The sequence below is a fragment of the Streptomyces sp. NPDC025273 genome (genome assembly GCF_040638585.1).
Classification (GTDB): Bacteria; Actinomycetota; Actinomycetes; order Streptomycetales; family Streptomycetaceae; genus Streptomyces; species Streptomyces cinereorectus.
In genome coordinates this window covers 1-342,290 of sequence record NZ_JBEZYP010000006.1, presented here as the reverse complement: position 1 = coordinate 342,290, position 342,290 = coordinate 1, and the positions used below count along the sequence as shown (strand labels likewise).

At 70.9% G+C, this 342,290-nt stretch carries 292 protein-coding genes, 1 tRNA gene and 20 pseudogenes; 147 read left to right on the top strand and 166 right to left on the bottom strand.

Annotated elements, in window-relative coordinates; translation table 11 throughout:
• Window positions 1-27 precede the first annotated feature (27 nt).
• The 8 genes from AB0F38_RS13950 to AB0F38_RS13915 all read left to right on the top strand — a co-directional run bounded on the left by AB0F38_RS13950 (window position 28) and on the right by AB0F38_RS13915 (window position 11,021).
• Window positions 28-1,494, top strand: coding sequence for a non-ribosomal peptide synthetase (locus AB0F38_RS13950; protein ID WP_361891550.1), 1,467 nt, complete (start codon window positions 28-30; stop codon window positions 1,492-1,494).
• A gap of 79 nt (window positions 1,495-1,573) precedes the next feature.
• A complete protein-coding gene (locus AB0F38_RS13945; protein WP_361891489.1) occupies window positions 1,574-2,299 on the top strand; it encodes a GPR1/FUN34/YaaH family transporter in 726 nt (241 codons plus the stop codon).
• Window positions 2,300-2,360: 61 nt separating this feature from the next.
• Window positions 2,361-3,416 (top strand): hypothetical protein, encoded by a 1,056-nt coding sequence (locus AB0F38_RS13940; protein WP_361891486.1) that lies wholly within the window; start codon window positions 2,361-2,363, stop codon window positions 3,414-3,416.
• Between the two features lie 164 nt (window positions 3,417-3,580).
• Entirely contained in the window at window positions 3,581-4,645 is a 1,065-nt protein-coding gene (locus AB0F38_RS13935) for a methyltransferase (RefSeq protein WP_361891484.1), read from the top strand.
• Between the two features lie 134 nt (window positions 4,646-4,779).
• Entirely contained in the window at window positions 4,780-5,826 is a 1,047-nt protein-coding gene (locus tag AB0F38_RS13930; RefSeq protein WP_361891480.1) for a methyltransferase, read from the top strand.
• A gap of 184 nt (window positions 5,827-6,010) precedes the next feature.
• Window positions 6,011-7,663, top strand: a complete 1,653-nt coding sequence (locus tag AB0F38_RS13925; RefSeq protein ID WP_361891477.1) for an MFS transporter — start codon at window positions 6,011-6,013, stop codon at window positions 7,661-7,663.
• 488 nt (window positions 7,664-8,151) lie between these two features.
• The gene (locus AB0F38_RS13920; RefSeq protein WP_361891475.1) at window positions 8,152-9,765 is read left to right on the top strand and encodes a BBE domain-containing protein; all 1,614 of its coding nucleotides are present in this window, start codon (window positions 8,152-8,154) and stop codon (window positions 9,763-9,765) included.
• Between the two features lie 413 nt (window positions 9,766-10,178).
• Window positions 10,179-11,021, top strand: coding sequence for a methyltransferase domain-containing protein (locus AB0F38_RS13915; protein ID WP_361891472.1), 843 nt, complete (start codon window positions 10,179-10,181; stop codon window positions 11,019-11,021).
• A 231-nt stretch (window positions 11,022-11,252) separates the two neighbouring features.
• On the opposite strand, the gene AB0F38_RS13910 is transcribed toward AB0F38_RS13915, so the two are convergent.
• The 3 genes from AB0F38_RS13910 to AB0F38_RS13900 all read right to left on the bottom strand — a co-directional run bounded on the left by AB0F38_RS13910 (window position 11,253) and on the right by AB0F38_RS13900 (window position 13,845).
• Window positions 11,253-12,188, bottom strand: a complete 936-nt coding sequence (locus AB0F38_RS13910; RefSeq protein ID WP_361891469.1) for an SDR family oxidoreductase — start codon at window positions 12,186-12,188, stop codon at window positions 11,253-11,255.
• Window positions 12,189-12,607: 419 nt separating this feature from the next.
• The gene (locus AB0F38_RS13905; RefSeq protein WP_361891466.1) at window positions 12,608-12,967 is read right to left on the bottom strand and encodes a hypothetical protein; all 360 of its coding nucleotides are present in this window, start codon (window positions 12,965-12,967) and stop codon (window positions 12,608-12,610) included.
• Between the two features lie 419 nt (window positions 12,968-13,386).
• Entirely contained in the window at window positions 13,387-13,845 is a 459-nt protein-coding gene (locus AB0F38_RS13900) for a MarR family transcriptional regulator (RefSeq protein WP_361891463.1), read from the bottom strand.
• A 61-nt stretch (window positions 13,846-13,906) separates the two neighbouring features.
• Here AB0F38_RS13900 and AB0F38_RS13895 point away from each other — a divergent pair, with 61 nt between their 5' ends.
• Entirely contained in the window at window positions 13,907-14,275 is a 369-nt protein-coding gene (locus AB0F38_RS13895; RefSeq protein WP_361891460.1) for a VOC family protein, read from the top strand.
• Between the two features lie 35 nt (window positions 14,276-14,310).
• Here the strand turns inward: AB0F38_RS13895 and AB0F38_RS13890 are convergent.
• From AB0F38_RS13890 to AB0F38_RS13875, 4 genes and pseudogenes are all read right to left on the bottom strand, one after another.
• Window positions 14,311-14,430: pseudogene (locus AB0F38_RS13890) on the bottom strand (MerR family DNA-binding transcriptional regulator); the annotation flags it as partial.
• A gap of 22 nt (window positions 14,431-14,452) precedes the next feature.
• On the bottom strand, window positions 14,453-15,391 hold the full coding sequence (locus tag AB0F38_RS13885; protein ID WP_361891457.1) for an aldo/keto reductase: 939 nt from the start codon (window positions 15,389-15,391) through the stop codon (window positions 14,453-14,455).
• 328 nt (window positions 15,392-15,719) lie between these two features.
• On the bottom strand, window positions 15,720-16,184 hold the full coding sequence (locus AB0F38_RS13880) for an HIT family protein (RefSeq protein ID WP_361891455.1): 465 nt from the start codon (window positions 16,182-16,184) through the stop codon (window positions 15,720-15,722).
• Between the two features lie 278 nt (window positions 16,185-16,462).
• Window positions 16,463-17,965 carry a SulP family inorganic anion transporter gene (locus AB0F38_RS13875; RefSeq protein ID WP_361891453.1) on the bottom strand — a complete coding sequence of 501 codons (1,503 nt, stop codon included), beginning with the start codon at window positions 17,963-17,965 and terminating at the stop codon, window positions 16,463-16,465.
• 388 nt (window positions 17,966-18,353) lie between these two features.
• Between AB0F38_RS13875 and AB0F38_RS13870 the strand changes: the two genes are divergently transcribed.
• From AB0F38_RS13870 to AB0F38_RS13860, 3 genes are all read left to right on the top strand, one after another.
• Entirely contained in the window at window positions 18,354-18,764 is a 411-nt protein-coding gene (locus AB0F38_RS13870; RefSeq protein ID WP_361891450.1) for a MerR family transcriptional regulator, read from the top strand.
• Between the two features lie 405 nt (window positions 18,765-19,169).
• The gene (locus AB0F38_RS13865) at window positions 19,170-19,523 is read left to right on the top strand and encodes a hypothetical protein (RefSeq protein ID WP_361891448.1); all 354 of its coding nucleotides are present in this window, start codon (window positions 19,170-19,172) and stop codon (window positions 19,521-19,523) included.
• 148 nt (window positions 19,524-19,671) lie between these two features.
• The gene (locus AB0F38_RS13860; RefSeq protein WP_361891547.1) at window positions 19,672-19,977 is read left to right on the top strand and encodes a PadR family transcriptional regulator; all 306 of its coding nucleotides are present in this window, start codon (window positions 19,672-19,674) and stop codon (window positions 19,975-19,977) included.
• 62 nt (window positions 19,978-20,039) lie between these two features.
• Here the strand turns inward: AB0F38_RS13860 and AB0F38_RS13855 are convergent, their stop codons facing one another.
• From AB0F38_RS13855 to AB0F38_RS13815, 9 genes are all read right to left on the bottom strand, one after another.
• Window positions 20,040-21,314, bottom strand: coding sequence for an APC family permease (locus AB0F38_RS13855; RefSeq protein ID WP_361891445.1), 1,275 nt, complete (start codon window positions 21,312-21,314; stop codon window positions 20,040-20,042).
• A 222-nt stretch (window positions 21,315-21,536) separates the two neighbouring features.
• Complete coding sequence (locus tag AB0F38_RS13850) at window positions 21,537-22,301, bottom strand: ABC transporter ATP-binding protein (protein ID WP_361891442.1); 765 nt, start codon at window positions 22,299-22,301, stop codon at window positions 21,537-21,539.
• A complete protein-coding gene (locus tag AB0F38_RS13845; RefSeq protein ID WP_361891440.1) occupies window positions 22,298-23,098 on the bottom strand; it encodes an ABC transporter ATP-binding protein in 801 nt (266 codons plus the stop codon). Before AB0F38_RS13845 ends, AB0F38_RS13850 begins: the two co-directional genes overlap by 4 nt.
• A complete protein-coding gene (locus tag AB0F38_RS13840; RefSeq protein WP_361891438.1) occupies window positions 23,095-23,970 on the bottom strand; it encodes an ABC transporter permease in 876 nt (291 codons plus the stop codon). The genes AB0F38_RS13845 and AB0F38_RS13840 overlap by 4 nt, the downstream gene beginning before the upstream one ends.
• The gene (locus AB0F38_RS13835; protein ID WP_361891436.1) at window positions 23,967-24,932 is read right to left on the bottom strand and encodes an ABC transporter permease; all 966 of its coding nucleotides are present in this window, start codon (window positions 24,930-24,932) and stop codon (window positions 23,967-23,969) included. The genes AB0F38_RS13840 and AB0F38_RS13835 overlap by 4 nt, the downstream gene beginning before the upstream one ends.
• Window positions 24,932-26,449 carry an ABC transporter substrate-binding protein gene (locus tag AB0F38_RS13830; protein ID WP_361891434.1) on the bottom strand — a complete coding sequence of 506 codons (1,518 nt, stop codon included), beginning with the start codon at window positions 26,447-26,449 and terminating at the stop codon, window positions 24,932-24,934. Before AB0F38_RS13830 ends, AB0F38_RS13835 begins: the two co-directional genes overlap by 1 nt.
• 39 nt (window positions 26,450-26,488) lie before the next feature.
• Entirely contained in the window at window positions 26,489-27,229 is a 741-nt protein-coding gene (locus AB0F38_RS13825; RefSeq protein WP_361891431.1) for a DUF1684 domain-containing protein, read from the bottom strand.
• Window positions 27,230-27,458: 229 nt separating this feature from the next.
• On the bottom strand, window positions 27,459-29,021 hold the full coding sequence (locus tag AB0F38_RS13820; RefSeq protein ID WP_361891428.1) for a mucoidy inhibitor MuiA family protein: 1,563 nt from the start codon (window positions 29,019-29,021) through the stop codon (window positions 27,459-27,461).
• Window positions 29,022-29,027: 6 nt separating this feature from the next.
• Complete coding sequence (locus AB0F38_RS13815; RefSeq protein ID WP_361891425.1) at window positions 29,028-31,067, bottom strand: DUF4139 domain-containing protein; 2,040 nt, start codon at window positions 31,065-31,067, stop codon at window positions 29,028-29,030.
• Between the two features lie 459 nt (window positions 31,068-31,526).
• On the opposite strand from AB0F38_RS13815, the gene AB0F38_RS13810 reads away from it, so the two are divergent.
• Together AB0F38_RS13810 and AB0F38_RS13805 are read left to right on the top strand one after the other, a co-directional pair.
• Window positions 31,527-32,774 (top strand): NAD(P)/FAD-dependent oxidoreductase, encoded by a 1,248-nt coding sequence (locus AB0F38_RS13810; RefSeq protein ID WP_361891423.1) that lies wholly within the window; start codon window positions 31,527-31,529, stop codon window positions 32,772-32,774.
• A gap of 120 nt (window positions 32,775-32,894) precedes the next feature.
• Window positions 32,895-33,278, top strand: a complete 384-nt coding sequence (locus AB0F38_RS13805) for a VOC family protein (RefSeq protein ID WP_361891420.1) — start codon at window positions 32,895-32,897, stop codon at window positions 33,276-33,278.
• A gap of 65 nt (window positions 33,279-33,343) precedes the next feature.
• Here AB0F38_RS13805 and AB0F38_RS13800 read toward each other — a convergent pair whose 3' ends face one another.
• Window positions 33,344-34,120, bottom strand: a complete 777-nt coding sequence (locus AB0F38_RS13800) for an IclR family transcriptional regulator (protein ID WP_361891417.1) — start codon at window positions 34,118-34,120, stop codon at window positions 33,344-33,346.
• A gap of 173 nt (window positions 34,121-34,293) precedes the next feature.
• On the opposite strand from AB0F38_RS13800, the gene AB0F38_RS13795 reads away from it, so the two are divergent.
• The 5 genes and pseudogenes from AB0F38_RS13795 to AB0F38_RS13775 all read left to right on the top strand — a co-directional run.
• Complete coding sequence (locus tag AB0F38_RS13795; RefSeq protein ID WP_361891414.1) at window positions 34,294-35,463, top strand: cupin domain-containing protein; 1,170 nt, start codon at window positions 34,294-34,296, stop codon at window positions 35,461-35,463.
• Window positions 35,460-36,308 (top strand): fumarylacetoacetate hydrolase family protein, encoded by an 849-nt coding sequence (locus AB0F38_RS13790; protein ID WP_361891411.1) that lies wholly within the window; start codon window positions 35,460-35,462, stop codon window positions 36,306-36,308. The genes AB0F38_RS13795 and AB0F38_RS13790 overlap by 4 nt, the downstream gene beginning before the upstream one ends.
• Complete coding sequence (locus AB0F38_RS13785) at window positions 36,308-37,015, top strand: maleylpyruvate isomerase family mycothiol-dependent enzyme (protein WP_361891408.1); 708 nt, start codon at window positions 36,308-36,310, stop codon at window positions 37,013-37,015. Before AB0F38_RS13790 ends, AB0F38_RS13785 begins: the two co-directional genes overlap by 1 nt.
• A 164-nt stretch (window positions 37,016-37,179) precedes the next feature.
• A complete protein-coding gene (locus AB0F38_RS13780) occupies window positions 37,180-38,517 on the top strand; it encodes an FAD-dependent oxidoreductase (protein ID WP_361891405.1) in 1,338 nt (445 codons plus the stop codon).
• 141 nt (window positions 38,518-38,658) lie between these two features.
• A pseudogene (locus AB0F38_RS13775) lies at window positions 38,659-38,718 on the top strand (hypothetical protein); the annotation flags it as partial.
• Between the two features lie 183 nt (window positions 38,719-38,901).
• Here the strand turns inward: AB0F38_RS13775 and AB0F38_RS13770 are convergent.
• Window positions 38,902-40,869, bottom strand: coding sequence for an ABC transporter ATP-binding protein (locus AB0F38_RS13770; protein ID WP_361891544.1), 1,968 nt, complete (start codon window positions 40,867-40,869; stop codon window positions 38,902-38,904).
• An 853-nt stretch (window positions 40,870-41,722) separates the two neighbouring features.
• On the opposite strand from AB0F38_RS13770, the gene AB0F38_RS13765 reads away from it, so the two are divergent.
• Window positions 41,723-43,537 carry an ABC transporter ATP-binding protein gene (locus AB0F38_RS13765; RefSeq protein WP_361891402.1) on the top strand — a complete coding sequence of 605 codons (1,815 nt, stop codon included), beginning with the start codon at window positions 41,723-41,725 and terminating at the stop codon, window positions 43,535-43,537.
• A 145-nt stretch (window positions 43,538-43,682) separates the two neighbouring features.
• Here the strand turns inward: AB0F38_RS13765 and AB0F38_RS13760 are convergent, their stop codons facing one another.
• Window positions 43,683-44,498, bottom strand: a complete 816-nt coding sequence (locus AB0F38_RS13760) for a hypothetical protein (protein ID WP_361891399.1) — start codon at window positions 44,496-44,498, stop codon at window positions 43,683-43,685.
• Between the two features lie 221 nt (window positions 44,499-44,719).
• On the opposite strand from AB0F38_RS13760, the gene AB0F38_RS13755 reads away from it, so the two are divergent.
• On the top strand, window positions 44,720-45,313 hold the full coding sequence (locus AB0F38_RS13755; protein ID WP_361891397.1) for a helix-turn-helix domain-containing protein: 594 nt from the start codon (window positions 44,720-44,722) through the stop codon (window positions 45,311-45,313).
• 32 nt (window positions 45,314-45,345) lie between these two features.
• Window positions 45,346-46,608, top strand: a complete 1,263-nt coding sequence (locus tag AB0F38_RS13750) for an MFS transporter (RefSeq protein ID WP_361891394.1) — start codon at window positions 45,346-45,348, stop codon at window positions 46,606-46,608.
• Between the two features lie 150 nt (window positions 46,609-46,758).
• Here AB0F38_RS13750 and AB0F38_RS13745 read toward each other — a convergent pair whose 3' ends face one another.
• Entirely contained in the window at window positions 46,759-47,703 is a 945-nt protein-coding gene (locus AB0F38_RS13745) for a helix-turn-helix transcriptional regulator (RefSeq protein WP_361891391.1), read from the bottom strand.
• Window positions 47,704-47,874: 171 nt separating this feature from the next.
• Between AB0F38_RS13745 and AB0F38_RS13740 the strand changes: the two genes are divergently transcribed.
• Complete coding sequence (locus AB0F38_RS13740; protein WP_361891388.1) at window positions 47,875-48,915, top strand: NAD(P)-dependent alcohol dehydrogenase; 1,041 nt, start codon at window positions 47,875-47,877, stop codon at window positions 48,913-48,915.
• 341 nt (window positions 48,916-49,256) lie between these two features.
• Window positions 49,257-51,299 carry a prolyl oligopeptidase family serine peptidase gene (locus AB0F38_RS13735; RefSeq protein ID WP_361891385.1) on the top strand — a complete coding sequence of 681 codons (2,043 nt, stop codon included), beginning with the start codon at window positions 49,257-49,259 and terminating at the stop codon, window positions 51,297-51,299.
• A 124-nt stretch (window positions 51,300-51,423) separates the two neighbouring features.
• Here the strand turns inward: AB0F38_RS13735 and katG are convergent, their stop codons facing one another.
• Window positions 51,424-53,655, bottom strand: coding sequence for a catalase/peroxidase HPI (katG, locus tag AB0F38_RS13730; RefSeq protein WP_361891383.1), 2,232 nt, complete (start codon window positions 53,653-53,655; stop codon window positions 51,424-51,426).
• A gap of 539 nt (window positions 53,656-54,194) precedes the next feature.
• Here katG and AB0F38_RS13725 point away from each other — a divergent pair.
• Both AB0F38_RS13725 and AB0F38_RS13720 read left to right on the top strand, forming a co-directional pair.
• Window positions 54,195-54,605, top strand: coding sequence for a Fur family transcriptional regulator (locus AB0F38_RS13725; RefSeq protein WP_361891380.1), 411 nt, complete (start codon window positions 54,195-54,197; stop codon window positions 54,603-54,605).
• Between the two features lie 512 nt (window positions 54,606-55,117).
• Window positions 55,118-58,495, top strand: coding sequence for a pyruvate carboxylase (locus AB0F38_RS13720; RefSeq protein ID WP_361891377.1), 3,378 nt, complete (start codon window positions 55,118-55,120; stop codon window positions 58,493-58,495).
• A 69-nt stretch (window positions 58,496-58,564) separates the two neighbouring features.
• Here AB0F38_RS13720 and AB0F38_RS13715 read toward each other — a convergent pair whose 3' ends face one another.
• Window positions 58,565-59,437 carry a (2Fe-2S)-binding protein gene (locus AB0F38_RS13715; RefSeq protein ID WP_361891374.1) on the bottom strand — a complete coding sequence of 291 codons (873 nt, stop codon included), beginning with the start codon at window positions 59,435-59,437 and terminating at the stop codon, window positions 58,565-58,567.
• 197 nt (window positions 59,438-59,634) lie between these two features.
• On the opposite strand from AB0F38_RS13715, the gene AB0F38_RS13710 reads away from it, so the two are divergent.
• Genes AB0F38_RS13710 through AB0F38_RS13695 form a run of 4 tightly spaced genes read left to right on the top strand, consistent with a single transcriptional unit; the run spans window position 59,635 to window position 65,854 of the window.
• A complete protein-coding gene (locus AB0F38_RS13710) occupies window positions 59,635-60,837 on the top strand; it encodes an ATP-grasp domain-containing protein (RefSeq protein WP_361891371.1) in 1,203 nt (400 codons plus the stop codon).
• Window positions 60,834-62,723, top strand: a complete 1,890-nt coding sequence (locus AB0F38_RS13705) for an IucA/IucC family protein (protein ID WP_361891368.1) — start codon at window positions 60,834-60,836, stop codon at window positions 62,721-62,723. Before AB0F38_RS13710 ends, AB0F38_RS13705 begins: the two co-directional genes overlap by 4 nt.
• A 5-nt stretch (window positions 62,724-62,728) precedes the next feature.
• Complete coding sequence (locus AB0F38_RS13700) at window positions 62,729-64,561, top strand: IucA/IucC family protein (RefSeq protein WP_361891366.1); 1,833 nt, start codon at window positions 62,729-62,731, stop codon at window positions 64,559-64,561.
• Window positions 64,562-64,600: 39 nt separating this feature from the next.
• Window positions 64,601-65,854: a type III PLP-dependent enzyme gene (locus AB0F38_RS13695; RefSeq protein WP_361891363.1), complete on the top strand. Its 1,254-nt coding sequence runs from the start codon at window positions 64,601-64,603 to the stop codon at window positions 65,852-65,854.
• A gap of 114 nt (window positions 65,855-65,968) precedes the next feature.
• Here the strand turns inward: AB0F38_RS13695 and AB0F38_RS13690 are convergent, their stop codons facing one another.
• Both AB0F38_RS13690 and AB0F38_RS13685 read right to left on the bottom strand, forming a co-directional pair.
• On the bottom strand, window positions 65,969-66,754 hold the full coding sequence (locus AB0F38_RS13690) for an SAM-dependent methyltransferase (RefSeq protein ID WP_361891360.1): 786 nt from the start codon (window positions 66,752-66,754) through the stop codon (window positions 65,969-65,971).
• Window positions 66,755-66,992: 238 nt separating this feature from the next.
• Window positions 66,993-68,348 carry a M14 family metallopeptidase gene (locus tag AB0F38_RS13685; protein ID WP_361891358.1) on the bottom strand — a complete coding sequence of 452 codons (1,356 nt, stop codon included), beginning with the start codon at window positions 68,346-68,348 and terminating at the stop codon, window positions 66,993-66,995.
• A gap of 331 nt (window positions 68,349-68,679) precedes the next feature.
• On the opposite strand from AB0F38_RS13685, the gene AB0F38_RS13680 reads away from it, so the two are divergent.
• Window positions 68,680-70,527, top strand: coding sequence for a protein kinase (locus tag AB0F38_RS13680; RefSeq protein ID WP_361891355.1), 1,848 nt, complete (start codon window positions 68,680-68,682; stop codon window positions 70,525-70,527).
• A gap of 25 nt (window positions 70,528-70,552) precedes the next feature.
• On the opposite strand, the gene AB0F38_RS13675 is transcribed toward AB0F38_RS13680, so the two are convergent.
• Window positions 70,553-71,527, bottom strand: a complete 975-nt coding sequence (locus AB0F38_RS13675; RefSeq protein ID WP_361891352.1) for an adenosine kinase — start codon at window positions 71,525-71,527, stop codon at window positions 70,553-70,555.
• A gap of 545 nt (window positions 71,528-72,072) precedes the next feature.
• Here AB0F38_RS13675 and AB0F38_RS13670 point away from each other — a divergent pair.
• Entirely contained in the window at window positions 72,073-72,978 is a 906-nt protein-coding gene (locus AB0F38_RS13670; protein ID WP_361891349.1) for a methylenetetrahydrofolate reductase, read from the top strand.
• A gap of 76 nt (window positions 72,979-73,054) precedes the next feature.
• Here the strand turns inward: AB0F38_RS13670 and AB0F38_RS13665 are convergent, their stop codons facing one another.
• Together AB0F38_RS13665 and AB0F38_RS13660 are read right to left on the bottom strand one after the other, a co-directional pair.
• On the bottom strand, window positions 73,055-73,657 hold the full coding sequence (locus tag AB0F38_RS13665) for a GNAT family protein (RefSeq protein WP_361891346.1): 603 nt from the start codon (window positions 73,655-73,657) through the stop codon (window positions 73,055-73,057).
• 236 nt (window positions 73,658-73,893) lie between these two features.
• On the bottom strand, window positions 73,894-74,787 hold the full coding sequence (locus AB0F38_RS13660) for a LysR substrate-binding domain-containing protein (RefSeq protein WP_361891344.1): 894 nt from the start codon (window positions 74,785-74,787) through the stop codon (window positions 73,894-73,896).
• 258 nt (window positions 74,788-75,045) lie between these two features.
• On the opposite strand from AB0F38_RS13660, the gene AB0F38_RS13655 reads away from it, so the two are divergent.
• The 3 genes from AB0F38_RS13655 (at window position 75,046) to AB0F38_RS13645 (ending at window position 79,769) form a co-directional block, all read left to right on the top strand.
• Window positions 75,046-76,146 carry a M20 family metallopeptidase gene (locus tag AB0F38_RS13655; RefSeq protein ID WP_361891541.1) on the top strand — a complete coding sequence of 367 codons (1,101 nt, stop codon included), beginning with the start codon at window positions 75,046-75,048 and terminating at the stop codon, window positions 76,144-76,146.
• A 61-nt stretch (window positions 76,147-76,207) separates the two neighbouring features.
• A complete protein-coding gene (locus AB0F38_RS13650; RefSeq protein ID WP_361891342.1) occupies window positions 76,208-76,699 on the top strand; it encodes a hypothetical protein in 492 nt (163 codons plus the stop codon).
• Window positions 76,700-76,763: 64 nt separating this feature from the next.
• Window positions 76,764-79,769, top strand: coding sequence for a LuxR family transcriptional regulator (locus tag AB0F38_RS13645; RefSeq protein WP_361891340.1), 3,006 nt, complete (start codon window positions 76,764-76,766; stop codon window positions 79,767-79,769).
• A 462-nt stretch (window positions 79,770-80,231) separates the two neighbouring features.
• Here AB0F38_RS13645 and AB0F38_RS13640 read toward each other — a convergent pair whose 3' ends face one another.
• From AB0F38_RS13640 to rpmG, 5 genes and pseudogenes are all read right to left on the bottom strand, one after another.
• A complete protein-coding gene (locus AB0F38_RS13640) occupies window positions 80,232-80,579 on the bottom strand; it encodes a hypothetical protein (protein ID WP_361891337.1) in 348 nt (115 codons plus the stop codon).
• Window positions 80,580-80,955: 376 nt separating this feature from the next.
• Window positions 80,956-81,198: a 30S ribosomal protein S18 gene (rpsR, locus tag AB0F38_RS13635; protein ID WP_361891334.1), complete on the bottom strand. Its 243-nt coding sequence runs from the start codon at window positions 81,196-81,198 to the stop codon at window positions 80,956-80,958.
• Window positions 81,199-81,227: 29 nt separating this feature from the next.
• Window positions 81,228-82,385 carry a GTP-binding protein gene (locus AB0F38_RS13630; protein WP_361891538.1) on the bottom strand — a complete coding sequence of 386 codons (1,158 nt, stop codon included), beginning with the start codon at window positions 82,383-82,385 and terminating at the stop codon, window positions 81,228-81,230.
• Complete coding sequence (locus AB0F38_RS13625) at window positions 82,382-82,636, bottom strand: type B 50S ribosomal protein L31 (RefSeq protein ID WP_361891535.1); 255 nt, start codon at window positions 82,634-82,636, stop codon at window positions 82,382-82,384. Before AB0F38_RS13625 ends, AB0F38_RS13630 begins: the two co-directional genes overlap by 4 nt.
• Window positions 82,637-82,706: 70 nt before the next feature.
• Window positions 82,707-82,856, bottom strand: a pseudogene (gene rpmG, locus AB0F38_RS13620) (50S ribosomal protein L33); the annotation flags it as partial.
• 78 nt (window positions 82,857-82,934) lie between these two features.
• On the opposite strand from rpmG, the gene rpmB reads away from it, so the two are divergent.
• Complete coding sequence (gene rpmB, locus AB0F38_RS13615) at window positions 82,935-83,171, top strand: 50S ribosomal protein L28 (protein WP_361891331.1); 237 nt, start codon at window positions 82,935-82,937, stop codon at window positions 83,169-83,171.
• Entirely contained in the window at window positions 83,171-83,476 is a 306-nt protein-coding gene (gene rpsN, locus AB0F38_RS13610; RefSeq protein WP_361891328.1) for a 30S ribosomal protein S14, read from the top strand. The genes rpmB and rpsN overlap by 1 nt, the downstream gene beginning before the upstream one ends.
• Before the next feature lie 264 nt (window positions 83,477-83,740).
• On the opposite strand, the gene AB0F38_RS13605 is transcribed toward rpsN, so the two are convergent.
• The 3 genes from AB0F38_RS13605 to AB0F38_RS13595 all read right to left on the bottom strand — a co-directional run bounded on the left by AB0F38_RS13605 (window position 83,741) and on the right by AB0F38_RS13595 (window position 86,312).
• Complete coding sequence (locus AB0F38_RS13605; RefSeq protein ID WP_361891325.1) at window positions 83,741-83,932, bottom strand: DUF6381 family protein; 192 nt, start codon at window positions 83,930-83,932, stop codon at window positions 83,741-83,743.
• A 112-nt stretch (window positions 83,933-84,044) separates the two neighbouring features.
• The gene (locus AB0F38_RS13600) at window positions 84,045-84,665 is read right to left on the bottom strand and encodes an L-threonylcarbamoyladenylate synthase (protein ID WP_361891322.1); all 621 of its coding nucleotides are present in this window, start codon (window positions 84,663-84,665) and stop codon (window positions 84,045-84,047) included.
• 285 nt (window positions 84,666-84,950) lie between these two features.
• Window positions 84,951-86,312 (bottom strand): FAD-dependent oxidoreductase, encoded by a 1,362-nt coding sequence (locus AB0F38_RS13595; protein ID WP_361891320.1) that lies wholly within the window; start codon window positions 86,310-86,312, stop codon window positions 84,951-84,953.
• 342 nt (window positions 86,313-86,654) lie between these two features.
• Between AB0F38_RS13595 and AB0F38_RS13590 the strand changes: the two genes are divergently transcribed.
• The gene (locus tag AB0F38_RS13590) at window positions 86,655-87,098 is read left to right on the top strand and encodes a nitroreductase family deazaflavin-dependent oxidoreductase (protein ID WP_361891317.1); all 444 of its coding nucleotides are present in this window, start codon (window positions 86,655-86,657) and stop codon (window positions 87,096-87,098) included.
• On the opposite strand, the gene AB0F38_RS13585 is transcribed toward AB0F38_RS13590, so the two are convergent.
• The 3 genes from AB0F38_RS13585 to AB0F38_RS13575 form a co-directional block, all read right to left on the bottom strand.
• Window positions 87,076-88,065: a PmoA family protein gene (locus AB0F38_RS13585; RefSeq protein WP_361891314.1), complete on the bottom strand. Its 990-nt coding sequence runs from the start codon at window positions 88,063-88,065 to the stop codon at window positions 87,076-87,078. The genes AB0F38_RS13590 and AB0F38_RS13585 overlap by 23 nt on opposite strands.
• Window positions 88,062-89,204, bottom strand: coding sequence for a Gfo/Idh/MocA family oxidoreductase (locus tag AB0F38_RS13580; RefSeq protein WP_361891311.1), 1,143 nt, complete (start codon window positions 89,202-89,204; stop codon window positions 88,062-88,064). The genes AB0F38_RS13585 and AB0F38_RS13580 overlap by 4 nt, the downstream gene beginning before the upstream one ends.
• A gap of 135 nt (window positions 89,205-89,339) precedes the next feature.
• The gene (locus AB0F38_RS13575) at window positions 89,340-90,314 is read right to left on the bottom strand and encodes an acetylxylan esterase (protein ID WP_361891308.1); all 975 of its coding nucleotides are present in this window, start codon (window positions 90,312-90,314) and stop codon (window positions 89,340-89,342) included.
• A gap of 122 nt (window positions 90,315-90,436) precedes the next feature.
• Here AB0F38_RS13575 and AB0F38_RS13570 point away from each other — a divergent pair, with 122 nt between their 5' ends.
• Window positions 90,437-90,712, top strand: a complete 276-nt coding sequence (locus tag AB0F38_RS13570; RefSeq protein WP_361891305.1) for a DUF2087 domain-containing protein — start codon at window positions 90,437-90,439, stop codon at window positions 90,710-90,712.
• 313 nt (window positions 90,713-91,025) lie between these two features.
• The gene (locus tag AB0F38_RS13565; RefSeq protein WP_361891302.1) at window positions 91,026-92,327 is read left to right on the top strand and encodes an alpha/beta fold hydrolase; all 1,302 of its coding nucleotides are present in this window, start codon (window positions 91,026-91,028) and stop codon (window positions 92,325-92,327) included.
• A 19-nt stretch (window positions 92,328-92,346) separates the two neighbouring features.
• Here AB0F38_RS13565 and AB0F38_RS13560 read toward each other — a convergent pair whose 3' ends face one another.
• Window positions 92,347-92,919 carry a rhodanese-like domain-containing protein gene (locus AB0F38_RS13560; RefSeq protein WP_361891300.1) on the bottom strand — a complete coding sequence of 191 codons (573 nt, stop codon included), beginning with the start codon at window positions 92,917-92,919 and terminating at the stop codon, window positions 92,347-92,349.
• A gap of 193 nt (window positions 92,920-93,112) precedes the next feature.
• Between AB0F38_RS13560 and AB0F38_RS13555 the strand changes: the two genes are divergently transcribed.
• Entirely contained in the window at window positions 93,113-93,844 is a 732-nt protein-coding gene (locus AB0F38_RS13555) for a PIG-L deacetylase family protein (protein ID WP_361891298.1), read from the top strand.
• A gap of 268 nt (window positions 93,845-94,112) precedes the next feature.
• Here the strand turns inward: AB0F38_RS13555 and AB0F38_RS13550 are convergent, their stop codons facing one another.
• Window positions 94,113-94,289 carry a hypothetical protein gene (locus AB0F38_RS13550; RefSeq protein WP_361891553.1) on the bottom strand — a complete coding sequence of 59 codons (177 nt, stop codon included), beginning with the start codon at window positions 94,287-94,289 and terminating at the stop codon, window positions 94,113-94,115.
• A gap of 58 nt (window positions 94,290-94,347) precedes the next feature.
• Between AB0F38_RS13550 and AB0F38_RS13545 the strand changes: the two genes are divergently transcribed.
• The 7 genes from AB0F38_RS13545 to AB0F38_RS13515 all read left to right on the top strand — a co-directional run bounded on the left by AB0F38_RS13545 (window position 94,348) and on the right by AB0F38_RS13515 (window position 100,661).
• Complete coding sequence (locus tag AB0F38_RS13545; RefSeq protein WP_361891295.1) at window positions 94,348-94,947, top strand: XRE family transcriptional regulator; 600 nt, start codon at window positions 94,348-94,350, stop codon at window positions 94,945-94,947.
• A 115-nt stretch (window positions 94,948-95,062) separates the two neighbouring features.
• On the top strand, window positions 95,063-96,031 hold the full coding sequence (locus AB0F38_RS13540; RefSeq protein ID WP_361891292.1) for an NADPH:quinone oxidoreductase family protein: 969 nt from the start codon (window positions 95,063-95,065) through the stop codon (window positions 96,029-96,031).
• On the top strand, window positions 96,028-97,221 hold the full coding sequence (locus AB0F38_RS13535; protein ID WP_361891289.1) for an acyl-CoA dehydrogenase family protein: 1,194 nt from the start codon (window positions 96,028-96,030) through the stop codon (window positions 97,219-97,221). The genes AB0F38_RS13540 and AB0F38_RS13535 overlap by 4 nt, the downstream gene beginning before the upstream one ends.
• On the top strand, window positions 97,218-98,339 hold the full coding sequence (locus tag AB0F38_RS13530; protein WP_361891286.1) for an acyl-CoA dehydrogenase family protein: 1,122 nt from the start codon (window positions 97,218-97,220) through the stop codon (window positions 98,337-98,339). The genes AB0F38_RS13535 and AB0F38_RS13530 overlap by 4 nt, the downstream gene beginning before the upstream one ends.
• 200 nt (window positions 98,340-98,539) lie before the next feature.
• Complete coding sequence (locus tag AB0F38_RS13525) at window positions 98,540-99,421, top strand: phosphatidylinositol-specific phospholipase C/glycerophosphodiester phosphodiesterase family protein (protein WP_361891283.1); 882 nt, start codon at window positions 98,540-98,542, stop codon at window positions 99,419-99,421.
• A gap of 136 nt (window positions 99,422-99,557) precedes the next feature.
• Complete coding sequence (locus AB0F38_RS13520) at window positions 99,558-99,752, top strand: hypothetical protein (RefSeq protein ID WP_361891280.1); 195 nt, start codon at window positions 99,558-99,560, stop codon at window positions 99,750-99,752.
• A gap of 159 nt (window positions 99,753-99,911) precedes the next feature.
• Window positions 99,912-100,661, top strand: coding sequence for a hypothetical protein (locus AB0F38_RS13515; RefSeq protein WP_361891277.1), 750 nt, complete (start codon window positions 99,912-99,914; stop codon window positions 100,659-100,661).
• A gap of 18 nt (window positions 100,662-100,679) precedes the next feature.
• On the opposite strand, the gene AB0F38_RS13510 is transcribed toward AB0F38_RS13515, so the two are convergent.
• Window positions 100,680-101,321, bottom strand: a complete 642-nt coding sequence (locus AB0F38_RS13510) for an endonuclease (protein ID WP_361891275.1) — start codon at window positions 101,319-101,321, stop codon at window positions 100,680-100,682.
• Complete coding sequence (locus tag AB0F38_RS13505) at window positions 101,318-101,533, bottom strand: DUF6480 family protein (protein WP_361891272.1); 216 nt, start codon at window positions 101,531-101,533, stop codon at window positions 101,318-101,320. The genes AB0F38_RS13510 and AB0F38_RS13505 overlap by 4 nt, the downstream gene beginning before the upstream one ends.
• A 127-nt stretch (window positions 101,534-101,660) precedes the next feature.
• Between AB0F38_RS13505 and AB0F38_RS13500 the strand changes: the two genes are divergently transcribed.
• The gene (locus AB0F38_RS13500) at window positions 101,661-102,899 is read left to right on the top strand and encodes an aromatic acid exporter family protein (RefSeq protein ID WP_361891269.1); all 1,239 of its coding nucleotides are present in this window, start codon (window positions 101,661-101,663) and stop codon (window positions 102,897-102,899) included.
• 71 nt (window positions 102,900-102,970) lie between these two features.
• On the opposite strand, the gene AB0F38_RS13495 is transcribed toward AB0F38_RS13500, so the two are convergent.
• The 5 genes and pseudogenes from AB0F38_RS13495 to AB0F38_RS13475 all read right to left on the bottom strand — a co-directional run bounded on the left by AB0F38_RS13495 (window position 102,971) and on the right by AB0F38_RS13475 (window position 106,354).
• Window positions 102,971-103,408, bottom strand: a complete 438-nt coding sequence (locus AB0F38_RS13495; protein ID WP_361891266.1) for an SRPBCC family protein — start codon at window positions 103,406-103,408, stop codon at window positions 102,971-102,973.
• A gap of 109 nt (window positions 103,409-103,517) precedes the next feature.
• Window positions 103,518-104,408 (bottom strand): SDR family oxidoreductase, encoded by an 891-nt coding sequence (locus AB0F38_RS13490; RefSeq protein WP_361891263.1) that lies wholly within the window; start codon window positions 104,406-104,408, stop codon window positions 103,518-103,520.
• A 22-nt stretch (window positions 104,409-104,430) separates the two neighbouring features.
• Window positions 104,431-104,589 (bottom strand): annotated as a pseudogene (locus AB0F38_RS13485) (CDGSH iron-sulfur domain-containing protein); the annotation flags it as partial.
• Between the two features lie 13 nt (window positions 104,590-104,602).
• A complete protein-coding gene (locus AB0F38_RS13480; RefSeq protein ID WP_361891260.1) occupies window positions 104,603-105,289 on the bottom strand; it encodes a HemK2/MTQ2 family protein methyltransferase in 687 nt (228 codons plus the stop codon).
• A 102-nt stretch (window positions 105,290-105,391) separates the two neighbouring features.
• Window positions 105,392-106,354, bottom strand: coding sequence for an iron-containing redox enzyme family protein (locus tag AB0F38_RS13475; protein WP_361891257.1), 963 nt, complete (start codon window positions 106,352-106,354; stop codon window positions 105,392-105,394).
• Between the two features lie 161 nt (window positions 106,355-106,515).
• Here AB0F38_RS13475 and AB0F38_RS13470 point away from each other — a divergent pair, with 161 nt between their 5' ends.
• Entirely contained in the window at window positions 106,516-107,880 is a 1,365-nt protein-coding gene (locus tag AB0F38_RS13470) for a GAF domain-containing SpoIIE family protein phosphatase (protein ID WP_361891255.1), read from the top strand.
• Between the two features lie 8 nt (window positions 107,881-107,888).
• On the opposite strand, the gene AB0F38_RS13465 is transcribed toward AB0F38_RS13470, so the two are convergent.
• Both AB0F38_RS13465 and AB0F38_RS13460 read right to left on the bottom strand, forming a co-directional pair.
• Entirely contained in the window at window positions 107,889-108,908 is a 1,020-nt protein-coding gene (locus AB0F38_RS13465; protein ID WP_361891532.1) for a PHP domain-containing protein, read from the bottom strand.
• 2 nt (window positions 108,909-108,910) lie between these two features.
• A complete protein-coding gene (locus AB0F38_RS13460) occupies window positions 108,911-109,354 on the bottom strand; it encodes a hypothetical protein (RefSeq protein WP_361891252.1) in 444 nt (147 codons plus the stop codon).
• A gap of 124 nt (window positions 109,355-109,478) precedes the next feature.
• On the opposite strand from AB0F38_RS13460, the gene AB0F38_RS13455 reads away from it, so the two are divergent.
• The 10 genes from AB0F38_RS13455 to AB0F38_RS13410 are packed head-to-tail and all read left to right on the top strand — an operon-like array spanning window position 109,479 to window position 115,080.
• Complete coding sequence (locus tag AB0F38_RS13455; protein WP_361891249.1) at window positions 109,479-109,799, top strand: gas vesicle protein; 321 nt, start codon at window positions 109,479-109,481, stop codon at window positions 109,797-109,799.
• A 33-nt stretch (window positions 109,800-109,832) separates the two neighbouring features.
• Window positions 109,833-110,288 carry a gas vesicle structural protein GvpA gene (locus tag AB0F38_RS13450; RefSeq protein ID WP_361891246.1) on the top strand — a complete coding sequence of 152 codons (456 nt, stop codon included), beginning with the start codon at window positions 109,833-109,835 and terminating at the stop codon, window positions 110,286-110,288.
• Window positions 110,289-110,290: 2 nt separating this feature from the next.
• Entirely contained in the window at window positions 110,291-111,040 is a 750-nt protein-coding gene (locus AB0F38_RS13445) for a GvpL/GvpF family gas vesicle protein (protein ID WP_361891529.1), read from the top strand.
• Window position 111,041: 1 nt separating this feature from the next.
• Window positions 111,042-111,296 carry a gas vesicle protein GvpG gene (locus AB0F38_RS13440; RefSeq protein ID WP_361891244.1) on the top strand — a complete coding sequence of 85 codons (255 nt, stop codon included), beginning with the start codon at window positions 111,042-111,044 and terminating at the stop codon, window positions 111,294-111,296.
• Between the two features lie 7 nt (window positions 111,297-111,303).
• Window positions 111,304-112,200 carry a histone protein gene (locus tag AB0F38_RS13435; protein WP_361891241.1) on the top strand — a complete coding sequence of 299 codons (897 nt, stop codon included), beginning with the start codon at window positions 111,304-111,306 and terminating at the stop codon, window positions 112,198-112,200.
• 6 nt (window positions 112,201-112,206) lie between these two features.
• Window positions 112,207-113,370: an SRPBCC family protein gene (locus AB0F38_RS13430; protein ID WP_361891238.1), complete on the top strand. Its 1,164-nt coding sequence runs from the start codon at window positions 112,207-112,209 to the stop codon at window positions 113,368-113,370.
• On the top strand, window positions 113,363-113,716 hold the full coding sequence (locus AB0F38_RS13425; protein ID WP_361891235.1) for a gas vesicle protein: 354 nt from the start codon (window positions 113,363-113,365) through the stop codon (window positions 113,714-113,716). The genes AB0F38_RS13430 and AB0F38_RS13425 overlap by 8 nt, the downstream gene beginning before the upstream one ends.
• An 18-nt stretch (window positions 113,717-113,734) precedes the next feature.
• A complete protein-coding gene (locus tag AB0F38_RS13420; RefSeq protein ID WP_361891232.1) occupies window positions 113,735-114,574 on the top strand; it encodes a GvpL/GvpF family gas vesicle protein in 840 nt (279 codons plus the stop codon).
• Window positions 114,575-114,577: 3 nt separating this feature from the next.
• Entirely contained in the window at window positions 114,578-114,805 is a 228-nt protein-coding gene (locus AB0F38_RS13415; RefSeq protein ID WP_361891229.1) for a gas vesicle protein, read from the top strand.
• On the top strand, window positions 114,802-115,080 hold the full coding sequence (locus tag AB0F38_RS13410; RefSeq protein ID WP_361891227.1) for a gas vesicle protein K: 279 nt from the start codon (window positions 114,802-114,804) through the stop codon (window positions 115,078-115,080). The genes AB0F38_RS13415 and AB0F38_RS13410 overlap by 4 nt, the downstream gene beginning before the upstream one ends.
• 6 nt (window positions 115,081-115,086) lie before the next feature.
• Here AB0F38_RS13410 and AB0F38_RS13405 read toward each other — a convergent pair whose 3' ends face one another.
• Window positions 115,087-116,268 (bottom strand): alcohol dehydrogenase catalytic domain-containing protein, encoded by a 1,182-nt coding sequence (locus AB0F38_RS13405; RefSeq protein WP_361891224.1) that lies wholly within the window; start codon window positions 116,266-116,268, stop codon window positions 115,087-115,089.
• Window positions 116,269-116,453: 185 nt separating this feature from the next.
• Between AB0F38_RS13405 and AB0F38_RS13400 the strand changes: the two genes are divergently transcribed.
• From AB0F38_RS13400 to AB0F38_RS13390, 3 genes are all read left to right on the top strand, one after another.
• Window positions 116,454-116,609 carry a DUF6131 family protein gene (locus AB0F38_RS13400; RefSeq protein ID WP_361891221.1) on the top strand — a complete coding sequence of 52 codons (156 nt, stop codon included), beginning with the start codon at window positions 116,454-116,456 and terminating at the stop codon, window positions 116,607-116,609.
• A gap of 118 nt (window positions 116,610-116,727) precedes the next feature.
• The gene (locus AB0F38_RS13395) at window positions 116,728-117,396 is read left to right on the top strand and encodes a lytic polysaccharide monooxygenase (RefSeq protein WP_361891218.1); all 669 of its coding nucleotides are present in this window, start codon (window positions 116,728-116,730) and stop codon (window positions 117,394-117,396) included.
• A gap of 204 nt (window positions 117,397-117,600) precedes the next feature.
• The gene (locus AB0F38_RS13390; protein ID WP_361891215.1) at window positions 117,601-119,244 is read left to right on the top strand and encodes an MFS transporter; all 1,644 of its coding nucleotides are present in this window, start codon (window positions 117,601-117,603) and stop codon (window positions 119,242-119,244) included.
• Window positions 119,245-119,284: 40 nt separating this feature from the next.
• Here AB0F38_RS13390 and AB0F38_RS13385 read toward each other — a convergent pair whose 3' ends face one another.
• The 4 genes from AB0F38_RS13385 to AB0F38_RS13370 form a co-directional block, all read right to left on the bottom strand.
• On the bottom strand, window positions 119,285-119,866 hold the full coding sequence (locus tag AB0F38_RS13385) for an N-acetylmuramoyl-L-alanine amidase (RefSeq protein ID WP_361891212.1): 582 nt from the start codon (window positions 119,864-119,866) through the stop codon (window positions 119,285-119,287).
• 196 nt (window positions 119,867-120,062) lie between these two features.
• A complete protein-coding gene (locus AB0F38_RS13380) occupies window positions 120,063-121,421 on the bottom strand; it encodes an esterase-like activity of phytase family protein (protein WP_361891209.1) in 1,359 nt (452 codons plus the stop codon).
• A 150-nt stretch (window positions 121,422-121,571) separates the two neighbouring features.
• Window positions 121,572-122,861 carry an SWF or SNF family helicase gene (locus AB0F38_RS13375; RefSeq protein ID WP_361891207.1) on the bottom strand — a complete coding sequence of 430 codons (1,290 nt, stop codon included), beginning with the start codon at window positions 122,859-122,861 and terminating at the stop codon, window positions 121,572-121,574.
• Entirely contained in the window at window positions 122,858-125,758 is a 2,901-nt protein-coding gene (locus AB0F38_RS13370; RefSeq protein ID WP_361891205.1) for a DEAD/DEAH box helicase, read from the bottom strand. The genes AB0F38_RS13375 and AB0F38_RS13370 overlap by 4 nt, the downstream gene beginning before the upstream one ends.
• A 257-nt stretch (window positions 125,759-126,015) precedes the next feature.
• Between AB0F38_RS13370 and AB0F38_RS13365 the strand changes: the two are divergent.
• From AB0F38_RS13365 to AB0F38_RS13355, 3 genes and pseudogenes are all read left to right on the top strand, one after another.
• A pseudogene (locus tag AB0F38_RS13365) lies at window positions 126,016-127,074 on the top strand (acyl-CoA desaturase); the annotation flags it as partial.
• A gap of 89 nt (window positions 127,075-127,163) precedes the next feature.
• Window positions 127,164-127,346, top strand: coding sequence for a hypothetical protein (locus tag AB0F38_RS13360; protein ID WP_361891202.1), 183 nt, complete (start codon window positions 127,164-127,166; stop codon window positions 127,344-127,346).
• A complete protein-coding gene (locus AB0F38_RS13355; protein WP_361891526.1) occupies window positions 127,343-127,885 on the top strand; it encodes an MOSC domain-containing protein in 543 nt (180 codons plus the stop codon). Before AB0F38_RS13360 ends, AB0F38_RS13355 begins: the two co-directional genes overlap by 4 nt.
• 255 nt (window positions 127,886-128,140) lie before the next feature.
• Here the strand turns inward: AB0F38_RS13355 and AB0F38_RS13350 are convergent, their stop codons facing one another.
• Window positions 128,141-128,995, bottom strand: a complete 855-nt coding sequence (locus tag AB0F38_RS13350; protein WP_361891199.1) for a hypothetical protein — start codon at window positions 128,993-128,995, stop codon at window positions 128,141-128,143.
• A 223-nt stretch (window positions 128,996-129,218) separates the two neighbouring features.
• Between AB0F38_RS13350 and AB0F38_RS13345 the strand changes: the two genes are divergently transcribed.
• Window positions 129,219-130,121 (top strand): oxygenase MpaB family protein, encoded by a 903-nt coding sequence (locus AB0F38_RS13345; RefSeq protein ID WP_361891196.1) that lies wholly within the window; start codon window positions 129,219-129,221, stop codon window positions 130,119-130,121.
• On the opposite strand, the gene AB0F38_RS13340 is transcribed toward AB0F38_RS13345, so the two are convergent.
• Window positions 130,101-130,631: a PadR family transcriptional regulator gene (locus AB0F38_RS13340; RefSeq protein ID WP_361891194.1), complete on the bottom strand. Its 531-nt coding sequence runs from the start codon at window positions 130,629-130,631 to the stop codon at window positions 130,101-130,103. The two genes, AB0F38_RS13345 and AB0F38_RS13340, sit on opposite strands and share 21 nt — an antisense overlap.
• A gap of 112 nt (window positions 130,632-130,743) precedes the next feature.
• On the opposite strand from AB0F38_RS13340, the gene AB0F38_RS13335 reads away from it, so the two are divergent.
• Window positions 130,744-131,517, top strand: a complete 774-nt coding sequence (locus tag AB0F38_RS13335) for an alpha/beta hydrolase (protein ID WP_361891191.1) — start codon at window positions 130,744-130,746, stop codon at window positions 131,515-131,517.
• Window positions 131,518-131,527: 10 nt separating this feature from the next.
• Here AB0F38_RS13335 and AB0F38_RS13330 read toward each other — a convergent pair whose 3' ends face one another.
• Complete coding sequence (locus AB0F38_RS13330) at window positions 131,528-132,127, bottom strand: methyltransferase domain-containing protein (RefSeq protein ID WP_361891188.1); 600 nt, start codon at window positions 132,125-132,127, stop codon at window positions 131,528-131,530.
• 500 nt (window positions 132,128-132,627) lie between these two features.
• On the opposite strand from AB0F38_RS13330, the gene AB0F38_RS13325 reads away from it, so the two are divergent.
• Entirely contained in the window at window positions 132,628-132,999 is a 372-nt protein-coding gene (locus AB0F38_RS13325; protein WP_361891186.1) for a VOC family protein, read from the top strand.
• 321 nt (window positions 133,000-133,320) lie between these two features.
• Here the strand turns inward: AB0F38_RS13325 and AB0F38_RS13320 are convergent, their stop codons facing one another.
• The gene (locus tag AB0F38_RS13320; RefSeq protein WP_361891183.1) at window positions 133,321-133,749 is read right to left on the bottom strand and encodes a PPOX class F420-dependent oxidoreductase; all 429 of its coding nucleotides are present in this window, start codon (window positions 133,747-133,749) and stop codon (window positions 133,321-133,323) included.
• A gap of 135 nt (window positions 133,750-133,884) precedes the next feature.
• On the opposite strand from AB0F38_RS13320, the gene AB0F38_RS13315 reads away from it, so the two are divergent.
• The 4 genes and pseudogenes from AB0F38_RS13315 to AB0F38_RS13300 form a co-directional block, all read left to right on the top strand.
• Window positions 133,885-134,295 (top strand): roadblock/LC7 domain-containing protein, encoded by a 411-nt coding sequence (locus AB0F38_RS13315; RefSeq protein ID WP_361891524.1) that lies wholly within the window; start codon window positions 133,885-133,887, stop codon window positions 134,293-134,295.
• A gap of 137 nt (window positions 134,296-134,432) precedes the next feature.
• A complete protein-coding gene (locus AB0F38_RS13310; RefSeq protein WP_361891180.1) occupies window positions 134,433-135,404 on the top strand; it encodes a DUF6397 family protein in 972 nt (323 codons plus the stop codon).
• Between the two features lie 39 nt (window positions 135,405-135,443).
• Complete coding sequence (locus tag AB0F38_RS13305; protein WP_361891177.1) at window positions 135,444-135,932, top strand: GNAT family N-acetyltransferase; 489 nt, start codon at window positions 135,444-135,446, stop codon at window positions 135,930-135,932.
• Window positions 135,933-136,111: 179 nt separating this feature from the next.
• Window positions 136,112-136,280 (top strand): annotated as a pseudogene (locus AB0F38_RS13300) (LAETG motif-containing sortase-dependent surface protein); the annotation flags it as partial.
• 67 nt (window positions 136,281-136,347) lie between these two features.
• Here the strand turns inward: AB0F38_RS13300 and AB0F38_RS13295 are convergent.
• A complete protein-coding gene (locus tag AB0F38_RS13295) occupies window positions 136,348-138,489 on the bottom strand; it encodes a SpoIIE family protein phosphatase (RefSeq protein ID WP_361891175.1) in 2,142 nt (713 codons plus the stop codon).
• 178 nt (window positions 138,490-138,667) lie between these two features.
• On the opposite strand from AB0F38_RS13295, the gene AB0F38_RS13290 reads away from it, so the two are divergent.
• A complete protein-coding gene (locus AB0F38_RS13290) occupies window positions 138,668-139,726 on the top strand; it encodes an enoyl-CoA hydratase/isomerase family protein (RefSeq protein ID WP_361891521.1) in 1,059 nt (352 codons plus the stop codon).
• Window positions 139,727-139,913: 187 nt separating this feature from the next.
• Here the strand turns inward: AB0F38_RS13290 and AB0F38_RS13285 are convergent, their stop codons facing one another.
• The 3 genes from AB0F38_RS13285 to rhaI all read right to left on the bottom strand — a co-directional run bounded on the left by AB0F38_RS13285 (window position 139,914) and on the right by rhaI (window position 144,739).
• On the bottom strand, window positions 139,914-141,398 hold the full coding sequence (locus AB0F38_RS13285) for a rhamnulokinase family protein (RefSeq protein WP_361891172.1): 1,485 nt from the start codon (window positions 141,396-141,398) through the stop codon (window positions 139,914-139,916).
• A 70-nt stretch (window positions 141,399-141,468) separates the two neighbouring features.
• The gene (locus AB0F38_RS13280; RefSeq protein WP_361891169.1) at window positions 141,469-143,514 is read right to left on the bottom strand and encodes a bifunctional aldolase/short-chain dehydrogenase; all 2,046 of its coding nucleotides are present in this window, start codon (window positions 143,512-143,514) and stop codon (window positions 141,469-141,471) included.
• 58 nt (window positions 143,515-143,572) lie between these two features.
• Window positions 143,573-144,739, bottom strand: coding sequence for an L-rhamnose isomerase (rhaI, locus tag AB0F38_RS13275; RefSeq protein WP_361891166.1), 1,167 nt, complete (start codon window positions 144,737-144,739; stop codon window positions 143,573-143,575).
• Between the two features lie 201 nt (window positions 144,740-144,940).
• Here rhaI and AB0F38_RS13270 point away from each other — a divergent pair, with 201 nt between their 5' ends.
• Window positions 144,941-145,696: a metalloregulator ArsR/SmtB family transcription factor gene (locus tag AB0F38_RS13270; RefSeq protein WP_361891163.1), complete on the top strand. Its 756-nt coding sequence runs from the start codon at window positions 144,941-144,943 to the stop codon at window positions 145,694-145,696.
• A 72-nt stretch (window positions 145,697-145,768) separates the two neighbouring features.
• Here AB0F38_RS13270 and AB0F38_RS13265 read toward each other — a convergent pair whose 3' ends face one another.
• Together AB0F38_RS13265 and AB0F38_RS13260 are read right to left on the bottom strand one after the other, a co-directional pair.
• Entirely contained in the window at window positions 145,769-145,996 is a 228-nt protein-coding gene (locus AB0F38_RS13265) for a hypothetical protein (RefSeq protein WP_361891160.1), read from the bottom strand.
• An 84-nt stretch (window positions 145,997-146,080) separates the two neighbouring features.
• Entirely contained in the window at window positions 146,081-146,572 is a 492-nt protein-coding gene (locus AB0F38_RS13260) for a hypothetical protein (RefSeq protein WP_361891157.1), read from the bottom strand.
• A gap of 134 nt (window positions 146,573-146,706) precedes the next feature.
• On the opposite strand from AB0F38_RS13260, the gene AB0F38_RS13255 reads away from it, so the two are divergent.
• Complete coding sequence (locus AB0F38_RS13255) at window positions 146,707-147,639, top strand: pentapeptide repeat-containing protein (protein ID WP_361891154.1); 933 nt, start codon at window positions 146,707-146,709, stop codon at window positions 147,637-147,639.
• A gap of 4 nt (window positions 147,640-147,643) precedes the next feature.
• Here the strand turns inward: AB0F38_RS13255 and AB0F38_RS13250 are convergent, their stop codons facing one another.
• The gene (locus tag AB0F38_RS13250) at window positions 147,644-148,186 is read right to left on the bottom strand and encodes an SRPBCC family protein (RefSeq protein ID WP_361891151.1); all 543 of its coding nucleotides are present in this window, start codon (window positions 148,184-148,186) and stop codon (window positions 147,644-147,646) included.
• A gap of 557 nt (window positions 148,187-148,743) precedes the next feature.
• Here AB0F38_RS13250 and ctaD point away from each other — a divergent pair.
• Entirely contained in the window at window positions 148,744-150,474 is a 1,731-nt protein-coding gene (gene ctaD, locus AB0F38_RS13245; RefSeq protein WP_361891148.1) for a cytochrome c oxidase subunit I, read from the top strand.
• 39 nt (window positions 150,475-150,513) lie between these two features.
• Window positions 150,514-150,858 carry a hypothetical protein gene (locus AB0F38_RS13240; protein WP_361891145.1) on the top strand — a complete coding sequence of 115 codons (345 nt, stop codon included), beginning with the start codon at window positions 150,514-150,516 and terminating at the stop codon, window positions 150,856-150,858.
• A gap of 117 nt (window positions 150,859-150,975) precedes the next feature.
• On the opposite strand, the gene AB0F38_RS13235 is transcribed toward AB0F38_RS13240, so the two are convergent.
• From AB0F38_RS13235 to AB0F38_RS13225, 3 genes are all read right to left on the bottom strand, one after another.
• Window positions 150,976-152,745, bottom strand: coding sequence for an FUSC family protein (locus AB0F38_RS13235; RefSeq protein ID WP_361891518.1), 1,770 nt, complete (start codon window positions 152,743-152,745; stop codon window positions 150,976-150,978).
• A gap of 229 nt (window positions 152,746-152,974) precedes the next feature.
• Complete coding sequence (locus AB0F38_RS13230) at window positions 152,975-154,564, bottom strand: sigma-70 family RNA polymerase sigma factor (RefSeq protein ID WP_361891142.1); 1,590 nt, start codon at window positions 154,562-154,564, stop codon at window positions 152,975-152,977.
• Between the two features lie 213 nt (window positions 154,565-154,777).
• Entirely contained in the window at window positions 154,778-154,972 is a 195-nt protein-coding gene (locus AB0F38_RS13225; protein ID WP_361891139.1) for an antitoxin, read from the bottom strand.
• Between the two features lie 319 nt (window positions 154,973-155,291).
• On the opposite strand from AB0F38_RS13225, the gene AB0F38_RS13220 reads away from it, so the two are divergent.
• Both AB0F38_RS13220 and AB0F38_RS13215 read left to right on the top strand, forming a co-directional pair.
• The gene (locus AB0F38_RS13220; protein ID WP_361891136.1) at window positions 155,292-156,098 is read left to right on the top strand and encodes an SAM-dependent methyltransferase; all 807 of its coding nucleotides are present in this window, start codon (window positions 155,292-155,294) and stop codon (window positions 156,096-156,098) included.
• A gap of 105 nt (window positions 156,099-156,203) precedes the next feature.
• Window positions 156,204-157,520, top strand: coding sequence for an FAD-binding protein (locus tag AB0F38_RS13215; RefSeq protein WP_361891133.1), 1,317 nt, complete (start codon window positions 156,204-156,206; stop codon window positions 157,518-157,520).
• Between the two features lie 17 nt (window positions 157,521-157,537).
• On the opposite strand, the gene AB0F38_RS13210 is transcribed toward AB0F38_RS13215, so the two are convergent.
• The 3 genes from AB0F38_RS13210 to AB0F38_RS13200 all read right to left on the bottom strand — a co-directional run bounded on the left by AB0F38_RS13210 (window position 157,538) and on the right by AB0F38_RS13200 (window position 160,025).
• Window positions 157,538-158,533: an MASE1 domain-containing protein gene (locus AB0F38_RS13210; protein WP_361891130.1), complete on the bottom strand. Its 996-nt coding sequence runs from the start codon at window positions 158,531-158,533 to the stop codon at window positions 157,538-157,540.
• Window positions 158,534-158,590: 57 nt separating this feature from the next.
• Window positions 158,591-159,424: a PP2C family protein-serine/threonine phosphatase gene (locus AB0F38_RS13205; RefSeq protein ID WP_361891127.1), complete on the bottom strand. Its 834-nt coding sequence runs from the start codon at window positions 159,422-159,424 to the stop codon at window positions 158,591-158,593.
• 121 nt (window positions 159,425-159,545) lie between these two features.
• Window positions 159,546-160,025 (bottom strand): MarR family transcriptional regulator, encoded by a 480-nt coding sequence (locus tag AB0F38_RS13200; protein WP_361891124.1) that lies wholly within the window; start codon window positions 160,023-160,025, stop codon window positions 159,546-159,548.
• A gap of 111 nt (window positions 160,026-160,136) precedes the next feature.
• Here AB0F38_RS13200 and AB0F38_RS13195 point away from each other — a divergent pair, with 111 nt between their 5' ends.
• Window positions 160,137-160,547, top strand: coding sequence for an organic hydroperoxide resistance protein (locus AB0F38_RS13195; RefSeq protein WP_361891121.1), 411 nt, complete (start codon window positions 160,137-160,139; stop codon window positions 160,545-160,547).
• Between the two features lie 45 nt (window positions 160,548-160,592).
• Here AB0F38_RS13195 and AB0F38_RS13190 read toward each other — a convergent pair.
• Window positions 160,593-160,665: transfer RNA gene (locus tag AB0F38_RS13190), tRNA-Trp, on the bottom strand.
• Window positions 160,666-160,827: 162 nt separating this feature from the next.
• Here AB0F38_RS13190 and AB0F38_RS13185 point away from each other — a divergent pair.
• Together AB0F38_RS13185 and AB0F38_RS13180 are read left to right on the top strand one after the other, a co-directional pair.
• Entirely contained in the window at window positions 160,828-160,989 is a 162-nt protein-coding gene (locus AB0F38_RS13185) for a hypothetical protein (protein ID WP_361891118.1), read from the top strand.
• A 193-nt stretch (window positions 160,990-161,182) separates the two neighbouring features.
• Window positions 161,183-161,815, top strand: a complete 633-nt coding sequence (locus tag AB0F38_RS13180) for an SGNH/GDSL hydrolase family protein (RefSeq protein ID WP_361891115.1) — start codon at window positions 161,183-161,185, stop codon at window positions 161,813-161,815.
• A gap of 44 nt (window positions 161,816-161,859) precedes the next feature.
• On the opposite strand, the gene AB0F38_RS13175 is transcribed toward AB0F38_RS13180, so the two are convergent.
• Window positions 161,860-162,372 carry an ATP-binding protein gene (locus AB0F38_RS13175; RefSeq protein ID WP_361891112.1) on the bottom strand — a complete coding sequence of 171 codons (513 nt, stop codon included), beginning with the start codon at window positions 162,370-162,372 and terminating at the stop codon, window positions 161,860-161,862.
• Window positions 162,373-162,565: 193 nt separating this feature from the next.
• Between AB0F38_RS13175 and AB0F38_RS13170 the strand changes: the two genes are divergently transcribed.
• Complete coding sequence (locus AB0F38_RS13170; protein ID WP_361891109.1) at window positions 162,566-162,802, top strand: DUF397 domain-containing protein; 237 nt, start codon at window positions 162,566-162,568, stop codon at window positions 162,800-162,802.
• An 87-nt stretch (window positions 162,803-162,889) separates the two neighbouring features.
• Entirely contained in the window at window positions 162,890-163,798 is a 909-nt protein-coding gene (locus AB0F38_RS13165; protein ID WP_361891107.1) for a helix-turn-helix transcriptional regulator, read from the top strand.
• 29 nt (window positions 163,799-163,827) lie between these two features.
• On the opposite strand, the gene AB0F38_RS13160 is transcribed toward AB0F38_RS13165, so the two are convergent.
• Window positions 163,828-164,643, bottom strand: coding sequence for an SAM-dependent methyltransferase (locus AB0F38_RS13160; protein WP_361891515.1), 816 nt, complete (start codon window positions 164,641-164,643; stop codon window positions 163,828-163,830).
• A gap of 406 nt (window positions 164,644-165,049) precedes the next feature.
• Between AB0F38_RS13160 and hemC the strand changes: the two genes are divergently transcribed.
• Entirely contained in the window at window positions 165,050-165,985 is a 936-nt protein-coding gene (hemC, locus tag AB0F38_RS13155) for a hydroxymethylbilane synthase (protein ID WP_361891104.1), read from the top strand.
• Between the two features lie 194 nt (window positions 165,986-166,179).
• Here the strand turns inward: hemC and AB0F38_RS13150 are convergent.
• From AB0F38_RS13150 to AB0F38_RS13125, 6 genes and pseudogenes are all read right to left on the bottom strand, one after another.
• A pseudogene (locus AB0F38_RS13150) lies at window positions 166,180-166,423 on the bottom strand (cytochrome P450); the annotation flags it as partial.
• 210 nt (window positions 166,424-166,633) lie between these two features.
• Window positions 166,634-167,041: a roadblock/LC7 domain-containing protein gene (locus AB0F38_RS13145; protein ID WP_361891512.1), complete on the bottom strand. Its 408-nt coding sequence runs from the start codon at window positions 167,039-167,041 to the stop codon at window positions 166,634-166,636.
• A gap of 95 nt (window positions 167,042-167,136) precedes the next feature.
• Entirely contained in the window at window positions 167,137-167,640 is a 504-nt protein-coding gene (locus AB0F38_RS13140) for a hypothetical protein (protein WP_361891101.1), read from the bottom strand.
• Window positions 167,641-168,362: 722 nt separating this feature from the next.
• Window positions 168,363-168,791 carry a pyridoxamine 5'-phosphate oxidase family protein gene (locus AB0F38_RS13135; protein ID WP_361891098.1) on the bottom strand — a complete coding sequence of 143 codons (429 nt, stop codon included), beginning with the start codon at window positions 168,789-168,791 and terminating at the stop codon, window positions 168,363-168,365.
• A gap of 326 nt (window positions 168,792-169,117) precedes the next feature.
• Entirely contained in the window at window positions 169,118-169,540 is a 423-nt protein-coding gene (locus tag AB0F38_RS13130) for a PPOX class F420-dependent oxidoreductase (protein WP_361891096.1), read from the bottom strand.
• A gap of 309 nt (window positions 169,541-169,849) precedes the next feature.
• On the bottom strand, window positions 169,850-171,067 hold the full coding sequence (locus AB0F38_RS13125; RefSeq protein ID WP_361891093.1) for a cysteine desulfurase-like protein: 1,218 nt from the start codon (window positions 171,065-171,067) through the stop codon (window positions 169,850-169,852).
• 384 nt (window positions 171,068-171,451) lie between these two features.
• On the opposite strand from AB0F38_RS13125, the gene AB0F38_RS13120 reads away from it, so the two are divergent.
• Window positions 171,452-171,979, top strand: a complete 528-nt coding sequence (locus tag AB0F38_RS13120; RefSeq protein ID WP_361891090.1) for a GNAT family protein — start codon at window positions 171,452-171,454, stop codon at window positions 171,977-171,979.
• Between the two features lie 200 nt (window positions 171,980-172,179).
• On the opposite strand, the gene AB0F38_RS13115 is transcribed toward AB0F38_RS13120, so the two are convergent.
• Both AB0F38_RS13115 and AB0F38_RS13110 read right to left on the bottom strand, forming a co-directional pair.
• Complete coding sequence (locus AB0F38_RS13115) at window positions 172,180-172,407, bottom strand: DUF5133 domain-containing protein (protein WP_361891510.1); 228 nt, start codon at window positions 172,405-172,407, stop codon at window positions 172,180-172,182.
• Window positions 172,408-173,108: 701 nt separating this feature from the next.
• On the bottom strand, window positions 173,109-173,693 hold the full coding sequence (locus tag AB0F38_RS13110) for a hypothetical protein (RefSeq protein ID WP_361891087.1): 585 nt from the start codon (window positions 173,691-173,693) through the stop codon (window positions 173,109-173,111).
• Between the two features lie 209 nt (window positions 173,694-173,902).
• Here AB0F38_RS13110 and AB0F38_RS13105 point away from each other — a divergent pair.
• Window positions 173,903-174,058 (top strand): annotated as a pseudogene (locus tag AB0F38_RS13105) (nuclear transport factor 2 family protein); the annotation flags it as partial.
• Here AB0F38_RS13105 and AB0F38_RS13100 read toward each other — a convergent pair.
• Window positions 174,016-174,966: a LysR family transcriptional regulator gene (locus AB0F38_RS13100; protein WP_361891084.1), complete on the bottom strand. Its 951-nt coding sequence runs from the start codon at window positions 174,964-174,966 to the stop codon at window positions 174,016-174,018. The pseudogene AB0F38_RS13105 and the gene AB0F38_RS13100 sit on opposite strands and share 43 nt — an antisense overlap.
• Before the next feature lie 48 nt (window positions 174,967-175,014).
• Between AB0F38_RS13100 and AB0F38_RS13095 the strand changes: the two genes are divergently transcribed.
• Together AB0F38_RS13095 and AB0F38_RS13090 are read left to right on the top strand one after the other, a co-directional pair.
• Entirely contained in the window at window positions 175,015-175,965 is a 951-nt protein-coding gene (locus AB0F38_RS13095) for a nitrilase-related carbon-nitrogen hydrolase (protein ID WP_361891082.1), read from the top strand.
• 199 nt (window positions 175,966-176,164) lie between these two features.
• On the top strand, window positions 176,165-176,608 hold the full coding sequence (locus AB0F38_RS13090) for an SRPBCC family protein (protein ID WP_361891079.1): 444 nt from the start codon (window positions 176,165-176,167) through the stop codon (window positions 176,606-176,608).
• A gap of 303 nt (window positions 176,609-176,911) precedes the next feature.
• On the opposite strand, the gene AB0F38_RS13085 is transcribed toward AB0F38_RS13090, so the two are convergent.
• The 12 genes from AB0F38_RS13085 to AB0F38_RS13030 all read right to left on the bottom strand — a co-directional run bounded on the left by AB0F38_RS13085 (window position 176,912) and on the right by AB0F38_RS13030 (window position 191,987).
• On the bottom strand, window positions 176,912-177,517 hold the full coding sequence (locus AB0F38_RS13085; protein ID WP_361891076.1) for a GPP34 family phosphoprotein: 606 nt from the start codon (window positions 177,515-177,517) through the stop codon (window positions 176,912-176,914).
• Window positions 177,518-177,817: 300 nt separating this feature from the next.
• The gene (locus AB0F38_RS13080; protein WP_361891073.1) at window positions 177,818-178,177 is read right to left on the bottom strand and encodes a LuxR family transcriptional regulator; all 360 of its coding nucleotides are present in this window, start codon (window positions 178,175-178,177) and stop codon (window positions 177,818-177,820) included.
• 186 nt (window positions 178,178-178,363) lie between these two features.
• Window positions 178,364-179,122: a respiratory nitrate reductase subunit gamma gene (gene narI / locus AB0F38_RS13075; protein ID WP_361891070.1), complete on the bottom strand. Its 759-nt coding sequence runs from the start codon at window positions 179,120-179,122 to the stop codon at window positions 178,364-178,366.
• Window positions 179,119-179,853 carry a nitrate reductase molybdenum cofactor assembly chaperone gene (gene narJ / locus AB0F38_RS13070; RefSeq protein WP_361891067.1) on the bottom strand — a complete coding sequence of 245 codons (735 nt, stop codon included), beginning with the start codon at window positions 179,851-179,853 and terminating at the stop codon, window positions 179,119-179,121. Before narJ ends, narI begins: the two co-directional genes overlap by 4 nt.
• Complete coding sequence (gene narH / locus AB0F38_RS13065) at window positions 179,850-181,532, bottom strand: nitrate reductase subunit beta (RefSeq protein ID WP_361891064.1); 1,683 nt, start codon at window positions 181,530-181,532, stop codon at window positions 179,850-179,852. The genes narJ and narH overlap by 4 nt, the downstream gene beginning before the upstream one ends.
• 1 nt (window position 181,533) lies before the next feature.
• Window positions 181,534-185,214: a nitrate reductase subunit alpha gene (locus tag AB0F38_RS13060; RefSeq protein WP_361891508.1), complete on the bottom strand. Its 3,681-nt coding sequence runs from the start codon at window positions 185,212-185,214 to the stop codon at window positions 181,534-181,536.
• A 199-nt stretch (window positions 185,215-185,413) separates the two neighbouring features.
• Entirely contained in the window at window positions 185,414-185,599 is a 186-nt protein-coding gene (locus AB0F38_RS13055; RefSeq protein ID WP_361891061.1) for a hypothetical protein, read from the bottom strand.
• Between the two features lie 283 nt (window positions 185,600-185,882).
• Entirely contained in the window at window positions 185,883-186,563 is a 681-nt protein-coding gene (locus AB0F38_RS13050) for a dipeptide/oligopeptide/nickel ABC transporter ATP-binding protein (protein ID WP_361891059.1), read from the bottom strand.
• Window positions 186,560-187,519 carry an ABC transporter ATP-binding protein gene (locus tag AB0F38_RS13045; protein WP_361891056.1) on the bottom strand — a complete coding sequence of 320 codons (960 nt, stop codon included), beginning with the start codon at window positions 187,517-187,519 and terminating at the stop codon, window positions 186,560-186,562. The genes AB0F38_RS13050 and AB0F38_RS13045 overlap by 4 nt, the downstream gene beginning before the upstream one ends.
• Window positions 187,488-189,254, bottom strand: coding sequence for an ABC transporter permease subunit (locus AB0F38_RS13040; protein WP_361891053.1), 1,767 nt, complete (start codon window positions 189,252-189,254; stop codon window positions 187,488-187,490). The genes AB0F38_RS13045 and AB0F38_RS13040 overlap by 32 nt, the downstream gene beginning before the upstream one ends.
• The gene (locus AB0F38_RS13035) at window positions 189,251-190,741 is read right to left on the bottom strand and encodes an ABC transporter substrate-binding protein (RefSeq protein ID WP_361891050.1); all 1,491 of its coding nucleotides are present in this window, start codon (window positions 190,739-190,741) and stop codon (window positions 189,251-189,253) included. Before AB0F38_RS13035 ends, AB0F38_RS13040 begins: the two co-directional genes overlap by 4 nt.
• A gap of 625 nt (window positions 190,742-191,366) precedes the next feature.
• A complete protein-coding gene (locus AB0F38_RS13030) occupies window positions 191,367-191,987 on the bottom strand; it encodes a hypothetical protein (protein ID WP_361891047.1) in 621 nt (206 codons plus the stop codon).
• Window positions 191,988-192,572: 585 nt separating this feature from the next.
• Here AB0F38_RS13030 and AB0F38_RS13025 point away from each other — a divergent pair.
• A pseudogene (locus AB0F38_RS13025) lies at window positions 192,573-193,401 on the top strand (alpha/beta hydrolase).
• Window positions 193,402-193,870: 469 nt separating this feature from the next.
• Here the strand turns inward: AB0F38_RS13025 and AB0F38_RS13020 are convergent.
• Window positions 193,871-195,676 (bottom strand): ABC transporter ATP-binding protein, encoded by a 1,806-nt coding sequence (locus AB0F38_RS13020; protein WP_361891044.1) that lies wholly within the window; start codon window positions 195,674-195,676, stop codon window positions 193,871-193,873.
• Between the two features lie 467 nt (window positions 195,677-196,143).
• Between AB0F38_RS13020 and AB0F38_RS13015 the strand changes: the two genes are divergently transcribed.
• Complete coding sequence (locus AB0F38_RS13015) at window positions 196,144-196,728, top strand: TerD family protein (protein WP_361891041.1); 585 nt, start codon at window positions 196,144-196,146, stop codon at window positions 196,726-196,728.
• A gap of 462 nt (window positions 196,729-197,190) precedes the next feature.
• Here the strand turns inward: AB0F38_RS13015 and AB0F38_RS13010 are convergent, their stop codons facing one another.
• The 4 genes from AB0F38_RS13010 to rpmF form a co-directional block, all read right to left on the bottom strand.
• Window positions 197,191-199,992: a heavy metal translocating P-type ATPase gene (locus AB0F38_RS13010; RefSeq protein WP_361891038.1), complete on the bottom strand. Its 2,802-nt coding sequence runs from the start codon at window positions 199,990-199,992 to the stop codon at window positions 197,191-197,193.
• A gap of 160 nt (window positions 199,993-200,152) precedes the next feature.
• A complete protein-coding gene (locus tag AB0F38_RS13005) occupies window positions 200,153-200,632 on the bottom strand; it encodes a hypothetical protein (RefSeq protein WP_361891035.1) in 480 nt (159 codons plus the stop codon).
• A gap of 275 nt (window positions 200,633-200,907) precedes the next feature.
• Entirely contained in the window at window positions 200,908-202,083 is a 1,176-nt protein-coding gene (locus AB0F38_RS13000) for a GTP-binding protein (RefSeq protein ID WP_361891032.1), read from the bottom strand.
• Window positions 202,084-202,089: 6 nt separating this feature from the next.
• Window positions 202,090-202,260 carry a 50S ribosomal protein L32 gene (gene rpmF, locus AB0F38_RS12995; RefSeq protein ID WP_361891029.1) on the bottom strand — a complete coding sequence of 57 codons (171 nt, stop codon included), beginning with the start codon at window positions 202,258-202,260 and terminating at the stop codon, window positions 202,090-202,092.
• Between the two features lie 711 nt (window positions 202,261-202,971).
• Here rpmF and AB0F38_RS12990 point away from each other — a divergent pair.
• From AB0F38_RS12990 to AB0F38_RS12980, 3 genes are all read left to right on the top strand, one after another.
• Complete coding sequence (locus AB0F38_RS12990) at window positions 202,972-203,511, top strand: hypothetical protein (RefSeq protein WP_361891026.1); 540 nt, start codon at window positions 202,972-202,974, stop codon at window positions 203,509-203,511.
• 69 nt (window positions 203,512-203,580) lie between these two features.
• Window positions 203,581-203,715: a DUF3291 domain-containing protein gene (locus AB0F38_RS12985; protein WP_361891505.1), complete on the top strand. Its 135-nt coding sequence runs from the start codon at window positions 203,581-203,583 to the stop codon at window positions 203,713-203,715.
• Window positions 203,716-203,950: 235 nt separating this feature from the next.
• On the top strand, window positions 203,951-204,568 hold the full coding sequence (locus tag AB0F38_RS12980; protein WP_361891023.1) for a TOPRIM nucleotidyl transferase/hydrolase domain-containing protein: 618 nt from the start codon (window positions 203,951-203,953) through the stop codon (window positions 204,566-204,568).
• Window positions 204,569-204,829: 261 nt separating this feature from the next.
• On the opposite strand, the gene AB0F38_RS12975 is transcribed toward AB0F38_RS12980, so the two are convergent.
• The 6 genes and pseudogenes from AB0F38_RS12975 to rfbB form a co-directional block, all read right to left on the bottom strand.
• A complete protein-coding gene (locus AB0F38_RS12975; protein ID WP_361891020.1) occupies window positions 204,830-205,294 on the bottom strand; it encodes a nuclear transport factor 2 family protein in 465 nt (154 codons plus the stop codon).
• Between the two features lie 32 nt (window positions 205,295-205,326).
• A complete protein-coding gene (locus tag AB0F38_RS12970) occupies window positions 205,327-206,502 on the bottom strand; it encodes a macrolide family glycosyltransferase (protein WP_361891017.1) in 1,176 nt (391 codons plus the stop codon).
• A gap of 49 nt (window positions 206,503-206,551) precedes the next feature.
• Window positions 206,552-207,154 (bottom strand): dTDP-4-dehydrorhamnose 3,5-epimerase family protein, encoded by a 603-nt coding sequence (locus tag AB0F38_RS12965; protein WP_361891014.1) that lies wholly within the window; start codon window positions 207,152-207,154, stop codon window positions 206,552-206,554.
• Between the two features lie 364 nt (window positions 207,155-207,518).
• Window positions 207,519-208,376 (bottom strand): annotated as a pseudogene (gene rfbA / locus AB0F38_RS12960) (glucose-1-phosphate thymidylyltransferase RfbA); the annotation flags it as partial.
• Window positions 208,377-210,464: 2,088 nt separating this feature from the next.
• The gene (locus tag AB0F38_RS12955) at window positions 210,465-211,892 is read right to left on the bottom strand and encodes an MFS transporter (protein ID WP_361891011.1); all 1,428 of its coding nucleotides are present in this window, start codon (window positions 211,890-211,892) and stop codon (window positions 210,465-210,467) included.
• Between the two features lie 393 nt (window positions 211,893-212,285).
• A complete protein-coding gene (rfbB, locus tag AB0F38_RS12950) occupies window positions 212,286-213,248 on the bottom strand; it encodes a dTDP-glucose 4,6-dehydratase (protein ID WP_361891008.1) in 963 nt (320 codons plus the stop codon).
• 246 nt (window positions 213,249-213,494) lie between these two features.
• On the opposite strand from rfbB, the gene AB0F38_RS12945 reads away from it, so the two are divergent.
• Complete coding sequence (locus AB0F38_RS12945) at window positions 213,495-213,944, top strand: spore-associated protein (RefSeq protein WP_361891005.1); 450 nt, start codon at window positions 213,495-213,497, stop codon at window positions 213,942-213,944.
• A 450-nt stretch (window positions 213,945-214,394) separates the two neighbouring features.
• Window positions 214,395-214,673, top strand: a complete 279-nt coding sequence (locus AB0F38_RS12940; RefSeq protein WP_361891002.1) for a hypothetical protein — start codon at window positions 214,395-214,397, stop codon at window positions 214,671-214,673.
• A gap of 581 nt (window positions 214,674-215,254) precedes the next feature.
• Here AB0F38_RS12940 and thpR read toward each other — a convergent pair.
• The gene (gene thpR, locus AB0F38_RS12935; RefSeq protein ID WP_361890999.1) at window positions 215,255-215,851 is read right to left on the bottom strand and encodes an RNA 2',3'-cyclic phosphodiesterase; all 597 of its coding nucleotides are present in this window, start codon (window positions 215,849-215,851) and stop codon (window positions 215,255-215,257) included.
• A 789-nt stretch (window positions 215,852-216,640) separates the two neighbouring features.
• On the opposite strand from thpR, the gene AB0F38_RS12930 reads away from it, so the two are divergent.
• From AB0F38_RS12930 to fdhF, 3 genes are all read left to right on the top strand, one after another.
• Window positions 216,641-217,087 (top strand): cyclic nucleotide-binding domain-containing protein, encoded by a 447-nt coding sequence (locus tag AB0F38_RS12930; protein WP_361890997.1) that lies wholly within the window; start codon window positions 216,641-216,643, stop codon window positions 217,085-217,087.
• Window positions 217,088-217,259: 172 nt separating this feature from the next.
• Complete coding sequence (locus AB0F38_RS12925; RefSeq protein WP_361890994.1) at window positions 217,260-218,951, top strand: NADH-ubiquinone oxidoreductase-F iron-sulfur binding region domain-containing protein; 1,692 nt, start codon at window positions 217,260-217,262, stop codon at window positions 218,949-218,951.
• Window positions 218,939-221,635 (top strand): formate dehydrogenase subunit alpha, encoded by a 2,697-nt coding sequence (gene fdhF / locus AB0F38_RS12920; RefSeq protein WP_361890992.1) that lies wholly within the window; start codon window positions 218,939-218,941, stop codon window positions 221,633-221,635. The genes AB0F38_RS12925 and fdhF overlap by 13 nt, the downstream gene beginning before the upstream one ends.
• Before the next feature lie 117 nt (window positions 221,636-221,752).
• Here the strand turns inward: fdhF and AB0F38_RS12915 are convergent, their stop codons facing one another.
• From AB0F38_RS12915 to AB0F38_RS12885, 7 genes are all read right to left on the bottom strand, one after another.
• Window positions 221,753-222,427 carry a CBS domain-containing protein gene (locus tag AB0F38_RS12915; protein ID WP_361890989.1) on the bottom strand — a complete coding sequence of 225 codons (675 nt, stop codon included), beginning with the start codon at window positions 222,425-222,427 and terminating at the stop codon, window positions 221,753-221,755.
• Window positions 222,427-222,696: a phosphopantetheine-binding protein gene (locus tag AB0F38_RS12910; RefSeq protein ID WP_361890986.1), complete on the bottom strand. Its 270-nt coding sequence runs from the start codon at window positions 222,694-222,696 to the stop codon at window positions 222,427-222,429. Before AB0F38_RS12910 ends, AB0F38_RS12915 begins: the two co-directional genes overlap by 1 nt.
• Window positions 222,693-224,060: a 2-oxo acid dehydrogenase subunit E2 gene (locus AB0F38_RS12905; RefSeq protein ID WP_361890984.1), complete on the bottom strand. Its 1,368-nt coding sequence runs from the start codon at window positions 224,058-224,060 to the stop codon at window positions 222,693-222,695. Before AB0F38_RS12905 ends, AB0F38_RS12910 begins: the two co-directional genes overlap by 4 nt.
• Before the next feature lies 1 nt (window position 224,061).
• On the bottom strand, window positions 224,062-225,069 hold the full coding sequence (locus AB0F38_RS12900) for a pyruvate dehydrogenase complex E1 component subunit beta (RefSeq protein WP_361890981.1): 1,008 nt from the start codon (window positions 225,067-225,069) through the stop codon (window positions 224,062-224,064).
• Window positions 225,066-226,001: a pyruvate dehydrogenase (acetyl-transferring) E1 component subunit alpha gene (pdhA, locus tag AB0F38_RS12895; RefSeq protein WP_361891502.1), complete on the bottom strand. Its 936-nt coding sequence runs from the start codon at window positions 225,999-226,001 to the stop codon at window positions 225,066-225,068. Before pdhA ends, AB0F38_RS12900 begins: the two co-directional genes overlap by 4 nt.
• Before the next feature lie 113 nt (window positions 226,002-226,114).
• Window positions 226,115-227,896, bottom strand: a complete 1,782-nt coding sequence (acsA, locus tag AB0F38_RS12890; RefSeq protein ID WP_361890978.1) for an acetate--CoA ligase — start codon at window positions 227,894-227,896, stop codon at window positions 226,115-226,117.
• A 23-nt stretch (window positions 227,897-227,919) separates the two neighbouring features.
• Entirely contained in the window at window positions 227,920-228,597 is a 678-nt protein-coding gene (locus AB0F38_RS12885; RefSeq protein ID WP_361890975.1) for a CBS domain-containing protein, read from the bottom strand.
• A gap of 219 nt (window positions 228,598-228,816) precedes the next feature.
• Between AB0F38_RS12885 and AB0F38_RS12880 the strand changes: the two are divergent.
• Window positions 228,817-228,993 (top strand): annotated as a pseudogene (locus AB0F38_RS12880) (DUF1918 domain-containing protein); the annotation flags it as partial.
• A 105-nt stretch (window positions 228,994-229,098) separates the two neighbouring features.
• Here the strand turns inward: AB0F38_RS12880 and AB0F38_RS12875 are convergent.
• The gene (locus AB0F38_RS12875) at window positions 229,099-229,968 is read right to left on the bottom strand and encodes a universal stress protein (protein WP_361890972.1); all 870 of its coding nucleotides are present in this window, start codon (window positions 229,966-229,968) and stop codon (window positions 229,099-229,101) included.
• A 559-nt stretch (window positions 229,969-230,527) separates the two neighbouring features.
• Here AB0F38_RS12875 and AB0F38_RS12870 point away from each other — a divergent pair.
• Complete coding sequence (locus AB0F38_RS12870) at window positions 230,528-233,131, top strand: cation-transporting P-type ATPase (protein ID WP_361890970.1); 2,604 nt, start codon at window positions 230,528-230,530, stop codon at window positions 233,129-233,131.
• 143 nt (window positions 233,132-233,274) lie between these two features.
• Here the strand turns inward: AB0F38_RS12870 and AB0F38_RS12865 are convergent, their stop codons facing one another.
• The 5 genes from AB0F38_RS12865 to AB0F38_RS12845 form a co-directional block, all read right to left on the bottom strand.
• The gene (locus AB0F38_RS12865; RefSeq protein WP_361891500.1) at window positions 233,275-233,718 is read right to left on the bottom strand and encodes a CBS domain-containing protein; all 444 of its coding nucleotides are present in this window, start codon (window positions 233,716-233,718) and stop codon (window positions 233,275-233,277) included.
• A 138-nt stretch (window positions 233,719-233,856) separates the two neighbouring features.
• Window positions 233,857-235,440, bottom strand: coding sequence for an AAA family ATPase (locus tag AB0F38_RS12860; RefSeq protein ID WP_361890967.1), 1,584 nt, complete (start codon window positions 235,438-235,440; stop codon window positions 233,857-233,859).
• Window positions 235,433-235,582 carry a hypothetical protein gene (locus AB0F38_RS12855; RefSeq protein WP_361890964.1) on the bottom strand — a complete coding sequence of 50 codons (150 nt, stop codon included), beginning with the start codon at window positions 235,580-235,582 and terminating at the stop codon, window positions 235,433-235,435. The genes AB0F38_RS12860 and AB0F38_RS12855 overlap by 8 nt, the downstream gene beginning before the upstream one ends.
• Before the next feature lie 306 nt (window positions 235,583-235,888).
• A complete protein-coding gene (locus AB0F38_RS12850; RefSeq protein WP_361890961.1) occupies window positions 235,889-236,755 on the bottom strand; it encodes a universal stress protein in 867 nt (288 codons plus the stop codon).
• On the bottom strand, window positions 236,755-237,390 hold the full coding sequence (locus AB0F38_RS12845) for a CBS domain-containing protein (protein ID WP_361890958.1): 636 nt from the start codon (window positions 237,388-237,390) through the stop codon (window positions 236,755-236,757). The genes AB0F38_RS12850 and AB0F38_RS12845 overlap by 1 nt, the downstream gene beginning before the upstream one ends.
• Window positions 237,391-237,711: 321 nt before the next feature.
• Between AB0F38_RS12845 and AB0F38_RS12840 the strand changes: the two genes are divergently transcribed.
• Together AB0F38_RS12840 and AB0F38_RS12835 are read left to right on the top strand one after the other, a co-directional pair.
• Window positions 237,712-240,114, top strand: coding sequence for a glycosyl hydrolase family 65 protein (locus tag AB0F38_RS12840; RefSeq protein WP_361890955.1), 2,403 nt, complete (start codon window positions 237,712-237,714; stop codon window positions 240,112-240,114).
• A gap of 211 nt (window positions 240,115-240,325) precedes the next feature.
• Window positions 240,326-241,396 (top strand): zinc-dependent alcohol dehydrogenase family protein, encoded by a 1,071-nt coding sequence (locus AB0F38_RS12835; protein WP_361890952.1) that lies wholly within the window; start codon window positions 240,326-240,328, stop codon window positions 241,394-241,396.
• A gap of 192 nt (window positions 241,397-241,588) precedes the next feature.
• On the opposite strand, the gene AB0F38_RS12830 is transcribed toward AB0F38_RS12835, so the two are convergent.
• Window positions 241,589-242,284: a response regulator transcription factor gene (locus AB0F38_RS12830; protein ID WP_361891497.1), complete on the bottom strand. Its 696-nt coding sequence runs from the start codon at window positions 242,282-242,284 to the stop codon at window positions 241,589-241,591.
• Window positions 242,285-242,473: 189 nt separating this feature from the next.
• Here AB0F38_RS12830 and AB0F38_RS12825 point away from each other — a divergent pair, with 189 nt between their 5' ends.
• The 3 genes from AB0F38_RS12825 (at window position 242,474) to AB0F38_RS12815 (ending at window position 245,981) form a co-directional block, all read left to right on the top strand.
• Complete coding sequence (locus tag AB0F38_RS12825; RefSeq protein ID WP_361890949.1) at window positions 242,474-244,201, top strand: GAF domain-containing sensor histidine kinase; 1,728 nt, start codon at window positions 242,474-242,476, stop codon at window positions 244,199-244,201.
• 215 nt (window positions 244,202-244,416) lie between these two features.
• Window positions 244,417-245,319 carry a universal stress protein gene (locus AB0F38_RS12820; RefSeq protein ID WP_361890946.1) on the top strand — a complete coding sequence of 301 codons (903 nt, stop codon included), beginning with the start codon at window positions 244,417-244,419 and terminating at the stop codon, window positions 245,317-245,319.
• The gene (locus tag AB0F38_RS12815) at window positions 245,316-245,981 is read left to right on the top strand and encodes a CBS domain-containing protein (RefSeq protein ID WP_361890943.1); all 666 of its coding nucleotides are present in this window, start codon (window positions 245,316-245,318) and stop codon (window positions 245,979-245,981) included. The genes AB0F38_RS12820 and AB0F38_RS12815 overlap by 4 nt, the downstream gene beginning before the upstream one ends.
• Before the next feature lie 60 nt (window positions 245,982-246,041).
• Here AB0F38_RS12815 and AB0F38_RS12810 read toward each other — a convergent pair whose 3' ends face one another.
• On the bottom strand, window positions 246,042-246,494 hold the full coding sequence (locus AB0F38_RS12810; RefSeq protein WP_361890940.1) for a universal stress protein: 453 nt from the start codon (window positions 246,492-246,494) through the stop codon (window positions 246,042-246,044).
• A gap of 254 nt (window positions 246,495-246,748) precedes the next feature.
• Between AB0F38_RS12810 and AB0F38_RS12805 the strand changes: the two genes are divergently transcribed.
• The 3 genes from AB0F38_RS12805 (at window position 246,749) to AB0F38_RS12795 (ending at window position 251,167) form a co-directional block, all read left to right on the top strand.
• Window positions 246,749-247,612, top strand: a complete 864-nt coding sequence (locus AB0F38_RS12805) for a universal stress protein (RefSeq protein WP_361890937.1) — start codon at window positions 246,749-246,751, stop codon at window positions 247,610-247,612.
• 60 nt (window positions 247,613-247,672) lie between these two features.
• On the top strand, window positions 247,673-250,372 hold the full coding sequence (gene ppdK, locus AB0F38_RS12800; protein WP_361890934.1) for a pyruvate, phosphate dikinase: 2,700 nt from the start codon (window positions 247,673-247,675) through the stop codon (window positions 250,370-250,372).
• A 111-nt stretch (window positions 250,373-250,483) separates the two neighbouring features.
• Window positions 250,484-251,167, top strand: coding sequence for a pyridoxamine 5'-phosphate oxidase family protein (locus tag AB0F38_RS12795; protein ID WP_361890931.1), 684 nt, complete (start codon window positions 250,484-250,486; stop codon window positions 251,165-251,167).
• 70 nt (window positions 251,168-251,237) lie between these two features.
• Here AB0F38_RS12795 and AB0F38_RS12790 read toward each other — a convergent pair whose 3' ends face one another.
• The 3 genes from AB0F38_RS12790 to AB0F38_RS12780 form a co-directional block, all read right to left on the bottom strand.
• Entirely contained in the window at window positions 251,238-252,233 is a 996-nt protein-coding gene (locus AB0F38_RS12790) for a nitroreductase family protein (RefSeq protein WP_361890928.1), read from the bottom strand.
• Entirely contained in the window at window positions 252,214-252,627 is a 414-nt protein-coding gene (locus tag AB0F38_RS12785; protein WP_361890925.1) for a universal stress protein, read from the bottom strand. The genes AB0F38_RS12790 and AB0F38_RS12785 overlap by 20 nt, the downstream gene beginning before the upstream one ends.
• 63 nt (window positions 252,628-252,690) lie before the next feature.
• Entirely contained in the window at window positions 252,691-254,091 is a 1,401-nt protein-coding gene (locus AB0F38_RS12780; RefSeq protein ID WP_361890922.1) for a nicotinate phosphoribosyltransferase, read from the bottom strand.
• Window positions 254,092-254,331: 240 nt separating this feature from the next.
• Here AB0F38_RS12780 and AB0F38_RS12775 point away from each other — a divergent pair, with 240 nt between their 5' ends.
• Together AB0F38_RS12775 and AB0F38_RS12770 are read left to right on the top strand one after the other, a co-directional pair.
• Complete coding sequence (locus tag AB0F38_RS12775; RefSeq protein WP_361890919.1) at window positions 254,332-255,231, top strand: universal stress protein; 900 nt, start codon at window positions 254,332-254,334, stop codon at window positions 255,229-255,231.
• The gene (locus tag AB0F38_RS12770) at window positions 255,228-256,097 is read left to right on the top strand and encodes a universal stress protein (protein WP_361890916.1); all 870 of its coding nucleotides are present in this window, start codon (window positions 255,228-255,230) and stop codon (window positions 256,095-256,097) included. The genes AB0F38_RS12775 and AB0F38_RS12770 overlap by 4 nt, the downstream gene beginning before the upstream one ends.
• A 47-nt stretch (window positions 256,098-256,144) precedes the next feature.
• On the opposite strand, the gene AB0F38_RS12765 is transcribed toward AB0F38_RS12770, so the two are convergent.
• The 3 genes from AB0F38_RS12765 to AB0F38_RS12755 form a co-directional block, all read right to left on the bottom strand.
• Window positions 256,145-256,792, bottom strand: coding sequence for a CBS domain-containing protein (locus tag AB0F38_RS12765; RefSeq protein WP_361890913.1), 648 nt, complete (start codon window positions 256,790-256,792; stop codon window positions 256,145-256,147).
• A 104-nt stretch (window positions 256,793-256,896) separates the two neighbouring features.
• Window positions 256,897-257,481 (bottom strand): hypothetical protein, encoded by a 585-nt coding sequence (locus AB0F38_RS12760; RefSeq protein ID WP_361890911.1) that lies wholly within the window; start codon window positions 257,479-257,481, stop codon window positions 256,897-256,899.
• A gap of 4 nt (window positions 257,482-257,485) precedes the next feature.
• Window positions 257,486-257,995: a flavodoxin domain-containing protein gene (locus AB0F38_RS12755; protein ID WP_361891495.1), complete on the bottom strand. Its 510-nt coding sequence runs from the start codon at window positions 257,993-257,995 to the stop codon at window positions 257,486-257,488.
• A gap of 308 nt (window positions 257,996-258,303) precedes the next feature.
• Between AB0F38_RS12755 and AB0F38_RS12750 the strand changes: the two genes are divergently transcribed.
• The 4 genes from AB0F38_RS12750 to AB0F38_RS12735 all read left to right on the top strand — a co-directional run bounded on the left by AB0F38_RS12750 (window position 258,304) and on the right by AB0F38_RS12735 (window position 264,789).
• Entirely contained in the window at window positions 258,304-259,161 is an 858-nt protein-coding gene (locus AB0F38_RS12750) for a universal stress protein (RefSeq protein ID WP_361890908.1), read from the top strand.
• A gap of 65 nt (window positions 259,162-259,226) precedes the next feature.
• Window positions 259,227-262,019, top strand: coding sequence for a cation-transporting P-type ATPase (locus AB0F38_RS12745; RefSeq protein WP_361890905.1), 2,793 nt, complete (start codon window positions 259,227-259,229; stop codon window positions 262,017-262,019).
• A 17-nt stretch (window positions 262,020-262,036) separates the two neighbouring features.
• The gene (locus AB0F38_RS12740) at window positions 262,037-263,089 is read left to right on the top strand and encodes an alcohol dehydrogenase catalytic domain-containing protein (RefSeq protein ID WP_361890903.1); all 1,053 of its coding nucleotides are present in this window, start codon (window positions 262,037-262,039) and stop codon (window positions 263,087-263,089) included.
• 200 nt (window positions 263,090-263,289) lie between these two features.
• A complete protein-coding gene (locus AB0F38_RS12735; protein ID WP_361890900.1) occupies window positions 263,290-264,789 on the top strand; it encodes an ATP-binding protein in 1,500 nt (499 codons plus the stop codon).
• Between the two features lie 218 nt (window positions 264,790-265,007).
• Here the strand turns inward: AB0F38_RS12735 and AB0F38_RS12730 are convergent, their stop codons facing one another.
• Entirely contained in the window at window positions 265,008-265,211 is a 204-nt protein-coding gene (locus AB0F38_RS12730; protein WP_033302989.1) for a cold-shock protein, read from the bottom strand.
• 1,025 nt (window positions 265,212-266,236) lie between these two features.
• Between AB0F38_RS12730 and AB0F38_RS12725 the strand changes: the two genes are divergently transcribed.
• Window positions 266,237-266,866, top strand: a complete 630-nt coding sequence (locus AB0F38_RS12725; RefSeq protein ID WP_361890897.1) for a DUF305 domain-containing protein — start codon at window positions 266,237-266,239, stop codon at window positions 266,864-266,866.
• 122 nt (window positions 266,867-266,988) lie between these two features.
• Here AB0F38_RS12725 and AB0F38_RS12720 read toward each other — a convergent pair whose 3' ends face one another.
• Both AB0F38_RS12720 and AB0F38_RS12715 read right to left on the bottom strand, forming a co-directional pair.
• Window positions 266,989-267,399, bottom strand: a complete 411-nt coding sequence (locus AB0F38_RS12720; protein ID WP_361890894.1) for a DUF302 domain-containing protein — start codon at window positions 267,397-267,399, stop codon at window positions 266,989-266,991.
• A 560-nt stretch (window positions 267,400-267,959) separates the two neighbouring features.
• Window positions 267,960-268,238 carry a metal-sensitive transcriptional regulator gene (locus AB0F38_RS12715; RefSeq protein WP_361890891.1) on the bottom strand — a complete coding sequence of 93 codons (279 nt, stop codon included), beginning with the start codon at window positions 268,236-268,238 and terminating at the stop codon, window positions 267,960-267,962.
• A gap of 1,072 nt (window positions 268,239-269,310) precedes the next feature.
• On the opposite strand from AB0F38_RS12715, the gene AB0F38_RS12710 reads away from it, so the two are divergent.
• A complete protein-coding gene (locus tag AB0F38_RS12710; RefSeq protein ID WP_361890888.1) occupies window positions 269,311-269,649 on the top strand; it encodes a MerR family transcriptional regulator in 339 nt (112 codons plus the stop codon).
• 415 nt (window positions 269,650-270,064) lie between these two features.
• Here AB0F38_RS12710 and AB0F38_RS12705 read toward each other — a convergent pair whose 3' ends face one another.
• Complete coding sequence (locus AB0F38_RS12705) at window positions 270,065-270,670, bottom strand: adenylate kinase (RefSeq protein WP_361890885.1); 606 nt, start codon at window positions 270,668-270,670, stop codon at window positions 270,065-270,067.
• A 152-nt stretch (window positions 270,671-270,822) separates the two neighbouring features.
• On the bottom strand, window positions 270,823-271,587 hold the full coding sequence (locus tag AB0F38_RS12700; RefSeq protein ID WP_361890882.1) for a methyltransferase domain-containing protein: 765 nt from the start codon (window positions 271,585-271,587) through the stop codon (window positions 270,823-270,825).
• A gap of 535 nt (window positions 271,588-272,122) precedes the next feature.
• On the opposite strand from AB0F38_RS12700, the gene AB0F38_RS12695 reads away from it, so the two are divergent.
• Both AB0F38_RS12695 and AB0F38_RS12690 read left to right on the top strand, forming a co-directional pair.
• Entirely contained in the window at window positions 272,123-272,671 is a 549-nt protein-coding gene (locus AB0F38_RS12695; RefSeq protein WP_361890879.1) for a TetR/AcrR family transcriptional regulator, read from the top strand.
• Complete coding sequence (locus AB0F38_RS12690) at window positions 272,668-273,333, top strand: hypothetical protein (RefSeq protein WP_361890876.1); 666 nt, start codon at window positions 272,668-272,670, stop codon at window positions 273,331-273,333. The genes AB0F38_RS12695 and AB0F38_RS12690 overlap by 4 nt, the downstream gene beginning before the upstream one ends.
• 539 nt (window positions 273,334-273,872) lie before the next feature.
• Here AB0F38_RS12690 and gap read toward each other — a convergent pair.
• From gap to AB0F38_RS12675, 3 genes are all read right to left on the bottom strand, one after another.
• Entirely contained in the window at window positions 273,873-274,871 is a 999-nt protein-coding gene (gene gap / locus AB0F38_RS12685; RefSeq protein WP_361890873.1) for a type I glyceraldehyde-3-phosphate dehydrogenase, read from the bottom strand.
• Between the two features lie 107 nt (window positions 274,872-274,978).
• Entirely contained in the window at window positions 274,979-275,935 is a 957-nt protein-coding gene (locus AB0F38_RS12680) for a helix-turn-helix domain-containing protein (RefSeq protein WP_361890870.1), read from the bottom strand.
• A gap of 171 nt (window positions 275,936-276,106) precedes the next feature.
• Entirely contained in the window at window positions 276,107-277,045 is a 939-nt protein-coding gene (locus AB0F38_RS12675) for a DUF3048 domain-containing protein (RefSeq protein WP_361890867.1), read from the bottom strand.
• Between the two features lie 880 nt (window positions 277,046-277,925).
• Here AB0F38_RS12675 and AB0F38_RS12670 point away from each other — a divergent pair.
• Together AB0F38_RS12670 and AB0F38_RS12665 are read left to right on the top strand one after the other, a co-directional pair.
• Window positions 277,926-278,141: a hypothetical protein gene (locus tag AB0F38_RS12670; RefSeq protein WP_361890864.1), complete on the top strand. Its 216-nt coding sequence runs from the start codon at window positions 277,926-277,928 to the stop codon at window positions 278,139-278,141.
• A gap of 30 nt (window positions 278,142-278,171) precedes the next feature.
• Window positions 278,172-278,714, top strand: a complete 543-nt coding sequence (locus AB0F38_RS12665) for a hypothetical protein (RefSeq protein WP_361890861.1) — start codon at window positions 278,172-278,174, stop codon at window positions 278,712-278,714.
• A gap of 101 nt (window positions 278,715-278,815) precedes the next feature.
• Here AB0F38_RS12665 and AB0F38_RS12660 read toward each other — a convergent pair.
• A pseudogene (locus AB0F38_RS12660) lies at window positions 278,816-279,073 on the bottom strand (zinc ribbon domain-containing protein); the annotation flags it as partial.
• A gap of 150 nt (window positions 279,074-279,223) precedes the next feature.
• On the opposite strand from AB0F38_RS12660, the gene AB0F38_RS12655 reads away from it, so the two are divergent.
• The 7 genes from AB0F38_RS12655 to AB0F38_RS12625 all read left to right on the top strand — a co-directional run bounded on the left by AB0F38_RS12655 (window position 279,224) and on the right by AB0F38_RS12625 (window position 285,625).
• A complete protein-coding gene (locus tag AB0F38_RS12655; RefSeq protein ID WP_361890858.1) occupies window positions 279,224-279,889 on the top strand; it encodes a hypothetical protein in 666 nt (221 codons plus the stop codon).
• Window positions 279,849-280,388, top strand: coding sequence for a hypothetical protein (locus AB0F38_RS12650; RefSeq protein ID WP_361890855.1), 540 nt, complete (start codon window positions 279,849-279,851; stop codon window positions 280,386-280,388). Before AB0F38_RS12655 ends, AB0F38_RS12650 begins: the two co-directional genes overlap by 41 nt.
• Window positions 280,389-280,921: 533 nt before the next feature.
• On the top strand, window positions 280,922-281,596 hold the full coding sequence (locus AB0F38_RS12645; RefSeq protein WP_361890852.1) for an ATP-binding cassette domain-containing protein: 675 nt from the start codon (window positions 280,922-280,924) through the stop codon (window positions 281,594-281,596).
• 3 nt (window positions 281,597-281,599) lie between these two features.
• The gene (locus AB0F38_RS12640) at window positions 281,600-282,847 is read left to right on the top strand and encodes a hypothetical protein (protein WP_361890849.1); all 1,248 of its coding nucleotides are present in this window, start codon (window positions 281,600-281,602) and stop codon (window positions 282,845-282,847) included.
• Window positions 282,844-283,452 (top strand): hypothetical protein, encoded by a 609-nt coding sequence (locus tag AB0F38_RS12635; protein ID WP_361890846.1) that lies wholly within the window; start codon window positions 282,844-282,846, stop codon window positions 283,450-283,452. The genes AB0F38_RS12640 and AB0F38_RS12635 overlap by 4 nt, the downstream gene beginning before the upstream one ends.
• Window positions 283,453-283,483: 31 nt before the next feature.
• The gene (locus AB0F38_RS12630) at window positions 283,484-283,789 is read left to right on the top strand and encodes a hypothetical protein (RefSeq protein ID WP_361890843.1); all 306 of its coding nucleotides are present in this window, start codon (window positions 283,484-283,486) and stop codon (window positions 283,787-283,789) included.
• A 531-nt stretch (window positions 283,790-284,320) separates the two neighbouring features.
• The gene (locus tag AB0F38_RS12625; protein WP_361890840.1) at window positions 284,321-285,625 is read left to right on the top strand and encodes a PLP-dependent aminotransferase family protein; all 1,305 of its coding nucleotides are present in this window, start codon (window positions 284,321-284,323) and stop codon (window positions 285,623-285,625) included.
• Here AB0F38_RS12625 and dpgC read toward each other — a convergent pair.
• Genes dpgC through AB0F38_RS12595 form a run of 6 tightly spaced genes read right to left on the bottom strand, consistent with a single transcriptional unit; the run spans window position 285,600 to window position 293,356 of the window.
• Window positions 285,600-286,967: a (3,5-dihydroxyphenyl)acetyl-CoA 1,2-dioxygenase DpgC gene (gene dpgC, locus AB0F38_RS12620; RefSeq protein ID WP_361890837.1), complete on the bottom strand. Its 1,368-nt coding sequence runs from the start codon at window positions 286,965-286,967 to the stop codon at window positions 285,600-285,602. The two genes, AB0F38_RS12625 and dpgC, sit on opposite strands and share 26 nt — an antisense overlap.
• Window positions 286,964-287,677, bottom strand: a complete 714-nt coding sequence (dpgB, locus tag AB0F38_RS12615; RefSeq protein ID WP_361890834.1) for an enoyl-CoA-hydratase DpgB — start codon at window positions 287,675-287,677, stop codon at window positions 286,964-286,966. Before dpgB ends, dpgC begins: the two co-directional genes overlap by 4 nt.
• A 59-nt stretch (window positions 287,678-287,736) precedes the next feature.
• Window positions 287,737-288,840, bottom strand: coding sequence for a 3,5-dihydroxyphenylacetyl-CoA synthase DpgA (dpgA, locus tag AB0F38_RS12610; protein WP_361890831.1), 1,104 nt, complete (start codon window positions 288,838-288,840; stop codon window positions 287,737-287,739).
• Between the two features lie 18 nt (window positions 288,841-288,858).
• Window positions 288,859-290,016 (bottom strand): glycine amidinotransferase, encoded by a 1,158-nt coding sequence (locus AB0F38_RS12605; protein ID WP_361890829.1) that lies wholly within the window; start codon window positions 290,014-290,016, stop codon window positions 288,859-288,861.
• A complete protein-coding gene (locus AB0F38_RS12600; RefSeq protein ID WP_361890826.1) occupies window positions 290,007-291,368 on the bottom strand; it encodes a peptide ligase PGM1-related protein in 1,362 nt (453 codons plus the stop codon). Before AB0F38_RS12600 ends, AB0F38_RS12605 begins: the two co-directional genes overlap by 10 nt.
• Window positions 291,369-291,409: 41 nt before the next feature.
• Complete coding sequence (locus tag AB0F38_RS12595) at window positions 291,410-293,356, bottom strand: KedN5 family methylcobalamin-dependent radical SAM C-methyltransferase (RefSeq protein WP_361890823.1); 1,947 nt, start codon at window positions 293,354-293,356, stop codon at window positions 291,410-291,412.
• Between the two features lie 357 nt (window positions 293,357-293,713).
• On the opposite strand from AB0F38_RS12595, the gene AB0F38_RS12590 reads away from it, so the two are divergent.
• The 7 genes from AB0F38_RS12590 to AB0F38_RS12560 all read left to right on the top strand — a co-directional run bounded on the left by AB0F38_RS12590 (window position 293,714) and on the right by AB0F38_RS12560 (window position 302,039).
• On the top strand, window positions 293,714-294,760 hold the full coding sequence (locus AB0F38_RS12590) for a methyltransferase (protein ID WP_361890821.1): 1,047 nt from the start codon (window positions 293,714-293,716) through the stop codon (window positions 294,758-294,760).
• Between the two features lie 26 nt (window positions 294,761-294,786).
• Window positions 294,787-296,172: a DUF6002 family protein gene (locus AB0F38_RS12585; RefSeq protein WP_361890819.1), complete on the top strand. Its 1,386-nt coding sequence runs from the start codon at window positions 294,787-294,789 to the stop codon at window positions 296,170-296,172.
• Window positions 296,169-297,281, top strand: a complete 1,113-nt coding sequence (locus tag AB0F38_RS12580; RefSeq protein WP_361890816.1) for a hypothetical protein — start codon at window positions 296,169-296,171, stop codon at window positions 297,279-297,281. The genes AB0F38_RS12585 and AB0F38_RS12580 overlap by 4 nt, the downstream gene beginning before the upstream one ends.
• Before the next feature lie 2 nt (window positions 297,282-297,283).
• Complete coding sequence (locus AB0F38_RS12575) at window positions 297,284-298,408, top strand: GNAT family N-acetyltransferase (RefSeq protein ID WP_361890814.1); 1,125 nt, start codon at window positions 297,284-297,286, stop codon at window positions 298,406-298,408.
• Between the two features lie 5 nt (window positions 298,409-298,413).
• Window positions 298,414-299,775, top strand: a complete 1,362-nt coding sequence (locus AB0F38_RS12570; protein ID WP_361890811.1) for a hypothetical protein — start codon at window positions 298,414-298,416, stop codon at window positions 299,773-299,775.
• A gap of 8 nt (window positions 299,776-299,783) precedes the next feature.
• Window positions 299,784-300,692: a TauD/TfdA family dioxygenase gene (locus tag AB0F38_RS12565; RefSeq protein ID WP_361890808.1), complete on the top strand. Its 909-nt coding sequence runs from the start codon at window positions 299,784-299,786 to the stop codon at window positions 300,690-300,692.
• A gap of 111 nt (window positions 300,693-300,803) precedes the next feature.
• The gene (locus tag AB0F38_RS12560; RefSeq protein ID WP_361890805.1) at window positions 300,804-302,039 is read left to right on the top strand and encodes an MFS transporter; all 1,236 of its coding nucleotides are present in this window, start codon (window positions 300,804-300,806) and stop codon (window positions 302,037-302,039) included.
• Window positions 302,040-302,735: 696 nt separating this feature from the next.
• Here AB0F38_RS12560 and AB0F38_RS12555 read toward each other — a convergent pair.
• Window positions 302,736-302,975, bottom strand: coding sequence for a hypothetical protein (locus AB0F38_RS12555; protein ID WP_361890803.1), 240 nt, complete (start codon window positions 302,973-302,975; stop codon window positions 302,736-302,738).
• Between the two features lie 125 nt (window positions 302,976-303,100).
• The gene (locus tag AB0F38_RS12550; protein WP_361890800.1) at window positions 303,101-303,355 is read right to left on the bottom strand and encodes a hypothetical protein; all 255 of its coding nucleotides are present in this window, start codon (window positions 303,353-303,355) and stop codon (window positions 303,101-303,103) included.
• Between the two features lie 785 nt (window positions 303,356-304,140).
• Between AB0F38_RS12550 and AB0F38_RS12545 the strand changes: the two genes are divergently transcribed.
• Window positions 304,141-304,545, top strand: coding sequence for a spore-associated protein A (locus AB0F38_RS12545; RefSeq protein ID WP_361890797.1), 405 nt, complete (start codon window positions 304,141-304,143; stop codon window positions 304,543-304,545).
• Here AB0F38_RS12545 and AB0F38_RS12540 read toward each other — a convergent pair.
• Together AB0F38_RS12540 and AB0F38_RS12535 are read right to left on the bottom strand one after the other, a co-directional pair.
• Window positions 304,512-305,159, bottom strand: coding sequence for a hypothetical protein (locus AB0F38_RS12540; RefSeq protein WP_361890794.1), 648 nt, complete (start codon window positions 305,157-305,159; stop codon window positions 304,512-304,514). The genes AB0F38_RS12545 and AB0F38_RS12540 overlap by 34 nt on opposite strands.
• Window positions 305,156-305,284, bottom strand: a complete 129-nt coding sequence (locus AB0F38_RS12535) for a hypothetical protein (protein WP_361890791.1) — start codon at window positions 305,282-305,284, stop codon at window positions 305,156-305,158. Before AB0F38_RS12535 ends, AB0F38_RS12540 begins: the two co-directional genes overlap by 4 nt.
• 1,045 nt (window positions 305,285-306,329) lie before the next feature.
• On the opposite strand from AB0F38_RS12535, the gene AB0F38_RS12530 reads away from it, so the two are divergent.
• Together AB0F38_RS12530 and AB0F38_RS12525 are read left to right on the top strand one after the other, a co-directional pair.
• A complete protein-coding gene (locus AB0F38_RS12530; RefSeq protein WP_361890788.1) occupies window positions 306,330-307,175 on the top strand; it encodes a transposase in 846 nt (281 codons plus the stop codon).
• A gap of 166 nt (window positions 307,176-307,341) precedes the next feature.
• Entirely contained in the window at window positions 307,342-308,079 is a 738-nt protein-coding gene (locus AB0F38_RS12525) for a dienelactone hydrolase family protein (protein ID WP_361890785.1), read from the top strand.
• 420 nt (window positions 308,080-308,499) lie between these two features.
• Here AB0F38_RS12525 and AB0F38_RS12520 read toward each other — a convergent pair whose 3' ends face one another.
• From AB0F38_RS12520 to AB0F38_RS12500, 5 genes are all read right to left on the bottom strand, one after another.
• On the bottom strand, window positions 308,500-308,829 hold the full coding sequence (locus tag AB0F38_RS12520) for a hypothetical protein (RefSeq protein WP_361890782.1): 330 nt from the start codon (window positions 308,827-308,829) through the stop codon (window positions 308,500-308,502).
• Entirely contained in the window at window positions 308,826-315,569 is a 6,744-nt protein-coding gene (locus tag AB0F38_RS12515; RefSeq protein WP_361890779.1) for a beta-ketoacyl synthase N-terminal-like domain-containing protein, read from the bottom strand. Before AB0F38_RS12515 ends, AB0F38_RS12520 begins: the two co-directional genes overlap by 4 nt.
• A gap of 59 nt (window positions 315,570-315,628) precedes the next feature.
• Window positions 315,629-321,847 (bottom strand): SDR family NAD(P)-dependent oxidoreductase, encoded by a 6,219-nt coding sequence (locus tag AB0F38_RS12510; RefSeq protein ID WP_361890776.1) that lies wholly within the window; start codon window positions 321,845-321,847, stop codon window positions 315,629-315,631.
• A gap of 53 nt (window positions 321,848-321,900) precedes the next feature.
• Window positions 321,901-323,484: a PfaD family polyunsaturated fatty acid/polyketide biosynthesis protein gene (locus AB0F38_RS12505; protein WP_361890773.1), complete on the bottom strand. Its 1,584-nt coding sequence runs from the start codon at window positions 323,482-323,484 to the stop codon at window positions 321,901-321,903.
• A 67-nt stretch (window positions 323,485-323,551) separates the two neighbouring features.
• Entirely contained in the window at window positions 323,552-324,760 is a 1,209-nt protein-coding gene (locus AB0F38_RS12500; protein ID WP_361890770.1) for an SDR family oxidoreductase, read from the bottom strand.
• Between the two features lie 801 nt (window positions 324,761-325,561).
• On the opposite strand from AB0F38_RS12500, the gene AB0F38_RS12495 reads away from it, so the two are divergent.
• A complete protein-coding gene (locus tag AB0F38_RS12495) occupies window positions 325,562-326,908 on the top strand; it encodes a hypothetical protein (protein WP_361891492.1) in 1,347 nt (448 codons plus the stop codon).
• An 88-nt stretch (window positions 326,909-326,996) separates the two neighbouring features.
• Here AB0F38_RS12495 and AB0F38_RS12490 read toward each other — a convergent pair whose 3' ends face one another.
• On the bottom strand, window positions 326,997-328,358 hold the full coding sequence (locus AB0F38_RS12490; protein ID WP_361890767.1) for an NAD(P)-binding domain-containing protein: 1,362 nt from the start codon (window positions 328,356-328,358) through the stop codon (window positions 326,997-326,999).
• Between the two features lie 258 nt (window positions 328,359-328,616).
• Here AB0F38_RS12490 and AB0F38_RS12485 point away from each other — a divergent pair, with 258 nt between their 5' ends.
• From AB0F38_RS12485 to AB0F38_RS12475, 3 genes are all read left to right on the top strand, one after another.
• Entirely contained in the window at window positions 328,617-329,231 is a 615-nt protein-coding gene (locus tag AB0F38_RS12485; protein WP_361890764.1) for an ABC transporter ATP-binding protein, read from the top strand.
• Window positions 329,228-330,106, top strand: coding sequence for an ABC transporter permease (locus AB0F38_RS12480; protein ID WP_361890761.1), 879 nt, complete (start codon window positions 329,228-329,230; stop codon window positions 330,104-330,106). Before AB0F38_RS12485 ends, AB0F38_RS12480 begins: the two co-directional genes overlap by 4 nt.
• 176 nt (window positions 330,107-330,282) lie before the next feature.
• On the top strand, window positions 330,283-330,804 hold the full coding sequence (locus AB0F38_RS12475) for a hypothetical protein (protein WP_361890758.1): 522 nt from the start codon (window positions 330,283-330,285) through the stop codon (window positions 330,802-330,804).
• Between the two features lie 95 nt (window positions 330,805-330,899).
• Here the strand turns inward: AB0F38_RS12475 and AB0F38_RS12470 are convergent.
• Window positions 330,900-331,265, bottom strand: a pseudogene (locus AB0F38_RS12470) (SAM-dependent methyltransferase); the annotation flags it as partial.
• A gap of 4 nt (window positions 331,266-331,269) precedes the next feature.
• Window positions 331,270-331,524, bottom strand: a pseudogene (locus AB0F38_RS12465) (class I SAM-dependent methyltransferase); the annotation flags it as partial.
• Between the two features lie 23 nt (window positions 331,525-331,547).
• Here AB0F38_RS12465 and AB0F38_RS12460 point away from each other — a divergent pair.
• Window positions 331,548-331,859: pseudogene (locus AB0F38_RS12460) on the top strand (transposase); the annotation flags it as partial.
• A gap of 506 nt (window positions 331,860-332,365) precedes the next feature.
• Here the strand turns inward: AB0F38_RS12460 and AB0F38_RS12455 are convergent.
• Both AB0F38_RS12455 and AB0F38_RS12450 read right to left on the bottom strand, forming a co-directional pair.
• Window positions 332,366-333,610 (bottom strand): Dyp-type peroxidase, encoded by a 1,245-nt coding sequence (locus AB0F38_RS12455; protein WP_361890755.1) that lies wholly within the window; start codon window positions 333,608-333,610, stop codon window positions 332,366-332,368.
• An 8-nt stretch (window positions 333,611-333,618) separates the two neighbouring features.
• Window positions 333,619-334,206: a copper chaperone PCu(A)C gene (locus AB0F38_RS12450; RefSeq protein ID WP_361890752.1), complete on the bottom strand. Its 588-nt coding sequence runs from the start codon at window positions 334,204-334,206 to the stop codon at window positions 333,619-333,621.
• A gap of 182 nt (window positions 334,207-334,388) precedes the next feature.
• On the opposite strand from AB0F38_RS12450, the gene AB0F38_RS12445 reads away from it, so the two are divergent.
• Window positions 334,389-334,925 carry a copper resistance CopC family protein gene (locus AB0F38_RS12445; protein ID WP_361890749.1) on the top strand — a complete coding sequence of 179 codons (537 nt, stop codon included), beginning with the start codon at window positions 334,389-334,391 and terminating at the stop codon, window positions 334,923-334,925.
• A 124-nt stretch (window positions 334,926-335,049) separates the two neighbouring features.
• Here AB0F38_RS12445 and AB0F38_RS12440 read toward each other — a convergent pair whose 3' ends face one another.
• Together AB0F38_RS12440 and AB0F38_RS12435 are read right to left on the bottom strand one after the other, a co-directional pair.
• Window positions 335,050-335,682 (bottom strand): sigma-70 family RNA polymerase sigma factor, encoded by a 633-nt coding sequence (locus AB0F38_RS12440; protein ID WP_361890746.1) that lies wholly within the window; start codon window positions 335,680-335,682, stop codon window positions 335,050-335,052.
• A 143-nt stretch (window positions 335,683-335,825) separates the two neighbouring features.
• Window positions 335,826-336,500, bottom strand: coding sequence for a hypothetical protein (locus tag AB0F38_RS12435; protein WP_361890743.1), 675 nt, complete (start codon window positions 336,498-336,500; stop codon window positions 335,826-335,828).
• Between the two features lie 407 nt (window positions 336,501-336,907).
• Between AB0F38_RS12435 and AB0F38_RS12430 the strand changes: the two genes are divergently transcribed.
• Complete coding sequence (locus AB0F38_RS12430) at window positions 336,908-337,078, top strand: hypothetical protein (RefSeq protein ID WP_361890740.1); 171 nt, start codon at window positions 336,908-336,910, stop codon at window positions 337,076-337,078.
• Window positions 337,079-337,277: 199 nt separating this feature from the next.
• Here AB0F38_RS12430 and AB0F38_RS12425 read toward each other — a convergent pair.
• Window positions 337,278-337,997, bottom strand: a pseudogene (locus tag AB0F38_RS12425) (transposase); the annotation flags it as partial.
• Between the two features lie 216 nt (window positions 337,998-338,213).
• On the opposite strand from AB0F38_RS12425, the pseudogene AB0F38_RS12420 reads away from it, so the two are divergent.
• Window positions 338,214-338,486: pseudogene (locus AB0F38_RS12420) on the top strand (transposase); the annotation flags it as partial.
• Here the strand turns inward: AB0F38_RS12420 and AB0F38_RS12415 are convergent.
• The 6 genes and pseudogenes from AB0F38_RS12415 to AB0F38_RS12390 form a co-directional block, all read right to left on the bottom strand.
• On the bottom strand, window positions 338,471-339,085 hold the full coding sequence (locus tag AB0F38_RS12415; RefSeq protein ID WP_361890737.1) for an IS3 family transposase: 615 nt from the start codon (window positions 339,083-339,085) through the stop codon (window positions 338,471-338,473). The pseudogene AB0F38_RS12420 and the gene AB0F38_RS12415 overlap by 16 nt on opposite strands.
• Complete coding sequence (locus AB0F38_RS12410; protein WP_361890735.1) at window positions 339,082-339,390, bottom strand: transposase; 309 nt, start codon at window positions 339,388-339,390, stop codon at window positions 339,082-339,084. Before AB0F38_RS12410 ends, AB0F38_RS12415 begins: the two co-directional genes overlap by 4 nt.
• Before the next feature lie 101 nt (window positions 339,391-339,491).
• Window positions 339,492-339,629 (bottom strand): annotated as a pseudogene (locus AB0F38_RS12405) (transposase); the annotation flags it as partial.
• 69 nt (window positions 339,630-339,698) lie between these two features.
• Window positions 339,699-340,208 (bottom strand): annotated as a pseudogene (locus AB0F38_RS12400) (helix-turn-helix domain-containing protein); the annotation flags it as partial.
• A 186-nt stretch (window positions 340,209-340,394) separates the two neighbouring features.
• Window positions 340,395-341,207 carry a phosphatase PAP2 family protein gene (locus AB0F38_RS12395; protein WP_361890732.1) on the bottom strand — a complete coding sequence of 271 codons (813 nt, stop codon included), beginning with the start codon at window positions 341,205-341,207 and terminating at the stop codon, window positions 340,395-340,397.
• 205 nt (window positions 341,208-341,412) lie between these two features.
• Window positions 341,413-342,138 (bottom strand): annotated as a pseudogene (locus AB0F38_RS12390) (hypothetical protein); the annotation flags it as partial.
• Window positions 342,139-342,290: the final 152 nt, after the last annotated feature.

Below are 342,290 nucleotides of genomic sequence, written 5' to 3'. Positions count from 1 at the left end.
GGTTATCCGGGTGAGCGTGTTGATTTCATGGTTGAGGACTCGGGTGTGTCCCTGGTCCTGGGTTCGGTGGCGGATTTTCCGGACGGAGGCCGTACGGATCGTGTTCCGGCGGTGGGGGATTCGGGTGATGTGGCGTATGTGATTTATACGTCGGGTTCGACGGGTCGTCCGAAGGGGGTGGTGATCGAGCATTCGCAGGTGGTGGCGATGCTGTCGTGGGCTGGGCGGGTGTTCTCGGGTGGTGAGTTGGCGGGGACGCTCGCGGCGACGTCGGTGTCTTTCGATCTTTCGGTGTTCGAGATCTTCGCTCCGTTGTCGGTGGGTGGAACGGTCCATCTGGTTCCGGACAATGCCCTGGACCTGATTGCCAACCCTGGCCGGTATGCCGACGTCACTCTCGTCAACACCGTCCCCTCGGTGGCTCGTGAGCTGCTTGCGGCGGGTGCGATTCCGCCTCGTGCCCGCACGATGAACCTTGCCGGTGAGCCGTTGGCCCCGGGTCTGGTCGCGGAGTTGTACGCGCATCCGGTGATCGATGTCGTGAACAATTTGTACGGGCCGAGCGAGGACACCACGTATTCGACGCACGCGGTCACGGCTCCGGGCGATGTCCGTACGCCGATCGGTGTTCCTGTGGACGGGACGACGGCCCATGTCCTGGACAGCAACCTGCGTCCGGTTCTCCTCGGCGCGGTCGGTGAGTTGTATCTGGCCGGGGCGGGTGTGACCCGTGGCTACCACGCCCGCCCTGCCCTGACCGCGGAGCGTTACCTTCCCGACCCGTTCTCGGCGGACGGCGGCCGGATGTATCGCACGGGTGACCTGGTCCGGTGGCGTCCCGACGGGCAGTTGGACTATCTGGGACGTGCGGACGGGCAGGTGAAGGTCCGTGGCCATCGTGTCGAACTCGGTGAGGTCGAGGAAGTCCTCAGCCGGCACCCGCAGATCAACGGCGCTGTTGTCGTCGCCCGCGAAGACATATCCGGATCACTCCGCCTGGTCGCCTACATCGTCGCCCACGAGCCCGACGGTGATGTTCCCGCCGGTCTGACCTCCTACGCCCGCACCTGGCTCCCCGACTTCATGGTCCCCTCCATCCTTGTCGCCCTCAAGGAGTTCCCCCTCCTCCCCAACGGCAAGATCGACCGGTCCGCTCTCCCCGACCCGGAACCCGGAACCGGCCATGCCTCCTACCGCGCCCCGTCCGGGCGCGCCGAGGAACTGGTCGCCGAGACCTGGCGCGAGGTCCTTGAGGTCACCGATGTCGGCGCGGACGACGACTTCTTCGCCCTCGGCGGCCACTCCCTCCTCGCCACCCGGGTCATCAGCCGGCTGACGGCACGCACCGGCACCGACATACCACTCCACCTCATCTTCGAGCATTCCGTACTCGCCGACCTCGCCGGCCGGTTGCCCGATCCGGCGTCCTGGTCGGCGGCCCCCACCCAGATCCAGCGCATCCGGCGCGTCAGGGGAGGAACGACCGCGGGGTGACATCCGGCCCCTTCCCTCTACCCCGTCCACCCCGCTCCGCCCCTCCCACTTCCGCTCCCTACCAGATCAGGAGAAAGCGATGAAGCAGGAAAAGACGACACTCGACATCCCACCGGCGCCGGTCGCCGAGACCGCTCACACGGCGAGGCCGTCCGCGCCCGTGCCGGACCTGTCCAACGGACCCCGGGCCAACGAGCCCGCCATGCTGGGCTTCGGGGGTTTCCTGCTGGGCTCCATCTCGCTCGCCTTCTACCTGAAGGACGTCAGCATCCCGGCCAACTCCCTGGTGGCCTCGCTGCCCATCATGGTGTTCGCCAGCACCATCATGCTGCTGATGGCCTCGGCCTGGGCGATGCGCCTTGGCGACGGGGTGTTCGCGGCGGTGTACGGCCTGTTCGGGACGTTCTGGCTCAGCTTCTCCATCCTCAGCCTCGCCCTGAACAACAACTGGATGGGAGAATTCGAGAACATCGAACAGCGTCAGGCCACCGCCAACTTCGTCCTGGTGTGGGCCATCGTGATCATCCTGCTGACGCTGACCACCCTGCGCCTGCCACGGGTCTTCACGTTCCTCTTCGTGGTGGTCTCCGCGACCCTGCTCGTTCTGTTCGGCTCGATCGAGCAGGCCATCGACCAGACCGTCAACAACCCCCTGAAGCCCGGCGACCCCTGGCTGATCTACGTCGGGATCACGACGATGTTCCTCTTCATCGTGCTCGGCATGTACATCTTCGCGAGCTTCATGCACCGCGCGACCGGCGCCAAGAACCTCCCCCTCGGCAAGCCGCTGATCAAGGGCCACTGACCGGCACGGGCCCGCTGCACACGGACTCCTGCCGACCCCACGCATACGTAAAGGAGGCACGATGACCGACTACCTGCCCCATGTCGCCACCGTCCCCTTCCCCATGCCGTGCCCGGAAGACCTGCCAGGCGACGCCCCGGCCATCGCGGCGGCGGCCCCCTCCGTCCTCGCCGGGCTGGCCGACGGGGTGGCCGGCCCGGCGCACCGGACCGGTCTCGCCGACATGCTTGCCGCCGTCCGAACCGCTCGCGCGGATCTCGGCCCGGTGCCCAGCACCCTCGTCGTGGACGACCCGAGGGAGTCCCGGCCGAATCTGGACAACGACCTGGCGTTCGGCATAGAGCGGCACCACGGCGACCCCCTCACCCTGTTCGTCGCGGCGGCCCTCAACGCCCATCTCGGCATCCTTGAGATCGCCGAGGAACGGGGTACCGGCTTGGACGAAGCGGCGTGGTACGACCTGATCACGGGCTTCGACACCCTGGTGCGGTGGCCGGCCGATCCCACCCGGCTCCCGGCACCGCTGCCGGTGCCCGCCTGCGTACGGTCGGGGAAACCTGAACCCCTCGACGGGCTCCGGCGCTGGGTCCGCGGCCACCATGTCTTCATGGTGCTCGCGCAGGGCGGCACCCTCGCCGTGAACAGTCTCACGGCGGCGGCCGAGGCGGGCGACGAGAAGGTCGCCGTCACGGCGGCCGCAGTGGCCTCCCGGGTCATGTGGGCCTGCCGCGCCGCACTCCAGTTCGCCGGGGACGCCAGCCCCGACCAGTACCAGGCGGAGATCAGACCCACCCTCATGCCGCCCGTGGCGCCCCCGCAGATGAGCGGGCTGCGCTGGCGGGACCACGAGGCCCTGGTGGTCGCGCTCACCGCGTCGAGCGACGCATGGTCCTGGCTGGCGGAGCGCCGCCCCGGCGCCCTGAGGGACTTCCGGACCGCGCTCGACGCCACGTACGAGTCCCACAAAGGCGTGTGCGGACACTTCGTCGGCAGCCAGTCGCCGAGTCTCCTCGCGACCAGCAGGTCCCACCGGCCCGCGGTCGGCGTCATCGAGCAGTTCCGCCGGCTGCGGGTGGGCTCCCTTCCCGCCGCCCCGCATCCCGACCCCCACAAGTGAACTCCAACACCGCAACCGACCGTTCGACCGCGGGTGCTCCGGGCCCCACAGACACTCCGGACGGACGCGAGCTACTTCCTGACCACCCCGCACATACCACCGGACCGCCGGTACACCCACCAGTGACCGGTAGAACTCACTCACATCCGAGAGGCAGGGCACTCATGACCGAGACCGCATCCACCCAGCACGGCGGGCCCATCGAGCTCGATATGGACGGCCTGTCCCGGATTCTCTTCGGGCACGCTGCCTTCCAGTACCTCAACGCCGCCTGTGAACTGGGTCTTCCGGACCTGGTCGCCGAGAAGCAGGAGCTGACCCGGGACGAGATCCGCGACGCGCTCTCCCTCCAGGACCGCGCCGTCGACATCCTCCTCCTCGGCTGCACCTCGCTCGGCATCCTCGTCAAGCAGGACGGACGGTACCGACTGGCCGGGGTCGTCAAGAACCTCATGGACGAGGGCGACTGGCAGCGCTTCGAGGACACCGTCGCCTTCGAGCAGTACATCGTGTACGAGGGCCAGCTCGACTTCACCGACTCGCTCCGCGAGAACCGCAACGTCGGGCTGCGCCGGGTCCGCGGCTCCGGCCGTGACCTCTACCACCGGCTCGCCGAGAACCCGCACATGGAGCAGGTCTTCTACCGCTACATGCGCTCCTGGTCCGAACTGGCCAACAAGCACCTGGTCCAGGAACTCGACCTCTCCGGCCGCAAGCACCTACTGGACTGCGGCGGCGGCGACGCCGTCAACGCCATCGCCCTGGCCCAGGCCAACCCGGACCTCAAGGTCACCGTCTTCGAGATCCCGGCGTCCGGCACCATCGCCGAGAAGAAGATCGCCCAGGCGGGGGTCGGTGACCAGGTCTCCGTCATCACCGGCGACATGTTCCGCGACCCGCTGCCCACCGGCTGCGACGTGGTGATGTTCGCCCACCAGATGGTCATCTGGACGCCGGAGGAGAACACGGAGCTCCTGCGCCGCGCCTACGAGGTCCTGCCCGAAGGCGGCCAACTGGTCATCTTCAACTCCATGTCCAACGACGAGGGGGACGGTCCCGTCGTCGCCGCACTCGACAGCGTCTACTTCGCCGCACTGCCCGCCGAGGGCGGCATGATCTACTCCTGGGCGACGCACGAGCGGTCCCTGCGGGACGCCGGGTTCAGCACCCTCAAGCGCATCCCCTTCCCGGGCTGGACCCCGCACGGCGTCATCGTCGCCACCAAGTAGGCCCCACCTCCCTCGCACGCGGATTCCACCGGGCCGGCCGCCACGGCGGCCCGGTGGCACCCCGCCCGGCGAGACCCACCGACCACAACAGACCCACGACAACAGCGAACCGCGACGAACAAGGAGGTGACCGCATGCTCCACCCACAACTCCGGGACGACGCCGCACGGATGCGCATGCTGCTCTACGGCCAGCTCGTCTCCAGGGCGGTGTGCACCGCGGTGGAACTCGGTCTGCCGGAGGCACTGGCCGGCGGCCGCCGCTCCGCCGAGGACCTCGCCGGCGAGGTGGCGGCCCACCCCCTCGCCCTGCGCCGGCTGCTCCGCGCGCTCGTCCCCTTCGACGTATTCACCGAGGAGCCGGACGGCACCTTCGCGCTGACCCGCCTCGGCACCACCCTGCTGCCGGACACCCCCGGCACGGCACGCCCCAGCGCCCAGCTGCTCGCCGGTGAAGTCGGCCGTACCTGGGGGGAGTTCGGACACACCGTCCGGACGGGCGACTCGGCGTTCACGCTGATCCACGACTGCGAACTCTTCGAGCACCTGGAGCGGCGACCGGAGCGGCGCGAGGTCTTCGACCGGTCCCAGGAGGCCGGACTGCGACTGGAACTGGACGAGATCTTCGACGCGGTCACCTTCGACCGGTACCCGACGATCGTGGACGTCGGCGGCGGCAACGGCCATCTGATGTGCGAACTGCTGCACCGTACCCCGGGCAGCACCGGCAGCGTCGTCGACCTGCCGGGGACCGTGCAGCTCGCCGAGAAACGCATCGTGGAAGGGGGTCTCACCGACCGTTGCACCGCCGTCGCGGGCGACTTCTTCAGCGGCGTCACACCCGGCGCGGATCTCTACATCCTCAGCCACATCCTGCACGACTGGGGCGACGACAGCGCGGTCTCCATCCTCCGCACCTGTGCCGCAGCCATGCCCGCGCACGGTCGGATCATGGTGATCGACCTGCTCACCGACGCCGCCGCCGACGACCGGGGCGGACGCCACCGGCTCCCTGCCCTCATGGACCTCTACATGCTCTCCCTCTTCGGTGCGGCGGGCGGCCAGGAGCGCACCGGCGGAGAGTTCACCACGCTGCTCACGGCCGCCGGACTCGAACCTGAGGAGACCAGGGTGCTGCCCAGCGGAATGGGCGTCATCACGGCCCGGCCGCGCGCCACCTGACAGGTGCCGCGCTCCGCCCGACGGGTCGTCGGCACCCGCCCCGCCACCGGCCCGCCCGCACCGCACGGACGTCGGTCCGGTGGGCCCGACCCACCACCCGCCGGGGCCGAAAACCGCTCCCAGGGCGGCCATGGACCGGTCAGATGGGTGTATCACCCTTTCGTCGCTGGATAGGCACTCCCACATGACTCACGACTCCACCGCCGCCGTGCCCGCCCGCGCCGGCAAACGCGAATGGACAGCCCTCAGTGTCCTCGCCCTGCCGGCGCTGCTCATCAGCCTCGACAACACGGTGCTGCACCTGGCGGTTCCGCATCTCAGCGGGAGCATCGACCCCAGCGGACTGCAGCTGCTGTGGATCGTCGACATCTACAGCTTCCTGATCGCCGGTCTGCTCGTCATCGCGGGCACGCTCGGTGACCGGTTCGGCCGTCGTCGGCTGCTGCTGGTCGGGGCGGCCGGCTTCGGACTGGCCTCCGTTCTCACGGCGTTCTCCTCCAGTGCGGAGATGCTGATCGTCAGCCGGGCGCTGCTCGGCATAGCCGGGGCGACCCTGATGCCGTCCTCGATGTCCCTGATCCGCAACATGTTCCTGGACTCGCGCCAGCGGTCCGTCGCCTTCAGTGTCTGGATCGCCTGCTTCCTGGTGGGAGGGGCGCTCGGTCCCCTGGTCGGCGGTGCGATGCTGGAATACTTCTGGTGGGGATCGGTCTTCCTGCTGAGCGTGCCCGCGATGGTGCTGCTGCTGATCCTGGGGCCGGTGCTGCTCCCGGAGTACCGGGACCCGAACCCCGGCAGGATCGACCCCGCGAGCGTCCTGCTGCTGGTGGTGTCCCTGCTGGCGACGGTGTACGGGCTCAAGTCGCTGGCCGGCAAGGGGTTCGACGTCCTGCCGATGGTGCTGCTGCCGGCCGGGCTGGGTCTGGCCGTGGTCTTCGCGGTACGACAGCGGCGCCTCACCCATCCCCTGCTGGACCCCGCCCTGTTCCGCGAGCGCACTTTCTCCGTCTCCCTCACCACCATGAGCCTCGCCCTCTTCGTGATGTCGGGATCGCAGTTCTTCGTCGCGCAGTACCTCCAGATGGTGGTGGGGCTGTCGCCACTGGAGACGGGGCTGGCGTCGCTGCCCGGCAGTGTCGGCGGGGTGGCGGGTGCCCTTCTGGCCCCGGTGGCGCTGCGCTGGACGCGGTCCGCGTACGTGATGACGGGGGGGCTCGCCATGGCCGTGATCGGTTTTGCCGTACTGACCCAGGTCGGGACGGAGGGCGGACTGGTCCCGGTGATGATCGCGCTGGGGATGCTCAACTTCGGTGTGGCACCGACCATCGCGCTCGGCACCGACATGATGATCGAGTCCGCGCCGCCCGAGAAGGCCGGGGCAGTCTCCGCGATCTCCGAGACCTGCCAAGAACTCGGACTGGGCATGGGCATCGCGATCCTCGGCAGCGTCGGGACCGCCGTGTACCGCGCCGAGGTCTCGGACACCCTGCCCGCAGGCGTGGCCTCCCGGGCCCAGGACACCATCGGTTCGGCTGTGTACGAGGCCGGACGGCTGCCGCACGAGGTCGGCACGGCGGTCCTCGACGCAGCCCGGGAGGCGTTCACCGACAGCCTCTTCTACGTCAGCGTGATCTGCATGGTGGTCACGCTGCTGGTCGTGGTGAGCATCGCGGTGCTGCGCCCGACGCCGGAGGGTCATGGCCTCGACGACGCCGACGAGTGGGACGGCCCCGGCGGCGCCGGGGGTTCCGTCGCGCACGAGTCCCTGAAAGGGATCGACTCGTCGGCGCGTGACGCCGGCCGCCGGACAGCGGCACCGGATGACCGGAGCCATTGACCGACAACACCGGCCGGTGCCGCCGAGCGGAGCCACCGGCGGTCACCGACCGGGCTGGTGAAGCGGGCTCGTGGACCGGGATCACCGAGCGGCGTCGCCGGACCGGGTCGCTCACCGCGAGACGCACGGCCCACGGGGATATTCCGTCTTCGGGAAAGTGATGGCGCGGGGCCCTGCCCCGCGCCTGCCGCGTTCCGACGTCCCCTCATCGCGCGGCATTTGACCGGAGGATACCGGCCGACCCGTCGCCCGCGTCGCACCCCCATGAGCCCGGGGTGCGAGTGGATTCCCGCAATTCGCCCGCGAAAGGAGATTCGGGGAAACTCGGCCCGGTCGGGAGTCCTTCAGGATTGGATTATTTGTTAAAACTGACACGTTTCAACTCCCCTGCTATGACATAGGCTTCCGATCTGCCGATGTCGGGCCAGTCGGTGAACGGTCAAGATCGAGTTGTGCCCAATTCCCGTTCGAAGCGAGGAGTCGCGTCAATGTCTGAACTGAACCGCCGGGGATTACTTACTCGTGCCGGACTCGTCGGGGCCGGTCTGGTCTCGGCGGACTTCTTAGCCGGAGGCCGCACCGCGGTCGCGGCGGGGACGAGCGCCGGAGAGTGCACACCGGCGTTCGACGCCGTCACCGTGCAGCCCGGGGATTCCCGGTACGAGAGCTTCATGCGCGCGCACAACACCCGCTTCAGCAACCGGCCGGACCAGGTCACCATCGCGACCTCCTCCGACCAGGTCGCCGAGGCGCTCGGCCGCGCCGTCGCGGCCGGCCGGCAGGTCGCGGTCCGCTCCGGCGGCCACTGCCTGGAGAACTTCACGACGTACTCCGGGGTCGAGGAACTCATCGACCTCTCGCAGATGTCGGACGTCTACTACGACGAGCGCCGGTGCGCCTTCGCCGTGGGTCCCGGCGCGATCGTGGCCCCGACGCAGAACACGCTCTTCAAGGGCTGGGGCGTGACGATACCCTCGGCGGGCTGCTCGGAAGTGGGCCTCGGCGGGCACATACTCGGCGGCGGCTACAACTTCTTCTCCCGCATCCACGGAGTCGCCGTCGACCACCTCTACGCCGTCGAGGTGGTCGTGGTGGGCGCCGACGGGCAGCCCCGCACCGTCGTGGCGACCCGTCGGCAGGACGACCCCAACCGTGACCTGTGGTGGGCGCACACGGGTGGTGGCGGTGGCAACTTCGGCATCGTCACGCGGTACTGGATGCGTACGCCCGGAGTGGACTCCACCGACCCCGGTCAGCTCCTGCCCCGTGGCTCGAACCAGCGCGTACGGAACGTGCAGTGGTCGTGGGACAACCTGTCGCCGCAGGCGTTCAAGACGCTCGTGCGGAACTACTCCCAGTGGTACGAGCGCAACAGTGCCCCGGGGGCCCAGGAGGTCCAGGTGTGGGCCTCGTTCTCCGCCTCGCACCAGGCCGCCGGCGTGATCGGCCTGATGGCCGGTGTCTCGAAGGACGTCCCGGGCGGCGAGGCCCTGCTCGACGGGCTCTTCGAGGCGACCACCGCCGGAGCCGGTGTCACGTCCGTCTCCGACTCACGGTACGAACTGCCGTGGCTCGACCGGGACAACTGGTACTGGGGTCCCCCCGGACGCCAGAAGGACAAGACGTCGGACCTCAAGAAGAGCTACACCGACGAGCAGTTGGACACGATCTACGCTTATCTGACCGACGACTCCATCAGCAATCCGGGCGCGCAGGTGAACCTGGCCGCCCTCGGCGGGAAGATCAACTCGATACGTCCCGACGCGACCGCCTACGTCCACCGGGACTCGATCCTGCGCGTCTACTTCACTCCCGGTGTGTGGCGCGCGGAGGCCGACGACGCCACGCACGTCGGGTGGGTGCGCAGGCTCTACCGCGACGTCTACCGCAACACCGGCGGTGTTCCGGTGCCGGACGCCATCAACGCCGGGGCGTACATCAACTATCCGGACGTCGACCTCGCCGACCCGGAGTGGAACACCTCCAGCACCCCGTGGCACGGCCTGTACTACGGCGCCAACTACGCGCGGCTCCAGCGGGTCAAGTCGGCCTACGACCCGCGTGACGTGTTCCACCACGCGCTGTCGATCCGGCCCGCCTGATCCGGCATCGGTACGGTGTGCCCGCCGGCCGGCCTCGTCCGGCCGGCGGGCACACCCCACCCCCTTTCGGCGGGGTCCGTGTGCCGTCCGACAGGTGCGCCCGCGCGTCCGGCGACGGGAACTCCCGGCCGACCGCAAAAGCGCACCGGATTGTCCGGTAGTCGAATTCGGGAAATTCGCCCATTCCCTTCCGCCGTACCGATTTCTTTCGGCCATAGGAATGCGAACGGGAGTGATCCGGGCCGCCTTGACACTCCGCTCCCGTCATGAGTTGGTTTACGCGTCAAAGAAAGTTTTCGAGCACCCCGGGAAGCCTCCGGCCTCGTACTTCCGCACCGGACCCTGGCGGCCCCGTCGGTGGTCCGGCCGAGTGTCCGGGGTCAAGGTGTCGCAGACACGACAAGGAGATCGAGATGGCTGCCGAGATGTCCGGCGTCGACAATGTCGCGAGTTTCTACGAGGGCCTCGGCCAGGTTCTCAATATCGCCTGGGGCGAGAATCTGCACTATGGCTACTGGGAGAACGACGCCGACGACAGCGCGGTCGAGGTCGCCACGGCCCGGCTCACCGACCTGCTGATCAGCATGCTCGACCCCGCGCCCGGCGCCGCCGTGCTCGACATCGGTTGCGGTGTCGGCAAACCCGCTCTCCAGCTCGTCGAGGCCAGGAACACGCATGTCACCGGCATCGCGATCAGTGACGTCGAGGTGAAGCAGGCCACCGGCCGCGCCGCCGAGGCGGGCCGGTCGGACCTGACCACCTTCCGGAACGCTGACGTGAGGGAACTGCCGTTCGGCGACGACTCGTTCGACGGCGCCTGGGCGGTCGAGTCCCTGCTCCATGTGCCGGACCGGGGCCGGGCGCTCGCCGAGACGGCCAGGGTACTGCGCCCCGGCGGGCGGCTGGTGATCGCCGACACCGTCGAGCGCCCGCCGGTGGGTCCCGAGGCCCGCGCGGTTCTCGACGAGATCTGCGCCTCGTACCACGTGAGTGCCTACGCCACCGCCGACGAGTACAACGGACTGCTCGCCGCGAACGGGTTCGTCGACATCGACATCCGTGACATCAGCGACAAGGTCGTCCGGACCGGGGTGATCATGGCCGATGCGGTCGAGGCCCGGCGCGACGAACTGGCCCGGATCGACGGGCCGGAGCCGGTCGACCAGTACATCGGCCTCATGCGTCGCGCGGCGGCCAGCCCGGGGATCGGGTATCTGGTGATCGCCGCGACGCTGGATCCGGCGTCCGGTTCCTGATCGCGTCCGGCGCACGCCCGCTGCCCGGTATCCCTCCGTCACAAGGGGTACCGGGCAGTCATGCTGCCGACCTCGCTGCCCCGGCCCCCGGGGGAGGCGGCCACTCGCGTGTGTCCCAGGGCCCGGGAGCCCGCTCCCGCGCCTGTGCGTCCGCTCCGCGGCGCGGGGCGCATCGTCCGGGCGGGTGAACCACCGACCGCCTTCAGCGACCCGGCCCGGAAAGGGCGCCCGTCACCGGTAGCCGGACGCGTCGGCGGGCTTGCCCGCCTCCTCCACCTCGACCAGATAGCGCCAGCAGTCGGGGCGCGAGCCGTCGAGGTCGGTGAAGCCGTACTCCTGCGCGAGCTGCCCGCTGGACACCGACTGGCCGTTCCAGCGCGCGACATCCGCGTCGCCCGCCAGCGCCGCGACCGCGCGTCCCACGTACGAAGGGCTCTCCGAGATGCAGAAGTGCGGCACCTCGGTCAGCGCGTCGCGCCAGGTCTCCTCCGTGACGCCGAGCGTCTCGAGCATCATCTCCGAACGCATCCAGCCCGGCGTGAGCGTCACCGCCGTTCCGCCGTACGACTTCAGCTCGTGCGCGAGCACGAACCCCATGCGCAGCACACTGTTCTTGACCAGGTCGTAGAAGTACGAATTGCGGTAGCGGCTGCCGTTGTACGCGGAGGTCCCGTCGGTCATCTCCACCACGAGCCCGCCGGGCTGACGCACCAGCAGCGGCAGCAGGAAGTGGCTGGAGATCGCATGGGTGTCCACGCCGAGCCGCATCAGCCGCAGTCCTTTGTCGAGATCGTGCTCCCACACCTTCTTGTCGAACTCGAACAGCCGCTCACCGCCCCAGACATCGTTGACCAGCACGTCGAGCCGCCCCTGCTCGGCGTCGACGCGCTCGGCCAGCGCACGGACCTGCTCGGGCACCAGGTGGTCGGTGGGCACGGCGATCCCGGTCCCGCCCGCCTTGGTGACCAGCTCCGCGGTGTCCTCGATCGTCTCGGACCGGTTGTACTCCGATCGGCGTTCCCGAGTCGTACGGCCGGTGACGTAGACCGTCGCACCCGCCGCGCCCAGCTGGACGGCGATGGCTCGTCCGGCTCCCCGCGTCGCACCCGCGACCAGCGCGATCTTCCCCTGGAGGTCCGGAGCCGGTGTGTCGGACATGAGTCCCATGGAGTTCCCTTATCTGTCTGCGCGTTTCTGGCCCGCGTTCGTCGTCGACGTGGGCTGCTTCACACCATGATCACCTCCTAACCCGACAACCTCTGTCGTCATTTCCGGCCGATCTCCGTGAGCGGGGTGAAAGAGACGGACCACCGCGCCGGCCGGACGAGTCACGGGCCGCGCACTCGGGGACGTACCTGGACCTTGCCCTGGCGCCCACGGACAGCGGGCCTCCACCGGTGAGGCCGCTGATGTCGATCACCTGCTTCACCCCGTCGTAGGGGGCTCGGGACCACGGGCGCTCGTCGCCGATCGACGACGTGGACGGGGATGCCCATCCGCGTCCACCGCGCTGCCGCGCCGGGGAGCGGAGCGAGCGCAGCACACGCACCGGCGAAGCGCCGACCGCACGGGCTCGCCAGGCCGGCTCAGCGGGCGGCCTCCACCGGTACGCGTCCGTGCAGTTGGAAGTACATCTGCTGCGCGGACTCCGCCGGTCCGATCGAAAATCGCTTGACCACCTTTCCGATCGGATTCCAGACCCGGCCGTCGGGCATGCGGATACCTACCAACTGGCCGAAGAGCTCCTGCTGCGCACGGTCGAAGTTCACCCACTCGGCGCCGGCCCGCCGTACGAACACCTCACCCACGTAGGAGCCCAGCCAGAACAGCTCACGCGCCACGTTCCCCTGCTCCGGCCCCGCAGCGCGCAGTCCGTCGGTGATGCGGTCCACCACCCGCAGACTCGCTACCGAGTAATCCAGCGGCAACCGGTTCCGTATGGTCACCCTCCTGATGAACTCGGCCACGCCCCCGCGCATCTGATGGGCCGACAGGACATGTCTCTTATCCCCGATCGAATCCACTGCAGCCCCCCACGTTTCGTTCACTCCGGGCCCCGCACGGGCACCCGGGAGGGAGCCGTTCCTGCTCCCTCCCCGCAACCAAGCGAAACGATGGCCGCAAACGTCACAGCACCAGCAGGCATGCGGAGGAGGGGGAGGGATCCGGCGCCCGGTCCGAGCTCCATGCCCGCCATCCGCGCACCACCGGCGCGCGGGAGCCGACGGTGGCTGGAAAGGGGCTCATCGGCTCATCGCAGAAGAGGGTGCGGTCGGGGTCTGTCGGTCTTCGAGGTCGCCGACACGGTTCTTCATGCTTTGCTGCACTCCTGTCGGGGCGCGGCGAGACGTGCGCCGGGAACGAGCTATGCGCCGTCGTCGCCGTCACGCAGGGAATGGATCATGCTCTGCAGGATCCGGAGCGCGCCCGACTGCTCGGCCTCGGTCAGGCCGGCCAGCATCCTGACCTCGACGGACCGAACCGCCACGGTCGCCTCCTCCAGGCTCCGTCGGCCCCGAGGCGTGAGCCGCGTGGGAAGGACCCTTCCGACGGGTGCCTCCGCAGGCCTGGTCACGTAGCCCTCCCGTTCCAGGGCCTGGAGCAGCACGTTCATCGACTGCCGTGTCACGAATGCGCCCCGCGCGAGCTCGGAGTTCGACAAGCCCGGTCGCTGAGCCAGCAGCTCCAGGCAGGAGTAGTGCGTCACGCTCATCCCGAGCGGCCGCAGCACCGCCTCCATGGCTGCGCGGAGCGCGCTCGACGCCTCTTTCAGCAGGTAACCCAGTGACGTCTCCAGGTCGACGCCGACACCGTTTTGACTCATGTCAGAATTCTGACATAGATTGCCCATGTCAGAAAACTGACACGAATGAAGGAGCATCATCGTGCCCGCCACCGGCCCCGACTTCATCTCGCTCCAAGCGCGCGACCTCGACGCCTCGCAGGCGTTCTACGAGCAGTACCTCGGCCTGGTCCGCTCGCAGGCCGGACCTCCGCACGCCGTCGTCTTCGAGACGAAGCCGATCGCGTTCGCACTCCGCGACGTCGTTCCCGGCACCGACCTCGCATCCGTGGCCCAGCCCGGCATCGGTGCCGCGATCTGGCTCCACGCCACAGACGTCCAGGCCATTCACGATGCTCTCGTCGCCGACGGTCACACCATCGTCTCCGCACCGGTGGACGGCCCTTTCGGTCGGACATTCACCTTCGCCGACCCCGACGGTTACCATGTCACTCTTCACGACCACGCCTGACACGCCCCACGCCGCCGGACGATCACCGGTCCGGTTCGTGACCCGCCCGCGGAGCGCCGGATCGGGCCGGTCAGCCCTTCGCGCTCGTAGCGGCGCAACGTGTCGATGGAGACACCGGTGCGGTCGGCGGCCCTCGCCGGGGTGAGGGTGGTCACGGGGCTCGTTCGGTGACTGCCGCTACCGCGCCTCGGCGAAGCGCGCCATGTGCTCGTCGCTGAGCCGAACATGGCGTGCGGCGAGTGCCTGCTCGATCTGCTCCACCCGGCTCGCGCCGACGATGGGATCGATGCCGTGGCGCATCAGCCATGCCAGTACGACCTGGTTCCTTGTGGTCGAGAGCTCGCCGGCGACGTCGTCGAGGACCGCGAGCACCTGGGCCGTCCCGGGGTGATCATAAGTGTGCGGAAGCGGCTTGTCCGCGCGCGTGTACGAACCCCACATCAGTGAGGTGTACGACCACACGGCGAGCCCCTCCGAGCGTGCGAGGTCCAAGTCCTCCGCGGTGAGCATACGGTGGCCGGTCTCCGCGACGGGGGTGAGCGGGCGCGGCTGGACGAGTGAGTGGCGCAGTTGCAGGGCCGTCCACGGTTCCACGTGCTGCTCCCGCGCGAGTGACCGGGCGCGCTCGACGCGCCAGGCGGCATGGTTCGCCGCCCCGACCCGCAAGGCCACCCCCTTCGCGACCAGTTCACCGAAGGCGCCGACCGTTTCGCCCAGCGGCACCGTGCGGTCCTCGGCGTGGGCCCAGAGCATGTCGATGTGATCGACGCCCAGACGTTCCAGGCTCCCCTTCACACCGGCGTGCACGGCGCCGGCGGAGAGTCCTTCGGCGCCTTTCGGATGGGAGTGCGGAACGAGCGGGTTGTGCCGGACCTTCGTCGCGATCCGCACCGCGTCGCGCGCGCCCGGGCGCGCCTTGAGCCACGCGCCGATGACGCGCTCGCTGGCGCCGCCGACGCCACTGGGGTCGGTCCAGAACGAGTAGCAGTTCGCGGTGTCGAGCCAGACACCGCCGCCGGCGACGAAGGAGTCGAGGACCGCGAAGGCCCGGTCGGGGTCGACGCGTGTACCGAAGTCCATGGTCCCGAGGACGATCTGAGGGTCTGTGGTGTTCATGCTGCCCATGCTCGTATCTGGAGTGCGCTCCAGGTCAAGAGCGGTTGCGGAGGGCCGTCAGGAGACCCGGTCTCCAGGGGGCCGGGGCGGCCCGCGACGGTGCGCTTCGCGGTCACCCATTCCCGCTGCCGCCCGGCAGCGGGAGCGGCCTCATTCGGTGGCTCCACCGCTGCTGGACGCCTCGGCCGCGTACAACGCTCTGGCTCGGAGCCGCGCATGACGCGCGGCAGAGGGCCCGTGTCCTGTCTCACCGGAGCTGGTCGACCGGATCGCGTCGGTCAGTGGGGACCGGCTTGAGTGGGACGGTGTCGGCGGGACCGGCCGCTGGTCAGTCCCGCCGGCCCTCTCGAAGCCGGACGCGGAGAAGGCGGGCCGTACGGTCCGCCTGGTCGGCCGTCACTCGTCCTGATTCCGGGCGGCGAAGCAACTCGAAGACGCCTGGCCCGCGTTGCTCGGGAGGGAGATCTGCCATCCGCGGCACGATGTGGAAGTGCACGTGAGCGAAGCCCTCGGCTTCGGCGAATTGGACGACATAGGTCTTGACGCAACCAGTCACGCTGCGGAGAGCCCGGGAGAGCCTGACCTGCCAGGCCCCCAGGGCAGTGGCCTCGGCATCGGTGAGGTCGTGGACGGCCGTGACATGGCGCCGAGGCAGCAGCACCAGCCACCCCGGCACCGCAGTGTTGAAGCTATGGGCCACCCGCCAGTGCTGGTCGGATACGACGCACTCGCGTGGTGGAAGTTCGTCGAACTGCGCTTCCTTGCCGCACGCGTAGCAGTCGGGAGTCATCATGGATCGAGATCGTAGAACCATCCCGCTGTGATCGGGGCCAGAAGGCCGAACCGCTGGATTCGCTGAGTGGTTCTGAGTTCGGCGGCGAGTCGAGGTGCTCGTGGCTGTGGGTGCCCTTGGGGAGCTACTGACGGAGCAGGCCGCTGATGTTCTCGTTCGAGCGGCGCTGCGACGGGCGTCGGAGGCGTGGTGGTCCACCTGGGAGCCCTGGGTCCGGGTGAGGGACCACACCAGGCGTGGAGGCAGGGACCTCCCTTTCATGTTGCGCGGAACTGGTCTCAGTGGTTGGTGAGTTCGCCGGTGAGCTTGCCGTGGAGGTGAGCGCTGGGGTCGTTCAGGCCGGTGATCTCCACTGTCTTGCCGCGCTGGGCGTACTTCGTCTCGACGGCGTCAAGAGCGGCGACCGAGGAGGCGTCCCAGACGTGGGCGGCGGACAGGTCGATGACGACCTTGTCCGGGTCGGTGGCGTAGTCGAACCGGCCGACGAGGTCGTTGGAGGAGGCGAAGAACAGCTCACCCGTCACGGAGTACACCACGGTTGTGCCGTCGGGGTCGGTGACGGCGGTGACGTCGGCGAGGTGGGCGACGCGCTTCGCGAAGATGACCATCGCGGTGATGGAGCCGACGACGACGCCGACAGCGAGGTTGTCGGTGGCGACCACGCAGATCACGGTGATGACCATCACGGCGATCTCGCCGGCCGGCATCCGCTTCAAGGTCTTGGGGGCGATGGAGTGCCAGTCGAATGTCGCGAACGACACCATCACCATGACGGCGACGAGGGCAGCCATCGGGATATCGGAGACGACCGGGCCGAAGGCGATGCACAAGACCATCAGGAACGCGCCGGCCAGGAAGGTGGACAGGCGGGTGCGGGCGCCGGAGACCTTCACGTTGATCATGGTCTGGCCGATCATGGCGCAGCCGCCCATGCCGCCGAAGAAGCCCGTGACGATATTGGCGATGCCCTGGCCGATGGACTCGCGGGTCTTGGACGAGTGGGTGTCGGTGATGTCGTCGACCAGCTTGGCGGTCATCAGTGACTCCATGAGGCCGACCAGCGCCATCGCGAGGGCGTAGGGGGCGATGGTGGTCAGGGTGTCCACGGTGAACGGCACGTCGGGGAGGCCGGGTACCGGCAGCGAGGAGGGCAGTTCGCCCTTGTCGCCCACGGTCGGCACGGCGATGCCGGCGGCGAGCGTGATGACGGTCAGGATGACGATGGAGACCAGAGGGGCCGGGATCACGTTGGTGACCTTCGGGAAGAACACCATCAGGACGAGGCCGCCCATGATCAGTGGGTACACGGCCCACGGCACGTCGTGCATCTCCGGCACCTGGGCCATGAAGATCAGGATGGCGAGAGCGTTGACGAATCCGACCATCACCGATCGCGGCACGAACCGCATCAGCTTCGCCACCCCGAGGGCGCCGAGCCCGACCTGGATGACACCGGCCAGGATGACGGCGGCGATCAGATGGCCCAGGCCGTGTTCGCGGTTCAGCGGCGCGATCACGAGGGCGACGGCGCCGGTGGCGGCGGAGATCATCGCGCGGCGGCCGCCGACGATCGAGACGACCACGGCCATGGTGAAGGAGGCGAACAGACCGATCGCGGGGTCGACTCCGGCGATGATCGAGAACGAGATCGCTTCGGGGATCAGGGCCAGGGCGACGACCAGACCGGCCAGGATCTCGGTGCGCCAGACCTTCGGGTCGTTCAGCCAGTCGGGGCGCAGAACACGCAGCCACGCGGCGGGAGTCACTACGGAGGAGGACAAGGGGGTGGGTACCTGTCGTGCTCGGGCACACCCCACTGTCGGGACGGGGCGTGCGGGTAGGGCGCGCAGGGGCCGGGCCGGCATCCTGCGGACGGCCCGCAGGGCGGGCCGGGAGTCAAAGGGGGAGGACGGAGGCAGGGCCGGGTGGGCGGCCGGGCAGCTCGCATCCAGGGGCGAAGGTCACGGCGGGCAGGCGACGGCCGACGGCGTCATGGGGTCGCGCACGCTCCTGCAGGAATCGTCTCTTCGCCGGGGGCGCCATCGGCCCCGGCACGGCATCGAAGGGCAGCCGGGCCGCCCTCGCCACCAGCGACCCTACCCTAACGTTAGGGTAGGGATAGGTGGGTCGTACGAGACGCGGCCCGCCTCGACGAGAAGGGCCAGGGGCGTGGACGGCAAGCACATGCAGATCGGCGAGGTCGCTGCGCGGACCGAACTGTCCCTGCGCACCATCCGTCACTACGAGGAGACCGGCCTGGTCATCCCGTCCGCCCGTTCCCAGGGCGGCTTCCGCCTCTACACCGAGACCGACGTTCAGCGGCTCATGGTCATCCGCCGCATGAAGCCCCTCGGCTTCACCCTCGACCAGATGCGCGAACTCCTGGACGCCACCGACCGCCTCGACAACGAGCCCGGCCTCGACGCCGACGTGCGCGAGGTTCTTCTGGACCGCGTGCGCGCATACGAGCAGGTCGCCACCGAGCAGGTCGACAAGCTCCGGATCCAGCTGGCCCGCGCCGAGGACTTCGCCGCCACCCTCGGCGCACGCCTGAGCCGGACCGCGCCCGCATCCTCATGACCGGCCGCCCCGGCCGAGCGACACACCCACCCGGTCTGTACGTCCCGCAGGACGACGTAGAGGTCCCGGCACGGCCGTCGCGGGTGCCCGAGCGGCTGAGTCGCAGGTTCGACGCAGTGCCGGGCACTCCTGTCCTCGCTGCTCCGCCCCGGCGAAGCAGCCGCCCCGCAATCCTCGGTCCTGCTCGCGATCACCGATGCGATGAGCCATCATGGGCCGACCTCGACCAGGTACACCGCACCCGACGGCCGGCGCAGCCGCACGGGTCCGTCGCCCACTCGGGCAGGTCATGCGCAACGCGACCGACCTTCCCGCTGGATCGCTTCACCGGTGTGAGGACCCGGCCCCGGTAGCCTGCCGCGTGTCCTGACCATGTCCGCCTTCGCGTGGGGCAGCATCGGTGCGATGAACTCTCCCGCCGGCCCTGAGCGGACCCCGGACGGTCGATACGTCGTCGTGAATCACCGCCGATGGCGTGCGACGGATCCGGAGATTCCCCCCGGCGTCTCCTCCCGTCTACGGCATCACCTCATGGCGGCCCGGCGCGCGGTGTCCGCCGCGCGCCGGGCCGCCGACGCGGCAGCGGAGCGCAGGGCCCGGGAGCGGGTGCACGTCGCGAAGGTCGCACTCGGGGAGCGCGGCACTCCTTGGTGGGAGCAGTCCACGGAGGAGCGCCGTCGGCGATGGGAGAAGGGCGTGGCGGAACTCGACAGCGCCGAGCCGGAGGCGGACGGGCCGCAGACGGACCCGCCGATCTGATGCGACCCGGAGCATCCTGGTCGCGGCCGTCGGCATGGCGTCGGTTCCATGGCGAACCGGTGGCCGGGCGTGCGTACGTCCCATGCGGACCGGCGTAGAATCGGACGCCGATATCGGCTTCGTGACATCGCTCGAGGAGGTGCCCGGAGTGCGGGAGTTCCAGCGGGCAGCGGTGCGGCTGCACATCCTCCACCACGCCGCGGAACAGGAGATCCACGGCGCCTGGATGACCGAGGAACTCGCCCGGCACGGCTACAACATCAGCCCCGGCACCCTCTATCCGACCCTGCACCGGCTGGAGGCGGACGGGCTGCTCATCTCCGAGCAGCAGGTGGTCGACGGCCGGACCCGCCGTGTGTACGCGGCGACCGAGGCCGGTGAGGAGGCCCTGGCCGTAGACCGCCGGGCCCTCAGGGAACTGGCCCGCGAGGTTCTCGGGGACGAGGCTCCGTAAGCCGAGGCCGGGCGGCCTCGCATGGCCCCGCGTCCTCCGGGCGATGAGCAGCGGCGGTGCGGCTACGTCCGATGGATCGTGAGCGCGCGACGCACTCCGTAGACGGCCGCGCCTGCGGCGAGCACCGCGGCGCCCGTGATGGCCGAGGCCGGTGGAAGGGCGAAGGCCAGGGCGAGGCAGCCGGCCAGACCGGCGAGCGGGATGATCCGAGCCGGGCGTCCTTCGGCGGGGGTCAGGGTCCAGGCGGAGGCGTTGGCGACGGCGTAGTAGGCCAGCACGCCGAACGAGGAGAAGCCGATCGCTCCGCGCAGGTCCGCCGTCGCCGCCACCACGGCGACCACGGCGCCGACGACCAGCTCGGCCCGGTGCGGGACCTGGAACCTGGGGTGGACGGCGGCCAGCGTGTGCGGAAGGTGGCGGTCGCGGGCCATGGCCAAGGTGGTGCGGGAAACACCGAGGATCAGCGCGAGCAGCGAGCCGAGCGCGGCGATCGGGGCACCGACGCGTACCACCGGCACCAGCCACTCCGCCCCCGCGGCCCGGGCGGCGTCCGCCAACGGTGCCTCGGAATCGGCCAGTTGCTGCGGACCCAGCACCGACAGGACCGAGACCGCCACGGCCGCGTAGACGGCGAGGGTGATTCCCAGGGCGATCGGGATGGCCCGGGGGATGGTGCGGGCGGGATGGCGGACCTCCTCGCCGAGCGTCGCAATGCGGGCGTAGCCGGCGAACGCGAAGAACAGCAGGCCCGACGCCTGCAGCACCCCGCCGAAGGTGGCGTCGGAGCCGACGTTCAGCCGGCCCGCGTCCGCGGCACCGGAAACCGACACGCTGACGACCACGGCGGCGAGCACCGCCAGGACCACGGCCACCACGATCCGGGTCAGCAGTGCTGACTTCTGCACGCCCGTGTAATTCACCGCGGTCAGCGCCACCACCGCGGCAACGGCCACAGCGTGTGCCTGGCCCGGCCAGACGTACGAACCGACGGTCAGCGCCATCGCCGCGCACGAGGCGGTCTTGCCCACCACGAACGCCCACCCGGCCAGATATCCCCAGAACTCGCCCAGCCGCTCGCGACCGTAGACGTAGGTGCCACCGGACGCCGGGTAGAGGGCGGCCAGCCGGGCGGAGGACGTCGCGTTGCAGTACGCCACGACGGCCGCCACCGCCAGTCCGATCAGCAGCCCCGAGCCGGCGGCCCGGGCGGCGGGCGCCAGTGCGGCGAAGATCCCCGCACCGATCATCGACCCCAGACCGATCATCACGGCATCCGACACCCCAAGACGCCGCCGGAGCTGGTCCGGAAGACCCGCGGAATTCGGGGGGTTCGACATGGGCTCGCTCCTCTGGTGCGCGAGGCACTGCTACGGCTATCGATATCGGGACACGATATCTGAGCCCGACCTCCTGGGAGTCCCTACCGGACCCCCGGGACCTCGCTGCGATGGCGCACCGGGCCCCACATCCGGCCCTCGGCCACTCTCGGCTGCCGCCCGCCCGCTCACCCTCGGGCTCCGGGGACCACGCCGTGCGTTCTGCCGCCCGGTGACCCGGCCTCAGACGGGCAGCCGCGGCACGCTGTCGATCAGCCGGCGGGTGTACACGTGCGCCGGATCACCGAGCACCTGGGAGGTCATTCCCTGCTCGACGACCAGGCCGCGCTCCAGCACGGCGGTGCGTTCGCACAGGGAGGCCACGACCGAGAGGTCGTGGGAGACCATCACGAGAGTCAGCCCCCGCTCCTGCTTCAGTTCGGCCAGCAGGTCGACGACCTTCACCCGGGTGGTGACGTCCAGCGCGCTGACCGGCTCGTCGGCCAGCAGCACGCGGGGATCGCAGACCGTGGCGCGGGCGATGGCGATGCGCTGGCGCTGTCCGCCGGAGAACTCGTGCGGGTAGCGGTCGACGGCGTCCGCCCGGAGTCCGACGCGCTCCAGCGCCGCCGCCACCTTGGGGGCCGCCGTGGCACGCGTGTCGAGGCCCAGGGAGCGCAACGGCTCCGCGACGATCGACCCGACCCGGCGGCTCGGGTCGAGCGAGGAGTACGGGTCCTGGAAGACGCACTGCACGCCGCGCCGGAACCGGCGCATCTGCTCGCGGTCGCGCGGATTCAGGTCGGCCCCGTCGAAACGTACGCTTCCCGCCGTGGGGCGGGCGAGGCCGAGCAGCAGGCGCAGGAGCGTCGTCTTGCCCGCGCCGGACTCGCCGACCAGCGCGAGGCTCTCGCCCGCCTCGACGGCGAGGGACACGTCCCGCACGACGTCGGCCGACGTCCCCCGGTAGCGGACCGCGGCGTCCTTCAGCTCCAGCACGGGGGTCATCGCGGGCTCCTCAGGTCCAGGGCGGACTCCAGCTTCCGGGCACTGGCGACCAGGGCCCTGGTGTACTCCTCGCGTGGCGCGCGCACGATCTCGTGGACCGCGCCCTGCTCGACGGCCCGGCCGTCCTTCATGACCAGCACCCGGTCGGTGACCCTGGACACGACGGCGAGGTCGTGGCTGACGAACAGCACGGCCATCTCCCGTTCCCGGACCAGGCCGTCGATCAGCTCCAGCATCTCCGCCTGTACGGACACGTCCAGGGCGGTGGTGGGCTCGTCGGCGATGAGCAGCTTCGGCTCGCAGGCCAGCGCCATCGCGAGGGCGACGCGCTGGCGCTGTCCGCCGGAGATCTCGTGCGCGAAGGCGCGGGAGATGCGGTCGGGCTCGGGCAGCCGTACCTGTTCGAGGGCCTCGTGTACGGCCCCGCGCAGGTGTGTGCCCCTGAGGCCGGTGCGGCGGGCCAGCGGCTCGGCGATCTGGCGGCCCAGCCGCATCAGCGGGTCCAGTGCGGTCAGCGGTTCCTGGAAGACGACGGCCGCGTCCCGCCCGCGGACGGCGGCGAGCCGCTTCTCGGACGCGCCCACCGTCTGCGTCCCGGCCAGTTCCACGCTGCCGGCCGAGGTCATGCCGTCGGGCAGCAGGCCGAGCACCGCGAGCGTCGTCAGGGACTTGCCGGAGCCGGATTCACCGATGATGCCCAGCCGTTCACCACCGGCCACCGTGAAGGACAGGTCGTCGACCAGGGTCCGTCCGTCGGGGGCGCGGACGGACAGCCCGTGTACGTCGAGGAGAGTCACGTGCGCCTCCGCCGGGTGGCCGGGTCGAGGGTGTCGCGCAGGCCGTCGGCGATGAGGTTCACACCGATGACGAGCAGTACGAGCAGGATGCCGGGCGCGAGCGCACCGGCCGGCGCCGTGGTGAAGGTGGCCTGGGCCTCCTGGAGCATGCGGCCCCAGGAGGCGTTGGGCGGCGGCGCTCCGAGCCCCAGGTACGACAGCCCGGCCTCGGCGAGCACGGCGAGCCCGAACTGCAGGGCGAGGTTGACCACCAGCGTGGGCCAGATGTTGGGCAGCACGTGGGAGAGGACCGTACGCGGCCAGGAGGTGCCGGAGGTACGGGCGGCGGTGATGTAGTCCTGGGCCAGGACCCGCTTGACCAGGACGCGCACCAGCCGCGCCACGACCGCGCTCTGCGCCAGGCCGATCGCCAGGACCGCCGAGCCGAGCGTCGCCGACCGCGCGGCGACGATGAGCATCGCCAGGAGCAGCGTCGGAAAGGCGATGAGGATGTCGAGGAACGCCGAGAGGGTGTCGTCGAGCCAGCCCTGCGCGAACGCCGCGAGCACGCCCAGGGTGACCCCGATGACGGCGGCGATGAACACCGACCCGAGCCCCGCCTCGACGGCGATGCGGGAGCCGGTCATCACCTGCGTGAACAGGTCGCGCCCGAGCTTGTCGGTGCCGAGCGGATGGCCGCCGCCGGGCCCGGCGAGCCGGCCGCCGGAGGTGTCCTCGGCGTCGTAGGGCAGCCAGAAGAAAGACACCACGGCCGGCAACGCGATCAGACCGGCGAGTAGGCAGCCGACCACGAGGGTGGCGGAGCGCCGCTTCGTGGGAGTGGGAGGCTCGGTGGGGAGCTTCGTGGGGACGAGCAGGTCCGTCCCGGTCATCGGGCACCTCCCGAGAGTCGCCCGCGCAGCCGCGGGTCGATGATCCGCTGGACCAGGTCGGCCACGAAGCCGATCACCAGCACCGCGAGGGTGGACACGAACAGCACGCCCTGGATGACCGGGTAGTCGTGCTGCGCGATGCCGGTGGCGAGCATGGAGCCGAGGCCCGGAAGCGCGTACACCGACTCCACGACGACGGCGCCGAGCAGCGTCGAGGCGAGCTCGATGCCGAGGATGGAGATCACCGGCACGGAGGCGTTGCGCAGACCGTGCCGCCACATGGCGCGCCCGAAGGACGAGCCGAGGGCGCGCGCCGTCCGCAGGTAGTCGCTGCCGAGCACGTCGAGGGTGGCGGAGCGGACGTAGCGGATCAGGGAGGCGCTCATCACCAGGGCGATGGTCACGACCGGCAGGACCAGGGCGCGGAACGCCTCGACGGGGTCGGACCAGCCGTCCTGCGGGAAACCGCCGGAGGGCAGCCAGCCCGCGTTCAGCGCGAACACCGCGATGAGGATCATGCCGAGCCAGAAGACGGGTATCGCGATGCCCAGCTGGGACACGCCGCTGAGCAGCGCGCCGTACCAGGTGTGCCGTTTGTACGCGGACACGAACCCGGCCGGTACGGCCACCAGGACGGCGAGGACGAACGCGGCCAGGGTGAGCGGCACGGTGACGTTCAGCCGGGCGCCGACCTCGGGGGCCACCGGCAGCGAGCTGACGAACGAGGTGCCGAGGTCGCCGCTCGCCAGCTGCCCGAGCCAGTGGACGAACTGCTCGGGCAGCGGCCGGTCGGAACCGATGGCATGGCGGGCGGCCGCTATCTGCTCGGGGCCGGCGCCGACCGCGGTGAGCGCGTTGGCCGGGTCACCGGGCAGCATGCGCAGCAGCACGAACAGCACCACGCTCGCCAGGGCCAGCGACACCGCGAGGAACGCGAGCCGACGCAGCAGATAGCGCGCCATCAGCCCTTCTTCTGGATGTCGTAGGCGAAGAACTGCGAGTTCAGACCGTTGAGCGGGTAGCCGGACAGTTTGTCGTTCGCGACGACGATCTGCGGGTAGAGGTACAGCCAGTCGCTGGCGGCGTCCTCGGCGGTCTGCCGGTTGACCTTCTTCAGCAGCTCGGTCTGAGCGGCGGCGTCGGAGGCTTCTTCGGCCTGCTCCACCCACTTGGTGACCTGCGGGTTGTCGTAGCCCCAGTAGAAGTCGGGGTTGCCGTACCAGACCAGGTCGCGGTCGTTGACGTGCTCCTGGAGGGTGGCCGTGAAGTCGTGGTTCTTGTAGACCTTCGTGTACCACTCGTCCGGCGTGATCGTGTTGATCTCGACCGTGATGCCGACCTTGGCGAGCTGGGACCTGATGAAGGTCGCGGCCGTCGGGTGCGGGTCGTAGTTGGGGGTGTCGAGGGTGAAGCCGAAGCCCTTGGCGTAACCGGCCTCGGCGAGGAGCTCCTTGGCCTTCGTCACGTCGTAGGCGTCGACGTCGGTGAGGTCCTCGTACCACGGGTCGCTGGGCGGCACCATCGACCCGATCTCCTTGCCGTAGCCGCCCCAGACGGACTCCAGGAGCTTCTTGTCGTCGATGGCGGCGGACACGGCCCGGCGCACCTTGACGTCGGTGAAGGGCTTGGCCTTGTCGTTGAACGCCAGCAGCAGCTTGGTGGTGGAGTCGCCGTCGTTCACCTTGTAGTCGCCGTTGCTCTTGAACTGCTCCAGGGCGTCGGGCGACTGCTCACTGGTGACCACGTCGACGGCGTTGGTCAGCAGCGCGTTGTTCAGCGCCGTGGCGTCCTTGTAGTAGTGGAAGACGACCTGCTTGTTCGCGGCGGCGTCGCCCCAGTAGCCGGCGAAGCGGTTCAGGCTGAGCGCGGAACCGCGGGTCCACTTGTTCAGGGTGTACGGGCCGGTTCCGTCCTCGGTCGTCTTCAGGTTCTTCGCCTGGGAGTTGATGATCCAGACGTAGGAGAGGTTGTAGACGAAGGAGATCGACTTCTTGGACAGCGTGATCCTCACGGTCCGCGCGTCGGGGGTGGAGATGTCCTGGACGACCTCGAGATTGCTCTTGCGGGCGGACTGGGAATCGTCCGCGATCACCTTCTCCAGGCTGTACTTGACGTCCTCACCGGTGAGTTCCTTGCCGCTGTGGAACGTCACGCCATCGCGCAGCGTGAAGGTGTACGTGAGGCCGTCCGCGCTGGTCTCGTAGTCCTCGGCGAGGAGATTGTCGACCTTGCCGTCGTCGGTGAGCCTGAACAGACCCTCGTAGACATTGCCGTTGAGCGCCTCGGTCACGCCCTGGCCGCCGCCTGCGGTGTTGTCCAGGTTCTGCGGCTCGTAGAGGGAGCCGATGTTGACGACCGCGTCCTTGTCCCAGGTGCCGCCCGAGGCGCTCGAGCCGCCGGAGCCGCCGCAGGCGGACAGGGTCAGGGCGAGAGCGGCGGCGGAGGCGGTGCCGTACAGGACGTTCTTCTTGGTGCGCATGGGATGAGGCTCTTTCGGTGCGGGGAGCTGCGGGGTTGATCAGTGCTGGGCGTCGAAGCCGTCGCGGAGGACGGGGAGCTTCTCGCCGGCCTCGACGGGCAGGTGGAAGCGGTTCTGCCGCGGCGGCATCGGACAGTTGTACTGATCGGAGAATCCGCAGGGCGGCACGAAGGCCCGGTTGAAGTCGAGGACGACCCGGCTCTCGTCGTCCGTGCGCCGCACGAAGAGGAAGCGGCCGGCCGCGTAGGTGCTGTCTCCGTTGGTCGGGTCGCCGAAGACGAGCAGCAGGGTGCCGTCGTCGTCGAAGGCGCTGAGCGTGTACGCGCGGCCGTCGACGGTGAGCGTGATGTCGCCGGGGACGACCAGGTCGCGGCTGCCGCCGTTGTCCCTGATGTGCTCGAAGGCGATGCGCCGGGCGCCGGGGACGGGCGTGTAGGAGGCTTCCAGGACCCAGGCGGGGTCGTAGGGGAAGGCGTCCACCCGGTCGAAGCGGCGGACGGCGGGCGCGTCCGCGTCCCAGAAGCGCAGGCCGTGCTCGAGCTCGCCGCTGACCAGCTCGGTGCGCTGGAGCGTGGTGACGGTCACGGTGTCAGGCCGGTCCGCGCCGGCGTCCGCCGCGTTCGGGATCTCGCCCGCCGGAGCCCAGCGGGTTTCGACCAGGGCGAGGTTGCCCGTAGGGGACGTGAGCGCACGGTGGCGCTCGGCACGCCAGGCGTCCCATTCCTCCGCCGGATCGGCGGACGCGCGGTCGGGGGAGGAGCGGGGCACGGCAGCACTCATTCGTCTAGGCGGAGCGGCCCTCACAGTCCTCGGGTGACAGGACGTGAATAAATGGCCAAAGCATCACCTTTATTGACCATAAGCTTATCTAATGTCAAACGCTTCACCACATAGTGAGACGGTTCTTCTCATATGTTGATCATGGGTCGGGTGGTTGCGCCCTCCGGGGGTGGGCGGAACCACCGCCGTCCCGCACGACGCCGTGCGGGACTCGGCGGTGCCGTCGAGCTCAGAGCCCGGTGACCCTGGCGCCCGCGGACAGCTCGTAGACCAGGGTGACCGTGCGTCGGCCGTTGGGCGGGAGGGTCACGTCCCAGCGGGCGATGCCCTCGGCGTCGACCGCGTCGGGCGCAGGGGAACAGGATTCCCTGCGCAGACGTACGTCCACGGCCGAGACCTCGGAGACCGGGAGCCGCTCCCGAAGGGCGACCACGCGGTCGCCCTGTTCCGCGGGGGCACTGAACCGGGACAGGTGCAGTCGGACCGTGCGGGTGATGACGGTCCGCTGGGTGATCCCGGCGGAGTCGCGTGACTCCTCGGCGTGCCGTACCACCCGGTGGTCGTCGCAGCTGCCGAAGGCGAGCTCGACGGGGGCGCCGGGGGCGGTGAAGTCCAGCGTGCCGCGGCCGCTGAACCCGCTGTCGCGGACCAGGTCCACGGGTCCGGCGAGCAGTGCGTGGCCCCCCGGCCCGTCGAACCGCACCACCCGGGTGACCAGGGGAGACAGCTCGGGTGAACAGGCGTACTCACTGCGTGCGGCCGTGGTGAAGGCGGACAGCGGCACACGGTGCGCGGTGCCGTCACTGGGCACCGAGACCGGCGCCGGCGCCCGCAACACCCGCGCCTCACCGCCGTCGTCCACCCCTGGCAGGCCGAGCACCGGGGCCGGTCCGAGCGTTCCGATCTCCTCCTCGCGCACCTCGACGTCCACCGTGCGGCGCTCCGCGACGGAGCGGTCCGTGAGCGTCAGCCGGTCCTCGCCCAGGCTCGGCGGATCGGTCGCGAGCGCCGAGCGTGCCGTCGACAACGTCAGCCGCACGTCCGACCAGTCCTCGCCGGTACGCTGCCAGACCATCGCGTCGGTCTCCAGCGTCAGGGAGTCCCCGTCGAGCACGGCCCGGTAGGCGGGCCTCCACAGCGCGCACGGGGTGAGGTGGCTCAGCCGCAGCCCGACCGGCCCGGCAACCGCCGTTTCCACGGTCAGTTCGACATGGCCGACCAGTTCGGCAGGCTCCTCCTCGGACACGCACATGGCCCGCTCGGCCTCCCGGAGTTCCTCGGCCAGAGCCGCCAGCCGGGCCTCCGCCGTGCGGAGTTGCTCACCGCACGAGTCGCGTTCGTCGTCCACCCGGTCCAGTTCACGGGCCCAGCGCGGCCCGTCGGTCTCTCCGCAGCCCGCACCCTCGCCCATCTCCCGCAGCAGATCGGCGGCGAGGCGGCCGAGGAGGTCCCGACGGGTGTGCAGCCGGTCGCGCTGCTGTTCCCGTGCGACCCGTTCCCCCTCCAGCGCGCGTACGCGCCGGCGCAGGGCGGAGTCGTCATCGGTGTGCGGCAGCGGTCCGCGAGGCGTCCAGCTGCGGACCATCCGCACGTCGAGCACGGTCGCCGGGTGATCGGCGGTCAGCTCGGCGTGGAGCGTACGGTCGACGGCCGTCGCACTGACCGGCCCGAGACGCAGCCGCTGGACCCCCGCCTCCAGGTCGAGGACGACGGCCCGCTCGACGTGGGCGCGATCCTCCAGGCAGGTGACGGCGGTGACGGGCAGGGCGATCGGCTTCGGGGCCGTGGTCATGGTGTGTCAGCTCCTGCGGTTGCCGCCGGCGAGGGCCTTGCCTGCCGGTATGCGGATCTCGTAGCCGCCGTCGAGCGCGACGGAGCCGGCGGCGGGCAGGTCCACCCGCCAGATGCGGGTGCCCGGGGCATGACGATCGGGCCCCGGGCCGTCCTCGGGTGCTGTCCAGTCGGCCCGTTCCTCGATCCGGACGTCCGGCTCGGAGGTGACGGGCACCCGCTCGTGGACCTCGAGGGTGATGGGCATCGCCAGGCGGTTGGCCAGCTCCACGTGGACACGGTGGTCGAGCACGGTGGTCGTGTTGCGCAGCCCCGAGGTGGACTCACGCAGGTGCGCACGACGGGTGACCTGGATGCCCTCGGCCGGTCCGAGCCCGACCCGGCAGACGCCCCCGGGAGCGAGCGTGGGCAGTGCTCCGGTCAGCAGGAAGTCGTCGTCCACGGTGACCTCCACCGGGCCGGCGAGCAGAGCCTGGCCGGTGGCGTTGGACAGCACCGACGTGGCGTACACGGTCTGCTCCACGGACGGCGTGCAGAGGTACTCGGTGCGCAGACCGACCGGGATCTCGCCGACGGTGACGGTGTGCCAGGTGCCGTCCGACGGAATGTCGGCGCGGGCGGCGGTGTCGAAGCGGTGGTCGAAGGAACCCGCCGACGCGCGGGGCCGCACGGCGTGCCCCGGCAGCGGGAGCGCGGCCACCGACTCGGCGCGGCGGCGGTACTCGGCCGTCACGGGGTCGAAGGGGGAACGGGGGAACAGCCGGCCCCTCCGACCGCCGTGTTCGTCTGGGCCGGACAGGACGAGGGCGGCGTAGTCGAGTTCGGCGCCGCTCGGCTGCGGCGGACCGGTGGCCGGTGCGGGGGACGGTGGCGCCGGTGCGGCTGCGCCGGGAGCCGCGGGTGCCATGGCGGCGGGAGCCGCGAAAGGCCCGCCACCGGAGCGCATCCTGGTGCCCGTGCGCGCCTGTACCGGGGGCGCGGGGGCGGGTACACCGCCGACGGCGAGCTCCGGCGCACCGCCCGGCACCGGGGGCGGAGGCCCGCCGTAGGCCTGCGGCGGGACGGGGCCGCCCGTGGCAGCAGGGGGCCCGGCGGTCGTGGCGGGGGAAGGCCCTGCCGTGTCGTACCCGGTGAACAGATCGGCGAGACCCGCCGGGGGCTCACGCCAGCCGGAGGGCGCGGGGGCGGGCTGACGGCGTCCGATCCGGATCGAGCGGAGCTTCGGCAGGTCGGTGCTGCGCCGCAGGTCGGCGGTGGCCAGGGCGATGGACACACCGGTCCAGTCCTCGCCGGTGCGCTGTGCGACCGAGGCACGCAGGACGAGCCGGGCGCTGCTGTCGCCCTGACGGAAGGCGAGACGGTAGGCCGGTACCCAGACGGCACCGGGCACCCCGTACTCCAGTTCAAGCTTCACTTCGGCGGCGGCTTCCGGGGCACCGGCGCCGGAGGTGTCGACGACCAGGAAGGCCGAGACCGTGGTCTCCACGTGCGCCGACGGTGCGTCGGTGGAGGCGCGGGCGAGTCTGTCCGCGGCGATGTCCAGCTCGTGCCCGACCCGGCGCAGCGCCTCCTCCGCGTCGACGAGGCGGGCGTGCAGTCCCGTCAGCCGTTCGTCCACGAAGCCGGCGAGTTCCAGCCAGGCGTCGACAGGCGTACGACGGTGCGGGTCCTCCCGCCTGCGGGGCGGCGGGACCGGGCGCAGAGCCCTGATCTCCTCGATCAGGCCCAGCAGATGGTCCCGGCGCCGCCGCGCCGCCGCCTGCTCGTCACGCAACTGCTCGACTCGGTGTCGCAACGTGTCGGGCGCGGACGTGCCGCACGGCTCGGCCCCGACCTCCACCCGGGCCTCGCTGACCCGCACCCCGGGGGCGCCCAGTACGCGGGCCCGCAGCGAGCCCGGGTCCAGGGTGCGGGGCAGCCCCGTCACCCGTACCCTCCCGTCCGGCGGCACACTTCCCCGGGCCAGGCGGCGGCACAGCGCACCCCGCTCGTACACCACCACAGAATCGAGGGTCGACCCCCACCTGCGCGCTACCTCGGCCGTCATGTGTTCCGCCCCCATCCGTGCTGAGCGAAGCGTACGCCGGGGTCGCTCGCGCGTCTGCGCCGACCACGGGGTGAAGCCGCCCGCCTTCGCCGGTGCCGGTGGCATCCGCCTTCATGCCGGCATGGACGAACAGGCGCGATTCCACTCGGCAATTCACCACCTGACCGGCTTGAGTGCCTCACCCTCGCCGAAGGACCGGGCCGTGCCGCTCATGGAGCGGGCCGTGCGCGGAGCCCGTAGTGATCCGGCGGGCCCGCGGTGCCCGGGTGCACCCTGACCGTCGGGACTCGCCGAAGCACCGACCGCCCTGGAGGCCGTCGTGACCGGGTGCCCGCGCCGGTGGTTGCGTCACAAAGGGGGACGGCGTCCGTCAAGGCTCCTCGCATCGGCGCCCGGTTCGTGGTCGGCTGAGGGGCATCCAGGTTCCGTGTCCGCCGCGGAACGGTGAAGGAGATGGTGATGACCGATCAGCAGCGTCCGCCGCCCGACGCCCTCGTGGTGGGTGCCGGTCCGGCAGGCATCGTCTGCGCGCTCGACCTGAGCAGGTCCGGACTGCGCGTCGAACTGCTCGAGGCGTCCGACGGCGTGGGCGGCCGCATGCGTACGGACCGCAAGGACGGCTTTCTGCTGGACCGGGGCTTCCAGGTCTTCAACACCGCCTACCCGCAGGTGAAGAGGCGCCTGGCACTGCGCCGGCTGCGTCTTCGGCCGTTCACCCCTGGGCTGATTGCCCGGACGTCCCGGGGACAGATGCGGATCACCGATCCCACCAGACGCCCGGGGGAGGCCGCGAGCCTGCTGCCCGGGCGGGTCCTCTCGGCACGCGACCTCACGGCGCTCGCCGCCCTCACCGCACGCGATGCACTGCTCCCCGCCGGCACCCTCAAGAGCCGGCCCGACCGCACCACCTCGGCCGCGCTCATCCGCGCCGGGCTCTCACCGCGCGCGGTCGAGGACCTGCTGAGGCCGTTCCTGTCCGGAGTGTTTCTCGAGGACGAACTGGAGACCTCCGCCCGCTTCTTCCACCTGGTCTGGCGCAGCATGGTGCGGGGCACGCTCTGCCTGCCCGCCGAGGGCATCGGCGCGGTGCCCGCCCAGCTCGCCGCCTGTCTGCCGGACGGCACGCTCCGGCTCGGCACACCCGTGGCCGCGGTGACCGACTTTGGCGTGCTCCTCGAGGACGGCAGCGAACGACCGGCTCCCACGGTCGTCGTGGCCACGGACGGACCGACGGCCGCTCGCCTGCTGCCGGGCCTCCCGGTCCCGGACGGGCGCACGGTGACGACCTACTACCACGCGACCGACACCTCGCCGCTGGCCGAACCGACGCTCCTGGTGGACAGCAGCCTGGCCGTCCTGAACACCTGTGTGCTCACCGAGGTCACACCCACCTACGCCCCGCCGGGTACCGCCCTGGTGTCGACCTCGGTGCTCGACGGCGATCCGCCGGGCAGGCACGAGGCGGTGCGCGGGCGCCTGGCCGAGCTGTACGGCACCGACACGAGCGCCTGGACGCCGATCGCCACGTACACCGTGAAGCACGCGCTGCCCGCGATGGCGCCGCCCTGGCCGCTGAGCCGCACGACCCGATTCGCCGCGGACCGGTACGTGTGCGGGGACCACCGGGCGACGGGATCGGTGCAAGGCGCCCTGGCGTCGGGTACGCGTGCCGCGCGGGAGGTACTGGCCGATCTGGCGCGACGATGACCCGTACACCGGGGGGACCGCCCGCCGGGCCGTTCCCCTCGGATCATCCGGCAGAACGCGATCGGGGCGATCCCCAGCACACGGCCCCGACTCCCGGGTTGTCCACGTACATTGACGGGCATGGCATGTCGCATCACTGAGCTGGTCATCGAAGCCACCGATCCCGAGCGGCTCGCCGCGTTCTGGAGCGAGGTCCTCGGCTACGTCGAGCTCGGCCGGGAGGACGATGGGAGCATCGAGATCGGGCCGCCCGGGGCCGGCTTCGGCGGTCCGCAGCCCACGCTCGTGTTCAGCCCCGACAACGCCCCGAGGGCAGGGAAGTTGCGACTGCACATCGACGTCAGCGCCACCGACCGTGACCAGGACGCCGAGCTGGAGCGGCTGCTCGCCCTCGGCGCCAGGCCCGCCGACGTCGGTCAGACCGGCACCGAGAACTGGCACGTCCTGGCCGACCCGGAAGGCAACGAGTTCTGCCTGCTGCACACCCGGCTGCAGCCGCTCTGACCCCGTGCGCCCTGGCGCCGAGCCGTTCGCGGTACCCCCACCCAGGTGTGGATGCCCCGGCCGGATCAGTACCCCGCGGCCAGGTCCGCCTCCACCGCGCGCGCCGCGGCGCTGAGGGTCGCGACCAGTGACGGGAGGCTGTGGGAGTCGTAGCGCACGCTGGGCATGGACACCGACAGGCCCGCCTGCGCCGTCCCGTCCCGGTCGTGCACCGGCACCCCCACGGCGACGAGTCCGCGCTCGGAGCGTTCCTGGTTCACGGCGAACCCGTTGCGGGCGATGCGCTCCAGCTCGCTCCGCAACTGTGCGAGGTCCGGGCGGTCCGCGGGGCGGTCGCGATAACGGTCGGCGGAGTAGATCTCCGCGAGCTCGGCGTCGTCGAGCGCGGAGAGGAGCAGCAGGCCGGTCGTCGTGCGGTGTGCCGCGAACACCATCCCCTCTCGGGACCCGACCCGCAGCGCCTGCCCGCTCTCGACGCTGGCGATGAACCGGGCCGTGTCCCCGGTGCGGATGGTGAGATTCGCGGTCTCGTCCAGGAGGCCGACCAGCCGGCGCAGGTGGGGGAGGGAGACGGCCCGCAGCCGGGACACGTGCGACTGCGAGTGGGCGGCCAGTTCGAGGACGGGACCTGCCCGGTAGACGCGGTTCTCGTCCCGCACGGCGAAGTCCCGGTAGACGAGCATCGCCAGGAGCCGATGGGCGGTGGAACGGGCGACGCCCAGCCGCTCGGCGACCTGCGAGACGGTCGCCGTGCCCTCCATCTGCAGCATGGTCGCCGCCCTGAGGGCGTGGTCGACACTCGCGACGGGGTACGGGGGCGGTGTCTTGAGCGGCTTGTCCACGGTGCCTCCCGGTGCGGCCTTCCGGCCCGGCGTTGCGATGCGGCCTTCCAGCCGGCCCGGTGTCCCGGTCCGGTCTTCCGGCCGGGCCTTCTGTCCGGACCGCCATCCGGCCTGCGTGTTCTGCTCTACAGAATCTACATGTCCTCCATCCGAACCTGGCGCACGCTGTGTCCGTGACTCAGTCCTCCCACACCCAAGACATCGCCACGGGCTCACCCGTCCGGCTGCAGGCCGTTTCCGCAGTGGGCCAGCCCGAGGTCACCCCGGCGCTCGAAGAGCTGTACCGGGGCTTCGAACAGGAACTCCTCGTCCCGCTGTGGACCGAGATCGGTGACCTGATGCCGGCGCATCCCCGCTCACGCGCGGTCCCGCACGTGTGGCGATGGGAGCAGCTGCGGATGCTCGCGGCGCAGGCCGGCCGGCTCGTCCCGGTCGGCCGGGGAGGTGAGCGCCGGGCCATCGCGCTGGCCAATCCCTCCCTGGGCGGCCGGCCGTTCGCCACGCCCACCCTGTGGGCCGCCATCCAGTACCTCATGCCCGGGGAGGACGCCCCGGAGCACCGCCACACCCAGCACGCGTTCCGGTTCGTCGTCGAGGGCGAGGGTGTGTGGACGGTCGTCGGCGGGGACCCGGTGGCCATGCGGCGCGGCGACTTCCTGCCGCAGGCCGGGTGGAACATGCACGCGCACCACAACGCCACCACCGAGCCGATGGCCTGGATCGACGGTCTCGACATCCCGTTCCAGTACGCCAACGAGGCCCAGTTCTTCGAGTTCGGCCGGGACGAGATCAGCGCTGCCGAGCACACGACCCCCGTCCGCTCGCGTGCCGAGCGGCTGTGGGGACATCCCGGTCTGCGCCCGGTCTCGGCCGCCGCACCGAATCCTGGCACGCCCCTGCTGGCGTACCGCTGGGAGCACACCGACCGAGCCCTCGGCGACCAGCTCGCCCTGGAGGCCGAGGGTTTCGCAGGCACCGTCGAGCCCGGCCACGCCGCCGTCCGTTTCACCGACCCGGCGACCGGCGCCGACGTGCTGCCCACCATCCGCGCCGAGATGCACCGCGTCGCGCGCGGTACCGAGACCGCGCCGGTCCGTGAGACCGGCTCCTCGGTCTACCAGGTCTTCGACGGCTCCGGCACCGTCACCGTCGGGGAGAGGTCCTGGTCCGTGACGCGCGGCGACCTCTTCGTCGTCCCGTCCTGGCAGCCGCTGTCCGTGCGCTCCGAGGCCGGCACCACCGACTCCGATTCCGGCGCCCTGGATCTCTTCCGCTTCAGCGACTCCCCGATCTTCGAGGCCCTCCGGCTCGACCGCATCCACGTGGAAGGAACCACCCGATGAAGCTCGCCACCCTTCGCACCGGCGGCACCACCAAGGCCGTCCGGCTCGACGGCGACCTCCTGGTCGACCTGGGCGTCCCGGACGTCGGCGCCCTCCTGGGACAGGATGACTGGGCCGAGCGCGCAGCCGCGGCCACCGCCGAGAACGCCCGGACGTACGCCGTGGACGGCGCCGAGTACGCGCCCGTGGTCCCGCAGCCCTCCAAGGTGATCTGTGTCGGGCTCAACTACCGCAACCACATCAAGGAGATGGGCAGGGATCTGCCCGAGCACCCCACGCTGTTCGCGAAGTTCGCCGACGCGCTGATCGGCGCCGGCGACGAGATCCTCCGCCCGGAGGAGACCGATCAGTTCGACTGGGAGGCGGAGCTCGCGGTGGTCGTGGGCAAGCGCGTGCGCCGCGCCCGGGGCGAGGAGGCCGAGCAGGCCATCGCCGGGTTCACCGTCCTGAACGACATCACCTGCCGGGACTGGCAGTTCCGCACCCGGGAATGGCTGCAGGGCAAGATGTGGGACTCCAGCACCCCCGTCGGCCCGTACCTGGTCACCCCCGACGAGCTGGCCGGTGGCGTACGCCCCGCTCTCGACATCCGGCTCACCGTGGACGGTGAGGTCATGCAGTCCGACTCCACGGCCGACCTGCTCTTCGATCCGGTGCACCTGGTGGAGTACGTCTCGACGATCGTGCGCCTGAACCCGGGCGACATCATCGCCACCGGCACCCCGGGCGGTGTCGGGCACGCCCGCAAGCCGGGGCGCTACCTGCTGGGCGGCGAGAAGGTCGTCGCCGAGATCGACGGCGTCGGCCGCCTGGAGAACCGTGTCGTCAAGGAGAAGTCCGCCTGATGCCGCGCACCTTTGAGGACGCGCGCGACTGGGCGCGGCTCGGCACCGCCCTGTTCGTCCGCGCGGCGGACCTCGACGACGCCGGGCTGGACGCGCCGAGCGCACTGCCCGGCTGGACCCGCAAGCATCTGGTCGCGCACGTCGCCGCCAACGCGGACGCCCTGGGCAACCTCGTCCACTGGGCCGCCACCGGCGAACCCACGCCCATGTACTCCTCTCCCGATGAACGCGCCGCCGGTATCGAGCGGGGCGCCGGGATGCCGGCCGCCGAACTGACCGAGTGGCTGCGCCGTTCCGCGGGGGAGCTGGCCACGTCGGCGGCCTCGCTCGGTGACGAGCAATGGCAGGCTCCGGTCGTGACGGCACAGGGCCGCACGGTGCCCGCCACCGAACTTCCCTGGATGCGCTCCCGTGAGGTGTGCGTCCACGCCGTCGACCTGGGAACGGGTCTGTCCTTCGCCGACCTGCCGACGGGCTTCCTCGCCGCGCTCTGCGACGACGTCGTCGCCAAGCGCACCAGGGACAGCGGCCCGGCGCTGCTCCTGGAGGCGACCGACACCGGTGGTCGCTGGGCGCTCCCCGGGGAGGGCGAGCCGACCGTGCTCGCCTCCCCCCTCCACGAGATCACCGCCTACCTCACCGGGCGCGAGCACGCTCTCACCGCCTCCGGCGGCCGACCCGTGCCCGCGCCGGCCCACTGGCTCTGACCGCCGGTCCCGCCGACGACCTCAGCCATCCGAAAGCCGTCCAAAAGCAACCGGAACCCACTGAAAACCAGGGAAGGCCATCGACAGTCCTCCGAAGGCGGTCGGCGGCCGGCGCCGACCGGCGCCCCTGCCCATCGACGACTCCTGCGATTCGAGAAGAGACGATGAACCCTACGACTCCTCCCACCGGTGACGAACCCGACGTGATCATCGTTGGAGGCGGCATCGGTGGCCTCAGCTCCGCGTTCGCCCTCGCCCGGCAGGGGATACGCGTGCGCGTCCTCGAACGGGCCCCGGAGTTCGGCGAGGTCGGCGCGGGTATCCAGATCGCGCCCAACTGCACCCGCATCCTCGACGAGTACGGCCTGCTCGACGAGGCCAAGGAGCTGGGCGTGCTCCCGGAGAACATGGTGATGCGCGACGCCCTCGACTCCCAGGAGCTGACCCGGCTCGACCTGCGGGACGTGGAGCGGCGCTACGGATTCCCGTACATGGTGATCCATCGCAGCGACCTGCACGCCATCTTCCTGCGTGCCTGTCAGCGGGCCGGTGTGGAGCTGCTGACCGACCGGACGGTGGTCGACTACGAGCACACCGACGGCGGTGCCCGGGTCCATCTGGACGACGGCCGGACCGAGGAGGCCCCGGTGGTCATCGCCGCGGACGGCCTGCGCTCGGTGGCCCGGCAGAAGCTGGTCGGCGACGACGTGGTCAGCTCCGACTACGTCGCCTATCGTGCGGCCGTCCCCATCGACGAGGTACGCGACAACGGCATCGCGGAGAAGGACGTCACCGTGTACGTCGGCCCGCGCTGCCACTTCGTGCAGTACGCCCTGCGCGGTGGCGACATGTTCAACCAGGTCGCCGTGTTCGAGTCACCGAAGGCGCTGGCGGGGAAGGAGGACTGGGGTACCCCGGACGAGCTGGACGCGGCCTTCGCGGCCACCTGTGACACCGTGCGCAAGGGCATTCCGCTGATGTGGCGGGACCGGTGGTGGCAGATGCTCGACCGGGACCCCATCGAGACGTGGGTGCACGGCCGGATCGCGCTGCTCGGCGACGCCGCGCACCCGCCGCTGCAGTACATGGCGCAGGGCGCCATCATGGCGATCGAGGACGGCTGGGTCTTCGCCCGGCATGTCGCCCGCCTGTCCTCCGGGAAGGCGGGAACGCCCGACTGGGACGCGGTACTCGCCTCCTACGAGGCGGTCCGCGTCGAGCACTGCCGCCGGATTCAGTCCACCGGCCGTGCGTGGGGCACCCTGTGGCACCTGGACGGCGAGGAGCGGTTGCGGCGCAACGCGATCATGCGCGGCCGGGACGCCCACGACTACGGCTTCACCGACTGGGTGTACGGCCCCACCGCGCTGACCCCGGACGAGGAACCCGCGATGTTCACCCCGATCCCGCTGTCCTCGGCCCGGATCGAGGAGCCGGACGCCGAGGGAGTTCCCGTACCGGCGGCGGACGCCACCGCATCGGCGGTAGGCACGGCCCGGTGACCGGCCGGCGGCCTTCTACTGGCCCGCCGGCACCCCCACCGGCCTCGGACGAGGAGACTAGGGAGACCGTCGGGCGTGCCCCCGTGCGGAAGTACCCGTCAGGCGGACGTGGCCCTGATCCCGGCGCACCGCGCGGACACCATGGGCGATCTCGTCCACCGCAGGACCGCCCGGACCGTCGGCCCCGTCATGGCCACCGCGGCCACGACGGTCGTTGCCCAGGTCACCGGCATCGTGCCCGTCGGGGAGACGATGCCGGTGCCCGGATCCGGGCTGGGCGACGAGCTGGTGGGCGAGCCGGCTTCCATGGAGTCCGGGCGGCCTCAGCCCGCGGTCATCGCGCGAAGGACGTGCGGGGCACGGAGTTCCTCCCGGCGGGCAGCGTCATGCGCGTTCCTGGACGGGCGGTCCGCCGGGGTGCGGTACGGCGGCATGGGGCTCCGGTGCGTACTGGGCGGCCTGTGTGGCGAACATGGCGGCGTAGCGGCCCCGCAGGGCCATGAGTTCGTCATGGCTGCCGTGCTCGGTGAGACGGCCCCGGTCCAGGACGTAGATGGTGTCGGCGTGGCGGACGCCGGACATCCGGTGGGTGACCAGCACGACGGCCCGGTGCGGGCCGGCGAGCCTGCGGATGGCGTCGAAGGCGGCGATCTCCGCCTCCGGGTCCAGGGCCGAGGTGGGCTCGTCGACGATCAGCACACTGTCCGTGGAGCAGGTCCGGGTGCGCCAGTGGGTGCGGGCCAGGCCGATCTTCTGCCACTCGCCACCGGAGAGTTCGGACGCTCCGCGGAACACGCGGGCCAGCAGACTGCCCAGACCCTGGGGGAGTTTCGCGATGACCGGGGCCGCCCCGGCGTAGTCCACGGAGGGCTGGAGGTCCTCGTGCCCGGCCGGGCAGGCGGGGCGTCCGATGCGGATGTTGAGGGCGGCTGTCACCGGCCAGCGCTGGAAGTCCTGGGTCAACAGGGCCACGCGGTCGAACACCTGTGAGCGGTTCAGGCCGGACAGCTCCGCTTCGCCCCAGTGCACCGTGCCTCCCTGCGGCAGCAGCAGCCCGGCCAGGACCTTCATCAGGGTGCTCTTGCCCGAGCCGTTCTCGCCCACGACGGCGGTCACGGAACCCATCGGAAGAGCCATCGAGACGCCGTCCAGCGCCGGAGCGTCACGTTCGGGGTAGGAGTAGGTGACGCCGTCGAGGAGGACCTGGCCCACCCGCTCGGGCAGGTGCTGCCCGCCCTCGGGGATGGCCTTTCGCCCGGCCTCGGCCAGGAACCGGTCGTGGTCCCGCACGTAGAGGCTCTCCTCGTGCAGCTGGTTGACGTTCATGACCAGGGCGCCGAGACTCGCCGATCCGGACCGCACGGCGATCACCGCGGTACCGGCCACGGCCAGACTCATGTGGCCGGCCACGATCAGCCAGAGCATCACCCCGTACGTGCCCGCCATCGCCAGCCCGGACAGTGCGGCGGCCACCAGCTCGGTCAGTGCCTTGCCGTTCGCGAGCCTCTTCTGTTCGGCCTCGGCACTCTCCGCCATGCCGCGGTACTTCTCCAGCAGGAACGCACCGACCCCGTGGATCCGCACCTCCTGGGCCGCGCCGCGCTCCGTCAGCAGGTTGCTGATCAGACGGCTGGCGCGCACATGCTCGACCCACGTCATCACCGACACGTACCGCTCCTGCGCCACCCGCATCGCTCCCCAGCCGCGAGGGGCCGCGATCAGCAGCAGCATCGGAAGCAGCGCCGGGTGCAGGACGGTCAGGATGCCCGCTGTCGCGATCAGGGAGATCGTGCCGTTCATCGCGGCCACGCAGGCGCTGATCATGCGGCGCGCAGAGGCAGCCCCGAACTGGGCCACGTCGATCAAGCGGCGGAACTCCGGATCCTCGATCGCCTCCAGCTCGACCGCGGTGGCCGCGGCCAGGTACTCGGTCGTCGCGATCCGCTCGACCAGCGGCTCCAGACGGCCCGCCCGCGAAGTGGACAGACCGGCCAGGCCGGCGTTGACCACGGCGACCACCGCGCCCACGACCAGGGCGGGCAGCGCAGCGTGCAGCCGGTCGACGGGGTCCCCGCTGCCGAGCAGGGCGTGCATCACGGAGTTGACGGCCAGAAGACCCACGGCTGCCGCGATGCCCTGGCCGACTTCGGCGAGACCGACGACGAGCAGCGCCGGCCGGTCGGCCGCCCACGCCCGGCGCAGCGTGCTGCCGACCAGGCGGGGCATGGCCCGGATCGCCGAGAGCATCGTCAGTTCCAGGGGAGCGCGCTCGTGCTCGGTGAAGCCCATGTCGTAGCGCAGGGGCCCGCCGAACAGTTCCTGTTCGGCTGCGGAAATCGCCGGGTCGACCATGCGAACCCGCCGCACGTACTTCCTCACTCGCTGCCTCCTTGGGAGGAGATCTTCCGGTTCAGCGCCGGATTCCGGCTGGATGAGGCTCCGGCTGCCGAGGGGCGCTCGGCGTCGCGCCCTCCTGGAGCGGGAGCCGGGGCGTCGATTTCGAACACAGGATGAAGGACGGTGCGTAAGGGTGAGCGATGCATGACGACTCCCGTGATCCGATGAGGCGGACAGGTGCTCGGATAACGGGGGGTCGTCATTCCTCGTCACGGGTCTACGGGGGCGAAATCTAGAACGCAATTTCGCATCGGCCATACGAACCCGCCGGAAGGCCCTTCGTGTGGCGTGACGCTGCGTTCGAATCACTCCTGTGGGTGTGGGTACCCCTGTCGGGGGATTGCCTGAACGCGTGGAGGTAAGCTCCCGGTCCCGGCGCGGGGACGCCGGGCCCGCGTCAGCGCGAAGACGCACGTCTTCCTGGCCTCGACCGGATCACCGCACCCGCCGGTCCGGACGGCCCGCCGACCCCATGGCCGGCTCCCGGCATCGAGCCCTGCACCAGCGCCCAGGTGCACATGACACCCCGGCAGGGGTGGGGCTGACGCGTTCGCGGTGCCGCAGGTGGCCGAGAAAAACGCGTGGACCACCCCGACGCCGTCGCGGGACACTGCGGTTCCCGGCCTCCCGACTCGCGCGTACGCCTCACCGCGAGCCGTGTGGGGGTCCGCCGTCATGTCCCGCCCGCCGGAACGCGATCTGGCCGAGGGCATGCGGCCGAACCGAGTCGCCCCCGCGGCCGGCACCGCGACGACGCCTCCCCGGAGACGCGCGGAGCGAGCTCGCCGCACGACCGCACAGGGTGGGAATGGGACTGACCGAAGCACACGAGGAATCACCGCGCAAAGGGCCGGTGCTCCTGGCACTGCGCTACTACGGACAGGAGTTGGCCCGGCTCCGGTGGCTCACGGCACCCGCGATGCTGTCGCCGGCACTCGGTAACATCGGCATCAACTACATCGCGCCGCTGATCGTCGCGAAGCTCGTGGGACACCTCGCCGACGGCGGTGACACCGCCCTCGGTTCGCTGATGCCCTACGTGCTCGGCTTCGCCGGTGTCCTGCTGCTCGCCGAGACGTTCTGGCGCATCGGCCTGCACTTCCTGAACCGTCTCGACGCCCGTGGCATCGAGCACCTGTACGTGGTCGGCATGGACGAGCTGTTCGCCAAGGACGCCACGTTCTTCCATGAGAACTTCGCCGGGTCGCTGACCAAGCGGGTGCTGAGTTTCGCCTCCCGCTTCGAGGAGTTCATCGACACACTGACCTTCTCGGTCGTGGGCAGCTTCGTGCCGCTCATCTTCGGGTCGGTCGTGCTCTGGAGCTACGAACCGCTTCTCGTCGTAGGCCTCCTGGCGATGATCGCCCTGACCGCGCTGTGCGTGACGCCCCTCATCCGTCGCCGTCAGAGACTCGTCGACCAGCGCGAGGAGGCGATCGCCCAGGTGTCCGGTCACGTCGCCGACAGCCTGATGAACATGGACACGGTCCGGGCCTTCGGCGCCGAGGAACGCGAGGCCGCCGAGCACCGGTCCCGTGTCGCGGAGTCGCGCCGGCTCACCTTGCGGTCCTGGGACTACGGCAACCTCCGCATCGACACGCTGGTCGCTCCGATGTCCGTGCTGACCAACGCCATGGGGCTGCTGCTCGCGGTCACCCTCGGCGGGGGCGGACACGGTGTGGAGGCGGTCGTGGTCGCGTTCACCTACTACTCGAACGCGACGCGGATCATGTTCGAGTTCAACCAGATCTACCGCCGCCTGGAGAGCTCGATGACGGAGGCCGGGCAGTTCACCGAACTGCTGCTGTCGCAACCCACCGTCCTCGACCCGCCGTCGCCCGAGCCGCTGCGGTCCGAGGCCTCCGATGTCCGCTTCGAGCAGGTGACCTTCGCCCACGCGGGTGGGAAGCCACTCTTCGAGCGCCTCGATCTCGAGGTGAGCAGTGGCGCGAAGATCGGCCTCGTCGGCCGGTCCGGCGGTGGCAAGACCACGCTCGGCCGCCTGCTGCTGCGGATGACGGACATCGACGCCGGCCGGATCCTGATCGGCGGGCAGGACATCACCAAGCTGCGCCAGGCAGATCTGCGCGGTCTGATCGCCTATGTGCCGCAGGACCCGGCGATGTTCCACCGCACACTGCGGGAGAACATCGCGTTCGCACGGCCGGACGCCAGCGACGCCGAGATCCGGCGCGCGGCCGAGGCGGCTCATGTCACGGAGTTCGCGGACGCCCTGCCGGACGGCTTCGACACCATGGTGGGCGAGCGGGGCGTCAAACTGTCCGGCGGGCAGCGGCAGCGGGTCGCCCTCGCCCGGGCGATCCTGCGCGACGCGCCGATCCTGCTGCTCGACGAGGCGACCAGCGCATTGGACTCGGAGAGCGAAGTCCTCGTCCAGAAGGCGCTGTGGAACCTCATGGAGGGGCGGACGGCCCTGGTGGTGGCGCACCGGCTCAGCACGGTCGCCGGCATGGACCGGCTCGTCGTCCTGGACCGAGGGCGGATCCTCGAGCAGGGCACGCACGAGCAGCTGCTCGCGACCGAGGGCGCGTACGCGAAGCTGTGGCAGCACCAGTCGGGCGGCTTCCTGGCCGGCGCCGAGGAGCAGGCCGAGATGACCTGAACCGTGTGGCGGAGGGGCGGCCGGCATCGGCGTACGAATGACGTCCGGAGCGCCCGCCCCTGCCATGGGCAGGCCTCGCACGGCTGCCCGCGACCGTCCGGCGCCGTCCTCCGGGCCAGGCCCGGAGGACGGCGCCGGACAGGCGTCAACCCGGCGTCGGAGACTCCGACGCGCGCCATGCCGTCGCGAGTCCCTCCAGCCATGCCGGGGGCAGCTCCGCGTGCTCCCACTCCGTCCGGAGCGCCGACGGTGCGGCGATGAGGCGTTCGAGTACGGCGATGCTCGTGGGGGAGTGGAGGAGGGAGTAGCGACCGTGGACGGCGATGCGGCTGCGCGGTCCGTACCGCGCGTACAGCCGAACCAGCCGCTCCCGATGCGACTCGGCGAACTGCTCCAGGCGGCCCGCGTACCCGACCCGTCCCACGACGCTCATCGTGCCGAGCACGGCGGTGAGGACCTCGTCCGACACCTCCGGGTCGAGGTCCGAGGCGTCGCTGAAGGCCCGTGAGAGCGGCGTCACGGCGACCTTCGCACGCTCCACGTCCACCCGCCCGACGGGGTGATGGCCTCGTGCGGCGTCCCCCGTCGAGTCCGAGGCCGCGGGGCCGATGGCACGCTCGAGGGCTCGCCCGGCGATGCGGGCGAGCTCGTCGCCGACGGCCCGGGCACCGTCGTGCCGGCCGACGGCGTAGGGCTCCCCCTTGTCGTCCGGGAAGTCCTCCACCTTCGCGACCTCGCTGCGCGCGTCCGCGACCGCGCCGGCCTCGACCAGCGCGATCAGTGCCTCGGCTTCGTCACGGAAGACTCCGGCGCGGCCCAGGAGTTCGCAGAGGGTCTCGCGCGCGTTCATGACTCCGGCGGGGTCCAGCGGGTCCATCCCGGGGGTGCTGATCGGGTCCTCCTCGTCGGCATCGGTCCGGTGTTTCAGCGAGGCATGGCACTCAGGCCCCGCTTCGTGCATCTCGGCTGCGAGGCTCCCAGCCGGGAGCGGCCGCCGTCCAGCCCCTCAAGTCTCCACGACACGACCGGTCGCCGCCGCACCCCGGCCTGTTCCGGAAGGCTCCGTGTCGGGTCCCGCCGGTCTGCCCCAGGTCCCTGCCCCCGCACGAGCCATGTGCCCGGCAGCCACCCTGTTCCAAAATTAATATTGCGCAATTTTATTTTTATACTTACGCTGAGGGCATGCGACCGAAGCGCGAGCCCGACCAGATCACCGACCTGTCCCGGCTGAAGGCATTCACCAACCCGCTGCGGATGCAGCTCTACCGACTGCTGTACGTCGCCGGGACGGCGACCGCCTCCCAGCTCGCCGAGCAGGTCGACCAGGCGCCGTCGCTGGTCAGTTACCACCTGCGCAAGCTGGCCGAGCACGGCTTCGTGGCCGAGGCGGCCGGACAGGGCACCGACGGCCGGGAGCGGTGGTGGAAGGTGGCGTCCGAGGAGGGCTGGGGCTTCCGCGACTCGGACTTCGCCGACACACCCGAGGGGGCCGCAGCCGTCGGCGCGGTGGGCCGCAGTATCTTCGACACCCGCATAGCCCAGTACCGCGCCTATCTGGACGAGAAGGCCGCTTGGGGCAAGGAGTGGACCGACGCGGCCTTCAGCGCCGAGTGGATGGTCGACCTGACCGCCGCCGAACTCAGCGAGATGAGCGCGGAGTTCGCGGCACTGTCGCGACGCTGGCGGGAGCGCGGAAAGGCATCCTCGGAGGCCGGCTGCACCGAGGCCCGCGAGCACGTGTCCGTGCACGTCTACGGCTTCCCCTTCCGGGCCTGACGCCGCCCACCCCCGACCCGCTGGAGCCCGCCATGACCACCGCGGAGACAGAACTGCCCGAAAGCGCCACCACGCCGGCCTGTCGCGACGGCAACGTGCTGCGCTGGCTCACCGCCCACACCGCATCCCTCGTGGGCGACAGCGTGTACTTCGTCGCACTCGCCTGGTCCGCCCAGAAGGCGGCCGGCCCCACCGAGGTCGGCCTGGTCCTGGCCGCCGGCGCGCTGCCCCGGGCGATACTCATGCTCGGCGGGGGAGTGCTGGCCGACCGGGTCGACCCCCGCCGGGTGATCCTCGGCAGTGACGCCCTTCGCTGCGTGCTCATCCTCTCGGTGGCCGCCGCGATCGCACTGACCGCGCCGGCCCTGTGGCTCCTGGTCGCGGTGGCGCTCGTCTTCGGCGCCGTGGACGCGCTGTTCGTACCCGCGATCGGAGCCCTCCCGCCGCGGATCACCGGCCCCGACCAGCTCGCCCGCGTCACCGGGATGCGCTCCCTGTCCATGCGCCTCAGCCAGATCGCGGGCCCGCCGCTCGGCGGCCTGGCCATGGGGCTCGGGGGCGAGGCGGCCACCTTCGCGGTCGCGGGCCTCCTCTTCGCTCTGTCCCTGCCTCTCCTGCTGACGATCCGGATGCGCCCCCTCGGGACGCGCACCGAGGAACAGCCGGAACCCGGCACAGCACGGGAGGACCTCCTGGGCGGCCTGCGCTACATCCGCCGCCATCCGCTCATCGGCCCGCTCGTGGCCGCCGGCGCCGTCTGCGAGCTCGGCCTCATCGGCACCCTCAACGTCGGCATGGTGCTCCTCAACGCGGAACGCGGCTGGGGGCCTTCCGGCTACGGCTTCATCATCAGCGGCTTCGGCGCGGGAGCGGCGGCGAGCGCCGCGCTGCTCACCGTCGCGGGCTGGCTGCCGCGCGCCGGACTGATGCTGTCCGGGACGCTGCTCCTGTGCTGCGCGGGAGCAGCCACCGTCGCCCTGGTTCCCACCCTGTGGATCGCCGTCGTGCTGGCCGTGGTCATCGGATCGAGCGCTGGCCTCTTCGGCAGCCTGAACAGCACCCTCGTGCAGACCGCGGCGGACCCCGCCTGTCTCGGCCGGGTCACCTCCGTGGTCATGCTCACCATGGTCGGGCTCGCTCCCCTCAGCTATCCGCTGGTGGGAGCCGCGATCGGAGCCTGGGGCGCCGCCCCGGTGTTCGTCGGCTGCGGCACCTTCGCCGTCCTCGGTGTGGCCGTCACCCTGTCATCCGGCGCGGTACGGCGCGCCGAACTGCCCCGGAAGCGGCCGGCGTGACCGCGCGGGCGGACCGCCACCGCACCCATTGCCCCGCGGAACACCGGTACAACCAGACGCCCCAGGCCGGCCACTACCTCGGCACGACGTAGGCAGGCCTTCCTCGCGGTGCCGTCGGAGCCGCGAGCGGCTCCCGGCCGTGCGCCGGCGCTACTGCTTCCCCGGTACGGACGCGCCCGCCCGCGTCGCGTCCGTACCCCAGCTCGCGAGCAGTCGCAGCGCCTCCGCCGACGCCGAACCCGGCTCCGCGTGATAGGCGATCACCGACTGCTCTGCGTCGTCGGGCAGCGCGAACGTCTCGAACGAGAGCGAGAGCTCACCCACCAGCGGGTGGTGCAGCCGCTTGACGCCGTGACTCTTCTCCTTGACGTCATGGGTGGCCCACAGCCGCCGGAACTCCTGGCTCTTCACGGAGAGCTCGCCGACGAGAGCGGAGAGTCGCGGGTCGTCGGGGTGGCAGCCCGCGTCCATCCGCAGGTAGCTGACGATGTCCGTCGCCTTCTGGTCCCACTCCACGAAGAGCTCGCGGTACTCCGGCTTCAGGAACACCAGCCGGGCCCAGTTCCGCTCCTGCGACGGCAGCTCCGACCAGTCGCCGAAGACCGCCGCGGCCATCCGGTTCCAGGCCAGGATCTCCGAACGCCGCCCGACGACGTACGCGGGGACACCCTCCATGGTGTCGAGCAGCCGGCGCAGAGTCCCGCGGACCCGCTGCTGTCGCACCGACGGCTTCTTCCTGAGCTGCTTGGGCTTCGCCAGATGTGTGAGGTGGGCATGCTCGGCGTCCGTCAGCCTCAGCGCACGCGCGATCGCGTCCAGTACCTCCGCGGACACGTTGCGTCCGTTGCCCTGTTCGAGACGCGTGTAGTACGCCACGGACACCCCGGCCAGCTGGGCCAGCTCCTCTCGGCGCAGCCCCGGAACCCGGCGGTGACGCCCGAAATCGGGCAGGCCCACGTCCTCCGGCTTCAGCCGGGCCCGCCGGGTGCGCAGGAACTCGCTGAGCTCGGCGCGCGCCAAGGCCTGCCCCGTGGCATCACCGGGAGCGGTGCCGCCGGCGGCGGGCCGTCGCTCGAATGCGGGCTGCTCGTCCATGGGCCCAGTATCCACCGTCGTACGCACAGCATCCTGACCCCGCCAGTAGTAGGACCACTGGACGTAGGCAGAACTGTGGCCTGGGTGAAGTCCATGAGCTGGGGCAGGCTGGACGGCGTGCCCGGACGGAAGGCTGCCGGGCACCGGACCACTCCTTAGGAGAACTCCCGTATGACCACTGTCGCCGCGTACGCCGCACCCGCCGCCAAGGCTCCGCTGGAGCGCACGACCATCGAGCGTCGTGCCGTCGGCGAGTTCGACGTCCTGATCGACATCAAGTTCGCCGGCATCTGCCACTCGGACATCCACCAGGCCCGCGACGGCTGGGGCCAGGGCATATTCCCGATGGTGCCCGGCCACGAGATCGCCGGCATCGTCACCGAGACCGGTCCCGGCGTCACCAGGTTCGCCGTGGGCGACCGCGTCGGCGTCGGCTGCATGGTCGACTCCTGCCGCGAGTGCGACAACTGCGAGGCCGGCCTCGAGCAGTACTGCGTCAAGGGCAACACCGGCACGTACAACGCGCTGGACAAGAACGGTGACCCCACCTACGGCGGCTACTCCACACACATCGTGGTGGACGAGAACTACACCGTACGCGTCCCCGACGGCCTGTCGCTGGACGAGGCCGCGCCGCTGCTCTGCGCGGGCATCACCACGTACTCCCCGCTGAAGCACTGGAACGCCGGTCCCGGCAAGAAGGTCGCCGTTCTCGGCATGGGCGGCCTCGGGCACGTGGGCGTCAAGATCGCGCACGCGCTCGGCGCGGAGGTGACCGTGCTCTCGCAGTCCCTGCGCAAGAAGGAGGACGGGCTGAAGCTCGGCGCCGACCACTACTACGCCACCAGCGACCCGAAGACCTTCGAGGAACTGGCCGGCACGTTCGACATCATCCTGTCCACGGTGTCCGCACCGCTGGACTTCGGCTCCTACCTCTCCCTCCTGAAGACGGACGGTGCGCTGGTGAACGTCGGCGCCCCGGAGGAGCCGGTCTCGGTCAACCTCTTCTCGCTGATCGGCGGTCGCAAGTCCCTTTCGGGCTCCGGCATCGGCGGCATCCAGGAGACCCAGGAAATGCTGGACTTCTGCGCCGAGCACGGTTTCGGTGCGGAGATCGAGCTGATCGGCGCGTCCGAGATCAACGAGGCGTACGAGCGCGTGCTGAACAGCGACGTGCGCTACCGGTTCGTGATCGACACGTCCACGATCTGAGGCCGTGACCTGCCGGGTGGCGCCGCGTGCCGCGACGGTGTGTGCGGCGCGAGGCCGACGCGGCAGGCGGGTGGCCGGCCGCCCCGGCCTCAGGATCGGCCGGCTCCGCCCCACCCGCCTCCGGGTGGGGCGGAGCCGATGGGCTCACGCCCGACAGGTCGCCCAGGGCGGGGGCGGCGACGCCGTCCGGCGGCCGTCCGCGGACACGGACGGCTCTCCGGGAAGTGTGCGAGCGGCGCGGGGTGGACGGGACCAGCGGCGTCGCCCGGCCCGCTGTCGCCGGTATCCGGGGGGCGACCACCCGTGGAATGTGGTCCCGCCACGCGATCTCGACCCGCACAATGAAGTCTGTGACTGATCGTGACCCGTACCTGTGGCTGGAAGACGTCGAGAGCGAAGCCGCGCTCGAGTGGGTGGCCGAGCGGAACGCCGAGACGGCGGCCGCGCTGGCCGCCGGCGAAGGGTTCGCCTCCCTGAAGAAGAGCCTGCGGGAGGTGCTGGACGCCTCGGACCGCATCCCCTACGCCGTCCGTCGCGGCACGTTCCTCTACGACTTCTGGCAGGACGCCGAACACGTGCGCGGCGTCTGGCGGCGGACGACGATGGAGCAGTACCGCAAGGACGCTCCCGAGTGGGACGTCCTGCTCGACATGGACGCCCTCGTAGCCCAGGAGGGCGAGAAGTGGGTGTGGGCCGGTGCGCGGGTGCGCGAGCCCGACCACGACCGGGTGCTGGTGCGCCTGTCGCGCGACGGCGGGGATGCCGTGGCGGTGCGCGAGTTCGACCTCGCCACGCGGGCCTTCGTCGAGGACGGGTTCCAGGTGGGAGAGGCGAAGACGACGATCGGGTGGATCGACGCCGACACCGTCTTCATCGGCACGGACTCCGGGCCGGGCTCGCTGACCGACTCCGGCTATCCGCGCACCGTTCGCAGATGGCGCCGCGGCACGCCGCTGGAGGAGGCCGCCCTGGTCTTCGAGGCCGGGGCGCGGGACGTGTCGGCCGGGGGATGGCACGACAGCACGCCCGGCTTCGAAAGGGACTTCGTCGCCCGGTCGCTGGACTTCTACCGCAGCGAGACGTACCTCCTGACCCCCGACGACTCGCTCGTCAGGATCGACGTCCCCGACGACGCCGAAGCCCAGGTCCATCGCGAGCACCTGATCGTCAGCCTGAAGTCCGACTGGCTCGGACAGCGGGCGGGTTCCCTGCTGGCGTTCGGCTTCGACTCCTTCCTGGCGGGCGACCGCACCGCACAGGTGCTCTTCACCCCGGACGAGCGGACATCCCTGGCCGGGCACTCCTGGACCCGCCACCACCTGATCCTGGAGACGATGCAGGACGTCAGCACCCGCATCGAGGTGCTCACTCCCGCCCCCGACGGCACGTGGGCACGTTCGTCGCTCGCGGACGTCCCCGCGCTGTCCACCGCCGTCGTCGTGGACACGGACCCGGACCACTCCGACGAGTACTTTCTGGACGTGTCCGGATTCTTGCAGCCCTCCACGCTGTACCACGGGCACGTCGGCGCCGGCACGGAGATCCTCAAGCAGGCTCCGGCCCGCTTCGACGCGGCCGGACTGGAGGTGCGGCAGTTCTTCGCGAGCTCCCGGGACGGCACGCGGGTGCCGTACTTCGTGATCGGACCCGACCGTTCCGCCACCGGACCCGGCCCTGCCCTGCTCTACGGATACGGCGGCTTCGAAATCTCCCTCACCCCCTCCTACGGCGCGGTGACGGGCCGCGGGTGGTTGGAGCGCGGCGGCACGTACGTCATCGCCAACATCCGCGGTGGCAGCGAGTACGGACCGGGCTGGCACCAGGCGGCGCTCGGCGCGGACCGGCCGCGAGCCTTCGAGGACTTCGCGGCCGTCGCCGCGGACCTCGTCGCGCGTGGCATCACCACCCCGGCCATGCTCGGCGCCATGGGCGGCAGCAACGGCGGCCTGCTCATGGGCGCGATGCTCACCCGCTGTCCCCAGCTGTTCGGCGCGATCGTCGCCGAGGTGCCGCTGCTGGACATGCTCCGCTTCCACGAACTCCTCGCAGGCGCGTCCTGGATCGCCGAGTACGGCAACCCGGACGACGAAGCCGATCGCCCTCACCTCCGCGCGCTCTCGCCCTACCACCAGCTCACCGCGGACCGGGCCTACCCGCCGGTGCTCCTGATGACCTCGACCCGCGACGACCGCGTGCACCCCGGCCACGCCCGTAAGACCGCCGCACGGCTGCGCGACCTCGGCCACCCGGTCCTGTTCCACGAGAACATCGGCGGTGGCCACGCGGGCGCCAACGACAACGAACAGACCGCCCACAACAGCGCTCTCGTGCATACGTTCCTGCGGCAGCACCTCACACCGCCGGACCGGCCGGCCTCCGGCTGACCACCGTCGGGGTGGCCGGCCGTCTCCTCCGGGTGAGGGCGCTCAAGGCACCCGAGCCGTCCGAGCCGTCCGAGCCGTCCGAGCCGTCCGGGCCGGCCGGTGCCGGCCGGCCCGGACGCCGGGATCAGACGAGGTCGAACCGGTCGAGGTTCATCACCTTGTCCCACGCCGCGACGAAGTCCTGCACGAACTTCTCCTTCGCGTCGTCGCTCGCGTAGACCTCGGCAAGCGCACGCAGTTCGGAGTTCGACCCGAAGACCAGGTCGACCCGGCTGCCGGTCCACTTGACCTCGCCCGTGGCGCAGTCGCGGCCCTCGAACGTGCTCGCGTCCCGCGACGTCGCCTTCCACGTCGTTCCCAGGTCGAGCAGGTTGACGAAGAAGTCGTTGGTCAGCGACCCGGGGGTCGTGGTGAAGACGCCGAGCGGCGACTGCTGGTAGTTCGCGCCCAGGACGCGGAGCCCACCGACGAGAACCGTCATCTCGGGGGCGCTCAGGGTCAGCAGGTTCGCCCGGTCCGTCAGCAGGTACTCGGCCGACAGCCGATGGCCCTTCCCGAGGTAGTTGCGGAACCCGTCGGCGGTCGGCTCAAGCGCGGCGAACGACTCCACGTCGGTCTGCTCCTGCGACGCGTCCACACGGCCCGGCGTGAAGGGGACCTCGATGTCGAAGCCGGCGTCCTTGGCCGCCTGCTGGACGGCCGCAGCGCCCGCGAGCACGATCATGTCGGCGAGCGAGATCCGCGTGCCGCCGGTCCGGGCGGAGTTGAACGACTGCTGGATCCCTTCCAGGGTGCGCAGCACCGAGGCCAGCCGGTCAGGGTGGTTGATCTCCCAGCCGCTCTGCGGCTGGAGACGGATGCGCGCACCGTTGGCGCCGCCGCGCTTGTCGCTGCCACGGAAGGACGAAGCCGACGCCCACGCGGTGGACACCAGATCCGACACCGAGAGTCCCGAGGCGAGGACCTGGCTCTTGAGGGAGGCGATGTCCTCGGCGTCGACGAGCGTGTGGGTCACGGCGGGGAGGGGGTCCTGCCAGACCAGCGTCTCGGCCGGGACCTCAGGGCCGAGGTAGCGCACGATCGGACCCATGTCACGGTGGGTCAGTTTGAACCACGCCCGGGCGAAGGCGTCCGCGAACTGGGCCGGGTCCTCGAGGAAGCGCCGCGAGATCGGCTCGTAGGCGGGGTCGAACCGGAGCGAGAGGTCGGTGGTGAGCATCGTGGGGGCGTGCTTCCCCGACGCGTCATGGGCATCGGGGACGGTGCCCGCCCCGGCTCCGTCCTTCGGCCGCCACTGGTGCGCGCCCGCGGGACTGCTGAACAGCTCCCAGTCGTAGCCGAACAGGATCTCGAAGAAGCTGTTGTCCCAGGTGGTCGGAGTGTTCGTCCAGATGCCCTCAAGGCCGCTGGTGATCGTGTCGCCACCCTTGCCGCTGCCGTAGGTGTTCTTCCAGCCGAGGCCCTGCTCCTCGATGGAGGCGGCCTCCGGGTCGGGGCCCACGCTGTCCGCGGGGCCCGCGCCGTGGGTCTTGCCGAAGGTGTGACCGCCCGCGATCAGGGCGACTGTCTCCTCGTCGTTCATCGCCATCCGGCGGAACGTCTCACGGATGTCGCGGGCAGCGGCGAGCGGGTCCGGGTTGCCGTTGGGGCCCTCCGGGTTGACGTAGATGAGCCCCATCTGGACGGCGCCGAGAGGGTTCTCCAACTCCCGGTCGCCGGTGTAGCGCTCGTCGCCGAGCCACGTGGTCTCGGGACCCCAGTAGACGTCCTCGTCGGGCTCCCACACGTCGGCACGGCCGCCGCCGAAGCCGAAGGTCTCGAAGCCCATGGACTCCAGGGCGACGTTGCCCGTGAGGATCATGAGATCGGCCCACGAGAGGTTCCGGCCGTACTTCTTCTTGACCGGCCACAGCAGACGGCGGGCCTTGTCGAGGTTCCCGTTGTCCGGCCAGCTGTTGAGGGGGGCGAAGCGCTGCTGCCCGGCCCCGGCACCGCCACGGCCGTCGCTGATCCGGTAGGTGCCGGCGCTGTGCCACGCCATCCGGACCATGAACGGGCCGTAGTGGCCGAAGTCGGCCGGCCACCAGTCCTGAGAGGTCGTCAGCACCTGGGCGATGTCCTGTTTCACAGCCGCGAGGTCGAGGGTGCTGAACGCCTCGGCGTAGTCGAATCCCTCACCGAGGGGGTTGGCCACGGCGGGGTTCTTGGCGAGGATCCTCAGGTTGAGCCGCTCCGGCCACCACTGGCGGTTTCCGCCGCCCTGCGTCGGGTGAGGGGCGCGTCCGTGCGCGACCGGGCAGCCACCTCCGCCCTCCGTCTTCGCGTCGACGACGATTGCATCATGGTTCTCGGACATGGGAATCCTTCCGGGCTGGGCGGATCACGTGCTCAGGAACTGCGGGCGGTCGAGCGGTCGGGGAACAGGAGTGAGTGACCTCGGCCTCGTCGGCCGGGAAGCCGAGTGGCCGGGCGCGTTCGGCGAAGGAGGCCGGGCAGCCCGCTCGGCCGACGTCCGCAGCGGTACGTTCCCCGGACCGGGCCCGGGCGGCGGCCGGTTCGAGGTGCCGTGGGCGTCCGGCCGGGGTGAGTGTCCGGAGGGCCCCCGTCCACGAGGGCGAGAGGCAGGCCCACGGGACCGCCCCCCAGGAGCGATCGCCTCGGCGACGCGGGCGGCTGTCATCCGCTGTCCGGCACCGTGCGAGTCCTCGGTGGTGGTCCCGTCACGTCGCTGTCTCCTGCCGCACTGGAGTCTTCCGGTCCCTTGGCTATCACCGGAACCGATCCTACGATGGATGGAGTCCAGGTCAACAAGCCCGCCAAACTCGTATTCAATCGGATCCCGGACGCCCACGGGTGGACTTCGGCCATCCGCCAAACCTGAACAGGTGAACCGATATGAGTGACCTGCTGGAGCGATTGCGAGGGCGCGGCTGGCGGATGACCTCCCAACGGCGTGTCGTCGCAGAGGTCCTCGACGGCGACCACGTGCACCTCACGGCCGAGGAGGTGCATGCCCTCGCGGCCCAGCGGCTGCCCGAGATCTCGCGCGCCACCGTCTACAACGCCCTGGGCGAGCTGGTCTCCCTCGGTGAGGTCACCGAGGTCTCCACCGACGGCCGCGCCAAGCGCTTCGACCCCAACGCCCACCGCCCGCACCAGCATCTGGTGTGCTCCGGCTGCGGCACGATCCGTGATGTCCACCCCACCGGGAACCCCTTGGCCGGCCTCCCGGCCGAGGAGCGGTTCGGCTTCACGGTGTCCGAGGCGGAGGTCACCTACCGCGGACTGTGCCCGAACTGCGCCTAGTGGTTCTGCCTCCCCCTGGCTTTCGCACCACCATGGCGTGTCGAGGAACAGCACCTGCCGCTGGTGCTCCATGGCGGGCCGCGGCAACCGTGCCAAGGCTTCCGCCACTCCGCACGCCGGGTCGGCACCGACTGAACACCGCTCGGGCCGGGGCCGGGAACACGTGCCGCATCCGCCGTCCCTCGGGTCGGACCCGCCCGGCGCCGGTTCGGCTCGTGGGTCCGCCGGCCTCCGGACACGCCCGGTGCGGCGCGCAGTGCCTCCTGACGGTGCGTCGGCCTGCGTCCCCGGCGCGTCGCGCGAGAAGGTCCCAGGCCGACGCGCCGGAGCGTGCCGACCTCCGTTCCCCCGGTGTGAGGGATCCCACCGGCGTGAGCTATCTCCCGCTGGTGGGAGATCGACGCCACCCCTACTGATCGGTACCGTCCACGGGAACAGCGGATGCCGATCCCGGCAGCCGGAATGACATCGCCACCTGGGGCCCCGTGCCCGCAACACGACAGGGGACATTGATGTTCCGCAAGGTATTGGTCGCCAACCGGGGCGAGATCGCGATCCGCGCGTTCCGCGCGGCGTTCGAGCTCGGCATCTCCACCGTGGCCGTGTTCCCCTACGAGGACCGCAACTCGCTTCACCGCGCCAAAGCCGACGAGGCCTACCAGATCGGTGAAGAGGGCCACCCGGTACGGGCCTACCTCTCGGTCGACGAGGTGATCAAGGCCGCGCTGAAGGCGGGCGCCGATGCCGTCTACCCCGGATACGGCTTCCTGTCCGAGAACCCGGGCCTCGCCGCCGCGTGCGCCGAGGCCGGGATCACCTTCGTCGGGCCCCCCGCTTCCGTACTGCTCCTCACCGGCAACAAGTCCCGCGCGGTGGCGGCCGCCCGTGAGGCCGGGGTTCCCGTGCTGAAGTCGTCCGAGCCGTCCACCGACGTCGACACGCTGGTCGGCATGGCCGACTCCATCGGCTTCCCGGTGTTCGTCAAGGCCGTCGCCGGCGGCGGCGGACGGGGCATGCGGCGTGTCGCCGAGCCCGCCGAACTGAGGGAGGCGATCGACGCGGCGATGCGCGAGGCGGAGTCGGCCTTCGGGGACGCCACCGTCTTCCTGGAGCAGGCCGTCCTCAACCCGCGCCACATCGAGGTGCAGATCCTCGCCGACACCCAGGGCAACGTCGTCCACCTGTACGAGCGGGACTGCTCGCTGCAGCGGCGCCACCAGAAGGTGGTCGAGATCGCGCCCGCGCCCGGCCTCGACCCGGAGCTGCGCGCGCGCATCTGCTCCGACGCCGTCGCGTTCGCCAAGCACATCGGGTACGTCAACGCGGGCACCGTGGAATTCCTGGTCGACGAGCGCGGCAACCACGTCTTCATCGAGATGAACCCGCGCATCCAGGTGGAGCACACGGTCACCGAGCAGGTCACCGGACGGGACCTGGTGATCGGACAGCTGCGGATCGCCGCGGGGAAGTCGCTTCCGGAACTGCGTCTGACGCAGGACGACATCGTCCTCACCGGCACGGCCATGCAATGCCGTATCACCACGGAGGATCCCGCCAACGGATTCCGGCCCGACACCGGCACGATCTCCGCGTACCGTTCGCCGGGCGGCCCCGGGGTACGGCTCGACGGTGGCACCGTCCACACCGGCGCCGAGGTGTCCGCGCACTTCGACTCGATGCTGGTCAAGCTGACCTGTCACGGTCACGACTTCGCCAACGCCGCCCGCCGCGCACGGCGGGCGATCGCCGAGTTCCGTATCCGCGGAGTCGCCACCAACCTTGCCTTCCTGGGCGCCGTGCTCGACCACCCCGGCTTCCGCGAGGGCCGCATCACGACGAGCTTCCTGGCCGAGCACCCGGATCTGATGCGGGCGCGGCCCTCCGCGGACCGTGGAAGCCGCATGCTCACGTATCTCGCCGAGACGACTGTCAACCGTCCCCACGGCCCGCGCCCCCGGGTCATCGACCCGATCGCCAAGCTCCCCCGCATCCCCCCGGGCACCCCGACCCGCGAGGGCTCACGGCAGCGCCTCGTGGCACTCGGGCCGGAGGCGTTCGCGGCGGAGCTGCGTGCGCAGCGGGCCGTCGCGGTGACGGACACGACCTTCCGCGACGCGCACCAGTCCCTGCTGGCCACCCGGGTGAGGACGCGCGACCTGCTGGCCGTCGCCCCGCACGTGGCCCGGACCGCACCGGAGCTGCTGAGTCTGGAGTGCTGGGGCGGTGCCACCTACGACGTGGCCCTGCGCTTCCTCGCCGAGGATCCCTGGGAGCGGCTCGCGGCCCTGCGGGAGGCGGTGCCCAACATCTGTACGCAGATGCTGCTGCGCGGGCGCAACACCGTCGGCTACACGCCCTACCCCGTCGAGGTGACCGAGGCCTTCGTCGCCGAGGCGGCGGCCACCGGCATGGACATCTTCCGGATCTTCGACGCGCTCAACGACGTCTCGCAGATGCGTCCCGCCATCGATGCCGTACGGTCCACCGGCACCGCGCTCGCCGAGGTGGCCCTGTGCTACACCTCGGACCTGTCGGACCCGGCCGAGCGGCTCTACACGCTCGACTACTACCTGCGCCTCGCGGAGCAGTGCGTCGAGGCCGGCGCCCACGTCCTGGCCATCAAGGACATGGCGGGCCTGCTGCGCCCGCCCGCCGCCCGCACCCTGGTGACCGCACTGCGCGAGCGCTTCGACCTCCCGGTGCACCTGCACACCCACGACACGGCGGGCGGCCAGCTCGCCACGCTGATCGCCGCGATCGACGCGGGCGTGGACGCGGTGGACGCGGCCGTCGGCTCGATGGCGGGTACCACCAGCCAGCCGTCCCTGTCGGCGCTGGTCGCGGCCACCGACCACACCGAGCGCGCGACCGGACTCTCGCTCGACGCGGTCGGCGGACTCGAGCCGTACTGGGAAGCCGTGCGCAAGGTCTACGCGCCCTTCGAGTCGGGGCTGGCCTCGCCCACCGGGCGTGTGTACCACCACGAGATCCCCGGCGGACAGTTGTCGAACCTGCGTCAGCAGGCCATCGCGCTCGGCCTCGGCGACCGCTTCGAGCTGATCGAGGACTGTTACGCGGCCGCCGACCGGATGCTGGGCCGGCTGGTCAAGGTGACCCCCTCGTCGAAGGTCGTGGGAGACCTCGCCCTGCACCTGGTCGGAGCCGGGGTCGACGCGGCCGACTTCGAATCCGACCCCGGCAGGTTCGACGTGCCGGACTCGGTGGTCGGATTCCTGCGTGGCGAGCTGGGCGACCCGCCCGGCGGCTGGCCCGAGCCGTTCCGCACGCGCGCGCTCCAGGGCCGCCCGGCACAGGCCGAGGCGGCGACCCTCTCCGAGGAGGACCGCGAGGGACTCGGCCGGGACCGGCGGGCGACGCTGAACCGGTTGCTGTTCCCCGGCCCGGCCAAGGAGTTCGACGCCCACCGCGAGGCCTACGGGGACACGTCCGTCCTGCCCACGCAGGACTTCTTCTACGGCCTGGAGCCGGACACCGAGCACCCCGTCACCCTGGGGGCCGGTGTCACGCTCCTGATCGAGCTGGAGGCGATCTCGGAGGCCGATGAGCGTGGCTTCCGTACGGTGATGGCCACGCTCAACGGCCAGTTGCGTCCGGTGTCGGTGCGGGACACGTCCGTCGCCACCGAGGTCAAGGCCGCGGAGAAGGCCGAGCGGGGCAACGACGGGCACGTCCCCGCACCGTTCGCGGGCGTCGTGACGCTCCAGGTGGAGCAGGGCGCCTCGGTGTCGGCGGGTCAGACGGTGGCCACCATCGAGGCGATGAAGATGGAGGCCTCCATCACCGCCCAGCGCGCGGGCACGGTCGCACGGCTGGCGATCGGAAGGATCCAGCAGGTCGAGGCGGGCGATCTGCTCATCGAGATCGGCTGACGTCCGCCGCGTCGGGACGGAAGGCCGCCCGGGAGGTTCACGGGCCGGCCTTCCGCGCCGCGGGCCGTGTCACCCGGCGGCCGTGATCCGCGCGGCCTCGATACGGCGCAGGCGTTCGGCGTCGCTGGTACGGGGGCAGGTCGCGCACGTCTCCGCCGGGCGGATCGTGTAGTAGAGGCAGCACCCGGCCCGGTCCCGGGTCGGGTGCGACGTGCCGTACGCGTCCGTCAGCTGACGGAACCCGGCGCCGGCCGGGAACGGCGGGACGGGTCCCGGCAGCAGCCGTCCGGCCGCGGCGACCGCCCGTTCCTCCTCGCCCAGCATGCGCCCCACGTACCAGATGCCCGAGACGAGGTCGTCCTCGACCATGCCCCACAGCGCCCGGGGCCCTCGCCGCACCCGGGGGCCCAGGGCCGCGCACAGCGGGCGCACCAGATCGGCGACGGCCGTGCGCAGCACGTCGTCCAGCGCCGCCTCGCCGGACACCCGGCGCACTCCGGGAAGTCCCTCCGCCGGGTCCCCCGGCAGGCAGGCGAAGGTACCGGGCACCACCTGGTACCGGGCCTCGCACCGGCCGATCCGTACGTCCTGCGGGCGCGGCAGTGGCACCCGGCGGTCCAGGTACCACGGCCCGCTGAGCAGCAGGCACAACGACCAGAGGCAGCCGTGCAGCAGGCGGGAGGCGACCACGTCGGGGCGGGCGCGGTGGTCGTAGCGCTCGGTGATCCGGACGGCCTCCGCGTCGAGGAAGGTGTCCAGCAATCCGGGCCGGAGTGCCAGTTCGGCACCATCGACCCAGCTCTGCCCGGCCGGGGCCCCCGGCCCGGCCACCTCCGCGTCCAGGGCCGGACAGAGCGCGGTGAGGCGGTGATAGGTCGAGGCGAGGAGGGCGGCGGAGCTCTCGGCGGGCCGGAGGGATGCCGGTGCCGGGGCGAGGATCACGAAAGGCTCCTGGAGGGGCGAGATCCGGGGCACGGGCAGCCGGCGGATCGAACTGCTTAGGGGAGGCTGACCTTACTACCCGTCAGGCACACTTCCGGCGAAGCCCCGGCTCATGTCCGTCAGTTGGTGGAAATAGGTATGCCTAACCTAAGCTCCATTCGTTTCTCGTCGTACCAGCGCGCCGGAAGTGACCGCTCATGCAGACGTACCTGCTCGCCCTCAATCCGACCGATTCGGTCCTCAGAGGCTTCCTCCCGGCCGCCGGGCGGCTCGGCCTGTCCGTGACTCTGCTCACCGACCGGCCGGCGGCGTACGGCCCACCCGGTTCCCTCGGGCCGGACGTGGAGGTCACCGCCTGCGACGTCCGCGACCACCGCGCGGTGATCACCCACATCTCGCGCGGCGGGCGACCCGCCGCCGTCTTCACCAACAGTGACCACCTCCAGACCCAGGGCGCGCTCGCCGCAGAGTTCTTCGGCCTGCCGGGAAAGAACTGGCGGGCCACGCTGCGCACCAAGGACAAGGCTCTGATGCGCCGTCACCTCGACGCCTCCGGGGCCGAATCCGTCCGTGCGGTCGAGATCCTGCCCGGCCGGTCGCCGGACGCGTGCGTGGAGGCCGGGGGAGTGCCCTACCCCTGCGTCGTGAAGCCGCGCGAGGGGGTCGCCAGCGAGGACGTCGTACGGGCCGACGACCCCGCCGCACTCCTGCGTCTGTGCGCGGAGATCCGCGCACGCCGACCGGACGCCGCCCTGGTCGTCGAGGAGTTCCTGCCCGGCGAGCTGTACACACTGGAGACCCTGGGCGACGGCCGGCGCCTGCACGTCCTCGGCGGCTTCCACACCCGCCTCTCGCCGCCGCCCCACTTCGTGGAGGAGCGGCTGACCTACGTACCCGACCACCCGGCGCCCGTGCGTGCGCAGATCCTCGACCGGCTCGCACGGCTCGGTGTGGGATTCGGCGCCTGCCACACCGAGTTCGTCGTCCACCAGGGCCGGGCACGCATCATCGAGGTGAACTACCGCGCCATCGGCGACCACTGCGACCTCCTCCTCGCCGACCTCCTCGACATCCCGCTCTTCGACCACATCCTCGCCACCCATCTGGGTGAACCTCTGCCCGAGAGTCTCGGTGCTCGCAGGGACCGCGCCGCCCGGATCGACTCCCCGTGCGCCGACCGGGCAGGGGTGCTCACCGCCGCGCCCGGCGCGGCCGACCGGACGGAGGGGGACGTGCGCCTCACCTACCGGCCCCTGCGCCCGACCGGTGAGCGCCACCCGCTGCACCGCACCAACCGTGACTACCTCGGCATCCTGCGGACCATCGGACCCGACCAGCACGCCGTGGACCGCGCCGCCGACGCGTTCCTCGCCGCTCAGCGGTGGGAGATCACCCCATGACCCTCGCCCGGCCCCGGACCCCTGACGAATCGGGGGCAGCACGGCCCGGGGCCACCGAACCCCCGGCCGTCGCGCGCCCGACCCCCGCCGCGGCCCACCAGCTCCTGCGTGTTCTCGGAGCCCTGCTGCGGGAGGACGTGGCCGGGCTGCGCACCCGTACCGCTCTCCTCCGCCGCGCCGACGGCCCCTGGCTGCGCCTCGCCACCGGCGCCGGCCGCGCCCTGCTCCTCCCCGTACGCGAGGACGGCTTCCAGAGCACCTGGGCCGCCCGCCTGCCCCTCCTGCACCAGGAACCGGAGGGCACCGACCTGACCACCTACGACGCCGTGCTGACCGCCCTCGCCCGGCTCGCCGAACCGGAGGACGCGCCCGGCTACGCCGCCTTCGCCGAGGAGTGCCGCAGCGACCTCGCGGCCCGTCACCTGCACGCCGCGACCCGGGAGGCGGTCCTCGCGCGTCTGACGGACATCCACGGCCCCCGACCGGCCCACTGGCGCGGCCACACCGGTGCCCTCGCCCACGACACCCTCGCCGCCCGGACCGACCACCCCGTGCACCCCGTCCCCCGAGGCCGGAAGGGCCTGGGGGAGCCGGAACTGCGCGCGTACGCACCCGAGTTCCACCCCCGCTTCCCGCTCCGATGGCTGTCCCTGCCCGCCGGGCGCGTCACCCTGGCACCCGGCACCGGACCCGGCACGGTCCCCATCCCGTACACCGGCCCCGGGACCGCCCCGGGAACCGGAGGCGTACGGCTGGACGACGGGTGGCCCACCCCTGCCGAGCTGGGACTGCCCGCCGGTCACCACGAGGGCCACGTCCTGCTGCCCGTCCACCCCCTCACCGCAGCCGGCCGCCTCCACCACGCTCTGGCCGAGACCGGCCTCGCCCGGCACGCGGTCCTCGCCGAGCGGCCCCTGCTCGACGCCGTACCGACCCTGTCCATGCGGACCGTCGCGCTCGCCGGCCGACCGGACACCCACCTCAAACTCCCGCTCGCCACAGCCACCCTGGGCCTGCTCAACAGGCGTACGATAACCCCCGGTTCACTGCGCGACGGTGCCGCCGGGCAGCGCCTCCTGGAGGGCGTCCTGCACCGCGAACCCCGCTTCGCCGGGCGCGTACTGCTCGCCGACGAGACCCGGTACGCCCACGCCGGACACGAACTCCTCGCCGTACTCCGCCGCACCCAGCCGGCCGGACTCGACGACGCCACCGTCCTCCCGCTCGCCGCACTGCCCGCGCGCGCCCCGGACGGGCGCCCCGTCATCGGCCACCTCGCCGACCGTTTCCACGGCGGTGACCGGGTGGCCCTCGCCGACGCCGTCCTGAGCCTGCTGCTGGACTGGCAGACGACCCTCTTCGGTCACGGCATCGCCCTGGAGTCCCACCAGCAGAACATCTCCCTCGTCCTCGGCGGCGGTACGGACCGGCCACGGCTGCTCCTGAAGGACAACGACGGCCCGCGCGTCCACACGCGGCGGCTGGCCGAGGCATGGGGATGCGCCGAGCCGACCGCCGGCGCCCTCGGCTTCGCCGACCGGCGGATCTGCGTCACGGAGGACGGGCCCGTCACCGACCTGTTCACCACCATCACCGTCCACCTGTGCGCGGGCTCCCTGGCCTTCGGCCTCGCGGCACACGGCACCGCCCCCCTCGGCCGGCTGCTCGGGCTGGTACGCGACCGGCTCGCGGAGGCGATCGACCGGACCGCCGCCACCCGGCCCGATGCCGCCGCCGTGCTGCGCGCCCGTGTCCTCGACGCCCCCGAACTGCCCGTGAAGGCCATGGTGACGGCCGGCACCCTGCTCACCAAGGCACGGTCCGGCGCCGCCGACATCAACAAGCACTACACCACCGGCCCCAACTACCTTTTGCGGAAGGCATGACTCCGATGCCCAGCACCACCACGCCCCGCACTCCGGTACAGCCGCCCACCGCCGACGAGGCGGTCGGCCACACCCTCCTCAACTGCCTGCTGCGTGAGGCGACCGCGCCGGAGGACCGCACCCTCGCCGACGGCCGGCTGGTCCTGCGCCTGCCGCACCACGACACGCTCCTGCGGGTCCGTGTGCGCCGCGCCTCGCTCCTGGGCGCCCACCGCTTCACCGGTCCCGTCAGCATCCGGGAGAGCCTGCCGGACGGAGCCTGGGCGACCATCGGATGGCAGCGGCTCGCCGAACTGGTACATGCCGAACTCTCCCTGCGCACCGGCACGGAGAACGACGAGTTCCTGGACCAGGTGGCCGACGGCCACCGCGCCGTCGCCAGCGCCCTCGGCCGCTGGGCCACCCTCACCGCTCCCGGTGCCACCCCTGACTCCGCCGGCGGCCCGGTCGACGGCGACGCCCGTTCCGTAGGTCACGAGCGCCCCGCCGTCACCGCTGCCACCCACTCCCGAGGCGCGGACCGCCCGGGGGATCCGCTCGCCGCCTACCTCGCCTCCGAACAGTCCCTCCTCCTCGGCCACCGCTTCCACCCCACGCCGAAGGCGCACGGTGCCGACCCCGACGCGTGGACCGCGTACGCCCCGGAGGAAGGCGCCCGTTTCCCGCTGCACCTGCTCGCCGTCCGGGAGAGGTTCCTCGCCGAGGAGACCGCCGAACCCGGGGGAGCGGCGGCCCTCGACCGGACCGGAGAGGCGCCGCCCGGATACCGGCTGCTGCCCGCACACCCCTGGCAGTACCGACTGCTGGGCGATCACCCCGCTCTGCGGGCCGCCGTCGCCCGCCGGGACGTGCTCGACCTCGGTCCGGCCGGGGCCCCGGTCACCCCCACCGCCTCCGTGCGTACGGTCCACGACGGGCACGCCTTCCTCAAGTTCAGCCTGGACGTGCGCATCACCAACTGCCTGCGCAAGAACGCCTCGTACGAGCTCGCCGGCGCCGTCGCCCTGACCCGGCTGCTCGCCCCCGTCCTGGCCGATCTCGCCCGGCGCCACCCCTTCGCCGCAGTGCTCCGCGAGCCCGCCTACCGCACGCTCGCCCTCCCCGGCGCGGACGGCCGCCCCGACCGCACCCTGCTCGAAGGATTCGGGGTGATCGTCCGGGAGGGCCTCGCCCACCACACCCCCGCGGGCACCACCCCGCTGCTGGCCGCAGCCGTCGCCGACGAGTACCCGCTCGGACCCGGCCGGGTCTCCGCGCTCCTCGCGGGCGCAGGACCGGACGAGGCCGCCGAGTGGTGGCGCCGCTACACCACCCTGCTCGTCCCGCCCGTCCTGACCGCGTTCTTCCGCCACGGTGTGGTCCTCGAACCGCACCTCCAGAACGTCGTCGTCTGCGTCGGCCGCGAGGGCTTTGTGGAGCGGGTGCTCTTCCGCGACCTCGAAGGCACCAAACTCCTTCCCGACCACCACGCCGCGGCGCTGCGCACGCTCTCCCGCGAGGTCGCCGAGCCGCTCACGTACGACCGGCAGCGCGGCTGGGACAGGGTCGTCTACTGCCTGTTCGTCAACCACCTCGCCGAAGTCCTCGCCGCCGTCGCCGACCTCCACCCCGAGACCGAACAGGCTCTGTGGCAGCAGGCGCGCGCCACCGTGCAGCTGAGCGCCGAGGCCCTGGGCCGACCGCGGCAGCTGCAGGCCCTGCTGGCGGGCGCGCCGCTCCCCGCCAAGACCAATCTGCTCACCCGCTGGCGGCGCTCGGCCGATCGCGACGCCGGGTACGTCCGCCTGCCGTCCCCGCTCACCGTGCCTCCTTCCACCGACCGCCCGTACGCCCCCTGATCCCGTATATTCCTCCCGCCACCGACGAACGGAACACCGGTGCCCCCTTCCCTGCTCACCCCCGCGGTGCGGGCCGAGGCGCAGACCCTCACGCACGGTGAACTGCCGTGCTACGTACACGACCTGACGGCGCTGCGGCGGCACGCGGAGGCCGTGCGCGCCGCTCTCCCGCGGACGGTGGAGCTGTACTACGCGGCCAAGGCCAACCCCGAACGCGAGATCCTGGCCGCCCTCGCCCCGTGGACCGACGGTTTCGAGGTGTCCTCCGGCGGTGAACTCGCCCATGTCCGGGCCGCCGTGCCGGGACAGCCCCTCGCCTTCTCCGGCCCCGGCAAGACCCCTGACGAACTCGCCGCCGCACTCGCCGCCGGGGTGGAGCGCGTACACGCCGAGAGCCTTCACGAGGTGCGGATGCTCCGGGCGCTGGCCGCCCGCACCCACGTCCCGGGCCGCCCGCCCACCCGGGTCCTGCTCCGCGTCAATCCGGCCGTTCCGGACGGGACGCTGACCGGCAGCGCCCTCACCATGGGAGGCCGCCCCACCCCGTTCGGCATGGGGACCGAGGAGGCATCCGAGGCGATCCGCCTGCTGGCCGGGCCAGGGTGCCCCGGCCTCGAAGCCGCCGGGGTCCACGCGCACCTGGCCAGCGGTCTGCCCGCCGGTGCACTGCTGGGCGTGGCCGAGACGATCGTGGACGCCGCCGCCGAACTGTCCCGCCGTCACCGGACGGCTCTGCCCGAGGTCGGTGTGGGCGGCGGCATGGCCGTGGACTACACGCGCCCCGCCGACCGATTCGACTGGGCCGCCTACGGCGCGGGCCTGGACGCCCTGGCCCGGCGTCACCCCGGAGTGCGCCTGCGCGTCGAGCCCGGCCGCGCCCTGACCGCCTACTGCGGCTGGTACGTCACCGAGGTGCTGGACGTGAAGCGCAGCCACGGTGAGGACGTGGCCGTGGTCCGCGGCGGTACCCACCACCTGCGGACACCCGCCGCGAAGGGGCACGACCAGCCGGCGGAGGTGGTGCCCGTCGAGACCTGGCCGCACCCGTGGCCGCGTCCGGAGGCAGCCGGAGACCGGGTGACGGTCACCGGCCAGCTCTGCACCCCGAAGGACGTGCTCGCCCGGGGGCTGGAGGCTCCCGGACTCAGGGCAGGGGACCGGGTGGTCTTCGCCCTGGCCGGCGCGTACGCCTGGAACATCTCCCACCGCGACTTCCTGATGCATCCGCCGCCGGGCTTCCGGTTTCTCGGCGGGCCGGGGACAGGTGACATGGAAGGACGTCCATTCAGGTGAGCCTGTGGCAGTCGCCCCTGCCCGCACCGCCGAGCTCACGTACGCGGAGCGCATCCGCTCCGTCGTCGCCGCCGCGGGCTCGCTCAGAATGACCACCGCAGGCCGGGGTCGCGGTCACGGCTTGCGGGCCACAAGTCCCCACTGGTCGACGGCCGTCGGGTCCGGTTCCGTCGGGCGCCAGAACGCGATGGACACGAAGCCCGGTTCGAGCAGCTCCAGACCCTTCGCGCAACCGGTGATCTCCTCCGGCTCCCGCACCAGGTACGGCGGGTTGTCGCCGGAGTCGTACGCCTCCTGCGCCGCCAGGGTCCGGGGCGTCTTCACCGTGTCGCAGAGCACCAGACAGCTGCCCGAAGGCATCCGGGACATGTACCGCTGGACCACCTCGATCCCGTCGGCAGGGGCGAGGTGCCCCAAGGTCGACAGGAGGAGCACGGCGACCGGCTCGGAGAGATCCAGCGTTCTGGCCGCCTCGTCCACCACGGTGTCCGCCCGGGACAGGTCGGCGTCCACGTAGGAGGTCCTGCCCTCCGGGGCGCCGGTCAGCAACGCCGCGGCGTGGATCAGGACCACGGGATCGTTGTCCACGTAGACGACCCGGGACTGCGGGGCGATGGCCTGCGCGACCTCGTGGGTGCTGTTCTCCACCGGCAGACCGGTGCCCACGTCCAGGAACTGACGTACACCCAGAGTCACGAGGTGGCGGACGGCACGGGCCTGGAACGCGCGTGAGGCCTGCGCGATGTCGGCCATCTGCGGGTAGGCGGCGGTGACCGCGGCGGCCAGCTCCCGGTCGACCGGATAGTTGTCCTTCCCGCCCAGCCACGCGTTCCACACCCGCGCGGAATGCGGAACGTCCGATCGGATCTTCTTGCGGAACTCGACGTCGTCGTCGGCCATCGCACTCTCCCGCTCATCCAGCATGCACAGCGGCCGGCCCCGGACCTGCGGGCCGCGTCCACAGGACGACCGTACCCCTGCCCACGTGGGAAGACGTCAACGGCCGCGCCCGAGGAAGCGACGGCGTGCGGCCCCCGGCCCGGGGCGTCGGGGCGTCGGGGCGGGGGCGGAGGCGGAGGCGGAGGCGGAGCGACCCGGGGGACGGGGGACATCCCCCGGGGCGCGCGTCGCTCGGGCGTCAGGCGCAGTACTGCGCCTGCTTCCCGATCGACCGGTACATGCAGTCCGCGTTCTCCACCAGTTGGAGTACCGCGTCCCGGTTGCGCGAGGTCTCCCGCTCGATGACCTCGTCGGGCGGGTAGAAGCCGCCTCCCGAGGACGAGCCGGGGTACATCTCGAAGGTGTAGCCGAAGATCTTCTGCGAGCCCCACAGCCAGTCGTCGATCGAGCCGTCGGTGATGTAGAGGTCGCTGGACTGCTCGGCGGTGTAGCCGTTGCTCGCGCCCATCTTCTGGCCCACGGCGGCGAACGCGTTGCGGTCGTCGGCCGTCATGCCGGCGGCGGTGTCGCTGTACGTGTAGCCGAACGGCCACAGAACCAGCTCGCTGTACGTGTGGAAGTCGATGCCCGCCTTGATCTGCTGCTTCCCTCCGACCACCCGGCTCCGGACGAAGTCCGCCACGACCTTCGTCTCGGGCGCGGACTCGGCCGCGGTGCCGCGGTAGGTCTCCGAGGAGGTGCTGGACGAGGAGCCGCCGCAGCAGCCCCACTTGTAGGCCCAGTTGCGGTTGAGGTCCGTACCCACGTAGCTGGAGCCGGAGTTGGGCTGCCGGTTCTTGCGCCAGCTGCGGTACGAGCCCGACGCGATGTCGTACTCACCGCCGTCGGGATTCATGTCCGGCACGATCCACAGCTCGCGGCCGTTGACCGCCTGGGTGATTCTGGAGTCGGTGCCGTAGTCTTCACCGAGCTCGCGGAGCAGGTAGAGCGCCATCTCGACGGTCAGGTGCTCCCGAGCGTGCTGGTGCGCGGTGAAGAGGACCTCGGGCTCGGCCTCGTCGGTGGCGACGTTGTCGCTCACCTTGACCGCGATGATGTCCCGGCCTTGGTAGGTCTTCCCGATCACGCGCTTGTTCATGATCGAGGGGTATGCCGCGATACGCGCGTCGATCTCCGCGTTCATCTCGGCGTAGTTGTGGTACTTGGAGTCCGCCGACGGGAAGTCGAGCGTGCCGACGGGCCCCTGTGCGTGCGGTTCGGCGCCCGGCGCGGGCAGGGCATCCAGTACGTGGCCCCCGGCCTGGAGCTTCCTTGCCTGGGCGGAGTCCGCGGTGATCACGACGCCGTGTTCGTGTACTTCATCGATCGAGACGCCGGACCGGGCGATCGCGGTGCGGTCGGCGGGGGTGTGGTGCCCGGTGATCTCGTACTGCCGGGTCCGTTCGTCCGCGGCGACGGCCGCGCTCCGGGACGAGGCGTCGGCGCCGGTCACGGCGGTGACGGGGGCGGCCAGGCCGAGGGCGAGCAGAACGGCGAGGGTGGCGGTGCGTCTCACGTTCGTCGGCCGGGATTTCCGTGCGTTGACGAGTCGCATGCTGGCAGTCTCCTGAGTCCGGTGGGGTGGGGGGTGGAGCTGTGCGACGCGCACATGGTCCTGACAGGAATCGACGGGGTCAAGAGAGTGGTTCCGGCCACCACGGGCCGGCCATGCCGTATTTCGCCCGCCCGCCGCGCACTGCCGCCGCCCCGGGACCCCCGGTACGGACGCCTCCCCGCGCCCGCGGACACGACGAGGCCTCGACGCCGGTGGCCGGCGGACGAGTCCGGCACGGTGGCCGGGAAGGGGGAAGGGGTTCGGTACGCTCTCGGTTGACTTCGGGGCGTCGGCAGGGTCAGAACTGCCGTTGACAGGGGGATGGTTCCGCATGAGCAGTGCAATACCGGCCGGTCTCTTCCAGCCGCTCACGCCGGGCGACCCCGCCATGGTGGGCGGATATCGCCTGGTGGCGGTGTTGGGTACGGGCGGCATGGGAAAGGTGTACCTCTCGTACACACCGGGTGGCCGCCCGATCGCACTCAAGGTCATCCGGCCCGAGTTCAGCGAGGACCCCGAGTTCCGGCGGCGCTTCCAGCAGGAGGTCCGGGCCGCGCAGCGGGTGCAGGGCCTGTACACGGCGCCCGTCATCGACTTCGACACCGAAGGCGCGCAGCCCTGGCTGGCCACGGCCTACGTGCCGGGCCCCTCGCTCGCCCACGCCGTGGCCCAGCACGGGCGGCTGCCCCTGCGCAGTGTGCTGCTGCTGACGGTCGGGTGCGCCGAAGCCCTCCACGTCATCCACGGTGCCGGCATCGTGCACCGCGACCTGAAGCCCGCCAACGTCCTTCTGGCCGCCGACGGGCCCCGCGTGATCGACTTCGGCATCGCCCGCGCGGCCGACGCCACCGCCCTGACCGGCAACGGCGTCAGCGTCGGGACCCCGGCCTTCATGGCGCCGGAACAGGCGGCGGCCGGTACGGTCACTGCCGCGACCGACATCTTCGCCCTCGGCCAGATCGTGGCGTACGCCGCCCTCGGCGTCCCCGCCTACGGTGACGGTCCGTCACACGCGGTGCTCTACCGGATCGTGCACGAGGAGCCCGACCTGAGCGGAGTGCCCGCGGAGCTGGGGCCTCTCGTGACGCGCTGCCTCAGCCGCACCCCGGCCGACCGGCCGTCCCTGCCCGAGATCATCGAGCTGTGCAACGAGATCTCACCCGTCCCGCTGCGTCAGGGGGAGGACTGGCTGCCGCGGGCGGTCGCCGGTTCGATCACCGAGCGGCTGCAACTGCCGGAACCGGCGAAGACGCCGCCGCCGATGCCCACGGCCGCCCCTACGCCGACCGAGATCTCCCCGCAGCAGCCCCCGGTGCAGGGGGCGCACCCGTACGCGCCGCACGGCGGGGGCATGGCCGCCGCACCGACGCAGACCGCCCCGGGCATGCCCGGCGCACCACGGATGCCGGGAGTGCCGGGCGTTCCGGGTGCGCACGGTGCTCAGGGTGCGGTGCCGCCCGGTTACGGGCCGGCCCCCGGGTATCCCGCGTCCCCTCCCGGCTACCGGACGCCTGCGGGGTTCGTGCCCGGCCACCCCACCCAGCCGGCCCACCAGGTCGGCTTCGCGCCAGCTGCGCCACGGCGGAAGCGGACGGGGCTCATCGTCGGCGGGGCCGTCGCGGCCTCGGTCGTCGTCCTCGCGGTCGTCGCCTCCTCCCTGGGGGACGGCTCCGGCGAGGGCGACGATGCCAAGGCCCGTGAGAGCGCCGGTCCGGCCGGCAGCACGTCGTCGGACAAGGAGCCGAAGAGGACCGACCCCCGGCCGGCCTCGTACAAGGGCATCGACATGACGGCGAACTACCAGGTCATGCTCGCCGACAGCCCACCCCGTCCGGCCGACGGCGGCGACAGCGGCGTGTCCTACAACCACGGAGACCTGTACTACTACTACGACTCCGTGTTCGGCGACGAAAAGCTCGGCACCGACAACGGGAAGCTGGTCCTGCTGAACAATGCGCAGAAGGGTTCGCTCGAGACCTGTCGCGAGGAGACGCGCTACACCGAGACGATCGCCTTCGACCAGCTCACGAAGGGTTCGGAGATCTGCGTGCTCAGCGATGGGGGGCACATCGCCGTGGCGACCTACCGGGGCAAGGCGAGCCCGGACGGCCCCAGCAAGTACGTCACCCTCGACCTCACGATCTGGCGCAACGCCGAGGAGCCCAAGGCGGACAGCTGAGGGGCCTTTTGCCCTTCCCGGTGGATCAGCTCGCGGCGCCGGACGCGGGGCGTCGCGAGGCGTGAGGGACTCGGCGTGCGGGTCGCGGCCCGGCGGCCTCCAGCTCCGCGACCGCCGAGAGAAGTCCGGCGCGGTCGATGGCATCGCTCCCGGTGGCCGGCACGGTGCAGGCGTACGCACCGGCCACCGAGCCGTAGAGCGCGCACCGCCCGAGGTCCTCGCCCGTCAGCCGGCCGAAGAGGAAGCCCGAGGCGAAGGCGTCGCCCGCCCCGTTGGAGTCGACCACGGGGTCGCGCGGCTCGACCACCGGAACGTGGACCAGCCCGTCTCCGGTCAGCAGGTACGCACCCTCGGCCCCCGCAGTGGCGATGACTGCCTCGGCCCGCCCGCGCTCCAGGATCCTGTGCATGGTCTTCTCCTTGTCGGCCAGGGCCGTCGTGGAGACGAAGACGATGTCGGCGCCGTAGGCGAACGGCTCGTGGTACGGGTTCTCGCCGTCCCAGTTGTGCAGATCCGTGGAAATGGTGAGGCCCGCGTCGCGCAGGAGGGGGAGGGTGAAGGCACACGGATACGTGAGGGAGACGTGCGCATGGCGACTGGCGGATGCCAGGGAGCGCACCAGATCCTCGGGCAGGCGGTCGGACTCCCGGGAGCGGCTGTCGTCGTAGAGGGAGAGCCGCCGCCCGTCGGGGCCGACGAGATTGACGGCCCGCTTCGTCCCCCCGGGCAGGGGCACTTCGGTGAGACCGATGCCCCGGTCGCGGTGGAAGGCCCGGACGAGATCGCCCGACGGATCGTCACCGATCATGTCGAGGTGATGTGTGCGCAGGCCCAGTGTGCTCAGCCCGAGCGCCACGAAGTCGCCGGTCTGCCCGGCTCGGGTCTCGATGCCCGGCCGGATCATGTAGCTGTCGGCGTAGGGAAGCGGGAGCTCGGGGACGTACACGATCGTGTCGACGCCCGACCCTCCCAGGACGAGGACGTCGTATGCGCTGCTCATCGCTGTTCCTCCCGCACCGGTGCCCAGGCTTCCCGCCGCTGGTTCGGGCGGGCTCGGACCTTTGACTGCAGGCGAGTCAAGCAGTCGACCACGGCTCCGGCAAGAACGTGCAGAAAATTTCGGTAAGGAGTTGCTAGGGGTGTGACGAGCACCTCGGTGAACTGGCTGCTGCTGGGCGGCCTGTTCACCCAGGCTCTTCGGACCACCGCACACAGTGCTCCGACCTCCGCCCTCGTCGGCCCCGCCTGTGCCGAGGGCAGTTGGTCCGGAGCCTGGCACACGCCGCACTTCTCCCTGCTCACCGCGTTGGGCATCCTGATGTTCGCGCGTATCGTGCGGGCGGGGCGCGCCGAATGGTCACCGCCGGTGCGGCTCACCTGCGCCCGCATCCGGGACAGTACGACTGCGCCTCGGCGGGCGCGCACCTCCGGCCGGCTTCCCCGACCGGACCGGGACCGTCTCACGGAGGCACCGGCCCGCCTCCACCTGAGCCCTGCCCCGACGCCGCCCTGTGCCCAGGGAGAACCACACGAACAAGGAGCATCATGGATTCCCTCTCCGCGGCCTCCGCCCCGGTCGTCCTGTCCCTACTGGAGGACTATTCCCTGGAGATGACGGCCAAGGACGTTTCCCAGCTCGAAGAGGCCCGCATCCGCATTCCGCCCGGCACCCGGATCAACATCACCTTCCTCGGCAACGAGGACCTCGGCATGCGGCTGACCGCCGCCCGCGCCGTCCGGCGGCACGGGTTCACCCCCGTCCCGCACATATCGGCCCGCCGTCTGCGCGCCAGGTCGGAACTGGTGGAACTTCTCGCCGCCCTCCGCTCCGACGGCACGGACGGCAACGTCTTCGTCGTCGGCGGCGACCCCGCCACTCCGCACGGCCCCTACGATGACTCCCTCACGCTCATCCGGACCGGGCTCCTCCAGGAGTACGGGGTGCGGCACGTCGGCATCAGCGGCTACCCCGAAGGGCATCCCGCCATCGCCGACCCGGTCCTCTGGTCGGCGATCGAGGACAAGACCACCGCGCTGGCACAGGGCGGACTGTACGGCGACGTCATCACCCAGTTCGGCTTCGACGCGGACCCGGTGCTCACCTGGGTCGAGGCGGTACGGAAGCGGGGCATCGACACACCGGTGCGTATCGGGGTCCCCGGTCCCGCGGGCATCAAGCGGCTGATGACGTACGCCGCGCGCTTCGGCGTCGGCACGAGCACGTCCATCGCGAAGAAGTACGGATTCTCGATCACCAACCTGATGGGCACCGCCGGCCCCGACCGCTTCCTCCGCGCTCTGGCCGAGCGCTACGATGCCCGCCGTCACGGTGTCCTCAAGCTGCACTTCTACACGTTCGGCGGGCTCGGTGCCACGTCCCAGTGGCTCTCCGACTTCCGTTCCGAAGAGGAGAGGGACGAACTGCACGCCCGCTCGGGGCCCGCCTCCTGAGGCATTGCGCACGAGGCGGAGGGCGTACCGCGCCTGGTCCGGGGACGAGGGCTCGACACGCGTTCACCGAGGGTGGTCAGGCGTCCCAGGCACGCGGGCGGTTCAGCGCTTCCCACTCCGGGCGGAGCAGTGAGAGCACGGCGAGGTCATGGCGGCGGCCCCGATGGAGGCAGGCGGCGCGACTGACGCCCTCGTGTACGAATCCGGACCTGGCGAGGACGGCGAGGGCAGGGGAGTTGTCGGTGTGGGTCTCCGCCGTGAGGCGGTGCAGGGGGAGTTCGCCGAACGCCAGGTCCACCAGAGCGTCGAGGGCGTCGGTGCCGTGACCGCGCCCGCGATGCTCAGGGGCCAGCATCAGCTCGACCTGCGCGGTGCCGTTGACGATGTTCTGGTCGGTCAGTGCGACATGACCGACCGGGGTGCCGTCAGTGAGCAGGACGAGGAAGTCATCGCGATCGTCGTTGTCACAGTCGCGTTCGACGCGCTCGCGCAGCGCGGTGAGGGAGCGCGGCCAGATGCCGATCTCATGGGCGGCCACCGGATCGGATCGCCACCTGTGCAAGAGCTCGGCGTCGTCCGTGTCGACCGCCGCGAGACCGACGGACTTGGCACGCCAGGAGAGTTCCCTCTCGGCCTCCGCGTCATGCTGAGGGCCTGCGATGTCGGAGTCTTCGGTCATGGATGGATGCTAGGGGTGTCCTTCGAGGCCGGGCCACCGGATTTCGCCGCTCGGCACCGCTGTTCCCCGGTCGTCCACCGATTCGGTCCGGCGGGCGGTGGCGAACCGTCCGGCGGGCGCCGATCGCCGCGGTCGGGTGCCGGCGGGCGGGGGTGCCGGTACGGGCCGCCGTCCTCGAAGCCCGCGGCGCCGACCACGGCAACCCGGGCTCGGCCCGCGCCCGGGCGTCGCGGGTCTCACGGGTCGCGGTCGACGGCCGCACGCAGCAGGTCCCGCAGTTCCAGGGCGGCCGGCAGCGGAGTGGCGGGCAGGGCCACATGCAGGGTCCGGCGCAGAGCCGGGTCGGTGAGGCGGCACAGGGTGAGCGTCTCGGGAACCGCCCTCGCGGCCAGTGAGGGGACGAGCGCGACCCCCAGCCCCGCGGCCACGTAGCCGAACTTGCCCGCCCACTCCGCGATCCTGATGATCTTCCTGGGGCTGAAGCCTGCCCGGGCGCAGGCGTCGGCGAGCAGCGTCGGGCGGTCGCCGTACGCGCTCTGGAGCCAGGCCTCGTCGCGAAGTTCACACAGGTCGAACCGGCCGGCGCCGGCCAGCGGGTGATTTCGCGGAAGGGCGACGCACAGTTCGTCCTCGCACAGCTCGGTCGTCGTGACCCCGTCGGCCCGTGGCAGGCCGGACGGGTAGTCGCTGACGACGGCGATGTCCAGCGCCCCGTCCGCGAGCCGCTCCATCAGTGCGCTGGTCGGACCCTCGGCCGCGACGACCTCGACCTCCGGCCTGACATCCCTGAGCGCACGGAGCGCCGTGGGCACGAGGGACATGTTGGCCGTCGCGAACGCACCCACGTGCAGCAGGCCGCCGAGGCCCGCGTGCAGCACGGCCAGTTCCCGCTCCGCACGAGCCATCCTGTCCAGCACGTCCAGGGCGTGCCGGTGGAGCGTACGGCCGGCGGGACTGAGCCGTACGCCCCGAGGGAGCCGGTCGAACAGGGCTCCGCCCGCCTCCTGTTCCAGCGCGGCGATCCGCCGGGACACCGCGGACTGCGTGTAGTTGAGCCTGACCGCCGCCTGTGTGAACGAACCGCTCTCCGCCACGGTCACGAGCAGCCGTAGGTCCTCGTTCTCGAACACCGTTCCCTTGCCCTTCCGTTGCCAGGTCGGCCCTCGTCATCCTCTGCCATGACATTCCTGCTGCGCATGACTTCCATGCAATTCGGTCGCTGGTGGAATGCCAGGCCCTGTCCTAGCGTCAGTCACGCGGCGACGACCCGGAGGCTCCGCCGCTCCACCAGTGGCCCATGTGATGCAAGGGGGACGTGTGTTCTTACGACGGGTAGGGGAGACGGGGCCGGCGTGGTGACCGGCGGGGCGGCCGTCGCCCTGCCGGTGATGCTGGCCGATCTGGAGAGGCTCGTGCGCTGCGAGTCCTTCTCGGCCTGTCTGCCGGCGGTGGCGCGCAGCGCCGAGGTGGTGGGCGCCCTCGGGGCGAGGGTACTGGGGGTGGCACCGGAGCTGATCGTGATCGGGGGTGTGACGCACCTGCGCTGGGCCTTCGGCCGTCCGCAGATCCTGCTGATGGGACATCACGACACGGTGTGGCCGATGGGATCGCTCCGGGACCACCCCTGGTCGGTGGAAGACGGGAAGGCCCGCGGTCCGGGAGTCCTGGACATGAAGGCCGGTCTCGTGCAGATGTTCCACGCGCTGGCCTCCCTGCCGTCCCCGGAAGGGGTGTGTGTGCTGGTCAACGGGGACGAGGAGGTCGGGTCGGACACCTCCCGGCAGCTGATCGAGCAGTCCGCGCGAGGGTGCACGGCCACGTTCGTGCTGGAGGCGTCGGCCGACGAGGAGGGGGCGCTCAAGACCGCGCGCAAAGGCACGTCACGGTACGAGGTGCTGGTGCACGGCCGGTCCGCGCACGCCGGCCAGGAACCGGAGAAGGGGGTCAACGCCCTCGTCGAAGCCGCGCACCAGGTGCTGTCCGCCGCCGCCCTCGGGGCCTCGCCGGCCGCCTCAGGCGCGGACGGGGGCCTCGGCCCCGCGACCGTCACGCCCACCCTGCTGTCGGCCGGAAGCGCACGGAACACCGTTCCCGCCCTCGCACGGTTGTCCCTCGATGTGAGGGCGTCCACCACGGCGGCGCAGGACCGGATCGACACATCACTGCGAGGGCTGACCGCCCGGACTCCCGGAGCCCGGCTGGAGGTGCTGGGCGGGAGCCAACGGCCGCCCATGGGACCGGAGTCCTCCGCAGCCCTGTTCGCCCTCGCCTCCCGGATCACCGCCGAACAGGGGCGGCCGCCGCTGCGAGGGGCGGCCGTCGGGGGTGCCTCCGACGGTAACTACACCGCGGCGACCGGCTGTCCGACCCTCGACGGCCTGGGGGCCGTCGGCGGAGGCGCGCATGCGGATTCCGAGTACGTCGACGTCACGCAGATGGTTCCCCGCGTGCGACTGCTCGCCGAACTCATCGCTCGGACGAGGAAATGACCTGCTCGTCCGCGTACACCGACAAGAAGATCGCGATGGCGATCGAGGGAGACGATCCAGCATGAGAGCAGGAATGCGCACATTCGGCTTCGGTGAGGCGTACGGCGACTACCCCGTCGCGGGGCTGGGAGGCGGACTGGCCCAGCTCGCTCGGCGCCTGATCATCGCGTTGTGCCTGGCGATGATCGTGGCGCTGGCCGTCGACAGGCCCTCGTCAGCGTTCACCAAAGGCGCGGTGGCGCTGTCCGTGCTGCTCGTCGTGATCGGTCTCAGATGGGCATGGGGACGCGTATCCGCCAGGTTGGGGCTCCGCAGGTGCTACCTCTTCCCCCGTGGCCTGGTGCTCACCGACCTCTTCGGCCGGCCGCGGGCCGTGGCGTGGGCCGAGGTGGCCGCGCTGAACATGCTGGCCGGCCAGTCTCTGTTCATGGCCTTTCACCGGATCGAGGTCGTGCGGCGCGGTCACAGAACTGTGGCCTTCCTGGCCATGGGGGCGCAGCCGCCCCTGGTGGCTCATCTCCTGAGCCGCGCCGCGGAGAACGGCGTGCGCTGACCCGGGCGGCCGGGGGCCCGACCGATGTGGCCGGGCGCCGCCGCCTGCTAGCCGTTCCCGGTGGATGCGCACGGCACATGTGCGACTCCCGAACGGCCTTCCGCTCAACGTGGTAGACATTGCCGTGGAGTTCGGCAGAGAGATCAAACAGGTGGGAGCCTCGCACGGCGCTCCCACGCCCCGCGACAGCGGGAGCCCCTTCGTCGGCCGCGCGACCGAACTGGGGCAGCTCGACACGGTGATCGACCGGCTGGGTCAGGAGGGCCCGCCCTTCGTCGACATCACCGGTGCGGCAGGGATCGGCAAGAGCCGGCTGATGGGGGAGTTCTGCCTGCGCGCCCGGCGGCGCGGGGTGACGGTGCTGCGCGGCCGGGCCACGGAGTACGAGCGCCACCTCCCGTTCCAGCCGTTCGCCGATGCCTTCGCCGATCTGGACGGCCGCCCGCCGGGTGTGGCACCGGAGCTGCTCGACATGGTCGCTCCGGTCCTCGGCGGCGGGGGCCCCGGGCCGTCCCCCGCGCCGGGCACGCCCACCGCCGACCGCTTCGGCCTGCACCGGGCGGTGGCACGGCTGTTGGGGCAGCTCTGCCGCCAGCGCGGCCTGGTGGTCGCACTCGACGACGTGCACTGGGCGGACCCGGCCTCGGTGGAGCTCCTGGACCATCTCGTCCGGCACCCCGTTCCAGGCCCGGTCGTCCTCGTCGTCGCACGCCGTGACCGGCAGACCCCGTCCGCTCTCACCGCGGCGCTCACCCGCGGAGTCGACACCGAAGCGGTGATGCGGATCGCCCTGGCGCCCCTCGCACAACAGGACTGTGTCGAAGGGCTCGCCCCCGACCTGCCGCCCGACCGGGCGGCGCAACTCCACGCCGCCGGGGAGGGCAACCCCCTGTACTTCCTCTCCCTCGTGCACGCGCACCGCGAGGGCGCCGCCCGTCACGAGACCTCCTCCTCGGCCTTCACCGGGGACGGCCGCGGCCGGCTGGGCGGACTCGAATCGCTCCTGCTGAGCGAGCTGACCCCACTGACCCCGCCGCAGCGCCGGACCCTGGAGGCGATCGCCGTACTCGGCGATCACGCCGTGCCCCCGTTGATCGGCAGGGCGACCGGCCGCACCGATGCCGAGATCGACGACGATCTCGGTGTCCTGGCCCGGCGCGACCTCGTGCGGCCCGGCCCGGGCGGCCGGCCGGTACCGCGCCACCCGGTGATCCGCACCCTCGTCCACGAGTCCACCCCCGTCCGGCGGCGCGTCGAGATCCATCGCGCCGCCGCCGCCGAACTGGCCCGCGCCGGCGCGCCGGCCGTCGAGCAGGCCCAGCACATCGAACGGTCGGTGACCGCCTGGGACCCGCACGCGGTCACCGTACTCACGCAGGCCGCCGAACAGACCGCGTCGACGGCTCCGACGAGCTCCGCACACTGGCTGGAGGTCGCGCTCCGGCTTCTGCCGGACACGACCGAACACGCGGTCGAGCGCCGCGATCTGATGCTGCGCCGGGCGCGCGCGCTCGGTGTCTCCGGCGGGCTGCGTGAGAGCCGGGATCTGCTGCACAAGGTCATCAGCGCGGCGGGCCCGGACGGGTCCGGCCTCAGGACGTCGGCGGTGGTGCTGTGCGCCCTGATGGAGCGGCACCTCGGAAGGTACCCCGAGGCGCTCGCGCTCCTTCGCCGCGAGCTCAACAGGCAGCCGGAACCGTCACCCTCGGACAGGGTGGCGATCAGACTCGAACTGAGCTCGTCCGCGCCGCACAACACCTCCTACCCGCAGATGAGGGGCGAGGTCGCACGGACTCTCGCCGAAGCCCGCTCCCTCGGGGACGAACTCGGCGAGGCGGGGGCCCTGGCGGTCGCCGCCTTCGGCGAGGCCTACGAGGGCGGCGTGGCCAAGGCGGTCGCGTTCGCCGAACAGGCGGCCGGGCTGGTGGACGGCCTGCCCGACGACGACCTCACGGCGCTGTGCGAACCGCTGGCCAGACTGGGCTGGGCGGAAGCATTCCTGGGCCGCTTCACCGACGCCGAACGCCACGCCGACCGAGGCCTCGGGATCGCCCGGCGCAGCGGGCAGGTCTACCTCCTGCCGCTGCTGCTGCTGTGCAAGGCACACGTCCGGATCCAGACCTGTCGCCTGCCGTCGGCACGGCAACTGGCGTACGAGGCGGAGGACATCGCCCGGGGCATCGGAAGCAGCGAACTGCTCGCGTTCGTCCTGGCCAACAAAGCACAGGTGCTGGTGGCCGCATCCGCCCCCGGTGCCCCGGAGGCACTGGCGGCCGCCGAGGAGGCCGTGGCCGAGATGGGACCGAGCGACAACTGGCGTGCCTCCATGGCCTGGTCCATGCTCGGCTACGCGGCGCTCACCGGCGGCGACCCGCACCGCGCCCGGGGCGCCCTGCTCCGGGCGGGCGGCGACGACCTGCGCGGCCTGCAGCCCTCGATGCGCCCCCTCCTGTCGGAACTTCTCGTCACCGCGGCCGTGGCCACGGGAGACATCGACTCCGCGTCCGCCTGGGCCGAGCGGGCCCGCAAGGAGGCGGAGCAGCTCGGCCTGCCCCTGCAGCGCGCCTCCGCCATGCGGAGCGCGGCACAGCTCTCGCTGTACGGCGGCGACCCGGCCACGGCGGCAACGCTGCTCTCCGACGCGGCCACGGAATGCGCGCGGTCCGGTGCGGTGTTCTGGGAGGCCCGGTCACTCCTGCTCGCCGCCCCGGCGATGACGGCTGCCGGGTCCGGTGCGCGCGGTGCGGCCATGTGGGAGAAGGGCCACCGGCTGGCCACCACCGGCGGCGCAGGCCTGCTGCTCGGCCTGGCGGAGATGACGCGGCCGTCCGTCCCCGCCACGCCGTCCGTCCCCCCGCGGTGGCTGGCCTCGTTGACGGCACGCGAACGGGAGGTCGCCGAGCTGGTCGCCGAGGGTCTCACCAACCAGTCGATCGCCACCAGGCTCTACCTCAGCCCCCGTACCGTCGAGACCCACCTCTCCCGTGTGTACCGCAAGACCGGCGTCACCACGCGTGCAGGTCTCGCCGCTCTGATGGTCCGTTCCGGACACCTCGGAGGAACGGCCTGAGCGCCGTACGCCGTGAGCACGGTCCGGGTGTGCCGCAGCAGCTCGTCCGCGGTACAGGGGTCACTGATCCGGCCCGTGGCGCCGAGCGGCGCTACGGTGCGGCGACCACCCGCCCCTGGTGGAGAGCTGGTGTCGGACATCGGCAACGACCTGTCGTCGCGGTCGAATCCTGCGCTGCGGGCCTCGACGGACACGGGACCGGTACTGCCGCGGTACGTCCAGCTCATCTCCCGGCAGGACGGTGTCCGGTCCGTCGAGGTCGCGGAACAGCGGTGCGGCCGCCCTCCTGGACGGAGGGCGGCCGGTGTAGCTCCGCGATGTCGTGTCGTGGGCCGGCCATCACTCGGACCGGCCCGCGTGGACGGCCGCGCCGTGTGCCCGTCGTCCGGCCGCGCCGAGCGGAGGACGACTGCCACAGCCCGCCGCGGCCGTCACACCACGGGGAAGGCGTTCATCGGCGGCTCAGAAGCGGATGCACACCGGTCCCTGGTTGACGTTGACGAGGCCCACCTGTGTGACGGCCGAGTTGCACGCGGCATGCACCTCGATGTCGCCGGACTCCGCGCCCCGGGACCTCATCTGGGACTCACCGTCGTCGGACCCGAAGTCGATGCAGACCGGTCCCTGGTTGACGTTGACGGCGCCGAACTGGGTGGTGAGATCGTTGCAGTGCGCGTGCAGCACGACCTGGGGCGTGTCACCGAGCTGGTGGTACTCGGTCTGGTCATAGGCCGAGGCCGCACCGGCGCTCGCCAGCACAGCGGCGGCGGTCAGGGCGGCGGCCGCGACGGCCCGACGGAAAGACATCATGATCGTTCTCCATGATCCTTGGAGGGGAAGTGACGTGCGCCACTTCATCAATGGGGAAGATCAGGAGCAAATCAGGATGCTCCGGATGGTCCTACCACACACCCGACCGGGGGTGCGGTCCTCGTCACGACGCCGCCATCCGGGCTCCACGGTCCGCCTTGCGACCGGCGCCGCGTGACAGGTCCTCAGGTGGTGGGCCGACTCACGCCCAGTGGTCCAGGACCAGGCCTTTGACATGGGACGGGGTTGGTCGCGGAACGGGTGCGAGCGGTTCGCGCGGGACGCTTCCCTGTCGCGGTGCGCAGGGCCCGGTAGAACATCGCGCATGGTGCGTACGCCGTGCGGTGACTCCCCGCCGTGCCGACCGCGCGTCAGGTCATGAGGCCGAGCCGGAGTAGGGCAGCAGCGCCATCTCGCGGGCGTTCTTGACGGCGGCGGCGATCTGTCGCTGCTGCCGGGCGCTGACGCGGGTGATCCTGCGGCTGCGGATCTTGCCACGGTCGGATATGAACGTCCGCAGCAGAGGGGTGTCCTTGTAGTCGACGTAGGTGATCCCGGCCGCGTCGAGCGGGTTCGGCCGGGCCTTGAGGGGCGTGCGGGATTCGTGGCGGTGGGCCATCGGGTGTCCTTGCGAAGTGGGGTGCGGGGTCAGTCGACGGGGTCGAGGAGTTCGTCGAAAGTGGCCGGCAGCTCGCTCCAGCCGGTGCGGCCTGCCGCGAACTCGTCGTCGGAGAGCAGGCAGGAATCCAGCAGCACGGTCAGCCCGTCCCGGTCGAGACCGGGGGAGACGAAGACGAGGTGCTGGCAGCAGTCGCCGTGCTCGGGGTGCCAGTCGAGCGCCGCGGCCGCCTGCCGGAAGGGCGGCACCATGTCCCAGGCCGCGTCCGGCAGGGAGGCGAGCCACGGGCCGGTGTTCTCGACGCAGAGCGCGCCGCCGGCCGCGTCCCAGGAGAGCAGCGTGTCGGGCCGGTCGGCGAGCCAGAACCTGCCCCGGCTCCGGGCCGCCGCACAACTCAGGTCCTCCAGGGCCGCGTACAGGCGCTCGGGATGGAACGGGCGGTGTCTGCGCCATACGAGGGTGCTGACCCCCGCCTCCTCCGCCTCCTGGGGGAGGAGCGCGCAGGCGGGATGCTGAGCGGCGCCCGCCGCCTCCACGTCGAAGCCGGCGAGAGCCGCCTCCCGCAGCTCGCGCGATCCGGCCGTCACCTGCCGTGCCGTCGGGTGCAGTTGTCCGATGAGTGCGCGGTCCTCGTCGTCGGCGTCGAGGCTGTCGACGAGGGCGATGACGGAGGCGTACTCCAACTGCCTGGCCCAGGTGTCCCCCACCGTACGCCGGTCGGTGGCCGCAGCCGCCAGCCCCGCCTCTGCGAGGTCGTCACCGTTGACGAGGCAGGGCAGGACGAGGGAAGGGTCGACCGCGGTGATCACGCTCGTCACCTCGGCCCAGCCGTCGGCGTGCGCGGCGACGACCTCGGCCATCGCCCGGGGCTCGACGGAATCCCAGAGTTCCACGACGGCGAGCCGGGTACGTCCGTCATCCGCCAGCCGGGCCAGCTCGGGGATCAGGTCCTCCCGCAGTGCGCAGCAGGCGCAGTCGTTCACCAGAGGGGCCTCGCCGCCGGAGAGTTCGCCCGAGCTGTCCCGGAGCGTCCGGTGCACCGTGCCCGCGGTGGCGGTCGTCAGATCATGGTGCAGCGCGACGCTGCCGGGCACTTCCGCGAGCAGCTCCGCCACCACCTCGCGCCGGGCCTCGGAGTGGAGTCCGCAGACGATCGCGACGGGGAGCGGCCGGCCGTCCTCCCTCACCGGCCACCGCCGCGGCCGTAGCGGCGCTCGAAGCGCTCCACCCGGCCCGCCGTGTCCAGGACGCGGGCGGTGCCGGTGTAGAAGGGGTGGCTCGCCGAGGAGATCTCGACGTCGACGACCGGGTAGGTGTTGCCGTCCTCCCACTCGACGGTCCGGTCGCTGGTCAGGGTGGAGCGCGTGAGGAAGGCGTAGTCGGCCGCCCTGTCGCGGAAGACGACAGGGCCGTAGGCGGGGTGGATGCCGGGCTTCATGGAGTGTCCTTCGGATCGGATCAGGTGGGATCAGGCCGTGGTGCGGGCGGAGGGGGCAGCGCTCTTCGCGGAAGTCGACATGACGGCGCAGGAGCGGGTCGAACTTCCGCAGCACCAGGCGGTCCGGGTCGTTCCGTCGGTTCTTGCGGGTGACGTAGGTGTAGCCCGTCCCCGCGGTGGAGCGGAGCTTGATGACCGGGCGTAGTTCGTTGCGAGCCATGGCGTACTATATGGCAATGGTTTCCATGTTCAATAACGGGACCATGTCGACGAGAGTCAACGAGAGGCAGGAACCCGTATGTCCGCCCACTGCCAACTGACCGGCGCCCAGCCGGGCTTCGGCAACCGGATCTCCCACTCGCACCGGCGTACCTCGCGCCGGTTCGACCCCAACATCCAGCGCAAGCGCTACTGGCTGCCCAGCGAGGGCCGTCATGTCCGGCTGGCCCTGAGCGCCAAGGCGATCAAGACGATCGACAGCATCGGCATCGAGGCCGCGGTCGCCCGCATCCGCGCGCGGGGCGGGTCCGTCTGATGGCCAAGAAGAGCAAGATCGCGCGTAACGAGAAGCGCAGGGCCGTCGTCGAGCGCTACGCGGCCCGGCGGGCGGAGCTGAAGGAGACCGTCCGCCGTCCGGGGACGCCGGAGCCGGAGAGGGCCGCGGCACTCGCGGAACTGCGCCGCCAGCCGCGCGACGCGAGTGCCACACGGGTGCGCAACCGCGACAGCGTGGACGGCAGGCCCCGGGGTCACCTGCGGAAATTCGGTCTGTCCCGGGTGCGCGTGCGTGAGCAGGCGCACGCCGGATTCCTCCCGGGAGTCACCAAGTCCTCCTGGTGACCGGATCGGCGCGGTGCGGTGGTGCGGCCCGGTGGCCACCGCCGCACCGTCCTGATCGGGATCCGCACCGTGCCCGCCCGCCCCCGACGCACGGATCGCCGGCCCTCGACGAGCGCAGGCCCCAGTCGCGGTGACCTAACAGAGGCGGCGGCAGCGGGCTCGCGCCGGCGGCGGAGGGGAGCGGGAAGCAGCCCCTCCCTCCTCGCGTCGCTCGGTCTCCGGTCCCGGCGCACAGGACCGGGCACGACACCTGCCGCCGGCCCGCTACTCCATGGGGTAGATGTCCCCACTCGCCATGCCGCTGACCTGCACGCTCTCCGATTCCAGCCGGCGAGCCCGGTCCTTCAGGCGCCGGCGTTCCGTAGGATCGGTGGCGCGTTCGGCGGCCTTCTCGAGATCCTTCGCCTCGGCGCGCATCTGCCGTGCGCGACCGTGGACGTCCTCTGACTCGCTCATGATCACTCCTCGGAGCCGTACGGAGCGGACCCCTCCACCGAACCAGCCTCCGCGACCTCGGGCATCTCGGCGGCACCTCTCGAAGGCGAGGAGGGAGCGTGCCGCCACGGGACTACTCGAACCGGGAGACGTCACCCGCCCCCCGGCGCACGATCTCCACCTCACCGCTGGAGAAGTCGATGACCGTGGTCGGTTCGGTGCCGCAGTCACCCGAGTCCAGCACGACGTCCACCACGTGGTCGAGGCGCTCCTTGATCTCCCAGCCCTGCGTCATCGGCTCCTCCTCGTCGGGCAGGAGCAGCGTGCTGGAGAGCAGCGGCTCGCCGAGCTCGGCGAGGAGCGCCTGGGTGACGGCGTGGTCGGGGATCCGGACGCCGACGGTCTTCTTCTTCGGGTGCTGCAACTGCCGCGGCACCTCTCGGGTGGCGGGGAGAATGAACGTGTAACTACCGGGTGTCGCCGCCTTGATGCTGCGGAACACATCGTTGTCGACCTGCACGAACTGTCCCAGTTGCGCGAAGTTCTGGCACATCAGGGTGAAGTGGTGGCGATCGTCGAGATTCCGGATCGACCGGATCCGGCCGATGCCGTCACGGCTGCCCAACTGGCAGCCCAGCGCATAGCAGGAGTCCGTCGGGTACGCGACCAGCGCACCGGACCGGATGCTGTCGGCCACATTGCTGATGGTGCGGCGCTGAGGATTTTCGGGGTGTACATCGAAATACTTCGCCATTGGCCGAGTCTAAGGCTCGGGACACGCCCGCAGCGCCCGCCGCCCCGGCCCCTGTACGGGCCCCCGGCCTGCCCGGCGTCGGCCGCCGCGCACCGCTCGCGAGAGCCGGGAGCGGCTCCAGGACGCCCGCACCGGAGCCGGGGGTGGCGGGCCCGGTCCCTGCCCGCGTCGACCGCCCCGAACGAATCGGTACGCCCCGGCGGACGGTGCGCGAGAGGTCCCTGACAGCACGACGCCCCCGGAACCCTTGCCGGACAGGGCTCCAGGGGCGCTCACGGCCTGTGGTCAGGCGCCGGACGCGTCCAGCATGGCCGAGCGGTCGACGACCTTGATCCGCTCCCGGCCCTGCTCCGCCCCGAGTGCCTGCTCGTGGGCGTCCAGGCGGTGCCAGCCGTCACGGGTGGTGTACCGGACGCCACGCTGCTCCAGGAAGTCGACGACGGCTTCAGGACCGGGCTGCGCGGGCTCGGGCAGCCGTCCGGCGGCGTGGTCCTCCAGCAGGCAGGCGACCGTCTCGTTGGCATCACCCTTGGTGTGCCCGATCAGGCCGATGGGCCCGCGCTTGATCCAGCCGGTGACGTACACCGACTCCATCGGCTCCCCGCCGGCCAGGACGCGTCCCGCGGCGTGCGGGACCGTGCCGGAGGTCACGTCGAACGGGAGCTTGGGGAGCTCCTCCGAGTAGTAGCCGACCGCCCGGTAGACGCTCTGCACGTCCCAGTCCGTGAAACGGCCCGTGCCCTTGACATTGCCCGTGCCGTCCAGCTCGGTCCGCTCGGTGCGCAGACCGGCGACGCGGCCGTCCTCGCCGATGACCTCGACCGGGGACTCGAAGAAGTGCAGGAACAGCTTGTGCGGGCGGTCGCCCACGTCACGGATCGCCCAGTTCTCCAGCGTGGAGGCGACCATGTTGGCCTGCTTGTTCTCCCGCCGGGTCGCGATCGAGCCGTCGTCGTAGTCGATGTCCTCGGGGTTGACGATGACCTCGATGTTCGGTGAGTGGTCCAGCTCGCGCAGCTCCATGGGGCTGAACTTGGCCTGGGCCGGCCCGCGCCGCCCGAAGACGTGCACCTCGAGCGCCTTGTTCGCCTTGATGCCGTCGTACACGTTGGCGGGGATCTCGGTCGGGAGCAGTTCGTCCGCCGTCTTGGCCAGGATGCGCGCCACGTCCAGCGCCACGTTGCCCACGCCGAGCACCGCGACCTTCTCGGCCTCCAGGGGCCAGGTGCGCGGCACCTCGGGGTGGCCGTCGTACCAGGCGACGAAGTCGGCAGCGCCGTAGGAGCCGTCGAGCTCGATGCCGGGTATGTCCAGAGCGCGGTCGGCGTCGGCGCCGGTGGAGAAGATCACGGCGTCGTAGAAGGACCTCAGATCGTCCAGGCCGATGTCGTCGGGGTAGTCGACGTTGCCGAACAGTCGCATCTGCGGCTTGTCCAGGACCTGGTGCAGTGCCTTGACGATGCCCTTGATGCGCGGGTGGTCCGGGGCCACCCCGTACCGGATCAGGCCGAAGGGCGCGGGCATGCGCTCGAACAGGTCGATCGATACACCCGGGTCCTGTGCGACCTCGGATTTGAGCAGCGCGTCCGCTGCGTAGATTCCGGCGGGACCGGCTCCGACGATGGCGACGCGGACGGGGCGTGTCATGAAGGTTGTTCCTTTGGGCGGACGAGCACGGGCAGAGTGCAGCGGAGTAAGGCTTGGCTTACTCCGCTGCCCCCACGGTATGCCCTGCGCCGGAGTGTCACTGGAGCGGGGCGAGTGCATATTCCGGAAATAGTGGGACGCAATACCCTAAGGAGTCCGGTTTCTGGGGGCGCGGACTGTGACGAGCGGCTCATCACCTCCCGGATGGTGAGACGGAACGGGTGGGAGGGCGGCAGGCGACCGGGCCGCGCGGCCCGTCCGACCGGTGTTCCTGCACACCTCCGCCCTCCGGGGGCGTCATCATGGAGCCACGACGCAGGACTCCGACGAGAGGACAGTGGCATGCCGATCGAGGGCGAGTACGAGCCGAGCCCGACGACATGGGTCCGTGAGCAGGTCGAGCTCATCGAGAGCTCCGGCGGCACCCGGGGGACCACGCTCCGCGGACGGCCCGTCGTCCTCCTCACGACGCGCGGCGCCAGGAGCGGCAAGCTCCGCAAGACCCCCCTCATGCGGGTCGAGCACGGCGGCGAGTACGCCGTCGTCGCCTCTCTCGGCGGCGCCCCCAAGCATCCCGTCTGGTACTACAACGTGCTGGCCGACCCGCACGTGGAACTGCGCGACGGCACCCTTCGGCAGGACATGACCGCCCGCGAGGTCACCGGCGAGGAGAAGGCCGTGTGGTGGGACCGGGCCGTCCAGGCCTTCCCCGACTACGCGGACTACCGGACCAGGACCGACCGCGAGATCCCCGTCCTCGTCCTCAGCCCGTCCTGGGCGCAGTAGGTGCTGTGCGCGGTCCCGGGTCCCCCGGGCCGGACCCCTCCCAGGGGAGCCCCTCGACCCGGGAGGTGATCCGCTCGCGGTCCCAGGCGCCGTCCGCGACCAGCACCCGGTAGCGGCGTGTCAGGGTCGCGCCCGGGGCCAGCACCAGCTCCTCGTGGAAGGCGAACGACGGTGCGACGGCTGCGAAGGGGGAGCTGCGCACGAACCAGTGCGCCGGGTGTGCGCCGTCCGCGCCGGTGTGGTCGTTCTCGGGGGAGTGGACGAAGACGAGCGTGGCGTGCCCGTCGGCCCCGTCGTGCTCGCCGGTGTACGCCAGCCAAGCCGCCTGCTGCCCCATCAGCCCCGGGCCTTCACCGTCCGGGGTCAGGATCCGCCCGTCCCGGAAGGCGCGCGGACCTCGCCAGAACAGGCCCGTGTACCCCGCGCCCTCCCGGCCGTGCGTCGTCGGGCTGCCGAAGCGCAGCGGCTCCTCGCGCCGGTTGGTGATCGCGGACGACCAGGTCAGCGCCCAGCTGCGGCTCTCCGTGTCGATGTCGTGCACCTCGACGCGGCGCGTTTCGTCGGCCCAGCGCTGGCCGCTGTGCGGATGCCAGGTCAGCCGCTCGGTGAGGCGGGCCCCGTCGTCGTGCACCGACACCTCGTCGAAGCCGACGTGCTCCATGGAGCCGACGCGCTCCGGCAGGGCCAGATACCCCTCGCCGTGCACGTAGCTGTTGCCGCCCCACAGATTCTGGCCCGACAGGTGCGAGGCGGTCATCTGCAGGCCTTTGTGCCAGCGGTGGTCGTTGGGGCGGTAGTCGGTCACCACCCGGCCCGACAGCGTGCGCAAGGGGTGGATGTACGGCTTCGGGGCCTCCCAGGGGTCCTCGGCCCGGTACACGTAGCGCAGCAGCTCGACGCCGCTGCCCGCGAGCGTCACCGCGATGTGCCGGCCGTGCCGGTGGGTGAGCTCCAGGATCCTCGTCATACGGTGGCCTCCCCCGCCTGTGCCCGGGGCTCCGGCGCCCAGCCGGGAGCATCGCCGTGCAGGGCGGAGTAGTACGGATCGCCGGGGCGGATCTCGCCGGCCCGTACGGTCTCCCCCGTGAAGGCGGCCTTGTAGAGGGCGGCCACCAGTTCGAGGCTCTTCCGGCCGTCGGGGCCGCTGCTGCGCGGCCGGCGTCCGGTCCTCAGATCGTCCAGCAGCCCACGCAGCTGCGCCTCGTGCGAACTGGGCACGTCGGGTCCGAAGTCGCGCCAGGCGGCGGCCTGTCCGGAAGGGACGCCCGGCGCCGGCGTGATCCGCCAGTCGGCGTTGCGGTGCCCGTACAGATGGGTCAGTTCGACCGTCGCACGTTCGCAGTCGATCCGGATCCGGCTGACCTCGTCCGGGCTGAGCACGCTGTTCACGACCGTCGCCATCGCACCGTTCTCGAAACGGACGAGTGCGGTGGAGACGTCCTCCGTCTCCACGTCGTGCACCAGCCGCCCCGCCATCGCGCGGATCTCCGCCCACGGGCCGAGCAGATCCAGCAGCAGGTCCATCTGATGGATGCCGTGCCCCATCGCGGGACCGCCGCCCTCACTGCCCCAACTGCCCCGCCAGGGGGCGGAGTAGTACGCCTCGTCCCGGTACCAGGTGGTCTGGCAGTGGGCCACCAGCGCCCGGCCCATCGCCTGCTCGGCCAGCAGCTCCCGGACGTGTCGGGAGCCCGATCCGAAGCGGTGCTGGAAGACGATCGCCGCGTACGGTCCGCCCTCCCCGGCCCCCTCCGCGGCCTCGATCGCGTCGAAGTCCTCCAGCGACGGGCAGGGGGGCTTCTCGCACCACACCCAGGCCCCGGCACGCAGCGCGGCCACGGTCTGGTCACGGTGGAACCGGGGCGGGGTGCCGATGACGACCAGATCGGGCCGCTGCTCGGCGAGCATCCGGTCGAGATCCGTGTACGGGCGAGCGAGGAGGCCCGCGTCCGCGCAGAACGCCTCGACCGCGTCCCCGTCCACATCGACCGCCGCGACGATCTCCAGCGGCTGCTCGGCGGCGAGTGCGGTCAGCGCCGACAGATGACTGCCTCGCGCGATCGCACCCGTGCCGACGATCGCGACCCGTACCGGCCCTGGACGCAAGCCATGGCTGGGCGTGACAAACACCCCCTGAGGTGGAGAGATCACCCGCTCACCGGACAGCAAGCGCTTTCTTCCTCCGGGAAACCTAGGCTCCGCACGCGAGCCGGGTCAAGGGGTCCGGGCCGCTCCCGGGTGTCAGGCCTTCAGCAGTCGCGGCAGCCGGGCGAGCTGCACCGCCTCCTGGAACGGGCCGCCGCCCTCGTGGTCGTTGAAGTCGTACACCTCGATCTCCTTGTCCGGGTGGGCGTACGCGTTGAACGCGGCGAAGACCGTGGACGGCGGGCAGGTCATGTCCTCCAGCGCCACCGAGAACAGCGCGGGCGCCCGCCCACGCGCCGCGAAGTGCACGCCGTCGAAGTACGCCAGGGTCTCCGCGACCCGCTCGGCGCGGCCCCGGTGCGTCTTGAGGTAGTTGGCGATCTCGCGGTAGGGGTTCCGGTCGGTCACCCGGATCGCCCGGGGGAAGTCGCAGAGGAACGGCACATCGGGTGCCACGGCCGCCAGGTCGGGTATCAGCCCGCCGACCGCGAGGGCGAGGCCGCCGCCCTGGCTCGCGCCGATCGCCGCGGTGCGGCTCGCGTCGGTCAGCGGGTGCGAGCGGGCCGCCTCCACCGCGCGCACCGCGTCCGTGATCAGCCGCCGGTAGTAGTACGTGAACGGGTCCTCGATGCCCCGCGTCATGAACCCGTTGAACGACGGCCCGCTGCCCACCGGGTCCGCGGTGTCGCCCGGAGCCCACCCGCTGCCCTGGCCGCGGGTGTCCATCACGAAGTGGGCGAGGCCCGCCGACGCCCAGAGCAGATACGAGTGCGGCAGGCCGCGCCCGCCGCCGTATCCGAGGAACTCCACGACCACCGGCAGCGGTTGTGTGGTGCCGGCGGGCATGACGAGCCAGCCCCTGACCGGGTGCCCGCCGAAGCCGGCGAACGTCACGTCGTACACGGCGACGGTGGACAGCCCGGTGTCGGTCCGGAGTTCGAAGCGGGCGTCCAGGTCACGGGTTCTGGCCTCGTCGAGCGTCGCCGACCAGAACGCGTCGAAGTCCTCGGGCTCCACCGACCGGCTGCGGTGGACGCGCAGTTGATCGAGGGGCAGATCGAACAGGGACATGCGGGACCGCCTTGTATCGTAGGAATGAATGGTCATACCGTACGACGGTCGGTGCGAGGATCCGATGGGGGAGCGGGGGAAATCGCGTTGCCGCTCCGCCCGGTGCCTGCGAGGCTTCCGGGATGTCCGACACAGACACCCGCGGTTCGCATCAGGTTGCCGCGCTCTTCTCGCACGGGCGCCTGACGGCGATCCCCCGGAAGGCGGCCCGCCGTGAGCAGCTGCTGGACCACCTCGCACAGACACTGTTCGAGCGCGACCGCGTCTACACGGAGCGAGAGGTGAACGACGCGCTGCTCACCGTGCACGAGGACTGTTCGGCTCTGCGCCGCTACCTCGTGGTCGCCGGGCTGCTCGTGCGGCCCAGGGACGGCAGCAGCTACCGGCGCCTGCGGTAGCCACCCCTTACCCGGGGACGGGGGCGGGGCGGGGGCGCCCGGACGCGCGAAGCGGCCGGCCGTGGGGCGGGCCGATCTTGATCCCCAGGGGCGCGGGCGGACCATGGGGCCGGGGGCGGTGCCCGGTTCAGGGTGCCGGGGTCCGCGCCCGTGCGTATCCCGCGTGAGAGGGCGCCGGCGGTCGTACCGCCTCGTGCCCGGCGATACCCGGCGCACGCCGCGAGCCGCCGCGACGCCGGGCTTCCGGGCCGGAACCGTCCGGGGCGGGGGCGTGTGCTGAACTGTCCGGGAAGCACCCGATACAGGAGCACCCTTGAACAGCTATCGCCACCCCGGCCTCGTCCTCACCGACCACCGGTTCACGGTCCCTCTCGACCACGACGACCCGGGCGGCGAGAAGATCGAGATCTTCGGCCGGGAGGCCGTGGCGAGTTCCGGCGCCGGCCAGGACCTGCCGTGGCTCGTCTATCTGGAGGGCGGCCCCGGCTTCGGCGCCCGCCGCTTCATCGGTACGGAGGCCTGGCTGGGGCGGGCGGTGCGGGAGTTCCGCGTACTTCTCCTGGACCAGCGCGGCACCGGACTCTCCACCCCCGCCAACCGGCAGACCCTGCCGCTGCGCGGAGGCCCGCGCGAACAGGCCGACTACCTCGCCCGCTTCCGGTCCGACAGCATCGTCCGTGACTGCGAACTGATCCGCCCGCGGCTCACCGGCGGGGCACCCTGGACCGTCCTGGGGCAGTCCTTCGGCGGCTTCTGCGCGGTCCGGTACCTGTCGTCCGCTCCGCAAGGGCTCGAAGCCGTCCTGATCACCGGTGGACTGCCCTCCCTTGACGCACACGCCGACGACGTCTACCGGGCGGCGTACCCGCGGATCGAACGGAAGGTCACCGCGCACTACGCCCGCTACCCGCAGGACGTCGACCGCGCCCGCGCCATCGCCGCCTACCTCGCCGAGCACCGCCCGGAGAGCGGCGGGCACCGGCTGACGCCCGAGGGATTCCAGTCCCTCGGCATCCTGCTGGGCGGCGGCAACGGAAGTCACCAGCTGCACCACCTCCTGGAGAACGCCTTCGTGGACGGCCCGCACGGGACCGAACTCTCCGACACCTTCCAGGAGGCCATGCGTACGGCCACCTCGTTCGCCGCCCACCCGCTGTACGCCCTCCTGCACGAAGCGATCTACGGCCGGGGCGCGCAGCCCACCGGCTGGTCCGCCGAACGCGTCCGCGCCGAGTTCCCGCAGTTCGACGCCGCCGCCGCGCTGGCGGGCGACGGGCCGCTGATCTTCACCGGTGAGAGCATCCACCCCTGGCACTTCGAGGTCGACCCCGCACTGCGCCCGCTGCGCGAGACGGCCGAGCTGCTCGCCGCCCGCACCGACTGGCCCGTCCTGTACGACACCGACCGGCTCGCCGCGAACGAGGTGCCGGTGGCGGCCGCCGTGTACCACGACGACATGTACGTGGACACCGGGCACGCGCTGCGCACCGCCGCCTCGATCCGCGGTCTGCGTACGTGGGTGACCAGCGAGTTCGAGCACGACGGGCTGCGCGCGAGCGGCCCCCGGGTGCTGGACCGCCTGCTCGCCCTCGTCCGGGGGGAGAGCGACCGGTAGGGCACGCACCCGGGGCGGGTCAGCGCTGCAGGGCCTCCAGCGTGGCGTCCAGGTCCGCCCCCGAGAGCGGCGTGCGGTTGTACGGCAGCTTCGACAGGGCCGCCGCCATGCCGCAGGTGTTGCTCACCGCGGAGTACACGAGACCGGCGCCGATGCCCGCGGACAGCCACCGCGCGGCCGGGAGGCGCGTGCCGGCCAGGAGGCCCGCCACGACCAGCGAGCCGGCGGCGAGCCGCACCTGGCGCTCCATGGGCCAGGTGGCGCGGGCACCCTCCGGGCGGTCCAGACCACGTCCGTCGCCCTCCCAGGCGGACGTCCCGCCGGTCAGGGTGGCGGCGTCGATATCGGCGGCGGCGAGGATCTCGCAGGCCCGGGTGGAGCGCACGCCCGAGGCGCACACCACGAGCAGGGAGCCGCGGGCCGAGGCCGACTTCAGGGCCGGCACCGCCTCGTGGAGCCGGTCGAGCGGAACGTTCAGAGCGCCGGGCACATGCCCGGCGGCGTACTCGCCGGGAGCCCGCACGTCGATGACGGTGAACTCCTCCAGGCGGGCCGCGGCCTGGGCGGGGGATAGGGAGGCGGGGCTGGTCACGGGCGGTTTCCTTTCGTTGCCGGGGCGGGGGAGGGAGGGAGTCCCGCACGCCCTGCGCGTAAGAATACCCCTGTGGGTATTCTGTGCCGCTCCTGCTCGCGCGAGGGGCCGGCGGAGCGACTCCGGCTTCCCCTGCCCCGATACGTCCCCGAAATGCACCCTGCCGGGACAGCCGCCGGATAGCCTGCCGGTCATGACGCAGCAGCTGGAACCCATGCCCTCGGACTGGCGGCGGGCGCTGGCGGTCGTCGCCCACCCCGACGACCTGGAGTACGGCTGCGCCGCTGCCGTCGCAGGCTGGACCGACGCGGGACACGAGGTCAGCTATCTCCTCGCGACCCGGGGCGAGGCCGGGATCGACACCATCGCCCCGCACGAGTGCGCCCCGCTGCGGGAGCGGGAACAACGGGCGAGTGCCGAGGTCGTCGGCGTCCGCACCGTGGAGTTCCTCGACCACCGCGACGGTGTGATCGAGTACGGGACGGCCCTGCGCCGGGACATCACCGCGGCCATCCGCCGGCACCGGCCGGAACTGCTCATCACCCTCAACCACCGCGACACCTGGGGCGGTGTCGCCTGGAACACCCCTGACCACCGTGCCGTCGGCCGGGCCACGCTGGACGCCGCGGGCGACGCGGGCAACCGCTGGATCTTCCCGGAGCTGGCCGAGCAGGGCCTGGACCCGTGGGACGGGGTGCGCCTGGTGGCCGTCGCGGGGACCGACACGCCCACGCACGCCGTCGACGCGGCAGCGGGATTCGAACGTTCGGTCCAGTCGCTGCTGGCCCACCGCACCTATATCGAGGTGCTGACGGACGAGGATCCGGAGGCGTACTGCCGTACCTTTCTGGCCGGCACCACCGGCGCGGCCGCCGAGCGGTTCGGCGGCCGGCCGGCCGTGGCCTTCGAGGTCTTCGCCCGCTGAGGGCGCCGACTGGACGGTGACCGCCTACGGTCGCCCGTGCCGCCTTGCTGCGAGCTGGCCGCCCACGCCCGGAACGAGCGAGTACAGCCTCGTCCGCTTGCGCCGGGCATGCGCACCACCCGGACGATCACGAAGAGGTGGGCGCACCCGTGGGTGGGGCCGGCCGACGAGGACGCGGCGGGCAGGTGCACCGTCGCCAGGTTGGCGAGGAGCACGAGCAGGGAGACGAGCTCGACGCGCGGGCCGCGATCAGGAGCAGGCGCATCCGTCACACCCCCGTCGTCGAGCCGGGACGGACGATCATGAGTTCCGTGACAGTCGCCCGGAGCAGGTTGAACAGGCCGGTGTACATGCCGAGCCTTCGGGTCGCACCCGGGCCGGCGGCGTCCCCCGAGGCGAGTGCGTCCTGTCCGGGCAGGATCAGCGCCTTCCGCGGTGCGGCCACCGTCCAGGATTGACAATGCCATTTGCCGGATCCGCAATCATCGGTATGAATGGAGGGCATGAAGGATCAGCCCCAGGACGACCCCGAACTCGACGCCGTACTCACCGGAGTCGGCCCACGGCTGCGCCGGCTGCGCAAGGACCGGGGTGTGACGCTCGCGGCGCTGTCCGAGGCGACGGGAATCTCCGTCTCCACCCTCTCCCGGCTGGAATCCGGCGGCCGGCGCCCCAGCCTTGAGCTGCTGCTCCCGATCGCCCGGGCCCACGAGGTGCCCCTCGACGATCTCGTCGGTGCGCCGCCCGTCGGTGACCCGCGGGTCAGGGCGAAGCCGATCGTGCTGGGCGGGCGCACCGCGCTCCCGCTCACCGGCAGGCCGGGCGGCCTCCAGGCGTACAAGTTCGTCCAGGAGGCCGGCTCCTGCGAGCCGCCCGAGCAGCGCACCCATGAAGGGTACGAGTGGCTGTACGTCCTCTCCGGCCGGCTGCGGCTCCTGCTCGCCGAGCACGACCTGGTCCTGGGGCCCGGTGAGGCCGCGGAGTTCGACACCCGGCTGCCGCACTGGTTCGGGCCCGCGGGTGACGCGCCGGTCGAATTCCTGAGCCTCTTCGGTCCCCAGGGCGAGCGGATGCACGTCAGGGCCAGACCGAAGCGTTCCTGAACACACGGCACGACCGTCACCGTCCGAAGCGGTCCCAAGTGTTCCCAGAGGGGCAAGCGACCGCTTAGTATGCCCCGGAGCAGTGGTAATGCCGACAGTGTTGTGGAGGCCCCTCATGCAGGCATGGCGAGTGCACCGGAACGGCGAGCCGAGCGAGGTGATGGAGCTCGAAGAGACGGACCGGCCCACGCCCGGCGACGGGCAGGTGCTGCTGAAGGTGCTCGCGGCGGACGTCAACTTCCCCGACGCGCTGCTCTGCCGCGGGCAGTACCAGGTCAGGCCGCCGCTGCCGTTCACGCCCGGAGTCGAGATCTGCGGTGAGACGCAGGACGGGCGCCGGGTGCTCGCCACCCCCGCCCTTCCCGGCGGCGGCTTCGCCGAGTACGTCGTCGCGGACGAGGCGGCCCTGCTGCCCGTCCCCGACGCCCTGGACGACGCCGAAGCTGCCGCACTGCACATCGGCTACCAGACCGGATGGTTCGGCCTCCACCGCCGCGCCCGTCTGCAGCCGGGCGAGACCCTGCTGGTGCACGCGGCGGCGGGCGGGGTCGGCAGCGCGGCGGTCCAGCTCGGCAAGGCGGCCGGCGCCACGGTCATCGGAGTCGTCGGCGGACCGGAGAAGGCCGCGATCGCCCGCGACCTGGGCTGCGACCTCGTCATCGACCGCCGGAGCGAGGACATCGTGGCAGCGGTGAAGGAGGCCACCGGCGGGCGCGGGGCGGACGTCGTCTACGATCCGGTCGGCGGGGACGCCTACGCCAAGTCCGTGAAGTGCATCGCCTTCGAGGGCCGCGTCGTCGTCGTCGGCTTCGCGAGCGGAGCCATCCCCACCCCGGGCCTCAACCACGCCCTGGTGAAGAACTACTCGATCGTCGGCCTCCACTGGGGCCTGTACAACACCAAGGACCCGGCCGCCGTCCGTGCCTGCCACCACGAGCTGACCGGGCTCGCCGCGCAGGGAGTCGTCAAGCCCCTGGTCAGCGAGCGGCTCCCGATGGCCGACGCCGCACGCGGTGTCCAGCGGGTCGCCGACGGCACCAGCACCGGCCGTATCGTCGTCCTGCCGGCAGGAGGCACCCGATGAGCACGGCGATCGACGCGGCGGAGATCCGCCGGCGCACCCAGGAGCTCCTGGCCGCCCACCCGCCGGCCACCACGGACCGCACCGACTTCCTCCGGGCCCGCTTCGACGCCGGCCTGGCCTGGGTGCACTACCCGCTCGGGCTCGGCGGACTCGACGCGCCGCGTTCCCTGCAGCCCGTCGTCGACGCCGAACTCGCCGCCGCACAGGCCCCCGACAACGACCCGCGCCGCATCGGCATCGGGCTCGGGATGGCCGCGCCGACGATCCTCGGCTACGGCACCGACGAGCAGAAGCAGCGCTTCCTGCGCCCCCTGTGGGTCGGCGAGGAGGTGTGGTGCCAGCTCTTCAGCGAGCCGGGCGCCGGATCCGACCTGGCCGCCCTGGGCACGCGCGCCGTGCGGGACGAGGGGGGTGACTGGGTGGTCGACGGACAGAAGGTCTGGACCTCCAGCGCCCACGTGGCCCGCTGGGCGATCCTGATCGCCCGTACCGACCCCGACGTTCCCAAGCACCGGGGCATCAGCTACTTCATCTGTGACATGACCGACCCCGGTGTCGAGGTACGCCCGCTGCGCCAGATCACCGGCGAGGCCGAGTTCAACGAGGTCTTCCTCACCGGCGTACGCATCCCCGACAGCAGGCGGCTCGGACCGGTCGGCGACGGCTGGAAGGTCGCCCAGACCACCCTGATGAACGAGCGCGTCTCCATCGGCGGAGCCCGGATCCCGCGCGAGGGCGGCATGATCGGGACCGTCGCGAAGACCTGGCGCGAACGCCCCGAGCTGCGCACCCACGACCTCCACCAGCGGCTGGTCACCCTCTGGGTCGAGGCCGAGGTCGCCCGGCTCACCGGTGAGCGGCTGCGCCAGCAGCTCGTCGCCGGACAGCCCGGCCCCGAAGGCTCCGGCATGAAGCTCGCCTTCGCCCGCCTCAACCAGGAGATCAGTGGGCTGGAGGTCGAACTCCTCGGCGACGAAGGCCTGTTGTACAGCGACTGGACCATGCGCCGCCCCGAGCTCGTCGACTTCACCGGACGCGACGCCGGATACCGCTATCTGCGCTCCAAGGGCAATTCCATCGAGGGCGGTACGAGCGAGGTCCTGCTCAACATCGTCGCCGAGCGGGTCCTCGGCCTGCCCGTCGAACCGCGCAACGACAAGGACGTCGCCTGGAAGGATCTCGCCCGATGAACGCACAGAACGAACCCGCCCAGGCGCCCGGCCTGCTCTACTCGGAGACGGAGGAGGACCTGCGGTCCGCCGTGCGCTCCCTGCTCGCCGACCGGGCCGACGCGCCGACGGTGATCGCCGGAACCGAGTCCGGCACGCCGTACGACCCGCGGTTGTGGGATTCCCTTGCCGCCGGGATCGGTGCGGCCGGGCTGCTGGTGCCGGAGAAGCTCGGCGGACAGGGCGCCACCCACCGCGAAGCCGCCGTGGTCCTGGAGGAGCTCGGCCGCAGTGTCGCCCCCGCCCCGTATCTGACCAGCGCCGTCGTCGCCACCGAGATCCTCCTCGCTCTGGACACGCAGGACGGTCCGGTCGGCGCACTTCTCGGCGACCTGGCGGCAGGCCGCAAGGTCGCCGTCCTCGCCCTGCCGTTCGCCACACCCTCCGCAGACGCCGCGGCGGCGATGACCGGCCCCCTGGACCGGACCGTCACCGGTGTCGCCGACGCGGCCGCGGCCGATGTCCTGCTGGTGCCCACCACCGAGGGTCTGTACGCCGTCGGGACCGGGGCCGACGGTGTCGCCGTCGAGCCGCTCGTCCCGCTGGACCTGACCCGCCCGCTCGCCGCGGTCACGCTCACCGGGGCGGCCGGGACCCTTCTCGCGGCGGCCGGACCCGCGGCGGAGGCCGTGGCCAAGGGTCTGCTGACCGGTGCCGGACTGCTCGCCTCCGAACAGCTCGGCCTCGCCGAGTGGTGCCTGACCGAGACCGTCCGGCACACCCGCGAACGTCACCAGTTCAACCGGCCGGTGGGATCGTTCCAGTCGCTCAAGCACCGGATGGCCCAGCTCTGGCTCGAGGTCGTCTCCGCCCGGGCAGCCGCCCGGAACGCCGCGGACGCGCTGGCCACCGGCAGCCCCGACGCACCGCTCGCGGTGGCGGTGGCCCAGGCGTACTGCTCCAGGGTCGCGGTCCACGCGGCGGAGGAGTGCGTCCAGCTGCACGGGGGGATCGGTATGACCTGGGAGCACCCCGCGCACCTGTATCTGAAGCGGGCCAAGGCCGACTCGATCGCGTACGGCACGGCGGGACGCCACCATGAGGCGGTCGCCGAGCTGGTGGAGCTGCCCGCCCCGTAGGGCGGTCCCGGAGCGGGGGCGCGTGACCACGTGCCCCCGCTCCGTCGTGTCCACGCGGGGCGCGCGCGGGTAACAGCAGGCGCAGCGCAGCCGACCGGCGGACGACCACCCTTCCAACTCTTGGCAGGTACCTGCCTTTGGTGGGGGTCGTGGCTCCATACTCGTCGCGTCCCTGCCCGCCCCTCGCCTCAGGAGACCCCATGGCACACCTGACCCGCCGCAGAGTCGTCGGCACCGCCCTCGCCACCGCAGCGGCGGGCGCCTTCATCCCCGCCCAGACGGCCGCGGCGGCGCCCGCCCGACCGCGAGGCCCGCGCCCGCTCGCCCACGCCCACGCGCACAACGACTATCTGCACCCGCGTCCCCTCCACGACGCGCTCGCGCACGGGTTCACCAGCGTCGAGGCGGACATCTTCCTCGTCGACGGCGAACTGCTCGTCGCCCACGAGGAGAGCGGCATCGACCCGGCCCGCACCCTCATCTCGCTCTACCTGGACCCGCTCCTGGCCCGGATCAGGGCGAACCACGGCACGGTCCACGCCGGGCACCGCACGCCGTTGCAGCTGCTGATCGACATCAAGACCGACGGCGCCGCCGCCTATCTCGCACTCGACGGCGTGCTCCAGCGCTACCGGCACGTCCTGACCCGCTACAGCCGCGGCCGGGTCCGCACCGGCGCCGTCACCCCCGTCATCTCGGGAGACCGCGCCACCCGTATCCCGATGGAGGCACAGCCCACGCGGTACGCCTTCTACGACGGCCGCCTCGACGACCTGGGCACGGCGGCACCCGCCTCCTTCATCCCGCTCATCAGCGCCAACTGGACCCAGAACTTCAGCTGGCAGGGCACCGGACCGTTCCCCGCCGCCGAACGGGACAGGCTGCGCGGTCTCGTCGCCACGGCCCACGCCAAGGGGCAGCGCGTCAGGTTCTGGGCCACGCCCGACACGGCCGGTCCCGCCCGCGACGCCATGTGGAACGAGCTGCTCGCCGCCGGCGTCGACCACCTCAACACCGACGATCTGGCGGGACTCGAAGCCTTCCTCCGCCGCCGCGACCGGTACAGCCGCTCCGGCGCCTGACCACCCCCACGCGGGGCAGCCCGTCACCGTGCGTCAACACCCGTTCGGCGGACACGCCAGTGCGCCGGACGGCCTCCCCGCTGCGCCACACTGGCGGCCGAATGCCGCAATTCCGGCGCGGCGGAGGAGGTTGGCCATGGCCATTTCGATCTCACTGGTGCTCTTCCTGCTGATCCTCGCAGCGATCTTCCTGCGCAACGGCGGACTCAAGCTCTCGCACGCGATCGTCTGTGCGCTGCTCGGCTTCCTCATGGCCGGTACGAGCATGGCGCCCACCATTCACGAAGGCATCACCGCCACCGCGAACGTGGTCAGCGGCCTGCATCCCTGAACCCACGCACGCTCCGGGTGCGAGACAATCGACCCGATCGCGGCAGAGCGCCGCACGGGACACGCACGGGGCGATACGGTCGCCGTCGGGCCCCTGCGCACGCTCCGTCGACCTGGCCAGGACCTGATCGCTCCTCGCCACGCACCTGGAGACGCAGCAATGTCATTTCCGCAACCCGGACGGCAATCGGGCGCCGCCCATCACGAGCACTGCAACAGCGCCCTGTGCTGCCGCTGCCAGCAGCGGCAGTGGTCGACGCACCTCGGCAACGAGCGCCTCTGCGGCCCCTGCGCCTCCTGCTGCCGTGACTGCGGCCGGGCCCCCGCCCCCCACCTGGACGGCCTCGACGAGGGACTCTGCGCGGAATGCCGCGGACAGTGCGGCCGATGCGGCAACCGGCTGCCCGCCGAGGGCCCCTGCACCTGCCGGAAGTGGAAGGAGCGAGGGGCCATCACACCCGTCGGTTACGTCCTGCAGGCGTTTCCGCAGCCGCTGCTCCAGGCTCTCGCCCACCGCACCCCCCGGTCCGTGTACGACCTGGTCCACCAGGAACTCGCCCGCCGCACCCCCGACCAGCTCCTGGACCGGGTGGAACGACGGTGGAACGTCCGCTGGGCCCACGCCCTCCACGAGAAGGACGAGGACGGCCGACGCCGCTGGGCCCCGCAGGAGATCGCCGAAGCACTGCTCAGCCCTGGCCGGTGCGCGGACCCGCAGTGCGAGGACGGCTATCTGGTCACGACCGACACGCCGTGCGGGCAGTGCCTGCGCCCCACGCACCGCTTCGTCACCTCGGTGGCCGACCACACGGCGACCACGGCCCACGCGAGGGCCAGCGCGGCGCGGATCCGCCGGGCGCTCGTGGAGGGCCGCTCCACGAAGCCGGGTGCGCGGCGACCGCCGCGCTGAGCAGCGGGTGGGGCGGGCTCAGGCCGCGCTCCGGACCGACGCCGCGGCGTCCTTGTCCAGAGCGGTCCGTACCAGGGCCGCGGCGAACACCGCGGGATCCCGGCCCTTCGCCAGCCGCGTCAGCGCCGCAGGCGAGGTGGGCAGACCCAGCCGCTCGGCGCCCTGCAGCGCCTTCGCGTCGAGATAGGGGGCCGTCTCCGGCCACACCGTCTGCACCTCGCGCAGGAAGATGTCCGCGCCTGTGGGACCCACGCCGGGAAAGCGCTGCAGCGCTTCGCGCACCGCACCGGTGACACCTTCCGCGCCCCGGCGCAGGCGCCGCAGATCCCCGCCGTACGCGTCGAGCAGCTGGACGGCGCCGTCGCCCAGCTGGGTCGCCGTCCGCTCGTCGTACCGGCGGTACCCGCCCTCACCCAACGCGTCCACGCGCTGCTGCCACGTCGCCTCGGCCATCCGGCGCGGGGTGCGCATTCCCTGCGCGTACAGCGCGCGGGCCGAGGCCACGGCGACCGAGGCGCGGATGGGCGCGCTCAGCAGGTCGCTCAGCACGAGGAGCTGGTACAGCGGCTGAGGGGTGTCGCGCAGCCGTATGCCCGCCTCGTCCGCGTATGTGGTGCCGTGCAGCAGCAGCAGCGTGTCCAGCGTCTCGCGGTCGCTCACAAGCCGAAGATGCGGGCGATGAAGAAGCCGGCGACGACGAGCGAGCCGAAGAGGACGATCCCGGCCCAGAAGGCGGGGTGCTCCCAGATGCCGCCGTCCGCACGCTCGACGTGCGCCTCGCTGATGCACCCTTCGCCCGGAGGTGTCTCGCCCGGGGGCGTGAGCGGGCGCCTGGGTGACAGAGAACTCGGGGGAGTGTGTGAGATAGCCATACCTCCACCATCCCTCTGCTTCGCCCGGCTCGCACCGCGGGTACGCGAGGGCTCCTGGGTACGTCCGTACGGAGCCTGCCTGCCGTCCCCAGCACTGCGAAGCCCCGGAACGGGGCACGTTCAAGGAATGCCTGGAGTATCAGCGCCCGCGCCCGTCATCAAACTCGTGCAGCGCACCACCGAGCCTGCCGCGGCACAGGTGCTGCGGTCCACCGCTGCGGCCGTCATCGCCTTCGCCGTGGCCCAGTGGGCACTGCCCGAACCCCATCCAGCGCCCCTGACCGCCCCCCTCACGGCTCTGCTCGTGGTGCAGGTGACGCTCTACGCCACGCTCACCACAGGGATCCGACGTGTGAACTCGGTCGTCGTCGGCGTGCTGATCGCCAGCGGGTTCAGCTCCCTGGTGGGGCTGAGCTGGTGGAGTCTGGGGCTGACGATCTTCACGTCGCTGCTGATCGGGCGCTTCGTCAGAGTGAACGAGTTCGTGCCCGAGGTGGCCATCAGCGCGATGCTCGTGCTCGGCGTCTCCCAGGTCGCCGACACCGCCTGGGAGCGTGTGTTCGAGACCCTCATCGGCGCGGGGGTCGGGCTCCTGTTCAACCTCCTGTTCGCGCCGCCCGTCTGGGTCGAGACGGCCGGCGCCTCCATCAGCGGTATGGGGGCGCGGATGGGCAGCATGTTCCGCGCCCTGGGCGAGGAGATCGGTGGCAACCATCCCGTACCGGAGGCCGCCGCGCGCCTGCACGAAGCCCGCCGCCTGGATCACGACATCGTGGAGGTGGACGCCTCGCTGCGCCAGGCAGAGGAGAGCCTGATGCTCAACCCCCGGGTCCGGCAGGGGCTGCTGTACCGCGTCGTCCTGCGCACCGGCCTCGATACGCTGGAGATCTGTGCCGTGGTGCTGCGTGTACTGACGCGCACCCTGACCGACCTGGCCAAGGCGCGCACCGGGGAGGCGCTCTTCCCCGAGGACGTGGCCGCATCCCTGCGGGAGCTGTTCGGCCACATGTCGGACGCGATCGAGGGGTTCGCGGTGATGATCACGACGCCGATCGCCGCCAGCGGGGAGGAGGCCGAGGAGCGCCTCTCCGAGGCGCTCAGCCGCAGTCGCGCGACTCGCGACCGGGTGGCGGACCTGCTGCTCGAGGACGTCCAGGAGCATCCCCGGCAGTGGCAGCTGCACGGTGCCCTGCTCGCCGAGATCGACCGCATCCTCGACGAACTCGACATCGACAAGCGCACGGAGCGCCTCGGTGAAGAACTCGACCGCCGGTCGGCGGAAGTGCATGAGCGTCACCCCCGACTCCAGGCGGTGCTCCGCCGGCTGCGCGGTGCCACGCAGAGCAGGCCGCGGGCAGAGGCCTGAGGGAGCCGCCGGACGGCACCGGCACGGATGGAGCGTGGGGCCCGGGGGCCGGCCACCAGGTGTCCGACGGCTCAGCTCTCCCCGTCCTCGCACAGCTCGGCGAGCCTGCTCAGCATGGCCCGGTGACGCAGCTGGATCACGGCGTCGAGGGCCACGTTGTGCAGTGCGGCGCCCGCGCCCCGCAGGGGATGCTCGTCGACGAGCAGCAGGGTGTTGTCACCCCACGGGCGCACGTCGAAGGCGACCCTCGCGGTACCCAGGTGCCCGCTGTCCACTTCGAGTTCCAGGATCCGGGGCGGCTCGCACCGGCGCACGACCGTTTCGTTGGCCAGGTCGAAGGGGCCGATCCTGACCCGGTAGGCGATGGTGGAACCGACTTCCGGCCACCGGCCCTTCGCCGGGTGGGACTCGGCCGTGCCGACCACCCAACGGTCGTAGCGCTCCCCGTCGGACAGGACGGCCCAGACCGCGTCCGGGCTCTTTCTGATGAGCTTGTGCCGTACAGCCATGGGCTCCTCCGGCTTCTGGCCTGCGATCGGCCCCCCTGCCAGCGTAGGGCGGCCCGTCCGGTCCGGCCCGGCGCGGCGACGTCCGGCAGCCGTCGCGCCGGAGCTGGGATCAGGGGAGCGGGGTGCCGCCGGTGGCGTTCATGATCTCCCCGGTGATGAAGCTTGCCCGGGAGGACGCGAGGAACACATAGGCCGGTGCCATCTCGGCGGGCTGGGCCGGTCGTCCCAGCGGGCTCTGCTTGCCGAACTCGGTGGTGTCGGGCATCGTCGCGGGGATCAGTGGGGTCCATACCGGCCCCGGGGCGACGGCGTTCACACGGATCCCGTCGGCGGCGAGCATCTGGGCGAGTCCCTGGGTGAACGTGACGATGGCCCCCTTCGTCATCGCGTAGTCGAGAAGGTGCGGGCTCGGCTTGTAGGCCTGCACCGAGGTCGTGTTGATGATCGACCCTCCTGCCCGGATGTGCGGCAGCGACATCTTGCTGAGCCAGAACATGCCGTACAGGTTCGTCCGGACCACCCGGTCGAACTGCTCGGTGGAGATGGCCGCGATGCCGTCGGGCTGAGACATCTGATAGGCCGCGTTGTTGACCAGTACGTCGATCCGCCCGAACTCCGACACCGCCTTGTCCGTCAGCGCACGGCACTGCTCCTCGTCCCGGATGTCGCACACGACGGCGACGGCGCTCCTCCCCGCCTCCTCGACCAGCCGTGTCGTCTCCCGCGCGTCATCCTCCTCGCCGGGCAGGTGGCTGAACAGGACGTCCGCCCCCTCGCGTGCGTACGCCAGCGCCACGGCCCGTCCGATTCCGGAGTCGCCACCGGTGACCACGGTCCGGAAGTCCTGGAGCAGGCCGCTGCCCCGGTAGCTGTCCTCACCGTGGTCGGGCGGCGGGTCCATCGGTCCCGTCCACCCCGGGGTCTCCTGGTGCTGGTCGGGAAAGTCCGGCCGGGGGTGTGCGGTCGTGGGGTCCTGCGGACGGTCGGCCTCGCTCGGCATCGGTGTGCTCCTCTCGGTTCGTGCGACGCCGGTGACTGGTGTCGCACCACGGGTACATCCGGCTCCGCCGACAGGTGCAGACTGCGACGAGGAACCGGTTCGACATGGCCACAGTGCCGTCGGCACACGTGACTTCCACGGGCCCTTCGATCAGCAGAGGGCCTTCGTCGTCCACGGAGATCCTGCGGGGACGTTCAGGGGCGTTCGGCACGGATGACCACCAGTTCCTCGGTCGTGTCGCTCCGGCCCACCAGGCCCGACTCCCTCAGCCATCGGAGTCTGGACCGCAGCACGGGCCCGAGGGGTACGCGGGCGCGGTCGCTCACGCGCGCGTCCAGACCGGCCTCCGACAGACGGCGCACGGTCGCGTCGCTGTCACACAGGCCGGAGTGGACCATCAGCAGCAGGCCCCCGGGACGCAGCGCGGCCGGAGCCGCGGCGCATACACGGTCGAGGACCGCACGCCCGTCGCACCCGGCGTCCCAGGCCCGCGCGGCACCGTGCCCCGGCAGCCGGCCGATCGGGGACGGCACGTACGGCGGATTGCAGATCAGCAGGTCGTAGCATCTGCCGGGCAGTGCGGACAGGAGGTCGCTGCGCTGCACGGTGATGCGATGGCGGTGCAGCAGCGCGTTCAGCCGTGCGGTCATCACGGCCCGCCGCGCGATGTCCACGGCCGTCACCCGCGCCCCCAGCCGCGCCGCGTGCAGGGCGAGCGCACCGCTGCCCGTTCCGAGGTCCAGGACGTCCGCGCCGGGGCCGACCTCCTCCCGGTCCAGGGCAGCCATGAGGAGACGGGTGTCATGCTGCGGCGCGTACACGCCGGGGAGCGTCAGCAGCCGGGGCGGCCGGGCGCGTTCCCGGGTCAGTTCTGCGGACATAGAGGACTCCTCGATTTCGTGAAACGACTCGGTGGCTCCGATTCGGTGGATCCGCCTCCGCGACGCCGCGTGTCCGTGCCGACGGGACGGCGTCCGGCTGGATCAGGTCTGCCAGTCCGTCAGCAGCCGGTCCCCGAGCCGATCCTCCAGACAGGTGGTCGCGGTGATCCCGAAGGCGATGTCGGCCGCCAGCTCCGGTTCGTCGTCGAGCAGCCCGCCGATGACGTCACGGCGCACCACCTGCTCGTGGACCGCGTCGGCCTCGACGTGCTCCGTGTAGAAGAACTCCGCCGCCGGCCCCGCACCCGTCCGCTTCATCGCACGGGCCAGCCGCCGGGACGCGGGTGAGGAGGTGATCTCGACAGCGGCGAAATGCCCCACCAGCGCCCCGCGCAGCCGGCGGTGCAGTCCGAAGAGCGACATCAGGTTCACCAGCGCCAGCATCTCCGCGCAGCCGTCGTCCAGATAGCGGCCGTACGTGCTGTCGAGGCCCAGATCGGTCATGAGGCCGGCGAACAGCCGGGCGTGGACGCGGTCCGCGCGTCCACCTCCGAACTCGTCGTACTCGATCGCCGCCATGCCTGCCTTGGCCCGTCCGGTCAGCCGCGGCAGCACCCAGGCGTGCGGGTCGGCCTCCTTGAGGTGGTAGAGCGAGCGCTGCACCGCGTAGGCGCGCAGATGCCGCAGTTCGCCCCGGTCCTGCAGGAACCATGAGAGCCCGGTCCCGTGGACCGGTTCCACCAGCAGACCGGCCAGTACGTCGTCCAGGTCCGCCGATTCCGTGGCATCGGACCGCAGAGCGGCGAGGAAACGTTCCTCCATCTCGGCGCGCACGGTGAGTAGATCCGGATCCCACTCCAGCTCCGGTCGGACGCCGGCGAAACCCCGGTAGTGCAGTTCGTAACAGACGTACAGCGCCAGATGCAGATCGTCACCGTACGGATCGGTGTCCCCGGCGGAGCCGGGGTCCGGCAGAGGCGCGTCACCGCGCAGATGGCCGACCACGCCGGCCGACATCGGGCCGCGCGCCCGCGGAAGAGAAGGGCCAGTGCGTTGATCGGACATGGGTGCCTCCTGCCCCGTCATCCACGGAAACCACACAGGCATCGTGATCGACTGTACGCCGGAGGTCCTGCCGCGGCCTTCCGGCATGTGCCGGGCCCGGCGGCCAGGCAGACAATCGATGAAGGGGCCGGGAAATACCCGTCCCGCTCGAAGGAGCACTCATGTGCGCTGACCCGGATCACCCCCGTGGTGATCCGCCGGACGGTGACGACGCGTACGAGGTGGACCAGAAGGTCCAGCACGCGCTGGACCGGCTGACGCTGCTGATCAACGCCGCGGAGGCGCTGGCCAGCACCCTCGACGAGGAGACCGGCCTGCGCCGGCTGTGCCACACCCTCGTGCCGGGGCTCGCCGACTGGTGTGCCGTGGACCTGCTGGACCGCCGGGGCCGCCTGCGCAGGATCGTCGTCGAGCACCGCGACGCCGACCGGCTCTCGCCCGGCCTGTACGAGGGATTCCTCCCGCCCATCGAGGGCTCCGCCGCAGCCGCGGTACGGGCCCTGCAGGGGGCCGGCCCGATACTGCTGACGGATTTCCTCCCGCCGCACCGTGCCGCCGACCCACTGCACGCGCGCGAGCTCGAACTCTTCGACCGCATGACCGCCGACACCGCCGTGGTCGCTCCGCTGCGGGCACGCCGTCAGGTGCTCGGCGTCATCACCCTCGCACGGACCACGAGCGAGGCCCGGCTCGACGAGGACGTGCTGCCCCTTGTCGAGGACCTCGTCCACAGGATCGCCCTGGCCGTCGACAACTCACGCCTGCACTTCGAGGCCCAGCACACCGCCGAACGCCTGCAACGCTCGCTCCTGCCCGACCTGCCGACCGAGGGACCCGTGGAGCTCGCCGCCCGCTACCAGTCGGCTGTCGCCACGGCCCAGGTCGGCGGCGACTGGTACGACGCGTTCCTGCTGGCCGAAGGCGCCACCGCGCTGATCATCGGAGACGTGGCCGGCCACGACCTGCGCTCCGCGGTGACCATGAGTCAGATGCGCAACATGCTGCGGGGCATCGCCTGCGACCGCAAGGAGCCGCCCGGCAAGATCCTGGCGCGACTCGACGCGGCCACCCACATCCTCTACCCCCACCAGACGCTGACCTGCATCTACGCCCTCGTCCAGAAGCCGGCCCCCGACGGGCCCTGGCAGCTGCACTACGCCGTGGCCGGCCACCCCGCACCGCTCCTGGTGACCTGGGACGGCGCCACCCGCTTCCTCGAAGGCGGCCGGAGCATGATGCTGGGCGTCGACCCGGACGAGCACCGCCCGGACGACACGGAGCCGCTCCCCCCGAAGTCGACCGTCCTGCTCTACACCGACGGGCTCGTCGAGCGCCGTGACGAAACGCTGGACCGGGGCCTGGCCCGACTGCGCCAGCACGCGGCAGCGCTGGCGCGCGAGCCCTTGGAGACCTTCTGCGACGAGCTGCTCAGCGGACTCGCGGCAGCCGGTACGGACGACGTGGCCCTGATCGCGGTCCGGGTCGCAACGCCGGAAGCGAGCCCCGCCACCGCCACCGTGGAATGACGCCTCGGTCAGTCGGCCGCCTTTCCCCGGATCCACTCCAACAGCCGGTCCGCGGTCCAGGAGGTGATGACACGGTCGGCCGCGACCCCGCACTCCTCCGCCCGCGCACAGCCGTAGATCTGCCAGTCCAGCTGACCCGGCGCGTGGGCGTCCGTGTCGATGGAGAAGAGGACCCCGGCGGCGACCGCCCGCCTGAGCAGGCGGCGTGGGGGGTCGAGCCGTTCGGGCCTGCAGTTGATCTCGACCGCCGTCCCCGCCTCCGCACACGCTGCGAAGACCTCGTCGGCGTCGAACTCCGACTCCGGGCGGGTCCGCCCGCCCACGAGACGCCCCGTGCAGTGCCCGAGCACATCCGCGTGCGGATCACGCACGGCCGTGACCAGCCGCTTCGTCATCGCGGCCGCGCCCATGCGCAGTTTCGAGTGGACGGAGACGACCACCACGTCCAGACGTCCCAGCAGCTCGGGTTCCTGGTCGAGGGAACCGTCCGGCAGGATGTCGCACTCGATGCCGGTGAGCAGACGGAAGGGTGCCCACCGCTCGTTCAGCTCCGCCACCTCGTCCAGCTGACGGCGAAGGCGCTCCGGAGACAGCCCGTTGGCCACGGTCAGCCTGGGGGAGTGGTCGGTGAGCACGGTCCACTCGTGGCCCAGTGCCGCCGCCGCCCTGCCCATCTCCTCGATCGGACTCCCGCCGTCGGACCAGTCGGAGTGCGTATGACAGTCGCCGCGCAGGGCCGCCAGCAACGTTTCACCTCCCTGGGCGAGTGGCTCCGAAGCTTCTTCCTCCAGCCGCTCCAGGTATCCGGGCGTCACACCGGTCAGCGACTCCCGGATCACATCCGCCGTCCGGGGGCCGATTCCCCGCACCGACTCCAGGGAGCCCTGCGCCACCCGGTCCGCGAGTTCGCGCCCGCTCATGGCGGCGACCGCTTCGGCGGCCGTACGGAAGGCCTTCACCCGGTAGGTGGCCGCCTGGGAGCGCTCCAACAGGAACGCGATCCGCCGCAAGGCCGAGGACGCCTCCACGGTCATGGCCCGGCGGTGTGGTCGGGGTGCCCCTGGGTACGGCGGGCCTCCTTCATCTCGGCCTCGTACAGGTGCTGCCGCCCGGCCGCGAGATCCCGCCGCACACGCGCCTCCACCTCCACGAACGGCCGGTAGTAGGTCGTGTCGTAGGCCTCGACGACCTGATAGGTCCAGCAGCCCGGGATGACGTTGCGGCCCAGGATCTCGCGCTCCACCAGATCGGCGTGGCCCGCGTGACCGGCCGTCCGGAGCAATTCCACCGCCCGGCCCAGGGTGAGGTCCGCGCCACCCGTCAGCTGATGGAAGTCGTAGAGGCGGCCCCGCGCCCGCTCCACCGTCTCCAGCGCTTCCGTCAACGCCCCGAGGGCCTCCACGGTGGTGTCCCCGACGTCCGGCGGGCGCAGGTGTCCGTCATCGGGCCCGCTCTCCTCATGTGTCTCACGCATGACTACGACTGTGCCCCCCGTTCCGCCGCCTTCGTACTGCCGGCGGGCCGAAGGGGTGAGAACAGCTCCTTCCCCGCTCGCCGCCCAAGATGCGCGGAGCCCCGCTGTCAGCAGACTGGATCCCATGGCAGAGAAACAACGCACCCGTGCCGGGCACGCGAAAAAGGCGACAGCCTCGCGCCCTTCGTCCCGACGAGGCCTTGAGCACGCCGCCCGTGCTGCCTGTCAGAGCTTGGAGCGTCTCATCGGCCACCCCTCGGAGGGGGTGTCCTCGGTGCGGCGTAGCGAGGGCGGATGGTCCGTCGTGGTGGACGTGCTGGAGGTCCAGCGCATTCCCGACACGACGAGTCTGCTCGCCTCCTACGAGGTGCAGTTGGACGAGGACGGCGAGGTCCTGGAGTACTACAGGGTCCGCCGGTACCGACGGGGCGCCGCCGACGAGTGACCCGTGTTGCCCCATCAGCCGGAAGGAAACTCCATGACCACCATGTACGCCGACGAAGTCGCCGTATGCCCGCCGCGTGCCGGAACTCTCTACGACGTTCTCGAACTCATCCTCGACCGGGGCATGGTCATCGATGTGTTCGTCCGGGTCTCGCTGGTCGGTATCGAGATCCTCAAGATAGACGCACGCATCGTCGTCGCGAGTGTGGACACCTACCTGCGGTTCGCCGAGGCCTGCAACCGCCTGGACCTGGAGCGCGACTCGGGCAGCAGGACCGTTCCCGAGCTGTTCGGCGCGAGTGCGGCCAAGTCCGTCGGCAAGCGCAAGGTACGCAAGGCCGCGGAGTCCGTCGGAGACAGCGTCCGCAAGGCGGTGGGCGGTGGTGGTGACGAGGAGTCGGACGACCAGGAGGAGCAGCACGAGCGACCCAGGAAGCGCCGCGCGCCCGCACGTGACGGTGCGAGCCGACGACGTCGCGCGGAGGCATGAGCGTGACACCCACCGGTGTGTACGTCTACGCGATCGTCCCGACGGGCGAACCACTCCCACGGGAGGCTGTCGGTGTGGGGAGCCCGCCGGCCGCACTGCGGCTGATCGACGAAGGACCGGTCACCGCTGTGGTGAGCGATGCGCCTCCGCAGCTCCGCGCACGGCGGCGGGACCTCATGGCCCACCAGGACCTGCTGATGAGGCTCTCGGACATCGGCCCCGTGCTCCCCATGCGCTTCGGAATGATCGCGGCGGACGAGGACACGGTGCGCCGCGAGCTGGCCGGATCGAGGCAAGGCCACCTTGCCTCCTTGCGGCACCTCACCGACGGCGTCGAGATCAACCTCAAGGCCCTTCCGGCCCAGGACGCACTCGCGGCGGTCGTGGCCGAGGAGAGCCAGGTACGGAGGCTCCGGGACGAAGTGCGTCGGCGCCCCGGATACGAGGCGAGTGTCCGGCTGGGGGAGGCCATCGCCACCGCCCTCTCGCGCAGGGCCGCGGACGCCGGCAAGAAGATCCTGCGCACGCTGACGCCCATGGCCAGGGCGGTGGCAGCCGGGCCGGAGGTCCACGGATGCGCGCTGAACGTGTCGTTCCTCATCGACCGGCATGACAGCGACCGCTTCCGGAGGGAGGCGCAGTCGTTCGCGGACACCCACCGGACCCAGGTCGAACTCCGCATCGCCGGACCGCTGCCCTGCTACAGCTTCGTGTCTCCTCAACCCGCCCGGACACCGGCGGCGGGGATCTGAGATGGGGCTGATCAGCGGGATCCTCCTGCTCCCCCTCGCACCGGTCCGCGGAGTGATCTGGGTGGCGGAGAAGGTCAACGACGCGGCTGACCGCGAGATGCACGACCCCGGTGTGCTCCGGGCCCAACTGGCCGCGCTTAACCAGGAGCTCGAGGACGGCAACGTCAGCCCGGAGGAATTCGAACGGGAAGAGGAAGAGCTGCTCGAACGGCTGCACGTCGCTCGGGTCCGCTCCGTGCAGAACGATCGAAGGTGACTGACTCATGGAAGACCAGACGAAGGTGACTCTGGCGGCCGCGGTCGTCGGAGGGTATGTGCTCGGCCGCACGAAGAAGGGCCGGATGGCGATCACCATCGCGACGTATCTGGCGGGCAGACGTTTCGGTCTGGAACCGCGCCAGCTCGCCGCCGAAGGGATGCGCAGGCTGGGGGAGGTTCCCCAGTTCGCCGAGCTGCAGGAGCAGTTGAAGGGCGATGTCCTCGAATCGGGCCGGAAGGCCCTGACGGCCGCCGCGGACCGCGGCATGAGCTCGCTCGCCGATGCGCTCAGCGACCGTACGGCCCGGCTCACGGACCGGGGCGAGGAAGAGGGCGAGGAAGAGGAGGAGTACGAGGAGGAGCCGGAGGAGGAGGGCGAGCACGAGGACGAGGAAGAGGAGGAAGAGCCCGAGGGGGAATACGAGGAAGAGGAGGAAGAGGAGGAAGAGCCGGACGAGTACGAGAGCGCCGAAGAAGAAGAGGACGAAGAGGAACCGGAAGAACCGGAAGAACCGGAGGAGCCGAAGTCGAGCAGGGCCCGCGGCTCGCGACAGCCGTCCGGGAAGGCTCCTGCCAAGGAGTCGGCGGCGAAGAAGGCTCCGGCGAAGAAGGCTTCGGCCAAGCGGACGCCCTCGAAGGGAACTGCTGCCAAGAAGTCGGCTCCGGCGAAGAAGACCGCCGCGAAGAAGTCGGCTCCGGCGAAGAAGACCGCCGCGAAGAAAGCGTCCCCGGCGAAGAAGGCCGTTGCTGGGACGAAGGCTGCGAAGAAGGCGGCTCCTGCCAAGAAGTCCTCGGCCAAGAAGACCGCCCCTGCAAAGAAGTCCTCGGCCAAGAAGGCCCCGGCCAAGAAGGCGACGTCATCGAAGCGAGCCGCGTCCAAGCGCACCGAACGGCGGAGGTAGTCGGTCATGGCCAAGACAGACAAGGACGAACCGGAGGCCCCGGAGTCGGGTATGGACCGGCTCCGCGAAGAGGCGTCGAACTTTCTCAGCGCACAGGTGGAGAAACTTGCGGGAAAGGCCGGCGACAAGCTGACCGACGTCACGGGGCAGCTCACGAACATGGCCGAGAACGGGGGCTCACTCCCCGCGATCGGCTCCCGGGTCCTGCAAGGTGAATCGCCGCTGAAGGCGTTCGTCTCGGAGAAGGCCAAAGGCGTCAAGGACAACGTCGTGGACAAGGCCAAGGCAGCCTTCGGCGGAGGAAAGAGCAAGCGCAAGTCCAGCGGCAGCAAGATCACGAGCATCATCGAGGTCCTCGATGTGGGCGTGTCGCTACGGGACGCGTATGACTACTGGACGCAGTACGACCGGTTCAGCAGCTTCGCCAAGGGCGTGCGCGACGTCTCGAAGAGTGACGAGATGACCAGCGACTGGAAGGTCAAGATCGGCCCGTCCTCCCGGAGCTTCAAGGCGACCGTCCAGGAACAGGTGCCGGACGACCGCATCGTCTGGACCTCGGAAGGCGCGAAAGGCAGCACCCGAGGTGCTGTCAGCTTCCATGAAATCGCTCCGACCCTGACGCGGATCGTCCTGGTCGTGGAGTACTACCCCTCAGGCTTCTTCGAGAAGACAGGCAACCTGTGGCGCGCCCAGGGGCGCCGTATGCGGCTGGACTTCAAGCACTTCCAGCGGTACGTCACGCTCACCGAGGAAGAGCCCGAGGGCTGGCGCGGTGAGATCCGCGACGGCGAAGTCGTGGAGAGCCACGAAGACGCCATGGAACGGGAGGAAGCGGAGTCGGAGGAGGGGCCCGAGGAGGAAGAGGCCGAGGAGCAAGAGGGGGACGAGGAGGAGCCCGAGGAAGGCGAGGAAGAGGAGGAGCCGGAGGAGGAAGAGGACGAGGAGCCCGACGAGGAAGAGGAAGAGGAAGAGGAAGAGGAGCCCGAGGAGGAAGAGGACAAGGAGCCCGAGGAGGAGGAAGAGGAAGAGGAGCCCGACGAGGAAGAGGAAGAGGAAGAGGAGCCCGACGAGGAGGAGGAAGAGGAAGAGGAGCCCGAGGAGGAGGAAGAGGAAGAGGAAGAGGCCCCCGCGCCCAAGAAGCACCGAGGCCGGAGGCGCGGCCGTGACTGACGCGGACCTCGTGCAGGGCGGGTACCAGGTTCCCGGACCTCAGACGACCAACCTCGCCGACATCCTGGAACGCGTGCTCGACAAGGGCATCGTCATCGCCGGCGACATCAAGATCGACCTGCTGGACATCGAGTTGCTCACCATCCGGCTCCGACTGTTCGTGGCGTCCGTGGATACCGCGAAGAAGGCTGGGATCGACTGGTGGGAGACGGATCCGGCGCTGAGCTCGCACGCCGCCCGCAATGCGCTCCAGGACGAGAACCGCGAACTCCGGGAACGCCTGGAGGCGCTCGAGTCGCAGATGGACGAACTTCCGGCGGGGCAAGAGGCAGTTGCCAGGCACTGAAAAGGAGAACCGAGGCACATGACGGAGTCGGGAGCCGATCCTTCGGACGGCAACGCCATCTACGTATTCGCTGTGTGCGGGGCCCCGGCTCGGGTCGCGGTCGCGGGGCTGCCGGGCGTCGCAGCGGACGCAGCGGTACGCACCCTGCCGTTCGCGGAGCTGACGGCCGTCGTCCAGACCGTTCGCGCCGCCGACTTCGCCGACGAAGCATGGCAGGCGCGCCTGTCCGACACGCGTGAGCTGGAACGCTACGCACGGGCGCACCACCACGTCGTCACGGCAGCCGCAGCGGCCTGCCCCACCGTTCCGTTGCCGCTGGCCACCCTGTACCACGACGAGGAACGGGCCCGGCTGACGCTCACCGGCGAGGCCGGACGTTTCCGTGCCGCGCTCGCGCGCGTCGCGGAGCACTCGGAGTGGGGGGTCAAGGTCTACGCGGCGGAACGCCCCGCTCAGGACGCCCGACGCCCCGCAGCGGAAGGGAGTACCACTCAGCGCCCCCCGGCCGTGCCCGCTGACAACCGGACCCGTCCGGCACCCGGAGCGGGCCTTGCGTACCTGGATCGCAAACGGGGGATGCAGGCCCGGCGTGAACAGCGACAGGAAGAGGCCCTCCGCATGGCGGAAACGGTGGACGCGGAATTCCAGAAGGTGGCAGCGGCGGCCCGCAGGCTGCGGCCGCACGGCCCTGATCCGGCCGGCGAACACGGGGTCCAGGTCCTCAACGCCACCTATCTGGTCGCGGAACGCCGGTCGGGCGAGCTGGAGACGCTGACCAGGATGCTGCAGGCCACCACCGGCGCGCGGATCGAGCTGTCGGGGCCCTGGGTTCCGTACTCCTTCGTCGGCGAGGTGTAGCGGATGTCGCACGACGTCGTGCCCTGGAACAATCCCGAGCCGCTGACCGGCCCCATCGGCGTGCCGCTCGTCGACCTGCTGGACCGGGTACTCGCCACCGGTGTGGTGATCAGCGGCGACCTGGTGATCGCGATCGCGGACGTCCCGCTCGTCCGGCTGTCGCTGCACGCCCTGCTGTCGTCCGTCAATGAGCGGATCCCGTCCCCATGGGCCGACGGAGGTCCGCTGTGACCGCCTCCCGGGTCGACGTGGACGCGGACCAGCTCGGGCACGACCTCGTTTCTCTCGTGCTGACCGTGGTGGAACTGCTGAGACAGCTCATGGAGCGCCAGGCCATGCGCCGCATCGATCAGGGGGACCTCACCGATCAGCAGGTCGACGAGATCGGGACCACGCTCATGCTGCTCGACCAGCGCATGACGGAACTGTGCGAGCAGCACGGCGTGCGCCCCGAGGACCTCAACCTCGACCTGGGGCCGCTGGGGACCCTGTTGCCGCGTAGCTGACGGGGCTCAGACGGTCAGGAGGGTCTTGACCATCCCGTCCCGCTTCTCCTGGAAGGTGCGGTATGCCTGCGGCCCCTCCGCCAACGGCAGCCGGTGAGTGGCGAATCCGTCGACGCCCAGCGGGTCGGAATCCTCGAGCAGCGGGAGGATGTCGTCCACCCAGTGCCTGACATTGGCCTGGCCCATGCGCAGCTGGACCTGCTTGTCGAACAGGGTCAGCATCGGTACGGGATCGATCACACCTCCGTAGACACCGACGACGGAGACGGTCCCGCCGCGGCGCACGGCATCGACGGCCGTCTTGAAGGCGGCCATGCTGTCGAGGCCGGCATGCTCCATGACCTTGGCGCCCAACGCGTCGGGCAACCGTGTGGTGATCCGCTGGGCCCCCCTGGCGAAGGGGGCTCCGTGCGCCTCCATGCCGACGGCCTCGATGACCGCGTCCGTGCCGCGTCCGTGAGTGAGGCGGCGGATCTCGTCCGCCACGTTGCCGTGCTCCCTCAGGTCCAGCGCGGTGACGCCGCGTGCGCGCGACCTGGCCAGCCGCTCCGGCACCAGGTCCACGCCGATGACCTGCTCCACGCCCTGGTGCAGGGCGATCCGCGTAGCCATGTCACCGATCGGACCCAGGCCGAGGACCGTCAGGCTTCCGCCCGGCGGCAGATCGGCGTACGCGACCGCCTGCCAGGCGGTGGGCAGCACGTCCGACAGGTAGACGAAGCGGTCGTCCGGAGGGCCGTGGGGCACTTTCACGGGCAAGGTGTTACCGAAGGGGACACGGAGCAGTTCCGCCTGGCCGCCCGGTATCTGCCCGTACAGCTTGGAGAACCCGAAGAGTGAGGCCCCCGTGCCGTGTTTCCGTACCTGTGTGGTCTCGCACTGCGAATGCAGGCCCCGCTCGCACATCCAGCAGGTGCCGCACGAAACGTTGAAAGGGACCACGACCCGGTCGCCGACCGAAACCGCGGTGACCGCGGGGCCGATCTCCTCGACGATTCCCATCGGTTCATGGCCGAGAATGTCTCCGGCATCCAGATAAGGGCCGAGCACCTCGTACAAATGCAGATCCGATCCGCAGATACCCGTGGAGGTGATGCGCACGACGATGTCCGTGGGATCGATGATCTTCGGATCGGGCACTGTCTCGATGCGTACGTCGCGCTTTCCTTGCCAGGTGAGTGCCTTCATGGTGCCCTTCTCCCTGTTGCGCAGGTCTACGGGGAAAATCGTAGGAATGGCCCCTCTCCCTGTATACGCCGCCTGTGGGTGTAAGGCGCATCGGGAGTGACAGGGCATGGCCTGCGGTGGGACCACCGCAGGCATATGCTCGGAAGTGCTACCACTTCCGTGTGGCCGTGCGATCGGAGAAAACGATGATCATCATTGGGGCAATTCTCCTCGTCGTCGGACTGGTGACCGGCCTCGGCGTTCTGTGGACCATCGGCATCATCCTGCTGGTGATCGGGCTCGTTCTGTGGCTCCTGGGTTCCGTCGGCCGTGCGGTCGGCGGCCGCAAGCACTACTGGTGAACGCTCGCCGGCGAGTCCCGAGGGGTTTCGGACCCCGCGCCACAGGGCAGAGGCCCTGTGGCGCGGGAGCGCTCCCACGCCGGTTGGTCCCCCCACTTCCGAAGGTGGAGATCGTCGCATGAATTGTCATGATCACCTCAAGTTACGTGACATGGTGCTGCGCCTGGGCGGTGTGCTCGTGGCATCCCTGCTCTGTCTGCTGCCGTGGACAGGCACGGCGAGCGCCCATGGCTCCGTCGTCGACCCGGCCTCCCGCAACTACGGCTGCTGGCTGCGCTGGGGCAGCGACTTCCAGAACCCGGCCATGGCGCAGGAAGACCCCATGTGCTGGCAGGCGTGGCAGGCCGACCCGAATGCCATGTGGAACTGGAACGGGCTGTACCGCAACGGCTCCGGCGGCAACTTCCCGGCAGCCGTGCCCGACGGCCAGCTGTGCAGCGGAGGCCGGACCGAGGGCGGCCGCTACAACTCCCTCGACACGGTGGGTGCCTGGAAGACCACGGACATCGGCGGCGACTTCACCGTGAAGCTGTACGACCAGGCCAGCCACGGCGCCGACTACTTCCAGGTCTACGTCACCGAAGAGGGCTTCGACCCCGCCACCGAGCGGCTGACGTGGGGTGACCTCCGGCTGGTCGCGGAGACCGGCCGCTACGCCCCCAGTCAGAACTACGAGATTCCGGTGAGCACCTCCGGCCTCAGTGGCCGTCATGTGGTCTATACCATCTGGCAGGCCTCGCACATGGACCAGACGTACTTCCTGTGCAGTGACGTGAACTTCGTCTGACGCCCCTCCCGCCGGGTCCCCCTGCCCGGTGGGAACCCACGCGCGGATCCCGCCGTCCGGCGGGGTCCGCGCCGCCCGGTCGACGGGTGCTGAACGGGGCCGGCGGGTTCGATTGGCGAGGAACGCCCGTTCGGCCTACGGTCGACGGGTGAACGCTTCCGCTCACCCGCGGGGCGAACGAACGGCTCGAATCGCAGTACCGCAATGACGGAATCACCGGCGAAGACCTCGACACTTGCCGAATCCCCGCAGCGGGGCGACGGCAAGGGCATCGCCCTTCTCGTCATCGCCTCGTGCCAGCTGATGGTGGTCCTCGACATCACCATCGTGAACATCGCGCTTCCGCACATCCAGACCTCGCTGGGCTTCTCGACCGAGAGCCTGTCGTGGGTGATCAACGCCTACACGCTGACCTTCGGCGGACTGCTCCTGCTCGGCGGGCGGCTGGGTGACATCCTCGGGCGCCGAAGAGTCTTCGTCTTCGGCGTCCTCCTCTTCGTGTTCGCCTCGCTGCTTGGTGGACTCTCCCAGGAATCCTGGCAGTTGCTCGCCGCACGCGCCCTGCAGGGTGTCGGAGGTGCGATCGCCTCCCCGACCGCGCTCTCGCTCATCACCACGACCTTCCGCGAAGGCCCCGAGCGGAACCGGGCGTTCGGGGTGTTCGCCGCCGTCTCCGCGGGCGGCAGTGCGATCGGACTGCTCGCGGGCGGAGTCCTGGTGGAGTGGCTCGACTGGCGATGGGTCCTCTTCGTCAACGTGCCCATCGGGCTGCTGATCGCCGTCGCGACGCCCCGGTACATCAAGGAGTCCCCACGCCACCCGGGTCACTTCGACATCCTCGGTGCGCTCACGTCCACCATCGGTATGGTGCTGCTCGTCTACGGCTTCATCCGTGCGTCGGAGGACGGCTGGAGCGACAGCCTGACCATCGGTTCGTTCCTGGCGGCCCTGGTGTTCCTGGCACTGTTCCTTGCCGTCGAGAGCCGGTCGAAGCAGCCCATCACCCCCTTGAAGATGTTCCGCGACCGCAATCGCGCCGGCACCTACGGAATGATGCTGAGCCTGGCGGCCGCGATGTTCGGCATGTTCTTCTTCCTGACGCTCTTCGTGCAGAACGTCCTGGACTTCAGTCCGCTGCGGGCCGGTCTCGCCTTCCTCCCCGTGAGCGTGGTCATCGCGATCAGTGCGGGAATCGCCTCGCAGCTGCTGCCCAGGTGGGGGCCGAAGCCCTTCATGGTGGTGGGCGCGATCCTGGCGGCGGCGGGACTCGGCTGGCTCACGCTCACCGACGTCCACAGCACCTACCTGGGGAGCATCCTGGGCCCCATGCTGGTCTTCGGCTTCGGCATGGGCATGCAGTTCGTGTCGCTGACGCTGATGGCGGTCTCCGGAGTCGCACCCCGGGAGGCGGGGGCCGCGTCCGGGGTCCTCAACGCCACCCAGCAGGTGGGCGGATCGCTGGGCCTGTCCATTCTCGTCACGGTCTTCGGTACGGCCAGCCGCAACGAAGCCACCGACCAGGTGCCGCGCTTCCTGGCCGAGGCGACCCCTGCCCAGCAGTCGCAGTTCCGCAGGACGGGCGAACTCCCCGCCCCCTGGGGCGACCAGGTGCTTGCCTCGGGAGTGTCCAGTGCGTTCGTCGTCGCAGCCGTCATGGCCGTCGTCGCCGCGCTGATCGCCCTGCTGGTCATCCAGGTACGCGCAGGCGACCTGGAACGTCTGCGCGGCGCAGCGACAACGCCGCCGACGGACGGGACGGCCCCCGGAGAAGACGTACCGGAGGGCGGCGCCCCGGGCGAGCCGGCTCCGGTGCGGGACCCGGGCGGGAACGCGGGTCCGGCCGGCTGAAGCGGCGCAGCGCATCGCCGTCGGCCCGGGCGCCCGCGGCTCAGTACCGGTTCACGAGGCGTAGGTAGCGCGCCCAGTCCCAGTTCACCCCGGGGTCGGTGTGGTCGCTTCCCGGGACTTCGTGGTGACCGATGACGTGGGCGCGGTCCTTGGGCAGGCCATAGCGGTCACAGATGCTCGCGGTGAGCCGGGCCGACCGCTCGTACATGGTGGGGGTGAAGTACGCGGGCTCGTCCACCCAGCCCTCGTGCTCGATGCCGATGCTGCGGGTGTTGTAGTCCCAGTTCCCCGCGTGCCAGGCGATGTGCTCCTCGCGCACGCACTGGGCCACGAAGCCGTCCCCCGAGCGCACCACGTAGTGGGCGGATACCTGCTTGGCCGGATTCCGGAAGATGTCGACCGTCTCGGTGAACGTCTGCTGGGCGACGTGGAGGATCACGAGGTCGATCGGGTACGCCGAAGGACGCTTCGATCCGGTCCAGTTGGACGGGGACGCCGCCGCCCAGCGGGCCGACGGATAGTCCGTCCGGGCCGTGGAGGAGGCCACGGCGCGGGCCGAGGCCGGAAGAAGAGGCACGGTGGCGGTGGCCGCGGCGCCCTGCAGGATCCTTCTGCGCTGCATCGACTCTCCTGGAGTGCGGACTACGTCCGCACCCCCGCATCGTCCCGTGTGCGGCCGGGTAACCGCCTCACCTTAACGGGCTGCGCCGCACGCGGTGGAAGGCGCGGTCCCGAGAGGACGGGGGCGCCGGGCGCTACGCACGATCGCCGGGCACAGAACGGGAGGTGTGTCCGGCGATCGCGTGTCCCGCGACGGGTCAGCCGATCACGGGGCGGGGCAGCTTCAGCAGGGTCACCGACGTCTCGATGCCGCTGTCCACCAGGCGGCCGTTCGTGTCGAAAGCCTCCGCACCGTCCGTCATCCCGAAGTCGTTGTCGTTGATGAGCGCCAGGGTGTTCCGGCCCGTCACCGCCACGCCCTCGATCTTGCCGGGCACGCCCGCGATCCTGCCGAGGTCGACGACCAGGCTCTTGCGCAGCACCCGGACCCCGGACGCCGACGGGTCCTCCAGTTCCTCGTACGCGGGCGAGGTGGCCGGGTCGTCCCACACCGATCCCAGGATGCCGGAGCCGCCGGGCAGCGTCACCCGGTGCAGCCGGGCCGACTTGTCGGTGCGCTCCTCCACCAGCAGGCTGTCGCGGCCGATCGCGACCACCGAGGAGATCTTCAGCTCGGAGGTGTCGTCCTCACCGGGGTCGACGACCTCCACCGGGTCGAAGCGATACGCGTACTCCGCGGTCACCTGCTGCCTCTTCGTGGAGAAGCGCAGGAAGCGGACGTTGCGCGACGCCTCGCCCGCGTCCTCGTCCGGGAGCGACAGAGGACTCTGCACCGCGAGGACCAGATCGCCGCCCGGCAGCAGGGCCAGCCCCTCGAAGCCGCGGTTGACCTTGCGGTGCAGCAGCACACCCGGCAGCGCCTCGACGACCCGGTAGCCGGCGCCCTTCAGCTCCAGACCCTCCGGGACGTACCGCGTCAGGACCCGGCCCCGCGAGGACACGTGGACGAGCGACGGACCGTACTCGTCGACCAGCCAGAACGATCCGTCCGCCGCGCGCACGATGCCCTCGGTGTCGAGCCCGTTCGGGTCGTACGCGAGCGGGGTCCGCGCGTCATAGGTGTACGGGGCCTCGTCGCGGCTCTCCTGGTTGGGCAGACCCGTCACCGCGGTGCCGGAACGCGTCGTCAACGGCAGGGAGTTCAGCACCTCGATCCGCTCGCCGTCGACGCGGATCCTGACGATCGCGGGATCGAAGCCCGGCACGGGGAAGGTGCGGCGCTTCTTGCCGTCGACCTTGACCTGGCCGTTGGGGCCGCGGTCCGTCACCGTCCAGAACTCGCCCCTGCGGCCCGCCGGGTAGATGTCGCTGCCGATGCCGCCCAGCATCACGCCCCGGTCCTCGGAGACCGAACCCGGCAGCAGGGCGTTGCTGAATCCGGCCAGCGGGACATCGCCGAGCACCGCACTGCCGGTGACCCGTGCTGTGGGCTCCGGACGGCCGGCCGTCCCGTTGCGGTCCTGGGAACCGGACGCGGTGGCCGCCACACAGACCGTGGAGAGCAGGGCCAGCGGCAGCCCGACGGCAAGGGAACGACGGACGACGCGCGCGGACATGGGGCCTCCTGATGGCACGGACTCGGGGAACGGTGGCAAGGCTCTGCCCCCACGCTCACCATGTGGTGACATCGAGTTGAACGTGGGGGCAGCAGGTGACGAACGGGGCGGTGCTCACGCCGGCGTCGGCGCCCAGGTCCTCCGAAGCGCTCAGGCCTCCGGCAACGCGCAGGCCAGCGCACCCGCCGGATCGGCGTTCGCCGGCCCGGCCGGCACCCATCGGCCGCGCTCCTTGCGGTACGGCCACCACCGTCCGTCCCGCCCGTACCGCAGCTGTGCGTCGGAGCCCACCACGGTCCAGCGGTTCTGAGCGGAGCGCAGGTGCGGGCGCTCGTGCTCCTCCCAGGCCGCGGCCAGCTGTGCCCGCGCCCGTGCGAGCTCCTCCGCGCCGGGCTGCCACTCCTCGTCGTACACCGCGAGACCGGCGGTCCCGCCGTAGCGCCAGGCCCGTACCGCGTCTTCGAGCCCGGCCGGACGCCGCCCCGCAGCCGTGGCGAGACGCAGCGTGATCCGTGCCTCCGGGCGGGTGGCGGCGGCCAGCCGCACGGCATCCTGCCCCGGGGTCAGCGCGGCTGCCGCAGGCTGGCGTTCGTGCCCGTCGGCGAGGGCGTCCGCCAGCATCGCGAAGGCCCGCACGGCAGCGTCGGCGGCCAGGACCTCCAGCGCCGCGGGATCGACGCCCGCCCCCGGGTGCGTCTCCACGTCCAGCGACGGCGGAAGGCCGGGCTCCGCGGGCAGCGGCGGCAGCGGGGGCAGGGGCGGCAGGAGGCCCCGACCCGCGAACGCCTCGTCGGCCCGCACCCCGCGCGGGCGGCCGGCCGGCTCCGCGCCCCGCCCGGCCGGCCGGCGCGTCCCACGGACGGCACGCGTCGCGCTGCGCACCTGGAGCTCGTCGAGAAGCCGCCGCTCGTCCCTGCCGCGCAACAGCAGCAGGACGAACGGGTCCTGGTCCAGCAGACGTGCCACCTGGTAGCACAGGGCCCCCGAATGCGGGCAGTGGTCCCACGCCTCGCAGCCGCACTCGGGCTCCAGATCACCGATCCCCGGCAGCAGATCGACCCCGGCGGCAGCCGCGTCCTCCACCAGGTGCGGCGGCATCTCACGGTCCAGCAACGCGGCGATGTGTCCGGCCCGTTCGGACGCCATGTCCAGGAAGCGCTCCCAGTCCTCCTCGTCCAGCCGCTGGAGCAGCACATCGCTGCGGTACGCCGTCGAGTCGCGGTCCTGCACGACCGCGGTGATCCGGCCGGGCCGTACGGAGACCGCTCCGACCCTGCCCTCCCTGGCCAGCTTCCGGCCCTTCCTCAGCTGCTCACCGTCCAGGGCGGAGTCCTCCAGTGCCTTCAGCCATGCCTGCCCCCACCAGGACGAGGCGAAGCCGCGGCCCCGTGCGGGCGGCAGAGCGGCAAACGTACGCTCCGGCTCGTGACCGTCGTTCATCGTGCGCCCCCTCGAAGCTCGACCAGGTCGGCCAGTTCCGCATCGGTCAGTTCCGTCAGTGCGCTCTCGCCCCCGCCGAGCACCGCGTCCGCGAGCCCCTGTTTACGGGCCAGCATGTCGGCGATCCGGTCCTCGACGGTGCCCTCGGCGATCAGCCGGTGCACCTGCACCGGCTGCGTCTGACCGATCCGGTACGCACGGTCGGTGGCCTGCGCCTCCACGGCCGGGTTCCACCAGCGGTCGAAGTGCACCACGTGACCGGCCCGGGTGAGGTTGAGGCCTGTCCCCGCCGCCTTGAGCGACAGCAGGAACACCGGCGCCTCGCCCGCCTGGAAACGGTTCACCATGGCCTCCCGCTCGGCCACCGGTGTGCCGCCGTGCAGGAACTCGGTGCGCACCCCGCGCGCCGCCAGATGCCGCTCCAGCAGCCGCGCCATCCGTACGTACTGGGTGAACACCAGCACACTCGCGCCCTCGGCCAGAATCGTGTCGAGCAGCTCGTCCAGCAGCTCCACCTTCCCCGACCGGTCCACGATCCGGGGCTGCTCCTCCTTGAGGTACTGCGCCGGGTGGTTGCAGATCTGCTTGAGCGCCGTCAGCAGCTTCACCACCAGTCCGCGGCGCGCGAATCCGTCCGCGCCCGAGATCTCGGCGAGGGTCTCCCGCACCACGGCCTCGTACAGACCCGTCTGTTCGGCGGTGAGCGACACCGCGCGGTCCGTCTCCGTCTTCGGCGGCAGCTCCGGGGCGATGCCCGGGTCCGACTTACGGCGCCGCAGGAGGAACGGGCGGACCAGCGCGCCCAGCCGCTCGGCGGCGGCCGGGTCGTTTCCGCCCTCCACCGCGCTCGCGTACCGGGTGCGGAACGTACCGAGCCGGCCCAGGAGTCCGGGCGTCGTCCAGTCGAGGATCGCCCAGAGCTCGGAGAGGTTGTTCTCCACCGGGGTACCGGTGAGCGCGACGCGGGCCCGGGCACCGATGGTGCGCAGCTGCTTCGCGGTCGCCGAGTACGGATTCTTGACGTGCTGCGCCTCGTCGGCGACGACCATGCCCCAGGACGTACGCGCCAGGCGTGCCGCGTCGAGGCGCATGGTGCCGTACGTGGTGAGGACGAACTCGCCGTCCGCCAGGCCCTCCAGCGAACGGGACACGCCGTGGAAACGGCGCACCGGCGTGCCCGGGGCGAACTTCTCGATCTCCCGCTGCCAGTTGCCCATCAGGGAGGTGGGGCACACCACGAGTGTGGGGCCCGCGGCCGACGTGATGCCCTGCCGGTGCAGATGCAGCGCGATCAGCGTGATGGTCTTGCCGAGCCCCATGTCGTCGGCGAGGCAGCCGCCGAGACCGAGCGACGTCATGGTGTGCAGCCAGTTCAGCCCGCGCAGCTGGTAGTCGCGCAGGGTCGCCGCGAGCGAGGGCGGCGGGCCGACCGTCTGGTGGTCCCGTGAATCCGGATCGGCGAGCCGCTTCCGCAGCTCTTCCAGCCGGCCCGTCGCGGACACGTCCACCCGCCGCCCGTCGATGTCGGTGGTCCCGGTCAGCACGGCGCTCAGGGCGTCGACGGGTGTCACCTTGAGGTCCCGGGTCTCGCGGGCGCGCCGGGTCTCCTCCGGGTCGATGAGGACCCACTGGTCACGCAGCCTGACGAGCGGCCTGCCCGCCTCGGCGAGGCGGTCGAGCTCCGCCCGGCTCAGCTGGTCGTCACCCAGTGCGAACCGCCAGTCGAACGCGAGCAGCGCGTCGGACGACATCAGGGACGGCATCTCCGATGTCCGCCGGGTCCGCCCGGAACCCTTGGAGCCGCCCCCGTCGTCCTCCGGGGAGGACCCGCCGGCCGGGCCGATCACCGCACGTGCGGTGAGCTTCCTGACCAGCTCCTTGGGCCAGTGCACCTGCATACCCGTCGCGGCGAGGGCGCGTGAGGCGGGGCCGAGCAGCTCGGCGATCTCCTCGTCGGCCGGCTCGACCGCGTCCGGCACCGCGGCCGACAGCAGCGGCGTCAGCGGGGGCCAGGCGCGGGCGGCACGCCGCAGCGCCAGCAGGGCGTCCATCCGGGCGCGCGGCCCGAACAGCGAGGCGGCGGGGGCCCGGTCCGCCCAGACGTCCGCGGCGTCGGCGACCAGAGAGGGGTCCTGGACACTGTGGATCTGCAGGACGGCGCGGAACGCGGGGCCACCGGCCGTGCCGTCGTCATCCGTACCGTCCAGTCCCGACACCTCGACGCGCAGCGAGAGCCGCACACCCGCGTCGTGCCCGGCGGCCACATCGGCCGCCCACGGCCGGAGACCGGGCAGGTGCTGCGCGGCCGGGGCGGCGAACGCGGGACCGCCCGCAGCGCGCTCGGCGGCGGGGGAGCGCGGCAGCCCGTCGGCGACCGCGTCGAGGAACGACCGCAGCAGGGGTTCCGGTGCGGCCAGCACGACCGGATCTGCCGCCGTGTCGAGCGGCACCGCGTGGGCGGTGGGCGGCATGGACGCCGCCAGCACCTGGATCCGCTCCAGGTCGTCCGCCGTCAGGGGACCGACGCGCCAGGCATCGCGGTCCGCGGCGCTCAGTCCCGGCAGCAGCAGCCCACGTGCCACCAGTTGAAGAGCGAGTACCGCGGCGGAACCCCAGAACGCTGTCGCGGGGGACGCGTGCGCGCCCGCGCGCGCACGCGTCAGTACCGGCAGCGCGTCCCGTACCGGCATGAGCAACGCCGGTACCCCGCAAGGGCGGAGGTCGCTTCCGACGACGGTCAGCTCCTCCGAACTCCCGGGAACGCCGGGCGGGGTGCTACCGTCCGGGTTCCAGAACGCGATCAGGCCGGTACGGGCCGGATCCGCGGGGAGGAAGACTGCGGAGCAGCGGGACAGTTCAGAGATCTCGTTGGGTGTGGCCGCAGGGAGCCTGTGCACAGCGATGTCAGATTCCTCAAATTTGACTAGTGGGCCCGGGGTCGCCGAGGGTACCCCACCCACGGCCCCTTCCGGGAGAAACGCACAGTGACCCACCTCACGTGTTTCTGCCTTCTGAGGCTTGGGTGCGGCCCGCGCCACCACCGGACACGGGGGCTTGCCCCCGTAACGCCGGGGTGATGGCGTCATGGCTGGCACAGGCCCGTGATCCGTACGTTTGACGAGGTCAGTGCAGATGCCCAGAAACCGGAGACGTCATGCCCCAGGCTGTAGCCACCGTTGCGCAGAACACCCGCGACGGATCGGAGGGTCCAACAGCTCAGCAGGGCTCCGGCAGTGATTTCGCCCCACTCCTCAAGACCGTCAAGGGCCAGGGGCTGCTGGATCGCCGCATCGGCTGGTACGCGGCGGGCATCGCCGCCAACCTGGTGGCCCTCGCCGCGGTGATCACCGGCGTGGTGCTCCTCGGCGACACCTGGTGGAACCTCTTCCTCACCCTGCCGCTGGCGATCCTGTGGACCCGCACCGCCTTCTTCGGGCACGACGCCGGCCACGCCCAGATATCCGGCGACCGCAAGGCGAGCCGGATCATCGGACTCGTGCACGCCAACCTGCTCCTCGGGATGAACGAGGCCTGGTGGAACGACAAGCACGTCCGCCACCACGCCAACCCCAACCACATCGACAAGGACCCCGACGTCGGCGTCGGCGCCCTGGTGTGGACCCAGAAGCAGGCCGCCCAGCGCGAGGGCTTCGCCCGCTGGCTCACCCGCAACCAGGCACGCCTCTTCTTCCCGATGCTGCTCCTCGAAGGCATCGCCCTCAAGATCTACGGTTTCCAGTACCTGCGACGCCAGCCCGTACGCGAACGCGCGCTCTCCAGCTTCCTGCTGGCCGGCCACCTGGCGCTGTACGCGACGCTGGTCCTCACCGTCATGTCGCCCGGCAAGGCCGTCGTCTTCGCCCTCGTGCACCACGCGATCTTCGGCCTCCACCTGGGCATGGCGTTCGCGCCGAACCACAAGGGCATGGAGATGCCCGACCCGGACGGCGACCGCTGGGGCCACCTGCAGCGCCAGGTCCTCACCTCGCGCAACGTCCGCGGCGCCCTCCTCACCGACTGGTTCCTCGGCGGCCTCAACTACCAGATCGAGCACCATCTCTTCCCGAGCATGCCCCGCCCCCACCTGCGCCTGGCGCAACCTCTCGTCAAGGCGCACTGCGCGGAGATCGGGATGCCGTACGCGGAGACCGGTCTCGTCGAGTCCTACCGGCAGGCCCTGGCCCACATGCACGAGGTGGGCGAACCGCTGCGGTAGACACCCCGGCCGGTGCCGAGGAACCGATGGGCGGGCGCAGGCGTTCTCACATCAGGAGCGGCTCCGGCCGCGGAGGAGGCACGATCATGTCGAACGGTGCAAAGATCGCCATCGGGGGCGTCGTCGCGGCAGTCATACTGATTCCGTTCATCGGATTCTGGTGGTCGCTGCTGGTTCTCATCGGGGTGCCCGCCGTGGGTTACCTGATGCTCGACCCGTCACAGCGACGCAGGCTCCGCAGGATCGGCCGCAAGGAGATAGGGCGCTGAACAGCACAGTCGCGGCGGTGAGCAGCAACGACGTGTACGCGTTCACCAAGCCGAACAGGGACAGCATCACGCTCCTGGCCGGCCTCGGCGTGGAGGGCGACGTGCACGCCGGTGTCACGGTCAAGCACCGTTCCAGGGTCGCCCAGGACCCGACGCAGCCCAATCTCCGTCAGGTCCACCTGATCCATCAGGAGCTCTTCGCCGAGCTGCGGGACGCCGGGTTCGAGGTCGCCCCCGGCGACCTCGGGGAGAACGTCACAACCGTTGGAATCGACCTCCTGGCCCTCCCCGTGGGCACCCTGCTGCACCTCGGCGACGAAGCCGTCGTCGAGGTGACCGGGCTGCGCAACCCATGCCTGCAGATCGACAACTTCCAGGACGGCCTGCTCAAGCAGGTCGTCGGCCGCGACCGGACCGGCGCCATCGTCCGCAGGGCCGGAATCATGGGAGTGGTCGTGGCCGGCGGCGTCCTGCGGCCCGGCGATCCGGTCAGGGCGGAGCTGCCCGCCGAGCCGCACCGTCGGCTGGAGCGGGTCTAGGGCCGCAACAGGCGACGTTCGCCCCGTCGCGACGCCCGGCATGCACTCTCGCCGCACCGGCCGAAAGCCCGCACCCGACGCCGCTCCTCGACGGGCAAACGTTGCCTGCCGCGGCACTGGCGAACGGGGCTTCCTCGCCGCCCGGGTCCGGGCGGCCCACGACCCGGCGGAGACGTTCGAGAGCCGGCCCACCCCTGCGGGCGATGAGCCTGCGCCCCCGTGTGACGCCCGGAGACGCCCTCGGGCACCGGCGGCTCAGGCAGGCCTGACCGCCAGCTCGTCCAGTGACTCCAGCAGCCCCGGCAGCTCAGGTCCCCGGCCGATGGGCAGGACCTCGCCCGGCTCCTCGTCCAGCAGGACGAACGCGATGTCGTCGGTCCTGGCGACCAGCGACCATCCGGGGCCGTCGACGCGCAGCGTACGGGCTCCACCAGGGGCGAACGCGGAGCGTATCCGCCCGGGCGGGGGCGGGTCGGTCACGTACGCGAGGGCCTCGTCGAGCACCCTGCGCACCCCGGGATGCCGACCCGAGCCGCTGCTCCGCGCCCCCTCCGGGGCAGCCTGTCCGTCATCAGGTGCGTTGCCGTCCGTCCGGCCGAACGCGGTCTCGTCGTCGATCTGCTCACGCCAGGCGGCCCACTGCAGGGCGATCTCGTCCGCACCGAGGCGCCGCTGGGCCGCCCCCCAGACCTCGGTGTCCGGCGGGGCCAGCGGCGCCGGGTCCGTCCCCTCGGCAGCCGGGTCCGGCTCCGGGTCGTGCGGCTCGGGTACACCGGGCGCCGCGACCGCCAGGGCCAGCGGCCAGCCAGGCAACGCGCACACCACCGACCGGTCGTCGGGGGAGAGGTCGTACGTCATGCCGCAGTCCCACGAGGCGATGGCGACGGCCACCAGGGAGACGTCTTCGACGACGACCGTCCAGCGGGCGCCGCCACCGTCCTGGCCGAGCACGAGACCGTACCCCTCCGCGTACGGCTCAAGGCCGAGCGCGTCGCACGCGGCCACGTAGTCGTCACCGAGCACGCTCGGGAACTGCGCGGGGGTCAGCAGCACCGCCGTCAGTACGAACAGCGCGTCCTCGTCGGCGACCGTGTCGTCCGTCCTGGCCACAGCACCCTCCTCATCCCATGTCGTCCGGTCACTCATCGCTTGGTCCGTCGGCGCACCCTAACTACTCGGTAACCTTGCCGTCGAGGCCCTGACAAGGGGTATCGTCCACGCGGCGGGATGCCGCCGGCCGCCGTTCCGGCGCGCCGGAACCGCCGTCGCGTCGTGGTGCCCGCCCGTCCGGCCCCGCGTAGGCTCGTACCTCCGGCCGAGGGGAGACACGAGGGTGAAGCGGTTCGAACGGCTCAGGGAGATCCAGCGGCTCGATCCGGAGCGGGACTTCCTCGAGATCTACCGGCTCACCGTCACGTACGAATTCCCCTGGGACATCACCCGCGCACTCGAACTCGCCCTGTACCGCACCTATGCCGTGCCCGGCATCGGCCGACTCCTCGCACGGACGGGGGAACTGACGGAGCGTTCACAGAAGCGGTACGACGACACCGTACTTCTCCTCGACACCGTCATGGAGCACGGTTTCGCAGGCGAGGAGGGGCGCACGGCGATCCGGCGGATCAACCGGATGCACCGCAGCTACGACATCGGCGAAGACGACATGCGCTACGTGCTGTGCACCTTCGTCGTCACCCCCAGGCGCTGGCTCGACACCTACGGCTGGCGCCGCCTGTCCGACCACGAGGTGCGCGCCTTCGCCGCCTACTACCGCACCCTCGGCACACATCTGGGCATCAAGGACGTGCCGCAGACGTACGAGGACTTCGAGCGCACCCTCGACAGCTACGAGGACGAGCACTTCGGCTGGGACGAGGGCGCACGCGCGGTCTCCGACGCGACCTTGGCCCTCATGGGCTCCTGGTATCCGGGCCCGCTCGCACCCGTCGTGCGCAGGGCCGCTCTCTCACTGCTCGACGACTCGCTGCTGCGGGCCTTCCGCTACGAACGTCCCGGCCCCGTCGCCCGGGGGCTGACCCATGGAGCGCTCCGCCTGCGAGCCCGTGCGGTACGGCTGATGCCGCCGCGCTCCACCGCTCACCATGCCCGGCAGAACCCCGAGATCAAGGGCTATCCGCACGGCTACGAGGTCGCGAGGCTCGGGACGTTCCCCACGCCGGGCGTCCGTGGCTGCCCGGTCCCGCGCGGCCGGCCGTCAGACGCCCCGGCCGAGTGAGCCGAGGGTGGCCCGCAGCCACCGCAGCTCGGCCTCACTGGTCGCCCGGGCGATCGTGAGGATGCCCCGGCGGAAGGGGTCGTCCAGTTCCTCGGCCCGCAGCGGCCGGTCCCCTGCGTAGAAGAAGCTCGCGGGCTCCTCCAGGAAGGCCAGCCGCCGCAGGAGCACCTCCGCCTGGGCCGCCGCGTCCGGCAGGTGACGCAGGAACGCCAGGACCACGAACCACCGGTTCTCGTCGGTGATGTCACCCCCGGCCGGTTCGGCGAGACGGCGCCGCAGCTCCGTTCTGCCCTTCCCGGTCAGCGTCAGGACATGCCGGGGCGCAGCCGTGCTGCCCGGCTGCGTCTCCCTGGCCAGCAGCCCTGCCTTCTCCAGCCGCTTGATGGCCGGGTACAGCGTGCTCTCCGCGACCGGCTTCACATGCCCGGTCAGGGCCGTGATGCGTTTGCGCAGCTCGTAGCCGTGCAGGGGGGTGTCGTACAGGAATCCGAGGATCGAGAGCTCCAGCATGCCCGTATTCTCCCTCATGAACGTGGTACATCGATTTCGACATACATCGGTACCGATGTATGCTCGGATGCGATAAGGGCAGTGACGACGGGTGAGACGGGGGAGTGGACCTGTGCGCGAGGCGCGGTTCGATCAGCGGGGCAGTGTCATCCGATGGACCGAGTCGGGCGGGACGGCCGACGACACCAGTCCGGCCACGGTGTACGTGCACGGGCTCGGAGCCATGTCCTCCGTCTACCACGCGCACATCGCGGCCGACCCGGCTCTGTCGGGCCGCCGTTCGCTCCTCGTCGACCTTCCCGGCCACGGCATCAGCGACCGGCCCCAGGATTTCGGCTACACGCTGGAGGACCACGCCGACGCGCTGGCCTGCGCGCTCGACGGAGCGGGGGTGCGCGAGGCGGACCTCATCGGCCACAGCATGGGCGGCGCGGTCGCGATCGTCTTGGCGCACCGGCGTCCGGAGCTGGTCCGGCGCCTCGTCCTCACCGAGGCCAATCTCGACCCGCACCCGCCGGCCTCCGCGGGGAGCAGCAGCATCGCCGCACTGCCGGAGGAGCAGTTCGTCCGCGGCGACGGCTTCGCCCGTGTGCTGGCCCGGGTGGGTCCGGCCTGGGCCGCCACCATGCGGCTCGCCGACCCGCTGGCCCTGCACCGCTCGGCGACCGGTCTGAGGCGCGGCACGGACCCGACGATGCGCCGCATGCTGATGGAGTCGAGGGCCGAGCGCGTGTTCCTGCAGGGCGCGCTGAGCGGTGAACTCCCGGGCAGGGAGGAGCTGATCGCCGCCGGCGTACTGGTGGAGACCGTCCCCGAGGCCGGGCACACCCTCATGTTCGACCGTCCGGACGCGCTGGTACGGGCCATCGCCGCGCGCTCCGTGTGACGAGGGCCGTTCAGCGCCTGCGCACGGCGAGTACCAGGAAGCGGTCGTCCTCGTCGGTGTACGAGTCCACCCGCCACCCGGCACGGGTCAGCAGGGGAACGAGACGGGGCTCCGTCCGCAGATCGTCCTCGGAGAGGCCGCGGCCGTGCCGGGCGGCCAGCGCGGCACGGCCGATCGGGTGGAACAGTGCGAGTCGGCCACCCGTGCGCACTGTCCGTGCCAACTCGCGGAAGTCCCGCTCGGGGTGGGCGAGATGTGAGACCAGCCCGGCCGCGAACACCGCGTCGAGCGCGCCGGCGCGCAGCGGCAGCCGGGCGACATCGGCCACGAGCAGCGCGCCGCTCCCACCCCGGCCCGCCCGCGTCGCCGCGTCCAGCATGGCAGGCGTCAGATCGGCCCCCAGCACCGTGCCGGCGGGTCCCACCGCCGCACGCAGGGCGGGCAGCGCCCGTCCTGTGCCGCAGCCCGCGTCGAGCACGGTGCATCCGGGACGAAGGCCGAGTTCGCCGACCGCCGCGGCATAGGCCGGTCCGTCGTCGGGGAATCGGCTGTCCCAGTCCGCCGCCCGCACGGAGAAGAAATCCTGGACGTGTGTCTGGTCATCGGCCATACGGACATGATCGCGCAGTCAACACCCGTGCGAAAAGACGCGAAAGGGCGTGCGCGTTCGGGCATTGCCTGATCGTTCGGGAGTCTCTCTGTCGCATTTCAGCAGTTTCGTGGGGAACAGTGTGACCCGGGCCACGGTGACGCGGTTCGTCCTCGCCCACGCGCCGTCGGACTTGGTTCGTATCTCTTCCTCACCCCGGCGCCTGTCACCGTACGAGCTCCACACCGGGAACGAGAAGGCCATCGCGCACACCCCGCCCGACGACCCCGGACCTGCCGCGCACACCGACCGCCGTGCCACCGCCGCGCGGAGGACGTGCGCGCCGGGTCGCCGGCTGCCGCGGCGGCCGGTTCTCCGTGGCGACCGGTTTCCCGGGACGCGCTCCGTCGACAGGCAGTCCCCGGCGCACCCTCGCCCTGGAACGGCAAGCGAAACGGCCGGACTCCGCGCTCGGCGAACTTCCGGGCCTGCGCGGGCGATCACCGGGCACACTGGCCGACATGCCCGTTTCGCTGCATCACATCGTCATCGACGCCCATGACCTGCCCGCCCTGGCCCGGTTCTGGGCCGAGGTGCTGAGATGGCGGATCCTGTCCGAGCGGGAGCGCGAGGTCGTGATCGGGCCGGACGAAGCCGCGCCCGTGGGCATCTGCTTCATGCCCGTGACCGACCGGAAGGTCGTCAAGAACCGTCTGCACCTCGACCTGACGTCTGCTGCGGAGGACCGGGACGCCGAGATCGAGCGCATCCTCGCGCTCGGCGCCCGCAGGGCGGACGTCGGGCAGAGCGGAATCGAGTCATGGACCGTGCTGGCCGATCCGGAAGGCAACGAATTCTGCGTGGTCCGCCCGAAGGAGACACTCATCGGGTAGGAGGTGTGCGGCCACCGTGCCACAACTACCGACCGGCAGGAACTGCTGCGGCCGTCCCCACCGGGCATCACCTGCCATTGCTCGGATCACCCGGCTCCATGCCCGCATCAACGATCCGCACACCTGCCCGGCACGTCATCGGCCGGACAGCGCCGGCCGGTGCCGCACCAGGCAAGGTTCGCCCCGTCGCGACGCCCGGCACGCACTTTCGCCGCACCGGCCGGAAGCCCAGGTACGTCCGGTACGAGGACTTCCGGCCGGCACGCCGGGAGCAGGCACCCGACGCCGCTCCTTGACGGGCAAACGTTGCCTGCCGCGGCATTAGTCGGCGACCCGAGCCATCGCGAGCACCTTGTCGATACGCACGCGCACGAGCAGTTCGCCGGCCACGCCGTTGCGCGCCCCGAACTCCTCAGCGGCGTCCCGGCCCATGTACCGGGAGGCGATACGGGTCGCCCACTCCCGCAGGTTGCCGAGATCCTCGCTCAGTTCCGCATGTCCGCGGACCACGGCGAACGCGAACGGAGGACGGTCGTCGTCGACACACACCGACACCCGGCCGTCGCGCGCGAGATTGCGGCCCTTCACGCTCTCCTTCCCGGTGTTGAAGACCAGATCGTCACCGTCGAGCAGAAACCAGACGGGAGCGATGTGAGGGCTGCCGTCCGCCCGCACGGTCGCCACCTTGCCGGTGCGGGTGCCCTCCGAGAGGAAGGCCCGCCATTCGTCCTCAGTCATGTGGTGTGCCATGCGCCCATCCTCGGCCTACGAGGGGGCCGTGGCGTGAAGCGACGCCCCGCGGGTCCGGGGGCGCTTGCCCGCAGCGGAGCCGTACGCAAGGCTTGCGCACGACGTGGGGAACTGATGAACGGGGAGGACGAGCACATGGCGCTGGACCGGGGACTTGACTGGCTCCTTGACGATCTCACCAGCCGGGTGGAGCACATACAGCACGCACTGGTGCTGTCGAACGACGGCCTGGTGACCGGGGCCAGTACGGACCTGGCCCGCGAGGACGCGGAGCACCTGGCCGCGGTCTCGTCCGGGCTGCAGAGCCTCGCCCGGGGGTCGGGGCGGCACTTCGGGGCGGGAAGAGCCCGCCAGACGATGGTGGAATTCGAGGAGGCGATGCTCTTCGTGACGGCAGCGGGGGACGGAAGCTGCCTGTGCGTGCTGAGTGCGGCCGAGGCCGATGTGGGCCAGGTCGCCTATGAGATGACCCTGCTGGTGAACCGTGTCGGCGAACACCTCGGTGTGACGGCACGCCAGGGAGTCGACGACATCAAGCCCCTCTGACCTGCACCTTCCGCCAGGTTGCGCAGTTGTCCACAGGCCGCACGAAAAGATCCTCCGCCGATTACCTTGGTCACGGAGAGTATTCGACGACTCGGGACCGCACGGGACACCCGGGGACCTCACGGGGGAGGACGGTCATGACCGTTACGGACGGCGCCCGCACACGAACGGCCGGGGCAGGAGCGCGAGCGGCGGGGGGCGGCGACAGGACCACGGGAGCCGGGGAGGGTCCGGTGAGCGCGGGACGTGCCGCTCAGGAACTGGCTCTGAAACGAGGGGAGTTCGACCTAGCCGTTCATCTGGGGCTGATCAGTGCCGAGTACTCGCCCGGCGGGAGGCCACGGATCCGGCGGGAGGAGATCGACCGGCTGCGCGCCATGGATGGGTTTCCCGGAACACTTCGGGTCAAGGTGCGCACGGCAGGGACGGCGGAAGGCGCCCAGCTGCTCGGTATCAGCCCCGGCCGCTTCACGGGTCTCGCGCGGATCGGCTGCGTCTCACCGGTCGCGTTCTACCTGAACCGTTACCGGGCGGTGGTGTGGCTCTATCTCGTCGACGAGCTCGTCGCCTTCGCCGCCAGGGAACCGGAGCTGCTCACCGGCAGGAGCCCGGTCGGGATGCGCACCATGCTGGAGGCCGGGAGCGACCGGCGCGCGCGCAACTGGCGCTCACGCAGGATCGACAGGCTGCTGAGCCGCACCGAGGATCCATGGATCCGTGCGGCGGTCCAGGCATCGACTCTTGACCCGGTCCAGCTCGCGGAGGTGGTGGACGATCCCTATGAGCGTGCGTACCTCGCCAGGGTGCGCCCGGATCCTGCCTTCGGACGCCCGGGCTCCGTCTCCGGGAGGGAAGCCATGGGGCACCTGATGCTGGCGGACGATCCGGACGAGATCCTCTGGTGCCGGGTCAGGCTCGGCATGGAGCTGGACCGGGCGCGAGAGACCCGGCCCGCCCCACGGCCTGGCCACGGCCCGGGACTCGGGCCGGTTCCCGAGCAGGCCCAGATGGCCGCCCGGGATCCGGGCCGTGGCGGCGCCCGGTCCGGGGGCGGGCGGTGGCTGCTCGACCGCATCGGCCTGGGCCGGCGGCGGAGCCGTGATCGATAATGCGTTGCGTACGCGCGGGGGCGCGGACATCGTTGCCCCATGCTGATCAGGGAAGCCACCACCGAGGACTGGCCCGCCGTCTGGCCGTTCTTCCAGGACATCGTCACCGCGGGCGAGACGTTCACCTACCCGCTGGATTTGGGTGAGGACGACGCCCAGAACTGGTGGCTCGTCCCGGCGCCGAGCCGTGCGGTCGTCGCGGTCGACGACGCCGGGACGGTAATGGGTACGGCCAAGATGAACAGGAACCACATGGGTAACGGCTCCCATATCGCCAGCGCCAGCTACATGGTCGACCCTCAGCACTCGGGTCAGGGCGTGGGCCGGGCCCTGTGCGAGTACACCGTGGAGTGGGCGCGTGCGGCGGGTTTTCGCGCGATGCAGTTCAACGCCGTGGTGGAGACGAACCACCACGCGGTGCGGCTGTACCGGTCCCTGGGCTTCGAGGTGATCGGGACCCTTCCCGAAGGCTTCAACCACCCCACGGAGGGCTATGTCGGACTGCACATCATGCACAAGGCCCTCTGAGAACACGTCGTCAGCCGGTGGGTGAGCGCTGCCCCCGGTGCCTTCCAGCCATCTTCCCGCCCCGCATCCGGTACCGAATTCAGGAACTGGCCGAGATTGCATCCTGACCAACCATGACAGACCATCCGCAAGGGGGCGGTGCGGATCGGCTCCTGTGCCCGCTCGCGGGACCGGGTCGGACAACGGAGACCGCGCCGGCCCCGGCCGAGCCGAATCCCGGCGCGCCGGACCCTGGCCGAGACCGGCTCGTCCGCCGCCACTCCCGTCATCGGTGGCGCCGTGGTCGTGGTTCTGCTCGCCGGTGGCGGAATCCTGTGGTCCGTCCGCAAGTGCCGGACCACGCAGCACCGACGAACCCGGGCAGTCCGGCCGGCGGGTGGGTGGGTCCCGGCGGGCAGGGCGGAGGCGCACCACATCAACTCCTGTCCGGTGCGCCCCCATCGCGTTCCGGCGCGCTCTCCTGCGGGGGCGTCGGACCGATCTCGCACCAGACCGCCTTGCCCTCCCCGCGGGGTTCGATGCCCCAGCGGGTGCTGACGGCGTCGAGCAGCAGCAGCCCGCGCCCCGAGGTGGACGTCTCACCCGGAGTGCGGCGTCGTGGCCAGGCGCTGGACCGGTCCTGTACCGACAGTCTGATCCGCCGGACGGGCTCCGGCAGGACCTCCAGTGTGAGTACGGCTCCACCCTCCGTGTGCAGCAGCACATTGACCAGCAACTCCCCGGTGACCATCTCCGCGTCGTCCGCCAGGCCGGCCATGTCCCAGTCCGACAGGGCCTGACGCACGATGGCACGCGCATCCGAAAGGCCCTCCGGGTCGGCCTGGTGGATGTACTGGTGCAGCCGCGGAGCACGCGGCGATCCGAGGTCCGGGCTGCGTCGCAGGACGAGCAGGGCCACGTCGTCGCCCGAACCCCAGCGTTCCCACAGCCGGTCCGAGAGGTGGTCGGCCAGTTCCTCGGCCCCTGCGGGCCCATCGCTCACCTCGTGGATCAGTGCCGCCACGCCCGCGTCGACATCGCCGCCGGGTTCCTCCACCAGCCCATCGGTGTACAGGACCAACGTCTCGCCCGGGACCAGGTCGAGGCGGGTCTCCGGGAACTCCTCGTCCTTGAAGACCGTGGAGATGCCGAGCGGCAGCCCTCCGCGTACCTGAGGGCTGCCGACCCGCCCGTCCGTGTGCCGGATCAGCGGGCCGAAGTGCCCTGCGCGCACCACGCGCACGGTGCCCGTGGCGAGGTCCACCTGTGCGTACGTACACGTGGCGAAGCGGTCCGTGTCCAGTTCGGCGAGGAACCGGGAAGCGCGTGCCAGCACCGTCGACGGCGGGTGGCCCTCGGCGGCGTACGCACGCAGGGCGATACGCAGCTGGCCCATGATCGCGGCCGCGTGGGTGTCGTGACCCTGCACATCGCCCACCACGATGCCGAAGCGGCTCTTGGGGAGGGCGATCACGTCGTACCAGTCGCCGCCGACCTGACGGCCGCTCCACGCCGCGTGGTAGCGCACCGCGATCTCGCCGCCCTCGATCTCCGGGATCCGCCGCGGCAGCATGGCCGACTGGAGGCCGGTGGCGAATTCGCGCTCCTCGTCGAAGAGCATCGCGCGTTGCAGCGACTGCGCCACGATGGCCGCCAGTCCCAGGCAGAGGATCCGCTCGTCGGCGCTGAACACCGTACGCTCGCGGTAGAAGAGGGCCAGCCCGCCCAGGGGCCGCGCCTGGGCCACGAGCGGGAGGTACGCGGCCGCGTGGAACTTCAGCCGGCCCACATGCGGCTCGAGCACCGGATAGCGCCGGACCAGGGAAGAGAGCGACGTGATGAACCGGGGCTGCCCGCTCAGGATCGTGTCCCCGAGCGGAAGCCCTGCGTCGAGGGCGCCCGACCCCAGGCCGTCGAGTACCTCCACGGAGTCCCCGCTCAGCGCGATGATGTTGAGCGCGGAATTCTCCACCAGACCGAGGGCCAGACCGTCCGCACCGAGACCGGCCAGACCGCCCGGGCCGGTGAGCGCGGCGGTCACGTCGTCCACCGTCACCGCCCGTGACATCGCGCTCGTTGTGCGTTCAACGATATTGGTCTGGCGCTGACGGCGCTTTTCCAGATCCAGCACGAAGGCCGAATGGGTGACTTCCGCCGTCGCGTCCCGCACCACACCGATGACACGGTGCGCCCGGCCGTCCTCCGACCGCAGGATCCGCGCCTGTACGTGGGTCCACTGGCTGGACCCGTCCGGCAGGGGGACCTGGAAGTGGACGCTGTAGGAATTGCTCCCGCCCCTGACGGCCTCGCGGACCGTCGCCTCCAGGCGGGCTCGTTCCGTCGGATCCAGCCGGTCCAGCACCGCGGAAGGGCGCGCGTCGAAGACCGCCGGATCCACCCGGAAGACCATCAGCCCGGCGTCGTCGATGTCCAGGCTCCGGGCGTCCAGATCCCACTCGAAGCTGCCGGTGCGGTTCATGGCAAGGCGTTCCGCCGTACCGGTCTCGCCGCCGTGGCCCCGGTCGGACCGGGTCTGCGTCGGGTCGGTGGGGTCGTCTCGCCATGAAGAGTCGGTCATTCCCGCTCCGGAGATCGTCCGGCAGGGCTGCTGGACGTCGCGGCCCGTAGGTCTCAATTGTCGAGCCGGTGATGCGGGAGTGCCACAGCGCTTTCACCGGAGCCCCGGCTCCGGGGCCGAACGGCGGTCGTCGCAGAATGGCACGCAGAGATCTCCCATGGCTGAGCGGAGCGCACACATGTACGACGACGAGCCCGTCCTCCTGCACACCGAGGGCCACACCCTGCGCATCACACTGAATCGCCCCAAGGCCCTGAACGCACTGACCCACTCGATGGTGCGCCGGATCGACGAGGCGCTCACCCTGGCCGGCGACGACGAAGCGGTCACCGCGGTCGTGATCAGTGGCGCCGGCGAACGAGGTCTGTGCGCGGGCGGGGACATCCGGTCGATCTACGAGGACGCTCGCGCCGGCCGGCGCGCCTCCGTGGACTTCTGGCGCGACGAGTACCGTCTCAACGCCAGGATCGCCCGCTTCCCGAAACCGTACGTGGCCCTCATGGACGGCATCGTGATGGGCGGCGGGGTGGGAGTGTCGGCCCACGGTGACGTCCGGGTCGTCACCGAACGCTCACGCGTCGCCATGCCCGAGACCGGCATCGGGTTCGTCCCCGACGTGGGCGGAACCTATCTGCTGGCCGCGGCGCCGGGCGAGCTCGGCACCCACCTCGCCCTCACCGGGCAGGCAGTGAACGCGGCCGACGCCCTCGCGTGCGGGCTGGCCGACCACTTCGTCCCGTCGCACCGGCTGCCGGATCTCACTACGGCGCTCTCGCGGAGCGCCACCCCCGTAGAAGTGACGGACGCGGTGCTCGGCTTCACGGCCGCGCCCCCGGAGGGGGAACTCGCCGCGCACCGCCCGTGGATAGACGCCTGCTATGCCGCGGACACCGTCGAAGAGATCATCGAACGGCTCGTGGACAGCGGCGTCCCCGCCGCGAAGGAGAACGCCGCGACGCTCCTCGCCAAATCGCCCACCTCGCTCAAGGTCACCCTGGCCGCCGTCCGCCGGGCGAAGCGCCTCGGCAGCCTCGAAGAGGCGCTCGACCAGGAGTTCAGGGTCTCCTGCCGGGCCTTCACCGGACACGACCTGGTGGAGGGCGTGCGCGCCCAGATCATCGACAAGGACCGGAGCCCCCGGTGGAATCCCGCGGAGCCGGGCGAGGTCTCCGACGCCGATGTCGCCCGGCACTTCGAGCCCCTGGGTGACCAGGAACTGGGCCTGTTCCCGCACTGACCGGCACACGGCCAACCGTACGCGTTCGCAGCCCACCGGGCCCCCGACCGCGGCACGGGGCACCGAGGAGACCGGCGGCGGCCTCGAAGCCTCGGCACGGTGACCCGTGCCCACCGTCCGGCGGGGCCGCCGCCGGTCGCCGACCAGGCACCGGTCACCCACCGGTCCGCGTGGAGGCGGCGTACCCTCATACCCGCGCCGCCTCCAGGCGGTCCGCGGCCCTGTCCCAGCTCCCCAGGTCTCCCCGCGGGCTGTAGTGGCGCAGCTCCTGGGTGCGTGCGACCAGCCGCCGCATGTCGGCCAGTCCACCCACCAGCCCGTGGGCCCGTGCCTGGAGCAGCACGTTGCCGAGCGCCGTCGCCTCGGCCGGTCCGGCGGTGACCGGCAGTCCCGTCGCGTCGGCGGTCCACTGGCAGAGCAGTTCGTTGCGCGAGCCACCGCCGACCAGATGGATCCCGGTCAGCTCGCGGCCCGCCAGTGCGGCAGCCCGGCGCAGGGTCCTGCGATGCGCCAGCGCGAGGCTCTCCAGCACGCACCGTACGTACCCGCCCGGGCCGTCCGGCGGCGCCTGCCCGGTCCCGGTGAGCACCTCGTCGATCCTCGACGGCATGTCACCCGGCGCCAGGAACACCGGATCGTCGGGGTCGATCACCGCGGCGAACGGCCGGGCACGCGCCGCATCCGCGAGGAGTCCGGCCAGACTCGGGGACGTACCCGCGCGCTCCCAGGTGCGACGGCACTCCTCGAGCAGCCACATGCCCATGATGTTGCGAAGGTAGCGGACGGTGCCGTCCACCCCGCGCTCATTGGTGAAGTTCGCGGCCCGGGACTCCTCGGACAGTACGGGCGCGTCCAGTTCGAGACCGGCCAGCGACCAGGTGCCGCACGAGACGTACGCGAAGCCCGGCTCGGCGGCCGGTACGGCGGCCACCGCCGACGCCGTGTCGTGCGAGGCGACCGTCGTCACCGGCGTGCCCGCCGGCAAGCCGGTGAACTCGCTGACGTGCGGCAGGAGCGCGCCCGCCCGCTCACCCGGTTCGCGCAGCGGAGGGAACAACGAGCGCTCCAGGCCCAGCCGCCCGATCAGCTCATCGGACCAGGTGCCCCTCCGTGCGTCGAACAGGCCGGTCGTCGACGCGTTGGTCACCTCCGCGCCCACCGTCCCCGTCAGCCAGTACACCAGCAGATCGGGCATCAGCAGCAGTGTCCGGGCCGATCCCCACTGCGCGGTGGAACGATGGGCCGCGAGCTGGAACACGGTGTTGAACGGCAGGTGCTGCAGACCGCTGACGGCGTACAGATCCTGGGCGCCGCATCCTGCCAGCACCGCATCGGCAGCTGGGGCGTTGCGGCCGTCGCGGTAGTGGAACGGGATACCCAGCAGCGCTCCGTCGGAGTCCAGCAGGCCGTAGTCCACCGCCCAGGTGTCGATGCCCACCGAGGTGACAGGACCGTTGCGCGCCGCCGCGCGCAGACCGTCCAGCATCCCCTGGTAGAGGGAGAGCACATCCCAGCGGAGCCCGTCGGGCAGCCGCACCGGAGTGTTGGCGAAGCGGTGTGCCTCGGTCAGCACCAGCTCGTCGGGGCCCACCCTGCCGGTGATCACCCGGCCGCTGGTGGCACCGAGGTCCACCGCGGCGAACACCGGGTCGTGTCGTGAAGTCGCAGACATGGAAACCTCATCCGATCCGGCGGGTCCGCGTCCCGGGAAGCGCTCCCGGGACACGGTCGGCCGCACGTGGTCAGCGCAGGAAGGCCGCCGCCACACCGGCGTCGACGGGAATGTGAAGGCCGGTGGTGTGTGTGAGGTCCCCGCCGGTCAGTGCGAAGACGGCGTTGGCGACGTGCTCGGGCAGCACCTCGCGCTTGAGGATCGTGCGCTGGGCGTAGAACTCGCCGAGCTTCTCCTCCTCGATGCCGTACGTGGCCGCGCGCTGGGCACCCCATCCCGCGGCGAAGATCCCCGAGCCGCGCACCACGCCGTCCGGGTTGATGCCGTTGACCCGGATACCGTGCTCGCCCAGCTCGGCGGCCAGAAGCCGCACCTGGTGCGCCTGGTCGGCCTTGGTCGCCGAGTACGCGATGTTGTTCGGTCCCGCGAAGACGGCGTTCTTGGACGCGATGTAGATGATGTCGCCGCCGAGGTTCTGCGCCTGCATCACCCGCGCCGCCTCCCGGGACACCAGGAACGAACCGCGCGCCATGATGTCGTGCTGGAGGTCCCAGTCCCGGGCGGTGGTCTCCAGAAGCGGCTTGGAGATGGAGATCCCCGCGTTGTTCACGACCAGGTCGACGCCGCCGAAGGCGAGCACCGCCGCCTGGAAGGCCTCGGTGATCTGCTCCTCGGCGGTCACGTCGACCGTCACGGCGACGGCTCTGTCCGGCCCGCCGAGCTCTGCCGCCACCGCGGCCGCGTTCTCCGCGTGGAGATCCGCGACGACGACACAGGCACCCTCCGCGACGAGTCGCTGCGCGATGGCCCGGCCGATGCCGGACCCCGCGCCGGTGACCAGCGCGACCCGGGTGGCCAGCGCCTTGGGCTCGGGCATCCGGCGCAGTTTCGCCTCCTCCAGCTCCCAGTACTCGATGCGGAACTTCTCGGACTCCTCGATCGGAGCGTAGGAGGAGACGGCCTCGGCGCCCCGCATCACGTTGATCGCGTTGAGGTAGAACTCCCCGGCCACCCGGGCGGTCTGCTTGTCCTTGCCGAAGGAGAACATCCCGACCCCGGGCACCAGCACGACCGCCGGATCCGCACCGCGCATCGCGGGCGAGCCGGGGGAGGCGTGGCGCTCGTAGTACGCGCGATAAGCCTCCCGGTACTCCCCGTGGAGCTCCCGGAGACGGGCCACCGCCTCGTCCAGCGGCGCGTCGGCGGCCAGATCCAGGACCAGCGGGCTGACCTTCGTCCGCAGGAAGTGGTCCGGACAGGACGTTCCGAGCGCGGCCAGGCGCGGGTGCTCGGAGCGGGAGAGGAAGTCGAGCACCGGTGCCGCGTCGGTGAAGTGCCCCACCTGCGGACGGTCGGTGGAGGCCAGACCCCGGATCACCGGTGCGAGGGCCGCGGCCCTCTCCCGGCGCGCCCGGGCGGCGAGAGCCTCCCGGCCGGGCAGCACGGCACCGAACGGCTCGGGCCTGCCGCGCTCCTCCAGGAACGTCTCGGCCGTACGGATCATCCAGAGCGCGTTGCGCTCGCACTCCTCGGACGTCTCGCCCCAGGCTGTGATGCCGTGGCCGCCCAGGATCACACCGACCGCCCGCGGGTTGGCCTCCTTGACGGCCGCGATGTCCAGACCGAGCTGGAAGCCGGGACGGCGCCAGCCCACCCAGGCCACCTTGTCGCCGAAGCACTCGGCGGTGAGCTTCTCACCGTCGGCCGCGCACGCCAGCGCGATCCCGGAGTCCGGATGCAGATGGTCGACGTGGGCGGCCTCGACGAGGGCGTGCATCGCGGTGTCGATCGACGGCGCGGCGCCCCCCTTGCCGTGCAGGCAGAAGTCGAAGGCCGACACCATCTCGTCCTCGCGCTCCACCCCCGGATACACGTCCTTGAGCGCCCGCACCCGGTCCAGCCGGAGCACGGCGAGTCCGGCCTCGGTCAGCGTGCCGAGGTCGCCGCCCGAGCCCTTGACCCAGAGCAGTTCGGTCTCGCCGCCGGTGACCGGGTCGGTCCCCGTTGCCTTGGCGGAGGTGTTGCCACCGGCGTAGTTGGTGTTGCGCGGGTCGGATCCGATCCGGTGAGCGCGCTCCAGGAGCGCGGCGACTTCGGCGTGCGTCGCGGACGTCATGAGGGTTCCTTCGAGGTGGGAGGGCGGGTGCGCGGGACATGCGGGTGGGGAGCGTGGCTCAGGCGCCCCAGCCGGCCTGTTCGCCGCCGACCCGGTCGGCGGCGATGCGCTCCTGATTGCCGGAGGCGAGATAGGCCGCGAACGGATCCCGGGCCAGGCCGAGTTCCTCACGGACCTCGGCGAGCAGCGGGCGTACGTCGGTGTTGAAGGCGTCCATGAGCACCCCGTTCGAGGCGAGGACGTCGCCGGAACGCTGCGCCGCGGCCAAGGCCTCGGAGTCGATCAGCAGGGCCTTCGCGGTCGCTTCCTGCACGTTGGTCACCGAGCGGATGACGGCCGGGATCTTGGCCTCGATGTTGTGGCACTGGTCGAGCATGAAGTTGACGTTGGTCTCCGTCTCGAGACCGCCGTTCTTGACCACTTCGTGCATGATCCGGAAGAGCTGGAACGGGTCGGCGGCGCCCGCCATCAGGTCGTCGTCCGCATAGAAGCGGGAGTTGAAGTCGAACGCCCCGAGCTTCTCCTCACGCAGCAGGAACGCCACGATGAACTCGATGTTGGTGCCCGGTGCGTGGTGGCCGGTGTCGACCACGACCTGCGCCTTGGGGCCGAGCTTGAGGCAGTGGGCGTACGAGGTGCCCCAGTCGGGAACGTCGGTGGTGTAGAAGGCCGGCTCGAAGAGCTTGTACTCGAGCAGCATCCGCTGGTCGTCGCCGAGCCGTTCGTAGACCTCCGCGAGGGCCTCGGCCAGCCGGTCCTGCCGGCCCGAGATGTCGTCCTGGCCGGGGTAGTTGGTGCCGTCCGAGAACCACAGCTTGAGGTCGGGCGAGCCGGTGGCGTCCATGATGTCGACGCATGCGAGCAGATGATCGGTGGCCTTGCGGCGGACCTTCGGGTCCGGGTGGGTCACCGAGCCCAGTCTGAAGTCGTCGTCCTGGAAGACGTTGGAGTTGATCGCCCCGATCCGCAGCCCGAGATCCGCGGCGTGTCTCGTGAGCCCCGGGTAGTCCTCGACCCGGTCCCACGGGATGTGCAGCGACACCTTGGGAGCGACCCCGGTGTGAGCGTGCACCTGCGCGGCGTCCGCCAGTTTCTCGAACGGGTCGCGCGGGACTCCGGGCTGGGCGAAGACCTTGAAGCGCGTCCCGGAGTTGCCGTAACCCCAGGACGGCGTCTCGATGACCTGAGACTTCAGAGCTGCCTTGACGGCCGACACATCAGACATGAACACCTCGTAAGCAGAGTCATCCGGCGACCGGTCGGATCGGGGATGTGAATCGTTTCACCAGGAACGTACGCTAGGTTTGGGTGATGCTCCCAGTCAAGCAGCTAGTCAAGTTTCTTGGAGACTTGAATCAATTCACCGCAAGCGCTTGCTACTCCGGCCGCTTTGGCAGGTGACCAAAAGGTCACATATTTTGGTTCCATGGACGCGGTGTTCAAGGCCCTGGCAGACCCGACGCGACGCGGTCTGCTCGACGAGCTGTTCCGTGAGGACGGGCAGACCCTGAGTGCACTGGAGGCCCGCTTCGACATCACGCGGTTCGCGGTGATGAAGCACCTCAAGCTGCTGGAAGCGGCGGGTCTGGTCGTCACCCGACGGCGAGGCCGGGAAAAGCTCCACTTCCTGAACCCGGTGCCCATCCGGCTCGTCCACGACCGGTGGGTGAGCAAGTATGCGGAGCCCTGGGCGGCAGGGCTCAGCAGCCTCAGGAGCCGACTGGAGAATCCCATGGAGAAGGTCTTCGAGATCTACATCCGCACCACTCCCGAGCGCCTCTGGGAGGCGATCACCGACCCCGAGATCCGGAGCAAGTACAACTTCGGCGCCCGCGTCACCTCCGACTGGACCCCGGGCTCACGCTTCGAGATGGGCGCCCCGGGTGCCCCCGGCCCGCTGGGGGAGGGCCAGAACCTGGAGGTCGATCCACCGCGCAAGCTGGTCCAGAGCATGGTGGCGCTCTGGAGCGAGGAGGTGAAGAGCGAAGGGCCCACCCGCGTCACGTGGGAGATCGAGCAGGTCGGCGACTCCTGTCGGCTCACCGTCACCCATGACGTGCGCGAGGGCGCCAACGACGAGTTGTACGGCGGTTGGCCGATGATCCTCTCCGGCCTGAAGACCTGGCTGGAGACGGGCGAACTCCTCACGACCCCGGGCTCGCTCATGTACACCGACCGGTAGCCGACGGCCACGCGGCGATGGGTGCCGGGCTCCCTCCCCAGGGGAGCGGGGCACCCACCGCGCGCGGAACGCTCAGCGTCCGGAACCGGACAGGCTCGGCCGCAGCGCCCGCACGAGAGCGAAGAGCCGGTCCTCGTTCCCGCTGAGGCCCGCGCTGCGCAGGGCCTCGTCCGCCTCCTCGATCGGCGAGGCGAGCAGCGGCATGTACAGCGGAGCGTCGGCCGGGTCCGCGAGCACGGCGCGAGTGGCCTCCAGCAACCGGACGTACGCCTGGGCGGCAGCGACTTCGTGATGGCGCATCTCAGCATCTCCTGGTCAGAGGTGTCGGACCGTCAAGCATCCCCCACAGGTCTGACAACGCCCTCTCACCAGGTACGGAACGTCTCAGCCGGACTCCGTACCCCCGGCACCGGCGGGCGGTTCGACCTCGAGGAACCGCCGCCGTCGAGGCCCCCGGTACAGCAGAGCCGTCCAGCCCAGTTGCCGCAGCGCCGCGACGCATCCGGTCAGCCCACCCTCCTCGCCGTGTGCCGCGCCGCTGCCCGGCGGACCGGCCCACTCCACCCGCACGGAGCCCGACCGCTCGCCCTCGCACACCCGGTACCCCGTAGCGGCACGCTCCCCGGACGCACCGACCGCCGATGCGGGTATCCCGGCGGCCTCCAGGGCCAGGGCCACGGCCCGCACCGGACGGTGCAGCTCCCAGCGTGCCGGGGTGCCCTCGGGATCCGGGTTCCCCGTGTTGGTGAGCCGGCGGATGTGCAGCATTCCTTCGAACGCGGTGCGCACGGCGCCGGCCCGCATGTCGAGCGGTCCGGGATCCGGCGGTCCGTCACCGGTGGCGGGCTCGAACCCGGTCTCCTGCGAGGCTCCCATGAAGCGTCCCCTTCTCCGGCGTTGCCGTGCTGGTGAGCCCAGTGTGCGCCGCCCCACTGACATCGGGTGTCCGCCCGGGTCGGCAGCCCCGATAGGCTTGGGCCCGCCCTGCACACACCGGAGGAATCAGGCACGTGGCCGACAACGACCCGAGCACCGCGCCCGCGACGGAGCCGGCTTCCCTGCGGGCCGACTGCGCGAACTGTTTCGGGCTGTGCTGCGTCGCGTTGACCCTGACCGCGTCGGCGGACTTCGCGATCGACAAGGACGCGGGCGACCCCTGTCGAAACCTCCAGGACGACTTCCGCTGCGGCATCCACACCCGGCTGCGGCCGGAAGGCTTCTCCGGATGCACGGTGTACGACTGCTTCGGCGCCGGACAGAAGGTCTCCCAGGAGACGTACGGCGGCCGGGACTGGCGGCGGGCCCCCGGCACCGCCCAGCAGATGTTCCAGGTCTTCCCGGTGATGCGACAGCTCCACGAGCTCCTCCGGTACCTCACCGAAGCCCTCGCACTGCCCGCCGCTGAGCCCCTGCACACCGATCTCCGCAGCGCACGGGACACCACCGAACGCCTCACCCGCGGTACCGCCGAGGACCTCGCGGCCCTGGACGTGTCGGAGCACCGCGACCGCGTCGCCGCCCTGCTGGGCAGGACGAGCGAACTCGTACGCGCGACCGTTCCCCGGCGCAGGAAGCGCGGTCACCGGGGCGGCGACCTCGTCGGAGCCCGCCTCAGGGGCGCCGACCTGCGGGGAGCCGACCTCCGCGGGGCCTATCTCATCGCGGCCGACCTGCGTGCCGCGGATCTGCGCGGGGCCGATGTCATCGGCGCCGACTTCCGGGACGCCGAGCTCTCGGACGCGGACCTGACCGGTGCGCTCTTCCTCACCCAGGCCCAGCTGAACGCGGCGAAGGGCAACGCCGCCACACGACTGCCCGCAGCCCTCACCCGGCCCACGCACTGGGACGGCGCCCGGCCCGGGGCAGGCCGAACACCGGAGCCCGGCCCGGGGCCGGGCCGCACACGGGCGTCCCGGAAGCGTCCGGACCCACCGCGCAGCTGACGCCTCAGCCGTGACGCGCGGTGTCCTCACCCGGCCCGGTCGATTTTCCGTCCTGCTCCAGCGCGGCCTTGAGCCGCTCCAGGGTCGTACGGATGTTCCCGCGCTGGAACTCCGCGAAGGTGTGGCCCCGTGTCGCGACACGGTCGAACGCGTTGGCGAGAAAATCGGGCCATGCCCGCCGGTTGTCCGTCCATGTCTCCGTGACCCGGGTGAAGCCGTCGACCGCTTCGAAGCGGTACTCCCACAGTGCGATGGCCCCTGGCAGCCGCGGCCGCTTCGCCCCGATCGCGTGCACCCGGAACGCGAACCGCTCACCCGGATCGGCGGCGGTCACCGTGCACTTGGTCGTCCAGCGGAGGGAACCGCGCCTGTTGCGGCCCTCGAAGACCATGCCCACATGGGTGGACCGGCGATCACCGAGCACCCGCGCACCCCGGTTCTCCGGGCTCCAGCGCCCCATCGCGGTGGGGTCGCTGAGCTGCGCGTACACGGCCGAGGGGGTCGCCTCGACCAGGATGCTGTCCGAGACGGACATGATGCGGGGCATAAACAGAACTCCTTGTCCACGACCGTCCGGCCACTGTGCGCAAGCCGGACGACTCATGTGCGAACGGTCGGCGGTGCTGGTTCGTCGGCCAGTGTGGCGTACACGCGGCAGCGTCCAGGACACCGGACCCGAGGAACCCGCACCTGCCGATCCCCTCCTCGACCCTCCGTACCCGCACCGGCCACGGAAGTGGAATGCGCCGAGTGCCAGGGGTGAGCGCCTCCGTCGGAGCACCGAATCCGATCGGGCGGACGGTGTTCGGCTCCTGCTGAATCGGTTCTCCGGTAGCCCGGACCCGGAGAAGGCGGGTGACCTCCTCGCCCGGTACACCGACCGGCCGCTGGACAAGAGCGTGGCCGGCTTCCTCCCGGCAGGTGACGCGCGCCCGGCCGGAGCCCGGGGACTTCGTCAACACGGGCGTCACCGCCATCGGCCGATGGAGTGTCCTTTGCCAGCCACTGGTGCAGTGCTCACAGGGATCTCCCGCAGTACCGCCGCGGCGGAGTCCATCCTGGTCGCCGAGTCCGCAATCGGCCGTCGACCGAAGGAGTGCCGCAGTGACGACGAGGGGTGCCTCAGAAACGGTGGAGGCCGATGCCGCCTACCAGGACGAACTTCCCGTCCGGCGGCGGCAGCCGGGGAGGGTGGTCGTCACGTGGCTGACCACCACCGATCACAAGACCATCGGCACGATGTATCTGGTCACCTCGTTCCTGTTCTTCCTCGGCGGTGGTGTGCTGGCACTCGTGATGCGTGCCGAGCTGGCCCGCCCGGGTACGCAGATCGTGTCGAACGAGCAGTACAACCAGGCGTTCACGATGCACGGCACGATCATGCTGCTGTTGTTCGCGACGCCGCTCTTCGCCGGGTTCGCGAACTGGATCATGCCGCTGCAGATCGGCGCACCCGATGTGGCGTTCCCGCGGCTGAACATGTTCGCGTACTGGCTCTACCTCTTCGGCTCGCTCATCGCGCTAGCCGGCTTCCTCACCCCGCAGGGCGCGGCCGACTTCGGATGGTTCGCCTATTCGCCACTCACCGACACGGTTCGCTCGCCCGGGATCGGCGGCGATCTGTGGATCATGGGTCTGGCCTTCTCCGGCTTCGGCACGATCCTCGGCTCGGTGAACTTCATCACCACGATCATCTGCATGCGCGCGCCTGGCATGACGATGTTCCGCATGCCGATCTTCACCTGGAACGTCCTGCTGACCGGTGTTCTCGTTCTGCTGGCGTTCCCGGTCCTGGCCGCCGCGCTCTTCGCGCTGGAGGTCGACCGTAAATTCGGTGCGCACGTCTTCGACGCGGCCAACGGCGGGCCGATCCTGTGGCAGCACCTCTTCTGGTTCTTCGGCCATCCCGAGGTCTACATCATCGCCCTGCCGTTCTTCGGCATCGTCTCCGAGATCATCCCGGTCTTCAGCCGCAAACCGATCTTCGGGTACGTGGGCCTGATCGCGGCGACCATCGCCATCGCGGGCCTCTCGATCACAGTGTGGGCACACCACATGTTCGTGACCGGTGCGGTACTGCTGCCGTTCTTCGCCTTCATGTCGTTCCTGATCGCGGTGCCGACCGGTGTGAAGTTCTTCAACTGGATCGGGACCATGTGGAAGGGCTCACTGTCCTTCGAGACACCGATGCTCTGGGCGATCGGATTCCTCGTCACGTTCCTCTTCGGCGGCCTGACCGGTGTCCTCCTGGCCTCGCCCCCGATGGACTTCCACGTCTCCGACTCGTACTTCGTCGTGGCACATTTCCATTACACGGTGTTCGGCACCGTGGTCTTCGCGATGTTCGCCGGATTCCACTTCTGGTGGCCGAAGTTCACCGGAAAGCTGCTGGACGAGCGGCTGGGCAAAGTGACGTTCTGGACGCTGTTCTTCGGCTTCCACGGCACGTTCCTGGTGCAGCACTGGCTCGGCGCCGAGGGCATGCCGCGCCGGTACGCGGACTACCTCGCCGCCGACGGTTTCACCGCACTCAACGCCGTCTCCACCATCGCCTCGTTCCTGCTCGGTCTGTCCATGCTCCCCTTCGTGTACAACGTGTGGAAGACGGCGAAGTACGGCAAGAAGGTCGAGTTCGACGACCCGTGGGGCTACGGCCGTTCGCTCGAATGGGCCACTTCCTGCCCGCCCCCGCGGCACAACTTCCTCACGCTGCCGCGCATCCGCTCCGAATCCCCGGCGTTCGACCTGCACTACCCCGCCGTCCGCGCACTCGAGGAGGAGACGAACCGCCCCGCCGAGTCCCACACCGTGGCGCCCGGGGACAAGCAGGCATGAGGCAGGCCCGGGATGACGTCCCGTCGACAGGAGGACCGCGTGCGACCCGACAAGGAGAGCGCCGCCCGAGGCCTGGCGCAGGTGGAGGGCTACCTGCTCTGGAACGCCGAAGTGGAGCGGGCCCGGCGCCAGGCCGTCCGCTTCAGCGAACAGCTGCCCTGGCTCACCACTGCCCAGCGTGAGGACGTCGAACGCGTCTACGTCACGGACCGGGTGGCCGTCAGCCGGGATTCCCTCACCAGGATCGCCGACCGCGCCGTCGAACTCCGGGGCGAGTACACCGCACGGTACGAACGGCTCAGAGCCCGCTGTGTGGCGGTGTCCGCGCTCACCGTCGGCGCAGTCAGCGGCACGTTCACGGCACTCGCACTGATCAGCCGGTGACCCTCGGACCCGGGCGACCCGGGTCCGGCGGGCGGGGCCGATCGCCCGGCGCCACGGTCCGGTGGTGCGACGAGCAGCACGTGCGGAGTCCGTAGGGGAGCACGGCACCGGCTCCGGTCACAGGACCGACATCTCCCGGCGCGGCACGGCCCAGGCCCGGTCGAGCTCGGACAGATGCACGGAGAGCCGCTCGGCGTGCGAGGGCGGCAGTTCGTCGGCCCGGTTCCCCAGCTGCACGGCGCAGGCCGTCGTGGTGTCGACGAGCCGCTCCACCGCACTCGCGACCCCGTCGGACCCTGCGGAATGCCGTGCCACCGACGGGAGTTCGGCAGCCGAAAGATCGATCGCCGTACGCGCCGCGGCCAGCGACCTGTAGGCGTCACGCCGCAGCGCCCCCCGTCCGGCCTGGTCCTCCGGAGCCTCCAGGACGTGCCGGAGGTAGCGGTGCGCCGCACCCACGGCCGTGTCCAGCGCGGCTCGAACGGTGTGCCCCCGCCGGCCGGGCAGCGGAAGATGACCGACGAGCAGCACCGTCACACAGGCCAGCAGCGACTCCACGACCCGCCCCCAAGCGGCGGGAGGCTCACCGCCCAACAGGACGAGGGACAGCACGAGTACGGTGACGACCGCCGTCTGCACCGCGAAGTGGCGGGTGGCGACCGGCAGAAGCCCACCGCAGAGCGCGACCGCACCGACGAGCGGGAACGGGCCGGCCGGCAGGCCGGACATCAGCAGCATCAGCAGGCCGAAGACCGCGGCACCCGCGACCGTACCCACGGCCCGGCACAACACCCGCGAAAGCAGCGGGCCCAGATCGGGCTTGACGAGGAACACGGTCGTTGCGGGCAGCCAGTACCAGTGGTCGTGGTGCAGCCACTGCGCCACGACCGTACTCGTCGCGCAGCACACCGCCACCCGCAGGCCGTACTCGCGTCCCGCGGCACTCCACGCCCGCCTCGGGACGGAGCCGCCCGGGTGCCCCTTCGCCGTACTCGACGGCGCCCCCTCGGGCCGGTCGAAGACCGCCGCCGCCCGGAGCAGGGCATCGTCCAGAGCGCGCAGTCCGGCATCCGTCCGCGCAGGGGCGGGCAGCGGGCCGCAGGGCCCGCCCGTACGTACCGCGTCCGACAGCCTCCGGGGACCCTCCACGAGACGGGCGGGCAGTGGCACCCCCGCCCAGGCCAGCGCGGTCGCGGCCTCGGCCAGCGGAAAGGCTGCCGCGTACCGGGCGTGGAGTCGGCGCTCGGCGGAGGAACTCGCACGGCCGCGCAACCGCGGCCCGCCCAGCGCGTCCTGCGCCCGGTCGAGGGCCGCGCTCAGCGCCGCCCGCCCGGCCAGAGCCTGCGGACCGCCCGTAGCCCGCAGAAGTGTGGACACGGCCTCGTACACGGCGGCGACCGCTTCCCGTTCCCCGTCCAGCCGGTACGGACCGCTGCCCGGCCGGCCAGGGGACGGGAGCACCAGGCGCAGCAGCAGGAGCCAGCTCGCACCGGCCAGGAACAGCAGCGCGCGCAGCGGACCCGGCTCCGGCAGCGGCATGCCGGCCCCGATCACGGCCGCGACCAGCACCTGCGTCCCGCACGCGGACGCCACCGGCCCCGTCGAACTGAACGCCCCGGCGACCAGCCCCAGGACCCCGAACACCAGCGGCAGCGCGACCACGGACCGGCCGCCACCCGCGGCGGCCGCGATCATCGAGCCGAACAGCAGCCCCGCCGCGCCGGCCAGCGCCGGAACTCCCAGCCGGGTGACCGCGGCACGCCTGCCGCCGGGCCGGTCGTTGATCCCGGCCAGCATCGCGCCCAGTGCGGCAGGCACCCCGGCGGTCGGCCGCTCCGCGAGCACCGCCAGGAGCAGCGGCACCGAGGCCAGGGTCCCCCGCAGCACAGCGTTCCACGGCACCGGCCCGCGCTGGGCCCGGAGCACATGACCGAGCCACGGAGGGAGAGGAGGAAGGCGAGAGGGAAAAGCAGGGGTGAACACCGGGCTCCTGTCCGCGCGGGGAAGGCGTCACATCGCCGGCGGACGCCTTCGGCCCGGGCGTGACCCCAGCCTAGATCCCGTACATGGAGGGGGTGCTACCTGATCGTTTCCGTGGTGTGAAGGACCGCCGGCTTCACAGCGCGGTGCCGAAGTTCTGCGTCCACACCGGACCGCCCGAGGACTCCTGCCGTCCGACGCCGATCTCCTTGAACGCGCAGTTGAGGATGTTCGCCTTGTGACCGGGACTGTTCATCCACGCCTCCATCACCGCAGCCGCCGTGGTCTGCCCCTTGGCGATGTTCTCGCCGTACGTGCTCCAGCGGTACCCGGCCGAGGTGATGCGCGCGCCGGGATCCGTACCGTCCGGCGAGGTGTGCGAGAAGTAGTCCCGTTCGACCATGTCCGCGGAATGACGCGACGCGGCCGTCGCCAGCCGTTCGTCGGTGCCCACCGCTCCGCAGCCCTCCCGCGCACGCTCGGCGTTGACCAGGTTCATCACCTCCTCCGCCACCGAATCGGAGGCCGGCCGCGCGGGTTCGGGCGGCGGCGCGACGGACGGCTTCGAGGACGGCGTACGCGGGCGGGGGACGGTCCTGGGTGTGGGGGAGGCCGTCCTGGCCTCGGTCCTGGACGGCGAGGGTGAGGCGGACGCCGACGGGGACGAGGGCGACGGGGACGGTGTGGCGGTCGGCGGTGCCGACGTGGTCTCCGAGGCCGACGGGCGCGTCAGGGGCGCGACCGCCGTCGACGGCCCCTCGTCCCCGTCGGCGTCCGTGTAGAGGTGAACCGCGGCGCCACCGCCTCCCAGGGTCGCGACCGCCACCAGTCCCGCCACCACGCCGGTGCGGCGGCGGCGCCTCACCTCGCCCCGGCGCCGCTCGGCACGTCCGGGCCCCGACAGCCGCGAGACCTCGGTGTGTGCGGTGCCCGCCGAGAGGAAGTCCGCCGGGCCGGCGGCGGACGCCACCACGGGAACCAGCGCCAGACCCACCAGCAGGCCCTCGGCCGGGACCAGGCCGGATCCATGCCCCGAGCAGACCGTGCAGCCCCGCGCATGACGAGCCAGATGTTTGCGCCAGAGGGCGGACGGCACACCGTCCCACCGGGTGATGAGGTCCTCCAGCAGGATGCAGCGCGGGCGGGCGGCCAGGGCACGCACCACCACTCTGGCCGCCTCCAGCTGCGCCTTCATCCGCTGCACGCGGACCGCGGTGTGCTGCGGAGACAGTTCGAGCGCGCCGGAGACCTCGGCCCGGGACAGTTCACCGGCCGTCTCCAGCCACCACAGGGACAGCAGCGCCCGGTCGTCCTCATCGAGCCACCGCGTGGCCTCGGCGGCCTCCCGGCGCTGCCCCGTCAGACCCAGGCGGACGATCGTCAGCTCCACGAAGTCCGCCGCGGGATCGACGACGTCGCACGCGACCTCCATCGGGTCGGCGGATATCTCCCCGCTCCTGCGCTCCCGCCGGTGCCCGCGTATCTCGTTCATGGTGATGGCCACGAACCAGGACCGGAAACTTCCCGGGGTGCGCAAGGAGGGCAGGCCGCGGAGCATGCGCAGCACACTCTCCTGCACCACGTCGTCGACATCGGCATGGCCGTCCAGCGCACGGCCCACGATGTTGTAGACCAGAGGCAGATACGACGCGACGAGCTGGTCCTGGGCCTGCTGGTCCCCCTTCTGCGCCGCCTTGATCAACGCCGACTCGCGTGCCTCGCCCATACAGTGCTCACTCTTCCGGGATCCTGATCCGTCACTTCCCACACTCGGGAGACGCTGTGCGGCGGGGACGATAACAGGAATCCGGCCACCTGGTCGCGAACCCCTCAAGGATCCGGGCACGCCGCATGCCGGACCCCGGGGCCGGCACCAGGCCTGCCACGGGGTCCGGCACGCACGGACGACTCCTCCACGGCGGCTGCGCCGCCTCCCGGGTCAGGGACGAGGAGGACTGTCCGGGCCCTGGTCCTCGCCGAGCTGCCGCCTCAGCCTTTCCTGGCCGGTGTCGACGTGCTTGCTGTGCTTGCCCTGAGTCCGGGCGTCGATCGTGTCACCGGCTTTGTCGACGCCCTTCCCGGCCTGGTCCTCGTGGCCCTTGAGCATCTTCTTGATCTTGTCCAACGCGGACATGGTTTCCCTCCTGGACTCGGCGTCCCCCGCCCATCCAGAGTCACGGCACATGGCCCGGACCGCATCCGCGCGTGGCCCCGAGAGATGTCCGCACGGGTCCGGAGGTGTGAAGGGGGCGTGGGTGGGCAGATACCGGATGACCAGGGAGGTGGTGGCCGTGGGCCGCATCCAGATCGTCCGCCGTCCGCAACCCCCCACGGGGCCGCCCCCGCTGGACCTGCGCACACCGTCCGGGCGGACCCTTCCGTACTGATCTCCGGCCGACCTCCGCGCCGGCGTTGCCGTTCGGCATGGAGAAGGCGGAGCGGTGAGGTTTGCCATGAGTGATCCTCGACAGCCACCGGGTGACCGGCTGCAGACCGACCGGCCGCACTCGGCCCGCGTCTGGAACTACCTCCTCGGAGGTAAGGACAACTACCCGGCCGACGCGGCCGCGGGCGAGATGATCCTGAAGGCGTTCCCCGACATCGCGGGTATCGCACGCGGTCAGCGCGCCTTTCTGGCCCGCGCCGTCCGCTTCCTGACCGGCGAGGCGGGGGTCCGGCAGTTCCTCGACATCGGGACGGGCCTGCCCACCGCGAACAACACGCACGAGGTCGCCCAGTGGATGGCCCCCGAGTCCCGGATCGTGTACGTCGACAACGACCCGCTCGTACTGACCCACGCCCGAGCGCTGCTGACCAGCACGCCCGAGGGCGCGTGCGCGTACATCGACGCGGACGTGCGTGACACCGGCCGAATCCTCGACGAGGCCGCCCGCACCATTGATCTCGACCGGCCCGTCGGCCTGACCATGCTGGGGATCATGGGCCAGCTCCCCGACGAACAGGACCCGTGGGGCCTGGTCCGCCGGCTGCTGGCAGCGCTCCCCTCAGGCAGCTATCTGGCCCTCGCCGACGGCACCGACACCAGCGAGACCATGACCAGGGCCATCGAGGCGTACAACGCGAATTCGGCGAGCTCCTACCATCTGCGGAGTCCCGCACGGATCGCCGATTTCTTCGACGGGCTGGACGTGGTCGAGCCGGGCGTCGTCAGGATCTCCGCATGGCGCCCCGACCCCGGCCGAAACGGCGAGCACCTCCCGCCGAGCCACGCGGTGAGCGGCGTGGGACGCAAGCCCTGAGGCGACACAGGCCCTGCGACGCCGGCACGGCCGAGGTGTGCGGGCGGTCCGGACGTCATGACGGCCCCGCCGCGACCCGACGGGTGGAGCGTAAGCTCCTGAGACATGATCGATCATTCGGCGCGCACCCCGTCCGCACCGTGGACGAACTGGGCGGGCAACATCACGTTCGGCGCCCGGCAGCTCCACACACCCGCCTCGGTGGCCGAGCTCCAGGCCGTCGTGGCCGCGGGGACGGCGGTACGGGCGCTGGGCACCGGCCATTCCTTCAGTACCGTGGCCGACACCCACGGCGACCTGATATCGGTCGCCGGTCTGCCCCGCTCCGTCAAGATCGACCCGAAGGCCAGGACGGCGACGGTGAGCGCGGGGCTGCGCTTCGGGGAACTCACCGGCACCCTGCACCGCACGGGACTGGCTCTGCACAACCTGGGCTCACTGCCCCACATCTCGCTCGCCGGTGCCTGCGCCACCGGCACCCACGGGTCGGGCATCGGCAACCGCTCCCTGGCCGGTGCCGTCCGTGCGCTGGAGCTCGTCACCGCGGACGGCACGTCGGTGACGCTGGAACGCGGCGACACCGACTTCCCCGGGGCCGTGGTCTCCCTGGGCGCGCTGGGAGTGGTGACCCGCCTGACCCTGGACCTCGTGCCCGCGTTCGAGGTCCAGCAGTGGGTGTACGAAGGGCTGCCCCAGGAACAACTGCTCGGCAGCTTCGACGACGTGATGTCCGAGGCCTACAGCGTGAGCCTCTTCACCGCCTGGCGCGGCGGTCCGATCGACCAGGTGTGGCTGAAGCAACGGGTCGGCGACGAAGGGCCGCGCAGCGCGCCGTCGCGGTGGCTCGGAGCGACGCTCGCGGACAGGCCGAGGCATCCCGTTCCCGGGATGCCCGCCGGGCACACCACGCAGCAGCAGGGCGTCCCCGGGCCGTGGCACGCGCGGCTTCCCCACTTCCGGCTCGAATTCACCCCGAGCAACGGCGACGAGCTGCAGTCGGAGTACTTCGTCGCCCGGCGCGACGCCGTGGCCGCCTACGAGGCCCTCGACCGGATCAGGGAGCGCATCGCACCTCTGCTCCAGATCGGCGAGATCCGCACGGTGGCCGCCGACGACCTGTGGCTCAGCCCGGCCCAGGGCATGGACGCCGTGGCCTTCCACTTCACGTGGGTGCCCGACTCCGCCGCCGTCACGCCCGTCCTCGGGGCGATCGAGGAGGCCCTGGCGCCGTTCGGTGCCCGGCCGCACTGGGGAAAGGTGTTCACCACCGCGCCCGGCACGCTCCGCGACCTGTACCGCCATTACGCGGACTTCGAGCGGCTGACCACCCGCCTCGACCCCACCGGCACCTTCCGCAACGACTTCCTGGAGCAGCACTTCCCCCGTACTGGCAACGGCCTCGGCACGGCGCCGACCGGCTGAGTACGGCGACCCGGCCGTCAGGCCGGCTCGCGCCCGTTCCGGAGCTCGGCGGCCCGGTCCTGTCTCGCCTGGCGCGGTGCGAGCTCCTCCACCAGGGCGGCGAGCTCGTCGCACGCCAGCTCCGTCTTGTGGCGGATGTTGTTGTGCTCGGTGACGATCGCGGCCAGCAGCAGCGCGGTGAGCGCCACGCAGCCGTTGAGGATACTGAGGTTGAGCATCACCTCCAGCACGCTGTGGTCGGCGAACGGCCCCACCCCGTCGGTTCCGGCGACGATCGCCATCACGGACATCATGAGGGCGCAGGGTGCGCTGCCGGCCAGCTGGAAGCGGAGCGCTGCCCAGATGATCACGGGGAAGAGAAGGTAGATCATGGACAGCGGACTGCGGGTCGCGACGACCGTCGCCCCGGCTGCGACGACGGCCAGCGCCGCCGACTCCATCCACGGGTCGGTGAGCCGGGGTACCCGCGCCCTGCGCAGAACGAGCAGCAGGGGAGTGACCATGAGGACCCCCATGGCGTCCCCCGCCCACCAGGCGGACCAGACGGACCAGAATTTCGACCCGGGAAGATCGCCGGTCAGCAGCAGGACTCCGGCGCCCGAGGTGGCGCTGATGAGCATGCCGCCCATGGCGCCCAGGAAGACCAGGACGACACCGTCGCGCAGGCGGTCCAGCTCCGCGCGGAACCCCACCGCGCGCAGCGCGAGGTAGGAGCACAACGGCGCCAGTGTGCTTCCCGCCGCGATGCCGAGGCCGGACAGGGTCGGACCGCCGCTGATCGAGATGACCGTGAGCAGGGCCCCGACCGCGATTCCCGGCCAGATCCGGAAACCCAGACACAGCAGGGCCGTCAGGGCGATTCCTGTGGGCGGCCAGAGGGGGGTGACGATCGAACCCTCCACGTTCACCTGCCGCAGGAGACCGACCCGTCCGGACACGTAGTAGGCAGCCGCGATGCTCAGTATCTGCAGAACGACCACGGCCCGGCGTCTGGATGCCTCACTTCGGATCACGCATCTCATCAGACACCGCCCACGACGGCAGGCGGTCGTGACACGCGCGGCGGGCCCTCACCTCGGACCGGTGGAGGTGGCGCGGTGGCGCAGAACGAGAACCGCCGCGTCGTCCTCGTGACCGGTGAGCGCAGCGGCCCGGAGCACCGTCTCCGCCAGCTCCGCGGCGGTGTCCCCGGAGTGTGAACTCACCAGATGCCTGATCCGCTCCAGCCCGTCGCCGATCGGCAGCGAGGGCCCCTCGATGACTCCGTCCGTGAGCAGGACGAACGCGCCGTCGACATCCAGCGTGCGCCGGGTGACCGGGTACTGCTGCCGGGTCTCGATGCCGAGGGGGAGACCGCCGGCGTCCGCCGTGATGCCCGAACGCCCGTCGGCGGTGGCCCAGACGCATGCGACATGACCCGCGCGGGCACCCTGCAGCTCCCGGGTCAGCGGATCCAGCCGGAAGAACGAGCAGGTCGCGAAGAGGCTGGAGTCCATCGAAAGGATCAGGTCGTTCGTGCGGCTCATGACCTCGCCCGGATCCGCCGCCGTGCTCGCGATGGCCCGCATGGCGATCCGGATCTGCCCCATGAAAGCGGCAGCTTCCACGTCATGGCCCTGGACATCGCCTATCGCCAGGCCCAGCGATCCGTCGGGGAGCAGGAAGCCGTCGTACCAGTCGCCGCCGATGTCCAGCCCGTGGCGGGCGGGGGCGTAGCAGGCCGCGATGTCGAGTCCCGGGGGGGAGGGCAGAACGGCGGGGAGCATGTTGCGCTGCAGCGCCTGGGCCAGTTCCACCCGCGCCTGATGCAGCTCCACCTCCTGCCGGGCACGGGCAGTCAGGTGCTGCAGGGTGCTGAGCAGGTCCTCGGCGCTCGCTGATCGGGGAGTTCGACGCCGGTTCATGGGCCGCTCCGCGTTGCGATAGTTCCTGCATCCTATTTCGGCGGGGACACTTCTGCGAGTGCTGCGGTGCCGGGGTCCCCGCAGCCCAGCTCGCCTCGCGGACAGGATTCCATCGGCCGGTTCAGCCGGCCCGGCTCAGGGATTCGGTGAGCCGCCCCAGGGTCTCCTGCAGTGCGAGGACCTCCTGGACCGAAAGCCCCGTGGCACCGAGGATCGTCCGCGGAACGGGCAGAGCGCGCTCACGCAGCCCGGCCCCGGCCTCCGTGAGGTGCACGGTGACCGACCGCTCGTCCTCGGGGCTCCGTCGACGCCGGACGAGTCCGGCCGATTCCAGCCGTTTGAGCAGGGGGGACAGAGTTCCGGAGTCGAGGTGCAGCCGCTCGCCGATCATCTTGACGGGCAGTGGGCCGTGCTCCCACAGGACCATCATCGCGAGGTACTGCGGGTAGGTGAGGCCGAGATCCTTGAGCGCTTCCCGGTAGACGCCGCCGAAGGCGCGGGAGGCTGCCTGCAGGGAGAAGCAGACCTGGTGGTCCAGCCGGAGCAGCTCGGTGTCCGGGAGATCGGTCAGGTCGGGACCGGGGGTCGGCGGTGACGTCATGGATCCAGAGTAGCCTGCCGCCTACCATTGGGTTGTGCACAATTAAGTTATGTGCAACTCTATTGGCGGTGGCCGGCCCGCGGTCACCGTCGTACGAGAGAAGGTCACTCCATGGACGCGCTCTACACCGCTGCCGCCACCGCGAACGGCCGCGAAGGCCGGGCAGTGAGTTCGGACGGCCGGATCGACCTGGCGCTCGCCCTGCCGCCGGCCCTCGGGGGCAACGGCCAGGGCACCAACCCGGAACAGCTCTTCGCCGCCGGATACGCTGCCTGTTTCGCCAGCGCGATGAGTTCCGTCGCCCGCGAGATGAAGGTCGACACCAAGGACGTCTCCGTGACGGCCGAGGTCTCGATCGGCAAGGACGACACGGGCTTCGGCCTCGCCGTCGTCATGCGTGTCGAGCTGCCGGAGGCGCTCGAGGGTGAGACCGGCCGTCGGCTGGTCGAGGCGACGCACGCCTACTGCCCGTATTCCAAGGCCACGCGCGGCAACATCGACGTCGAGCTCGTCATCGAGTAGTGCATCCCGTTCCCCTCACCTCGCCGGGTGAGGGGAACGGCCGGGCAGGGGAGACAGGAGTCGAACCTGCGGCATCCGGTTTTGGAGACCGGCGCTCTGGCCTCTGAGCTACACCCCTTCGGTGTGCTCAGCCTGGCAGTCGCACCTGTCACGGACAACAGGTTTTCGCCCGGGCGCGGCCGATCCCCGGTCCGCCCGGCGCCGGTCCACGGGGACCGCGTACACTCGGCTCCCGTTTCCGCTGATTGGCGGGCATAAACCGATCGATGGGCAGTTCGACGTGAGTTTCGCAGACAGATCCGACGCACCGATCTACGCCGGCCTCGTGGAGGAGCAGGGCGATGTCCCCGCAGAGGTGCGCCGGGTGGCCGAGCAGACTCTGCGAGAGGTGGACCGCGCTCTCGACTTCAGCTCGGTGCGCGCTCCGGGGTCTTTCCGCTAGGTCTCCGCCGCAGGACCGCGCCGGGGGTCCATCCGATCCCGGCGCGCACCGCCGTCGTCGCGGGTGTACCGGTCCCGGTGGGCGGAACCAGGCTTCTGCCCGGGGGTAGGCCCTTGCTAGGTTGCACGTGCCCCGCCGGGCAGGCGGGGCACGGCCTCGGAACTTCCGCGTTCTTCATCGTTCGGAGCATTGCGTGACCATCAGCCTGCACGGCTCAGCGACCGTTCTGTTCCAGGGGGACAGCATCACCGACGCGGGCCGGCTGTCGGACCCGGGCAGCCCCTTGGGCAACGGCTATGTCCGGATGGCGGCCGACCGCGTGCGTTCCGCGCGGGGCGGCAGCGATATCACGTTCCTCAATCGAGGGATCAGCGGGAACCGTGCGGCGGACCTGCGCGCCCGGTGGCGCGAGGATGCCGTAGACCTCGAGCCGGACGTGGTGTCCGTCCTGATCGGCGTGAACGACACCTGGCGCCGCTACGACTCCGGCGACATCACCTCGCTGCGGTCGTACGAGGACGACTACCGCGCCGTCCTCACACAGATCCGGGACGGGCGGAACACGCAGCTGATCCTCATCGAGCCCTTCCTCGTCCCGGTGACGGACGAGCAGTGGGCATGGCGCGAGGACCTCGACCCGCGGATCGGGACGGTCCGCCGGCTTGCCGAGGAGTTCGACGCGGCGCTGCTGGCCGCGGACGGCCTGCTCAACCAGGCTGCCCGCACGGCGGGCGGCCCCGAGTACATCGCGGGCGACGGCGTCCACCCGACCCCGCTCGGGCACACGCTGCTCGCGGAGGCCTGGACGGCGCTGGCCGGACTGTAGGCCGGTCGCGGGCGCAGGAGCGGCCTCCCCGGACGGCGGAGCCCTCAGGCGACGGGAATCCTGGCCCAGACGGTCTTGCCGGAGGCGGTGGGCCGGGACCAACCCCAGGAGCTGCTCAGCGCGTTGATGATGCGAAGACCCCGGCCGCGCTCAAGGGAGTCGTCTGCCTGGCGCAGCACGGGAACGTCGGGGCTGGGATCGTTCACCGCGCAGACCAGCGAGCTGTCCTGCCGTGCCAAGCCCAGCCACGCCGTGGCACGGACCGTGGGCTGCGCGGTGAGGGGCAGCGCGTGGCAGACCGCATTGCTCACCAACTCGCCCGCCACCAGGCCGACTTCGTCGGCGCAGGACCGCAGGCCCCACCGCTCCAGCGCCTCGCGGACGAACGCCCGCGCCTGTTGCAGGCTTTCGGCATCCGCGGCCAGGCTGTGCGTGGTGAACCCGGGCGCACCGACGCCGAGATCCCGTGCCCAGTCCTCGTGCGGAGATCCGCCGTTTTCGGTCAGATGAGGCGGGTGAGCCGCCGCTCCGTGACGGGCTGTGTTCTCCGCGTACATGAGAGGTGATCACCCTCCGGTGAAGGCCGGTTCGTAATGCCGTGGGGGCCGGACGGCCATTAGTATCCTCGCCGTCCGTGCTTCTGTGCAATTGCACCCGGAATTGCACCCCGGGTATGAGCAGGGGACATCTGTTCACCCCGTGCGGGCCCTGGCGACGTGCCAGGAACTACTGCCGTAAGGAATGGACCGCATGCAGCACATCGACAACGGCGTCCCGGCCGACTCCCTCACCGGCCTGACGTGGACGAAGAGCCAACACAGCAACCCGAGCGGAAACTGCGTCGAGATGGCGCTGCTCCCGGGCGGCGACGTGGCCGTACGCAACTCCAGGCACCCCGACGGGCCCGCGCTCGTGTACACCGAGGGTGAGGTGCGTGCCTTCCTCGCGGGCGTCAGGGACGGAGACTTCGACGGAATGGTCGGCTGAAAGCACCGGGCTTCTCGCTACGGTCCGCCCCAAGTCGGGGCTCCTGATGGCAGACTGGCGTTCTGACGCCCGCCCTCAGGAGCCCGCATGCCCGGCATCGAACCGCTTCAGCCCTTACGGAAGCCGACGCTCGCTCCGGCCGCAGGAGCAAGTCCCACGGCCCTACGCCTGGTTCTGGGTGCACAGCTCCGGCGGATGCGCGGCGAGGCGGGCATCACCCCCGACGTCGCCGCCGCCCGGATCCGCTGCTCCACCGCGAAGATCAGCCGGATGGAGACGGGTCACTCGCCGTGCAAGGAACGCGACGCCGTCGATCTGCTCAAGCTCTACGGTGTCACCGACCCCGACCGGACGGCCGAGTTCGTCGACCTGGTGCGCAGGGCGGGAGAGCGCGGCTGGTGGCGGAACTACGCGGACGTGCTGCCGGACTGGTTCGAGCCCCTGGTGGGCCTCGAAGAGGCCGCCGCGTCCATCCGCACCTACGAGGGCCACTACGTCCCGGGGCTGCTGCAGACAGCCGACTACGCCTACGCGGTCGTACGCTCCGGACACCACCTGGAGCCAGAGGCGACCACCCGGCGGCGGGTGGAACTACGGCTCAGGCGACAGAAGTTGCTGAGGCGTCCTGACGCCCCCAAGCTCTGGGTCCTGCTGGACGAAGCCGTACTGATGCGGCCCACGGGCGGTGCGCGGGTGATGCGGGAGCAGCTCACCCACCTCCTGGCCATGACCGAGCTGCCCCATGTGATCGTGCAGGTCGCGCCGTTCGAGGTGACCGCCCACACGTCTCCCGGCAACGGCATCACATACCTGCGGTTCGCGATGGCCGGACTCCCCGATGTCGCCTACATCGAGCACCTGACCAACGCCATGTCCGTGAACAAGCAGGAGAGCACGGACGAGTACCGGTGGATCCTGGACTCCCTCAGCGCCCAGTCCCCGAGCCCGGTGGAGAGCAGACACCTGCTGAGACAGGCGCTCGAGCGCTACACCTGACCGGGGCGGGCACCGGTGCACCGATCAGATCACCACTTGCGTCCGACGCCGCCGTACTCGATCCATTCCTGGGTCGCCTGCTTCGGCGCCAGATCCGAGTCCGGCCGCCAGGTCGACACTTCCACCAGGCCGGGCTCCAGCACTTCGAGTCCCTCCAGGAAGACGCCCACGTCCTCCTGACGGCGCACCCGGCCCCACTGGTTGCCGGTGCTCTTCGCCATGAAGTCCGTGACGAAGTCGCGAGTGGCGGCGTCCTCACTGACGAGCTGACACACCACCAGGAAGCTTCCCGGTGCCAGGCGGTCCGCGACCCGGCGCACCAGGCCCGCAGGATCGTCCTCGTCGGGGATGCAGTGCAGCACGGAAACGAACAGCGCAGCCACCGGCTCGTCGAAGTCGATCAGCCTGGTCACCTCGGGATGCCCGAGAATGCCTTCGGTGTCGCGCATGTCGGCCTGGATGACCGCCGTCCTGTCGTTCTCCTCGAGTATCGCCTTGCCGTGCGCGAGGACGATCGGGTCGTTGTCGATGTAGACGACCCGTGCGGCCGGATCCACGAGCTGGGCGACCTCATGGACGTTGTCCTGGGTCGGCAGGCCGGATCCGTGGTCGATGAACTGACGGATCCCGTACTCGGAAGCCAGGTGGTGCACGACCCGCCGCAGGAAGCGCCGGTTGTTCACCGCCAGGACCTTGGTGCTCGGGACGTGCACCAGCAACTGCTCGCACGCGACCCGGTCCGCGGGGTAGTTGTCCTTGCCCCCCAGGTAGTAGTCGTACATCCGCGCAACGCTCGGCACGTTCACATCGATGTTCTTCGGAATGGAGGTGTCCCCGTTGCTCATCCAGCCCCTCGCCAGTCCCAGGAGAAGTAGTTCGTATCCGTGAGGAGTCATGCTAGGGATCTCGACGGGGGGCTGACAGCCCTCAAGGGGGTGAGGCGGGGGCACAGGCGATGAATCGGCCAGACATGGAGGGGACCCGGCAACGGCACCGCGCCCATTCCCCGCCCCGGACCGGTCGGGCGCGGGCCCTTCTGGACAATCACGCATCAAGTCACCCTGATAAGAGACTTTTTGTCGAACTGTCGCCGACCGGTGCGCACCGACCGGGGCTGTGCCCAGGGTGTCGTACCGATGTGACCGGAAATCGCTGTGCCGGGGGAGGTGTCTGCTGCCGCGTACCGCTGACGTGCCCATGTGACCGCGCCGGACGATCGCGGCTCGAGCCCGGCGGTCTATCGTGGACGTCATGTCCGTCCCTGAGCTGATCCGTATCGTTTCCCGCGACTCACCCATGGCCCTGGCCCAGGTGGAACGCGTCCGGGCCGAACTCGCGGCCCTCCACCCCGACACCGTCACCGAGGTCGTCCCCGTCAGGACGACGGGCGACAGGTGGATGGGTGACCTCTCGCAGGTCGACGGCAAGGGGGCCTTCACCAAGGAGGTCGACGCCGCCCTGCTCGCGGGCGAGGCGGATCTCGCCGTGCACTGCGTCAAGGACATCCCCGCCGACCGGCCACTGCCCGCGGGTACGACCTTCGCCGCCTTCCTCGAACGGGACGACATCCGTGACGCCCTGGTCCACCCCGGCGGACTCACACTCGACCAACTCCCCGTCGGCACGCGGATCGGCACCTCCTCCGTGCGCCGCGCGGCCCAACTCGCCGCCTCCCACCCGCACGTGGACTGCGTTCCCTTCCGCGGCAACGCCAACCGGCGCCTCGCCAAACTCGCCGCCGGCGAGGCGGACGCCCTGCTCCTGGCCATCTCAGGCCTCCGCCGCATCGGCCGTGCCGACGTGGTCAGCGACATCCTCTCGCCGGAGACCATGTGCCCGCCGATCGGAGCGGGGGTCCTCGCCCTGCAGTGCCGTGAGGACGACACCGCCACCATCGACGCCGTCAGCGCCCTCAACCACCCCGGCACCTACCGGGAGACGACGGCGGAGCGCATGCTGCTCCACGTCCTCCAGGGCCACTGCAACTCCCCGATCGCCGGCTACGCCACGACCCATCGCAACGGGGATCTCTCCCTGCGCGCCTGCGTGTTCAGCCCCGATGGAAAGACGGTGCTCAACGCCCACGAATGGGCGGGCCCGCTCGATCCGGCCACCCTCGGCACCTCCGTGGCGGTGACCCTGCTCCGCCAGGGGGCGCGCGAGCTGATCGACAACATCGCGCACTGAGCGATCCGCCGGGCGGAATCCGTGAGTCACGGTCCCTTCCGCCGTACAACCCTTCCGCCGCGCGCGTGGTCGAACAGGATGCCAGGAAGGAACAGGCCCTTGGACATCCCCCGGCACCCGCCCGGGCATCGTTGATCCAAGGAGCCGCTCGTGCGGCCCGGCGGAACCCCATGTCCGCCGGGCCGCGCACCGGCTCACTCCCCGAGCCGCACCGGCGGCGTCGAGGAGCCGTTCGAGACAGGGACGGTGCCGCGACGAGGCCGGCCCCGGCTCGACGGCCGGCGACGGATCCGAGATCCGCTCGAACACCGCCGGCAGCGCCGGGGCCGACTCCAGCCGCGCCAGGGGGCGCCGAGGCAGAAGTGCGGGCCGTTGCTGAAGGCCGGATGCCTGCGCTGCTCCCAGGCGATCGAACCGGTCGGCGTCCTTGCCGTGCCGGACCGTGTCACCGACGAATGCGGACGCCGGCACTTCACGGACTCACGGGTGATCGACGAGGGACCTCGGCTCCCACCGGGGACAGGAGTTGTGCGTACGTCCGCCACCAGGAGCGTCTCGACACGGTCGTGCTGGGGAGGGCCGGGAGCGCGCCCCCTGGTGATCACGCACGGGCGTGAGGCGCCATCCGAGAAGCCTCTGCCGATCCGCTCACGCGGAGCCCTGGCGTGGCGGGCCGCTGAGGTTGCGTGCTCCGATCTTCAGCACCTGCACCTGCATCTGCCGTGCGACGAGCCTGGGGTCGATCACCGGTCCCGTCACCACGGCGAGATGCGTGCCGTTGGCACTGCGCATGAACAGGAAGCCGCCGTCGAACTCCACCATCTGCTGGTGCACGGCACCGCCGTCCTCACCGAACTCCCGCCCGAGACCACGGCCGAGCGACTGAAGCCCCAGGCAGCTCGCCGACAGCCGGTCGGCGGAGTCGCGGTCCACGCCCTCCGAGTTGGCCAGCAGCAGACCGCCGGAACTGAAGACGATCGCCAGCCGCACACCGGGCACGGTGGCGACCTCGGAGATCATCCAGCCGCGCCGCTCCGGGTTCTCCACGTCATTCATGCTCACATCTGTCCTTCCGGGTAAATCGGGGGTGGGGGAGGGGCCGTACGGGGGCGTACGAGGTGTGATGCGGCCCGGCAGGAGGGGGCCGGGTCCTAGGCCGAGGGGAGCACGGTCCCGCCGCCCTCGAAGAACTGCTCCATCCACTCGCCCGCGTCCTCCGGTGAACCCGGCGAGGTGACAGTGGTCGGCGCCTCCTCCACCGCAGGCGTGAATCCGTCACGCCGCGACCGGCGCTGGGGCAGCCGACGGTGACGTACGGCCAGGACGTCCGCGGCGGGAGTCGCCGGTTCGAGCGGCGGGCCGGGCTCGGCCAACTGCCGCGCTGCCCGCGGAGGTACGGAACGATCGGGAGTGGCCGCCGGCGCGGCCTCGGGGAAGGGCGCGGCAGACGGTGGTTCCTGCTTGATGCCGACATCGGGATCACCCGTCACCTCGACAGGCTTGAACGAGATGATCCGGCCTGAAGCGGCCCGCACCACATCGACCAGCACCAGCGGCTCCGCGCTGCTGTCCGGGGACGAGGGGACCTCGTCAGCGGCGCACGGCCTCCGCCTCCCGTCCTGGGGCATGACGGTGGACGTGGGGGGACGAGCCATGGAAGACCTTCGAGTCGGTGGTACGTCGATGTCCGGTGGACGCGAGGCGTAGGACATCAAGAGATGTGCGGTGGGGGAGGACCGGGCGAACCACAGCACGGGAGTACCCGGACCAGGGTGCCTTGTCGGCATCGCCTGGGTTCGGCATCGTCATCACGGGAGGAACCACTCCTGCACCAGAGGTTGTTCGAAGATCGTATCTCCGATTCACCCGGGCGGAGGGTTTTGTGATCTGAACCCCCCTTTCACGAGGGCCACTTGCACGTGCCGAGCCACCGGCCACCGGAGCCCGGTTGAACGGTGCAGGGAAGGGGAGGGGCGCGATGGAAGGGACCCGTCCAAGCCTTACCCCGGAGTGATCTTGGCAGGGAGCCAATGTCAGCCCGCACCACATGGCAGCGACGGGCGAGGGTCCGCACGCGGCCGGACGGCGTAGGCGTACGTCGGACAGCACCGGGGTGGGCGAGGGAACGAGGGTGATGACGCCGGATCATGTGCGGGACCCGCCGATGCTCCTGCCAGGAACCGGCCGCCATGCCGGGCCTCGGCGCAGGGCGCCGAGCCTCGGCATGGCGCTGGCACCAGGCATCGGTTCCGTAGTACGAGCCCACTCCGGCCGCGTCGATCCACAGCATGCCGTGCCTCCTCGCCGCGTACCGGGCGATGGAACACCACCGTCACTTCAACCCGCGGCCGCGGACGTCCTTCTTGGAGCGGGGCGCTCAGACCGTTCCGAGGTCCGAGCTGAGCCAGCGCTGGGGTCGCATATGGATCACGACCTGCTCGCCGTGCTCCTTCCAGGCGAAGTCGACGTAGCCGTCGACCTTCTCGGGCGGAAGGTAGCGACCTGAGATCTCCACCAATTGTTCGCGGGTGGCGGGAAGCGTCGCGACGACGGGTCCCTCGACGGAGACGTACCGGATGGTCGGCGTCACACGGTCGACCATCAGGCAGAACCGGCCCGCACCGGCGATCAGTGTCCCCTTGCGGGAGTTGCGTCCCGTCATGATCCAGATGTCGCCGCCCGGCTCGTACTGGTACCAGATCGGCACGGTGAGCGGGGCCCTGCCCGGCTCCGCCGTGTCCACGGACAGTGCGGCGACATGCGGTTCGGCCAGAAACCGCTCACGCTCTTCACGGGTCAAAGCCACGGATGACTCCTTCGTGCTTCGTGGGCTCGGTGTCCTGCGTACTGGCCCGCATTATGCAACGTATCGTCCGCAGGCCTCCTCGACGTGTCCGAAAGACGTGCGGACGAGAACCGGACAGGCGAGGGCCCGTCCAAGACGCCCCACAGCGGCCCCGCGTCCGGTGTCTGCTACCGGAGCCGCCCACGGGCCGGTCCCGGCACCGGGGCCGTGAGCCGGTGCCGCTCCGTGTCATGGGGCAGGCCTGTCGCCGGCGGGGCGTGGCGCACGTCCGCTCCCGCCTGCCGCCTCACGACGCGGGGGCAGGCGGGACGGAACGAGGAAGAGGCTCAGCCGCCCGCCTGGCTGCTGTCGCGGAAGCCGCCCCAGCCGTGCCAGCGGTCGATCTCGATCCAGGCACTCACCCGGTCACGATCACGCTGGGAATACGGCTGGCCCAGGTAATGCCGGGACAGCCGGTCGATGTCGGCCAGACCCGTGTCGTCGCGCAACTCGACGATGCGCCCGATGAGGGTCACATGGGTGTACCAGTCGGCTTCGTCGATCACGGTCAGAGTGACTCGGGGGTCGTTGCGCACATGGTCGAGACGCCTACGGCCCTCATCCATGTTGACCAGCACCCGGCCGTCGTCCCAGAGGTACCAGGTCGCCGTGGACACCGGCTGACCGTCGGCCCGAAGCGTGGCGATGACAGCCGGGTTCGGCTTCTTCAGCATGGCGACCGCGGCGTCGGGGAGCGGCGGCTCGGACATGTTCTCTCCTCTTCGTCGGACTGCTCCTGATCCATGGCGGTGAACCGCACGGGGCGATCCGGAGCGCACACTCCTACGCTGCCACACATCGGGAGCGACATCCCGTACCGCCCTCCCGCGCGCACCGTCGGCGACCCGGGCGCTCCTCCTCACGAGGTGCGTGGCGCACCGTCCAGCGTGCGGTCACGAGCGCGAAGCTGAGGAACTCGCCGCCGCCGTGACGAGCTTGCCGGTCCGCAGGCTGTTCCGGGCCCGGCGCGGTCCCGCCCGGCCACCGGTTCAGGAACATGGGCTGCCCTGGTCATGCCCTCATGCAGTGGGGGAGTCCCGCAGAAACGCGGTGAGACCCTCCAGGAGCCGCTCGACGTCGCTCCCGTCCGTGTAGGGCGACAGTCCCACCCGCAGTCCGCCGGTGTCGCCCAGCCCGAGGTGGCGTGAGGCTTCGAGCGCGTAGAAGGACCCGGCGGGCGCGTGAACTCCCCGATCCGCCAGATAGCGGTAGGCGTCCGCCGCACTGAGCCGGCCGAACGTCAGGAGCAGCGTGGGCGTGCGGTCGGAGGCCCGCGAATGGACCGTGACCCCGGGCATCGACGCGAGAGCCTGCTCCATAGGCGCACTCACGGCTGTCTCGTGCTCCTCGACTGCGGCGAGCGCGGAACGCAGCCGCGCGCGCCGGTCCCCTGACGAACCGCCCGCGAGACCGGCGAGGAAGTCGACAGCGGCACGGGTGGCGGCCATGGATTCGTACGGCAGCGTGCCCAGCTCGAAGCGCTCGGGAACCGCGTCCGTGGACGGCAGCAACTTGTCGGGGCGCAGACCCTCCAGCAGGTCCGGTGCGGCGGCCAGGACACCATGGTGAGGACCGAAGAACTTGTAGGGCGAACAGACGAAGAAGTCCGCGCCGAGCTCCGACACGTCCACGAAGCTGTGCGCCGTGTAGTGCACGCCGTCGACGTACAGCAGCGCACCGGCTCGGTGGACGAGACGGGCGATCGCGGCGATGTCAGGACGCGTCCCGATCAGGTTGGACGCCGCCGTCACCGCTACCAGCCGGGTCCGCTCGGTCAGCAGGTCACCTATGGCGGCCGGCGGCAGCTCGCCGGTGTGCGGATCGAAGTCGGCCCACCGGATCCGGACACCGGCAGACCTGGCAGCCTGCAGCCACGGGCGGATGTTGGAGTCGTGGTCCAGCCGGCTGACGACGACCTCGTCCCCGGGTGCCCAGGTCCTTGCCAGCACGCGGGCGAAGTCGTACGTGAGCTGCGTCGCGCTGCGCCCGTACACGATGCCCGACGGCTGTGCGCCCAGCAGATCCGCCATGGCCTGCCGGAATCCGCCGACGATCGCCTCGGCGTTGGCCTCGCCGGGCAGATTGGCCCCGCGGATGGACAGCGGCCGGCTCAGCGCGTCGGTGAAGGCCTCGATCACGGGGGTCGGAGTCTGCGTCCCCCCGGGACCGTCGAAGTGCGCGGTACCGGCTCGCAGAGCGGGAAACTTGGCGCGCAGGGCACCGACGTCGTACGTCACGGGGGCTCCTCACAGAAGAGACCGGGTGCCGGAGCGTTCACGGAACGCACGGCCGGCCGGGCCCTTGGGACGACAAGAAAGGATCGCGGTTCGAGACCGATCATCGCAGGGCGGCCCGACGCCCCGGTGAGCGGTGCTCCCCGCGGACGCGGCGATCCGCGGCATCCCGGTCGCCTGGGGTCAGCTGAGGTTTTGTGCGGCGACCTCGTAGAACCTTGTCAGGGGTTCTGTCGGTCCAAGGGGAAGGCACTTTCCGCGTGCGAGGTATCGAGAACACGAGCGGCGCGATCGACTGGATCCTCCGGCGGACGTAAGGTTCGGCGGCGCGGGCACCCTCGCATAGGCTGTTCGTCTCATCCGACGCACCGCGGCGAGGATCAGCCCATGCGCAGCAGCACCAGGATCCGCCTGATCGAGCCCACCGACGCCGCCACGATCGCCGCGCATCGGGTGCGGGACTTCGAGGCATTCCGGCCGTGGGAACCAGCCCAGCCGGCCGACTTCTTCACCCCGCAGGGCCAGGCGGAACGGATCGACGGCCTGTTGGCCGGATACCGGGCCGGCGTGGTGTGGCCGGGCGTGGTGCTCGCCGACGACCAGGTGATCGGGCAGGTCACCGTCGGAGGCATCCTGCCGCAGCCGCACCTGCGCCGCGGCTCCGTCGGATACTGGATCACCGGCGTCGCCCAGAACCAAGGGCACGCCGGGCACGCGGTCGGGCTCGTACTCCGGGTGATGACGGACGAACTCGGGTTGCACCGCGCCGAGGCGTCCACCAATCTGGAGAATCTGCCGTCACAACGGGTCTTGCGCCGCAACGGGTTCAGCCCGTACGGCATCGCGCACTCCTCGATCTTCCTCGACGGGAGCTGGCGGGACGGGATGCTGTGGGAGCGGGTCCTCGGAGACTAGCCTCGCCGTTTCCGTTGCGACGAGGCCGGAGGCGGAAGTGCCTTGTGAGCGGCTCTCCACTGACGGCCCGGGGCGGTCAGGCACGCGGGCGCACGTCTGCCGGCGGATCTTGCCGATGTCACCGTCCGAGCACCGCCCACTCCACGCGGAGGTCATGGCCCGCGCCGTCGGCCGACGACCAGCCCTCCGCCCGCGCCTCCTCAGGGAGTGAGCAGGGAGTCGTCCTGCGGACGCGCGCCGGGCAGCCGGTGGCGTGCGGCGACGAGAGCGGCATCGATGTCCCGGGTGCCGGTGGCCACGCAGAGCGTGTAGGCGATGTCGTCCATCCGTCGCTGCACTTCCGCGTCGCCGTCCTCCGCCCGCAGAATGCGAAGGGTGTCGAACTGCTCCACCAGGTTCTGCAGCACCGCGGGGTGGGCCATCAGCACCGTAGTCTCCTTCTCACTGTTACTCACACGTCATTCGCCGAGCCGCCTACCCCGGTACGTCACCGCTATGCCTGCCGAAATCCGTTGCGGGGGATGGCACCTGCGGCGGGTGCGAGCCCACGAGGGGGCGCCACGTCCCTGCATCCGCCCCCACACCCGCCGCGACGCGAATCGGGTGCGGGGTGATCGGTAGGGCCTTGTCCGTCCACGGGCCAGGACGGGCAGGGGCCCACGCCTCGGTACCGGCCATTCCTTCGGCCGGCCATGGCCTGCACCGATGTCACTCCTGCCGGCGCGGTGTGGCCGTGCTCGGGTGCTGGTGCCGTGGTGCGTGACTGGGGTAACCACGCTCCCCCGTGGAGGAGTTCTGCGTCCCCGCTGCGTCTTCCGTACAGCGGAGGCGATCGGAGGCCCACAGCCGGGCCGCGCCTTTCCACGGTGCCGTGTGGGGTGAGCGCGCCGGGCCACCTTGTCGCGTCCGGCGACGTCCGGGGCGCAGGCACACGCGGCGGCGATGCGCGTATGACCGCCCTGGCCGGGCTCTCGCGCTACCGCACCGGCCGTGGGCGACAGGCGTGCGTGCTCGGGCCGCTTACCCGGGGCCTGGATGGCGACCGGCCGGCCAGGAGCAGGTCGGCCGGCCGCGCGGACGGACTCGCCGGTCCGAATCCGGCTACGGCACGTTCAGCGTGTGACTGTGCTCAGCAGTGGTGGTTGAGGTGAGGCATGGGTACCTGGGACGCGGCCCTCCGCAGCATACCGACCTTCTGCTGGAGGGGGCGCTGCTGCTCTCCGTGCAGAGCGTTCAGCACGACGACGGCACCGGTCAGGCCCGGAATGATCCACTGCATCAGCGCCAGCTGACTCCGGGCCTTGTCCAGGTCGACGGGGTGGCTGGCCGCCTTCTCCAGATCATCCGGGTTGCCGGACGTCGAGAGTTCGAGCTTCTTGCCCAGCACCCGGCTGTACGCGGTCGCGGCCAGCGCCGCCCCGGTCAGCACGGTCTTGGCCAGTGTCGAGGCGGCGACCCCCTGCTGGGTCTGTACACGGGCGGCGTTGGCGGCCAGCAGGCCGGTGCCACCGATCAGGTGCGCACCGATGGCCACGGCGTTCACCGGCGTCCATTTCGCCCATCCGGCACTGGCGATCCTGGAGGCCTCCGCTGCCGTGTGTCCCTCGCTCCCGCTCGCACCGTTGAGACCGACGGCACCCATCAAGGACCCGCCGAACCAGGCTGCCAAGCCCAGATCGTGGACGCTGCGCAGGACGGTATTGCGTTCCGACATCGTTGCTCCTCACTCCGAGAAGGCCGGTAGGCGCCTACAGGCCACCTCCACGCTCGCCGCAGTGGAACCGGTACACCACAGGGACGACGCATCCGGGCTACGCGCACGCGGCGCTCGGGAGGGCCAGGAGGAGGGCCCTGGCCAGATGGTCCGGCGGAGCCGGGTGCCGTGACAGGGGGTGTGGCTCGGTTGGTCCACCGTTGGTGAGGACCGGCGCGATGGTGCGCTGCTCGGCGGTGGACATGCCGGACCAGTGGGCCCGGTATCAATGGGCCGTCACCATGCCGGGTGGCAGCCCTCGCCCGGCGGGAACAGACGTCCCTCATCCGCGGCGGGGTGCCACACACTCGATGCCGCGGTGCTGAAGCGTCGCCTCCCCGACCAGGCCGCGGAGCCAGATGTGGGCGGGATCGTCGGTGACGCTTCCGTGCCAGATCGAGCTGACGGTGTACCGGGGCATCGGCAGGGGCGGTGCGGCTGTAACCAGACCAAGGGCCTCGGCGTAGACGGTGGCCGCGTGGGTGGGGAGGGTGGCCAGGACCGGCAAGGTCGTGAGCTGGAGGGCGGCTCCGGCGAAGTGGGTGGTGGAGGCGATCACGTGGCGGTCCAGCCCACGTGCTTCCAGGAGGTCGTCGACGATGCCGCGTCGGCTGTCGTAGGAGATCAGCAGGTGCGGGTGGGCCAGGTAGTCGTCGAGGGTGATCGGGGCCCGAAGCGGCAGGAGGCGGGGGTTGAACAGGCAGGTGTAGCCGGAGGTGAACAGGTCCCGGGTGCGGTGGTCGGCGCCGTGGGCGGGGGCGGCGGCCACACCGAGATCGACCTCACCACGGTCGATCATGCCGGCGAGGGTATTCCGGCTGGCCTGACGTACGGCGACCCGGATGCCCGGCAGCGTCGCGGTAGCGGTCAGCAGTCGAGGCAGAAGCACCGCTTCCACATCGTCGGACATGCCCAGAGTGAAGGTCCGGCGGGCCGTGGCCGCATCGAAGTGGTCCCGGTCGATCACGGCGCTGTGGATCAGTCCGAGGGCCGGCTCGATGCGCCGGGCCAACTCGATGGCACGCGGTGTCGGCTCGACACCTCCGCGGGTGCGGGTGAACAGCTCGTCGTCGAACAGCCCGCGGAGCCGACCGAGTGCGGCGCTGGCCGCGCCCTGGCTCAGATGCAAGGCGGCTGCTGCCCGGGTGACGCTGCGCTCACGCATCAGGGCGGAGAAGACGACCAGAAGATTGAGGTCGGCTCTCCTGAATTCGGTTTCATAAATGTCGATCATTGCGAGCATTAGTTTGCCGCATGAGTTCGGGGTTTCTACCGTCGACCCATGACCTCCGCCTCACCTGCCCCCCGCCGTACCCTGACCGCCGCTGTCGTGCAGGCTGCAGCTCCACTGTTCGACACACCGACCGCGCAGATCCGAGCCGAAGAGTTCATCCGCGAGGCTGTCCGCGACCGGAACGCCGAGGTCGTCGTGCTTCCCGAGGCCTTCCTGGGCGGCTACCCCAAGGGACTGGACTTCGGGATCACGGTCGGCAGCCGTACCCCGGCAGGCCGCGACCTGTTCCGCCGCTACCACGCCGCGGCCATCGACATTCCCGGTCCGGAGGTCGAGGCGCTGGCCGCCGTCACACGGGAGCTCGGATGCCACGCCGTGGTCGGCGCGGTCGAACGTCAGGGCGGCACGCTGTACTGCGTCGCGCTCTTCTTCGGCCCCGACGGCTACCTGGGCCTGCACCGCAAGTTGATGCCCACCGCCGCCGAGCGCTACCTCTGGGGTCAGGGCGACGGCTCCACCCTCCCCGTCGTCGACACCGGCACCGCCCGCCTCGGCGCGGCCATCTGCTGGGAGAACTACATGCCGCTCTTCCGCACCGCGATGTACGCCAAGGGCGTCGACCTGTGGTGCGCACCGACCGTCGACGACCGCGACGCCTGGCAGGCCACCATGCGACACATCGCGCTGGAAGGGCGCTGCTTCGTCCTCAGCGCCGGCCAGTATCTGCGTCGCGACGCCCTGCCGGCCGATGTCCGTCCCGTCCAGGGCGACGAGCCCGATACGGTTCTGATCGGTGGCGGCTCCGTCATCGTCTCCCCGCTCGGCGAGGTCCTCGCCGGACCGCTACGCGACGGCGAGGGCATCCTGACCGCTGAACTCGACCTCGACGACCTCACCCGCGCCCGATTCGACCTCGACACCACCGGCCACTACGCCCGCCCCGACGTCTTCACCCTCCACGTCGACGAATCTCCCCACCCCACGGTCACCGGCCGCTGACATCAGGCGGGGCGCCACGGTCAGGTCGGACGGCCCGGCCGAAACCGGCGACGGACATGGCGGGGGGTTTTCGCCGGCTTCGGGGCGCGTGTCCCGGGCAGGACGCCGAGCTCGGTGAGTGAGTACCGGCGTGCGCTGCCGACTATCGGGTAGTCGGCAGCACAACGCGTAACCGAGCGAAAGAAGGAGTTGTTCCGTCATGTCCTCCTCCCTCGTCGAAACCGTCGACATCAAGGCACCGGTCAGCGTCACCTGGGCCCTGTGGAGCGATGTGACGCAGTGGCCCAGGTTTCTGAGCCACGTGCGACGGGTCGATCCGATGGACGAGCGCCGATTCTCCTGGCAGTTGTCCCTGCCGGGCGCCGACAAGAGTTTCGTGGCGGAGCTCACCGAGGTCGTCCCGCAGGACCGGATCGCCTGGAAGACGATCGAGGGTGTGCATCACGCGGGCGTGGTCACCTTCCACCGGCTCGACGACACCTCCAGCCGGGTCGCCCTGCAGATCGAGTACGAACCCAGCGGGTTCGTGGAGCATCTGGGTGCCTTGACCAACCTCGACTCGGCACTGGCCAACTACGACCTGGGCGAGTTCCAGAAGCTGGCCGAGTCCACGGCGGCGGGTGACGGCCCTCGGGGCCTGTGACCACGGCCGCTCGCCGGGGCCGGGAATGCCCCGGAGACGGGAACCGCCCGTGCGCAGCCCTTCCACAGTGCGCACGGGCGGTTGCGTACTCTCGCGTGCCTCATCTCCAGCGCCACGCCCGTGCTCGCAGGTCGTGGTGCAAAGGCCTGGCCGGGTTCGTCTCCGCCACGCTCCTGGCCGTCGACCTGCCGGCCGTCCTGGTTTCTGTGCGGTCGTCGTCCACCGGGTCGGCCGCCGGACGGTGATGGTCTCGCAGCGCGGCATCTTCTCTTCCACGCTGTCGGCCTCGAACGCGGACCTGACTCACGGTCCGCGCCAGAGGTTGGCGAAGGCCGCGCTCTCGATGGTCCGCCTCTGGCGCACGGCCTCCAGCTCCATCACCGCGTCGTGGACGGCGGCCACCACGGTCGTCACCGCCTCGTCATCGAGGCGGGGCTCGTCGTCGGGCCGTCCGCCGTCCATGCCCACCACCGAGGCGAGGGCCGACAGGACCGGGTCCTTCCGCTCCCAGCGGCCGGCCGCCCGGCGGCGGCTGGGCGTATCGACCGGTTCCACGCGTTCCGGGCCGAAGGACAGCCGGCCGCTTCGCTTCCGCGTCAGCTCGCCGTCCTCCTCCAGTACGGCCTGGTACGTGGCCGAGAGGTCCCGGCCCCGGCGCCACAGCCAGTCCTCGATCCGCTCGTAGGGCGGTTGCCGGGTGAGTCGTGCCGCAGCCTCGCCCAGGAGCCGATCGTCCTGCGCGGGCGGCCCGCCCGGCACGATGCGGTCGCCGTCCACGGTGACGGCGCCCGCACCGATGAGATCGATCAGCTCGGCCCCCGCGAGTGCGAGCGACAGGTCACCCTGTCCCACGGCGTGCTCAGGCCTCGGGTCCATGGCGATGATGAACAGGTCTTTCGCCGTGGTCATGAAGGGCTCCCCTCCGAGATACCGACAAAGGTCCGGTCCCCTCGGACCCGGCCCACATCCGGAGCTGGGCGTGACGAGGCGACTGCACGATCAGTATCGCCCGCGCGGGCGCTCGAAGCCCTGTCGCGGGGCGTAGTTCACATGAGCATCGACGACGAGTGGCCGACTCCGGTCAGGTGCGGGGCCATGAAAGGTGACGGGAGCGAGACGTCGTCCCACTCCGCCCGCCCCACGGCCGGGGGCTCACGTCGCCAGGCCGCGGCGCCGAGTCCTCCGAGGTCTGCCGAACCTCACCTGCCGTCAGCCGAGGCGAACGGTGAGCAGAACGACGGAGTCGGTGTCGGCGATGAGCCGATGCCGCTGGTCCGGGATGGGAATGAGGTCGTGTTCGTCCAGTACCCACTCGCAATCGGTCGTGGCCAGCCGGACCCGCCCGGTCAGGCAGCCGAGAGTGGCAGCGCCGGGGGCGTCGTGTTCCGCGAGTTCACACCCTGCGACGAGGGCGAGCAGCGTCGTCCGGAGTCCGGGGACGGATACCACCGTACGGGCTGCTCGCCTCGCCCTCGCTGCATGGGCGTCGGCCAGGAGGCTCTGTCCTGCCGCGTGGAGCGGGACCACCTCACGGGCGGGCGCGGGGTCATTGTCCTGTGACGGGCTCATCTGAATCCTCCGTGGATACTCCGTCGTTCACGGCGGAGAGGAAAGGGACTGCTGCGGGGCAGGGCAGCCGGCTGCGATGCGCCGCTGTGGCGGATCGCTGTGTTCTGAGCGCGGGCAGTCGGCGACGAAGCAGAAACCCCACTGCGCGATCCGTAGCACTCTCCCCCGGCCGCGAGGGAGAGGAAGTCAACGAGTGTGCTCCCATCCACGCCGAGGCGTGCGGCTGCCGAACTGTTCGTCGCGGCTGCGGTAGACGATGTAAGGGCGGGTCAGGTACCCCAGAGGTGCGGTGAGCATGTGGACGAGCCGGGTGAAGGGCCAGGCGGCGAACAGCAGCAGGGCGCTGATCGCGTGCAGTTGGAACAGCACCGGGGCGCCGGCCATCTGGTCCGGGTCGGGCTGGAAGTAGAAGACGGAGCGGAACCACGGGGAGATGGTTTCGCGGTAGTCGTAGCCGCCGCCGACGATGTTCGCGGCCACCGTGGCGGCCAGACCGAGCACGATGGTCACGGTCAGGGCGACGTACATGGCCTTGTCGTTGCGGGTCGTGGCGGAGAAGACCGGTCCGACGGTGCGGCGCCGGTAGATCAGGATGGCCAGCCCGCCGAGGGTGGCGACGCCCGCGATCGTGCCCAGGACGACGGCGCCGACGTGGTACGCGTGCTCGCTGATGCCGACCGCTTCGGTCCAGCTCTTGGGGATGATCAGGCCGCCGACATGGCCGATGAGGACGACGAGGATGCCGAAGTGGAACAGAGGGCTGCCGATGCGCAGCAGCCGGCTCTCGTAGAGCTGGGACGAGCGGGTCGTCCAGCCGAATTTGTCGTAGCGGTAGCGCCAGATGTGGCCGAGGACGAAAGCGGTGAGCACCAGGTAGGGCAGGATCACCCACAGGAAGGTCTCGAAGGCCGTGGCGGGGGCTCCTTGGGCCAGGACGGCGGTCATCGGGGGCCTCCGGTCGGGTCCGGCATGTACTCGGGCGGTGCGAAGGGGGCCAGGCCGACCTCTTCCTCGGGGGGCCCTTCGGAGGCCAGGCGGGCCACGGCGGTGCGCTGGTCCCCGCTCAGCGGGGGCAGGGTGGCGGAGACGGAGTCCAGCAGTTCCGCCCACGGCGATCGGGCATCACGCAGGGCCAGGCGGAGCAGTTCCAGCCCGGCACGGTGGTCGGTGAGCAGCTTCAGGCCGGTGGCCGGCTGACCGGCCGCCGCGGCGAACTCCAGGACGACGGCCAGATGGTCGGGGAGCTCGTCGTCGGCGAGCCGCCATCCGGCACGGGCGTAGGTCTGCTTCAGCCGCACCAGGGCGACGCCGCGGCGGCGGGTGTCACCGTGGGCGTAGTAGGTCAGGAACGGGCAGCAGCGCCTGCGGTGGTCGAAGGTGGCGACGTATTCCGCCGCCAGGTCGGCGCCGGGCGTGTTCCCGAGGTGGTCGAGGAAGCGGCGCAGAGGTTCGCGTACCGGGCCGGGCAGGGTGGGCAGCAGACGTCCGGCCAGGGCGGCGTGGCCGGTGAGGGTGTCGTCGGGGTAGGCCAGCAGCAGCGACTGGATCTGCCAGGCGGAGGGGAGCCAGGCGGCGCCGGAGGAGTTCGTGCCGCGCGCGCCCCACCTGCCGCTCGTGGCCTCTCCTGCCTTCGCGCCGTTGCGTACGGCTCCGGTGATCCTCGCGATGCGACTCACGGTCGGGGCTCGCTCTCTCCCTCGGTGCCGGGACGCTTCGGAGGGAACATCCCCTCGGGTGCCCCCCTGCCGTCCCAGTTGAGGAGGTTGACACGGGTGTCCTTGTCGGTGGGCGCGGCGGCCGTGTCCGCGGTCTGCCTCTCCCGCAGCACGTGGAAGTTCTCCACCGCCACGGGAGCGGGGCCGCCGGACGACTCACCGAAGGGGCCGGATCCGCCCATCCCGGGCCCGCCGTCGTAGTCGAGACTGCACTCGGTGGCCAGCTCCTCCAGCCTGTGGGCCTGTTCGGCGTGGGCGGGCGGGATCACGTAGCGCTCGTCGTACTTGGCGAGTGCCAGCAGCCGGTACAGGTCGTAGAGGTGTTCGCCGGTCATGCCGACGGCGCTCGGGACGCTGTCGTCGGGCTCGCGTCCCAGGTTGATGTCGCGCATGTAGGAGCGCATCGCGGCCAGCTTGCGCAGCACGGCGTCGACGGGGGCCGGATCACCTGCGGTGAACAGTTGGGCGAGGTAGTCGACGGGGATGCGCAGGGCGTCGACGGCGGCGAAGAGGTTGCCGCTGTCTTCGGCGTCGTGGCCGGTGTCGCGGATGGCGTCGACGACCGGGGACAGTGGCGGGATGTACCAGACCATGGGCATGGTGCGGTACTCCGGGTGCAGCGGGAGGGCCACCCTGTAGGTGCTGATCAGGGCGTGGACGGGGGAGCGCCGGGCTGCCTCGATCCAGTCGCGGGGGATGCCCGCCTTCTCTGCTTCGGCGGCCACCTGGGGGTCGTGGGGGTCGAGGAAGACCTCGCGCTGTGCTTCGTACAGCCCGGTGTCGTCGGGGGTGGAGGCGGCTTCGAGGACCCTGTCGGCGTCGTAGAGGACGAGGCCGATGTAGCGCAGGCGCCCGACGCAGGTTTCGGAGCAGACGGTGGGGATGCCGACCTCGATGCGCGGGAAGCAGAAGGTGCACTTCTCGGCCTTGCCGGTGCGGTGGTTGAAGTAGATCTTCTTGTACGGGCAGCCGGTGACGCACATCCGCCAGCCGCGGCAGCGGTCCTGGTCGACCAGGACGATTCCGTCCTCCTCGCGCTTGTAGATGGCGCCGGAGGGGCAGGAAGCGGCGCACGACGGGTTGAGGCAGTGCTCGCAGATCCGCGGCAGGTAGAACATGAAGGTCTGCTCGAACTCGAACTTGATCTTCTCCGAGACGCCGGCCAGCAGGACGTCCTTCCCGCCGTGGTCGGTCGAGCCGCCGAGGTTGTCGTCCCAGTTCGCCGACCAGGTGATCTTCATGTCCTTGCCGCTGATCAGGGACTTGGGCCGGGCGACGGGGGTGTGCTCCTGCAGCGGGGCGTTGATGAGCGTCTCGTAGTCGTACGTCCACGGCTCGTAGTAGTCGTCGATGGACGGCAGCTTGGGGTTGGAGAAGATCGTGATCAGCTTCTTGAACCGGCCCCCGCCCTTGAGGGACAGCTTGCCGCGCTTGTTGAGTTCCCAGCCGCCCTTCCAGGTCTCCTGGTCCTCGTAGCGGCGCGGGTAGCCCTGCCCGGGCCGGGTCTCGACGTTGTTGAACCACACGTACTCGACGCCGGGGCGGTTGGTCCACGCCTGTTTGCAGGTGACCGAACAGGTGTGGCAGCCGATGCACTTGTCGAGGTTCATCACCATTGCCATCTGGGCCATGACGCGCATATCAGTACTCCACATCCTGGCTGCGGCGGCGGATGACGGTGACCTCGTCGCGCTGGTTGCCCGTCGGGCCCAGATAGTTGAAGGCGTAGGAGAGCTGGGCGTAGCCGCCGATGAGATGGCTCGGCTTGATCAGCAGCCGGGTCAGGCTGTTGTGGATGCCGCCGCGCCGGCCGGTAGTCTCGGTGCGGGGCACGTCGATGAGCCGGTCCTGGGCGTGGTGCATGTACACCGTGCCCTCCGGCATGCGGTGCGAGACAATGGCGCGGGCGTTGACCACGCCGTTGCGGTTGACCGCCTCGATCCAGTCGTTGTCGTGTACGCCGATCTTCTCGGCGTCCTCCTTGCTGACCCACACGGTGGGGCCGCCGCGGGACAGCGAGAGCATCAGCAGGTTGTCCTGGTACTCCGAGTGGATGGACCACTTGTTGTGCGGGGTCAGATAGCGCACGGTCACGCCGAGTTCGCCGGTGTCCCCGATGCGCGGCTCACCGAACAGGGCGCTCATGTTCAACGGTGGCCGGTAGACGGGCAGCTGCTCGCCGAGCGCGGTCATCCAGTCGTGGTCGAGGTAGAAGTGCTGGCGGCCGGTGAGGGTGTGCCACGGCTTGAGGCGTTCCACGTTGATGGTGAACGGCGAGTAGCGGCGCCCGCCGGACTCCGAGCCGGACCACTCCGGAGAGGTCATCACCGGGACCGGGCCGGCCTGGGTGTCGGCGAAGGTGATCTGCTTGCCCTCGTGCTCCGCCGCCAGGTCGGCCATCGCCTTGCCGGTGCGGACTTCCATCGTGCGGAAGCCCTGGGTGGCGAGATGCCCGTTGGTCGTCCCGGACAGGGCGAGGATCGCCTCGCACGCCTGGGTGTCGCGCGCGATCGACGGGCGGCCGTGCGCCACCCCGCCGCGCACGGTGCCGCTCTTGTGCCGCAGGTACTCCAGCTCCCGCTCCAGCTTGAAGGTGACGCCCTTGGTGGTGGCCCCCAGGGTGTCCAGCAGCGGGCCGAGGGCGGCCATCTTCTCGGCGACGGCGCCGTAGTCGCGCTCCACGGTGATCAGTTTCGGCATGGTGCGGCCGGGCACCGGGTCGCACTCGCCCGCCTTCCAGTCGCGGACCTTCCCGTGCGGATTGGCCAGCTCGTCCGGGGTGTCGTGCAGCAGCGGGGCGGCGACCACGTCGTTGCGCACGCCGAGGTGGTCCGCGGCCTGCCGGCTGAACTCCTTGGCCAGGGTGTGGAAGGCGTCCCAGTCGGTGCGGGTCTGCCACGGCGGCGCGATGGCCGGGTTGAACGCGTGTACGAAGGGGTGCATGTCGGTGCTGGACAGGTCGTGCTTCTCGTACCAGGTGGCGGCGGGCAGCACGATGTCGGAGTAGACGGTGGTGCTGGTCATCCGGAAGTCGAGCGTGAGCAGCAGATCGAGTTTGCCGACCGGAGCCTCCTCCCGCCACACCACGTCTTTCGGACGGGCCTGTGGCGGCGCCTCCGTGGCACTGACCGAGGAATCGGTGCCCAGCAGATGCTTCAGGAAGTACTCGTTCCCCTTGGCGGAGGAGCCGAGCAGATTGGCCCGCCAGATGGTCAGCACCCGGGGGAAGTTCTCGGGCGCGTCGGGATCCTCGCCCGCGAACCGCAGCCGGCCGGCCTTCAGCTCGTCCACGATGTGCTCGGCGACCGGGCGGCCGGCGGATTCGGCCTCGTCGGCGAGGTCCAGCGGATTGCGGCCGAAGGTCGGATACGACGGCATCCAGCCCATCCGCGCCGACTGCGCGATGACGTCCGCGGTGGTCTTCCCGGCGAACGGGCTGCCGCCGCCCGCCGCGGAGAGGGTGTCGGCCGAGAAGGGGTCGTAGCGGAACTGGTCGCTGTGCAGATACCAGTACGCGGTCTGGATCATCTGCCGGGCCGGACGGTTCCAGTCGGCGGCGGTCGCGATCGCCGAATAGCCGGTGAGCGGGCGGACCTTCTCCTGGCCGACGTAATGGGCCCAGCCGCCGCCGTTGACGCCTTGGCAGCCCGTCACCGTCGTGAGGGTGAGGAAGGCCCGGTAGATGGTGTCGGAGTGGAACCAGTGGTTGGTGCCCGCCCCCATGATGATCATCGAGCGGCCCTTCGACTCCTCTGCGTTGGCCGCGAACTCCCGGGCGATGCGTGCGGCCCTCGCTGCGTCCACCCCGGTGATCGCCGCCTGCCAGGCCGGGGTGTACGGCTCGGTGGCGTCGTCGTATCCCACCGGCCACCGGCCGGGCAGACCCTCCCGCCCCACCCCGTACTGCGCCAGCAACAGGTCGTACACGGTGGTCACCAGCCGCCCCGCGATCCGCCGCACCGGCACCCCGCGCCGTAGCCGTCCCGCGGTGCCGTCGGGCGCGTCGAAGCGGGGCAGCCCGATGGTGACCGGGGCCTCCCCACCGCCGTCGGCGGACAGCAGCGGGTCGGTGTCGCCGAGGTCCAGGTTCCACCTGCCGGCGCCGGACTCGCCGAAGCGGTCGCCGAGCGTGCCGTTGGGCACCACCGGCTGTCCCGTCGACGCGTCCAGGAGCACGGTCCGGAAGTCCGCGTGCTCGGTGGCCGCGTACTCGCCGCCGAGGTCGGCGGCGGTCAGGAACTTGCCGGGCGTGTACGTGCCCGGCGCGTCCTCGTCCTCGTCGAGTGCGACGAGGAACGGCAGATCCGTGTAGCGCTTGACGTAACCCTCGAAGTACGGAGTCCGCCGGTCGGCGAAGAACTCCTTGAGGATCACATGGCCCATGGCCATCGCCAGTGCCCCGTCGGTGCCGGGCTGGGCGGGAAGCCACTCGTCGGCGAACTTCACGTTGTCCGCGTAGTCCGGGGCGACCGCGATCACCTTCTGGCCGCGGTAGCGGGCTTCCGCCATCCAGTGCGCGTCCGGTGTGCGGGTCACCGGCACGTTCGAGCCCCACATGATCAGATAACCGGCGTCCCACCAGTCGCCCGACTCGGGTACGTCCGTCTGGTCGCCGAACACCTGCGGCGAGGCCACCGGCAGGTCCGCGTACCAGTCGTAGAACGACAGCATCACCCCGCCGACCAGCGAGTAGAACCGGGCCCCGGCCGCGTGCGAGACCATCGACATCGCAGGGATCGGTGAGAACCCGGCCAGCCGGTCAGGACCGTACTCCTTGATCGTGTGCACATGCGCGGCGGCCACCATCTCCACCGCCTCGTCCCAACTCGCCCGCACCAGGCCGCCCTTGCCGCGCGCCGTCTTGTAGCGGCGGGTACGCTCCGGATCGGAGACGATGTCCGCCCAAGCCGCCACCGGATCCCCGAGGCGGGCCTTCGCCTCGCGGTACATCTGCAGCAGCACCCCACGGACGTAGGGATAGCGCACCCGGGTCGGTGAGTAGGTGTACCAGGAGAACGCCGCCCCACGCGGGCAGCCGCGCGGCTCGTACTCCGGGCTGTCCGGGCCGACGGACGGGTAGTCGGTCTGCTGCGACTCCCACGTGATGATGCCGTCCTTGACGTACACCTTCCACGAGCAGGAACCGGTGCAGTTCACTCCGTGCGTGGAGCGCACCACCTTGTCGTGCGACCAGCGGTCCCGGTAGAAGTCGTCCGCCTGCCGTCCGCCGATCCGGTGCAGGGTCCGCAGATCCTTCGAGACCTCCGCCCGGGTGAAGAACCGGCGGCTGCGCACCAGCGCCTCCGCCAGTTCGCCGTCCATACCCGGCTGGGCCCGCTCCGGGTTGGTGTCCGTGCTCACCGAGTGCACTCCGCTCCCGGGCACGCGAGCCCGTGCGAGTCGTGATCGAGGCCGACCGCACACGACTCTACGACTGTCGTCCCCCCAAAGGGAAACAGTCCCACCACGATCACGGAAATCATGGCTCGTGGAGATCTTCCGCGCGCCGGAGCACAACTGCTCAGGCGGGCGGAGGTGACAGGGTGCCGCCCGCCTCGGCGCGTACGGCCTCCACGGCTTCCCACTGCTCGGTGGACAGGGTCGCCAGCGCGGCGGGGAAGACGCCGTCCTGCTCCTTGAGGATGTGCTCGCGCAACAGGGTGACCACATCCAGCAGCCGGCCGGGCCAGGTGGGATCTGCCGGCACGCCCGTCCGCGGCCTCGGCCGGTAGCGACTCGATCCCACGGTGTTCTGCTTCGAGGGCGGCGATGCGGTCGGGGAAATCCTCGGCCCGCTGTCGGGACCGGCACCGGACGAAGGCCGGAACTCGGCCGCCTTCCCGCCCCCCGGCCGGATCGCGGCGGGCATCGCCACACGGCTCACCGACGTACGGGCAACCGCCACGGCCGGCGACGGTGCTGCCAGGAGGCCACGCGCCGAGGGCGCACGACGCGGCGACCGGGCCGTCCGGTGGGCCGCGGCGCAGCCGTCAGGCGTGGACGGTGCGTCCGTCCCGCATCTCGATCACCCGGTCCGCGAAGTGCCGTACGACCGCCCGGTCGTGGCAGATGAACAGATAGCCGAGGCCCAGCTCGTCCTGCAGATCGGCGAGCAGGTTCAGCACGCCGGCCCGCACGGAGGCGTCGAGTGCCGACACCGGTTCGTCGAGGACGAGCAGCCGCGGTCCCGAGGCGAGGGCGCGGGCGATTCCGGCCCGCTGGCACTGGCCGCCGGAGAGTTCGTGCGGACGACGGTCCCCGCACGACGGGTCGAGGCCGACCCGGTCGAGCAACTCGGCCACGCGTGCGGGGCCGTCGGCCGGATTCCATCTGCCGTGCACCTTCAGTGGCTCGGCCACCGCGTCGCGGATGCGGTGGCGAGGGCTGAGGGAACCGTAGGGGTCCTGGAAGACCGGCTGCATGCGTCGGCGCAGCGGGCGCAGTTCGCGTTCCGCCAGGGGCGTCAGCTCCCGCCCCTCGAAGCGGACCTTCCCGGCGTCGGGCCGGCGTAGCTGGAGCACCGCGAGGGCGGTGGAGGACTTGCCGCACCCCGAGGGGCCGTTGAGGGCGAGGGTCTCACCGGCGTCCAGTGCGAACGAGACATGGTCCACGGCGGTCACCGGGCCGTAGCGGACGACGAGGTCGCGGACGTCCAGCAGGGGGTGGTTCACAGGTACTCCCCGAGAGGGCCGGGCACGTCTGCGGCGTGATGGCAGGCGACCAGGCGTCCGTCCACGGTCCGTAGTCCCGGTTCGCTCTCGTGGCACGGGTCCGTCGCCAGCGGGCAGCGCGGCGCGAAGGCGCAGCCCGGCCCGAGGGCGTCCGGCGCGGGCGGGGTGCCGCGGAGCACCGGCAGCCGGCGGCGCCGGGGGCCGTCCTGCGGGAGTGAGGACAGCAGGCCCGTCGTGTACGGGGCGCGCGGACGGCCCAGGACCTGCCGGACCGGGCCCAGTTCGGCCGCCCGCCCCGCGTACATCACCAACACGCGGTCCGCGTGGTCCCGTACTACGTCCAGGTCGTGGGTGATGAGGACCAGTGCGGCGCCGACCGCCTCCCGCTGCTCGGCGAGCACCCGCAGCACCTGCTCGCGGCGCTCCTCGTCCAGCGCGGTCGTCGGCTCGTCGGCGACGACGACCTCGGGCTCATTGACCGTTGCCATGGCGATCACCGCGCGCTGTCGCATGCCGCCCGAGTACTCATGGGGGTAGGCCCGTGCCCGGCGCACGGCGTCCGGGATGCCGACCCGGTCCAGTGCTGCCACGGCACGGGCGTGTGCCTCCCCGCGGGACAGGCGCCGCACCGACCGCACGGCGGCGGCGAGCTGGTCGCCGACAGGGTGGACGGGGGAGAGGGCGGACATGGCGTCCTGGGGGACAAGGGTGATCCGGCGTCCGCGCTCGGCCGCGAGATCGGCGGAGTCCCGCAACCGCACGCTGCCGCCGGCCGTCGCGCCGCGCGGCAGCATGCCGAGCAGCGCCCGACCGGTGAGGGACTTGCCCGCACCCGACTCCCCGACGAGGGCGAACACCTCGCGCGGGCGGACGTCGAACGTCAGTCCGCGCACCGCCTCGACCGCGCCGAACGCGATCCGTAGGTCACGCACCGACAGCAGTGCTTCGGACTGCATGGGCGGTCTCCTTCCGTACAGTGCGTCCGGTCGTGCGCCGGCCTCCCCGGCCCTGCGCGTACGCCGCGCCCGACACAGCCAGTCCTGCCAGCAGGGCCAGTGCGGCGGCCGGGGCGAGGGCCGCCCACGGGGCGCGTTCCACGTAGGCGCGGGACTCGTCGAGGAGCAGGCCCCACTCGGGGGCGGGCGGTTGGGCGCCGAGGCCGAGGAATCCCAGGGAGGCCAGGGCGAGGGCGACGCCGGGCAGCCGCAGCAGGGCGTGCCGGGCCACCGGGGCGGCGACGGACGGCAGGACGTGCCGGGTGAGGATCCACAGCGGTGGTGCGCCTATGGCGCGTTGGGCGGTGAGAAACGCCGACGCCCGTACCTCCTGCACCAGCGCCGCCGCATGCGCGGCCAGGGGCGGCCAGGAGATCAGCGCGACCGCGAGGGCCGCGCCGCCGGTGCCGGGACCGGCCGCCGCCGCGACCAGGATGCCGACGATCACGGGCGGCAGGGCGTTGGCGATGTCCGCCGCGCCCGCCGCGATGCCGGGCAGGAAGCCGAGGGCCAGGGCGACCCCCAGGCTCAGCAGGCATACGGCCGCCGCCGTGCCGACCGTGGAGGCGGCCCCGTGGCCGAGCCGGGCCAGTACGTCGCGGCCGAGTCCGTCGGTGCCCATCGGGTTCGCCCAGGAGGGCGGGGCCAGCCGGGCCGTGGTGTCGACCGCGTACGGATCGCGGAGCAGGCCCCAGCCGATCGCGGTCAGCAGGAGGGTGCCGAGGACGGCAGGGACCGCCAGGTGCGCCCGGACAGGCCGGGCCGGCGGCAGCGAGAGCCCGGCGTCGCGCAGGGCGGGGCCCAGCAGCTGGCGTCGTACGAGGCCGGCCAGTGCGCCGGTGACCAGGCCCAGGGCGAGCAGGGCGAGGACGGCCCCCTGGAGCAGCGGCAGGTCCTGCGACTTGGCCGCGCCCAGCGCGGTACGTCCGATGCCGGGTACCGCGAAGACGGTTTCCACCGCGACCGCGCCGCCCGTCAGGCCGACGGCGACCATCCCGAACTGTGGTACCAGCGGCGGCAGTACGCGACGCAGCGCGGCGAACGAGACACGGGTGCGGTTCACTCCCGCTCCCCGCCACAGCTCCACCCACCGTTCGTCCAGTACGGCGGGCAGCGCGTCCGCGACGAGCCGTCCGAGCAGGCCGCCCGCAGGGACGCCGAGTGCGAGGGCGGGCAGGACCAGGTACTCGGGTCCCTGCCAGCCGGACGTCGGGAGCCACCCCAGCCACACTCCGCACACCAGCAGCGCCACGGTGGCCAGGAGGAACTCGGGCACGGCGGCGGCCATGGCGGCGAACGCCCCCGCAGACCCCCGCCCGCGCACCAGTACGGGGGCCACCAGGGCCACAGCCAGCAGCACCGCCACGGCCAGCGCGGCGGCCATCAGGCCCAGCGACACCTGGAGCCCGGAGACGACGGAGGGCATGACGTCCGTCCCCGACACCCAGGAGGTGCCGAGGTCGCCATGCAGCAGCCCGGTGGCCCAGTCGCCGAGCAGGGAGAGCGGGCCGGCGTCCAGACCGAGGTCCCGGCGGATCGCGGACAGGGCCTCCTCGGTCGGTTCCTGTTCGGCGGACCGGGCGCGCAACACGGTCAGTGCGGGGTCCCGGCCGGAGAGCCAGGGCAGCAGGCCGACGGCGGCGAGTGCGGCGGCGAGCGAGACGGCGCGGGTCACCCCCGCTGCGGTCGGCCTCACCTGATGTGGGTGTCGAGCGTGACCAGTTCCCGCTCGCGCGGGTCGTGGGCCGCGCCGACCACGTCGGCGGCGTCGCCCTGGATCACGCGCTCGTGGAGCATCGGCACGGCCGCGTCGGTGGCGAGCACGGCGGCCTCGGCGCCGACGACGGCTCGGCGGCGGGCATCACCGGTCGGTGTCGCGCCCGCCTCGTCCAGGGCCTTGTCCACGGCCGGATCGGCGAGCTGGGGGATGTTGAACGAGCCGTCGGAGGCGAAGTCGCTGTACAGGTACGCGGCCGGGTCGCCGGAATCGAGGACGGTGGCCCGGGAGAGGACGAACGCGTCGAACGCGCCCGCCAGGGCGTCGGACTCGATGTTCGCGTACTCGCGGACCTCCAGCCTCACCTGGAACCCCGCCTTCTTCAGTTGCTGTTGCAGCGCGGCGGCCACCTCGGGCAGTTCTGCCCGGTCGGTGAACGTACCGATGGTGATGTTCCTGCCCGCCGGGTCGCCCGCCTTCGCACGGCGCACCGGCTCGCGCAGGCCGGCCGCCCACGGCAGCGCGGGCCCGAGCAGCCCTCCGGCGACGTCTGCTCTCCCTTCGTACACGCCCTTCACGAGCGACTCGGCGTCGATCGCCTCCCGGGCCGCCGCCCGCAGCGCCGGGTCCTTGAAGGCGCCCTTCTCCGTGTTGAGGTACAGCGTGTTGGTGCGCGGCATCGGGACCTCGGTGATCAGGTCCTTGTCCAGCAGCGCGGCCTGCGAGACGGGTACCGCCTCGACGATGTCGGCCTCACCGCTGCGCAGGGCTGCGGCGCGGGCGGTGCCGTCGGGCACGAACGTCACGTCGATGCCGGGAGCCTTGGCCGTGCCGCCCCAGTAGGCGTCGTAGCGGTCAAGGGCGGCGGAGGAGGTGCCGTTGACCTTCGTCAGTTCGAAGGGGCCGGTGCCCGCACCGACCGGGTTCACCGTCTTCCCCGTGTACGCCTTCGCCGCGAGGATCGACAACTGCGGGGAGCTGAGCCGCTGCGGGACCAGGGGGTCCTCCTCGCCGGTGGTGACGAGTACGGTGCCCGCGTCCCCCCTCTTCACGGTCAGCTCGACGCCGTCGAGTATGCGGGGCTTGGGTGAGGCAGCCGTGGCCCTGGTGAGGGAGCGGACGACGGCCTCGGCTGTCAGCTCGGTGCCGTCGTGAAAAGTCACGCCCTCGCGGAGGGTGAAGGTCCAGCTCCTGCCGGACTGCTTCCACCCGGTGGCCAGCGCGGGCTCGGGGTCGCCGTTCGCGTTCAGGCGCACGAGCGTCTCCGCGGTGGACCAGCGGGAAAGCTTGAACGCGTCGTCGGAGAGGGGGGACAGGCCCGAGCGCGGCGGTTGCATCATCGCGACGCGGAGGCGCTCGCCCGCGCCGGTGCCGCTGGTGGCGTCCGTGGACGCGAAGCAGCCGGTGAGCAGGGTGGAGGCGGCCAGGGCCGCGGGGAAGAGCAGGAGACGGGACGGGACGCGCACGAGGTCACTCCGGGTAAAGGGCAGTTCAAAGGTTGAGCGTGCGACGACCGTAGCATGATGATAATCATTTTCAGAACGAGGGGGAGGGCCGGCCCGCGGGGCGCAGGCACGCACCTCCCCTGTACCGGACCCGCCGCCGGGCACTCCTCGTTCGTCAGCGTGCCGGCAGTTCGCCGGGTGCCTCCTGGACGACCCGGCCGTCGCCGTCCGGGTCGCTGAACGGCGTGAACGAGTTCCAGGTGTCGCCCTGCCCTCCTCCCGGCCGGCTGCTCCCAGGTGGCGGACCGGGGAGACGTCCACGCCCCGGCCCAGGACTGAAGCCACGGCGTACCGGCACCCCCGCACATACGGAAGCGGCTCCCCGTTGCGCACGAAGGAGCCGCCGCGAACGTCGAAACGCCCATGTGGTCCGTGCGCCGGCCACGCGCACCCGTCGTCCCCGCCTGGTCCGATGCCGCGGTGCGGTGTGGCGTTCCCCCGAAGGCCGACGAACCGCCGCCGGGCCCGTCCTGGCTGCAGTGAGCCGGCCGGGAGGGCCGTGGGCGAGGACCCACCCGAGTGTGCCTGCGGCCCCCCAGGTATGCGGCTCTGGGCGAGGGACCCCGCCTACCACGGCCAGCCAGTACTACTGGGCCGGCTCCCCGGCTCCGTCGTGCGCCGAGTCGGAAGGGGAGGCCGAGACAGGGCTGTAGTAGACGGAACGCCCTTGCTTGGAACGCTCCAGCAGCCCATGGGCGACCCCTTGCTCGAGGGTGTTGCGTACCACCGCGACCTGGGTCTTGCGCTGAGGGTGAGACCCGGCCAAGGCGACAGTCACCTCAGCTGCAGACTTCGGTTCCCGCTCGTCGGCGAGGTACCTGGTGACCAACTCACGCCATGTGGGCTCGCCGGCCCCCTTCGATGCTGCGGCTCCGTTGGCCGGAGGAGTCTCCTGACCCGCCTGCACCCGGGGCTTCGGCTTGCGTCCCCCCTTCTGTGCCGGTGTCTTGCTCCGAGGACGGCGAGCCGCGGGAACGGACACCGCCTTGCGGTCCTTGCCCTTGGGTGCCGCCGACCTTCCGGCACCGCCCAGCACCTCCTGCATTTTGACCAGGATCTGCTCGCTCTCCTCCAGTTGGATGAGCTCCTCCTGCAGGCGGGTCAGCTCGGCGCGAGCCCGGTCCTGTTCATTCCGGTTCGCTGCAAGATCATCTGTGATCCTCTGTGCGTAGTCCGCGCTGACGGTGGATGGAGTGTTTTCGGACATGCAGTCCTCGTCTTTCGCTGTGTCTCATATGCGTATGGCGGCTGATGCTACCGACACCAGCGAACGCAACAAGCCAGAAGATTCCAACTACCGCAGCGCGGGCACTCTCCGGCACGCCTTTGTTCGACCAGGACAACGAGTGCACCGGCAGAGCCGCCACCCAGGACTTCCCACGGAACTGGGTTACGACGTGCTCGAGTTCACGAAAGCGATCCAGTTCCCCGGCAGTGCTGCGACTGGCTGACACACGTCATCTGTCCTGGCTGCCCAGCCTGCCCGATACACCACGAATGGGTTGCCCGGTGGACCATGCAGGCCGCCCTCTCACCGGCGGACAGTCGTGGATGGCGTAGCCGGCTGGGGCTCGGGAACCGGCGGGCTGGACACCAGGAACGCCAGCGCCGTCGTCAGGCGCGGGTATCCAGGTCGTGTGGAGATGCGAGGGGCCCTGGTGCGTGGAAGATGGGACGGGAAAAGGGTCGGTCCCAGAGGTGCCCGGCGGACCCGGCCGGTCGGCCGGGAGAGTCCTGCACCCGGGCGGGCCCACTCGGCGGCGGGCTGCCGCACAAGCGGGAGGGAGTACCCATGCCTGTCTGCGCGACGCGTGACGGTGTCGAGATCTTCTACAAGGACTGGGGCCAGGGACGCCCCGTCGTCTTCATCCATGGCTGGCCGCTGAACGGCGACGCCTGGCAGGACCAGCTGAAGGCCGCCGCCGACGGAGGTTTCCGCGGCATCGCGCACGACCGTCGAGGGCACGGACGCTCCACGCCGGTCTACGACGGTTACGACTTCGACACGTTCGCCGATGACCTGAACGATCTGATCACGCAGCTCGACCTGCGCGACGCCACCCTGGTCGCCCACTCCATGGGCGGCGGCGAACTGGCCCGCTACATCGGCCGGCACGGCACCGACCGCATCAGGTCCGCCGTTCTGCTCTCCGCGGTCCCGCCCCTGATGCTCCAGGGCCCGGACAACCCCGAGGGCGTGCCCCGGTCCGTCTTCGACGACATCAAGAAGGGCATCCTGGCCGAGCGCTCGCAGTTCTGGAAGGACACGGCCGTCGGGTTCTTCGGCGCGAACCGGGACGGGAACAAGGTCACCCAGGGGAAACGAGGACGCCTTCTGGCACATGGCCATGGCCCAGACCATCGTGGGTGCTGTGGACTGTGTGGACGCGTTCGCGGCCACCGATTTCCATGAGGACCTGAAGAAGTTCGACGTGCCGACCCTGATCGTGCACGGCGACGACGACCAGGTCGTACCGATCGATGCCACGGGACGGAAGTCGGCGAAGCTCATCCCGAACGCCACGCTCAAGGTGTACGAGGGCGGCTCCCACGGCATCGCGCTCGTCCCCGGCGACAAGGAGAGGTTCAACGCGGACCTTCTCGACTTCCTCGCCGACTGAGACCGACTGGCGGACCACTCCGGACGGCTCCGAGGGTGGCGCGGAGCCGTCCGTGCGGCTCCCGCGGTGGCCGGTGAGCAAAGCCGGCCTCTACTCCTCGCAACACGCACTGCCAGCGGGACATCGGCGGCACGCCGCTGGACCGGCGCGCCGGCGATGCCTCGTGCTCCTGTCGCAGTCCTGCGGCCACTCCGGCCACCTCGGATCATCCGGCCCGCGCAGCCGCGTCACCAGGTCCGATTCGCTCCTCGTCAGGGGGACATGCCGTCCGGAACGATCCTCGTCAGCGCAGAGCGTCCGCGAGGACAGCGGGGTTGGGGCCGCTCAAGGCGACTCTGTACGGGGTCGGCTCGGTTCAGCTCCTCGGCCTCTCGGCCGGTCCGCCGCCAGCCACGGCGACGCGGTCCCACCCCTGGCGGCGCCGTACGCGGCAGGGGCCGGGAACACCCGGCCCCTGCCGCGGTGCCGTTCAGACGCGGTGGCCGGTGGAGTTCTCGGCGAGCAGCCCCTGGCTGTGCACGGCCGGCTGCAGTCCCGCGTACGTCCCGCCCCTGGAGAGGAGTTCCGCGTGCGTCCCCGCCTCCGTGATCCTGCCGCCGTCCATCACGACGATGCGGTCGGCGCCCTGGATCGTGGAGAGGCGGTGTGCCACAACGAACACGGTACGTCCGTGCACGAGACGGGCCAACGCTTGCTGAACGAGTGCCTCGGAACGGTTGTCCAGCGCCGACGTCGCCTCGTCGAGGACCAGGATGCGCGGGTCGCGGATCAGGGCGCGGGCGATGGCCAGGCGCTGCTTCTGGCCGCCGGACAGGCGTGCCCCCCGCTCGCCGACCACCGTGTCCAAGCCGTCGGGCAACTCCTCCACGAAGGCGAGTGCGTTCGCGTCCCGCAGGGCCCGCCGCAGTCTCTCCTCGTCGATGTCGTCGAGGCCGTAGGTCACGTTGTCGCGGATGCTGCCTTCGAACAGGATTGATTCCTGCGGCACCACGGACAGGAACTGGCGGTAGCTCCGCAGGTCCAGCGTTGCCATGTTCACTCCGTCGAGCAGGATGCTGCCCGTCGTCGGCCGGATGAAGCCGATCAGCAGGTTCAGCACCGTCGACTTTCCCGCGCCGGACGCGCCGACCAAGGCGATCGTCTCGCCGGGGCGCGCGGTGAGGGTGAAGCCGTCTACCGCCGGGGCCGCACCGTCGTACGCGAATCCGACCTGCTGGAAGTCGATCCGGCCCGTCACCCGCTCCACCGGGGCCTTGTCCTCGTTGCTCTCCAGGTCAGGAGCCTGGAGCACCTCGCCGACGGAGCGCACCGACTCCAGGCCCTTGCTGATGACCGGAGCCAGTCCCAGCAGTGTCGTCACCGAGCTGGTCAGCACGGTGAAGAAGGTGCTGAGCATGACGACATCGCCGGGCGTCACGGGCAGCAGGCCGTGATACGTGACGAGCCCCGAGCCCGTCAGGCAGAGGACTCCGAGAATGTTGAGCATCACCCAGGCCGCTGAGTTGAAGCGGCCGTTCATGACGTCGAGCCGCAGGCCTGCCGCGAACACCTGGCGCAGGGAGCCGTCCACGCGGCCCAGCGCGGCGCGCTCCAAGCCGTGGGCACGCGTGATCGGGATGAGCGTGGTCATCTCGCCCACCTGCGAGGAGAAGTGCTCCACCTCGCGCCGGAAGTGCTCGTTGTGGGTGCGCAGCCGATGCCGCAGCCGCATCACCAGGAACCCGGCCGCAGGAACGACGATCAGGAACACCGGCAGGAACTCAGGGGTGCGGAAGCCGATGACGACGAGGCCGCCCGTCAGGGTCACCAGCGCGCCCAGACCCATGTCGGAGCTCTGCTGCACCATTTGCTCCACCGACTCCACGTCCCGGACGACCTTGGTCTGCAGGACGCTGGAGTTGACGCGAGCGTGGTAGCCGATGGACAGGTGCTGCAGCCGGCGGCACAGGGCGGAGCGAAGTGCCGTGCCCATGCGACGGATGCTGCCGCCCAGAAGGCGCACGTACCACTGATGCAGCGGATAGTTGATCATGAGGATGAAGAGCAGGATGCCGGTCGCCTGCCACAACTCGGCCTGCGGGCCGTGCTGGATGACGACGTCGAGGACCGTCGCCGTGATCAGGGGCATCAGCCAGATGGGGCTGTGCTTCACGACGAAGATGCACGAGGCGAGCAGCAGCGCGCCGCGATCGGGACGGAAAAGGTGGCCGAGGGTGCGCACCGGGTGCTCACCGCGGTAGCAGTGGTCCAGATGGTTGGGGACGGGATGGTTCATGGCATCATCTCACCGCATCTTCGACGGGTGGGAAAGCGCTTTCCCCGCAGCGCTTTCCCGATCACGCGTCGTGTGGTGACGTGCGAGGCACACCGGACACACGCAGCCGGACGGCGGGTGGCGTGGGCGAGTGCGGACGTCGGCCGAACCGCTCGGAGATCGGCCTGACGGCCCTGGGGTCCGCACGTCGGGGTGGGGCACGGTCCGCTCGTGGCGGGACGAAGCCACGCCCTGGAATCGGCAGTTCGAGACCGACAGGACAGCTACGGGATCCCGGCGTGTCCGGATTCCTCTTCTCATGGCCCGCGGATGCGGAGCTCTCCGTCCGTACGACGATTCGCGGTTCTCGACGCGCGCGGCCCGGTCGCGCTCGAGCTCGCCAGAGGCGTAGCACCCCGGGCGGGCCCGGCATCCACGGGACCAGGCACACTTCAGGTGTAGCAATCTCGCGACCAAGAGGATCACGCATGATCACGCTGAAGAAGGAAGACGGCCCCGCCGACCTCGGTGGGGTGACCCACCTGTCCATCGGGGTGTCCTGGGACCCGACCGTGGGGAGCAGCGGAGGGCTGCTGGGCAAGCTCCGGCAGAAGGCCGGCACCGACCTCGACCTGATCGCTGTCGCGATGCAGGGCGCGGAGCCCGTACGGCTGGCCGGGCTCGACTCCCTTGACCCCCTCGGCAACGGCTCGCTGCTGCACAGCGGGGACAACCAGACCGGGCGCGGCGACGGTGACGACGAGACGGTCACGGTCGAGTTCGCCAGGGTGCCGTCCAACATCACCGCCATCGTGTTCATCGCTGCCGCGTACAAGAAGCGGAGCGACTTCCAGAACGCGCGCAACATCAGCTTCAAGGTCTACGACGCGACCGGGGGCTCCACCCAGCAGGTCGCCGACATCTGGCCGAGCCTTCTGACTGACGACAACGGCTGCGCCGTGGCCAAGGCGATTCGGGACGGTGCGGGCTGGAAGCTCCAGGTGATCAACGAGACGGGCAAGATCAAGCAGGGCGACGAACGTGCCCTGATGCGTTTCGCTGTGAGCAAGTAGCGAACGTTCCGGTCCTGCCGCGAACAATGACGGCCAAGCCGTGTTCTCCCGTCCGGCTGCGGTGAACAGCCGGGCGTACGGCCACGGATGCCGGCAGTGTGCCGCGCCGGGTATCGCGGCAGCCCTGGCTCGGGCACGTCGGCACGGCGTGTGTGCGGAGCGGTCGGCCACACCGGATCGTGGCCGACCGAAGCGCTGTGTCCTCTGGGGGGCGGAGGAGGACGGCTTTGTCCTCTGGAACCCGAGGCGAAGGAGGACGACCGGCGGCCGCCGGTCGTCCTCAGGCCTCGGGTGTCGCACCCCGGGGCCCGCCGTCCACCGCTGCGGGTGCAGCGGGACCGTCCTGTGCCGGGACGGCACGGGTGGCTTCCGGATCAACCGGTCCTGTCCGCGAGCTTCGACCTGGCGGCCCGGACGTCGCGGCGCCTGGCGCCGACGGCGGGAGGCGGGCGAGGGCTGTGGTCATCGGTCTTCCCCTCCTTCCGGTGTCCCGTCTTCCGGCGGTACGGGACAGGGGTCCGGGCCGGCGTCGAAGGCGGCTGCGCACTGCGCGGAGCAGAAGAAGTAGCTGCCGGTGCCGGTGTCACGGCGTTCGGCGGCGGTCGCGGGGTCCAGCTGCATGCCGCAGACGGGGTCCACCGCAGGCTCCTTCGGCCCGGGCTGGGACGCTTCGCCGGTGGCCGGTCGGAGTGAGCGGTGCCGCCCGTGTTCCGTGGCAGGGGGCCGGTCGGCTGCCGATTCCACCTGGGGCCCGACGGGCTCCGCCGTGGCGGGCGGCAGCGGGCTGGTGTGCCAGCGCCGCAGGCGGGAGGAGTTGGTGACCACGGACAGGGAGGACAGGGCCATTGCCGCGGCGGCGATGATCGGGCTGAGGCGGATGCCCCACAGCGGATAGAGGGCCCCGGCGGCGAGCGGCACGCCGACCGCGTTGTAGATCAGGGCGAAGAACAGGTTCTGCCGGATGTTCCGCATGGTGGCGCGGGAGAGCCGGATGGCGGTGACGACGCCGGTCAGGGAGCCGGAGATGAGCGTGATGTCGGCGGCTTCGATGGCGACGTCGGTGCCGGTGCCGATGGCCAGGCCGACGTCGGCTGCGGCGAGTGCCGGGGCGTCGTTGATGCCGTCGCCCACCATGCCCACCGTCCGTCCGTCGGCCTGCAGGCGGCGGATCTCATCGGCCTTGTGTTCGGGAAGCACCTCGGCCAGGACGCGGCGTACGCCGACTTGGGCGGCGATGGCGGCGGCGGTGCGGGAGTTGTCGCCGGTGAGGATGACCGTCTCGATGCCGAGCCGCTGCAGGGCCGCGATGGCTGACGTGGAGTCGTCCTTGATGGTGTCGGCGACGGCGAGGACACCGGCGGGCCGACCGTCGACCGCGGCGAGGACCGGTGTCTTGCCCTGCGCCGAGAAGCGGTCTGCGACCGGGGCGAGGACATCGGTGTCGATGTGGACATCGCCGAGCAGCCGTGTGGTCCCGACCAGGACCGTGTGGCCGCCGACGGTGGCCTGCACACCCTTGCCGGTGACCGAGTCGAAGCCGCTCGCCGCAGGCGGCGTGAGGCCGCGGTCCCGGGCCCCGGTGACGATCGCGCCCGCGAGCGGGTGCTCGCTGTCGGCCTCAGCCGCCGCCACCAGATTCAGCAGCTCGTCGTCCCTGAAGCCGTCGGCGCAGTGCACATCGGTGAGCTGGGGCTTGCCTGCGGTGACCGTGCCGGTCTTGTCGAGCACGACGGTGTCCAGCGTGTGGGCTGTCTCCAGGGCCTCGGCGGAGCGGATGAGGATGCCTGCCTGGGCGCCCTTGCCGGTTCCGACCATGACCGACAGCGGCGTGGCCAGGCCGAGTGCGCAGGGGCAGGCGATGATCAGCACAGCCACCGCGGAGACCAGAGCGAGGGTGAGCGCGGGGGCGGGCCCGACGGTGTACCAGAGGGCGAAAGCGGCGATGGCGATGGCGATGACGGCCGGTACGAAGTACGCGGAGACCGTGTCGGCGAGCCGCTGGATGGGTGCCTTCGACGCCTGGGCCTGCTGCACGAGGCGGATGATCTGCGCGAGCATCGTCGCGGCCCCGATCCGGCTCGCCCGTACCCGGAGCGAACCGGTGGTGTTGACAGTGGCCCCGATCACCGTGTCCCCTGCCCGCTTGGTGACCGGCATCGGTTCGCCGGTGACCATCGACTCATCCACCGCCGAGGACCCGGACAGCACTTCTGCGTCGACCGAGACCTTCTCCCCGGGCCGGATCACCACCTCGTCGCCGACCGCGACGTCCTCGATGGGGATCTGGCTCTCGATGCCGTCGCGTACGACGCGTGCGGTGCGGGCCTGGAGGCCCAGGAGGGCGCGGATCGCCTCGCCGGTGCCGGCCTTGGCACGCGCCTCCAGCAGACGGCCGAGCAGGATGAGCGTGAGGATCACCCCGACCGCCTCGAAGTACACCTCCCGTACGTCCTCCGGGAGGAGGCCGGGGGAGAGGGTGACCAGCAGGCTGTAGCCGTATGCGGCGGTCGTGCCCAGGGTGATCAGGGAGTTCATGTCGGCGCCGCGGTGCTTGAGGGTCAGCCAGCCGGTGGAGTGGATGGGCCAGCCGGTGTAGAGCATCACCGGGGTGATCAGCGCGAGCTGCAGCCAGTGGTTCAGCAGCCAGCCGGGCACCCAGTCGGCGCCGAACAGCTCGTGGGCCATGACGGCGAAGAGCACGGGAAGGGTGAGCAGGGCGCCGACGGCGACCCGTCGGGTCAGATCGGTGATCTCCGCCTGCCGCTCGGCGGCATCGGCCGCCTCCGCCTCGGCCCCGATTTCCGCGCCGAGGTCAGGTGCCGCAGGGGCGGCGGCAGCCGTGTCCCGGCTGCCGTCGCCCCCAGAGGTTGTCGTGCCGCCGGCGTCATCCACGCCTTCGACCAGCAGGGTGCCGTGGATCATGTTCATGCCGCAGGCGAAGCCGAAGGAGCCCGCGCGGTCCGGGACGACCCGCACGGTGGTGCGGGCGTACGCAGGCAGCCCCGCGCTGACCCGCAGGTCGGGGAAGACGACCCGGTTGGTGCACTCCCCGCTCTCCTGCCGGTCGAAGACCAGCTCCACCGGCAGGCCTTGGCGGACCTTGATGACGTCGGGGCGGTAGCCGCCCCGTACTGTCACCTCGACCCGCTGGACGCCGCCCTCCAGCTGCGCGGTACGGGCCTTGCGCGGGCCGAAGAAGAACCAGCCCAGCCCGGCTACCAGGACAACGGCCAGGGCCAGGACCACGACATCGGCGACACCCATGGCTGATCGCCCTCCTCGCGTGTGCGCTCCCTTCCAGCGTCCCGCGCGGCCACCGATGCCGGGTAGGGGCTGAGCGGCCCAAGAGCCGGGGACCACAGGCCCCCTGCCGCATGGAGAAGGGGGACCGTTGCAATGACGGAACAACCGGCCGGGCGGCCCCTCAAAATCCCGGGGCGGGGATGAAGCTCGGCCACCACGGGGGCACGCCGCTGGGGCAGGACGGGGCGGAGGACCCCTCCCAGAAGAATGAGATGACGCACCAGACACAGCCGAGGAGCGCCACCGCGAGGGCGAAGGCATGGACAAGGGGACGGGTCCCGAGAAGTGCGCTCACCGCAACCCAGACCAGCAGCAGGACCGTCCATAGGCCCGGGATGAAGATCCAGAGCAGGAAGCCGCTGTTGGCCGCGTTGTTCACTCCCACGTCACAGGCGCTCCACGACCTGCCCAGAAGCATGGCGGTGAGCACCGCGAGTGCCAGCCCCGTCACCGTCCCGAGATATCCATGCAGCCGTCGACCTTCCACAAGCCCCCCGTTCGCTGCGGAAAGCAACGCATCCGCACCGCTCGTCACCGCACGTCCACCCATTCCGCCAGCACCGATCAGCAGCGATTGGGTCCCCTTGAGCTTAGTGATCACACAAGCCGCCGGACAATCTCAGGGGCATTCAGTCGCTGACGCCGTTCAGCTCTGCCACGTTCTCAGAAGCGAGCGAAAGGCCGGCGCCTGCGACGTTCTCACGCAGGGGCCTGCACCGATCCGCGGGGTCGACGAGCATGTGAGGGGAGCCCTTGTTGCCGCGCGTACAGGTGGACCCCCGTCGACCAGGAGATCGGTCGACGGGGGTCCACCTGTACGCGGGCATGTACCGGGCCGGGCGATGCCGTGGCTGCGACCACCGTCCGGCCCGGAGTTCAGAGGTGCGACGCCACAGGGGCAGAGAGCTCGTGCTCGCACGCGTCGTCGATGCCGTAGGTGTCCCACTCCGGGAACGGATCGGCTGCGGGCCGTGCCTCTCCTTCGGACATCAGGCACTCGGCCAGGGCTTCTTGGAGGGCATCCGCGCGCAGATCCGTACCGATGAAGACCAGTTCCTGGCCCTGTGTGGTCCCGGCATCACGTGCGCCGGACGGCTCGAAGCGTGCCACGGACCCCGCCTGCGACCAGAGCCCGGTCACGTGCGGCCGGCTGGCCAGCCAGAAGAAGCCCTTGGAGCGCAGAACCTGCCCGTACCGGCCGCTGTCGATCCCGTCAGTGACGAACGTCCACAGGCGGTCCGGGTGGAAGGGGCGGCCCGAGCGGAACACGGTGCTGGAGATTCCGTACTCCTCGGTCTCGGGCATGTGGTCCCCGTTCAGTTCCCGCACCCATCCCGGAGCCTGTTGAGCCTGCTCCAGGTCGAAGAGACCCGTGCCGAGCACCTCGGAGAGCTTCACACGGCCCCGAACGGCGGGCACGATCCGGGCCACCGGGTTGAGGCGGTTGAGGGCGGCGGTGAGCTGTTCCCGCTCTCGCTCGTCCACGAGGTCCAGCTTGTTCAGCACGATGACGTCGGCGAATTCGATCTGATCCATGAGCAGGTCGCTGATCGTGCGCTCGTCGTCCTCGTACTGATCGAGTCCACGGTCGGCGAGACCGTCACCCCCTGCCAGTTCCGGAAGGAAGTTGGCCGCGTCGACCACGGTGACCGTCGTGTCGAGCCGGGCGAGATCGCCCAGCGTCGCCCCGTCGTCACGAGGGAAGGAGAAGGTCGCCGCCACCGGCATCGGTTCCGAGATGCCGCTGGACTCGATCAACAAGTAGTCGAAGCGCCCCTCGCGGGCAAGCCGGTCGACCTCTTCGAGCAGATCGTCGCGCAAGGTGCAGCAGATGCATCCGTTGGTCATCTCGACCAGGCGTTCGTCGGTGCGCGAGAGTGCGGCTTCGCCCCCGCGCACGAGTGCCGCGTCGATATTGATCTCGCTCATGTCGTTGACGATCACTGCGACTCGCATGCCCTCGCGGTTGCCGAGGACGTGGTTGAGCAGGGTGGTCTTGCCGGCCCCGAGGAAGCCTGAAAGCACGGTGACGGGCAGTAGGCCCTGTGTCATGAAGGATCAGTCCTCGGGGTGCAGGAGGCCGCGCTCGTAGGCCTTCACGAGCCGCTGCGGCACCTGGAAGACGGCGCCGTCGACCGTGACGGGCACGAGCTGGGGTGCCGCGGCCTTCCACTGGGCGCGACGGTGACGGGTGTTGCTGCGGGACATCTTCCGCTTCGGGACTGCCATGAGGACCACCTTTGTCGTTGACACCGAAACGCTATATGAAAACGATAGTCAATGCCAACTGACCTGCTGTGGTGCGAGGTCCGCCGCACTCATCGCCCCATGGCCGCCGCACCCTCTCGCCGACATGCATCGGCTCTCGGCTGCCCATGGCCGCCGCACTCCTCGCGAGGCGTCACCGAACCCGCGTACGTAGCCCGGTGACGTATTGCTGCGTGGTTTCACGGATGCCGTGTCGTACTCCTTTGTGAGATCGTCTCTCGGCCGGGCCGGGTACATCCGGTCGCGCCGACCGGCTGCGCCGACCACGGAACGCGAGCGGGGGCGACATGCGGGTGGGGTGGTGGACGTACCTACGGAACACGGCCGTTCCACTGCCGGCGGCCGGGGTGGACGGGCGCCGATTCCGGTGGTCGTCGAGCCGGTCATGAAGACTTGGGCGGCCGCCCCGGCAGAGGCACCGTCCGGCTGAGTTTCGCACGAACCTGGGGAGATTCCATGGGCGGATGCCTGGTCATCCTTCTCGCACTCACGATCGTTGGGGAGTTGCTCGCCGCCCCGGTCTGGCTGTACGACGTATTGGCCGCTCAGACGCCTCCGCAACGTCCTGGCGTGCTCGAATGGGTCGTATCGATCGGGATATCAACGCTGACCGCGGTAGCTGTGGCCTGGACGGCGGGCCGACGTCGGTCCGGCCGGGGGGTGTCCTTGGCCGTGCACACCATGATCCTGCTGGGGCTGTGTACGGCGGTGGCGCTGTGGATGCGGGACGTCGTCGAGACGGACAACTACACCCTGGAGGCTGGTCTGGAGAGCTTGGCGGCCGGGCTCACCGCCGTGCTCTTCCGGCGAGGTGTACGTACGTGGGAGCGGAAGCGTCCGCTGCCCGGGGAGATCTGGCTGGCCAGGGTCCCCTTCAGGGACAGGGACGAGGCGGCCCCTCACTATTGCGTGGTCGTGGGACGTCGCTTCGGTCACGCCGATGTCCTGCAGATCACGTCCCAGAACAAGGACACGCGCGAAGACTTCGTCCGCATCCCCAACGTGGGGTGGGACACCGTGTCCGGGAAGGACCACTGGCTGGAGATCGGCCTGACCCCACGCCGGGTCCCGTACGTCGACTTCCTGAAGAGCCGTCCGCAGGGCGCGTGCCCGAGGACGACATGGCGCCAGATCCGCGACCGCCGCCTGGAAGTGCCGGGCAGCCGCGCCGCGGGCCAGAGAGCCGGACAGGGGTCCTCCCGCCCGGAGTGAGGCCCGGCACCTGGCGGTGCTGGCACGCCACGAGAATGGTTCGCGCGTCTCGCCGAATTCCACTGCGCGCTGTGGTGGATCCCAGCCGGGCACCGCCCCGGCGTGGACGAAGGGATGGACCGTCTCGCCCTGATCCGCGTGATCGGCGAAGGACCCGGGGCGTTCAGCTTCCGAGGGCCGCACCCACCGCCGACCGGTGCGTGACCAGCACCGCCCATCCCGCCTTATCTGCGTCCGCGAGTCACAGTCATCGCTGTCCGCGCACGGGTTGCCCTTGTTCGTCATCGCGCGGGAGTAACTGCTGCTGGCTCCGGCCGGGCTGGACGTACGCGTTAGGATTCCGTGCCGCCCGGACTGCTGGGTCCGGGCCGCTCCTCGCCGATCGGCGGGGCGACGGAAATCCTTGGCGTGGTGGCGGGAATGGTTGGAGACTCGTCCCATGGCTGACATGGGGGTGTTCCGGGATGCGGTATCCGTATGGGCTGCTGGTGGCCCTGGCGACCCCGCGCGTGAGCTGGCCGCGCGATTGCCCGTGCGTACAGCCGTCCTGCTCGAAGGGCCCAGTGACGCCGCAGCAGTCAGTGCGCTGGCCGCGAGCCGCGGCCGGGACTTGGCGGCCGAAGGGATCTGCGTCCTGCCTATGGGCGGTGCGATGGGCGTCGGCCGCTTTGCCCGCCTCCTCGGCCCACCTGGCCTGGGTCTTCGCCTCACGGGACTGTGCGACGAGGCGGAGGTTCGCTACTACGCTCGCGGTTTGGAGCGAGCCAGTGCTGCGCAGCAGGAGTTCTTCGTGTGCGCGGCGGATCTGGAGGACGAGCTCATCCGGGCACTGGGTGTGACACAGGTGGAGCAGCTGGTCCGGGCGGAAGGTGACCTGCGTGCCCTACAGACCTTCATGGGCCAGCCGGCACAGCGGGGCCGCACCTCGCAGCAGCAGCTGCGGCGCTTCCTCGGCACGAAGAAAGGACGAAAGATCCACTACGGACGAGTCCTCGTCGAAGCCCTCGAACCGGACCGCGTACCCGCCCCACTCCATGGGCTGCTCGCCAGCTTCTGACTGCTGGGCGATGTTGCTCGTGGCGGCAGCATTCGGGGTGGTCTGCAGGGTATGCCGTGGTGGTTGGGGTGGTGTTCTGGTTGGTGGGTTGTTGTTTGTTACCAGCCGGTTTTGATGGTGTGGGTGTGTGTGGGGGTCTGTTGTCCCTGTGGGTCGGTGGGTAGTGCCGACCCACAGGGTGGTGTGGGTCTGTGGGGTGGTGGTGATACCGGTGGTGGTGGCCGGTGTGGGGCTGGTCGGGTTGTGCGGGGGTGGGGGTGGTTATCGTTTGGTGGATTTGTAGGCGCCGTCGGTCTGGACGTACCGGGTGCGTACGAGCCAGGAGTCGTTGGTACGGATGAGTTCGTCGTCGCAGAGGGTGTGGTGGCGGAAGTGGACGTCTCCGTCGAGGAGGGTCTGGTTGGGGACGACGTAGACCATGACGTAGCTCTGGGCGCGCAGGGTGTTGTCGTCGAGTTGCTCGACGGTGAGTTGTCCGACCCAGTGGCGCAGGATGAGTCCTTCGTGCATGAGGCTCTGGCGTGTGATCGCTTGGGTGAGGATGTCGCGGCCGACGAGGGGGTCGGGCATGTCGGCGGCCTGGAATACCCCGTCGGGGGTGAAGGTGCGGGCCCATTGTTCGCCGTCACCGCGGTCGAGGATTTTGAGTTGGAGTGCGTAGAACTGCTGGATCTCCAGGTACAGGTCGTGGGGGGCGAGTTTGGTGGTGAGGTCGTGTGAGTTCATTGTTGTCTCCTGTGGGGCGGGGTGGTGGTGGGTTACTTCGTTGTGGTGGTGAGGTGGGTGAGGATCGTGTCGGCTGCGCGGGGTGCGCCGCCGGCTTTTTGCATGTGAAGGCGCATGTCGCGGACGTTGGCCTGGATGGTGGGGTCGGCGGCGACGTCCAGGACGGCCTGGCGGAGGGTTTCGGCGGTGATTTCGCCTGGGGTCAGGACGCGGCCGAGGTTGAGTTCGCCGGTTCGTCGGGCGATCATTTCCTCGTCGCCGTTGTGGGGGACGGATACGAGGGGGACTCCGGCGTACAGGGCGTTCATGGTGCTGCCGGCGCCGCCGTGGCAGACGAACGCGCCGGCGTGTTCGAGGACGGCCTGGAGGGTGAGCCAGGGGTGGATCTCGGCGTTGGGGGGGAGTTCGCCGACGGCTTCGAGGTCGACGCCGGGGCCTGCTGCGATCACGACGTGCCAGGGCAGTCCTTCGAATGCTTTGGCGCACATCGCGAAGAATTCGGGCTGGGTGTTGAAGGTTGTGCCCAGGGAGATCAGTACGACGGGGTTGTCGTTGGCGGGCCGCCAGGTGCCCTTCAGGTCGCTGTCGCGCAGGGGGATCCCGACGAAGGTGTACTGGTCGGGGGGGAAGGAGTCGGCGTCGGTCTGGAACTCGCGTGGCATGAAGGAGATGTTGTGGGGGGCGTCGGACATGAGTTCGTCCAGGGGGACGTTCTGGAGTCCGTGGGTGTCGGCGAAGGCGCGGAGTTCGCGGGTGAGGTCGCCGAACAGTCCCTGGGCGGCGCCCTGTGCGTCGGTGAAGTACTGGTGGGAGGCCAGGACGGGGTAGAGCTGGATGCCGGGGATGTTGAGTTTGCGGGACAGGACGCGGCCCAGGAACTGCATGGAGATGTCGTAGACGAGGCAGTCGGGCAGGTCGTCACGGAAGTGGGTTTCCAGGGTGGGTGCGGTGGCGGCGGCTTCGCGGACCGCGCCGAGCAGGACGCGGGCCAGCCAGTCCTGCGCGCCGGTCGGTGCGATGGTGCGGGGGTCGAGGGTCGAGGTGTAGGGGATGATGTCGGCGCCGGTGGAGGCGATGCGCTCGGCGACGGCGTCGGCGGCCAGGTAGCTGACTTTGTGGCCGCGTTTGACCAGTTCCTCGACCACGCCCAGGGTCGGGGTGACGTGACCGGCCGCGGGGATGTTCAGGAAGGCGATGTGTCTCTTCATGAGTGTTCCTGTTCCTGGTGTCGTTGGCTTGCTCGTGGGTGACGCCCGGTCACCTGGGGGGCGGGGCGGGTGTGGTGACGTGGAGGTCGTCGTAGTGCGGCAGCACACCCAGGGCCTGGGTCTGTGCCAGCGTCGGCGCGGTCCTGTCCTTGTCGGACAGGATGATGTCGTCCATGGCGGGCCACGGCAGGGCGAGCTGGGGGTCCAGCGGGTTGATCGAGATCGCTTTCCCGGGGGTGTAGGTGTTGTCGCACAGGTAGGTGACGACCGCGGTGTCGCTGACCGCGGCGAATCCGTGCCCGAGGCCTTCGGCGATGTACAGGGCGTGGTGTTGTGTGTCGTCCAGCGGGATCGCGAGGGACGCGCCGTAGGTGGGTGAGCCGACGCGCACGTCGACGACGACGTCGATGATCGAGCCGCTCACGCACGTCACGTACTTCGCTTCACCCGGCGGGGCCGCTGTGAGGTGGATCCCGCGGATGGTGCCGCGTGTGGAGACGGAGCAGTTGACCTGTGCGACGTCCATGGGGCGGCCGGTGTGGGCGGACAGCCGGTGGCCGACGAACAGTTCCAGGAACGCGCCGCGCGGGTCGTCGAACACCTGTGGCCGCACGAGGTGGACGCCTTCGATGCCGAGCTCTTCGAACTTCATCAGGTCTTCCTTCTCACCCGGTGGCGCCGGCGCCGACGGGGACCGGTTGCCAGGTCTCTTCGGCCGGGGCGGGCCGGCGGGTCTCTTCGGCCGGGGCGGGCTGCCGGAGTCCCCTGGCCGGGACCGGGACCGGGACCGGGGCCGGGACCGGGACCGGGGCCGGGGCTGGGGCTGGGGCTGGGGCTGGGGCTGGGGTCGTTGGTCGGGGTTCCGTGGCGGGGGCCGGTGGCCGGTTCTGTCCGGCCGGGGCGGGCCGGTGGAGTTCCGGGGCCGGGGCGGGCTGTCGGAGTTCCGGGGCCGGGGCGGGGGCGGGTTGGTGGTTCTGCCTGGTCGGGGCCGGCTGCTGGATCTCTTCGGCGGCGGCGTCCAGGAGCCCGGTCAGGTATGTTCCGTAGCCGCTGGGCAGAAGTGGCCGGGCGAGCTCACGCAGCTGGTCGTCGCCGATGAGCCCGTTGCGCCAGGCCGCTTCCTCGACACAGCCGATCTTCAGCCCCTGGCGTTCCTCGATCACCCGGACGAACTCCGAGGCCTGCACCATCGAGGCGAAGGTCCCGGTGTCCAGCCATGCGGTACCGCGGTCCAGGACGGTGACGGCGAGTTCACCGCGGCTCAGATAGGCCTGGTTCACCTCGGTGATCTCCAGCTCGCCGCGCGCGCTGGGCCGCAGGGACCCGGCGATCTCGACGACCCGGTTGTCGTAGAAGTAGAGGCCGGGGACCACGTACCTCGATTTCGGATGCGTGGGTTTCTCCTCGATGGAAAGGACGTGTCCCTCGCGGTCGAAGTCCAGGACACCGAAGGCGCTCGGGTTGGCCACCGGGTAGGCGAAGATGTGCCCGCCCTGCGGGCAGGCGTGTGCCTTCAGCTGGTCCCCGAGGCCGACCCCGTGGAAGATGTTGTCGCCGAGGATGAGCGCGACCGGCTCGTCCCCGATGAAGTCCGCCCCGATCAGGAACGCCTGCGCGATACCTCCGGGGCTGGGCTGCGTCGCGTACCGGATCTGCAGGCCCAGCTGTGATCCGTCGCCCAGCAGCCGCTCGAAGGAGTCCCGCTCGGAGGGCATGGTGATGACGAGGATGTCCCGCACGCCCGCCAGCACCAGGGTGGACAGTGGGTAGTAGATCATCGGCTTGTCGAACACAGGCATGAGCTGTTTCGACATGACTTGGGTGACCGGCCACAGCCGGGAGCCGGTTCCGCCGGCCAAGATGATGCCTCGCATGTCTCGGAGGCTAAGGACGCCACCTATAGCGCCGATCGAGGCCGGGTGGGCGCCACACGGCACCGGCGCCACACCGGCCGGGCGGCCAAAGCCCGGCCCCGGACACCGCTACCCGCTGTCGGGGGTGGCCCCGGACACCGTTACCCGCTGGACACGGCCACCTCCGCACCCTCACCCCCCATCTCCGCACCTCTGCACCCGCACCTCTGCACCCGCACCTCTGCACCCGCACCTCCGCATCCGCACCCTCACCCCCGCACGGCCACCCCGCACGGCCGCCCCTCACCAGCCGGCCCTGCACGCAGGCCCCTTGGCCCCGGCCCTGCATGCAGGCCCCTTGGCCCCGGCCCTGCGTCTTACACGCGGCCGGTCCCCAGGGGTGCCGGATTCCACCGGTGCCGCAGAGGCGCTGACCCGCCCGCCCGGCAGGACACTTTTCGCGCCGTGTCCCCGCCCCCGGGGGCACGGCTTTCGCGACAGACCGGCCTGGCCCCGCCGCTCGCCCCGAGTGCGCTTCCGCCGTCCCGAACGCCTCCTGGCTGCCCCGGGGACATGGTGCGAGCGCCACGTCACGGCACACGGGTTCTCGCAGGACCTCGACAGCTGCGTACGTCTTCTGGCTTCGAGCAGCCACACCTTCGCCGGCGCACCGCGTGAGTGTTCACCGCACGCGGTGCAGAAGGCCGGTACGTGACGCGCGGGACGCTCCCGCCGAGACCACACACCACACACCACACGCCACACGCCACACGCCACAGGGCGCAGGCGCCGGCCCGGCCCTCGCCGGGTGGGCGTCCGAGGTCCGGCACCTCGGACGAATGCCTGGCGGCGCGGTGGTGGCCGGCGTACACCCACTACCGGGGCCGCGATGCCTCGGCATCCGGATTGGCCCTGCCGCGCGGGCGGGCGGCGTATGGGCACGTGTCCTCGCGGGCACCCACGCTCCCACCACCGCGGCCGCTGCTGCCGCTCCAGCGCTCCAGGAGATGCCACGTATGCCGATCACCTCTGCGGTGGAGTGTCCCCGCCCGCCGTGCGCCGCCGGACCGGCCCTTTTCTCCACGCGCAGGGTGGACAGTTGCCGGCCCCGCCCCAGCCGTCCGCGTCCCATGCGGCCCTGTCCCGTGCGCCCCCCCGGCGCTTGTGCTCCAGTGCTCTTTTGTCCGGGCGGGGGAGGGGACTGGTGCTGGTCTGCGGATTGTCTGCGGATTGTGCCCTGGCTTCTGTCGTCCCCGCGACGCCCGCCCCGCCCGCGCGTACGTTCGGTCGCCCAACACGCAGCCGGCCCGCCCGGCTGCTGCGCACCCCCATTTTTTGGGCCGGCGGGGGTGGCAGGCGGCCGTCCCGCGGTGCCTCCGGCGGTGCTTCAGGCGTTATCTCCCGGCGGTCTTTTCTGCGGCCCGCCCGTCGTGGTGCCCCGTGCCGGTGACCGTGTCCACCACGTCTGTACGGTGCGGACTTCTCGTGGCCGCGCACCCGGGCGGCGGTCTGCGGCGCGGCCCGTACGCCAACCCGCTGGACGGGGTCATGGCCGCGCCGGAGCGTTCACCGCCCGCACCCGTCTCCTGGCCACACGCCCGCACCCACCCGCCTACCGCGCGCACCCGCCTACCGCACCCACCCGCCTACCGCGCGCACCCGCCTACCGCACCCACCCGCCTACCGCGCGCACCCGCCTACCGCACCCACCCGCCTACCGCACCCACCCGCCTACCGCACCCACCCGCCTACCGCACCCACCCGCCTACCGGACCGCGCCGGACCTGCCTGCCGGGCCGCGCCGCACCCGCCCGCCGCACCTGCCTGCCTACCGTGCCGCACCCGCCCACCACCTGCCCGCTCACCTGCCCGTGTGTCCGTGTGTGTGAATCCGTGTGGCCCCCTGTCGGCCCAGTTCCGATCAGCCCCGCTCCACCGTCCTGGCAGGTGTGGCGGGGCCGGGCCCGGTGTCCCCCCGCACCGGCTCCCTGGTTCGGGAACCGCTCCGGGCAGGCCCTGTGTCTACGCGCCCTGCACGCGGGCAGGGAGAAGCCCGCCCGGCGGACCGGACGGGCTTCTCCCTGCCCGCGTGCCACGGGCCCTGCCCGGCTACCGGGTCCCGCGCGGCACCGCCGCCGCGGCCGCGAGGCTGAGGGCGAGCAGTACCCCGGTCGCGAGGAACGCGACCCCGTAACCGGACACGAACGCGTGGGCGTCAGGGGCAGTGTCACCCGCGACGTCCGCGGTACGGGTCTGTGCCAGGGCGACCATGACCGCGAGGCCGGCCGCCCCGCCCAGCGACTGCGAGGTGTTCAGCACTCCCGAGGCCAGGCCGTGCTTGTCCTGCGGCACACCCGCCGTCGCCGCGCCCGCCACCGAGGTGACCACGATGCCCAGGCCCAGGCCGAACAGCAGGGTCGGGCCGAGCAGGTCGGCGAGGTAGGAGGCGTTCTCGTCGGCCGCCGACTGCCACACCAGCCCGGCGATCATCGGCAGGAGCCCGGCCAGCATCATCGGCCGGGGACCGGTCCGCGGTGCCACGCCCGAGGACGCGGCGGCACCGATGAACGCGAACACCGTCAGCGGCAGGAACGCCAGCCCGGTGCGGATGGCACTGTAGTGGAGCACCGTCTGGTACAGCAGGGTCAGGAAGTAGAACATCGTGGGCAGCGCCGCCCCGAAGGCCAGCATCGTGAGGTTCGCCGCCCATACCGAGCGGTTACGGAACAGGCTCAGCTCCATCAGCGGCTGCTCGGCCAGCTTGGCCTGGTCGAGTACGAACACCGCGAGCAGCAGCACACCGGCCGTCAGCGACGTGACGATGCGCGCCGATCCCCACCCGTAGTGCTGTCCTTCGGCGAGCCCGTAGACGAGTGCGGCGATCCCCAGCGTGACCGACAAGGACCCCAGCACGTCGAGCTTCGTCTTCTCACGCTTGCTGCCCGGGGCCCCGGTGACCGACATGAGCGCCATGCCCGCGATCAGCAAACCCAGCGGCAGGTTCACGAGGAACACCCACCGCCACGACATCCACTCCACGATCGCCCCGCCGCTCAGGACACCGATCGCCCCGCCGCTCCCGGACGCCGCACCCCACAGGGCGAACGCCTTGGCACGCTCGACCGGCTCGGTGAACGTGGAGCTCAGCACGGCCAGGGTCGCGGACGCGATGATCGCACCGCCGAAGCCCTGCCCGGCACGGCCCAGGACCAGCGTCGCCGCGTTCGGCGCGATACCACCCACGAAGCTGAACACCGTGAACACGGCGGTCCCGATGAGCAGCAGACGCCGGCCCCCGAACAGGTCGACCATCCGCCCGGAGAACAGCAAGAAACCCGCGAACGGAATCAGATACCCGTTGTACACCCAGGTCAGGCTGCCCGGGGTGAAGTCCAGTGCGTTCTGGATGGACGGGATGGCGACGTTCACGATCGAAGCGTCGAGGATCACGATCAGCTGCCCCAGGCAGCACACCGCCAGGACGAGCCCGGCCCGGCGCGCCCTGACCGGGGCCTCCAGCGTCATCTGAGCGGTCATCGCAGAAAACTCCTTGTTCGGATGGGGGAGGGGACCGCGCCCGGGCCCCGGCGCGTGCACCGCGACCGCCCGGCGTCAGCCAACGCGCACTCCGCGACCGCACCGCCCCCGCAGGCGCCGCGCAGCAGGCACGGGCGCGCCCCGGGTGCGGCCCTCCCGCCGCCTTCCACCGTGTGCGGCGCGAGGGCCCTTCCTTCCCGCAGCCACTGCGCCGGCCGCGTTTTTCTGCCGGTCGCCGATAATTCCCGGTCGCCCATATCTATCACCCTTGTTCACATTTCTCTGTGGTCGGGATTCGAGCTGCCGCGGGACCGTCCCGCACGATCCGGAAGAACACTTCCCGTATCCCGGAGAAGACCACTTCTGGCGGGGACACGGGGCTTCACCGGACTTCTACCGGTCCCACCAGGAAGTGTTTTCCCTGTACCACTCGACCGTGGCCTTGAGGCCCGTTTCGAACGACTGTTGCGGGGCGAATCCCAGCTCATTTCGTATCTTGGTCATGTCCAGGGAGTACCGCTGGTCGTGGCCGAGCCGGTCGGCGACCGGCTCGACCCTGTCCCACCCCGCCCCGCAGCTCTCCAGCAGACGCCCGGTCAGTTCCCTGTTCGTCAGCTCCGTGCCGCCGCCGACGTTGTAGACGTGACCGGGCCTGCCGCCCCGCAGAACCAGCTGGACGGCCAGACAGTGGTCCGCGACATGAAGCCATTCACGGACATTGCCGCCCTCCCCGTACAACGGGACCTGCCGCCCCCGCAGAAGGTTCGTCACGAACAGCGGGATGACCTTCTCCGGATTCTGATAAGGACCGTAATTGTTCGAGCACCGGGTGATGACGACGTCCAGCCCATGGGTCCGGTGCGCGGACAGCACCAACAGATCGGAACCCGCCTTCGACGCCGCGTACGGCGAGTTCGGTGCCAGCGGCTGCGCCTCGGTCCACGACCCCTGCGGGATGGAACCGTAGACCTCGTCCGTCGACACATGTACGAACCGCCCGACCCCGTGGCGCCGGGCCGCGTCCAGCAGGACCTGCGTGCCCAGGACATTCGCCGTCACGAACGGGCGCGCGTCGTCGATCGACCGGTCGACATGCGACTCGGCGGCGAAGTGCACGATCACGTCGTGTCCGCGCACCGCCTCGTCGACCAGTTCCGCATCACAGATGTCGCCGTGCACGAACCGGAAAGCGGGATGCTCCGCGACCGGGCCGAGGTTGGCCGTGTTGCTGCCGTGGCCGAGTTTGTCCAGGACGGTCACCCGGGCACCGTCCGCCCCGGGAAGCTCCCCGGACAGCAGCGCCCGCACGTACTGGGACCCGATGAATCCTGCACCGCCGGTAACGAAGATCCGCATGCCGCAGACCCTAGGGGCCCCTGCTCGACACCCACTTGAGCCCCGAGGCACACCGGCAGGCCCCCCGCACCGCTACCCCGTAAGGCACCCCGTCCGTCAAGGACGGCGCCCGCTCACCGGCACCGTCCGGCCCGCCACCCCCGCCCGCGTCCTGCGGACCCGGCCTGAACCCGGCACAACCTTCCGCACCGTTCGAGGGTCACACCAAGCAGGAGCAAACCACTCTCAGGGACACAAGGGGGAAATATGAGGATCACACGTACTCTCGCCGGTGCCGGGGCCGTCGCCGCACTGGCCGTAGGTGCCACGACCGCGCTCAGCACCACCGCCTCCGCCGCACCCAACATCACACCGCAAGGCGTCTGCGGCAGCGCCTACAAGACCGTCAACTCGGTGCCCGTCGGCTCCCTGGGCACCGTCTACCTGACGTACAACTCCTCCAACGGCAAGAACTGCGTCGCCACGATCCGCACCAACCCGGGCACGGCCACGAGCATGTCGGTGTACATCTACGTACCCGACACCGACACGTGGGCCGACGACTTCGGGAACTACACCTCCTACGCCGGGCCGGCCTACGCCTACGGCAAGGGCCACTGCGTGAGCTGGGGCGGCAACATCGCCAACGTGTACGTGTCGGTGGAGAACTCCAACTGCGCCGCTCTCAAGGAACGCCGGGTCACCGAGATCCGCTGACCCCCTCACCCGGCCACGAGTTCCCGCGCCGCCGCCTTCCCGCAGCCCGGCCCTGCGGATCCTGCCGCTCCAGCCACGGGAAGGGCATCACCAGCCGCAGGCGGCGCGGGAACCCGCAGCGTGACCAGCCCACCCCACCTCAACCCGCCACCCCCAGCCCGCCACCCCCACACCCAGGCTGGCGGGCTGGGTGTGGCAGCCCGCAGCCGGCCGCCGGGCCCCCGGGCCGCTCCGCCCGTGGGCGGAGCGGGGCCACCACCCCGACCACGCACGCCACCGCGGGACCCGGCCACACCGACGCCGGATCCCGCGGCCGCCCCCACCCACAACGGCCCGCCCCCCGCCCTCCCGCACCCCTGCCCCCGTGGCACGCCACCTGCGACAGCACGACCCGGCCCACGGGCCCGGGACGCGCCCGCATTGTCGGTGGCGGCTGAAAGGCTGGGAGACATGGACAGCGACGACGAACAACTGCTGCGGGGCCGCGTGTACGGCCAGGACCCGGGCGCCCCCGGCCAAGGACCGCGGCCGGGACAGGCCTACGTCGAACTGGTCGGCGGACCCCTGGACGGCCTGCTGTTCGACATCACCGGCTGGACAGAGGCCGAGATCGCCACCGGCGCCGCGCTGATGACCGAGCTCGGACAGTTCGGCACCGGAGGGCGCGCACTGTACGACCCGCGCCCCGGCGACCCGGGCCGCTGGGACTGGTCCGGCGACACGCCCTGACCCGACCGGCGCCCCCGGGGCAGCCACAGGCCGGCCCCTGCCGCCCCAGGCCCCCCGGCTGCCCCGCACACACGGCCGGGGGACCGGCACAGCGCCGGGACCCTTCGCGAAGCCCCGGCGAGGCCGCCCGGGAATCCGGCCGGCCGCACCCACCGCTGCCCCAGGCCCGGCGAGCGGGACGACACGACAAGGCGCACGGTGTCGTCCCCGGACGGCACGGGAGACGAAACAGGAGGCCCGACACCCGGGCGACAGCAGAACCGGCGCGGAACCACGGGTGCGCACCACCACCGGAGCAGCCCATGAAGGGCCATCCCTCCCCGCCGCTGCCCACGCCCGCCCGCGGAGAAGGCCCATGACCCCATTCCCCCGGGGCCACGCCCCCCGGGCCGCGCCTTCCCGGGGCCACGCCCCCCCTGGGCCGCGCCTTCCCGGGGCCGTGCCTTCCGGGGCCGGCCCGTGCGGGCCGGCGGCAGCATCCGCCGGCCACACCAGCCACACCGGCCACACCGGCCCGCCCCCGCACGCCTGCCCTCTCCGCGCCAGGACCGCCGTCCGCTCTCCCGCTCCTGCCGGCCCGTTCAGGACTTCGTCCGGATCCCGTCGCCGAGGGCCCAGGCCTCGATGTCGCGGTAGTGGATCGGCCCACGGCCCCGGCCGGTGTTGCTGCCCACCAGATGCAGGCGCTCGGCAGGCCACCGCCGGCCGGTGAACCCGGCGAGCCGTCCGGCGATCTCCGCCGCCGATGTCCCATCGCCCCGACGGGCGCGGGCCAAGGTCAGATGGGGACGCAGAGGCCGGTCCTCGAAGGCGACACCACTGCTGATGACCGCGCTCCGCACATCGGCGGCCAGCATGTGCAGCGCGTCGAGGTCTCCGCCGATCCCGCTCCACAGCACCCGGTCATCGAAGGTACCGCTGCCGCGCAGTGCCAGACAGAGCGGCCGGCGGCGTGCCGCGAGGCCGGCGAGCGGCCGGCGCAGCAGCGCAACGGTCCCGGCCGGCAGCTCCCCGAGGAACGCCAGCGTGATGTGCCAGTCCTCGATACGGTTCCACCGCATGTGAGGGTGTGTGCCGTAGGCGGGGCGCAACTGCCGGGCGAGTTCCTCTTTCGCGTGGTCGGGCGGGGCGAGCGCGATGAACACGCGAACGGTCGCGGGCTGAGTCTGTTCGTTCACACCGCACTTCGTACCGTATCCGGACAGCCGGGCGACGCGGGGGGAGGCACCGGACGACGAGCCGGGGACGGGGCCGGCCCGGCGCCGCGGGCGAGGGCGGCCGGCCCTGCGAGCGCGTATCGCGGTCAGTTGCCTCGCAGGACGGCAAAGGGTGTGGTCCGGGCCGGTGGGTTGCGGGGGAGTCTCCCGAACAGGGAGCCCACGCCCCGGGCTGCGGGAGGGCGAAAGGGTGAGGCCGCCCGCCTGGGGCCTCACCGCCCCGGCACACCTGGCCGCAGCCGCTTCCCCGGGTGAGACCTCCGGCACCAGGTCTCCGGCGCCCGCCTGAAGGCCCTCCCCGTCCGCGACGGGCCTTCACCGCTTCACCCCGCACAGGCCCTCGCACGCGAACGGCCGGCACGGTGAGCGGCCCCCGGACACCTCCCGCCGGCCCGCGGGCAGGCAACGGCCACGCAATCCGACCGACGATCCCCCGACACCCCAGCCCCCGGCACTCCGGCACCCCGGTACTCCGGCGCCCAGCCACCCAGCCACCCGGCGCCCCGACACCCGGTACTCCGGCGCCCCGGTACTCCGCCCCCCCCAGCCACCCAGCCACCCGGCACTCGGTACCCCGGCACCCGGCACCCTGGCGCCCCAGCCACCCGCACCCGGCACCCCGGGACGTCCTGGGGTGATGCTCCCGTGCACCGCACCCCACGGAGTCGTGCAATACACGGGCAGGCGACACAATGAGGACAGCACGAGGCGTCCGCCCCGCAGATCGCCACGTCTCGCAGGAGCCCCCCGATGAGTACCACACTCAAGATCACGTACTTGCCGTCCGCACACCGTGACCGCCTGCTCGACCTTGCCGAAAACGTCCGGTTCCCCCCAGCACAACGCCTCTTCGAGGAACACACGGTCGCCGACCGCTTCTGGATCCTGAAGACCGGCGCGGTCACCCTCGACGCGGAACTTCCCCACCGCCGCCGCGCAGAGATCCAGACACTGGGCCCGGGCGAACTGGTCGGACTGTCGTGGCTCTTCCCACCCTACGAATGGGAACTGGGGGCCGAGACGCTCAGCCCCGTCCGCGCCTACGAACTCGACGCCCCCCGCGTACGAGGGCTGTGCCGGTCGGATCCCGAGTTCGGATTCGCGATCAGCCAATGGGTCGGCATGGTGCTCGCCCGACGGCTGCACGCCACGCGCGCCCGACTGCTCGATCTCTACGAATCCGCAGTCCGCGCATAACCCCCCGCACAGACCACCCCGACCCCGCACACGCTGAGCACACGGCCCACCACCCACAAGAACACCCGCACGACACCCGCACCCAGGGCCCCGACCGCGGCACACCACGCGACACGTACACCCCCGCACCGCTCCGCATGCGACCCACCAGCCCACAGGCCACCCTGAAACCATGGCAGGTCAGCACAGCCAAGGACCGCACGAACATGGGGACGCCGCCCGCGCGCTCGCGGCACGCCACGGCAAACCCGCAGGACTGCTGCCCGCGGCGCTGAGCCGGGCCAGAGCCGGCACACCCGCCGAGCCCGGGCAATGGGCCCCCCAGGTCGCCCACACCCTGGGAATGCCGGCAGCCGCAGGCCTCGGCCCCGCCACCTACTTCGCCGACCTCGCCACCCCCCACGCGAAACGCCATGTCCGCGTGTGCACCGCCACGGCCTGCTTCGCCACACAGGGCGGCCGCCACCTGGCCCAGATCGAACGGGAACTCGGCGTGCCCGCCGGCGGAACCGACCACAAAGGCGAAACATCACTGCAGACCGTCCGCTGCCTGGGCTACTGCTACGCGGGACCCGCAGCACTCGACGGCACCCTGCCCCGCACAGGAACAGACCTCGCCGACCAACTCGCGGGACGCACACCACCCCGGGCACCCGACATCCCCGTCACCGACACCACCGGCGACCCCGTGCTGCTCTCCGGGATCCTGGCGGGCATACCCGCCTGGGACACCTGGCAACACACCCTCGCCCACCTGCGCCCCGAAGACGTCCGGCGCGAGATCGCCGTGTCCGGCCTGCGCGGGCGCGGCGGCGCCGGATTCCCCGTCGCGGCCAAATGGGCCGCCGCCGGAGCACGACCCGGCACCGTCCTCGTCGCCAACGGCGACGAGGGAGACCCCGGCTCGTACGCCGACAGGCTGCTCATGGAACAGGACCCCGACCGGGTCCTCGAAGGACTGGCACTGGCCTGCTACGCCTGCGGCGCCCGCCGCGGCATCGTGCTGGTGCGCTCCGAGTACCCACGGGCACTGGCCCGCCTGCACCAGGCACTGGCCCACGCGGTGGCAGACGGCCACCTCGCCGACACCGACGACACAGGGGACCCGAAACCCGTCGTGGAGATCGCCCAAGGAGCAGGCTCGTACGTGGCCGGCGAGGAGACCGCCCTCATCGCCCGCCTCGAAGGAGCCCGCGGATGCGCCCGCCCCCGCCCCCCGTACCCCACCGACCGCGGACTGTGGGGCACACCCACCGTCGTCAACAACGTGGAGACACTCGCCTCGGTGCCCTGGATCATCCACCACGGCGGCGACCGCTACGCCCGGTACGGCACCTCGCAGGAGTCCGGCACCAAGCTCGTCTGCCTCTCCGAGCGGTTCGTCAGACCCGGCGCCTTCGAGGTCGCACTCGGCACCCCCCTGCGAAGGATCGTCACCGAACTCGCAGGAGGCCTCAAGAGCGGGAACTTGGCCGTCCTCCAGATCGGCGGCCCGCTCGGCGGCTTCCTCACCGGCGACGACCTGGACATCCCCCTGACCTCACAAGCCCTGGCCGCCCGCGGCGCCGCACTGGGGCACGCCGGGATCGTCGCGTTCGACACCGACACCGATCCAGCCGAACTACTACGCCACATATGGGAGTTCGCCGCACAGGAAAGCTGCGGGGCATGCTCGCCCTGCCGGATCGGGACACGCCAGGGCCTGGAACTCGCCACCACGGGCACCACACCCCGTCAGCCCTACGAACGGCTCGCCCGGCTCATGAGCGAGGCCAGCCTGTGCGCGTTCGGACGCAGAGTGCCCGCAGCCGTCCGCAGCCTGGCTCGCGCCTACGGGAAGGAACTGGCCGGATGGGACCGATGACCGCACTGCGCGTGGACGGCCTTCACGTAGAAGTGCCCGAAGGAGCATCCCTCCTCCACGCGGCCCGCGCAGCGGGCACCGAACTGCCCACGCTCTGCCACGACGACCGCCTCCGGCCGGCAGGCTCGTGCAGGACCTGCCTCGTCCGCGCCGACGGCCGGATCACAGCAGCCTGCGTCACCCCCGCAACCCCCGGCGCGGACATCACCACCGCCCACGAAGACCTGCAGACCCTGCGCCGCGACGCCGTCGCCCTCATCGCCTCAGCACTCCCGCCCCACGCCCTCACCACCGCCCCCCGAAGCGAACTCGCCCACACATGCCGCGCACTGGACATCACCCCGCCCCCGGCCACCGCACCCACCCCGCACAACCGCGACGAGAGCCACCCCTACATCCACCTCGACCCGGACCTGTGCATCGCCTGCGGCCGTTGCGTACGCATGTGCGACGACGTCCAAGGAACATTCGCACTCACCCTCACCGGCCGCGGAGCCGACACCGTCGTCGCACCCGGAACCGGCGGCCCGTGGGCACAATCGGACTGCGTGGCGTGCGGCGGCTGCGTCGACACCTGCCCCACAGGAGCCATCACCCAACCAGGACCGGGCCGCGGCATCACCACCGGGCAGCCCCACCCGCAGCACGTGCGCACCACCTGCGGCTACTGCGGCGTCGGATGCGCACTCGACGTCGTCGTCAGCGACAACCAGGTATCGGCCGTCCTGCCCGCCCTGGACGGCCCCGTCAACCAAGGACACGCCTGCGTCAAAGGCCGCTTCTCCCACGGCTACCTCACCTCCGCCGACCGCCTCACCCAACCCATGATCCGCAAGAACGGAACCCTCGAACCAGCCGGCTGGGAAGAAGCCCTGACCCTGGCCGCCGACGGACTGCGCGCAGCCGTAGCGGCAGGCGGCCCCGACGCCGTCGCCGCGATCTCCTCCGCCCGGGCCACCAACGAGGAGAACTACCTCATCCAGAAGTTCCTGCGCACCGTCATCAAAACCAACAACATCGACAACTGCTCCCGCCTCTGCCACGCCCCCTCCGCCGCCGGACTCTCCGCCGCCTTCGGACACGCCGGAGGCACCGACTCCTTCGACGACGCGGAGAAAGCCGACTGCCTCCTGGTCGTCGGAGCCAACCCGGTCGAAGCCCACCCCGTCATCGGGGCCCGACTCCTCCAACAAGCCCTCAACAAAGCCTCACTGATCGTGGCCGACCCCAGAGCCGTAGGCCTCGCCCACCACGCCGACGTACACCTGCGACCCCGACCGGGCACCAACGTCGCGCTCTTCCACGGCCTCGCCCACGTACTGGTCGCCGAAGGCATGACCGATCCCGACTTCCTGCGTGAGCGCGCCACCGGCCTCACCGAACTGATCGAACTGCTCGCCCACTACCCGCCCGCACGCACCGCTGAACTCACCGGCGTACCCGCCCAGGACATCACCGCCGCAGCCCGCCTCTACGGCAGGGCCCGGCGCCCCGCCATCCTGTACGGACTCGGCGTCACCGAACACCTGCACGGCACCGACGGCGTCCGCACCCTCGCCAACCTCGCCATCCTGCGCGGCGCCCTCGCACACACCGGCCGGGGATACGGCATCATCCCCCTGCGAGGCCAGAACAACGTCCAGGGCGCCTCCGACATGGGAGCCCTGCCCGACCTCCTCCCCGGCTACGGACGGGTGACCGACCCCCAGGCACGAACCCGAGCCGAAGCCGTCTGGGGCCGCCCACTGCCCACCCGGACCGGCCTGCGCATCCCCGAAATGCTCCAGGCCGCGAGACAAGGCACCCTGCGCGCCCTGTGGATCATCGGCGAGGACGTCTGCGCCACCGATCCCAACAGCCACCGAGTCGCCGACGCCCTCGACACCTGCCCCCTGGTCATCGTGAACGAACTCTTCCCCAGCCGGACCACCCAGCACGCCGACATCGTCCTGCCCGTCGCATCATGGCTGGAGAAGGACGGAACCTTCGTCAACTTCGACCGCCGCTTCCAACGCGTACGCGCCGCGCTACGCCCGCCCGCAGCAGCGCGGACCGACTTCGACGTCGTGCACGCGCTCGCCGCCGCGATGGGAGCCGACCTGGGCTGCCGCACCCCGGCCGAGACACTCGCCGAGTGCGGGCGCATCGCCCCCCTCTTCGCCGGCCTCTCCCACACACGGCTCGACAGGGAAGGAGCCGTGGCATGGCCCTGCCCCTCACCCGACCAGCCCGGCCAAGCCACCCTCTACACCCGCGCGTTCACCACCCCCGACGCCAGGGCACACCTGTCCGCCGCCCCCTACCTGCCACCAGGGGAGGAACCCGACACCGACTACCCCCTGCTGCTCGTCACCGGGCGCCGCTGGACCCACTACAACTCCGGCAGCATGACCAGACGTGGCGGGAATCTGCTCCTCGAAGCCCACGACCACCTCGACCTCCACCCCCAGGACGCCGCACGTCACCACCTCACCGACGGCACCGAAGTGACCGTCGAGAGCCGCCACGGCAAGGCCCGGCTGACCGCCCGGCTGAGCGACGAACTCTCCCCCGGACAGGTCTTCTGCGCCTTCCACTTCCCCGAGAGCGGTGTCAACTCCCTGACCTCCGACCACGCCGACACCGTCACCTCCTGCCCCGAATACAAGGTCACCGCGGTCAGACTGACCCACACGACCACATAGCCCACCCCCACACCACGGGCGACGGGGGTGACGGGGGTGACCGGAGCAGCTCACACCCGCCGGCCGCCCGCGACCACGGCGCTCCGGACGCACCGCCCCGCACCGCCACACCCCGTGTCACGACGAGGTGCCCCCCGGCACCGTGTCATCGGCCCCGTACGTCAGGTGGGCCGAGACCGACACCACACCGTCGACCGTCGCACACATACGCTCCAGTGCCGGGATCATGCCCCTGAACGGCAGGATTCCGCTGAGCTCGACCCGCCCGTCGCGCACGGTGACACCGATCGGTGCGGGGTCCAGCCGCAGCGTGCCGGCCACCACGTCCTGGACGATCTCCCGCCGGATGTCCTCGTCCTCACGCAGAAAGATCCCCAACAGGTCCCCGCGGCTCACGATCCCGACCAGACGATCCTCGTCGTCGGCGACCACGAGCCGCTTGACCCCCTGCACCTCCATCAGCCGCGCCGCCTCGACGAACGTCCACCCCGGCCGGGCACACACAGCGGGCGCGGACATCAGTTCCTCCGCCCGGGTGCCCTGCGACCTGGCCCGTTCCCACGCCTCCAGACCGGGCACGGCCGGCAGTTCACCGGGTGCGGCCCGGTCCGTCGTCTTGCGCAGAAGATCCCCCTCGGAAACCACCCCCAGGACCCGCCGGCCGTCATCGACGACGGGAACGGCGGTCACCCGGTTCGTGGACAGCACACGGACGATCTCCTTGAACGGCGTGTCGCGGTGGACGCTCACCACCTGGCGGCTCATCAGCTCGTCGACCTTGCGATGGCGCATCACTGGCTCCTTGTCTCATGCGTGAGGGACTCCCGCGACACCAGAAGACCGGCGCAGCCGTCCCAGGTGACCAGAGCGGGGTAGTCGTCCTCCGTGAGGTCCCGGCCGCTGAGTTCGCCCAGAGCCTCGACGAACTCGAGGAAATCGAGCGAGTCCATCTCGAGTTCGTCCCGGAGATTCGCGTCGGGTGCCAGGCCCGCGAAGTCGGCACCTGGCACGACACGCCGGGCGGCCTCCTGCACGAGCGCACGCGCTCGGTCCTGGTTCACAGCTCCTCCGGTCGTTGCAGGTGACGGTCCAGGCAGTTGAGGAAGCGCGCCCCCGTGGCACCGTCGGCCGCCCGGTGGTCCAGGGACAGCGTCGCCGTCAGCACCGGCCGCACCCCGAGCAGACCCTTCACGGCCGCGGGGCGCTCCACGATGCGGCCGAGCCCCACCAGCGCGACCTGCGGCGGATAGATGACACCGAACACACACTCCACACCCTGATCACCGAGACTGGTGACGGTGATGCTGGGATCGGCCGTCTCCGAGGCCCGGAGCCGGCCCTTGCGCGCCCGGGACACGAGATCCTTCAACGAGGCCATCACCTCCGCCACGGACTGTTCCTGCGCTCCGGCCAGCGCGGGAGCGACCAGGCCACCTCCACGGAGCGAGACCGCGACACCGAGCCGGACCCGGCCGGCAGGGACGAACGCGTCATCGACCCAGTGCCCGTTCAGCTCAGGGACCTCCCCGGCCGCCCGGGCCACAGCCTTCAGCGTGAGCGCGGCCGGTATCAGCCGCTCGGCCGGCGGCAGCGCGCGGTTACGTTCGCGCATCCAGTCCAGCGCCACCCCCGTATCGATGGTCGTGGACAGGTAGAAGTGCGGGACCTCCCGCTTGGAACGGGCCATCAGACGAGCCGTCGCCGTGCGCGCGGCTCGCGCCGGCACCGGTGACGCCGGTGACACGGGTCCGGGACCCGGTCCCAAGGGGCGCGCCGTCCCACCTGCCGGTGCCGAGCCCGCCACCTGCGCGGTGGCCGGCACGTCCGCAGCGCGGACCGTGCCCTCCCGCCCGCTGCCCGCGACCCCGGCGAGATCGACCCCCGACTCCGCCGCCAGCCGCCGGGCCAGAGGCGACGCCCTCACCCGCCCGGCCGACGGCACCGGCCCGGCCGACGGCACCGGCCCGGCGGCAGTGTCCGCCGCCCGGCCGATGTCCGCCCGGGTGATCCGCCCGCCGGTCCCCGAACCGCGGAGCCCTGCCAGGTCCACACGCTGTTCCTCGGCAAGCCGCCGCACCAGCGGCGTGACCACCCCCTTTGGCCCGGACTCCTGCGGCCGGGCACCAGGGTGCCCAGGGCCTGGGCCTGGGGGCTCACGCCCGGACGGCTCACCCGCCGGCTCCTCACGGTCGCCGGTCTCGATCAGCGCCAAAGGGGTACCCACAGGCACCGTGGCGCCCTCGGAGACGAGCAGGGAGCCCACCGTGCCCGTATGGAAACACTCCACCTCTATGGCGGACTTGGACGTCTCGACAACGGCGACGACATCCCCCCGCGAGACCCGGTCACCAGGATGAACAAGCCACTGGGACAGCATCCCCTCATCCATGTCCGCACCCAGCGACGGCATCGTGAACTCGGCCATCTCAGCCCACCACCCGGCGCGCCGCAGCCACGATCCCCGACACCTGCGGCAGAGCGGCCTCCTCCAGCTGCCGGGCGTAGGGAATCGGGACCTCCGCACTGCAGACCCGCTCGACAGGCGCGTCCAGATCGAAGAACGCCTGCTCGGTGATCCGAGCCGAGATCTCCGCGGACAGACCTCCGCTGCGCCAGCCCTCGTCGACCACCACCGCCCGGTGGGTGCGCCGCACGGAGCCGACGACCGTGGCGTCGTCGAGCGGCCGCAGGGAGCGCAGGTCGATCACCTCGGCACTGATGCCGTCCCCGGCCAGTTCCTGGGCCGCGGCGAGCGCCTTGGACAGACAGCCGCCGTAGGCGACCACCGTGAGGTCCGTGCCCTCGCGCGGCACCGCGGCATGGTCCAGATCCACCGCGTGCACGGCGGGATCGAGATTCCCCGCGGTGTTGTACAGAGTGCCGTGTTCGAAGATGAGGACCGGGTCGGGGTCGGCCAGGGCGGGAGCCAGCAGCAGCCGCGCATCCTGCAGCGTCGCCGGCGCGAGGACCCGGATGCCGGGTATGTGCGCGTACCAGCCCTCCAGGCTGTGCGAGTGCTGGGCGGCGAGCTGCCGTCCGGCACCCGTGGTCATCCGGATCACGAGCGGAACACCGACCTGCCCGCCCGACATGTGGCGCAGCGTGGCCGCGTTGTTGAGGATCTGGTCCAGTGCCAGCAGGCTGAAGTTGACCGTCATGATCTCCACGATCGGCCGCATCCCGGCCAGCGCGGCGCCGATCCCGGCACCGACGAACGCGGACTCGGACAAAGGGGTGTCGCGGACACGGTCCGGGCCGAACTGCTCGAGCAGCCCGAGACTGACGCCGAAGCAGCCCCCGTAGCGCCCCACGTCCTCACCCATCAGGAAGACCCGCTCGTCCGCGCCGAGTGCCTCCCGCAGGGCTTCACGCAGAGCCTCACGGTAGGTGGTGGCCTCGCTCCCGCCGGCGCCGTCGGTGCCGCCCGCCCTCATGATCCCTCCTCGTCCCGGCCCGTCACATGGCGCAGCAGGTCGCCCACCGGCTCCTGGGGGGCCTGCTCGGCGGCCTTGACGGCGTCCTCGATCTCTTCGGTGACCTCGCGCTCCACCTTTTTCAGCTTGTTCGGGGTGAGCCGTCCGGCGGCGCGCAGCTTGTCGGCCAGAGCGGTGACGGGGTCGTGCCGCTTCCACTCCTGGACCTCGTCCTTCGAGCGGTACCGGTCCGGGTCGTACATCGAGTGCGCGCGGAAGCGATAGGTGCGTGCCTCCAGGAAGTGCGGGCCGTTTCCCGCACGGATCGAGGTCACCGCACGGCGGGCGGCCTCCTGGACCGCGTGCACGTCCATACCGTCCACGGCCCAGGCCGCCATCCCGTACGACGCCGCCCGCATCGCGAGATCCGTCTGGGCGTGCTCCCGGGCGAGCGCCGTCCCCATCGCGTACAGGTTGTTCTCACAGACGAACAGCACCGGCAGCCCCCACAGCGCCGCCAGGTTCGCCGTCTCGTGGAACTCACCCTCGGCGAACGCCCCGTCTCCGAAGAAACAGCACGTGACCTGTTCCTCACCGCGCATCCGGTCGGCCAGCGCCAGACCGGCCGCCAGCGGCAGCCCGCCGCCGACGATCGCATTGCCGCCGTAGAAACGCCTTGCGGGATCGAAGAGGTGCATGGACCCCCCGCGCCCCTTGCTGCAGCCGGTGACCCGCCCGTACATCTCCGCCATCACGGCCCGCACGGGCACCCCCCGGGCCAGGGCGTGCCCGTGCTCCCGGTAGGTGGACACCACCGCGTCCCGCTCGGTGAGGCACTGGTGGACACCGACGGCGACTGCCTCCTCCCCGATGTACAGATGCACGAAGCCCCGGATCGCGGCCGCACTGTAGAGCTCGACACAGCGCTCCTCGAAGCGGCGGATGAGGAGCATGTCCCGGAGCAGCCGCCGGTCGTGGACCGCTGCGGAATCAGTCGCCCCGGCCCGGCCGGCACGCGCCCGCCCCGGGGTGGCGGCCCTGCCCGCGGGCGTGCCGGGTGTGCTGCTCATCGCTGGTCCCCTCCTCGTGCGGGCCCGCCGTGTCCGCTCCTGGTGGTCTCCAGCATGGACAGGTCCCCCTCGGGCAGGCCGAGTTCACGGGCCCGGAGCAGCCGGCGCATCACCTTGCCGCTGCGTGTCCTGGGCAGGTCGGGTTCGAAAGCGATCTCCCTCGGTGCGACGGCCGGTCCCAGGCGCCGCCGGGCGAACGCGAGGAGCTCGCGGCGCAGTTCCTCATCCGCCGGGTACTCCGGGCGAAGAGAGACGAACGCCTTGACGATCGCGCCGGCCACAGCGTCGGGGCGCCCGATGACTCCGGCCTCGGCCACGGCCGGATGTTCCATCAGCGCGCTCTCGACCTCGAACGGACCGATCAGGTGTCCGGCGGACTTGATGACGTCGTCGGAGCGGCCCACGAACCAGTACCAGCCGTCCGCGTCCCGGGTGACCAGATCGCCGGTCAGGTACCACCCGTCGGCGAAGCACGCCTCGTAGCGGCGCCGTTCGTGCAGGTAGCCGCGGAACATCGACGGCCAGCCCGCGCGCAGCGCGAGTTCGCCCCGGACCCCCGGCCGGTCGGCGACCCGGACATGACCGTCGGTGACATCGGCCCGGTCGTCGTCGCCGCACTCCAGTACGGCGGCATCCACCCCGGGAACAGGACGCCCCATGGAACCGGGGCGCACCGGGTCGGCGGCGAACCCGGCGATCATGATCGCGCCGGTCTCGGTCTGCCACCACGTGTCATGAACAGGCAGCCCGAGTGCCTCCTGCCCCCAGCGGACAGCCTCGGGGTTGAGCGGTTCGCCGACGCTGGCGACGAAGCGGAGAGCCGACAGATCGTACTCTTCACGCGGTGTGCGGCCCGCCGCCTGGGGGGCGGCTCGCATCAGCATCCGCAACGCCGTGGGCGCGGTGTACCAGACGGTGACCCGCTGGCCGGCGAGAATCGTGTACCAGCGGCGGGGGTCGAAGTCCCCTGAGTCGGCCACGGTCGTCACACCGAGTGTGAGCGGCGCGATGACGCCGTACGACATGCCCGTCACCCAGCCGGGGTCGGCCGTGCACCAGAACACGTCGCCCTCATGGAGATCCAGCGCGTACGCCGCGGTGACCTGATGGGCGAGCACCGCCTCGTGGGTGTGCATCGCCCCCTTGGGGGTCCCGGTCGTGCCGCTGGTGAAGTGCAGCAGGGCCAGGTTCTGCGGACCGGTCGTCGCGACGGTGAAGCGGGGGGACGCGGCGGCCATGAGCTGCGGGAAGGACGAGGTGCCCGGGGGAAGGGGACCGGTCCCCGGGTCGGTGAGCAGAACATGCCGCAGGTGAGGGAGACGGGACCGGACCGCGGCGACCTTCCGCTCGTACAGCGCCCGGGTGGTGACAAGGACCCGCGCGTCCCCCAGGTCCATCCGCAACCGCACCGGCTCGGGGCCGAAGGCGGTGAACAGGGGGCACACGACGCGGCCCGCACGCAGGGTGCCCAGCACGGTGGCGTACAACTGCGCCCCGCGGCCCAGGAGGGTGAACACCCGCTCGCCGCGCGCCACCTCGAGGGTGTCGAGGGTGTGCGCGAACCGGGAGCTCTGGTCGGCCAGGTCGGCGAAGGTGTAGGTGCCGGCCGTGCAGTCCCGCGCGACGCAGCGCAGGGCCACCCGCTCGCCGTGCCCTTCGGCCAGATGCCGGTCGACCGCCTCGTAGCCGATGTTGACACCGCCGCCGGGCAGTCCCGCGAGCCGGGTGCGGGCCTGCTGCCAGTCGAAGGTGGCACGGGCGCTGTCGTAGTCGGGCATGACCGGGCAAACCCACCGCGAGGTCATCGCGGTGGCTCCACGTCCAGGGCGAGGTTGTCGTAGGTGTAGTCGACCGATCCATGGAGCGCGACCACTCCGTCGACGGACCTGCAGAGCCGTTCGATGACCGGGAGGCTGGCGCGCTCGTCGACCTTCCCGGTGAGCGTGACCACACCCTCGTGGACGCTCACACGGACGGCGTCAGGGGCCAGGCGCAGGGTCGACCGCAGCACATCGTGTTCGATCTCCTCGCGGATCGCGGAGTCGCGCCGCAGGAACGGCCGCAGGAGATCGCTGCGGCTGACGATGCCGACGAGCCGCCCCGTCTCGTCCGCCACAGGGAGCCGCTTCACCCCCTTGCGGTGCATCGCCCGGGCAGTCTCGACGAGGTTCCACGTGGGCTGCGCGGTGACCGCAGGCGCGGACATCAGCTCCGCCGCGGTCTCCGCGGTGGGCAGCCCACGATCCTGGGACACCAGCCGGATACCCAGGTGGCGGCCTTCCAGATCAGGAAGATCGACGGTGTTGCGCAGGAGATCGGCCTCCGAGACCACGCCGAGCACGCGCCGGCTGTCGTCGACGACGGGTACCGCAGAGATGTCGTGGTCATGGAAAAGCCGTGCGATCTCCTTGAACGGGGCAGTGGGGCCGACGGTGACAACATCGTGGGTCATGATTTCGAAGACGGTGCGGTGCTGCATGGTCATCCTCCAGCCGGCATCTCGGCACTCCTCACCATCTGGCGCGGGCCCCGCCTCCCGGCAGTGCCGAACGGGTCCCTTCCCGGGACTGTTCGCCCCACGACGGGACCCCGGGCGCAGCGGAGAGTGAAAGGAGAACGGCCCTGGCGAGAGGAGACGGCCATGACGGGACGAGCCCGCCCCCGGCCGGACGGACCCGAACCCCCGACCGGAGCCGGCCTGTGGGCGCACGTGGGGGACCGGCTGGTCGTCGGCGGGGCCACCGCGGGCGACAAAGGACGTGACGGGGAGATCGTCGGGCTGCGTCACGCGGACGGCACTCCGCCCTACGAGGTGCGCTGGTCGGACACCGGACGGGTCACACTGATCTTCCCCGGACCCGACGCATACGTCCAGCACTTCAAAGGACACCCCTGACCCGCGGAGCCCGAGCGGCCTCCGGCCGGCGGTGAAGGCCGCAGGAGCCCCGTACCGAGGATCCCACGTGACCCGGCACGGGCTTCAGCCGAGGGGGACGACGGCGACGGGCGCGGGGCTGTGGTGTATCACCGCATGCGCCACCCGGCCCAGATGCGGCCCGAACATCACTTTCCTGTGCCGGCGTCCCACGATCACCAGTTGAGCGTCGCGTGACGCGTCGACGAGCTGGGACGCGGGGGAACCGGCCACGGCCCGGGAGGCGACCCGGACGTCCCTGTACCGCTCCTGCCACGGCTCCAGCAGATCCGTCAGCCCGGCCGCCACAGGGACCCCGGGTTCCTCCCCGGTGTCCCGGTCGGTGAGGGACGCCTCCCAGGGGGCGGGCAAGGTCCACGCGTGCAGCACGCGCAGCGTGCCGCCCCGGCGCGCGGCCTCGGCGAACGCGAACTCGAGCAGGGGTGCGCAGGGGTCATGGACATCGACACCCACCGTGACCTCTCCCGAGTCCCGTGCGGACGCGTCACGCTCCTGACCGGCCCGACCACGCACGAGGACGACGGGCCGCACCGCCCTGCCCACGACGCCGAGCGACACCGACCCGGTCAGGAACCCGAGGGCTCCCCCCAGCCCCCGTGAACCCAGGACCATGAGGTCCGACTCATTCGCGACCTCCGTCAGCTCATCGGCGGCCCGGCCCTCCCTCTCCTCGGCGGTCACCGGGAGTCCACGGTGCTCTGCGCGGGCCCGTTCCGCCGCGTCGCGCAGCAGAGCCCGGGCACGCCGGGGCAGGGGCCGCTCGAACGACAGCGGGATCTCAGGGCTGGTGGGGGACTCCTCCACACACACCACACGCAACGGCACCTCGCGCAGCACCGCCTCACGCGCGGCCCACGCCGCAGCCGCGAGGCTCTCGGGCGAGCCGTCCACACCCACACCGACCTGGGCGGTCATCTGTGCCTCTCGTGGTAGCCGGCTGTCTCCTGGGAGGCCGTCGAGGACCTCACCCCCCAGCGTCCCGTGGCACCCGTCAGCAGGAGAGGGGCCGACAGGGCTCGAAGAGGACCGAAAGGGCCCAAGCCCATCCCCGAGCAGCGGACTGAGCACCGGCGTGAGGACGACGCCCCCGAAGCCGCCGTCCCGGACCAGCCCCCCCGGGGGCGTCGTAGGCCGGACCCGCCTTCACACCCCCCATGGCGGCCCCCCGCACGTCCGCGGCGGTGGTGGCGAACCGGATCAAAAGACGGCGCTCACCTGGGGAGCCTCCGGCCCGGGGCAGGACACACAGCGGGCCACGAAGGACGACACAGCCGCCGGGCACGGGACCCGGAGGGAAGGAGACCGCGGGGACCTTCGGTCCCCCTCGCTGCCCCGTGCGGCCCTCTCGGGGCGCACCGGCCGGGACGAGGGTGGGAGCTGTCCTCCGGCACTTTGCGGGGGAACCGTCGAAAAACGCGCACCGGCGCACCGCACCCACACCGTGAGATCACCGCCCACCTCGAGTGAGCAGGCCATGGGAGCCCCCACAACAGCCTCCGCCACCACACAGGACCCCGCCGGGCTCAGCAGCGAGGAAGCCGCGCGGCGGCTCGTCGAGGCGGGCCGCAACGAGGTCGTGGCACAAGCGGCCGTACGGCTGCACACCAGGGTGCTGTCCCAGTTGCGCGACCCGCTCATCCTGGTGCTGCTGGGCGCGATCGTCCTCACCCTCACCATCGGCGACCACCCCGACGCTCTGGTGATCGCCCTCGTCGTCGTCGTGAACACCACTGTCGGTGTGGCACAGGAGATCAGGGCCGATCGTGCGGTGGCCTCGCTCTCGGAGCTTTCCGCCCCGAACGGGCGGGTACGCCGCGACGGCGAGGCCCGGGAAGTGCCTGCGGCGACCGTCGTCCCCGGGGATGTCCTGCTGGTCGGCGAGGGAGACATCATCGCCGCCGATGCCCGCCTGGCACAGGCGTCCGCACTCCTGGTCGACGAGTCCATGCTCACCGGCGAGTCCGTTCCCGTCGACAAGGAAGCACCGGGTGAACTCAGTGCCGGAACCGTCGCGGTACGCGGCAGAGGCGTCGCCGTCGTCACCGCCACCGGGAGCGCCAGCGCCCTGGGGCGGATCGCCGCCCTCCTGGACACCCGGCGCGAGCCGACCCCGCTCCAGCGAAGGCTCGCCTCCCTGGGACGCGTTCTGGCCGCCGCCACCCTGACCCTGTGCGCCCTGGTGTTCGTCCTGGGCCTCCTGCGGGGGCTCCCGCCGGGCACCATGGCGGTCACCGCGATCAGCCTCGCCGTCGCTGCCGTCCCCGAGTCCCTGCCGGCGGTCGTCACCCTGGCCCTCGCGCTCGGCGCCCGCCGCATGGCCGCCCGGCACGCGCTGGTACGCCGCCTGCCCGCCGTGGAGACCCTGGGCTCGGTCAGCGTGCTCGCCACCGACAAGACGGGCACGCTGACCGAGGGACGCATGGTGGTCCAGCACGTCTGGACACCCGGGGGCACCGTGGACATCGACGGTGCCGGGTACGAGCCCGAAGGGGACATCCGGGCCGGCGGGCGCCCACCGACCCCAGCCGAACTGGAGCCGGTACGAGACCTGCTGACCGTCGCGGCGCTGTGCAACGACGCCACACTGCGTCCCCCCGACGAGCACCACACCCCCGCCAGGGGCGAGCGCGACGGCGGACGGTGGCAGGCGGTGGGCGACCCCACCGAGGCCGCCCTCCTGGCCGCGGCGGCCAAAGCCGGCTGCCCCGACCCCCGCACCCTCGCCGTCACCCGTCCCAGGATCGGCGAAACCCCCTTCGACAGCCTGCGCAAACGAATGTCGACCCTGCACCAGCTGGAGAAGGGCCAGATCCTGGTCTGCCTCAAAGGAGCCCCGGAGTCCGTCCTGGACCCCGCCGTCCTCGCCGGGAGCGCAGCACTCCTGCACCGGGCACGGGAGGAGTCCGCACGCCTCGCGACAGACGGATACCGGGTCCTGGCCGTGGCGTCCGGTGTACGTGACGCCCCGCCGCCCCAGGAAGCCGACGCGGAGAGCGCACTGCGACTGCTGGGCCTGGTCGCCATGAGCGATCCCCCCAAGCCCACCGCGGCCGCCACCCTCGCAGCCTGCCGCACCGCGGGAATCACGCCCGTACTCATCACCGGCGACCACCCCGCCACCGCCCGTCACGTAGCGAAAGCGGTCGGCCTCCTCACACAGCAGGACACCGGACACGTGGTGACAGGGCCCGACGTGGCCGCAGGGCTCACCCCGGACCTCACCCGGGTCACCGTCTTCGCCCGCACCGACCCCAAGCAGAAGCTGGACATCGTCGAGGCGTGGCGGTCCCACGGCGCCGTCACCGCCATGACCGGCGACGGAGTCAACGACGGCCCCGCCCTGCACCAGGCCGACATCGGCGTCGCCATGGGCGCGCGCGGCACCGAGGTCGCCCGCCAAGCGGCCGACCTCGTCCTGACCGACGACGAACTGTCCACCGTCGTCGGCGCCGTCGAGGAAGGCAGACGGGTCTACGACAACATCCGCCGCTTCCTCGTCTACGGCCTGGCCGGAGGCATGGCCGAGATCCTCGTCATGCTGGCCGGCCCCGTCCTGGGACTGCCCCTGCCCCTGCGGGCCGGACAGATCCTGTGGATCAACCTGCTCACCCACGGCCTGACCGGTGTGGCCATGGGCGCCGAACCCGCCTCACCGGGAGCCATGGGACGACCACCGCGCCCGCCCGGACAGCACATCCTGGGGGCCGGCGCCTGGCAGCGGCTCCTCATGATCGCACTCGTCGTCTCCACGACCTGCCTCGGCGCCGCTCTCGCAGCGAAGGCCCTTGACCTGCGCTGGCAGAGCGTCCTGTTCCTCGCGCTCCTCGCCGGCCAGCTCGGCGTCGTGCTCGGGCTACGGGCCCGTCTGCTGACCCGGCGCAACCCCTTCCTGCCGCTGTCCGTCCTCGCCTCGGCCCTGCTGGCCGGTGCCGCCCTGTACGTGCCCTTCCTGCGGTCCGTCCTGGACACCGGACCAGTGGGCCCCGCAGGCCTCGGACTGGCCGCCGGTGCGGGCCTGGCCGGGTTCGCCGCCGGGCGGACCTCCCGGACAGCCGTCCACCGGACGCACGGACAGTGAGCGGGCCCACCGCCTGCGGGCAAAGGCCACGGGCCCGCAGGCGGTGAACCCGGACATGAACCCGGACACCGGAAGCAGCCCCGGTGCCCGCCGCGCAACCGTGACGCAGCCGGGGCAGGAGCGGCAGCCGAAGACGCGAGGGGCTACCGTCCGCGCGGAGGCACGCCCGCAGAGGGCGGCCCGGGCGGTTCCTCCAGGACGCTCCACGCAACCGGCCCCAACAGATCGGCAAACCGCTGGAAAACGTCGATGAGGACGTCGTCCACGGTCAGCACGCCCACGATCCGTTCCTCCTCGTCCAGCACGGGCAGGCGACGGACACCGGCCCTGCGGAAGGTCCGGTAGGCCACATGGATGTCGTCGCTCACGCCCAGCGTGATCACAGGCGACGTCATCACCGAATCGACCCTCTCGTCCGCGTCCAGCCCCCCGGCGAGAACACGCACCACGAGATCGCGGTCGGTGACGACACCGCGCAGCGCCCCGTCCTCGGTGACCATCACCGAGCCCACATTGCGTTCGGCCATCTCACGGGCCACCTGCCCCACGGGCGTCCCCGTGGGAACAGACACCACCGGATGACTCATCGGCTCAGAGACCCTCATCGCCAGCCTCCACAATCCCTCCAAAGAGCAGGAGCCCGTACGCGGCCGGGGTACCGCGGGCCGCCCGCTTCCGCGTCCCGGCGTTCCGCGAGGGCACATCCAGGTCGACACCCCCCGCCCCTACCCCGGCTCCATGTAGGGCCTGCGAAAGACCAGGTCCTGAGCAGCATCGAACGGACGCACCGCCGCAAAGGCCCGGACGGCCGCCGCCTCCAACGGACCACTGGTGTCGATGACGACCGCCTGCGGCCACGGCTGCTCCGACTCCGCGATCGCGGTGGCCACCTCCAGGCCGGCGTCGGACGCACCAGGGGCACGAGTGCCCAGACGGGCTGCCATCACCTCGCCCGGAACCTCACAGCGCAGGGCCACGAGGCCGGCGCCGGCCCGCTCGGCCGTACGCTCAGCGGCTTCGCGCTGCCTCACGTCCGACCACGTGGCATCAAGCACCACCGACTCCCCACGGATCATGAGAGCGGACGCACGCTCAAGGAGGGCCGCATACGTCCTGGCCGTCCACTCAGGGGCGTACAGCCCCTGACCGTAGGGGGCCGCGGCAGACCGTTCCGCGGGAAGACCCGCGAGTTCCTTACGCAGACGGTCGCTGCTCAGCAGCGTCGCCCCCAGCCGATCGGCCAGGACACCGGAGAGTGTGGACTTCCCACTGCCCGGGAGCCCACCCACGAGGGTCAGGCCGACGGCGGAGGTACGCAGGTGGCGCAGGGCCGCCGCGATCAGTCGCCGGGCGGCGGCCTCCGCGCCAGGCGCACCCTGAACGGCCTGGATGAGGGAGACCTTCGCGCGGACGAACGCGCGGTAGGCGACGTAGTGGTGCCGAAGGGACGGCGGTGCCGGGTCACCCGAGTACTCGCTGTACCGGGCGAGGAAGAACGCCGCCCTGCGGGGGGCATCGAGCTGCTCCAGGTCCATGGCCAGGAACGCGGCGTCGTCGATGCCGTCCACATAGCGCAGATGGTCGTCGAACTCCAGGCAGTCCAGGACCCGGGGGCCGTCCTGGAGGCAGAAGATGTCCTCGGCGAGCAGGTCCCCGTGACCGTCGACGATCCGGCCCTGCTCGATACGCATGTCGAACAACCGCTCCCGCCCGGCGAGATACCGGCGGACCAACTGCTCGATCTGCGCCACACCCTCGGGCAGATGACCGTGATCAGCCAGCGTGCGGACCTGCGCGAAGCTCGCCTCCCAGCGCGAGGAGAGAGCATCCCGAGTGCCCTGGGCATCTACCTCCGGGGTACGCGACGCGCCCGCGTGATGGGCCGCCAGGAGCCGGGCGACGGCCCGCAAGGTGTCATCGACATCCACGCCGTCGCGCACGAGCCGAGACAGCCGGCGCTCCGCCGGCATGCGGCGCATCACCACGACAGGTTCCGGCGGCTCCGCCTGCGGACCACGAAATTCCCCCAGGCCCAGATAGACGTCGGGGGCGAAGGGACGGTTGAGAGCGACTTCGTGTGCGCACGCGGCCCGCCGGGCCTCGACGGTGGTGTAGTCGAGGAACTCCAGGTCGACCGGCTTCTTGACCTTGTACGCGCGGTCACCGAGGAAGAACACGACCGCGGTGTGGGTCTCGCAGACCTCGGCCCGCCGCAGCGGCCTGGCAGGAACGCCACCGGCCCCGGACGCGGATGCGAAGGCGTGGTGCGCCGGGCCGCCCGGCTCCCCGCGCCGGCCCGGCTCAGTCATGAGGAACGACGGGTGCCGGCATCGCCCAGGCGTACACCACGTTCGGCGGGAGGTTTCGCCGCCCGGCCTCGCCGGCCGCCCGGTGAGCCGCGGCCAGGCCCTGCGGTGAGCCGTCCGGGGCGACCGTGATCACTGGCTCCATGACGACCTCCTGCGTATCGTGCGACGAGGGACACGCCGTGCGGGCGTCAGCGAGGCACGCACACGGCTCCCTCATGATTCGAGGAGTACCCCAGATCGTCCCGCGGCGCATTCCGGCCGTGACGGGGCAGGCATGCGAACGCATGCCCGGCCGGCCGGGACAAAGGGGGCGGCTGTCTCACGACCGCTTTGGCCTGAACACGATGACGCTCCACGGTGTCCTCCCAGCCGCACCCAGGACCGGCCGGTGACGAAGGCGGGCGCCCCGACTCCTCGGCGCAGGAGAACAGTTGCCACGCCGAACGCCTCACGGATGAGCGATCACGACGACGGGGGCGGGGGCGTGATGGACGACGGCGTGGGTGACCGGCCCTATGCGCGCGCCGGCCGGGGCCCCGCGCACGCGGCGCCCGACGACGATGAGACCCGCACCGGCACCGGCTTCCAGGATCTGCACCGCGGCGCGGCCGATCGCCGCCCGCGCTTCCACGGCGACCGCGGGAAACCTGTCCCGCCAGGGCTTCAGCACGTCCTGGAGACCCGCGCGCGCACGGCTGGAGATCTCCGCCGTGACCTCGGGACCGAAGCCCGCCCCGGACCCCATCGACAGGGGAGCGGGCCGGCTGTGCAGTGCGATCAGGGGGCAGCCCCGGCTTGCCGCCTCCTCGAAGGCGAAGGCGAAAAGGGCATCACACGGCCGGTCGACATCGACAGCCACCAGGACCGGGCGGTCCGCGCAAGAGGCTCCGGAACTCTCGTGCGTCCTGCGCACCAGGACAACGGGCCTTTCCGTGGCACGGATCACCGCCAGGCCGACGGAACCCAGTACGTAGCCGGACAGGGTACCCAGCCCGCGCGAGCCCAGGACGAGCATCTCGGCGCCGGGTGCCATACCCGCGAGCGAGGCCGCCGGCGGGCCGTCGACGGACCTCCAGCCGATCTCCAGCCGGGGATGGGCTTCGTGCAGAACGTCGAAGGCCTCGAGCAGAAGAGCCTGTGCCCACCGCTCACGCACATCGGAGCCCGACGCGGGCAGCCCGGCCGGCGACGACCACTCCTCGCAGTGGACCAGGAGCAGGGGACGGCCGCGGACACCTGCCTCCTGCGCCGCCCAGCGGGCCGCGGCCACGCTTTCGGCGCTGCCGTCCAGACCGACGGTGATGCTCCGGTTCATCAGGAGCTCTCCTCGCTCTCACGGCCGGCCGGACCGGCCGGCATGTCATCGTCCTCGTGACGGAGCCGGTCCACCACGTCCACGACCCCGTCGACGCTTCCGCACAGCCGCAGGACGACGGGCACCAGACTGCGCCGGTGCACCGTGCCGCTGAGCGTCACGATCCCGTCGGACACCTCGACGGTCAGGGACGAAGGGCTGACGCCGGGCGTCTGCGTCAGGACCTCCTCGAGGATCTCCCTCTGGATGGCGCGGTCCTCGCGCAGGAAGAGCCGCAGGAGGTCGCTGCGGCTCAGGACGCCCACCGTCCGGCCTTCACCGTTGACCACCGGCAGACGTTTGACCCGGTTCTGTTCCATGATCCGGGCGGCACGCACAACACTCCAATGGGGCATCGCGGTGATGACCGGACGGCTCATCAGACCGACAGCGGTGTGCTCCCCGCGGCCCATCCTGCGCCTTCTGAGCAGGTCCGCCTCCGAGACGACGCCCACCGGACACCTCCTCTCGTCCACCACGGGCACCGCGGTGATGCCGAACTCGTCGAGGAGACGGACGATTTCCTTGAACGTGGTGCCGCACTGGACACTGACCACCAGGGGGGTCATCAAGTCCGCCACGGTGCGATGACGCATCGACAGTCTCCTCGGCATGTCGCCATCGCCTTCCTGCCCGGCCGGAGTACCTCACGGGGCGAACCCTCCATGCGGATGACCGGAGCCGGTCGAGGGCGACGGTGACCGCCCGGCCCCCAGTGTGGTCGGCGGGACCAGGACGCGGGAAGGGCTGTGCGGCCCTGCACGAGGACCGACCGGGTACCTCTTCGCGCGTGCCGCCCCCCCAAGCCTGTGGATCATCACACCGGCATGCGATACCGCTCCTCCACGAAGGCGGCTACGGTTGAGGGGCGCATTCCAGGTACGCGGGGCCTGTTCGTCTCTGACGAGGGACCAGATATGTTCACAGGACATGTATGGGAGTACGAGGGGTACGACCCTGCCCAGGAGCGCTTGCGTGAGACGTTGTGCACGCTGGGGAACGGATTCTTCGCCACCCGGGGTGCGGCACCCGAGTGCGCTGCCGACGAGGTCCACTACCCCGGCACGTATGTCGCCGGCTGTTACGACCGGCTCGTCTCCCACGTGGCCGGGAGATACGTGGAGAACGAGGACATGGCCAATCTGCCCAACTGGCTGCCCCTGCGCTTCCGTCTCCTGGGCCCGCAGGGCCCACTTCCCTGGTTCACCCCCGACAGCAGCTCCCTCCTCACGTACAAACAGACGCTGGACGTGCGGGCGGGCACCCTGGAGCGCAGGATGCGGCACCGGTCCCAGGACGGCCGTGTCCTGGCTGTCCGGCAGGTCCGGCTCGTCCATATGGGTGATGCGCATCTCGCGGCGCTGCGCACGGAGTTCACCGCCGAGGGGGACTGGTCCGCAGACATCGAGGTGGAGGCGGCCCTGGACGGCTCGGTGACCAACGCCGGCGTCGCGCGGTACCGGCAGCTCGCGGGAAACCACGTGGCGCACGTGCGGACCGGCTCCAGCCGGTCCGGTATCGGGTGGCTGAGCTGCCGGACCAGCACCTCGGACATCCGGGTGGGGCTGGCGGCCACCCTGCGCGCGACCGGCACACCTCCCGACGACGTCGTGCGTGTCCAGGAGCCCACGCGGGCGGTGCACTCCGTGCGGCTCGCCCTGGCACCCGGCGAGCCCCGCACGGTCGACAAGGTCGTCGCACTCCACACCTCCCGGGATCCGGCGATCAGCGATCCCCTGAACGCCGCGATCGACAGGGTCCGGCTGGCCCCCGACTTCGACTCCCTGCTCACCACCCACGTCACGGCATGGTCCCAGCTATGGCGCCGCGCGGAACTCGACGTGCCGGGGGAGGCCGGCCGGATTCTCGGCATGCACCTCTTCCACGTTCTGCAGTCGGTGTCCCCGCACAGCGCGGACATGGACGTGGGCGTACCCGCTCGTGGACTCCACGGAGAAGCGTACCGAGGCCATGTCTTCTGGGACGAGGTATTCGTCCTGCCGTATCTGAACCTGCATTTCCCGGAGGTCTCCCGGGCCCTGCTCATGTATCGCTACCGCAGACTCGGGCGGGCCTGCAGGACCGCACGCGAGAGCGGCAGAGCAGGAGCCCAGTACCCGTGGCAGAGCGGCAGCGACGGCCGGGAAGAAGCCCAGGTGCTGCACCTCAACCCCCTGTCGGGACACTGGCTGCCGGATCGTTCCAGGCTGCAGTACCACATAGGATCCGCGATTGCGTACAACATCCTTCAGTACTGCGAGGCCAGCGGGGACACAGAATTCCTGTACACCAAGGGCGCTGAAATGCTGACCCAGATATCCCGGTTCTGGGCCGGTTTCGCCACCTGGGACAAAGAACGCGACCGCTACCGCATCAAAGGCGTGATGGGGCCCGACGAATACCACGACGCCTACCCCCGTTCAGCGGCCCCCGGCCTGGACGACAACGCCTACACCAACGTGCTGGCAGCGTGGGTCCTCGCCCGGAGCCTTGAGGTCCTGCAAGAGCTGCCGGAGCCACGACGCGAGGAACTACGCGAACGAACCGGCCTCGACGACGCGGAGCTGTCCCGCTGGGAAGACGTCTCACGCCGCCTTTCCGTGCCCTTCCACGACGGTGTCATCAGCCAGTTCGACGGCTTCGGCGACCTGGACGAGCTGGACTGGGACAGGTACCGCAAACGCAACGGGGACATCCGGCGGCTCGACCGGATCCTGGAAGAAGAAGGCGACACGGTCAACCGCTACCAAGCCTCCAAACAGGCGGACACCCTCATGCTCGGCTACCTCTTCTCGGCCACGGAACTCCGCGGCATCCTGCGCCGGCTCGGCTACGAACTGGACGACACCACCTGGAACCGCACCATCCACTACTACCTGCGCCGCACCAGCCACGGCTCCACCCTCAGCGGCCTGGTCCACGGATGGGTCCTGGCAAGAGCACACCAGAAGGAAGCCTGGACCTACGTCCACGAAGCACTGAGGAGCGACATCGCCAACCTGTACGGCGGATCAACAGCCGAGGGGATCCACCTCGGCGCCATGGGCGGAACACTCGACCTCGTACAAAGAGGACTGACAGGACTGGAAACCCGCGGGGGCGCCCTATGGCTCGACCCGGTACCGCTGCGCCCCCTCCCGGTCTACGGGATCGGCCTGCGCTACCGGGGCCACTGGGGGATCCGCCTGGGCATAGAACCAGGACGACTGCAGGTCAGCGTCCCGGACTCGGACGAGTCACCGCTCGACGTCCAACTGCCCGACCGGGCCGTTTCCGTGGAACCCGGGGACAGCATCTTCCTGCACACACCCTGGGACTGAGCCACGACCGATACCCAGCACCCCCCACACCCCCACGAAGACCGCCCACCCCGCCGGCCGGGGACCGGGCCCCCACCCCCGGCGACCTCCCGCCCGGACGGAAAAAAAAGGGGGCGCATGACGGCCGGCCGGGTCCCGACCGGCCCAAGCGCCCTGCCCCCCGAGTCGCGAACGTGGAGCTACGCCCGCACCACCGGAGAGGGGAAACGCCATGAAGGCACTGGTCTTCCACGGGAAGGGACAGAAGTCCTGGCAGGACGTGCCCGACCCCGGCATCCAGGACGCGGCAGACGCGGTGATCCGCGTCGACGCCGTCACCATCTGCGGAACGGACCTGCACATCATGAAAGGAGACGTACCCGAGGTGAGACCCGGCACCGTCCTCGGCCACGAGGCAGTGGGAGAAGTGGTGGAGACCGGAGGCGACGTCCGCAGCGTCCGCCCGGGCGACCGGGTACTGATCTCCTGCATCACCGCATGCGGCCGCTGCCGCTTCTGCCGCGAGAACCGCTTCGGACAATGCCTCGGAGGCGGCGGATGGATCCTGGGACACCAGATCGACGGAACCCAGGCCGAATACGTACGGGTCCCCTTCGCCGACCTGTCCCTCCACCCGCTGCCCAACGCCGTGAGCAGCGAGGACGCCGTACTGCTGGCCGACATCCTCCCCACCGCCTACGAGGTCGGTGTGCTGAACGGACGAGTCAGCCCGGGGGACACCGTGGTCGTGGTCGGCGCGGGACCGATCGGACTCGCCACCATCGCGACGGCCCGCCTCTACACCCCGCGCAGGGTGATCGCCGTCGACCTCGCCGAATCCCGGCTCCAGGCAGCCCGCGCGGTGGGCGCCGACGTCACCATCGGCGCGGACGAGGACCCCGAACTCCTGGTCGACGACCTCACCGACAACCTCAGAGCGGACGTCGTCGTCGAAGCGGTCGGTGTCCCGGAAGCCTTCGAACAGTGCACCCGCATGGTACGACCGGGCGGCCATGTCGCCAACGTGGGCGTACATGGAAAACCGGCCACCCTCCACCTCGAAGACCTCTGGTCCAAGGACGTGACGATCACCACCGGGCTGGTGGACACTCACTCCACCCCGCTGCTCCTGCAGATGATGGCAGCCGGACGGCTCCCCGCATCGTCCGCGCTGGTCACCCACCGGTTCGCACCCTCGCAGATGGAAGAGGCCTACGACGTCTTCTCCCGGGCCACCGACACCGGCGCCCTGAAAGTGGTCCTGGGCACTCCCGCACACGGTGTGGGCTCCCCACCCCGCTAGTGCCGCACCAGGCGACGTTCGCCCCGCCGCGACGCCCGGCACGCACTCCCGCCGCACCGGCCGAAAGCCCAAGTACGTCCAGTACGAGGACTTCCGGCCGGCACGCCCGGAGCACGCACCCGACGCCGCTCCCTGACGGGCAGACGTTGCCTGCCGCGGCACCGGACCACCCGGCCGGGCGGCCCGCCACGATCAGTGCTGCTGCGACTGCTCATGCACCTGCGTCGCGATGACCGCAGCCTGCACACGGCGCTCCACCCCCAGTTTCGCCAGAAGACGGGAGATGTGGTTCTTGACCGTCTTCTCGGAGAGGTAGAGCCTCTTGCTGATCTGCCGGTTGGTGAGCCCCTCACCGATCAGCTCCAGCACCGCCTTCTCCCGGTCCGACAGCACCGACAACCGCTCGTCCTGCCCGCAGTGAGCCTCCGCCGGGGAACGAAGCGACCGCATGAGATGTGCCGTGGTCGCCGGGTCGAGCATCGACTGCCCCGTCGCCACGGTACGAACCGCCGCCACCAGGTCAGTGCCCCTGATGTCCTTGAGCACATACCCCGCCGCACCCGCCATGATGGAATCCAGCAACGCGTCCTCCTCGTCGAACGAGGTCAACATCAGGCAGGCGAGGTCCGGCAGACGGGAACGCAACTCCCTGCACACCCCGATCCCGTCACCGTCCCGCAACCGGACGTCGAGAACCGCCACATCAGGTCGCAACGCCGGACCACGAGCGATGGCCTGCTCAGCCGTCGCGGCCTCACCCACCACCGTCAGGTCCGGTTCGCAATCGAGCAGATCACGCAGACCACAGCGAACGACCTCATGATCGTCCAGCACGAAAACCCGCGTGACGTCCTCTATGGCGGTGCGGGCGGGTATGTCGGCATCCATCGCCACCCCTGTGATAACGGCTGCACACTGTGCAACCTCCAGTCCGATCACGCCCAGTATCTCCCCACGGAGCCCGTTCGGCTCGGACAGCGGCCCCCGGCCCGGCACCCCGGCAGGAAGGAGGGCGCCCCGACGCCCCGGGTCTTACGCTGGGGCTGTGAGGACCCGGTAGTCGACACAGGAGGTGTCGTGACCGAACGTAGTCAGGACACCCATCCGGCGACCGACGAACCCCTGAGCCCACTACCCACCCACATCGACGTCGCCGACGGCTCCCGGCACAGGATTCACGACCTCCTGGAGGCGGTTCTCTCCGTCGGCCGCGGACTCGAACTGCCACAGGTCCTGCGCCGCGTCGTCGAGGCGGCCACCGTCCTCGTGGACGCCGAGTACGGCGCCCTCGGCGTCACCAGCGAGAACCACATGCTCCCGGAATTCCTGCCGGCCGGCGTGAGCGATGAACAACGGGCCGCCATAGGCCCCCTGCCCAACGGCCACGGCCTGCTGGGCACACCGATCCGCCACCCCGAACCCCTCCGCCCGGCACAACCGCCCGAACCCCCGCCACCACACGCCCCCCACCCACCGACGCACCCCTTCCTGGGCGCGCCGATCCAGGTACGCGGTGAGGTCTTCGGCACCCTCTACCTCACCCAGAAGCGCGGTGACCGCGCATTCACCGCAGAGGACCAAGCGGTGCTGCAGACCCTGGCCGCCGCCGCGGGCATCGCCATCGAGAACTCACGGCTCTACGAGGAATCCCGCAGCCAGGCACGCTGGCTCGCCGCAGGATCCGAAGTCACCAACAGCCTGCTCTCCGGCAGCCCCCGGGCCGAGGTACTGAGCCTCATCATCGACCGTGCCCGCGCGAACGTCTCCGCGGACCTGGGGATCGTCGCCGTCCCCGTGGAGGGAACGGGCCGGCTGCGGATCGTGCTGGCAACCGGCGACGAAGCCGAATCGCATCACGGCACGTTCGTGCCCATGCACGAGGGCTACCTCGGTACCGCCTTCGCCCATGACGGGGCATCGCAGAGCCACGACATCGAGAGCGATCCACGCAGCGGGGACGACGCCGCACGATGGGCCGGCCTCGGGCCGGCCGTGGCCGTACCCATCGGATCGGGAACCGTCGTACGCGGAGTCCTGCTCCTGGCCCGCAAAAAGGGGGAGAACCCCTACTCGCCCGAGGAGACCGAGCCCCTGACCGCCTTCGCACGCCAGGCATCACTGGCCATGGAACTGGCCGAACGCCGCAAGGACGCGGAACAGATGACCCTGCTGGAGGACCGCGACCGCATAGCGCGCGACCTCCACGACCTCGCGATCCAACGACTGTTCGCCACCGGCATGACACTGCAGGGAGTGCAACGCCTCGTCACCCATCCGCAAGCCGAACAGCGGCTCCGCAGAGCGGTGAACGATCTGGACACGACAATCAAGATCATTCGCTCCACCATCTTCGGCCTCCGCACACACGAGACCGCCGGCACAGCCCCCCAAGGCCTGCGCACCCGAATCGCACAGGCCGTCGAAGCATCCGCTGCACCGCTGGGCTTCGCCCCCGCACTGCAGATCGAAGGCCTCGTGGAAACCCACGTGTCCATGACCCTGGCCGATCACGTGGTGGCGGTACTCGTCGAGGCACTGAGCAACGCCGCCCGCTACGCACGGGCGAGTTCGGTCGAGGTGCATCTGCGCGTCACTCCCGGCCGGCTGACGCTGACGGTCACGGACAACGGTGTCGGCATGCCGGTGGACGTGAGATCCAGCGGACTGAGCAACATCGAAGAACGGGCCCGGGCAGCCGGCGGCCACTTCGAGACGAGCAGACCACGCCAGGGCGGCACCCGGCTGACCTGGACGGTTCCGCTCGAGCCGCTGAACGGCCGACGCCAGGCGGACGCCGAGCGATAACCCGCCCACCGGCACCGGACACGGCAACGACAGCCCCCGCAGCAGCCGTTCAGACCCCCGCGCCCCGCTCCGGCACCATCATCGTCCGCCGACGGCCGCGTGGTGTCCCGGGGCCGCCCGGGCACGTGTGGGGTCCGGTCGGCCCTGGGACCGATACAGGCACGGTGCGACGGTAGCCCTAAGCGCAACGAATTCCGGGAAAGGCGGTGGGGACGATGACGTCGTCTTTGGTGGCAGGAGTGGACGGCAGCGACTCCAGCCTCCAAGCCGCCGACTGGGCAGCGGACGAAGCACTGCTGCACGACCTCCCCCTGCGCCTGGTGTACGCCTCGAAGTGGCAGCACTACGAGGGGGCCGCTCTGGCAGGGAGCCTGTCCCGCCCGGACGGAAAGGTGCTGGCCGACAACATCGTCGGCTCCACCGCGGAGCGCCTGCGCCGCCGGGCACCGGAACTGCTGGTCACCACCGACGTACAGGACAAGGACCCCGTCGGCGCCCTGCTGAGCGAGGGGCGTCAGGCCTTCGCCCTGGTCACGGGAACCAGAGGGCGAGGGGAAATCCCCGGGCTGCTCCTGGGATCGGTGAGTCTCGCCGTAGCGGCCGGAGCACACTGCCCCACCGTGGTGGTCCGCGGAGACGAGGCAGGCCTGGACGGTACACACGGCCGGGTTCTGCTCGGCATCGGAGACGCGGACCTGGATTCGCCGGCCGTACGGTTCGCGTTCACCGAGGCACGGCTCAGACGGTGCACACTCGACGTGGTGCGCGCGTGGCGCTGCCCGGCCCACGAGAGCACCGACCACCCGCTTCTGGCCGCCGACCCCGACCGAGACCACCAGGAGCGGGCGTCGGCACTGCTGGAGGAGGCACTGGCGGCGGCGGCACACGACCACCCGGACGTCCCTGTGCACCGGATCACCGCGGAAGGACCCGCGCGCAAAGCACTCCTTCGACATTCCGCGGCGGCCGACCTCCTGGTGGTCGGCGCCCGCCGGCGCCACAGCCAGTTCGGAATGCAGCTGGGCAGGGTCGCCCACACCCTCCTGCACCACGCGGACTGCCCCGTAGCCGTGGTGCCCGGCAGCAGCCCGCGCCCTTCGCAAGGGGGAACACCATGACCCGCCGGTCACCACACACCGTGCACGACGTGATGACGCAGACGGTCATCGCGGTGGGCCTCGACGCCAGGTTCAAGGAGATCGTGACCGCCATGAACCAGTGGCAGGTCACCGCCGTCCCCGTCCTGGAAGGCGAAGGACGGGTGGTAGGAGTGATCTCCGAAGCCGACCTCCTGACGAAGGAGGAACTGCGGGCCCAGGACGCCACCATGATCAGCCAGAGCGAACGCCTGCTCGACTACGCCAAGGCAGGGGCCGTCGCAGCCCGAGATCTCATGTCCTCTCCCGCCGTCACCGTCCCGGCGAACGCCACCCTCCCCGAGGCCGCCCGCCTCATGGCACGCCACGGGGTCAAACGCCTGCCGGTCGTGGACACGCAAGGGGTACTCAAAGGCATCGTGAGCCGGGTCGACCTGCTCAAAGTGTTCCTGCGAACGGATGAGGAACTTGCCGATGAGGTGAGACAGGAAGTGATCAACCCTCTCTTCCCCGTCTCGCACCGCAACATCCGCGTCGACGTGGCCGAAGGACGCGTGACCCTCAGCGGAACCGTCCGCGACACCGCGCTGATCCCTGCCGCCGAACGGCTGTCCAGAACGGTGGAGGGCGTCGTGGACGTGCACAGCGAACTCCGCGGCCCCGCGGAGACCACCCCGTCATGACCCGCCCGGGCCCCCGGTGACCGCGCAGCCCCCATGAGTGCCCGCTGCCCGGAAACCGGCTCAGTGAGGTCCAGCTGTCCTGGCCCGCACAACGACCACGGGGCACCGCGCATGCTGAGCGCATCGCTGGCTCACGGAACCGAGCATGGCCCGTGCGAAGCCGCCGCGCCCCCGGTTACCGACCACGAGCAGCTCCGCTCCCTCGGAAGCTCTCACCAGGACCTCGGAAGGGTCACCCCGCACCAGCACCTCGTGCACCTCGGCAGGCTTGACGTCACCGAAAACCGCCTGGATCCCCTCGGTGAAGCGCAGACGGGCGCGCTCCAGGTCGAAACCGGCTTCCGTCGCCGGTCCGGCCCAGCCGATCTCGGAAGGGGTGTCCCAGGCACACACGGCCTCGACGACACCGCCGATGAGCTGAGCATGATGCGCCGCCCAGCGCAGAGCCTCCTGGGAGGGGCCGGAGCCGTCGACACCCACGACGACGCGCGGAGTTTCCGTATCGCTGCCCATGACCGCCTCACTTTCCTGCCGCAGTCCCCGCCCGTCCACAGTGCCCGGGCTCCGAGCACGACGCCAGTGGAGAGCACGCCGAGCACCCCGGCCCCGCCGGCACGTGCCTGACGGCCGCAGCACAGAACCGACCCGGCCGCACCCCGTCCGCCGATGGGGCCGACCGGTCCGGCCGGGGCCCTTCCGGCCCCTCCTGGACATCGACGGGATCGGCCAGTCTGAGGGGAAGGGCACTGTTCTCGTGAGGAGACACCATGTCCCGCACTGTCACTGTCGGAATCGACGGCTCACGCGAGAGCCTCGCGGCCGCGAACTGGGCCGCGGGTGAAGCCACGGCCCGGGGGCGACTCCTGCGCCTTGTGTACGTATGGAAACAGGACGAGGCGTCCGTCGCGTACTACACCGACCCGGAGACGAACAGGCGCGCGGCCGAGGCACTGCTCCACGAGGCGGTCGAGCACCTGCGTCCGAACCATCCGCACGTACGGGCAGAGACGGTGCAAATGCCCGGCGCCCCTGTGGAGGAGCTGAGCGCCGCCGGCGAACGGGCAGAACTACTGGTCCTGGGCTCCCGAGGACTCGGAGGGGTGACAGGTTTCATCCTCGGCTCCGTTTCCCTCGCCGTCCTGGCACGGGTCCGCTGCCCCCTGGTCCTGGTCCGCGCCGACGGTACCGGGGAGGCGTCCCCGGACAGGGACGTGGTCGTGGGGCTGGACCTGCCGGAGCCCAGCCAGGAGGTCCTGGCCTTCGCCTTCGCCGCCGCCGACCGTTACGGATGCGGACTGCGGGCGGTGCACAGCTGGACCCTGCCACCGGTGTACGGCGCCGGAACGGCCGACGTCGTCCCCGTGCTCCTGGAGGCGACCGCAACCGAACGACGCAAGGAAATGGACGCGGCCCTGGCCCCGTGGGCCAGAAGATACCCAGGGACAGCCATAGGCCGCCAGTGTCTCCAAGGGCATCCGGCACAGGACCTGGTCGAGGCATCGACGCATGCCGGCCTGGTCGTCGTCGGCCTGCGGCACCGCACCGCGCGCATGGGAACCCACGTCGGACCGGTCGTCCATTCCGTACTCCACCACACGGCAGGTCCCGTGGCCGTTGTCCCGCACAACTGACCTGCGACAACCGCCTCGAGCCCGACGGCAGCCACGGCCGACCCAGAGACGAGCGCACCCATGACGAGCTATGTGTACGACTTCGCCGAAGGCAACAAGGACATGGCCGATCTGCTCGGTGGGAAGGGCGCCAACCTCGCGGAGATGACCCGCCTCGGACTGCCCGTGCCCGCCGGATTCACCGTCACCAGCGCCGCCTGCCGGCAGTACCTGACAACCGGCCGCGCACCGGCGGAACTCGACCGGCAGATCCGCCTCCACCTGACGTCACTGGAACGCTCCTGCGGCAGGCTCCTGGGCCAGGCAGCCGACCCGCTCCTGCTCTCCGTCCGCTCGGGTGCCCGGCACTCGATGCCCGGCATGATGGAAACCGTCCTCGACATAGGCCTCAACGACTACGCGGTGCTCGGCCTGGCCCGGTCCGCCGGGAACGAGCGATTCGCCTGGGACTCCTACCGACGCCTTGTACAGATGTTCGGGAACACGGTGATGCAGGTCGACGGTGCGGTGTTCGAGAACGCGCTCACCCGCCTCAAGGAACAGTGCCAAGTGGCCGACGACACCCAGCTGGACACGGCCGAACTGATCAGACTGGTCGAAACCTACAAGGACCTCATCAGGGAACACACCGGCGAGGCGTTCCCCCAGGACCCCGCCGAGCAGCTCCGGCGCGCGATCCTCGCCGTCTTCGCCTCATGGAACGCGGACAGGGCACGTCTCTACCGGCGCCGCGAGCACATCCCGGACGACCTGGGCACCGCGGTCACCGTCCAGAGGATGGTCTTCGGCAACCTCGGCCCCGACTCCGGCAGCGGGGTCGCCTTCACCCGTGACCCCGCAACCGGCCGGCCCGGCGTCTACGGCGACTACCTTCCGAACGCACAGGGAGAGGACGTCGTCTCCGGCACACGCAACGCCGTTCCACTCCAGGAACTACAACGGCTCGACCCCCACTCCTACAACCGGCTCCTGGCACACATGAGGCAGCTGGAATCCCACTACCGCGACCTGTGCGACATCGAGTTCACCATCGAACGCGGCGTCCTGTGGATGCTGCAGACCAGAGTCGGCAAACGAACCTCACAGGCGGCGTTCGCGATAGCCGGACAACTGGCACAGGAAGCAGTCATCTCCACCGAGGAGGCACTGGAGCGCGTCGACGGCGAAGGGCTCGCCCGGCTGATGTTTCCACGCTTCGACACGTCCGCGACCAGCGAAGTACTGGCCCGGGGAACACCGGCCTCACCCGGCGCCGCGGTGGGAGCCGCGGTATTCGACTCCGCCGAGGCGGTCCGCCGCTCCGCCGACGGGGAGAAAGTGGTGCTGGTACGTCAGGAAACGACCCCCGACGACCTGCCCGGCATGATCGCTGCCGAGGCCGTCCTGACCAGCCGCGGCGGAAAGACCAGCCACGCCGCCGTGGTCGCGCGCGGCATGGGAAAAGTATGCGTCTGCGGAACCGACAGCATCACGGTGAACGAGGCGGAACGCGCCTTCGCGACAGCCGGCGCCACCATACGAGAAGGCACCGTCATCTCCGTCGACGGCTCGGAGGGCACCGTGTACCGCGGGGCGGTACCCCTCGTGGAATCCGAGGTCATGCGCTCCTTCGAGACCGGCCGGCCCCACCCCGGCAAGGACGCGGCACAGGTCGTCACGGACGTACACCGACTCCTCGCCCAGGCCGACGCGACACGCCGACTGGAGGTCCGGGCCAACGCTGACACACCGCAGGACGCCGCCCGAGCCCGGAGGTTCGGCGCCCAGGGCATAGGCCTGTGCCGCACCGAGCACATGTTCCTCGGAGACCGGCGCCCCCTGATAGAGACGATGATCCTCGCGCACACCGACGCCGAACGGGAGGCCGCCCTGGCGGCGCTCCTGCCCCTCCAGCGCCAGGACTTCATCGAGATCCTGAAGGCCATGGACGGATTCCCGGTCACCATCCGACTCCTCGACCCACCTCTGCACGAGTTCCTGCCCGACAGGACGGAACTGGCGGTGAGAGCCGCACAACGCGAAGCCCGCGGCCAGGACACCGACCCCCACGACCACGAGCTCCTGCGGGCCGTCAACCGTATGCGCGAGACCAATCCCATGCTGGGTCTGCGTGGCGTACGACTAGGCCTGGTGGTCCCGGGGCTCGTAGCGATGCAGGTGAGGGCCGTGGCCGAGGCGGTGGTGGCACGCATCCGCGCCGACGGTGATCCGCAGCCCGAGATCATGGTCCCCCTGGTAGGAGCGGCGCAGGAACTCACCCTCGTGCGAGAGGAGGTCGAACAGGTATGGACGCACGTGACATCGGCGGCCGGCATCACCGTCACCTGCCCCGTCGGCACGATGATCGAACTGCCGAGAGCGGCTCTCACCGCAGGCCGCATCGCGCGGAACGCCGACTTCTTCTCCCTGGGGACGAACGACCTCACCCAGACCACCTGGGGCTTCTCCCGCGACGACGTCGAGGCCGAATTCTTCTCCGCGTACCTGGACAAGAACATCTTCGAGAGATCCCCGTTCGAGACGATCGACCGCGAGGGAGTGGGCCGGCTCATCGAGCTCGCGGTAGCCGAAGGGCGGGAGTCACGACCCGGCCTTACCGTCGGGGTGTGCGGAGAACACGGAGGGGATCCCGATTCCATACATTTCTTTCACCGGGCAGGCCTGGACTACATATCGTGCTCACCCTTCCGGGTGCCCGTCGCCCGGCTGGAAGCGGGGCGTGCCGCACAGCGCTCCTCAACCGGCCCACAGGACGGATGAGCCCCCGGCCCGGTCCCGGTGACCAGCACCCGGAGTGAACGCGGGAAAAGAGGACGGGCAGCCCCGCGGCAGCACCCCCTCCCCTCCCGAGCAGCAGGAAGGTGAACCGACATGGCCGGCAGATCACAGCACGACCCCGCCGAATCCCGGACGCAGGCCGTGGGCGACATCGGCAGACGCGTGGCGGCACGCCGCGAGCAGCTCGGACTGTCCAGAAGAGAGCTGGCCCTGCGTACCGGCTCCGCTCCCGGATACATCGAATACGTGGAGACCCAGCCCGGATCCCACGGCATGGGCTTCATGCTGCGCCTGGCCAGCGCCCTCGAAACGACGATGGACGAGCTCACAGGGGCCACCACCGACCTGCCCCCCGGCGTGGGCCGAGCGGCATACCACCCGGAAGTGGTGGAACTCTCCCAGGAGGAATGCTGGAAACTGCTCGGCAGCCACGGAGTGGGCCGCGTCGTCGTCAGCAACGACATGGGCCCCGCTGTCTTCCCGGTCAACTACGCCTCGGTCGAGGGCAAGATCGCCTACCGGACGTCACCGGGCTCCCGCCCCGCCCACGCGGCGGGTCACCTCACCGCCTTTGAAGTGGATCACATCGACGAGGCCTTCAGCAGGGGATGGAGCGTCCTCGTCGTGGGCAGAGCACGCACGGTGACGGAGCCCGAAGCCGTCGAGGACCTCGAGAAGCATGGATCCACGACACCCTGGGCCGGCGGACCGCGGGAACAGTGGATCGTGGTGACACCGGACCAGGTGACCGGTCGTCGCATTGTCGTCGGTGACTGACTGACGAGTCCGTGACGAGTCCGGGTGGCACGCGGAAGCGACACCCTCACGGTTCCTCGTCACCCCGGCTTCAGCCGGGGGAGCCATCCTCGACCTCGAGCACGTCACTCACCGCGCGCCGAGGAGTCGGCGGGGTCCGGACCCCGTATCCCAGCCGGATCAGCATCTGAGGGAACGCCGACCCCGAAGGCGCGTGAGGGTCCCGCAACAGCCAGCGCAGCTCGGGCCGTTCCAGGGCTTGCGAGTTGAGCGACGTGGAAAGCCTGTCCGTCGTCGCCTGCAGCAGGACCCGCTCCAGGGCCTGACCGGCCAGCAGCCAGTCCTCGCGACGGTCTGCGGACGTCCCGAGCACCGCCAGACAGGGGGACTGCTCGAACACACCCGGCCGCCGGCCGAGGTCCCGGCGCCCGGCCGCGAAGTCCCGCACCGGCGCCCTGCCATCGTGACGGAACGGGCCCAAGGCGTAGGTGGGAATCCCTTCGGAAGGCCCGGCTCCCGGCCCTGTCCAGCGGGCGATCTCCTCCCGCATCCCGGGAGACAACGAATCCTCCAACTCGGCGTCCCGCACCAGTTCGAGCACCTCGTCCGCCTGCCACCCGGTGGGAAAGGACAAGCGCGCACCCTCGGCCCGCGCGGCACCGCTCAAGGCGTCGCGCAGAGCATCGGGCACAGGCTCGTCGGTGAACGGCTCCCGGCTCGTGCGACGCCGGGCGATCGCCGGATGCAGACCGGACACCGGATCCGTGCCGGTGGACTCGACGAAGGCGACAGTGGCCAGCAGCACCGGATCCGCGGGGTCGGGCAGCACCTGGACTCGCGCCGACCAGCCGGCGTGCGCGACGGCGACCCGGAGGTTGAACAGCGCGGCACCGCAACTGAGATGCAGGCCTCGGCCCGACGGATCGGTGTAGGGCATGGAACGTGATTCGTCCATGCGCAGGTGCAGCACACCCATCGCCGGCGTATAGCGAAACCGCCAGGGCTGAGCGTTGTGCACGGACGGCGCCATGGTGGCATCCCCCACCCACCCGTTCACCGACGCCACGTCAGGACAGCGAGCCGACATCAGAGCTCCTCCTCACTCCAGAGGGACCACGGCCACGGGACACATGGCGTGACGGATCACCGCATGCGCCACACGCCCCAGCCGGGGACCGGCCGGGACGCACCTCTCCCGGTGTGCCGGCCCGCGCCGGCAGAGCACCGGCAAGATGGTGAGCAATGAGGCGGCCCGTGTGGACGGCCATGCCAGGGCGACCGCTCCCGGCACCCCGGGAAGCCTCCCGGAGCAGACGTTCGTCCTTCGGGGGGAGAGGGGCAGGGACCGCCACCTCAGGCGACTCCCGCACGTGAACGACATGCACAGGCAACTCCCTCAGGACCGCCTCCCGAGCGGCCCACTCGACGGCGGTGAAGCTCTCCGGCGATCCGTCCATCCCCACAGCCACCGTGCCCGTCATGCCCGGCCTCCTCGGAAAGATGACGTGGTTCCTTCACCGATCGGACAGATCCGCCGCTGCGTCTCACCCCTGCTCGGTCCCTGCTCCCGGCACCCCGGGCAGGTCCATGTCCTGCATACCGGCCCACACGGCCCGGCGTTCCCTGACGCTCGCCTCCAGCTGCCGGCGGACATCGGATGTCAGAGCCGAAAGACGCGCAGAGACCGTGGGCATCGGCGGCGTCGGCTCCCGGATTCGGCGCGCAGCCCGGGGGAGGGCGGCCAGATCCCTCACGAACCGCTCGTGGGCCGCAGCCAGACTGTCCGGCGGACCGACGCGCCGCCCCTCGGACATGACCGTACGCAACAGCGACTCCCGGTCCTGGGGAACCTCCTCGTCCGCCAGCGCGATCACGTCGCCCGCGCCCGGGGAGCGAAGGACCTGCTTGCGGCCGGGCGCGGTCACCTTGGCGGGGGAGAGCTTCATCACCGGCCGGCCACCGTATTCCACCAACTTGTAGGCCGAATCCAGATACGGAGCGTCGGCCGAGGTCCCCACCTTGGTGCCCACCGCGTACACGTCGATGGGTGCGCCCGATCCGACGAGGCGGTCGATACCGTACTCGTCGAGGCCGCCGCTCGCGATGATGGCCACGTCCCGCAGCCCCGCCCGGTCCAGCAGGGCGCGCGACTGACGGGCGAGGCCGCCGAGATCGCCGCTGTCGAGGCGGATCGCGCAGCCGGGGCCACGCTGCAGGGCGTTCAGCACCCGAGCCGCCGTCACCACGCCGTCGGCCGTGTCATAGGTGTCGACCAGAAAGGTGACGGGGCCGGGATGGCTGCGTGCGAAGGCGTGGAACGCCGCTTCCTCGTCGCCGAAGGCCTCGACGTAGGAGTGGGCCATGGTGCCGGAGGCCCGCATCTGCCAACGCAGGGCCGCCGCGACGTTGCTGGTGCCGGCGAATCCCACCATCGCGCCCACCCTGGCTGCCTGCATGCCGGCCTCGGGCCCGTGTGTGCGGCGCAAGGAGAAATCGACGACGCGGTGACCGGCCGCCGCCAGCACACACCGTGCCGCCTTGGACGCGATGGTCGTCTGGTGGCTGACCTGGCTCAGCAGATAGGTCTCCGCCAGCTGGGCCTCGGGCAAGGGAGCGGTGACCTCCAGCAACGGCTCCCCGGGCAGGACCAGCCGCCCCTCCGGCACGGCTCTCACCTCACCCGTGAAGCCGAGACCGACGAGCGGGCGTGTGACGGCGGCAGGGCATCCCAGTGCCGTGGCGAAGTCGTGGGCGTCGTCCGCGGTGATCCGCAAGCCGGCCAGGAAGTCGAGAGCCGATTCCAGCCCCGCGCTCACCAGGAATCCGCGCCCAGGCGGCAACCCGCGTACGAACAGGCTGAACGTGGCGTTCTTCGTCATGCCTTCCCGCAGGTAGGACACGGCCATCGACACCTCGTAAAGATCTGTGGTTGTTGCGTACGACATGGCGCTCACCACACCTTCCCGAAGTGACGAAGCCGCCGTTCCCATGACGACGGACACCCGTATGCCTCTTCCACGCTCCCCGAAGCCGTCGGCCGCGGGAAGGGCCGGGTGGGGCATTTCCGGTTCCGGGGCCCAGGCACCTTCCGGGACCTTCGGTCCCGGAAGGGGCCGCCACGGCCCCTTCCGCGCAGACCGCCGCGTGACAGGGTGAAACGTACGAAGACGGCCGGAGGAGGGGACATGAGCACCGGCACTTCCCGGACCCCGGGGCAGGTCGTGGTCGGCATCGACGGATCCGGACACGCCAGGGCGGCTGCGTACTGGGCGGCGGCCGAGGCCGACGCCCAAGGACAGGAACTGCGCATCCTGCACGCGGCGGATCTCGACCGGCTCACTCGCTTCGCCTCGTTCGAGACAGTGGAGAGCACCCGCGAGACCGGTCGCGTCCTTCTCGTCGAGGTGGCCGCAGCCGTTCAGGAACGCTTCCCTTCCCTTGCCATCACCAAGGCACTCAGCCGCAAGCAGCCGGTTCCCGCTCTGCGGGAGGCGGCCGGCCCGCAGGACTCCATAGTCGTGGGCAACCGTGGCCGCGGAGGCTTCGGCGCACTCATGCTCGGCTCCGTCGGTCTCGGGGTAGCGGGGGGCACCGTACCCGTAGTGGTGGTGCGCGGGGAGACCGAATGGTCGAAGACCGCCCGGGTCACCGCCGCGGTCCGGGGCGCCACCGACGCGGACTGGCTGCACCGCGCCGCCCACGAGGCACAACTGCGTGGAGCGGCCCTGCAGCTCCTGGGCGTCAGAAACGTTCTCGGGTGGGCAGCCGACTCAGCCCTGCTGCCCGGCAGCCGTGCCCAGGAGAGCGTCCGCCAGGGCGAGCAGGAGACACAGGCACTCGCGGCCGGCATCCGGCAGCGGTTTCCCGGGCTTGCGGTCACGGCGGAGGTCGAGGCGGGCAGACCCGTCGCCGCGGTTCTGGTGGAGGCAAGTCGCCACAGTGACCTCCTGATCATCGGCGGACGACGGGCAGAGGGCATCGGTCCCGGTGTGGGCCGTATCGCACACGCGCTGCTGCACCACTCGCTCTGCCCGGTCGAGATCGTGCCCCGGCGGGAAGCCAGGGAGGAAAGAGGAATCAGATGACCGACCTCGACCCGGACCAGGAGATCGTGGTGGGTATCGACCCGCGTGACCCCGCGGTGCCGGCGCTCGCCTGGGCAGCCGACGAAGCCGAACGCAGAGCCCTGCCCCTGAGGCTCGTGCTCGCGCTCCCGCCGCTGCACGACACCCCGCACGTGGACCCGAAACCGCGCCGCCTGGCTCTGCACGCACAGGGCCAGGAAGCACTCACGGCGGCCGCCCAGACGATCGCCCGCCTCACGCCCCGGGTACGCGTAGTGACCGAACTCGTCGACGGACAGCCCGCGGCGGTGCTCTGCCGCCGGGCGAACCCACCCACACGCATGGTTGTGGTGGGTTCGCGCCGGCTCAGCCGGCCGGAGGAGATCCTCAGCGCGAGTTCGGTCGCAGCCCCCCTCAGCGCGCAGGCCGCTTGCCCCGTCGTCGTGGTGAGAGCACCCGAACACCTTGCGCACCGTCCCGCTCATCTGGTCGTCGGTGTCGACGGCAGCATGCCCTCGCGTGAGGCTCTGAAGTTCGCCTTCGAAGAGGCAGACGTACGCGGTGTGCTCGTGCACGCGGTCCTGGTGTGGCAGCGTTCCGCCCTCACCTTCGGCGAGCCGCAACCCGAAGAGCGCACAAGGCTTCTCGCCGAGGCCGTCGCAGAATGGTCCGACAGGTATCCGGACGTGCAGTCGAGGCAGGAAGTACGCCAAGGGCACCCGGTGGAAGAGCTTGCTCTCGCGTCCTCCACCGCACTGGCGCTCATCGTCGGGCGCCGCGGCCGCGGAGGATACACGGGAATGCGCCTCGGATCGGTCGCCCACGGCCTCCTGCACCGGGCCGAGTGCCCGGTGATCACCGTTCCCGGAAACGACGAGCGCCGGTAACGCCTTCGCAGGTCACCCCGGCCACGCTTCACGCCACCGAACTCGCCTCACACCGCCCGCGTCCCGCGGTCACCGAAGTCGACACGGACATCCACCACACCTTCCACCGCCCGCACGGCCCGGGCCAGGAGCGGGACCAAAGACCGGTCGGACAGATCCCCTCCCATGGTGACCACCCCGTCAGCGACCCGTACGTCCACACCGGAGGCAGCGGGCAGACCCGCCACGACGGCCGCGGCCTCGGTCTCGATGTCGTCATCGGAGCGCAGGAAGACCTTGAGCAGATCGCTTCTGCTGATGACCCCTTCCAGAAGACCGACACCGTCCACCACCGGCAGACGCTTGACGTGCCGTCGCGCCATGATCCGTGCCGCTTCGGCTATGGGGGCGTCCGCGTGCACCGTGATGGCAGGGCTCGACATGAGCTGTTCCGCGTACAGCGCGCCGGCCTTGGCGGCGTCCACGAACGGACGGTCAGCGGGCGTGGAAGGCCCGTCCGGGCGGTCCCCCTCCTTGGCCAGGAGATCCGCCTCGGAAACCACCCCCACGACCCGCCCCTCCCCGGCCAGTACAGGAAGGGCACTCACCTTCCACTGGTCCATGAGCTGGACTATGTCCTTGTAGGACGCCCCGCTGCCGACGGCGACAGCGGTATGCGTCATGAGGTCACTCACCCGGTGAGGCGCACTCGGCATCTGAATCCTCCGTGGATAATCCGGCGTTCACGACGAAGAGGGAACGGACCCCTGCGAAGCAGGACCCGGACCGGGCCCAGGACCGTCCCGTTCCGGCGCGAAGATCAGGCACGATGGCTCCACTCCGGCTCGACCCTGCTCCACTCGGTTTCCCATTGGACCGCGCGGTACCGGTTGCCTGCCGCACGGATGCCCGCCGCGGCCACGACACCCGCGCCCACGGCAAGTGACGCGCTCCCCGCCCCCCGTAGCAGCGCTCCGGCCCAGACCTCGCGAGAGGTGGCCGGCGCGGAGGTGACGCGGCCTTCACGGTCCAGCCATACACGTGCGTACTCCCCCTTCCTGGTACCCGGAGCCACCGGCACGCTGCCCTTGACACCCGTGCCGGTGACAGAGGTCCACCGGGCCGGGACCAGCACGTCTGCGGGACGGCCCGCCTCGTCCGCCCACGACCGTGACTCGGCGGCATCCCTCAGCACCTGCGCCCGCACGAGATGGCGACCGGCCCGCTCCTGCGACGCCACCGCCCGTTCATGACCGTAGGCCTCCCACCCGCTCATCAGCCCGATCGCCACAGCACACCCGGCCACCACGGCGCAGAGCACGAGCAGTGCCCGGACCTCCAGGACGTCCACCCGCCGGCGCAGCGGGGCGGAGCGCCACCGGCGACTCCAGATCGCTCCGTACATCGGCTCACAGGCTTTCCGGCGAGGCGCCGACCTCGGTGGCCACGGCGGTGGCCCATGCGGCGATCCTGGCGAAATCCCGGAAGTCACCGCCGCGCCCGTCCTCCACGATCATCCTGGCCACACGTCCTTCCGCCCCCGCTTCGAGGCGGCCACCGAAGGTGACATGATCACGAGCACGAGTCCGCTGCATGATCCTTTGCACGCCCGGCGGGGGAGGGACGTGCGTCTTCGACGCCGAAGAATCCAGCGGCCCGCTGCTGAACATCCAGACCGGCCGCTCACGCAGCGCCCTGCGATGACGTCGCGCGAAACGCCTGACATCACGCGGCCACCGCCCCCCGTACAGTGCTCCCCCCATCAGCACCGCGTCATAGCCGTCCAGGTCTGTCACCTCGGACGCGGGTAGCGACTCGGCATCCAGACCCCTGTCCCGCAGTATCCCGGCGACGAACTGAGCGATCTCAGCCGTGGAGCCGCGCTTCGTCCCGTAGACGACCAACGCGTGGTGAGCCACTGATCTCACCGCCTCACAGGAGACAGAGCCGGCGGACGGCCGGCTTGCGGACCGAGCCCCCGAACGGACACCGCCCAGTCTCCCGGGGCCCCGCCGGCACACTGAAGGGCCATCCGAGGCACCGAGCAGGGCCGAGTGGCCCCCGGCCGCTCATGCAGCCCGACAGCAGGGCCCCTGCCCGCGGGCGGATCACACAGCAAGGGGGACCGAACGTCCCTGCGCGTTGCCCCGTCCGTCTCTCGGAAGCCCCGGCGGACCGGGGTGACACTTGACGCGGGGCACTTCAGCAGCGGGAAAGCGGTGAGGGTATGTGGCTTCCTCTAGTGACAGGAGTGGACGGATCGGTCTCCGGGCTCCTCGCGCTCGACTGGGCGGTCGACGAAGCCTCCCGGCTCGCGCTTCCCCTGACATTGGTGCACGCGTGCACGGAAGAACCCGCAAACCAACCGGGCACCACCCCCCCGCACACCCCGGCCGCTCACGGCGAGAGCGTGGTCGCCGCCGCCAAGGACAGGGCCCGTCAGCGCAACCCGCAGGTCAGGGTCTCCACCGAAGTCGTCCCCGAGGACGCGGTGACCGCCCTGCTGAACCGAGGACGCAACGCGTCCGCCCTGGTCCTGGGAGCCCGCGGCCGCGGCGAACTGCACGACCTGCTACTCGGCTCGGTGAGCCTGACGGTCGCAGCCCGCGCACAATGTCCCGTCGTCGTGGTCCGAAAGACCAAAGCGGCACCGGAAGGACCGCAGGAGCGGATCGTGGTCGGCATAGCGGACGCCGCGAGCAGCACCGCCGCGGTCCGCTTCGCATTCCGGCTGGCAGACGCCCGGCACTGCGGCCTGGAAGCAGTGATGGCAAGAGAGCCCCCCCGGCGGGCAGCCGACCACCTCGACGGCACAACCCGCTCCACCGGCCCCGACCACCACCGCGCCCTGCTCGACGAAGCACTGGACGAAGCCGCTCGCGCCCACCCGGCCGTAGCCATCCGGCGCTGCGTCGTCGAGGGACCCGCTCGTGAGGTACTGCTCGAGCGCTCGGCCACCACCGACCTCGTGGTGGTAGGCGCCGAACACCGACGCAGCCGAGTGGGACTGCAACTGGGCCGGGTGAGCCACGCACTGCTGCACTACGCCCAATGCCCTGTGGCAGTCGTGCCTCAGTGGCACTGAGCCCCCATGGAAGCGTTCGCTCCACGCTCCCATGACAACGGACAAAAGCCGGAGGTACCCCAGTGGTGCACGGCCGAAAGCCAGAACCTCCCACGACGACGGCCCCTGACCCCCGCGAATCCCTGCCCCTGCTCCGCCGCGACCTGCACACCGGCGACGAAGGACTCTCGGACCGGGAAGCCGCCCGGAGACTGGCCGTATACGGGGCCAACGAGGTCGAGGTCAAGGCACAGACCTCCGTCGGACGGGAACTGGTCCAACAACTCGCCCACCCACTGGCGCTCCTGCTGTGGGCAGCCGCCGCCCTGGCCTTCCTGGCCGGCATCCCCGTGCTGGGATCGGCCATCATCGCCGTGATCCTGGTCAACGCGGCCTTCGCGCTGACACAGGAACGCCAAGCCGAACGAGCGGTCGAGACTCTCGCCCGCTACCTGCCCGACCACGCCGAGGTGATCCGGGACGGGCAGGAGAAAACAATCGAAGCGCGTTCCCTCGTGCCAGGAGACCTCATCCTGGTCGACGAAGGGAACAAGATCCCGGCCGACGCCCGGCTGACAGAAGGGGGCATCGAGGCCGATCTCTCCATGCTGACGGGGGAATCGGCCCCGGCCGAGCGGGTGGCCGGCCCAGCCGTGCGAAGTGCGCCCCTGCTGGAGAACTCCGACCTGATCTTCAGCGGCACCACCTGCACAGGCGGCCAGGCACGAGCCATCGTCTACGCCACCGGAAGCCGCACCGAACTGGGCCGCATCGCCGTCCTCAGCCAGCGCACCCAGCGGGAACAGAGCCCGCTGGAGCATCAGGTCAAGAGGGTGGCATGGTTCATCGCCGCCGCAGCCGTCGCCATGGGCGCGGTATTCCTGGTCACGGGCGTGGCCGTAGGCCTACCGCTCTCCGACGCCCTCACCTTCGCCATCGGACTGCTCGTCGCGAACGTCCCCGAAGGCCTGCTGCCCATCATCACCCTCGCACTCGCCGTAGGCGTACGATCCCTCGCCCGGCAGGGCGCCGTGGTCAAGCGGCTCAGCGCGGTCGAGACCCTGGGCTCCACCAACGTCATCTGCACGGACAAGACCGGCACCCTCACACAGAACAGCATGCGGGTCCAGAGCCTGTGGACCCCGGAACACGGCACCGGGACCGGGCCCGGTACGCAGGTACTGGCACGCAGCATGGCCGAGTGCACGACCGTCACCACCGAAGGAGGAGAACTGCACGGTGACGCGACGGAGCTGGCCCTGGTCACCGAAGCAACCGCCCTGCACACCGGATTCGACCCCCGCACACGGGACGAACGCCGGCGGGTGCTCCACCGGTTCGCCCCCCAGCTGCGCCTGATGAGCGTCATCACATCCTGCCCCCAGCAGGACGACCGGCTGATCCTCATCACCAAGGGGGCGCCCGAGGCCGTACTGGCCAGGACCGCCGGCAACGGGGCCGGGCCCGCCGGACACACCGTCCGAAGAGCGCGGGCGGCGGCAGAGGACATGGCCCACGAAGGAATGCGCGTCCTGGCGGTCGCCACCCGTGACCTCTCGCCCGGCGATTCACAGCTCAGCCGCGAAGAGGCCGAAGCCCACCTGACACTCCGGGGGCTGGTGGGCCTCTACGATCCGCCGCGGCCCGAAGTACCCGACGCCGTACGCCGATGCCACGACGCCGGGCTCCGCGTCCACATCGTGACGGGGGACAACGGCTCCACCGCAGCGGCCGTCGCCCGGCAGGTCGGGATCGGCCGGCCGGAACTGCGCATCGTGCCCGAGGCGGAAGCCGTCACGGAGCGACAACTCGACGAACTGCTCGGACAGGACAGCGACGCCGAGATAGTTTTCGCCCGGTCGTCACCCGAAACCAAGCTGAGGATCGCCGACGCCCTACGACATCACGGCCACATCGTCGCGATGACCGGCGACGGCGTCAACGACGCTCCCGCACTCCACCGTGCCCATATCGGCGTGGCGATGGGCAGATCCGGAACCGACGTCGCCCGTGAGGCCGCCACGATGGTACTCACCGACGACAACTTCGCCACCATTGTCACAGCGATCGAGTCGGGACGCCGCGTATATGACAACGTTCGAAAATTCATCGTCTACATATTCGCCCACCTCGTTCCGGAGGTGGTCCCCTTCGCGGTATTCGCCCTGTCCGCGGGAGCCGTACCCCTCCCCTTGACGGTCCTTCACATTCTCGCCATCGACCTCGGCACCGAAACCCTGCCCGCCCTGGCCCTGGGCCGTGAACGAGCCGAACCCGGAGTGATGAACAAGCCCCCACGCAAAGGGACACAGAGCGTCATCTCCCGCGACATGCTCATCCGGAGCTGGGGTTACCTCGGCGTCGTATCCGCTCTCCTGTCCATGGGCGCCTTCTTCTACGTCCTGTGGCGTGCCGGCTGGCAGCCGGGCGACCCCACAGCACCGGGCAGCGAACTGCACGACGACTACGTGACAGCCACCACCGCCACCTTCGCCGGGATCGTGACGTGCCAGGTAGGCACCGCCTTCGCCGCACGGACGGACCACGCGTCCCTCCGGGCCATCGGGCTGTGGACCAACCCCCTCCTGCTGATCGGCATCGCGTTCGAACTCGCATTCACCGCCGCCCTGATCTACCTGCCGCCCCTGCAGGGCCTGTTCGGCACAGCCGCCCTGCCCGCGGACGTGATCCTGCTCATCATGACCTTCCCCGTCCTCGTCTGGGGAACCGACGAGCTGCGCCGTGCGGAGCGCCGCCGGCGACGTGCCCGGCGACAGCCGACGACCCTGCCCAGCCCCCAGGACAGAGCCGCAGGGACGAACGCGGCCCGCCACCCCGCCCAGGACGCACCGCGATGCCCTTCGAAGAGAACGCAGTAGAGAGGGAGTGGAGTGTCATGCGTGCGTTCGTCTACCACGGTCCTGGCCAGGGGTACTGGGAAACATGCGATGACCCGGTGATCGAGGAACCCACCGACGCGCTGGTACGGGTCGACGCGACCAGTGTGTGCGTGGGCGATCTGCACACACTCGGCGGAGACGTACGGGGGGTGAGGCCAGGAACGGTGCTGGGCCACGAAGCCTGCGGCGAGGTCGTGGCAGTGGGCCGGGAGGTGCACTCCGTAGCCCCGGGTGACGACGTGATCGTGTCGTCGGTCTCCGCTTGCGGTAACTGCACTTCGTGCCGGCTGGGGGCGTTCGGCCAGTGCACACACGGCGGTGGATGGCTTCTCGGTCACGAAGTGAACGGGACCCAGGCCGAACTCGTCCGCGTCCCCTACGCCGACCACTCGACACACAAGCGGCCCTACACCCTGAACAGGGACACCGCCGTCCTCTTCTCCGAGGTCCTGCCGGCCGCCTTCGAACTCGGAATCCGTAACGGAAAGGTCGGCCCGGGCGACACCGTCGTGGTGGTCGGAGCGGGCCCGGTCGGCCTGGCCGCCCTGCTCCTCGCGGGAATCTACTCCCCAGCCAGAGCCATCGCCGTCGACCTTTCCCCCAGCCGCCTGGCGACCGCCGCCGAGATGGGCGCCGACTCCGCCGAACTCCCGGGCCGGCTGATAGCGGATCTCGCGGACGGCCCGGGAGCCGACGTGGTCATCGAGGCGGCCGGAAATCCCGACAGTTTCAGTCTGTGCACAAGAGTCGTACGCTCGGGTGGCCACATCGCGAACATAGGGATGCACGGCGCGGCGGTCACGCTGCACCTCGAAGAGCTGTGGCGGAAGAACGTCACGATCAGCACAGGCCAGGTCGATACCTCGTCCACGCCCTGGCTCCTGGACGTGCTCACACCTGACCGGACGAACGCCCTTTCACGGCTGATCACCAAAAGACTCACCTTCGACGAGACGCGCAGTGCGTACGACGTTCTCTCCACGGCCGTCGACAGCGGCGAACTGAGGACTGTGCTGCACCCCGCACACCCCTACGGCTGCGACGGGTGACGTACAGGGCGCCGGCCCGGCCGCCGGTCCCGCCGAAGCAGCGAGCAGGGGCCGAACGGCGTTCCCACAGGATCCGATCGGGCCCTCACGGTCGCCGGTCCGGCTCGTAGAGTGGGAGGCGAGGGCGAAGATCCCCTTCCTCTCCCTCGCATCCAGGTCGTCCACAGGCACGAGAGGTGTCCTGGAAGGGGGAGAGAACGGTGGGAGCTCCGACCGCCCCCGTGGCCCGGCCGCAGGGGCTCTTCGACCGTGAGGCCGAGTGGGACAGGCTTGTCGCGTTCGTGGATGACCCGCGCCCCGGGCCCGCGATCGGTGTCGTCGCCGGTCCGCGGGGGCACGGCAAATCGTTTCTCCTCAAGGCTCTCGCCCACGCGACGGGCGGGTTCTACTTCTGCGGGCAGGAGGCCGTCCAGGCCGAGACCCTGCGCTCGCTCGCCCAGCAGTACGCACGTCATGCCGATCTTCCACAGGTGCCTCACTGGGCAGGGTGGAGGGAGGCACTGCTCACGCTGGCGAGCACGGAACGCGGCCCGGCCAGGCTGGTCGTCATCGACGGATTCCCCGACGTCGTGCGGCAGAGCCCAGGCCTCCCGGCCGCTGTCAGTGAGGTGTGCCACCAGCTGGGCGAAGGCCCGCAAAGCTCCTGTCGGCTCAGGCTTCTGCTCTGCGGCAGTACGACACCGGTGATGAGCCGGCTGCTCAGTGCCTCGACCATGTGGGTGGACCAGGTCGTGGAGGTCGCTCCTCTGGACTTCAGGCAGACACGAGCACTATGGGCCATCGACGACCCCGGGCTCGCGCTGCGCGTACACGCCGTCGTCGGTGGTAGCGCGACCTTCCGCTTCGACCCGGCAGGGGACCGGCCCCCTGCCGGTCCCGCCGACTTCGACCGGTGGATCCGTGAATGCGTACTCAACCCGCGGCTGCCGCTGTTCTGGAAGGCCGAGCACCTGCTGGATCGCGTACCGGGCCCCTGGGACATCGCCGCCTGCCACTCCACCGTGGCCGCGCTCGCCGCCGGCCGCTCCACGCTCGGGGAAATCGCCGGCTTCCTCGACAGACCGACGACGGACGTGCCGCACATCCTGTCCCACCTGGAGGAACGTGGCCTGGTACGCGGCGAGCCCGACGCCTTCCGACCCGGGCTGATCCGCTACCGCATCACCGAACCGCTGCTGGCCTTCGACCACGCCGTGATCCGCCCTCACCGCTGTGACCTCTTGGACGCGACCGCCACGGCGATCACCGAGGTGTGGCGGCAGGCCTGGCCCGTGTTCGAAAGGGACGTGGCAGGACCGCACTTCGCTCAGATATGCCGGGAGTGGGCGGTCCGGTTCGCAGCAGCGGAGAGCCCCGCAGACGTACCCTCATCGGCGCTCTCGGGTTCCCTGCCCCATGCCACCGGTGAGCCCGCACGGATCGACGTCGCCGTGCGCGGCCGGCGGGACCACGGCCCCGGTACGCTGCTGTCGATCGGGCTGGTCTCCTGGACGGATCGCATGGACACCCCCCACCTCGAACAGCTGCGCGACCACCTGGCGCGCCTCGCCGCCGCCGGTGAGGACGTCCGCCGAACCCGCCTCGTCTGCTACGGAGCCGCGGGGTTCGGCCCCGGACTCCGGGATGCCGATGCGGAGGGAGAGGTCGTCCTGATATCGCCCGAGCAGATGTACGGCACGATACGGCGGGAGTCCGCGTAACCCGATCCTGTGAGTGAGACGGTCACCCTCGACCGGCGTCTCCTCGACGTCCAGGAGCTGTCCCGTGACCGCCGGCTCTTGCCGGCTGACAGCTCGAGACCCCGGGAGTCAGCCACGACCTCCGGGGCCTCTGTCACTTCGCCGGCCCGGCGGCTCGACGACTGAAGGCAGCCCGCGTCACACCGTCGCCTCGGAACCGGCGAACGCGGCGCAACAGCTCAAGCGGGAGTGATGTTCTCCGCCTGGGGTCCCTTCTGACCCTGGGTGACGTCGAAGTTCACCCTCTGGCCCTCCTGGAGCTCACGAAAACCCTGAGCGGCGATGTTCGAGTAGTGGGCAAAGACGTCCGGGCCGCCACCGTCCTGTTCGATGAAGCCAAAGCCCTTTTCCGCGTTGAACCACTTGACGGTTCCGCTGGCCATTCTGTCCTCCAAGGGACTCGATGCCGTCCCGCACCGTGCGGGACGGAGGTGATCGCCCTGGCCCTCAGAGACGCTGAGCACCAGGGTCGCCCGTGCACTCACGCTCACGGACGACAGGTACGTCAGGACCATTACAGCTGGCCCTGACGCTAACCGGCCTCCCCGCTTCCTACACGGGAGCGCACAAGCGGTAGGGGGTATGAATCCTCCTTTCGGCGGCGTGCCACGCCGGCTGAGGGGACGTTGGACCGAACAGCACCCGTGGGCCGTCCCCCGATGGCCCACGGCCCGCACCTGTGCCCCCGAAAACCGGCATGTACGGGGCACCCTCCTCGCCCCCGCTGCCGCGGTGTCCTGTGCGGCCGGGCGAGGGGCGTGCCCGAGCCCGGCGCGGGGCATCGCAGCGATGCCCGCACTTCGCCCGTGAAGGACCGTCCAGGCCACCGGTCTCTCCGCCACCGGTCTCCAGCAGCCGCAGGAGGCCACCCGCACCCAGGACGTCGACCAGCGGGTCACCAGGGCCCCGGCACACTTCTTCCGCCTACGCTGGAGAGGTGACCGGCCCCGCGCCCCGTTCGAGACCGCAGTCCACGCTGCGGCTCAGGGTCCTGCTCGCCGTCGGCCTCGTGACCAGATCGCCTGGCACGCACGCCCTGGGCTCCGACGGCGCCCTGCGAACAGCCGGCAGTGCCCCGACCCCGGTCCGTCACCTGACGGCGTCGGCTGCCGGCCCGCGATACGCGTGTCCCGGGGACGGGCACGGGCGGGACCGGCACGGCGGGCACACGGACCGGATGTGCGCCGTCGCCGCGCTCCCGCCTCCCCTGACCTCACCGTGCCGCCCGCGGCCACCCCGCAGGAGGCTGTCCCTGCGATGTACGAGCCCGTCCGCGGGCGGGCACCGCCCGCACGCGCCGGCCCCCAGCTCCTCCGGATGCGGCAGGCGGCCCATGCGGCGCAGGCTCCATAAGGGGCTCCCCGCAAGCAGGTCGCCCACTCCATCCGAATCACTGGAGAGAACCGGCATGGACACCAACCGCTTTCCGCACCGCCGTGCGGCCGTGGCAGCCACTGCGGCTGCCGCGGGTCTTGCCCTGGCCGCCTGCGGCAGCCAGGGCGACACGAGTACGGCCACCAGCTCCCCGGCGACCACCGCTCCCACAGCCGCGAGGCAGAGCGACCGGCACAACCAGGCGGACGTCACGTTCGCGCAGGGGATGATCCCTCACCACCTGCAGGCCCTCGTCATGTCCGACATGGTCGAATCCCACGGTGCCACCAGTGAGGTCGAGGCACTTGCGGAGAAGATCAAGAAGGCTCAGAAGCCCGAGATCGACACCATGACCGGCTGGCTCGAAGCATGGGGCGAGGAGGTCCCCACCGGCATGGACGGCATGGGGCACGGCGACGACACCACCGGCATGCCCGGCATGATGGGTGACCAGGACATGAACCGGCTCGGTCAGGCCAACGGAAGCACTTTCGACGACATGTTCCTGACCATGATGATCGAACACCACGAAGGCGCGATCGACATGGCCAAGACCGAGAAGCGGGAAGGCGCCTACGGCCCCGCCACGGCTCTTGCCGACAGCATCATCACCTCGCAGACCGCGGAGATCGCCCAGATGCGGATGATGCTCAACGCGACCTGACCGACAACAGGCCCGATCGGGGCCGGCCCGGACCGGACCGCCTGCAGGATGATCGCCGTGCGGCGCTCCACCGGTCCCCCCGGCCCGACGAGCACCGGCCGGAAGGGACCCGCTGGCAGACCCTAGACGCCTTCGCTGCCTGGCAGAGCGGCCAGAGCGGCCAGGGCGGCGTCCAGGCGTTCGGTGGCCTCGGAGGCGACGGATTCGAGCGCGGGCAAGCCGGTGAGGGTGACCATGGTGGCAGGGTCCAGGGCCTGCACGATCGTGGCGCCCTTGTCGCTGCGGACGACGACGTTGCAGGGCAGGAGCAGGCCGATGCTCCGGTCGGCTTCCAGCGCCTCGCGGGCCAGCGGCGGATTGCATGCGCCCAGGATCAGGTAGTCCTCCATCTCGTGGCCCAGCTTCGCCTTGAGGGTGGCGGTGACATCGATCTCGGTGAGGATGCCGAAGCCCTGAGCGGCAAGGGCCTCCCGGACGGCGGCGACGGTGTCACCGAACCCGGAGTTCAGACGGACGGTGCGGTCGTAGGACACGACGGATGACTCCCTATACGTGTGAGGGCGCTGCCGGTTCTTGATACTCTCCCGGGCACCCGCCGAGGCGGAGGCGGCGCCGTTCGGGGTGAATCCATCCGAAAACACCGCATGGGGCATTTCCGTCCACGGTGGAACGGAAATACGGACAGGGCCCTGCCTCCCGAGGCTGCAGGTAACCCGCCGGCCCACCCCAGGGCACCCTGTGCTGCGCTCAAGATGCTCCGCCCCGCCCGTGCGGGGCTTCCTCGCGGTGTCCACTCCTACGACTGTCCCGGCTCGCGACTGTCCCGGCCTTCGAGACGCAGGCTGCGACCGGCACCAGCCTGCCGGGTCATCGCGACCAGCTCGACCGCCTCGCCCGCGACCTGTTCCGGCGGTGCGGCGAGTCAGGACCGGGCGGTGATCGCCCCGTTCGCCAGGGCGGCGGTCCTCGGCGCCCGGGGCGGCGACCGCCTCGCCGCCGAGGCCTCCGGCATGCTGCCGCGACGCCTGTTCGTCGAGACACGGCCGGCCCTCGCGGCACTCACACCGATCGGCGCCCTCGTACGACCAGCTCGTCAGGCCAGGGAGAGGAACAGCTTCTCCAGCCGTGCCCGCATCTGGTCCCGGTCACCCACCGCCTGCTCGCCATCGGCCATGCAGTGCTGCAGACCTGTCGCGATGATCGAGAACCCGGCCCGGTCCAAAGCGCGGGAGACTGCCGCGAGCTGCGTGATCACCTCTTCACAGTCCCGGCCTTCCTCGATCATCTTGATGATCCCGGCTATCTGCCCCTGAGCCCGCCGCAGCCGGTTCAGTACCGCCTTCAGCTCGTCGGCCGCCATCTGAAGCTCCACGCTTCCACCTCCACAAATACCCCTACGGGTATCATACCCGGCTCGGAACCCGATCCCGGAAACCTTGAATCTCAGCGGAGCAGGGCGACGGGCGGCGGTTTGCCGTCAGGCGGGGCGCAGTGGCCGACGTGGTGGCACTGCCGGTCCGCCAACCACACCAAGTACCCGGGAATCACCGGCGTCAAGGTCACTGCCGAGGTCACTGTCACCGCCTGACGTCGCGGTGCGCCTGGTCGCGGGCGACGCCACCCCTCTCCCGCACCCCCGTCCCGGCACCCCGGGACGGGGGTGCGGGAGAGGGGTGGCGCCACCTCGCAGCAGATCCCGGCCTCCGAACCCGCCGGAAGACTTACTCCTCTGCCGACACTCCAAAATCTATGCTCACCCCAGTAGACATTGGACGGTGGTGTGGTTATGGTTTCTGTCGTAGCCAGAAGGACAACAAGGCCGGGCAGCGGATGAACTGCCCGGCAGCAGTACCTAGTTCGCAGGTCGGTGCGGTGGTGGAGTTCCGAAGCCAGGATTGTTGAGGACGGCGACGGGACTGACCGCCGGACCGGGTGGCCCGCAGTGATCAGGGGCCGCCACCAGCAGTACCGCAGTACCCGCAGTGCAATACCAGCGGTCCCTCGGTGAAGGCGTCGGCTGCGGGCGCGCGCACCGGGAAGTTCGGCAGTGGGGTTCTGAGCCGGAGCAGATGCAGGACGGGCGACGGGGCTGGCTGCCGAAGTGTGGCGCTGTCACAGGCCACTGAGCAATCCGCATCACCAGCAGTACGCAAGAGGAGTACCAGCAGTAGGCAAGTGAACTCAGAGGGAAGAACGGAGGAGCCAGACATCATCAGGATCGCCCAGGCCGAAATCTTGAGCCCGGGTACCGCAGGACATCGATAGTGAGGTGGTCTCCGGTCACGCATCCGCGATCCCCGCACATGCTCCCACCCCCCGGGACACAGTGCGGAACAAGAAGGCCGGCGCAGCACGAGGGCCGGCAGATGGTGTAGCAGTTCCTTCGGGGCCCTGGTGCCGTACGGCACCAGGGCCCCTCCACGCGTGTTCCACAGAGAGGCGTAATGACAACAGACGATTCCCTGGACCGTCTCGAAGACGACGACTACCCCGCCTACACCATGGGCCGCGCCGCCGACATGCTCAACACGACCCCAGGCTTCCTGCGCGCCCTGGGCGACGCCCGCCTGATCACCCCGCTGCGCTCCAAGGGCGGCCACCGCCGCTACTCCCGCTACCAACTGCGCATCGCCGCCCGCGCCCGGGAACTCGTCGACAACGGCACCCCCGTCGAGGCCGCCTGCCGCATCGTCATCCTCGAGGACCAGCTCGAAGAAGCCCGGCGCCTCAACGCCGAATACCGCCTCACCACCGGATCTGCGAACTCTCCGACCGCGGCCTGAGACAGCTGGGTCCTACGGCCTTCTCAGCAGCTTCGCCGCTGCCGCTCACGACGTTGTCCGAGGCGTTGAAGCGTTCGGGGGAAATCCATCGAGAGGATTCACACCACCACGGACATTTCTACGTACTGGCTGCCCGCAACGGACCCGTACACCGCCCCCCGGCCAAGACCCAGTCCCCGGACCGCGGGCACCCGCACATGAGGTCCTCGCCCCCAGCAGGCGGCCGGCCGGTACCAGGGCACCGCGACCGCGGCCCGGACCGTCACCCGGACCCTGAGCGGCCCCGGGCCTTGGTGAGTCTTCCGGCCGCTGCTCACCCCGGCAGGTCAGGGGCGCGGGCGGTGCCGGCCGCAACGCCGAGCAGGGCGGCTGGTGCTGCTTCCTTGTGCCCGAGTTTCGTCGGCATGGATGCTGGTCAAGGGCCGGTGGTGTGCTGGGCCGCTCCTGGCGAGCGGCTCCCCACCCGCCTCTTCGCCGTCTCCCTCTTCCAGCGTCGGACATCGCGCGGGCCGCGGAGCCTGACGATCTCCACGCCCAGGTCGGCCGCCTCGGATACCTGCCGGGCATAGCGAGGCCGGTTTGTCCGGTACTTGCGGATGGCGGTACGCAGCAGCGACCGGCGGCCGAGGAACGCCGTGCTCCAGGTCAGCCGCCTGGCTTGTGCACTGTCTTCGCGACCCGCGAGCTGGCGCAGACTGCGGCGGACGATTCGATACACGATCAGGGCCAGCGGGAAGTCGAGCCAGACGAGCACGTCGGCTCGGTGCCAGACCACGTCGGCGAGCTTGGAGAAGTTCCCTTCGACGATCCACCTGTCCCGCCGGGTGATCTCTCCCGCCCGGCGGCGGAACTCCTCCAGCGGCAGCGGGCCGTCAGGGGTGAACAGAAGGTCGTCGAGGTCGGTGCGGGGGTGGTCGAGCTCCGTCGAGAGCCACCTGGCCAAGGTCGTCTTTCCGGTGGCGGGCGGTCCGAAGAGCGCGATCTTCCGCAGGGGCGCCTGGTCTTTGCAGGGAACCGACACCGTCAAGATCCTCCTCAACGCCCACAGCGGTACGCATGTACCCCCGACGCCGGACATGGAGCTCGGTGACGGCGGGCAGTGACGCCGCGCGTATCAGGTTCTGTCTCCCCGATCACGATCGGAGAGACAGAACTGGCCGACGGGGTGACTGCTCAGTTCTTGCGTCCGGTCACCAGGGCGAAGGAGAGGAATTCTCCGCCGTCCGTGGTGAGCATGTCGATGAGGGGCTGGTTCGTGCTCCGGCCGTCCGGCTGGTGCTCGGCGCATGCCTGTGCCCACAACAGCCAGTCCTGCCAGGCGTCCTGCTGCAGCCGCGCGGACGTGACCTCCACCATTTCGGTGATCGCCCACTGGAAGCGCCACCACTCCGCCGTGTGCCAGGCGATCGCCTCCCAGCCGACCAGCTCCTTGATGTGGGGCGGGATGGCCCCGAGCTCACGGACCTCCCGCGTCATGGCCGGAGTCGCCATGCCCAGTTGTCCACCAGGCCGGAGAAACCGGACCAGGTAGGGCAGATAGCTGTCCGCCGTACCGAAGTACTCAAACGCGTCGACGCTCACGATGGCATCGAAGCTCTCCTCCTCGAACGGCAAGGCGTGCGCCTCCGCTCGCACGGCCTCCACCTGGCCGCCGACACCTGCCTCGGCGAAGACGGCCGCCGCGTCCTCGGGGGCAATCCACAGGTCGGCCGCGACGACCTGGGCGCCGTACTCGCGGGCCAGGAACACCGACGTGGCACCCTTGCCGGAGCCGAGATCGAGAATTCGCATCCCGGGGCGCAGATCAAGGTCCCGGGCGAGGTCCTCCAGCAGCCACAACGGGTTCGGTCCCATGTCGAGGTCGAGCAACCAGGCGGGGTCATAGCGCGAGGAGCGCGGATAGCGGTCCGGACGTACGAGATCATTCAAAGCGGTCACGAGCACGAACCCAAGCCCATCATCGGCCCAGGCACAACCGCGTTTCGCTCATCACTCCGGCTCCCCGCCCACGTGCACGGTGCGGCGACAGTCGGTTCCGACTCCCCGGCCACGACCTCACTCGCCCCCACAGCCGCTGATGCGTGGATCCCCACGGCCCGCGCCACCCGTACTTCCCCAGGGGCACAACCTCGCCACCCGCGGTCACGAGCACCTCGACGCCGTCGCCGCCGAACGCAGCCGGGTTTCCCGGCCGAGCGTACGGCCCTACGCACCACCGCAGACACAGACGGGCGAGGTCCGCCCACAACTCGGCGAACAGCCGCAGCCCTTCGAGGCCGCGACCACCACGGTGGCGGTCTCCGCGCTCCCTCCAGACTTGACAGCTAACACTGTTAGCCATATGTTGACGACGCCGTACGGCTAACGGTGTTAGCTGAATCGGAACAGCCCCGACGCGGAAAGGCCGCGATGGACACCACCATGACCCCGAGCAGCACCCTGCCGGTCACCGCGAACGTACGGAAGGTGCGCCGTGACTGACCGTGCACAGCAGATCATGGCGGCCGCCCGGGAACTGCTCGACACCGAAGGGCCGGACGCGTTGTCGATGCGACGCATTGCCGAGCGCGTCGGCATCCGGGCCCCGTCCCTGTACAAGCACTTTCCCGACAAGGCCGCCGTCGAGGCCGCTCTGCAGGCGCAGGGCATGACCCAGCTGGCACAGGAACTCGAGGCCGCCGAAGCCGGGATCGGCGCCGAGCCGCCTCTGCTCGCGCTCGCCCGCGCCTACCGGCGCCACGCCCTCGCCAACCCCCACCTCTACCGCATCACCCACACCCGGCCACTCGCCCGCACCGCCCTGCCCGACGGGCTTGAGGACCGTGCGGCCATGCCGCTGGTCCGCGCGGCGCGCGGCGACATCGACATCGCGCGCTCGCTCTGGGCATTCGCGCACGGCATGGTCGTGCTCGAACTCGACGGCCGCTTCCCGCCCGGCGCAGACCTGGATGCCGCATGGCGCACCAGCTGCGAGGCGTTCGCCCATGCCATCCACGACACAACCCGAGGAGACACCGCATGACCGTGACCGCTACGGGGCCGGCCCCCATGACCGCCACCGTCACCGCCGCCCGCGCCGCCGGATACACACACGCCGCGGCATGGACAGTCGGGCTCGCCATCGCATGGGGCGACACGCCCGCAGCCGGTGACACGCAGGTGCGGATCGCGACGGCGTACGCCGACCAACCGGTCCAGACGATCGCTCAGGCGGTGCTGGTACACGGCGTGGCGGCCGCCGGCCTCCTGGTCGTCGGGTCCGGACTGCTCGGCTGGGCCCGCCGGACCGGCAACGCCACGGCTCGCTTCGCTGGATGGGCCGGGACGGCCGCGGCCGTACTCGCGGCGGTGCAGCTCGTCCTGGAGCTGATCGCTGTGTCCGGAGCCGATCCGGCGTCACCGGGCAGGACCGCAGCCCTTTTCGAGGCGGTCCAGCGTGTGGACGGCGTCAAGATGTTCACGCTCGCCGCCCTCGCCGCCGCTGCCTGCGCGTCCTCCCGGCACGGCTCTCTGCTGCGGGGTTGGGAGTCCGTCACCGGCTGGGCACTGGCCGCCACGATCACCGTGTCCGGCATCGGCTACCTCCTGCCGGCCACCGGCCTGAGCCCGGCGGCGTTCCTCTCACTGCCCCTCCTGCTGATCTGGATCGCCGCACTCGGCGCAGCCCTCGCGCGCCGGTCCTGAACCCCGGCCCGGAACCGGCGCGCAGGACCTCGCGGAAGAAGAACGCACCACGATCACGGACCGGCTCTCACCACCGACGGGGACCTGGTCCAAGGGGACTTCACCGCCGACGGCAACAACTTCCCCAAGCCGTCCGGGACACCCCCGCGGCAAGGTAGCAATGGCCGACGTCCGCACGGGCGGACCGACAGCTGCACGAGCAAGGGCTGGACGGGTGTGGCGGCAGCCCTCCGCCAAGTCCCCGAGAACCGACGCGCGGGTCCCCCGATCCGAGCAGGCCCCCGCCTTCGGAGGACTCCGCCCTCTCACTGACGATCGCCGGCGCGGCGCGCTGCAAGGGCTCGGCGGACGGGACCAGCTCCTTCCGGCGCTGATACGTATGCCCGCAGACACAGAACAGCACTGGCTCTCCGGCCCGAGCGGGGACAAGCCGACCCTCACAGCACGTACTGCCCCCTCCCGGCCGAGCCCCACGCCCATCGCCGAGCACGAGGTGCCGGGCAGAGCGGCCTCCGCAGGCGGGCCGCCCCGGTTTCCGGTCAGCTGGTGGCAAGGAGTTCGAGCGTATCGATCACGCGGTTCGAGAACCCCCACTCGTTGTCGTACCAGGCGACCACCTTGACGTGGCGGCCATCGACGCGGGTGAGAGCCGAGTCGAAGATCGACGAGGCCGGATTGCCCGTGATGTCGGAGGACACGAGCGGGTCGTCCGAGTACTCGAGCACGCCCGCCAGCGGCCCCTGTGCCGCGGCGCGGTACGCCGCCAGCACGTCCTCGCGCGTCACGTCGCGAGCGACAGTCGTATTGAGTTCGACGATCGATCCCACCGGAACCGGTACGCGGATCGAGTCGCCCGACAGCTTGCCGTCGAGGTTCGGCAGCACGAGCCCGATCGCCTTCGCCGCGCCTGTCGTGGTCGGCACGATGTTGACAGCGGCCGCGCGGGCGCGGCGGGCGTCGCGGTGCGGCCCGTCCTGCAGGTTCTGCTCCTGCGTGTAGGCGTGCACCGTCGTCATGAAACCGTGCTCGATGCCGGCAAGACCGTCGAGCACCGCGGCCAGCGGCGCGAGCGCGTTGGTCGTGCACGAGGCGTTCGAGACGATCGTGTGCGCGGCCGGGTCGTACGCGTCGGTGTTGACCCCGAACGCGAGGGTGACATCGGCGCCGTCCGCCGGCGCGCTGACAAGTACCCTTTTCGCGCCCGCGTCGATGTGGGCGCGGGCGGCCGTGGCCGACGTGAAGCGGCCGGTCGCCTCAAGCACGATGCTGACGCCGAGCTCGGCCCACGGCAGCTGCGCCGGTTCGCGCTCGGCGAGCACGGTGATGCGACGGCCGTCGACGACGAGGGCATCCCCGTCGACAGCGACCGGGCGGCCGAGCCGGCCCGCCGTCGTGTCATAGGCGAGCAGCCGCGCGAGGGTGGCGGGCTCCGTGAGGTCGTTGACGGCGACGACCTCCAGGTCGCTGTCGCGTTCGAGCAGCGCGCGCAGCACATTGCGTCCGATACGGCCGAATCCGTTGATGGCGATGCGAGTCATGAGTGGTGTCCCTTCGGGTTCGCCATCAGGTTCTCTCGCAGCATCCGCCGGTGACAGCGGCGTGATCGCCACGGTCCGGAAGGATCACGCCACACGGTGGTGACGGGCTACTGCCCCTTAGTGAAGGTGCGCCGGTACTCGCTCGGCGTGGTGTCGAGGATGCGCTGGAAGTGCAGCCGCAGATTCGCACCCGTTCCGAGACCGACGTCGGCGGCGATCTGCTCGATGCCCCGCTGCGAACGCTCGAGCAGTTCACGGGCCACGTCGATGCGGGCTCGCATGACCCACTGCATCGGCGTGTACCCCGTGTCCTCGACGAAGCGCCGCGAGAACGTGCGCGGCGACACCGCCGCATGCCGCGCGAGCACTTCAAGGGTGAGGGGCTCGCCGAGCCGGTGCAGCGCCCACTCCCGGGTGGCGGCGAACCGCTCGCCGAGCGACTCGGGCACACTGCGCGGCACGTACTGCGCCTGACCGCCGCTGCGGTAGGGGGCCGCCACCAGGCGCCGCGCCGCGTGGTTCGACGCGGACACCCCCAGATCACCGCGCAGAATGTGCAGGCACAGGTCGATGCCCGAGGCGGCGCCGGCCGACGTCAGCACGCTGCCCTCGTCGACGAACAGAACGTTCGCGTCGACCTGAACGAGTGGACGCTTCGCCGCGAGTGCCCCCGTGTAATGCCAGTGCGTCGTGGCGCGCTTGCCGTCGAGCAGACCCGTGGCAGCGAGCGCGAAGGCGCCTGTGGAGATGGCGGCGAGCCGCGCGCCACGATTGTGGGCGGCGATCAGCGCATCAACGACGGCCCGCGGCGGGTCGTCACGGGCCGGGTACCGGTAGCCGGGAACGAAGACGATGTCGGCCCACGCCAGTGCCTCGATGCCGTGGGCGACGTAGTACGACAGACCGTCGCCGCCGGCCACGAGACCGGGTGCCGCGCCGCACACCCGCACCTCGTACGGCATGCTCGCGCGGGTCGTGAACACCTGCGCAGGAATACCGACATCGAGAGGCTTCGCACCTTCGAGCACGAGGACGGCGACGCGATGCGGGGATGAGGCTGGCACGGGGAAGAGGGTACGTGGGCGTGCGGGGGTGCATCAGCTCAGTCCCAAAGCCGCGCATGCGCCGGCCGGCTTCCCGTCAAGATCGAGGCCTCCTGCCGCCCACCTCGCCGATGCTGAGCAGACGGCTGCAGATACCGGAGTCCGCACGTGCGGACTCCGGCGGGACCCGCGTCACCTCGGGACGAGCACGATCCAGACCTGGCCGGTCGCGAACGTCATCGGCTCGCCGTCCTCGGTGGTGAAGCCGGTCGCCGACTCGGCGGTGTTCCGCTCCCACACCACGTCGTACGACCTGCCGTCACGCAGGACGGCCGCCGAGCCGGACCCCACCGTCGCGCTGAAGGGCGAGGAGTTTCCCCCTCGGTCACGGAAGCGCGAATCCTGCACGTCCACATCCTGCAGGACCACTGTGGCCGCTCCGAGCCGGTCACCGGAGGCCGTACGGGCCGGGGTCCCGTCCATACTCACCAGCCACTGATCCCCGTCCGCGGACCAGGTGAAGGTGAACCGTGCCGACGGGTACGACACCGTGCGCCCGCTGACGGGCGTGCCGCCCCGCGGCGGCGCAGCGAAGCGGAGCCCCAGGTCCTCGGCCGCGTTCACCCCGGTGGCGGCGTGTGGGATGTCCCCCGGGCGCAGGTACAGATTGTGCGGTGCGGCGCGGTCCCCACCGCGGAAATAGGCGTGCGGTGCCTTCGACGGCGGCAGCGCGTCGACAGGGGCCGCTTCGATCGAGGGCCGCAGGGCGGACTGGGCGCCCGAGTACGCGAGCATGGGCTCGTCGAACTGCCGGAGAAGCTCCAGATCCGTCTCACGAGCGCTGCGTACGGGGCCGATGACGGACGGCACGTCGGAGGAGTATGCGGCGAGGATGCGGCTGAGGCCTGCCTCCACCTGCTCCACGTAGACGATGTCGGCCTTCTCGAGTCCGGTCGGCGGCCGGGCCGCGGCTACGTTGTCGATCTTCACGGCAAGGACGTCGGCGCGTGGTGCGGATGCCGTCGCGGGACTCGACCCCCCTCCGCCCGAGCTGCCGCAGGCCGCGGTGATGACGAGCGTGAGCGCGGCGAGTACGGCGGCGGCCGATCTCTTCGTTCCGGAGGTAGGCATGGCTGCCGTCCCTTTCGAGCCGGCTCGGTGGAACGTACCCGGCTCACGTCTGCTGCGGCGATGACTCTCCCGTCAATCATCACGCAGAAGACCGGCCGGAGCGCCTCAGGCGCGGCGTCGCACCCCCTCCGGCGCCGCCCGGCAGACCGGCGAGAAGCACCGCAGTCAGCGGCGCGGCGACCACGGCGTCTACTCATCAGGGGCAGCTGCAGCTGGTCGAGCTGCGGTGCGCGAGGGCGAGACGGCGGTGCCCCGGCCCTGGACGCGCCGCGCCAGTTCCTGCTGCACCTGCTTGCTGTGGCCCGCACTCACCAGTCCTTGGGCTCGCTGCGGGTGCGTGTGGAGGGCATGGGGGCGGTCGTGGCCGAGGACCCTGCTGCGTTCGGAAATCAGCCGCGTGAAGAGTGACGTTGCTTCGCGGACCCCTGCCTGATCGGGCGGCGAAGCATTTCGCCGGCAAGACGCGCTGGTGAACCGCTTCCCGTGTGTCGCCGACCTCCAGCGCCGTTACGGCGTCAAGCGGCTCTGCAGCATCCCCGGCATCAGCCGCGCGAGCTTCCACCACTGGCGCCGGACAGCCGCGGACCGGAACGCACGGCAGGCGGCCGACGCGAGGCCGGCCGTCCGGATACGGGCGGTGCACCAGCAGTCGGTCGGACGGCACCTACGGAGCCCCAAGAATCACGGAGCTTGACCCGGACAGGACACCGATCAGCACTCTCCCGAAGGACGTCCGGCGAACAGAGCTGAGCGGGCTCTGATCCGATCGAGGCAATCCGGACCGCCTCCGAACAGCCGCCCGAACTGCCGGTGGTGGCCTCCGAGCCGTCCTAGTGTGCCGGTACGCCCCTTTCACACAGGCCAACCAGGAGGTCTCATCATGAAGTACACGGGTCGCCCCACTGCCGGGGGTACCGCAGCCGCCGTCGCGGCTGCCGCGCTCGTTCTCGGCGGAGCAGGCACCGCGTCCGCACAGCCGTCGCCCAAGCCCCAGCAGATCAACTCGGCGCAGCTGCAGACGCACCTCGCCAACGCGGTCGGGCAGGAACGCACGGCCGCCTCCTGCACCCCGGCGTGCGCCGGCCAGATCGTGTAGCAGTCCCACCGGGCTGATGAGGAGGTAGAGATGAGCACCGCAGACCGTTCCGAGACAAGCGGAACATGGTGCCCGAGCGGCAAGGCCGACGCACCGGAGTCGGTGGTACTGGGCGTGCGCTCCGGGCAGGGCGGCGAGGTCGTGTACCTCGCCGATCCCGTGCCGGCCAGAGACGTCCTGCCGGTCATCCCGAAGGATGTCGAGCCGACCCGGGTCCTGCGCTTCGCGTCGCACTGCGTCAGCAACTGTCTGCACCGCAGGGGCAACGACTGCACCCTCGTGGAGCGGGTGGCGGCGACGCCGGCGGACGAGAACCGGAGCGTGCCGCGGTGCCATCTGCGACCCCACTGCACATGGTGGGTGCAGACCGGTGTGGACGGCTGCCGCCGGTGCCCGGCCCTGGCGACCACGGTTGTTGAGGGCGACGACCTGGGCGCGCTGGTCGCCGACCCCGGCACCACCCGGGAGCAACTGGACGCCTGGATGGCGGAGGCCGAAGCCGACGCGCCCGCGCGGCAGGCAGACACCACCGAGGAAAACCCGGCCGCCCACGCGGTACGCAGCACCGCCTGACCCGCGCCGGGAAGCCAGAACAGGCCCTTTCACCGACCGGCGCACGAAGGACGCGTCAGTCCGTTGAAGTGCTCTCCCGGCTGAAGCCGGGAGATTCCTGCTTACCTCGCGGCAGCGGGCTTGACGCGCTTCGCGCGCCTGACGACTGCCCTCCCGGCAGCCGGGATGAGCGCGAGGCCCATCCGGTACAGGTGCAGGACGTTCCGGGCTGCGTTGTGGTCGGCGTTGCCCGACCAGCCGCAGCCGGTGTTCTTGCACACGAACACGGCCTGGCTCTCCCGGTTGCCGGGCGTGGTGACGCCGCAGGCTGAGCAGCGCCTGGAGGTGCCGGGGGCGGGAACCTTGTGCAGGGTGCCGCCGAGCTGGGGGGGGATGGCTGGGTGATGCCTGCGGGCTGCGGGCCCTCAGCTCGGGAAACGGAATCCGAACGCCCGCAACGAGACATCGCGATGGCGCCGCCCTGTGCCGATCCTGGGACGCGCAACCCGGCTGCGGGGCATGATCGCGGCATGGACGAGGAGACCACCGCACCAGATCAGTCGCCCAGCCGTGCCCCTTCCCGGGCGAGTGCCGCGCTGCGCCTGGCCGGGCACCGCGAGATCTCGGCGGACGACACCACGTTCCGCCCCGGCCCCGACCTCGGTTCCCGGTCGGCCTCGCTCCGGCTCCAACTGTTCACCACCCCCCCGGACCGCGCCGGGTCGACGCCGGCCGAGGCGACGCGTACGTGCCACGGGTTCCCGAGCCGGAACCCGAACCGCACACGACGCGATACCCACCATGCGATCACCGTCCTGGAGCAGGCACGACGCGAGAACGTCCCCATCGAGGAACTGGTCAGCTACGTCGAGCGACACGCTCTCGCCGCAGACGCCTCGGAGGGGCAACGCCAAGTGCTCGAAAGCCTGTTCAATCTCGGCAACGCCATTCAGCCCGACGGCGAAGGCCACTGCATCAACAGGCAGCACCGTTCCCAGGCGCTCATGGACGCCGGGGCCGGCCCGGCACGCCGTGGTTCTGGTCCACCGCTGGCCGGACACGTCCGACAGGTATGCCTCGGCCACTGTTTCGTACGACGGATCCGTGGCCCGTACATGCCGTGCCGCTCGTCGCGGCCCTATGAGGAGGAATTCTGTGTCATCACCTTGCGATCCCCTGCATGCTCCCGTCGGTGATGTGGGCACAGCGCTCCTGTTGATCGACTCCCGGCTCAAGGCAATCAACGACGGCAAGACCGTGACCGACCCCGAACAACAGTTGCTGAACACCCAGTACACCGAATCACTGGGCCCCCAGGGAGCCGACGACGTACTGGACGGCGCGTGCACGATCATCTTCATGTTCATGACCTGGCTGCGGGCGGCCCACGAAGCACACGACAAGGACGTCATCGAGTATGTGGTGCCCAACCTCGTGGCCACGTTGCGCAGGATGCCCAAGAGCGTCCGCCCCGAGGCCATCCCCACCATGGCAGGCCTCGTCGTCGCCGCAGGCACCGGCCTGAGCCCCAACCTGTGGCGCAAGCAGTACGGAGACTGGACCGAGGAGGAGATGAATCCCCTGGAAGCCACCGCCTTCCTGCTCGCGGAACAGATCAACCGCATCACCGACGACCCCGACTTCGCCACCCGCCTGATCGCCGAAGCGCTGTCCGGCGCGGACGACGAGGGCTGACATGCCCCATCCTCAGGTCCCATCCCCGGTGCAGCGGCCGTCAGCTCAGGGGGTTACACCAGCAGCATCAGCGGGTCACTGCCGGGGAAGGAGTCGAGCCACTGGACGGACAGCAACCCGGACAGTGTCTCGACCAGCGTCAAGTTCTCCGGGTGCTCCAAGGACAACGGCCGGTTCACCTATGCGGGGCTCCAGCCGAAGAAGGAACGCTCCGGTCTGCCCGACACCCTTGTCAACAGGGACAACAACTACTGCGACACGTCGAGCTTCGGCGACAAGGCTGCGGGCAAGTACTACTTCGACTACTCGAGCCTGAACGGGCAGGACACCGTGGCCGCCTATCCCAGCGTCTCCACGGTCACTGTGCGCTACTGACCGGTTCACGACGTTGCGGGGTGTGTGGTTGCAACCACACACCCCGCAATGCCGTCTGGCCTGTAGTCATCACTCACCTGGGGTTTTGCGTGCCACTGCACTACACGGACTGTTCCCTTGCCCACCGGGCCGGCACTCCTGTGCTCGACAGCCTGACGATGGACCTCCCGCAAGGGTGCACTGTCCTCCTCGGCCCGAACGGGGCGGGGAAGTCGACACTGCTTTCTCTGGGGGCGTCCTCCCTGACCCCCGTGTCGGGGCGCGTCACGCTGGGGCGCCTGGACAGCGTCCGGCGGCGGGACCGTCGGGCCTTCCGGCAGAAGGTGGGGTGGCTGCCGCAGGAGGTGAAGGCCATCCCGGCCCTGACGGTGCGGGAGCAGGCCGCATACGTGGGCTGGCTGAAAGGCCTGTCCAAGCGGGAGGCCTGGGACCGTTCGGCTACCGCGCTGGAAAGGGTCCGCCTTACGGAACTGGACCAGCGCAAGAGCCATGAGCTGTCCGGCGGGCAACTCCGCCGCCTGGGTATCGCGCAGACGCTGGTGCACCAGGCCGAGATCGTTCTCCTGGACGAGCCCACCGCAGGACTCGACCCTGTCCAGCGCGGTGTCTTCCGGGACCTGCTGGCCGAACTGAGCAGCTCGGTGCACTTCATCGTCTCCACGCACCAGACCGAAGATCTCGCCGACATCTACGAGACCGTCATCGTCTTCGACCGGGGCCGGCCAGTGTTCCGAGGGCCGGTGAGTGACTTCTTCTCCACCGCCCCCGCCGGAACCCCGTACGAGCGGCGTGCGGAGAGCGCGTATCGCGGCCTGGTCCGAGGGGAGGTCTGAACCGTGCGTATCTCGACACTTCTGCGCTCGGGCCCCGCAGCGTGGGCCGCCCTGGTCCTGGTTCCCGTACTGGTGTGGTTCAGCGCCCAGAACACCGAGTCCACCATCGCCTACTGGCCTTCCATCAGCTCCCAGACCACCATTGTCGTCGGCTTCATCAGCGCCGCGTGCGGGGCGGGAGCGGCCTGGGAAGCAGCCCGGCTCAAACAGGGTGGGATCACGGTGCTGGCCCCGGCCCGCGGCTTGCTCAGCGTGGCGGTCCTGCATCTCGGCCCCGTCGCCGTACTCGGCCTGATCGCGATGATCGCCCCCTTCGCCGTCATCGTGACATCGGTGGCCCCCACCCCCGGTTTCCCGAACCCGGCGATCCTCGCCGTCTCCTACAGCGTGGTCCTGGCCCACATCGCTCTGGGCTGGTTCGTCGGCGCCCGCATGCCGAAACTCCTCGGCGCCGCCACCATGCTGATCTTCGGATACCTCTGGGGATTCTGGCCGGCTGCTCTGGGGGGTCTGCCCTGGCTGCGCCACCTCAACGGACAAGGCGTCACCGAGTGCTGCGGGCTGGACCAGGAACCCTCCATCCGCAGCCTGGCCGCCACCGTCACCTTCTCCCTCGCGATCGTGACGGCCGTCGTCCTCAGCTCAGCGCTCCGCCACCGCCTCTGGCGCCCCCTGCTGTCACTGACCGGGCTCACCGTAGCCACCGCTGTGGCGCTCACCCTGGCCGTTCCCCTTGACTTCCAGGGCACCCAGGCCCGCGACCCCGCACTGCGCACCTGTACGGGACAGACACCGCAGATCTGCCTGTGGCCCGAGCAGAACACCCGGCGAGCAGACATCAGCCACTGGGCCGAGGAAACCACCGCCCAACTGGCAGCCGTCGGAGTCACCCCGGCCCGGCAGGTCGAGTTCGGAGACCCTCAGCCCGACAAGACCAACGTCGCCTCGAACATCGCCACCAGCCCATTGCCCAACGAAGCACCCCCGTGCGCCCTGCGCCAAGGCGCCGCCTACCCCGGCGACGAAGCCATGATCGCCATATACGCCTGGCTCTCCCTCACCGGCGGCGTCCCCAAGAGCGACCTCGCACAGCGCTGGCCCCACGAAGCCATCACCCTCGCAGAACAGATCCGCGCCCTGCCCACACAAGTCCAGCACGCCTGGTACGAACGCAACATGCGCTCCGTCCACGACTGCGCCGTACTGCCCGACCTCGCACCCGCCTCCTACACCAAGGCAGCCACATCGTGAACTGGTGGCACCGCGCACACGCCACACCCCTCACCACAGCAGTGCTCATCGTCACCATGCTGCTGGTACCACTCCTCGGCGGATCCGCCCTGCCGATCCCCTCACTCCTCGCCGGAATGAGCGCAGGAATCCCCATTGCCCTCGTACTCCCCGCCATCCCCGCGGCCTTCACTCTCTACGCGCTCAACCGGGTCCCCCGCCTCTACGACACCACCGCCGTCCGTCCCGTGGCCCGATACCAGGCAGGCATGCTGGCAGCAGCCGCCCTCCTGGCCACCACCATGGGCCTCGGTGCTACTTACGCGGCTGACTCCTCCATGTCCCTCGCCGCGGCAAGAAACTTCCTCGGATACCTGGGGACCGGGCTCATCGTCCAATACCTCGCCGGCCACATCTACGGTCCCCTGACCGTCGCCCTCGTGCCCGTCCTCTGCGCACTCATCGGCCTTGGCCCCGGAGGGCGCCCTTTCCCCTGGACCTGGCCCCTGCACGAAGCGACCTCCCCGCTCGCCGCCGCCACTTCCCTGCTCCTGCTCGCCGCAGGAATCGCGGCAACGACACTCGTTGCGCCTCAACGCGATGCGTCGCGACCGGCAGCTGCTTGACTTGTACCGGCCATGCCGCAACAGAGTTGCCTTGAGGGGGCCCGGACGCCCTCCCAGGCCGGGCGCGGTCGCCGTCCAGCTGCGGCCGGTCGCGAGGAACGAGGGAGCAGAGCTGAACCAGCGGATCGGCGCACCGCACCTGAGCTTCCGGCGCACCGACAAGGAACCGCCGTCCAAGCAGAAGCAGGCCCGCACCTGCTCGCCCACCGGCGCGCTCTCCGACATGCGCAAGCACGGCCTGTCCGAGATCGCCAGCTCCACCAAGGCCGACGACTCCCTGCGCAACCTCACCACCAGGGCCTTCAGGCCGCCTCCTACGAGATGCGGCGCCCGGTAACGGAGATGGGTTCCACCGCACGCGGCGCGGGCTCCAGCGAGGTCTCCCACCCGACGTCCGTCAACGAGACCGTCATCGCCCTGCGCCCGAAGCTGAACATGACCAAGCTCGCCGACGACCCGCCGCACGTCCAGGCCGCCCTGGACGGACCGGACGGCATCGGCACGATCACCTCGTTCTGGACCGAGGTCCCGCTGCCCGCCACCGGCACGTGGAACGCGCCCGGCAAGGGCGGCGATCTGTTCCAGCGTGACGCCGGGCTCGCGGTTGTGCGCGACCCGCACGACGTCCTTCCGGAACTCCTTGGGATACGGCTTGGGCACTGCGACATCCTTCCAGGCCGCCTCTCAGCAAGCCAGGTCAGGTGTCACCTATCAGTGCAGCAGTCCCGAATGCTGACCGCGACCCTAGCCGGTGCGTGCCGTCCCCAACGCCCCCCGACCAGCCCCACCTCGCAGGTCGTCGCCTGCCTTGCTTGTCCAAGGCTGTTCGAGGGTAGGGAGTGCCTCAGGAGTCGGATGAGGGGGGATCTTGCTCGAGCTGCAACAGAGCGACCTGCACAGTGCGTTCGGTGATCCGGTGCTCGGCTCGATCAGTTTTCTCAACGAGATCATGAGCCGGTACCCCGACGCGATCTCGTTCGCGCCAGGCGCCCCACATCTCGCCTTCCTTGACGACCTCGACGTGGCCCGCCACGTCGACACATGGATCGCCCACCAGGTCGCAGAGCGCGCGCTGAGCCGGGAGCAGGCTCGGAGTCTGCTGTACGAGTACGGACCCAGCCGGGGGCTGATCAACGAACTCGTGGCGGACGCGCTCCGTCGCGACCACGGGATCGAGGCCGGGCCGGATGCTGTGGTTGTCACGGTGGGTGCGCAGGAGGCGATGTTACTCACGCTGCATGCCCTGTGTGCCCGGCCAGGGGACCTGCTGGCCGTCGTCGACCCCTGTTTCGTCGGCATACGTGGCGCCGCCCGGTTGCTGAACGTCCCCGTGGTCTGCGTGGACGAGGCCGAGGACGGCGTCGACGTCGACGCACTGCGGGCGCAGTGCCGCGCCGCGCGATCCCAAGGCGGGCGGATCCGGGCCCTCTACGTCTCCCCGGACTACTCCAATCCCTCGGGCAGCCTGACGAGTCTCGCCGCCCGTCGGCGCCTGCTTGCCCTGGCCGAACAGGAAGACCTGCTGCTGCTGGAGGACGGAGCCTACGGCTTCACCGCGCCGCCGGGGGAGGAGATTCCCCCGCTCAAGGCGCTGGACACCGAGGGCCGGGTGGTCTATCTGGGCACCTTCGCCAAGGTGTGTCTGCCGGGTACCCGGGTCGGCTACGTGGTCGCGGACCAGGCGATCCGGACCGATGACGGCAGTCAACGGCTGCTCGCGGACGAGCTGGCGGTGAGCAAGAGCATGGTGACCGTCAACACCTCGCCGATCTGCCAGGCTGTGGTGGGCGGCATGCTCCTGGAACACGGTGGATCGCTGAAGGCCCTCGCGCAGCGCAAGTCCGAGCTGTACCGTCGCAACCTTGCGCTGCTGCTGGACGCGCTCGACCGGCATCTCCCACCCGAGGCCGGGCAGGCACCGGGGGTGAGCTGGTCGCGTCCGGCCGGGGGCTTCTTCGTACGGATGCGGCTCCCGATGTCGGCCGACACCGCCCTGCTGGAGACCTCCGCCTCGCAGCACGGCGTTCTGTGGACGCCGATGTCGCACTTCTACGCGAGTGGCAAGGGCGACAACGAGTTGCGGTTGTCGTGCAGTTACCTGGAGCCGGACCGGATCGAGGAAGGGACGGCCCGGCTCGCCGGGTTTCTCAGGCAGGAGGTTGCCTCCGGGTGACCGAGCGGGACCGGGCCCGCTCCACCTTGCCGATGACGTCCTCGCTGTAGAGCCTGCATGCTTGGGTGAAGGCGAACTCGGCCATGTAGAGGCGGAACTGGTCCGCCGGCTCCTCGGCGAGGGCGAGCATCGTACGGTTGGCGACCACGGCGGAGTTGTCCAGGTCCTGCACGGCGGCCTCGACCGCGTCGTCCACGGCGTCCTCGGCCACCACTTCGTCGCAGACGAGAGCCGCCTCCGGATCGATCGCCCGGATTCTCCTGCCGGAGAGGATGACCCGGCGCGCCAGCCGGGAACCGGTCAACCGGCCGAGCCGCAGGTTGCCCGCCCCGGGCACGATGCCCTCCTGAGCGGCCGGAAGGCTGAAGTAGGCGTTGTCGGCGGCGATGACCCGGTCGAAGACCAGCAGCAGCTGCATGCCTCCGCCGATGGCGAACGAGTCGACCGCGGCCACCCATGGTTTCTGCAGGGAGGGCACTGCGTAGGTGGCCTCGGCGGGCGGAAGCAGCAGACCACGGAAGATCTTGCTCAGGTAGGTCAGCTCCCTGCGCAACAGGAACTCGATGAACGAGATCCGGCCGTCGCGCAGGTCCAGCAGATTGATCCCGGCGCTGAAGACGCGCCGACCGGCGTAACGGGGGTGGGTCATCACATCGCCCCTGAGGACGCCCACGTGGGTCTGTTCGTCCAGCAGGACCAGGTCGACGGCCGTCTCCATCGCGTCGATCAGCGCGTTGTCCTCGGCGTTGAGACAGTGCGGGTTGCGCACGGTGAGATGTCCGGCCGCGGCGCGGCGTTCCAGCAGCACCGGTCCCAGATCGACCCGTCCGTCACGGCGGTAGCAGTCGACGAGGGCGAGCGCGCGGGGCGAGGCCATCAGCATGGTGTCCGTCAGATGCGCCCCGGCCGTGGGAGAGCGGAGGATGCCGCGGAGGAAGATCCCCTGATCGATCTCCCTGCCTTCCTTGTGCGCCTGGACGCGGGCACTCTCCTCGTCCATCTGCCCACGGTCGGGCACCAGACCGGGGAAGCGCTCGGCGGCAGCGAACACCAGCTCTGTCAGCCGGTGTCGGCGTGTGCGCCCGTCCGTCAAAGCGTCGTAGACCGCGTCCGTGTGGCGGCGCATGAACTGCTCGCGGGTTTGCCGACAGGAGTCGAACACGGCCGCCGTCAGGTTCCGCTGCCCGGCGTCACGGTCCACCGGGGCGGGCAGACGTGCCAGGATCCGTTCCCCGCGCTCCGCCTGCTCCGCCAGCACCGAGGCGTCCTCGTCGAGGGTGCCGCCCAGCGGGGGGGCGGCGGGCAAGGAGGTGGCTCTGCCGGTCGTTTTGTCGGGGGTCATGACCATGTGGCGGTCTCCTCGTCGCGGGCCAGTCGGCGCAACTCGCGGTCACAGGCCGCCAGATGCGTGCCGATGGCCTCCTCGTAGGGGGTGGCCGAGGCTTCCAGGATCAGACTGCGTCGTATCGCGACCTCGGCCCCGCTGAGACGGCCGAGCATCACGACGGTCGCGCGCAGCGCCTCCTCCATGTCGTGCCCGATCTCGTTCACCAGGCCGAGGGACACAGCCTGATCAGCGGTGATCTCGTGCCCCCACAGCACCAGTCGGCGGGCCTGGGCGGCTCCCAGCTGGGCGACCAGCCGGTGGACCGCCATGCCTGGCCAGAAGTGTTCGTCGTTGACCGGCAGCAACAACCGGAAGTCGGGTGAGGCGATCCGGAAGTCGCTGGTGAGCAGCAGATCCAGTGCAGGACCGCCGCACACTCCCTCCGGCACCGCGACGGTCACCGCCGCCAGCCGCTCGACCCTGCGGACCGCGCGCTCCCACCGGTTCACCTCCCCGATGCGCACCCGGCCCGGCCAGGACCGGTCGGGCGGGGCCGACCGCAGACGCAGGACGACCACGTTCTGGCCGCCGCCTTCCTCCGCCCGGGCGCACACAGAGGTCACCGACGCCGTCAGCTCGTCCAGGGGGCGGGTTCCGTCGACCGTCAGAATGAAGCCGAGCCCGTCGATGAACTCGGCGACGTCCCGGGTGACATGCTCGTTCATGCTTCCCCAATCTCGTGCGCTCCCGTGGCCGCCACGGGGTCGCGGCGGCGGTGCGCGTCTCACCAGCGCAGCAGTGCGGTCTCGATCGTCGAGCCGGGGCCCATGGTCATCATCACGCCGTGGTCACCGGGCCGAACGGTTCCCTCCTCCCACAGCTGCCGGAAGGAGAACAGGAAGGCGCCGCTGGAGAGGTTTCCGTAGTCACTCAGCACCGACAGGGTGTGGCGCACGTCGTGGCGGGTGAGGCCGAGGTTCACGCGGACCGCGTCGATGACCTTCTTGCCGCCCGAATGGATCACCCAGTGCGCGATGTCCGAGCGGTGCAGGCCGGCGTCGCCGAGCAGCCGGCCGACAGTTTCCTCCGCGTGTGCGCCGACCACGTACGGTACCTCCGGGTCGAGGAAGAAGGAGAACCGTCCGTGGTCCTCGTCCCAGTCGTAGCGCATCGCGTCGATCGCGTCGGTGATGATGCGGCTCGCGTAGCCGAGCACAGCGGGGCCTTCACCGGAGTACGACGGCTCTGCGCCGGCGTTCGCCCCGTGCGCCGGCCCGGCGTCCGCGACTACGGCGACGGCGGCCGCGCCGTCCCCGAAGAGGCTGTTGACGACGGAGGTGCCGATGGTGCCGTCGAAGACGTAGGCGGCCGAACAGACCTCGACGCTCACCACGAGGGCGAGCCGTCCCGGGTGCGCGCTCGCCCAGCCGGTCACCGCGGCGAGCGCGTTGAGCCCCGCGTTGCAGCCCATGCCGACCACATCGAGCCGCCCGCACGAGGGCCGCAGCCCCAGGTCCCTGATCAGCAGCGCGCTGAAACCGGGCGTGAGGAACCCGGTCGACGAGACGCAGCACAGGAAGGCCACCTCGTCCGGATCCGCGTCCAGTCGCTTCAGGCACGCCTCGATCGCCTCACGGCCGATGACGAGCCCACTGGAGGCGTGCTTGCGGAGCAGGTCGCCCTGCGTCTCCGCATGCGGGGTGCCGTCCGGGTCGCGGGGCGGCAGAGTGAGGTGGCGGCGCTCGATCGCGCTGTTCAGGAAGACGGACCGGATCCTGGGATCGCTCACCCCGAAGACCGAGAGCAGCTCCTCCTGCGTGTACGAGGCCGACGGCACGGCGGTCCCCACCGACACGAGCCGCGCGAGGGGGCCGCTGGTTTGTGTCATGGTCTGCTCCTCCCGATGTCAGCCGAGACCGAGGTAGTCTTCGGGGCCGCCGTCGCGGACCGTGTCGAGCGTGAAGCAGTGGAAGCCGCCGCCGAAGAGCCGTCGATGCCGGTGACGTACCGGGACGACGGTGAACCGGTGCTGCTCCAGGGTCCGCATGAGTTCCGGGCAGGCGCTGTTGACCAGCACCGTCGAAGGGTCGACCGACAGGACGTTGAGGTCGATGAACGGGCTGGTGAGCACCAGGTCGTCGTCCTCGTACTGCGGGAAGTTGTTCTTCCCGGGCGGCGGCGGCACGATCAGCTCCCAGTTGCGCAGCGCCTCCGGGAGGAAGTCCAGCACTTCCTTGTTGCGCACCAGCAGCGTGCCGGGCCGCAACGCCAGCACCATGCTGTCGATGTGGCTGTCGCTGAGCCGGTGCACGCGGTGGATGCGGAACCGGCCCTCCAGGTGCCGCTCCAGCCAGTCACAGGCCATGGCGTGGTTGGCCGTGGAGATGTTCACGATGACGTCTCGGCCCAGCCGCAGGCACTGCGCCGCGTCGAACATCATCTCGAAGCCCACGTCGTACACGGAGGCCTTCGGGTCCTCGATCGGCTCCGTGGGACCGCCCACGTTGCTGCTCCGGGCGTAGGACAGGTCGAAGGAGGCATCCGTCATCAGCGGCCGGGGCATGACGGTCCATCGGGCGCCCTGCCGGAAGTACTCGGTGAAGACCGGGGTGAGGAACTGGGTCTCGAAGTAGCGGGATCGGATCATGGGCGGGGTCTCGATGATCTCGTTCCCGAGGACCAGGGTGTTGTCCCGGACGTTCAACGGGGGCACGACGGCCGCCGACCAGGCTGGGGTGCGTACCTCCGCGGTGGACGCGTCGATGTCCATCGGCCGGTGCACCTTCACCGACAGGGACTCCAGGGTGGAGACGATGCCTTCGACGTCCTCGATGAGTTCGTCCACGTACCGTTGCTTGATGGGCGAGCGGTCGGCGCTGCCCCGGCCGGCCCCGGCGGGGGAGCCGCCGGCGCTGAGGCGCGGGTAGTACCACTCGGAGCGGCCAAGGTTGTCGTGGAAGAACAGATCGAACGACAACTCCCTCTCATGAGAGGTGTAGTTCACGGCCGATCCGACGACGATCTCCTTGAGCGGAGACCATTCGTCGAAGCTGTTCAACCGCATGCTGCGTTCTCCTTGCCGGTGGGGTCGGTGTGCGAGGCGGTGCCGCCGGGACCGAACAGTTCCTTGAGCCGGTGTTCGTAGGCGGCCGCGCTGGTCAGGTCCTGGGCGATCACACACTGCATGATCGAGTGGTCCCTCAGGTCGAGGGCGCTGCTGAAGACCACCCCGGTGCGGGTCGACGGGTCGAAGGCGAGGCCGGTCTCGGTGAGTGCCGAGACGGCGGAGGCGAAGGAGCGGGCTGACCAGCCGCCGGGCCAGATGCGCTCGACGACGACCCGGTCGTCCGCGTGGTCCAGGCCGGCCAGCCGAGCGCCGACGACGGCGTAGGTGTGGGTCGACATGGTGACGCGGCCGTTGTACTCGGTGAAGAACAGTTCGCCGTCACGTGTCAGGACGGCGTCCGCACTGAGGCGCCCGCGGTACCCCATGGCGTGCAGCGGGACGCACAATCGCCGGCCTTGCTCGACGAGTTCGGCGGCGGCGTCCGGTTTGAGTCCCTGCGCGGGCACCACTTGCGCCGTGGCCAGCGGCGCCATGATCATTTCTCCGGTGCCGCCGAACTCGACGCCGTCGTCAGTGATCAGATACTCGGCGAACAGAGATGTGCTGTCCGGGTAGTAGCGTTCGACGACGACCGGGTCGCGGCCGTTCCGGCTCAGTTCCGCCCACCGCTCGTCAAGGTAGCCTCGCACCTCGGACGTACCCGTGAGCGTCAGTGTCCGGCGGGCGCCGACGGGCTGGATGCCGGGAACGCGGCTGAGGATCTCGTTGCCCTTGCCGCCGAGCGAGTAGTCCTGCTTGACGATGACCGGCGCGTTCGCGTCGAGCAGTCCCGTGATCGCGGACTCGGCGCGTTCCAGGGTGGCGCATACCGCACCCTCGGGGATCGGCACGCCGGCGCCCGCGGTCACCGCTCGGAACACCGCCTTGCTGTTGACCAGGGCACCACCGCTCTGGGCGGCGAAGCCAAAGCCCGGGAGCGCGTGCTCGGCACCGAGGGCGCGGGCCAGCGTGGCCACCGAGGTGTCCGGCCACAGGGCGAGGATGTCCGTGACGGGGCGGCCCGCCAGCGCCCGGCGCAGTGCGGTGAGGAAGGCCGGGGCCGACAGCCGGTCGGCGGTCAGCAGGTCCTCCCCGGCGCGCCCGGCCGCCGGGACGATCACCTCGATGGCCGAGCGCCGGGTGCCGGTGTGTGAGGTGACGTAGGCGAGGAAGTCCTCCTCGGGGCGGACGGGCAGGACGAGGAGATCGCCGTCCTGCGCGAACCATGCCAGCCGCTGCACCGACCAGGAGGCGGCGATACGGGTGAAGAGGTCTTCGTTGAAGTCGTTGCCGATGAGTAGCCTTGTCAAAGGCGTTCCCTCCGTAGAGACGCTTCGGTGTGGCCTCGGGGTCAGCCGCTCCGGAGGCCGTCTTCCTCGCCGGCCGCGTCGACGGTCGGGCCGCCCGCGTTGGCGTTGGCGAGGATGTGCTCCTTCGTCATCCCCATGAAGTGGATGACGATCTCGTGGTTGGTCGATGTGACCGCGGATTCTGACCCGGTCCGGTAGTAGAGGTCGAGGACGCGCGGTGAGGGGGAGAGGTCCGGTTCCCTGTCCGCGCGAAGAGCGGCGACGATCGCGGGCACGTCGTATGCCAGACGGACGTCCCTGCGTACGTAGTACTGCTCGTCGCGGATCTCCTCGACCGCCAGCTCCTCGTCCGCGGTCCCGGACCGCTCCGGGCGGAAGACGGGCTGGGTGAGCAGGTCGTAGCGGAACACCTCGTCGAGGACCGGCCGGAACGGCTCGGGGACGAGAGGACGGATCGACTCGTCCCACCACCGGTGCAGCAGCCGCACGGCCTCCCGATCGGTGTAGAAGTAGGTGATCGCCGCGCCGAAGGATTCGGTGCCTCCGGCGGCGGTCGCGCAGTACTCCCGCAACGGCACGGCCGCCGGATCGTCGACCTTCGCCATCCAGTCGCTCAGTTTGATCAGCACCTGCGACTGGGTCAGGCCGGCGAAGTGGCGGAGCGAGCCCCATATGTAGCGGAACACCGCGTTCTCGGCGACGACCCGGGCCCAGAAGAGGAACCGCTGCATGTACTGGTTGTCGGCGAAGGTCATGGTGTCGTGGGCGAGCACATACTCGAAGTCGTCGTGGTCTCCGCGGATCGCCGTGATCCCGAAGAGCTCCTTCTTCTCCATGTAGTCGGTGTTGGGGAGCAGGAGGATGGGGTAGACGGCGATCCTGGACACACGCCGGGCGAGGCGGTCGTAGCCCTCCATGAAGGACTCCACGGTCTCCCCGGGGGCACCCCAGATCAGCTCGGCGTAGCAGTCCAGCCCTTCCCGGTCGAGCCAGGCCGCCAGGTCCTCCCACTCGTTGACCTTCATGTTGCGCCGGTTCATGGTCTCCAGGGCGCTGTCGCTGAGGGTCTGGAGGGCCAGGGTGAAGGAGCTGTGCATGCCGGCCTCCTTCATCCGCTGGACGATCTTGAAGAACGTCTTGGACTTGTTCTTGGCCCAGGAGGTCTCCAGGGCTCGCGGGAAGCCGTAGGCGTCCCGGGTCTCGATCAGCGCTTCGATGAACTCCAGATCGTTGGGCAGCAGCCCGAAGTTGGCGTCGCAGGCCACGATGGTGTGCACCTTCAGCTTGGCGAACAGCTCCAGCTCGCGGCGGAGCCGCTCCAGGGAGAAGGCGCGTACCTTCTGGCCGACGGCGCCGCCCCAGTAGCAGAAGGCGCACTTGTAGGGGCAGCCGCGGTTGGTCTCCATCAGGGCCACGTCGTACCGGAACTCGCCGTTCTCGTCGGTCAGTTCCAGTGCCCCGGTGAGGAAGGGCGAGGGGATCTGTTCGAGGTCCTCGATGCGCGGGCGCTCTTCGGTGGTGACGGCCTCGCCGTCCGGCCCGCGGTAGGAGATCCCGGCGACCGAGCCGAGGGCGTGGCGGTCCGCACCCGTCAGACGGGCCCGGACCAGCTCCCTGAACGTCAGCTCTCCCTCGCCGTTGACCACCACGTCCACCTCGGGAAACATCCGGAAGACGCGGGCTGCCTGGTTGGCCACATGTGTGCCGCCGAATACGACGAGGCCGGCCGGGTTGAGTTGCTTGAAGGTGGCGGCCAGAGCGCCGAAGGACTGGTAGTTCCACCCCAGTACAGAGAAGGCGAGGATGTCCGGCGAGCCGACGCTGAAGAGTTTGTCGGCCATGAGCGCATTCGTGGTGCCGCCCCGGAAGTTCTTGATGGAGACATCGACGTGAGGGCTGATTTCGTCGTCGGCCATGAGGGTCGATTTCAGGTACCCGGAAGCCAGCGGCATCGACTCCAGGGGCATTTCCCAGACGCCCTGCTGCACAAGGAAAATGGTGGTTTTGCAATCTTCTTCGGAACCTGTCACGCGCGCTCCTCGCATCAAGCGTCGGAAAGCGTTCAAATGAAGGTGAGTTGCAGGCTTCGCACTATTTCCTCATGCTCAATGGGTGTTGATCTCGATGTCAACCCCGCCGACCCCCCTGGCTCGGGATTCCTGGAGAATGGCTTGATTCGGCCACCATCCGGTTCTGTGCCAGATTGCTTTCGGCCACGAAAGCCGAAAGCAGGTCAATCTTTGTCGATGGAAGTGCCGTTGACCTTGTCCGAGATGGCGTGTAACCTCCCTGAGGTCTTGCTCGATTTCACATCAGTCACACCCTTGAAAGGGGCTGCATAACTGATGGGCGATTCGCAGGAATTCGACCGCGTATACGAGAGATTCCAGCTCATCGTCAATGGGCCGGCGCTCTTCAACGCCGTCATCACGGCTCTTGAGCTCGATGTCCTCCCCTTCGTGTCGCGCCACCCGGGTGCCACCTTCGAGGAACTGCTCCGACACGTCGGAATTGAGCCGCACAAACTGCGCGTGCTGATGCTTGCGCTATGCGCCACCGAACTGGTGGAACGGCGCGACGGTGGATATGTGAACTCTCAGGTTGCCGAGGAGCATTTGGTGACGGACCGCCCCGAGGGGTGGCGGGACACACTTCTCGGCTGGCGAAGGTTTCAGTATCCGGCCTTCCCGCATCTGACCACCGCCCTGCGGACCGGAACGAATGAGGCGGCGCTCGCTTCCTATCCCGAGCCGGGAAACACACTCTACGACCGGCTGGCGAACGACCCGGAACTGGTGGAGAGCTATCACGACTCCATCGGGCCATTCACCCATCTCTTCGCCCACGCCCTCCTGGACAACGCCGAGATCGCCCAGGTCGGCCGACTGCTGGACGTCGGCGGCGGTGACGGTACGACCGCGATCAAATTCGTCCGGCAGTACGCGCACTCCACGGTGACCATCTTCGACATGCCCAGCGTGTGCCGGCACGCGGAGAGCGGACTCCCGGACGATGTGAACGGCCGCGTGCTGACGCACCCCGGCGACATCTTCGAGGACGACTTCCCCCGCGGCTTCGACGGCATCCTGTTCAGCCACTCCATGGAGGTCTTCTCCCCCGAGCACAGCGTCAAACTGCTGACGAAGGCCTACGAGGCCCTGCCCCCGGGCGGGAAGATCTTCCTCTACAACATGTGTGCCCCCGACGACGAGAACACCGGACTGCTCTCCGCCCGGCTCTCGCTCTTCCTCAACGTCCTGGCGAGCGGCGAGGGCATGGCCTACCCGCCCAAGGACTACGAGCAGTGGCTCACGGAGGTCGGCTGCAGCAGCGTCCGTTCGTACACCGGGCTGCCGTACGAGCACGCGCTCGTCGTCGGTGTCAAAGGATGACCACCAAGCAGGGGAGGACCCCGACGATGACGTCACCCCCACCTCCGGCGGCCGGCACCGAGACCGCGGCCGGCAACCTGATCCTCGATCACTACGACCGCCTGCCCGCAGTGGTGGCCGCTTGCGTGACCGACCCGGCTCCCCGCCCCGATGCCGAGGGATTCCGCCCGGCCTTCGCCTTCCCCGCGCTCGACCCGGCCACCCGCGCGTACTACTCCGCGGCCACGGCGCGCTGGCAGCCCCTCGGCCACTACCGAGGCCACCCGCTCACCCTCCTGGACCTCACCGGCAACCCAGGGACCGGAACGACGAAGACGTTCCCCTCGCTCCTCATCGTCGCGCGGGCCGTCGAACACATCCGGCGCACCGGCACGCCCGTCATGCTCTGCACCCCGACCTCCGGGAACAAGGGCACCGCACTGCGCGACGCCGTCCTGCGCGCCCTGGAAGCCGGCCTGGCCGAACCTCACGAACTGCGGATCACGACGCTCGCCCCTTTGTCCAGCCACGACAAACTGCGCCGCTCCCGACTGTCCGCGGACAGCGAACTCCAGGCACTCAACCCCCTGCTGCTCCTCGACTCAGAGCGGGCCGAGGACGTCAAACCCCTGGCCCGCGCCTTCGCCGACGCCCATGCGCAGGCCTGGGCGCGAGAGACCGGCGGACGGCTGTGGTTCTCCCTGGAACTCGAGAACTACCTGGTCGCCGATGCCGCCCGGGCCTTCTTCGAGAACCGCGTCGCCCCCTGCGACCACGGCCCCAAGAGGCTGCACGCGCACGCGGTCTCCAGCGCCTTCGGTCTGCTCGGCTACCACCAGGGCCGTACGGTCCTGGAGGAGTCCGGCGAGTCCTCGCCCGAGAGCCGGCCCGCCTCCCTCCTCGTGCAGCATCTCAGCACCCCCGACATGGTGCTCCGCTGGAAGTACGGCAGCTTCGACCGGTCTCACCTGCCCCACTACACCCTTGACCCGGCCACCGGGCTCCACTTCCAGCACGAGGACCCCGCCTTCCCGCGGACCGTGCACCGCCTCGACGAAGTGCTCGACCCGACCTTCTACACCCACCGGCCCGCGACCTCCCCGGCCATGAACGAGCTGATCGACCGACACGGCGGCGCAGGCATCGTCGTCTCCCTCCAGGAGTGCCTGGAGCGTTACCCCCTGATCTCCGGGCTGCTCGGCGACACCGCGGCCCGGCTCCCCGACGACCCGCGCACACTCACCGAGTGGTCGCTCGTCATGGCACTGACCGGCGTCCTCAACGCCATCGACCGCGACCTCGCCGGTGACGGCCCCGTCGTCATCCACGGCAGCGGCACGTACGCGCGCGGTGACTACGACACCGTCGATGCCGCCGACTATCACGTGGTGCGCTCGGTCGAGGACGTGGCCGCCGCGGTGTGGAAGCGTTGAGCGGCGCGCCCCACCTCGTCGTGCTGGGCACCGGGTCCCTGGCCCGCTCCGTGTGCTGCTCGCTGGCCTGCACCCGGTCGGGGCCGCTGCGCGTAACCGTCGCCGGCCGCGACGCCCGGGCGGCGGACGAGATCGCCTACCTGGCCGGAAGCAGAGCCCTCACGTCAGGCACACCCGTCCACTTCGACGCGGCGGGAACCGATCCGGGCAGCCACGATTTCAAGGAACTGCTGGCTCGCACGAGCCCCCGGATGCTCCTCGTGTGCGCCTCCGCCCAGTCGCCCTGGGAACGCACCCGGCACCCCAGTGGCTGGACCGACCTGATCGCCGAGGCCGGGTTCGGCCTCACCCTGCCGCTGCAGGCGGATATACCGGTACGGGCCGCCCGCGCCGTAGCCGACGCCGCCCCCGACACCCTGCTGATCAACGCCTGCTTCCCCGACGCGGTGAACCCCCTGTTGAAGGCACTCGACCTGCCGGTCCTCTGCGGCATCGGCAACGCCGGCCTGGTCGCGGCGTCCCTGGGCCACACCCTCAGCCTCGGCCCCACCCCCCGGCTCAAGGTCCTCGCCCACCACGTTCACCTGCACGCACCCGTCCACCCCGCCGACGAGGCGCGAGCCTGGCTCGACGACGCGCCCCTCACCGACGTGACCGCACTGCTGACGCGACAGCGCACCACCGACCGGGAGCGGCTGAACCTCGTCACCGGACACACCGCGGCCCTCCTGATCACCTCGCTGGCACACGGCTTCACCCTGCACACCTCGCTTCCCGGCCCGCACGGACTGCCCGGCGGCTACCCCGTGGCGATCCGAGACAGCACGGTGACGCTCGACCTTCCGCCGGGCCTCACCGAGCAGGAAGCCACCGCGTGGAATCACCGCGTCGGGGCCGGCGACGGAGTGACTGTCGACGACGGCCGTGTCCGCTTCACCGGACCGGCCCTGGCCGCCGTCACCGCGCACGCCCCCGCCCTCGCGGAGGGCTTCGCGGCCACCGTGCTCGACGAGGCACAGGCTGAACTGAAGGCCGTACGCGACCGACTGCGTCGGCGCACCGCACGCCGCGACCGGCAGACCCCACCGCCTCGGCTGGAGGAACGATGACCGTGAGCGCACTGTGGGACGGGCTCGGCTACCGCTGGCGCAACGGCGACGGACGCTTCGTCCTCGGCGCTCACCGCGCCGCCGACGCGCTGCGCGGCACACGCCCGACCAGCCTCGTCTCCCACACGGCCAAGGGGGAACTGACCATTGGCTGCCGGGGCCCTGCGGCGAGCGTCGGGCTGACCCTGCCGTTCCTGGAGGAACGACGCGAGCCGCACGCGGGACCCGCCGTCCGGCGGACCACCGGTGCCGCGGCCCACGCCGACACCCCCGACCTGCTGGTGATCGCGTGCACCGCCGCCAGGGCGCGACGCCTCCCGAGCCACCACGCGCTGCTGCTGCCGCTGCGCCTCTCGCTCCAGGTCCCGGTCGGCGGGGACACAGCGCCGCTGTCACGCGTGTCGGCGAAGGACCGTGGCCACTACCGCCGCCAGCGCACCCGCCGTACATGGACCTTGGAACGCTCCACCAGCGCGGCCGACTTCAACTTCTTCTACGACCGTATGCACCGGCCCACCATGGCCCACAGGCACGGTGCAGCCGCCCGTTCCGAACCCCGCCGCAGCGCCTACTCCTGCATCTTCCGCGAGGGTGCCCTCCTCTTCCTGCGCGACTCCGGCACACGCGTGGCGGGCATGCTGTGCAGATGGGAGCCGGGCCGGCGCAAGCTGGTGATTCGGCTGGCCGGAGTGCTCGACGGCGACACCGCCCACTACCGCTCCGGCGTCTCGATGGCCCTGTACATCGAAGTGCTCGACTGGGCGGCCCGCCACGGCGCGGACGTCGTGGACCTAGGGGGCTGCGAACCCTTCCTCAGCAAGGGCACCTTCCAATTCAAGCGGAAGATCCACCCCGAGGTCTCGCTCCCCACCAACCATTGGGGCGGGCAACGGGTCTGGCTCCGAGCGCGCCGCGACAGCGAGCCGCTGCGCGACTTCCTGGTGAACAATCCACCGGTCGCCGTCGACGGCCGGGGACTGCTGAGGCCCGTCTACTTCCACGACCACGACCGGCCACCCCGAACCGAACTGCGCTGGCGCGCCCCGGGCCTGGCCGAGCCGCGCTTCGTCGACCTCGACCAGTTCCTCGCGGGCACGCCCCACGCCCGGCCGACCCGACGGAGGTAGTACCAGTGACCGAACGGCCACTCGCACGGCCCGGCATCGGCCGCCCCACCCTCGTCCGCCGCCACCCCGTGTCCGAGGTGCTGCGGATGCTCCGGTACGAACTGCGCGACTGTGGCACCCGCATCGACACCGAGCGAGCTCCCCTGGAGCCGTTCATTCTTCCCGGACCCGTGTACGACGAACTGTTCGTCGCCGCGGCAGCGCTCCTGGCACTGCTGCGGCGCGCGGTGCTGGAGTCGGCGCCGACCCGCGCCGGGAGACTGGCAGCGCTCGGCCTCGCACCTGACGGCGACGACTACCCACTCTTCACCGACGACGACCTGCTCGAGGAACGCTACTGCGCCGCGATGGCCCGCCCGGACGTGATCCTCGGCCCGCACGGCCCGCAGTTCATCGAGTTCAACGTCAGCGGCGCGTTCGGCGGCCCCGCCGAGACCCACCTGATGTCCCGTGTCTGGACCGAGGTGTACGGCGGTCAGGACGGCGCTCCGTTCACCGGCCACGACCCGCTGGAGGCGCGCGCCGCCTTCTTCGACCAGGTCTGCGAGGACCTGGGGCTGGCGCGCGCGGTTGCCCTGGTGGGCAGCCCGTACGAACAGGACCAGGCGGCCACCTCGCGCTACTACGACATCGAGGCCGAGGTCCTGCGCCGCCGCGGTCTGCGCGCCGAGTTCTTCGAACCGGACCGGCTGCCGCACGGCCTCGGCCCGCCCGAACGGCTGGACTTCCCCGTCGGCCTGCGCTACTTCGCCACCGCCGACTGGACCAGCCGCGGACAGTCGCTGGACCCGGTGCGTTCGGTGCTGGACGCGGGATGCCTCCTGCTTCCACCCCAGAGCAGCTATCTGCTGGCCAACAAGAAGGTGCTCGCCTGGCTCTCCGAGGGGCTGCCCTGGATGACCGAGACGGACCACGCGCTGATACGGCGGTACGTCCCCTGGAGCAGAGTCGTGGGAGACACCAAGGCGCAATGGCGTGGGCGCTGGGTCGGCCTGCCCGAACTGCTCCTGTCCGCCCGGGAACGGCTCGTCCTGAAGAAGGCCATCGGCATGATGGGCCGCGAGGTTCTCATCGGCCGGCTGAGCACCCCCGCGCAGTGGGCGGCCGAGGTGGAACGTGCCCTCTCCGAGGGGGACACGATCGTCCAGGAGTACACCGAATCGGTGCCCTACGAACTGGAGATGTGCGCAGCATCGGGGCACCGCGCCGAACGGGTCGCCGTCGCCCCCGTCCTGAGCCCCATGGTGTTCGGCGACCGACCGGGCGGCTGTTACGCCCGCTACTTCCCCTCCGGGGAGAGCGGTGTGGTCAGTGTCTACGGGCAAGGCGCCATGGAGAACGCCGTGCTGAGGGGAGCGCCGAGGTGACGCGAAGCGTGATCGGACATGGGACCGACCTGCGGGTCAGGCGCCTCACGGGCAGCATCGGCGCCGAGGTCGCCGGCGTGGACGTCCGCGCGGTGGACGGTGCCACGGCCGGGGCTGTCGCCCGGCTCGTCGAAGAACACGGAGTGCTGTTCTTCCGCGGCCAGTCGACGGACCCGGCGGACCTGACCCGCCTCGCCTCTCTGCTCGGCCCTCTGCAACCCGCGCACCCCCTCAAACCCGGACTCACCGGCCATCCGCACGTGCTGGCCAACCAGACCGGCGGAGTGACCGCAGATGACATCCGCTGCCGCGACCGCTACAACCGGCACGCCACCAACTGGCACGTGGACTGCACCTTTCTCCGCGACGTCCCGGTCTATTCGCTGCTTCAGGCCGTGACCGTGCAGCCGTTCGGCGGGGACACCCTCTTCGCGGATCTTGCCGGCGCCTATAGCACCTTGGCCCGTCCCCTGCAGGACCTCGCCTCCCGGCTCAGCTGTTCGCACGACGCCAAACTGCTCTACGCCGACTGGCTGCTCCCCGGCCGCGACGAGGAGAGCAGGGACCGGCTGCTCGCCCTGCCCGTCGTCACCCACCCCCTGGTGGCCGTCACCCCCGGCACCGGCCGCAGGACCCTCGTCCTCAACCCGAACTGCGTCACCGGCATCGACGGGTTCTCCCAGTTGGAGAGCGACACCCTGCTGGACCTGTTCCTCGCCCACACTCTGGTCCCCGAACGAACCGTCCGCTGGAAGTGGAACGAGGGCGACATCGCCGTCTGGGACAATGTGCGGCTGCTGCACAACTACGTACTCGATCATGGTTCGGGTGAGCGGCTGATCCAGCGCGCGATGGCGGGCGCCGCCCCGCTCGTCGGACCGGAGGGCGGCACGAGCGGGGCACCGCCGAGTGCCTGAGCCGCCCTGGAAGCCGCATGACCCCAGATAGACGGAGCCGAAGTGGAAGAAGCTCAACCCTCGAAGCGCGCACCACGCCGACGCTTACTGGCCGACACCCGCCCCCTGAGGGTGTCCCCTGAGTACCGCCGCCTGTGGGCCGGGCAGTCGCTCTCGGCCATCGGCAGTCAGATGACGGCCGTGGCACTGCCCTTCCAGGTCTACGCCCTCACACACTCCACCCTGGCGGTCGGCGCGCTCGGCCTGACCACCTTCGTCCCCCTGGTCGTCCTGGGGGTGCTGGGCAGCACGCTGGCGGACGCCTTCGACCGGCGCAAACTCGTCCTGATCACCAGCAGCGGTCTCAGTGTCGTCGCTCTCCTGCTGGCTGCGCAGGCCGTGCTCGACCTGCGCAACCTGGCGCTGCTGTACACGCTCTCGGTTCTGCACTCCTGCCTGTTCGCCCTCGACCAGCCGGCCCGCCGGGCCTTCATCCCTCGGCTGCTGCCCGCGGAACACCTCCCCGCCGCCGGTGCGCTGTCCCAGCTCTCCTTCCAAGCCAGCATGACCGTCGGACCACTCGTGGCCGGTGTCGTCATCGCGACCGCCGGCCTCGAAGCGGCCTATGTGCTCGACGCCGCCACCTTCCTCCTCGGCCTGTACGCCGTGCTCCGACTCCGCGCGATGCCCCCCGAGGGCGGCGGCCAAGGCCCCGGCGCGGCCGCGGTGGTGGACGGACTGCGCTTCGCCCGCAGGCACCCGCTGATCGCCGCCGTCTTCCTGGTCGACCTGAACGCGATGGTGCTCGGCGCGCCACGAGCCCTCTTCCCCGCCCTCGCCGAGACTCGCTTCGACGGCGGCTCGCAGACGCTGGGCATGCTCTACGCCGCCCCGGCCGTGGGAGGCATCCTCGCCTCGGTGTTCTCCGGGTGGCTGGGCCGCACCCGCCGCCAGGGCAGGGCGATGATGGTGGCGGGCGCGCTCTGGGGCCTGGTCCTGATCGGATTCGGACTCAGCACCGCCCTGTGGGTGGCGCTGCTGATGCTGATGGCCGCAGGCGCCTGCGACGTCGTCAGCGACGTCTTCCGCACAACGGTCCTCCAGGTCAGCACACCCGACCATCTACGAGGCAGGCTCAGCGGCCTGGATTTCGTGGTCAGCGCGGCCGGCCCCCGACTCGGCGACCTCCGGGCGGGCGCGGTGGCCCAGTTCACCTCCCCCGTCGCCGGTGTGGTGAGCGGCGGCATCTCCTGCGTCGTGGGTGCGGTACTCCTCGCCTGCGCCTTCCCGGCGCTGCGCCGGTATGACGCCTCCGCGACCGGTACGACAACGGGAGAGACGGAGAGCGAGGCGGCTGTGCGGGGGTGAGACAAGGGCGGATCGACGTCAGCCACAGGTGCGTTGATCGGGTGATGCGCCGTGTCGACCTTACTGACTTCGGCGTCTGGGGGGGGCTGGATCTGTGTCGGGACAGGTGACGCCCTCCGTCCGGGCCGGTACGCCGGAGACACGCGGTATCCGGACGGGGACGGGCTGACCGCCGAGCAGCGCAAGCGCCGGGAAGAGGCGCGGATACGGGCCGTTGATCTCTTCGAGGAGGACGGGGAAGCCCCGTGCATCGCACGGGAGTTACGGGTGAGTGAGAAGGCGGGTCTACCAGTGGCGCCGCGAATGGGGGATGGGCGGACGCGAGGCGCTGTGCTCCATCGAGCGCGATCAGTAGCCGAAGAAGTGACGCGGCGCCTTTCTGACCTGCACGTACTCCAGCCGCCACCCTTCTGGCCTGCGAGGTGGCGTTCGGTGGTTGTCGTCGCCCCTGTCCCCGAACACCGAACCCCTGCGCGTCGGAGCCGCAACCGCCCCACCCGCCCCGGCCGCCAAGACCCGCGCCCCGTTCGGCAGCTACCTCCCGCCCGACCTCCAACGCGCCTACAAAGCCCGCTGTGTCCTCCTCGGCGTCGAGATGCAAGACTCCCTTGAAGAGGCGATCCGGGACTGGCTGTACCCCCAGCCCGCCGACTATCTGACTAGCTGGCCGCACCCATGCGAGGCATCGCACGTGTCTCACGCGTGCGATCCGACTGGAGCGGGCAGCAACGCCGCCAGCGTCGCCCGGAGATCCGCGACGTGTTCGCCCCGCACCACCAGCTGCTCCCACAGGTGCTGTGCCACGGCCAGGGTGTGCGTATGCCGCATGCGCTCCAGTTCGGCCCGCAGCGCGGCCGCGTCCTGCTCCGGGGCTACCGGCCGGTCCTCCGGTCCGGAAGGCCCGGGGGCAGCAGCGCGCCCCCGCCCGTCGTTCACGAGCCCGGACTTCGCGGGACCAACCGAAAGCACTCCTCCCGCAGGTCCCGACCAGTCCGACTGACTACCCCGCCTTTGAGCTCGGGCATGTATTGAGCTCACTACTGTTTACCGCGCTCACTGGGTCAGCGGGTCATTGAGTGCAGCGGATCCTCGTCGCGATCGGCGTGCTCGTAGTGCGCCAAGGCCAGCCCCAGCCCGAAGAACGTGGGCGCCCATTCACCGACGAAGATTCCCCACCGGTCGGCGCGCGCCACCCCCATCGGCTCAACCTTCATCGACCCGAACCACGAAGCGACGGACAGACCGATCGAAACGAACGCCGCGGTGTAGGCGTGCTCGGACTTCAAGCCCTTGTCGTGCAACATCTTGACGATCATGGCTCTCCAAAGAGTAGGGAACGGATGCCATTCCAGGCTCACCCCGACAGGCGACCAGCGCATCCGGAGCTCAGAACCCTCGCGGCGGTTGTGGCTGAGGAGGCTCAGGAAGAGGTCCCAGCGCCGTCCTGAGCGACTCACGTCCACCCCGGCCGATTTGCCCCCTCCGGGTCTGGGTGGACGCTCAGCGCCTCGCTGCGATGTGTCGGCTTCGTGTCAGTCATGGCTGAGCGGGAGAGGTGTGTTCTTGCTGGTCGCAGCCCCTCGGCTGTCATGGGTGCCTGCTCCCCACGCGGCGGGGATGGTCCCGTCAGGCCGGTGTTGGCCGGCAGGCTTAGAAGGGGCTGGCCGGATCGCTGACGGGCGACTGTACCCCGGCACCCACACCGGTCTCGAAGCTCACCCTGTATTGATCACGTTTCGGTCATTGTCTCGCTCTGCGAGGCGCCGAGCGCGATGCACTCGAGCTCCGCGTCGGGTATCTCCGGAGACAACGCGGGCGAAGGTATTCGCGGGCCGGTTCCTTGGCCGTGCTCGGCGTCGTTGGCGCGTGTCGGCTCCGCTGTCGCCACCTTCGACATTCCTGTTTCCGTGCTGTGTCCTCCCGTTCCCAGTCGGCCCGTGTGCCGCCCTTCGCTCTTGCGGCGCTAGCACAAAGTAGGTGAAATTCTTCGGGGGAGGTGGCTTGATCAAGTGCCCCGCCGAAGCAACTCCATTGACGCTCGTAACGAGCACATAAAAGATCTTCACACAAGCGCAATCCATGTGAGGAAGGAAGACCTCCGTTGCTCCATTCCAAGGTCAAGTCCGCCGCTGTCGTGGCGGCGATCTCTGCCGCCGGGCTGTTCGCCACGGCCACACCGGCAAGCGCCGCCGCCGTCTCCCCCGGCTCCGTTTGCGGCTCAGGGTACAGCGTGATCGACTCCCACGATCTGGGGGCAGCGACCGTCTACCTGACCTACAACAGCAGCAACGGCTACAACTGCGTGACCACCATCCGGGACACCTCCGGTTCGGCGATCTACATGGAGGCTTCCATTCGGAAGTCCGGCGGCAGCTGGGTCTCGGACGGTGGGTCCTACGCCACCTATGCCGGGCCCGTGTACGTGAATGCGCCTAACACCTGTATTCAATGGGGGGGCATGTACGGCCAGATCTACTGGGAGAGCGGCCTGGAGCACTGCGGCTGACTGACCTGCGCCTGCGCTGCTGCCGACCGGACGTCGGCAGCAGCAGCGTTTCTCGTCCCCGGCGCCGCGCGGCTGCAGCATGGTGCCGGCGGGCCGGTGCTGGAGTCCTGCCTCGGTGTGACGGTGCCGCCGTGGTTGCCGCGGACGGACACCCACAAAGCGTCGGCGGTGCCGGCGACGTCGACCATGAGCAGGCGGCGTACCAGGAGCCAGCGCTGCAGCGCGGCCCGGGTGGAGCGGCGCAGCGGGTAGACCTCGACGGAGACCGGATCGTTGGGGCGGGCGTTCCTCGGCCGGCGGACGATGCGGACCTCCTCCAGGGCGGGGGAGAGGTCCTCCAGCCGGATCGCGCGCATCTCGCCGACGCGGGCACCGGTGTCCAGGACGATGGCGGCCATCGCGAGCATCCGCATCCAGCGGGGGAAGCCGCAGGTGAGCAGGCCGCCCTCGACGGTCCAGTGGGTGCGGCGGCCGATGAGATCGGCAACGCTCTGCAGGCTCTCGCGCATCCGCTTGCGGCGCACGACGTCGACGGGTTCCCTGCGGGGCTGCTCCTCCTGGATGCGGAGGTGGACGATCTCCAGGCCGAGCTCGCGCTGCAGCAGCGTCATCACGACGGCGCGGTCACCATGGCCGTCGCCTTGCTGGTGGGACGCTTGGTGCCGCGCTCGCGCAGTTCGCCGGCGAGCGCCAGGCGCTCGTACGACTTGAGCGATTCGTAGGTGAAAACGTCCGCCAAGTCGTTGCCGATATCCAGCGGGTGCTCGGGGAGGCGCCCACGCCCGCGAGCTGGTCCGCGCCCTCTTGGGGAGTCGCGACCGGTCGGTCCGCAACATCACGTGAAGCCTGCAGCGTCGTTATAGGCCCCGCCCAAGAACCGCGGGGCTGCACTGTCCCGGAGTCTTATCGCAGCCTGGCTGCGGTGCTCGTACGACGTGGTCGATGACCCGCCGCCTGTGGGGCACCAGGCGTGGAAGAGGCACGGCCCGGACGAGGGTGCGGTCTGCAAGGTAGCGGGCGCGGTGGCGTGACGTTCGTCCCGAACAGCCAGGCCGGCCCGGCCGCGCCGACTGTGGCACGCGGGCCCGGGCTCCGGCTCCGTTCCAGCCCGACGGGGGCCAACTGTCGCTCAGGAGAAGAACCTGGCACCGCCGACGCCGGGGCGGACTCCGCCTTCGGAAGACCGGCTTCCGTACGCGGCGGATCACTGACCGAGGAGGTTCAAGGGGCTTCGCGCCCTCGTCCCTGCTGAACCACCCGTCAGGTTCGAAGAGGCTCACTGTTCCCCCCGATCGCGGACGTGGCTGTGTTGTCGGTCGACGTGAACAACGAGGCGGTACGCATCGAAGCCCGAAGTACGGTGGCCGGGTCCGATTGCCCGGGCTGCGGGGAGCTGGTCTCGGCGGATTCACAGCTCCTACCTGAAGTTTCCAGCTGATGTGCCCAGCGGTGGCAGACGGGTCGTCCTCTGCCTGCGGGTCCGCCGGTTCCTCTGCCTGGTCATCTCCTGCGCACGCCGGACCTTCGCTGGGCAGACGCCGGGGCTGAGCCGTCGGTACGGCCGGCGGCCCGAGCGCCTGCGGTCGACTGGCCGCGGTCGGCCTCGCGCTCGCCGGTCGGGCCGGGTCCCGCATGGCGAGAGTCTTCGGCGTGTCCGTCAGCCGCGGCACGCTGCTGCGGCTGGTCGCAGCCTTGCCCGACCCGGAAGTTCCCGTCCCGCGCGTGGTCGGGGTCGATGAGTACGCGACCGCAAAGGGCGTCGCTACGGGACTGTCCTGGTCGAGGTGGAAAGCCGGCGTCCGGTGGACCTGCTGCCCGACCGGGAGGCTTCCAGTCCGGTCGCTTGGCTCGCGAAGCGGCCCGGGGTAGAGATCGTATCCCGCGACCGGACATCGTTTCGCCGACCGCACCCGCGCCAAGCACCCGACCGTCCACGAACTGCTGGCGGACGGGCTCAGTCGCAGGGTGATCTGCCGCCAGCTCCGCATGACCTCGCGCACCGTCAAGCTCCTCGCCGACGCAGCCGCCCCGGAGGACCTCTTCCATGGGCAGTGCAGGGTCGGCCGTCCAAGCTGGACACATTCAAGCCCTACCTGGATGACCGCTGGAACCAGGGCTGCACGAACGCCTGGACGGTGTGGGAGGAGATTGTGCCGCTCGGCTATCAAGACAGCTACCAGCGGGTTCGCGCCTATTTCCGGGAGAAGCGGCTCTCGTCAGGCCCCGTCACGGCTCGGCCACCGTCACCCCGGGGCGTCGGATGGATCCTCCGTCGGCCGGAGACCCTCACCGAGACGGAGCACCTTCGGCTCAGGGCCGTTCTGGTCCACTGCCCTGAACGTGACGCCCTCACAGGCCACGTCCGCTCCTTCGGTCAAATACTCACAGAGCGCCAGGGCGAACGGCTGCCACAGTGGCTTGATGCCGTCCGGCGAGACAACCTCCCCGGCCTCCGTACACTCGCCGCAGGCATCGACCGTGACCGCGATGCCGTCATCGCCGGCCTCACCCTGCCCTGGAGCTCCGGCGTCGTCGAAGGCCACGTCAACCGAATCAAGATGCTCAAGCGCCAGATGTTCGGCCGGGCCGGCTTCGCTCTCCTGCGGGAGAGGGTTCTTCCGGCCAGCTGACCACAGCCACCCATAGAGGTGTGACCGAGGTACGCGCCAAAAGGGCAAGGAGATGATCTTGAAGCCCTGAGCGCTCGGCCCCGTATTCCAGCGGGACACGTGCACTGTTCTGCCGGCGGCAGAACACCGGCCGGACCGGGCTCGACGATCACTACAGTCCAGTCTCATGACGACGATCACGACGCGTGCGGTCGAGTATCCGGCCGACGGTTTGACGATGATCGGGCACCTCGCGCTCCCGGCCGGTGTCGACCGCCGGCCCGCGGTGCTGCTCGGACCAGAGGGCATGGGGCTCAGCGACGTCGAGCGCCGCCGGGCCGATGCTCTCGCCGAGCTGGGATACGTAGCGCTGGCCTTCGACCTTCACGGCGGGCGCTATTTGGGCGACCCCGAGGAGATGCTGGCCCGTTGCATACCACTGCTCTCTGATCCCGACCGGATGCGGGGCATCGGCCACGCTGCGCTCGATGTGTTGCGCACCGAATCGCGGGCCGACCCCGACCGGATCGCCGCCATCGGCTACGGCACCGGGGGCGCCGTCGGGCTGGAACTCGGGCGCGACGGCGTCAACCTGCGTGCGATCGGGACAGTCAACGCAACTACCACGGGCCGACCGGGCGAGGCGGCGCGCATTCGCTGCCCGGTGTGGGCCGGGGTCGGATCGGAAGACCCGATCATGCCGCCCGCGCAACGGAACGCGTTCACCGCTGAGATGCAGGCCGCGGGCGTCGACTGGCGCCTCGCGGTCTACGGCGGCGCCTTGCACGCCTTCCACCACCCGCCGGTCGACCACCCCACGGTCCCCGGCGTCGGCTACCACCCACAGCACGCGCGGCGAGCCTGGCGCGACGTCGTCGACCTGCTCGCCGAGTGCCTGCCCGTGACGGAAGATCTGCGGGCATGACCCAGGCAAACAGCCTGGCGCCGAGGACTCGCTCCGCCGTTCACGCTCTCCGCTGATGCAGGGCGCCGGGGCCACCGCGGCGCGACTCGACGGGTCCCATGAGGGCCAGCGGCGCTGCGAGAGCCACAACGACCGCGAACCCCTGCAATGGGGACATTACACTGCGTGACGTTATGTCGGGTCGGTGACCTTCGACTGGACGGGGCGGCTCACCTGCTGAGTTATGACGGGATGTGAACGCCCTTGGCCTGGACGTGATCCCTCGAACGAGTGGGACGGACCACGTGGAGCAGGAAGATTCCACCGCTCGGCGAGGGTACGGCGGAGGTGCCGAGGTCATCGCGACGCGCGATGGGCACACCGAGTTCGCGAGGAAGCGGGCGGTCTCGGTGACCTCCGGTTCAATCGACGGGTGGTTGATCAGGCTGGCGCCATGGGCGCGGGCGGACGCAGTCTCGCCGAACCCGTCGCCCCCAGGCTCGGCCCGTACAGGGTGTTCACGTCCACGGTGAACGCCCGCACGCCGCAGGGCCCGCACAGAGCGCGGATGCCGGTGTCGCTCGCGATGACCTCGGCGCCGCCGGCAGCCTGCATCGCCGCGAGGTGCCGGTCGATCAGCCGCGGACAGAACGCGTCACCGCCGTGGTAGGGGAAGGCGACCTGCCCGGCGCGGGCCAGCACCGCGGCGGCCAGCACGGCGGTCGTACGGACCTGGCGGCCGAGCTCGGGATGGAGGACCGAGCAGATCACCGCACGGGCGGGGGGCCCGGCACCACCCGCATCCCCAGCCCCCGTACCCGGTAGATGCACGTGTCGTCGCCCCACAGCGTCGCGTCCGCCACGGCATAGGGCCCGCGTGCGTCCGTACCGCTCTCCACGATGTCCATGTCCACCCGGATCAGCCGGTTGGCGGGGGTGATCTGGCCCCGGTACGTCCACTCCGTCTCCCGGCCGGGCAGCACCGGCTCGAACCGGGGGTGGACGATCCCGTCCGCCGCGCCGGCTTCGATCAGGTGGTACTGGAGCAGCTGGCACATGGCCTCGACCCCCAGGGAGCCGGGCTGCACCGGGTCCTGGAAGAAGTGGGCCCGGAAGAACCAGGCGTCCGGACGCACGTCCTTCTCCGACCGCAGCCGGCCGAGCCCCGCGCTTCCGCCCTCCGGCCAGGAGCCCGTGACCCGGTCCAGCATCAGCAGCATGCGGCCCGGCAGGCGCAGCTCCCCGGCGCAGTAGCGGGCGGGCCGGGCGGTGAGGCCGACCACCCGGTCGCAGGGCTCGTCGAGACGGGCGCGCTCCTCGGCCGGGACCGGCAGGCCCTGCTGGTCGTCGAACGCCGACCGGGGGAAGTAGCCGAAGACCGTGGCGAGTTCGGCGAGGGGCGCGTCGTCGGCCGTGCACACCACCCGGAACGACTCGATGATCATGTCCCCGCTGCGCGAGACGCGGGTCAGTTCGGCCCGGGTGCGGATCGTGCGCGTCCCGGCGGTGACCTCGCCGGTGACCGTCTTCGCTCCGTCCAGATTGCGGAACAGCAGGTCCTGCTCGCTGGTCGTCGCGCTGCCGGCGTACGAGGCCAGCCACCCGCAGGGCTGCAGCGCGACCTCCATGAGGACCGCGAGCGGCATGCGCCGGGACGGGTTCTGCTCGAAGTACCACGCCCGTTCCGGTACGTCGTACTCGGCGACGACGACGCTGCCCTCCCGCATGCCGCCCTGCACGCCGTCCACCGAGACGATCCGGCTCATGAAGTGGTAGGGCGGCCCGGGCAGCCTGGCGACCCTGCGGGTGCCGTCGAAGGGCTCATACATGGCGCCGAACGCCTCGCTGGGCCTGCCCCAGGCGCATGCCAGCAACGACGCGTAGTCGAAGCGGAACCCATCGGCCGCGACGGCCACCGCTTTCTCCTCCCGGTGCCCGGACAGTCCGCCGAGCAGTGGCGGTGGCACCGGCGCTCCGTCCTCCTGCACGGCGGGCGGACCCGAGCCCCGCCACTGCGACAACGGCCAGTCGGGTACCAGCCGGAGCGCCATGCCGCGCCCCAGGAACGCCTTCCTGCCGTCCACCGACCCGAGGACATCGGCGTGGAGCGTCGGCACCGGCCCGGCCGAGACGCCCCGGACGAACACCTCGTAGACGATCCTCCGGGACTCCGGGGTCGCCTGGCCCCGGCACATGGCCCGGGACGGCTGTGTGTCGACCGGCTCGAAACGCCAGCCGTCGCGGTCGACGGTGTGGCCCGAGGCCGTCAGATAGAAGGCCATGGCCTGGAGACCGCCCTGGAGCATCAGGGTGCCCGGCATGCAGGGGTCGTTCTTGAAGTGGCCGGTGAAGAACCAGTCGTCCGGGGACACCGCCGTCTCGGCACGCAGATACCCCCGGCCCCAGGGTCCGCCGACGGGGTCGAACACGGTGACCTCGTCCAGCAGACGCAGCCGCTCCCCGTCGAGCAGGGGCGTCCGCACATGGGCTGCCGTCGCCTCCCAGCCCGGCCCGAAGCACTCCGCGGGCGACCCCTGCGCCAGGGCCCGCACCCGGTCCGTACCGAAGCGGGTCCGCTCGCAGCGTACGGCCGGAGGGTCGAGCGGCAGGTCGTCGCCGGGGGCGTGCTCGGCCGGGTCCCAGCGCACCCCACCACTGGCGGCCAGCTCGACGGGGGTGAAGAACCCGGCCTGGCCCTCGCGGACGCTGAGCCGCAACTCACCGTCCACGTAGCAGTCGTAGTGGAAGAAGGCCAGCCGGACCCCGTCCGCCTCCGCGTGGCCGTCCACATGGATCTCGAAGCGCAGGGTGTCGCCGGGGCGGGGCGGGCCGCCATGGAACGTCACCTCGCAGCCGAGCAGGCGGTAGGCGCGCTCGCCCCGGTTGAGTAGGTCCGCCCCCAGCCAGCTGAGCAGCAGCAGATCGGCCTGTCCTGCCTCGATCAGCACGCCGGCCGGCATGCGTCCCGTCGCGTCCAGGTACCAGCTGTCGGTCAGGATTTCGGTCTCCGTCCAGATCCGACCGTCCGTGCGGACCGGCCCCGGCAGGACGAGCGCCGCGGGCACCGCGTCGATGGCGGTGACCCGGTCGGCGAAGAGCATGGGCGGTCCGGGCATCCGGGTCTGCACCGCGTACCGGTCCTGCTCGGCGAAGCGCGGACCGAACAGTGTGGAGATCGCCCCGGAGGCGAGATGCTCCAACTGGGCCCGGTCGAACACCGGCTTCGCCCCCGGGACGGGGGCCGGAGCCGGAGCCGTGCCGGGGCGCGGGGCGGGGGCCGGGCCCCGCGGCCGCACGGGGACGGGCGAGGCGCACGGCGGTCGTACGGGGAGGGCGGCGGACGGCTGTACGGAGGCGACGCCTCCCGGAGGGAGGGATCCGACGTTTCCCGGAGGTACCCGGGCAACGCCCCCCGGAGGTAGGGAAACCGCCGCGCGCCCGGCGTCCGGCCGGCCGCCCGCCATCAGCGCCGTGAGGGCCAGCGCGGACAGGTGCAGGAACCGCCGGTGGGCCTCCGCGTGCGCGACCATGATCTCCTCGTGCACCAGGGCGGCCCGCCGACTCTGCCGGGCGACCGTGCCCGCGACCCCCGGCGCCGGGGACGCCGGGTCGGACAGCCGGGCCCCCGGCCCCACCGCGGCGGCGGGTACGGCGGCAACCGGGGCGCCGGGCCGTTCCGCGGGAGCGGGCTGCTCCGCCGGCACCGGCGCCAGCTCGGGGGCCCGGGGCAGAACGGTCACGGCGGGCTCCAGGGGCGGCAGGCAGGGAGTGGGGGGTACGGCAACGGTGACGGTCGGTCCGGGGGCCGGGAGGCCGGTAGCGGCCTCGGCGAGCCGGGCGGTCAACGCGTCGGCCCGCACGGGCACCCCGGCCACCACGAGTTCGCCGACGGCCAGGCACAGATTCCGCAGCCCGGTGTCGTCCGGGGTGTCCAGCGCGACGGCCACATGCTCCCGGTCCCCGAGGACCCGCTTGATCCAGCCGGTGCACAGCTTCCGGGGCCCGTGTTCCACAAAGACGCGGACCCCGTCCGCCCACGCCCGCTCGATCGTCGCCGCGAAGTCGATCGTGCCCAGGCCCTGAGCGGTGAGCGCTTCGGCGGCCCGCTCGGTCGTCGGACGGTACGCCCGGCCGGTGGCCCCGCTGTAGAACCGGACCCCCGGCACCTCGACCGTGGGGCGCCGGTGGGCCTCGCGCCACACCTCGCGGACCTCCGCCAACTCCGGGGCGTGGGCGGCCATGTCGTAGTCCAGCTCGATCGCCCGGTCCACGCCCAGCCGGGTGACCAAGGCCGCGCACGCCCCGGACTCGCCGCCGACGACGCAGACCCCCGGCGCGTTCACCGCCATCAGATGGACCGCACGCTCCCCGGCGAGCTCCGCGCGGACGGCCTCCAGCGGCGCGGCGACCAGATAGCTCGACCAGCGGTCGCCGCCGATGCCACGCTGCCGCCAGTGGCGCCGCACCGCCCGCAGCTCACCCGTGAGTTCCGTGGTGAACAGCCCGCTCTCCCGCGTCGCCTCGTACAGCCCCGAGGCATCCGGCCACGCGCCCAGCGCGACCAGTGCCGTCGACTCGCCCGAGGAGTAGCCGATCGCGGCGTCCGGCCGCAGGCCCAGCACCTCACGGCTGAACACGGTGTGGAAGACCGCCAGTTCGGCGACGGACCAGATCTGGTCGAGCACCCCGGGCCCCGTCCCGGAGCGCAGCCGCGTCCCGACCGCCCGGTGCCCCGCACGGACGCTCTCGCCCAGCGACGGGCACGCCAGCGTCAGCGCGTGGCCCATCCCGGGGTACGCGGCCGAGCCGTTCGTGTACACGAAGGCGGTCTCTCCGCCGACCGGCGCGCCCCGGTACAGGACATCCGCCGGGCGGGCCCCGCCCTCCGCCAGCCAACGACGGGCCGCTTCCCGGCGCTCCGCCCACGCGGTGCCGCCGTCCGCCACGAGAGCCAGCCGTGCCGGACCCGCCGAGGACTCGGTCCCGGCCTCCAGTGCGGCCAGCACCTCCCCGCGGTCCGCCCCGGAGAAGACGCGCAGGCGCGGGGCGGGCCCCGGCAGCCATGGCCGGGGGTCCCCGGCGCGCAGCCGGACACTCATGGCCGCCCCCTCCGCCGGTACGCTGACGGCCCGCGCGGTGTGGGCGACGGCCGCCGTGTCGGCGGGCGCGTCGGGGCGCGGGACCGCGCGGTGCTGGAGCGAGAGCGCCGCGACGGCGACGGACACCAGCCCGGAGGCCGCATGAGCACGCCCGAAGGCGGACGCCGGATCGAACCCCGCGTCCGGACCGTCGCCGATGACCATGTCGGGTTCGTCGCCGGCCTCCTCGTCCAGCACGGCGACGACGGTGTCCCCGTCCCGGCGGGCGGCGTCCAGCGGCTTGAGGACCAGGACGACCGCCGCGTCACCGGGCTCCACGCCGGGAGCGGACTCCCGCAAGGCGACCCGGTGGACCGCCTCGCAGGACAGGTCGGTGGCGCCGACGAGTGCCGCGTCGACCTCCCCCGACCGCAGGGCGCGGGCCGCGGCCTCCAGTGCCACCAGCCCGGACGCCTCCTCGGCGGACACCGTGAAACTCGGCCCCGCCAGGTCCAGTTGGGTGCTGATGCGGTTCGCCGCCAGGTTCGGCATGCTGCCCACCACCCCCTCCGCCGTCATGGGCGGGGTGAAGGCGTCCCGGGCGAGGTCCGCCGACGCCGCGGTGACGGAAACACCCGACTCCTCCAGCCAGTGGGGAATCCGCCAACGCGCGCCCGCCCGGGCCACCTCCGGGTCCACGCCGGTACCGATGACCACCATGGTCCGCTCCCGGTGCAGGTTCACCGTCCGGGCGGCCTCCCGGGCGGCCTCCAGCACCAGGAGCTGATGGCGTACCGTCCGCTCCAGGGCCAGCGGGGGGAAGCACAGGCCCGTCAGCTGCACGGCGATCTTCGCGACGGGGCCGCGCCGTTCACCGCCCAGCACCGCCCGGCGGAGGTCCTCGACCGACGTTCCCTCCCCGACCCGCGCCCCGATGGCGACGATCGCCACGGGCACCGCGCATGCCCCGGGCGTACGGTCGGCGGCCGCAGCCGGGGTGTCCGGCGCGTCGGGTCCCGGAACCGGGGCATGCGGTGCCCGGTCCGCCGGTGCGGCCCGCCGCGCGGTGGGCCTCGCTCCGTACGCCGCCCGGGGCGCGGAGGGCGGGGGAGCGTCGTCCGGGTCGTCGAGGAGCAGGTGGGCGTTGGTCCCGCCGAACCCGAACGCGCTGACCGCCGCCCTGCGCGGCCCCGCCCACTCCTCCGCCGTGTCCAGCACGCGCAACGGCGTGCCCGACAGGGCGTCCAGCGGCCGACGCGCGCCGAGTGTCGCCGGGCGCACCCCCGCGCGCATCGCACCCAGCACCTTCAGCAGCCCCGCCACGCCCGCCGAGGCCAGCAGATGCCCGATGTTCGACTTCGCCGAACCGATCGGCACGTCGCCGGCGGCCCCGAAGACCCGGGCCATGCCGCGCACCTCCACCGCGTCGCCGACCGGCGTCCCCGTCGCATGGCACTCGACGAGCGACACCGACTCGGGAGCGACGCCCGCCGCCTCGTACGCCAGGCGCATCGCCCGCACCTGGCCTTCCTCGGACGGGCTGATCAGACCGGACCCCCGCCCGTCGTTGGACAGCCCCACCCCGCGGATCACGCCGAACACGGGGAGCCCCGCCGCGCGGGCGTCGGAGAGCCGCGTCAGGGCGACGAACCCGGCGCCCTCGCCGTGCACCAGCCCGTCCGCGTCCCGGTCGAAGGGGCGGCTGCGCCCCGTACGGCTCGTCGCGGACAGCCCGCAGAACCCCACATGCAGGTAGAGAGGGTCGGGCCGGCTGACCGCGCCGGCCACCATCAGGTCGGCCGTGCCGTCGTGCAAGCGGTCGCACGCCAGCTTGATCGCGTACAGCGAGGAGGCGCAGGCCGCGTCGAGGGCCCACGCCCCGGCCCCGAGCCCGAGCGCGCGGGCCGCGAGCAGGGCCGGGAGCCCGGAGGAGAAGCGGTTGCGGGCATCGGGGCGGGGGTGGCGTCCACCCGTCAGCAGCGCGTCGCGGAGCGCTGGGCGCTGCGCCGACAGCCAGACGTGTTCGGCGAAGGCCGCCCCGGTGGGGGTGGGGTACGACAGGTTCCCCAGGATCAGCCCGCCGCGCCGCAGCGGTGTGGTGCGGCCCGCCTCCGCGAGCGCCTGCCGTACCCCGTACAGCACCCAGTGGAAGAGCGGGTCCAGCGTCGCGATCCGCTCCGGGGGGAGGAGGAAGCCTTCCGGGTCGAAGACGGACTCGAACCCTTCGACGTACCCCCCGACGTCGGTCCAGGTGCGGTCGAGGTGATCGTCCACCGTGCCCATGACCCGGTGGCGCGGCAGCCGCCACCGGCCTTCCGGGGCCGCCGTCAGACTCGTACGCCCGGCGGCGACGTTCTCCCAGAATCCGTCCGGGTCCAGTGCGCCGGGCAGGACACACCCCCGGCCGACGACGGCGATCGGTTCGAAACGCATGCGGGTCTCACTTCACGGCGGAGTGGAGAGGGCGGGTTCAGACAGGGGGAAGGGCCCGGTCAGGAGGGGCGGCTGACGAGTTCGACGCCGGTCAGCTCCAGCAGTACGGACCCGTCGGGGCCGATCAGCGCGGCGTCGCAGCGTGCCCCGGTGTCGTGCGCCTTCCGTCCCCGCACCACACAGCGCACGGCGTCGTCCACCGGGCCGCGCCGGTACACCCGGCACTCCGCGACGGCCATCGGCAGGCTCGCAGTCCCGAGCACCTTCTCGCCCCAGAGCAGCGCGAGTTGGAGCGCGCCGTCCACGGCGGCCGGATCCAGCGGACCGTGCCCGCCCGGCCAGCCCAGGGACCGCAGGCCCGCGACCGTCGCCTCCGCCCCGTGCTCCGACACACCGCACACCTCGCGCAGGGCATGGAACCGGGGGCCGTGGAAGAGGACGCCCCCGTCGTACGGCGCGGTCACGTCGAGCGGCTTCAGGTCCGCCGGGGTGTCCCAGGCGGACCGGTCGGGCGCACCCTCGCCGGTGTCCACGACGGCACGGAAGTGCGCCTGCCCCTCCTCGCCCCGCAGCTCCGCCTCCAGCCCGGCCGGGGAGCCGGGCGCGCCCCGGCTGCCCAGCACGGTGAGCCGGTGGCCCACGCCTTCCAGCTCCGGCAGGTCGTACTTCCGGTACACCCGCAGATCACGCAGGACGAGCTGCCCCTCGGCCGGCAGCCAGGCCGCCGCGGCGCCCGCGAACCAGTTCAGGACCAGCGCCACGGGCAGCACCGGGACACCGGCGGGCGCGTGGTCGGCCAGCTGCGGCAGGGTGTCCGAGCTGACCAGCACCTGCGCGCGCAACCGTTCGTCCGCGGCGGCCGGGCCGTCGCCCGCCGTCAGCACGACACGGGCCTCGCCGGCCGCGCCGTCCAGTTCGGCGGTGCAGGCCGCGGCCCCCTGGGCCGGGGGGATGAGCGGCACCCCGGACCGGCCGAAGTGCGCGGCCAGGGCCGGGGTGACCATGCCGCCCTGCCAGGGACCCCAGGCCACGCAGCGCACCAGGCAGTCGGGGCGGCGGGCCTGCTCGGCCGACGCGACCTGCTGGAGGATCTCATTGGCCATGGCGTAGTCGCTCTGGCCCGCGTTGCCAAACACGGCGGCCACCGAGGAGAACAGCAGAATCGTGTCCAGGGGATCGTCCGCCGTCGCCGTCAGCAGCGCCCGCAGGCCGTCCACCTTCGTGGCCATGACCAGCTCGGCCTGCTCGTCGGTCTTGTCCGCGATCCGCTTGTCGGCGAGCACGCCCGCACCGTGCACGATGCCGGTCACCGGCCCCCACTTCGCGCGTACCTCGTGCAGTGCCGCAGTGAGGGCGTCGGCGTCGCGGACATCCACCCTGACGTACCGGGCGGGCGAACCGGCGGCTTCCAGCCCGGCCAGCGTCGCCCGTACTTCGCGGGCGGCGAGAATCCTCCGGGCCTCCTCCGCGATCCGGGCGGGCGAGGCCCCCTCCGTATCCCGGGCCCGCTCCGCGAGCAGCCGGGTGAGGGCCCGTTCGTCGGTGGCCAATGCCAGGCCGGCGGGCTCGGCGGCGGCCTCCGTCCGTCCGAGCAGGACGATCCGCGGCCGGTGGGTCCTGGCCAGGTCGAGCAGCGCGGCGGCGGTCACCCCGCGGGCGCCGCCGGTGGCCACGATCACGGAGTTCTCGCCGACGCGCCGGGCGCCGCCGGGTGTGAGCGGACCGGGCACCATCCGCAGCAGGGCGCGGGTGCCGTCCGCGCGGAGGCCGACCTCCCTGTCGGCTCCGCCTTCGAGCAGTTCGCACACGATCGCGTCGGCGACCTCTTCGTCGTCCCGGCCGCCCCGCTCGCAGTCGACGACCCTCACCTGGGTGTCCGGCCACTCCTTCGCGGCGGTCCTGGCCAGTCCGGCTGCCCCGCCCAACCACGCGCGGCCGGGCGTGTGTCCGCCGAGCCCGAAGTCGCCTCCGGTGTCCTGGACGGTGACGAACAGACCGCCGCCCCCGGCCGCCCGCAGTGCCAGCGCCCGCGCCGCGCGGAGCGCCGAGATGTGGACCTCCCGGGCCTCGTCCGGTGTGCCGTTCGCGGAGAGGCCGCCGAGGTGGATGACGCCGCGCGCTCCCTCGGGCACCTCCGCCACGGCGGTGGCGTCCACACCGCGCTCCGCCAGCTTCCGGGCCACGAGGCCGACGACCGGGCACCCCACCACGTCCTCGCCGCTCACCACGACCGGTCCGTCCAGCAGCCCCGCCGTGGCCAGCCCGGACGCCGGGGACTCCACCATGCGCGGCACCAGCCGGGTCAACGGCGTCCAACCGTCCGCCGCTGCGTCATCGGCGGACCGCTCGGATCCGTCGCCCCGTACGGCCGGGACGTCGACGGTCGTGGAGGACGGGGCGTCCTCGTGGGCCTCCGCCGGGAAGGGCTCGAACGCGTCCGCGCGGGGCGCGGGCACGGCATGGGCGTCCGGCTCCGGCGCGGCCCCGGCGGCCCGGGCGCCGGAGGCGAGTGCCGCGGTGATCTCGCGCAGCGTACGGAGCTTGCCGAGCCGTCCGGCGTCCCCGGCCGCCACGTCGCCCACCCGGCGGCGCACGGCCGACAGGATCTCGACACGCTTGATGGAGTCGACGCCCAGATCCGCCTCCAGGTCCATGTCCACGTGCAGCATGGCGGTCGGATAGCCCGTGAGGTCGGCCACCACCGACAGGAGCAACTCCCCCAGCTCGGAGGGAGACAGCTCCGCGGGAGAGAACTCCGACGCCGATGGGTCCGGTGCCGATGCGTCCCGCGCCGGTGGTTCGCACGGTAGTGCCGGCTCCGATGCTGAGGGGCGCACCGCGTCGCCCGCCTGAGGGGTGCTTGCCTCCGGCACGCGCCACGGCGTCGCGGCCCCGACGACCGCCGCGGGAGCCACCGGGGCGGCGGGAGCGACGGCGGGAGCCGGCGCCGCCACCGGGGGCGCCACGGCGGCCGGTACGTCGAGCGGGCCTGCGGAGCGGGGGAGCGGCAGCGGAGCGGGGGCTGCCATGTCCTGGGCCGCGCCCGGGACCGGCGCACCGAGCAGCGCGGCCAGGGTCGTCTCGGCCATCCCCAGGAAGGCCATATGGCTGTCCGTCAGCAGGCGTTGACAGGCGAGGTGGGTCTCGGCCGTCTGCCGGTGGATGCTCTCGACGGAGAGCTGCCGGTCGTCGCCGATGACCGGGCGGGCGTCCACCGGCGCCTCCGCAGGGTGTGACGGCCCGAACTCCTGCTGCGAGGACGCGGCAGCCGGCACGTACACCGGTGGCAGTGGCACGTCGGCGGAGGTCTGCGAGGGCAGGGCGACCGCCGGTGCGGGGGCGGCAGCCGGCACGGCGTCGGGGCGCGGCCCGTATTCCGGGGCGTGCGTCGGTTCGACGTGCGGGGTTCCGGAGGGCGGGAGCTGACCGCAGTTGGCTCCACTGATCTTCACGGTCATTCGGGGCTCGCGCTCCTTCGCTGGTGTTCCGGACGATGCGTAAGGGGTCCAGAGGGGGATGAGGCCGAGGGGTACGCCCCGTACGGCGAGTTCGCCGAGTGCGGCGTGGAAGGTGTCGGCGCCCGCCCCGGCCGGCCGGTCCAGGGGCACGGCCGCGTGCTCGCGGTCGCCGAGGATCTGCCCGACCAGGCCCGTGAGCGTGGCGCCCGCGCCGACCTCCACGAAGGTCCGCACCCCCGCCGCGTACATCGCCTCGATCTGGTCCTGGAAGAGGACCGGTGAGGCGAGATGACCGGCGACCCGGCGGCGTACCGCGTCGGGGCAGGAGGGGTAGGGTGCCGCGTCCGTGTTGCCGTAGACCTCGATCCGGGGTTCCGAGAACGTCACCGTGCGCAGGTAGGCGGCGAGCGGCTCGACAGCCGGGGCGACCAGCGGGCTGTGGAAGGCGGTCGACGCGGACAGCGCGCGGGCGGCGATCCCCGCGGCCGAGAAGGCGCCCCTCGCCCTTTCGACCGCCGCCGCCGAACCCGAGAGCACCGTCTGACGGGGCGAGTTGTGGTTGGCCGGCCAGATGTCGTCGAAGCCACCGCCGGCCAGCACCTCTGCCACGCGTACGCGGTCCGCCGCCACCGCCAGCATCGCGCCCGGGGTGAGGGCCGCCTCCCGCATCAGCTCGCCGCGACGACGCGCCAGCCCCACCAGCGACTCCGCGTCCAGGGCGCCCGCGCAGTGCAGCGCCACCAGTTCGCCGAAACTGTGGCCCGCCACGCAGTCCGGCCGCAGCCCCAGTTCCCGCACCACCGCCAGCAGCGCGAGCGCGTGCACCGCCAGCGCCGGCTGAGCCCACTCGGTGGCGTCCAGCAGGGCCGCTCGGGCGGCGCGCTCTTCCTCGGTGAAGGCGGGCGGCGGGAACACGGCCCGGTGCAGGGGCCTTCCGTCGAAGCGGGTGGAGCCCAGCCGGTCCCACACGGCCTGCGCGGCCGGGGCCAGCATCGCGAGCCCGGCCCCCATCCCGACGTACTGGGAGCCCTGCCCGGGGAACAGGAAGCCGATGCGCCCGGGCGCGGACTCCCCGTACGCGTACCGGATTCCGGAAGGGGCCGAGAACGACGCCTCGGGGCGCCGCCGGATGAGCGCGAGCGCCTGCGCGTACTTCTCCCGCAGGTCATCGGTGCCGGTGGCGACGACGGCCAGCCGCACCCGGGCGGTGGGCGAGAACGCGGCGTGGCTCTCCCTCGCCAGCGCGGCCAGCGGCCGTCCGTCCTCCGGCAGTCGCTCCACCAGGGCGGACGGCGAGGCGGCGCCGAACAGGACCAGCTCGCTCGACGCCGTGCGGTGGCGCAGGGCAGGGCGGCCCGCGGACTCCGGCGCAGGGCGCGCAAGGGTGTCCGCGTGCGCGCTCGATGACGGAGCGGGCACGGTCGGCGGGGTGTATTCCTCCAGCGTGACGTGGAAGTTGCTGCCGCCGAAACCGAAACTCGACACCGCCGCCCGGCGCGGATGACCGGCCGGCCGCACCCACGGCCGGGCCTCCGTGTTCACGTAGAACGGGCCGTGAGGGGCGGCGGCCGCCGGGTTCGGCCGTCCGACCTTGACCGTGGGCGGGAGCACCTTGTGGTGGAGGGCCATCACCGCCTTGAGGAGCCCCGCCGCACCCGCCGCGCACTTGGTGTGCCCGATCTGCGACTTCACCGAGCCGATCGCGCACCACTGGCCGTCCGGACGTCCCGAAGCGCCGAACACCGCGTTGAGCGCGGCCAGTTCCGCGGTGTCCCCGGCCTTCGTGCCGGTGCCATGCGCCTCGACCAGCTCCACGGTCTCCGGCCCGTAGCCTGCCTCCTCGTACGCGCGTCGCAGGGCCCGTTCCTGTCCCTCGGGCAGCGGGGCGTAGATCGCTGTGCTCCGGCCGTCCGACGAGGTGCCGATGCCCCGGATCACGGCGTGGATCCGGTCACCGTCGCGCTCCGCGTCGGACAACCGCTTCAGCGCGTACATCACGACCGCCTCACCGAGCATCGTGCCGTCCGCCGCCTCCGAGAACGGGCGGCAGTCGCCGCTGGGGGAGAGCGCGGGCGTCTTGGAGAAGCACAGGAACATGCCGACGTCGTTCCCGGTGTCCACGCCGCCGCTGATGACCAGGTCGGCCCGGCCGAGGGACAGTTCCCCGACCGCCGTCGACAGGGCGGCCAGCGAGCTGGCACAGGCGGCGTCGGTGGTGTGGTTGACGCCGTGCAGATCGAACCGGTTCGCGATCCGTCCCGCGACGACGTTGCCCAGCAGCCCCGGGAAGGTCGACTCCCGCCACGGCTGGAAGCGGGCGGCGATGCGGTCGCACACCGCGTGCGCCTCGGCCTCGTCGAGCCCGCTCTCCCGCAGCCCCGCCAGCCACGCGGGGCGCTGGGAACGCCCGTACATGTGCGGCAGCAGTTCGAGGGAGGCCGCCCCGAGGACGACGCCGGTCCGGTCCCGGTCGATCCCGGACGTCCCGCCGGCGTCCCTCAGCACCTGGTCGGCGACCATGAGGGCGAGCAGCTGGGAGGTGTCTGTGGACGGCAGATTGGTGGGAGGCACCCCGTAGGCCATCGGGTCGAAGTCCACCTCGGGAAGGAAGGCGCCCCGGCGGGCGTACGTCTTGTCGGGGGCGGCCGGGTCCGGATCGTAGTGGTCCTCCACCCGCCAGCGGGAGGCGGGGACCTCGGTGATCAGGTCCCGGCCGCCGGTCACGACCCGCCAGTAGCCGGCCGCGTCCGTCGCGCCCGGAACCAGCGCCCCGACACCGACCACGGCGATGGGGACCTGGCGGGGGATGGAGCCGGACATGGTCTCTCCTCGAGGTCGGGCGGCGGCGGACGGCGCTGCGGCACCGGGGCCGCTCATGCCAGCTCGCGCGGCGTGTAGGTGAACGCCTCGGACGGCAACGGAACCCCGTACGTGCGCAGTTGATGGGCGCGGGTGAGCGTCGCCGCCCCTTCCAGCAGGTTGAGGGCGATCTGCGTCACGGACCGGCGGGCCGGTTCCGCCAGGAAGGTGCCGGCCGCCCACCGGTTGAACGCGCCCATCGCCGGCCCGCACCAGATCTGGAAGTCGGCCCGCCGCGCGCTCTCCCCGGTGATCGCCCACCGGCTGGAACTGCCCAGGTACCAGCGGAACACCAGGGCCATGCGGTGCCGGGGGTCGGCCTCCGCACGGACGATCTCCGCCGGATCCCGCTCCTCCCAGAAGGCGCACGTGCGCTGCCAGACCTCCTCGAACGGGGCGCCCAGCACGTCGCGTTCGATGGCGGTACGCAGCGCGGGCGGGATCTCCTCCAGCGAGCCGTGGTCACGGTAGGCCGCGTACAGGCGGCCGGCCCGCCGGGCGAACATCGTGCCCCGCGACAGCACTTGCAGCTTCACGCCCAGCTCGAACATGTCGGCCGACGGCGCCATGGCGACATCGGCGACGTCCGCGTCGCACAGTATCGCCTTGGCCTCATCGGACAGACCGGCCTCGACCGCCGTCTGGTTCACCGAACCGGTGACGACGTAGGACGCGCCGAGAGCGAAGGCGGCGGCCACCGCGTCCGGGGTGCCGAGACCACCGGCCGCGCCGAGGCGGACCGGCCGCCGGTATCCGAACCGCCGGCAGACCGTGTCGCGCAGGGCGGCGATCCGCGGCAGCAGGACCGACAACGGCCGGTTGTCGGTGTGCCCGCCGCTGTCCGCCTCGACGGTGATGTCCTCGGCCACCGGCACCAGAGCCGCCAGGGCCGCCTCCTCGCGGGTCAGACTCCCCCGCGCGACGAGAAGGTCCAGCAGAGCGGGCGGGGCGGGGGAGAGGAACCTTTCGGCCACCTCGGGACGGGAGAGCTTCGCGAGCAGCCGCGTACGCCGGACGACGCCGCCGTCCTCGCCCCGGCGCAGGCCGTACGCCGAGCACAGGACGACCGCAGGGGTCAGCTCCATGAACGCCGACACCGAGATCCGGGGCACACCGCAGCGCAGCAGAAGCTCCGCGACCCGCCACTCCAGCTCCGGTTCGGCCGGTGAGTGGATGAGATTGACTCCCCAGTTCGTACGGGACCCCAGCTCCCGCGCCAGGGAGTGCACCGCCCGCTCCACCTCCGGGTGGGCCAGGCCGCCCGCACCGAAGAAGCCGATCATCTCCGCCCGTGCCATCGCCGCGACCATGCCGGTGGTCGCGATGCCGTTCGCCATCTCCCCCGCCACATAGGGGAAGCGGACGCCGTGCGCCTCGCAGAAGGTCCGGCCGCCGAGCCACTCGGGGTACAGCGGCGGCAGCGTGCCGAGCACCGGACCGGCGGGCGGGGCCCCGGTCGCGAGGCCCAGCTCCCGGCCGTCCGGCCCGCTGACGACGTGCACGGGTTCCCGGATCAGCCGGACACGGTCGGCGATTCCCTCGGGGGAGAAGACCGGCGGGCGCGCGCCGGGGGCGCGGGGAGCGGCGAGAACGGACACGGAAGCTCCAACGGGACGGGACGCTTGCTGCTGATCGGGCGTACGCCGTCTGTGACGTACGGGACGCTCAGACAGACGGGGTGGGCGGAGAGGCGGGTGGAGTGTCAGGGGGTCGGGGGAGCGCCTCGCTCCTCGGGGCCAGTCCGGCCCACAGCCGATCGAGACCGACCGGAGCGCAGACCGCCGCCGGACCGAGCAGGGTCCTCACCCGGGTGTCGTCGAACCGCCGCCGATGGGTGAGGTAGGCCGTGATGCCCGGGTAGAAGTCGATCAGGGTCTCCAACGCCGAGGGGTCCTCCGGCTTCGCGTCGACCAGGTCGATCGAGAAGGGGACGAGCCGTTCCAGCAGGGCGACGACGGTGGGCACGGGGACATCGCGGTCATGGACGACGTGGTACGTGTCGACCCCGCGTGAGGACGGCAGTTCGGACAGCCGGACCATGATGTCGGCCGCGTGCTCCACCGGCAGCAGGTTCAGCCGCCCATGCGGGTGCCCCACCGTCCGTACCTGGGGCCGGTCTCCAGGGCCCGTGGACCCGGGAGCGCCGAGGGAAGGACCGTCCGGAGCCCCGGCGGGAGGGCTCGTGGCAGTCGGTGGTGCGGCGACGGTGGCGCGTCGCGCGTCGCGCATGATGCGCTCGACGACCTGCAGCGGGTGCGAAGGCAGCTCCGGGTGCGGAGGCACGTCCGTGACGAGGATGCTCGGCCGCAGCACCAGGGCCGGTCGCCCGTGCTCGCGGGACCAGGCGTGAACCAGCAGCTCCGCCTCGTACTTTGACTGTTCGTAGGCGTTCTCGAAACCGTCGCCGTCGTCCAGTTCGTCCTCGTACGCCACCCCGGTGCGCCGCGCGCCGGCCACGAACGCGGTGCTCACATGGCGCACCACCGGTTCCGCGCGCCCGGCGGCCGCCAATTCCAGTACGTGGCGGGTGCCTTCGACATTGGTCCGTCGCAGCTCGGGAAGGTCCCCCTCCAGATGGATGCTTCCCGCGCTGTGCCAGATCGCGCCGAGGCTGTCCGCAAGCTCCCGGAACGCCCGTGCGGACAGGCCCAGCCGGGGCAGCGCCAGATCGGTCTCCACCACCCTCAGCCGCTCCGGCAGTCGTGCGAGGAACGCGCCCGGCGCACCCGTCAGTTCGAGGGAACGGGTGATGCGGTGCAGCGCGTCGCCCGAACCGGCGTGGGCCAGGACCGTCACCGACGCATGCGTGTCGAGCAGACGACGTAACAGGCGCAGTCCGAGGAATCCGGTGGCGCCGGTGAGTGCGACGTGCACGAGCGTGGCTCCCAGAGCGTGAGAAGGGCGGTCCCCTGCCGTGCGGGGCGTGCGGAGGCGGAGCACCGGCAGTGCGGCGGACCGGAAGCGGAAACGAGCGGACGGCGTCGACCATCCCGCGGCGTGGGTAGTCGTCGACGATCGCGCCGTGCGCGGTCCGGGACGACTGCACCGCGCACGGTCCGGATCGTCCCGCCGATCCGGTGCTGCCGGTGCCCACTGGCTCTCCGGACGCCTGGGGCTCACCGGGCCTTCGAACCCTGGTGATCTCCGGCGCTCGGCACACAATGGCAGACGGCGGACGGAACACGCCCATCGATCCGTCCTGGTCACCCGAACGGAGGATGTCGCTCCACCGTTGGTGCCGCCGTCGCACGCCGCTCGGGGACCGGTCCCTCTTTCGGGGGAACTCGTCGCGGTACGCCGGGATCACGCTCCCGCAGGCCGCGACCAGGGACACGACCGCGCGCGCCGGGCGTCGTGGGCCCGCCGGGCCACGGAAATCCGAGGCCGCGAGGCGCGGAGAGCGGGTGGCGGCGACCGCCGCGGAACCGTCCGGAACTCGCCCGCGGAGCCGGGACGGTCCGCCGCAGCCGGCCGGCGCTGTCCCGGTCGCCGGTCATCCTGGTGGGCCGCCGGTCCCGGCAGCGCGACCGGCCCGGGTGGGTGGGGCTCCCGGCGCGCCGGTTGACCCGCCCTTCGCGCGCTGCCGTACCTCCGTCCCACCACCGGTGGTCACCGCGACCGCCGTCGGCCCGAACGGGAGCCCGCACCCGCATGCCCGATTCCGAGCAGTCCACTGTGTCCGCCCCGCCCACCGCGCCGGCGGGCCCCTCCACGGGGTCCGCCCGGCCGAAGCGGTCCGTCCCCCCGCCCCGTCATCCCACCCACTCGGTCGACCGCGCGTTCCTCGACCTGGAGCGCCGCCGCCCCGAGGTCCGCTGGGACGCGGGCGGCGTCGCGTATCTCAGCGGTCCGCCCCCGAGCCTGGCCGATCTCCGCGCGTACGTGGCGTTCCGGCTCGGTGAACTGCCCCTGCTCACCAGCCGGGTGACGGGAGGCAGGCGGCCCGGGTGGCAGCCGTCCGAGGACTTCCCCATCGACCGGCATGTGCACGAGGTGGTGGCCGACGGACCCGCCGGCTGGGACGCCGCCCTGCACAGCGCGCTCAACGCCCCGTTCGCGCCCGGCGCCTACTGGGGGGTCTGGCTGATCCACGGCCACCAACCCGACGCGTACGCCCTCTGCTACCGCTTCCTCCACGCCTGCCAGGACGGCTCGGCCGCCGCCATGACGTTCCGGGCAATGCTGGGCGACGGGGAGCCATCGGCGCGTCCGCTGCCGGGCGGGAGCGGCGTGACCGGCGTGCCCCGGCGGTTCGGCGCGGCCGTCGCGCTGGCCACGAGGTTCCTGGCGCGTACCTTCGCCGTGCGCGGTCACCGCCCGGACCCGGCCTTCGCCACTACCGGTGAGCGGCGGCTGTGGCGGGGGCGGGTCCCCGTGGACACTCTGCGGCTGATCGGCGCCGGACGCGGAGGCTCGGCCCACGACGCACATCTCGCCGCGCTGGCCGGGGCGTTGTCGGTGTGGGCGGCCCGCTCCGGTGTGCCACTGCCCCGGGTGACGGCCGTGCTGCCCGTCGACGCGCGGCGGTCCGACGAGGAGCAGACCTGGGGCAACCGCTGCTTCGCCCTTCCGGTCGACCTGCCGGTGGGCCCCGCCCCGGGCCGCCCGGACGGCTCCCCGGACGAGGAGGCGCCGCTGCGACGGCTCGACCAGGTCATGGCGGTGACCCGGAAGCTGCGGGGCGACACCTGGCGACAGGCCGTGCAGGACCTGGTCCGCTTCATGCCGGACCGTCCCACCGCGTGGTACCTGCGCAGGATGCTGTCCCCCCGCGTCACCAACGTCATGGCCACGTCCATGCCGCTCGCCGAAAAGGGGAGCCTGGGGGAGACCCGGGTGACGGGGACGGCCCTGCTGCCGCTCCTCGTGCCGGGACACCTCTGCGGAGTGGGGCTGTCGTTCTTCGGCGACTGGGCGGAGGTGTCCTTCGTCGCGGACCGCGCCCTGCCGCTGGGCGAGCTGCTGCCGGAGCTGTGGGAACAGGCCGTGGGAGAGTTGGAGGAGAGCGTGCAGCAGGGGTGAGCGGGTGTACGGGCCGGGACGCGGGCCCCTGTCGCCCCGTGCCCGTACGTGACCGGCCCCGCCCCCGGTACCGGCGCGGGAGGGCTGGTCACACCGTGTCGGACACCGGAGCGCGACGAGGCGCGTCGGGGCGGGGAGCGGCTGCCCGGCGCGCTCGGCGCCTGCCCGCCCGGAGCTCCCGGCGAAGGACCCGCCGGTAGGTGCGGATGTCGATCTCGATCCCGTGCCGATAGGTCGGCGCGTAGACCTTGTCGTGCCGTTCCCGCGCACGGGCGATCGACCGGGTCATCTCCGCGGGCGTCGGCAGGAGGACCTCCCCTTCGATCAGGTCGGCGATCCATTCGGCCTGCGGTTCGAGCAACGGGAAGGCCGCTCCCGCCGGTTGTGCGAGCCCCATGAAGAAGAGCCCGGGGAGCCGGGGCGGCACCGTGCGCAGATACAGCTCGGTGCGGCCGTCCGGCGCGGCGAAGACGGCGGGGTCCAGGAAGGGGAAGGACAGCGAGTAACCGGTGGCGTACACCACGGCGTCCACGGTCTCGCGGCTGCCGTCCGTGAAGGACGCCGAGTCCCGGCCGAAGGAGCGGACGCCGGGCTTCACGGTGACCGCGCCCCGGGCCAGCTGGACGAGGAGCTCGTCTGACGTGGAGGGGTGGCCGGCGAGAGGCCGCCGCGTCGGTTCGGGGAGCCCGTAGAGCGCGGGGGCGCCACGGGCCAGCCGCAGCAGGAGTGCCATCGCCGGGTCCTTGAGGAAGCGGGGCAGGGCGGCCGCCCTGCCCACCGCCCAGTGGTCCGCGGGCCGCCCGAGCAGCATCTTCGGGAACACGTGCGCCACGGCGCGGGCCGAGAGGAACGTCCGCGCCGCCGTACGGGAGATCTCCGCCGCGATCTCGCACCCGGAGTTGCCCATCCCGACGACGAGCACCCGCCGCCCGGCGTACGGCTCGGGGGAGCGGTAGGCGTGCGCGTGGACGGCGGAGCCCTCGAACTCCCCGGCCCCGGGCACGGCGGGGTCCGGAAGACGAGGGTCCCAGTGGTGCCCGTTGGCCACCACCACCTCGGTGTACCGGCCGGTCTCCGCCTCCGACGCTCCTCGGCTCCGGCGGGTGACCTCCCAGCCGCCGCCCTCCAGGGGGCGCACGGAGGTGACCTCCGCGCGCAGCCCGATGTGACCGTGCAGCCCGAAGGTCTCCGCGTAGCTCTCCAGGTAGGCGAGGACCTGGGTGTGGTGCGGGAAGACCGGGTAGGACTCCGGCATCGGCAGCGAGGAGAAGGACATGCTCTCCTTGGAGATGTTCGCGTGCACCGACGCGTACACCCCCGACATGCCGTTGTCGTTGCCGTAGCGCCAGAGCCCGCCGATGCCCGAGCCCGCCTCATAGCAGTCGAACGGGATGCCGCGCGAGGCGAGGACTCTGCTCGCGGCCAGGCCGGACGGGCCGGCTCCGATCACGCACGTTCTCCGCATGGCTGACCGGCCTTTCACGTCAGATGGGTACGACCGCTCCGGGAGCCCGGTCACGGTAGCCGCCGCCACGGCAACCGAGGCGGTTTCGGGCAGGCTTCCCGTCGCACGCGTGACGGGCGGACGCCAGGTTGACGCCGCAGGGCGGCCGCTCTCCCCGGCTGCCGTTTCCCCTGCCCGGCCGACTCGTTGGGCACGCGCGGACCGGTCCCGCGGACCGCAGCCCAGGTACGACGGAGCGAAGCGATGGACGTCCACGATGTGCACCATTCCTACCGGCAGCACGCCGTCCTGCGGGGCGTCGGCCTCCGGCTGAGGCCCGGCACCCTGGCCGGGATCGTCGGCGAGAACGGTGCGGGCAAGACGACCCTGCTGAAGATCCTCTCCGGTGAACTCCGTCCGGACCGGGGGTCGGTGCACCATAGCGGTAGGTTCGGCTACTGCCCGCAGTCCGTGGTGCTGGACGACTCCTTCACCGTCCGCCAGCATCTCGACTTCTTCAGGAGCGCGTTCGGGCTTCCCGGCCTCGAACGGGCCGAGGAGGTGATGGAGACACTGGCTTTTACCGAGTACCTCGACCAGCGCGCGGGCCGGCTCAGCGGCGGCTCGCGGCAGAAGCTCAACCTGACCCTGGCCCTCATGCACGACCCGGACGTACTCCTGCTGGACGAGCCCTACCAGGGCTTCGACTGGGAGACCTACCTGCGCTTCTGGGAACTGGCGACCAGGCTGCGCGACGCCGGGCGTTCGGTGCTGGTCGTCTCGCACCTCGCGTACGACATCGACCGGCTGGACCAGCTCTGGCGCCTGGAGGACGGGCGCCTGCACCTCCAGGAACGGTGTACGGAGGCCGCGGCGTGAGGCGGCATCTGTCCTTGTTCGTCACGGCATCTCGGTACGCGCTGATCGGACACGCCCGCAACCGGTTCGCGATGCTGCTGGTGGTCGTGTACATCCCGGTGTGGATCGCCCTCGCCTATGTGACCATCCCCGATCAGCCCGCCCCCTTCCGGCTCCGGGCGACCGGCGAGGTGCTCTCCCCGCCCGGCAACCACCTCACCCAGATCACCGGCGCGCTGAACGCGGTCACCCTCATCGCCGGGTTCATGATGTTCGCCGCCACGTTCACCGGGGGCGCCTTCGACCGCCGGCTGGCGATGGCGGGCTACCCCCGCTACCACCTCGTCCTCGCCAAGCTGTCCGCGCTCACGCTGGTCTGCGTCGCGATCTCCGTGTACGCCACCGCCGTCGCCGGGTCCGCCTGGACGCCGCGACAGCCCCTGCTGCTCACCGCCGCGCTGTTCGCCGCCGCCCTCACCTACGGCGCGCTCGGCGTGGTCTTCGGGTCGGTGCTCCGGCGCGAGGTCGAGGGGATGTTCGCCATCCTGATGATCAGCGTCCTCGACGTCGCGTTGCAGAACCCCCTCTCCAGCTCCGGGTCCGACAGCGCCGTCGTGCGCTTCCTCCCGACGTACGGAGCGGTTCAGGCCAGCATGTCCGCCGCCTTCTCCGACGCGTCGGGCGGCCAGGCGCTCCTGACCCAGTGCCTCTGGCTCACCGGCGCGTCGGCGGCGGGATTCCTGGTCTTCCGCCGACGTACCCGGAACGCGCTCGTGCGGCACAGGACGCCACCGCCGCTTCCGGCGCCCCGGGGCCCTGGAGGGACCGGGGGCCCTGGCGTTCACCGGCCCCCGTCGGAGTCCGGCCCGGCGCCGGAAAGGGTGGGACCCGCCTGACCGCCCGGGGCCGCTCGGGGGACTCGTCCGTCGCACGGACGGCTGACGACTCCGCGTGCGCCCCTTGTCCCGCTGATATGCCCGTGACCTGGGCAGGCGGTGATCGTTCTGTAGCCGTCGGGGCGCTGAATCGGTGCCCGGAACGACCCGTTCACCCGTGCAAGGAGCACCGCCCCATGTCTCTCTCGCGTACCGCCCGGCGCGCCGTCCTCGCCGCGGCCCTGGTCTCCGTCTCCACGCTGGCCGTCCCCTCCACCGCACAGGCCGCCCCGCTGCCGCCCGCGTGTCAGGAAGCGCTGCTCGAAACACTCGACAAGTTCCCCGTCGTGGACTTCACGGTCCCCGACAAGGCCAAGAACACCATGATGGGCCAGGTGCTGGGGCTGAGCGAGGCCGACCAGGCAGTGTTCACCGAGGTGGCGTGCGCGGCCTGGAATACCTGGGCGACCCAGAACGGCCAGGCGGTCGCGACGGACCTGGACACCCGCTACCGGAACGCCGCCGGACCCGTGTGCAACAAGTTCGCCAGGTCCGCGCTGGCGGCGATCAAGAAGTACGCCCCGAACGTCCCGGCCGAGACCCGGGAGATGGAGAGGGTGGCCAAGATGGTCTGGCGCGACTCCATGGAGAAGCTGGCCGCGCACGCCACCAACGCCGACTGCCGTACGGCCTACAACGCGATGAAGGCCGGCTGGTAGCCGGGCGGCGCCTCTCGTCCGGCTCCGTGCAGGCCACAAGGCACGCGGTAGCGGCACTCGGTGCCGGTACCGCGGGCCTTGCGCGCAAGCGGCTCTCAGCGCTTGATGCCGACCCCCGCCAGCAGGCTGATCTGCGCGTCCGGGATCTCCTTCCCGTCCGCGTCGAGCCCGGCGGAACGCCAGCGGTGGCAGCAGGTGATACCGGGGTCGATCGGGTCGAGTCCGTCGAAGAAGCGGGTGACATCGGCGCGCGAGCGGAAATCCACTGGGGTCCCCGACCTGGTGTACGACTCCGCGATCCGGTTCCAGGTGCCGGGGTCGAAGTCCGGGGTGCAGTGGTTCATGGCGAGGGCGCTGCCCGGCGGGAGCGGGGAGAGCAGCCTGCGCACGATGTCGTACGGGGCGGTAATGAAGTGCATGAGCGCGTTGAGCGTGAGGGCGACCGGGCGGCCGATGCCCAACGTTCATCGGGTGGCCGCCGTAGCCCTGCGTCTTCAGTTTCGACTCGTCGCCGACGTGAAACCCGAGCAGCAGTGGTCCGCCGGGACGCAACACGCGCCGGAAGTGGCCGAGGACCGTGGGCACTGCTTCGTCGGGGACGTGAATCAACGACCAGAATGCGAGCAGGCCGGCGCCTGAGGCATTGGTTAGGTCGAGGTCGGTCATCGAGCCCACCTCGAACCGCAGGCGGGGGTGGTCACGTCGATCCACGTCGATCATCGCTGCCCGGCGGAGGGGTGAACCGGCTGGTGTGGCTGTGGTGGTCGCGCACCGGCGCCAGCGCCAAGGACGTGAACCGCTGCTGGCAGGTGTTCCTCCGCCGCTTCGACCTGGAGCACACCTTCCGCCTGCTCAAGCAGACCCTCGGCCGGACCTGCCCGCGCCTGCGCGACTCGGCGGCGGCCGATCGCTGGACCTGGTTGGTGATCGCCGCCCACACCCAGCTCCGCCTCGCCCGCCCGCTCGTCGCCGACCTCCGCCACCCGTGGGAGCGGCCTGCGGAACCGAACAAGCTCACCCCCGCCCGCGTGCGGCGCGGGTTCAGGAACCTCCGGCTCCGACTGGCACACCAAGAACCTCGATCCGGCCCGCAAGACCCGCGACCTCGTCCGCCAGCTCACCGTCCTCGGCCACGACGTCACCCTCACCCCGGCAGGCGCCTGGCACACCGTCCACACCCGACCAGCAGCCCCGGAACCATCCGAGCCCAGGGGCTACCCCGCCATGCCCACCTGACCGTCGAGATTTCCGGTCAGGGGTATCCGTTGTGTTTTGGCGCTCACCAGGAGGGACCCCTTTGCTGTTCTCCACCACCGCCCAATTCGCCACCACCGGACGGCGCCGTATCCTCCGCCGCGCCCCACACGGACCTGTGCCGGAGCGGAGCGACGGACGCCGGACAACTCGGCACCCGCAGCCGATGGCCGACGCTCTGCCTCGCCCGCCGCCCAAGTAGCGGGAAACGTGACACGTCCGACGGTCGGGGTCCGGTGGGCGCCGCGCCGAGGTTGTCGTGCCGGTATTGCCCTTGGCGCGCCGCCGATTCCGGTCACTCTTGGCGTCATCCGAGCAGGGTCTCGCCGATCCAGCCGTTGGTGGCGCAGCCGGGTGGGACGGCGAAGACGGCGGAGCCGATCGGGGTGGTCCACGCGTTCAGGAGGTCGGCCTCGGCGAGGCTGCGCTGGATCGGCAGGAACTGCTCGCCGATGTCGCGCTGGAAGGCGGCGAAGAGCAGGCCGGTCTCCGGCCGTCCGTCCGCGGCGGGGGCCTCGTCGTAGTTGTACGGGCGGCGGAAGATGCGCCGTCGGTCGTCGTTGACGTGGGCGCGCCGTACGTGGGCGAATTCCGAGATGACGGGGAAGCCGAGCCCGTCCTTGGCGTCGAAGTCGGGGGTGTCCTTCTCGGCGGTGCCGGTGAGGGGCGCGCCGGTGCGCAGTCTTCGCCCGACGGTGAACTCCTTGGCGCTGGTGTCGGCCGCGTCCCAGGTCTCCAGCTCGATGCGGATCCGGCGCAGTACGAGGCTCGTGCCGCCGCCACGCAGCCACGGGGGGCCGTCGTCGGTCCAGACGGCGTCGGTGAAGACGTCGCCGCCGGGGCTGGGGTTGGCGGTGCCGTCGAGCTGGCCCATGAGATTGCGCTGGGTGACACCGTCGTCCTCGATGCCGCGACCGCGGCGGAATCCGCGCTGCGTCCAGCGCAGCCGGGCGAACGACCGGGCGTCCTTGGTGAGCATCCGCTGGGCGTGCGCGACGGTGAGCGGGTCGTCGGCGCAGATCTGGATCAGCAGATCGCCACCGCTCCAGCGGTCCTGCAGCCGGTCGATGGTGAACCGCGGCAGCGGTTCGAGTGACGCGGGCCGCAGGGCGTCGAGGCCGGCGGCCTTGAAGAGTCCGGGGCCGAATCCGAACGTCACGGTCAGCCGGGCTGGCAGCGCCGCGAGTTCGGGTTCGGTGTCGGCCAGGGCGGGCTCCCCCTGGGTGAGCCGAGCGGCGTCGTCGGTGAGCAGCCGCATCATCCGGCCCAGGGCCGCCCGGTCCGTGTCCGTGGCCAGGTCGAAGCCGAGGAATGCGGCGTGGGCCTGAGCCGGGGTGGCGATCCCGGCCTGGTGCCGGCCGTGGAAGGGCACCGTCTGCTCGCCGTACGCGATGCTCTGCCGACGCTGCTCGGTCCTGTCTGCGGTGCCTGCGGTGCCGCCCGGTCCGACGGCGGCGGCGACCCCGGCGCCGGCGAGGGCGCCCCCGACGGTCAGTGCTCCGCCGGTCAGCAGTCGGCGGCGGCTCACCGGCGGGATGCGGTTCTCGTCCATGGTGGTGGTCAGTCCTTCTTCATGCCGGAGTCGTAGTTCTCTTTGCCGCCCGCGAACTCCTTGGCGACGGCGGTGAACCGCAGCGTCCGGCCGTCCTTGAACGTCAGTGTGATGGTGACCTCGTCGCCCGGTCGCACGGCCTTGGTGAGGCCCATCAGCATCAAGTGGTCGCTGCCCGGCTTGAGTTCGTGGCTGCCCTTGGCCGGGATGACGAACCCGCCCTCCTTCGGGCGCATCACAGGCTTGCCGTCCACGTCGGTGACCTCGTGCAGCTCCACCCTCTTCGAGGAGCTGGAGGTGGCGGACACGACGGTGATGTCGGAGCCGGTGGTGTTGAGCAGCGCGCCGAACGCTCCCGACATTCCGGACTTGGCGGCCTTCACCCACGGGTCCTTCATGGTGACCTGCGCCGCCGTGGTGGCAGCCGCCTGCGTGGGGCTCGCCTTCGCCGGGCTGCTCGTACCCGACGGGGACGGCTCGTCCGCGGCGCAGCCGGCGAGGGTGATTACTGCCAGTGCCGTGGCCGCCGAAGCGGCGGCGAGGACGCGCGGGCGGCGGGATCCGCGGGGTATGGACTTGGTCGTGGCGGTGCGCATGGTTCGTCGGCCCTCCGGCGTCAGGTTCGGCTATCGGAGAGGTAGTCGTGGCGCATCGGCGGGAAGTTCCGGACCCGCGTGGCAATATTCCGGGAACTTCCCGGGCGTCGGAGCCGACGTACTGGTGTGTGAAGCGCCGAAGCGACTCCCTGTCCCCGCCCGTCCGAAAATCCGCCGGAGGCATGCCGGCCGTGTTCCTGGCGGTGGTGTCGGCACTGCTCGGTCTGCTGTTGGTCGTTGCTCCGGCGTCGCCGGCGTGGGCGCACGCACGGCTGGTGGCCTCCAGCCCGGCCTCCGGCTCCGTGGTGGCCCACTCGCCGAAGATGATCACGCTGAGCTTCGACGGGCCGGTCAAGCAGCAGTTCACCACCGTCTTGGTGTCCGGCCCGGGCGGCACGTCCTACAGCGACGGTGCACCGAGTGCGCTGAACAATGACGTTCAGCAGGAGGTCAAGCCGCTGCCCGTGGGTGAGATCCAGGTCACCTGGCGGACCGTCGCGGCCGACGGGGCTCCGCTCCAGGGCCGGTACACCTTCACCAGTACGGACGCGGCAGGAGCGTCGTCCGCCGAGGCGGCCACGGCGTCGCCCCGCGCCGGTGACGCCGTGGCCCGGCCGTGGTCGCCGTGGTGGCTTGCGGCCGGCGTGGCGCTGCTGGCGGTGCTGGCATTGCTGGGCTTCGGCCTCCTGCGGGCCGTTCGTTCACCGCGCCGTCCGTAGGGCAGAGCCCCCTGCGCGGACTGTGCCGCTTCTGGTTCTCGCTGACACGCGGGAACCAGAAGCGACGGCTGTCGGGCCGCCCGGGGCGGCCCCGCAAGGAGGCGGGCGCTGAGCCCGCCTCCTGTCACGCGGCGGCGGTCACCGGCTTCCCGGCAGCCTCCGCCGCCCGCAGTAGCCCGGCCAACTCCTCGCGGGCCCGCGCCACTCGGGAGCGGACCGTGCCGATCGGGCAGCCCACTAGCGTCGCGGTCTCCGCGTAGGGCAGGTGCAGCAGCTGGGTGAGGACGAATGCCTCGCGGCGCGGGGCGTCCAGCGCCCGCAGCAGGTCGTGCAGCACGACACCTTCCTCGAAGCCGGGCAGCCCGGTCAGCTGCGCGTGCTCCGCCGGCACGCGCCAGTCCTCGGCGTCGGCGATACGGGGCCGGGCGGCCGCTGCGCGGTAGCGGTCGACGACCACGCGGCGGGCGATCGACAGCAGCCAGGTACGGGCGTACGAGCGGCCCGCGAAGCGGGGCAGGCCGGTCAGCGCCCGCAGATACGTCTCCTGGGTGAGATCGTCGGCGCCTTGCGCGTCGGCGCCGAGGTGGGCCACGAAGCGCCAGACATCGTTGCGGGTGGCGCGGACGAAGTGTTCGATCGCCTCACGGTCGCCGCCGCGGGCGGCCAGCGCCCACTGGGTGATCTGCTGGTCGTCGCGCGCGGTGGAGAGGAGCGGGGCCCGTTTCAGGGCAGGATTCAGTCTCAGTGCAGGGGTCATCACAGGTCCTTGCGGAAGTGGTGAGCGGCACGCCGGAGGCCCGGGTACCGCTGGGCCAGAGAGCCGGCGCACGCGGACGCGTCACGGGTACGCCGGTACTCCGCCCGTCACCGAAGGAACCGTGGGGACCGCGGGACGGGCGGTCAGCAGCAGACAGGACAGACCGGGGGACCCCTGCGGGAGACCACGTGGAACAGTGGCGACCTGCGCAGCCGCCGCGGCCGCGGCGCGGTGAGGGCGTGGCCCGGCGAGAGGTCGGGCGCGGTATGGGCCAGGGCCTGGCGGGCACGCCGCAGGGGCGCGAAGACGAAGGCGGCCAGCGCCCGGCCGAGCCGGAACGCCGCTGCCTCGCCGCGCCACAGCCACAGTCCGCACACCAGCGCGGCAAGCGTGTGCGCCAGCACCATCCCGGTGGACCAGCTGTGCTCGGACGAAGCGGCCGACATGGGCATCGCGTGCAGGGTGTGGTGCGCGTGCTGCATGTCCCTGCCGGACATGACCGCCATGCCGTCCATGCCGCTCATCCCTGGCATGGACCCCGCCGAGGCGGCCATCCGGCCCCTCGACGCCTCAAGACGGTTGAAGCACGTGTGGAGCACGAACTGCGTGGCGACCGTCGATCCGGTCACGACCAGCGCTCCGCGCTCCCGGCCGGTCAGCCACCAGGCTCCCGCCGTCGCCACGGCGAGCGCGGAGCCCACCGCCCACGCCGGCGGTGTGACGCCGGACATCATGGTGTGCCCCAGTGCAGTCGCCACCACGCACACCGCCGCGAAGACCGCGGCTCGCGCGAGACGGAAGCCAGGCCTGGAGCTCATATCCGGCATGGTGCCAGCCCCTCACTCACCGGTACGCACAGGGGTCCGGTCCCGAGGGAGTGCCGCGTGCGCATTCAGCAACCAGAGCCCGACCTCCACGGCCTGCCGCCTCGACTGGTCCCCGCGGTGCGCCGCGCGTTGCATAAGGACCAGTGGCAGCGTCCGGCCGGTACGGACTTGCTTCCGCTCCTGTCCGCGAGCGGGGTGCCCGCCGACGAGCCATCTCGTGGTCCTGTCACCCAGGTCAACAGCCAGTGGTTGGTGTTCTTCAGCTACCTGGCCGACTTCACACCGGTGTGCACCACCGAATTCGTGTCGAACTCGCAGCCCGGAGCACAGCCCTGCACTCCGTCGACTCCGTCCACAGCCACCTCGCCTGGACCCGCTCCATTGAGGAGAAGCCGGGTGTGCGCATTCCGTTCCCCATCATCGCGGATCTGAACATGCGCGTCTCACGCGCGTACGGCATGCTCCACCCGAACACCTCGGGCACCGCCGCCGTCCGCGCGGAGCGCGCGGTGTTGTGGCCGGGCAGCAGGGGCAGGTCGGCGGATCGGCTCGTGGGGGCGTCGGGCTGATCGGGCACGGTTTCTCCACGGGTTGGGTAGTCAGAGCACCACCCACCCGCTGTTCTCCGGCCGCGTGCCACTGACCGAGCGCGTCGAACAGATCGGAGCCGAGATCGCGCGGCCCCCACTCGTAGATGCGGGGGTGCCTCTATGTCCTTCGTCAAGGCATCCCTGTCAGGTTTGGTGTGGTTCAGGAGGATTGTTGGGGTTATGCGGGGAGCTTGACGTCCTTCGGTGTCCGGGATTCGTAGAAGGTTCCGTCGGGGAGCATGGCGAACAGGACGCTGATGTGTTGGCGGGCGAGGCGGAGGAGGGCTTGGGCGTGGTTTTTGCCGCGGGCGCGTTGCTTGTCGTAGGCGCGGGAGGCGGGATCGGCGTTCATGCAGGCGAAGGCGGACAGGAACATCGCCCGTTTGAGCTGCCGGTTTCCGCCTCGGGGTGCGTGTTCGCCGTGGATCGAGGTGCCCGACGACTTTGTCGTCGGCGCGAGGCCGGCGTAGGAGGCCAGGTGGCCGGCGGTGGGGAAGCTGGTGCCGTCGCCGACGGTGGTCAGCAGGACCGCGGCGGTCCTGACGCCGACGCCGGGCATCGAGGTCAGGACCTGGGAAAGAGGGTGGGCCTCCAGCAGGGCGTTGATCTGGGCTTCCATCGCCCGGCGCTGGGTGTGCACGGCGGTCAGGGAAGCGGCCAGGGAGGGGACGACGATGTCCAGGGTGCCGGTGCCAGGGACGACGACGGTCTGCTCGTCGAGCGCGTCGAAGACCTCGTCGATCAGTCGGGCGGCCATGCGCGGGGCCTTCGGGCGGATCAGTTCCACGAGTCTGCGGCGGCCGGCCTTGCGCAGGGGGGCCGGGGAGCCGTAACGCTCCAGGAGCCAGGTGACGGCCTGGTGGTCCAGGCGCGGTGAAGTTCCCCCCATTACCTTTTTGGTGGCCCCGCAATGGGGCTCCCGGCCTCCGGGCCCGGCATGACTTCCCCCCCTTGTTAACCATGATCCGGGGGGTGGTGTCACCGAGCCCGGAGGCACTGACTGACCGCTGATTAGGGGCATGACCACCGACTCTTCGCAGGTCGGGAGGCTCTTCGTAATGTGGATGTGGCGATCGGTGCCGTGGACGAGGCCGGGCAGAAGCACGACCGGAGGATGCACGTGATCGACACCGGCGACATCGACGTCTTCCTCGGCCTGGACGTCGGCAAGGGCGAACACCACGCCACCGCCGTCACCCCGGCCGGGAAGAAGGTCTTCGACAAGCGCCTGCCCAACACCGAGCCCAAGCTCCGCGAGCTGTTCGCGAAACTCCAGGCCAAGCACGGAACGGTGCTGGTCGTGGTCGACCAGCCGGCCTCGATCGGAGCCCTGCCCCTGGCGGTGGCGAGGGACATGGGCTGCCCCGTCGCCTACCTGCCCGGCCTGACGTATTGCGTGCCGTGGTCGGCATGGTGGACGAGTTCGCCGGGGGTGACCTCGCGGCTGGCCAGCGCGTACTCGAGGGAGGTGAGGACCAGGTCGGCGTCCGCGCGGGCGGAGGTCTCCCAGGCCACGACTCTGCGGGAGAAGGCGTCGCGGATCGCCGACAGCCACAGTGGCCCCTCCAGGGTGGGGATCATGGTCAGGTCGGTGACCCACAGCCGGTTCGGCGCGGGTGCCGTGAAGTCGCGTTGCACCAGGTCAGGGGCGAGGTCGGCGTCGGGGTCGCGGCGGGTGAAGCTCTTGCTTCTGCGGGGGCTGATCCCGGCCAGGCCGGCCTGCCGCTTGAGCCGCTCGACCCGCTTGCGGCCGACATGGACGCCCTCGCGCTTCAGGACGGCATGGATCCTGGGCGATCCGTAGATCCCGCCCGAGTCCTGATGGATCTGCCGGATCTGCCCGGTCAGCTCGGTGTCCTGGCGGATCCGTTCGCAGGGGTCTTTCTCGGCCTGGCGCCAGCGGTAGTAGGTGGAGGAGGGGATGTGCAGTTCCCGCAGTACGGGCTCGACCCCCAGGTGCGGGTGCTCATCGAGGAGCGCTCTCACCTGGGCCGGGTCGGGTCGAGCTGCGCGGCGAAAAAAGCCGAGGCCGTCCGCAGGACCTCGTTCGCACGGCGCAGGTCCCGCACCTCGCGCCGCAGCTGGGCGAGCCCGTTCTTCTCTTCGGTGGTGAGCAGGTCGTCCCGCTCGCCGGTGTCGGCCTCGGCCTGCCGGATCCAGTTCCGCAGGGCTTCGTGATGCACGCCGAGTTCCTCGGCCATGCGGCGGATCACGGGCTTCGGCTCGGCGGTCCGGTACATCCGCACCGCACGCTCACGCAACTCCAGCGGGTACTTCCTCGGGGCAGGCATCGTCTGGGCTCCTCTCATGAGACCCATCTGACCTGCTGTCACCTTTCCCCGCATCTCGGGGGAACCTCAGTCCGGCGTCCCCGCGGACGGCTTGCTCCGGCAGCCCTCACCCAGTTCCGCAAGGTCTCTGGATTGATTCCCAGATCGGCGGCGACCGACCTGATCGTCGCGTCGGGCCGCGACTCGTACAGCGCGACCGCATCCGCCTTGAACTCCGGCGGGTAGTTCTTCATGACCACGAGATGTCCGTTCTCAGATCCGCAGGATCCAGCGTCTCGTGTGTCCAACATCAGGGGTCAAGGCCCCTGCTCGACGCGGGCTTTCTTGGCCGCGTAGTCCGGGTCGCGGGAGGTCTTCCAGGTCTTCAGGCGTTGAAAGGAGACGCCTTCCTTGCGGAGCAGGATGCGCAGGCCCTCGTGGCTGATGTCGTCGATCACCCCCTCGGCGACCAGGAAGTCCGCCAGCTTGGTCAGACTCCAGGTGGAAAAGGGCAGGTCGTGCTCAGTCGGCTTGGACTTCGCGATCTTCTTGATCTCGCGGCGCTCGGGCAGCGTGAACGTCCTGGGCCGCCCGCCCTTGTATTTCGGGTAGAGCGAGTCGAAGTCGTCGGTGTTGAAGTTGTGGATCACATCGCGGACCCGGTCGTCGCTGGTGAACGACACTTCGGGGATCTTCGCCAGGGGGATCCCCTGCGCGGACAGCAGAACCATCTGGGCCCGCCGCCAGGTCACCACCGACCCGGTGCCCCTGCGAATAATCCGCAGCAGCCGTCGGCCCTCGTCATCGTCGATCTCCCGGACCTGCACTCGTTCAGCCACGTGATCATTCTGGCCGTCCGGTTGCCGCGCCGGGCGACACCGGCCTGTTGACCGGACTACGGGAGGACACGCCGGGCGGGAGCGACATCCCCGCTCAGGCGTAGACGGCTTCTACGACTGGGCGGTGGCGTCGGACCGCCGCTCTGCCAGGATGCAACCGGTTCCCGCCCGGAGCCGGCCGGGTGGTCAGTCCAGTGCGGGACGTGTGCGGCGTGCGGTGTGTGCGGGCCGCCCGACTGCGGCGTACCAGACCAGGGCCGCACATATGAAGGCCGTCGCCGCGGAGACCAGTGACCTTGTGAGGGTGTCGGGCCGTGCGCCGGAAACGAGGGCGACGATCAGTGCCAGCGCCAGGGCGATGACATGCAGCGCACGAGGGCTCCGCGTGGCGCCTGGCGCGGCGGCCGGCGGCAGCAGCCAGGTTGCGAGGCCGTAACAGGCACAGGCGAGCAAGGTGGCTCCCAGCACTTCGCTGGGCCGGTGGCCGCCCATGGTCGCGGTGGCGGCGGCGATGCAGGCGAGCCACAGCACACCGGCCGTGGCGACGTAGGGGCGGATGCGGGGGGAAACCATGAGGACGGCGGCGAGGGTCAGCGCGGCGGGGATGACCGTGTGCCCGCTGGGAAAACCCTGATCAAGGAGATTCTCGGGCGCGCCCACCAGATCGGGGCGGGGCACGGTCGATTTGAACGCCTCCTTGGCTCCGATCGCGAGAATGGCGACCCCCAGCGCCGCGAACCCCTGCCGCCAGCACCGTCGCACCAGGGTGAGGAGCACGATGACGGCCAGGCCCGCCATCACGGTGGGCTTGGCGCTCAGTTCCAGCGGCGGCAGGGGCGTCGAGCCGTAGACCGATCCTGACAGGGGGTAGATCCATGCTGCTTCGCCACCCTGTATGCCGAGGTAGAACCACGGGTTCTCAGCTCGTTGCCCCCACGGGGTGCAGATGGCGAGCAGGTAGACCGTCAGGAACCCCAGGGTGTACAGCAGGGCCGGCATCCACGGCCGCGTCGTACACGACGGGCTGGTGTCGTCGGGGGCCCCGGGGGCCTGCCTTGAGGCCCCCGGACGGTGCGCGGGCAGGGACGGAGAATCGTGCTGAGTCATCGCTCTGTTTCTTCCGTTGGGGGGGAGTTCGGTCACGCACGTGTTGCGGCACGACGTGGGCCTCCGGGCTCGGTCGGCCCACCGGGGGGGTCCGCTCCTATTCGGCGAGTGCCTGCCCCTGTCGGCGCTGGGCGGCGATCGCCAGGGCGGGGAGGGGAGCGATCAGCAGGATGAGGACGACCAGGTCCGGAAAGGACTGCATGAACGCGTCCGGACGGACGACGATCGCCTGCGTGCGGACGATCGCGACCGCCGCGACGGGGATCAGCCACCGGCGGTCGCCGGTGGCGGCCGTCGCCGCCCACGCGGCGATCAGCGCGGCGACTTCGAGGGCGAACAGACCGCGCTGGAAGGTCGGACTGACGGAGATGATGTGCAGGCCCCCGGCTACGAACATGGCGAGCACGACAGGGACCAGCCAGCGGTACGAGCGGCGTCGCAGACGGCTGGGACGGCAGAGCGCCAGCACGGCGCACGCGGCGCACAGCGTCCCCGAGAGCACCAGGTCACGGGCCGTTATCGGGGCGCCAAGACCGTAGTAGCTCAGGCCCGCCTTGCCCTCGTCGCCGAAGAGGATGCGGCCGTGGGACGTGGCGCCGGCCCAGATCATGGCTGCCGCGGCCGGCAGCGCGATCCACGCTCTGCCGCGCAGCAGGGCGATCAGGCAGCCCAGCGGGAGCAGCCCGTAGGGCAGCAGCCGTATCCGCGTGGGACCTTCGGCCCACGGGTACCAGCCGGAGAAGTGGAAGGCGATGGCGTGCTGTCCGGGGTCGATGTGCAGTGCCCAGTGGCACACATCCTGCAAGTACGGAACCAGCGCTAGTACTCCAGTCGTGCTTCTCCATTTGTCCTGGTCACAGGGCCTTTCTGGAGTCTAGTTTGACGCTCTATCAGGTGGGTGGAGGTTCGTGACTCACCCGATCGGGGTGCGTTGAACCAGTCATGGAGATGGAGAGTGACGTCGAAGTAGGTCTG

What these genes read in the sequence shown, in the direction of transcription:
- AB0F38_RS13470 (WP_361891255.1), top strand. Translation starts at nt 106,516, where the DNA reads ATGTGCGCTGACCCGGATCACCCCCGTGGTGATCCGCCGGACGGTGAC.
- AB0F38_RS13945 (WP_361891489.1), top strand. Translation starts at nt 1,574, where the DNA reads ATGAAGCAGGAAAAGACGACACTCGACATCCCACCGGCGCCGGTCGCC.
- AB0F38_RS12970 (WP_361891017.1), bottom strand. Translation starts at nt 206,502, where the DNA reads ATGAAGAGACACATCGCCTTCCTGAACATCCCCGCGGCCGGTCACGTC.
- AB0F38_RS12870 (WP_361890970.1), top strand. Translation starts at nt 230,528, where the DNA reads ATGGGAGCCCCCACAACAGCCTCCGCCACCACACAGGACCCCGCCGGG.
- dpgA (WP_361890831.1), bottom strand. Translation starts at nt 288,840, where the DNA reads ATGACACAAACCAGCGGCCCCCTCGCGCGGCTCGTGTCGGTGGGGACC.
- AB0F38_RS13710 (WP_361891371.1), top strand. Translation starts at nt 59,635, where the DNA reads ATGCAGACGTACCTGCTCGCCCTCAATCCGACCGATTCGGTCCTCAGA.
- AB0F38_RS13770 (WP_361891544.1), bottom strand. Translation starts at nt 40,869, where the DNA reads ATGGTCGACCCGGCGATTTCCGCAGCCGAACAGGAACTGTTCGGCGGG.
- AB0F38_RS12900 (WP_361890981.1), bottom strand. Translation starts at nt 225,069, where the DNA reads ATGAGGGCGGGCGGCACCGACGGCGCCGGCGGGAGCGAGGCCACCACC.
- AB0F38_RS12875 (WP_361890972.1), bottom strand. Translation starts at nt 229,968, where the DNA reads ATGACCGCCCAGGTCGGTGTGGGTGTGGACGGCTCGCCCGAGAGCCTC.
- AB0F38_RS13230 (WP_361891142.1), bottom strand. Translation starts at nt 154,564, where the DNA reads ATGGGCGAGGCACGCGAGTCGGCGTTGATCAAGGCGGCGCAGAAGGGG.
- AB0F38_RS12850 (WP_361890961.1), bottom strand. Translation starts at nt 236,755, where the DNA reads ATGAACCGGAGCATCACCGTCGGTCTGGACGGCAGCGCCGAAAGCGTG.
- AB0F38_RS13415 (WP_361891229.1), top strand. Translation starts at nt 114,578, where the DNA reads ATGTCGCACGACGTCGTGCCCTGGAACAATCCCGAGCCGCTGACCGGC.
- rfbB (WP_361891008.1), bottom strand. Translation starts at nt 213,248, where the DNA reads ATGCGGATCTTCGTTACCGGCGGTGCAGGATTCATCGGGTCCCAGTAC.
- AB0F38_RS13460 (WP_361891252.1), bottom strand. Translation starts at nt 109,354, where the DNA reads ATGCGTGAGACACATGAGGAGAGCGGGCCCGATGACGGACACCTGCGC.
- AB0F38_RS13120 (WP_361891090.1), top strand. Translation starts at nt 171,452, where the DNA reads ATGCGCAGCAGCACCAGGATCCGCCTGATCGAGCCCACCGACGCCGCC.
- AB0F38_RS12945 (WP_361891005.1), top strand. Translation starts at nt 213,495, where the DNA reads ATGAGGATCACACGTACTCTCGCCGGTGCCGGGGCCGTCGCCGCACTG.
- AB0F38_RS12820 (WP_361890946.1), top strand. Translation starts at nt 244,417, where the DNA reads ATGACGTCGTCTTTGGTGGCAGGAGTGGACGGCAGCGACTCCAGCCTC.
- AB0F38_RS13680 (WP_361891355.1), top strand. Translation starts at nt 68,680, where the DNA reads ATGAGCAGTGCAATACCGGCCGGTCTCTTCCAGCCGCTCACGCCGGGC.
- AB0F38_RS13805 (WP_361891420.1), top strand. Translation starts at nt 32,895, where the DNA reads ATGGCATGTCGCATCACTGAGCTGGTCATCGAAGCCACCGATCCCGAG.
- AB0F38_RS12815 (WP_361890943.1), top strand. Translation starts at nt 245,316, where the DNA reads ATGACCCGCCGGTCACCACACACCGTGCACGACGTGATGACGCAGACG.
- AB0F38_RS12750 (WP_361890908.1), top strand. Translation starts at nt 258,304, where the DNA reads ATGTGGCTTCCTCTAGTGACAGGAGTGGACGGATCGGTCTCCGGGCTC.
- AB0F38_RS13705 (WP_361891368.1), top strand. Translation starts at nt 60,834, where the DNA reads ATGACCCTCGCCCGGCCCCGGACCCCTGACGAATCGGGGGCAGCACGG.
- AB0F38_RS13605 (WP_361891325.1), bottom strand. Translation starts at nt 83,932, where the DNA reads ATGAGCGAGTCAGAGGACGTCCACGGTCGCGCACGGCAGATGCGCGCC.
- AB0F38_RS13825 (WP_361891431.1), bottom strand. Translation starts at nt 27,229, where the DNA reads ATGAGTGCTGCCGTGCCCCGCTCCTCCCCCGACCGCGCGTCCGCCGAT.
- AB0F38_RS12710 (WP_361890888.1), top strand. Translation starts at nt 269,311, where the DNA reads ATGACAACAGACGATTCCCTGGACCGTCTCGAAGACGACGACTACCCC.
- AB0F38_RS13745 (WP_361891391.1), bottom strand. Translation starts at nt 47,703, where the DNA reads ATGGACGAGCAGCCCGCATTCGAGCGACGGCCCGCCGCCGGCGGCACC.
- AB0F38_RS13865 (WP_361891448.1), top strand. Translation starts at nt 19,170, where the DNA reads ATGAACTCTCCCGCCGGCCCTGAGCGGACCCCGGACGGTCGATACGTC.
- AB0F38_RS13360 (WP_361891202.1), top strand. Translation starts at nt 127,164, where the DNA reads ATGTCGAACGGTGCAAAGATCGCCATCGGGGGCGTCGTCGCGGCAGTC.
- AB0F38_RS12785 (WP_361890925.1), bottom strand. Translation starts at nt 252,627, where the DNA reads ATGACGGGCACGGTGGCTGTGGGGATGGACGGATCGCCGGAGAGCTTC.
- AB0F38_RS13405 (WP_361891224.1), bottom strand. Translation starts at nt 116,268, where the DNA reads ATGAAGGCACTCACCTGGCAAGGAAAGCGCGACGTACGCATCGAGACA.
- AB0F38_RS13225 (WP_361891139.1), bottom strand. Translation starts at nt 154,972, where the DNA reads ATGTCCGCGTTGGACAAGATCAAGAAGATGCTCAAGGGCCACGAGGAC.
- AB0F38_RS13330 (WP_361891188.1), bottom strand. Translation starts at nt 132,127, where the DNA reads ATGGCCGATGACCAGACACACGTCCAGGATTTCTTCTCCGTGCGGGCG.
- AB0F38_RS13900 (WP_361891463.1), bottom strand. Translation starts at nt 13,845, where the DNA reads ATGAGTCAAAACGGTGTCGGCGTCGACCTGGAGACGTCACTGGGTTAC.
- AB0F38_RS13500 (WP_361891269.1), top strand. Translation starts at nt 101,661, where the DNA reads ATGCCTGGAGTATCAGCGCCCGCGCCCGTCATCAAACTCGTGCAGCGC.
- AB0F38_RS13095 (WP_361891082.1), top strand. Translation starts at nt 175,015, where the DNA reads ATGACCTCCGCCTCACCTGCCCCCCGCCGTACCCTGACCGCCGCTGTC.
- AB0F38_RS13915 (WP_361891472.1), top strand. Translation starts at nt 10,179, where the DNA reads ATGGCTGCCGAGATGTCCGGCGTCGACAATGTCGCGAGTTTCTACGAG.
- AB0F38_RS13400 (WP_361891221.1), top strand. Translation starts at nt 116,454, where the DNA reads ATGATCATCATTGGGGCAATTCTCCTCGTCGTCGGACTGGTGACCGGC.
- rhaI (WP_361891166.1), bottom strand. Translation starts at nt 144,739, where the DNA reads ATGTCTGATGTGTCGGCCGTCAAGGCAGCTCTGAAGTCTCAGGTCATC.
- AB0F38_RS13555 (WP_361891298.1), top strand. Translation starts at nt 93,113, where the DNA reads ATGACGCAGCAGCTGGAACCCATGCCCTCGGACTGGCGGCGGGCGCTG.
- AB0F38_RS13655 (WP_361891541.1), top strand. Translation starts at nt 75,046, where the DNA reads ATGCTGGCCGATCTGGAGAGGCTCGTGCGCTGCGAGTCCTTCTCGGCC.
- AB0F38_RS13735 (WP_361891385.1), top strand. Translation starts at nt 49,257, where the DNA reads ATGAAGTCTGTGACTGATCGTGACCCGTACCTGTGGCTGGAAGACGTC.
- AB0F38_RS12965 (WP_361891014.1), bottom strand. Translation starts at nt 207,154, where the DNA reads ATGAAGTTCGAAGAGCTCGGCATCGAAGGCGTCCACCTCGTGCGGCCA.
- AB0F38_RS13430 (WP_361891238.1), top strand. Translation starts at nt 112,207, where the DNA reads ATGGCCAAGACAGACAAGGACGAACCGGAGGCCCCGGAGTCGGGTATG.
- AB0F38_RS12810 (WP_361890940.1), bottom strand. Translation starts at nt 246,494, where the DNA reads ATGGGCAGCGATACGGAAACTCCGCGCGTCGTCGTGGGTGTCGACGGC.
- AB0F38_RS12905 (WP_361890984.1), bottom strand. Translation starts at nt 224,060, where the DNA reads ATGGCCGAGTTCACGATGCCGTCGCTGGGTGCGGACATGGATGAGGGG.
- AB0F38_RS13285 (WP_361891172.1), bottom strand. Translation starts at nt 141,398, where the DNA reads ATGTCTGCGACTTCACGACACGACCCGGTGTTCGCCGCGGTGGACCTC.
- narI (WP_361891070.1), bottom strand. Translation starts at nt 179,122, where the DNA reads ATGACCGCCGTCCTGGCCCAAGGAGCCCCCGCCACGGCCTTCGAGACC.
- AB0F38_RS13640 (WP_361891337.1), bottom strand. Translation starts at nt 80,579, where the DNA reads ATGATGTCTTTCCGTCGGGCCGTCGCGGCCGCCGCCCTGACCGCCGCC.
- AB0F38_RS12450 (WP_361890752.1), bottom strand. Translation starts at nt 334,206, where the DNA reads ATGCGCACCGCCACGACCAAGTCCATACCCCGCGGATCCCGCCGCCCG.
- AB0F38_RS12440 (WP_361890746.1), bottom strand. Translation starts at nt 335,682, where the DNA reads ATGACCCCTGCACTGAGACTGAATCCTGCCCTGAAACGGGCCCCGCTC.
- AB0F38_RS13530 (WP_361891286.1), top strand. Translation starts at nt 97,218, where the DNA reads ATGAACGCACAGAACGAACCCGCCCAGGCGCCCGGCCTGCTCTACTCG.
- AB0F38_RS13785 (WP_361891408.1), top strand. Translation starts at nt 36,308, where the DNA reads ATGCCGCGCACCTTTGAGGACGCGCGCGACTGGGCGCGGCTCGGCACC.
- AB0F38_RS13200 (WP_361891124.1), bottom strand. Translation starts at nt 160,025, where the DNA reads ATGACGTCACCGCCGACCCCCGGTCCCGACCTGACCGATCTCCCGGAC.
- AB0F38_RS12690 (WP_361890876.1), top strand. Translation starts at nt 272,668, where the DNA reads ATGACCGTGACCGCTACGGGGCCGGCCCCCATGACCGCCACCGTCACC.
- AB0F38_RS12550 (WP_361890800.1), bottom strand. Translation starts at nt 303,355, where the DNA reads ATGATCGTCAAGATGTTGCACGACAAGGGCTTGAAGTCCGAGCACGCC.
- AB0F38_RS13720 (WP_361891377.1), top strand. Translation starts at nt 55,118, where the DNA reads ATGTTCCGCAAGGTATTGGTCGCCAACCGGGGCGAGATCGCGATCCGC.
- AB0F38_RS13060 (WP_361891508.1), bottom strand. Translation starts at nt 185,214, where the DNA reads ATGGACGGCGAACTGGCGGAGGCGCTGGTGCGCAGCCGCCGGTTCTTC.
- AB0F38_RS13100 (WP_361891084.1), bottom strand. Translation starts at nt 174,966, where the DNA reads ATGATCGACATTTATGAAACCGAATTCAGGAGAGCCGACCTCAATCTT.
- AB0F38_RS13750 (WP_361891394.1), top strand. Translation starts at nt 45,346, where the DNA reads ATGACCACCGCGGAGACAGAACTGCCCGAAAGCGCCACCACGCCGGCC.
- AB0F38_RS13305 (WP_361891177.1), top strand. Translation starts at nt 135,444, where the DNA reads ATGCTGATCAGGGAAGCCACCACCGAGGACTGGCCCGCCGTCTGGCCG.
- AB0F38_RS13925 (WP_361891477.1), top strand. Translation starts at nt 6,011, where the DNA reads ATGACTCACGACTCCACCGCCGCCGTGCCCGCCCGCGCCGGCAAACGC.
- AB0F38_RS13220 (WP_361891136.1), top strand. Translation starts at nt 155,292, where the DNA reads ATGAGTGATCCTCGACAGCCACCGGGTGACCGGCTGCAGACCGACCGG.
- AB0F38_RS13910 (WP_361891469.1), bottom strand. Translation starts at nt 12,188, where the DNA reads ATGGGACTCATGTCCGACACACCGGCTCCGGACCTCCAGGGGAAGATC.
- rpmF (WP_361891029.1), bottom strand. Translation starts at nt 202,260, where the DNA reads ATGGCAGTCCCGAAGCGGAAGATGTCCCGCAGCAACACCCGTCACCGT.
- AB0F38_RS13920 (WP_361891475.1), top strand. Translation starts at nt 8,152, where the DNA reads ATGTCTGAACTGAACCGCCGGGGATTACTTACTCGTGCCGGACTCGTC.
- AB0F38_RS12765 (WP_361890913.1), bottom strand. Translation starts at nt 256,792, where the DNA reads ATGCCGAGTGCGCCTCACCGGGTGAGTGACCTCATGACGCATACCGCT.
- AB0F38_RS13315 (WP_361891524.1), top strand. Translation starts at nt 133,885, where the DNA reads ATGGCGCTGGACCGGGGACTTGACTGGCTCCTTGACGATCTCACCAGC.
- AB0F38_RS13540 (WP_361891292.1), top strand. Translation starts at nt 95,063, where the DNA reads ATGCAGGCATGGCGAGTGCACCGGAACGGCGAGCCGAGCGAGGTGATG.
- AB0F38_RS13080 (WP_361891073.1), bottom strand. Translation starts at nt 178,177, where the DNA reads ATGAGCCCGTCACAGGACAATGACCCCGCGCCCGCCCGTGAGGTGGTC.
- AB0F38_RS12445 (WP_361890749.1), top strand. Translation starts at nt 334,389, where the DNA reads ATGCCGGCCGTGTTCCTGGCGGTGGTGTCGGCACTGCTCGGTCTGCTG.
- AB0F38_RS12515 (WP_361890779.1), bottom strand. Translation starts at nt 315,569, where the DNA reads ATGCGTTTCGAACCGATCGCCGTCGTCGGCCGGGGGTGTGTCCTGCCC.
- AB0F38_RS12510 (WP_361890776.1), bottom strand. Translation starts at nt 321,847, where the DNA reads ATGTCCGGCTCCATCCCCCGCCAGGTCCCCATCGCCGTGGTCGGTGTC.
- AB0F38_RS12775 (WP_361890919.1), top strand. Translation starts at nt 254,332, where the DNA reads ATGAGCACCGGCACTTCCCGGACCCCGGGGCAGGTCGTGGTCGGCATC.
- AB0F38_RS12885 (WP_361890975.1), bottom strand. Translation starts at nt 228,597, where the DNA reads ATGCAGCACCGCACCGTCTTCGAAATCATGACCCACGATGTTGTCACC.
- AB0F38_RS13385 (WP_361891212.1), bottom strand. Translation starts at nt 119,866, where the DNA reads ATGCAGCGCAGAAGGATCCTGCAGGGCGCCGCGGCCACCGCCACCGTG.
- AB0F38_RS12605 (WP_361890829.1), bottom strand. Translation starts at nt 290,016, where the DNA reads ATGCGGTTGAACAGCTTCGACGAATGGTCTCCGCTCAAGGAGATCGTC.
- AB0F38_RS13885 (WP_361891457.1), bottom strand. Translation starts at nt 15,391, where the DNA reads ATGAACACCACAGACCCTCAGATCGTCCTCGGGACCATGGACTTCGGT.
- AB0F38_RS13855 (WP_361891445.1), bottom strand. Translation starts at nt 21,314, where the DNA reads ATGTCGAACCCCCCGAATTCCGCGGGTCTTCCGGACCAGCTCCGGCGG.
- AB0F38_RS13545 (WP_361891295.1), top strand. Translation starts at nt 94,348, where the DNA reads ATGAAGGATCAGCCCCAGGACGACCCCGAACTCGACGCCGTACTCACC.
- AB0F38_RS13535 (WP_361891289.1), top strand. Translation starts at nt 96,028, where the DNA reads ATGAGCACGGCGATCGACGCGGCGGAGATCCGCCGGCGCACCCAGGAG.
- AB0F38_RS13590 (WP_361891317.1), top strand. Translation starts at nt 86,655, where the DNA reads ATGCCGATCGAGGGCGAGTACGAGCCGAGCCCGACGACATGGGTCCGT.
- AB0F38_RS13395 (WP_361891218.1), top strand. Translation starts at nt 116,728, where the DNA reads ATGAATTGTCATGATCACCTCAAGTTACGTGACATGGTGCTGCGCCTG.
- AB0F38_RS13310 (WP_361891180.1), top strand. Translation starts at nt 134,433, where the DNA reads ATGACCGTTACGGACGGCGCCCGCACACGAACGGCCGGGGCAGGAGCG.
- AB0F38_RS13015 (WP_361891041.1), top strand. Translation starts at nt 196,144, where the DNA reads ATGATCACGCTGAAGAAGGAAGACGGCCCCGCCGACCTCGGTGGGGTG.
- AB0F38_RS13570 (WP_361891305.1), top strand. Translation starts at nt 90,437, where the DNA reads ATGTCCGACACAGACACCCGCGGTTCGCATCAGGTTGCCGCGCTCTTC.
- AB0F38_RS13840 (WP_361891438.1), bottom strand. Translation starts at nt 23,970, where the DNA reads ATGACCGGGACGGACCTGCTCGTCCCCACGAAGCTCCCCACCGAGCCT.
- AB0F38_RS13575 (WP_361891308.1), bottom strand. Translation starts at nt 90,314, where the DNA reads ATGTCCCTGTTCGATCTGCCCCTCGATCAACTGCGCGTCCACCGCAGC.
- AB0F38_RS13505 (WP_361891272.1), bottom strand. Translation starts at nt 101,533, where the DNA reads ATGGCTATCTCACACACTCCCCCGAGTTCTCTGTCACCCAGGCGCCCG.
- AB0F38_RS13160 (WP_361891515.1), bottom strand. Translation starts at nt 164,643, where the DNA reads ATGAGCAACGGGGACACCTCCATTCCGAAGAACATCGATGTGAACGTG.
- AB0F38_RS12585 (WP_361890819.1), top strand. Translation starts at nt 294,787, where the DNA reads ATGACGTCACCCCCACCTCCGGCGGCCGGCACCGAGACCGCGGCCGGC.
- AB0F38_RS13110 (WP_361891087.1), bottom strand. Translation starts at nt 173,693, where the DNA reads ATGTCGGAACGCAATACCGTCCTGCGCAGCGTCCACGATCTGGGCTTG.
- AB0F38_RS12840 (WP_361890955.1), top strand. Translation starts at nt 237,712, where the DNA reads ATGTTCACAGGACATGTATGGGAGTACGAGGGGTACGACCCTGCCCAG.
- AB0F38_RS13850 (WP_361891442.1), bottom strand. Translation starts at nt 22,301, where the DNA reads ATGACCCCCGTGCTGGAGCTGAAGGACGCCGCGGTCCGCTACCGGGGG.
- AB0F38_RS13700 (WP_361891366.1), top strand. Translation starts at nt 62,729, where the DNA reads ATGCCCAGCACCACCACGCCCCGCACTCCGGTACAGCCGCCCACCGCC.
- AB0F38_RS13690 (WP_361891360.1), bottom strand. Translation starts at nt 66,754, where the DNA reads ATGGCCGACGACGACGTCGAGTTCCGCAAGAAGATCCGATCGGACGTT.
- AB0F38_RS13045 (WP_361891056.1), bottom strand. Translation starts at nt 187,519, where the DNA reads ATGCAGTCCGAAGCACTGCTGTCGGTGCGTGACCTACGGATCGCGTTC.
- AB0F38_RS13940 (WP_361891486.1), top strand. Translation starts at nt 2,361, where the DNA reads ATGACCGACTACCTGCCCCATGTCGCCACCGTCCCCTTCCCCATGCCG.
- AB0F38_RS13270 (WP_361891163.1), top strand. Translation starts at nt 144,941, where the DNA reads ATGGACGCGGTGTTCAAGGCCCTGGCAGACCCGACGCGACGCGGTCTG.
- AB0F38_RS13815 (WP_361891425.1), bottom strand. Translation starts at nt 31,067, where the DNA reads ATGACGGCCGAGGTAGCGCGCAGGTGGGGGTCGACCCTCGATTCTGTG.
- AB0F38_RS12865 (WP_361891500.1), bottom strand. Translation starts at nt 233,718, where the DNA reads ATGAGTCATCCGGTGGTGTCTGTTCCCACGGGGACGCCCGTGGGGCAG.
- AB0F38_RS13380 (WP_361891209.1), bottom strand. Translation starts at nt 121,421, where the DNA reads ATGTCCGCGCGCGTCGTCCGTCGTTCCCTTGCCGTCGGGCTGCCGCTG.
- AB0F38_RS13420 (WP_361891232.1), top strand. Translation starts at nt 113,735, where the DNA reads ATGACGGAGTCGGGAGCCGATCCTTCGGACGGCAACGCCATCTACGTA.
- AB0F38_RS13435 (WP_361891241.1), top strand. Translation starts at nt 111,304, where the DNA reads ATGGAAGACCAGACGAAGGTGACTCTGGCGGCCGCGGTCGTCGGAGGG.
- AB0F38_RS12655 (WP_361890858.1), top strand. Translation starts at nt 279,224, where the DNA reads ATGGACGAGGAGACCACCGCACCAGATCAGTCGCCCAGCCGTGCCCCT.
- AB0F38_RS12790 (WP_361890928.1), bottom strand. Translation starts at nt 252,233, where the DNA reads ATGTCGGCTCGCTGTCCTGACGTGGCGTCGGTGAACGGGTGGGTGGGG.
- AB0F38_RS13265 (WP_361891160.1), bottom strand. Translation starts at nt 145,996, where the DNA reads ATGCGCCATCACGAAGTCGCTGCCGCCCAGGCGTACGTCCGGTTGCTG.
- AB0F38_RS13725 (WP_361891380.1), top strand. Translation starts at nt 54,195, where the DNA reads ATGAGTGACCTGCTGGAGCGATTGCGAGGGCGCGGCTGGCGGATGACC.
- AB0F38_RS12645 (WP_361890852.1), top strand. Translation starts at nt 280,922, where the DNA reads ATGGACCTCCCGCAAGGGTGCACTGTCCTCCTCGGCCCGAACGGGGCG.
- AB0F38_RS13685 (WP_361891358.1), bottom strand. Translation starts at nt 68,348, where the DNA reads ATGCGACTCGTCAACGCACGGAAATCCCGGCCGACGAACGTGAGACGC.
- AB0F38_RS12485 (WP_361890764.1), top strand. Translation starts at nt 328,617, where the DNA reads ATGGACGTCCACGATGTGCACCATTCCTACCGGCAGCACGCCGTCCTG.
- AB0F38_RS13650 (WP_361891342.1), top strand. Translation starts at nt 76,208, where the DNA reads ATGAGAGCAGGAATGCGCACATTCGGCTTCGGTGAGGCGTACGGCGAC.
- AB0F38_RS13765 (WP_361891402.1), top strand. Translation starts at nt 41,723, where the DNA reads ATGGGACTGACCGAAGCACACGAGGAATCACCGCGCAAAGGGCCGGTG.
- AB0F38_RS13175 (WP_361891112.1), bottom strand. Translation starts at nt 162,372, where the DNA reads ATGTACGCGGAGAACACAGCCCGTCACGGAGCGGCGGCTCACCCGCCT.
- AB0F38_RS13585 (WP_361891314.1), bottom strand. Translation starts at nt 88,065, where the DNA reads ATGACGAGGATCCTGGAGCTCACCCACCGGCACGGCCGGCACATCGCG.
- AB0F38_RS13340 (WP_361891194.1), bottom strand. Translation starts at nt 130,631, where the DNA reads ATGCTGGAGCTCTCGATCCTCGGATTCCTGTACGACACCCCCCTGCAC.
- AB0F38_RS13455 (WP_361891249.1), top strand. Translation starts at nt 109,479, where the DNA reads ATGGCAGAGAAACAACGCACCCGTGCCGGGCACGCGAAAAAGGCGACA.
- AB0F38_RS13665 (WP_361891346.1), bottom strand. Translation starts at nt 73,657, where the DNA reads ATGACCGAAGACTCCGACATCGCAGGCCCTCAGCATGACGCGGAGGCC.
- AB0F38_RS13820 (WP_361891428.1), bottom strand. Translation starts at nt 29,021, where the DNA reads ATGACCACGGCCCCGAAGCCGATCGCCCTGCCCGTCACCGCCGTCACC.
- AB0F38_RS12795 (WP_361890931.1), top strand. Translation starts at nt 250,484, where the DNA reads ATGGCCGGCAGATCACAGCACGACCCCGCCGAATCCCGGACGCAGGCC.
- AB0F38_RS13295 (WP_361891175.1), bottom strand. Translation starts at nt 138,489, where the DNA reads ATGACCGACTCTTCATGGCGAGACGACCCCACCGACCCGACGCAGACC.
- AB0F38_RS12670 (WP_361890864.1), top strand. Translation starts at nt 277,926, where the DNA reads ATGAAGTACACGGGTCGCCCCACTGCCGGGGGTACCGCAGCCGCCGTC.
- AB0F38_RS13480 (WP_361891260.1), bottom strand. Translation starts at nt 105,289, where the DNA reads ATGTCCGCAGAACTGACCCGGGAACGCGCCCGGCCGCCCCGGCTGCTG.
- AB0F38_RS13495 (WP_361891266.1), bottom strand. Translation starts at nt 103,408, where the DNA reads ATGGCTGTACGGCACAAGCTCATCAGAAAGAGCCCGGACGCGGTCTGG.
- AB0F38_RS13320 (WP_361891183.1), bottom strand. Translation starts at nt 133,749, where the DNA reads ATGGCACACCACATGACTGAGGACGAATGGCGGGCCTTCCTCTCGGAG.
- AB0F38_RS12725 (WP_361890897.1), top strand. Translation starts at nt 266,237, where the DNA reads ATGGACACCAACCGCTTTCCGCACCGCCGTGCGGCCGTGGCAGCCACT.
- AB0F38_RS13670 (WP_361891349.1), top strand. Translation starts at nt 72,073, where the DNA reads ATGGATTCCCTCTCCGCGGCCTCCGCCCCGGTCGTCCTGTCCCTACTG.
- AB0F38_RS13195 (WP_361891121.1), top strand. Translation starts at nt 160,137, where the DNA reads ATGGACGCGCTCTACACCGCTGCCGCCACCGCGAACGGCCGCGAAGGC.
- AB0F38_RS12730 (WP_033302989.1), bottom strand. Translation starts at nt 265,211, where the DNA reads ATGGCCAGCGGAACCGTCAAGTGGTTCAACGCGGAAAAGGGCTTTGGC.
- pdhA (WP_361891502.1), bottom strand. Translation starts at nt 226,001, where the DNA reads ATGCTCCTCATCCGCCGCTTCGAGGAGCGCTGTGTCGAGCTCTACAGT.
- AB0F38_RS13935 (WP_361891484.1), top strand. Translation starts at nt 3,581, where the DNA reads ATGACCGAGACCGCATCCACCCAGCACGGCGGGCCCATCGAGCTCGAT.
- AB0F38_RS13790 (WP_361891411.1), top strand. Translation starts at nt 35,460, where the DNA reads ATGAAGCTCGCCACCCTTCGCACCGGCGGCACCACCAAGGCCGTCCGG.
- dpgC (WP_361890837.1), bottom strand. Translation starts at nt 286,967, where the DNA reads ATGACCCCCGACAAAACGACCGGCAGAGCCACCTCCTTGCCCGCCGCC.
- AB0F38_RS12855 (WP_361890964.1), bottom strand. Translation starts at nt 235,582, where the DNA reads ATGGAGCCAGTGATCACGGTCGCCCCGGACGGCTCACCGCAGGGCCTG.
- AB0F38_RS13810 (WP_361891423.1), top strand. Translation starts at nt 31,527, where the DNA reads ATGACCGATCAGCAGCGTCCGCCGCCCGACGCCCTCGTGGTGGGTGCC.
- gap (WP_361890873.1), bottom strand. Translation starts at nt 274,871, where the DNA reads ATGACTCGCATCGCCATCAACGGATTCGGCCGTATCGGACGCAATGTG.
- AB0F38_RS13280 (WP_361891169.1), bottom strand. Translation starts at nt 143,514, where the DNA reads ATGACGTCCGCGACGCACGCCGAAGTCGCCGCGCTCCTGGAGCGCGCT.
- AB0F38_RS13780 (WP_361891405.1), top strand. Translation starts at nt 37,180, where the DNA reads ATGAACCCTACGACTCCTCCCACCGGTGACGAACCCGACGTGATCATC.
- AB0F38_RS13085 (WP_361891076.1), bottom strand. Translation starts at nt 177,517, where the DNA reads ATGACCACGGCGAAAGACCTGTTCATCATCGCCATGGACCCGAGGCCT.
- AB0F38_RS13835 (WP_361891436.1), bottom strand. Translation starts at nt 24,932, where the DNA reads ATGGCGCGCTATCTGCTGCGTCGGCTCGCGTTCCTCGCGGTGTCGCTG.
- AB0F38_RS13090 (WP_361891079.1), top strand. Translation starts at nt 176,165, where the DNA reads ATGTCCTCCTCCCTCGTCGAAACCGTCGACATCAAGGCACCGGTCAGC.
- AB0F38_RS13030 (WP_361891047.1), bottom strand. Translation starts at nt 191,987, where the DNA reads ATGTCCGAAAACACTCCATCCACCGTCAGCGCGGACTACGCACAGAGG.
- AB0F38_RS12525 (WP_361890785.1), top strand. Translation starts at nt 307,342, where the DNA reads ATGACGACGATCACGACGCGTGCGGTCGAGTATCCGGCCGACGGTTTG.
- AB0F38_RS13010 (WP_361891038.1), bottom strand. Translation starts at nt 199,992, where the DNA reads ATGGGTGTCGCCGATGTCGTGGTCCTGGCCCTGGCCGTTGTCCTGGTA.
- AB0F38_RS12915 (WP_361890989.1), bottom strand. Translation starts at nt 222,427, where the DNA reads ATGCGCCATCGCAAGGTCGACGAGCTGATGAGCCGCCAGGTGGTGAGC.
- AB0F38_RS13290 (WP_361891521.1), top strand. Translation starts at nt 138,668, where the DNA reads ATGTACGACGACGAGCCCGTCCTCCTGCACACCGAGGGCCACACCCTG.
- AB0F38_RS12665 (WP_361890861.1), top strand. Translation starts at nt 278,172, where the DNA reads ATGAGCACCGCAGACCGTTCCGAGACAAGCGGAACATGGTGCCCGAGC.
- AB0F38_RS12925 (WP_361890994.1), top strand. Translation starts at nt 217,260, where the DNA reads ATGGCAGGTCAGCACAGCCAAGGACCGCACGAACATGGGGACGCCGCC.
- AB0F38_RS12780 (WP_361890922.1), bottom strand. Translation starts at nt 254,091, where the DNA reads ATGTCGTACGCAACAACCACAGATCTTTACGAGGTGTCGATGGCCGTG.
- AB0F38_RS12830 (WP_361891497.1), bottom strand. Translation starts at nt 242,284, where the DNA reads ATGGATGCCGACATACCCGCCCGCACCGCCATAGAGGACGTCACGCGG.
- AB0F38_RS13450 (WP_361891246.1), top strand. Translation starts at nt 109,833, where the DNA reads ATGACCACCATGTACGCCGACGAAGTCGCCGTATGCCCGCCGCGTGCC.
- AB0F38_RS13950 (WP_361891550.1), top strand. Translation starts at nt 28, where the DNA reads ATGGTTGAGGACTCGGGTGTGTCCCTGGTCCTGGGTTCGGTGGCGGAT.
- AB0F38_RS12940 (WP_361891002.1), top strand. Translation starts at nt 214,395, where the DNA reads ATGGACAGCGACGACGAACAACTGCTGCGGGGCCGCGTGTACGGCCAG.
- AB0F38_RS13250 (WP_361891151.1), bottom strand. Translation starts at nt 148,186, where the DNA reads ATGCCCCGCATCATGTCCGTCTCGGACAGCATCCTGGTCGAGGCGACC.
- AB0F38_RS13525 (WP_361891283.1), top strand. Translation starts at nt 98,540, where the DNA reads ATGGCACACCTGACCCGCCGCAGAGTCGTCGGCACCGCCCTCGCCACC.
- AB0F38_RS12475 (WP_361890758.1), top strand. Translation starts at nt 330,283, where the DNA reads ATGTCTCTCTCGCGTACCGCCCGGCGCGCCGTCCTCGCCGCGGCCCTG.
- AB0F38_RS12395 (WP_361890732.1), bottom strand. Translation starts at nt 341,207, where the DNA reads ATGCCGGCCCTGCTGTACACCCTGGGGTTCCTGACGGTCTACCTGCTC.
- AB0F38_RS12435 (WP_361890743.1), bottom strand. Translation starts at nt 336,500, where the DNA reads ATGAGCTCCAGGCCTGGCTTCCGTCTCGCGCGAGCCGCGGTCTTCGCG.
- AB0F38_RS12590 (WP_361890821.1), top strand. Translation starts at nt 293,714, where the DNA reads ATGGGCGATTCGCAGGAATTCGACCGCGTATACGAGAGATTCCAGCTC.
- AB0F38_RS13930 (WP_361891480.1), top strand. Translation starts at nt 4,780, where the DNA reads ATGCTCCACCCACAACTCCGGGACGACGCCGCACGGATGCGCATGCTG.
- rpsR (WP_361891334.1), bottom strand. Translation starts at nt 81,198, where the DNA reads ATGGCCCACCGCCACGAATCCCGCACGCCCCTCAAGGCCCGGCCGAAC.
- rpmB (WP_361891331.1), top strand. Translation starts at nt 82,935, where the DNA reads ATGTCCGCCCACTGCCAACTGACCGGCGCCCAGCCGGGCTTCGGCAAC.
- AB0F38_RS13165 (WP_361891107.1), top strand. Translation starts at nt 162,890, where the DNA reads ATGCCCGGCATCGAACCGCTTCAGCCCTTACGGAAGCCGACGCTCGCT.
- AB0F38_RS12805 (WP_361890937.1), top strand. Translation starts at nt 246,749, where the DNA reads ATGTCCCGCACTGTCACTGTCGGAATCGACGGCTCACGCGAGAGCCTC.
- AB0F38_RS13515 (WP_361891277.1), top strand. Translation starts at nt 99,912, where the DNA reads ATGTCATTTCCGCAACCCGGACGGCAATCGGGCGCCGCCCATCACGAG.
- AB0F38_RS12410 (WP_361890735.1), bottom strand. Translation starts at nt 339,390, where the DNA reads ATGCCTGCCCCGAGGAAGTACCCGCTGGAGTTGCGTGAGCGTGCGGTG.
- AB0F38_RS13325 (WP_361891186.1), top strand. Translation starts at nt 132,628, where the DNA reads ATGCCCGTTTCGCTGCATCACATCGTCATCGACGCCCATGACCTGCCC.
- AB0F38_RS12860 (WP_361890967.1), bottom strand. Translation starts at nt 235,440, where the DNA reads ATGACTGAGCCGGGCCGGCGCGGGGAGCCGGGCGGCCCGGCGCACCAC.
- ppdK (WP_361890934.1), top strand. Translation starts at nt 247,673, where the DNA reads ATGACGAGCTATGTGTACGACTTCGCCGAAGGCAACAAGGACATGGCC.
- AB0F38_RS13145 (WP_361891512.1), bottom strand. Translation starts at nt 167,041, where the DNA reads ATGAATGACGTGGAGAACCCGGAGCGGCGCGGCTGGATGATCTCCGAG.
- fdhF (WP_361890992.1), top strand. Translation starts at nt 218,939, where the DNA reads ATGGGACCGATGACCGCACTGCGCGTGGACGGCCTTCACGTAGAAGTG.
- AB0F38_RS13600 (WP_361891322.1), bottom strand. Translation starts at nt 84,665, where the DNA reads ATGGCGAAGTATTTCGATGTACACCCCGAAAATCCTCAGCGCCGCACC.
- AB0F38_RS12770 (WP_361890916.1), top strand. Translation starts at nt 255,228, where the DNA reads ATGACCGACCTCGACCCGGACCAGGAGATCGTGGTGGGTATCGACCCG.
- AB0F38_RS13205 (WP_361891127.1), bottom strand. Translation starts at nt 159,424, where the DNA reads ATGAACCGGCGTCGAACTCCCCGATCAGCGAGCGCCGAGGACCTGCTC.
- AB0F38_RS13595 (WP_361891320.1), bottom strand. Translation starts at nt 86,312, where the DNA reads ATGACACGCCCCGTCCGCGTCGCCATCGTCGGAGCCGGTCCCGCCGGA.
- AB0F38_RS12760 (WP_361890911.1), bottom strand. Translation starts at nt 257,481, where the DNA reads ATGTACGGAGCGATCTGGAGTCGCCGGTGGCGCTCCGCCCCGCTGCGC.
- AB0F38_RS12980 (WP_361891023.1), top strand. Translation starts at nt 203,951, where the DNA reads ATGGCTGACATGGGGGTGTTCCGGGATGCGGTATCCGTATGGGCTGCT.
- AB0F38_RS13830 (WP_361891434.1), bottom strand. Translation starts at nt 26,449, where the DNA reads ATGCGCACCAAGAAGAACGTCCTGTACGGCACCGCCTCCGCCGCCGCT.
- AB0F38_RS12930 (WP_361890997.1), top strand. Translation starts at nt 216,641, where the DNA reads ATGAGTACCACACTCAAGATCACGTACTTGCCGTCCGCACACCGTGAC.
- AB0F38_RS12455 (WP_361890755.1), bottom strand. Translation starts at nt 333,610, where the DNA reads ATGGACGAGAACCGCATCCCGCCGGTGAGCCGCCGCCGACTGCTGACC.
- katG (WP_361891383.1), bottom strand. Translation starts at nt 53,655, where the DNA reads ATGTCCGAGAACCATGATGCAATCGTCGTCGACGCGAAGACGGAGGGC.
- AB0F38_RS12975 (WP_361891020.1), bottom strand. Translation starts at nt 205,294, where the DNA reads ATGAACTCACACGACCTCACCACCAAACTCGCCCCCCACGACCTGTAC.
- AB0F38_RS13740 (WP_361891388.1), top strand. Translation starts at nt 47,875, where the DNA reads ATGACCACTGTCGCCGCGTACGCCGCACCCGCCGCCAAGGCTCCGCTG.
- narH (WP_361891064.1), bottom strand. Translation starts at nt 181,532, where the DNA reads ATGCGCGTCATGGCCCAGATGGCAATGGTGATGAACCTCGACAAGTGC.
- AB0F38_RS12845 (WP_361890958.1), bottom strand. Translation starts at nt 237,390, where the DNA reads ATGCGTCATCGCACCGTGGCGGACTTGATGACCCCCCTGGTGGTCAGT.
- AB0F38_RS13490 (WP_361891263.1), bottom strand. Translation starts at nt 104,408, where the DNA reads ATGCCGAGCGAGGCCGACCGTCCGCAGGACCCCACGACCGCACACCCC.
- AB0F38_RS13475 (WP_361891257.1), bottom strand. Translation starts at nt 106,354, where the DNA reads ATGTCCGATCAACGCACTGGCCCTTCTCTTCCGCGGGCGCGCGGCCCG.
- AB0F38_RS13440 (WP_361891244.1), top strand. Translation starts at nt 111,042, where the DNA reads ATGGGGCTGATCAGCGGGATCCTCCTGCTCCCCCTCGCACCGGTCCGC.
- AB0F38_RS13000 (WP_361891032.1), bottom strand. Translation starts at nt 202,083, where the DNA reads ATGACACAGGGCCTACTGCCCGTCACCGTGCTTTCAGGCTTCCTCGGG.
- AB0F38_RS13675 (WP_361891352.1), bottom strand. Translation starts at nt 71,527, where the DNA reads ATGAGCAGCGCATACGACGTCCTCGTCCTGGGAGGGTCGGGCGTCGAC.
- AB0F38_RS13140 (WP_361891101.1), bottom strand. Translation starts at nt 167,640, where the DNA reads ATGGCTCGTCCCCCCACGTCCACCGTCATGCCCCAGGACGGGAGGCGG.
- AB0F38_RS13260 (WP_361891157.1), bottom strand. Translation starts at nt 146,572, where the DNA reads ATGGGAGCCTCGCAGGAGACCGGGTTCGAGCCCGCCACCGGTGACGGA.
- AB0F38_RS12740 (WP_361890903.1), top strand. Translation starts at nt 262,037, where the DNA reads ATGCGTGCGTTCGTCTACCACGGTCCTGGCCAGGGGTACTGGGAAACA.
- AB0F38_RS13390 (WP_361891215.1), top strand. Translation starts at nt 117,601, where the DNA reads ATGACGGAATCACCGGCGAAGACCTCGACACTTGCCGAATCCCCGCAG.
- AB0F38_RS13170 (WP_361891109.1), top strand. Translation starts at nt 162,566, where the DNA reads ATGCAGCACATCGACAACGGCGTCCCGGCCGACTCCCTCACCGGCCTG.
- AB0F38_RS13755 (WP_361891397.1), top strand. Translation starts at nt 44,720, where the DNA reads ATGCGACCGAAGCGCGAGCCCGACCAGATCACCGACCTGTCCCGGCTG.
- AB0F38_RS12675 (WP_361890867.1), bottom strand. Translation starts at nt 277,045, where the DNA reads ATGCCTACCTCCGGAACGAAGAGATCGGCCGCCGCCGTACTCGCCGCG.
- AB0F38_RS13520 (WP_361891280.1), top strand. Translation starts at nt 99,558, where the DNA reads ATGGCCATTTCGATCTCACTGGTGCTCTTCCTGCTGATCCTCGCAGCG.
- dpgB (WP_361890834.1), bottom strand. Translation starts at nt 287,677, where the DNA reads ATGAACGAGCATGTCACCCGGGACGTCGCCGAGTTCATCGACGGGCTC.
- AB0F38_RS13880 (WP_361891455.1), bottom strand. Translation starts at nt 16,184, where the DNA reads ATGATGACTCCCGACTGCTACGCGTGCGGCAAGGAAGCGCAGTTCGAC.
- AB0F38_RS12955 (WP_361891011.1), bottom strand. Translation starts at nt 211,892, where the DNA reads ATGACCGCTCAGATGACGCTGGAGGCCCCGGTCAGGGCGCGCCGGGCC.
- AB0F38_RS13375 (WP_361891207.1), bottom strand. Translation starts at nt 122,861, where the DNA reads ATGAACGACGGTCACGAGCCGGAGCGTACGTTTGCCGCTCTGCCGCCC.
- AB0F38_RS13645 (WP_361891340.1), top strand. Translation starts at nt 76,764, where the DNA reads ATGCGCACGGCACATGTGCGACTCCCGAACGGCCTTCCGCTCAACGTG.
- acsA (WP_361890978.1), bottom strand. Translation starts at nt 227,896, where the DNA reads ATGCCCGACTACGACAGCGCCCGTGCCACCTTCGACTGGCAGCAGGCC.
- AB0F38_RS13625 (WP_361891535.1), bottom strand. Translation starts at nt 82,636, where the DNA reads ATGAAGCCCGGCATCCACCCCGCCTACGGCCCTGTCGTCTTCCGCGAC.
- AB0F38_RS13215 (WP_361891133.1), top strand. Translation starts at nt 156,204, where the DNA reads ATGATCGATCATTCGGCGCGCACCCCGTCCGCACCGTGGACGAACTGG.
- AB0F38_RS13020 (WP_361891044.1), bottom strand. Translation starts at nt 195,676, where the DNA reads ATGAACCATCCCGTCCCCAACCATCTGGACCACTGCTACCGCGGTGAG.
- hemC (WP_361891104.1), top strand. Translation starts at nt 165,050, where the DNA reads ATGTCCGTCCCTGAGCTGATCCGTATCGTTTCCCGCGACTCACCCATG.
- AB0F38_RS13130 (WP_361891096.1), bottom strand. Translation starts at nt 169,540, where the DNA reads ATGTCCGAGCCGCCGCTCCCCGACGCCGCGGTCGCCATGCTGAAGAAG.
- AB0F38_RS12835 (WP_361890952.1), top strand. Translation starts at nt 240,326, where the DNA reads ATGAAGGCACTGGTCTTCCACGGGAAGGGACAGAAGTCCTGGCAGGAC.
- AB0F38_RS13760 (WP_361891399.1), bottom strand. Translation starts at nt 44,498, where the DNA reads ATGCACGAAGCGGGGCCTGAGTGCCATGCCTCGCTGAAACACCGGACC.
- rpsN (WP_361891328.1), top strand. Translation starts at nt 83,171, where the DNA reads ATGGCCAAGAAGAGCAAGATCGCGCGTAACGAGAAGCGCAGGGCCGTC.